The organism is Deltaproteobacteria bacterium, assembly GCA_017302835.1.
Taxonomy (GTDB): Bacteria; Bdellovibrionota; Bdellovibrionia; order Bdellovibrionales; family Bdellovibrionaceae; genus UBA2316.
Genome location: JAFLCC010000003.1, coordinates 1 through 328,720, shown reverse-complemented (window position 1 = coordinate 328,720; position 328,720 = coordinate 1). Strand labels below are relative to the sequence as shown.

Annotated in this window: 309 protein-coding genes and 1 pseudogene; 137 read left to right on the top strand and 173 right to left on the bottom strand. The window is 36.9% G+C overall.

Annotated elements, in window-relative coordinates:
* The coding region (locus tag J0M15_05290) for a tail fiber domain-containing protein (GenBank protein MBN8536444.1) at nt 1-1,315 on the top strand (1,315 nt) is incomplete at its 5' end.
* Between the two features lie 94 nt (nt 1,316-1,409).
* Here J0M15_05290 and J0M15_05285 read toward each other — a convergent pair.
* Entirely contained in the window at nt 1,410-2,576 is a 1,167-nt protein-coding gene (locus tag J0M15_05285) for an acyl-CoA dehydrogenase family protein (protein MBN8536443.1), read from the bottom strand.
* 171 nt (nt 2,577-2,747) lie between these two features.
* On the opposite strand from J0M15_05285, the gene J0M15_05280 reads away from it, so the two are divergent.
* Together J0M15_05280 and J0M15_05275 are read left to right on the top strand one after the other, a co-directional pair.
* The gene (locus J0M15_05280; GenBank protein MBN8536442.1) at nt 2,748-4,649 is read left to right on the top strand and encodes a 2-oxoacid:acceptor oxidoreductase subunit alpha; all 1,902 of its coding nucleotides are present in this window, start codon (nt 2,748-2,750) and stop codon (nt 4,647-4,649) included.
* 1 nt (nt 4,650) lies between these two features.
* Complete coding sequence (locus J0M15_05275; protein MBN8536441.1) at nt 4,651-5,721, top strand: 2-oxoacid:ferredoxin oxidoreductase subunit beta; 1,071 nt, start codon at nt 4,651-4,653, stop codon at nt 5,719-5,721.
* A 35-nt stretch (nt 5,722-5,756) separates the two neighbouring features.
* On the opposite strand, the gene J0M15_05270 is transcribed toward J0M15_05275, so the two are convergent.
* The 3 genes from J0M15_05270 to J0M15_05260 all read right to left on the bottom strand — a co-directional run bounded on the left by J0M15_05270 (nt 5,757) and on the right by J0M15_05260 (nt 8,190).
* Nucleotides 5,757-6,797: a hypothetical protein gene (locus J0M15_05270; GenBank protein ID MBN8536440.1), complete on the bottom strand. Its 1,041-nt coding sequence runs from the start codon at nt 6,795-6,797 to the stop codon at nt 5,757-5,759.
* Nucleotides 6,798-6,934: 137 nt separating this feature from the next.
* Entirely contained in the window at nt 6,935-7,132 is a 198-nt protein-coding gene (locus J0M15_05265) for a hypothetical protein (GenBank protein ID MBN8536439.1), read from the bottom strand.
* A 56-nt stretch (nt 7,133-7,188) separates the two neighbouring features.
* Nucleotides 7,189-8,190, bottom strand: a complete 1,002-nt coding sequence (locus J0M15_05260; GenBank protein ID MBN8536438.1) for a hypothetical protein — start codon at nt 8,188-8,190, stop codon at nt 7,189-7,191.
* 30 nt (nt 8,191-8,220) lie between these two features.
* Here J0M15_05260 and J0M15_05255 point away from each other — a divergent pair, with 30 nt between their 5' ends.
* Nucleotides 8,221-8,796, top strand: a complete 576-nt coding sequence (locus J0M15_05255; protein ID MBN8536437.1) for a hypothetical protein — start codon at nt 8,221-8,223, stop codon at nt 8,794-8,796.
* 27 nt (nt 8,797-8,823) lie between these two features.
* Here the strand turns inward: J0M15_05255 and J0M15_05250 are convergent, their stop codons facing one another.
* From J0M15_05250 to J0M15_05240, 3 genes are all read right to left on the bottom strand, one after another.
* Nucleotides 8,824-9,789 (bottom strand): hypothetical protein, encoded by a 966-nt coding sequence (locus tag J0M15_05250; protein ID MBN8536436.1) that lies wholly within the window; start codon nt 9,787-9,789, stop codon nt 8,824-8,826.
* Nucleotides 9,786-10,622: a DUF4339 domain-containing protein gene (locus J0M15_05245; protein MBN8536435.1), complete on the bottom strand. Its 837-nt coding sequence runs from the start codon at nt 10,620-10,622 to the stop codon at nt 9,786-9,788. Before J0M15_05245 ends, J0M15_05250 begins: the two co-directional genes overlap by 4 nt.
* Before the next feature lie 109 nt (nt 10,623-10,731).
* Entirely contained in the window at nt 10,732-11,802 is a 1,071-nt protein-coding gene (locus J0M15_05240; GenBank protein ID MBN8536434.1) for a hypothetical protein, read from the bottom strand.
* Nucleotides 11,803-11,929: 127 nt separating this feature from the next.
* Here J0M15_05240 and J0M15_05235 point away from each other — a divergent pair, with 127 nt between their 5' ends.
* Both J0M15_05235 and J0M15_05230 read left to right on the top strand, forming a co-directional pair.
* Nucleotides 11,930-12,697: an AraC family transcriptional regulator gene (locus J0M15_05235; GenBank protein ID MBN8536433.1), complete on the top strand. Its 768-nt coding sequence runs from the start codon at nt 11,930-11,932 to the stop codon at nt 12,695-12,697.
* Between the two features lie 123 nt (nt 12,698-12,820).
* The gene (locus J0M15_05230; GenBank protein MBN8536432.1) at nt 12,821-14,254 is read left to right on the top strand and encodes an ATP-binding protein; all 1,434 of its coding nucleotides are present in this window, start codon (nt 12,821-12,823) and stop codon (nt 14,252-14,254) included.
* Between the two features lie 68 nt (nt 14,255-14,322).
* On the opposite strand, the gene J0M15_05225 is transcribed toward J0M15_05230, so the two are convergent.
* The gene (locus J0M15_05225; GenBank protein ID MBN8536431.1) at nt 14,323-15,084 is read right to left on the bottom strand and encodes a helix-turn-helix transcriptional regulator; all 762 of its coding nucleotides are present in this window, start codon (nt 15,082-15,084) and stop codon (nt 14,323-14,325) included.
* A 74-nt stretch (nt 15,085-15,158) separates the two neighbouring features.
* Here J0M15_05225 and J0M15_05220 point away from each other — a divergent pair, with 74 nt between their 5' ends.
* Together J0M15_05220 and J0M15_05215 are read left to right on the top strand one after the other, a co-directional pair.
* Nucleotides 15,159-16,007 (top strand): class I SAM-dependent methyltransferase, encoded by an 849-nt coding sequence (locus J0M15_05220; GenBank protein MBN8536430.1) that lies wholly within the window; start codon nt 15,159-15,161, stop codon nt 16,005-16,007.
* Between the two features lie 212 nt (nt 16,008-16,219).
* Nucleotides 16,220-16,876, top strand: a complete 657-nt coding sequence (locus J0M15_05215) for a hypothetical protein (GenBank protein ID MBN8536429.1) — start codon at nt 16,220-16,222, stop codon at nt 16,874-16,876.
* Here the strand turns inward: J0M15_05215 and phnE are convergent.
* From phnE to J0M15_05200, 3 genes are read right to left on the bottom strand one after another with little or no spacing between them, the layout of a single operon-like run.
* A complete protein-coding gene (phnE, locus tag J0M15_05210) occupies nt 16,857-17,885 on the bottom strand; it encodes a phosphonate ABC transporter, permease protein PhnE (protein ID MBN8536428.1) in 1,029 nt (342 codons plus the stop codon). The two genes, J0M15_05215 and phnE, sit on opposite strands and share 20 nt — an antisense overlap.
* A 9-nt stretch (nt 17,886-17,894) precedes the next feature.
* Nucleotides 17,895-18,704: a phosphonate ABC transporter ATP-binding protein gene (gene phnC / locus J0M15_05205; protein MBN8536427.1), complete on the bottom strand. Its 810-nt coding sequence runs from the start codon at nt 18,702-18,704 to the stop codon at nt 17,895-17,897.
* A gap of 3 nt (nt 18,705-18,707) precedes the next feature.
* Nucleotides 18,708-19,613: a phosphate/phosphite/phosphonate ABC transporter substrate-binding protein gene (locus tag J0M15_05200; GenBank protein MBN8536426.1), complete on the bottom strand. Its 906-nt coding sequence runs from the start codon at nt 19,611-19,613 to the stop codon at nt 18,708-18,710.
* Between the two features lie 128 nt (nt 19,614-19,741).
* Here J0M15_05200 and J0M15_05195 point away from each other — a divergent pair, with 128 nt between their 5' ends.
* From J0M15_05195 to J0M15_05180, 4 genes are read left to right on the top strand one after another with little or no spacing between them, the layout of a single operon-like run.
* On the top strand, nt 19,742-20,497 hold the full coding sequence (locus J0M15_05195) for an HAD family hydrolase (GenBank protein MBN8536425.1): 756 nt from the start codon (nt 19,742-19,744) through the stop codon (nt 20,495-20,497).
* Nucleotides 20,498-21,172 carry a methyltransferase gene (locus tag J0M15_05190; protein MBN8536424.1) on the top strand — a complete coding sequence of 225 codons (675 nt, stop codon included), beginning with the start codon at nt 20,498-20,500 and terminating at the stop codon, nt 21,170-21,172.
* An 8-nt stretch (nt 21,173-21,180) separates the two neighbouring features.
* The gene (locus J0M15_05185) at nt 21,181-23,730 is read left to right on the top strand and encodes an ATP-dependent RNA helicase (GenBank protein MBN8536423.1); all 2,550 of its coding nucleotides are present in this window, start codon (nt 21,181-21,183) and stop codon (nt 23,728-23,730) included.
* A gap of 31 nt (nt 23,731-23,761) precedes the next feature.
* Nucleotides 23,762-24,808, top strand: a complete 1,047-nt coding sequence (locus tag J0M15_05180) for a GNAT family N-acetyltransferase (protein MBN8536422.1) — start codon at nt 23,762-23,764, stop codon at nt 24,806-24,808.
* Here the strand turns inward: J0M15_05180 and J0M15_05175 are convergent.
* The 12 genes from J0M15_05175 to J0M15_05120 all read right to left on the bottom strand — a co-directional run bounded on the left by J0M15_05175 (nt 24,788) and on the right by J0M15_05120 (nt 38,933).
* Nucleotides 24,788-25,783, bottom strand: coding sequence for an HD domain-containing protein (locus J0M15_05175; GenBank protein MBN8536421.1), 996 nt, complete (start codon nt 25,781-25,783; stop codon nt 24,788-24,790). The two genes, J0M15_05180 and J0M15_05175, sit on opposite strands and share 21 nt — an antisense overlap.
* 32 nt (nt 25,784-25,815) lie before the next feature.
* On the bottom strand, nt 25,816-26,316 hold the full coding sequence (gene cysE, locus J0M15_05170) for a serine O-acetyltransferase (protein ID MBN8536420.1): 501 nt from the start codon (nt 26,314-26,316) through the stop codon (nt 25,816-25,818).
* A 2-nt stretch (nt 26,317-26,318) separates the two neighbouring features.
* The gene (locus J0M15_05165) at nt 26,319-27,278 is read right to left on the bottom strand and encodes an HD domain-containing protein (protein ID MBN8536419.1); all 960 of its coding nucleotides are present in this window, start codon (nt 27,276-27,278) and stop codon (nt 26,319-26,321) included.
* Between the two features lies 1 nt (nt 27,279).
* Entirely contained in the window at nt 27,280-27,915 is a 636-nt protein-coding gene (locus J0M15_05160) for a hypothetical protein (GenBank protein MBN8536418.1), read from the bottom strand.
* On the bottom strand, nt 27,912-29,678 hold the full coding sequence (locus tag J0M15_05155; protein ID MBN8536417.1) for a hypothetical protein: 1,767 nt from the start codon (nt 29,676-29,678) through the stop codon (nt 27,912-27,914). Before J0M15_05155 ends, J0M15_05160 begins: the two co-directional genes overlap by 4 nt.
* Nucleotides 29,679-29,690: 12 nt before the next feature.
* Nucleotides 29,691-31,211, bottom strand: coding sequence for a bifunctional phosphoribosylaminoimidazolecarboxamide formyltransferase/IMP cyclohydrolase (gene purH / locus J0M15_05150; GenBank protein ID MBN8536416.1), 1,521 nt, complete (start codon nt 31,209-31,211; stop codon nt 29,691-29,693).
* Nucleotides 31,212-31,304: 93 nt separating this feature from the next.
* Nucleotides 31,305-32,684 carry an MCE family protein gene (locus J0M15_05145; protein ID MBN8536415.1) on the bottom strand — a complete coding sequence of 460 codons (1,380 nt, stop codon included), beginning with the start codon at nt 32,682-32,684 and terminating at the stop codon, nt 31,305-31,307.
* Entirely contained in the window at nt 32,681-33,436 is a 756-nt protein-coding gene (locus J0M15_05140) for an ATP-binding cassette domain-containing protein (GenBank protein ID MBN8536414.1), read from the bottom strand. The genes J0M15_05145 and J0M15_05140 overlap by 4 nt, the downstream gene beginning before the upstream one ends.
* Complete coding sequence (locus tag J0M15_05135) at nt 33,436-34,212, bottom strand: ABC transporter permease (protein MBN8536413.1); 777 nt, start codon at nt 34,210-34,212, stop codon at nt 33,436-33,438. Before J0M15_05135 ends, J0M15_05140 begins: the two co-directional genes overlap by 1 nt.
* A gap of 82 nt (nt 34,213-34,294) precedes the next feature.
* Nucleotides 34,295-35,440 carry an alanine racemase gene (gene alr, locus J0M15_05130; protein ID MBN8536412.1) on the bottom strand — a complete coding sequence of 382 codons (1,146 nt, stop codon included), beginning with the start codon at nt 35,438-35,440 and terminating at the stop codon, nt 34,295-34,297.
* 8 nt (nt 35,441-35,448) lie between these two features.
* Nucleotides 35,449-36,954, bottom strand: a complete 1,506-nt coding sequence (locus J0M15_05125; GenBank protein MBN8536411.1) for a diguanylate cyclase — start codon at nt 36,952-36,954, stop codon at nt 35,449-35,451.
* Nucleotides 36,951-38,933 (bottom strand): GHKL domain-containing protein, encoded by a 1,983-nt coding sequence (locus J0M15_05120; GenBank protein MBN8536410.1) that lies wholly within the window; start codon nt 38,931-38,933, stop codon nt 36,951-36,953. The genes J0M15_05125 and J0M15_05120 overlap by 4 nt, the downstream gene beginning before the upstream one ends.
* A 116-nt stretch (nt 38,934-39,049) precedes the next feature.
* Here J0M15_05120 and nadB point away from each other — a divergent pair, with 116 nt between their 5' ends.
* The 3 genes from nadB to J0M15_05105 all read left to right on the top strand — a co-directional run bounded on the left by nadB (nt 39,050) and on the right by J0M15_05105 (nt 42,182).
* Complete coding sequence (gene nadB, locus J0M15_05115) at nt 39,050-40,687, top strand: L-aspartate oxidase (GenBank protein MBN8536409.1); 1,638 nt, start codon at nt 39,050-39,052, stop codon at nt 40,685-40,687.
* Nucleotides 40,688-40,698: 11 nt separating this feature from the next.
* Entirely contained in the window at nt 40,699-41,565 is an 867-nt protein-coding gene (locus J0M15_05110) for a lysophospholipase (protein MBN8536408.1), read from the top strand.
* 95 nt (nt 41,566-41,660) lie between these two features.
* Nucleotides 41,661-42,182, top strand: a complete 522-nt coding sequence (locus J0M15_05105; GenBank protein MBN8536407.1) for a hypothetical protein — start codon at nt 41,661-41,663, stop codon at nt 42,180-42,182.
* A 35-nt stretch (nt 42,183-42,217) separates the two neighbouring features.
* Here J0M15_05105 and J0M15_05100 read toward each other — a convergent pair whose 3' ends face one another.
* The gene (locus tag J0M15_05100; protein ID MBN8536406.1) at nt 42,218-42,994 is read right to left on the bottom strand and encodes a viroplasmin family protein; all 777 of its coding nucleotides are present in this window, start codon (nt 42,992-42,994) and stop codon (nt 42,218-42,220) included.
* A 167-nt stretch (nt 42,995-43,161) separates the two neighbouring features.
* Between J0M15_05100 and J0M15_05095 the strand changes: the two genes are divergently transcribed.
* The 3 genes from J0M15_05095 to J0M15_05085 are packed head-to-tail and all read left to right on the top strand — an operon-like array spanning nt 43,162 to nt 46,547.
* Nucleotides 43,162-44,640 carry a hypothetical protein gene (locus tag J0M15_05095; GenBank protein MBN8536405.1) on the top strand — a complete coding sequence of 493 codons (1,479 nt, stop codon included), beginning with the start codon at nt 43,162-43,164 and terminating at the stop codon, nt 44,638-44,640.
* Nucleotides 44,630-45,712 (top strand): hypothetical protein, encoded by a 1,083-nt coding sequence (locus J0M15_05090; GenBank protein ID MBN8536404.1) that lies wholly within the window; start codon nt 44,630-44,632, stop codon nt 45,710-45,712. The genes J0M15_05095 and J0M15_05090 overlap by 11 nt, the downstream gene beginning before the upstream one ends.
* Nucleotides 45,681-46,547, top strand: a complete 867-nt coding sequence (locus J0M15_05085; protein MBN8536403.1) for a hypothetical protein — start codon at nt 45,681-45,683, stop codon at nt 46,545-46,547. The genes J0M15_05090 and J0M15_05085 overlap by 32 nt, the downstream gene beginning before the upstream one ends.
* A gap of 28 nt (nt 46,548-46,575) precedes the next feature.
* On the opposite strand, the gene J0M15_05080 is transcribed toward J0M15_05085, so the two are convergent.
* The 4 genes from J0M15_05080 to J0M15_05065 form a co-directional block, all read right to left on the bottom strand.
* Nucleotides 46,576-48,570: a hypothetical protein gene (locus J0M15_05080; protein MBN8536402.1), complete on the bottom strand. Its 1,995-nt coding sequence runs from the start codon at nt 48,568-48,570 to the stop codon at nt 46,576-46,578.
* A gap of 30 nt (nt 48,571-48,600) precedes the next feature.
* Nucleotides 48,601-49,095, bottom strand: coding sequence for a cache domain-containing protein (locus tag J0M15_05075; GenBank protein ID MBN8536401.1), 495 nt, complete (start codon nt 49,093-49,095; stop codon nt 48,601-48,603).
* Nucleotides 49,096-49,190: 95 nt separating this feature from the next.
* Nucleotides 49,191-49,763 carry an HAD family phosphatase gene (locus tag J0M15_05070; protein MBN8536400.1) on the bottom strand — a complete coding sequence of 191 codons (573 nt, stop codon included), beginning with the start codon at nt 49,761-49,763 and terminating at the stop codon, nt 49,191-49,193.
* A 5-nt stretch (nt 49,764-49,768) separates the two neighbouring features.
* Nucleotides 49,769-50,308: a Dabb family protein gene (locus J0M15_05065; GenBank protein ID MBN8536399.1), complete on the bottom strand. Its 540-nt coding sequence runs from the start codon at nt 50,306-50,308 to the stop codon at nt 49,769-49,771.
* Between the two features lie 114 nt (nt 50,309-50,422).
* Between J0M15_05065 and J0M15_05060 the strand changes: the two genes are divergently transcribed.
* From J0M15_05060 to J0M15_05045, 4 genes are all read left to right on the top strand, one after another.
* Nucleotides 50,423-51,253, top strand: a complete 831-nt coding sequence (locus J0M15_05060) for a LysR family transcriptional regulator (GenBank protein ID MBN8536398.1) — start codon at nt 50,423-50,425, stop codon at nt 51,251-51,253.
* Nucleotides 51,254-51,302: 49 nt separating this feature from the next.
* On the top strand, nt 51,303-51,713 hold the full coding sequence (locus J0M15_05055) for a hypothetical protein (protein MBN8536397.1): 411 nt from the start codon (nt 51,303-51,305) through the stop codon (nt 51,711-51,713).
* Nucleotides 51,700-52,239: a hypothetical protein gene (locus tag J0M15_05050; GenBank protein ID MBN8536396.1), complete on the top strand. Its 540-nt coding sequence runs from the start codon at nt 51,700-51,702 to the stop codon at nt 52,237-52,239. Before J0M15_05055 ends, J0M15_05050 begins: the two co-directional genes overlap by 14 nt.
* A gap of 254 nt (nt 52,240-52,493) precedes the next feature.
* A complete protein-coding gene (locus tag J0M15_05045) occupies nt 52,494-53,591 on the top strand; it encodes a Fic family protein (protein MBN8536395.1) in 1,098 nt (365 codons plus the stop codon).
* A 69-nt stretch (nt 53,592-53,660) separates the two neighbouring features.
* Here the strand turns inward: J0M15_05045 and J0M15_05040 are convergent, their stop codons facing one another.
* Nucleotides 53,661-54,614 (bottom strand): MBL fold metallo-hydrolase, encoded by a 954-nt coding sequence (locus J0M15_05040; protein ID MBN8536394.1) that lies wholly within the window; start codon nt 54,612-54,614, stop codon nt 53,661-53,663.
* Nucleotides 54,615-54,770: 156 nt separating this feature from the next.
* On the bottom strand, nt 54,771-55,919 hold the full coding sequence (locus tag J0M15_05035) for an ATP-binding protein (protein ID MBN8536393.1): 1,149 nt from the start codon (nt 55,917-55,919) through the stop codon (nt 54,771-54,773).
* Between the two features lie 106 nt (nt 55,920-56,025).
* Between J0M15_05035 and J0M15_05030 the strand changes: the two genes are divergently transcribed.
* Nucleotides 56,026-56,820, top strand: coding sequence for a helix-turn-helix domain-containing protein (locus tag J0M15_05030; protein MBN8536392.1), 795 nt, complete (start codon nt 56,026-56,028; stop codon nt 56,818-56,820).
* A 5-nt stretch (nt 56,821-56,825) separates the two neighbouring features.
* Here the strand turns inward: J0M15_05030 and J0M15_05025 are convergent, their stop codons facing one another.
* Complete coding sequence (locus tag J0M15_05025; protein MBN8536391.1) at nt 56,826-58,040, bottom strand: hypothetical protein; 1,215 nt, start codon at nt 58,038-58,040, stop codon at nt 56,826-56,828.
* A 327-nt stretch (nt 58,041-58,367) separates the two neighbouring features.
* Between J0M15_05025 and J0M15_05020 the strand changes: the two genes are divergently transcribed.
* The 14 genes from J0M15_05020 to J0M15_04955 all read left to right on the top strand — a co-directional run bounded on the left by J0M15_05020 (nt 58,368) and on the right by J0M15_04955 (nt 75,035).
* Nucleotides 58,368-59,345 carry a hypothetical protein gene (locus J0M15_05020; protein MBN8536390.1) on the top strand — a complete coding sequence of 326 codons (978 nt, stop codon included), beginning with the start codon at nt 58,368-58,370 and terminating at the stop codon, nt 59,343-59,345.
* A 229-nt stretch (nt 59,346-59,574) separates the two neighbouring features.
* On the top strand, nt 59,575-59,877 hold the full coding sequence (locus J0M15_05015; GenBank protein ID MBN8536389.1) for a hypothetical protein: 303 nt from the start codon (nt 59,575-59,577) through the stop codon (nt 59,875-59,877).
* Between the two features lie 254 nt (nt 59,878-60,131).
* Nucleotides 60,132-61,325, top strand: coding sequence for a prephenate dehydrogenase/arogenate dehydrogenase family protein (locus tag J0M15_05010; protein MBN8536388.1), 1,194 nt, complete (start codon nt 60,132-60,134; stop codon nt 61,323-61,325).
* On the top strand, nt 61,322-62,371 hold the full coding sequence (aroF, locus tag J0M15_05005) for a 3-deoxy-7-phosphoheptulonate synthase (protein ID MBN8536387.1): 1,050 nt from the start codon (nt 61,322-61,324) through the stop codon (nt 62,369-62,371). Before J0M15_05010 ends, aroF begins: the two co-directional genes overlap by 4 nt.
* A 1-nt stretch (nt 62,372) precedes the next feature.
* Nucleotides 62,373-63,569: a 3-phosphoshikimate 1-carboxyvinyltransferase gene (locus J0M15_05000; GenBank protein ID MBN8536386.1), complete on the top strand. Its 1,197-nt coding sequence runs from the start codon at nt 62,373-62,375 to the stop codon at nt 63,567-63,569.
* Nucleotides 63,570-63,638: 69 nt separating this feature from the next.
* Nucleotides 63,639-64,250 (top strand): hypothetical protein, encoded by a 612-nt coding sequence (locus tag J0M15_04995; GenBank protein MBN8536385.1) that lies wholly within the window; start codon nt 63,639-63,641, stop codon nt 64,248-64,250.
* The gene (locus J0M15_04990; protein MBN8536384.1) at nt 64,251-66,044 is read left to right on the top strand and encodes a serine/threonine protein kinase; all 1,794 of its coding nucleotides are present in this window, start codon (nt 64,251-64,253) and stop codon (nt 66,042-66,044) included.
* A 12-nt stretch (nt 66,045-66,056) separates the two neighbouring features.
* Nucleotides 66,057-67,040 (top strand): M48 family metallopeptidase, encoded by a 984-nt coding sequence (locus J0M15_04985; GenBank protein MBN8536383.1) that lies wholly within the window; start codon nt 66,057-66,059, stop codon nt 67,038-67,040.
* A 51-nt stretch (nt 67,041-67,091) separates the two neighbouring features.
* Nucleotides 67,092-68,141 carry a chorismate synthase gene (gene aroC / locus J0M15_04980; protein MBN8536382.1) on the top strand — a complete coding sequence of 350 codons (1,050 nt, stop codon included), beginning with the start codon at nt 67,092-67,094 and terminating at the stop codon, nt 68,139-68,141.
* 10 nt (nt 68,142-68,151) lie between these two features.
* On the top strand, nt 68,152-69,360 hold the full coding sequence (locus tag J0M15_04975) for an aminotransferase class I/II-fold pyridoxal phosphate-dependent enzyme (protein MBN8536381.1): 1,209 nt from the start codon (nt 68,152-68,154) through the stop codon (nt 69,358-69,360).
* A 6-nt stretch (nt 69,361-69,366) separates the two neighbouring features.
* The gene (locus J0M15_04970; GenBank protein MBN8536380.1) at nt 69,367-70,380 is read left to right on the top strand and encodes a hypothetical protein; all 1,014 of its coding nucleotides are present in this window, start codon (nt 69,367-69,369) and stop codon (nt 70,378-70,380) included.
* Nucleotides 70,377-72,302, top strand: coding sequence for a hypothetical protein (locus J0M15_04965; GenBank protein MBN8536379.1), 1,926 nt, complete (start codon nt 70,377-70,379; stop codon nt 72,300-72,302). The genes J0M15_04970 and J0M15_04965 overlap by 4 nt, the downstream gene beginning before the upstream one ends.
* A 52-nt stretch (nt 72,303-72,354) precedes the next feature.
* Nucleotides 72,355-73,278, top strand: coding sequence for a hypothetical protein (locus tag J0M15_04960; GenBank protein ID MBN8536378.1), 924 nt, complete (start codon nt 72,355-72,357; stop codon nt 73,276-73,278).
* Between the two features lie 350 nt (nt 73,279-73,628).
* Nucleotides 73,629-75,035, top strand: a complete 1,407-nt coding sequence (locus J0M15_04955) for a hypothetical protein (GenBank protein MBN8536377.1) — start codon at nt 73,629-73,631, stop codon at nt 75,033-75,035.
* A gap of 171 nt (nt 75,036-75,206) precedes the next feature.
* On the opposite strand, the gene J0M15_04950 is transcribed toward J0M15_04955, so the two are convergent.
* Genes J0M15_04950 through hppD form a run of 5 tightly spaced genes read right to left on the bottom strand, consistent with a single transcriptional unit; the run spans nt 75,207 to nt 79,319 of the window.
* Nucleotides 75,207-75,416, bottom strand: coding sequence for a hypothetical protein (locus J0M15_04950; GenBank protein MBN8536376.1), 210 nt, complete (start codon nt 75,414-75,416; stop codon nt 75,207-75,209).
* Between the two features lie 26 nt (nt 75,417-75,442).
* Nucleotides 75,443-75,820: a PspC domain-containing protein gene (locus J0M15_04945; protein MBN8536375.1), complete on the bottom strand. Its 378-nt coding sequence runs from the start codon at nt 75,818-75,820 to the stop codon at nt 75,443-75,445.
* Complete coding sequence (gene ribD / locus J0M15_04940; GenBank protein ID MBN8536374.1) at nt 75,820-77,115, bottom strand: bifunctional diaminohydroxyphosphoribosylaminopyrimidine deaminase/5-amino-6-(5-phosphoribosylamino)uracil reductase RibD; 1,296 nt, start codon at nt 77,113-77,115, stop codon at nt 75,820-75,822. Before ribD ends, J0M15_04945 begins: the two co-directional genes overlap by 1 nt.
* Nucleotides 77,112-78,221 carry a homogentisate 1,2-dioxygenase gene (locus tag J0M15_04935; GenBank protein MBN8536373.1) on the bottom strand — a complete coding sequence of 370 codons (1,110 nt, stop codon included), beginning with the start codon at nt 78,219-78,221 and terminating at the stop codon, nt 77,112-77,114. The genes ribD and J0M15_04935 overlap by 4 nt, the downstream gene beginning before the upstream one ends.
* 51 nt (nt 78,222-78,272) lie before the next feature.
* On the bottom strand, nt 78,273-79,319 hold the full coding sequence (hppD, locus tag J0M15_04930; protein MBN8536372.1) for a 4-hydroxyphenylpyruvate dioxygenase: 1,047 nt from the start codon (nt 79,317-79,319) through the stop codon (nt 78,273-78,275).
* A gap of 185 nt (nt 79,320-79,504) precedes the next feature.
* Between hppD and J0M15_04925 the strand changes: the two genes are divergently transcribed.
* Genes J0M15_04925 through J0M15_04915 form a run of 3 tightly spaced genes read left to right on the top strand, consistent with a single transcriptional unit; the run spans nt 79,505 to nt 80,604 of the window.
* Nucleotides 79,505-79,792 (top strand): hypothetical protein, encoded by a 288-nt coding sequence (locus tag J0M15_04925; protein ID MBN8536371.1) that lies wholly within the window; start codon nt 79,505-79,507, stop codon nt 79,790-79,792.
* Complete coding sequence (locus J0M15_04920) at nt 79,782-80,090, top strand: helix-turn-helix transcriptional regulator (protein ID MBN8536370.1); 309 nt, start codon at nt 79,782-79,784, stop codon at nt 80,088-80,090. The genes J0M15_04925 and J0M15_04920 overlap by 11 nt, the downstream gene beginning before the upstream one ends.
* 58 nt (nt 80,091-80,148) lie before the next feature.
* On the top strand, nt 80,149-80,604 hold the full coding sequence (locus tag J0M15_04915; protein ID MBN8536369.1) for a hypothetical protein: 456 nt from the start codon (nt 80,149-80,151) through the stop codon (nt 80,602-80,604).
* A 26-nt stretch (nt 80,605-80,630) separates the two neighbouring features.
* Here the strand turns inward: J0M15_04915 and J0M15_04910 are convergent, their stop codons facing one another.
* From J0M15_04910 to J0M15_04875, 8 genes are all read right to left on the bottom strand, one after another.
* Nucleotides 80,631-81,158: an asparaginase gene (locus J0M15_04910; GenBank protein MBN8536368.1), complete on the bottom strand. Its 528-nt coding sequence runs from the start codon at nt 81,156-81,158 to the stop codon at nt 80,631-80,633.
* A gap of 6 nt (nt 81,159-81,164) precedes the next feature.
* Complete coding sequence (locus J0M15_04905) at nt 81,165-81,590, bottom strand: cell envelope biogenesis protein OmpA (GenBank protein MBN8536367.1); 426 nt, start codon at nt 81,588-81,590, stop codon at nt 81,165-81,167.
* A gap of 185 nt (nt 81,591-81,775) precedes the next feature.
* Nucleotides 81,776-82,258: a hypothetical protein gene (locus tag J0M15_04900; GenBank protein ID MBN8536366.1), complete on the bottom strand. Its 483-nt coding sequence runs from the start codon at nt 82,256-82,258 to the stop codon at nt 81,776-81,778.
* An 82-nt stretch (nt 82,259-82,340) separates the two neighbouring features.
* The gene (locus J0M15_04895) at nt 82,341-83,351 is read right to left on the bottom strand and encodes an MBL fold metallo-hydrolase (protein ID MBN8536365.1); all 1,011 of its coding nucleotides are present in this window, start codon (nt 83,349-83,351) and stop codon (nt 82,341-82,343) included.
* A gap of 145 nt (nt 83,352-83,496) precedes the next feature.
* Nucleotides 83,497-84,369, bottom strand: coding sequence for an SPFH/Band 7/PHB domain protein (locus J0M15_04890; protein MBN8536364.1), 873 nt, complete (start codon nt 84,367-84,369; stop codon nt 83,497-83,499).
* Between the two features lie 3 nt (nt 84,370-84,372).
* A complete protein-coding gene (locus tag J0M15_04885; GenBank protein ID MBN8536363.1) occupies nt 84,373-85,335 on the bottom strand; it encodes an SPFH domain-containing protein in 963 nt (320 codons plus the stop codon).
* A 22-nt stretch (nt 85,336-85,357) separates the two neighbouring features.
* Nucleotides 85,358-85,507, bottom strand: a complete 150-nt coding sequence (locus J0M15_04880; GenBank protein MBN8536362.1) for a hypothetical protein — start codon at nt 85,505-85,507, stop codon at nt 85,358-85,360.
* Between the two features lie 10 nt (nt 85,508-85,517).
* Nucleotides 85,518-86,492, bottom strand: coding sequence for a hypothetical protein (locus J0M15_04875; GenBank protein MBN8536361.1), 975 nt, complete (start codon nt 86,490-86,492; stop codon nt 85,518-85,520).
* A 98-nt stretch (nt 86,493-86,590) separates the two neighbouring features.
* On the opposite strand from J0M15_04875, the gene J0M15_04870 reads away from it, so the two are divergent.
* Nucleotides 86,591-87,397 carry a TIGR02147 family protein gene (locus J0M15_04870; protein MBN8536360.1) on the top strand — a complete coding sequence of 269 codons (807 nt, stop codon included), beginning with the start codon at nt 86,591-86,593 and terminating at the stop codon, nt 87,395-87,397.
* A gap of 173 nt (nt 87,398-87,570) precedes the next feature.
* On the opposite strand, the gene J0M15_04865 is transcribed toward J0M15_04870, so the two are convergent.
* The 3 genes from J0M15_04865 to J0M15_04855 form a co-directional block, all read right to left on the bottom strand.
* Nucleotides 87,571-87,939 carry a hypothetical protein gene (locus J0M15_04865; GenBank protein MBN8536359.1) on the bottom strand — a complete coding sequence of 123 codons (369 nt, stop codon included), beginning with the start codon at nt 87,937-87,939 and terminating at the stop codon, nt 87,571-87,573.
* Nucleotides 87,940-88,111: 172 nt separating this feature from the next.
* Nucleotides 88,112-89,455: an amidohydrolase family protein gene (locus J0M15_04860; protein ID MBN8536358.1), complete on the bottom strand. Its 1,344-nt coding sequence runs from the start codon at nt 89,453-89,455 to the stop codon at nt 88,112-88,114.
* Between the two features lie 2 nt (nt 89,456-89,457).
* Nucleotides 89,458-91,722 (bottom strand): hypothetical protein, encoded by a 2,265-nt coding sequence (locus tag J0M15_04855; GenBank protein MBN8536357.1) that lies wholly within the window; start codon nt 91,720-91,722, stop codon nt 89,458-89,460.
* Between the two features lie 161 nt (nt 91,723-91,883).
* Between J0M15_04855 and J0M15_04850 the strand changes: the two genes are divergently transcribed.
* Nucleotides 91,884-92,996, top strand: coding sequence for a hybrid sensor histidine kinase/response regulator (locus J0M15_04850; GenBank protein MBN8536356.1), 1,113 nt, complete (start codon nt 91,884-91,886; stop codon nt 92,994-92,996).
* Nucleotides 92,997-93,049: 53 nt separating this feature from the next.
* Here the strand turns inward: J0M15_04850 and J0M15_04845 are convergent, their stop codons facing one another.
* Complete coding sequence (locus J0M15_04845) at nt 93,050-95,539, bottom strand: TonB-dependent receptor (protein ID MBN8536355.1); 2,490 nt, start codon at nt 95,537-95,539, stop codon at nt 93,050-93,052.
* Between the two features lie 141 nt (nt 95,540-95,680).
* On the opposite strand from J0M15_04845, the gene J0M15_04840 reads away from it, so the two are divergent.
* The 3 genes from J0M15_04840 (at nt 95,681) to J0M15_04830 (ending at nt 97,462) form a co-directional block, all read left to right on the top strand.
* On the top strand, nt 95,681-96,361 hold the full coding sequence (locus J0M15_04840) for an energy transducer TonB (protein ID MBN8536354.1): 681 nt from the start codon (nt 95,681-95,683) through the stop codon (nt 96,359-96,361).
* 62 nt (nt 96,362-96,423) lie between these two features.
* Nucleotides 96,424-97,062 carry a MotA/TolQ/ExbB proton channel family protein gene (locus J0M15_04835; GenBank protein MBN8536353.1) on the top strand — a complete coding sequence of 213 codons (639 nt, stop codon included), beginning with the start codon at nt 96,424-96,426 and terminating at the stop codon, nt 97,060-97,062.
* The gene (locus tag J0M15_04830; GenBank protein MBN8536352.1) at nt 97,052-97,462 is read left to right on the top strand and encodes a biopolymer transporter ExbD; all 411 of its coding nucleotides are present in this window, start codon (nt 97,052-97,054) and stop codon (nt 97,460-97,462) included. Before J0M15_04835 ends, J0M15_04830 begins: the two co-directional genes overlap by 11 nt.
* A gap of 28 nt (nt 97,463-97,490) precedes the next feature.
* Here J0M15_04830 and J0M15_04825 read toward each other — a convergent pair whose 3' ends face one another.
* Nucleotides 97,491-97,790: a hypothetical protein gene (locus J0M15_04825; GenBank protein MBN8536351.1), complete on the bottom strand. Its 300-nt coding sequence runs from the start codon at nt 97,788-97,790 to the stop codon at nt 97,491-97,493.
* 238 nt (nt 97,791-98,028) lie between these two features.
* Here J0M15_04825 and J0M15_04820 point away from each other — a divergent pair, with 238 nt between their 5' ends.
* Nucleotides 98,029-99,522, top strand: a complete 1,494-nt coding sequence (locus J0M15_04820) for a hypothetical protein (GenBank protein MBN8536350.1) — start codon at nt 98,029-98,031, stop codon at nt 99,520-99,522.
* Nucleotides 99,523-99,583: 61 nt separating this feature from the next.
* On the opposite strand, the gene J0M15_04815 is transcribed toward J0M15_04820, so the two are convergent.
* A complete protein-coding gene (locus J0M15_04815) occupies nt 99,584-101,455 on the bottom strand; it encodes a DUF3857 domain-containing protein (protein MBN8536349.1) in 1,872 nt (623 codons plus the stop codon).
* A gap of 244 nt (nt 101,456-101,699) precedes the next feature.
* Between J0M15_04815 and J0M15_04810 the strand changes: the two genes are divergently transcribed.
* Together J0M15_04810 and J0M15_04805 are read left to right on the top strand one after the other, a co-directional pair.
* On the top strand, nt 101,700-102,980 hold the full coding sequence (locus J0M15_04810; GenBank protein ID MBN8536348.1) for a pilus assembly protein: 1,281 nt from the start codon (nt 101,700-101,702) through the stop codon (nt 102,978-102,980).
* Nucleotides 102,937-104,085, top strand: a complete 1,149-nt coding sequence (locus tag J0M15_04805; protein MBN8536347.1) for a CpaF family protein — start codon at nt 102,937-102,939, stop codon at nt 104,083-104,085. The genes J0M15_04810 and J0M15_04805 overlap by 44 nt, the downstream gene beginning before the upstream one ends.
* A gap of 47 nt (nt 104,086-104,132) precedes the next feature.
* Here the strand turns inward: J0M15_04805 and J0M15_04800 are convergent, their stop codons facing one another.
* Both J0M15_04800 and J0M15_04795 read right to left on the bottom strand, forming a co-directional pair.
* A complete protein-coding gene (locus J0M15_04800; GenBank protein ID MBN8536346.1) occupies nt 104,133-104,525 on the bottom strand; it encodes a hypothetical protein in 393 nt (130 codons plus the stop codon).
* Nucleotides 104,526-104,630: 105 nt separating this feature from the next.
* Nucleotides 104,631-107,378, bottom strand: a complete 2,748-nt coding sequence (locus J0M15_04795) for a cytochrome P450 (protein ID MBN8536345.1) — start codon at nt 107,376-107,378, stop codon at nt 104,631-104,633.
* A 228-nt stretch (nt 107,379-107,606) separates the two neighbouring features.
* Between J0M15_04795 and J0M15_04790 the strand changes: the two genes are divergently transcribed.
* Together J0M15_04790 and J0M15_04785 are read left to right on the top strand one after the other, a co-directional pair.
* Entirely contained in the window at nt 107,607-108,128 is a 522-nt protein-coding gene (locus tag J0M15_04790; protein MBN8536344.1) for a YchJ family protein, read from the top strand.
* A 597-nt stretch (nt 108,129-108,725) separates the two neighbouring features.
* On the top strand, nt 108,726-109,385 hold the full coding sequence (locus J0M15_04785; protein ID MBN8536343.1) for a helix-turn-helix transcriptional regulator: 660 nt from the start codon (nt 108,726-108,728) through the stop codon (nt 109,383-109,385).
* Between the two features lie 67 nt (nt 109,386-109,452).
* Here the strand turns inward: J0M15_04785 and aspS are convergent, their stop codons facing one another.
* Entirely contained in the window at nt 109,453-111,303 is a 1,851-nt protein-coding gene (gene aspS, locus J0M15_04780) for an aspartate--tRNA ligase (protein MBN8536342.1), read from the bottom strand.
* A gap of 160 nt (nt 111,304-111,463) precedes the next feature.
* Here aspS and J0M15_04775 point away from each other — a divergent pair, with 160 nt between their 5' ends.
* Together J0M15_04775 and J0M15_04770 are read left to right on the top strand one after the other, a co-directional pair.
* The gene (locus J0M15_04775) at nt 111,464-111,769 is read left to right on the top strand and encodes a polyhydroxyalkanoic acid system family protein (GenBank protein MBN8536341.1); all 306 of its coding nucleotides are present in this window, start codon (nt 111,464-111,466) and stop codon (nt 111,767-111,769) included.
* 4 nt (nt 111,770-111,773) lie between these two features.
* Nucleotides 111,774-112,940 (top strand): RNA polymerase factor sigma-32, encoded by a 1,167-nt coding sequence (locus J0M15_04770; protein MBN8536340.1) that lies wholly within the window; start codon nt 111,774-111,776, stop codon nt 112,938-112,940.
* Between the two features lie 51 nt (nt 112,941-112,991).
* Here the strand turns inward: J0M15_04770 and J0M15_04765 are convergent, their stop codons facing one another.
* A complete protein-coding gene (locus J0M15_04765; GenBank protein MBN8536339.1) occupies nt 112,992-113,390 on the bottom strand; it encodes a DUF721 domain-containing protein in 399 nt (132 codons plus the stop codon).
* Between the two features lie 31 nt (nt 113,391-113,421).
* Here J0M15_04765 and trmFO point away from each other — a divergent pair, with 31 nt between their 5' ends.
* Together trmFO and J0M15_04755 are read left to right on the top strand one after the other, a co-directional pair.
* Complete coding sequence (gene trmFO, locus J0M15_04760) at nt 113,422-114,771, top strand: methylenetetrahydrofolate--tRNA-(uracil(54)-C(5))-methyltransferase (FADH(2)-oxidizing) TrmFO (GenBank protein ID MBN8536338.1); 1,350 nt, start codon at nt 113,422-113,424, stop codon at nt 114,769-114,771.
* A 61-nt stretch (nt 114,772-114,832) separates the two neighbouring features.
* A complete protein-coding gene (locus tag J0M15_04755; GenBank protein MBN8536337.1) occupies nt 114,833-116,368 on the top strand; it encodes an adenylate/guanylate cyclase domain-containing protein in 1,536 nt (511 codons plus the stop codon).
* An 86-nt stretch (nt 116,369-116,454) separates the two neighbouring features.
* On the opposite strand, the gene J0M15_04750 is transcribed toward J0M15_04755, so the two are convergent.
* The 3 genes from J0M15_04750 to J0M15_04740 all read right to left on the bottom strand — a co-directional run bounded on the left by J0M15_04750 (nt 116,455) and on the right by J0M15_04740 (nt 121,145).
* The gene (locus J0M15_04750; protein ID MBN8536336.1) at nt 116,455-119,127 is read right to left on the bottom strand and encodes a hypothetical protein; all 2,673 of its coding nucleotides are present in this window, start codon (nt 119,125-119,127) and stop codon (nt 116,455-116,457) included.
* Nucleotides 119,114-120,409: a hypothetical protein gene (locus tag J0M15_04745; protein ID MBN8536335.1), complete on the bottom strand. Its 1,296-nt coding sequence runs from the start codon at nt 120,407-120,409 to the stop codon at nt 119,114-119,116. Before J0M15_04745 ends, J0M15_04750 begins: the two co-directional genes overlap by 14 nt.
* A 142-nt stretch (nt 120,410-120,551) precedes the next feature.
* On the bottom strand, nt 120,552-121,145 hold the full coding sequence (locus J0M15_04740) for a thymidine kinase (protein ID MBN8536334.1): 594 nt from the start codon (nt 121,143-121,145) through the stop codon (nt 120,552-120,554).
* 203 nt (nt 121,146-121,348) lie between these two features.
* Here J0M15_04740 and J0M15_04735 point away from each other — a divergent pair, with 203 nt between their 5' ends.
* Nucleotides 121,349-122,125: a transglycosylase SLT domain-containing protein gene (locus tag J0M15_04735; GenBank protein MBN8536333.1), complete on the top strand. Its 777-nt coding sequence runs from the start codon at nt 121,349-121,351 to the stop codon at nt 122,123-122,125.
* A gap of 26 nt (nt 122,126-122,151) precedes the next feature.
* Here the strand turns inward: J0M15_04735 and J0M15_04730 are convergent, their stop codons facing one another.
* The 3 genes from J0M15_04730 to glmU are packed head-to-tail and all read right to left on the bottom strand — an operon-like array spanning nt 122,152 to nt 127,007.
* Nucleotides 122,152-123,753: an ATP-binding cassette domain-containing protein gene (locus J0M15_04730; GenBank protein ID MBN8536332.1), complete on the bottom strand. Its 1,602-nt coding sequence runs from the start codon at nt 123,751-123,753 to the stop codon at nt 122,152-122,154.
* A gap of 12 nt (nt 123,754-123,765) precedes the next feature.
* Nucleotides 123,766-125,646: a glutamine--fructose-6-phosphate transaminase (isomerizing) gene (gene glmS / locus J0M15_04725; protein ID MBN8536331.1), complete on the bottom strand. Its 1,881-nt coding sequence runs from the start codon at nt 125,644-125,646 to the stop codon at nt 123,766-123,768.
* Between the two features lie 11 nt (nt 125,647-125,657).
* Entirely contained in the window at nt 125,658-127,007 is a 1,350-nt protein-coding gene (gene glmU / locus J0M15_04720) for a bifunctional UDP-N-acetylglucosamine diphosphorylase/glucosamine-1-phosphate N-acetyltransferase GlmU (GenBank protein ID MBN8536330.1), read from the bottom strand.
* Between the two features lie 204 nt (nt 127,008-127,211).
* Here glmU and J0M15_04715 point away from each other — a divergent pair, with 204 nt between their 5' ends.
* The 6 genes from J0M15_04715 (at nt 127,212) to J0M15_04690 (ending at nt 135,103) form a co-directional block, all read left to right on the top strand.
* A complete protein-coding gene (locus tag J0M15_04715) occupies nt 127,212-127,910 on the top strand; it encodes an HAD family hydrolase (protein ID MBN8536329.1) in 699 nt (232 codons plus the stop codon).
* Nucleotides 127,898-129,646 carry a HAMP domain-containing histidine kinase gene (locus J0M15_04710; protein ID MBN8536328.1) on the top strand — a complete coding sequence of 583 codons (1,749 nt, stop codon included), beginning with the start codon at nt 127,898-127,900 and terminating at the stop codon, nt 129,644-129,646. Before J0M15_04715 ends, J0M15_04710 begins: the two co-directional genes overlap by 13 nt.
* A 98-nt stretch (nt 129,647-129,744) precedes the next feature.
* Nucleotides 129,745-131,148, top strand: coding sequence for a sigma-54-dependent Fis family transcriptional regulator (locus tag J0M15_04705; protein ID MBN8536327.1), 1,404 nt, complete (start codon nt 129,745-129,747; stop codon nt 131,146-131,148).
* Nucleotides 131,149-131,404: 256 nt separating this feature from the next.
* Nucleotides 131,405-132,781 (top strand): hypothetical protein, encoded by a 1,377-nt coding sequence (locus J0M15_04700; protein MBN8536326.1) that lies wholly within the window; start codon nt 131,405-131,407, stop codon nt 132,779-132,781.
* A gap of 38 nt (nt 132,782-132,819) precedes the next feature.
* A complete protein-coding gene (locus J0M15_04695; protein MBN8536325.1) occupies nt 132,820-133,917 on the top strand; it encodes a hypothetical protein in 1,098 nt (365 codons plus the stop codon).
* Between the two features lie 28 nt (nt 133,918-133,945).
* Nucleotides 133,946-135,103 carry a hypothetical protein gene (locus J0M15_04690; GenBank protein MBN8536324.1) on the top strand — a complete coding sequence of 386 codons (1,158 nt, stop codon included), beginning with the start codon at nt 133,946-133,948 and terminating at the stop codon, nt 135,101-135,103.
* A 46-nt stretch (nt 135,104-135,149) separates the two neighbouring features.
* On the opposite strand, the gene J0M15_04685 is transcribed toward J0M15_04690, so the two are convergent.
* Nucleotides 135,150-136,394 (bottom strand): MFS transporter, encoded by a 1,245-nt coding sequence (locus J0M15_04685; protein MBN8536323.1) that lies wholly within the window; start codon nt 136,392-136,394, stop codon nt 135,150-135,152.
* 85 nt (nt 136,395-136,479) lie between these two features.
* Nucleotides 136,480-138,684 carry a Zn-dependent oligopeptidase gene (locus tag J0M15_04680; protein MBN8536322.1) on the bottom strand — a complete coding sequence of 735 codons (2,205 nt, stop codon included), beginning with the start codon at nt 138,682-138,684 and terminating at the stop codon, nt 136,480-136,482.
* A 121-nt stretch (nt 138,685-138,805) separates the two neighbouring features.
* Here J0M15_04680 and htpG point away from each other — a divergent pair, with 121 nt between their 5' ends.
* Both htpG and J0M15_04670 read left to right on the top strand, forming a co-directional pair.
* Nucleotides 138,806-140,692, top strand: a complete 1,887-nt coding sequence (gene htpG / locus J0M15_04675) for a molecular chaperone HtpG (protein ID MBN8536321.1) — start codon at nt 138,806-138,808, stop codon at nt 140,690-140,692.
* Nucleotides 140,693-141,034: 342 nt separating this feature from the next.
* A complete protein-coding gene (locus tag J0M15_04670; GenBank protein ID MBN8536320.1) occupies nt 141,035-142,303 on the top strand; it encodes a hypothetical protein in 1,269 nt (422 codons plus the stop codon).
* A gap of 89 nt (nt 142,304-142,392) precedes the next feature.
* Here the strand turns inward: J0M15_04670 and J0M15_04665 are convergent, their stop codons facing one another.
* The 22 genes from J0M15_04665 to J0M15_04560 all read right to left on the bottom strand — a co-directional run bounded on the left by J0M15_04665 (nt 142,393) and on the right by J0M15_04560 (nt 164,741).
* The gene (locus tag J0M15_04665) at nt 142,393-143,373 is read right to left on the bottom strand and encodes a malate dehydrogenase (protein ID MBN8536319.1); all 981 of its coding nucleotides are present in this window, start codon (nt 143,371-143,373) and stop codon (nt 142,393-142,395) included.
* Between the two features lie 97 nt (nt 143,374-143,470).
* Nucleotides 143,471-144,355: a ThiF family adenylyltransferase gene (locus tag J0M15_04660; GenBank protein ID MBN8536318.1), complete on the bottom strand. Its 885-nt coding sequence runs from the start codon at nt 144,353-144,355 to the stop codon at nt 143,471-143,473.
* 71 nt (nt 144,356-144,426) lie between these two features.
* Entirely contained in the window at nt 144,427-145,266 is an 840-nt protein-coding gene (locus J0M15_04655) for a helix-turn-helix transcriptional regulator (protein ID MBN8536317.1), read from the bottom strand.
* Entirely contained in the window at nt 145,263-146,474 is a 1,212-nt protein-coding gene (locus J0M15_04650; protein MBN8536316.1) for a hypothetical protein, read from the bottom strand. The genes J0M15_04655 and J0M15_04650 overlap by 4 nt, the downstream gene beginning before the upstream one ends.
* Before the next feature lie 195 nt (nt 146,475-146,669).
* Complete coding sequence (locus tag J0M15_04645; protein MBN8536315.1) at nt 146,670-147,092, bottom strand: DNA-binding protein; 423 nt, start codon at nt 147,090-147,092, stop codon at nt 146,670-146,672.
* Complete coding sequence (locus J0M15_04640; protein MBN8536314.1) at nt 147,092-147,718, bottom strand: hypothetical protein; 627 nt, start codon at nt 147,716-147,718, stop codon at nt 147,092-147,094. The genes J0M15_04645 and J0M15_04640 overlap by 1 nt, the downstream gene beginning before the upstream one ends.
* Nucleotides 147,719-147,931: 213 nt before the next feature.
* On the bottom strand, nt 147,932-149,215 hold the full coding sequence (locus J0M15_04635; GenBank protein ID MBN8536313.1) for a flagellar hook protein FlgE: 1,284 nt from the start codon (nt 149,213-149,215) through the stop codon (nt 147,932-147,934).
* 105 nt (nt 149,216-149,320) lie between these two features.
* Nucleotides 149,321-149,755 carry a hypothetical protein gene (locus J0M15_04630; protein MBN8536312.1) on the bottom strand — a complete coding sequence of 145 codons (435 nt, stop codon included), beginning with the start codon at nt 149,753-149,755 and terminating at the stop codon, nt 149,321-149,323.
* Between the two features lie 105 nt (nt 149,756-149,860).
* A complete protein-coding gene (locus tag J0M15_04625; GenBank protein ID MBN8536311.1) occupies nt 149,861-150,295 on the bottom strand; it encodes a hypothetical protein in 435 nt (144 codons plus the stop codon).
* A 48-nt stretch (nt 150,296-150,343) separates the two neighbouring features.
* The gene (locus J0M15_04620; protein ID MBN8536310.1) at nt 150,344-151,351 is read right to left on the bottom strand and encodes a flagellar biosynthesis protein FlgD; all 1,008 of its coding nucleotides are present in this window, start codon (nt 151,349-151,351) and stop codon (nt 150,344-150,346) included.
* A gap of 118 nt (nt 151,352-151,469) precedes the next feature.
* Nucleotides 151,470-153,380: a flagellar hook-length control protein FliK gene (locus J0M15_04615; protein ID MBN8536309.1), complete on the bottom strand. Its 1,911-nt coding sequence runs from the start codon at nt 153,378-153,380 to the stop codon at nt 151,470-151,472.
* Nucleotides 153,381-153,412: 32 nt separating this feature from the next.
* Nucleotides 153,413-154,321 carry a hypothetical protein gene (locus tag J0M15_04610; protein MBN8536308.1) on the bottom strand — a complete coding sequence of 303 codons (909 nt, stop codon included), beginning with the start codon at nt 154,319-154,321 and terminating at the stop codon, nt 153,413-153,415.
* Nucleotides 154,318-154,779 (bottom strand): flagellar export protein FliJ, encoded by a 462-nt coding sequence (gene fliJ / locus J0M15_04605; protein ID MBN8536307.1) that lies wholly within the window; start codon nt 154,777-154,779, stop codon nt 154,318-154,320. Before fliJ ends, J0M15_04610 begins: the two co-directional genes overlap by 4 nt.
* A 205-nt stretch (nt 154,780-154,984) precedes the next feature.
* Complete coding sequence (locus J0M15_04600; protein MBN8536306.1) at nt 154,985-156,307, bottom strand: FliI/YscN family ATPase; 1,323 nt, start codon at nt 156,305-156,307, stop codon at nt 154,985-154,987.
* On the bottom strand, nt 156,300-157,079 hold the full coding sequence (locus J0M15_04595) for a flagellar assembly protein (protein MBN8536305.1): 780 nt from the start codon (nt 157,077-157,079) through the stop codon (nt 156,300-156,302). Before J0M15_04595 ends, J0M15_04600 begins: the two co-directional genes overlap by 8 nt.
* Nucleotides 157,066-158,100 (bottom strand): flagellar motor switch protein FliG, encoded by a 1,035-nt coding sequence (fliG, locus tag J0M15_04590; GenBank protein MBN8536304.1) that lies wholly within the window; start codon nt 158,098-158,100, stop codon nt 157,066-157,068. Before fliG ends, J0M15_04595 begins: the two co-directional genes overlap by 14 nt.
* Nucleotides 158,097-159,752: a flagellar M-ring protein FliF gene (gene fliF, locus J0M15_04585; GenBank protein ID MBN8536303.1), complete on the bottom strand. Its 1,656-nt coding sequence runs from the start codon at nt 159,750-159,752 to the stop codon at nt 158,097-158,099. The genes fliG and fliF overlap by 4 nt, the downstream gene beginning before the upstream one ends.
* 12 nt (nt 159,753-159,764) lie before the next feature.
* On the bottom strand, nt 159,765-160,130 hold the full coding sequence (gene fliE, locus J0M15_04580) for a flagellar hook-basal body complex protein FliE (protein ID MBN8536302.1): 366 nt from the start codon (nt 160,128-160,130) through the stop codon (nt 159,765-159,767).
* Between the two features lie 168 nt (nt 160,131-160,298).
* Nucleotides 160,299-160,742, bottom strand: a complete 444-nt coding sequence (gene flgC / locus J0M15_04575; GenBank protein MBN8536301.1) for a flagellar basal body rod protein FlgC — start codon at nt 160,740-160,742, stop codon at nt 160,299-160,301.
* A gap of 7 nt (nt 160,743-160,749) precedes the next feature.
* Entirely contained in the window at nt 160,750-161,154 is a 405-nt protein-coding gene (flgB, locus tag J0M15_04570; protein ID MBN8536300.1) for a flagellar basal body rod protein FlgB, read from the bottom strand.
* Nucleotides 161,151-162,011 (bottom strand): sigma-54-dependent Fis family transcriptional regulator, encoded by an 861-nt coding sequence (locus J0M15_04565; GenBank protein ID MBN8536299.1) that lies wholly within the window; start codon nt 162,009-162,011, stop codon nt 161,151-161,153. Before J0M15_04565 ends, flgB begins: the two co-directional genes overlap by 4 nt.
* 9 nt (nt 162,012-162,020) lie before the next feature.
* Nucleotides 162,021-164,741 carry a tetratricopeptide repeat protein gene (locus J0M15_04560; GenBank protein MBN8536298.1) on the bottom strand — a complete coding sequence of 907 codons (2,721 nt, stop codon included), beginning with the start codon at nt 164,739-164,741 and terminating at the stop codon, nt 162,021-162,023.
* Between the two features lie 232 nt (nt 164,742-164,973).
* On the opposite strand from J0M15_04560, the gene J0M15_04555 reads away from it, so the two are divergent.
* Complete coding sequence (locus J0M15_04555) at nt 164,974-165,192, top strand: hypothetical protein (GenBank protein ID MBN8536297.1); 219 nt, start codon at nt 164,974-164,976, stop codon at nt 165,190-165,192.
* A 205-nt stretch (nt 165,193-165,397) separates the two neighbouring features.
* On the opposite strand, the gene J0M15_04550 is transcribed toward J0M15_04555, so the two are convergent.
* Together J0M15_04550 and J0M15_04545 are read right to left on the bottom strand one after the other, a co-directional pair.
* A complete protein-coding gene (locus J0M15_04550) occupies nt 165,398-166,582 on the bottom strand; it encodes a HipA domain-containing protein (GenBank protein MBN8536296.1) in 1,185 nt (394 codons plus the stop codon).
* Between the two features lie 2 nt (nt 166,583-166,584).
* On the bottom strand, nt 166,585-166,866 hold the full coding sequence (locus J0M15_04545; GenBank protein ID MBN8536295.1) for a helix-turn-helix transcriptional regulator: 282 nt from the start codon (nt 166,864-166,866) through the stop codon (nt 166,585-166,587).
* 68 nt (nt 166,867-166,934) lie between these two features.
* Here J0M15_04545 and J0M15_04540 point away from each other — a divergent pair, with 68 nt between their 5' ends.
* Entirely contained in the window at nt 166,935-167,252 is a 318-nt protein-coding gene (locus tag J0M15_04540) for a hypothetical protein (GenBank protein ID MBN8536294.1), read from the top strand.
* 487 nt (nt 167,253-167,739) lie between these two features.
* Here J0M15_04540 and J0M15_04535 read toward each other — a convergent pair whose 3' ends face one another.
* The 6 genes from J0M15_04535 to J0M15_04510 all read right to left on the bottom strand — a co-directional run bounded on the left by J0M15_04535 (nt 167,740) and on the right by J0M15_04510 (nt 172,581).
* Nucleotides 167,740-169,050, bottom strand: coding sequence for a type II toxin-antitoxin system HipA family toxin (locus J0M15_04535; protein ID MBN8536293.1), 1,311 nt, complete (start codon nt 169,048-169,050; stop codon nt 167,740-167,742).
* Entirely contained in the window at nt 169,040-169,381 is a 342-nt protein-coding gene (locus J0M15_04530) for a helix-turn-helix domain-containing protein (GenBank protein MBN8536292.1), read from the bottom strand. Before J0M15_04530 ends, J0M15_04535 begins: the two co-directional genes overlap by 11 nt.
* 598 nt (nt 169,382-169,979) lie before the next feature.
* Entirely contained in the window at nt 169,980-170,171 is a 192-nt protein-coding gene (locus J0M15_04525; GenBank protein ID MBN8536291.1) for a hypothetical protein, read from the bottom strand.
* Nucleotides 170,168-170,374, bottom strand: a complete 207-nt coding sequence (locus J0M15_04520) for a hypothetical protein (protein MBN8536290.1) — start codon at nt 170,372-170,374, stop codon at nt 170,168-170,170. Before J0M15_04520 ends, J0M15_04525 begins: the two co-directional genes overlap by 4 nt.
* A 117-nt stretch (nt 170,375-170,491) precedes the next feature.
* Nucleotides 170,492-170,680 carry a transposase gene (locus J0M15_04515; protein ID MBN8536289.1) on the bottom strand — a complete coding sequence of 63 codons (189 nt, stop codon included), beginning with the start codon at nt 170,678-170,680 and terminating at the stop codon, nt 170,492-170,494.
* 209 nt (nt 170,681-170,889) lie between these two features.
* Nucleotides 170,890-172,581 carry a hypothetical protein gene (locus J0M15_04510; protein ID MBN8536288.1) on the bottom strand — a complete coding sequence of 564 codons (1,692 nt, stop codon included), beginning with the start codon at nt 172,579-172,581 and terminating at the stop codon, nt 170,890-170,892.
* Between the two features lie 534 nt (nt 172,582-173,115).
* On the opposite strand from J0M15_04510, the gene J0M15_04505 reads away from it, so the two are divergent.
* Together J0M15_04505 and J0M15_04500 are read left to right on the top strand one after the other, a co-directional pair.
* Nucleotides 173,116-173,589 carry a hypothetical protein gene (locus J0M15_04505; protein MBN8536287.1) on the top strand — a complete coding sequence of 158 codons (474 nt, stop codon included), beginning with the start codon at nt 173,116-173,118 and terminating at the stop codon, nt 173,587-173,589.
* Nucleotides 173,579-174,100, top strand: a complete 522-nt coding sequence (locus J0M15_04500; protein MBN8536286.1) for a lytic polysaccharide monooxygenase — start codon at nt 173,579-173,581, stop codon at nt 174,098-174,100. Before J0M15_04505 ends, J0M15_04500 begins: the two co-directional genes overlap by 11 nt.
* 38 nt (nt 174,101-174,138) lie before the next feature.
* Here J0M15_04500 and J0M15_04495 read toward each other — a convergent pair whose 3' ends face one another.
* From J0M15_04495 to J0M15_04475, 5 genes are all read right to left on the bottom strand, one after another.
* Nucleotides 174,139-174,303 carry a hypothetical protein gene (locus J0M15_04495; GenBank protein MBN8536285.1) on the bottom strand — a complete coding sequence of 55 codons (165 nt, stop codon included), beginning with the start codon at nt 174,301-174,303 and terminating at the stop codon, nt 174,139-174,141.
* Nucleotides 174,304-174,673: 370 nt separating this feature from the next.
* Nucleotides 174,674-175,945 carry a hypothetical protein gene (locus J0M15_04490; GenBank protein MBN8536284.1) on the bottom strand — a complete coding sequence of 424 codons (1,272 nt, stop codon included), beginning with the start codon at nt 175,943-175,945 and terminating at the stop codon, nt 174,674-174,676.
* Nucleotides 175,942-176,637, bottom strand: coding sequence for a hypothetical protein (locus J0M15_04485; protein ID MBN8536283.1), 696 nt, complete (start codon nt 176,635-176,637; stop codon nt 175,942-175,944). The genes J0M15_04490 and J0M15_04485 overlap by 4 nt, the downstream gene beginning before the upstream one ends.
* Nucleotides 176,634-178,298 carry a DUF1501 domain-containing protein gene (locus tag J0M15_04480; GenBank protein MBN8536282.1) on the bottom strand — a complete coding sequence of 555 codons (1,665 nt, stop codon included), beginning with the start codon at nt 178,296-178,298 and terminating at the stop codon, nt 176,634-176,636. Before J0M15_04480 ends, J0M15_04485 begins: the two co-directional genes overlap by 4 nt.
* A gap of 84 nt (nt 178,299-178,382) precedes the next feature.
* The gene (locus J0M15_04475) at nt 178,383-179,834 is read right to left on the bottom strand and encodes a hypothetical protein (GenBank protein MBN8536281.1); all 1,452 of its coding nucleotides are present in this window, start codon (nt 179,832-179,834) and stop codon (nt 178,383-178,385) included.
* A gap of 849 nt (nt 179,835-180,683) precedes the next feature.
* Here J0M15_04475 and J0M15_04470 point away from each other — a divergent pair.
* The 10 genes from J0M15_04470 (at nt 180,684) to J0M15_04425 (ending at nt 189,002) form a co-directional block, all read left to right on the top strand.
* A complete protein-coding gene (locus J0M15_04470; protein ID MBN8536280.1) occupies nt 180,684-181,175 on the top strand; it encodes a hypothetical protein in 492 nt (163 codons plus the stop codon).
* A complete protein-coding gene (locus J0M15_04465) occupies nt 181,172-181,966 on the top strand; it encodes an ABC transporter permease (protein ID MBN8536279.1) in 795 nt (264 codons plus the stop codon). The genes J0M15_04470 and J0M15_04465 overlap by 4 nt, the downstream gene beginning before the upstream one ends.
* Nucleotides 181,967-181,973: 7 nt before the next feature.
* Nucleotides 181,974-182,699: an ATP-binding cassette domain-containing protein gene (locus tag J0M15_04460; protein MBN8536278.1), complete on the top strand. Its 726-nt coding sequence runs from the start codon at nt 181,974-181,976 to the stop codon at nt 182,697-182,699.
* A complete protein-coding gene (locus tag J0M15_04455) occupies nt 182,699-183,514 on the top strand; it encodes an MCE family protein (protein MBN8536277.1) in 816 nt (271 codons plus the stop codon). The genes J0M15_04460 and J0M15_04455 overlap by 1 nt, the downstream gene beginning before the upstream one ends.
* A gap of 77 nt (nt 183,515-183,591) precedes the next feature.
* Nucleotides 183,592-184,722, top strand: coding sequence for an ABC transporter substrate-binding protein (locus J0M15_04450; GenBank protein ID MBN8536276.1), 1,131 nt, complete (start codon nt 183,592-183,594; stop codon nt 184,720-184,722).
* A gap of 15 nt (nt 184,723-184,737) precedes the next feature.
* Nucleotides 184,738-185,640 carry a branched-chain amino acid ABC transporter permease gene (locus tag J0M15_04445; protein ID MBN8536275.1) on the top strand — a complete coding sequence of 301 codons (903 nt, stop codon included), beginning with the start codon at nt 184,738-184,740 and terminating at the stop codon, nt 185,638-185,640.
* Between the two features lies 1 nt (nt 185,641).
* Nucleotides 185,642-186,646, top strand: a complete 1,005-nt coding sequence (locus J0M15_04440) for a branched-chain amino acid ABC transporter permease (GenBank protein MBN8536274.1) — start codon at nt 185,642-185,644, stop codon at nt 186,644-186,646.
* A complete protein-coding gene (locus J0M15_04435) occupies nt 186,627-187,400 on the top strand; it encodes an ABC transporter ATP-binding protein (protein ID MBN8536273.1) in 774 nt (257 codons plus the stop codon). Before J0M15_04440 ends, J0M15_04435 begins: the two co-directional genes overlap by 20 nt.
* A gap of 3 nt (nt 187,401-187,403) precedes the next feature.
* A complete protein-coding gene (locus J0M15_04430) occupies nt 187,404-188,114 on the top strand; it encodes an ABC transporter ATP-binding protein (GenBank protein MBN8536272.1) in 711 nt (236 codons plus the stop codon).
* 63 nt (nt 188,115-188,177) lie between these two features.
* Nucleotides 188,178-189,002 (top strand): PilZ domain-containing protein, encoded by an 825-nt coding sequence (locus J0M15_04425; GenBank protein ID MBN8536271.1) that lies wholly within the window; start codon nt 188,178-188,180, stop codon nt 189,000-189,002.
* Between the two features lie 26 nt (nt 189,003-189,028).
* Here J0M15_04425 and J0M15_04420 read toward each other — a convergent pair whose 3' ends face one another.
* Nucleotides 189,029-189,787 (bottom strand): DUF2802 domain-containing protein, encoded by a 759-nt coding sequence (locus J0M15_04420; GenBank protein MBN8536270.1) that lies wholly within the window; start codon nt 189,785-189,787, stop codon nt 189,029-189,031.
* Nucleotides 189,788-190,098: 311 nt separating this feature from the next.
* Between J0M15_04420 and J0M15_04415 the strand changes: the two genes are divergently transcribed.
* Nucleotides 190,099-191,337 (top strand): hypothetical protein, encoded by a 1,239-nt coding sequence (locus J0M15_04415; protein MBN8536269.1) that lies wholly within the window; start codon nt 190,099-190,101, stop codon nt 191,335-191,337.
* Nucleotides 191,338-191,350: 13 nt separating this feature from the next.
* Here the strand turns inward: J0M15_04415 and J0M15_04410 are convergent, their stop codons facing one another.
* The 14 genes from J0M15_04410 to fliD all read right to left on the bottom strand — a co-directional run bounded on the left by J0M15_04410 (nt 191,351) and on the right by fliD (nt 203,422).
* Nucleotides 191,351-192,562, bottom strand: a complete 1,212-nt coding sequence (locus tag J0M15_04410; protein ID MBN8536268.1) for a pyridoxal phosphate-dependent aminotransferase — start codon at nt 192,560-192,562, stop codon at nt 191,351-191,353.
* Nucleotides 192,563-192,572: 10 nt separating this feature from the next.
* Nucleotides 192,573-193,070: a pantetheine-phosphate adenylyltransferase gene (gene coaD / locus J0M15_04405; protein ID MBN8536267.1), complete on the bottom strand. Its 498-nt coding sequence runs from the start codon at nt 193,068-193,070 to the stop codon at nt 192,573-192,575.
* Nucleotides 193,071-193,107: 37 nt separating this feature from the next.
* A complete protein-coding gene (gene rsmD / locus J0M15_04400; protein MBN8536266.1) occupies nt 193,108-193,659 on the bottom strand; it encodes a 16S rRNA (guanine(966)-N(2))-methyltransferase RsmD in 552 nt (183 codons plus the stop codon).
* 1 nt (nt 193,660) lies between these two features.
* Nucleotides 193,661-194,014, bottom strand: a complete 354-nt coding sequence (locus tag J0M15_04395) for a response regulator (GenBank protein ID MBN8536265.1) — start codon at nt 194,012-194,014, stop codon at nt 193,661-193,663.
* Nucleotides 193,995-196,010: a GHKL domain-containing protein gene (locus J0M15_04390; GenBank protein MBN8536264.1), complete on the bottom strand. Its 2,016-nt coding sequence runs from the start codon at nt 196,008-196,010 to the stop codon at nt 193,995-193,997. The genes J0M15_04395 and J0M15_04390 overlap by 20 nt, the downstream gene beginning before the upstream one ends.
* Nucleotides 195,922-196,611, bottom strand: coding sequence for a hypothetical protein (locus tag J0M15_04385; GenBank protein MBN8536263.1), 690 nt, complete (start codon nt 196,609-196,611; stop codon nt 195,922-195,924). Before J0M15_04385 ends, J0M15_04390 begins: the two co-directional genes overlap by 89 nt.
* Nucleotides 196,604-198,094 (bottom strand): glycosyltransferase family 9 protein, encoded by a 1,491-nt coding sequence (locus tag J0M15_04380; protein ID MBN8536262.1) that lies wholly within the window; start codon nt 198,092-198,094, stop codon nt 196,604-196,606. The genes J0M15_04385 and J0M15_04380 overlap by 8 nt, the downstream gene beginning before the upstream one ends.
* Nucleotides 198,057-198,239 carry a hypothetical protein gene (locus J0M15_04375; GenBank protein MBN8536261.1) on the bottom strand — a complete coding sequence of 61 codons (183 nt, stop codon included), beginning with the start codon at nt 198,237-198,239 and terminating at the stop codon, nt 198,057-198,059. Before J0M15_04375 ends, J0M15_04380 begins: the two co-directional genes overlap by 38 nt.
* Nucleotides 198,218-199,315, bottom strand: a complete 1,098-nt coding sequence (locus tag J0M15_04370) for a glycosyltransferase family 9 protein (GenBank protein ID MBN8536260.1) — start codon at nt 199,313-199,315, stop codon at nt 198,218-198,220. The genes J0M15_04375 and J0M15_04370 overlap by 22 nt, the downstream gene beginning before the upstream one ends.
* A complete protein-coding gene (locus J0M15_04365; GenBank protein ID MBN8536259.1) occupies nt 199,312-199,920 on the bottom strand; it encodes a hypothetical protein in 609 nt (202 codons plus the stop codon). The genes J0M15_04370 and J0M15_04365 overlap by 4 nt, the downstream gene beginning before the upstream one ends.
* A complete protein-coding gene (locus tag J0M15_04360) occupies nt 199,920-200,915 on the bottom strand; it encodes an O-linked GlcNAc transferase (GenBank protein ID MBN8536258.1) in 996 nt (331 codons plus the stop codon). Before J0M15_04360 ends, J0M15_04365 begins: the two co-directional genes overlap by 1 nt.
* 245 nt (nt 200,916-201,160) lie before the next feature.
* Nucleotides 201,161-201,577 carry a hypothetical protein gene (locus tag J0M15_04355; protein ID MBN8536257.1) on the bottom strand — a complete coding sequence of 139 codons (417 nt, stop codon included), beginning with the start codon at nt 201,575-201,577 and terminating at the stop codon, nt 201,161-201,163.
* A gap of 31 nt (nt 201,578-201,608) precedes the next feature.
* The gene (fliS, locus tag J0M15_04350) at nt 201,609-202,001 is read right to left on the bottom strand and encodes a flagellar export chaperone FliS (protein MBN8536256.1); all 393 of its coding nucleotides are present in this window, start codon (nt 201,999-202,001) and stop codon (nt 201,609-201,611) included.
* A gap of 74 nt (nt 202,002-202,075) precedes the next feature.
* Nucleotides 202,076-203,422 carry a flagellar filament capping protein FliD gene (fliD, locus tag J0M15_04345; protein MBN8536255.1) on the bottom strand — a complete coding sequence of 449 codons (1,347 nt, stop codon included), beginning with the start codon at nt 203,420-203,422 and terminating at the stop codon, nt 202,076-202,078.
* Between the two features lie 139 nt (nt 203,423-203,561).
* Here fliD and J0M15_04340 point away from each other — a divergent pair, with 139 nt between their 5' ends.
* Nucleotides 203,562-204,806, top strand: coding sequence for an aspartate kinase (locus J0M15_04340; protein ID MBN8536254.1), 1,245 nt, complete (start codon nt 203,562-203,564; stop codon nt 204,804-204,806).
* A gap of 3 nt (nt 204,807-204,809) precedes the next feature.
* Here J0M15_04340 and J0M15_04335 read toward each other — a convergent pair whose 3' ends face one another.
* The 10 genes from J0M15_04335 to J0M15_04290 form a co-directional block, all read right to left on the bottom strand.
* A complete protein-coding gene (locus J0M15_04335) occupies nt 204,810-206,486 on the bottom strand; it encodes a hypothetical protein (protein ID MBN8536253.1) in 1,677 nt (558 codons plus the stop codon).
* A 155-nt stretch (nt 206,487-206,641) separates the two neighbouring features.
* Entirely contained in the window at nt 206,642-207,673 is a 1,032-nt protein-coding gene (locus tag J0M15_04330) for an ATP-dependent 6-phosphofructokinase (GenBank protein MBN8536252.1), read from the bottom strand.
* 276 nt (nt 207,674-207,949) lie between these two features.
* A complete protein-coding gene (locus J0M15_04325; protein ID MBN8536251.1) occupies nt 207,950-212,302 on the bottom strand; it encodes a hypothetical protein in 4,353 nt (1,450 codons plus the stop codon).
* On the bottom strand, nt 212,299-212,529 hold the full coding sequence (locus J0M15_04320; GenBank protein MBN8536250.1) for a hypothetical protein: 231 nt from the start codon (nt 212,527-212,529) through the stop codon (nt 212,299-212,301). The genes J0M15_04325 and J0M15_04320 overlap by 4 nt, the downstream gene beginning before the upstream one ends.
* A 26-nt stretch (nt 212,530-212,555) precedes the next feature.
* Entirely contained in the window at nt 212,556-213,932 is a 1,377-nt protein-coding gene (locus tag J0M15_04315) for a hypothetical protein (protein ID MBN8536249.1), read from the bottom strand.
* A 200-nt stretch (nt 213,933-214,132) separates the two neighbouring features.
* A complete protein-coding gene (locus J0M15_04310; GenBank protein MBN8536248.1) occupies nt 214,133-214,999 on the bottom strand; it encodes a hypothetical protein in 867 nt (288 codons plus the stop codon).
* A 48-nt stretch (nt 215,000-215,047) separates the two neighbouring features.
* A complete protein-coding gene (locus tag J0M15_04305) occupies nt 215,048-215,320 on the bottom strand; it encodes a hypothetical protein (GenBank protein MBN8536247.1) in 273 nt (90 codons plus the stop codon).
* Nucleotides 215,317-215,832 carry a sigma-70 family RNA polymerase sigma factor gene (locus J0M15_04300; protein MBN8536246.1) on the bottom strand — a complete coding sequence of 172 codons (516 nt, stop codon included), beginning with the start codon at nt 215,830-215,832 and terminating at the stop codon, nt 215,317-215,319. The genes J0M15_04305 and J0M15_04300 overlap by 4 nt, the downstream gene beginning before the upstream one ends.
* 73 nt (nt 215,833-215,905) lie before the next feature.
* Complete coding sequence (locus tag J0M15_04295; GenBank protein ID MBN8536245.1) at nt 215,906-216,862, bottom strand: DUF4143 domain-containing protein; 957 nt, start codon at nt 216,860-216,862, stop codon at nt 215,906-215,908.
* Nucleotides 216,863-216,943: 81 nt separating this feature from the next.
* On the bottom strand, nt 216,944-217,756 hold the full coding sequence (locus J0M15_04290; GenBank protein ID MBN8536244.1) for a TIGR02147 family protein: 813 nt from the start codon (nt 217,754-217,756) through the stop codon (nt 216,944-216,946).
* 146 nt (nt 217,757-217,902) lie between these two features.
* Between J0M15_04290 and J0M15_04285 the strand changes: the two genes are divergently transcribed.
* A complete protein-coding gene (locus J0M15_04285; GenBank protein ID MBN8536243.1) occupies nt 217,903-218,946 on the top strand; it encodes a hypothetical protein in 1,044 nt (347 codons plus the stop codon).
* 19 nt (nt 218,947-218,965) lie between these two features.
* Here J0M15_04285 and J0M15_04280 read toward each other — a convergent pair whose 3' ends face one another.
* Complete coding sequence (locus J0M15_04280; GenBank protein ID MBN8536242.1) at nt 218,966-220,534, bottom strand: AMP-binding protein; 1,569 nt, start codon at nt 220,532-220,534, stop codon at nt 218,966-218,968.
* A 17-nt stretch (nt 220,535-220,551) separates the two neighbouring features.
* On the bottom strand, nt 220,552-221,580 hold the full coding sequence (locus J0M15_04275) for a ketoacyl-ACP synthase III (GenBank protein MBN8536241.1): 1,029 nt from the start codon (nt 221,578-221,580) through the stop codon (nt 220,552-220,554).
* A 210-nt stretch (nt 221,581-221,790) separates the two neighbouring features.
* Between J0M15_04275 and fabG the strand changes: the two genes are divergently transcribed.
* The 9 genes from fabG (at nt 221,791) to J0M15_04230 (ending at nt 229,357) form a co-directional block, all read left to right on the top strand.
* Nucleotides 221,791-222,540 (top strand): 3-oxoacyl-ACP reductase FabG, encoded by a 750-nt coding sequence (fabG, locus tag J0M15_04270; protein ID MBN8536240.1) that lies wholly within the window; start codon nt 221,791-221,793, stop codon nt 222,538-222,540.
* A 133-nt stretch (nt 222,541-222,673) separates the two neighbouring features.
* Nucleotides 222,674-223,210: a cytochrome c gene (locus tag J0M15_04265; protein ID MBN8536239.1), complete on the top strand. Its 537-nt coding sequence runs from the start codon at nt 222,674-222,676 to the stop codon at nt 223,208-223,210.
* 44 nt (nt 223,211-223,254) lie between these two features.
* The gene (locus J0M15_04260; protein MBN8536238.1) at nt 223,255-224,094 is read left to right on the top strand and encodes an SCO family protein; all 840 of its coding nucleotides are present in this window, start codon (nt 223,255-223,257) and stop codon (nt 224,092-224,094) included.
* Nucleotides 224,095-224,133: 39 nt separating this feature from the next.
* On the top strand, nt 224,134-225,054 hold the full coding sequence (gene coxB / locus J0M15_04255; protein ID MBN8536237.1) for a cytochrome c oxidase subunit II: 921 nt from the start codon (nt 224,134-224,136) through the stop codon (nt 225,052-225,054).
* Between the two features lie 15 nt (nt 225,055-225,069).
* Nucleotides 225,070-226,680 (top strand): cytochrome c oxidase subunit I, encoded by a 1,611-nt coding sequence (gene ctaD / locus J0M15_04250; protein ID MBN8536236.1) that lies wholly within the window; start codon nt 225,070-225,072, stop codon nt 226,678-226,680.
* On the top strand, nt 226,667-227,341 hold the full coding sequence (locus J0M15_04245) for a cytochrome c oxidase subunit 3 family protein (GenBank protein MBN8536235.1): 675 nt from the start codon (nt 226,667-226,669) through the stop codon (nt 227,339-227,341). Before ctaD ends, J0M15_04245 begins: the two co-directional genes overlap by 14 nt.
* 61 nt (nt 227,342-227,402) lie before the next feature.
* The gene (locus J0M15_04240) at nt 227,403-227,747 is read left to right on the top strand and encodes a cytochrome C oxidase subunit IV family protein (GenBank protein MBN8536234.1); all 345 of its coding nucleotides are present in this window, start codon (nt 227,403-227,405) and stop codon (nt 227,745-227,747) included.
* Nucleotides 227,744-228,619, top strand: coding sequence for a heme o synthase (gene cyoE / locus J0M15_04235; GenBank protein ID MBN8536233.1), 876 nt, complete (start codon nt 227,744-227,746; stop codon nt 228,617-228,619). Before J0M15_04240 ends, cyoE begins: the two co-directional genes overlap by 4 nt.
* Nucleotides 228,620-228,685: 66 nt before the next feature.
* Nucleotides 228,686-229,357 carry a PilZ domain-containing protein gene (locus J0M15_04230; protein ID MBN8536232.1) on the top strand — a complete coding sequence of 224 codons (672 nt, stop codon included), beginning with the start codon at nt 228,686-228,688 and terminating at the stop codon, nt 229,355-229,357.
* On the opposite strand, the gene J0M15_04225 is transcribed toward J0M15_04230, so the two are convergent.
* Nucleotides 229,342-229,839: a phosphatidylglycerophosphatase A gene (locus tag J0M15_04225; GenBank protein ID MBN8536231.1), complete on the bottom strand. Its 498-nt coding sequence runs from the start codon at nt 229,837-229,839 to the stop codon at nt 229,342-229,344. The genes J0M15_04230 and J0M15_04225 overlap by 16 nt on opposite strands.
* A gap of 285 nt (nt 229,840-230,124) precedes the next feature.
* Here J0M15_04225 and J0M15_04220 point away from each other — a divergent pair, with 285 nt between their 5' ends.
* On the top strand, nt 230,125-231,936 hold the full coding sequence (locus J0M15_04220) for an OmpA family protein (protein MBN8536230.1): 1,812 nt from the start codon (nt 230,125-230,127) through the stop codon (nt 231,934-231,936).
* A 9-nt stretch (nt 231,937-231,945) separates the two neighbouring features.
* Complete coding sequence (locus J0M15_04215; protein ID MBN8536229.1) at nt 231,946-233,961, top strand: acetoacetate--CoA ligase; 2,016 nt, start codon at nt 231,946-231,948, stop codon at nt 233,959-233,961.
* Nucleotides 233,962-234,008: 47 nt separating this feature from the next.
* Here J0M15_04215 and J0M15_04210 read toward each other — a convergent pair whose 3' ends face one another.
* The 3 genes from J0M15_04210 to J0M15_04200 form a co-directional block, all read right to left on the bottom strand.
* Nucleotides 234,009-234,812: an alpha/beta hydrolase gene (locus tag J0M15_04210; GenBank protein ID MBN8536228.1), complete on the bottom strand. Its 804-nt coding sequence runs from the start codon at nt 234,810-234,812 to the stop codon at nt 234,009-234,011.
* 112 nt (nt 234,813-234,924) lie between these two features.
* Nucleotides 234,925-235,926 carry an NADH:flavin oxidoreductase gene (locus J0M15_04205; GenBank protein MBN8536227.1) on the bottom strand — a complete coding sequence of 334 codons (1,002 nt, stop codon included), beginning with the start codon at nt 235,924-235,926 and terminating at the stop codon, nt 234,925-234,927.
* Between the two features lie 174 nt (nt 235,927-236,100).
* Nucleotides 236,101-236,796 (bottom strand): nitroreductase family protein, encoded by a 696-nt coding sequence (locus tag J0M15_04200; GenBank protein MBN8536226.1) that lies wholly within the window; start codon nt 236,794-236,796, stop codon nt 236,101-236,103.
* Nucleotides 236,797-237,188: 392 nt separating this feature from the next.
* On the opposite strand from J0M15_04200, the gene J0M15_04195 reads away from it, so the two are divergent.
* Both J0M15_04195 and J0M15_04190 read left to right on the top strand, forming a co-directional pair.
* Nucleotides 237,189-238,019, top strand: coding sequence for a hypothetical protein (locus tag J0M15_04195; protein ID MBN8536225.1), 831 nt, complete (start codon nt 237,189-237,191; stop codon nt 238,017-238,019).
* A 12-nt stretch (nt 238,020-238,031) separates the two neighbouring features.
* Complete coding sequence (locus J0M15_04190) at nt 238,032-238,655, top strand: hypothetical protein (GenBank protein MBN8536224.1); 624 nt, start codon at nt 238,032-238,034, stop codon at nt 238,653-238,655.
* 19 nt (nt 238,656-238,674) lie between these two features.
* On the opposite strand, the gene J0M15_04185 is transcribed toward J0M15_04190, so the two are convergent.
* The 3 genes from J0M15_04185 to rfaD form a co-directional block, all read right to left on the bottom strand.
* Nucleotides 238,675-239,463, bottom strand: a complete 789-nt coding sequence (locus tag J0M15_04185; protein ID MBN8536223.1) for an RNA methyltransferase — start codon at nt 239,461-239,463, stop codon at nt 238,675-238,677.
* A 62-nt stretch (nt 239,464-239,525) separates the two neighbouring features.
* A complete protein-coding gene (locus J0M15_04180; GenBank protein ID MBN8536222.1) occupies nt 239,526-241,289 on the bottom strand; it encodes an aromatic amino acid hydroxylase in 1,764 nt (587 codons plus the stop codon).
* A 3-nt stretch (nt 241,290-241,292) separates the two neighbouring features.
* Nucleotides 241,293-242,327: an ADP-glyceromanno-heptose 6-epimerase gene (gene rfaD / locus J0M15_04175; protein ID MBN8536221.1), complete on the bottom strand. Its 1,035-nt coding sequence runs from the start codon at nt 242,325-242,327 to the stop codon at nt 241,293-241,295.
* 240 nt (nt 242,328-242,567) lie between these two features.
* Between rfaD and J0M15_04170 the strand changes: the two genes are divergently transcribed.
* The 6 genes from J0M15_04170 (at nt 242,568) to J0M15_04145 (ending at nt 247,825) form a co-directional block, all read left to right on the top strand.
* Entirely contained in the window at nt 242,568-243,353 is a 786-nt protein-coding gene (locus J0M15_04170; protein MBN8536220.1) for a hypothetical protein, read from the top strand.
* Between the two features lie 127 nt (nt 243,354-243,480).
* Nucleotides 243,481-244,356 (top strand): 1,4-dihydroxy-2-naphthoyl-CoA synthase, encoded by an 876-nt coding sequence (gene menB / locus J0M15_04165; GenBank protein ID MBN8536219.1) that lies wholly within the window; start codon nt 243,481-243,483, stop codon nt 244,354-244,356.
* A gap of 3 nt (nt 244,357-244,359) precedes the next feature.
* Complete coding sequence (gene menA, locus J0M15_04160; GenBank protein MBN8536218.1) at nt 244,360-245,265, top strand: 1,4-dihydroxy-2-naphthoate octaprenyltransferase; 906 nt, start codon at nt 244,360-244,362, stop codon at nt 245,263-245,265.
* Nucleotides 245,249-246,304, top strand: coding sequence for a hypothetical protein (locus tag J0M15_04155; protein MBN8536217.1), 1,056 nt, complete (start codon nt 245,249-245,251; stop codon nt 246,302-246,304). The genes menA and J0M15_04155 overlap by 17 nt, the downstream gene beginning before the upstream one ends.
* Entirely contained in the window at nt 246,301-247,536 is a 1,236-nt protein-coding gene (locus J0M15_04150; protein ID MBN8536216.1) for an AMP-binding protein, read from the top strand. Before J0M15_04155 ends, J0M15_04150 begins: the two co-directional genes overlap by 4 nt.
* Nucleotides 247,508-247,825, top strand: a complete 318-nt coding sequence (locus J0M15_04145; protein ID MBN8536215.1) for a (2Fe-2S) ferredoxin domain-containing protein — start codon at nt 247,508-247,510, stop codon at nt 247,823-247,825. Before J0M15_04150 ends, J0M15_04145 begins: the two co-directional genes overlap by 29 nt.
* A 4-nt stretch (nt 247,826-247,829) precedes the next feature.
* Here the strand turns inward: J0M15_04145 and J0M15_04140 are convergent, their stop codons facing one another.
* From J0M15_04140 to elbB, 15 genes are all read right to left on the bottom strand, one after another.
* Complete coding sequence (locus tag J0M15_04140; GenBank protein ID MBN8536214.1) at nt 247,830-248,441, bottom strand: hypothetical protein; 612 nt, start codon at nt 248,439-248,441, stop codon at nt 247,830-247,832.
* Nucleotides 248,442-248,690: 249 nt separating this feature from the next.
* Nucleotides 248,691-249,089 (bottom strand): 30S ribosomal protein S9, encoded by a 399-nt coding sequence (gene rpsI, locus J0M15_04135; protein ID MBN8536213.1) that lies wholly within the window; start codon nt 249,087-249,089, stop codon nt 248,691-248,693.
* 14 nt (nt 249,090-249,103) lie between these two features.
* A complete protein-coding gene (rplM, locus tag J0M15_04130) occupies nt 249,104-249,544 on the bottom strand; it encodes a 50S ribosomal protein L13 (GenBank protein ID MBN8536212.1) in 441 nt (146 codons plus the stop codon).
* Nucleotides 249,545-249,614: 70 nt separating this feature from the next.
* Nucleotides 249,615-250,418 carry a tRNA pseudouridine(38-40) synthase TruA gene (truA, locus tag J0M15_04125; GenBank protein MBN8536211.1) on the bottom strand — a complete coding sequence of 268 codons (804 nt, stop codon included), beginning with the start codon at nt 250,416-250,418 and terminating at the stop codon, nt 249,615-249,617.
* 98 nt (nt 250,419-250,516) lie between these two features.
* On the bottom strand, nt 250,517-251,692 hold the full coding sequence (locus J0M15_04120; protein MBN8536210.1) for a hypothetical protein: 1,176 nt from the start codon (nt 251,690-251,692) through the stop codon (nt 250,517-250,519).
* A gap of 14 nt (nt 251,693-251,706) precedes the next feature.
* Nucleotides 251,707-251,850 (bottom strand): hypothetical protein, encoded by a 144-nt coding sequence (locus tag J0M15_04115; GenBank protein MBN8536209.1) that lies wholly within the window; start codon nt 251,848-251,850, stop codon nt 251,707-251,709.
* A 220-nt stretch (nt 251,851-252,070) separates the two neighbouring features.
* Nucleotides 252,071-253,369, bottom strand: coding sequence for a hypothetical protein (locus J0M15_04110; protein MBN8536208.1), 1,299 nt, complete (start codon nt 253,367-253,369; stop codon nt 252,071-252,073).
* Nucleotides 253,370-253,534: 165 nt separating this feature from the next.
* Nucleotides 253,535-255,823: a hypothetical protein gene (locus tag J0M15_04105; protein ID MBN8536207.1), complete on the bottom strand. Its 2,289-nt coding sequence runs from the start codon at nt 255,821-255,823 to the stop codon at nt 253,535-253,537.
* A 613-nt stretch (nt 255,824-256,436) separates the two neighbouring features.
* Nucleotides 256,437-257,072, bottom strand: a complete 636-nt coding sequence (locus J0M15_04100) for an ATP-binding cassette domain-containing protein (GenBank protein MBN8536206.1) — start codon at nt 257,070-257,072, stop codon at nt 256,437-256,439.
* A complete protein-coding gene (locus tag J0M15_04095) occupies nt 257,038-258,402 on the bottom strand; it encodes an ABC transporter permease subunit (protein MBN8536205.1) in 1,365 nt (454 codons plus the stop codon). Before J0M15_04095 ends, J0M15_04100 begins: the two co-directional genes overlap by 35 nt.
* 88 nt (nt 258,403-258,490) lie before the next feature.
* The gene (locus tag J0M15_04090) at nt 258,491-259,531 is read right to left on the bottom strand and encodes a thiamine ABC transporter substrate-binding protein (protein MBN8536204.1); all 1,041 of its coding nucleotides are present in this window, start codon (nt 259,529-259,531) and stop codon (nt 258,491-258,493) included.
* Nucleotides 259,532-259,534: 3 nt separating this feature from the next.
* Entirely contained in the window at nt 259,535-260,017 is a 483-nt protein-coding gene (locus tag J0M15_04085; protein ID MBN8536203.1) for a DoxX family membrane protein, read from the bottom strand.
* A 199-nt stretch (nt 260,018-260,216) separates the two neighbouring features.
* Entirely contained in the window at nt 260,217-260,423 is a 207-nt protein-coding gene (locus J0M15_04080) for a hypothetical protein (GenBank protein ID MBN8536202.1), read from the bottom strand.
* A gap of 100 nt (nt 260,424-260,523) precedes the next feature.
* Nucleotides 260,524-261,543, bottom strand: a complete 1,020-nt coding sequence (locus J0M15_04075) for an ATP-grasp domain-containing protein (GenBank protein ID MBN8536201.1) — start codon at nt 261,541-261,543, stop codon at nt 260,524-260,526.
* On the bottom strand, nt 261,543-262,196 hold the full coding sequence (gene elbB, locus J0M15_04070; protein ID MBN8536200.1) for an isoprenoid biosynthesis glyoxalase ElbB: 654 nt from the start codon (nt 262,194-262,196) through the stop codon (nt 261,543-261,545). Before elbB ends, J0M15_04075 begins: the two co-directional genes overlap by 1 nt.
* A gap of 100 nt (nt 262,197-262,296) precedes the next feature.
* Between elbB and J0M15_04065 the strand changes: the two genes are divergently transcribed.
* The 3 genes from J0M15_04065 to J0M15_04055 all read left to right on the top strand — a co-directional run bounded on the left by J0M15_04065 (nt 262,297) and on the right by J0M15_04055 (nt 264,043).
* The gene (locus J0M15_04065; GenBank protein ID MBN8536199.1) at nt 262,297-262,782 is read left to right on the top strand and encodes a glutathione peroxidase; all 486 of its coding nucleotides are present in this window, start codon (nt 262,297-262,299) and stop codon (nt 262,780-262,782) included.
* 115 nt (nt 262,783-262,897) lie between these two features.
* Nucleotides 262,898-263,347 (top strand): hypothetical protein, encoded by a 450-nt coding sequence (locus J0M15_04060; GenBank protein MBN8536198.1) that lies wholly within the window; start codon nt 262,898-262,900, stop codon nt 263,345-263,347.
* Nucleotides 263,348-263,428: 81 nt separating this feature from the next.
* Entirely contained in the window at nt 263,429-264,043 is a 615-nt protein-coding gene (locus J0M15_04055) for a 4'-phosphopantetheinyl transferase superfamily protein (protein MBN8536197.1), read from the top strand.
* Here J0M15_04055 and J0M15_04050 read toward each other — a convergent pair.
* The 7 genes from J0M15_04050 to J0M15_04020 all read right to left on the bottom strand — a co-directional run bounded on the left by J0M15_04050 (nt 264,000) and on the right by J0M15_04020 (nt 270,685).
* Nucleotides 264,000-264,230, bottom strand: a complete 231-nt coding sequence (locus tag J0M15_04050) for a hypothetical protein (GenBank protein MBN8536196.1) — start codon at nt 264,228-264,230, stop codon at nt 264,000-264,002. The two genes, J0M15_04055 and J0M15_04050, sit on opposite strands and share 44 nt — an antisense overlap.
* 116 nt (nt 264,231-264,346) lie before the next feature.
* Nucleotides 264,347-265,558 carry a hypothetical protein gene (locus J0M15_04045; GenBank protein ID MBN8536195.1) on the bottom strand — a complete coding sequence of 404 codons (1,212 nt, stop codon included), beginning with the start codon at nt 265,556-265,558 and terminating at the stop codon, nt 264,347-264,349.
* A 154-nt stretch (nt 265,559-265,712) separates the two neighbouring features.
* Nucleotides 265,713-266,324 carry a TetR/AcrR family transcriptional regulator gene (locus J0M15_04040; protein ID MBN8536194.1) on the bottom strand — a complete coding sequence of 204 codons (612 nt, stop codon included), beginning with the start codon at nt 266,322-266,324 and terminating at the stop codon, nt 265,713-265,715.
* Nucleotides 266,325-266,408: 84 nt separating this feature from the next.
* Nucleotides 266,409-266,771, bottom strand: coding sequence for a CoA-binding protein (locus tag J0M15_04035; protein MBN8536193.1), 363 nt, complete (start codon nt 266,769-266,771; stop codon nt 266,409-266,411).
* 61 nt (nt 266,772-266,832) lie between these two features.
* Nucleotides 266,833-268,326: a hypothetical protein gene (locus J0M15_04030; GenBank protein ID MBN8536192.1), complete on the bottom strand. Its 1,494-nt coding sequence runs from the start codon at nt 268,324-268,326 to the stop codon at nt 266,833-266,835.
* 153 nt (nt 268,327-268,479) lie between these two features.
* A complete protein-coding gene (gene lexA / locus J0M15_04025) occupies nt 268,480-269,340 on the bottom strand; it encodes a repressor LexA (GenBank protein MBN8536191.1) in 861 nt (286 codons plus the stop codon).
* Nucleotides 269,341-269,512: 172 nt separating this feature from the next.
* Complete coding sequence (locus J0M15_04020) at nt 269,513-270,685, bottom strand: hypothetical protein (GenBank protein ID MBN8536190.1); 1,173 nt, start codon at nt 270,683-270,685, stop codon at nt 269,513-269,515.
* Between the two features lie 115 nt (nt 270,686-270,800).
* Between J0M15_04020 and xth the strand changes: the two genes are divergently transcribed.
* Together xth and J0M15_04010 are read left to right on the top strand one after the other, a co-directional pair.
* Nucleotides 270,801-271,565 (top strand): exodeoxyribonuclease III, encoded by a 765-nt coding sequence (xth, locus tag J0M15_04015; protein ID MBN8536189.1) that lies wholly within the window; start codon nt 270,801-270,803, stop codon nt 271,563-271,565.
* Nucleotides 271,566-271,600: 35 nt separating this feature from the next.
* Nucleotides 271,601-272,155: an FxsA family protein gene (locus J0M15_04010; GenBank protein MBN8536188.1), complete on the top strand. Its 555-nt coding sequence runs from the start codon at nt 271,601-271,603 to the stop codon at nt 272,153-272,155.
* Nucleotides 272,156-272,200: 45 nt separating this feature from the next.
* Here J0M15_04010 and J0M15_04005 read toward each other — a convergent pair whose 3' ends face one another.
* Nucleotides 272,201-273,469, bottom strand: coding sequence for a penicillin-binding protein (locus tag J0M15_04005; protein ID MBN8536187.1), 1,269 nt, complete (start codon nt 273,467-273,469; stop codon nt 272,201-272,203).
* Between the two features lie 105 nt (nt 273,470-273,574).
* Here J0M15_04005 and J0M15_04000 point away from each other — a divergent pair, with 105 nt between their 5' ends.
* From J0M15_04000 to J0M15_03975, 6 genes are all read left to right on the top strand, one after another.
* Nucleotides 273,575-274,195 (top strand): TetR/AcrR family transcriptional regulator, encoded by a 621-nt coding sequence (locus J0M15_04000; protein ID MBN8536186.1) that lies wholly within the window; start codon nt 273,575-273,577, stop codon nt 274,193-274,195.
* A gap of 95 nt (nt 274,196-274,290) precedes the next feature.
* Nucleotides 274,291-274,662, top strand: a complete 372-nt coding sequence (locus J0M15_03995) for a hypothetical protein (protein ID MBN8536185.1) — start codon at nt 274,291-274,293, stop codon at nt 274,660-274,662.
* Nucleotides 274,663-274,923: 261 nt separating this feature from the next.
* Nucleotides 274,924-275,304 carry a TraR/DksA family transcriptional regulator gene (locus J0M15_03990; protein MBN8536184.1) on the top strand — a complete coding sequence of 127 codons (381 nt, stop codon included), beginning with the start codon at nt 274,924-274,926 and terminating at the stop codon, nt 275,302-275,304.
* Nucleotides 275,305-275,405: 101 nt separating this feature from the next.
* A complete protein-coding gene (locus J0M15_03985) occupies nt 275,406-277,043 on the top strand; it encodes a peptide ABC transporter substrate-binding protein (GenBank protein MBN8536183.1) in 1,638 nt (545 codons plus the stop codon).
* Nucleotides 277,044-277,052: 9 nt separating this feature from the next.
* Nucleotides 277,053-278,033, top strand: a complete 981-nt coding sequence (locus J0M15_03980; GenBank protein MBN8536182.1) for an ABC transporter permease — start codon at nt 277,053-277,055, stop codon at nt 278,031-278,033.
* A 2-nt stretch (nt 278,034-278,035) separates the two neighbouring features.
* A complete protein-coding gene (locus tag J0M15_03975) occupies nt 278,036-278,995 on the top strand; it encodes an ABC transporter permease subunit (GenBank protein MBN8536181.1) in 960 nt (319 codons plus the stop codon).
* On the opposite strand, the gene J0M15_03970 is transcribed toward J0M15_03975, so the two are convergent.
* Nucleotides 278,988-279,680: a lytic transglycosylase domain-containing protein gene (locus tag J0M15_03970; protein MBN8536180.1), complete on the bottom strand. Its 693-nt coding sequence runs from the start codon at nt 279,678-279,680 to the stop codon at nt 278,988-278,990. The genes J0M15_03975 and J0M15_03970 overlap by 8 nt on opposite strands.
* A gap of 255 nt (nt 279,681-279,935) precedes the next feature.
* Between J0M15_03970 and J0M15_03965 the strand changes: the two genes are divergently transcribed.
* The 6 genes from J0M15_03965 to J0M15_03940 all read left to right on the top strand — a co-directional run bounded on the left by J0M15_03965 (nt 279,936) and on the right by J0M15_03940 (nt 286,672).
* Complete coding sequence (locus J0M15_03965; protein MBN8536179.1) at nt 279,936-280,454, top strand: DUF2796 domain-containing protein; 519 nt, start codon at nt 279,936-279,938, stop codon at nt 280,452-280,454.
* A gap of 1 nt (nt 280,455) precedes the next feature.
* Nucleotides 280,456-281,136: an ABC transporter ATP-binding protein gene (locus tag J0M15_03960; GenBank protein MBN8536178.1), complete on the top strand. Its 681-nt coding sequence runs from the start codon at nt 280,456-280,458 to the stop codon at nt 281,134-281,136.
* Complete coding sequence (locus J0M15_03955; GenBank protein ID MBN8536177.1) at nt 281,133-282,398, top strand: ABC transporter permease; 1,266 nt, start codon at nt 281,133-281,135, stop codon at nt 282,396-282,398. Before J0M15_03960 ends, J0M15_03955 begins: the two co-directional genes overlap by 4 nt.
* A 382-nt stretch (nt 282,399-282,780) precedes the next feature.
* Nucleotides 282,781-283,995 carry a hypothetical protein gene (locus J0M15_03950; protein MBN8536176.1) on the top strand — a complete coding sequence of 405 codons (1,215 nt, stop codon included), beginning with the start codon at nt 282,781-282,783 and terminating at the stop codon, nt 283,993-283,995.
* A gap of 87 nt (nt 283,996-284,082) precedes the next feature.
* Nucleotides 284,083-285,501 (top strand): GTPase HflX, encoded by a 1,419-nt coding sequence (gene hflX / locus J0M15_03945; protein ID MBN8536175.1) that lies wholly within the window; start codon nt 284,083-284,085, stop codon nt 285,499-285,501.
* Nucleotides 285,502-285,541: 40 nt separating this feature from the next.
* Nucleotides 285,542-286,672, top strand: a complete 1,131-nt coding sequence (locus tag J0M15_03940; protein ID MBN8536174.1) for a DEAD/DEAH box helicase — start codon at nt 285,542-285,544, stop codon at nt 286,670-286,672.
* Nucleotides 286,673-286,676: 4 nt separating this feature from the next.
* Here the strand turns inward: J0M15_03940 and J0M15_03935 are convergent, their stop codons facing one another.
* The 4 genes from J0M15_03935 to J0M15_03920 all read right to left on the bottom strand — a co-directional run bounded on the left by J0M15_03935 (nt 286,677) and on the right by J0M15_03920 (nt 290,570).
* Nucleotides 286,677-287,258 carry a hypothetical protein gene (locus tag J0M15_03935; GenBank protein MBN8536173.1) on the bottom strand — a complete coding sequence of 194 codons (582 nt, stop codon included), beginning with the start codon at nt 287,256-287,258 and terminating at the stop codon, nt 286,677-286,679.
* Nucleotides 287,248-288,750, bottom strand: a complete 1,503-nt coding sequence (locus J0M15_03930; protein MBN8536172.1) for a hypothetical protein — start codon at nt 288,748-288,750, stop codon at nt 287,248-287,250. Before J0M15_03930 ends, J0M15_03935 begins: the two co-directional genes overlap by 11 nt.
* Before the next feature lie 93 nt (nt 288,751-288,843).
* Complete coding sequence (dctP, locus tag J0M15_03925; protein MBN8536171.1) at nt 288,844-289,971, bottom strand: TRAP transporter substrate-binding protein DctP; 1,128 nt, start codon at nt 289,969-289,971, stop codon at nt 288,844-288,846.
* Between the two features lie 98 nt (nt 289,972-290,069).
* Nucleotides 290,070-290,570: a CBS domain-containing protein gene (locus tag J0M15_03920; GenBank protein ID MBN8536170.1), complete on the bottom strand. Its 501-nt coding sequence runs from the start codon at nt 290,568-290,570 to the stop codon at nt 290,070-290,072.
* 138 nt (nt 290,571-290,708) lie between these two features.
* On the opposite strand from J0M15_03920, the gene J0M15_03915 reads away from it, so the two are divergent.
* Genes J0M15_03915 through J0M15_03905 form a run of 3 tightly spaced genes read left to right on the top strand, consistent with a single transcriptional unit; the run spans nt 290,709 to nt 294,177 of the window.
* Nucleotides 290,709-293,018, top strand: a complete 2,310-nt coding sequence (locus tag J0M15_03915; protein MBN8536169.1) for a UvrD-helicase domain-containing protein — start codon at nt 290,709-290,711, stop codon at nt 293,016-293,018.
* A gap of 37 nt (nt 293,019-293,055) precedes the next feature.
* Nucleotides 293,056-293,649 (top strand): hypothetical protein, encoded by a 594-nt coding sequence (locus J0M15_03910; protein MBN8536168.1) that lies wholly within the window; start codon nt 293,056-293,058, stop codon nt 293,647-293,649.
* Nucleotides 293,650-293,673: 24 nt separating this feature from the next.
* The gene (locus tag J0M15_03905; protein MBN8536167.1) at nt 293,674-294,177 is read left to right on the top strand and encodes a regulatory protein RecX; all 504 of its coding nucleotides are present in this window, start codon (nt 293,674-293,676) and stop codon (nt 294,175-294,177) included.
* On the opposite strand, the gene maf is transcribed toward J0M15_03905, so the two are convergent.
* Nucleotides 294,174-294,758 (bottom strand): septum formation protein Maf, encoded by a 585-nt coding sequence (gene maf, locus J0M15_03900; protein MBN8536166.1) that lies wholly within the window; start codon nt 294,756-294,758, stop codon nt 294,174-294,176. The two genes, J0M15_03905 and maf, sit on opposite strands and share 4 nt — an antisense overlap.
* Before the next feature lie 49 nt (nt 294,759-294,807).
* Here maf and J0M15_03895 point away from each other — a divergent pair, with 49 nt between their 5' ends.
* The 5 genes from J0M15_03895 to J0M15_03875 all read left to right on the top strand — a co-directional run bounded on the left by J0M15_03895 (nt 294,808) and on the right by J0M15_03875 (nt 301,159).
* The gene (locus J0M15_03895; protein ID MBN8536165.1) at nt 294,808-295,689 is read left to right on the top strand and encodes a type II secretion system F family protein; all 882 of its coding nucleotides are present in this window, start codon (nt 294,808-294,810) and stop codon (nt 295,687-295,689) included.
* A gap of 79 nt (nt 295,690-295,768) precedes the next feature.
* On the top strand, nt 295,769-297,415 hold the full coding sequence (locus J0M15_03890; protein MBN8536164.1) for an FHA domain-containing protein: 1,647 nt from the start codon (nt 295,769-295,771) through the stop codon (nt 297,413-297,415).
* Nucleotides 297,415-298,458, top strand: coding sequence for an FHA domain-containing protein (locus J0M15_03885; GenBank protein MBN8536163.1), 1,044 nt, complete (start codon nt 297,415-297,417; stop codon nt 298,456-298,458). Before J0M15_03890 ends, J0M15_03885 begins: the two co-directional genes overlap by 1 nt.
* Before the next feature lie 2 nt (nt 298,459-298,460).
* On the top strand, nt 298,461-300,494 hold the full coding sequence (locus J0M15_03880) for an FHA domain-containing protein (GenBank protein MBN8536162.1): 2,034 nt from the start codon (nt 298,461-298,463) through the stop codon (nt 300,492-300,494).
* On the top strand, nt 300,494-301,159 hold the full coding sequence (locus tag J0M15_03875) for a hypothetical protein (GenBank protein ID MBN8536161.1): 666 nt from the start codon (nt 300,494-300,496) through the stop codon (nt 301,157-301,159). Before J0M15_03880 ends, J0M15_03875 begins: the two co-directional genes overlap by 1 nt.
* Here the strand turns inward: J0M15_03875 and J0M15_03870 are convergent.
* Nucleotides 301,149-302,852: a sulfatase-like hydrolase/transferase gene (locus tag J0M15_03870; protein MBN8536160.1), complete on the bottom strand. Its 1,704-nt coding sequence runs from the start codon at nt 302,850-302,852 to the stop codon at nt 301,149-301,151. The two genes, J0M15_03875 and J0M15_03870, sit on opposite strands and share 11 nt — an antisense overlap.
* Before the next feature lie 54 nt (nt 302,853-302,906).
* Here J0M15_03870 and J0M15_03865 point away from each other — a divergent pair, with 54 nt between their 5' ends.
* The 10 genes from J0M15_03865 to J0M15_03820 all read left to right on the top strand — a co-directional run bounded on the left by J0M15_03865 (nt 302,907) and on the right by J0M15_03820 (nt 312,903).
* A complete protein-coding gene (locus J0M15_03865) occupies nt 302,907-303,536 on the top strand; it encodes a MotA/TolQ/ExbB proton channel family protein (GenBank protein ID MBN8536159.1) in 630 nt (209 codons plus the stop codon).
* Between the two features lie 2 nt (nt 303,537-303,538).
* A complete protein-coding gene (locus J0M15_03860) occupies nt 303,539-303,943 on the top strand; it encodes a biopolymer transporter ExbD (protein MBN8536158.1) in 405 nt (134 codons plus the stop codon).
* Nucleotides 303,944-304,113: 170 nt separating this feature from the next.
* Entirely contained in the window at nt 304,114-304,536 is a 423-nt protein-coding gene (locus J0M15_03855; protein MBN8536157.1) for a hypothetical protein, read from the top strand.
* A 43-nt stretch (nt 304,537-304,579) separates the two neighbouring features.
* Nucleotides 304,580-305,206 carry a hypothetical protein gene (locus tag J0M15_03850; GenBank protein MBN8536156.1) on the top strand — a complete coding sequence of 209 codons (627 nt, stop codon included), beginning with the start codon at nt 304,580-304,582 and terminating at the stop codon, nt 305,204-305,206.
* 42 nt (nt 305,207-305,248) lie between these two features.
* A complete protein-coding gene (gene pssA, locus J0M15_03845) occupies nt 305,249-306,064 on the top strand; it encodes a CDP-diacylglycerol--serine O-phosphatidyltransferase (GenBank protein ID MBN8536155.1) in 816 nt (271 codons plus the stop codon).
* A 48-nt stretch (nt 306,065-306,112) separates the two neighbouring features.
* On the top strand, nt 306,113-307,123 hold the full coding sequence (locus J0M15_03840; GenBank protein ID MBN8536154.1) for an aspartate-semialdehyde dehydrogenase: 1,011 nt from the start codon (nt 306,113-306,115) through the stop codon (nt 307,121-307,123).
* Nucleotides 307,124-307,188: 65 nt separating this feature from the next.
* On the top strand, nt 307,189-309,624 hold the full coding sequence (locus J0M15_03835) for a hypothetical protein (GenBank protein MBN8536153.1): 2,436 nt from the start codon (nt 307,189-307,191) through the stop codon (nt 309,622-309,624).
* Nucleotides 309,625-309,668: 44 nt separating this feature from the next.
* Nucleotides 309,669-310,487: an SDR family oxidoreductase gene (locus J0M15_03830; GenBank protein MBN8536152.1), complete on the top strand. Its 819-nt coding sequence runs from the start codon at nt 309,669-309,671 to the stop codon at nt 310,485-310,487.
* A gap of 258 nt (nt 310,488-310,745) precedes the next feature.
* Nucleotides 310,746-311,567, top strand: coding sequence for a flagellin FliC (locus J0M15_03825; protein ID MBN8536151.1), 822 nt, complete (start codon nt 310,746-310,748; stop codon nt 311,565-311,567).
* A gap of 508 nt (nt 311,568-312,075) precedes the next feature.
* Entirely contained in the window at nt 312,076-312,903 is an 828-nt protein-coding gene (locus J0M15_03820) for a flagellin FliC (protein MBN8536150.1), read from the top strand.
* A gap of 334 nt (nt 312,904-313,237) precedes the next feature.
* On the opposite strand, the pseudogene J0M15_03815 reads toward J0M15_03820, so the two are convergent.
* The 5 genes and pseudogenes from J0M15_03815 to J0M15_03795 all read right to left on the bottom strand — a co-directional run bounded on the left by J0M15_03815 (nt 313,238) and on the right by J0M15_03795 (nt 315,011).
* A pseudogene (locus J0M15_03815) lies at nt 313,238-313,321 on the bottom strand (transposase).
* Nucleotides 313,322-313,339: 18 nt separating this feature from the next.
* Entirely contained in the window at nt 313,340-313,657 is a 318-nt protein-coding gene (locus tag J0M15_03810; protein MBN8536149.1) for a transposase, read from the bottom strand.
* Nucleotides 313,596-313,892 carry a helix-turn-helix domain-containing protein gene (locus J0M15_03805; protein MBN8536148.1) on the bottom strand — a complete coding sequence of 99 codons (297 nt, stop codon included), beginning with the start codon at nt 313,890-313,892 and terminating at the stop codon, nt 313,596-313,598. The genes J0M15_03810 and J0M15_03805 overlap by 62 nt, the downstream gene beginning before the upstream one ends.
* Nucleotides 313,893-313,955: 63 nt before the next feature.
* Nucleotides 313,956-314,420, bottom strand: a complete 465-nt coding sequence (locus J0M15_03800; protein ID MBN8536147.1) for a hypothetical protein — start codon at nt 314,418-314,420, stop codon at nt 313,956-313,958.
* A gap of 348 nt (nt 314,421-314,768) precedes the next feature.
* Nucleotides 314,769-315,011, bottom strand: a complete 243-nt coding sequence (locus tag J0M15_03795) for a hypothetical protein (GenBank protein MBN8536146.1) — start codon at nt 315,009-315,011, stop codon at nt 314,769-314,771.
* Nucleotides 315,012-315,597: 586 nt separating this feature from the next.
* On the opposite strand from J0M15_03795, the gene J0M15_03790 reads away from it, so the two are divergent.
* The gene (locus J0M15_03790; GenBank protein ID MBN8536145.1) at nt 315,598-316,431 is read left to right on the top strand and encodes a flagellin FliC; all 834 of its coding nucleotides are present in this window, start codon (nt 315,598-315,600) and stop codon (nt 316,429-316,431) included.
* 169 nt (nt 316,432-316,600) lie between these two features.
* Here the strand turns inward: J0M15_03790 and J0M15_03785 are convergent, their stop codons facing one another.
* From J0M15_03785 to J0M15_03760, 6 genes are all read right to left on the bottom strand, one after another.
* Entirely contained in the window at nt 316,601-318,874 is a 2,274-nt protein-coding gene (locus J0M15_03785; protein ID MBN8536144.1) for a fused MFS/spermidine synthase, read from the bottom strand.
* A 56-nt stretch (nt 318,875-318,930) separates the two neighbouring features.
* Entirely contained in the window at nt 318,931-320,589 is a 1,659-nt protein-coding gene (locus tag J0M15_03780) for an NAD(P)/FAD-dependent oxidoreductase (protein ID MBN8536143.1), read from the bottom strand.
* Nucleotides 320,579-322,075: a polyamine aminopropyltransferase gene (locus tag J0M15_03775; GenBank protein MBN8536142.1), complete on the bottom strand. Its 1,497-nt coding sequence runs from the start codon at nt 322,073-322,075 to the stop codon at nt 320,579-320,581. The genes J0M15_03780 and J0M15_03775 overlap by 11 nt, the downstream gene beginning before the upstream one ends.
* Nucleotides 322,076-322,085: 10 nt before the next feature.
* Nucleotides 322,086-322,316: a DUF350 domain-containing protein gene (locus tag J0M15_03770; GenBank protein ID MBN8536141.1), complete on the bottom strand. Its 231-nt coding sequence runs from the start codon at nt 322,314-322,316 to the stop codon at nt 322,086-322,088.
* A 149-nt stretch (nt 322,317-322,465) separates the two neighbouring features.
* The gene (locus J0M15_03765) at nt 322,466-323,797 is read right to left on the bottom strand and encodes a DUF4178 domain-containing protein (GenBank protein MBN8536140.1); all 1,332 of its coding nucleotides are present in this window, start codon (nt 323,795-323,797) and stop codon (nt 322,466-322,468) included.
* A gap of 4 nt (nt 323,798-323,801) precedes the next feature.
* On the bottom strand, nt 323,802-324,428 hold the full coding sequence (locus J0M15_03760) for a DUF4178 domain-containing protein (protein ID MBN8536139.1): 627 nt from the start codon (nt 324,426-324,428) through the stop codon (nt 323,802-323,804).
* Nucleotides 324,429-324,636: 208 nt separating this feature from the next.
* On the opposite strand from J0M15_03760, the gene J0M15_03755 reads away from it, so the two are divergent.
* Entirely contained in the window at nt 324,637-326,154 is a 1,518-nt protein-coding gene (locus J0M15_03755; protein ID MBN8536138.1) for a hypothetical protein, read from the top strand.
* Between the two features lie 387 nt (nt 326,155-326,541).
* Nucleotides 326,542-326,895 (top strand): hypothetical protein, encoded by a 354-nt coding sequence (locus J0M15_03750; protein MBN8536137.1) that lies wholly within the window; start codon nt 326,542-326,544, stop codon nt 326,893-326,895.
* 146 nt (nt 326,896-327,041) lie between these two features.
* Here the strand turns inward: J0M15_03750 and J0M15_03745 are convergent, their stop codons facing one another.
* Entirely contained in the window at nt 327,042-328,469 is a 1,428-nt protein-coding gene (locus tag J0M15_03745) for a hypothetical protein (protein MBN8536136.1), read from the bottom strand.
* Between the last annotated feature and the right edge of the window lie 251 nt (nt 328,470-328,720).

The window sequence follows — 328,720 nt, the reverse complement described above, 5'->3', positions numbered from 1 at the left end:
TTTAACAAATATCACTGCGACAGATGCGACGAAATTACCCTTGGCTGGTGGTACGATGACTGGGCCTCTGGTGAATAATTCAAACTCTGCTTCGACAGCTCTAGCAGTGACTCAGGCTGGTGCTGGGTATGCGGCAAGCTTTATGGGTGGGAATGTAGGGATTGGGACCTCCAGTCCCGCAGGAACCCTCGATGTCCAAGGCGGAACAGCGGCGGCTTCAACGAGCGGAACAAGTATAAATATTGTAGCTCAGAATGGCGGAACAGGGGGAAATTTCAATGGTGGGTCCGTGAGTATCACTGGGGGAAACTCGAACCTTAGTGGCTTAAGCGGTGACATCAATATCACTTCAGGAGGAAGCGCAGTCCAAAGCAAAGTTGGAAATATCAATATTACCACGCCTAGCCAGGGCTCAGATAATTCATCAACAGGCATTATAACCCTTAGCGCTGCCGGATACGGCGGCACTAATCATGGAGGATACCTTCAATTGCAGGGCAATTCAGCTTCGAACACAGGAGGTGATGTTGTGTTGAGGAGTGGAAATGGGGTGATGTCAAGTGGCAACCCAGGCAAAGTCTCAATCAGTGGCGGAAGCTCGTGGTATAATACAGGTGGAGCGGTGGAAATTACTGGTGGAGCGGGTGGCAATACCACAGGCATTGGTGGCAATGTAGTGATAGCTGGTGGTGCAAAGCAAGGAGCGGGCACTGTTGGAAATGTGATTTTGGCTGCAAGTGGTGGGAACGTCGGTATAGGAACTACAACGCCACAAACAACTCTCCAAGTTGCGGGAATTATCTCGCCAGCCGTAGACAACACCACGACTCTTGGTAGCGCAACATATCGATTCACAACAGTCTATGCGACAAATGGTACGATCAATACTTCTGATCGCCGTGAGAAAAAAGATATCTATGACACCGATTTGGGATTAGATTTTATTAACAAATTGCGCCCTGTTTCCTATCGTTGGAACACAGGAATTGATAACGATGTTCACTATGGCCTGATTGCCCAAGAAGCAGAACAGGTCATAGATGAGATTGGTAAAGGGGGAAAGACCTCTATTGTCACTCACGACGAAACAACAGATCGTTTCGGTGTTCGGTACTCAGAACTCATTTCGCCGCTGATAAAGGCCGTTCAGGAGATTTATAGGAAGTTTCTAGGGGTCGATCGCGAGATCGCCTCTGTGAAGGCTGAAGCAAATGCCAAGACTGCTAAACTCGAAGCGGAAAATGCTGAACTTAAAGCGCGCCTTGACCAACAAGAAACAGAATTAGCGGCTATCAAAAAAAAGCTCGGATTATAAAAAAAGAAACTACTTAAACAACGATAAAAAAACCATTTTCTCCAATTGTGAGTGGTCACCACCAAAAATTGGTCCTCTAAATTTCTATCAAAATCTACCGGTAAGCGGGAATCCCCGTAATGTACTCACCGAGGACTAAACGATGAATATCCTCAGTGCCTTCGTAAGTGTTGACGCTTTCGAGGTTCATCATGTGCCGGCCACACTGGTATTCGAAAGTGATTCCACTGGCGCCTAAAATATCTCGGGTCATGCGCGCATGCTTCAGTGCCTTTGCAACATTATTCATTTTGGCCATTGAAATATGTTGAGGGAGAATCTTACCTTGATCTTTGGTTCTTCCCAATTGCAGGCTCAGTAATTGGCTCAGAGTGATGTCCGTGTACATTTCAACTAATTTAGCTTGTACCAATTGATAACTAGCAATGGGCTTATCAAACTGGATCCGTGTTTTTGCGTAATTGAGGGCCTCGTCATAACAGGCCATCGAGGCGCCGACGGCCCCCCAAGCAATCCCATAACGAGCGTGATTTAGGCAGGCGAAGGGACCTCGCAGTCCTTGGACTTGAAGCTGTTGACTGACGGGAACTCGGCAGTTTTCAAAAATAAGCTCGCTGGTAATAGAGGCCTTGAGGGAGTATTTTTTCTCGATATTCCTTACGGAAAATCCTTTGGTGTCCCTGTCGACAATCAGACCAATAATTTTACCCTCGTCATTTTTGGCCCAGACGATGGCTAAATCAGCCATCCCGCCATTGGTGATCCACATTTTAGAGCCATTTAAGATATAATGATCACCTTCTTTTTTCGCTTTGGTGAGCATGCCGCCGGGGTTGCTCCCGAAGTCAGCTTCGGTCAGACCAAAGCAACCAATCAGCTCGCCTTTAGCCATTTTTGGTAGGTATTTTTTCTTGTGTTCCTCTGTCCCGAACTCAGCAATAGGACTCATGCACAGAGCTCCCTGAACGCTTACAAAAGAACGAATGCCGCTGTCCCCACGTTCTAGTTCTTGCATGATCAAACCATAGGCGGTGTAGCTCACGCCGGCGCAGCCATAACCTTTGATGGTAGCTCCTAGCGTTCCCATTTCAGCCAACAAAGGAATCAATCTTTTTGGAAAAACACCTTGTTCGAAATCATCGGCAATTGAAGGCATGATCTCTTTGGTGACAAATTGACGGAGACTATCTCTAATGAGAATTTCTTCCTCAGTGAGTTGTGACTCTATATTAAAAAAATCAGGCGCTGTAAATGGCTTCATAGATTACCTCTTTAATTCAGTTTTATCCTAGATATTATTGAATAAGATCCATCCTAATATTTCCATGGAACTTTATTCATCAAATATCTCTACTGACCTAGTGTGTTATGCTCAGATGGCCTTTAAATAAAATCTGCCTCAAGAAAAAAAGTATGATAGCAGTTGGAGCCTATGAATGTGAATAAGTCTATTAATAAAAATAATTTTGTCATCACCATTGCCACCGTAAATGGAAGTGGTTCTCAATCTGCAAATAATATTTTACTCAAAACCTTGTTTCGCATGGGCGTGCCTGTTGGCGGTAAAAATGTATTTCCTTCAAATATTGCCGGTTTGCCCACATGGTTTTGGATACGGGCCGAAGAGAATGGATACGTAGCGAGAAGAGCGAAAGCGGATATATTCGTTGGAATGAATCCGCAGACTCTCTTAGAGGACTTAAAAACCCTAAGATCTGGTGGTTTTTTTATTTATAACTCGGACTTAGGAACCCAATTGCAATCAGACCTGGCTCAAACCATTGTCAAAGAGGCTTCGATTCAATTGATACCCATTTCATTCAAGCCTTTAGTTGATCAGAGCACAGATTCAATTAAAGTGAAAAAACTAGTGATCAACATGATCTATGTGGGGGTTCTTGCCAAACTTTTAAACTTGGATTTGGAAGTTCTCAATCTTTCTATTGCCGACCAATTTGAAAATAAGGACTCCGTCATTACGGTCAATAAAAAAGCGGCGGAGTTAGGCTATCACTATGCAGAGACCACTCTCAAAGATATTCCTTTCCCTTACCAAGCAATAACCACTGAAAAAAACAAAAACAAAGTTTTGATGGAAGGGAATACTGCGGCAGCCCTCGGTTGGCTGTTTGGCGGCTGCACCTTTACCGCGTGGTACCCCATCACGCCCTCAAGCTCCATTGTCGAAAAATATATTCAGCTCGCTCAAAAATATCGAAAAACCAGTGAAGGTAAAAACAAATTTGCCGTCATTCAGGCCGAAGATGAGCTGTCCTCCATTTGTATGGTGCTAGGTGCAGGATGGGCTGGCGCTCGCAGCGTGACGGCCACTTCTGGCCCTGGGCTGAGCCTGATGGCAGAGGCCGCAGGGTTTTCCTATTTTACCGAAATTCCCTCCGTTATTTGGGACGTTCAAAGAGTCGGGCCTTCTACGGGAATGCCTACGAGAACAGCCCAAGGAGACTTGCTGTCTGCCGTTCATCTTTCCCATGGGGATACCAAAAATCCCTGTTTACTACCTGGAAATATTCAAGAATGTTTCGAGTTTGGTCAAACAGCTTTTGACTTAGCCGAAAGACTTCAACAGTTAGTTATTGTTTTAAGTGATCTCGATTTAGGAATGAATCTGTGGATGGAAAATAAACTGACCTATCCTGAAAAGCCTTTCGATAGAGGAAAAGTTTTAAATGCAGAAGATTTGGAAAAAATAGGCCAATTTGAAAGATACGGAGATCCTGATAAAGATGGAATTCCTTACCGAACCCTTCCAGGAACTTGGCACGAGAAAGCTTCTTATTTCACTCGTGGAAGTGGGCATAATGCTAAAGCCGCTTACACGGAAAAAAGTGATGAGTACCAATTTATCGTCGATCGCCTTGCTAAGAAGTGGGAAACAGCAAAAACGATGGTGCCAGCTCCTGTCTATTTACAAAGTGATCCAAATTTAGCTTCCAAAGATCAAGCCTCCAAAACTCAAGGCGGCAAGGTTCAAACGAAAGCTCAAATTGGTATCATCGCCTATGGCTCTAGCGACCTTGCGGTTAAAGAAGCCATGCATTTGTTAAAAGAAAAAAATATAGAAACACATTACTGCCGCATCCGAGCCGTTCCGCTGACTCCCGATATTTTAGATTTTATCCAACAACATGAGGTAAACTTCGTGGTGGATCAAAATCGCGATGGGCAAATGTGTGAACTGCTTAAATCAGAGTTCAATCAGGTTTTTCACTTAATCGAGTCTATTAGGCACTATGATGGCACGCCCATCACTGCTGAAAGTATTCTCGAGCCTATTGTTAAATTCTTGGTAAACATGGCTGAAAGGAGAAATTAAAATGACAGTAACACCTAAAACACCTCCTGCAAATGCTCCCGTTACAGCTCCTGCAAATAAAAACAAAGTGAATTTGGAAAAAAAAGATTATTCTGGTTCCGCCTCTACCCTTTGCACAGGTTGCGGTCATGACAGCATTACGGCTCATATAATTACAGCCACCTATCAAAATGGAATTCATCCCTATCAAATTGCCAAGATGTCTGGAATCGGCTGCAGCTCAAAGACTCCGGCTTACTTCATGTCTAAATCTTTTGGTTTTAATTCCATGCATGGACGTATGGCCCCGGTCACTACAGGCGCCAAAGTCGTTAATGGAAGTTTACACATGATTGGAATGAGTGGTGACGGTGATACCGCTAGTATTGGAGTGGGTGGCTTTACTCATTTAATACGAAGAAATGTACAAATGTGTTATATCGTTGCTAACAATGGCGTATATGGATTAACTAAAGGGCAATTTAGTGCTACCGCAGATAAGGGTGCTAAACAAAAAAGTGGTGCCTACAATCCATTTGACACCATTGATATTTGCTCCTTGGCACTCACTTTGGGATGCACCTTTGTGGCGAGATCTTTTTCTGGTGATGCCAAACAATTAGTTCCCTTGCTTCAAGCTGCTCAAAAACACCGAGGTACAGCTCTTATCGATGTGATTTCACCCTGTATCACTTTTAATAACCATGATGGTTCTACAAAAAGTTATACCTACGTTCGTGAACACGATGTCAGTCTGCAAGAGTTGGGACTGGTACAGCCCATGGAGGAAATCAAAGTAGATTACCGTGAGGGATCCACGCAAAGGGTTCAAATGCCTGATGGGAGCGAGTTGATTTTAAAAAAATTAGGAGCCAATGAACATTCTGTGAGTGATAAAATAAACGCGCTTAAGCTGCTCCAAGAGAGCGCCAATGCCGGTCAGATTTTAACAGGATTATTTTATATTAACGAATCGTCGCCAAGCCTTAATGAAGAGCTAAACCTGGTTTCTGAAGGTCTCTTTGAGTTAAATGAATCTCAACTTAAACCCTCAAAAACCCAATTTGAAGAAATCTTGGCAGACTTTTTATAACCTGATTATTAGCATTTCACGACTGCCACACGAAACTATTTCATGAGGATCTTCACGTTGTTTTGTGACAAAATATCGCCATCGACTTTTAAAGTACCTCTGAAGTTTTCAAGATGATCAATTTGGCCTTTCACTTTCAAGGTACCTCTGAAATTGGATATTCTTTTCACATTTCCAGAAATTTCTAGAATGCCACGATAGTTTGAAATCTCTTCGATGCTTGGGGAGTCCAAACACAACAAGCCTCTAAAACTGTGAATTGATGAAACAACATCGGCTCTCATTATAGAGAGCGACCTGACATTATTCACAAGACCAATGTTATCTGCCTCTGCAAGCAAAAACAGTGCTTTGATATTATTGAGTCTGAAAATATTTTTAATGTTGAAAAGAAAAAGCAAACCGTGATGATTGTTTATACTCACATCATCTTGAGCCGAAATTTTTAAGTTCCCCACCGTGTTATTTACAGAAGTAGCATCAGTTTTTTTCACAAACCCGCTAGTTAACATCATCAGTCTATTTAACCCTGCACAGGATATTTTATATCCAGATTTAATGCTTCCATTATCTTCATCAATGTCATAATCAAGATACTCTTTGGCAACATCTATAGAGTCGTCTTTATCATCATCATCCTTTATGGCTCCATGAGAGACTGTTGGTGACCCGGCAGTTGGTGACCCGGCAGTTGGTGACCCGGCAGTCGGTGGCACCATCGTCGGTGGAGCGTTCACTGTAGAGGGCGGCGGAGCGGAAGGAGGGATTACCGATGCAACTGGCGGAGGTGGCATCGTTGGCGATGCTGTAGGCTGCGTTGGAGCGGCCGTAGGTGGCGGCGTTGGAGGAACTCCGACAATTCTATCTGGATCAACTATAGTTATCGGATCTTCTAATGCTGGATCAGAACTACTAACAGGACTGGGTAAATTAGGTTGGTCGGTATTATTGGCATCCATTTTGGCCACCCCAGATTGGCTCTGCATGCTGATATTTCCTGACTGGCCGCAGTTTTGAAATGAAACAATAATTAATACTGACAAAAAACTTAACAACAATCTGCTCGTAAATTTCATTAGAGCCCCCTGATAAATAGAAGGTGCAAAATCAAAACCTATTCAGCTTCATCGTGATCAATTTAAGTGAGTTGATTTTAAACATTGAATAAATTGATAACATATGTTTCAAATTCTCTTTTTGACACAAAGAACTGTTAAGTCAATAGTGTCTCAATTCGATCAAGAAACTCAGAATAAGAGATAACGAGAACATTCTTATCTTTTAGTTTTGTTGATCCTCTATTGATGAGCCTTTCTGTTTCTATGCTCTGGTACCGTTTATCAGGCACGTCAGATAGTAATTCTTCTGCAAGAAAAACGATGCCTCTAAAGTCTGATAATACATCAGGCACAAGTTTATCCAATACCGATTTAGACATTATAAAGAATTGGATTTTAAACTCTGAATTTAAAATGTAAGATAAAAATTAATATTTAGTCCTGGCACACCCACGAAACCTTTTTCACCAATAAATTCTAAATAAGGGGTCACACGGTAATCAAGAATCTTACGATAAATGATCTCACTCCACGAAACGGATAAATTGTAGCCAAGAAGGTGATAATCAGGCCTGTTATTATAATCACAAAAAATATTATAGGATATGCTTTTTTTGGAATTCAGATGTTGTCCCAGTGATAAACCATGACTCACTCCTAAAACATGATTTTTTTCCTGATACTCGCCTTCATTAATCCAGGTTAAAGAAAAAAACCTATTTAGAGGAAAATCAAAATTATAGGCATTGAAAATTCCCACTCCCTTATCAGGATGGGCAAATAATTCAAGTTTAGGGTTTACGTGGAAAGTATTTACACTGATAAGACTTTCAAATGTAAATGAATGAGATACTTTTAATGGGTCTTGAAGTTCAATACGAGGCTGAAAAGAAGTTCGTATTTTTCCCAAATTTTGAAACCACCCAATAGTGGCTCCATAATTTTGATCTTTGGGGGCCTGTTTAACGTATTTATTTTTAGCCCCCCGTTTATCTTCAACTTCATCATATGAAGTTAACTGTAACTGCCAATACTTTTCAAGATTTGGAAGCCTCAATACAATTCGAAATCCAGTCGTGTTATTAAAAGTTTCACGCTCTTTGACAAAACTGGAATTCTCAATCCTAAATGTAGTTTCATTTTTTTTTGTTGTTAACTTTTGACCTACCAAAAACAAATCAATCGCTTCGGCCTGGCTATCAAACCATTCTGATAACTCTTTATTATTCCGAATAAGAAACTCCTCAAATGTCTCTTCTGTTTTCTCATTTGGAGTCAAGGAAAGAACTCTAACTGGCAAGAAAAAAATCGTGCTATAAAAAAATAAGAATAGAAAGTTTCGAGAATAGAAAAGCTGGCATCCTGAATAAAAGGAGCCAAAAATAAAAAGTCGTTGGACAATAGGATACATTGATTTTAATCTTCCTCTATGTTGAAGATTATGACGTTTATCTTATTATCGGTAAAGAGTTTTGCATACAGCCCTGCACCAGGAAATGGTTATATCAGCGTTGGACCTCTACTCTCTAAAACGAACTTTTCAAATACAAACTCTGGCGCCCAATCGCCATTTCAGCCTGGATTTGGAGTTGTAGGCTTGGGAGATATCAGCAGTTACTCATCCATTGAAGTCATGATGTTCTATACCAATAAATTTTTTTTTCGCGAACATGATTCCCAGATTCTTAGTGAGAAGACGGAACTTCTTCAAATTTCCATGGGCTATCGTAGATATTTTTCAGAATTTGTGAGTACTGCTATAGATTTTTATTCCTCCTACTCTATTGGAGATCCACAAATAATTCACAGTGACTTTCTCTCTGGAACAGACATGAACACCTCCGCAAGAGATTTCACTGAATATGGATTTGATTTTTCATTACAATTCGAGCTATGGAGAGAAAAGAAGTCAGCATTCATTCTTGATAATAGGTATTCACTTTCTGTTACCAACAAAAATCAAGAGTATGGGAATAGTTATTTATTTTTCTTAGCCTATCAACAGCAGATTAAGTAGATTAGTAGCTCTCTAAAAATAAGGCTCTTAATGTGATTCTAGCGGTTTAAAATCAACTCTGATTCCATCATCTGATTTTGGAATAGCCGTTCCATTAAATCTAATTAAATTAAGTTCTTTAATATAGGTCCATCCATTTTTTTCATCTTGATCTATCAATTGGCTGTTTAAATAGACTTTTATAGAAGAAATTTCTGGTACCTCTTTAAGTTTGTAGTCTGTAAGAACCTGTATGACCCTGGCTTTGATTCCAGACAAGGCATTATAAATATTGCTCCCACATATAGATCCTGAAAAACCGGAGCTGTACTTAACCAAGTCTAAGAATTTGACACCTGGACTTTTGTAAAAACTCCAATCACCACTTGGGCACTGGTCATTCAAGGAAAGAACACCAAAGAAATTAAATGACCATGCTTTGGAGCCATCCTCATAATTGGGTTTTAGTTTGTTTAAAAAATCAGCATAATAAGTCCATTCAAAACGGCTTTCATCATCTTCATTGCTCAGAGCAATAACACTTAAATAGGCGTCCTTTCTTATAAAATTTTTTCCTTCTCCGTTAAGATACTCGTCTGAAAAAACACTCACCATAGCATCTAAACCTTGTTCAATTGTAGCCCCATCCACACCAACCAGGATTTTCTTGGCCAGCTCCTCATTTATATTTTTACTAGAGGAATCAATAAATTTAGGATTTCCAAATAGCTTTCCACTGTAATCAAAGTGACTGTTCATTGTGGTTGTGACAACACCAATATGAAAATCCATTCTTAATTCATTGAAAGAATTAATAAGAAACGGCAATTGATCAGCCACATACTTTTGTACCACATTCATTGAAGAGGTATTATCAACAATAAATAAAAAGTCGACTTTGTTGTTATACTTAATATCTTGTGCGAAATTTTGGCTTGCTTGCGGCAAATCAAAATTAACACTGTTCGAACAACTCACTAAAAAAAAATAAATTATTAATATAAATTTCTTCATGATGCCTTCTTTTTGCCTTTACCCTCTGATTCCGCAAATTCTTGAATTTTCTGTTTAATATTTTGACTAATGCTTGTAAATCTAACTCCATACTTGAATTCTAAATTTTGACCCTGCTGGTGACTATTAAATTGCTTACTTACTATAGTACAAATGGCATTAAATGGTGGAACGCCATCCCCTGGTTGAAAATGTAAAAATAAATTTTGGCCGTTCCTCAAGTCATTCGTATCTACGAAAATCCCTGCCCCTCCAGAGCTTAATTCAATACTTCTTCCCTTATAAATTTTTTTATTATCATGAACAACCAAACTGCATCCATAGTTGACTCTAATATTTCTGCGCCTAAAAAAATATTCCTGAATTTCAGGATTTCCACTTTTTAATAAATTTTGAATATTTTCAGAAGCGAAATCAGGGGTTTCTGCAACCCGCTTCCAATTTTCAAATTTTTCATGCCATATGAAATCATATTCAGACAATATTTTTGATTGTAACATCTGAATTATTTCAGTGATAAAAAAAGGACCATAATTGTTGTTTTCCTTCAATAAATACCAAGCTTTTCCCTCAATTTGCTGATCTTCAATCGTTTTAGTTTTCTTATTTTTTTGTTTAGCTAGGGGATCCTCGCTTGGACCTCGTAAAACACTTTCTGTAAATAATTTATTGAACTTTGGATGTTCCATTATTAGGATCCAATCTCTTTTTGAATTTTCAAAAATATAGTCCATCCAACTTATTTCTTTTAATTTAATCTTTTTAAGAATCTGATCTTCAGTTAAAGGACCTAACTGTTTTTCATTTTTACTTATAAAGTAGATATTCTTCATGATTCGTCCTTAGCCATATGGACCTTATTCGGGAAAAATCGATTTAGACTTTAAGGAAGTTATTAAAATGAAAAACTTTATTTAATCTATTTTGTAAATATTTTTGACGTTATGAGCTCTTTGCCGAAAAAACTGGACCTTTGTCTACACTTAGACCTTCATCATCCATATATTCTCTGGGGGTAGCCATATATGGTGTATTTGAATATCCCACCCTTAAAAAAATGGACGCCTTTTTAAAGTCCAAGGGGGTTTTATCTGTTATCATTGTTTCTAGTTCATTCAAAATTGATTGATGCTTAATAGAAAATGAAAAATACTTTTTTTGATAGAAATAATTTGCCAAAATTAAGGGTCCGCCATATGGGTGAAGATGAATGCCATTCTCTGTCAGAGTCATCCAAATATCCATCATTTTTTTTCCTAAGGCAATCCAATGAATCTGCTCAATTCCAACTTCGGAGAGGTGCCAAATTTCTGGGGAAGATTTCAACGGCCTCGTAACACTTTCATAATTTGGCCATAGGTGAAATAAATCATAGGGTATCGTTAGAGGAAATGATTTTATCATTACCATCAATTTTTCTAAAAAATAACTGAGACCTAGATTTTTAATTGGAATTCCACGATTTTCTGAGTTAACTGTTAGCTCTTGTAACAATTCATGAAACAACTGATCATTTTGAAAACGTATTAAGGACAATTTTTTTAATACATTAATGACCCTTTGACGATCTTTGCTCGTTTCAAAAGAAACAATACCCGAGACCCTATTAAAAAGATCCGACTTAATCTCATTAGGGATTTTTTTGGATAAAAAAAGGTTTCTGTCTGTAAATCTTTTTCGAAAATACTCTTGTTTTTTTTGAGTTAAATCATTAAGTAGACCAAAATCTTTCTGCAATTTAAAAATAATTTTTGAGTCAAATGGGTTTTGATCCAGATTTTCGGTAATAGATAAAACTTTAATCCCGAAACTGGGCGCCAAATAATTCACACTATAAGTCATAATACCAAGACCAATTAAGCTTCCAAAATAAAATGGATCTGCATAGGTATGAGTATTTTTATTTTTTTCTATTCGAAGAGTTAGCGTGTAGTTTATTTCACTCTCTTCCAACATAAGTCTGCAGGGTTGCTGGTTACCACCAGAAGGACAATATTTCAATAGCTTAATCATTTCGTGGATCATATTAGAATCATACAGAATCAAGCTAAAACCAATCTATAGGCTAATTTGACTTATTTTCGATTTCTGCTTGAGTCTTACTTTCTAGTCGCCTATGTTTTACTGAGATAGGCTTTACATGAAAAAAATTAGGTCCCAAACCTACTCAAGCAGTATTTTGTCTCTTAAAAAAAATGAAGCCATTATTTTAAGACGTCATCGCTATCAAGAAGAGAAAATGGTTTTAGATATTCATTCAAAATTCTGGAGTCTTGGCTATGGTGATTTTCCCGAAAATAGCCTCTATTTCTGGTCAAATAAAAAGTGGAATGAGGTCAAAGGTCAGATTTTACTTTATCTGAGCCCCTTTTCTATTATTAAATGGAAAATTCGAAAGGGTAATCTAAAGTGGATTTATCTTTTAAGTCAAACTAACTTGGAAAAAGCAACTCAAATCGAATCAAAAATAATTTCGCCTTTTCAATCTCACTTTCTGCCTTTGATTAAATCTTCTTCATCGTTATTGGCTTTTATCGAAAAACAACATGGCATTCATCCAAATCTAAAAAGTGAGAGCCATGTTGAAGGCTTATTAAGGAAAACCATTCAGAAGAGATTTATGATTTCAGAAAACATTAAATCACTAGTTAAAGAGAACTATAACTATTCCTATGTCAGCAGACAATTTAAAAAATCTTACGACATTTCACCAGTAAAATATCGTAATCAATTAAGACTGATTCAGGCATCACATGAATTGCTATTTAGTGATGAATCGATATTAGAAATAGCCAACAAGATTGGACTAACTGATTCAAAGTTTTTTTATAATCAATTTAAAACTATTTTAGGAACAAATCCATCAAAATTCTTAATTCATAAAAAGAAATTCACAAAACCTGCTTGATCTGATTCCCCGGCAAATCTATGTTCTTGCGTTTACCGGGGAGTTGATCTACTCTGTGAATTCCCCGGCAAATCTATGTTCTTGCGTTTACCGGGGAGTTGAACCCAAAACCTCGGAGGGGATATGTTTATTGGACGTCGCCAAGAGCTGGCTCAACTGCAAAAACTCACGAAAAAGGGAACTGCCAGCCTTGTTTGTCTGATGGGCCGACGACGAATCGGCAAAAGCACTCTTATTTCTGAGTTTGGAAAGACATTCCCTCGGTTTGTGTCCATTCAAGGTCTGGGACCCGACGAACGAGTCACGCTCCAAGATCAATTGGACCATTTTTCTGAGAAAATCAGCGACATCTTCAATACTAAAAAACAATATTTCGACAGTTGGACAGAAGCCTTGAGCACTCTGGCGAAGCAGACCTCCATGGGACCATGCTTGATCCTGCTGGATGAGATCTCTTGGATGTCCAAAGGAGATCCCTTATTTCCCTTGAGAGTAAAGGACGTCTGGGACACTCAATTTAAAAAAAATAACGATTTGATCTTGGTTCTGTGCGGCTCAGTCTCTGCCTGGATCGAGGACAACATTCTAAAAAATGCAAGTTTTGAAGGTAGGATTTCCCTGGAGCTCGCTCTTGAAGAACTCAGACTTCCCGAAATCAGAGAACTTCTGGCACAGAGAAAATTTCAGATGGGGATGTTTGAAGTGTTGCAAATTCTGGCGGTTACAGGGGGGGTTCCCAAGTACCTCGAGGAGATCCTACCGAAACAAACCGCTGAACAAAATCTGATACGCCTTTGCTATGACAAAAATGGAATTTTGTTCAATGATTTTGATAAAATTTTCGTGGATATTTTCGGAAGAAAATCAAAGAGTCTCGAAAAAATTGTAAGAATTTGTTTGGAAAAAAAACTCACCCCCAACCAATTGGCTTTGGAGCTCAAGTCAGATCAAAATAGTGATTTGACAGAAGCGATTCATATTCTAGAACTGTCTGGATTTCTCAGTCGGGATTTTTATTTTCAACCCTCAGGCAAAACTTCAAAGCTGAGTCACCTCCGAATAAAAGATAACTATTTGCGCTTTTATTTGAAGTTCATTGAGCCTAAAAAGAAGCCGATCCTCAAAGGGGGAAAGGTCATCACGTCTTTCATGGACCTCAAAGGTTGGACCTCCATCATGGGTTTGCAATTTGAAAATATCGTTCTTCAAAACAAAGATTTGATCTTGAAAAATCTTGCCATTGAAAATTCGCAATTGATTTCAGCAGCTCCTTATGTGCAGCGCAAAAAAAGCACAAACAAAGGGGCCTGCCAAATCGATCTTTTGATCCATACCAATTTAGATGTTTTTTATCTTTGTGAGATCAAATGCAGAAAGGAAATTGATTCCAGCGTGATCGAGGAAGTCAAAAGAAAGACTTCTGTTTTGCAATTGCCCAGGCGTTCCTCACTCAAAACTGTCTTTATCTATGAGGGTGAGATGTCAAACAAAACTCTGGATCTCATCACTGAGTATTTCTATCAAGTGATTCCTTTTGAAAAACTTTTTTTGTCTTGACTGAGGGGCCGTCCAAAAATTATCTGGGTAAAGCTAAGGATATGCCAATGAATAGGAATTGGTATACTCTATTTAAATTTAAACTTAGACGGAGTTGTTTGGGTAATTTTCTTAAACTGTTTGTTAAATCGACTTAGATCTGAAAAACCAGTTTGAAAAGCAATATCAATAACACTTAAATCTTTCACATCCGTTAATAACGTAAACATCGAATTAAAGACCCTAATTTTTGTTCGGTATTCAACAGGTGTCAGTGTAAATGTTTTTTGAAAAATCTTTGTTACTTGCGAATTCGTTAAATTAAACCGAGAGGAAATATCCTTTATATCCATCTTTTCTGAGTAATTTTCATCTAGATAGTCTTTAATATCATTAGCTAACTTATGAGGGCCGTTGATAACATTTTTTGGAATTTGATATTTAATTTTCCCATAATTAATAATTTCAAAAAAATCAATAAGACTCTTTGGTTTATTAACTTCGTTTTCAAAAAGGGTGATCTGATCAGATTGAATACGATCATGTTTTTTAGTAATATAGGCTTCCCATTTTAAATGATTGGTGAGCATTTTCCAATGAACCAACGTATATTTAGGAATAAAAATGACGACAGGTCCAGATAATTCTATGGAGGAATCATAACTCTTTAAAATCAAAAACTTTTCCTTCAGATCAGCAAAGGCAAGAATCGAGAAATCTCCGTAGGTATCAATAGCTTCATAGCCTAATGGGTAATAATGTTCTCGCCTTAGTAACATTAAACTTGAATCAATTTTTACGAATTCACTCTGATAAGAAGGGGTTGAAATATGCAAATTTTTATTTTTCATATTTTAGATCCATGGAAAAAAACGCCTAGATTACTCCTATTAACTCTATAATATTTAAACAAGTAAAGGAAAATATGAATCAATTTATACCCTTATTATTATTAAAAGAATTTTTTTCATCACAAAAACTAGTTCGAATTCCTGAAGTGATGGTGATGAGGAGTGAAAATCAAACTAATGAATTTAATCAAAGCGGATTTGAGGATTCAGCACTTAAAGCTTCTTACTTATTTCATGCTTATTGGGCATCAAGAACTATAAATAAATCTACTAAAGTTTTAGATTTAGGAGTCGGGCCTGGAAACCAACTATCCTATATCGCGTTAATGAATCCAAACATTCAGTTTTTTGGGGTAGATTTATCTGAAAACATGCTAAAGCTCGCCCAGGAGAATTTCAAGAAACTGAATATAAAAAATGTTGAACTTATCTGTGATGATATTAGCACTTTAAAAAATTTAAATTCGAATGAGTTCGATGGTGTCATTAGTAGCGTCGCACTTCACCATTTAAATAGTTTTAACGATCTAGAAAATACTTTCAAAAGTTTAAAAAGGGTCCTTACAAAAGAATTTTCAATGTATATCACTGACTTCCTCTTATTTAAAAACCCAGAGAGTGTCGATCAACTGATAGCTCTCAGTAAAGATCAGTCACCTGAATTTCTCTTGGACTACAAAAATTCTTTAAAAGCCGCATTTAATAAAAAAGATTTTCTCAGCATTAGGAATTCACTTTTTCCTCAGGTTAAAGTCCATCTCTCTTTTATTGCTGAGTTTTTGATCATACTAAAAACTGCCTCTCATCCTATAAATAAAACAGCAAAAATGTTTATTGAAAATGAATTAGATCAACTCGGTAAAGAAAGTAAAAAAATATATAAAGATATCTGCTACTTGTTTATACCCTCTGGATTGTTTTAGGGCTCTAGGAATAAATAGAGTGCCACTTTTTGCTCTTTTGTTTAATTCCCTACAGTGGATGTTCCAACTAATATAAGCTATATTTTAAGACAATGAGACACCTAGTTTTTCTTATCTTTTATTTCGCCTTTTTTCTCTTTCAAGCTAAAGGGTTTGCCTCCCAAGCTTGCTTAACTAAATATATTTCTTCGACCTTCTCGATTCGAATACCCATGAATGACTCAGAAGAATTTATTAAAGCACAACAGGGGATTCAGACACTTCATTCAAATGGGTTGATTTTTAAGTTCATCACTCTCAAAGGATTAAGTCAGAATCATCCTTTATATCAAGTAGCCAAAAACTATCTTTTACGTGACTATCCAAATTCCCTGAAGAAAAATGATTCATTTATTGAAAGATTGAACGAAACAACCTTGATCTTATGGGAAAATATTCATTTACTTTTAATGTTTGACAACAAGAGTTTGAATATCCCCATTGCTGGGGCAGCTTTTTTTGTTGGTAAAACAAATTCTGGTCCTTTGGCTCCTTTTATAACAGCTCCTTTACCCATGGAGCTGGAAAAGGGTATTCACTTGAAGAGCAAACAAAAAAATCCTCATATTCCTATGGTCGAAATTGGGCGTTTGAGTTTGAGTGAAAAGGCACAAAATAGAAGAAACAAACTAAAAACCTTATTAAACGTTTTACATCAAATAACCTCAAACTCGGAACCTTTATCTGAGTATTTTACTTATACCTCAAAAAAATTGTTACAATTTTATAGATTCTCGGGATACAGATTTCTAAATTTCCCTGAGTACGAGAATCACGGATTGATTTCTCATGAAGATGTTATTTCTCAGCTTATTTTAGAGCTTCCCTGATATAACTACTACCCTGATCTAATAACCAGACCACAATAGCGATTACAAAAAAGATACAGCCCATTTCACGCCACATAGCTTGTCCTTGATAAGCAATCAATAATTTACCAATTCCGCCCCCGCCTACGAAGCCTACGATGGTTGCCATGCGCACATTGATATCCCAACGATAGACCGTAAATGAAATGTAGGGCAGGACCACCTGGGGAACGATGGCATACCAAATAGTTTGTAGTTTGGAGGCTCCGGTGGATTGAATACCTTCAATGGGACCATCTGAAACCGTCTCAACGATTTCAGAGTATTGTTTAGCAAGGGACGCAATCGAATGAATCATCAATGCTAGCATCCCAGCGCCCGCACCAATGCCTACCCAAACTGAAAAAATAATAGCCCACATGAAAGCCTCTACGGAACGAATAATATTTAGCATCGTTCTTAGAAATAAATAAACCAAAAAAGCAAGGGGATGCCTCATGATGTTTTTTGCTGCTAAAAAACTGAGTACAAAAGCTATGGGTATCGCAAAGGCTGTTGCAAGAAAAGCCATGAAGAAAGTTTCAAACATTCGTAAAACAGCATGGGGTAAAAGTTGAAAATTTGGATTTAACAGCTCAGCAAAAATTCTTTTGACGCCCTTATAACCATCTATATCTAATAATTTAAATACTGAAAAATCGGTCACTTTGATACCCACGGCAAAAAGTGTGAATAATAAGATAAATAGATGCCAATGAGAAAATGATACATACCAAGGTACTTCTTGAGAATTCACTTTTTTATAGGCTGGTTCAAACAACGTTTCACCCAATGTCTTAATTGATTTTTTATTCAAAAAATTACTAATAACAATGGAAACAAAGAAAAAACCAACAACAATTAACGAGTTTTTTGATAAATTCAACCACTCTTCATCAGTTGGCTTGGTCATAGCAATCAAAACCACACAGAGTAAAAAACCGAAAGTTAAACCGTCAAATACAGATCTTCTAATTGAAAATGAATTCATTTTACTTCCTTAGTTTATATGGACTTCTTTGGAACCCTCACCATAAATTTTTTCAAACCAGGCTTCGTCGATTTCACTGGGACTTCCTTCATAAACCAGTTCTCCATTTTTCAGGGCAATCACCCGAGTGGCATACTGACGAACCAAACTTAAAAAATGGAGATTACAAATAATGGTGATCCCTAATTCTTGATTTACTTTTTTTAAATAATCCATGACGACATGGCAAGTAGCAGGGTCGAGTGAGGCCACAGGCTCATCAGCCAAAAGCAACTGAGGATTTTGTGTTAACGCTCTGGCAATAGCCACTCTCTGTTGTTGCCCACCAGAAAGTTGGTCAGCTCTGATTTTGGCCTTTTCAGCAATACCAACAAGATTTAAATATTTTAAAGCCTGCTCCCTATCCTCTTTTGAAAACAAACCAAAAATTGACTTCCACGTTGACATTTGACCTAATTTTCCCATGAGTACATTGGACATCACTGAATGCCTTGGAATTAAATTAAAATGTTGAAATATCATTCCAATTTTAGTTCTGATTTTTTTAATTTCAGCTCCCTGTGCCTTTGCAATATCTAGAGGCTTATCTTTTTCACTATGAAGGTGACTATCAATACTTCCTTTAAATATAATTTCCCCAGAAGTGGGATCATGAAGTCTATTTATACATCGAAGTAAGGTAGATTTCCCGGAACCGCTAAGTCCAATCACCACAAGAAACTCGCCTTTTTTGACATCAAAGGAAATTCCTTTTAGCGCGCGCACTCCATTTGGGTATGTTTTTTCCAAAGCCCTTATACTTAAAATATTATCTGCCATAATTTATTTTACCAATAACTCTTGGGCTGACTTCCCAATGGATGAAAGCATATTTCTTACCGATTCATAGTCTTTGTCCGTGGTCACTTTTAAATCGGTGACTCCATACATTTCCTTAAAAGCATTTTTTCCCTCTTCCGTAGCAACAAATTTTAATAAAACCTCTGTAATTTTTTTCTTCATCTCTTCATCCATTTCCTTGCGAAAGACAATAGGGTCATTGGGAATAGGTTCAGATAGCTCCAAAATTCTCACCTTAGATTCAACATCTGGATATTGGGTCAGCACCAATCTCCTTGCGTCTTCCATTTTTCCCTCACTCGGTGGAGAATAAAAAGTAGCGCCGGCGTCGACTTCTCCTAGATAAACCTTGGTGATTACCGAATCATGTTTCATGGAAAAAATGGTTTCCTTTGGAACAATTTTCTTATCTTTAAGCGTCTTCATGGGTAACAAATAACCAGAGGTTGAAGAAGGATCGACAAAAGAAATCACCTTCCCATTTAAGTCTTCAAGTTTTTTAATTGCACTATCTTTTTTTACCACAAACTGCGATTGATATGTTGCTGATCCATGGCGAAGAACGACAAGCCTAGCTTCAGCTCCATATTTCTCGTGGGCCAGTAAATATCCAAAGGAATTTAGAGCAGCAATGTCAGCCTTTTTAGTTCCAAAAGACTCTACGACCGCCACATAAGATTGAGGAACTGAAATTTCATATTTATAAGGAGTCTGAGATTCTAAATATTTTTTGAATACCTTAGAATTTGCTTCCAAAACTTTGGCATCAATGGAAGGTGTAAAATAGAATTTAATTGGGTTTTCACTACTCCCTAACTCTGCTTTTTGACTGGTGCAACCAATACTGAATAAAACAAAAAGCATCAAACCTAAAGAAATATATTTCATATTATGAACTTCTCCGTATAGTTTGGACGGAAGCTACCAAAAAAAAATGTAAAATCCAACAAAACTCTTTGCTTTTATTTATCTTCCATGGCTGAATCCAAAATCATTTAATCAAATGAAACGAATATATGACGCACAATCAAAATAAAATACTTTCTCCAAGACAAATCCTACTTCAAATTAAAAATCTTTCCTTGAATAGTCCACGGAAGCCTCTGGTTGTATTTGATTTAGACTCGACCTTATTTGATGTCTCTCCTCGGATGGAAAAGGTATTAATTGAAATCTCTCAAACTCCTGAATTTATTAGGCGATTCCCTGAGGTTAACTCTTATTTCAGAAATATTAAAACTCTTCGAAATGACTGGGGCTTTATTAAAGTTCTTCAACGAGCTGGGGTCGATCATGACCACTATGAACTTTTTGATTATGTCAGATCTGCTTGGATTGATAAATTCTTTTCTAATGAATTCGTTCATTATGATGTTCCCTATGAGGGAGCCTCCTTTTTCGTCAACCAGCTTTATCATTTAGAAATACCCATTGCCTATTTAACAGGACGTGATGTGGCAAGAATGGAAAAAGGCTCCAAGGAGGTTCTGCTAAAATGGGATTTCCCTTTAAATGATGATTCTGCCACCTTGATTCTGAAGCCTTTCAAAGAAATGGACGATGCCCAGTTTAAATGTGATTGGTTTAAAACTTTAGATAAAGATAAATTTTCAAAAATTTACTTATTTGAGAATGAGCCCGTGAATATCAATTTAATTAAAAAAGAGCTTCCTGAAATTGAGATTGTCTTTTTTGAAAGCACCCATTCAGGAAAAGAGCCTCCTCCTTCTGAGGTAGCCACGATTATCAATTACTTATTAGAAGAAGGATAAATGCTATATCTTATTGCCACCCCCATTGGGGACTTCAATGAAATCAGCTTAAAATCTTTAGATATACTTAGAAAAGCTGAATATATTATTTGCGAGTCGACGAAGGAAACCTCCACTTTATTGAAATTTCACCAAATTACAGGAAAAAAATATGAACTCCTGAATGAACACTCCACACCAGATGATGTGAAAAGGCTCTGCGAGTTGTGCTCATCTCATCTCGTTGCTTTAGTCTCAGACTGTGGTACACCAGGATTTTGTGATCCAGGAAGTGACTTGGTTTCTTTATGTCGAAATAAAGAAATTGAAATTAAAAATTGCTTAGGGCCTTCTAGTTTAATGGGCCTCATCAGTTTATCTGGTTTAAGATTAACTGAGTTTTTATTTCGCGGCTTTTTAAGTCAAGATACTGAAACCAGAGATTCTCAATGGCAAGATTTGGTTCATGACATGAATAAAAACAAAAGACCCATTGTGGTCATGGACACTCCTTATCGATTACATAGAACCTTGTCTGATTTGGAAAAATATTTTCCACAAAATATTATTATTCTCGCATTGAATCTAGCAACGGAAGAGGAAATGGTGTTCAGAGGAACACCGGCTCAAATTAAGTTTAATACTTTACCAAAAAAGGCTGAATTTATTTTACTTTTAACTCCAACAAAACATTAGGGCATCCTATGGAAACGCTTCCTATTGATAGCCACTTGGTTCCTATCAGTGAACTCATAACCCAGTTTCAAAACATAGTGATCAAAGCAAGTCCAGGTTCTGGAAAAACCACTCGCATTCCTCCTTACTTAAATAAGTTTTTTAAAAAAATCGTCGTTCTTGAACCACGTCGAATTGCTGCGATAAGCGCAAGCCACAGAATTGCCGCTGAACAAGAATGGGTATTGGGTAAAAAAATTGGTTACCACGTACGATTTGATAAAAAATATGACTCCCAAACTGAAATCATTTTTTTAACTGAAGCTTTACTCGCAAGAAAACTGCTCGCCGAAGAAGACTTAAATAAAATTGATTTGATTATTCTGGATGAGTTCCATGAGCGAAATCTTTGGACGGATCTGTGTTTAGGAATTATCAAAGAATGGCAGGAATTAGGCTCCCCTATCAAACTTATGATTTTATCAGCAACCTTAGATACCGATAAGATTAAAACTTATTTACCAAATTGCCAAATTTATCAACTTGAACTTCCGAAATACCCACTTGAAACAATCTATTCAAAAACACCGTTTAAACTGGCTTTCGATAACCTTTGCGTAAATAAGATTATCGAGTCGGTAAAAACAGCTGTCACAAAACAGAGTCATCAAATTTTAGTCTTTTTGCCGGGACAAGGTGAAATTAATAAAATCAAAAACCAACTCTTAATTCAAGCTTGGGCCCAAGATTATCATATTGAGGTCTTACATGGGAATCTCTCTTTATCTGAACAAAGTCGGATCATAGAAAATAATTCTTATGAAAAAAATATAATCCTCTCAACAAATATCGCAGAGTCCTCGATCACTATTCAGAACCTCAATACAGTCATTGATTCTGGATTAATTAAAATTTCAGATTATGACTTTAAGACGTCGACTCAAGAACTGAATTTAAGAAAAATATCATTGGCTTCAGCAGAACAGCGCCAAGGTAGAGCCCATCGTCAGGGACCGGGAACGGTTTATAAACTTTGGATGCCAATGGATGAAAAATCGATGGCAGAGTATTCCGTACCAGAAATTTTAAGATCTGATTTAACTTTGCCTCTTTTGTTTTTAAGCCATTTAGGAGTTAGTAGCGATCATTATTTCAGTCAGTTTTCCTGGTTTGATTTCCCTTCAAAAGAAGTTTTGCAAAATACAACAGAAGAGCTAATTTCCAAAAAATTAATCTCGAGTTATAAACCAACTTCATTGGGGCTTTTACTTTTAAATTTAAATATCGAATATCATTTTGGCCTCATCCTTTTATTTGGGAACAATTTTAATATTCTGTATGAAGCTTGTGTGTTAGTAGCGTTACTTCAAGAAAAAGATATTTTGCCTGACTCACAAAAAGAAATGGTTGATTCTGTTCCTGATTATTTTTTTTCAGATTTAATACTTAGGTTTGAAATATTTTCTCGAAAACCACATTTATATAAGACCATTGAATCTGTAGCCAAATCTCTAAAACAAAATTTTTTGTATCAATTAAATTCTAATATGAATCTAAAAAATATGAAAAATATTTTTGATATTTTGGATCCAGGATTTAAAGTCACCTCTGTTCTTGAACAGATAAGATTTATAATCGATTATGTGTTTATTGAAAATCTTCAGAAAAGAAGAAAAGAGGGCAAAAATAAAGATCTTTCCTTTTTGAATACTGCTGTAAATAAATTTGGAACCGAGAGTGCTATTTATGAAACTCAATTTAAATCTCTATTTTACTCCAAAAATGAATATTTTTTAAGTTTGAAAAACTTTAAAACGCCCAAAGGAGAATTAGTTTCTAGCTGGGTCCATTTTATATCCTATGAAAGAATAGAACTTCTATTAAAATCTCAGATTCAGATAACAGAATCTTTTGACTTAAATAAAGAAACACAGAAAGTTTTCAAAACTAAAAATATCCTTTTTAAAAATTTAATATTAAAATCAATCGAAGGCTTGGAGGTTGGACTTGAAGATAAAGGAAAGGTTTTCCAGTCCGTTATCCTCAAGGACTTTGAAACATTTAAACAAAAAATCCCTAGCCTCAATTTATTTTTTCGTCGCCTCAGTTTTTTAATGAGCATTCAAAAAATTTCAGCAACCACGAGTTTTAACTGGCACTCCATCGTTGCCGATGTTTGTCTTGGAGAACAAAGCTTAGAGGATGTCATCAATAAAGATTGGTTCTATTTCATCACAAATCATTTGCCTATGGATTTGGTTGAAATTTATACTATCGACGCTCCTTTGGTTTGGGAAGATAAAATTTGTAAAAAGAGTTTTCGTATTAATTATGAAAATAATGAGGCACAACTGGAAAGTAAGTTACAACATTTTTTTGGGATTAAAATTCATCCTTCTATTGGTCGAACCAAATATAACTTAAAAATTATTCTCCTTGGCCCCAATGGAAGACCCATACAAATTACCAAAGACCTCATTGGTTTTTGGAAATCATCCTACCCTGAAATTCGTAAAGAAATGCGCGGAAGATACCCTCGACACGCTTGGCCTGAGGACCCTACTGTGGAAATCAATTGACTTCAATTCCTTGGCTTATTTATATGGCCCCATGGAAACGATTAAAATTAAATCCCTAAGAGTTTCTAAAAAATTTAAGCGTCTTTTTAAGCGAGTTACTTATACTTTGATAGGACGATTTAAAAAAAAATATGAACATCGTCCAGTTGAAAATCTCATCGAACCTGTTCCCAAGGATGTCTTAATTGAAAATATAAGGAAGATGACGCTTATCTATTCTTCTCCTAATGGCAAAACAAATATTGGAGTCTACATGGCTCAAGGATATCAAATACCTGACATGATGCTAGAGATTGGTCGACTCAGAGAAAAGGTCTTTAGAACTGTCAACGAAGGCACCGGAAAAGCATGTGACATTGATGAATTTGATTCCTTCTATCATCATATCGTTGCGATTGAAGAAGACACCAAGAGAGTGCTGGGCGCCTACCGCGTTGGACTGATAGACAAAATTATGAATACCATTGGAATAGATGGATTATATACCCACTCCCTATTTAAATATGAAGGACTTATACATTCTCATTTAATGGATTCCATGGAAATGGGTCGCTCTTTTGTTGATGAAGAGGCTGGCCGTGCCGCTCTTAGAGCCTTGGACTCTATCTGGAAGGGTATTGGATCCTTTCTCGCTAAAAACCCACATTATCGCTATTTAATGGGCCCTGTGAGCATTTCAAATAGTTACTCTACTAACTCAAAATTACTCATGATTTATTTTCTAAATCATAACTATAAATCTGAATTAAGCTCCTTCGTCAGGGCCAGAAAGCCTGTAAAGCTAAAGTCTTCATTTGATAAGGACTTAAAAAATACGGCTGAAAGTTTAAAGAGTTTTTCGGAATTAGATGAGTGGGTAAAAAAATATGACCAAATGGTTATTCCTTCACTCTTAAAAAGCTATGCCAAATTCAACACCAAATACCTCAGCTTTAATTTCGATCCTGATTTCAACACTATTGACGGCCTTATTATAACTGATTTTCTGACTTCCCCCAAAGAGGAAGTGATCAAGCACATGGGGGAAGAGTCTTATATGAAATATCTAAACTATTACTCAGGAAACTATCTTCACTGAGGCTTTCCTAATTCCAAACATGAGGATATTTTTTAAAGCGTTAAAACATTCTTTGTTAAATGGCTGCCCCAAATCGTTTTCAATATAAAAAATGGCCTCTTCTGGGCTTCGAACAAGGGGATTCTGAGTTCCCGCGATTGAAACCTCACAGAAAGTGTCTGCCAAGGCAACTACCTTCGAAAAAGGATGTAACCGTACATCCCTCAAAGCCCGTGGATACCCCTGCCCAATCGCATTTTCATGATGTTCATAAACAATGGCCATGACTTCTTGAGGGATATTTTCAACCGTTCTTAAAATTTCGACCCCACGAAAAGGATGCTTTTGATAATATTCCAAATCCTCTGCCGTATACTCAACTCTCGGCTTATCGAGAAAGCTTTTAGGATACTCCTTCAGGCCAACATCGTGTAATATACCTCCCAAGGACATTTTTTCTAATATTGATGGATTATTCCAGTTCTTAGATTGGGCAATCATGACTGAGACCAAACTCGTAGCCATGGAATGCTTTACTAAATCCTCGGAGATGCCATTTAAAACATTCATTAATGATGACAATCTGGGAGTCTGTTCAATAAGCTTAATGATCGAATTAGCAACAAATTTAGAATGTCCAAGAGCCTCATGATTAAATCCTAAATGATTTATAGAAGTAAAAATACTGTTCAATGTTTTTGACAAGACATTCATTTTAGCTTCAGTGGAAACTTTGTCATTTTTCATAATTTCATTTGAAGAAAGGACCCGCAAAGAAGTAAATTTTCTTAAGTCTAGTTTTTTTACAAATACTTCTGGGCTCACTTTGATTTTATCATAAAAATGAAGCTCTTTGAATTGCTCTTTAGAGCCCTCTCTGCCAATGATGACAAAATTGTTCTCTCCCAGTTTTAAATACACATCACCAGGTAGAGTGACATTTTGGACAATGTCCTCAATGCTTATAGAAACTAAACCTTCCACATGATTCTTCATAAATAGCTTTATCGGCGGAATGTACGAAACCTTTAATGTTTTGTTATGAGACGGTCCCAGCCAACAATGACCTCGTTCTCATTTACATCCTTTGTAACGACACTGTTGGCACCTATTTTGGCATTATTTCCAATAGAAATAGGGCCAAGAATTTTAGCTCCAGTTCCAACTAAAACATTATTTCCCAAGGTTGGATGACGTTTAATGGGTTCAAATTTAGCTCCACCGAGAGTGACTCCGTGAAACAATATGCAATCATCACCAATCACTGCCGTTTCACCGATGACCAAACCCATACCATGATCAATTACTAATCTTTTTCCAATTTTGGCCCCCGGATGAATTTCAATTCCTGACAGAAATCTAGAGATCTCACAAATAAATCTGGCTAAAAAGAAAAAACCTAAATTATAAAATGGATGGGCGATTCTGTGAAAAAATAAGGCTCTTGGGCCAGGGTAAAGAAAAAATATTTCACAAATACTTTTAGCTGCAGGGTCGTATCTTTTATAAGCATATAAAAAATCTAACATGTTTAGCTCTGAGTCCTATCTTCAAGCATAAAATATCTTTCAAAAGATTCATTAAATCTGGACCATTTCTCACCACTTGCTTTTTCTGACTCGATAAAAGTGTGGATTTGGTTAACTTTACTATCGAGATCATCTATATAAGCAACTAAAAAAGCTTCTAAAAATTTAGGTCGTTTGGGAGAGCCGTATTCTAATCTCCCGTGGTGACTTAAAACAATGTGTTTTAAAATGTCCTTTAAATCATTTGGAAAACCTAAAATCTTTGCACACTTTTTATCAATTAATTCACAAGCTATTTCCATATGACCAATGAGCCGGCCACGATCTGTATAACCAAATGACTCCTCATAGTGTAATTCCCAAAGTTTTCCAATATCATGAAAAATAGCACCAAAATAGAGATAATCTCGATTCATAAATGAATAGTGTTCAGCAAGCGGTTTTAAAATTTTCAAAATTGAAACAATATGTTCGAGTAACCCCCCATACCAGGCATGATGTATTGTTTTTGCGGCTGGGGCTTTGTAGAGCATGGTTTTGATTTCTGGATCTTCCAAAACAGAAAAAATTAATTGTTTGATCGGCTCACTTTTTACATCCTTTGCAAAACCTAAAACCTCAAGATACATATCTTCAGATGAAAAACTCGACTTCATAATAAAATCGCCAAGATTAAACTCTTTTTCATCCACCCTATTTATTTTTGCAATGATGAATTGTTTTCTGTTCTGAAATAACTGAACGTGACCCTTCACTTGAATAAGATTTCCTACTTCGCATTCTTTGCTAAACTCATCTACCTGCCCCCACACTCGAGCATCCATAGTTCCACTATTATCACCCAATAAAATTGTCATAAATGGCTTGCCATTTTTTCCTAAAGCCATATTCTTCTCTTTAACCAAAAATATACTCGTTACCTGATCTTTATCTTTTAAGTCTTTAATTTGAATTCTATCCATTTTATTCCTGACAAAAATATTCTGTTTTAGTTGAATCGAAAAAAGAAACTTGGCTGAGGTAAATTTTCCCTTGATTTTTTCTTGCTAGGATAAATCTTCCCCCAATAACTGACAAATGTCTATTTTCAGTTATATTAACCTTTATCCCCTCTTTGGAATTTATACTAATAAATTTTTTAGTTACGTCAAAAAAAACATTGCACCCTGAACCAAAAACATCTCCATCAATTTTTCTTTTTAAGGATCGACTATAAAAATAAACTTTAAAATCACTTAGATCTTGAAACTCCTCCAAAAGAAATTTTATATAAAAAGACCCTTTCTGTCCCTTAACAAAATGATTAAGGTCAATCTCCCCACCACCCATTGAAAAAGAAATTTCTGAATTTAAATTATTCAAAATCCCTTCTACTGGTGCTGAAAGCTTTACACTCATAGGAAGCCAGACAACAATAGGAATCTCTTTATTTAAAGAGTTATCACTGCGCGACTCTGGGTTTAAAAGCAAATCCCAAAGCTTTGTGGGAATTTTAAAATCTTTTGCCGATCTACTTATCTCTATTTTATCAATTACGACGTCCTTATTAGCACTTACAAAAAGGGAGTAGCACAGTACAATATATAGAAGGATTTTCATTCTTTATTCTCGAAAAGGGACCGCTCCAACAAAAGGGGTAAAAACATAGGTTCCTTGCGACTTCCCTCATATATATTTTGTTTTGAGGTTTTATTGTCTGCTAAATACAAACCCAATTGGGCTAAAAATCCCCAATTTGAAAAACTATTCAACAGATTTGTGAAAGCTTCCTTAGCACAAGTATTATTTTTATTATTTAAACAATGCATTCCTCGATAATAATGAGTCACCGCAAAGTTACTTAAATCTGTCTTTTTTAGCAGGCTATCAATTTTGATCGTCTCACCTTTGATAAAAGCCAGATGTAATTGCATCAAATCATGATGATTGCTCCCTTTGGCAAGCAGCAATGATTTACTTAATAAGGTTTCGACCTTTTCATATTGACCAGCTTCAAGAGAGCAGTAGGCTTTGAATAGCAATGGCATTAATTGATTTTCCTGACCCACTATTTTATCACATAAATCTTCCAAAAAGCTCCAATCTGTTAAGCTCCAATTGACGGAAGGATTTCTTGCAAATTTTTTCCCTTGTTTTGGCAGTGACTCAATAAGCTCAATGTAATCATTATCAGTGAGGGATCCCTCAGATTTTTTTAAACCAATACTGACAACCTGAATTTCATTTTTTAAAAAAGATGACTTATTTTTAATAGCAAAAAGTTCATTTACATTTATCGAAATTTCTTCTTTTAAATCTTCCTTTAATTCTAAATTAAACAAGGCTTTTAAAAATTGAAAGTAATTAATGTTTTCAAAATTTTCTGGCCTCACATCGGCTAAGTGCTTATAAAAATTTAAAGCATTTTTTTTAGTTTGATTGTATTTAACAAAATCTTTATTTTTTAAAATTTCTAAGCCTAAGGAATTCAACACCGCTGATTCATTGTTTGGGTCTTGAATAGCCGAGTTTTGATAAAATTCAGCAGCTTTAAAAAAATCACCTTCAAATTGATAACTCAATCCCACCAAGCTTAAAAGTTCGCCTTTCTTCTTAATATCTGAAATTTTGTCAAGTGACTTAAGAACTTGATTTCTGACTTGTGAGGATTCTTTACCGAAAGTAATTCGGGCAGCATTTATTTGGCTTTTTATTTCATTCGATAACTCATTATTTTCTTTAAGCTCTTCATAAATACGAAAGGCATCTTCATATAGTTTTAAATTGTATAATCTGGATATCTGATTTATTTTTTCTTTTACCTTCCCCACTTCCTGATACTTCTGAAGTCCTTTAAAACCCACCATGATAAAAACAATGGCTAGACTAAAAAAGATAACTTTTGACTTCATTTTTTTGTGGTTCGTAGACATCTGTGATTTTACATTTTCATCTTCCAAAGAACCAAATGACTTACCTGACGTCACAGAGATTGTTTTTCCTTTGGGTGAAAAACTAAATGGTGTTTCTTTTAAGGGTTCAATATCTTTAATCTCATCAAAATTGACTTCTATCACCTTACTGGGAAGTCCTGCATTGGAAGCTGTTTGCGTGATTTGAGTTGAAGTTGTTACGGGATTCGTTTTCGTCTGCTCATTGTTAATAGCATCCCTTTTTGATTTAATTATTTCGACAAGATAAGGGTACTCTCTTATAAAATTCCACCGAGACTTGGGCCTGCGAATCTCATCCACAAAAGAAATTTGATTAAACATTAATAACTGAACAATATCATCTAAACTATATGGACCTTGAATCTTTGTTGAAGCTCTTACCAACCACATTTTCTCTTTAGGATTTACATCTCTTACTTCATTCGCCATAATGACTCTAGTTTAATGTCTAAAATGTCTTTTGCCACTAAAAATTAATTGAACATCCAGTTCCCTGGCTCTTTCAATGACTTCATTATCCTTAATACTTCCACCAGGTTGCAAGACCCATTTAATTTTGTTTTTTGCGATCAGCTCGATTGAATCCTTAAAAGGAAAAAAGGCATCAGAAATTAATACCGTATTTTCTGTGATTTGATGGTATTTTAGGGCTCGACCAATGGCTTGCTCAACGGCATCAATTCTATTTACTTGCCCCATTCCCAGACCAATTGTTTTACCTGAATCAACTAAGGCAATGCTATTGGACTTTAAAAAACCACAAACTTTTTCTCCAAACAACATATCCTGAGCCAACTTTGCTTCTGGCTTCTGACCGAAAAACTGCCAGGAAGCAGTTTCCGCGAGATAACTATCTTCATCTTGAATTAAAATCCCACCTAAAATGGATTTTATATTTTTTTGATGCCACTTAACTGTTTTTATAAAATCCATATTAAATCGAATGAGCCTTAAATTCTTTTTTTTCTCAAAAACAGCTAGGGATTCTGGACTAAAGCAAGGGGCAATAATGCATTCTAAAAATATTTCATTCAATTTTTCAGCATGAGATTTGCCTATTTCGAAATTGCAGGCCACAATTCCCCCAAAAATACTCACGGGATCTGTTTTAACTAAATTCTGAATAATTTGGTCGCTGTTTATTCCATAAGTGACACCACAAGGATTATTATGTTTAACGGCAACAGCATTCAATCCTCCAATTTCTAAACACAATTTAAATGCAGAGTCTAAATCTAATAAATTATTATAGGATAATTCCTTTCCTTGAATCATCTCATAATCCTGAAAACCGCCTCGGGTATTTATATTTTGATACCAATAGGCTTCTTGCGATGGGTTTTCTCCATACCTCAGTTTTTTAACCAATCTTCCCGAGACAATTAAAAAATCTTTATTTTCTGGATCTAAATAGGAAGCAATTAATGAATCATACTGACTTGTATGATAGAAAACCTTAGCTGCTAATTTTTTTTTGAATTCAAGATCCTGAGAACTTTTTGCTAAAACTTCTGAATAGTCTTTTGGATCACAAACCACAGAAATGCGTGAAAAATTTTTTGCTGCAGATCGCAACATGGAGGGACCACCAATATCTATTTTTTCAATCATTTCTATTGAAGATAGATTTTTCTTTAGTGACTCTTCAAAGGGATATAAGTTAACGATGACGAGATCAAACATTTCAACATTAAATTTTTTTAAAATTTGCAAGTCCTCTGGATTATCACCTCTTGCTAGTAACCCCATATGCACATTTGGATGAAGAGTTTTTACCCGCCCATCCATCACTTCTGGAAAATGAGTCACCTCTGAAACATCCGTTACTTTAAATCCATTTTCTGTTAAAAATTTGGCGGTTCCACCCGTTGAAACTAGGCTCAGACCTTGCTTTACTAAAGGTTTTAAGAGATCAACAAGACCCTCTTTGTTGGAAACACTAACTAATGCTCTTTTGTACATACCTACCTCGAAAAATGGTTTATCTTTTCTAAACTATAAAAGCATTAGTAAATTTATTTTTGTCTTTGCGCGACGCTGACTGCTAACCGTCTTTTAAAAAGGAGATTTTGTTAAAAGCAGCTTTAAATCATCATTAGTAAGAAACAATCCAGCACCAAGATAGGAGGATTGTTGATTATCCTTATTTAAAAGATCTTGCTGGCCAGCAATGAGGTAAAGGCCATGGAATAAATTATACCGAGCCGAAACTCTTAGGTTTGCCTTTTCTAAATTAAAGGCCTCAAAGCTAAATCTTAGTTTTTTATTTAGAAAATGATAATCAAAACCAAAACCACCAGCATTTTCAATTAAACCTGCCTTCAACGTAAAATCGTAAAAGTTTTTAGCAAATAATGCTGAAAACTTTGTTTTATTTTTATATCTCTTTACCGTACTCGTATCAGAAATCACACTTCCACCGCTGGAAACAGTGGCTTCTTCTCTATCTACAACACCGGCCGGATCATCGATAATTCCCAAATAATAGTATCTATCAAGACCTGGTTGTATCACAATACCAATATTTGATTTTGTTGATCCCACATTTGAAAGATAGTCAGCGTGATAATCAAAGCCAGTTTGAATACGGCCGGCGGTATCAAACAATCCACTCACCCCTTGAATGGCGGTGTTTAGCTCTTCAACTGTTGTTTCATCATTAATGAGTTTACCAATAGTCCCTTCACCTTTATTAATTTTAGCGGAAATTTCATCAATATTTTTCATGGCGCTATCTAAGCGAACCAGTGTTTTCTTCCAGGTTTTCTTTAACCCTTCATCCGTTTCGTCATTAATCAACTCATCAAGAGTCCTCGTCACATCATTAACTTGATCGACAATTTCACCAATTTGTTCTTTATTTTCAGATGTGATCTCGCTGATATCCACCGTGATTTTTTCAATATTTTTTACAATTCGACCCAAAACATGTTTTTGAGTTCCGTCGTCAGATATGGACTCTTTAAGAACAACAGCAACGTCTTTTAAAGACCCTGCAATATCACCGACCTGGGCCATCACATTATCCAAAGAACCCTTGTCCTTAACAATAAGAATTTGCCCAGAATCAGCAAGGGGGGTATCTGATGGAGAGCCAGGGAAAACTTCCACATGTTTATCACCAAGTATTCCAATTGATTTAATTTCAACAGATGCCGACGTGGTTAAAGGAATATCCGATCGGATACTAATATCCACTCGCGCTTTGCCGTCTTGTAATTTAATATCCTTAACAATTCCTATGGGAATCCCTGCTGTTTTAACTCCTGAATTTTTAATCAATCCCGCCGCATTATCTAAAAGAAACCAAGCTTTTCTGGATCTTCCCATAAAACTAGGATCATCACTCACTTGCATCGACATGACCCCGATGAGTCCTCCGACGAAAACAACCAAAGCCCCTACTTTAAATTCTGAGGTACTCCAAAACTTCATTGATGTTTCATTCCTTTAGCTACAAATTTTTTCACCAGTTCAATTTCGCTCTTATAAAAATCTTCGGGTTTTCCAAATAATAAAACACGTCCAGCATCTAACATGGCGACATAATCGGCAATTCGAAAAGCTGCAAAAAGATCATGACTCACCATTATAGATGTGGTTCCTTTGATATGTTTATGCGTTTCTAGTATTAGATTATCAACCATTTCAGTAAGAATGGGATCTAAACCTGTTGTTGGTTCATCATAAACTAATATTTCTGGATCTAGGGCTAAAGCCCGCGCCAGACCCGTTCGTTTTTGCATGCCTCCGCTTATCTGACTTGGTAGTTTTTGAAAATGTTTCGTATCCAACCCAACTAATCTTAATTTTTCCTCTGCAATTTCAAGCACTCTCTTCATGGGAATTTCTCGTTTGTGTTCAATTAATGGAAAACAAACATTTTCTAAAACCGTCATGTCATCAAACAAGGCCGCCGACTGAAACAAAACACCAAAATGACACCGAAATTTGGTTAATTGATCAGGATTTAATGTTGAAATATCTGTTCCAAGAACCTCAATTTTTCCAGAACTGGGTTTAAATAATCCCAATATATGTTTTAACATGACTGACTTTCCCGTTCCTGAAAAACCGATAATAGCCGTCAAAGAACCCTTAGGTATCTCAAGACTCATTCCTTTTAAAACATAATCATGACCATCAAAGGTTTTTTTCACATCGGATAACCTAACGGCTGATTCCATCAACCTACCCCTTGAATTATATAGTAGAGCCTAATAATATTTGTTAAGAAGTAATCTAAAACAATGATCAATACCATACTCATAACAACTCCACGATTGGTTGCCTCGCCAACACCCTTCGCTCCCCCCGTTGTATAAAATCCCCTAAAGGTGCAAATTAAACCAAAGACTAAACCAAATACAGCTGATTTAATTAGACCTTCCATAATATGTCTCATTTCTAGAGTTTCACGAATCTTTTGCAAAAAAATGGCTTCATCAAGCTCAACTAAATGAACCACTAGAAAATAACTTCCAACCATCGCAATAAAATCAAAAATTGCCGTTAACATGGGCATGCAAAGAATCGCCGCAGCAATACGCGGAGCAATCAGGTATTGTCTGGTATTAATGCCCATGACATCTAAGGCGTCAATTTGTTCATTCACCCGCATCGTTCCCAATCTCGCGGCCATAGCTCCACCAGCTCTAGCCGCGACGATCAAACCAGTCAGAACAGGGCCTAACTCACGAGTGATTCCAAGAGCTACAGTTGGCCCTACCATATTAACAGCGTTTATAATTTTAAATCCAAGATAGACTTGAAAAGATAGAGCTAACCCCGTAAAAAGCGAAGTTAATGAAATAATTCCTACAGATTTATTTCCAATAAATTCCATGTGTTTGATAACTTCAGAGAATCTATTTGGTTTAACAAATAATAACCGCAATGATGAAGATAAAAACATCATCATCATTCCCGTTTCTGTTATAAAATCTTTGAATGCGTTTACCATTAGGATTATAATATTAACCAATCTCTATTTTGACAACTGATGTCTGAAGGACGAGACTTCACAACGTCCGTCCTTCATGGCCTTAAATAACAAGTCGAGGAACTCTTATTCCTATGCTGGTCAAAATTTCCCAGGTAATCGTCTGTGCCTTAGCCGCTACTTCTTGGGCTCCAATAAATAATTTACGATCCTCGCTTTGCCCCAGCAAAATAACCGTCTCATTTTTACGAACCGGCTGTATTTGCGAAATCTCCGTCAGATCAACCATCAGATAGTCCATACAAATGTTTCCTATAATTGGAGCTTTATAATTCTTAACAATCACTTCCCCCCTATTGGAAAGTAAGCGATGAACCCCATCTGCATAGCCGATGGGAATGATCCCAATAATTGAGTCTTTTGTAGCCTTCCAAGTATGGGAGTAAGAAATGCCTTGCCCCTTTGAAATCATCTTAATATCGCTGACATGAGATTTGAGACTCATCACTGGTTTTAAAAAATCAAAAGGCTGTGAGTGATTTAACATTGGCGCTGCATAGCCATAAATTAAAAGGCCAGGTCGCAATCCAAAAGTATGGAATTCTGGTTGAGGTTTTAAATAAGCTCCCACAATCCCTGCAGTGTTAAACACATGAAGAACTGGATTATAGCACTTAAAGATTTTAGCAATTCCCATGATAGCCTTGATTTGACGTTGTGAATGACCTTCTTCAACTAAAAAGTCTTCGCCAAAATAAAGATGAGTTAAAATGCCTTTTAATCTTAATTTTTTGTTCTTCCATAACCGATCAAAAATTTTTTTAGCGTCCTTTTCTGAAAAACCCAGACGATTCATCCCCGTATCAAATTTAAGATGAATTAAAATCGACTTATCCTTGATGTTATTCTCCAGATACTCTAATTGTTCCCACTGACTTACAATAGGGATAAAGTCATTAGCAATAATTTCTTTTGCCCCTTCATTATCAAAACCTCTGAAAACAACCAAGGGCGTTTCAATTCCGGCTCGCTTCAGCCACAAAGCTTCTTCAATCAAGCAAACCCCTAAATAGGGAATGCCCATCCCACTTAAAGACTTAGCAATAATATAATCACCATGACCGTAAGCATTTCCTTTTACCATTGGGCAAAAAAAAGAATTTTTTGGAAATTGATCCTTAATCCAATTTATATTATTTTCAAGGGCCTGAAGATCAATCTCAGCAAATGTTTTTCGAAACAAATCCATGGTGTTCCCTAGCTCTCTTCAATATTAAATTCAGGCACAAAATCCGCAGGAACTTTATAAAGACAAATTCTATTTCCACCCTTAGATAGGATAAAGTTTCTAGCCTTTTCAGCCGTATCGTTTAAAGTCGCCACATTGTGAGATAAGGTAGGATACTCGCTGACTCCAAGACTTGCTGTAATTTTTAAACCACTATCAAGCATCGATTGATTTTCAATCAATCGTCTTAATCTTTCAGCTCTGAGTGTCGCCCCCTTCTTTCCACAATGGGGCAGAATGATCGAAAATTCATTCTCAGACGTTCGACAGGTGAGGTCATTAGTTCTGCTTGTTTTATTAAGCACGCCGGCAATTGATTTAATTAATTGATCGCGGCTGCTTAAACCAAGGGATTTTTCAATCTCAGCATAGTCATCAATAGATATTTTAATTAAAGACAAGCCTTGTTTTAATCTTTTGGCCCTCTCAAATTCGTCATAAATCTTTTTATCATAAAATCTTTTATTATAAACTTCTGTTAATGGATCCAGAGTTTCAATAAATTCCAATTTTTTATCTAAGGAAAAATATGAGTAATACAGCGCTGTCACGCTGAGGTAATTTCGTAAGAGAAAAAGTTTATCCTTCTTCAAATTGTTTTCTTGAGACTCTTCGTTGCCGAAATCTAGGTCATAAACAAAAATACCATCCAAATTTTCTTTATCGAAATTTAATTGAATTCCTATCTTTTGAAATTTGAACATCTTTTCAATCAAGTTATTCAAAGTGGGAGGTATAATATTCAATATTAACTCGGGAATCAGATCTTTTGTCTCTTCCTGAGGAAGAGCACATCCAACTCCTTCTGTTGTCAACTCCGATTGAGGTGATACATTTGTTAAAACAAAAGAGTTTAGACTCGAGAGAAACTTAAAATACAAACATGAAAAAGATCTTAAATTTTGAAATAAAATCTGTATCACATCGTCTTTACTTTCCGACTTTTTAAGATTCTCTATTAATTCAAAACAGGGTTTGTAATCATTAAAATCACTCATTATTGTCAATTGACTTAAGGATTTTTTCTGATCTTCTTTCGCTAAAGTTAATTCTGAAAAAATTTGTTCATTTTTGTAAGTTAAGTAAAGCATCTCACAACAGCGATCCACAGCCCACAAAACACGGCTATCCAACTGAGGTAAATTAAGCGCTAAGATATCATAAACATTAAATTCTGAATACCCAGAGAGAACTTGAAACTGTTCACTATTTGAGATAAAAATAATTTTGATCTCCGAATTCATTGTATTGATTTTTTCAATAAGCGCATTCAATAGAGTCTGAATCGAATTCAGATCAAGAATGACCACATGAGGCTGGGCCTCTGATATTGTTTGTAATAAATTATTTTCATTTTCTAAATAAAAAACTTCATATCCAGCTCTGCCTAGATTGACTTTGATGGAAGAACCAAGGTTCATATCTTTAGTAAAAACCAGGGTACAAAACTGAGAACTAAATTCACGAATTTTCATGAGTTTCCACCTTTGGGTTTTCTAATTTGAACTTTGAAACTATCGCTCTCTTTTTCTAAAGATTTCTTAGGCGACACCTGCGGAGGGACAATAAATTGAGGAACTAAAACAGGTTCTGAAGAAGGCGGCGGCTCTTCAATAAGTGGATTTGGTTCTTCTTGCATCTCGAACATCTCATCCACATTGACATTTAAATCCAACGGTTTAATAGGTTCAATATCTAAAAGCAATGGTTCCTTAGGCAACACGATGGCCTTTAATTCTTTGACCTCAAGAACTGGTGGTTCTTTGGGTGGTACTTCTTTATTCTCCGATTTGACCAAAGCAATTTTACTATGATTCACGGATTCCTTACTTTGCTGCTGAGTCAGCTGCGGAAATTCTATTTTCACTGTTGTACCAGCCCCTTTTACGGACTCGACAACGACACTTCCCTGGTGATTTTTTATGATTGCCAAAGTTGTCGATAACCCAAGCCCAGAGTTTTTATGAGAATCCTTTGTTGTGAAAAAGGGGTCAAATATTTTGCTTAAGTCTTCTTTTTCAATCCCTTCGCCGTTGTCAGTGATTTCAATAAATATGCTTTTTTCTTTTTGATAAGTTTTGATAGAAATAATTTTTACTGACATTCTTTCCATAGCTTGCACACTGTTCTTAAAAATATTTTCAAAAGCCACAGTCATGCGATTGACGTCCACTAAAATAGGTGAAGCAAATTGAAAATTCTTTTCAATTTTAATTGATTTTTCAGAAAATAATTTATCCAAGGACTTCAAGGCTTTCATTAAAGGAATATCTACTTTCGATTCTATTTTATTTTCACTTTGCTCGCCTGAAAACATCAGTAATTTATCTACAATTTCCTTTGCGGATCGAACTTCCGACTGAATTTTATTCAAAGAATCTTTTTCATTTAAATTCTCGGATTGACTTAAAGCTGTTGCTGTTAAATTTAATATTTTTACAATGGGTGCCTTGATTTCATGGCCAATTACAGACGCCATGTTCATGTAATTTTCCACTCTGGATTGATCAAGATCTTCAGGTTTTGCATTGACACTTACACCCGAAACGGAAGGTTTTGCCACGGAAGTTACGGGAGCTCTGGCAATTAAGTTTGGGTTTTTGCGTCCTCTATTTAAAAGCAAAATCAAAGAAATAATAATAATTAAAAACCCAACTGAAAAAAATACGAATTGATTTTTAATTGAATTTCTATTGCTTAAGAGCTCGCTTAAGGAAGCCTGGGTGTAAACATACAAATCCAAATCTGGAATTTTCTCATAAAACCCAAAAAACTCTTCGCCTGATGAGATTTTAAAAGAGCCACTGGTTGAAGCTTTGGAACCAGTTTTAATCTCTGAAATAAGTTTGTTCTCAAAAATTTTTTGACCAACATACTCTGATTTGACATGAGCCAAGCTTAAAAAATCTGAGTTAATCAAAGTGATCATATAGGGCGATGTTTTTTGCACATCCATAATAGACTGCAAATTTTCACCCAGACTTAAAAAAACCCATAATTTATCTTTTTGTGGCACCAAGGTTAAAAAAATCTTTTTCTTTTCTGGATCATTATAAATAATATATTTCAGCTCTTTATCTCCAATTTTCACATGGAATGAATTAATTAACTGAGTTAGATTTTCCTTGCTTAAACTAGAAACAGGTGACTTCTCCCTAAATGACCACTCAATGACTTGAAGCCTTGCATTTAACTGAGCTACTGCAAAATAGGGACTCATTGAATTCCAATTAATTTTCCTTGTGCCCTCATCGTTGATAATATGGACCCATTTTTGTAGAAACTTAGCATCCGCCTGGTAGGCCAAAGTAAGACTAGATACTTGATTCTTAATTTGCCATTCCATTTGATCTAATTTATCAGCAAATAATAATTCTTCCATACGAGTATAAATACCCACCAGAAAAATCGCTGATACGGCTATTACCGCTAAGATCAATTTGACTTTACTCACATTTAATTCCTATATTCACTTTAAAACTTTTGCCAATTAACTACGTCCTTCTGATTCTGATTTATTGTACTTTTAATATTCGGAAAGAATCAAGCAAGGGTTTTTTAAAGGAACTCATGAGTGATTTCAAATCTGATTTTTTGATAATTGGATCGGGCCTAGCAGCCTTAGCTTCCGCACTCAAACTTTCTTCTATTGGTTCAGTCACCATTTTGACCAAAGACACTTCGACATCTGCTAACTCGACCTGGGCCCAGGGTGGGATTGCTGCCGTGATTTCCTCAGAAGACAGTTTCGCTTCCCATATACAGGATACCTTGATGGCCGGAGCCGGTCTTTGCAGCAGGAACACGGTCGAAAATTATATAACTCAAGCTCCTGATAGAATTGAAGAATTGGCAAACTGGGGAGTTAGCTTTGATAAGAAGAAGAAAGACTCACTGACTGAATCTACTGATTCTTTGGAGGTTGATCTGACCAAAGAAGGGGGCCATTCCCAACGACGGATATTACACTTTGAAGATCAAACAGGATTGCATATTCACACTCAATTATTTAAAAATGTTTTAGAAAATCCTCGCATTAAAATATATGAAAAAACTTTCGTTATCGATCTGATCTTAAATAAACAAATCGATATTTATGATATGTCTCCCTCCCGCTGTGTTGGTTGTTATGCTTTAAACAAAACCACCAATTTAGTTCATAGCTTTCTAGCTAAAGAAGTTATTCTTTGCACGGGAGGTGCGGGAAAAGTTTATCTCTACACTACCAACTGGAGTGGGGCTACTGGTGATGGAATTGCCATGGCCTATCGAGCTGGGGCAAGAGTCGCTAACTTAGAATTTATGCAATTTCATCCAACCTGCCTTTATCATGCAGACTCAAGAAATTTTCTGATCTCTGAAGCTTTAAGGGGAGAAGGCGGAGAGCTTAAGACGTCCACAGGCGTGGCTTTTATGAAAAAATACCACCCGCTTGGATCCCTTGCTCCCAGGGATATTGTCGCCCGATCCATCGATGCGGAGATGAAAAAATCAGGGGACCCCTGCGTTTACCTTGATATGACTCATCTAGATAAAAATTATTTAACTTCACGGTTTCCAGCCATCTATAAAAAATGTTTAGAATTTCAAATTGATTTAACAAAGAAACCAATACCTGTTGTTCCCGCGGCACATTACTTATGTGGTGGGGTCCTCACTGATGAAAATGGACAAACGGACATTAAAAATCTCTGGTGTCTTGGCGAGGCTGCCTGCACCGGATTGCATGGAGCCAATCGTTTGGCGTCAAACTCCTTACTAGAATGTTTGGCCATGGCTCACAATTGTTATCTCAGCATCCAACAGAATCCTAGTGTTTTGTTCGATCACCCACCGCGGCCTTGGCATTATCCAGAAAAGCCAGATGATGATGAGATGATTGTGATCCATCACATGTGGGCTGAAATCCGCCAACTAATGTGGAATTATATGGGGATCGTTCGCTCTACCAAACGCCTGTTAAGAGCCCAGGCAAGACTTAAAAATATCCTTCAAGAAGTAAAAGAGTATTACTCTGAGTACCGAATTCATAGTGATATCCTCGAACTGCGGAATATTGCTATTGTTGCCGATTTGTCTGTTGAATGCGCCCTCAAAAGAACCGAGTCCCGAGGCATCCACTTTAATCTGGATTATCCATTTTATAGTCCAGAACAGGACCTAAATACTAAACCACAAAATACTATTCTTTTAAGAGGATTAAGTTAAACTAGTTCTTAATGAAAGCTGATGACAAAAATAAATATATTCAAAAAGAAGGTTTCTTTAATAGCTATAAAGAAACCCAGATTTTTTTTCAAACTTGGATCGTCCCAGATCCTAAACTCCATGTTGTCATTACCCATGGACATGGTGAGCACTCCGAATGCTATCATCGACTGATTCATTTTTTCAGAAATGAAAATATTAACTTCACCGCTTGGGACTTGCGTGGCCATGGGCGGAGCGAAGGAAAAAGGGGCTATGTCGAATCTTTCAATGATTATTTATACGATTTTGAAGTTTTCATTAGCAAGTTAGAAAAACTAAATTCTGAAAATCTTCCCACCGTTTATTTAGCCCATTCCATGGGGGCGTTGATTCAAAATAAATATTTTATATCTCATCCTGATTTCAAACCTGAGGCACAGGCGTTGAGCGCTCCTTTATTTGGATTTTCGCTTCCTGTTCCTGCCTATAAAGATACCGCCTCTAAAATACTCAACTTAGTCTTTCCCAAGTACACCCTTTGGAATGAAATCAGCAACCCCATGTTAACCAGAGACCCTGCCGTTATAAAAGAATTTGAAAAGGACACGCTTCGACATGATTTAATATCCTCTGGTATCTATTTAGGAATGATCGAAGCCTTTGAAGTTATAAATTCCCACGCAGCAAATATTAAAATTCCGACTCTGATTCAAATTTCAGAGTCAGACCCCGTCGTCTCTGTGGAGGCTGCAAAGAATTTTTTCCAAAAGATAAGCAGTAAAGAAAAGCGAATTCTTTTTTATGGCGAAGGCGCAAGACATGAAATGTTTAATGATATTCATAGGGAAAATGTCTATAAGGATTTAAAAAAGTTTCTCGAAGGGTTTATGAAATGAAGCTATTTAGACTATTAAAATTTTTAAGAAAGTCCATTTTATTTCTATTCTTTTCAGGTGCAGGAATCATCTCCTGCACAACGACCAAAGATGCCATCTCACCCAGTATTCAACTTATCTCTGAATCAGAATTTCAGAACGTCCTTTCAAGCCACACCAGACAAAAACAAATTTATTCAGGTCTATACAACTCCATGGATATCACGGCTACTCTGATAACTTCAAAAGTGGCTGCAGCTCAAATGGATCAAATGGCACGGCTCTATCTGTGGGATGAAAACAAATACACCCAAGAAAAGGTAAAATCGGAAGAAAAATTAAAAAAAGAGACAGAGTTTTTTGTCAGTTTTTTCACTCCAGAAAGAAAACATGATGATTTACATAAAAACCAAACTCTTTGGAAAATATTTCTAGATGTGGGTGGAAAACGTTATGAAGGTAAAACAAAAAAAATAAAATTGCTTACTGAAGAAATCCAAGGAATCTATGCCTATCACAATAGATTTGCAACACCCTATTCTGTTATTTTTCCAGTTGCCGTAAAAAATATTGAATCTTTTAAAGAAATCAAAATGACTGTCACTGGCCCCGTCGGCTCAGCCACTTTAGAATTTTGAAAACATGACTTGATTAAAAACTGCCCTTAGATTTTTTATTTTTTATTTTCACAACCCCAACCTTTTAAAGTGAGTTGTTCTTCAAGGGGATCTTTAATTTTCTTATATTTGGCACCCGGTTGTCCTTTAACTTTCATTTCACATTCACTCCAAGTTGGATGTCGACTAACAACACCATTAATAAAACTTAGATAATAAGCGACCGTAGCAGTACCATTTGCGTTATCACCAACTTTTGTTTTATTCCCAAACTTTGGCTCCGGTAAAAGTTCCACCTTTGGCAAGGGAAATATTTTATAAGGATAATCCTCATAATCTCCTTGATACAAATAAATCTCATCACCACGAGAATAGGACACCGCTATTTCATCACATCTTTCATTGCCAATAACTCCCGTATGCCCCCGCACATAATTCCAATTTATTCTTTGCCGATTATTTTTAATATGAAAAAAAAATTGCTCCCAGATTTCTTTATTGGCTACCGGCTTACCTTCTGAATTCATCCAATTTTTTCTAGACCAACCCCACATCCATTTGGTAGCACCATTAATCACATAAGTAGAATCAGTATAAATATGGATTCGAGTGTCTTTTTGTATCCCAGTTTTTTTTTCAAGTACCTCTTTTAACGACTCAAGAACACTGAACATTTCCATTTGATTATTTGTTGTCGATTTCTTCGCTCCAGCCAATTCTAAAACTTCTTTGCCATCGTAACATATAATGCTTGCCCAGCCCCCTGGGCCAGGATTCCCGCTACAGGCTCCATCTGTAAAAACAATCACATTTTCAATCATCTGAATTACCATAGTAACTTCTTAACACAATGACAAGCCTATCCTTCAAAGCTAATTTTGACACTTCGGCGCGATCAATCTTGACAAGCTGTCCAAATTTCTAAGGTGGACATTGTTAAGAATAATAAACTAAAGTTCTTTGATTATTTTTGATGATTACATTTAATTTGGGAAGGTCTATGACTACGAAAATCAGTACTTTATGTTTATTTTTAATTTCTCTTTTTATGACCTGTTCTAACTCTGCCAGTGAAATAACCAACTCTATTGAGTGCGACCAAGTCTGCTACTATTCTCCCGTAAATATCTCAGCCGCTTCGTTAAGAAATAAGTTACTTATTGAAGTCTACAAAACAGGCGTACCTCTCTATCCAGATATTCTTCAAGCCTCCAGTGATGATAACCAGGTTATTTTCTATTCTGCTGATTCAAAAACTCTAAATGCTTTAAAATCGAGAATCCTAAAGCTAGATAAAAAACCGACCTTTGTGAAAAATGTGGGAGGACAAGTCATCGTTTTTGTGCAAGTTCATGCCGTTGAAACTCAAGGCCTGGATCTCTTTCGCTTTAGCCTTGGAGGTTCCTACAATAAAGATCGAAAAAAATCAAATTTGGATACCGTTAATATAGGAAACACCCTGCTTGGCGGAATTAAATTCGATTTTAATTTTGGAAATCTAGCTTCCAGTATTTTCAAACTGGCCTTCGACTTTTCTAAAACACAAGCCTGGTCTCATAAAGCCGCTAGCTGGGCGCTTTTAAAAAGAAGCGAGGATGATTTAAATACGGATAGCAGTTCAATTCTGTACAGAGCCAATGATAAGTCCATCAATACAGATAAAGAAACCGTCGGTTTTTCGGTATATGGAAAAGTTTTTGTTTCAGAAAATAAACTGGTTCGTTTTAAAAATTTAAGTATCAGGTATTCTCAACCAACTAACGAACCTAATTCCCTGCTGGCAGCCTTTAATTTAGGATCGATGAACTTTGACCTCGAGCCTGGAAAAACCAGAATTCTTGCCGTCAATAGCGTTTATATGAAGTCAAAATCAGACAAAGAAAGCCTCATCTTTTTTAGAGATAAAGTGGCTGATTCCTCGGAGGTAAATCTTCTTTTTTCAATATCTGTAGAACTTGTGGATGAAAATCAAAATTCTCTGACAAAGGATTATTCTCTCACCGAAGCTGAAATCAAAGCTCTTCCCCTTGGAGACGACAACAGTCTCCAAGATCTGATGAGTCATGTTTTAGCTTACAAGGTCGATGGCGGGATCTTGGATTCCTATGGTAAAAAAACAGGGCTCCAGCTTGATGCAAAATTTTTAACTCAGTCCAACTATGATAAGTATCTAACTCTTCGGATAACCAACCCTGATTTTGATAATTTAGTTGTTCTTGATAAAAAAATTCAAGCCCAGGATTTGGCTTCTCAACCCGTATTTTATAATTTTGTAGATGATTTTGACAATCGATGTAAGCAAAATGGAAAATTATGTTTATCTCCTCGATTAATTTTAGAAATTGGAGCTGACACCGAAAGTCAGCCGGAATTAAGATATATAAAAAATTTAAAATTTTTCATTAAAGATAACCGCGATTACAAAAAGCAGTTTATCACTCCTTATGCAGATCCATCAGGAGTGAACGGTGCAAGGTAATAAAAGTAGACTTGCTCCTATTTTAGTTCTTTTTATTTGTCTATTAACCAGTCTGTATTCTTTTGGAGAGAGCTTTAATATACAATCTGTCTTAAATCTATTGAATGACTCTCATGCTACCATAAATCGTTTTTCAGAAGATATTGAAGCAGAAGTTTTCAAGGATCTAAAATTAAAAATGAAACAAATGACTGACAATTATTCCTATAACCAAACTAACTCTAATGAAATTCATTTTATTTCTGAAGATGCCACTGGTTGCAGCAAGACGACTCCCTCTAAAAATACCGTTGTCAGCACTATTAGCTACCAGAACCAACTAACAACTCCTCATAGTTTAGAGAACCTATCTGAATTCATTACTTACACAGGATGTGACAACAAGTTCTTGTTTCAAGAAAGACTTTATCAAGAAGGAAAGAATTTAAAACCTCTTACTAAGAAAGAAGTTCTTGATTTCAAAAGGAAGCTTTCTCTTGAAAATCAAGAATTAAATAAAACCTACGAATTAGCAGATCATCAAGGTCGGGTCATTTTTAAATACTCCATCCAGAAATATCTTTATCTTGGTTATGAGACAACACAAATTAAAATGATTCTTTCTGATCAAGAAATTATTGAGATTATAGAACAAAAAAACACAGAAAGAGTATTTATCTCCGTTAAACTCAATCCATTTTCTTTTTCCTATGACTTTTATAACTCTTATTTCACAAGAATTTTTAATAACAGTGTTCTACTCTATGCTGATATCAGCAAAGAAGGCGAAAAGTATTTTCAAGGAGTTGATAAAGAACTTATTTCCAAAAAAACTTTTGATAGTTATTACAGTGGGTATTTTTTAAATTATGCCTACGCCAATGTCATATCTTCAATTTTAAAAAAGATAATTGAATTTTTTCCATCCACGGAAGTGATCACATCGGGACAACGATACTCTAAACTTTCACGGCAACTTGAGGACATTCGATTAAAATTGATCAATGGAAATTACCCTGAAGCCCGAAACGATATTGAACAAATTTTATTGGATGTGCTCAATGGATCTATTCAAGACTTCAGACCTCAATAAAAAGAACTTTTTTCTAATAGCTTTCCTACTTTTTTTCGAAATTGCCAAGTTTTTTAATCAGGCGCAGGCGGAAGTCTTTCCGAAAAATATTGCTGATGCCTTTTATTATTACAACTTACTGTCTTCTAACTTTAACAGTAAAATGAAAAGACTCCATGACAGTTTTCCGAACCGTCAACTCACAACTTACTGGCAATATGCAGCTTCAAGTATTTGCGATGCTCCATTTTCCCATGCCTACATCCCGAGGGTGGAACTTATCAAGAAAAAGAAAATTCAGATCACTATTGATTTTGCAGAATGTGGACAGTCCATTCAAAATTACCGGCTTGAATTTACCCTATTAAAAGAAATGAAAGCTCATGATCCGTTATTGGCTTCTCTTCTTAAAGATTTACTCAATTTTAAATTTCCTGAGTTAAATTTTTCTAAGTATTCAGAAGCAAAAATCTTTCTTAAAGAGGCCCTCTTTGAATGGATTAAAAAGGAAGATCAAATCGTGTTTTCTGCGAAACTAAGTGAACAAACGACGATCCTTCATACCCTCATCTATCAATTTCCAAGCAGTAGAGATGGTTTTGAAATTCAAAATTTGAAAATGTCTTTTTTTGCATATGAAAACAACAAATTAGTATTTACAAAAACTTTATTTCTTGCCTATAAACCTTTCAATAATAATCAATTTCCAGGAATTGAATATTTTGATGAAAATGGAAATAAGATTTCTACTGCGAAATTTTTACCTGATTATAGTTCAAATTTTAGTAATTTTTTAAATCAATTTATTATATCAGTTACAAATATAGATGATAAACTTTTTACTGTAAAAAAATAATTCAAAATAATTTTTTAAGAATCATTTTTCAAGCAACATTTTTCAATGAACCAAAGATGATTTGGTTCATTTCATTTGAGGAGTCATCGAGTAGTTGACTTGATTTAACAAGATTTTTGGTTTGCTCTTCAAGTTGAAAAACCATACTCACATTCTTTTCATTTGATTGAGAAATTTGCAAAATTGCTTTATTTATTTCCCCGATTCCCTTTGACTGTTCATCAGCAGCACCAGAAACTGCCAAAGATTCCTCATTAATTTGCTTGATAAGACTCGAAAGTTCTTTAAAAAATTGCAATCCTTTTTCTGCATGTAAATAGGTGGATTCAACAGTGTCTTTAGAATCTTTAATCGCCTTGTCCATAGTTTTCTTTGTTTCGATAAGCATTTCTGAAATTCGCGACCGAGTTATACCAAGAAGTTGGTCAATTTCCTTGGCCGATTTATTGACTGAATTGGCCAATTGCCCCACTTCCTGCGCTACAACTGAAAACCCTTTACCATGTTCTCCGGCACGTGCCGCTTCTACAGAGGCATTGAAACTTAACAGCTTCGTTTGAAAGGCAATTTCATTTATCATTTTCGTTTTAGATTCAATATTTGTAAACGCCTGAAGTACCTCATTCAAGCTGTTTAAACTAGTTGTTTGTACCTTTTCAAAGGACTCAGATGTTTTATTGCCGACCTCGTTAACAGACTCAAGAAGCGTCGACATCTTAAATTCTCCTTCGAGTGCTTTTTCAGTACACATAGTTGATTTTTCAGAAGTCTGTTTCGAAATTTCTAATGTTTTTCCGACCATGGCATTCATTTCTTCGACACTCGCTGATGTTTCATGAAGTGAAGATGCCTGCTGCTGAGAGCTGCTTGTTACCGTGGCTGAAATGTCAGTGAATTTACTACATGCTGTGTTTACAATACTTGAGCAATTACTGACTTCACTTCCCGTAATGACAAATTTATTAATTATTTTGGTAACAATATACCAACTAATTAATGAGATTAATACCAAACCTATCACTAAGACGATATAAGACCAATTTTTAAGATTAACAACGCTAGCAAGGGCTTCCTTTGTTGAAATTTGACCGATAAGATGCCAATCAACGTTTTGAGTAATTTCAATTTTTTTAGACACAAACAAAATCTCTTCATTTAAAAATCCAGTTTTTATGGGAGAATCTGTTCCGGTATTTTCAACAGTAGAAATTTTTAAAGACCTTGACATCAATGAGTCTAAATCACTATCTCTTAAATGTCTTGGAGGGGTAATTACTTTTCCATTGTCAGAAATATAAAGCTGACCGCTTTCACCCAGCCCCTCATGAAAATCTTTTATTCTTGCTAAAACATTCCAATCTAGCAAAGCAACTAGAATTCCCATCTGTGCGTTTTTTTGATACCCATCCCGATCGTATTTGGAACTTATACTTTGACAAAAGTATAGTTTGTTCTTTCCATTTTCAGTGACAATACCAGTAAAATGAAAACCAGTCGAGAGAGCCGATTTTAGACACTCATTAATGGGATTATTTTTCATTGATCCTTTTAAGATATTTTTACCTAACAACAGCTCGTCACCCACTGTAGCCACTGTAAATCCATTTTTCATTATTAATGCAAATGATTTAAGTGGCAATGAACTTAAATAATCATGAAAAGTCTCAAGATACTTATTCTCAATGGTTTTAAAATAAGCACTTCCAGAAATATTTGAATCTTCCTCTAAATCAAGACCAGTTCCATAAGCAACGCTTTCATAAGAAACCAAAGCATCTTGAATAAATTTGGAGTCTGATAAGTTTTTTATGTCTCGTTGTAACTTTTTAAGTGAGTCTGAAATTTCATTGGATTTCGAAGAAGACAGCCCATTTAAATTTGACAAAATTTGAGCCGTGAGAGCTTTTTCAGAAAGATGACTGACATATAAAATCAATACGGTTGAGCAAATAAAAACCCCGCCAATAGTAATCGACATCACCTTTGATTTCATAGAAAAATTAAGTTTTGAAAAAAGCCTCATCGTTACCTCTTCTTCATCGAATTCGCGTTTTTAGTACCAGGTTCCAGAACCTACAACCCAATCTTCTTTACCGCCTTTTGGTTTACAACCTCTCACCCAAGATTTTTTTGGTGTGGCATCGGCTTCGCCTAGCTTTGTCCATTTGTATTCAACCCAACTACCCTTAGGATCTTTTTTTACCGCTTTTGCAAACTCAACAAACAAGAGTTTACCCGCTGGATCCGCGTTTTTACTCAGATCAGTTCCATCCAATTGGGGCTTAATTGGATGCATAATCATTTTAGGACTTAGGTCATTAATCCATACATAATTCGGCTCGCCACAGCAATCAAAACGCATTTTTTTTATCTCCTTAACGGCGTCCTCTCCTTTTTCAGCAAGAAGCTTACATGACCAATCTACTCTTTCTTTGACTGTATCCTCTTTACATAAAGCTTTTTTCTTTTCTTTTGTACAATTCTCTTCCGCATTTACTGTAAAACAGAGGGAACCCATCAAAAATATAAGCAAGTATTTCACTTTCATTTAATTCTCCTTATGGTTAACATAAAATAGACCCTCCACCTTTCGGCATTCATGAATTGAACTTTAATGAATTTATAGTAATGATCTTTTAGACTTTAAACCAACACAAAGGTCATGCCTGCGGACCTGGCTGCTTGAATTCCTGCCGCACCATCTTCGAACACCAAGCAGTCTTGAGGGGGGACTTTAAGTTTACTCGCCGCTAGCAAGAAACAATCCGGGTGAGGCTTTCCTAAGGGGACATCTTCCGAGCAAATGATTTCATTGAAATAATTCAATAGATTTAAAGTCCGGAGCGTTTTCAAAACTGATTCCCTGGGACTTCCAGAGACAACAGCCATAGGAAGTTTTCCATATTGAGACAATATCACTTCCTCCACTTCCGGACGTGCTTTGATTTCTGGTAGCAGTTCAAAATAAAATTGTTCCCGTGAATTTACAATTTCTTCTATGGGCAGCTCCATTACAAATTGTTTATTTAATCTATCTACAATGCTTGCTGTTGGCACTCCAGCCCACGCGTAAAACAACTCTTCAGGAAACTCCACTTTCCATGGTGCTAAGGCTTTCTGCCAAGCTATAAAATGCAGAGGCATCGAATCGGCAATAGTTCCATCACAGTCGAAAAGAAACGCTTTAAAATTTTTTACTGGAATATCTAAAGACATCACAACTACTTTCCTAGGGTAAAATCAAAAACATAAACTCCATTTGGTACTACAGGTGTTTCCAGAAGAGGTCCAACAAATTTTTTAAATTTTAAATGAGCTGGATCATAAAAATCCACTTCACTTTCTGGAATCAATGGCTGGCCCACATAGTAATTTCGATCCCCTTCTGACTTGAAGGTTACTAAGAAACCAATTTGTTTTCCCTGGTCTGCCCCTTCAAAACTATTGGCCTTTCCAGCTTCAATTGATAAAATATAGGGTTTCCCGTTTCTTACGCAAAGAGTTTTTAAAGCTAAAAAATTTAAAATCACCTTATTTATTTGGACTTGATCTATATTTGCTTTAAATTTGAAAGCCACAAAATGTCTGACTATTCCTGGGTTAAACTGAGCCTCCGTCAACCGACCATAATGATTCCTATTCATGTTCTGCACATTTTGCAGTTTATTTGAAACTTGTGAAAATATTTTTCCTGACAATATCAAGCTCCCCATTAAAATACAATTCACAGTAAAACTTACCCACTTCTTATTTTGCTTCATTTATCTAATCCTCGTTTTCATTTTTTTTTATTCATCGCTTTGCACTTTATAAATTAAATCTATAAAATTAATACTTCATTATTATTACAATATATGTTAAATTAACTTACAATTATGCTTAATCCATATCATCTTAAATACTTTTGCGATGCTTGCCAGAATCGCAGTCTGTCAAAATCTGCTGAAATGAATCGGGTCTCGCACTCTGCCATCAGCCAAGCTATTAAATCATTGGAATTACACCTTGAAGTTCCCCTTCTTCTCCACGCACGAAGAAAATTTCAACTTACAAATGCTGGTGAACTTCTATTTAAAGAAGCAGCTCATTTTTTTATAGAATTTGAAAAAATTTCAAATTCTATAAAAATTCGGCCCTTACAAGATGGTGGACCTTTAAAAATTGGAATCTCCTCAAGTATTGCCAGTGGCATTATAAATCAGTATTTAATTAAATTCTTAAAGTCTCATCCCCGAGTTGAACCTCAGATTTTCATTAGTAACTCAGCTGCCTTAGAACATCTTTTAAACTCGCTAGATATAGATATTGGATTTGGAATTGAAGATGGCAGCTTTGTGCGTTTTGAAAGAAAATTAATTCATTCTGGAAAATTTATTTTAGTCTCAGGTAAGAAATGCCTCCGTGAAAATCACTTTTGGGTCGGCGATAAAGGAGCCGAAGTTTTAGCCCTCCGATTAGCTTGTAAAAAACGAATTCCAAATGCTCATTTTAATGTGATTCAAAGCTGGAACCTTTTACTGCAAATGGCTGAAGCCGAATTAGGAACCGCTCTGATTCCTGATTTTCTTTTTAAAAAGCAACATCATCAAAACTTGATTCAGACTCATAAAAAAATAAACTTACCTCACTTTGATCTTTATGCTTTTCATCGAAGCAAAGATTCTTTATCCTACTTAGCCCAAGCCTTTCTTGATACCTTGCCATAAAACAATACTTTCTTGACAGTATTATTTTCTTAAACTGAGTATGATAGATATGCCTAAAATAATTTTTTCTTTTTTTTTGATTTCATATACAGTATCTGCGAACGTAGATTTAGAATGTTTGAAATGGTTTCGAAAATCAAAATTAAAACAAACCGACACTAGTTGTTTGTTAAAATGTGGTCATGTTAGTTATCTCTACTTAAATAATGCAGAAAGACTTTCTTTTAAAGATCAGATGGGTTGGAAACAATCATTAAGTGGAGATTCTTCTAGAAAGGGAGATTTTGTTAGCTCAAGAGCCAAAGATTCACCCGAGGAAGACTTTGCTGAAAGTTTTCTTTTTTTTCTGAAAGATCCAAATTTTTTAAAATCAAAAAACATTCAAGCCTACGAGTGGCTGATCAAAAAGTATTCAGTTAACTTTAAATATAAAAAGGATTGTGACAATGGGAAAAAGTAATATCCTAATCATGTTGCTTTTATGGATAAGTGTATTGGGATGTAGAACATATATTATTAAAGATCCCCCACCTCCTTCTTATAGTTCCATAAAACTTGATTCAGTTGATTTTGAAGATTTAAAATCCTCTGTCGAAAAAAAACTAGGTAAGGCTTCTGAATACCGTGAATACAAAAAAGATGAGCTATGGATCTACGATAATAGTTTTAATGGCACCCAACTGGGAGCAATTACATTTGACTCAAGAACACAGAAAGTGAAAGGGATAACTTTCGTTCCAGATTTGGATTCGAGAGAATCCAAAATAGATTTTTTAAAGGAACAAAAGTTTTCTCATCTGAAATTCGAAGAAGTATTACCAAATCGCTGCCAAAAAGATTTTATTTCAACTTCTATATTTTTTATCAACAAAAAAGAGGGGATTATTATTCGCTACAACCGACATTCTCAACTTGTAGAGAGTTATTCTAAAGTGCAAAGCTCTTACATGGATGCTCTCGTTGATGATATTAAAAATTGCCCTTAACAAACTTCCGAGACCAACTAAGGGCCTGTAACAAAATAAGGTATGCAATTTGGTTTAATCTTTTTGTCCATACCATTGTTGCTCCTCCTCAATTTAGCGGTGCCAAACCCTCGTCGTTGCGCCTCGGTCTGGCCAAAAATCTTTAAACCAAATTGCATACCTTATTTTGTTACAGGCCCTTTTAGTTATTAAATTTGCAAATTTGCGGAGAATAGGTGTATTATCTCCGCATAAAATGCGGAGATAAAATGGACATAACCTATATTCACAAACTTAAAAATTGGCCTAGTTTTACATGGGACAAAGACCATCTTAATCTAAGATTGGAACAAGTTCGTTTAAAACAAGGTCGACTTATTGGGAAAATGGAGCGACTTGGTTTTAAAATTCAAGAAGAGGCCGTTCTTCAAACATTGACCGAAGATATTCTAAAAACGAGCGAAATTGAAGGGGAAGTCTTAGATCGAAACCAAGTCAGGTCTTCCATCGCTCGAAAGCTGGGTATGGATATCGTTGGACTAGTTAAATCCGACCGTAACATAGAAGGCGTAGTTGAAATGATGCTTGATGCGACTCTAAAATACATGCAACCACTTACAGAGGAAAGGCTTTTCAGCTGGCATGCGGCTCTTTTCCCAACCGGTCGAAGCGGCATGACAAAAATCATAGTTGGCAATTGGCGCGATGACTCAAATGGCCCAATGCAAGTTATCTCTGGGCCAATTGGTAAATCTAAAATTCATTTTGAAGCACCCAACGCAAAAAAACTCAAAAAAGAAATGCGACAGTTTTTAAACTGGGCGAATTGCAAAAAAATGGAAGATTCTTTAATTTGTGCTGGCATTGCCCATCTATGGTTTGTCACAATTCATCCCTTTGAGGACGGTAACGGTCGTATAGCCCGGGCTATTGCAGACATGTTCTTAGCAAAGTCTGAAGATAGCCCACAACGTTTTTACAGTATGTCCACACAAATAAATACCGAGCGCAAAGAATATTACAGTATTTTAGAATCAACACAAAAAGGAAGCTTAAACATTACAGATTGGTTAGATTGGTTTCTTTCTTGCTTGGATCGCGCGCTTGTAAATTCAGAATTCATACTCTCTACCGTTTTAAAAAAAGCCACATTTTGGGAAACACATTTACATGTAAATTTTAATGACAGACAAAGAAAAGTTATCAATCGATTATTAGATGGTTTCAATGGCAATCTAACATCTTCAAAATGGGCCTTACTTGCCAAATGTTCACAAGACACGGCCTCAAGAGATATCGATGAACTCTTAAAAAATAAAATTTTAAAGAAAAACCCCGGCGGCGGAAGAAATACCAGCTATTCTTTATTGTAAAGTTCTTCTCTTCTTCATGTCTAAATGACTATGTAACCTAGACATGAAGTTAATTTTTACTTGGCTGGTTTACTTAACACTCAGTTCACTTTGTACGAGTCCATAGGCTCCATACTCGATCATATAGGGCAATGTGTAGTTTGGAAATTGTTTCTGAAATTTCTGAGCTAGAACTTTATAAAACTGACTGTCCTTAGGATCCATTTCATTGAGTTGTTGACGAACCAGTTCCCGAGCTATTCTCAGATATTTGGTTTGTTCTTTCACTGATTCTTTCAACTCCAAAGAAACTCCCCTCCCACCCAACACTTTGGTACTTTTTGGATATAATGACTCAAGCTCTTGAAGATCTAAAATCCACTCTTCAATGTTGGGAGTTGGTTTCCCTTTTACAATACCACCTTCTAACCATGCATGGGCCTGATTATGAATTAGGTCCCCAACGATTAAGGTCTGTGCCGTTTTGATATAAGCTACCGTTTGTGTGCTACTCACTCCTGAATGACTCAACTCTTGAAATTGAATTCGTTCTCCTCCTTGAAGGACTAAATCCATTTTTCCAATAAATGTTTGATCTATCAAAGTAGGCTGTGGGTATTGACCTTTAGGAAACATTTTTGCCATTTCAACAAAATAATATTCCTTATACGCATGAACGTCAGGAATCGCCTTGGCTGTGTTTTCTGAAGCAAGAATCTTGGCCCCTTCTTGCTTAAACACGGAAGCCCCATTAAATTTATCCGGATTAGGATGTGTGATCACCAACCAGCTTATGGGTTTTGTGGTGTACTTTCTAAGATAAGCTATTGACTGTTTCGCTATTTCGGGAGTGAACTGTGAATCGAAGGCAATCACTTCTTTTTCACCTTCATAGAAAAAACTTTTGGTATCAAAACCATTGCTGTCCGATTTAAATTCAATAATTCTTCCCTCATGTTCTTTAACTTCTGATTTCACAAGGCCTGCACAACTTGTTGTTGAGATCGCCATCATTGCTAGACTTACATTCATTATGTTTTTCATTTTACTGTTCCCTCTCATCATTCTTCAGAAATAACTTAATTGTTTTTCTGTTTGTTACTGTCTGAGCAGGGTTATACATAGTTTAAATTAATTCGACTTGTCCAAATTGGCCAAAGAAACTTCCCTTTTTGGTCAGCTCTTTAAATAGGACAGGGGTTATCCCTGTAAATAGGAAGGTAATTCTTTTAAAAATTTCTGAATAGGAACCGCATGAATAGACTCATTTATAACACGTTCTTCATTTCCTGAATAAATCAAAAATAGTTTTGCTTTGGGATAATCCAAGTGAACGAGTGCAAGTCCCTTCAAGTCTTCTGGTTGAATTCGATGATTGCGCTTGACTTCAATTGCAAACAATCCATCTTCACCATAGAGAATAAAATCCACTTCTATTTTATTCTGAGTCCTATAGAAAAATATTTCCAAATCCAAATTTAAATTGTGAATTTGAGCACGGATCTCCTGAAAGATAAGTGTTTCAATAGCCGCTCCCTGGATCTCTTCGTCTGAATCTAAGGGTCCAATTTTTCTTAAGGCTCTGTAAACTCCGACATCAAAATAATAAAATTTAGGTTTCACCGACATTTTTCTTTTTGATTTTTTTTGAAAGACCGGAATCCTGTGGGCTATCAATAGATCTTCAGTGAGCTGGATATAGGCCTCTGCGGTTTTTTGATCGACCCCACAGTCAGTAGCCATTGCGCTGACACTGACAACCTGTCCTTGGGAAAAGGCAAGAACCTCCAGAAAATAAGCGAAAACGGAAAGATTTCTAACTAAAGCCTCTTGCTGAACCTCTTCTCTGAGATAAGTTCCAACATAACTTTTTAGATAATCCCTTGGTGACTCTGTGCTAAAAGTCATGGGCAAATGACCAAACTTCAAAGAGTGATGAATATCAAAATGATCCCCTAATTCAGTGGCCGTCAACGGAGAAAAAAATTTAGTCATGGCACGACCAGCAAGCAAATTTGCATGATTTTTTTTTAGCTTTCGAGCACTTGACCCTGTTAAGATAAATTTTTGCTGTCGTTCAGACATTAATCTTTGTACCTCATTCAATAACTCCGGCACTCTCTGTATTTCATCAAGGATAACCCAATCCTTTGGTCTAGCTTGGGCCAAGATTCGCTCCCTTAGAGATTCTGGGTGCCGTAAAAATTCTTGAAAAAGCCCTTCTGATAATAAATCTATATAAAGAGCTTCTGGAAACTGGGCTCTTAACCATGTTGACTTCCCTGTGCCCCTTGGTCCAAGAAGAAAAAAACTTTGTGATTTCATATAGTTAAAAAAACGCGGGTACATACTCCGTATTTTATTAAAAATAATGGAGTATGACAACATTTTTTTAATAACGATCTTTATTCTATTTTTGTTAGAATAGACAACGAAGGAAGGAATCAAGGATTTTATGGTTACCAAGTTTAAAGATATCATCGTTCATTTTCCTGGAGTCATGATTATACACCAAAAGATTCCCAGCCATGAGGTTGGTCGACATACTCATGAGGAGCATGAATTTTTTCTCCCTTTGCAAGGGGAAATCAAAGTTGAGCATAATCATAAGTTTTTTAAAGCAGGCCCAGGAAGAATGCTCTACGTCCCACCAAAGATCGATCATCGTTTTTCTTCTACCTCCCAAGGGTCTGGTGAAAGAGTGATTTGTTTAATTCAAGATGAGTTATGGAAAAAACAGAGCACAAAAAAATTTCCAACTCTTTCCATGCCCTGTAATTCCCTTGCCAAAGAATTATTATTTCATCTGCTAATCCACCCCAAAATGGAAGGGGTAAAGTATTTTATTTCAGCCTTGATACAAACATTAATTGAATCGATACAAGGTGCTGGTCTTCAGCAAAATCACATGGCCCTTCAGCACCTTGAAGGTAAAATTGGGGACGAAAGGATCAAGAAATCAATTCAACTATTGGACGTAAATATTTCTGGAATTTCCATGGACAAGCTTTCAAAAGAAAGTGGTCTGAGTCAAAGAAATTTAAGCCGCCTCTTTTTAAAAGAGACAGGGATAACTCCAAAAGATTATTTAATTCTGATTCGAATGGATAAAGCAAGACAGTTATTAAAAGAAACACAGATGACAATTACAGAAATCGCCTTAGAGGTGGGATACAATTCCCTTTCTAAATTTATTGATACTTTCAAAAAAATCGTTGGACAGCTACCCAGTGATTATCGAAACTTTTAACTAGATTACCACCAAACATTGACCTGACCAACGGCTCCTGCGCCGCCAGAATAGGCCTTAATTAGATCATCATATTTGGTTCCACCACCGCCGCCTCCACCTGGTGCCGATCCTGGTGCTAGTTGACCTCCTCCACCGCCACCGCCTCCACCAGCACTTCCTCCGCTGGCTCCTGAGCAGCTCAGATTGGATAGGTATGTCCAGGGCGCTGTTCCACCGTTACCCCCCTTAGCAACAAAAACGGAACCAACACCATTAGCACTCCCTCCGGCCCCTCCTTGACCAGCACTATGAATTGCTACAAAAATGGGTCCTTTGCCTCCAATTCCTCCGGTTGCTTGCAATAAAGGTCCTGCTCCAAATGTTGAATTGCCGCCATCGCTACCATTGCCCCCATTAACACAACAGACAACACCGGACCCAATACCTCCATGTCCACCAGCACCGACAACAAGAGGAAAAACTTGCCCTGGCGTTACAGAAATAATGGCTTTTCCATATCCACCGCCGCCGCCGCCACCTCCTCCACCGGCAGCATTAGCGCCAAAAGAGGATCCTCCGCCGCCTCCGCCTCCGCCCCAGGCCTCGACTAAAATTGCTGCAACTCCTGGAGGGACCATAAAGGTGTAGTTCCCAGGTAAGTTAAAAATCTGAAAATTGGTGAGGGGTATTGTACCCGCAGTGCCGATACCTGGACACCCAACAATAACCGTATTCTGGCCAGCAACACTAACTGATAACTTTAGAGAAAAATCAAGCGGCTTAATAGGTCGAATTCCCCCTTGAAAAGAAATTTTCATAATGGCCATATAGTTGCCAGGAGTACCTGTAATATCAGAAAGCAATATATCTTTGATTTGAAAAGCTCCTGAACCTTTTACGGGCAATCCAGCCGTTGCGATAACTTGGATCGATGTCGCCGACAAATATAGATTGTTAACAGCAATAGATCCTTGCGGAGGAAAATTAGCAGTAGGAAACGTAAAGCTTGCGCTATTTGCAGTAAAATCTTTGGTACAGATATCACCAGAAGCACTTGCCGAAAGTATAAATCTTTCTAAATCAAGGGTCGCTAACTTTTGCGAAAGAGCCTCTGTTTCTTTTTGTTGATTGATCAGCATCGTCGTAAAAGCCAGAAGAGCCACGATGGCAACACCGGAAGCAACCAATACCTCAACAAGTGAAATACCGCGAAAATTTTTGATCAACTTAAATATCATTCTTTCATTATCTCGAACAATATCTCAATTAACAAGATCCAAGCACTGCATAGATAGTTTTATTAAGCCATATTCTTTCTAATTCTTGTCAAACCTTTTAACAGTGGAAACCAAAGCGTCTTAAAATAAACCACCTTAAAAAAGAAAATGAAAGATTGCTTTTATTTCTTGTATATTGTCACCCTCATGTTCATTTACTAAACAAAAGGGCGCCACACAAACTGACTAGGAGGGCAGAGCTGGTATACAAATTAATAGGAAATGGCATTTAAGGCCTTAGAATTGCTACTTACCCTAAATAGTAAAATATAATGGAGTGTTTATAAAATGAGGAATAAAGGTATTTTTCTGTTTCTTACGGTCAGTTATATTTCGTTATCACTCAGCGCGGAGTCATTCTCTTGCTTAACCCAATATCTTAAAACACTGCCTCCAAATGAATTTACTCTTCAATTAGTTAACCAAAAAGAATCCAAGCACATATTAACAATGACCTACAACCAATTTTTAACTGATTTAAACGATTTGACTATCAAACGCCTTAAAACCCTTCTCGAAAGAATTAAATCCACACCTCAGCATGAATTGACTGAGATCGAAATCAAGGAGTTGAGCGATCTTAGAAAATCCTCATCCCTTTTAAGATCTGCCTTTGAATTGTTCTCCACAGATCATTCTATTCCTGAAAAGTTTAATATGTTTGTTGTAAAACTAGGTGGAGTTAAAGACTATTTAGAAACTGATCCCAACGAATCAAAAGATGATCCTGAAACAACGCAAGTGAAGGCATCCCAACAAATGAAGGCCCATCAAAATGTTATAGTTAAAATTATTAAACTTAAGGAAAGTCTAAGCCAAATCGATTTCAAAAAACTTATCAGAGACAGCTCACCAGCTTCACTTACTTCAAGCTCTGCTTATTTTAAACAAATCATCGAACAAACTGAATCTATTATTAAGCAAGCCACAGATGTAAAAGTTGATGAAGTTCACCAAGTTCGAAAAAACTTAAGAAATATTTTACGATTTATGGAACTTACTTTTGAACGAGAGCGGTACTCGAACAAACAAAAGAACTCCTTGCTAAAGGATTTCACAACCTCGCGACAAAATTCTAGGTTGTCCCAAATTATTTATTTAAAAGATCTTAATACCCAACTAGGAGAGATTACTGATAAATACGCAAGAGAACGATTGGCTGAAACAATTACAAAACATGATCTCGTCAATTTCCCAGAAGAAATCCTTCCAAAAGTAGTATATTTTTTAGAAAACCTCAAAATTATTACACCCCCAAGTCCCTAGTTTTTTCTAGTGCTTCTTTTTATCCTGAATTGATCATCATCGATGAGAATTTTGATAATATTCAGACCTTCAAATAAAAATCAAATCTATTAAAATGACATCCACTACTTTAGATCCAGTTTATAAATTCAAAAATTTAGCATTTTTATTTAATGGTGTAAGGATCCCTGATGCAACAGTCTATCGAATCTTAAATGATACAATTTGTAATAATACCAAGACAACTGTTATGATTAGTAATAACTCACAAATCCTCGTTTTTGACAAAGCAAATGCTTCTGATTCGCTTTCTTTAGCCTTTGAAGAAGTCACTCCCCTTGCAAAAGCAAATGCTGTGTGCAATCCAGATGAGGAAATTCCTGAAAATTTAAATTTACCTGACTCTATCACTTACAATCAACTTATGGGAACAGGGGATCTGGCTATTTTTAAAAATAATTGCCTCACTTGTCATTCTGATAGTGCTGGCATTAATGGGACACGCAACTTGATTACACTGCAATCAAGTTGCCAAACTAATATTTTGATCTAATGATTCCCTAGCGGAAAAAGTACTTTAAGAAATTACCTGCCATTGTTGAACAAGAGTGTTATTGTTTCAATTTTTTGTTAAACCGCTAAACAAAGAAAAACTAAACGACTTAAAATAAAACACTTTTAGAAATGAAAATAAAATATAATAACAGATGAATATTAAACCAAAGGTATTGAATTTTTTTTTACATGTCCGAAAGTACATATAATACAAACCCAGTTAAAACAAAACCTTGGAACAAGATGAGAAAAATGATTGATAATAAAAAATCGTCTCCTACCAATCCTACCAAAGAAATTTCTCTGCAATCACTGCGAAATGAAATTGATTTCATAGACCAGCAACTAATTCAATTGTTCGACAAAAGAGCTTCTTTAGTATTTAAAGTTGGTGAATGGAAAAAAAATAATTTAATTGATGTCTATGATCCATTAAGAGAACAACAAATTATAGAAAAAACAACAAAAACAAAACGTCATTTTTTAAATGATTCTGAAATTCAATCCTTATTTATAAAAATGATTGATTTTTTTAGAAATATTGAAAAGGCACGATCGCTTATTTCAGAATCCTCGCCCAACTCGCTTCTTAAAAAGAAAGGGTCTTTTGGTTTTTTTGGATTTGGACTCATTGGCGCCTCCATAGCCTTAGCACTTAAGGAATCCTTTCCCGAATGGAACTTTTTGATCCATGACCCGCACCTCGACAAGATCGAGTTCGAAAAATGGAATGAAAGTAAAACTCAATCGAAATTCCAGTTAGTTTCAATTGACAATCTCACCAACAAGCTTTCTGACGAGTTAAATGTGATTTTTTTAGCAGCCCCCATCGATAAGAATGCTGAATTTGGGAAAGCCGTAACTAAAAAGAACGTGCTGACTTTAAATCTGGGAAGCGTTCAAGAACCCATAGACAATGTTATCGGTTTTCACCCATTAGCAGGAAAAGAACTAAGCGGATACCAAGCCGCACAAGGTGATTTGTTTTATGGAAAAACCCTATGCCTTTCACCTTCTGAAAATGTAGATAATCTAGCGCTGGAAGCCTCCCAAATTCTTGCTAAAAAATTAGGAGCTGAAGTTGTCATCACACCATGGGAAGTGCACAATGAACGATTGGCTTATTCAAGCCATTTGACTCAACTCCTATCTATGGTTTATGGAATAACCTTGGATAAAAATTATACCGATGACTTGTATTCTTTGATTCCAAGTTCTGCCAGAGATTTCTTAAGGCTCAGTGGATCTGATTATAAAATGTGGGAGCCTATTATTAGAAAAAATAATCAATTTATCACAACGGCCATGACTCAGTTTGAAAAAAATTTTCAATATGTGAGAAAGGTGGTTGAAGGATCGTCCTCTCAACAAAGCCATTTGAAGGAATTATTTATCAAAGCACAGTTTATTTACGAAAAGATATACAAAAAAAGGAAACAGCCATGATCATCATTATTAAAAGAGGATTAAAGCCAGAAAATATCCAAGATGTTTTAAATAAGATAAAAGAATTGGGCGCTAGTCCTCATATTGTCGAAGGACGTGAGCAGATGACGGTGAGCGTGTTAGGAAAAACAGAGAAAATTTCTTTAAATTCATTTGAAGTTTTTCCAGAAATCGAGAGTGTTCTCAGAATCTCAAAGCCGTTTAAATTAGCCGCCTTAGCGGCAAAGCCACAAGGGACCGAATTTAATATTAAGGGGGTTTTATTTGGCCCCAAACATTTTAATGTGATGGCTGGTCCTTGTTCCGTCGAAAGTGAAAATCAAACCATGCGCATCGCAAAAGCTGTCAAAAAAGCGGGAGCCACAGTCCTTCGCGGCGGTGCCTTTAAACCTCGAAGCTCCCCCTACGCATTTCAGGGAATGGGTTTGGATGGACTCAAAATTTTACAAATGGCCTCAAAGGAAACTGGTTTGCCTATTGTTTCCGAAGCCATGGACTATGATGGCTTAAAAATGATGTTGGATTATGTGGATATCATTCAAATAGGCGCCAGAAACATGCAGAACTTTGCTTTGCTCAAAGAGCTCGGAAAAATTGACAAACCTATTTTACTCAAACGAGGAATGTCCGCCACTGTCGAAGAATGGTTGATGAGTGCCGAATATATTTTGGCGGGTGGAAACAGCAAGGTGCTTCTTTGTGAGCGAGGAATTAGATCCTTTGATACTCAGTTTTCACGAAACACTTTGGACTTAAACGTGGTGCCCATTCTCAAAAGTTTAACTCATCTTCCAGTGGTTGTGGATCCCAGTCATGGTACAGGTCATCGTTACCTAGTGGCCCCTATGGCCTTGGCAGGAATGGCTGCCGGTGCTGATTCTTTAATTATCGAAGTTCATGATAAGCCCGAAGAAGCCCTTTCCGATGGCCCCCAAGCCCTGTTGCCTAGTGACTTTGAGTCTTTAATGGAAAAAATTGTAGGAATGGGAAAAATCATGGGAAGAAATGTGCAAACAAGCATCCCTCAAATGAAAGTAACTAAATAGAATGAAGTTTCATTTTAAAGGAATTATCCCTGCTTCTAAGTCCATTATGAATAGAGCTTTAATTTGCTCTTCTTATTCTCAAAAATTAAAAATTGAAGGATCTTCCAACTGTGATGATGTTGTCAAAATGGTTCACGCCATTCATCAGCTGAAAAATGAACCCTTAAATCTTTGTCAAGAATTCGATTGTGGAGCCGCGGGAACGGTTCTTCGCTTTTTAGGCCTGCGCCTAAGCCGCATCCCAGGAAAACATATTTTAAAAGGCAGCGAAAGACTTTTCCAGAGGCCACAACAAGATCTTTTAGATTTATTGTCTAAATTGGGAGTTCTTTATGATCTTTCAAAAGATCGCATGATATTGCATTCCGAGGGTTGGAAAAATCTTTCTCAGCCACTGGAGGTTCATCGCAATGTCTCTAGTCAGTTTGCTTCTGGAATTCTCTTGAATGCCTGGAATCTAAATCAAGATTTAAATTTAAAAATGATAGGATCTCCGATGAGTGAAGGTTATCTTCAAATGACTATTAAACTTGTAAAAGCTTTAGGAATGAAAATTACGTTTTCGGAAAATAAATTAGTCATCCCTGCCAAAAGCCAAGTAGAGGTTAATAGTTACCAGGCTGAAAGTGATTTAAGCTCTTTATTTGCCGTAGCCGCCTTTTCTGTTCTAAACGGAGAAGCACAATTTGAAAAGTTTCCTTACCCAAGCCTTCAACCCGATATCGAGTTTTTGGATTTTTTTAAACGTATGGAAATACCTTTTCTTTTAAATGAAAATGAACAAGTTTTAAAAATTTTTCCCGTCAAACACTTTAAAGGCTTAGACGCTAATTTAAATTCTTGTCCCGATTTATTTCCCGTACTTGCTGTCTTGTGTGCTTTTGCCTCGACACCTTCAAAACTCTTTGGTGCTCCCCAGTTGATTCATAAAGAATCAAATCGCATTGCCAAAATAGCCGATTTATTGAATGCTATTAACGTAGAAAATACTCCTCTTACCGATGGTATGATCATTCAGCCTGCAAAAAAAAGCAAACCAAATGCCCAGCCATTCGAGTATGATACAGACCATGATCACCGACTCGCATTTGCCGCATCCTTGATTTTATCCCAAGGATTTCCAATTAAAATAAAACACCCAGAAGTCGTGAGCAAAAGTTTTCCCGAGTTTTGGCAAGTCCTTGGTTTAGACTGCTAGAACTTTTCTTAGAGCTTAGATAGAAGACTCCTCTCAAGTTTCATAGCATTTTCCCGAGAGGTTTCCAGTATGAAAAAGATCTTTTTTCTGAGTATTTTACATTTTGCTTTGACGGGTTATATTTTAGTCTCTCATGTCTCCATTAAAAAACCAGAAGTGTCCACTCCTCTCCCTGCGAAAATTGTTTACACTCGTGGTAGTCCTGAAATTGTCATGCCTTTCACAGGCGGCAATGATTGGTTTAAAAAGAATAAACAATTTTGCAATACTCTAGAGATCGATACCCTAATGAAAAAGGATCCACCTCCATCAAATGTGGAAGGCAGAGGTTACCAAGCTGCTTGCTATATTTTAGCGGCCCGAATTGAAGAAGCTGATCAAATCATTATGTCTGTGCCTCAACAAAGCCAAGCCCAAGCAGCAGGCATTGTCTTTAATGTGGGTCATCCCATTGCTGATTCTGGAGATGATAAATCCGCAGGTCCAATAATGAATTTAGTTCTCAAATACTGGCCCGAAAACTATCAAGCGGTCTATCATGCGGGTATGTCCGAATTTGCACTTAAACAATACTCTGAATCCAAAGTACACCTTAAAATGTTTTTAACCATGTACAAAAATAATGACTACTTTCATCAAACGGCGGTTAAAACTTTAGAACGGTTAGACAAGGAGTTTTAAGTGGCAGATCAACTCATCGGTAAGACCATCAATAATCGCTATGAGATCTTAGCTGAAATTGGCCGTGGTGGTTATTCTACTGTTTATAAAGCTAGCGATTTGAGCCTAAATCAAATAGTCGCCGTTAAATGTTTTTATCCTCCACCGGGTGCCTTTGAGAAGATAAAAGAAAAAGTAAAACGTGAAATGCAAACCATAAGAAAACTTCACCATCAGTTTGTGATTCAGCTTTTTGATTTTTTTGAAGAGGACAACTGGCTTTTTTTAGCTATGGAATTTATAGACGGAGGAAGTTTATCTGATCTTGTAAAAGAAAAAGGAGCCTTGAACCCTGTTTTAGTAAAGAAAATAATGGAACAAATGGCAGATGCATTAGTGATAGCCCATCAAAATGGAATCATTCACAGAGATATCAAGCCACAAAATATTTTGTTTAGAAAGACTGGTGATGCTGTTTTGGCAGATTTTGGATCCGCCAAAGTCTATGGGCAAAATACATCGTCTATGACTATCTCCATGAATGGGACATTGGATTACATGTCTCCTGAAGTGATCCAAAATAACCCCTATGACTGTCGCACGGATATCTATTCCTTAGGGCTAACCATGTACTATGCTTTGACAGGAAGAAAAGCCATCCAAAGTTCTTTAAATCATGTAGTCAGTCAATTTGAAAATGGTTTTGATCCCAAGTTAATTGAACCAAAAGCGGATTCGTTTTTAAGCAAAATCATAAAGAAATCGACCGCCTTCTACGCTGCAAATCGTTTTCTGACCGCACAAACATTGTTGGATTTTTTAAAAGCTCCAACAGCCCTCTCCAATGAACAAAATGAGGAAAAATATTGCTTCATTTGTGGCAATGAAAACGCTTTACCATCAGGTTCCTGTTTAGGCTGTCTTGTTTCTCAAGAAACAGAAAAAGAATCAACTTCATTACTTTTTATTAGGAATGGATATGAACTATCAAGCTCTGATTTTATTCAAAAATTTTTTACGCCCACATCATTAAGCATGGCCAAAATAAATGAGTGCAAGGAGGGTTTGTTACCTTTTGTGAGAATAAATTCTGAATTACAAGATAAAATTGGGATAGATTTACTAAACACAGGTATTGTCACGGAGGTGGTCACTCCAAAAATATTTTTTGGAGCTGCCCCTAAAAATATGAGCCTTTTTCTCATGGGAAATTTGATCTTGGGAACATGGGTTGGCCTACAATACAGTCCTCATTTTTTCTGGGTGACTATTGCTTTTTTTCTTTTCTCTTTATTCTATCTTCGTTCAGAAAGCGTAAAGCCCATATTTCGAAATACAAATAATCCTGGAAAACTGAATATAGCTTTAATTGATTCGATGCTTTCAACCTATAAAAGCTTGATTCATGATAACTATAGAAAAAATGTAGTCAATTTGTTTCGAACGAGCCATCGCCTCTGGAATCAGATACATTCCCAAGAAGTTAAATTACAAATTGAATCTACTTTAGTTTGTTTGCTCAAATCAATTTTAGAAATTGATTCCACTTTTGAAAAATTAAGACAAATCTATCAAAAGGATTTAGATGTACATTCAAATTTTCTCTTTAAAAACGAAGCCTCCTTCAATCAACTGTCATTTGCCATTTTAAAAGCGGAGTCTCTTTTAATGAATTTACAATTAAATACCCAAACTGTCGATGACACTCTTATTTTGAAAAGAGTTGTTGATTCCATGCAAGATTTAGAGACAGAATATAGACTTCACATAGAAGCTAAAAAAGAACTCGATGATCTCTTAAACAATGTTGCCTAGCCTGAGGACTTTATGACAAAACCCTATCAAGTTTTTCCAGATATAAGTTCCATAAATTTTGAACACTCTTCTGATAGAGCCGCTCTGAATGCTCTAAGAAAAATACCAGGAATTGATCTTTTGATTAAGAAAATTTTTGGCTTTCTCAGAGACAAACCTCTTCGACTCATTTTTTTAGCCAGCGCCGTCAGAATTAATGAAAACCAACGACCTGATTTGTATGAGGAATTAAAAAAAGCCTGTGAAATCCTTGATTGTCCTGTCCCAGAACTCTACTTGATACAAGATGCCCGCATCAATGCTATGGCTGTTGGGATTGAGAAACCATTTATTGTTATTAACACTGCCTTGCTTGATCGATTGGTTGGTGATGAAATAAGAACCGTTTTAGCCCATGAATTAGGTCATATTATTTCAGGACATTCTTTATATAAAACCATTAATTGGATCCTCCAATGGATCTTAACTGGTTTCTTTCCGTCTCTTTTTCAATTTGCCACTCTCCCCCTGGTCTTAGCATTAAAAGAATGGGACAGAAAATCAGAGTTATCTGCAGATCGAGCTGGACTTTTAGCTAGTCAAGATTTGGAAGTTTCACTCACCGTTTTATTTAAATTAGCTGGTGCCATGGAAAAATCCAAATTCAATTTAGAGGAATTTGAAATGCAAGCCAAAGAGTATCAGGAAAGTGGAGATCTAGGAGATAGTTTTTTTAAAATTTTAAATTTAATTTTCCTAAGCCATCCCTTTTTAGTACTCAGAATTTCTGAATTAAGAAAATGGCACGATTCCGGGGACTATTCCAAAATTAAATCAGGTAATTACATTCGCAGAAGTGAAGAGTCTCAAACGAAAGTCAAAGATGATTTTATGAAAAGTTATGAAGAATATAAAAACAATTTTAAATCAAGCCAAGATCCCCTGGTAAACCTAGCCAAAGAAATTTATTCCTTTGGTGAGTCTTTTATTTCTGAAGCGCTTCGTAAAAAAGGATAATCCTTGATTATATGATTCCCTCGCCTTTCAAAATATGCTCAGATACTTTCTATGGGTGGAAGTATTTTTGGTAATCGATTTCAAATTTTGAGTTTTGGGGAAAGTCATGGCACCGGACTGGGTGTTGTTATTGATGGATGCCCTTCAGAAATTATTTTTGACGAGACTTTTTTAAAAAAAGAATTGAGCCGTCGTCGGCCAGGACAAAAAGTAAATGACATCTCCATTGTTTCCGATCGCCAAGAATTAGATATTCCAGAGGTTTTAAGTGGAGTTTATGAAGGAAAAACCCTAGGGACGCCCATAGCCATGTTTGTTAGAAATCAAGATGCCAGATCCCATGATTATAAAGAAATCGCTCAGAAACCAAGGCCTGGTCACGCCGATGATACCTGGAAAGTAAAATTTGGTCACACAGATCCTCGTGGTGGCGGAAGGTCCTCAGGGCGTGAAACCCTGGCCAGAGTGATGGGCGGCGCTGTTGCCAAGATGTTTTTAAAGCAAAAATTTCCGCAAATTAATATTTTTGCTTTTTCTAAACAAATTGGGCCCATTTCCTTGACTGCTAAAGATTCAGAACAAATTCTAAAAAATCTGATTTCTTCTGAAAAAATCGATGCTTTCCCTTCACGTTGCCCTGATCTTGATTTAGATAAAAAAATTGAGACTCTTTTATTGCAAGCTAAAAAAGATGGCAAATCCTATGGCGGCGAAGCCGTCCTGGTGATTCAAAATCCTCCTGCTGGCTTGGGGCAACCCGTATTTCACAAACTTAAATCTGATTTAGCTGCCGCCTTTATGAGTATAGGCGCCACTGCCGGAGTTGAGCTCGGTGCTGGTCATGATGTCAGCCAAACCGAAGGATCTGAATTTCATTTGCAAACGGACCAATCCCACTATGGAGGCATTCGTGGAGGTATTAGTACCGGCGAGACCATTTTGTTTCGAGTTTTTTTTAAACCCACCGCCACTGTTTTAGATACAGCAAAAAAAGGAAGACATGATCCGTGTATTATTCCAAGAGCGATCCCTGTTTTAGAAGCCATGGCTGCCTTGGTCATCACTGACCATGTTTTGTGGCAGCGGCAAGACAAAGTTTAGGAAATGTAAAATGATTTTTTCAAAAAGAGCTAATCAATTAGTCGCCTCAGCCACCATGAATGCCACTCTGAAAGCACAAAATCAAATTAAAAACGGTGAAGATATTGTCTTAGGTTCTGTTGGAGAACCGGATTCAAAACCACCTTCAAGCACCAAAAAGGAAGTTATCAATTATTTAAACACCCATGATTCTAAATATGGCTCTGCTCAAGGTTTAGCGAGCACAAGAAAAATAATTTCCACATGGATGAACCAACTATATAAACAAAATTGGTCTTCTGAAAATGTAGTTATTTCACCAGGATCCAAATTTGGTCTGTATTCTCTTTTCCAAATTTTAGGTGATGAAACTTGTGAAGTGATCATTCCATCCCCCTACTGGGTAAGCTATGTCACCTTGGCAAAACTATCAGGAGCTTCAATTCAAGTCATTCCTTGCTCGGCTTCAGAAAATTATAAATTAACTGCTGCAAAATTAAAAAACGAGCTTTCAAAAAAAACGAAGGCTTTAACAAAAATTTTACTGTTAAATTCTCCACAAAATCCAACGGGTGCTATTTACTCAAAATCCGAACTTATAGAATTAGCAGAGGTGATTGCGGCCCATCCTGACCTTATGGTTATTTGCGACGATATTTATAACCAGTTAATTTTTTCTGATGACTCTCGCTGTCCTCATTTACTAGATGTTTTAGATAAAGAACATCATCAACGAGTGATCCTCGTTCATGGTGCTTCTAAAAGTTTTGCTTTAACAGGGTGGCGGCTTGGGTGGGTGATAGCAAGTTCCGAAATCATCAACAAGCTTACTGATTTTCAAAGTCAAACATTAACCTGTATGCCTGATTTTATACAAATTGCTCTTGAAAAAACTCTGCAAAATGAAAATCAATATGTAAATGAATTGAAAGAACTCATTAAAATTCGACACCAACGAGCTATTTCAATCTTACAAACCTGTCCAGGTATTAAGTTGTTTTCTTCACAGGGAGCCTTCTATGTGTGGATGGAAGTTCTTGATAAATCAAAAACTTCCTCGCAAATTTGTGATGAACTTTTAAATCAATTCGGAGTGGCTCTGGTTCCTGGTTCTTCTTTTGGCTGTGAGTACCATCTTAGATTTTCTGTGACCATTTCAGATACTTTATTAGATAAGGGGCTACAAAGAATTATTAATTATTTCACATTAAATGGGAACCCTGACCAAATTAAAAAGTAAGGCATTATGAAATCAAAACTCATTTTCACAGAGAAGTTTCCAAACTCAACCACTCTTGCTGATCACCCTGTACTTATTTTTGATCAATTTCTTTTAAAAAATGCAGCGACCAAGACCTGGATTGAAACCTTTCCTCATCGTCTTGGCGTTCGAGCCGGAGAGGAGCTCAAACAACTTAAGCCTTTTGAAAAACATTTTATTTCTATTTTAAAATTAATCGAAAAAACAAAAACCAAAAACATTACTCTAGTCGCCTTAGGCGGGGGCAGCCTTGGTGATTTTGCTGGTTTCATGGCTAGTGTTTTTAAGCGAGGCGTTCCTCTAGTGCATATTCCCAGCACTTGGCTTGCGGCCATCGACTCTTCCCATGGAGGAAAAACAGCTCTCAATGTCGGCGGTTATAAAAATCAAATGGGTACTTTTTATCCAGCAAATAAAATTTATTTAATTAAGTCTCTTCTTTTGACCCAACCCCAAGAACGAGTCAAAGACGCAATGGGTGAAGTTTTAAAGACCATCTTACTTGAGGGCGGTAACTTGTGGAAAAAAACTTCAGGTCTGAGTTCTTTTAATGAGGACGCACTTTGGAAAATTTTGCCAGAGCTGATAAAATATAAATATAAAATCGTGAAAAAAGATCCTTTCGAAACTAAAGGAATAAGATTTTTTTTAAATTTTGGTCACACCTATGGTCATGTTCTCGAGTCCATTCATAACCTGCCCCATGGAGTCGCCGTGAACTATGGGCTCCGTTTGGCCCTTGAGCTTTCTTTAAAATTCAACACTTTAAATTTAAAAAGTTATCAACAAATTCAAGACAGTTCTTTGATTCAAAATCATTTAATTTCAAAACAAGAGGCCTTAAGACTCTTAAGAAAAACTCCACAGCTAGAGCGACAGCTTCGGCAGGATAAGAAAGCAAACCACAACAGCACGATTCGCTTTGTCTTATTAAAAGACATCGGCAAACCTTGTGTTCAAGAAATCAAAATCAATGCCCTTTCGGAATTGAAAAAATGAACAGAGTTCCATTAATTGAGTTTCATTCAAAACAAATCGTTGTTTTTGGGCAACGTGGGGTTGGGAAGACCTCTTTTCGCGATCGGCTTAAAAACTATTGGAAAGATTCATCTTTTGTTTTTTTAGACTTAGATCAGGAAATAGAATCACATCTAGGAAAAACCATCTCATCCATTATTGAAATCGAAGGTGAAGCTACCTTCCGAAAATATGAGCTCGACGTTTTTAAAAAGATAATCCTTCAACATCCACAGTTTGTCTTAACTCTTGGTGGTGGATTTCCAGTAAAGGAAATCCCTCCTCACCTTCACAAAATATGGATTCAAAGGCCAGCGGATGAGTATGGACGCATCTTCTTTGATCGCCCAAGATTAGATCCAGAAGTTTCTGATTTAGCTGAGTTCTTTCAAAGAGCTCAACTCAGAGCAGCCGCTTTTGAAATCCACCATGATGAAATCTATCTGATGCCCGAAGGTATCAGAACAGAAAATGACACAGAAAAATCCCTTTTTAAAATACCCATTGAATTTAACATGCAGAATTCTAGTTACCTTACTCTGACAAAAGAATTAAATCGAATGTGGGCTTATCTGTATAAGGTTCAAGAATCTGGTTTTGAATTTCGTGACGATTTACTTCCTTTTGAAGAGTTTAAATTGTTTTATATGACCATTTCTCCTAAACATTTTATTTTAAGCTTTCGTGATAAAATTAAAATCATAGAAAGCGAAAAGAATTTTATAAATTTCAAAAATTCAATAGCCTTGACTTCTCAAGCTATCTCTATGGATTTGGATTGGGCACTCGAACTAGGTTCTCCTCTTAATTTAAATAAACTAAAACCTACAATTATTTCCTTGCACGATTATTTGCCCCAAGAAAATTTAACTCAATTTTTAGAGAGACTCTCCGTTTTTTCTGGTAAAGAAACTCATTTAAAAGCCTCTCCAATGATAGAATCATTTTCCGATTTGCAGCAATTGTGGGAATGGCAACAGAATGACCCAACAAACAGATCCATTTTGCCTCGATCAAAGACAGGTCGCTGGACTTGGTTTCGTCAATGGATGAAAGGCCGTCAAAAAATAAATTTCTGGAAAAGTTCAACTAAAGGAACAGCCCTCGATCAGCCTTCACTTTATCAATGGCTTAGTCAAATCTCAACTTGTAAGCACTTTGCCGCCGTTCTTGGCAGTCCCGTCAACTTATCTAGAACCCCCTTAGAACAAGAAAATTTTTTTTCTAAATATCATTTTCCCGTATTGGCTATAGATATGAGTGAAGATGAATTTGATAGGGCCATGGTTTTTCTCATACAGCTAGGTCTTATCGCTGCAGCGGTCACTTCTCCATTGAAGCGTAAGGCTTACTCATTGGTGGCCAATCACGTTTATGATAAATCTCATCCGTTAACTCATAAAGACCTAGCTTCACTCAATACTCTTTTTATTTTTCCAGAAAAGAATCTTCTTGAGGGAATCAATACCGACTTAGAAGGGTTTGCCGCTTTAGCTTCTGCCGTAACAACTCACGAATCAAGTCAAAATTTGAAGGTATTGATTTGGGGAGGAGGAGGAACTTTACCCGTTATCAAGAAAACTTTTCCCCAAGCTATTGAATACTCCATCCGCGAGGGCGCGCCCAGAAATCAGACCAAAGATGCGAATGAAAACCCAGGAAATCCACACATTGATATCGATGTTCTTATTTGGGCTGGAGGTCCTCAAGCAACTATGCCAAATCTAAATATGAGTCCAAAGTATATTATCGATTTAAATTACCGAGAAGATTCGTTAGCTCGGGCCTATGCCAAGTCCCACAAAGCTATTTATTTATCTGGTGAGAAAATGTTTTTAGTCCAAGCTGAAAAACAACGACATTTCTGGAGCCTACTGCTTACCGAAGTAGGGTTATCCAATTAAAAATAAAGCACTCGTTTCTCAGAAAATGAATGAAATTTACGGAAAGGAATTTATGAAAAAATTTATCAATGCCAACTTGTTACGGATGGGCTTGGTTTTATTAACGACTGTTTTAATGTTACTTCCCTCTCAATCACCAGCTCAGGTTCCACTTCAAATTGAGTCCTCCTCGCAGACAGTTCCAGGAAGTCATTTTAAGAAAGTGGTTTGGATCGTATTTGAAAATACGGACTTCAAAAAAGTTATGGAACAGAAAGATTTTTTTAGGATTTCCAAATATGGAGCTTCGATGACCCAAATGATCGCCTCGACCCATCCCTCTCAGGGAAACTATATCGCGATGATTGCCGGGTCTACCTTAGGAGTTACCAGTGATTCTCCAATCGATTTGAATGCTTTTCATCTAGGTGATTTACTTGAAAGAAAGGGCCTCAGCTGGCGAGTTTATGCTGAGGACTACCCTGGAAATTGTTTTACCGGAAAAAAATCAAAAAATTATGTTCGTAAACATGTTCCTTTTATGAGCTTTATAAATGTCACACGTGATCCTAAAAGATGCGCTTTCATTGAAAGTGATCAAAATTTTAATTCAGATTTTACGAGTAGAAACCTTCCCAATTTTTCAATGTATATTCCAAATTTAATAAATGATGGTCATGACACAAACGTTGATTATGCCGGTCGCTGGCTAACCGCAAAATTCGGTAATTTACTAACACATCCAGAGGCTCTCGAAGATATTTTGTTTATTATAACTTTTGATGAAAGTGGTTTTTTTTCACTATCTAATCAGATTTATACGGTTTTGATTGGCTCCCAAATTATCCCTGGTAGTCAATTCTCATCTAAAATAGGTCATGCCGCGCTCTTAAAATTGATTGAAGATGAATATGGACTCGGCAATTTAGGCCGCGAAGACTCAACTTCGCCATCGATTACAGGAATTTGGAAAAACAGAAGTTATCACTCTGATTAGTTTAAAAGGCAATTAACCATTTACTTATTTTAGGCACACCGATTAGAGCTCTTTTGAATTTTAATCCTCAAAAACCCTATAGAAATTCCTTAATACTAAAGAAAACAGGTGTCTCAAAAGATGACATGAAGGGTGACATATTATCACTTCGCTACAAAAAACTAAAAAAAATGATTATTAAACTCGAAAATAAATTCAAATAGCTATTAATTTTCATGGACTTAACACTGACAGAAAATCACCTAAGGGATCCGAAGTACTATTAAAATGGCTTTTTTATTGCTCTAAATTAGTACAAGTGGAAGTAATTAAACTGAGAATCTTCATCTTGCCTTGAAAGGGGTTCTAGATTGTTGGTCAATAAGCTAAACTTAATTTTAATTATTGTTTCTTTGTACGCTACTATTCCCGCATTTGGATTATCTGACCATTTTGACAAATGTATTTTCTATTATACAAAACAAAGTCCCCGCACTTCAGTGCCTGCCACAAGTATTTTCGGACTAAAAGAATCATTTAGAAAACCATTTTTGGATTCTGATCCAACTTTTCAGCTGCCTATCGTTGATACGAACTTTCGAGCTTTTCCCCTAAGTCGTGCTGTCGACGCCAGCGCCCCCATTCTTGTGGGACGTCAAGGTGAAGGCTACTATATCCTGCGAAAAATTGGAAAAACCTGGAGATCTAACGGGGCAACCGACTATTTTGGTGTTCAAAGCGATCCAACTTGGATTATTTCAACCTTAGGTCCAAAGCTTGCTGCTTTTTTTGGATTTAGAATCATGGAAGACAACTTTATGATTGCGCCGAATAGCGCCTTATTCAATCAAAGAATCAGAGTTATAAATAAATTTCTTAAGCGGAAAGGGTATCAAGAAATCTCTGCACGCTTGGCAGATGAGATTTCAGATGTCATCTCTCGGAATTCTACTCAACATGAAAAGTGGACCTATGCAGAATCTTATATTAGGAGATTTTTTTATGACAACACTTCGCCATTTCAACCAAAAGAAATTGTCCATGATATAGCTCATCATGCAACCGACATCCTTGTTACGAAAGAACAAGAAGCTCCTTTACGCGCTCGTATTGGCATTGCAATCGATTTTGTCGATTTTTTGCGTGAATTTAAATTTGAAGACGATATTTTGGAATTCCCCATATTAACTAATACTAAAAGCAGAGAGGCCGTGATTGGTCTTTTTTTTCAGCTATTGGCACGGGACAGAGACAACTTTTCTGGCAATATTCCTATAAAAGCATTGGATGACATTTATAATAAAGGCTTAAGCAATTACGATAGAAATCTTGATTTATTTAGAATTAAGTACTCGCATTTAGGTGTTGCTTTTTCGGAGCTGCATAGCCCTGATTTTGATGTAGATTTTAATTCTAAATACACAGTCGGTCATTGGTTGGGAAAGGCTTTATTCACTCATTTATTTCCACTTATCCGCGGAGTAGAAAATGAGAAAAAAGATGACTATGTAGGTCTAATGCTATTAAGACAGTATTCGGACAAAGAATTTAATGGAGAAATTAGTCGCCTGAGATCACGCAATCTGAATCGAAATTTAAGGACCGAAATGAGCAAAATGTTTAGATTGTTCGAAAAATTAAAAAAAGCAGAAATGAACACAGTGCTTGCGGAATACGATTCTGATCTTAATGTAATCAGCGGTATCGCATCTCCAGAACATCCGGTTAGAGCATTGAATAAACGTGTTTTCGAATTAAATAAAGCTCTTGGATTCTAACCATAGCAATTTCGATTACGATATCTTCTTACTTGGTCTTGTGGTGAAATAGAACCTGCGCGGAAGCCACTTTCTATAAAAAATCGCCCTTTTAAAAAATTTGGGAAGTGAGTTTTTGAGTTGAACTTACCCTAATCACTCAGTTCATTATTGGAATCAGAACTAGACTTCCTAAGATATTTCTTTTAAATAGGTAAAATCTTTTTCTTCGAGTATTTCTTTTTTTTGAATCAGAGAAAGTAAGTATTCCATGGATTCTTCATTTTTAATGAGATTCTGTACTTCTGCGGTGATGATTTCTATTTCGTGATCTGATAGTTTTCTATTTAGTCCCATACTTTGAATCATATCAATTATCGAGTGACTACTGCCATCTCCCATATTTATTTTTTAAAAAAACTCCCGGCTTAGCCTTCTTTCGGGACTATCAAGTGTAGAATAACGTAGAACACGATACCACCCAACCCCGCAGACAATAACATGAGTGTCAGAAATCCACTTCGGACTAATCCCACTTCCATGTCGTATCTTTTCGATATCCTAGCACACACTCCTAGAACTTTCCTAGTCTGGGCTTTTTCAATTTGATCAACGCGAGGCAATGCAATGGCCAATATTAGATAGGCGAGGATTCCAACGCCAAAAATTAATACTGACGCTAACCATATAATACGAAGCAAAACAACATCTAGACCAAAGATAGGGGCAATTCCACTGCAAACCCCAAAAATAATTCCATCCTCTGATCTAACCCACAGATTTTTGTCATTAACCAATTTCTCCATTAAAAAACTCCTGTTAGTAAAATATCATTTTCAAAATTTATATTTTTAGAATTCTTAAGAATAAGTTTATCCTCCATTTTCGATAGCTCAATGGACTCTGAGTAACTTTGACCTTTTCCAAGAATCATAGGAGCAATAAAAGCATAAACCCGATTCGCCTGATGAGAACTTAAAAAATACTGAAGGGTCTTACTTCCACCTTCAAGCAGAATAGATTTTATTCCCTTTTGAAAAAGTAACTTATTGATTTGATTTAGATCATACTGAGAATCTTTTTTTTCAATCTTAATTATTTGCTCTTCGATTTCAATTGAATTTTCCCTTGAAAGTATTTCATTCTGATTCTGATTCTGATTCTGATTCTGATTCTGATTCTGATTCTGATTCAAGTTTTTGAAATATTCTTTATCAATTAAATAATAAATATTTTTCTGTTGATGTGACTGATAAAATTTTAATTTGCCCCTATTTACAAACACCCGCGCTTTAGGATCAAAAATAATTAATTTATTTTCCTTACTGATTCCATGGCGACGTATATTGAGCTGAGGATTATCCATTAATATGGTATTCGCACCTACCATTGTCGCGTCATAAATACTTCGTAAATATTGTGAGTAATCTCTTGATAAGAGGTTCGTGATCCATTGGCTTTCTCCGCTTGATATGGCCAGTTTCCCATCTAGACTTTGAGCCCACTTTAAAGCGACAAACGCTTTGCTTTCTCGATAATTCAGTAAAAAATTCTCTGCCAATTCTTCAAGCTCGGTATTTAAATCGTGATCGAAACTTTCAGGAGTATAGATAGAAACTTCTTTACCCGCTTGTTTTAAAATGGCAGCACCTTTCCCTGCTACCAAAGGATTTGGATCCTTCAACCCATAGGTTACTTTGGCAATGGGCATTTGAGCCAGAGTTTTAGCACAGGAAGGAGTCTGTCCCTCATGGGCACAGGGCTCTAGAGTCACAATCACATGCGCTCCTTCCAAAGTCTTTACAGGAATATCTTTGATAGCCTCTATCTCTGCATGAGGACCACCAAAAAAATGATGAAAACCTTTTGATAAAAAGTTCCCATTTTTATCTAGAATCACACAGCCTACCATAGGATTAGGAGCAACGTGTACAGCACCTCTGTATGCTTCCAGAATAGCAACTATCATAGCGTCTAAGGTTGACCAGGGATTAGTAACTCTCAAATTATTTTTATCTAGATTTAAAAACTCATTTTCAAGATGAAACCGTTTTACTAAAATTTTGGCTCGGATATCAATGATATCCTTTACAAGACTCATTTTTTCATCCAACTTTGCCAATAATTTGTTAACTCCACTTTTTCCATAATAGTATCTACATGAAGTGGTTGAAGGGTATCAATCATCACGGCTACTTCATCGGTATGAGTTTTCGAATGGACATTTTGAACCGCTTTGGGATGAGGGCCATGGGGAAATCCTGCTGGATGCAAAGTCACCATTCCAGCATGTAAATTATCGCGACTGAAAAAATCCCCAGCATGGTAAAATAACACCTCATCAAAATCTATATTTTGGTGATAAAAAGGAACCTTCAAGGCATCCGTATCTGATTCCAAGGGTCTTGGCAAAAAGGTACAAACAACAAACCCACTGGCAACAAAAGTCGTATGGGCACTGGGGGGAAGATGAACTCGAGCCGACAACATGGGCATCATATCATGGATATGTAATGTCACAGGAAAAAAATCGCCCTTCCAACCGACGGTATCGTAAACACAATCCTCATATAAAAATTTTGTTAATGCTCCAGCTCGTTTAACCTCAATGGTCTTTACAATTAAATTAAGTTCCTTTTTTCGTGCCTGCATCAAATCCAAATCAGGTTTACCAAAGGCCGCAGGATCATAAAAAGCATTTCGACCTACCATACCTCGGTCTGGTTCTTTGTAACCACTCGTTTTCGATTCAATGACTAAGAATTGTGATTCCTCTGAAGTTATAAAAGTATGCTGGCAACACTTTGGCATTAAAATGTATTGCCCCGGAGAATATTTTAACAAACCATACTCTGTGAATATTTCCCCAGACCCTTTATGGCAAAAATACAATGTATCCCCATCAGCATTTCGAAAAGATTTGATTTCATCAGGATTTTTTTTAGGAAGCCAAAGTTGATAAACACCTGCATCCGTATTATAAAATAATCTTTGCCATTGATTATAATGCTTGCTTATTTCAACTAAATCATACAAATGGGGCTTCAGAGGACCCTCGATGTATTTCCATCGAGTACTAGGTTGAGGCTTAATCAAGTGAGATACGGGACCAAAAAACCCTTTGCGACCTTGCTCTTCTTCAAAATGATTATCAGGAATCCCCTTATGTCCTTGGGTTGTAAATCGACCTTGTTGATACTGATGCACAACAACCTCCTTCATTAAAATTCAACGAATACACTCTTTATACTCAGTTCTCTATAAATAACCACGAAGTTTTTGATCTCTTTCTATAGCGTCAAAAAGAGCTTGGAAGTTTCCTTCACCAAAACCAAAATGGTTTTTTCTTTGAATGATCTCAAAAAATATAGGACCGATCACATTTTTAGTAAAGATTTGCAATAGATAGCCATCATGATCCCCGTCCACTAGCACCGCATTGTCTTCCAATTTTTTTACTTCCTCTGTCACGATGGGAAGTCGATCTTTAAGAAGCTCATAATAAGACCTAGGAGGAGGAGTCAAGTATTCTAATTTCTGATTTTTACTCACTTCTAAAGTGCTCAAAATATCATTGGTAATCAAAGCCAAATGTTGAATTCCTGATCCCTTGTACTCTTCTAAGTATTCTTGAATCTGAGATTTCCCTTCCGTAGGTTCATTAATAGGTATGGAAAAAGTACCACAGGGTGATCGCATCACCTTGGAAAGTAATCCCGTTTGTTTCCCCTTGATATCAAAATATCGCACATTTTTAAAATTAAAAATGTGAGAATAAAAATCACACCATTTATCCATTTCACCTTTAGGAACATTGTTAGTAAAATGATCGACATTGACCATACCAAATCCTTTAGGTTCAGCTAAAGGAAAAGCGAGTTTAAATATTTTTTCATAAACTTCCGTTTTATTTTTCTCATCTAAAAAATAAATTAAGGAATCTCCTATCCCATAGATTGCAGGGATATTGACTAGCTTTTTCCCTTCCTTGCCTTCATAAACACGCGCTCCTCGAGATTGCACCAACTTTAATGCCGCCGTAGCATCTTGAACCTTAAAAGCCATCGAACATATAGACGGACCATGTCTTAATGCAAAATTTTCTGCAAATGAATTTGGATCCTGATTAAGAATAAAACTGATTCGACCTTGCCTGTACAGATGTAATTTCTGGCTATCTGATTTAGCTATTTCTAAAAAACCCATTTGTTTAAATAAATTTTCAAATGAAAAACTTGTTGGCCCCGCATACTCAACAAAGTCCACACCTAGAATCCCAACGGGGTTAGCATCTAAAGTAGCCATACTTTCTCCTTTTAGTTCTTTCAATTTTAAGATCAAATCTTTAATTAACCTAAGCACAAGATCCTACATTTTCAAGCAAAAACTCTAAGATTCTGTTTGAAAATAGGCTGGCCAACTCACTCAGCAAACCAAAGCATTGAATATCTTTCTATTGCAATGTACTTCAATATGGAGTACAATCAATTATGTCCGATATTTTTAAAGCTTTCTGGTCCAAGAAGGTCGCAAAACAAATCGATCTATTACCAGAAAATATTGAACGCAAATTTTTTGCCTGGGTTTCGTCAGTTAAGCTTGCTGGCCTTCGAGATACTCGAAAATCGCCAGGATTCCACGATGAACCCCAAAAAGGTAATAGGCAAGGTCAAAGATCTGTGCGTTTAAACAAGGCTTACAGAGCCATTTATGTCCAACAAAGTGACGAAACCATCGAATTTATAGAAGTGATTGAGGTAAATAAACATGAGTACTAAGAATCTTTTAGGTATAGAATCTCTTGAATCTAAATTTGGTCCTATGACTGTTGGATTATTTTTAAAGGCATTTCGCGAGGCCGATGGCCTATCGCAGATTAATTTTGCCAAACGTCTCAAACTTTCCCGCGCCAACTTATGCGATATTGAAAAGGAGCGAAAATTTGTAAGCCCTGAGCGTGCAGCTAAGATAGCAAAACTACTTAAAGTTCCAGAGGCCACCCTCATCAAGCTTTCAATCCAAGATATGCTCCGAGCTGCTAAATTGCAATATACAGTCGATCTCAAGTCTGCATAATGTAACTCCTATCCTATGCTTGCCTATTCTTCACAAATAGCATTAGACTCAACTCCATATGAAATACTTAATTCTTTTATTTTTGATGATGACATTTGGTTCCTGCATCTGGAATACAAAAAAAGATCTAGCTCTTAACGCCGTTAAAGAAAAAATCGAAGTGGAATTGATGGATGAAGGCAAGTCTTCCTTAGAGAAAAAGCCTCTATTTCATAAAAAATTTGTGGACACTTTAATAACAAAAGCTCAGTTTGACATAGAAAATATATTTGAATCAGGTGATGAAACGACGATTCAGATAAAGGTCAAATTAACTCCGCCAGCGGTGAGAAATACTTTAAAAATAATTTTTTCTAAACAAAATGAAAATCGTGAAACAAACTTTAATGGCCCCGAAGCCCTGGCTCTTGTTTATAAAGAGCTCAAGGCCAATCCTAATGACTACTCAGAAAAAACATTAACTGTGAAACTGACTAAAAAGTTGGATTGGAAAGTTCTTTCCGTAAGTCCTTAGATAGATTCTAACTCACTTGTAGTTTATTAAACTTTCTCGAAGGTGCCTTTGGATTTATTTTTTCTTACCTTTGGAACCTCGAAAATTTGATTATGAAAAATGATATAAAATCCTGGATTTAAAACTCTTGTTGCCAGCAAGGCTTCAGTTACATTTTGAGTTGCATCCGAATCTTCAAAACCCATCGGAATCATGGCGCCCGTAAAAATAATTGGAACCGTCGGCTGGGAAATATTTTTCCAACAGTATTCAGCGGTTACGGTCATGGTATCTGTTCCATGCAATATGACTATCGGCGTTTTTCCATAAGCCTGCTTTTTTATGTGATCTAAAATAAGTTTTCGATCTTCATCGGTCATATAAAGAGAGTCTTTACTCATTAATGGATAAACTTGAATTTGTGTTGTTGGCAAACGCAGTTTGGTTGAAATTCTATTTTTGATACTTGTTCCGCGATTTTCTAAGGAACCATCAAATTCATTATAGGTTTTTTCAATAGTTCCCCCAGTTGTAAAAATAAAAATTTCCTGCTGGTTCAAAATACTTCCCCCTATAACTACTTACTTCCAACCGATAACTTCGTAGTTTTTTCTTTGCAAGCAATTTTGTACATACCTTTGTTTTAATGCATCCGGTTTTATTTTATCTTTTGTTTTCTCATCAATATAGGCTCCAGCAACACCCACTCCGGCTCCAATGGCGGCACCTCCAGCAGCTCCTTGAATCCCATTTCCACTGACGGCACCTAAAACACCACCAAGAACAGCCCCCTGAGCGGCCTGTCTTCCCATTTGTTTTTTCATTTTATCATCTTTATGTTTTGCTAAATAACTATCTGCCTTATCTAAACATTCATCAATGTCTTTTTCAGCCCTTGCCTCGCCCACTTGATTATATTTTTTATTTTCATCTAAAATGGGACGAAAAGAAGAACAAGCTGATAAAAAAAGACCCATTATCGTTACAAAATATAATTTTTTCTTCATTTTTTTAACTCCCATTTTTAATTTTTAGATCAAAGTAATCAGAACTCTTTTTGATTACTTTTAAAAGGAGGTTCAATAATTGTTCCAATTGTAAAACTCATAGAAAGTTCTAAAATGAAGAAGTTCGATGTTTCTCATGTAAAGGAATTAGACAAAGGCAAAAAATGTCAATGTTGGTGTCTTCTTTAATTAAATGAGTAGATCAAATTCAAACTAGAAGTGCCGTTTTGAACAAATTGTCCCAGACTCACTCGGTTCAAAGGATTCACATTGGTAAGCTCAATTAAAGAAGATTGGCCATAACTTAAAATGCCGGAACTTCCTCTATTGGAAGTGTATTCATCAACCCAATAGAGGATTTCCAAAATGGAATTGGTCGTAACAATTTGTCGAACCAAAAAATGAACTAAAAACTGAGCCCTAGCAGAGGAGTTCGTCGATTGACAGTAGACTCTCCAATCATTTGGAAGATTAATAACAGGCCTATGAATGCAATTCCAGGTAGGACCTGGTTCATGAGGAATAATCGAAAAGCTTAATTGATTTGATTGGATTGGAATTGATTGTATGCCTTTGTTTTTAAGAATGAATTCTTTACCGTAGGAAGGTATAAAATATAGTGATAAAAAGAAGAAATATAAAAGTGATAATAATTTTGATCGTTCCATTGAAACTCTGTTCTGTTGTTGAATCTTTAAATTTCACCCATTTGAAAGCAGTTGCTCGGTTTTCGCAACGAATTTTTAGCATTTAGCTAAATAATTCTATCGAGTGACTTTCACCATTTTTAGGTACCCAAAAAAAACTGGGATCTAGCTTTTTGTTTTGCAGAACCAATGCAAGGTCTTTTTCTGGATCATTAATCCCTTCGTCGCTGAAATTAAAGGTTCCAAAATGAATTCCCATTGCCGTAGTTGCCTTAAGTATTAAGGCCGCCTCTACGGCATCTTCTGGGTTCATATGGGCTTCTTTCATAAACCATCTAGGTTCATAGGCTCCAATCGGTAGCATCGCTAAATCGATGTTAGGAAATTTTTGAGAAATTAAATTGAAGTGCGAGCCAAAACCCGTGTCTCCCGCAAAAAATATAGTCTGCTCACGATGCTTAATGATAAATCCTCCCCATAAAGATTTGTTCGTGTCAAAAATTCCTCTTTTTGACCAATGTTGAGCCGGGACAAAAGTAATCCTTAAATCATTTTTTTTATACTCCTGCCACCAATCCATCTCGACAAATTGATTTGTCTTCAGAATCTCTCTTGGAAAATAGCGCTTCACTCCCAAGGGAAGGAGGAATGTCGTATGGCGATTCCTCCCAAGTTCTTTAACTGTAGGCAAATCGAGATGATCATAATGATTATGACTGATCAGAACAAAATCAATAGGCGGCAAATCTTGAATCTTAATTCCAGGATCACGGTATCGACGTACGATTCCAAACGGAGCGATTGTCTCTAATAATACAGGATCTGTTAAAATTGATACTCCAGCAAACTGAACTAAAACCGTAGCATGATTTACAAAAGTGACCCGATATCCATTTTCAGGTACCAAAGATTCTAGATCAGGATAAAGATTATCTCGCACTTTTTCCTTTGGCCACGGTTTTTTCTTTGATTGAAACCGCCATTTCAAAACATCTAAAAAACTCTTTTGCGAGAGCTTCTTATCATAATTAAAAAATGCAGATCCATCGAAATGATCGGATTTTTCACCATGCTTTTTGAAAAACATTTTGTAAAAAGTTTCTAAAATCGCCATAATTCATTCTGGGATATTTTCAGGGGTTGGCATAGGCCTCAAATCGAGGCCGCAGGAGGGAGACGACTGAGGCTTGGCAAGACCAAGTCGCAGGGAGTCCGGCCGACGAGAACGAAGAGTTGAGGTCTATGCCAACCCCTCAGGGTTATTTTTGTGCACTTATCAATTCAGGAAGTATTCCTGATGACTTTGGTAACAGTATCAGCTCGCCCTTATTTTCTGTCATTTTTTCAAACTCGAGAGTGGCAAACAAAGCGTCTGCGACGTCTTTATCTTTAGCTATTTCTTGCAGAACTTGTCCCAGTATCTCAGGGCGAATAGCTGAAGCCTTCGCAAATTCAACAGAAGCCGTTCGTTGCGCCGAGCTCGTAATGATATTCACTTGGTTCTCTCCATCTTGCTTAATAGCACCTGTCACCTGACGTAATCGATTCACCACTTTGCTTTCAATTTCTTTAATCATGTTATGATCTCGGAAGTGGACCTTGCGAATATAAACAGATCCTAATTTATACCCCCACTCTTGAGATTTTTGTGTGACTTCTTCACGAACCTGTTGACTCAGTTGATGACGATCTGAAAGCAGCTTCACTAAAGGTAAATTACTCAAAGTTCTGACGGTGGCATTGCTTACATTGGCCGATAAAGAACCCTTCGGATCCGTATTTTTAAATAAATAATCCAAGGGATTGCTGATGTACATTTCATACCAAATCCCTACGCCCATGGGGGCACCTTCTTCTGAATTTACCGGCTGACTTCGAAGATAGACCTGATCCATTCTTAAGTCTAAAACATAGACCTTACCTAAAAAATTAATAATCAATGCTTTCCATGTCAATCGAGGCCACAAAAAATGAAGCCCCGGTTTATCCACGATGGCTACCACCTTGCCGAAAAGAGTGTACACCTGGCAAGTGGCCTCATAAACTGTGGTATAAAACAAAAAGAACCTAAGGATTTTTAAAGTTAAGATTTCAAATAAAACTGCGGCAAAAAAACCAAAAATGATTTCCATATTTTACTCCGTCGGGTAGATGATTTTATCAGCTTTTTTAAGAACATTCAGACGTGCGTTTCTAACAAAATTTTTCAAAACATCCGCACCACTGGCTTTGAGTTGTTTAAGCTGAAACGAAAGAGCAATCAAAGGTTGAACCTCAGCCTGTGCCTTTAAAGTTTCGATTTCCACTGCTCTTCGAGATTGAACAATGGTTTGATCGGCAAGTGACTTTGCTAAACTGATTTCTGAAGAAACATTGTTATGTGCCGTATTAATAGCCGCCAGTGCAGATTCTACTTCATGAGGCGGTTCAATACCTGTAATCAAAGACGCCTCCAGAATGATCCCATAGCGCGCATTTGAGCTTTGACATTCGCTGACCATGATATCGTTAATATCTTTTAAATTTTTCCTGAGATCATTAATCGAAACATTCTCTGTAATATTGACTTCACCCGATATTTGAACTTCTTTGCTTTCGGAACCAAAATTAGCAATCCGTTGCCGTAGGATGGCCACAAAATATCCCATAACATGGACAATGGGATTCTTAATACCAAAAACATAGGCATAAAGATTTTGTTCAGAGATCTTATACCTGATTTGCCCTTTGAGTCCGATATTGAGTTGATCTTTGGTTACGGCTTCAAGCAAAGTTCCATTATTATTGGCACTCATACTTTCCAAATCTTGTGCCATGTTCATTGTTTCTGTTGCCACTGAAACTTTGATCACACTCTCCCATGGAAATTTAAAATGCAAGCCCGGACCTATGGACTCGATTAACGGGAAATTATAGCGTTTTTTTTCTTCAGCGGTTAACGACTCGGCTGGAGGTGTAGAGGCTGACATATGCTCACCCAATCTCTGGGCTCTGCCAAAAACGGTTTTAACCCCTCGTTCATTTTGATCGATGGTAAAAAAACCAAACAAGATACACCTCAGAAAAAAATAAATCAAAACACCCATTATAAATAACATTTTATTTCCTTTGCCTTAGCTTCTATATCAAACTTCTTTCCATTGGATACCCACGGATCATCACCCCTTGAATAATTGGACCTGTTAACTCACCTGTTTGAATAAAACCATATTTTTTATAAAAATCCAACGAAGTTATTGTCGATTTAAGGGTTATTATAATGAATGCCACAATTGATCATTTATAAAGGAATTTCTGTCATCGTGGTTTTTCCTCGCCTAATAAGCAACTTGATTGCCGTGCCATCAAATCTCGTTTTGTCTTGTGTCACTTCAGCCGTCCACCCAATTAACTGCCGGCTTTTTATTGGAAAGACATCACCAAAATTCACTCGTTGAGGCAGATCAACAGTCGTTTGGGAAATCAGAGGGCGCCCTGCTAATGCTGTGAACTGAACCCTTAGATTTTGCCTCTCATGGGAGGCATTGGCTATAGAAAAAATATGATAGGTTGTTAATTCAGAACAAGAGGTTTCATTACCTTCGTTAAAATGACAGGCGTCCAATATCTCTCCATTGCTACTTTTAAGTGGAATTCCGCTTCGAACGGGAACTAAATTTGTTGAAAAATCAGATGCCGTTATGAGCCTTGCCTCAAGTGAATTAATATCCGGATCAATCGTCAAATGGCGATAATAGCGATAATAAATCTCGTGAATGACTAAAGCACTTTTACTTAGGGAATCCATGGCATTCCAAATTTCTCTATCAATAACTACAATATTCTCTAGATCATAAAAAATAGCCAGAGGTTCTATTTTGCATCCTAAAGGAACACTGATTTTTAAACCTAGATCATCAAGATTCGGCAGCTTCTCATCTTCAGAAAGCCAAATAGAAATCTTCTGGAACTTTTCAACGTTTTCAATCATTTCTTGTTCCGTGATGTCAGGATGACTTCCTTGAAGTCGGTAACCATTTTTTACAGCCCGTACATAATCGCGCATCACATTACCTGAGCTTTTCATTAGCTCAAAACCATAAACTGTGCGAGCTTCATAAAGGTCCAGAAGTTCGGCAGAAACAATTTGATCTGTGCCACTTCGACAAACAACGGCAAACCCGCCCCCACTTGTAGATGGTCCCGATGCCTTTACCTCCATCGAAATCATTAATCCAAACACAATGAATAAATTTAAATATACAATACGTTTCATAAAAACCCCCATTTCTTATTACAAGAATATTTTGGTTATGAGAAGCATACAAATAATTTATTATAAAACAATACATAGTTTTGTTATATATTATTACTATGAAAAATATTTTTGAATACAATTCCTATAAGAAGTTCCTTCACGACTTAATTTTGAGCCAGGGGCGAGGAGCCGTAAGTCATCTTGCAAAAGCAGCAGGATGCAACCGGACTTATTTATCACAAGTTTTGAATTCAAAAGTTCAACTAACGGCTGACCACATTTATGGTATTGCAGATTATGTTGGTTTCACAAGCGAAGAACAGGACTTTCTTATTCTGCTCCTTCATTATGAGAGATCAGCAAATAGAAAGATACAAGAAAAATTAAAAATTAAAATCGAAAGCATAGCTCAAGAAAATTTGGAATTAAGCAAAAAAATTTATCAAAAGAAAGACAGTTTTGAGATTTCAGAATTTATGAAAACAAAATATTACTCCAATTGGAAGTATACAGCCATTCACACCCTTTCCAGTATTCCTTCGTTTCAATCCAATTCTGCGATCGCTAAAAAGATTAGTCTCTCAGAATCGACAACGTTGACTATCTTAAAAGAGTTGAGAGAAATGGGACTTGTTCATCAAAAAGGAAATAGGTGGATTCACTCTGGTACTAATATTCACACACCAGCAGGGTCCCCCCACACAACGCTCAACCATATGAACTGGAGACTTAAGTCTTTAGATGACCTCAACTCTAAGAGTTCGGTGCACTACACGACTTTATTTTCACTAAGTAAGGACGATTGGGACATCTTACGTAGGCAACTGCTGAGCTTCATAGAAAAACAACGCGACCAAATCCATAATTCAGGAGTAGAGGAAGTCTATTGTTTTTGTTGTGATTTATTTCAACCAATGGAGTGATAAAACAAAATTTATTTCTTCTAAGAAACCAAGAGCTGTTAGGAGCCTGTCCCCAAAAGGTCAGATACAAGGCGTGATTCCGTCAAAAAATTCGTGGAGGCTTACTTTATAGTTGTTTCAATACTTGTCTGGCAACTTCTCTCGATTTGTTTATGCTTGCAGCATGAGTCTTTCTAATCTTTAGATTTTAGAAAATTGGAACTGCAGCCGCCCCTTGATTTGTTTGGAAGTTTTTCTTGGCTGAAATCTTCCACATCATAGGGATAAACCATGTCACTCATCCCGTCAGATCCTTGATCATTAAGAAGTAATGTTTGCAAAACTTTTCCATTTTTAACTAATTCAAAAACACCAGCAGCTTTAATTTGAAAAGAAACATTCTTTAAAACCTTTTTTTTGTTCTCAGAATCTTGATAAGTCAAAGTTGATTGGTTCATGCTATAAGTCGATGTCACGAATGGCTCTGTAAAGGCGCACTTAATAATATCTGCATGGGTGATCGAAGCCAGCAACAATACAAAAGTCACAGCAAGTTTTTTCATAAATTAAATCTCCTCAATAAAGTGAAAATGATTTTTAAATCGAATACGAATTTATATGAGGTCTAGCATGCAACACACTGCACACGCCAGTGTCATCATTTTAACAGTTAAAAATTACAGACACCTCGCCTAAAAAATTTATTTTCTTAATTATTGTTTTTTAAAGACAAATTCATTTTTTAAAGACACGTTCATTATTTAAGTACACTTCTTGCAGAACTTTATTTTTAAATTTACTTAATCCATTTTTCAGCGTGGGGTGAGATAAAAACCTTTCAGGTTCGTCATTGAGCTTTAAAATTCCGTTCTGCTCACTGTCTCTTAAGGCTTCTAGCAAAAGTGTCACATTTGCCTCTTCTATAGGAGAATCGGAACCAAAGAAAAGGGGAACCTTGGCCTTTCTTAACAATTCCCACTGGAAAAGATTTTTCATCAAGGTTGAATTGATTTTTGCTTTAATCCATTTTTTATCTGACAACCAATGACTGGGTTGCATATGACATTTAACATGCAAGGACTTCATTTCACTCACTGTTTTTGACGAAACTAACTCTACATGCTCTAAATTTAATATTCCTGTGATCTTTTCTTTTTGCAATTCTTTGGCACATTGAACGACCTCGCTGACAGCTTGATCCCCAAGAGTATGAACACTGATTTGTAGTCCGCTGCCCCAGGCTAACCTCATCGCTGCCTTCACCTCTTCGCTTCGCCAAAGTCTGAGGCCATAAGCCCCCGCAACAGATCCGGAAGTCCCTAGATAGGGCTCGGAAAGCAAGGCCGTCTCTGAACTTAAAGAGCCATCATAAAATAATTTAACTCCCTGAATTTGGAGATGCGAGAGTTTCGTTTCTTTTTCCTTATTAATAAGCGGTAAAATTACATTTTCTAATTCCTGTAAACTTTCAAAATGAAAGTTAATCTCGGCTTGTATTTTAAGTTGTTTTGTGTTTTCTAACTCAACCAACACCTTCCATTGCTCTAAGGAACAGGTCATATCTCTGATATGAGTGTACCCATTTTTCAAAAAATAATTCTGCCCTTCCAATAAATAGTTTTTTATTTCTATTGACGTTAATGCTGGCAGGCTTCGAAGCAATGCATAGAAACCACTTTCTTTGAGAATTCCCGTTGGTTGATTCGCTTCATCTCTTTCTAAAAATTTTCCTAAATCTTTATCTTCTTTAAATTTTTCTTTAAAGATCTCGATACCCACAGAATTTAACAAACAACTGTGGGCATCCTTTTTAATAAAACAAATAGGCACTTTAAGTGATAACTTATCCAAAACCGAGAAATGTGGAGGAGTAAGGAATTGATCCTCTCGCCAGCCAAAACCCATTAGCCAAGAACCTTTAAACGCTTTTTTTTCAATTTCTGCAAAGTTTAATGATTCTAAGGACGATAACTCGAAGGATGGAAATTTTTCTAGATCTAAAAATGATTTTTTTTCTCCTGTCATCAGCCAATGGACATGACTATCATAACAGCTAATGATCTCTAGATCCGAATCCATTTTTATCTACCATTTAAATTGGGAGGGCTCGCACTGCCTCCAATACTTGATCCTGGCAACGTAGAAACCCCAGGAATCGAACTAAATCCCCCACTCACTCCACCAAAACCAGGAGTCGAATAAGGAGTTCCCAAATAGCCCGTGCTTCCAGCCATTCCACCACCGTACTGAACTTGCTGATATCGCTGCAATAGCCCAGCTAATTCTGTTTGCAATCCAGACATGGCTCGTTGTTTTTGCGCTTCATTTTCATAGTAACGCATTTGTTGCTGCATCAACGCCTGCTGTTGTTGCAGCTGCATCTGCATCATCTGTACGTTTCCAGTTCCCATTCCACCAAGTCCGCCGATTCCGCCCAGGCCACCGAGACCACCAAGTCCACCGCCTAAGCCGCCAAGCCCTGCCATCCCACCAAGTCCACCGAGTCCGCCCAGGCCACCGCCCAGACCGCCCAATCCCATGATTCCAGGCATGCCGCCAAGACCACCGAGTCCACCGAGACCTCCAAGGCCACTAAGTCCTCCCAAGCCACCCAAGCCCGCTCCACCAATGGCTCCATAGGGTGATCCCCCCAAAGCGGCATAGGGATTCATTAATCCACCCCCAATACCTCCTAAAGCTCCCATGCCTCCTAAGCCAGCCATTCCACCCATTCCGCCGAGCCCCCCCATTCCACTGAGGGCGGCTAAAGAGTAGGGATCCATTCCATTAAGCCCACCGATTCCGTTCATTCCTGCTAGGCCTGGTAAAGATAATCCCAATTGCCCACCAGCCATCATTTGTGGGTACATTCCCATTCCCGTGGAGTTCAAGCCCCAAGGCCCATTCATTCCCCATGGCGCCATTCCCGGAAGGTAAGCTCCTCCACCCATGGCACCGCCCATAGCCCACTGAGGAGTCCCGAAGGCTCCACCGACTTGTCCCATTCCTCCCAAAGCTGCGTAAGGACCATAGGCCCCACCCATTCCCCCAATTCCTCCGGCCATACCAGCGCAGCCAAAACCACCCTGCCCTAGCCCCGCGCCAATAGCCCCTAATGCATAGGGTGCCGCTGCCGACATGGGAGAGATCATCGGTGATAGATTTGTCGGAAATCCTAATTGGGCATTTTTATCTGAAATAGTGTTAATAGCGTAGTTATTCGTGTTTTGTGTACCTTTGTAAGTTAACAACGCCATCAGTGAGTTTCCGATCAGGCCTCCCCAATTAGGTTCTCGACTTTGAAATGAAGCACTCGATCCACCCGTTAAACAGGAAATACAAATTCCACCTTCGCGCATCTCTTCCAATTTCTGTCTATTAGCCTCTTTGGTGGCTTCGGTCATGGCTTCTTTGTTTTCCTTGATGCTGTCATTGGCTAAGCTGATGGCATCTTTTAGAGCTTCGATTTCATTTTTCAAAGTTTCTTCCAAAGCCTTTGCCTTTGGATAACCAAGAATAGCGCCTTGACAGTCATTCTTGTTAACCCGAGCATTCTCTGAAATCCACAGATAGGTTTTTGAACATATTTCAGCTCTTAACTGCGCTTTGGGGTTATTCTCAAGATCACAGACCTCACTCCATTCTTTTTTTAGTTTTTTACTATCTATTTTTAAATTGAGGGGTTTGCTGGTATCACTTTCTGCAGACGCCGGAAGTCGCGAAACATCCTTAGTAAAAACATCAAAGGAACCTTTTTCACCACCTCTAGGATTTCTGACCCTTGGAGTGGTTGCTGGAGGTGGAGGTGTGGGATTTCCCCTTGGCTGAGCTGGCCTTGCTTGCTGTTTCTGAGGTGCAGGCTCCTGCTCAAGCTCTTCTGGTGGGGCTTTAGTTGCCGCTTTTGCGATTGCATCCGCCGTCACCGCATCCACACCATCCGGTTTGGTTTCAACTCTCGCTGAAGTCGCTGGCGTTGTCGCTGTTTCCTCATCTGCAGGGGGGCTATAAAAACCTTTGTAGTCCTGACATCGATAATAATTATCCATATGGTTTTTAATAAATGAATAGGATTCAGAGCTAAATGAATTTCTTAACTTGGTATCGTATTTACGTAGGTCAGCTTGTACTTTTCTTAATTGTTCTTGCTTTTTTGACTTTTCTCTTTGATCAGCGGAAATTTGTTTTTTTATAGCATCAATATCGTCTAAATAACTTTGCGCTTCTGATCCCATCGAGACGTTATAACCACAGCCTTGAAGTCCCCCTTGCAAGCCATATCCATAATAACCTTGAGCCTTCAGCAGTAGCGGCATCATCAATAACATCAAAATATATGAGAACTTCATAATTTCTCCTTGAATCAAGTACTTATTCCTTAATGCTATCGTCTGTTGTGCTGAAAAACTTGATTCAAAATAAGTCACTGGACGAAATATCTTAAAATTTAGACCATAGACTAGCCGAAATCAGCTTCATTAGTACCTGAATTGCATCTAATATATGGATTATGAATAAATCGATAATTTTATGTGTAGATGACGAAATCGATAATCTGGATGCTCTCGAAAGATTATTTAGAAAAAAGTATCAGGTTCTCAAAGCCGACTCAGGTGATAAGGCTTTGGAAATGATTCGTCAACAAGGGCAAAATATTTCCTTGATATTAACAGACCAACGTATGCCCAAAATGTCTGGAGTGGAACTATTAGAAAAGGCCATCCAAATGCAGCCCGAAATGATTCGTATTTTAATTACCGGCTTTACAGAATTGGAATCTGTAATTCAGGCGGTAAACAAGGGCCAAATTTATCGCTACATTACTAAACCCTGGGACTCAACGGATTTAACGAACACTGTAGATCGAGCCATTGAAAGATTCCATTTGAATCAAGAACTTCGAGCCAAAACTTCGGAACTAGAAAAGGCCTATAAAGAACTGAAAACACTGGACGAAGCGAAATCTAAATTTATGATCTTGATAAATCATGAATTAAAAACGCCTTTAACTTCGATTCTAAATTTTTTGTCTCTTTTAAAAGAATCCAAGCTCGACGAAGATCAAGTTCTTTATGTGGATCGAATGCAGAAAAGTGCCGACAAATTAAAGCAAATCATTGAAGATGTCATGTTCATTATGAAGTCAGAAATGAATCAGCTCCAACTAGACCCGCAATCTCTCCTGCTAACTGGAGTTGAATTGTACTTAACTGAGGAAAATAAAAAACTATTAGTAAATAAAAAATTAATTTTATCAGAAAATTTTGAATCTTTGGAATTTAAAGCCGATAAAAGGTTATTCCTCCAAATTTTAAATCGAATCATCCATAACGCCTTTAAATTTGCCGGTGAAAAAACTCAAATCGATATCAAAGGGTCTAAAGTGGGATCTTTTTATGAATTTAGAATTAGCAATCAAGGCCCCAAAATCCCTGAAGAGTCCCTGAAAAGAATCTTTCAACCTTTTTATTTAGAAGAAAACATCATGAACCATTCCATTGGCCTCGGATTAGGGCTCAATATTTGTGATAAATTATTGAAGCTACATGGAAGCTCATTGAATCTGCGAAATACCGACGAGGGAGTTCAAGTTTCCTTTTATTTTCCCCTCGTCCAAACCTGACTCATCCAAACGTAATTCTCCCAACTTGACTCAGCAAAATCTTGAAATAAAGTTTAAAACTTCTGAGAATAACCAACGAAAGCTTTTCGTCCATTCACATCATAAAGGGAATCATTCACTTCAGCAGCACCGCCACTTCCCCCGTTCTTATCTGCCGGAGGATCTGAATTTAGCAAGTTTTTAATTCCTCCCGTCAGCTGGGATGTTTTTGATATTTTATAAGAAACAGAAAAATCAAATTCATTTAAATCATTGATCTTTTCAGATTTTTCTCTATTTATCACATTTTGCCCTGGAATACTTCTTAAAGTGAGCTTGTAAATAGTCTTATCGTTTTTCAAATTGAAACTTAAATTATTTCTCCATTCAGGATAACCCCACTCTCCCATGACATTTCTTTTCCCCGCTCCAGGAAAACCTTCTTTATTGTAAAAAATCACGTAGGAAAAATCATTTTGCAAACTCAATCGGTGACCCCAAACGCCATGGCCCAATCCGGCCTCAAAATTTAAGTCTGCTCCAGAAATTTCCTCCTGCTGTAAATTTAAATTAGGCGCCGTGATTTTTTCGATAATTCCATTCTGATCACGCTGAACCGTGACGCCGTATTGGGTGGTATCCACATTGTTACTTTCAGCTTTGGTCATTTCCTCTAAATCGATTCCAACCACATTTGAAATTTTCGTATACCAAACATCTAAAGACGTTGAAAAATCAGCGGAGGGTTCATACACACCACCTATTCCTGCCGTAATCGCTTTTTCTTCATTGAGATCCTTATTTCCACCACTCACTACCAAATATTGATTCGAAGCACAGGCTTCAGGATTTTTAGCACAAACCTTTCTATCGATAAAACTTTCGTAACCTTCCGATGTCGCTTTATAGAGCGCTGATAAAGTGGGCGCTTTAAATCCCGTCCCAACAGAAGCTCTTAACAAAGCATTTGGATTTAACTGTAACTTTGCCCCTATTTTTGGATTCACTGCGGTTCCAAAATCAGAGTAATGATCTAATCGAGCTGCCAAATTAAACTCCAAATTTTGCCTTGCTGGAATAGTGACTTCGCTGAAAACGGAAGTCACATCCCTTGATCCCTTATCATTGGAACCAGCGGATCCAAGTATGATTCCTGCCGCTGACTTGTTGTCTGTTTTCTGATCTAATTTTTCATTCCATGCACTCACTCCCACCGCTGTTCCCATGGATCCATGTTCTAATTCACCAATATCTCCGGAAAAAACCACTTCGGTTGTAAACAAGCTGGATTCAGATTGTTGAAAGACTTGCGCCAGGGCTGGAGAAATATCCCCACGACTTCCAGCGGGCTTAAAAGGATCAAATTTGCCACTTTTCACTAAGTCATCTAAAACATTTCCATCCAGATAGCCACTATAACCCAGATTTTCTCTGAACACGCGGCTAAACCCCACGGATCCATCATAGGTCCAAGTATCTGAAATATTGCCTTTCAAACCAAAGAGCGTTGAATAGTTTTTCTCTGTGTCTTTGCTATCCCTATTTCCAGCCTCCATAAATCGATAGGAAACCGTACGCGCTGCAGGAATTGTCGATGTTCCTGTAGCTGTCGAAAATCCTGCTGGCGTTGGGGCGTAATTCCATTCAATATCTTTAAAAACGACTAAATTTCTGTTATAAAATTTAGCTCCTGACTCCAATCTATAGGTGTAATCTGTTAATAAATTAATGGTATCTACCAAAGGTCGATAGGTTGCAAATTCATTGTAGCGAAAGTAACAACGATTTCCTTTTCCACTAGCATCTGGTTTAATTAAATCAGCAGGGCAATTCCCAATGGGGTCAACAAACCAACTTCCAGAAGCATCTTTGTAAGCTGCGGTACTACCATTAGGAGATAGACCATTCTTGGTGATCTCTCTATCCTTACCCATAATCTTTTCATTTCTTGAAAAATTTAAAACCCAAAGCAAATCTGATTTTTCATTTGAAGTTCCTGACAATAAAGAGGTTGATACAGAACTTCCACCTCTTAACTCGGGACTTGAAAATTTGGTCAGAATTTCATTTCCGATATAACCTTTCTTCGTTACAATGTTTATAACTCCACCCAAAGCATCTGATCCGTACAAGGCCGCGGCTCCATCCTTTAAAACTTCAATTCTTTCGATGGCACTTTCCGGAATAAGATTTAAATCCACAGCTTCTGTCGAAGGGTCTTTGGGCAATCGATGTCCATTTAATAAGACAAGGGTGCGAGTTGCCCCTAGACCACGCAATCCAATATTAGTGGTTGCCGCAGCACTGTTTCCAGCGGCTTCACGAGTCACACCAAAAGTTGCCATATTGGAATCTCTCATGGAATCTGAAACAGAAACATTGGCAGAGCTTTCCATATTTTCCTTGTTAATACTTTTTACCGCCGAAGATCCTTCTGAAGAAATTCTTTTAATCCTAGAACCAATAACCTCGATTCGTTCTATCTTCTCGACTTCCATTTGTGCTGTTGCTAAATTTAAAAATGAAAACGCCCCTAACCCGATTAACAGAAAATAATTTAACATGATGATGTTCCCCCCACCTCGCGACAATTGCAAAGGGAAGACCACTTAAATTTCTCTTGGTCTAGATACATTTTGGCACCAAAAGATATGGAACAAAAATTGAATGGATGATTGAATAGTTAATTTGATGAGGAGTGTTTAATGACAGCAGCAATTGCAGAAAGAAATATTTTTAATTTTTCAGAGGAGGTTTCTCCTACAAAAAAATTATTTGTTTCCCTTGGGCTATCAATTATGACTCATTTCCTTGTGGTTATAACGATTAAAAGTTTAAATCTTAAATCGATTCCCATAGTAAAAACCTCTCAAGAATCCTATGTGGATCTAGGATATCAGGAATATGAAGAACCTCCACAAATTGTGGAAACAAAAACTTCTGAAGTGAAAGATATTCCCGAAGCTATTCCTGAAAAGTCAGAAGACCTCTCCTCTTCAAGTCATGAATTAAACGATCAGAGTTCAGATATTCCTAGTTTGCAAAAGGAACAAGTAAAAGTTCCTCAGCCAATTGCAAGCCCAAAAAATGCAAATACAACAGATATTCCCTATTACAAAGTTAAGCCCAAATACCCCAAGGAGGCTTTGCTTTCAGGAATTGAAGGTTTTATTCTGCTCGAGATAGATATTAAAGAAGATGGCTCCGTTGAAAATTTAAAACTCACTGGAGGAGAAAAAATAAACCTTTTTGAAAACGAAGCACGCCGTGCCGTGGTCAAATGGAAATACAAACCCTTTCTTGATGGATTAGGAAATCCAATCAGAAAAACTCAGCACCTTGTTCGCGTTGACTTTAAACTCATTGATGACCAGGCACAAAACTAATTTATCATTTAAAACACTACCGCATAAACTAACAGACACCTAAACTAAAGGAGCCCTAACAAATGGAATCATTATTTAAAATAGCAGAAGCCAGCGCGAATTTTATCCTGATCTTTATGGGATTTTTGAGCGTTCTCAGCCTAGCCATTATCATTGAAAGATTTTTTTCCCTCAATAAGCTTTCAAAAAACAGTTTACAAATTGGACTAAAATTCAAAGAAGTCATCGAAACGCAAGATACCCAAAGAGTTCCTGAGTTAGCTCATTATGATCAGGCCCTTGAAGGAAAGGCTCTTAAATACGGAATCAATCATATAACTAAAAATAGTGCCGAAGGCTTAGATGAATTATTTAGTTCCTTTAAAACCATGGAAAAACCCAAACTTGAAGGGAATCTCTATATTCTTGGAACCATTGCCTCCAACGCTCCTTACATTGGTCTTTTAGGCACGGTAATGGGAATTATGAAAGCTTTCAATGATCTTGGAAATGCTCCAGGTCAAGGGAATGAGGTGGTCATGGCTGGCATTGCTCATGCCCTCGTTTCAACAGCAATTGGTTTAGGGCTCGCAATCCCAGCAGTCATTTCCTTTAATCTCTTTCAGAAAAAAGTATCATTAATCTTGGCAAATATCGATGCTTCTAAGGATCTATGTCTCATGTTTGCAAAAGCAAAAAAAGGATTCAACCATGGCAGCTAGAACTGGCAACGATGATGGCGCCACCATCAATGAAATCAACGTGGTCCCTTTGGTGGATATAATACTTGTGGTTTTGATTATCTTTATGGTAGCAGCGCCTTTAGTGATGCAACCAAAAATCGATATTTCTCTTCCTAAATCTTCATCAACGGATTTCGATAAGAGTAAAAAACCGATGAAAATAGTACTTGGAAAAAAGGGTGAACTCTTTATTGACAGCAAAACTCTGAGCTTGGAACAACTAAAAGCTGAATCGTTATTGCGAATTAAAGAAAATCCAGAAATAAATGCCCTTCTTGTCGCCGATAAAGAGGTCACTTTGGCCATGGTTACCGAAATTATCGATACTGTTAAATCCCAGGGGATAAAGAAAGTCGCCTTTAGTATTCAAAAGAAATAATGACTTTCTAAAAACTTAAATCAAGGTTTTAAAATTTAGGGGTAATTAAACCAAGTATTTCACAATAATTATTTTTGGCCATAAGAACATAAAGGATCGCCGTCTGCCGACCGCCATATTTACTTTGAACAACTACGCTCACGACATCTGGGTTCGCTGTTCTTGATATGGTAGTTAAACGCCCATCAGGTATAAAATGCTCATTTGCAGGACCTTTTCCACTCAGAACTTGTACTTCAGCCCAAAGCTTAACTTTGGCAGCGCAATCACCAATTGCATAAACATTCATAGAAGCTAAGAAAAACACAATAGATATAACAATTTTCATAAAAATTCTCCTTTAAATAATTCAAGATAGTATACCAATATTTAAAACTTTCATAGTGCAGTAACTTTTGACATATATAAAATTCACTGTGTTTTTCTTGTAAAAACTTACTACAGTGCTGAAATCAATTTCAGCACTGTCGCTACATTTGTGTTTACCTTTAATAAAAGCTTAAGAAAACCATCTAGATAGTGTATATTTGTGGCAATATAAAATTTAGTTAAGCCAAGGAGGTTTAGTGAACATATCTATAAATTTTAATAGTTCTAAAAATTCTAGTAGATCTAAAAATTTTAAAAGTCTGAAAACACAATTCCTTCTCGCTTTTTTAATAAACTCTTTCTCTAACTTCTCTTATGCCAATACTATTTCAGAGATATCCTTAATAAGAAATGATCTAATATGCTCTCGAATTGAAGATACACTTTTTCAACTATCGGAAGATCACTTCATAAGTGATCTTCAAGGGAGTTTAAATGAAGAAAAAGCTTTGTATTTAAACCTTGTCATGCATGAAACATGGAATTTACGTTTAGAAATTAATCAAAATTTGTCTTATTTGAAAAATTGTGAAAAATCAGTCCGCCAACTAATTACTCTCGCTCGTGGGATAGAAGATCTAGCCGGGTTTATTAAGTCTCAGAGTCCCTCCTTAACGGGAGCACAAATAGATTTTCAAAAGCAACCCATTCCCATGTTAGAAAATAAATCTTTCTATGGTTATTTTACAAAAAATGGTAGTATGCTTAATCAACCTGTGGAACTTGAATCCGGTGATTTATTGGTTACCAGAGGAACTAGTTTTTTTAGTGCCACGCTTTCTTCGATCACTGAAAATCCAGGTGATTTCAGTCATTTTGTTTTAGTCCATAAAAATGATCAAAATCAAAAAGTCGAGACTTTAGAATCTTATGCCCAAACTGGTGGGATTGCTAGATACGATCTGGAATTTGCTCTAAAAAATGAGAATGCAAGAATCTTACTTCTAAGACCAAAATTTAAACCTGTGGCGAAAAAGGGTGCAGAATATTTTTATCAGCAAATTTTAGCTGAAGAAAAAAAATTAAAGCCAAGAACTAAATATGATTATAATCTGGATTTAACTACCGAAGATAAAATGACCTGTTCAGAAATTGCTTACTGGTCGTATTTAAAGGCATCCAATGGAACTATTCGAATACCTGAAAGCAAATCCGCATTACCTGAAAGCTTGGGACCCATCCTAGACATGGCTAAGATTCCGAGAGTGCCCATGTTATCTCCCCAGGATATGGAAGTGGACTCCCGTTTTGAAACCCTTGCAGAGTTTAAGGATTATCGATTGGTTCAAGATACCCGAATGAGAGATGCCATTCTTCGAAACATCTTTTCATGGATAAACAATAAAAACTATAAACTTCATCAATCTATAAAATCATTTATTTTATCTTATTTAATTCATCCTATATCAAGAACTCCGATATGGCCAATGGTTAAGGGATTTTTAAATATAACTATTCCTAAAGAGGCTCCCAAAGGTTTTGTGAGGCTCTTGTATCAAATATCTGATATCAGTGAAAATATTTATTCAAAGCTATCTCCCTTGAACTCATCTCAGATGAATGAAATAGGTTTCCCAATGACAAAACACCAAATGGATTTAGTGATCGAAAAAATCCGTATGGATGATTTAGCAGCCTTTGAAAATAATCAGAAGAATACCTTTCATTCTTATTTTCGAGAAAACAAATAGAAACGATATAACAAATTTATCCAGAGGTTATGCATAGGTCTCAAATCGAGGCCACTGAATTCTATTGTAAAACCACTACTTTTCCTAATAGACATTCTCGTATTTTTGATTTTACTTTTTTAAACTCGGCACTTTCAAATTCATTTCTATAAATGTAGCTTTTTTTTAATGTAATCATATCCTCAATTTCTAGTCCTGATTTTGGATTTTTTGCCTCTCTTGAAATGTCAATCCAATTCGAATTTATCTTGCAATCTAAGGATTTAAAGTTTTTTGCAAATGCTTTATCAAATTTAAACTTATAGATAGTCACTCTGGGTGATCTTAAAAATAAATCCGTTTCTCTATTTTCGGTTTCTTCTCCGATTAATTTAAGACCTTGGTTTTGCCATAAGGTAAAAGCTTTTCCATAGTTAGATTTTAAAAATGAATTCTTTTCTTTAAAAGAAAATTGAAACTTGTAATCTCCAGTAATCCTGGAAGATAAGTCAAAAGGCTCAAAATGTCTTTCGCTGGTATTTCTAACAGAGTTCGTTACCCATTCTAGTAAATCATTCTCAATGGCCGATTTAGAACTTCCCAATTCGCTTCCGGCCCAATGGGCTGCGGGAATCCCCTTCACTTCGATGGTCACATTTACAGAAACTTCGTCTTTTTTCCACTGGCTATACGTAATGCTGGTTTTATCTGAGTTTTTATTTGGATCATTTTTGGGAATAAACTTAAAAATACTTTCATCTTTAGCAAGAATGACAGCGTTTCTATTTGAGATGTCACTCAATGGCTCCTGGGTAAAAACCATATTATTTGTAGGATCGAACCAATACTCTTTATTTTCAAAGCTTACAAAAGTGATTGCATGATTATAAGAACTCAAAGAAGGCATATGAATGTCATAGGGAATATAGGGATAAGCCCTGTAAACCCATGCTATATGAGAATCATACCCTAATTTTCTGAGCATCACTGTCAATAAGGCTGAATAGTCCTTACAGTCTCCAAATCCCGTTTCCATAATCAACTGTAGATTTCTTGGAACCAGAGCTCCTTTAATAGGACGCCAATCGCCAAAATACCTAATGCTTTCTTGAATTTCTTTAATCAAGTAATTCACCCTATTAAAGAATCCATTAAGCTTTTTGGCTTCAATCACTATTTTATTCATTTTTTCGGGAAGTTCTTCAACTAAAATTAACTCATTTTGAATAATGACTGGTTCAAGCATCGAATAGCTCCATTTTTTTTCGGATGAAACCTCAATGTACGGTGTCGTCGTCCTTTGCATGTAGGGATCTTTTTCTTCGATAGGATTAAAAAAAGATGGTTTTACTAATGCCAAATTAAGATAATATAAATTATTTTCTTTTTTTGCTTCTAGTTGTAGATGTTGATCCGGATCGTTCAGATAATAAAATAGTTCCATTTCTGATTCAAAATAAAGATTTTGTTTCTGTATATTTTCCTTCCAACCAAAAAACTCACTATTACTAAAAACGTTTTTTAAAGTGGGTATTTTTTTCTCGAAAGAATATTTTAAATAAATTTTCGACCCCACCTTCACATCTGGAAATGTAATTGCCATTTGATTTGTCAAATCAAAACCCGTAATCTGGGAAGCGATTGGCTTATCTTCAATCAATTCGCTAGACACTTTGATTTTTTTCCCATTTGTTACCGTATAAGCTTCTAACAAACTTAGCGAATCCGTATTAGGCGCGTAATTGAGCTTTTGAAAACCAAAATCCTTTCTTCCAGTTTCATTTAATACTTCGATTTCTCTTTCTTCAATAAGCTTAAAGCTTCCATCTTTTTTAACTTTATAATACTGATTTATGAAATTATATTTATGACTGGCTTCATCTTGTCTCTGATACCGCGCTGAGGAAATAATACTAAAAAATAAACCAACTGAAATGGTCATGATGTATTTCACAGCGACTCCTTATTTCTTGAAGAGTGCGTTTTTTTTATTAAAACACTCTCTTACGACCTATCGGCATATAACAAATAGGTTTAAACGCTACTAAGGTCCCGTCTAGAAATAAATGCTCATTCTTTGTATAATTACTTATAGACAAGTCCTAAAGTTGGGAGACAAAACTTTTTTCCGAAACTTGAATCTCGAAGCAAATCTATTCACCCTCATAACAACTTCCATAATTGCATCCCAATCAATTATGAAAAGAATAATCTTTTATTTATTAATTTACCTCAATTCTTTAGGGATGGAATTTATAATTTCAACAGGTGAAAACTTAAAAATTCCATTCAAAGGAAATACGATTTGGATCGAAAAAAAAGGAGTTATCACCGGCCAAGTAAGACAGAACAATCTCATCATTACTGGTAAATCGGTTGGCACGAGCTACCTCAAGTTTAAAGATGAGCTTCATAAAGTGCAAGTTGTAAAACCACAAAATCTATCCTTATTCAAAAAACTACATTCTCTTCTTGAGAACAAATTGGGGTTAAAAATTCAAACGATAAATTCACAAATTATACTTTCCGGGACTCTTTATAGATTAAATGACTGGATAGAAATTTCTAAACAAGTATCTGGCGATGAATCCATAGAGTTCACAGCTCATATCGAAGAATCTCTTCAAGAGGAAATGGGTGCTTACTTTAATCAATTATTTGGAAATTTTGGAATTCCAGAACAAAAAGTTCAATTTAATTCTCGCCCTATTTTAAGACTGCATCCCAAAGATCCTCATTTTAAAGATTATGAAAAAATTCTGACACCCTTTGGTATCAAAGTGATTAAGGACCCCACCTCTCTAACCCTAGCTCCCGTAATTAAAGTTCAAATAACTGTGGCCGAAATCAACCGCGGTTTTGCACAAAATTATGGTGTTGAATTATCCGACTCCTACAAGGCTGAAATATTGCCAACAACTAAAATTCAAGATTTTGAAGCCAAACTACACTTACTTGAAAGCTCAGGAAATGGAAAATTATTGGCCAGCCCAAATATTCTTTGTCGGAGCGGTAAGGAAGCAGAATTCCTAGCGGGTGGAGAATTTCCAATCAAAACCAGAAGTAAATTTGGTGGTGACGTGGTCTGGAAAAAATATGGAATTCTACTCAAAGTCAATCCTAAAGCGGACTCCCTGGGGAGAATGAATATTGGAATACAAAGCGAAGTCTCTTCAATTGACAAGAGTCTAAGTGTTGATGGGATACCTGCGATCACCACTAATAAAGTATCCAGTTTCTTTGATTTAACCAGCTCAAAAATGATTGCCCTCTCTGGGCTTCTTACAGATATCAATGGAGATAACTACAGTGGTGTTCCTTTCATCTCAAGGCTGCCAATCATTGGCACTTTATTCTCAAGTAAAGATTTTTTGACTAAGCGAACAGAACTGATGATTTTTGTAAAACCTTCGATCATGAAAATGGATGAAGATTATGAAAAACATAATAATAAAATCAATCATCTGGAAGATATCTAGTATGGAATTGGCAAATTTAACCCATCAAATAATAACAAAATTAAATCAACTTACCTATGAAGAATTTGCTTTAGGAGATCAATCTCATCAGGAAGCAAGTAAGAACAAAATGCAGTCACTCATAGAAAATTTAACGGAACATCTTAGTTGTGCTTACAAAAAAAGAATCCAAAATGAATTTTTCTCCTATGGCCCCTTAGAGGAGCTGCTTAAAGATGAGGAGACATCTGAAATTATTATCAATGATCCAGTTTCAATTTTTTTTGAAAAGAATGGGACTCTCATCAAACACACCGATTATTTTCTATCTGAGTATACTTACGAAAAATTTATTCAAAGACTTTGCGATCAGACAAGTTGCATCTTGAACCTTGAAAGTCCTTTTGCCGACGGTTCCTTTGAAAATTTTAGAATTTCAATCATAGATAAATCAATCACCCATCATTTTTCCTCAGTGAATTTCCGAAGACATCCCTTAACCAGCTGGACCTTTAAAAGACTAATCGAAAAAAAATGGTGCTCCGAGGTACTCATTAACGAGTTTCAAAAAATTATTTCTGAAAGAAAAAACTTTTTAGTTATAGGCTCAACAGGTTCAGGGAAAACCTCTGTGCTTAATTCCCTTTTAAATCTAACCCAACCAACAGAAAGATCTATCATCATTGAAGACACTTCCGAAATATCTCTTCCAAACAAAGCCAGTATGAAATTATTGACCCAATCAAATCCAAACAACATCAAGACTGAAATTAACCAAACAGATTTAGTAAAGAGGTCCCTCCGCTTAAGACCAGACAGAATTGTGATGGGGGAAATTAGAGGATCTGAAGCAAAAGATTTCCTGATGGCCTTATCCACAGGGCATCTAGGAAGTTTCGGCACTTTGCATGCTCATGACCCACACCAAGCACTCATAAGACTTGAAATGCTGATTCAAATGGGTGCTCCCAATTGGAGCCTCAGCGCCATTAGAAGACTTATTTTTTTAAGCCTCGATATGGTTTTAGTCGTAGGTAAAAATGCTTCCAACGAAAGATGTTTTAAGGGCGCCTATCAACTTTGCTCTCTAGAAGAAAATGGCTTTCTTCTCGAAAAGAAATTTTAGTTAGATAGAGATCACGATGGGCCCTAAATCCATGGGTTCCAGATAGCCTATGCCTCGATAGAATTAAATTTTCTAGCTATTCCATCGACGATTGCGTTTTTTTCGACTTCGCCCTTCTTATTATAGGGACTTTTCATTTTTGAACCATCTTGATTGTCTTCTTTATTTTCAATCGCTTCTTCTTTAAACTTTTGAAGCTCTTTTAAATTAGGGCTAAAATTGACCTTATCATTTACTGTTTTTGAACGACTCTCACCTTCTAAATCTGGAATGTTTTTTTCTATTTCAGACGTTTCGGTTAACTCTGAAAAAGTTCTCGGTGTAGACTTACCAGCCGGCCTTCCAAAGCTTGGCGCACCAGGCCTTGCAGGCTGTGATCTGGATACATCTGCGCTTGAATTTCGTGAGTTTCTGGGAATAATTCCACTTATTTTTTCCATAATCACCTCCTGTGATCTTTTCTTTAAACATCCTGTTCAAAGCCCTTACCACTGTCTCGGAATAAGACGAAAATTCTAAAGTCCTATTCGCAACAACTAGACTTTTTAGGGATTCTCTTTCTCGAGACTTGTTTCGACACCTTTCACAGAATCGACTGAATTTACGCCCGGCACTTTGAGATAATCCCTTAACATATAAAATCTTTCAACTTGTGACAGAGACCCTACTTTGATAAATTGTTTTGGCATATAAACCCCATCTTTGCATTGATTGTATGCCTTCAATGGCTGAATTTTTTCGAGGTTCACCTTTTTCCCAAAACATAATCTAAAATCAAGGTCAAAACGAGTATACATCAGAGCTTTCTCTGATTCTGGAATTTTTTTCCAACCTAAGGGATTTAACATTGATTCTCTGGAATTAAACCGATTGTAAAATTTCAAGTCATCTTCGAATTTAAAGGCATCATTATTTCTAATACTTTTTGATAAGTCTAAGGAACTAAGATCAATGGATTTACCAAAAAATAAATTTTCATAAAAAGCCTGCTCTGTTAAGTTAAGATTCTTAGAACACCCCTCATAGGCAGCTTGATGTTTGTCAAAATCATTGAGTTGGGACTTTGGCCCCGTCGTTCTCTCTTCGCCACCTAAATGATGAAATTTTAATTCTTTTTCTTTATCAGTCATACATTTTTGAAATTCTCTATTCAAACGACAAAATAACAAATCTTTACTTGATCCATCACCATTTAAATCATGTGTGAGTGAAGCATTGCCCATTCCCTTAAAGAAATCATCTTTTTTTAATTGAGACGCTTCCTTATCAATATCCCACCCTGCCAAACACCTTCTGTAAACATTTCTGTCAAAGTCTTGCAAAAAAAAGTCATAAGCATAATTTCTATTGGCAATTTCAATTGGTTTTTTTTCCAGTAATTTTTTAATTCTAGGAAGTTGTGAATTCGTTTCGAACTCAATCGAATAGGATTCTGGAAACGAATAATAAAACTTATCTCCTAGAAAGTTGGTAACTCGTAAATATCTGAAATCTAAATTTCCTGCTTGCCCGTCAACTACTTTCACATTTGGTAGCTTGAATAATTGCATGGCCATTTCAGGTACATGAATTTCCCCAATATAATCACCTAGACAACGATGATGACCGTAGCCTAAATGAAAATAAGATTTTTGAAATTTCGTCCACTTTGTTGACCTTATATGATTCTCAGAATTCTCGAAATTTTGAACATCTGGATAGCTACTTTTCTTTACAAAACTATCCGACTTTGCAAGAGCGATAAATTTTTCAGAATTTATCCTATTGGGCTCAAAAGAATTGGGATTGTTAAAATATTGTTCATCAAACATCGCAGACTGAGTCGCGATTAAAACATGGGCTCCTTTGGGAATTTTAAACCCATTTTTCATTTTGTAATCCTCTTCTGCGTATCGAACGACTATTGGATTTACAGGATGAAATCTTAGAGCTTCCCAAACTAACTTTTCCATTTCTGAGGTATAAAAGCTAAGGCTTTTTTCATCATGATTCACTTCGGCGATTTCTGCTTTACTTGCAACATCTTGTGCATATTTTAACCATGTTGGTCTTTTTTGAATTTCATTAAAAGCTTGAGCTATCGCGGCCTGAGTTGTTTCGATCCCACCCACCAAGGTTCCAATAATGTTACTTCTTATTCGAGCAGCCTTGTCATCATGTTCTGAAATAACAACATCCGGATTATTATCTAATATCAGTCGGCTCAGAATATCAAGCTCTTCATAATAAGACTTATAGGATGGACTATTTTCATCCCTGCTAATGCTTCTTTGTGCCATTTCCTTTTGAATTTCTTTCTCTCTTCGAGGAATATACTCTTTTAAATATTCATGTAGCTCTTTCCCCGCGATTTCTGCATTTTTTTTCACGCTAGAATCACTAACTAAATTGTGGAAAAAATCATCTTGAGTCGCTCTTGACCAATCAAACAGTTTTTCTATGTGAACACCTTTTAGCCCAAAATACTGTTGAGTGAACAAGATGGGAGAACGACGAGCATATTGATTGATAACTTCGATCCGACCAAACTCTTTTCCTCTAATATCACTTCCCACATATCTCTGCTCTGCCAGAACTCCTAAAGAAATATCTTTAACCAGCTTTCTGACTCGTGGTAAATCACTGGCAGGCAGCATTTTTCGCATCCATGGTTTTTCTTTGAGATTGTATCTTGATTCATCGTAGGCCAACATAAAAGGACCAACTGACTCCTCCATTTTTTTTGTATAATTTCTTACTGAAAATATTTTTGGCTGATCCATCAGTTCAAGAACATCATCCATTTTAGTAACCACAATGGTATCCGCAACCGGTTGGTAAGCAAATTTTTTCTTTGGCAAGGGTTTAAACCGCATGATTCCCTTAGGACTATCCGCACTTTGTTGGTTATTTCTAATATCTTGAAACGTCGAAATAGGATTGGCCCTCATCCATACTAAAAAATGATATAACTCTGGATTTGACAAAGCAAAAAGCTTTTCATTTTTAACAATTTCAGCAGCCTTTCCTTGGCCAGGAATAATTAGATTGATTAGACCCGAATCCGTTCGGTCTAAGGCATATTTCTTTTTGGATTTAAGATCTTTTGTGACAGCTTGATATTCTCCCCAATAAGTCAATTTGGATTCTGGATTTCTCATCTCGATAGGGTACTCTTCAGCGGCAATAGTTCTTGATATGGTTTCATTTTTGGCACTCATGGTATCAGATGATTTAATCGTCGTATTGGTACAACATACCAACATTGAAAATACTGAAAATAAATGAATACCTCTAATTAAATTGCTCTTCACAGAACCTCCATAAAATTTAACAAGTCTCAGTGGAATTAAAGTTGACAACATTTTAATGATATTTGTTTTTTGAATTCTTCTAAATCGAATAATTTAAAACTCAAAAATCCTAGACTCGCTTCTCTACTATTGAAGTAGTATTTATATTGGATACTATTTGATTTTATTAAAAGTTAGACTTAAATCTAAGTCTGATTATTTTTCTAAACCCCAAAAGAAACGGTAAATATGAACTGCCCCTGTGGATCCATTCAAAGTTACGAATCTTGTTGCAAACCTTTTATCAAAGGCACCAATTATCCTGAAACGGCGGAACAGCTGATGAGATCCCGATATACAGCTTATACGAAAGGCTTGATTGACTATATCAAAGAGACTCTAGCTCCCGAATCGCAAAAGGATTTCCATCCCACCAAAGCTAAGAAATGGGCACTAGAATCTGAATGGTTAGGATTAAAAATTTTAAACGCCACCGGCTCAAAAACTGATAAAAAAGGCACTGTAGAGTTTATTGCGAGTTACAAAGAAGGGGCCACTCACTATGATCATCATGAGACCTCCCAGTTCAGAAAAAATGAAAATGGCCACTGGCGATTTGTCTCTGGCACTTCGACAACCGACAGAAGTAAGGAAAATCCAACTCCTAAAATTCAAACCCAAATCAGAGAATCCTCAAAAATTGGCCGTAATGATGCCTGCCCATGTGGAAGCGGGAAAAAATACAAAAAATGCTGTGGAAATCAGGTCTAGTTAATTTTCGTATTTTCAACTTAACTACATAAAAATACTGAACAATTTATTGATACTATATGATAATATCATTATTATGATATCATATAGTATCAATAAATTGTTGACATCATATGATATCATTTGATGATGGTAACGACATGAAGTGCTTAAAATGCAATAAAATAATCAGCGGCACCACGAAGTATGGACTATATGAAAGATGTTTTGTTAATTGGTTCAAAACTGATTCTAAAAATGAGTTCATCAGTCTTAAACAAAGATCAGCGCAAAGTACAGATTCAAAAATAAATGAATCCTACAGCAGTACTAGTTTCTACCATTGAAAATTTAAAAAATATTCGGCTGATCTGGGAGGTGAAAATTATATTTTTAAAATGAGGGAAAGCACAGAGGCTCCTGAACTTCCCGAAATAGAATATCTTTGTAACCAAATTGCTAGGACCTTGAGCTTACCAGTACCTGAATTTTATTATATTGATTTTTTATCAGAAAAACTTTTTGTTACAAAGGTCTTTATAAAAAAAAGCAGCGGAACTTCAAACCTAGAACATATATATAAATTTCGTCCAGATGAAGCATATCAGGAGATGGTCAATGACTTATAAGATAGATTTTTCAAAAATAGATAAAAATCAACTTCATGTTTTTTCAGAGAGCCGTAAACGACGTTTTTTTGTTGGCACCTTAAATTGGGATAGCTTCAAAAATCAATTCGAATTCAGGTACGATCAAAAATATTCCATGTCAAAAATGGCAATTCCGATTGGTAAAGAGTTAGATCTTTTTAAAAAAATTCACCTATCGAAAAAAAAACTATTTCCTTCATTCGCAGATAGAATTCCTTCACCAGATAATCCAGCATATAAAGACTATTGTTTTTCCCAAGGGATTTCAGTTGATGAATCTAATCCCATAATTTTACTAGTATCCATTGGCAGAAGGGGACCTTCTACATTTATATTTGAACCAGTCATCGCTAATTCATTCACTTATGAAAAAATTAGAAACGTTAGAGCGGCTTTGGGTGTATCCATTCATGATTTTGCAGCTGCTTTTGATTTTAATCCGCCAACACTTCAGCGGGTTGAATCAGGAAGAAAAGCTGATCTTGGCACCCTAAGAAGAATTCAAATCTATTTAGAATTTCCAAAAGTGGCACTGTGGCAGCTTGAAATGAATGCTGGAAAAATAAATGCCTCTACCTTTCAAAAGCTCTGGTCTTTTTTTGAAAACAACTTGGCACCGCTAAATTGAAAAGAAACAGGGAAGACATGAATCAAACGACCAAGCAAAGAACGGGCATTTATTTCTAGACGAGCTTTTAATTCTGTTTTTTTCCTTCTTCGATAAATTTTTCAGCCTGTGGAGTCAGTCTGATTCCAACCTCCACCAATTGATCTCGATTCACAGCGGTGGGAGCTTCGCTCATCAAATCCGTGGCCTTTGCTGTTTTGGGGAAAGCAATCACATCGCGGATGGCATCGGTTCCGCACAAGAGCATGATCAATCGATCCATTCCCCAAGCAATCCCTCCATGGGGAGGTGTTCCGTATTTTAAGGCTTCTAGGAAATAACCAAATTTAATTTTAGTATCCTCTTCAGAGAGTCCTAACAAACGAAACATGGCTTGCTGAATTTCATTTCTATAGATTCGAATACTTCCGCCACCTAACTCATAGCCATTACAAACAAGATCATAGGCCTTGGCTAAAATTTTTCCATAGGCCTTATCGTTATTATTAATCAGATCATCAAAAGATTCATCTTTTGGAGAGGTGAATGGATGATGCCGAGCCACCCATCTTTTTTCATCAGGAGAATATTCTAATAAGGGGAAATCTACCACCCAGAGGAAGTAATCTTTCGAATGATCTATCAAATTCAACTCTCTCCCTAAATGCAATCTAAGAGAGTTTAAAGCACTGCAAGCCACATCATAATCATCAGCGATGATTAAGCAACAATCACCCATACCAGCACCTGTTGCGATAAAAATTTCTTTCAATCTTTCTTGAGTGAAAAATTTTGAAGCAGCCGAAGAGTAGGACCCATCCGCCTCTGATTTGATCCACACCAAACCTTTGGCTCCTGATTTTTTTGCCATCTCCATGAGCTTATCAAATTGGCCTCGAGAATAAGTGCCTCCTTTAGGAACAGGTATGCCTCGAACAATTCCACCTCGCGCCAAGACATCATCAAAAACCTTAAAGCCTGTTTGCGTTCCTAAAATTTTTGATAGATCTTTTATTTCCATTCCAAATCGCAAGTCAGGTTTATCAGAACCAAAGCGATCCATGGCTTCCTGAAAGGTCATCCGAGGGATCTTGGCGACATCAACGCCTTTGATTTCTTTCCACAATTGTTTAAGCATTTTTTCGTTCACTTGGATAATATCTTCAACATCAATAAAGGACATTTCGATATCTATTTGTGAAAACTCGGGTTGCCGATCGGCTCTTAAATCTTCATCCCTAAAACAGCGGGCTATTTGGAAATACCTATCATACCCAGAAATCATTAATAATTGTTTTAAAGTTTGTGGCGACTGAGGCAATGCATAGAAATGACCGAGATTCACTCGCGAAGGGACCAGATAATCCCTGGCACCTTCGGGAGTAGATTTATAGAGAATCGGAGTTTCCACTTCTAAAAAACCTTCATCGGATAAAAATCTTCTCACTGATTGAGCAACCCTGTGCCTGACAATTAAGTGATTCTGCAATCGAGGTGATCTTAAATCCAAGTACCTGTACTTTAGTCTGAGCATCTCATTCACATTTTCATCATTTATCTGAAAGGGCGGAGTTGCGGATTCATTTAATATTTCACAAGTCAAGGCTTCAACCTCGATTTCACCCGTTTTGAGTTTAGAATTTTTCATTCCCTCAGGTCGAGATTTTACCAAGCCTTCTAGAGCTAGAACATAGCCTCCACGAAGGTCCTTAGCTAAGGCTGTTTCTGATTTCTTTGGATCCAAAACAACCTGAACGAGTCCTTCTCTGTCTCTTAAGTCGATAAACACCAGACTCCCATGATCTCTTCGCGTGTCCACCCAACCCATTAATACAACTTTTTGATTTGCATGTGATTGATTTAAGTGACCGCAATAATGCGTTCTTTTGATGTTTAAAACAAATTTATTTTTTTTAAATTCCCTATCCCTTGATTCCATACTGTTTACCCTCTAACTAGCCTCTAAATGTCCATCATCATTTCAATAGAACACGAGCTTGATGGTGACACATCTCAGTGCTTGGGTCAAAAATTAGTTCTTTTTTTTTCGATTTCACTTAAACTGAGTCTATTCCAATGCCTTTTTCAACGGAGCCGCAATGCCAAAGTTTACAGTTGAACATCCAACTTCCAGTGACGCTCAAGAAACTTTTATTAAACTTAAAGAATTTTTTACCACTGGAACAGAAATCAAAAAAATTGACCCCAAAGTAGAGTGTTCCTTCAATGAACAAAAACAAACCTGCTCCTTAAAGGGATCCCAATTTAAAGCCGAAGTAACTATTGTTCCCACAACGGGTGGAAGCAAGGTCAGCATCACTATCGATTTGCCACTTTTACTTTCGCCTTTTAAAGGAAAAGTGAGCGAAGGATTGCAAAAAATGTTAAAAAAACATTTGGGTTAACTCCATGAAATCTAAAAAATCATCTAAAAAAATACCTGGAGAAAAATTAAAAGTTAAAACTATATCCAAATTAAATAAATCTAAACCTGTCATTGCTGAGATTTTTGAAGGCACTAAATCCAACTTCAAAGATGTCAGCTCTCAAAAAAATAAAATTCATTCCTCCAAAGATTCTACAGTTTTCGTGGATGAAACCGAAGAACTCTCCCCCCTTGAAATAGCAGCAAAGCAAGCTGAAACTGCCTATGAAAATGGAGAAGATAATTTTCCTGAAGAGGTGGTTCCCGAAATGGCTGCGGGAGTCGAAGTTGAAAAGTCTCTGGCTATCAAAGAATCCACGTCTGTTTCTACCTCGGACCCCCTTTTGCTCTATCTCAATGAAATACGACGTTACCCTTTGCTTACCAGAGAACAAGAAAAAGAAATCTCCGAAAAGTATTTTGAAAAAAAAGATCCCGAGTCGGCACAATTATTAGTTCGAAGTAATTTACGATTTGTTGTTAAAATTGCCGCCGAGTATTCTAAATTTGGGGCCAAGCTCATCGATCTGATCCAGGAAGGAAATGTAGGCCTAATGCACGCGGTGCGAGAGTACAATCCCTATAAAGGCGCAAGGCTCATCACCTACGCCGTTTGGTGGATCCGCGGTTATATTCAAGAATACCTGATGCGACAATATTCCATGGTACGCATTGGGACGACTCAAAACCAAAGAAAATTATATTATCAATTACAAAAAGAAAAGGCGACTTTAGATTCCCTGGGAAATGAACAAAATCTGGCCTCTATTGCAAAAAAATTAGATATACCAGAAGATGAAGTTAAAATCATGGCGCAACGAATGTCAGGAAGGGATATCAGTCTGGATCGCCCACTTGATGAAGATAGTCCTACAAGTTTGAACGATTTTCAAAAAGCCACAACCGAAGAAAATATAGATGACACTTTGGCGAGAGAAGAATTAATTGGAATTTTAAAAGCCAAAGTGATTGAACTGGAACCTTTGCTTTCTGAAAGAGAAAAAATTATTCTTCGCGAACGCATTCTCAACGAGGAACCCCTGACCCTGCAAGAAATTGGAGAAAAGTACGGCATCACCAGGGAAGCCGTCAGACAAATGGAAGTCCGCTTGCTAAAAAAAATAAAAGATAAAATGGAAAACTTAACCTAAACTTTACAGCCTAGGCCCTGTGAAATAATAGACTAGGTTATTGCACGGGGCCTACTCGTCTTCATCGTTCTTTATCAATTGTGCCAAGCTGTTTTTTAACTTTTCTTTTTCTAATTCGTCGGAGGGGATTTTTTTACGATCAAGGGTGAAAATAATTTCGTTTACGAAATCCTTGTGAAAATCTTTTTTTATTTTTCGAATCATATTTCCTTTAAGAAAATACATATGATGAAGCAATGTTGAATTTCTCACGAAAATATACAATTTCTTATTTGAATAACCCACTGGTTCACAGGACTCACTGATCGAGTCTCCCATCAAGTCTTTCCATTTTGACCACAATTTCCATCGTAAAAAATGTTCAGATAATGGTGACTTGCCGTTTTCAAATAAGCTCTGAAGAACTTGTCCACTGACTTTGAATTTGCTTTTTAAATCGATATCATCCATATTACGCTCACTAATTTAAAGGATATAGAGCTTGAAAGACAACAAAATTAACTTCAAAGAAATTCATGTCATCGGTGCAGGACTTGCCGGTAGTGAGTGCAGCTATCAACTGGCTGAAAAAGGATATCAGGTTCATCTTTATGAAATGCGTCCTCAGCAAATGACTCCGGCTCATAAGACAGCCCATTTCGCTGAAATCGTCTGTTCCAATTCCTTTGGCTCCCAAAGCCCAGGAAGCGCCCCTCATCAATTGAAGTGGGAGGCCTCTCAACTCCATTCCCTCGTTCTATCTACAGCAGAAAAAAACGCCGTCCCCGCTGGCCAAGCTCTGAGTGTCGACCGCGAGCTCTTTGCTAAAAACATTGATGAGAAAATCAAAAGCCATCCACGAATTATGATTCATCAAGAAAAAGTGAACTCCTTGAATGACTTACCAAGACCCCTCGTTGTCGCCACCGGACCCTTAACCGACGAGATCCTTGCTAAATCTATTCAGGAACATTTTGATGGTCAGTTCTTGTATTTTTTTGATGCCATCGCACCGATTATCGATACTGATTCCATTAATATGGATATCTGTTGGAAAGCGGATCGCTATGGTAAAGGGTCTGACGACTATATCAATTGCCCCCTTAACAAAGAACAATATTTTAACTTAATTAAAGAAGTTAACTCCGCCAAAAAAATTGAACCAAAGGATTTTGAAAAAACTCCCTTTTTTGAGGGGTGCATGCCTATTGAAGTTATGGTTGAGAGAGGGCCACATACCTTGCGTTTCGGCCCCATGAAACCTGTTGGTCTTCCCAACCCCAGAAATACTGGCCCCAAAAAAGAAGAATATGCTATCGTTCAACTCAGACAAGACAATAAAGAAGGCACCGCTTACAATATGGTAGGTTTTCAAACCCGGATGAGTTACTCAGAGCAGGTCAGAGTCTTCAGAATGATACCTGGTTTGGAAAATGCTGAATTTTTAAAATTAGGAAGCATTCATCGAAATTTATTTTTAAACACCCCCAAACTTCTCAACAAAGATTTATCAAGTAAAAAAGATCCTTGGTTATTTTTTGCAGGACAAATCACCGGAGTAGAAGGTTATTTTGAATCGACAGTCATTGGCTTGATTATTTCAGAATTTATAAATGACAAAATATTGGATAAATCATTTACACCGCCCCCCCGAGCCTCTGCCATTGGCTCTTTATTAGAGTCCATTACGGATGAAACAAAAATAAAACATTTCCAACCTACAAATATCAATTTTGGTTTATTCCCCCAAATTGAAGGATACAAAGATAAAAAAGTAAAAAAAGAGCAGCAAATTCTAAGAGCTCAAAATGATTTTGCCCTATGGCTCAAAACGAGAATTAAAAATTTCTAAAAAAAAAGATATTTTTTGAGTTTTCTTTTTAGTTCTCTCAGGACCTTCCGATAGCTTGATTATGAAACATTGGGGATTTTCATTTATCAGCATAACTTTGATCGTTCTTTCCCATTTTGTTTTAATTCCGATTCTTTCCGCTTTTGGATTAAATGCCTGCCCTCTATTACTTGAACAAGGTTTTCTATTTGGATGCCAGTATTCTGCAAGTTTAGTTGCCTCCGTCCTTGCAGCTCAAATGGTGTTTATATTGACAAGCGGTTGGGTGTTTTTGAAATTTTCTAAAAAACTAAACTTACCTCCACCGATCTTAAAATTATTTCCTCTTTTTAGCTTATTTATACATATCCTCAATTTTTATTATTTTAGCCAAATTTATCAAACAAAGTTAAGCGAGCACACCCCTCACTCTAAAGAAGTTCAACTTTTTTTATATGTCTGCATGTCTCTCATTGTTGTTTTAACTTGGCAATGGTTAGAAGTGGAAACTCTGTTCCACCTAAGGCGACTGAATTTACATCCTCAGACCGCAAGCTCTCAAGCTAAAGATAACCTCATCCGTCTTTGGATTACAGAGCAAAAAAACCGCTTTATTCCCCTCTTCGGGGTTGTCTCTTTTTTCTCTTGTTACTTTTTACTTTTTCTTGAAGCCAATAATTCAAATGAAGACCTAGCGGAGGCACTTAAAAATCAGCAAAGTAGTTATATTTATCTGGCAGGAATCATACTTCTGTGGCAATCAATTCTTTTCTTTTTTGAATTTTATAAAAATATCTATTTTATCAATCAAGTTGAACATCATTTAAAGAATTTTAATAATCAAAATTGGAAATACCACTCCAACCTTTCTTTAAGCGGATTTTATGGCTTTATCTTTAACCTGCTAAATCAATTATCAACCACCATGCAAAAGAAGACGAGACTTTTAAAAGGATTTTCAACATTTGTTTCTGAATCGGTCGCGAACGAGTTACTGGATAATGAAGTTCACTCTCAAATAGGAACACAAAAACAAGTGGCCATCTTAGTCGCTGACATCAGGGATTTTACCCAGCTTTCTTCACGGCTCAAACCTCAGGAAGTTGTTGACCTGCTAAATATTTATTTCACAGACATGCTAGAAATCTTTATCGAATATGGAGTCACCCTAGATAAGTTTATTGGAGATGGTATTTTAGCTTACATCCCCATAGATGAAGATAATTTACTCATCAATCTAGAAAATATAACCAAAGCGGCGTTTGAAATGCATTTTAAAATCAATCAGACCAATCAAAAATTAAAAAATAAGAAACTCCCAAAAATTCAACTAGGCGTCTCCCTTCATGTGGGGTCTGTTATCCTTGGTTCCATAGGTTCCAAAAATAAATTACAATACACCATCATCGGAGATCCCGTAAATGTAGCCTCCCGTCTTGAAGGCTTTTGTAAAGAGCAGCAGGTCGGCATCATCGCCAGCTCTCACTTCATTTCACGTATTTCAAATAATATGAAACTAAAATTTATCAGCCTAGGAAGGCAAAAAATTCGAGGAATCGATCTTCCAATGGAAATCTTCGGAGCCATCCCACAAGAAAAAAAATCCATCGCCTTGTAACCTATTTATTATTTCTATTCAGATCAGAAAAAAAAAGGGGGACTCATCCAGTCCCCTTTTCTAAATATTATAGTTTATAAATTACTCTATTTTGCTAAGACTACCTTACGAGTTGAAGATAGCATCAATGGAGCTTCTTGAGTCATAAAATTAGAAGGATCATTTAAAATTTGGTCTGAAGTCATTTTTCCCAATCCAATCTTATAGCCATATTTGTTGGTTATAATTGATTTTAAAAAGGAATAAGAACTTGTCCCACGAACTAACATTCTTAACGGATTAACAACTTGAGAATTAGTATCTGCAATGGAATTTGATTTTGGCACTTTAGCTTGATCCAACAGATAATAATTTTCTCTTCTATTTTCTTTGGTACTTTCTGCGCATAAATACCTTGATGTAGGCAGCTTTGCGGTTGTCAATTTAGTCTGAAGAACTGGTTTAGCTGAAATGAGCAAGCATTTTTTTACCTCAGCCGACATCGTAATGCTAAATTGCTGCGCAGTAAGTGCTTCCGTAGAAGTTAAAGAAATACCCTTAACGTCTTTATTGGCAAGAGTATAAGATTTACTTGAATAAACTTTACCCCCTAACCCAAATTTAAAGCCGATACCTGCTTCTGTGTTGGCTATAGGTTTATAACCAACATTAAAACCAGCATCTAGATTAGCTCCAATATTACCCTGAAGATCATAACCTTTAGAAAAACTAGTGTCTTCAGATTCTTGAAACACTGAGGTCAAAACAAGAGTTTCTAAAGTTCCAAAACTTGGCGTTCCTACGATCTTAGGAGCAGTGCTGTTAACGAACTCAGTAATTTCAGCCGATAAAAGTTTTTCTGGACTTGAAAGACACGACTTAACCCAAGCCCCTCCTAAATCTGGTAATCCCTGAAAAAAAGCTGAGCAAAGAGCTCTCTTTTCAATAGTTGAAAATTCATGTTGATCCTGAAGATTTTGAATTGATTTTGCAAGATCAACAGTTTCTTTTTCTACTGAAAGTATTCCTGTTTTAGTATAGGAAACATTAGCATTTTCAATTAACTTAAAGCCTTCAGAACTCAAAAGACTGTCGACAGTAAACCCAGTTCTAGATGTTAAATTCGTTTCTACTTTCTGATTATACTTTGCCAAAAGTTCATGTGCATTTGAATCATTTGGAATTAAACTAATTTCCAGTTGCTCATTTGCCGAAATGCCATTTACCATACCTTCATAAGTTTGTTCTGGAAATAGGGCCGGCTCATCTAAAGAAGTCACTGTAAGTAGCACGCTCATTCGACTAGATAGGGCTGTTAAGTTTTTAAAATTGATAGTTATTGGCACAGATATTAAACCAGCATCTCCCAGCGGAGATCCCTTAAAAGAAACTCCTGCAACAACTTCCTCTGGTTGTGGATTCTTTACTACCTGATGTTCCTTCAAAAAAACAAGATGGAACATGAATTTTCCCATTTTAATTTTTTCTTGGACTAGTCTACCTAGACTTTGCTTTAAAAACAAAATACTTAAATCAGTCACATAGGTATAGGGAACTGTTAAATTTAATTTTTCATCTATAGAAACATTTTGATAGTCTATACCTTTATATTTAAGTCTTAGAGTATCGATTTCTGTTTGTCTTTTGATCGAGCTGTAAGTTTCATCAAGATTTGCGATTTTCACATAGAACTCATGATTTACCTTATTTAAAGGTGATGAACTTTTATCCATATATGTATATAATTCTTCGGTAGAAACAGAAGCCCTTTTGTCATAAATAAACTTATCACTCCATGGATTATAAGAATATACAAATTTTATACTGCCCTTTTGACTTTGAAGTGCCTGAATTACACGAAGGAACGGGAAAAAATTCTCTGCACCTGTTGGTATATAATCAATAACTTCTTGCCAAAAAATGCATCCTTTATTCGAACTTGTTTTTTCAACAGACAAATCACCAGCAGAGAGTTTAAATTTAACATTTGTCACCGGAGCTTTTTTTGCAGCATCAAGCACGCAAGCTTCAAACCCCAAAAGTAACTTACTATATTGTCCCAAAGCATTTGGCTCACCGATTAAGCGTGATGATACGAATTTCACCTCATCAATATAGAAACTAGCACCAGAGTTTCCAGAGTCTGCAAGTGTTCCAGCTAATTCCTCATCGTTGATCTTGACATAGAAATCATAATTACTTGGCAAACCAACGGAGGCCGTGGTCAAATCTTTGGTTTTATATTTAATAAAACTCTCATTTACATTGTTTGTTGCTCCTGGAGATTGTTTGATAAAAGAAAATGTATTATCCCAAGGATTGACACTTAAAGTGAACTTTTCAGAACCACTATGTTTTTCCAGAGCCTCGATCATTCGAACCATTGAAATACTTTTTGCTGGATCATTAGGATTGAACTCTATGACTTCAACCCATTGAACACAGCCCTTAGGGTCAGAAACTTTTGTGGTAGTTGCCTCTCCAGCAGTGATCTTGAAATTAATATTACTTACAGATTTGCTTTCTGCGTTGTCTTTAAGGCAAGCCTCTAAAGCGATAAGTTTCTTATCAAATTGTCCGTTTGCATTGGTTTGACCCACAACTGTAAAACCATCACCAAGTTTTTTCACATCATCTACAAAAAAAGTAGAATTGTTGGCACCACTGGGTTGAGGCTTATTTTTTTCAGAACATGAAATGAGTCCTCCAAAAATAATTGCCCCAGAAAGAATCATTCCGCTAACAGTTTTTAAAAACATGGACTTATTAGAATAAGTCATACTTTACCTCCACCCCTAAATTAAAAATTTCTCGATCCGTTAAATATGGACTTCCAACAATTACATCAGCTTTCGTGTAATCTCCAAAAAATCCTAATTTTTGTTTTTCAAAATCAACACTCAAACTGATCTTTTGCCCTTCCCTATTGTTTAGCCTATTTGGCAAAATACTGTAAGGTGCAGGCGTCGTATCCGCCTGGATATTGAAAACACTCCAAGACGGGGTTAATGTCACATTTCCTCTTTTCCATTTTATTTCAAAAATACCTCGAGTCCCTTCATTGCTTTCTTCAAAGGCACTGTTATTAATGATTTTAACTCCCTTAATTGAGGTTGTTAAATTTGGAGTCCAATCTGTTTCAATCACTCCCGCAGTTTCATACCCAGCAAAACCTATGACGTACTCCATTTGGTCACCAAGCCCTGTTACGGAAGATCTTGAGTTTCCACCGGTTAATGCCCCTTTGGCTTGACTTCTTGGCAAATTCCCCATTTTAAATTGCGTCACTGCTCCCTTTAATTTGGTATTAATTATTTTAGAATTGAGTTCTCCCTTAACTGTCCCTGCCAAGAAAAAGGGAGTGTTTTCCTTATCAACTGAAGTTTTAGTAATACCCGTAGAAGGCATTGCTTCATTACCAATAAAACTCAATTTCATGGTCTCACTATCATTTGAAAACTCAAGGGTTTGCTCTGATCCAAGACTTGTATTTGCTGACATCGTCGACAAGAGAGGATTGATTTTATATCTTATAACTCCAGCTTTCAGTTCTAATTGTTTTATCGGTTTTAGCGCCACACCAATGGAATCGATAATAATTGTATTGGCACTAGCACCTTCATCTGAAAGATAATTTTGACCAGCACCTTCCCCAAAAATTCCAACTAAATTGAAATCAAAAGTAAACCATTCATTAAATTTTGACTTAATACCAAATTCAGCAAATGACCAACCGACCACGGAGTTCAAACTCTGATCTTGAACATTTCTTCCTAAGGTTGTTATTGTAACGGCACCCGTATTTTTTACGGTTGTATCACTTAAAACCGAGGAGGTCGAAGTAGCGCTTGAACCCGCTCCTGAAGATGGAGTTAAAGTTGATGTTGAATTTTGAGCGCTTACGGAAAGAGACACAAAAATGCTTAAAATTATTTTGCTTAGACTTTTATTTATTTTTTCTTTTAACAAGATACCATTTAAGAAGAAACAACTTAATTTTTTATTTATTAATTTATTACTTATTATTCTTATTTTTCTTGAAATAACCCTATCTACTTTCATAGATTCACCCCGTTACCGAGAATTCATATCCCAAATCATTCTAGAGTGCCATAGAAAAAATAAAATCTTCTGACTGAAGCTTAAATAGTCAGTACTTTTTTCAGATAGAATAAACAATTATTATTATAATTAGTAGGTTGACTTATGGTGCAAGGGTTTTCAGTTGGTGTTCAACTCGAGGAATAAAATGCTCTCGGCACCGAGCCTCATAGGATTCTGCAGCTCCAACTTCAATTTTTGATTCCCCACCTGAGGTTTTTTGGGTTCGACTGGCAGGGGCTCCACAGACCATGCAGACGGCGTGTTGTTTGGTAACGTTTTCAGCGATTGCCATCAAGGTAGGCATGGGCTCAAAGGGATTTCCCTTCCAATCTGTATCAAGCCCTGCGATGATAACTCTTAAACCTCGATCTGCCAGGTCCTGCACCACTTGAATAATACGTTCATCAAAAAATTGACCTTCATCAATTCCAACCACTCTGGTTTTAGAACTTAAATGATCCCAAATTTCATCAATACTATTTAGTGGAATGGCTTCCATCGAATTTAAATTATGGGATGTCACTTCTTTTTCTTTGTATCTATTATCAATTACTGGTTTAAAAACTTGAACTTTTAATTTTGCAAATTCAGCCCTACGAACTCGACGAATAAGCTCTTCAGTTTTTCCACTAAACATCGAACCCACAACCACTTCGATCCAACCTCTGGTTTGAAAATATGAAAACTCTGACATGATGACCCCACGTAAAAACGTAACAACTTAATAATTTGAAAACAAATAGGAGAGGATTATTTACTAAATCTTAGAGACTTTCATATGATTTTTTTTGACGCAAACATTAAGCTATCCTTAATTTTGATTAGAGCCACTTTTGCCGTGCAAGGACTTGATCCCATTCTAGAGCTAGTCTATCAAGCGATTTGATGATGTCAAAAATGAGGCAGTTTTATATAAAACTTAAAAAAAGTAGAGGCCATAGAGCCTTGACTCTGGGTCTTTTTATTCCATTGACTATTTCTTTAGTACATTGCGAAGGATCCCAATATAATTCAGCGCAAGGACAAAACCCTCTCTCCAAAAAAAATCACTTTGTTCCATCTAATAATGGATCAGTAATCGCGGCCTCTAAAGAGGGAACGAGTCAGGTTTTGAGCGACAAAGATATCTTTTTATTTCAAAAACGGTTTCACTCAAGGCTTGCTGATTACAAACCTCATTTTATTAAAGCTGGATCTCAATACAACCTTCCCTGGGAATTAGTAGCTGCCATTTCCTATCAAGAATCCCAATGGGACCCTCAAGCCAAAAGCTTCACGGGCGTACAAGGTTTGATGCAAATTACCAAATCCACTGCCAAAGATCTGGGTATCGAGGATATCCACAATGCTGAAGAAAATATCTTTGGTGGCGCCAAGTACTTGAAACAGTTAATTTCCTTAATGCCTGACCATTTAAGTGATACCGACAGAATTATTTTGGCCTTAGCGGCTTACAACCTTGGAATTGGTCATTTGTTTGATGCCTTTAAGATTGCCACTAGTCTTGGAAAAAACCCCTACGATTGGAATCACCTCAAGAAAATACTCCCAAAGCTAAGCGATGAAACGTTTTATCGACAAACTCAGTTTGGCAGCGCCAGAGGAAATGAAACCGTGGCCTTCGTCGAAAGAACAAAAGCCTTTTACAATTGTTTAATTCAAAAGAATCGTTAACCTGAATATAACTGGTAGGGTCATGACTAATGATTCAGCTTCAATAGTTTTCGTTCTAAATACTCATCAAAGGAAATAGCCACATCTTCAATAACAGTCGAATCAATTTCAATGATTCGACTGGCTACCGTTTGGACAAATTCATGGTCATGGGAAGTAAAGAGAACGACTCCTTTGAAACGTTTGACCCCTTCATTGACGGCGGTGATGCTTTCCAAATCCAAATGGGCGGTGGGACCATTAAGTAGTAAAACATTAGCCCCCGAGAGCATCATTTTAGCAAACATACAGCGAACTTTTTCTCCTCCAGATAAGACTTTTGGTTTTTTCATGGCTTCGTCGCCGCTGAATAACATCTTTCCCAAAAAACCACGCAGGAAGGATTCATCTTTATCTTCTGAATACTCACGAAGCCAATCGATAAGATTATTCATTTCAACATCAAAATATTTTGCATTATCAGAGGGAAAATAACTTCTTGAGGTCGTAATTCCCCATGAAATACTTCCAGAATCGGGTGTCACGTCGCCAGCAAGGATATCCATCAATAAGGTCTTGGCTACATCATTCCGGCCCACCAAGGCGACCTTGTCATTCTTATTTATGGTAAAGCTGATGTCTTTTAAAATCACTTCTCCATTAATAGATTTAGTTACACCTTTGACTGTTAAAATGTCATTCCCAGCTTCTCTTTTGGGTTCGAACCCCACAAAGGGGACTTTTCTTGAAGAAACGGGGAGGTCTGATAAATCTAATTTTTCCAATTGTTTTTGCCTAGAAGAAGCTTGTCTTGATTTTGAAGCGTTGGCACTGAATCTTTGGATAAAACTTTTTAGTTCTTCAGCCTTATCTGCATTTTTCTTGTTTTGATCAGATTTCAATCGAAGATTAAGTTCTACGGCCTGTTTCCAAAAATCGTAGTTACCGGAATAAATAACCACTTTTCCGTAATCTACGTCCACAGTGTGGGTACAAACTTTGTTTAAGAAATGTCGATCATGGGAAACGACAATGACAATATTATTAAAATTATATAAAAATTCCTCAAGCCAATTAATAGCATAAATATCAAGGTGATTTGTTGGCTCATCCAAAAGCAGAATATCAGGTTGCCCAAAAAGAGCTTGAGCCAAGAGGACTTTCACTTTATCTCCTGATTCTAATTCTTTCATCTGTTTTCCATGAAGCTCGTCGGGAATTCCAAGACCTGCGAGCATGACTCCGGCTTCGGATTCGGCTTCCCAACCATGGAGCTCAGAAAATTCTGATTCTAACTCGGAAGCTCTGATGCCGTCGGCATCTGAAAAATCTTCCTTAGCATACAACTTATCTTTTTCTTCAATAATTTCATACAGTCGGGAATTGCCCATCATCACTGTTTTTAAAACAGGAATATCGTCAAAGGCATATTGATCTTGTTTTAAAACAGACAACCGAAGATTCCCGGGAATGATGACCTCCCCGGTATTTGGTTCAATCTCTTTTGAAAGAATCTTTAGAAATGTCGATTTTCCAGCACCATTGGCGCCAATTAATCCATAACAATTTCCAGGAGTGAACTTGACACTCACCTCTTCGAATAATTTTTTGCTACCAAACCTTAAACTTAAATTAGAAGTACTTATCATATCCCCAAGGACTTACTCTACCGTGACTGATTTCGCAAGGTTTCTTGGCTGGTCCACATCATATCCCAAAATACAAGCTAAGTGAAAAGCCATTAATTGCATCGGAACCACGAAGAGAATGGGATTTAAATTCCAATCTGCTTTAGGAACTGGCAAATACGTGAGGCTGATTTTTTTCAATCTCTCATTATCACCGGAGCCAAGAGAAATAATTTGCCCGCCACGAGCCTTGGCCTCTTCCAAATTACTCACTGTTTTTTCATAGTGATTGTCGTCGGGAACAAGCATGACAATTGCCATCCGCTCGTCTATCAAGGCCAGAGGACCATGCTTCATTTCACCAGCGGCATAGCCTTCAGCATGAAGATAGGCTAATTCTTTGAGTTTCAGAGCCCCCTCCATGGCAATGGGAAAACTCACCCCACGACCCATAAATAGGAAACCTTTAAACTTTTTTAGATTCTCGGCAGCGGTTTGGAAATATTTATCATAAGACAAGACCACTTCCATCTTACTAGGAATGGCCAAAAGGTTTTGTACTAGTTCTTTTTCTTCAACCTCAGAGAGTTGGTTGTGAATTTTTGCCATGGCAATTGAAAAAATATTTAATATGGCCAAGGTCGTCGTGAAGGCTTTGGTGCTGGCCACGCCAATCTCTGGTCCTGCATTCATGTACAAATGCCCATGGGCTTCCCGATCGATGGTAGAATTTTTAACATTACACAACGACAAAGTCAGAGCTCCCTTTTCCTTTGCTAATCTGATAGCGGCTAAGGTATCTGCTGTCTCTCCACTTTGAGAAATAGTTAGGACTAAGGAGTTTTTTGGCAGAAGAGGATTTCGATATCTAAACTCGCTAGCGATATCGGTTTCAACAGGAATTTTAGCTAGGTTTTCTATTAAATATTTTCCTATTTGACCCGCATAAAAACTGGTTCCGCAGGCAATAATAAATATTCTTTCAATTTGGCCTAAGTGCTTCCAAGTTTTCTTCCAATCAGCTTCCGCATTAAGTTGATCCAAATGATGAAGATCAGTTTCATAAAAACCAACATTTTTTAACCGCACCTTGTGTTCAAATAAATGAGGCTCCAGGGCCATGGCTACGGCTCTGGGTTGCTCGTATATTTCCTTGAGCATATAATGAGAAAAGCCCTGTTTTTCAACTAACTCTGGGCTCCAATTTAATACAATAGGTTTCCTTTCTATCGCTACCCCTTGGGCTGAATACAGCTGCACTTTTTGCGTGGTTAGATGAACAATTTCTCTGTCATTTAAATAAATAAATTGATTCGTATAGGCAATCAAAGCTTGAACATCACTCGCAACAAAATTTTGATCTTTGCCAAGTCCAACAACCAAAGGAGGTCCGTCTTTAAAAGCCACAAGTTCCTCAGGATTTTTTTCCCACATCACCACGATGGAAAAAGCACCTTTTAGCTTTTCCAAAATATTTTCGACGGCTTTTTTCAAGTTCTTGGTTTCATCTATTTCATTAGCGATCAGATGGGCCACCAGTTCGGAATCAGTATCTGACTCGATCTTTGCACCTTGTTTTAATAATTCTTCTTTAATTTCTAAGTAATTTTCAATTATACCATTATGTACCAGGCTGATCCCACGAACTTTATGGGGATGGGCATTTCTTTCTGAAGGAACTCCGTGGGTGGCCCAGCGAGTATGACCAATACCGAGATGGCCATTAAAGTTTTCTTGAAATACTTTGTCTTCTAGGGATTTTAATTTTCCTAAAGCACGTATTAATTTTGTTTCTCCATTGTGAATAATCGCAAGCCCTGCACTATCGTACCCCCGATATTCTAATTTTTTTAATCCATTAATGATGATCTCTTTGGGATTTAAAGGACCTAGATAGCCGACGATTCCACACATAAGTATCTTCCTTATTTTTTAGGTTGGTAATTTTCTTTAATCATCTGATGTGCTCTGGTCACGGCCAAAGAGCCATCGGGAACATTTTTCGTAATGACAGAGCCCGCTCCAATCGTAGCATGATGGCCCACCTCCAAAGGAGCTATTAACTGAACATCACTTCCAATAAAGGTATGATCACCTACTTTTGTTTTATGTTTAGATTTGTTTGGCAGGTAATTCACAAAGATGGTCCCGCAGCCAATATTACACTCTTCCCCGACTTCCGCATCGCCAATATAGGCCAAGTGTGCCGCTTTGGTTTTCTTCCCAATCTTTGATTTTTTAACTTCTACGAAATTGCCTAGATGCACCTCTTCAAGAAGCTCTGTTTCAGGGCGAAGGCGAGCATAGGGACCTAAAGAACATTTACTATGAATCACTGAGGATTCTAAATAACTTCCCGCCTTGATTTGCACACTATCTCCTATTTGACAAGATTGAATAAAGCAATGTGGTTCCACCAAACAAAAATTTCCCAGTTGTGTTTTTCCTTTTAAATAAGCCCCAGGATAAATCACCGAACCAGATCCAATTTGAACGGTCTCTTCGATATAGGTGGCCTTCGGGTCGATGATCAGGACACCCTCCTCCATAAGTTTTTGGGCTTTGTTTTTAAATAACAACTTTGTGGCTTTTGCTAATTCCATTTGACTATTCACACCTGATGCCACCCTGGCATTCCCAGAAATAGTTTTCACCTTTTTTCTTTCAGAAATAGCCAACGAAATAATATCTGTGAAATAAAATTCTTTTTTAAGATTGTTATTTTTAATTTCTGGTAATAATTCCTTCAAAACCTTGGCTTTTATAATATAAATTCCGGTATTCACTTCGGTTATTTTGAGAGTCTCTGCGGTGGCATCTTTGGCCTCAACAATGGAATAAAGTTCTCCTCCATTGCGGACAATACGGCCAAATTCAGCAGGTTTTTTTAAATTGGTTGTGATTAAAGCAATATCTAATTTCTCGTCGCGATATTCTTTAATGAAGTCATTTAAGTCTTCTGCCTCGATCAAAGGATGATCGCCATTAAGAATAAGAACATCATCCTCGATCGTTTCGACTTGAGCCGCCTTTACCGCATCAGCCGTTCCTAATTGTTCTTTTTGCTCATAAAAAAACACAGGTTCTTTTTCTAAAACGGTTCTTACAAGTCCAGAACCATGACCAATGACAACTCGAATGTCTTTAACATCTGCCTTTTGACAAGATTGAATAACCCGAGAAATCATGGGTCGCCCCGCCACAGGATGTAAAACCTTGGGAAGTGCTGATTTCATCCTAGTCCCTTTTCCCGCCGCTAAGATTATTGCAGTCATATTACGCTTAATACTATTATTTGATGTATCCATAATTAAGACCCTATTGATAAAGGTTAAATGTTCTGGCTAAGAACCCGCACGGCCATAAATCTATTTCGTCACGGACTATAGCATTGGATTTGATCCACCACTAGTCACAATGCAAGAGAACCACGTAAACCTGAGCTTGCCTCAACCTCAAAGAAGCGATAGGTTTACTTAATGATTAAAGCTATCGCATTTGATGTCGATGATACCTTGCTCAACACTTCAGAAATACTTATTCCCTTTGCTATCCAAAAAATTTATCAGGTTCTTCTTGCGAATGGTTTAAAAGTCACATTTGAAGAGTTTAATAGGCAACGATTATCCTTTGTAGCCCAGTCCTCCCATCGAGAATTTTTCAAACACTTTATCGATGGCTATCCCTTTACTTCTGAAATCACTGTATCTAGAAATGACCTCGCCGCGACCTTAATTCAGCATTTTTATGAGCCGGAAATCCCACTGAATGCCAATCTCATCGAAGGATCATCCGAAAATTTGAATAGACTCAAATCAAAATATAAAATTTATGTCGTCACTTCTGGAGTTGAAAAAACTCAAGTTCAAAAAATCGAGGCTCTTAAATTAATTCAATGGATTCCTAAAGAAAATCATCTGATTATTGATGGAAATAAATATAAGACTAAAAAACAAGCCTTCCAAATGATTTTAAAAAAAGAAAATCTTCTCCCTTCTGAACTTCTTTCTGTCGGCAACAGGCTTTCTCAAGAGATTCGAATGGCAAAAGAATTAGGAGCCAAAACCTGCTATTTTAAGTTTGGCGAACATGCTAATGACATTCCCAAAGATCATTTTGAACAAGCTGACTATACCATCACTCACCATAAGGATTTTATTCCCACATGCCAGCTATAATTAATAAGTTTTTATTAATTGGTCCGTGGAATCCAAAACTGCAGGAAATGGGTTCGATCTTAGCGAAAGACCTTTATGAAGCCAATTATCATTTCACTAGATCGAACTATGATGTTATTGGAATAAATCTAACCTCGTTATTAGAAAAAAAATTTGTGGACTACTATACAGAATGGAAGTCCATAAATCCTTACTTAAAACTAGTTGCCGTCATACCAAAAGATTTTTCAAAAAATATTTTTATAAATCTGCATAATAAATTTTCTTTTTTTAAAATCTTTTATTCCTACAATGATCCCGAAATTGAGAATGACCTTAACTTAACATTGGAAAAAGTGTATTTCGATAAGCAAATTGAAAGTTACAAATCCTTACTTGATGAACAAAACAAATCTTTAGAAAAGCTAAAATCGGATTTGGAAGAAAAAATTGAAAAAAGAACAAAGTATTTAATTGAATCCAGAAAAAAATTATTTCTTACGAATTACAGAATCGAAGCTTTCAGAAAAACTATTACTGCTATTTTTAAATCAAACAATATTAACGAACTAGAGGTAAAATTAAATCAAGAACTGTTACAAACCTTTGAAATTCAATGGGTCAAAATCTATGAAGAACCCGATGATAAATATTTTTCAGAAGAACTTAAATCCAAGATGGATTATGACTTTTTAAAACTTCCTATTTTTTGGCAGAATGTTGAAGTTGGTTCTGTTTTTTTTATGAGAGCAAAAATAAAACCATTTAAAAAAGAAGAAACTGAGTTCTTAAGTCGAATCACTGAAGCCGTCAGCCTTTCTTTGGAACGCATTGAAAAAAACTATAAAATGGAAATTATTAAAAATCATTGGGAAGCCACTTTCAAAGCCATCAAAGAGCCTGTTGTGTTAATAAATAACAACTTCGAAGTCATTCAAAGCAATCTTCCTAGCGATTTAAATAAAAACAAATGTTATAAATTAATTTTTAATTTAGATCACCCTTGCAAAGATTGCGAAAAAGGTTCCAATTTCAAACTAGACAACAACAACGATCATTTTGAAGTATTGAGCCAGAATATCCTTATCGAGAAACAAGAATATTTTATAAACTCGTACAACAATATCAACGAAAAATTAAAACTGGAATCAAAAATCCTTTTAATGGCACCAGATGCCGAACTTGGGATTATCAGTAGCAGTTTAGCACATGAAATGAATAACCCCCTCGCTGGCTTGTTATCTTTTACGCAACTTATTTTAATGGATTTAACATCAGAAGATCCCATTTATCATGACCTCAAAGAAATTGAACAGGCAGCCAAAAGATGCAGAGATATCGTTGACAATCTTTTGGTCTTTTCAAGAATCAATGATACTGAGTTGGTCAAAAGAATTAATTTATATGATATGATTGAAAAAGCCTTTCAATTATTCCATCTGCAACGACAAAATAAAAATTTCACCCTCAGTTATCACCTCCAAAAAGATCTACAGGTTCTGGGATCTTCAATTTTAATGATTCAATTTTTCCTAGAACTATTTTTATCCGTCAAAAATTTTATAGATGATAAAATTTCAATTTCAGGTAAATCAGACCAAAATTTTGCAACTCTAAAGATCTTGTTGACCACAAAGCAGACCCCCACGGAAGCCCTGAATATTATAGAAAAGTACCATCTTCAAGGCTCCTTAACCAAAGCCCATGAGCTTAAGATCCTTTTCTCGCTTAAAAGCGTTAATTTTACGACAATCTAGACCGAACTCACGTCAAGTTTTGAGGTAGAATTTTTGACAGGCCCGTCAAACTTCAATAATATAAAGTTATGTCACATACCGACCAGGAAGGAAGGTTCATGAAGAATCAGAAAGTTCTTATTTTAGATGATGACTCCAGTCTCAGAACGGCTTTATTTAGAGTTCTTTCAAAAAAGAATTTGAATGTCATCACCTCTGCAAATATCGAGGAAGCTAAGTTGCTTATCCAAGGGGATCAAGCTTTAGATTTGGCTATTGTAGATATGAATCTTCCTGATGGAAATGGGCTAGAGTTTATGGAACACCTAAAACTTATTTACCCACAAATACAAGTGATTATTCTCACAGGCTATGGGTCAATTGAACACGCCATCAAAGCCACTCAGAAAGGAGCCTTTCATTTTATAACGAAGCCCTTTAATTTTGAAGAACTTCTGAGTCTTATTGACAAGGCCTTAGAACATAAAAACCTTCAGCAAGAAAATAAACAGTTAAAATCATTTATAGATAAGAAATATAAGTTTGACCAAATCGTAGGACAAAGTGAGGGAATTCATCACGTTCTGGATCTTGTTGAGAGAGTGGCGGACTCGGAAGCCACCGTTCTTATTACAGGCAATAGTGGCACGGGAAAAGAACTCATCGCCAAGGCCATTCATTATAATTCCTCGCGCGCGTCAGGCCCTTTTATCCCCATAAACTGCGGCGCTATCCCTTCTGAGCTTCTTGAAAGTGAATTGTTTGGCCATGTCAAAGGCGCCTTTACCGGTGCCATCACTAACCGGATGGGGCGTTTTGAGTTAGCTGATGGTGGTACTTTGTTTTTAGATGAAATAGGAGATCTGATACCTAGCCTGCAAGTCAAAATTCTTCGGGCTCTTCAAGAAAAATCTTTTGAACCCGTCGGAGGCATGAAAACTATCAACGTAAATGTGCGAGTGATCGCTGCCACTAATTTAAATTTAGAAAAAGCCGTTAATGAAGGCCGCTTTAGAGAAGATTTATTTTATCGTCTAAATGTGATTCCTATTTCCATTCCCTCTTTGAATGAAAGAAAAACAGATATTCCCTTGTTGTTAAGTCATTTTTTACTCCAATATAACAAATCTAAAAAACTGCTTGGGTTTAGTGAAAAAGCATTGGCGAGCCTAACGCTTTATCCTTGGCCAGGAAATATCCGCGAACTTGAAAACCTTGTGGAAAGAATCTGTATCCTTAAAGGAGAGGGAATCATTGAGCTTCAAGACCTACCCATTAAGTACCAAACTAAAATTGAAAAAAAAGAAGAAATGACTTATGAAGAAATCCCAGAAAATGGTTTAGATTTTAATTCTGCTGTGGATGCCTATGAAAATTCTTTAATTTTAAAGGCTCTCGAAAAAACAGGATGGAACCGCAACCAGGCGGCGGCTTTATTGCGACTAAACAGAACCACTTTGGTAGAAAAAATTAAGAAAAAGGGACTAAAACCCTACGGCCCTGGTCCCCAAATGGAAGTTTAGAAGTATAGAAACATTGAATAATAAATATCTCCATAAGTCCTTTTAGCCATCCTCATCACAAATGAGGAAAATGGAAAGAGCCTTAAGCAAATTTTATAGTTAATTCGAACTTAAAGAGCTGATAACAAAAGCTATTTCGGTCAGTAACGTTTATTGCTTAAATGTCTAATTCTCTACAGGTGAAATATTTAAAGTTTTACCATATATTGATTTTTCATAGAATACATCGTTGTGAAGTCAATTAAGGAGAAAGAAAATGTTTCAAGATCAAAAAGGAACAACAAAAAAATTGGAAAATGGCCCTTCATTAAGGCGAATAGCTAAACTATTTGTTTTCTTTTTTATTTCTTTTATTAATAAATTACCAGCACTTGCTGCCGGTAATGATATCGTTGCCAATGTTCCAACTCAAACATCATGCTCACCCCAGACAGATTCCGAAAGTCAAAGGCTGGGAGTTCCGAAAATCTGTATAAATGATCAAATATCAGTTTTGTCATCCCGCCCGATTAAAGAATTAAGTGCCTATCCAAATATGCCAGGAATAGTAACGAAAATCGATGGGCTACCTGGATCTGAGACTTTCTACATACGTGTTTTAGATCCTTACCCTCAAGTTAAAACCATACCTGTTAAACGGCAATATATTTGCCCAACTGGTCATTTATGCAGCGGGGACATTGTGTTAGTTGATAAAATGAATCCCGAAACCAAGACACTAAATATTTACAAAAGCGTTGTGCTCTACACAACAGTCACAGGAAATGTTTCTGTTCAAAGGCTGTATAATAGAAGAGATCCTACTGAAAAAATTCCTACAGATGATAATGTCAGTTTAACTGCTAATGAAGTCAAAAGTAACTTGCACCGATCTGTACCGTGCTTCATGCTTAGATTCTGTATTGGTAAACTTGTAAATGAAAATAGATTCTTATCAGTAATGGACAACCAGCAAAAAGAAATTTCGATTCTCGAGGTATTTAGCAATGGCGACGTGACAATAGCTCCATATGTCGGAGGAAAAATAATGTTTACCCAAGTAACTAATATCGAAATCCTAAGCGAATCCTGGTCTGGTAATCCAAAAAATGAAATGAAACAATCGATGTCTGCATTGGTCAAACAGAATCGTTATGCACAACTTAGTCCACAATTTTATGTCTCAAAATGTAAATCGCATGTAACAGATCTACAGCAAAATGAAAATTATCAAACTTTTTTATTCAAATATGCTTTTATTGAAAAAATCAAAAATTCGTGTACAGCTATAACCAATTCATTTGCATTTGAGTGCTTTAAGGATGAATTGAAACAGCTCAACGATGTACCGAGAGAAGAAACTGAGTTTCACTTGAAGAGCTGTGGAAAATTTAACAATTCATTTGCTCTTCAAGCTTTTAAAATTGCCGTGGAACCATGGATAGAAAATGGAAAATATCAGAGATATACTACGTCAGAGGGGTTAGAGATTTTATCAAAATTCAAATCTTTAGAACAAGTTAAATGCATGAATTTAATTCGGGATTGGCATGTTCGAAACAATAAAAAACCAAATTTATTAGATGCTTACAATGACTGTTTAACAAAAAGCGATAAAGGAACAGCTGTTGTTCCCGAAAGTCAAGAGGACTAATTTAGTTTATAATTTAAATAATAATAAAAGAGAAAAATATGAAAATAAAACACAAAATTATGAGTTTAAAAGAATCGATAGCTGCAGCCGCTCTATTATTCATATCTTTACAAACATGGGCAGAATTGTCACAACCCCTTTACTTAAAGGCAAAATCATTTAATGCCTCTTCAACAAAGGTAGATCAAAATCTTGGTCAGCAATGTACAAAAAACGATAAACTATTTTGCTTAGGTGATAATGTAACTTATCTGATACATCCACCAAACACTGGCGCTAATAGACCCGTCAAACTAATTAAAATCGATGGAGATTTTCCAAATGAAAAGTTTACGATTCTAGATACAAGCGCTAAATTTTCGCAAGCTACCCGAGAAGATTTGTGCCCTCAAAATCGAATATGCGTTAATGATGAAGTTATTGGTTTAGTTAGAAAAATTCAAATCTATGATCCACCCAACCCTATTCGTTGGGTCACTGGTGTGGTAACTTCAATTCAAAGTAATGGCGTATTTAAGATTTTAATTCAAAGAAATGTTCTTAGTCAGTCGAATATTCAAGAAAACGATTCTGTAGCATTGCTGGCAAGTGATATCTATAAAGCTGTACTTTGTGGAGAAGGAAATAAGTGCGCATTTAGTTCAAACGAAAATTATCAATATGGAGGTAATCCCGCTGTTATTACTCGAGTTTACGAAAATGGATTTTCAATCATTCAACAACCGAACAGTGAAAAAAGCTGGCAATTTGTTTACACTAAAGATATCGGACTATTAAAAGATGCTTTTGTTGTACCCGATATTCAATCAAGACTAGCTAACTTAAAAACACAGACAGAAAAAGAACGTGCTGACTATTTCAATTTGCTTCGTGAAGCAAATCGTTTATTAGATTTACAGACAGCTTACTATGCTAACTCGTTATTAACACAGGAAAAGGCCGATAGTGCTGAAGCTCGTACAATTTCGAAAAGATCCGCAGCTATAGTGAATCGGTCTGAGCAGAAAGATCGTGAAATTGAGTGGGCGCAAAATCGCCTTGAAGAACAAAAAATAAAAGCAAAGCGACAACTTGAACGATTGGAAAATCGCAAGCAAAATGCATTGGAAGAAGCTGAAAAACGCCGTCAACTTTAACTATTTAGAGAATATAATCGAGGAATTTATGAAGAAATCAAAAGAACTTTTTGCTTGTTTATCACTTACTTTAATAATTACGTACAATAGTTCCGCAACTGATATCTATAGGGCCATCTCAACACAAGAAATACCTGACTATTCTATACCTCAATTTGAAAAACCTGAAAACTTACAAAAACTATGTTCTAAAAAGTTCGGGTATTGTATCGGAGAAAATGTAAGTTTGCTAATTCAAGAAGAGGAACTTGCAAATTTACCTGCTAGAATTTTAGACATCCAAAATAATTTTGATAGTGATCAAGAACTATTTAAAATTGCGTTGCCTGATGGAAGTATTAAAGAAAAAATTCCAGGTGGAGACCTTTGCGGAAGTAAGGAAATTTGTATTAACGACGAAGTCCTAATAAAAGGTTTCAATAATGATTCCAATTCTGACTTCTATATACTTTCAAAAATTAAAGGCATTGAAAATAGCCAACTTAACACTAAAACGATTAAAATATTTGAAGATCAGAATCATCATGAAAACGTATCAAATTTAACAATTAATACGGAAAAGGTTTCTAAATCTGTAATGTGTCTCAAAGAATTTTGTTTTGGTAACGAAAAATATAAGCAATTTGAAGCCATGGAAACTGGCTGGAAAATCTTGCGCCTTTTCGATAATGAAACTATAGAAATTATGGTTCATTCAAATAGCTATTTAATAAGTTTGGACCTTTTTATGAAAACTATTTTTGGGCGTAATACTGTTTGGGGTAGCAACACTCCTTTAAAAACAGAGGATTTACTTAATTTGAGGTCATTACCTTTGTATTACAATAGTATGGCTGATCGAATACGTGATGAAAGGGTCATGTTATTGGCTTCGGAAAAAACAAAAAGGCTCCATCGACGTCAACAAATTGCCCAAACTAATCGCTCTATGAAATTGATTCACCAGCAATCTGCGGATTTTTTTAGATCAATGTCTTCACGCGGTAATTTAATAAACGAAGGTCGCAAAATAAGACTTGAAGAAAATCGTCAAGGTCAAAAATATCAGCTTAATTCTATTGAATTCTATGAAAGGGAAGCACTCGCTCGAATTCGCGAAGAATCGTTGACTGTTGCAAATGATCTTTCTGCTAGAAAAAATTTATTAAAAAGTGATATTTATAAAATAAATCGAAGTTATCGCTAATTAGAAGAAATCTTTGATAACTAAACGGAGGATTAAATGAATTCATTTAATCCTTCGCCGCAGGCTCTGGTATCGATCTGTGAATTAGAAACATAGTGTAAGTAGACACCAAAGCTGTAAGTACCAGAATATAACCTAATGTATCGAAGTGCTCTAATTTACCATCAACTCCTTCAACAACAATAAGACCCGCCGCAAGCGAAGCAAAACCACCAGCAAATTGCTGTAATGAAGAACCAATAGCCATAAAAGCTCCACGCCGATCCGTAGATGGAATAACAGACATCAGCGCTTGTGAAGGTATCATCCGAGAGAAAATTCCTATAAACATCACTGTGTTTACTACGATCACCCAAAATAAAGGCGTCATACCTAAGTTCGTGTAAATAAGAACCATGACAATGCTAAGGACAGCACCAAAAAGAAATACATTAAATTTTCCAAAAACATCGCTAGACTTTCCAACCAGAGGGCCAATAAAAATGGAAGCTACTCCCGTTAACAAATAAATCAAAGGCAATTTATCGATTTGAATTCCTAAATTATGCACAGAGAACGCACTTCCAAATGGCATTAGCATATAACCACCAAGACTTAAAAGTCCCGTGGTAAAAAATGCTAACAAATAGCTTGGGATTTTAACCGTCGTCCACAGGTGATGAAAAGGATTAGGATCCACTTTTTTATTTAAATGAGTTTCTAAAGGCTTGAGATATATAATAATGACTCCCCCAACAATCAGACTCACCAGCACAATCAAAATAAAAGGCCATTGCCAACCCCATAAATTAGAAAAAAACAATCCTGCAGGAATACCTAAAATTTGACTAGCTGCAAAGGCTGTTTGAATAAAACCCATCACTGTTCCTCTTTGCTGAAAAGAAAAAATATCTGTGGAAATCGCCATAATGATCGAGCCGATAACTCCGCCAAAAAGCCCTGTGATAATCCGAGCCATCAACAAAAATTCATAGGTCTTTGATATACCACATAAAAATGTCCCCAGTACAAATCCTGCATAAAAAAACAAAAGGAGTTTCTTACGATCATAACGATCAGCAAATCCAGCAGCCAAAAGCCCAGATAACCCAGCACTAAAGGCATAGGCCGAAACAATCGCACCAAATTGTGATGGCGTAATTTTTAATGCCGGCATTAATACCGCCCCCAAAGGCGAAATAATCATAAAATCTAAAATAATCGTAAATTGCAAAAAGGCTAAAATGGCTACGACAAATTTTTGATACCCCGTAAAGCCAGGGGTATGTATTGAATGCGCTGTGTTTTCCATAAATGTTAGAGTAGCAAGGTAAAATTTGAGTGTCGATGAAAGAGACTAATTTAATTTAATTTGATTCTTTTCCTGGACTGACAAATTATAATCCTAAATATCTAAAAAAGGCTTTGTTATTGGGTTGACGGCCTAAAAACTTCTTGACCAATTCATCCGCTGGATAAGTGTTTCCTTTTTCAAGTACTTGAGTTCGGTACTTGTACCCTACATCAGAGGATAAAAGATTTTTTCCCGCAAACTTAGTAAACATATCGTGGGCATAAACCTGTGACCAAAGATATCCATAATATCCGGCATCATATCCTCCCATGAGATGACCAAAAGTTGCTGGAAAATGAGTTTCAGGCAAGGGTTCCATATCTGTTGTTTCTTTATATATTTTTTTATAAGTTTCTATGGGTTCAAGATCCTTTAAACTTTGATGTAAATTCATGTCAAAAAGTCCCAACATTAATTGTCTAGTTGAAAAGTAAGATTGATCAAACTTTCTAGAAGCAACTAATTTATTAATAAGCTCTTCAGGCATTGGCACTTTGGTATTACGATAATGCCCGGTTATTTGTCGTAATATTTCTGGTTCCCAAACCCAGTTTTCGAGCATTTGAGAAGGGGCTTCAACAAAGTCCCAAGCCACATTTGCACCAGAAAGGCTTGCATAATTGGCTTTCGTTAACACCATATGCATAATGTGACCAAACTCATGAAATAATGTTTCCACTTCATCATGACTCAGTAAGGAAGGTTTATCTGCACTTGGTGGAGTTAAATTTGCGACAATAGCAGCGATAGGTAATACATATTTTCCTTGAGTGAAATATCCAGGACGTAATGGAAATGCCGCCGCATGATTGTACTTTCCTTCGCGTGGATATAAATCCGTATAGAAATAGGAAAGTAACTCACCCGTTTTTTCATCATGAACTTCAAATAATTGGACGCTAGAATGCCAAGTTGTTGCATTAGATACTTGGATAAAATGAACTCTCAACAACTTAGAGTAAATTTGAAATAATTTTTCTAATACTAATTGAGTGGGAAAGTACTCTCTTAGCAATTCAGCATCTAATTTAAATTTTTTCTTTCGAAGCTGGTAATCCAAATAAATACCATCCCAAGGATCCAAGGTTGTTGTCTTCGGATCAAATTGTTTTTTAAAATTAACTAGCTCAGCATAATCTTTTCTATATTGTATTTTTAATTTCTTTCTTAGGCCTTCTAAAAAATCTCTGGCTATTTTTCCAGTTTTGGCCATTTTATTGGCTGTTTTGTAATCAGCCCAATCTTTATATCCTAATAGCTTTGCTAATTGACGGCGAATACTGACAGCTCTTTTTAAAATTTCAGTATTTTTTTGAGCTTCTCTATTGTCCATGACAGACAACATTTTTCGACGTGCGTCTGGCCGGCTTGCATTTTCCATAAATGCTAAATTATATGTGCTCTTGGCCGGAATTTTATAGTTTCCATTTGGTAATTTTGTGAACCTAGAGAGTACTGATTCAGGTATCCCTTGCATTTCCTCGATCGTCATTTCTGCAAAATCATTGTTATTATTTAAATTGGCGCCGAACTGAGTGGACAAATCTGCAAGCTCTTTCTTTAATTTCTTAACTTCATTGAGTTTCTCGTCGGGCAGCTCTAATCCATTAAGTCTAAAATTCTTCATGGTTTCAGAAACAATTCGCTTTTCCTCTGGGTTTAATTTGATTTTTGAAAGCAAACCTTCCGCCAGCTTCATAACCTGAAATAAATCTTTTCTTGAACTCACTTCAATTGATTGCTGTTCAGCTTGAGTCTCACAATCCTGTGAAGGCGTTCGCAATTCTTCGCGTGTTGAAACTGAATACATGAAATTTAACGGAGCGGTTTTTTCAAAAAAAACCGCTGAAGCTGACTCCAGTTCACCAAAAGTATGATTGAAGAGCTCCAAACCCATTTGACGGTCTAATCGCTTCTGTTTTGTATCAAATTTAAAGGTTGCCAACTTATCTATTCTTTCCTGGAAAATTTTAATTTCCTTTTGACAAAGTTCTGTCAATTCTTTGGGAGAGTAATCAGAGCGTATGAGTGCCGGCAATAAAATTTGAGTGCCAGAGTTTTTGATTAGTTGTTCTTTTGGAGCTTGATCCTTTTGAGCTTGTTCCTTTTGAATAGAGGAACATGATAATAAAACAAGGCTTATCAAACCCACAGAGATCAAATTCATACCCCCTAAGCCTTTATCTAAGCCTTTATCTAAGCTTCTACCTAAGCCTCTATGAACGTATAACCTTATAAAGCGATTCACTTTGCCCTCCTCTTTTTCAGACTTTGGAATATTTCACAGAACTTGGCAATGTTCTACATTTTTTTTGCAATTGACAAATGCTTAAGAGCTCACATATTGGTCTCACTTAAGGAGATTACCGATGAAACAAACTCAAACATTTAATGCTGAAATCAAGAAATTATTGGATCTTATGATCCACTCTTTGTATTCGAACAAAGAGATCTTTTTACGAGAACTTATCTCCAATGCCTCAGACGCTATGGATAAGTTGAAGTTCGAAGCTTTGACAAATCATTTGCTTGTTCCTGCAGAACACAAATATGAAGTCAGGTTGGAGCCGAATAAAGAAGCCAGAACTTTAAAAATCATTGATTCTGGTATCGGCATGAATAAAGAAGAAGTTATCGAGTATATTGGAACTATCGCTAGGTCTGGCACACAAAAATATCACACCATTTCTCAGGAAATGAAAGACAAGCCTGAACTTATCGGACAGTTCGGGGTGGGATTTTACTCAAGTTTTATGGTCTCTGAAAAGGTGACCTTGCACACTCAAAAAGCAGGAACCAATATGGGTGTAGTTTGGGAATCATTAGGTGATGGCTCCTACTCCGTTGACGAAGTTCCAAGACCCGAAGGAACAGGAACGACGATCACCTTAACTTTGAAAAAATTTGAGGAAGAAGATCACGTTGCGGACTTCAGTGATGAGTGGACTCTTAAATCTTTAGTTAAAAAATATTCCGATTTTATTTCTTACCCTGTGGTTATGAAAACTAAAGTGAAAGAAAATGAAACCGACAAGGAAAAAGAAGAGGATCAAACCCTTAATTCTATGAAGGCGCTTTGGCTAAGGCCCGCAAGTGAAATCAAGGCTGAGGAATACCAAGAATTTTATAAACACATTTCCCATGACTGGGCGAATCCTGCGAAAACAATCCACTATAAGGCCGAGGGAAATATTGAATTTACCTCTCTTTTATTTTTTCCTGAGAAAAAACCTTGGAATTATCAGTATCGAGATACCGAATATGGTTTAAGTCTTTATGTGAAAAAAGTTTTTATTATGAGCGACTGCAAAGATTTAATTCCTCCTCACTTACGATTTGTTAAGGGCCTTATCGATAGCAGCGATCTTTCTCTAAATGTATCACGCGAAATTTTACAACAAGATCGTCAAGTTCAATTGATAAAAAAGAATGTCGTTAATAAAATTTATTCTTCCTTAAAAGACATGATGACTCAGACAAGGGAACTCTACGAAAACTTTTGGAAAGAATTTGGTTCCACCTTAAAAGAAGGTATTGCCAATGATTCTTCTGCGAAAGATAAAATTCAAGATTTATTGCTTTTTACGACTTCAACTCAAGAAAAGCTATCTTCTTTGGATGAGTACATTGCCAGAATGAAACCGCATCAAAAGGATATTTATTTTATTACAGGAGAGAGCCTGACTCAAATTAAATCGACTCCTTACATGGAGAAATTGAACGAAAAAGGTTTTGAAGTCTTGTTTTGTAATGACCCTATTGACGAATGGGTCATGGGAAGTTTAACAACTTATAAAGATAAAAAACTTCAGTCTATCACTCGCAATGATTTGGATCTAGATTCAGCAGAAGAAAAGAAAACTAAGGAAGAAGAGAATAAATCACTCAAAGAAAGATTTCTACCTTTAATCGAGAAGATGAAAACCTTCCTAACAGAAAACATCAAAGACGTGGTGATTTCTGATCGCCTCAGCACAACCCCTGCATGCCTGGTCAATGCGGCTAATGACCCATCGGCCAATATGGAAAGACTGATGTCACGAATGGGTTCTGATTTTCAAATGCCCAAAAACAAGAGAATTTTGGAGTTAAATTTAAAGCATCCATTGTTTGACGTCATGATGACAAAATCTGAGGAGGAGCAAAAGACCTGGTCAGAAATTTTGTACAATCAAGCCCTTTTGACTGAAGGATCCTCCTTACCAGACCCCAGTAAGTTTTCAAAACAAATCTCTGATTTGATGACAAGAATGTAATCCGAATTCTTAAATAGCCTTAGGTAAAGTTTTGTACCTTAGAATGTAGATTAGGATCTAAACCAATTTAGCAACAAGTAGGTTTAGATCCTAATCCAGTTGATGAATGATGAGAGTGCACCTAAAGGCCAGTTTACCCAAAAATATCAAGCTCCTACCTGCCACAGATTGGATTCTTTCTGAATTATAAAATTTATAGAGTTTACAAAAAGGTAACTAATCTAGTTAATTATTTACAAACTAAATCTACACCGCCTTCAAATCAGCAAATATAAATAAAGTCAGAAGAACAAAAAACAATAACAACCAATCTGCCGGACTAACCCGGCTCACGGAGAATACATGAGAACACAATTTTTTAAAGGCCTACTTACGCTAGGACTTCTGAGTCAACTCGCTTGCCTGTCGGCCTGTCAGTCAAAACGTGAAGATGGATTAGCTGTCAATACCTCATCTAAAATCGTAGAAGCCAATGCCACCATGTCATCAGAGGAACTTACTGATGCTGCTGAACAATTATTAACCCCCACTCAATTTATGCATGCCGATAAGATTTTAGATATTGCGTTGGAAAAAGATGCTAATAATACAAAGGCTCAGTTTTATAAGAGCTTTTTAAAATCTTTTTTAAGCACCAAGGGAATTCTTACCAGAGTTAAACCCTTAGTTAAAAAATATGGAAATTTTACTGAGTATGAAAATAGTTTAGAGAATATTCCAAATTTACATGTAAAGAAATTTCTATTGGCTGGTAAGGAAGATATTCAAAATGTAAAAGACATTCAATCTTGGTTTACTGAATATCAAATGGCATTAAATGATTTCAGAAAGTTTCTGATTGTTAATCAGGACAAAACATTTACCTTAGAACTCAATGCCCAGTCCTTAGAGGCAAGTCTTAAAGATCCAAACTCCTATTCATGTGAAACCATCAGAGCCAATGAAAAAGATTACAAATTTAAATGCGACATGAGTATCGTTGGAAAAAAGATAATTTCTACACCTGATTTAATTGCCTTAAGACAAATGACTGCTGGTTATATTTTATACTTAAATTTCTACACAGCTTATAGCTTTGAAGGGTCCGAACTTTTCAAAACGGTGACTATAAAAGAAGGAACTAGCCCTAAAGAGGTTGAAAGATTTATTTCAGAAAATATGCCAGAATTTGGAAAATTAAGAAAAGACAATTTATTAAAGGAAATTATTCCTATGGGCTCTGATTTAGTCAATGCAGGTAGATGGGCCATCAACTACCAAAATCAGCTTTGTCCATTAGGAATGAATAAACCTCAACAACGAAAAGGAGCTTTGTTTCACGAAGGCCTTTGTGTTACCAATGCCCAAGAATCGCTAAAATCATTGGCTCTTCTTGAGCAACTCTTAGCGAAAACAATGAAAATTCATCTTGGTTCTAAAAATGAGGAATATGAAGTCGATTACTTTGCTTTAACCAAAAATCCTGTTGAAAACCTCCTCAGCTTAACACCAAAGGATTATGATAATTGTGGTCAAGCAATCTCTTTAAAAGATCCTTCATTTGGTGGAACTTTTATCAATAAAGATGCAGATAGATGGCTCTTAACTCAAAATGTAGTTTGTAAAAAATAACTTTTCAATTGGAGATAGTGAGGTTTTTGCCTCACTATCTCATTTCTGAGCGCCTTGTTTAATCTCCAATAACTAATTTCTTACTTAATTTAACCAAGAAGATGTTTAACTCCATCTCTTTCTTCAGTAAGTTCTTTCAAAGTAAAATCCATTTTTTCTCTTGAGAAAGAATCAATTTCTAAACCTTGGACAATTTTGTATTCTTTATTTTCACAGACACAAGGGTAACCGTAAATAATCCCCTCTGGTATTCCGTATGATCCATCAGAAGGCACGCCCATCGTGACCCACTTGCCCTCAGAACCCAACCACCAGTCTTTCATGTGACCAATGGCTGCATTCGCAGCAGAGGCAGCACTAGACAATCCTCTGGCTTCAATAATGGCGGCTCCTCTTTTTCCAACAGTAGGAATGAACGTTTCTTTATACCAGGCCTCATCATTGATCATAGCTTTGACTGATTGACCTTGAATATTGGCAAATCGATAATCGGGATACATCGTTGGTGAATGATTTCCCCATACGATCATTTTTTCAAAAGATCCTACGGGTTTTTTGGTTTTAGTCGCCAATTGAGATAAAGCGCGATTATGGTCAAGCCTTAACATGGCTGTAAAATTTTTTGCTTTTAAAGATTTTGCAGACTTCATAGCAATATAAGCATTTGTATTTGCTGGGTTTCCAACAACTAAAACTTTAACATCTCTATTGGCAACTTCATCTAGAGCTTTTCCCTGAGCTGTAAAAATTTGAGCGTTGGCTTCTAATAAATCTTTTCTTTCCATTCCTTTAGATCGAGGTCTGGCACCCACTAGCAAAGCAATTTGCGTGTCGTTAAAAGCGACCTTTGCATCATCCGAAGCGGTTACCTGATGCAACAAAGGAAACGCGCAGTCTTCCAGCTCCATCACGACACCCTTCAAAGCTTGCATTGCTGGCGTTAATTCTAACAACTGTAATATCACAGGTTGATCCTTACCTAGCATTTCACCTGAAGCGATTCTATATAGTAAGCTGTAACCAATTTGCCCAGCAGCACCCGTTACGGAAACTTTTACTGGAGTTTTCATTGTTGACATTATTTCTCCTTTTTTTGTGTTTGTATTTTTATTCTTAGAATGGGCTTTATACTGTCTTAAGAAAAATGTGAAGTCAAAACCCTTCTTCTTAGGATGAGGATCCATAGGATTTTTTAAAAATCCTAAGAGCGATATAGATTCTGAGTCTTTGCACTGGATTTTTGTATCCAAAAGGAATCCAAGTTTTAACGATTTTGTTTAGATAAGCATCATATTGGATAGAAACAGGAGCCTGAGATACCTGGCCCCGTTTTAATAGAATTTTAATGATTTCCGCACCAGCTACTGCAGAACACATTTGACAGCCCATAGGTGTTGAGGGTACTTTTTTATTCTTAAAATCAATTTTTTTGGAGTCAACTAAATAGCTGAAAGTCATTCTGGAAGGTGATAAACCTAAGGCAAATAAGACTGATTTTTCCTCGTCATCTTTAGCATTTGATAACCCAAAGTACTGATCAAAGGTCATTCCTTTTGGAAGAAAATTCACCAAAGCAGAACCCATTCCCAATGGACCTGCCGTGACTGCTGGAATATTTTTTTCATAGGCCTTTGCAAAAACGAGCCTTCGGATATCAAAACAAAAAAAATCTAAACCATCTAAGTATAAATCACAATCCTTGAGAAAAGAATCCACATTTTCCGGCCACACTCCCTTGGGAAAAGGAACAATCTCAACTTCAGGATTGATATCCATTGCCACTTCCCTCATGACGTCCAGCTTTGACCTACCGATGGTGGACATAAAGGCGCCAGCTTGGCGATTGAAATTATGCATTTCAAAAAAATCAAAATCAGCTATATGAAACTTCTGAAAACCCATCCTAACAAGGGTGGTTAAATGAATTCCGCCCACACCCCCAAGACCTGCAATGGCAATTCTTTTAGATTTTAAAACTAGTTGTTCCTCATCTGTAATCCAGCCTATATTCCTTGAAAAAGCGACAGGGTAATTAAATGTTGTGTCCTTCATTTTTCAAAAGTCCTCTCTAAGGCTATGCTATTACTGCCACCTTTAATTCTGGCGGAAAAAAAGAGAACTTGTCAAAGAAGTTTTTTCTGAAGTTTTTTCTGAAGTTTTTTCTGAAGTTTTTTGTCAGAAACTAGTTTAGAATACTTGGAAGGACAAACATTCATTACTTTTTTAAACTGCTTATTAAAATTATTTGTTCCTAAAAATCCAACTTCGAAAGTGGTTTGAGTTACGGATTTAGGTTCTAAAATCATCCTATGTGCAGCCTCAAGGACTCTTAATTTATTTCGATACTCAACAGGTGACATTTCATAATTTTTTATAAAGGCCCTGTCCATAACTGAATGATTTAATCTAAGACTTTTGGCAACATCTGCCATCGTCAGTTCACTATCAAAATGTCTATCGATATAATTTTTTGTTTTGGAAGCCACCGCTGAAGGAGCTTCTTCTTTTCCAACAGCCACGATAAACTCAGCCTCCTTGAGGAGGCGAAATAATTCGGCTATAGAAGAGGGAATTTTATTTAAATTCTTGTTCTTTATCAGATAGGGTTCATTGGGCAAATCCCCGGTGACTGGATGATTAGATATCACTCCTTCAAATTGAATCTCTCCACCTTTTAGACGCCAATCAATTACAGAAAATGGAGGAATAAATACGGCCTGATATCCGTTTAATGAAATGAGCTGTCCCCTGCGTTTAATACAAACTTCGTCATTTTGAAAATTAAACAAAGCCAGACTCCAACAAGGGCCAAACACATCAATTTCATTAGCATTTTGAGGCCAATGATGAATTCTAGAAAAGTACGACAAATGAGGTTCTATACGTAAAATCCTTGATTCATATGTTGAGGATTTTACCACTAGTTCTGTTTCAATTTTTGAATCTAACGAGGAATTAATCATCCAGTTGATTTGAATCCTAAACTCGACTCGCTGTCAAAGTCATAATGTTTATTGCCCTCATTTTGAAATGAGGATATAAGATGATTCCAAGATTCTGATTCTTTAATAATCTTCATTCCAATGATGCCAGATTGTCGATCTTCCCGGACTTTTTCAACCACAATCGTTGTTTTTTTCTCTGGACCAATCTTACAAGTTAAAAAAATAGGAATCTCTGGAGGAATAGGAAAAGTTGATTTTAAGGCAATTCCTGTTTTAGAGATATTGACAACTTTTGAGCCTTCATAATTTAGGATTTGAAAGGATACCGGATAACGGTAACGATGATTCTCTGGATTCATTATCATCCCTTCTTCTGATGGATAACCAAAACACCTTGCTAGTTTATTACTTAATTCCTTTGTATAAGGCTCTGATAGCAAATGTTTAAGTTTAGGAATCCATTCCCTTCTGACGGGTGAATAAACCTGAGTAAAGAATTCTTGCAAAGGAAATTTTTCATGGAAAATCGTTGAGTTTTTCATATAGTATCCAAAATTTGATTTGATATTGTTATTTCTGTAAACAGAATCAAATTTGTCGAATGATGACTTTAAATGGATATACTGACCAACAGCAGGATTGTTATTTGCAAAATCATATTTACTCACTACCGATTTTCTTTTTAAGGTCTCAAAAAGATAAATGGATTCATACAACTCATACATTGAAGGATTTACAGCAATGACAAAATAGTCAATGTCCAGAAAATGATAGGACAAATTCCACATATATCTCATGAATGGGAAAAAAAGCTGCCCGTCTTGCCCCCTGAATTCTTTTTTAATAGCCAAGGAAGAAATTTCACACAACACCCCATCTTTTTTTCGAAGGTCCGAAAGATCAAATATCTTTTCCATCGGCAAGCCCAATGAGTTGTCTCGAATTAAACTCACAGTTCCAACGATTTCATTTTTCCAGTAGGCTAATAAAACTGTCGTTGTCGGAATTAAATGATAAGGAGTCATCCGAATTTTTGATTGATTTGAACTCGCATACCCTTTTTCTAAATAGCACTCTTGAAGAATTCTAAATGCTCCTAAATATTGCGCCTCTGTTGTGGCTATTTCAAAATGCAATTCCTTTGGAAGGGACATGGGAAGTGCCAGCATGGACCTTAGAATTGGATACTTCACATTTTTGGGTATAAATTTCATCAGGTTTAACATGTTGAGACTCCACAATTTTGATTTAACCAAGAGTAACAAAGATGATTTTAATGGACCTGTCGTAATTTGACAAAAAATCAGGGAGGCTTCCAAGTTTTATGAATTCAATATCTAAATCGAATCTATTTATTTATAACTATTGAAACTATTGAGTTAAAAAATCTTGATTCTCAAATTGGAACGTTGTTAGGACCCTTAACTCAAGTTTGAACCATTAATTATTAACTCTTTGTACCCGGTATGGTTATCTATTTTTCTATCAAAAATTAAATCTTCAAAAATAAGGATCACCATTTCAAGAGTGGTAAAAATAAGGTTCTCATCCATAAGGTGACCACCCATCACATTACCTTTGCTATCCGCTACAGAGATATGAAGATGAACTCCCGAAACTGAAATAGACCCTTGCAAGGATAGCACTTCCATTTTCTCTTCTCGTTTTAAAAAAGCATTTGAATTTGCTAATCGTATATTTAAATTCTTTAAGCTTCCAACAACAGACACGACAGCACCAGCCATGATCTTATTTTTTTCACAAATTGAAGCTATCTTTTTTTTTAAATCTTCATCAGGATTTAATCTTAGGACTAAAAAAGAATGTTTCCTGGATTTTGTCACTACCGGCAAAAACTTTGAAATAGGTAGATTTTTTCGGAATCTATCTTTTGCCCCTCAAAGCGAGCCAGATCCTCATTCGCCTGAATCAAGAAAGCCGCTAAATTTTGAGCCGTCGTTCTAAGATAATACTCTACGAGTCTGTATCCCCAAACCTGTCTTGGTTGATAACTGCATTGAGGATGGCCATTACCACCAGGATAACAAACATAATCATTCACAGTGTAGGTACAAGACTCATATTCTCTTCGATTTGGAGAATTAGACACCGTCGTGTTCACGGATCCTTTGATATCAAAATCTTGATGGATATCTTTAGCCAATAGTAAAAAACTACCATTTAAAGGAAATTCAAAATTGAGTGGCCGTTTTAAAATAATCGTCTCCGTAATTTTATTTGCCTTTAATTCAATACGTATCAGGTCTTTAGAAGAAAAATTTATTTTTGAATTGTAGTTTCCAGGTTGAATAGTAACTTCTTTTAAGGGTTCACAATGGCCAAAAGGATCCCAACCACAATTGTTTTTTGCTTGAGCTTTAAAATCTTTGGTAACAATAAAACTCCCTGAAATCTCTTTACATGAGACTAGAGCAAAGCAAACTGATAAAAAGAAAACAATTTTTTTCATTAAGAACTCCTTTAATCAAGGGGTACGCCTAGGCATAACGCTGTATATCCCTGGGTAACAGCGGAAATTATAGATGAAACTATGAATGAGGTCCATGAAAGCTTCTGACTAAATGCGAAAGCCCTATCTTGTTCACTAAAACAAGATAGGGCTTTTAATTTTAATGACCTTTTGAGGACAGGTTCTTTAGGTTTTACCTAAAGTCGTTCCGTCTTAACGTTTGAGCTGGATAACCTCATTTAAAAGCTCATCTGTTGTTGTAATGGTCTTGGCATTGGCCTGAAACCCTCTTTGATTTTGAATCATGTTAACAAATTCAGTGGCAATATCCACAGTGGATCTTTCTAAGGACTTTGCATAAATTTTTCCACGACCTGCGCTTCCAGGTGAGCCCATGGAAGGACCTCCTGAATCCCTTGATTCTTTTAAACGGTTGTTCCCCACCTTGAACATGGCTTCGGCATTTTCAAACTTAGCTAGCGATATTTGGGCTAAATCAGCTGCCTGTCCATTTGAATATACGGCGGTTAAGACGCCATCATCATTGAAAGATAGGCCTGTGATGGTTCCCGCAGCAGCTCCATTTTGATGCCAAGAAATTAAATCCGAACTTTTTCCGTATTGCTTAGTTCCCTCAATCCCCTTGCCGCCTTCGGAAATGGCATCTCCAAAAGTAATTTTAATTTTTTGATTTTGTTGAGCTCCTCCTGAAAAATTGAACATAGAATCAGTTAATTCTTGCTTGTTTAATTTTCCATCTTCGGTAAATTCCAACTTTCCGGCGCAGACCTCAGCCAATTTACCTGCTTCCCCACCACTGGCTTCTTTACCATCAACAAGTCCTTTATATTCCCATTTACGGTCTGCAACCTTATTAAAGAAAAAGGAAACCAAATGCTTATTCCCTTGGGTATCATAGATCTCAACTCCTGTAGAGTAATGAGATGTCGAATACGGGTCTTCAATATTAAATTTTTTATTAGGTTCAAATCTGGAGTCTAAATTTAAATCTAATTTAAGCTCTTGAGTCCCCTTTGCTGGAATCAAAGCCCTAGGAAATTTTATATCCCCAAGTTTGTTTAAAATATTTCCCTTCTCATCTGTCATAAACCCTTGAACCCTTTGATTATCATTGGTTACCAAGTTCCCTTCTTTATCGAAGTGAAAAGAACCATCTCGTGTAAAGGATTCCCCGTCGCTTCCCTTAACTTTAAAATAGCCATCACCAGATATCGCAAGATCAGTCACTTTCTCGGTAGCATCCACATTACCTTGCACTAATATAGGATTTACCGCGCCGATTTTCACCCCTCGCCCAATTTGATTTCCACCCAATATCCCTTTTAAATTTTTTGAAATAATATCTTGAAACTCAGCTCTTGAGGCTTTAAATCCAATTGTGTTAGCGTTGGCTATGTTATCACCGATAACACCTAAGGCTTCACCCTGTGCTGTCATTCCTGATACACCGGTGTAAAGAGACGAAAGAATACCCATATGACCTCCATGTCATTTTCTTATTTTTGGAGGGCCCCCTCAAAGAGGACCAGCCCTGTTTAGTTAAATTTTTTATCCAGCACTTCCGCTGAATAAATTTTCATTTTACATCACAATTGTACTATCAATATTCGTGAAAACGTTTTCCTTTAAGGTGGCTTTGTCCATCACGGTTACGACAGTTCTATTTTTCACGCTCACGATAAGAGCCGTATCATTCATTAAAATTAAGGAATCTTTACTCCCCTTACTCGCAGCTCTATCTACAGCTTCATTCAATTTGCTGAGATCCTCTTGCTTAAACGAAATTCCCCGAGAATTCATTCTATCGATGGCATGATTTGAAAACTTTATTCCGGTATCAACAACTCCTAAGTTTTGCAGACCTTGCAAACTTTTTTTCAAATCAAGTTTTGAAGTTTCTGTAGGTGAAGTCTTAGCTAAGGTTTCCTTAAAAGAAGGCCCCTGACCGGGAATGTAATTCTTCCCTACAGGATTTGGCATTAATGTATCTAGCTGACCGATCTTTTTTATATCCATTTACTTACTTAAACCTATTTCCTTTTTTTCTATCTTGTTTCATTTTGAACTATCACGATCCTGACTTTCAAGTCCTGTACCAAAAATAATTAATTTCTAGACTATCTATCGTAGATCTCTATCTAGTACTGTTTTACGCCCATCGCTTTGGGCTTTCTTTATAGCCTCATCGCAGAAGAAACGAATTCGTTGAGATAAAGTCTCCATGATATCATCTGAAACATTCATATCAGCTTGAGCCTTGATATAAGATTTAACTTTAGAGACCACCACAAGAATTTCTTGATCTGCCTTTTTATGTAGAGGAGCTTGGATTGAAGTATTTGTAACCACGATTCGACGTGCCACCTTTTCCACCGCTGCGGCATCTCGATGTTTAGCTCCTGGTAAGTGTCTCTCCCAGCAAGGAATTGAACAAAACACGTAGCCTGTTCGATGCCCACCACAAGTAGAAACACTGCATTCATAGTATTTTGAATTATAATTTATTTCTTTTTTACAACTACTGCATTCCCGCCAAACCAATCCCTCTTGACTCATTATTTCCTCTTATTAATTGTTAATTCGTTACCTTTAATTTGTTAACCTTTAATTTGTTTCTTTTGCAATTTTAGCCATCATTTCTGAGGACAGTCCAACCTGCTCTAATAACTTTGATTTTGGAGGAGCGACAGGAGCTCCTTGCGTTTTTGCTGTCACTGGCGCTTGCGGTGCTTGAGTTGTGGGCGTCTGAGTTGTGGGCGTCTGAGTTGTAGGTGTCTGAGTTGGAAGTGCTGAATTTTCAGTTGGTTTATTTTCATTCTGTATTTTTTTCACATCTCGAAGACGGACGGTTTGATTTCCAACCATCAGAACGGGCCCCTCCTTGGTGTAATTAACTCCAGTAATGGCACCCTCAAAATCTGTTTTAATTGCGATTTTTTTATCTTGGTCATTTCTTGCTTCCACTGAATATTGATATTCCCCTTCGGGTAAAATCGTTCCCTTTTCATCCATGCCATTCCAAGCTAATCGATTTGAACCTTGCTTTAAGTTGCTCAGCTTATAAGTCCTGACTAACTCTCCATCCGCATTTTTTACTTTAATCTCGGCTTCTCTTGCATTCATTGGTAAATCAAATAAAATATCATGATCCTTATCTCCTTTGGCTCTGAAAATTTTTGACGAGTCTCCTGATACTGTTTTTCCTAAGAACTGTAAAACTTGAAACTGCTCTGCAGGCTTCTGTGCATTGCTGATCTCGGTTAAGGTTTTATTCATGTTTTGCATTTGCTCAAGAGAAGTAAAACTAGCCAACTGGGCTGCCATTTCATGAGACTGCATTGGATTCATGGGATCTTGATTTTTCATTTGTGTTAACATGAGTTTAAAAAAAGCATCCTTGTCCATCTTATCATTACCTGCAGTTCTCATTTTTTTTCCAGGATCAATCCAATTAGGATCAGCGACTTTATTTAAGACATCGCCCACATCCTCCCCTGCCAATTTTTTCATGTCTCCTGCTGACAAATTACTAGAAATCGAGTTTTGAGAAACTGGCGCTGTTTGCGTTTGACCAAAAGACTTTGTTCCTTGCTTTGCTCCCATCACACTCATAAAACTCCCCCATATGTAAGATAAAGTGATTCCACATTGTTCCCCAGGTTCCTGTTCCTTAGATTTTATCATCCTTTAAAAACAAGGTGGAATCACTAAGTAAAAATTCCGACTTTGATCAAGCTACCAAATTCAGCCCACTTCCCTTACCCATTTCTCTTCGTGCAGAAAGCAATTGTGAGCTTTCTGCAGGAGCAATGGGCTGAGAGCTTTTCTTAGCATAGCCCTTTACTTGTGGTGGTTGAAACAAAGCCTCCCTTTGAGGACCTCTGCCAAACTGATCTTGAAACTGATTCCAAAATTGTTTGGTTTGTCTGTCTGATTGGTTTTGCGATAGGTCCAAAGAGTTTTGATTTCTTGTAGCCACATCGGTATTAACACCTTGAACCGTATCAATTTTGATTGAGTTGATATTCAACTTATGTGAAGACAACTGGTCTTTTAAATCACCCATATTAGATTCTAAAATCTTTTTAGTTTCTTTATTATCGGTAACCATTTGCATCTGCACTTTGCCGTCGATCAATTCTACCTTCAACTGAATTTGTCCAAGTCCCTCTGGACTCATTTTGACATTCACTTCGCCTCCACCCTTTTTAACTAAATACTGAGCCTGATGCATGACATTTTGAATGTTTTTATCAATCTCAGCTGGCGTTAGCTCTTTAGGAATTAGTTTGGCAGAAGTGGCTTCTCCTCGCGCGCTCTCCTCAGTGTAAATCTGATTTCCCAGTTGGGCAGCAAAAAGAGATTTCAGCTCCTCACCCTTTGATTTGTTAGATCTCTGAGTTTTAGAAAGCTCTTTTCCTTGAGCTTGCCCTTCAAAATAGGAAGTAGCACTTTGTCCTTCTTTAAACCTCTCTGGAGCCTCCGTCTTCTTTAAAAGAGAAGAATTCATCTGGTCCGTATTTAATAACTCTGAGTCCCGTTGTTGAATCTTTGGATCCTCTCGACGCCATTCAGCTGCGGTCACTGCACTTGTGTTTGCTGTTGCCGTTGCTCCTGCTGCAGCAGCACCGGCTGTTGCTGCGATTACTTCCGCCTCAGCCATACCGGGAGTCGCAACAGCTGGGACTGTCAGGACTGTTGGAATGTTTGGGACTGTCGTGATATTCTCAACAGTTGCCGCTTTTGACGGATGCAGTAAATCTATTGTTGGCAACTCAGTTTGGCCATCAAACTTTGTAGTCAACACTTGATTTGAAAGTTCTGAATCTAGCTGACTGTTTGAATCTGTTAGATTCATCAATTGATTATTAAAATCAGGTTCCACCAAACGAGATATCTTAGTTGGAACAGCAGATTCTGAACCGCTCAAAATATCTGATTTAGAAAGCTCTACAAGAGTGTTGTCTTTAAATACCTCTCGCGGCTTCCAAAAACTCTGGTTCATTTGATCAATTGACTTCTGAAGAACTTCTCTCTGTGATTTCATTTTTTGAAATCGCTCTTGAGCCATTCCTAAACCCATCAACGATAACCCTGGTAAAGGTGTCAATTGTTGGTTTGCCACAGAAATCTGATTCAAATCCTGTATCAACTCTAAATATTGCTTCTTAGCCTTTGGTTTTGCAAGGGGATCCAAGTTTAACTGATCAATTACCGAATCAGCAGTTTGCTCTGCAGACTCTGATAATTGTTCAGGCGTTAACTGACTGATGACCTCAACTAGTCGAGTTGGGGGCACTTGAAATTCACTCTCAAATGAGTCCATGAATTTTTTAACTTTTGAATCCTTCTTTGCATCCCTTCCAGCCACGCTTTCATTTGTCTCTTTTTTTATCTTCGAAAAACTATCTTTATTATCATCTTCAGAATCAATATTTGAAGCTTCATTTTCAGAAGTGTTCTTCTCTTGAGACAAAATCTGCGGTTTGTTAGCTGACCGCGAATTAGTTTTCTGTTTTAAAACTTGATCGAAACTTTTTTCACTGTCAGCAGAATCCTTTTGTTCCACATCGCGAATTGGAATTTTTGTCTTGGCTGACATTTCCATTAGGGGCGATGCAGACATGGCCTGCAGGTTCAATCAATCTCCTTTCGTTAAAATTGTTTAGGTTGTTATGGTTTTTTGCTATTAACATTCTTTAATTCCTCATTGTTTCTTGTTTCCGAATTTTTTGCTTCAGAACCTATACTAGATGGCTTTCTTCTATAACCTGCAAATTTCTCTGAAAGGCTTTGAGCCCTCTCAGGCTTCAATAAATTTAGAATTTCTGCAGCATTTTTTTTCTTCATCTTAGTCAGGACTTCGACTGCCAAGTCTTCATCAATGGATTCAAAAACTTTGGCTGCTTGTGGGGGTTTCATTTGACTGTAAACCTGAACAAGGGTGTCAATTTTTTGTTCATCAGCTTTGACTCTATCCTCAAGTTGCTGAGTTATTTTTTTTCTGATATTTTCTACTTCATCAAGTTTTTTATCAATATTTTCACGCTGACTAACGATTTCTGATTCCAATTTTTTTAATTCTTCTTCTTTTAAATCCAGTTGTTTTTTTCGCTCTTGAAAATCCTTTATAAAATTAAAATCAACAATATCATTTTCTAACTTTGATTCTTGTGGTTTTACTGCCCCTTCGACGGCATCAGGCTCTTTTTTCTCTGGATGATGTGCAGGCTCCGAAGAAGCCTCCTTACTAAAGGACTTGGTCGTAAATGATATTTCAATTGAGTTAATCCACTTATCTAGCTGAGGCTGATTTTCGTACCCCCATAAGGCCAAAAAAAAGCCTATCAATGAAAACACAACGCTCAACATGGGAATTCTTTTTTTAGGTTTAACCTGTTGATCTCTTTTAATCTGCTGATCTTGTTTAAACCTTCGATCACGATTAAATCTTTGGTCACGATTATTTTGCGGGTCGGAACTTGTTTTCTTATTTGAAAATTGACTACGAGAAAAAGATAATTTATCTCCTCTGTTTGCTTTGGATTCTACCTGTTTTAAATATTTATCATAACCGTTCATTTTTTATTTCCTAAGACGAATCTCAGCATTACTGTTTCTTCATTTTGAGACTGTTCATTTTTTTTCAGTTCTTCAAGAAATTGTTCTTTTTTCTTTTCTTTAAACTTATCTATTATTTTATAATCAATTGCTTTGATTTTCAAAAATTCCCTTTTGGCCTCGACTTCTTTTTCAATATTTCTTATGACTTCTTTCTGAGTCTCAATCCTTATGTCCTGGAGCCTTTGAAAAGATTCCGCCTGAGAAAAAATAAATTTTTTCTCAGGACTTGATATTTGATTAGCTGTTTGAAAATGATAAGTAACGACACGCGAATTTTTTTTTTCATCTATCATTTTTTGAAGATTTTGAACTTCATTATTAAACTTAAAAATAGCATCTTCTAACTCTGATTTAGCAATGTCCTCTAGTGTTTTACGATGTTCTAAAACTTTCTGCATTCGAAATTTAAAATTCATTATTAAATAGTATCATGCTTTAAAAAATATTTTTAAAATAATTGATTTTTGTGACTTTTGTAGAGCTTAGATTTTATTTCTCAGTGGTCACTCATAGGACTCAAATCGAGGCCGCAGGAGGGAGGCGACTGAGGCTTGGAAAAGCCAAGCCTCAAGGAGTCTGACCGACGAGAACGAAGAGTTGAGTCCTATGAGTGACCACTGATTATTGACCAACAAATAATTGCTGTAAAAGTCTCATCGTCTGGGCATAACGAGTTCCATCTTCAACCCTTTGTCGCAAAAATTCATTGATGGGATCAATCAATTTAATTGCCTTATCAATTTTCGGATTAGCCCCTGGCTTGTAGGCACCAATATTAATTAGATCCTCTGCATCTTTATAAACTGCTAGAGTTTCTCTTATTCTTTGAGCTAACTTTTGGTGCTCCAATTGGGTAACATTCTTCATCACTCTGGACGCGCTTGCAAGGATATCAATTGAAGGGAAATGCCCCTTTTGCGCCAGTTGCCTTGAAAGAACGATATGTCCATCCACAATAGATCTTACAGAATCTCCGATGGGATCATTCATATCATCGCCCTCAACAAGAGTCGTGTACAAACCCGTAATACTTCCTTGATTTTCAAAGTTTCCAGCTCTCTCGAGTAATTTAGGAAGATGTGCAAACACACTTGGGGTGTAGCCCTTAGATGAGGGTGGCTCTCCTGTACTTAATCCAATTTCTCTTTGTGCCATTGCAAAACGCGTGACCGAGTCCATCATCAATAATACATTTTTTCCTAATCCACAAAAATACTCAGCTATCGCTGTAGCCACAAAGGCCCCCCGCATTCGTATCAATGGACTTTGGTCACTGGTAACACAAACAATCACTGACTTTTTCATCCCCTCAAGGCCTAGATCATTTTCGATAAATTCTCTCACCTCTCGACCACGCTCTCCGATGAGGGCAATAACATTGATATCTGCATTCGTATATCTAGCCATCATTCCTAGAAGCACCGATTTTCCAACTCCTGACCCCGCCATAATAGCTACCCGTTGACCTAACCCCACCGTCAGACAAGAATTGATGGCTCTCACACCTAAATCCAGCGATTGATTAATGGGCTTACGTTGCAAGGGATTGACAACTTCTGCATATAAGGACTTTTCTTGGAAATCCTCTATCGGAGGCAACCCATCTAAAGGTTGACCTAGGCCATCAACCACTCTACCGATAAGTTCCTGCCCGACCCTGATGGTTGCAATTTGTTTAGATAAAACAATTTTAGCCCCTAGCCCCACTCCACGCATATCATTTAATGGCATCATCAAAACATCTTTATCTTTAAATCCAACAACTTCAGCTAAAAAAAATTTTTCGGTACCATGTGGGAAAATTTCAACAATACTTCCAATCGCCGCACCAGGAAGATAACCCTTAATAATCATTCCTACGACTTCTTTTACCTTTCCACTATCTTTCGAAAGGTGAATGTTTGAAATTAAATGGCTATACTTTTCAAAATTGATTTCATTCATATTTTAGTTCATTCTTTACCTTAGGCAGAGATTCCTTAAGGTTGTTCCATAACTTTTCCAATCGCTGTTCTGTTCTTGAATCTACTTCTCCGTAATTTGTTTGAACAATACACCCACCGGCAGTGATGCTTTCATTTGGTTCAAGGGTAATCTTTCGCAAAAAATCAAATTCTCGAGCTGTTTGTTTCTTTAAGTCTTCTATAAACTCAAACTGAGATTTTGATACTTGAACAACGACATTCTCTTCGTCTTGTGCTAGACTCAATGATTGCCTCATCACATCCACCAAAATATTATTGTCAAGTTCAACGTGCCGTAACGATACCCTTTCGACCATATGATAAATGAGCCTGACTAAATGAGATTCATTATGGATTTCTAAGTCTTTTTTAATTTGGGTTAATCTTTCCATGAGGCTTTCAAATTCGTCCAATTTAGAAATCAATTCAGAATTTTTTTCTTGATAGGCTTTTTTTAGTCCCTCATCTAATCCTAATTCATAACCTTCTTTGTAAGAATTCTCTTGAATATCTTGAATTTTATTTAGAGCCAACTCTTCAGCCATTTTATCAATATTTTCACTTTGCAACTGATCAACACCCGTTTGTATTTGAATTACAGGATTCATTAAAAAGTCGGACCCCTTTTTCCTTTCTTCCATATACTCTAAAGCTTGAAGAGAAGTTCCCAGATCGAATTTTGCAGGAGTAAACTCCATGACCCTGCTTTCAGCTAACTCTTTTTTTAAGACAGAACGATTATACCATGGCATCTTCAGAACCGCCTCTTGCAATTAATATTTTACCTTCCGCTTCAAGTCTTCGAGCAACGTTTACAATTTCCTGCTGTGCTCTTTCAACATCTGAAAGCCTAGAAGGACCCATACTCGTTAAATCTTCTTTTAACATTTCAGCAGCACGACCTGATAGATTTTTAAATATTTTTTGCTTAATGTCCTCATTGGCTGTTTTAAGTGCTAAGATTAGTTTATCGTTAGGCACTTCTTTCAACAATGTTTGAATTCCACGATCATCGATTTTACTGATATCCTCAAATACAAACATCAGCTTTCGAATCTCTTCAGCTAAAAGAGGATCTTTCTCTTCCAATCGAGACATAATGGATGTTTCGGTATTTTTATCCATCACATTGAGCATCTCTGCTACGGGTTGGACACCTCCAAGAGTAGACTGTTCAACGCTGGCTGTGTTTGCTAATTGGTTCTTTAATACTTTGTCGATCTCTAAAATCAATTCAGGATCCACATGCTCTAGATTTGCCATTCGCAAAACTACTTCTGCCTGCAAGGTTTCTGGCAAACGCTTTAAAACTTCACCTTTTTTCTCTGGCTCCAGGTGAGCGACAATCACTGCCACCGTCTGCGGGTGCTCATTAACCAGGAAATTTGCCAATGATTTAGCATCCACCATCTCTAATGACTCTAGAGACCGAGAATTTCCCGCAGTGATATTTAAACCGCCAAGAATCCCTCGAGCCCTATCTTCACCTAAGGCATCGACAATGCTGTCCTTGCTGGATATCGTTTCAGAAAAAATATAGTCATCAGTTTCGCTGATCATCTCATAAAACTCTTCCAGAATTTTTTTAGTTACATGAACGGGAACCACGCGAAATTTATTCATCACATTTATCAGCTTTCGGATATCAGCGTCTTCCATGCGTTTTAATAAGATTTTCACTGCATCTTTACCTAGATAATTCAGTAAAATGGCTGCTTTATCAAAGCCCTTTAAACTATCATATTCTACCATTTCAGGTTTATAGACCTTCATGCTTTTTCATCCTTTCGAACTAACCACATACCAAAAGCATTAGCGGCTTTTTCTTCATCTTTTTGCATAATTGTTAATATCCTATCTTTTAATAATTCAGACTCAGCCTTTTCAGGGTCCATTGATTCCTGCAACACCGGCAAGGCAGCTGACATCCCAGGAAGCGTGCTATCAACAGCCTGTAGCTCTTCAAGTTCCTCGATGGTTCTTGGCAACATTTCATCGACAGAATCTTGAAATGAATCCGTAATCCACTGCATGAATGGCCTGACCACAATGATGAAAAATAAAATTAAAGAAAATGCCAATAAGGCCCACTTAAATATCGCTTGCAATAATTTTCGCTTCTCTAAATTTGTTAATAGCTTTTCAGCTTCAGAAAAATCCTCAGGCTGAAATTGAATATTCTCAATCTTAACCGAATCACCCCTCGCGGAATTAAATCCAATTGCATTTTTGACCACAGTTTCATATTTTTGCAGTTCATCTTGAGTTCTTGGAACATATTTCAGCTCTTCAACTCCCTGGGTGTTCTTAATATTTTGAAAGGTTCCGTCAACAACCACCGCCACCGATATTTTTTCTAAATTACCTGCGGCTTCCTTTACATTTCTTACGGTTTTTGGAACTTCATAATTAGTCGTTTTAATTTCTTTTTTCACATCTTGTTTAAAACCGACTTGACCAGCGTCTTCAGCTCCCGGAAGATTGCTTCTAGAACCAGGGACTCCCGCTGGGTTTACCCGTGAACCATCCAAGGACTCTTCTTCACTTTGTTGGGCACGAATAGCTGTTTTTTCTGGATCCACAATTTCTTCTACGGAAGAAATTATTTTATTATTTAGCGTGGCATTTACCTTAGCTACAACTTTTGATTGCCCAACCACTTTTGCTAAAATACTTTCAATTCTGGCTTCATATTCTTTTTCTATCTTGCTCTTAAGATCTAAAATTTCATTTGAACCGGCAGTGCTGCCATCACCTTGCTTTGTTAAAACTTTACCACGCTCATCCAATACCGTCACATTATCTGGATCCATACCTTCAACCGCATTAGCAACTAAGTACCGAATCCCTCTTATTTGATCGGGACCCAGTTCTTTTCCTTGATGAAGTTCGACAACCACAGAGGCAGAAGGTTTTCCCCCTTCCTCTAAAAATGTTTTTTTATTTGGTAGGGCTAAAAGAACTTTAGATTGTTTTACCGCTGTTAAGGTATTTATGGCTCTAATCAATTCACCCTGGATGGCCCTTTGAAAATTTATTTTCTGCGCATAGGAATTAATTCCGAAATCTTGTTTATCAAAAATTTCAAGACCAATGCTTCCCATTTTAGCTGAACCAATTTCTGCCATCAACGTCATTTGTGTTGAGTGCAATAAATCTTTAGGAACAAAAATAGTTTTACCATCTTCCTTGAGTTGAAAAGGCACGTTTTTTTCATTTAATTTTTGAACAATTAAGGGCATTTGTTCATTAGGTATTTGGGTTAACAAAGGGACATAATCTTTCCCTGAGACCATCATAAATATGACCACCACTACCACCACAGCAATAATAGAAACCATGATTACTGATAACCGTTTAGTTGGACCTAAATTTTTAAAAAATTCACGGTATTGAACTAATATACCTGCAAAAATTTTATTCACAACACTTCCCTTCTATACCTGCATTTTCATAATTTCATTATAAGCATCAATTATTTTATTCCTTACTTGAACCATAACTCTTAATCCAATATCTGCTTTCTCGGCTGCAATCATCACATCAGCCACATTATCCGTCTTCCCCGTAGCCAAATCCTGAGCCGCCTTATCACTTGTTTTTTGCAACTGATTGACACCTTTGATAGCCTCGTTCAAAGTATCTGAAAAAGATTTTCCAACGATTTGATTATCGGGAGCAATACTTCCATTTAAATCTTTGTTTTTATCAACGATAGCATTATCTACTTTTAAAGATCTTTGATCTAAATAAGAACCAGAATTTAAAAATTGATTGGAATTTTTAACTGTAAACCCGTCCATGGATCCTCACTTTATAGTTTATTTTATCTTAAAAATCGAATTGCTTAAAGGGACAATTCATAAATCTGGCCCAATCTCCAAGAGCGACTGAGGCTTGGCGAAGCCAGGTCGCAAGGTGTCCGACCGACGAGAACGAAGAGTTGAGACATAGGCTTAACCCCTGTCTCACTATCGACCAATTTCAAGAGCACTCAATGCCATGTCTTTGGATGCCTGAAGTGCAGAGACGTTGGCTTCGTAGGCTCTAGTTGCCTGGATCATATTTGTCATTTCTTCCATTAGGTTTATATTTGGATAGGCGACATAACCATCGGGATTTGCGTCTGGATGATCAGGTTCATATTTTAACAAGGGAGCTTTCCTGTCAGAGATCACGTCAGAGACTTGCACTCTTTGCATGTTCGATTTCGGATTCGTGGAAGTCAAAATTTCTCCGAAATTTTTGGTATCAGGCATGGCCTCGAAAACCACATCTTTTCGTCTATAGGGCCCACCCTCTGGAGTTTGTGTCGTATTTATATTTGCAATATTTGAAGAAATGGTATTTAAACGAGTTCGTTGCGCTGTCATTCCACTACCAGATATTCTCATTCCTGAAATAAAATCAGCCATAGTCTACCTATCTTCCTTCACTTGCGGCATATTTAAGTGCCGCCATTTTTTTATTTATCAATTGTAAGGCCGCTTTATATAAAACAGCATTTTCTGACAGGGCAGACATTTCTTTTTCTAGGTCAACGGTATTGCCATCATTGTTGACGGCTCCTTCAGGATTTTCATAAATATCAGGTCTGACTTTAGCTGTCTTTCCACCCACGATCATATGATCTCCATGGCTTGTCGACATGTTCTTTAAACCTTCCAAATCGATGGCCCGAGATAGAGCTTCTTCAAAATCCAGTTTCTTAGCATGATATCCTGGAGTTTCCGCATTCGCAATATTTGATGAAGTCACATTATGCCTTAATTGCCTCATCCCTAAAGATGTTTGCAGCGCCGAGGTCGTTTTATCAAATAAACTCATAGAATCCCCGCTTCTTTATATTCGTTGATTTTATTCCTCAAGGTTCTAATGCTAATTCCAAGGATATGAGCCGCCTTGGTTCGGTTATTTTCAGTATGTTCAAGAGTTTGCAGGATCAAGCGTTTCTCCACTTCAGACAAAGACATACCCATACTTAAATTCAAAGATGAGTGTTTTTGAAAGTCATCAAACCTAATATGTTTTTCACTAATAACATTTTCTTGCGAAAGTATGACGGCTCTTTCCATAACGCTTTCCAGTTCAGAGATATTACCAGGCCAAAAGTACATACTCAATTTTTGTAGGGCCTCCGGAGTGAGACTCAGAGGACCCTTTTTATAATTAGGTGCAAACAATTGAGCGTACCAATTTGCCAGAACGGGAATATCTTCTGAAATTTCTTTCAGAGAAGGCAACTCAATTTTAAAAACAGTTAGCTTATAGTACAAATCTTGACGTAGCAGACCTTCTTTCGCTATTTCGGTTAAATTTCTTGTCGAGGTCGATAAAATAACTGGCTTCGAGATCAATCCGCTTTTTTGAATATACTGTGCCAAACACGTTTGATTTTCCTTATGCAAATATTCTATATTTTCTAACAAAATATAGCGAAAAGAATTTTTTTCTAACACTTCTTTAAAAAGGCCTTCATCCATTTCCTTGATATCTAATCTTAATACTTGACCACTGATATTTGACTTTTCTATAAGGTAATTCATCCATGCTGATTTTCCAGAACCGGATGGTCCAAAAATATTTAAATTGGATTCAACGGGTATCAACGAATGAATTAACTTATTTATTTGCTCCATTTGTTCCGATTTGTATTGAATATTTTTTAAACCCAATTGACTCATATTTTCTCCTCAAGGTGTGTTTTTAGATGCGGGAAATCGATCGATAAATTTTTTATTTTCATTTTCCCATTCAAAGGAACGGATTTGTTCTTTAGCAATTTTCTTCCATGACTCCGAATTATCTCCCCTAAATTTAGCCCAGATTTCAGAGGCTTTTTGAATTTTTCCTATATCAAAATAAATCTTTCCCAACCGATACCTTATGGAGGCCATTGAGATCTTGTCTTCAAACTTATCAAGCAGTTTTTCATACCAAAAAATAGCTTGATCAAAATCCTTTTTTTCTTCATTGATACTGGCTAATTTTTCCAAAGACTTTCTATATAGATCGATACTTACCAAGTTGGTATCATCCATTAATGTCGCAATTTTATTTAGAGATTTTAAAGCCTCTTCCTTTTCCCCTTTTTTATATTGCAACTCACTCAATTTAAAATAAGGTTCAGCCACAAGAAAGGGCTGCCCCTTCCAATAAGTCAGCAGTTCAGTCAAATAAAGAATTGCCGTATCGAAGTCCCCTCGTTTTTCATAAAGCGAGGTGGATAGGATTATTCTGGCGATCTGATCTGATTCTGACAAGAGATTAGGCTCTTTTATCGCCTTTAAGTATTCAAATGCCTTGTTGTAATTTTTATTTTTGTCTTCAACTTCAGCCAGTCGTAAGTTTAGCAAGCTCTCTGAAGGTAGTTTTTCTTTCACGAGCTTTTCTCTACCCTCCCTGCTCCCTCGATAAGAATACACTTTATTTAAAACCTCAGAATAGTATTTTATGGCTGGCTCATAAACTCCACCTTGTTCATAGGCACGCCCTATCTGGTATTTTATATCTAGTCTTGTCGATGGTTTAAGCCAATTATCATAATATTCATTATATATCTTAAGTGCTGATAAGAAATCACCTGCTCCAACGCTTGTTTCAATTTTTTCAAAAATATTTGAAACAATTCTTTTAGAAAATAAATTTGTATCAACGATACTAGGATTTTGTTTATAATAAGTAATTAATAAATTTAGAGCTTTATCATAACTCTTTTTTTGCTGAAACCCTTCAGCAATGAGAACCGTTGCAAATTGTTGAATTCCTGGCAAGTCAGACCTCTTAATGAGCTCCGTAATTTCTTTTATCGTGCTATCCACTTCCTTCGGCTTCATTCCTTTCATTTTAGCAGTTAACAATCTGAGTCTAGCGACAATAGCAGACGGATTCTCTCCACTTCGAAAATAGGTTTCCAAGTAAGCTCCAATGACCTTTGTTTTATCGGCCCCCAGAATTTCAAGCAGTTCTCCCACTCGAGTCATTGCATAAGGAGATACATTATCTTGGGGAAACTTTTTTATGAACTCCCGGTAGGTGTTCAGACTCTCTTTATATTGTTCTAATAAAAATTGCGCTTGTGCTTGATTATAAAATGCATTGGGAAATTTCAATTCACTTTTAGGCCTTCTTGCAATCGCCGCTTTGTATTCCTTAATCGCTAAATCATATTTTTTTTGCCTTAACAAGACATCGCCTTTTCGATAAGCGGCTTCACTTTTTAAATCATCGAACACTGATGAATTTTCTAATTTGTCAAATTCTCGATAAGCGTCCTCAAACTGATTCAACTTTAAAAAGCTCAGACCTATTCCTAATGCGGATAAATCAGCAGAGTAAGAGCCCTTTTTATTCCATAATTCTTGACTCATGTGATTTTGAAATGACCTTAATGAGTTAAAATAATCTTTTTTTTCATAGGCTAAAATACCTAAAAGCATTGAATACTTTTCGGCCATGGGATGTTTTCCATCTTTATTTATAATCTCTCTCATTTTTTGTACAGCTAAGTCATAGTGGTGAGCATCATTCTTACTTTCCCACTCGCTCAAGTGAACTTGGATACTCATATTTTTCACAATGTCAGAATATTCCGATTCAGGATACTTTTCTTGAAACCAGTTATAGGTTTTAAAAAAAACTTGGGGTCTTTTATTATTCATCAATGTTTGTAAAAGCCTCACATGCTTATTTTCAGGTTCTTCCGTTGGAGCGATTTGAAACACGGTCTCAGCATTTTTAATTTTATTCCAATCCACGACAGGTAAATCAATATCTGGGAAAGGAATATAATAATTTTCCTTACTCATAATAATCGATTCTTCTTTGATTTCATAATCCTTCATCGAAAATCTTTCATAAAAAGGATCAGCGCCGTCATAGATCCCAGCAAGTTTATTTTTTTCCTGTTTCACCTGCGACAATACAGGTCCTTCAACCTCTAACTTCAGAAAATCAGCGGACGCGGGCGCCCTATTTTCTTTTGTCTCTGATTTGATTTTTTTTACATTTTGAGCTTTTGTATTTTTTTTCTCGGTAGGTTTTTGATACAAATCCACAATGAGTCGAGATGGCGATTCAACCAGATAATCGAAAATTTCTAAATCATTTGCCAATTCAAAACTAATCAAAGTTTTGTGGTCTTCTTGATTCTCTAAAACATTAATTTTTTTTAACAAGCTAGACTTAAATCTTAAAATATTTTTAATCGTTTCCATGTCAAGTGGATCAATCAAAATCTGAACGACTTGTGCTTTTTTATCAATTGAATAATTCCAAGAGTTTTTGCCAGAAAATTCTAAGTGAATCGTATCGTCCTGAAATATTATTTTTCCTTTAACCGTAGTCTCCTCAGCACTCTTTCCAAGGCTCAAATTAACTACGAGTAAGAAACCTATCAAAAAAAATTTTATCATTAAAATTACTAATTGCACTTTAGGTGCCAAAACAAACTCATATCAAAGTAGAGGAAAAAAATGCCTAAGATGCATTTAAAGAATTTTCATTTTCTAGACTGTCATCATTATGTCAGTCTGGTTTCTTGTTTTTGACATCTTTGACTAAATAAAATCTTTATTCAGTATTGGCATTGCGTAAAAACCCGAGGCAGCAAAAAATTTAATTTTTACGGCTCCATCGGAACCCTTTTTGATCACACCTCAAAAACAGGAGACCGGGTTTGGATTTCAAGAAAAACGGGAAATTCACCTAGATGTTGGGCTTGAACGATTCGGGCTTAATTCTTCTTTTCCTCAAAGAAAATCAAAAAAATCGCAGTTACTCAAGGAGCGCATCAGTACTGATGTTGTTCTTTCTGATGTCAACAGTGCCTTGTTTTTTTCTCAGTGGCACTACGCTGCTGTTTAAATTATAGTAGCCCTTCCCGGTTTTACTAATACCTGACAACAAGACAGGTCTCACTGACACCGGAAGGTCAGCAGTACTTGGCGAGATGTAAGGAAATTCTCTTTGCTATCAAAGTTTACCGATTTGTACCCTGAGCTGGATATTGAACTCAGTTGTGCAGATCGGACAGTAGATTTGGTTCGTGATGGGATTGATTGTGTCGTGCCTACAACAAGTGTTTGATTCTTTCCTTAAAAAACTGATTGAGAAATTTCCCTTTTTTCTTAGCCAGAGGGAAAGAAAAAAAATGTTGATAGTTCTTTTCAAACTGGCTAACTAATTTTTCCAACATTGAAACTGTAGCGGCTTCTGGAATATCATATCTCTGACCGAACTCGATAAAGTTTTTCTTTTTTAAATTTTGGTTTTTACCTAAAAACATTAACGCCATTTTCTGATCACCGTACAAAGCCGTGCAAACCAAATCATAGCATGGTGTCAGCTTGCAAATATCACTTTCTGATTTTTGAGTCAGACTTATATTTTTTGCATGCAAATCTCCATTGCCTATTAAATAAGAAAAAGCTTTTAACTTTAAAAGATTTAAAACTTCGATCTCTGGACTTGTTGCAAGGTTTGCAACCTCATCGGCAATTTCTTGAAAAGTCAGTCGGTATTTATCTGCAGGGTAACGATTTAAAAACTGACAAGCATCTTCTTGATGAAAACATTGCCATTTTTTTTCTAGCTTATTCCATTCGCGATCAAATCTTTCCACCAACAATGCTGGATTTTGTTTCGCGTCTTTAACAATTTGTGCTTTGTTTATACTAAGACCACAGGCTTTGGCTATTTCTATACACTGCCATTCATTTTGAATCACTTCTGGAAATTCAGTTGACGTTAATTTTAAAATATAACTTTTATTTCTTTTCTTTATTGTTGTCGGTAAAGAAATTCGATCTGCTGAAAGTTTATCTTGTACTCCTGCAATAGCATTGTGCCCAGGATCTTGTCCCTGATGAAGTTGCTCCTTGATAGAATTAAAGTCATTCAGCAAGTCCTCCATACTGGTCAAGGACTCGTCATTTTCGAAATGAATATCACCAATGGTTTGGCCTCCAGATGCCACAAGTATACTAAATAAATCATCTTGAGAGGTCTTTAATCTTTTAATTAAAGCTTTTAGTCTGAGCCCTTCTGGCAACAATCCTGCAAAGTATGGTGGCAGTCCGACTCCTTTAAATTCAATCTTTTTTTCTTCAGATGAAATTTTAAAAGTTAAGTTCTTTTTCGTTTTTTTAAATTCATCAGTCAATTCAATACAACAGCCATCGTTAGTTCTTTCCAGGTTTCCAACTAAAATTTCATTTTTAAAAATCTTTAGTTTATTAACGGCCTTTGAATCCATAGTTATTTTTCCCCGCTATTACTTTTTTTAACTGGTGTTTTTTCTGAAGGGATCACAAGTCCTAAGGCTCCTCTTTGAATATGTAATTCTATTCCTAAAACCTGAAGCACACGGAACACCTTACCAATATGAGCCGTAACTTTTCCAGCTTCAATTTGGCTTATGAAATTGATGCTGGTGTTAGTTATTTCACCAAGCTGTGTTTGCGTTAGCTGACACTGTTTACGTTCACGTTTTATTAGAAGCCCTAGATCTTTTATGGATGTATTAATGTTTTTTTTCATATGTTCGTATGAATATAACCTATTTTTTCAAAAAAATGAAATAATTTAACTATAATTCATACGATCAAGTGAATAATAAGACAAAAGTAGCGCTAAAATGGGTAAATTTAATAAATTCACACGATATCGTGAATAATGCTGGCTCAATAGCCGTCGTAGCGCTCTTTGAATCACAGCTTTACTTAACTACTTATATACCCGATAAATATGAAGTATTGAACTACTCTACTATTTCTCGGGAAACTGGTGTCGAGGTAGCAACAATTCAGAACTACTATGAGATTCTTGAAGAAACCCATTTTGGATTCCATCTTTCTGGATTCCATAAGTCCATTCGTAAGCAACAAAGGCAGTCACCAAAGTTTTATTTTTTTAATCTGCCCTAGTCTTCCACCGTCTTTTCAATTGCGGGGTGATTTATTATGAGTTCAGCTCGCAGTTCGTAAAATTATGAGTACACCCAACAGCTATTTTTTTAGCGACACCATTTACGCTTATAAAATTACGGAGCCCGCAACAAATAAAGAATCATGGCAATTAATTTTTATTCCGGACGATAAATTAGAGAAAGTTAGGGAAGTTAAAATTCGAAAAAAGTGTTGCTACAAATCTCCATTTTAAATGTCAGCAAAAAAAATAAGACTAATAAACTTGGCCAATCAACACATTTCGTTTTAATTTTGATCGATTTAAACAAGAGTCTTATCGTAGAAAAAGATTTGAGACTTTAAGAGAGCTAGCGTTTCTAAAGTCAAAGAACAGCACAAAGAATGTTGAAGGCGTTAAAAGCAAATCAGCTTTTTTAAGAAAATTTAGAATTTTTAAAACTTAGAAATATTATTTTCAAATTGAGATTTTTTTATCTTAACTTCGCTAAAAACTTCTAAATTTTTGTCCCAACTTTTCTAGATGTTGGCTATCACCCTCAAGATTTTCAAAAGCAAACCGGTTGAAAAACTGATGGGAGCTAAATAGTTTTCTATCAACTTCAGAGAGCTTCGATTCTTCGCAAGTCTCTTTCCAATTATCAATAATGATGTTAGCAATTTCTTCTATAATGGACATAGATTCTTTTCTTGATAGCTGAAAGTGCGAAGCTACAGCAATACACTCTCTCAATTGGCTCATTCGATTATTTCCATGAATAAGCATGCCTTGTGAAGCTTCGCCACCAGTGCGAGGTTGTGGGCATATGTCATAGGCTGGAGTCAGCTTTAACATTTTCCCATCCCAGAAGGCAGCATGGTTTCTGGCATGATCATCTGTGTTTCCGACCAAAATATTAATGACTAGACGTTTGTAAAGCTCCTTAAGGGTCTTTGAAGCCTCATAAAACGAATGCCTGATTTTTTCTGCTAGCAATTCATAGCTGGTATAGCGAACATCGACGATTTCATCAAATTCAAAAATGGTCAGAGCTGAAATCATATTTTTTCTCTGCCAACCTTTTTTTGTAGGGACGCGATCAAAGCGCTCAATAAGCAAAACATCTTTTTTCGAGGACTGTTCCAGTCTCACATTGGCAACTTCAATGCCAGCCTGCTTTGCCAAGCGCATGGCAATAAATTCAGCTTTGATTACGCTGAATAAATCCGAGGTCGAAGAAAATTTCGCGATATATTTTTTATCGGTATGATCAATAAGAGCTTTGGGTCGTGCGCCGCCAATAGGGCTGCCATGAAAAAGTGCCTGATCCAAGGCTTGGGTTAAAGGAATTCCTTTTTCCACTTTTTCTGCTGAGTGCAGAAGTTCATCAAGGGATGCGTGCAGAGATAGGCGTGGTTTGTATTCTGTGGGAGATGTTTGAAAATCAAGTGCGCCAATACGATCAGAGCCTGACTCTAATAAAAAAGTCAGCTCATCAAGTTGATGTTGGTCAATGGCTTTCCCTGTGACTCCATATTTTTTATTAATAATAACACGTCTTCCCCAGGCGTCAGGAGAGCCATCTCGTATACATCCTGGTATTGTTAAATTTCCTAACAGGGGTAACATGCCGGGCTTAAGAGGAAGCTCTGGTGTATAAATAGAAATTTTATTTGGTCTTTCTAAGTAGCTTTGACCATAATTAAAAACAAAAGACTTTCCATCTTGAGTCAGTTTTCCTGCGACGACGGGATTTACTTCATCAGGCAGCCAAATCCAAACATAAGCTTCATTATAAGTTTTAGATTTAGAAGGCATCATCTACTTCCTTTTTCTTTTTATGAATGCTTTTAGGAAGAAGTGCGAGCTTATCATTTATACGTTCAATGCTGGGTGAAAGAGAAAAAGAAGAGTCCGCCCCAAATAGAGGAACTCCAACGATGGTGGCAACTTCAAAGTATAATCCCAGTTCGCACTTAGGATCACCCTTTTCGATTTTCTGTAAAGTGACGCGCGAAATGCCAGCACGGTCCGCAAGATCTGTTTCGGTGAGGAAGCGCTCTTTGCGGCCCAATTGGATATGCTTACCAAGTAAAATGGCTGCTTCTTTGGTGTGTCTTGAATAGACTCTTTCTTTCTTCGCTTTCATACTTATAGTATCGGCTGTTTTTTGGAAAAATCAACTAAACTGCATATTATAATATACATAATATACAACTATGAACATTATAATATACAATCGGCGTGATTTTTGCTGAGCACTATATGCTACATCGGCGATTATGTTGTTTAACCAACGGTGTTTCAAATTGAAAACTTCAACCTCTTGAATTCATTGAACAATTTAATATAATTTCAAAAATTCTTAACAAGTATTGATAATTACCGCGCGTAGTAATTCATAGATGTTAAGACTGCATTTTGAGGTCATTAGGGCTTTTTTGGGGGGCTAGGACGTGACTGAACTAGATCTGCCATTTTTATCAATTTGAAACATTCTGGTTTTTAAGTGTTGGCGCCAGAGAAATTTACCAACATGGATTTGGTAAGGGAGCCTAGCTTGCGTATTACTTCGCAAGTCGCTGCATTGACAGCGCGGAGACATCTTTCGCAAAATCAAAGAAAGTTAAAAGTATCCATGCAATAACTTGCAAGTGGATCTAGGTTTGCCAATAGCAGTGTGGGTCCTTCAGGACAAACCATCGCTGAAAGTTTAAAATCACAAGCTTAGGGTTTTGAGTCTGCGACTATGAATGTGCAAAATGCTTCGAGTTTGGCGCAACAAGCTGAAGGTGCACTGAATGAACCCACTGAACAGCAGCGTCTAGCTCATCTATAAATTTATCGACAAATTTTATATCATACTCATTTGAATTATAAATATGATCTTCAATGTGGAGTCGATCATCTTCAAATTGCTGGGTCTTAACAATCTTCATTTTTTAAATCTTTTCAAACGATCTTTATCGCCAATTTTATATTCGATGATTTCACCTCTTAAAGCTTGGTTGGCAGAGAGCAAGCTTTTTTGTAGCGAAGAAATCTCATTCAATAACCCTTCGTAGTATTCCTCAGACATTAAAACGCAGGCATTACCTTCACGCTTTTGAATACGTAAGGGCTTTTCATCAGCCATATCCATATATTCTTTTAAGTTAGCCCTAAATGTTCTTGGGGACGTTGATTCCCTGTCAACCCCTTAATTATGGACATTTTCGATGCGAACACTTGTGTTAAAATTTGATTTAAATTCTTCATGCTAAAGTCTCACTTCCACTTCAGCAATAGAATCGTTTTTATAACATTTTTTAAAATCTAATGGAGCCATCACTTTCAAGGAGCCATGTTTTCTTTTAGTATTATAAAATTCAATAAACTCCATGGTTTGCTTGTAAGCTTCTTGGAAGGTAGCAAAATACCTTACCTGTAAGAATTCAATTTCATAGATTTAGAAGAAGGATTCAATGTAAGCATTCTTTTCTCCACCAAATAGATTAGACGCAATCAACGTTAATAATAAAAAATCGTTTTCATATATATCTCCAGCAACTTGAAAAATTTAAGTAATACTCCCCATAGTTGAGCAAATCTTGCGTCATGAATTTGAGGGAGACGAGGTTGCGAACAAAACCCAAAACGATTCTGGCTTAATTCTTCCTATCCACCAATGTTTATGAATTGTGTGGCAAATCTAAAATAGGTATTAAAAAAATGATCTAAGGCTTTGCGCGAGGATCCTGTTTTTTGCAGTTCGACTTGAAAATCTTCAACTAAAGAATTTGCCATCTCCTTGCCGACTAATTCAAGAGAGAACCCAAATCCTGGGATTGACTTAAATGCATGCATTGCTAAAGTCCCATCTGACCAAAAAGAAACTACAAAATCGCTAAACTCATTTGTAGTGAGATTCTTACTTGAATAAATGCCAGCCTCCAAAACAACAGAATTGTCTGTTTTTAAAAAAGCATTGGAGCCTGACGCATGCACATCTTTATGAATGTAAAATCGTTCTGAAGCCTTAAGTGTTGCGCCAATTACGGAGGGTCGAAACAAATGCAAAATGGGTCCATCTGTTTTTGCCAGTAAATAGAAACCTCGTCCTATCCACTCCAGATTTTTAATCTGATGCGATTCCACCTTTTGATTGAATTTTTTCCCAGGATTCTCTAAGGAAATTAACTCGGTAGAAAGAGCGTCCCTTGAATACAAAGCTACTTGATTAGTGTTCGTAATATGCGCGATGATTCCTGACTGAGGGTCCACAAATAGATTTTCATTTACTCCATTTGGTAAACTCGTTGCAATGTCATCCATAGGAGTTGAAGCAATTTTAAAATCGCCACGCAGACCTGTTGGAACCACAATTTGATAAGGCAAATCGGATGGGTCCATTAGCGGTGAGCCACCCATCGTTCTATAGGAAATAGGATTATTAGATATACGAGAAACTTGAGGCGGTTCTTTTTTAAGATTAGCTAGATCAGACATTTTATATCTTAATGTTGGGCTACTCACTTTAAAGTCTAAATCTTTGATAGTGGCATCTAACTTCATTGTGACAGCAACACGAAGGAAGTCGTTAAATATCTGAACAATCATTTTATGTGAATCCATAGGTGAAGCTTCTTGAAATTTTTGGAAAAGAGCCAGGGATAACAATTCACTTGCGATAGGAGAAAAAGATGTCATCACTGAATGTCCATTTCTCTTATTTTCCAGCTCATAAAAATGATAACTTCCCGAATTAGAAATCACACCTAAATATTCATGGTCATTTCCATTTGTGCGGAGATTAAATACATGATGATGTAATACATCTTCAGCAATAGGTTTATTATAATTTGTTAATATACCTTTTCCAAAGTCAAAGGCATTAGGAGTTAAATTCAATAGTTGACTATCAGTGGTGGTAACCAAAATACTTTTTCCTTTGCCTATAATTTGAATGTCTTTAGCTTCTGGTCCTGTGAAGGTCTCGCTCCACAAATCGTTTAGGACAATGGCAAAAAACTGACCTTTATCATAGGAAATAATCATCGAATCATTTAAAAGAAAAGGGCCAAAATCGGGGTTTACAACAACCTTGGAACTATTAGTTTTCTTATTGATTCTAACTGAATTACTGTATTCAATAGGTCGTTTGAGACCATAAAATCGGCCGTCTTTACCAACATAAAGAGAACTCCCATTCTGTGGAGAAAAGACTTTACCAACAATTGATTCTGGATGAATTTGAGTTAAAAACCGATTTTTATAAAAAAGCTGACATGATTTCGCAGATCTACTAGCAAATGAAAGACTTTGCGTTCCTAATATCGATACAATTATTGTCCATACTAAAGTTTTCATCATACATTATTTTGGTTGCAATTTCAGATCAACTTAAGAATGCCTAAGAGTTATTCCAGCGGTTCCCGGTCAGAGCTAACTTTATGACGAAACTATTTTTTTTAACTTGATTTTGAATTAAAAAATTCTTTTCTTTTGGGATTTATGAAGCTCGTTTTTTTTTCAAATTGTCACCCTTGATGTCAATTAATATGACACCGATTCCAAATACACAATTTTAAAAAGCACCAAGTAAAACCTAGATGTTGGACTTGAACGATTCGGGCTTAATTCTTCCTATCCTCTGTCACCTAATCATCGGAATTAGGGTCTCAATTCTTTAGTCGCATTTGCTCTTCAATCCCTGCTTTTGCAAATGACTATTCTCAATCCGAGAAATCCCATTCCTAGAAGCTATCATCAAATCCAACCGATTGAGTTTATATCCTCGCTGACCATTTAAAAAGCTTAGCATTTGTTGAAAATTAAAGTAAAATCAAAGGTGTGAGAAAAGGTCCTTTTATTATTTTCGGCTTTGTGTTTAGTGTTGGGATCATGCTGGCTTTTCAGAATTGCGGCGAAGGATTTTCATCCGTTGATCAAAGTAAGAGCCTGGTAAAAAGTGATATCAGCTCTCAGTGCACCGCAAAGATGTTAAACGACCGCCTAGATCTGCTCATCATGAGAAATGATATATCCTGCACTGATCTCAAGGCCATTGAATGTGATGTTTCAACTTTTTCTCCGGAAGTAGAAAATTCTCACTTTATTGAAAGCGACTGCAGCTCCTTTGGCTCAACTTGCATTCAAATTCATAGGTATTTTTTCAATACAAAAGACGCCTCACAAAGGTCGCTCCCCCTCGGGGATGAATATAACCGAATGGAAATTAGGTGCTCTCTTTTTGATAAATCACCCGATGGCAAAAATCAAAACGCTCTCCTCACAGAGCAAGGAAATTCACTTTCAGAGGCTGTCCATCATTTAATAGAGACGTGCACAGAAAGGATTTTGTCGGTTGGAAAATAAGACTTATACAATGATAGCTTTGATGATTTTTGTCGCCTACCCTACAGTTTCATTTGGCCATGCCCGAATCAAGTCCTCTGCTGCGTTAATTCCCCGCAGTAGCAGCGATGGTCTAAAAACGGGCCCTTGTGGCGGTGTGCCGCGAACTAACTCTGCAAAAACGTTTGCACCGGGTGAAACGATCACTCTAAACTGGGAGGAGACCATCAATCATCCTGGACAATTTGAATTCTATTTTTCGCTCGCAAACGATGTTAATTTTACTTTGCTAAAAACAGTCGTCGATGACAAAGACTCGACAACCGATTTACCACATCAGTACAGCACTACTTTGACTTTACCAAATGTCAGCTGTGATCAATGCACGCTTCAAATGATCCAATTGATGACGGACAGAAATCCACCGACCAGGTATTATTCCTGCTCTGATATTGTACTGAGTGGGGACACCTCGAAAACTCCACCCCCATCGCCCACTCCGCCGCCTAAAAATGTGGAATGTCCGAAGTAGAGCACAGTGGACACGCGGCGGTCGACGCGGGCTGGCCTCTACTGCTCAGAGGGCTGATAATTGACGTAGTATTCAACAGAAAATCCAACAACTTTTATAGCTGTTAAATAACTTTGGTTTCTGCTCAGACTTAACCGAATAGTGCAGTGAGAATCTCCATATTCGGCGCAATATTCTGCAGTCAAAAGGGTTGTGATTTTCATTGTGGATGTCTGCTGCCGCGATAGCGTCAATAATTTTCATTTTGCCGCAGGAAAAACCAGAACTCCGCTGTGAACTTCCCCCCTTTTAGTGGACAACTCTTCAAGCAAGGCTGGCCCTGATGAATTTGGCGTCAAAGTACAAATCAAGGGCACCAAGTTTGACGGCCTCGTAGTAAAAAATAAGCCAAAACTTTGTATCTTGCAATGGCTGATGTACATGAAGTTTTGCTTGAATTGCTGAACCGAGGTACGGACAAATTGCGGGTAAAAAACCGAACTCAGTTAAGAAAGACCAAGTTTTTTATAGATTCCAAAAACCCGGACTGAGTACTGATTTGACTAAGAAAACATTTGAGATAGGAAAGTTGAATCACTTAGCACCTTTTTGAATCCAGTTCTCTAAGGCTGCGATATCGGTCTCTGCCATTTGTCCTCCTCCTTGGGGCATAGCCGTGGCAGAAGACTGATGGCGAAGGGATTTGATCAGCAGAGACCCTGCAGAGTTATCAGGTACAACCCAGTTACCTTTGCCTTGCGTTGTAGCTGCGAGCAGGGAATCGCGAGAAGAAAGGAACGCGGAATGACAGCCAATACAAGTGCTGCCATTAATTGATTTTTGAAAAATACTTTTGATTGAAGAGAAGGTCACTTCCTTAGGATTCTCATTTGAATCCCGATCCCCGCTACTGTCATCATCAGCAATGCTTGTAGGTAACTGCAGTTCATGGGTCCTAAAAAGTCCTAAAGAGTGGGATTTGAGTTCTTCATCAGAAAGTGATTTTTTAAAAACCCCTATTTCAGCAAATTCAAAACTGCCTTGATTCGCATAATAACTTGAGTGTAACTCTAAATTACGATTGACGAAGCCCATATTAGGAAGTGTTCCAACGACAGAAGTCTTTTCAGAGCCCAATTCGCCGTTGATTGCAAGCATCAGTTCCCTTCCATTTGTAGGATACCTTACTGCAATAGCAAATCCTTGGGCTAAATTCTCTCCGGGCAAACTGAATATACTAGTACTGTATGTAGTACCGTTGAACCAATAGGTCGCTTGAAAATTGGCCTTCTTATTAGCATCTTTAAATACATCAACAACAAAAAGTCCAGCTTCTTCGGAGTTGACTGGACTCAGAGTAAATAGGCGAATGCGCTTTGGGTCAGTGGCATTTTCGGTAGTAGTGGGAATTTTCAAATTACCCACAAACAAAAGTATGCTGTATTCTTTCGATAAAAAGGCAGAGGAATCTTGAGCAATACTTGTCAACGATGTTCTAGCTTCAAAACTTAGCCGAGGACCTTTTTCAGTACTCTTCCAAAGTGCCGAATGGTCCATATCTAAAGTTTTGGTTCCGGCTACAAAGGCAGGATACAAGGGTATGAACTTTCCGGTCGCATCGTACCATCTTTCGATGCGATCATAATTATTTCGATTCATTTTTGAATTTTGATTCAAAGTGGACCATGAAAAGTCTGCACCCAAATAACTTGAATCGATCATAAATGTGTTTGCCGTATTTTGATTTGTGGAATTAATACTGCTTAAATCTTCGGTTTGGAATCTTGGTGCACAATTCTGATAAACCAAAACTAGCGTGAAGATAAATAAAAATGCAATCAGTGAGTTATGTGGATGTGATTTCATAAAATCTCCCAATAGGCTGTTTCACAGACACTTAAAAATACTAGCCTCCAACGATCGAGCATAGTTTCAGAATTAACCGCCATTTTATTATCAATCGTGACCAAGGCTTGAACCACATTAGTAATGGATTCCGCCTCCCAGGCGGGGTAAAAAAGTTGCACAGTTTTCTGTAGCGACGTCACATTTGGGGTTAGATCTTGTCCTTTGACTTGATTGACTGCCGAATTCAACAGGCTATCGGTAGCAACCAAACGCCGGCAAAGCTGAATGCGTGAAGACTCGCGAACCGTTGAAGTGGATTTCCACATTCCCATTTCCAAATTAGTCAGATTGTAAAAACAGTCTGCAAAAGTCCCTTGAGCCACAATATCGCAGGGGCGGCCAAAAGCATGTTGTTGTGGTCTGATTTCTGCGTTTATTAAATCAAAAAAAGTATTTCGATCAGCCTCACTGCTGAGGCCTGAGAGAAATACATTTTCCAGTACCGAAGTCACGCCGACTCGATCAATCAGTGTGATACCAGTAGCGGTTTTTTCTAAGTTGGGAGCAGGGTCTGGATGGGACACCTCTAGCGCAGCAGGCATATTCTCGGTCTGATTGCCAGAAGATGAAAGTTGTGAACAATTCTGGAACCACAGCGCAAGAGTCAATGAAGCAGAAAAAAATAGGAAATAATTTAAATAGGCTTTCACACAATTTCTCCACTCGTTTTAATTTCTAAATTAGCACCCTTACGAACAATCAAGGGCTGGGCCAAATTACCCCAAGGATTTAAAGTAAATTGCATCAGATTAGCGATTGTGGAAGTCACATGGGCTGGCCCTAAATAGAGATTACTTCCACCTACATTTGTAGGAGCCCAATTTCCGAAAGTTCCGGTGTAAGTACCCGTTGTATCACCCTTGGAAATATTTCCCAAAACAATCGGTTTATCATCATGGCAGCCAGTTATGAGTGATGAAATCATACTATTAAATCCATGATCGGAACCAGTCCCATCATTGCGAGGGATACGACCAAATTCTTGCACCATATGAAAAAAAGTTTTTTCGAATTCTCCAGCGCTCTTAAGTTGATCCATCAATTCCAGCAAACAACTGCCCAAGGATCGAAAAAGCACAGAGTTCATATACGTAGTTGGGACTTTTCCATAGGCGTGTTGGTCAAAAATATGAATTCCAGTGCTTGCTGTGGTCGCGCCATCAAAAAAGCCGATCAGATTGGTTGGTGCGAAATTACTTAATTCAATGGTGGAACCATAACCTCGAGTCAAAACAAATTCCGCCAGTGCAAAAGTAGATATCATCATTTCGCAGCTGACATTATTGTACCAGTCACGAATATCGCTACCGGTATTGGGTTGAATAGTTTTTCCTGTACCTAAGTCGATTTGCCAAACGGTATTTTGAGTTGCGATCACTGGCAAATCCGATAACCCAGGAACGGTGCGGTCTTTGATGGTTGTCATCACCAGTTTTTCATATTTTTGGTAGAGTGTCGTCCAAGAGTTATCCAGATCTTGAATGCCATCGGCCAAGGTTTTAAGTGAATTATCAAAATCGATATTCAGGGGATTTAGGCCTTGGATTTGTTGACTAGTTAAATGGCGTATTTGATCCTGAGCCTCATCGACGAAGTTAGAATAACGTTTTCGCAATGTCTCAACGACTTTCGATTCCGTGCGCGAGGTAAAGGGTTGCATCAGAGTGGCCGCATAGTTGGTCTTTGGGTCTCCTTGAAATAAAACACTTAAACCAGTACCTTTGATGGATGAAAAACCTGAAGCCGAGAACAAGGGCGGGAATTGCAAAGCTCTAAAAATCTTTGCAGAATGATCAGCTACATGGGCTCCTACGCTGCCCGCACCGCTGACGGGATTTGTTTGTTTAGCAAAATTGCTGGGATGGCCGTCCACATTAGTCCCATAGCCGCGAAACACGATCATGTGCTTTAGCAAATCATTCAAGGGCCTTGAGCCACCTTTTGCAGAGGCCACTTGGGTTGACCACAGCCAAGGGACTTTGACACCTTTGTAATCGACAACACTATAGCTAGCGTCGGTATATGTGGCTCCATTCTCAACTAGCCGAGTAGCAACCATGGGATTTGGCAAAATATTTTGTCCATCTTTAGTTTGCAGCATTTGATCAAAACACCAGCGGGCAGGGGCGCCATAAAGGTTTATAGAAACATAGTTCACCAGCGGAGAATCGTTAGCAGCAATTGCCTTCTTCAAGAAATTCTGTGACATGATGGATACTAATTTTTCAACCGGCGGAAGTCTGGAAGCCAGGACTCCAGAACCTATGGCTAAACTACTTTTTAACAAGAAATCTCGACGCGATTTTTTCATTCTAAGATCCTTTATTTCCTTTGCCGTCGTTCCTATTTATTTTCTACTATGTTTACTTATAATTACTACTTTTATTAAATTCTGCTAGCGACCAAAGTTAGCGCGGCTATAATAATCAGACTCCATAATTTGAATAACTAATTTTTTCAATGTGCCGCCTTCAGACCTGAGGCTTCTTCCCAATCCTAGCACAAAATCACGCATGGCTTTTTCTTTGACGTTCAGACTTTCCATATAGTCATTATTGGAAATGTCATAAGGATCTAAAAGCTGGACTTTGTTATTAGTGAAATACTCGAAATAGCGGGCGGCAGCGCAGGCATAATAGTCAGGTGTATTAGCTAAACTCTGACCCAAATTTTCCAAATTAGACAATCCAACATCAACAATCGCGCCGTCAATATTTCGCATATATAATTTGCCCGCTGGCGCGCTTCGATGAAAATTGGTTTGACTGCTGGACGGCCAAAATTCAGTGGGACTCGCTTGGTCTGCATTGTAAGTCAGCAATACAGGGGGTGTACGATAGTCCGAAATCGCATTAGAAGGCGCATTTGCGGTTCCACCGAATCGAAGATTGCGCAGGACCATCGCCGATTGATCCAAGGAAGCATGACAGCGTAAACAAGATTCAGATTTTCTAAAACCGGGGGCATCGTTTTTTGCGGATAACCAAATCGAAACATCACTGCCTCGAACAAAGGGTCCTTGACGGCACAGGAAATCATCGAAAACTGAAAGTATATAACGCCGAGGAAGTTTTGCCGCACCATCAGCTTTGTAATCAAAGCCATGACCTAAATTTAACATGATATAGGGTACAGACCCAATAGCTCCACCACCTCGATTGGCCATAAAGGCCTGAGGAACAGTGACTCCTTCAGTAGTCGAAGTAGCGACTGCCGTGTAGGGCTCGGTCCAAATTACAGGTAACAGAGGAGTGCCGACATAGGAACGCATTTCAATTCCGTAAATTTCACCCATTTGGATAAGAGGCACAGGCAAGGCCAGCAAATCAGCTAAACCAAAGGATGAGGAAGTGGTATAGTTGATGATGGTTGAATTAAGATTGGGGCCTTCGGTGCCATTAACCGTTGTTCGCGAAGGACGTAAGAATCCCCCGGCAGCTGCTGGTAAGGCTGGAATTAGTTTCGTATTATCTCTGATCCCTACAGCCGTATTATTTCCTTGCAAAACTTTTGAGTAATGTTCACTAGTCGCCAAGTTCCGGGTCAGATAAAGAGCGGGTTCTTGCACATCATAGATATCAACACCCCCTCCGTAAGAATCCGGAAAGGTATTTTGAAAAACCCAAGAACCATGAATCCAAGTGCGGTGAAAGTCTGCGAACTGTTTCAATATTTTTCTTTGAACTGTGTTGTTAGGCTGGACGAGCACCCCATCAGCGCCTAATTTAAGCGAGCCTAATAATTCAGAGCAGATGGAAACAGCACTTCGATTTTTAAGTTGTCCCCATAACGGATCGCTACTTTTTAGCTGATGACCTGTTAGATGAAAATAACATCTTGATAACATTTTCCGCTCTGGTAAGCGAGGCTGTTCCAGGACTTGAGCAAATACCGGTGAAACGAATTGATAAAAACAAACTATAGCTATTTCGAAATGACTGCGGAATGAAATACCCATAGCTCTAACTCCCCTTGTTAAGGATATAAGGAAAAGCCTAATTTTGATATTAAAATTTAAGAATATATTATTTTTCGCATTAAACTTAGCCAGTAAGTTTGGGACTGTTTCAAAGTGAGAATAAAGGGAAAAAATCTTCATTTTTACAAAGAGTCTGCACCGGTTTTTTAAAATAAGTCCTCTAAAGCAATAACTAAGTCTTTTTAAAAAGATCTCGATGTTTGGAGGGTTTAGTTTTTCTATTACTCTTTTTAAGGCTTCTTCTTTAGCGGCAGTCATTGTAGGTGTTGCAAGTTCATTTTTAAGCGGGAACTTATGGGGGGCTTCACTTTGGAATGCTTATGACAGAATTTCCTGTTGAGACAGAATTTCTTGATCTGACGTCAACCGATTCGTGGTTGAATGGGGATCTCGGTATGAACATTTCTTTCCCTCCATGCAGGTGTAGCTACCAAAGCCAATGAGCGAGATAAGCGAGAGAAGATTTGTAGCTACATTGCTCGTCCGGCTGATGCCAAAGACCGATTCCAAATACACAATTTTAACAAGTACCAAGTAAAACCTAGATGTTGGGCTTGAACGATTCGGGCTAAATTCTTCCAATCCTCCATTTAAAGAATTTTCATTTTCTAGCCTGTCATCATTATGTCAGTCTGGTTTCTTGCTTTTGACATCTTTGACTAAATTAAATCTATATTTTTGACTCTAATTTTTTAAAAACTTGTCGATATAATCACCATGAGGAACCACTTAAAATTTGTTTTATATTTTTCAATGTATATAATTTCTGGCTGTATCAGTATTGGCGTTGCACAAAAACCCGAGGCAGCAAAAAATTTAATTTTTACGGCTCCATCGGACCCCTTTTTTGATCACACCTCAAAAACAGGAGACCGGGTTTGGATTTCAAGAAAAACGGGAAATTCTATCTCCTACCTCTCTGATTGTTCTGCTAACACGGATCCCAGTTTAGAGCTTTTGGAATCTGAGTCTTTATCAGGTATTGAAAATCTTGAAATTCTCGAAAGCCATTTCCGAGAATTCAATCATAGAAAAGCCAAGGAAACTCTTGCCTCTGGAACCCTTGATGGAGTGACCATTAAAATGAATGTGATTTCCCTTAAGAAAAACTCCTGCACTTACACTCTTTTATTTGCTGGTAAAAAAGAACACTTTGATTCAGAGATTTCTTTTTTTAATCAGTTCAAAGAAAGTTTTAAGGCCCCATGACAGACTTGATATTTAACTCGCCCTTAATTTTATTTTTAAATGAAACACTTTCTTTTTTTGGTGGAATTGGAATTCTTTCTTATCAAATAACGAGAGACATTTTTAAAGGCCCCATTTACTGGCGCTTACTTATCGACCAGGTCTTTCATGTAGGAAATCGATCCTTACCCCTTATTGTCATCACCGCTTTGAGTACCGGAATGGTGATGTCGCTCCAATTTGGTCTTGGCCTTGAAAAATTTGGTGGGAAACTTTATGTCCCCAAACTTGTATCAGCAACGGTGCTTAGAGAGATGGGTCCAGTTTTTACTTCTTTAATGGTCGCGGCCAGAGTCGGCGCTGGTTTTGCTTCTGAAATTGGGAGCATGGTTGTAACTCAACAGATTGATGCCATTCGAGCCTTAGGAACCTCTCCCATAAAAAAAATCGTCATCCCTAGGGTTTTGGCCACACTTCTTTCTCTTCCGATTCTTGTGGGTATTTCAAATATAGTCAGCAACTTTGGTGCTTTAATTGTTGGCTACTCGGAGCTTAAGTTAGATCCAAATTTTTATTTATTAAAGATTCTTACGACGGTGACTTTAAAAGATTATTTTGCAGGATTTGGTAAAAGTTTTTTCTTTGCACTATTTATATCAATTCCTTCTTGTTACTTTGGTTTAACCGTAAAAAATGGAACAAAGGAAGTGGGAATTGCCACCACAAAAGCTGTTGTGGTTTCTTCTATCCTTGTTTTGGTAGGTGATTTCTTTTTATCTAAGTTATTTTGGATTTTAGAAAGAATGTCATAGGTAATTTATGATTGAGGTCAAACACTTTAAAAAGTCATTTGGAAATAAAATCATTCATTCCGATGTGTCCTTCAAAGTGGGAAAAGGGGAATGCATGGGACTTATTGGTGGTTCGGGGGCTGGGAAAAGTGTCATCCTGAGGAGTCTCATTGGCTTGGAAAAACCAGATAGCGGGCAAATCATCATTGATAACGAGGATATTACTGATTACAACGAGTCTCAATTGGTTGAGACTCGAAAAAAAGTTGCCTATGTGTTTCAGGGTGGAGCCCTTTTTGACTCCATGACCGTGTTTGAAAATTTAGCTTATCCATTAAAAGAACATACAACGTTGCCAGATTTGGAAATTAAAAAATTAATTTTAGAACAGCTCCAGGAATTCGGACTTGCTAATAACGAAAACTTATTTCCCGGAAATCTTTCTGGAGGCATGCAAAAAAGGGTGGGTTTAGCCAGAGCCTTAATGACCTTACCCAGCGTCATCCTTTATGATGAACCCACGGCTGGACTAGACCCTTACAATACCAAAAAAATCCAAGAACATATTTTGAAATTAAAATCACAGGGAAAAACTTCCATTTTAGTCACCCATGACATGCCAACAGCTTTTGCTGTTTGTGATAAAATGTGCTTCTTGCTCAATGGGAAAATTGCCTTTACTGGGAAGATCGATGAAATTCATGAAGATAGAACTGGAATTGTAAATAAATTTATAAACGGCGAGGCACATTAATGGAATCCAGTAAAATGAACCAAATTAAAGTAGGAATTTTCGTATCCGTAGGAATGATAGCCATTATGGGTACCATCTTTATGTTAGGAGCTAACAAAACTTTATTTTCAAGCTTTTCGAGCTTATATGCTGACTTTGAAAGTGTACAAGGTCTAGCGCGTGGGAGCGTTGTTTCGTTATCCGGTGTTGTCATTGGAAATATCGAGCGCATAGATTTCGTTCCTGAAAATAACTCTCTTCGAGTTAAAATGAAAATCGAAAAAGAGTATTTATCGCGAGTGTTTAAAGGTTCCCAAGCAGAGATCCGTACTCAAGGAGCATTAGGTGATAAATATATCTATATTATCCCAGGAGCCAATTCTCAAAATCTTGTTGAAGATGGAGAAACATTACCAATTGCTAAAGCTACTGATTTTTTCAATGTTCTTTCTGAGCGAGGAAAAGAGAGCGAAAAGATCTTCGATATCATCAATGAGATGTACAAACTTACGAAAACCATAAATGCGGAAAATAAAATTGGAAACATTATCGCAAATCTTAACTCTTCATCAGAAGATTTTAAAAAAATAAGTAAAGAATCCTTAAAAATGATAACTGATTTCTCTGCCGATGGTTTGCCAAGCCAACAATTTAAAAACACCTTAGATAAAATGAACCGTATTATCACGAAAATTGACAAAGGCGAAGGCACCCTCGGGGCCCTTATCAATGATTCGTCTTTACATGATCAACTTAAAAATCTGGTTGGAGGCAACCAAAGAAAAAATCATATTAAATCAATAATTCGAACCTCCATTGAAAAATCAGAAGATTAATTTGCTGCGACAATCAAAGATTTGAAATTGACCCTGACTTCAGAAATGAGGACAGTGTTCTTTTTAAAGGAGAGTCCATGAGATCTGTTCATTTTCTAAAGTTATTTTTCTTAAGTTTATTGATATTAAGTTCTTGTACCAAAAAAGAAGATGTTATTCTTGTTGGAGAGTATGGCTCACTGACTGGCGATGATGCCACTTTTGGAATTTCTACCAATAAAGGAATTAAAATGGCCTTTGATGAAATTAACTCGAAGGGTGGAATCAAAGGAAAAAAAATAAAACTTATCACTGAAGACGATCAAGGAAAAAACGAAGAAACGGCAAAGGTGGTGACTCGCTTAATTACCCAAGATAAGGTCATGGCCCTTCTTGGTGAGGTGGCTTCCTCGAGGTCTATTATCGCAGCTCCAATTGCTCAAAAGAACGGCATTCCAATGATCTCACCAAGCTCGACGGCCCCTGAAGTTACCGAAAAGGGTGACCATATTTTTCGCGTTTGCTTTCTAGATCCTTTTCAAGGATACGTCATGGCTAAATTTGCAACTGAGAATTTAAAGGCCAAAAAAGCTGCGGTATTGAGAAAAAATGGTGATACCTATAGCGAAGGACTGGCCAATGTTTTTGCTGCTGAATTTAAAAAATTTGGTGGAGAAGTTGTGGCTGATCTCAGCTACCAACCTAAGGATATGGATTTCAAAACCCAGCTCACTGAGTTCAAAGCAAAAAAACCTGATGTTATTTTCATTCCTGGATATTATACAGATGTTGGGATGATTGCCCAGCAAGTGAAGCAGCTTGAAATCAAAGTCACCCTATTAGGTGGAGATGGCTGGGACTCTCCAAAACTTCATGAGGTGGGAAAAGAAGCGATAAACGGTCATTACTTTTCTAACCACTACACTACGGAATCCACAAGTCCCATTGTTGTTGAATTTATTAAGAACTTTAAACAAAGATATAATAATGAAGTTCCAGATGGCTTAGCCGCTTTAGGATATGATGCTGCTAAAATTTTAGCTGATGCCATGACCCGAACGAAGGATTTAACTTCTAAAAATATTCGGGACGAGTTAGCCAAGACCAAAGATTTTGTTGGTGTCACCGGCAATATTACAATCAACGATCAAAGAAATGCTGTTAAAAGTGCTGTCGTCGTTCAAGTTGAAAATGAAAAAAGAAAATATGTGACAACGGTTGCTCCCTAATACAGAATTTAAATCATGGAAGAAATTATTCAACATTTTATTAATGGTCTTAGTATTGGAAGTATCTACTCTCTTATCGCTCTTGGTTACACCATGGTGTATGGAATTTTGCAGATGATTAATTTTGCCCATTCTGAAGTTTACATGATGGGCGCTTTCTTTGCCTACTATTCAGCAAAGTTCTTAAATTTAGAGAAGTCACCCAGCTATTCCACATTAATTATTATTTTAGTCATAACAATGATTCTTTGTAGTTTGTTGGCTTTAACAATTGAAAAGTTTGCCTATCGACCTTTGCGAAAACAACCAAAACTCAATGTTTTAATTACAGCCATTGGAGTGAGTTTGTTTTTGCAGTATTTTGCCCAAATTATTTTTGGAGCCGATCCAAAAGTATTCCCCAACTTGATCAATAATCAACTCTTATTTGAAGTTGGAGGGGTTTCTATAAATACATTCGATGTGACTATATTAGGAGTTAGTCTTCTCTCGATGCTGGGATTGCATTTTTTAGTCTATCATACCAAAATGGGACAAGGAATGAGAGCTGTAAGTCACAACCCAGCCGTAGCCTCGATCCTTGGAATCAATGTGAACCGAACCATTGCCCTTACATTTATTGCTGGCTCTTCTTTGGCTGGAATCGGTAGCGTCCTTGTGGGAATTAAATATCAAAAAATTGAACCCTTAATGGGCACCATGATAGGCTTGAAAGCCTTTGTAGCAGCTGTTCTTGGAGGAATTGGAAGTATTGCTGGGGCCGTCGTCGGAGGACTGGTTCTAGGAATTTCAGAAGTATTGGTGGTCGTCTATGGGTCTTCTCAGTATCGAGATGCTTTAGCCTTTGGAATTTTAATTTTTATATTATTATTCAAACCTGCAGGCATTTTTGGAAAAAACACTATCGAGAAAGTTTAATATGAATGCTTTAAAAACCCCTATCCTCTCTGCTTTCATTATCATCTTAGTTGCTAGTACGTTGGGCTTACTTACTAATTCATATATTCAATTAGTGCTACTTTTTCTGTTTGTGAACTCAATCATGGGAATGAGTCTCAACTTGATTAATGGCTATACAGGACAGTTCTCATTAGGACATGCAGGCTTCGTCGCCATCGGTGCTTATTTCACTGCCATTCTGACAACAAAATTACCTTTTCCTGAGGGAATTTTAGGTCTTCCTGTGGCCATTTTAATTTCTCTTGGAAGCGGACTTTGTGCAGGATTGGTTGGATATTTCGTCGGTTTACCCTCTCTCCGGTTGAAGGGAGATTACCTAGCCATAGTCACCTTAGGTTTTGGCGAAATCATCCGTGTGAGTTTAAATAATATTACTTTCTTCGGTGGGTCCATTGGTATTTCTTCGATCCCTTCATTGCCTGAGTTAAATTTGGGTGGCTTTATCATTGATAAGTTCGTCATCTCTTTAATTTTTGCTACTTTCTGGGCTCTGCTTTGCTTTTTTGTTATTTGGAGATTATTAAAATCCAGCCATGGCAGAGGGTTCTTGAGTGTCCGTGAAGATGAAATTGCAGCAGAAGCTATGGGAATTAATACAACACAAATGAAAGTCCAAGCCTTTGTGGTTTCCAGTTTTTTTGCAGGCATCGCCGGCTCTTTATATGCTCATTTCACAAATTATGTAAGCCCGGCAAGTTTTACCTTTCTCATGAGTATTGATGCCGTCATCATGGTCGTTCTTGGCGGAATGGGCAGCATGACGGGCTGCTTAGCTTCCGCATTTTTCATCACCCTCCTTCCTGAAATCTTGCGTTCTCTAAAAGAATTTACCGGAGGAGTAGACCTTCGTATGGTCATTTATTCTCTTGCGCTTATTTTTATTATGATATTAAGACCCCAAGGCTTATTTGGAGAGAAAGAAATATTTCATTTGTGGAGAAAAAATGACAAAACCACTCCTTGATGTACAAAATATAACCATGCAATTTGGGGGGTTAAAAGCTGTTGATAATTTCTCAATGCAAATTTCTAAAGGCCAATTAGCTGGTTTAATTGGTCCTAACGGTGCTGGAAAAACCACTGTTTTTAATATGCTCACCGGGGTCTATCAGCCCACTCATGGACAAGTTGTTTTTAGAGATCACGTTTTGAACGGATTAAAACCCTATCAAATTTCTAATAAAGGTTTGACGAGGACCTTTCAAAATATCAGATTGTTTAAAAACTTAAGTGTACTTGAAAATGTGTTGATCGCAGGTCATCAACATGTCGAATATAGTTGGTGGGATGCCATCGCTTTAAATCAACTTTTCTTAAAAGAAGAAAAAACCCTTACCAACAAAGGGAAGGAAATTTTAAGCATTTTTGGTCTCATAAATAAAATAGATGAAAAAGCATCAAGCCTTCCCTACGGAGAACAAAGAAAACTTGAAATTGTTAGGGCCCTCATGACCCATCCTGAAATGATTTTACTTGATGAACCGGCTGCTGGCATGAATCACTCTGAAACCCATTCTTTGATGGAACTCATTGCTAAAATCAGAAAAGATTTTAATTTAACCGTTTTATTAATTGAACATGATATGAAATTAGTAATGGGCATTTGTGAAACCATCTTTGTTCTGGATCACGGCGTGAAAATCGAAGAAGGTATTCCAACTAAAATTCAGTCCTCACAAAAAGTTATTGAAGCCTACCTGGGTGTTGACAACGAATAGGAGATTAGATTGATCCTTAAAGTCGAAAATTTATTTGTAAATTATGGAGCTATCCAGGCGATAAAGGGTATTTCTTTCGAAATTGCAAAGGGTGAAATTGTTTCTTTAATTGGTGCCAATGGCGCAGGAAAAACCACAACACTCAGAGCGATTTCTGGGATTGTTGAATCCTCTGGTTCTATTTTTTTGAATGGTACTAATTTAGGTCATATTCCCGCCCATGCCCGAGTCAAATTAGGCCTCGCGCAGTCTCCAGAAGGAAGAGGAATCTTTCCACAAATGACGGTGAAAGAAAACTTACAACTAGGCAGCTACTCACGATCTGACAAAGCTCAAATCTCCAAAGATGAACAGCATTGTTTTGACCTTTTCCCAAGACTCAAGGAAAGACTTAATCAATTAGCCGGAACTTTATCTGGTGGAGAGCAGCAAATGTTGTCTATCTCTAGAGCCATCATGTGCAAACCTGAATTATTACTTTTGGATGAGCCTTCCCTTGGCTTGGCTCCTATTATCGTGAGCCAGATTTTTCAGATTATAAAAAATCTAAATGCGCAAGGCATGACGGTTTTACTTGTGGAACAAAATGCCAAACAAGCTCTGAGTATTTCAAACCGTGCCTATGTTCTTGAAACAGGAAATATAACTCTCCAAGGAACTGGCAAGGAACTTCTGAACAATGATGAAGTCAGAAAGTCCTATCTAGGAGTTTAAACCTAGACCTGAATTTTCTTGGACTTTAGTACTTTTTTTTTTATACTCAATCAGAGGTAATAAATGAAAAGAAAACCATGGCCATTAATCATCATAGCACTTCTGCATGTTCTATCCCCCATTGGGAATATTATTGCTAATTCTTTTTTAGCTAAAATATCTATACTCCTCTACATCAAGGCTCTACTTACACCCAATGAGCTTCTTCGAACGACCATTTTTCTGCTTATTCCAGTGGTAGGTGGCTTCCTAATATATTTGTGCAAAAAATGGAGTTACTATCTTTATCTTTTAATTATGATAATCCCTTTTTTATATAGTTACTATTCTTGGCAAAGCCAACCTAATCAGAATTTAGGAATCTATCTGATCTCTTTTTACCTCATAAATATAATTGTTGTTGGATACTTTGTACTTCCTCAAGTAAGAGTTGTCTATTTTGACCCTCGCCTGCGCTGGTGGGAAACTAAACCCAGATATGCAGCAGAATTTGAGACTGAGGTAAAGTGGATTGATCAAAAAACTAAAGGAGAAATTAAAAACATTTCTGAATCAGGTATATTCTTACAAACAAGCTTAGAACTAAATCAGAATGCTCGAGTTGAAATTAGTTTTAAATTCAATAATCGTCTTCACCATTTTTTAGGAGAAGTCATTTACACGAATGCCAACGTAACTCCTAAGGGATATGGACTGAGTTTGGCTCTAAACGAAAAAGACAGTGAGGACTTAAGAAAATTGATTCGTGATTTAAGCGAGCAAGGAAGTCTGATAACTTCTAGAGCTCCTTCTGTAGAAGATTCTTTTGGATTTTGGTTAAGCCGTCTAATTCATTTTAAAAAGGGACTTCTTCCAGAATCTGGAAAAAAAACAAATAAACCCGTCTAGACCATTAGGACCCTTAGGAGCGTACCTTAATTTATCGCAGATTCAATTCTTTTAAATTCAAAAGGTTTGACTGATACTCTTTTTCCTTTTTGGTTTAAGGCTTCTTGAGAAACTGAAATATTATTTAATTCTAATTTAGGCAAAGTTTCTTGAGAATTTAAAACTTTATTAATCTCTGATTTAGCTAAAGCCTCTTTAAACTGATCTCCTAGTTTTTTTAGATTTTGTTGATCTACCTTCGGCACCTCAAATGTTTTTTCGAAATCAAGCCACTGGGATTTTTGATAATTAGCTGATTCCTGCTGTGAATCTGACGAAACCCAATCTGGCAGCTCCGCTTCTGAAAACATCAGCTGATTTTTATTTAATTTTAAAATGAGATTAATTTCTGCAGGAGTTAAGTCAACTTGGTTTGAAATTTCATCTATAGAAAGACCCTGATTTGCCAACTTAGCAGCTTTGACATACTTGATGGTATATTGTCGGTCTAAAATTTCTTTGTGAGGAATTTTATCTTGAAAAATTTTTGCCACTTCCATGCTTTTTTGAATTTTGCTTTCCACAAGGCTAGCTGTTCTTTCAGCATCCATAATTTTTCCTTGTATTTCCTTTATTTTGTTTTCCATTAACGCAGTTAATTGATTGACCTGAGTTTCCGTTCTATCAGAAAGATCTTCTAACACAGCAATTTTACTTTGAAGAAGTTGTAAACCCTTTGTTAACCTTGGGTCATCTTCAGGGGTTTTATGCATTCTAATCCATAAGAAATATAGAGCCCCAAACATAAAACATTGAATAACTAATAAACTTAAGAAACTTAAATTCACATTAACCCCTTTAATCTAATGAACTTATTTATTCAGCTCATTCAGTGATAATTATAAAATTTGCATTCAATAGTCTCAAGTCTGGTTTGGGGAATTACAAAAGTCCTAGCTGTTAGTTTGAGACTCCTTTTAGAGAGATAACCTCTCCTAAAGACCAAGGTTTATTCTCTGTCCTTCAATCCGATGTAAAAAAATGATAGCCTTGATATTGATACATCTAAAAAAGGTGTATGGATGAGTCCGAAACTAATAAGAAGGGGCTTTTTTTTATGAACGGTGTTTTTAAGAAAATTGTGAGTTTGGCTTTGTTAACATTCATATTTGTTTTATTTGTTAGCTGTAGCCCTGTTAAATTTTCATCCAGTTCTAACCAACCAACCACGCCTGAGACACCTACAGATCCTACTCCCACTGGCCAGGGTGGCGGAGGGACAAGTTCAAAAGATGTCGAAACAACTTATACAGTTACCTCAAAACAAAATAAAGTCGATATCCTTCTGATTGTGGATAATTCAAGCTCCATGAATGCTGATAATTTAAAACTTGCTGATAGATTAAATCATTTTGTTGGGCAACTTGAAAGTGCTTCTATTGATTGGCAAATGTGTTTAACAGTAACTACTTATATCCCTTCAGGCGGAACAAACTATTGGGGTATGTCAGTAAACTGGGCTGACTACTCAGGAACACCCTCATGGGTCTTAAAAAAAGGAACAGCAAATCTTTCGACAATTTTTAGAAACACTATTGCAAATAATATTGCCACAGGAAGTGCAAATACAAATGATGAAAGAGCGATTAAGGCCGGTTACTGGCACGTGAGCTATAAAGACTATAACAACTGTTACCGTCCAGATGCCGCCTTAGCCTATATTATTATTTCTGATGAAGATGAGAGGAGTATCGGCGGAAACGCTTCACTCAAATATTATTCTGATGAGCTAAAAACACTGGAACAAGACGATCTTCCTTCTATCCTCGTTGATAAGGTCAAATCCACCTTGAGCTCTGCGATTCGCTTCCGAGCCAACTCCATTGTCGTCAAGTCAACAGATTCGACTTGCTTAAAAATTCAAGATGATCAAGGAACAAAAGCCCACTACGGAAAACTGTATGAAGAGCTCTCTAATTTAACTGGTGGTGGCATTGGTTCTATTTGTGATAATGATTACACAAGTAGCTTGAATTATTTCAATGAAGTTATTAGCGACTCATTAGGATCCATGCCCTTAGATTGCAATCCCGTCAGCAACAATGTTTCTGTGACCATCACACCTGCAAATAATAGCATCAGCTCTTCGGTTCAGGGACAAAGTTTAGTGTTTACACCCAATGTCCCAGCAGGTTCAACGATTGTGGCAAAATACAAATGCAGTTTAACAACGACCAACCTGAAAAGAGCTCCTAATGCCACTGACAATAGGGATTCGAAAGTTTTAGAGGAGCCCTCCTTTTTAACTAAATTATATTCGTGGATTATTGAGCCCCTACTTCAGTTCTTCAAATAGCCATTTAGCATCCTCAAGATGTGAGCTGGCCAACGAATTGAACCATACGGTCCACCGCTAATTTCATTTTTTCTTCGGTGGTTGCAAAGCTCAATCTTAAATACCCCTGATTACCGCACTCGATACCTGGTACCGTTGCTACATAGAATTTTTCTAAGAGGATATCACCTACCATTTTATCATTTTCGATATAGGTATTTTCAAATTTTTTTCCAAATAAAGATTTAACATTCACCCATAAATAAAAGGCCCCTTGAGGCTCACTGATAATAAATTGAGGGATTCTTTTAAATTCCTGGAGTGCTAAATTTTTTCTTTGAGCTAATTTTACATTAACAGCCTCGATATCCTTTGAACAATCTGTAAGAGCCGCCAAAGCGGCATGCTGAGAAATACTAGAGGCAGAACCCGTAGATTGAGATTGGTAATCTGCCATAGCTGTAATTACTTTTTGAGGCCCCAAGGCCCATCCAATCCGCCATCCTGTCATGGAATAGGCTTTAGAACCTCCATTGATCATGATAACTCTTTCTTTTAAATCAGGAGCCACATGCAGAATATGAGGGGCCACATTGTTCACACGATTCTTAGGATCAAAAACAAGACTGTTATAGATATCATCACTAATAATGATCACCTGAGGGTGTCTTCTGAAAACTTCGGCAAAAGCTTGAAGCTCTTCCTTAGTGTACATCAAGCCTGTTGGATTACTCGGTGAACAAAATAAGAAGGCTTTGGTTTTAGGATTAATAGCTTGCTCTAACTTTTCGGGAGTTAATTTGTAGCCCTCCTTTTCTTCGCAAAGAATGATCCGAGGCACACCATCCGCAAGCTCTACCATGGTGGGATAACTAACCCAGTAGGGGGAGTGAATGATGACTTCGTCGCCAGGATTACAAATCATTTGCAATGCTGCAAAAATAATAAACTTAGCTCCAGATCCTACGGTTACTTGAGTTGGAGCATACTCTAATCCTATTTCAACTTTTGCTTTTTCTGCAATTTTTTTTCTTAGTTCGATGGTTCCATTCGCAGGGGTGTATTTAGTGATATTATTTTGAATGGCCGCGATGCCTGCATTCGAAGGAGAGGCAAAGGTATTCCAATCAGGCTCTCCTACGGTTAAAGAAATAACATCAAAACCTTTAGCTTGAAGCTCTTTGGCCTTCGCAACTAAAGATAAGGTCGGAGATGGTTTTAAATTCAAAGCTCTTTTTGACAACATATATTTCCTCTCATTTCTTTTTTTTAATTACTTTTAATTTGTCTAGTAATGGTTTGGTTACACACCCAGGAATAAAATCCTTCAAGGCTCCGCCATTCATAGCCACTTCCTTCACGCTCCGCGAACTGATATAATAATATTCAGGACTGGCAAAAACCAGAAGAGTTTCAATTTCTGGATCCAATTTTCTGTTGATGTTTGCCATGATCATTTCATACTCAAAATCAACGATCGCTCTTAAGCCCCTAACGATTTTATCAATTTTATGCTTTTTCATATAATCAACGGTTAGGCCGTCAAATATATCAACGGAAATATTTTTTTGCCCTTTCAAAGCTTGTAAAATTAAATCTTTTCGTTCCTGAGCATTAAATAAAAATTCCTTCTGCGCATTATTTGCTACAAGAACAACAACTTCTTCGAATGTTTTTGATAGTCTGGTGATGATATCCACATGACCCATCGTAATGGGATCAAAGCTTCCGGGATAAATCACTCTACTGTTTATATTGTTTTTTTTATTTTTCATTTATATGTGTAGTTTATTATATTTGTTTTTTAAAAAAAGAAAGGATTTTATCACCATAATCTTTAAAATCGTAGCGAACGAGCGGAAAATAGGAGTCATCCATACGTTCCTGTTTAATGGACTCTATGGTGATAATTGTGGACTCATGAAACAAGTGACTTTGGGATAATTGAGTCATTACTTCATGGGCCATTTTTTCAGTAAATGGAGGGTCTATAAATATAATATCAAAAGGAGCTTGAATTTTACTTTTAATAAAAGAAGCACTCTCCATTTTGGTCACTTTATACTCCGTTTTTGGAATTTTTAATTTCTCAATATTACTCAGCAAAATTTGTAACGATTTAGGATGATTATCCACAAAATGAACGGACCTCGCTCCACGCGAATAGGCCTCCAATCCCAGACTGCCTGTACCGCTAAATAAATCCAACACGCTTTTCCCTTCAATTTCGAATTGAATTTTATTAAATAATGTTTCCTTAACCCTGTCTGTAGTTGGCCGTATATGTTTTGCTTGAAATGAAACCAAATGATGCCCCTTAAATTTTCCTGCGATAATTCTCACATTAGACTCCAACCATATCTAGAACTTTTTTAGAAACGAATACAATATCTTCAAAGGGTTTGGAAATGAATAAATCAACTTTTTTTAAAATCTGTGTTTCCGTTTCAGAATCCCCAATATATGCTGAAATTAAACAAATTTTAGCGTGAGAATCCTTTGGTTTTTTTTGAATTACCTGATCCGCATTCAGACCAGGCATAATGAAATCCAAAATGACGATATCAGGATTAAACTCGATCCATTTTTCCAGTCCACTTTTTCCATCATAGGCCACCATGGTCTGATGTTTTTTTGCAAAGATCCTTTCAAAGGACTTAGCAACCAAGATCTCGTCATCAATGATGAGTATTTTCATAAATTGGCCATTCTATAATAAACCTTGCCCCTCTGGGTGTATTTGCTTCATAAAAAATTCTTCCTTGAGTATTTTCTACAATATTTTTAACGATATTCAGCCCCAAGCCTGTTCCTTCCCCCTCGGGCTTTGTCGTAAAAAAGGGCTCAAAAATAAACTTTTGAATTTCATTTGGTATTCCCTCTCCCGTGTCTGTTATTTCTAACCGCACCTTTTTATCTTTGGAAAAAGTATCAATTCGAATCTCACCTTTTTCTTTAAGCGCTTGTGTTGAATTATTAACCAGATTAAAAATTACATGCTGGAGCATATTTGGATCAGCAATGATATATTTCTTATGCGTATTCAAATTTAGATTTAACAGATGATTTCTTAAGGACACCTTTAAAAGAGGAATTGTTTTTAAAACAACTTCCGAAATATCTACCGATTCTAATTTGACTTTACGCGGATTTGAAAACTCCATAAAATTATTTAAAACTTTAAAGCACCGCTCTGTGGCCTTCTCGATTTCTACCAAATCAGAAAACCGCTCACTCTCAGCGGGCACCTGCTCTTTTAACAATTGAACCATCGATCTGATTCCCGTTAAAGGGTTATTTAGCTCGTGAGACAGATGCCCTGCAAGCCTTCCAATAGATAACATTTTCTCAGTTTGTAATAATTTCGAATATAGTTTTTTCTCTTCAGTTCGGTCTCTATAAGTATGGACGACAGATTTTAAATTCAAATTAGCTAGCATGGGATAACTAAACAATTGGAAATTTTTATTATTTACAATAATTTCTTTTTTTTGCATCTGAGATTTTTCAATGGTTTCTACTAAGGGACACCCTGGACAGATTGTTTTTATTCCTGCAAATAACTCATAACATTTTAAAGAGGGTTGATTTAACTCAAAAGCTGAATTGGATCTGAGTACATTAAAATTTTGATCAATTATGGCAATTGGCTCCTTAATGGCATCAAAAGTTTTTTCCCATCTGTAAGAAAATTGGTTCAGATTCAATTCAGAGGAAAGTTTATCGAATGCCATAAAAATGACTTCTTTTCTTTCTTCGAAAAAATCAAAAAACTCCTTGATTGTATTTTCATTAAATTGATTTTCAAAGCCCAAATAACAGTCATGGCTTAAGGGAAACAAATATAACTTACCGAAAGGTCTTGATAAGAAATTTGCCATGACTGTTGAGTTTTCAATGGAGTTAAAATTAAGTTCACATTTAAACTTGAGTTCTGCCTGAAAATGCTCTTTCCACAAATAAGAACTTTGGCTAGACAACAAAGAGACTTTTTCATGATGAATATTTTTGATTAAAAAAATGTCCCCAAGTTCATGAAAAACTTTGAATTCATTTTTAATCATTCTCAATAATTCCTCGTAGGATTGACTGAGTGAAATATCTTTAATAAACTTTAAAACAACTCTCTCTCTTTTTAGTTTAAAATCCTGCTCTCTATTGGAAAATTCTATATCTGAGGTTTTCTCCGAAATAATGAGCTCTTGCTCTTTAATCAGCTCATCTAATAAATTCTTCTGTTCAAAAGTTTTTTTTATTAAGGCTTTTTCTTCAAACTTACTATTGATTCTTTCTTGAATTTCTAGATTTCCAGGCCAGTCTGGTGAAATAAAATCTGCAAAGGAAATAATTTTAACTAGACTCCATTGATTCACAAGTCTTTTTAAATCAAAATCTTCATCCTCAATAAGCAAAATAAATTCTGTTTGGTGTTTGACGTCTTGAATTGAATTAAAGAATTCTTCACTTAATAAATCCTTATAAAACAACAAAACTAAATCATACTTCACAATAAGCTGATTTTTATTTGCCAAAGGACTGAATGCTGCATAGGAAAAGGTATGAAACAATTTTCTCAATGGTCCCTGATAGCTTTTCAGAGCCCTTTCAATTTGCCATTCTTCCCCTAGAAGTAAAAGAGGATATGATTTTATAGCCGTTGTTTCTGGCGTGGATATCAACTGTTTTTTCCCCATTTATGAGATTCAGTAAATTGACTAAAAGTTTTTCCCAGTTCTGCAAACTCGTAATTAACTCATACTCAATAATATCAGCTAAACAGACAAAATCCTTTTTTTCAACTGCTGTTAGAGCTTCTTCTAACATTGTCTTTGTTTTCAACTCCGCCTCAGATAACCGCGCAAGACCCGCCGCAGCAGAGTCTCCCATAAGATTTTTTATCGATATAACACTTGAAATTAAATACTCATAATTTTCAATCAAAACTTCAATTTTCTTAAAGGCGCTTTGAACTCCAGAAAATCTAATCTGTTTTGAAATCAGTTCGGTATTCTGTATCATTTCAGGAAAAGCCTCAATCCAACTTTGTAAAACGTCCACCAATAGCTCATTAATATTTTCAGAAAGATACTCTAAGGTTATGACTTGCGAAAGATTCATGTCGAAATAGCCCTGCTCTTCGGCTTCAACAAGCTCCTTTCCATTCACTATGTATTGACAAACCACTTGATTCGATTTTTTTAAATCAGACTCGATATCTTTAAAAACTTGCCCCAAAGTGGTATCTCTATTGTAAAAATCAATTAACTTTTGTCCATTAATTTTGAATCTATCCATGATTCTTTTCCTCTTCCTGAGTGAGTTCTTCTTCAAGCAAATAAGGCTTCATAATAAGCTTCAGCTCATTATGAACTCTCAAATAGGATTCTACAATTTTATTTTCGGTTAATGGCGGAACTTTTATTTTTTCAGCTAGACACCAGTCTATATAAATTCCCGCCTTTGAATTCAGCCTGGCGATCCCTTTAAAAACTTCATCTTCTGCTTCTAAAATTTTAAGGTATTTCCTTGTTCCTTCGGCCAAACAAGAGTTTAATGTATTGATAATCGTATTGTTGGCACGATGGAGCTTCACCATAGCCGCGTGAAAATGAATGTCTTCGGTAACAGGAAATGAATCCCCAATATACAAGGCCTTGACTAAGGCCCATTCAAAATCATTTACCAAATCAAATTTAAGACTATAGCATGGGACCTCTGGAACATAGGAAATCAATTGAGGAAGTGGATTTTTTGTTAACACCGAATGAATTGCAGAAGCCGCTTCCGTCGATTCAACATTAGCTGGTAAAATGTTCAATAAAACATAACTCCCATTTGATTTGGGCCCAGTTTCCCAAAACTTTACCGTTTCAAATGAAAAATTGAGACAGGGAGTTTGAGTCAAATTACACATATGAATAAAGACACTATCTCCACCCACATGAAGGCTTGAGCCTTTTAATATCGGAAACAACTCATCTAAATTTGTCTTTCCAATTAAATTTATAATTTCACTATAGTTATTAAATGCAAAAACCTCGTCCACAAGCTCTTCTTCTTCTTTGGATCCTATAAGAACAATTTTGTACCCTAATTTAAAACTCAACAATTTTTTGATAACTCGAGCCCAAATAAAGGGGGTCAGGGTTTTATTCTTCTGACTGGCACCAAGCTGAATGGTAATATATTTTCCATCAATGGGGCTGTTTAAACTGAATTCAGAAGGGTATTTATAATCCTGTGGTTTCAAATCCAGATCACATAAACTCGCAAAAATATCAATAAGATGAAAACGATTATATTTTTCAGTTCCTACTTGTGAATAATAGTAAGCTGAAACGGCTTCTTTCAAACAAAAAGAGGAATCCGCGTTTCTTGTATAACCCACAATTGTTGGTCTGGTTAGTGAACTTCTTGTAAAAGTAAAATCAGCAACTTGTGGAATCGTATAACTTAAGTAATAACAAATATAACTAGAAACTGGAGAGAAAGACAAATTGATAATCAAGTTGTAGTTTTCATTTCTGATCCTGTTTAGCTGCTGTTCTAAATATTCGGTTGGTTCATTCCTATTTTCCAAACCATATCCAATGATCTCTTTTGTTTTAAGCAAATGAGTTCTCTCATTCTCTTCAAGCCCAAGCAAAGCACGTTGAAACTTTTCTCGAACGAAAAAATGAATCGTTGAATCTGGATCTTTTCTCTTTAATGCTCTGGCGATAGGCCAGGACATATAAATATCACCGAGTCTTGCCAGTTGAACTATTAGAATTTTCATACCCGATTTGCTCCTTCACTAGCTCCAATAATATTCTTTGCAGTTGATTTAAATTATTAAATCCCTCTTTTAAAAAAGTTTTATCTGATTGTTCCTTTAAGTCTTTTTCTAATTCCTTAAACTCTACATAGATATCTCGTTCCATTCTTCCCCTCTACTTAAATTACAATTTGCTTCCATCCTAAAACGGGAACCCTGATTAAGGGTTCTAAATGAAAACTCGCTGACGGTTTGATTCTGAATCCATTCACTAACAAAATTTACAATTTTATTTTCAGCAATGGAGTCCTGACAAAAGTTTCTATTGTAGGGACAGTCCAATGAATGCTGACAAGGACGACAATTCATTTCCGCAGATAAAATATAATTCCCCGCCTGAAAGGCCGCGGTTTTAAAAGGATGACTACTGCCAATGGACAATTCAAGGGTTGATGTTTTTGTCCAAGTTGCTAAGTGCTTTAAGGCTGTATCTAAAGTCACTAAAAGACTTGCCTGTTTAAGCAACTCATAGGCATTTAGAAAATCTCCAGACTCTAATTGAGAGACGTTAAAAAACGTTTTATAAGCTAAAAACTCTTCGTGAGAGCAAATTATTTTAAAACAATAATCAGAAAATTGATCGGACAGTTTATCAATAATTCGTTTCCACTTAACTAAATCATAATTTTTTTTGGCATCGCTAGTACTTATTTGAAATAAAACTAACTTGGACGTTTTATCTCCCGAACTCGAATACAATTCCAAATCAACACCAGCAATCTTTTTTAAATGCTCCAAATAATGAACTTTTGAAGTTGGTTCATGCATTTTATTTATAAACTTTTTGATATAATTATCAGAAGTAATGAATGGCTCCCAAGAAAATACTCCTCTTTTTCGTGGTGCTGGAATCATATTTAAAAACTGAGTTGAAATTTGCTGATAAGTAAGATCGATGATTTCATCATAACCGCAGGCAAACAGGGCTTTGATATTTTTTTTTAAATCCCAAAAGGGGTACATCAATGGCGTTTCAAAGGAGTTAATCATTTTTTGATACTTAAATCTGGGGAACCGATGAAAAAAAATAAAAGGGAAAATCTTTTCAAACTCTACACCTATGATGTCATTAACAAGGAAATGAATTTCAACCTCTGTATGTTTTTTTCTGTAGGAATCAGCAATTTTGACGTGCATTAAGAAGTCGCCAATTCTCATTAGCGAAACAAACAGCACCTTCATTTTATAATCTCATCAAAAATATGAAGAACTTTTTCGTCAAAGGACCTTAATGAATCAGAGGCCTGAACTAAATTTTTCAATGTCAGATAATTTTTTTCCTCCAAAAGCAAGTCCCAGTTCAGCGCCACATCTTGAGTTGTTTGATCCCAATTTTGTTTTAAAATACTGGCTTCTCTTTGCGTGATTTTAAGAAGTAATTGCTGAAATAACTCTTCTTTTCCTTGCCAACCTGGCCTAAATGGCATGATCAATGGCATCTGATCTTGAATGTAATTTTGGACTCTTTTAAAATCAGCAAATCCATTTAAAGGATCAAGGAAAATGAATTCAATTTTATTATTTTTTTTAAATTGTAGCTCAAGTGCGTCCAACAGATCTTCATTAAAATCGATAACGGTAATCTTAAGATTCGAGTGTAACAGTTGAAGGTATTTCAAATGATAACCCCCGCCCGCACCCAAGATGCATACATTCGTCTGCCCTTTTAAGTTGTATTGCTTATACCAATTCAAGGATTCTGTGTGTGGTCTTTGAAAAGAGCACAAAGACCTAGGACCTGCAAAAGGTATTAGTTTTCCGTTTTTATTTTCAAGAAAATGAATCACTATTTCCCCCCAACCATTAATTTATTAAGTTCAACATAAACACTTGCTATTTCTTTATTTTCTGGATTCCAAAGATGACTTTTAAAACACTCAAGAAAGGCATTTTGATAATCGCCAGCAAAAATTAGATTTTGAATTAATAATAGCGATATTTCTTCATCGAAATTATGGTGCTCGAGATATTCAATTAATAATTTTTTACATTGTTGATTTCGTTCAGATTGGTTAAACAACTGACTTAATAAAATCAATGCTGTCTTATTAACTGGATTCACATCTAAAGCTTTAATTAAATTTCCCCAACATAACTCTTTGTCGCCAAATTCTAAATGTGTCATTGCTAAACCCACCCATGCCTTATCGTTATTTTTGTTAATTTCTATGGCCCGCCGAAAACAATCAGTAGCTTTTTGTATATCTTCTTTTTGAAATTCGAGAACACCAATATTTACGATTAATAAATCGGAGTTCATATCCATCTGATAGGCCTTATAAAAATATTCTTCAGCGAGATCGAATTCTTTAAGCTTAACATAGATATTTCCTACATTTTTATATATTTCAAAAAGCTGACTCTGGTTTTCGACAACATGAGATAGACAATCAAAATATAGTTTTAAGGCTTCTTCATCTTGGTTTTTTAAAAAATATATTTGCGCCAGCTCAAAACATCTATCTATCGAGTAGTTATATAAGAAATTTTTTTGAGCTACTTTTTCAGATTCATCAAACTTTCCTAATTTTCTTAGGGCTTCATTTAAGGCGTCTAGAACATAGCCATTATAAGAGTCGCAATTGGAGCTATAGCGCAACAAGTTCAATGCCAAACTGGTCTCGTTATTTAAAAGCAGTAGCTTCGAATTAAAAAAACAGGTAGCAACTTTATCGTTTACAAATTTTTTCTTCTTCTTGATCGTCTGATTGCTTGTTTGACTACTTATCTGAACTTTTTCAGAGCTGGTTTTAAATCTTTCCTGATTTTTAACAAATTCCATATCGCTTTCCAACTTAATTCTCCTAGACAAAAGTATCATTCCAGACACTTCTATTTATTTAATTTAAGCAGCAATATAAATGCCATCACCATATGTAACATTTTAGAGAAGAATTTGTAGCAACATCTGATCGTTGACAATCCCTATGAAAGTCTTGTCAATTTATCAACGCTTAGACTCCGTTAGAATTCCCAGCTAGAACAGAAAAGTTATTCTAGCGAGGGCCCTAATCAACTTTACGAAAATTAGATAACTTCTTCCAGTTTATTTTTGCTCTGTGGATTTTTGTAAGCAGAAACTACTTTTTTTCCAAGCTTTACGTCCTTCAATTCTTTAATAATTTGATTTTTTGCAGCTTCAATACAGGAAAGGATAGCGATATCCTGTTCGATAATTTTTTCAACAAAAGTATCCTTCACACTCAACGATTTTCTAAACTGAGCTAAATCTCTTTCGTTATCAGGTTGTGCATTTTGAAATATAATTTTAATTTCTTTATCAATATACTTAATAATTTCAAGTATATTTTCTCTTTCTTGATAGAACTCATTAATAGTTTCAAATTGGTCTCTAACAAACAACTCTATGGACTTTTCATTTACTGAATAAAATTTTTCTAAGAAATGATTTTTCTGGTCCATCAATTCGAGTATTCTTTTCATTTATCCTCCGTGATATTTATAATTAGTAAACTTATTTTTTTAATTCTTGGTCTGTCTTCATTTTCTCAACAGCGCCTATCCATCCTTGGTACAAGTTATCAATAATTTTTAAATTGTTTTTTAATGGTTCTACTTGATTTTTAAAATTAGCTTCAGTGTATTGTTTCATCATAAAAACATACAGGGCCTCCAGTTTTTGCGAGATTTCCCCACCCACTTTATGATCTAAAGTGTTATTAAGTTCCATGATAATATCGTAGGCTCTGCCAATATTATAACCTTTATCGGCAATTTTTTTTTCTTCCATCGCTTTGATGGCTAGTTTCGTAAACTTTATGGCTCCTTCATAGAGCATCAATAATATTTTTTCCTTACTTGCCGTCTGTACCGAACTTGCTTTGTATTTTTGATATGCATTTTTCATCGTTTACTGTAGCTCCCTTGTCTCACCTTCTCGGTTTTTAAAAATAATTATTAAGTCTACTTTTTAATTTTATACTATTGTCCTGGGGGTTTTCCTATTCCCTGCACCGCAGAAGCTTGACTTTGCAAGCCTGACATTTTTTGTTCTAAGTCTGCAAATTTTCTTCTGAGTGACTCTTCCTTTTTTTCAAGTTGTCGTTCTTTTTGTTCAATTTGCGTATTATATCGATTTATTTTTTCTTGTATTCCTTTTTTCCTATTTGCCAAAACACCAAAAGAGTTATTTTGCATATTTCCAAGCTCTCTCTTAAGATTATTAACAAAGCCAGTGGATAGACCATCACCCTTAAAGAACTCAGAGACATCGGAAGCTTTGGCATTAAGTATTTTATTAAACTTTTCTTGATTGAAATTTAAAATACCATTTCTATTAAACTCAATTCCTAATTGATTCATAGTTTGAATATCTGAGTTCACACCCATCTGTGGTGCCAATACAATTCTTCTTAAAACATTTTCTACCTGCCTTGTTAAAGAATCTCCCCCTAAGGGACCTAGCGACTCTTTTCCATTGGCACCTTTCTGCAATTTTTGTTGGTTTTGCAGAAAAGAAAGAGCCACATTATAGGAATCAACGAAACTTTTAATCTTTCCACTAATGGCCTCAAAATTTTCTTTTACAAATAGACGGACTTCCCTTCCTGGTGCCGCTTGTTTTAAATTAAGAGTCACCCCAGGAATTAAATCGTTCACCACATTATTTGGAACTTCGATATCAAATCCATCCAGTTTTAACTTGGCATTTTGGGATGGTCTGGCCTCATCAAAATACATATCTTGATCTCCATCTAACATGTAAATGGTTGGAAATTTAACGCCATTGTCATCACCCGTTTTTAAACCAGAAACCAACATTCTATAGGGGTTTTCTCGATCTCTTTTATCCTCAACAACAGTGGCTCTCATTCCTATATTCGCTCCGTTAATTTGTGCCACAACGCCATTTAAAGTTGAATTCGCTCCTTTGATATAAACTTCCTTTGTGCCGTCAGAAGTGTCAAATTTGATATACCCAACTCCCATTTGCGTTTTGTCTTTATCTGGAAAGCCATTGGAGATGGCTCCAGGCTTCTGTGCTAATTGCGATACTTCTATGGAATACTCTCCATTGACGACAGTCCCTGGATCCACGCTTCCATCAATGATATTGGGATCACCAGAAATTAGTTTTGTATCAACAAAACCCCTGGTATTTGTTAACTCGCCTAAGTTTTTGGAAATCTCACCAACCTTCGCATCAAGATCTGAAACGATTTTTAAAATATCTTCTTGTTTTACTTTTTTTGATTCGATTTGCTTCAAGGGAATACGTTCCGCCTCAACCAACTGGTCAACTATATTTGGCGGCAAGCCTGAGGCCATTCCGGTAATCCTTATTGCTGGCAATCGAATTCCTTTCTATTTCAACTCCATTTCATCATAACAGATTTTTCTTCCTTCCCCCCGGGTCAATAATTTGACTTTTAAAAATTGGGCTTTATTCTAGATTGGAAAGGTTTTCATGAATATCGTTACGACAACTCAAATTACCTCAACCCAAAAACTGATCACGATAAAAAAGTTTGGCGGAGCTACGGTTTCTTCACCTGCTAAAATCAAAGCCGTTGCTCAAAGGATCAAGAAAGACTCTCTCCATGGGGAATCTTTAGTTATCGTGGTATCAGCCATGGGAAAGACCACGAATAATCTTATTGAATTGGCCAACCAAGTGTCTAGTCGACCCAGCCAAAGAGAAATGGATATGTTACTTTCAGTCGGGGAAAGAATTTCCATGTCCTTGCTATCGATGGCCCTCCTTGATCAAGGACTTGAAGCTATTAGTTTTACTGGGAGTCAAGCTGGAATTTTGACAAACAGTTCACACGTGGATGCTAAAATTATTGGGGTCAAGCCCTCACGTGTCCTTGAAGAATTAAATAAAAACAAAATTGTTATCCTTGCTGGATTTCAAGGAGTGAGTCCATTATCAAAAGAAATTACCACCCTTGGCCGCGGTGGAAGCGATACCTCTGCCGTTGCTATCGCCGCGTCTTTGCAAGCCACACAATGTGAAATTTTAAAAGAAGTCCCCGCTATCTACACTGCTGATCCTCATGTGGTACCCAATGCCATTCCCTTGCAGAAACTCCACTACGAAGAGCTTATGGAAATGACTTTTTGGGGGGCCAAAGTACTTCACTACCGCTCTGCTGAATTAGCCGCTCGAAAAAATGTAAAACTTTACATTGGCTCTGCAGAAATATCTTCATCGCAAGGTACCTGGATCAACTCTTTCAAAAATAAGGAATTACAAATGATCTTTCAATCTGACACTCATCAATTCGAAACACCAAAAATATTAGCGATTAACTCTTTCAGGGATATTTTAAGAATAAAACTTAAGGAAGAATCTTTCCACGAGAACTTAACAAGGTTAAAAAATGAATTTCAAAACAAAGAAATTATTTTTCCACAAATTTTAAGTATCCAGTCAGAACATTTGATCACGATCACCGCTCCGGCAGAAACTTTGGAACAAATCAAAAAAGAAACTTTTTCATTTTCAATTTTAGACGAACAGCTTTCCTGCGTAACTCTTACCTGCACTGGACTGCTAAATTTTGAGTTACAAGAAAAAATATATTCTCAACTTAAAAATGAACATGTCCCGATAGTCAGTTCCTTCTGTAGCTCGCTAAGCCTCGTCCTTATCCTAGAAAAAACTCATCTTGAGAAATCCATTCAATCACTCCATAACTTAATTTAAGAATTATTTTTTTAGAACAAAAGTCTCTGGCAGGAATGTAGATCTATTTTCCTCATAACGTAACTTCATAATTTTAAAAATATTTCCGTTTGGTCCATTCAGATATTCACCTTGTCCACCTTGACCCACAATGTATTTACGTGGATCAAATTTAGCAATATCCCTTCGCGCTCCTGTTGGATTATTTGCCCCTCCAAGCGCTCCGCCTCCAGCCCCACCATAATTGGGACCAAAGTAGCCACTTCCTCCGCCTCCATAAGTTCCACTATTCACTTTAATTCCATCTTTCTCATTTCCAGATCCATACCCACCTTTTCCATTGCCAGCACCATTATCCGCGCCCATTTTTCCAGATCCTGCAGAACCTGCATCACCTTGCCTCCCGCCGACAGATGCGCCATCAGCTTGCCCACCACCATTATTAAAACCGGGAAAAGGATTAGCCTCTGCATTGCCATTGGAGTTCATTCCCGGCATGTTTTCGCCCTTTTCATTTTTAACCCCAGGAATAGTGGCCCCCATCGATAATCCCTTATTTCCAAAATTTCCATTCACTTGCAAACAAGTAGGACTCGTTGGATTACTCACACAATAACAAACTGGATTTTGAGCGGCAAAGGTAGGATTAGAACACTTCTGCATATCCATGCACATCGGTGTATTAGGATTATTCTTACACTGATCCAAATTAATAGTTTTATTCAAATCCGCAGTGGTATCTTTCTTACATTGCTCAGACGCTTTCGTCTGAGCAATCGCCGCCACCGCATGTTGAGCTGCGTCGAAAAGCTTCTGCTTATATGACTCACACTGCACGATGTTTTTATTGATCTTAGACTGATGTTCGCTTCTCATTTCTTCCCTCGTTGCGCCATCCATACAATCACTGTTTAGAATCTCCCTCGCTTTTTTGCAGTTCTCTTGGCATCCTCCTTGATATGCTGAACATAAAGACTGCCAGCCTGCAAAAGCCTCGTTGGCTAATTTAGAAATGTCATTTATTTTGGAACAGGCAACTTGAATACTCACCACAGCCCCGGCACCAATTGATTTTGCTGCATTTGCAGCTGCTTGCATCGCCTCATTCTCATCATTACAGCTAGTCATAGCATTATCTGCTTCCTTATTACATTCCTGAACTAACCTCCCAAACTCACTCATACACTGAGCCGCCGCAGGATTCGCTTTCTCTTCGGTAGGGGATTCATTATCTTGATCTTTTTTACAGAAACATTCCCCTTCTTCACAGAGCAGAGTTCCTTTCTCATTTAAGCATGCTTCCTTTTGATTTTCGTGATCCTTATTTGGATCCCTTTTGTTTACCTCATCTTCGGCCGCAGAATTACCACTTTTATCAGCGTTTTTAGAACCGTCTTTATCATTTCCTCTTTTTTGATTGGCTTGATCCGAGCCTCTTCTAGATGACTGTGATGCTGATCTTTGTTTCGGGTTAGAAGTTGACTTTTCTTGGTCTATTTTACGTACATCTGCTTGGGTTGGTGCAGATCCCGTTGATATGCAATCGTATATTCTTCTAATTCCAGTTTCCCGTAGAAAAATTTTTTTATACCCGCTAGGACAGGGACCCTCTCCGGGATCAAAAGCTCTCACCTCCACGTCGAAAAATAGTGAAGTAAAAAAAATAAATGCCATTAAGAAAGTGAAATTAATAGATTTCATCACTCCCCCCTATCCCTTCATCATATCGAATTTTTAGAGAATTACTAAAATCTTGTTATAAGTATTTTTATAATCAACCTATTAGAACTATATTTGATTTGGGTTCAGTTCATTAAAATAATGTCTCAATTTGAGAATCAAGAACACGAGTCAGCTTAAATAAAAATTCCTAGAGATTTAGCTTTTTGAATCCACTCATGTTCTGTAGGTACAAGTCGAGGTTCCTTCATCAGATCGCTGATGGGGGCGCGGGTGACTTGACCTTTTCTATAAACAACAGCTTGTTTCCAAGCTTGTTCAAAAACCATATTCGCAGCCTCTACGCCCATGCTTAAAGTTAAAAAACGATCTGTCGTTGTCGGAGCATGTGAGCGTTGAAGATGACCTAAAATAACATGTCTAGATTCCCAACCCGTTTCGACTTCAAGCCAACGAGCGAGCTCTTCTGAAATGCCACCAAATCTATCTTTTTGAGGAGAGGCTTCTACTCTGAAGGCTACTTTTGCAGACTCTCCCATCGCAAAGGCGCCTTCAGAGACCGTGATCATAAGTCCTCTGCGAGATTTTTGCTGTTCTAAAATAAAATTCTTGAGAGCTTGTTTTTGAAAGGGTCTCTCGGGAATTAAAATGACATCAGAGTAACTGGCAAGCCCTCCACCAAGGGCCATCCAGCCGGCAGTGCGGCCCATGGTTTCAACTAAAATAATTCGTTTGTGTGCCAAAGCGGTATGCCTTAGTGAGTCCACAGAATCTGCGACAACGGAGCAAGCGGTATCAAAACCAAAGGTCATTTCTGTTCCAGAAAGATCGTTGTCTATCGTTTTGGGAACGCCAATTATTGGAATTTGATTTTCAAAAGCTTTCAGTGCTTGAAATGTCCCATCACCCCCGGCAACAATGAGACCCTCCAAATTTAATTTCCTATAACAGTTTAAAAATTGTTCTTCTTGCCCGCGCGTTGTTGATTTGTTTGAAGTTCCTAATAAAGTTCCTGATTCAGAATGGATTCCAAGAATTTGTTCTTTAGTAATTTGAAAGTATTTTTGCGCATAGACCCCCTCAAAGCCATCTTGAATTCCAAAGACTTGATAGCCTGCTTGGATTAAACTTCGAGAGCAGGACTCAATGATTCCATTTAAGCCAGGAGCATCACCACCACCTGTAAGTATCCCAATACGTCTTATCATTTGACTACCCTCCAGAAACTTATTCTCTGCTATTAGATTATATGATGGACTGTATTTTTGATTTAGACAAGAAAGCTGTGGTACAAGGCTTGTGATGAACTATAAGAGCTTTGAATAAAGCTTTTATTTTAGATATAGACGTTAATAGCTTTAAAGGAGTCTATTATAAATACAATCAAAAACCCTCAAGAACTAGAAAGCCTTTTAGGCGAGAATATTAAAAAGTTCCGCCTGCAAAAGGGTCTGTGCCAGGAAGCTTTAAGTAGCCAAGCCTCTCTAATCGCACTTCAAATTAAATGTCGGGAATTGGTTGTCCTTGATTTTCCACTCTGGTCGAGCGCATCTGATTTTTTTAAGTGCAACTTCGGACGCCTTTTTTTGTTCGGGCGTTAATTGAAGATCATTCAGACTTTGCGCCATTTTTTCAAACGTGGTCTGAACCATCGGCGGTATTCCCGAGTCATTTTTCAAAGCCTTTTGCAGAGTTTGCTTTACAGCTTCGAATTCTTTTTGGGCAGCTTCGGCACGCTCGACAGCGCGTACGCGAGGGGCCGCCTGGTCGTAAGCATCCATCCATTTTTCTAATTTAACAATTTCTTCCGGAGACATACCACGAGTGCGCGCTGTTCTAAGGGCAACATCACGAGCCGAGTTGGATCTTGTTACATTTCCTTCAGCATCATAGGCCATCCGGCCTTTGTAAGCGAGTTCCGCATCCTCTTTGCCGGCTGCTGCGGGGCTACCTTTTGGTGCGCTAACTGCGGCATGGTATTCACTAGATTGATGCGCGTAGAACACGCGTGGATTAAATCGAGCATCGTCTGTTTTTCCAATTTGCGAAACCTGCATTTCATTCCTGTCTTTGACTATGGCTTCTCTTAAAAGCAGATAATCCTCTTTGATCCCTTGCCTTAAGGCCTCGACATGGGCGCGTTCTCCAATACGTCGATCTAAAAGGATATCGGCGCCTTCGGAATCTGCCGTTCGTCTAAAGGCTTGGCCCTCGTAAGAACTAGCGTCCAAGGCTCTGTCTGCAGGTTTTCGGATGACTTCGTCAATGGGTTTGAATTCAACGGCGACTACGTTAGTGGGTGCTGTTACGACCGGGGGTTTTACGTGTTCAATTTTATCAATGGCAACCGATGTGTATCGAATAACTGGTTTGCCATTATGAACGCCATCTTGATATCGAACTTGAACTTCTTGTGTACCGTTAACACTTTTGTAAGGAGCACCTTGCACAACGGCTTCGACATCTTTAACACCATCGGGTGTATTGATTTGGACATTAACTTCGCGGTTGGGGGCGATTTCAGAACGACGCACACCATGAGGATTTACGTAACCCGATTTTTCGCTAGCTGAGATGTGTGCGGCGCGATTGGCGTTAGCGCGTTCAGTGATTCCGCGATCAAAGCTTTGCAATCGTTGAGCTTCGGCCACATCCGTAGTTTCAGACGTGCGCACGGTGATTGAAGATTCTGTTCCATCCGGTTTTGTATATTTCACAGTCGAAAGGCTTTCTCCATCAGATCCCAGTTGTCGAATCGTTTCTCTACCTTGTACTGTTTGTCCTTGAGCATCTTTAACGACCACGTCTCGATTTGGGTTAGTTGCTTCCACCGGTGAGTTTCTGATTTTGAGTTGGCCCAGTGGACGAACTTTTGGATCGACATAGCTAGCATAAGCAGGGGCCCTGGCCATCACGGCGTTTAAAGCCTCGCGCTCGCTCGCGGAAAGAGGTAATTTGTCCAATGCTTTTACTCCGCCTTTGGCATTAATTTCTTCAACGAACTTTGCAGCATTTACAAACTCGCTTCGCAAGACATAGCCGCTCGCAGGATTAAAGCTCATCGTTTGACGTAATTGTTTAATGTCGACATTGGAATCGGCGCCCAGTGCCTTTTGTAACGCATTGGTCATTGTTTTTGAATCTGCAACGGGCGAGTAGGCAATCGCAGCACGGCGATTGGCATCGGTGATACCTAGTTCGATGCCGATACGTTCGCGCATGCGCTGGGGTTTGGTCACCGAGTTTCCATTTAGTTTTTCCACGCGATTTGTGTTAACTACGGTTTTCATCTGAGCTTGATTAAGAGCTTCGATGAAGTTGGCTGCGCTTGGATTCAGTGATTTTGGTTCTGGACGCACAGTCGTTTTCGGCGTTTGAACTGGTGGCGTTTGAACTGGTGGCGTTTGAACGGACGGAGTGGGGACATCGTCCACTTTCGCAACGGCCGATTCAACTCTGACAGCCATCGATTCGGTTTTTGGTTTGATCATCGTTAACAGCTGATCTTCAGTCATCGCTCGGTACTGACCTGGGTAACCCGGAACTTCTACCTTATGGTAGATGACCCCTTCTTGAACCACAGATTGGGTGATCTGTACTTTGAGCGATTTCTCCCCATTAACAAGCGTGTAGTGATCGGTGCCGTTCAATTTACTATTAGGTACTGGAGCGCGAAGGGAAACCCTGTATCCAGTTTCTGTGCCTGTAATTCCATATTCCATCAGCATCCGTGTTTGCTTGCTATCGATAGATCTTGGGCGACCTTCGCCGGCTTTAATTTTATCGCGCACTTTGACAGAGCCAATATCGCCATAGGCCGTGTCAGTGTGGGTATTGTGTGCAGCCATGATCCATTTTTTCTCGACCTCGTTAAGATCTCTACCCATCAACTTGCTTGCAATTTTCAGTCGGGCTTCTCCTCCATCATAGGCATCATTTAATTTTCCAACGACCGCGCGAACTTTTTCAGGTGGCGAACCGCGAGAAATATTTTGAATGGCGGATTGAGCTAAATCTTTATTGATATTTGCTGAACCGAATGAAGTCCTTGATGCTTCACTGAGGCTGGGTTTTAGGCCCTCAAATTCTTTTTGACCAATCCATTTTTTAGTGACTTTACCGTCTGTTGATTTTGTTGCGATTTGATAAAGTGTGCCAGTTGCGCTTTCTTGAGTTTGCAAAACCATCGCAAATTTTCTTTCATTTCCGGCAGACTGAATAGAGATATAGTCGCCATCGCTGACTAATTTAGATGGCGTAGCTTTTTCTGCACCTGTTGTGGGAGAGATCGACTCGATCGGACCCATTCCCTTGGTTGCATTTTCACCCGTAGTAGTTGCTTTAGCGACGCCGGATGCTTGTTCCGCTTCAGCAAGTTGTCGTGCATTGGACATGTTCTTTAAGCCCACGACCAGACTCGCGCCGCCAGCAGCACCCAGGACAACATCGAGAACACAACCATCGTACTCTTTTTTGAAATTCATTTGCCCTGCGGTTGGAATCCCGCAGGCTTGTGGGCCGGCCGCTTTTTCTGTAGGTTTAAAATAACCTGTCGATTTGCTACCGCAGTGGCCAGAGGCTTCGTGCACCGATTGGACTGCGACGGTTCCATCGACGGCTTGCCCAAGTAACAAAGCGGCTTTGCCGACCGAAGCGGCACGGCTACCAACAACGGCGGCACCCATAGCAACACGCCCAGCGGCCGTCAAACCCGTGACAACTAAACTACCACCCATCGTGACAACGGCACCCACGGCGCCAACTCCTGATGACCATAGTGTCTTTGAAGTTTTTCTTTGTGATTCGCCCATGTCGTCGAGGCAGTTATTATACGATACGAACTGCGCGACAGCGGCGCGACTTTGATTTAATTCTTTTGAAGCGCCTTTTTTTAAAAAATCTAGTTCTGCTAAAGGTTTAGTGCGCTCTAGAACATCATTAACTTTATCCGAGTCGCAATTATTTCTTAGTAAACATTGCGAGGCCGTCGTTAGTTCCTTTAATTGCGTGGCTACATTCCTTCTATTTTCTGCTACTTGAGTCTTAAGTGCTTTAGTCACTAAATTTACGTCTTCGAATCCTCGTTTACCAATCAATTCTAGAAATTTGTCTTCTTGTGCCCACTGGTAATTTGCATAAAAAACTTGAAGTCTGAATGCGGTTTGACCCATTTCTTTTTTAGCATCTTTACAATTCTTACCTGATTTCTGACGGGGTGAGCAGTCTTCCCAAATATTTTTGGCCTCTTTAAAACGGCCTTCGATACTTTTTATATGTTGAGATTTATATTCATCAATAAAACTCTGTGCCAGTGTTTGGGACATGTCTGATTTTTTGCAATTCGCTTTTAGATCTTGGCACTTGCTCACAAGTCCGACTAACTCTGGTGCCTCTTGTTTGCAGTCGACCCCAGCCAACGGCTCGTTACCAAGGACAGCGTCAGCAAATACTTGGTAATCAAGTAAATTGTCAGCGTTATCATCAAATCGTTTTTGAATATAAGCGTAGCGACTCAATGTTTCTAATTTTGTGGAATTAGCACCGCCTTCTTTCCAGCACTGTGAAATCTGAGGTGTTACATAGAGAGTAAATCTTGGGTCGGCCATAAGCTCAGGCATTACTGCCTCTGGCTTAACCCCTTGCGTAAGATGACCCTTACAAAAAGAGTCTGGGCTTTTAAGTAAATTAAAGAAGCGCCCTTCTTTGAGTTCTTTAAGGCCCTCTTCTACGTTTTTGAAATTACAATTTGCAGGTGCCGAAGGACAGTAAGGTCCTGCAGCGAAGACACTGCTCGAAAACACGATTAAAAAAGAGATAAGACGATAGGAATAAATCACTTCGTACTAGCTCCTGATGCGGCGGCAGCGGCTGGCGGTTTTATGACAGTTTTGCTCGAAGGTGTCGTGACTGCGTTGAGTGATGCTGCCGCGGCTTGCCCAGAGCAAGGGTGCACAAACTCAGTACAGCCTGGGGCAATGACGGTCGATAAGTTTCTTGCTTTATTTAAGTTAGGGTCAGGCCTTTTAGTTTCTGAATAGGCAATACTTGAAAAAGTTAAAATCATTGAAATGGTGATCGTTAAAAAGGTTTTCAGTCTATACCTCCAAAAACGGCGGTTTCATCAGTTAGGGTTGTGTAAATGCCATAGACTCGGTTAACAGTAGTTTTTAATTCAATGTCATTTGTTTTTGTAGGCTGTGTGCTGGATTCAGTAACTGAGCCGTCATTGTCATAGCTATAGCTAATTTTCCCAGCGCCTTTCAGCTCAAGCGTTTTTAATTTCTCAGTAAAGTCGACATAAGAGATGGCCAGGTCATTCGATGTCGACTCATAGCTAGCAATCACTCGTGTTGTGCGACCCCGTTCATCGTATTCTAGTTTTAATTTTACTTTGTCTGTGTTCACTTGAGTGATTTGCTTCTTTTCATTTAAAACATAGTGAGTTTTTTCAGAACCAGATTTTTTAAGGGTCAAATTTCCATTTTTATCGTAGTCAAACACTTGGGCGAGGCCAAAACTATCATTGATTTTTTTCGGCTTTCCGAAATCAGTGTATTCGATTTGTTTCCAAGTAGTACCCACAGATTTTTTTATGTTTTTTAATTTGTTTTGTTTATCAAAAACGATTTCAGTTGTTTTCTTGTCGAAATGTTTCTTTTTACATATGCGGTGGACAGTTGAGGTAACCTTCGTTCCATCGCTCATTTTTTTAGAGTCGTAACCGTAATTTTCAACGCAACCGTCGCGATCGGTTAAACTTGTAATCCAATCGTGACCGGTGTCGTAGCCTAATTTCAAGAATGTTTTGTCTGGCCATTTTGCTAGAGTCATATTGCCAAATATATCGTACTGATAAGAAAATTGATTTCCCCAGGCATTGGTGACGTCAGTAAGATTTTGTCCTTGATAAGCGTATTTGGCTATGTTTGCAGTTCCGGAATTGATTTCTGTCACTTTTCCGTATTCATCAAACACGAACGAGAAATTACCAGCAATCGTTTCGATACGATTTAATTTGTCATCTTCATATTTCAGTTTCGCTTTTTCATCGCGCAACCTGAACGCGTCCAAACTGCCATTTTTATTGAACTGTAATTGAGTGATGCCCTTGACTTTCAATATGTAGAAATCGTCGTTAAAAGAGATGACTTGGTCGCCTGATTTCCACTCGGAGCCGTCAGGTTGGTAAACAACGATTTCACCACTGCCACAGTTCTGAATCTCAATAGTTTTACTAGGTTCGACCGAACGAGTGAGCTTTGTTTCCAAAGGCGAACACCAGCCTTGTCCAAAATAGCCGACGCGATTGACACGGCTGTTGTAGCTGCGTTGCATTTGCCAAAAGAAATTCTTCGATGATATTTCGGCATCAATCCATGAATAGAAAAAGTTTCCATTTTTCAAATCCACGTCAGCACGCAAGTCCAAACTTAGAAGTGATAGAAATACAAAGATGTGAATAATCATCGGGATATTGATCGGCAACCTAGATAGCTAACTTTACTTTAGGAATGAAATAATCGGCGTTTTACGTGTCTCGTTTTGAGAAACTCACCGATAAAATTGTGCTGTTGGCAGGCCTCCTAACTTCGCTGTCTCCTAACTTCGCTGATTTCAATTCTGACAAATTGAAAATACCGAAGTCAGGATAAAACGGAAGGAGCTTCCTATTTTATTGCGTCTAAAAATTCTTTTGGAATACTTTCATATTTATCCTGACCAAAAGATCTGGTGCTATTGGGGGTGGACATTTTTAGTTTTGGCAAGTAAATACCATAGACCTTTGCCGTCACATCGCCGGGAACAATATCCGTGTCGTTTTTAATTTTGATTTGTAACTGATCATCACCTTTGAGCTCCATAGTTTTCCCTTGTGCCGTTCCTATTTCTGTGGCTCCAGGAAAGGGATAGAAGCTTATCACAAAAGAACCACGGTGGGATTTAATCCCAACAAAAAGGCCACCAAAACGAACTTCATCTGCCCAGAGGTACCCTTGATTATCTGTCACTTGAAAACTATCTCGATCTCCACCAATCTTAATTCGTTCCAAGGTCACAGCTTCGTTAAAGCTATCAATCTCTGGCGTGAAACGCACAACTACCTGGTAGGCTTTGCTTGTTTGAGCGACCCAGGTGATGGGAGAAAAATTCTCCAAGGTAACCTTCTGCTCACGAATCAATTTCCCGCGAGGTGAGCCTTGTTCAAATTGCTGAATGAGTCCTGTCACGGAGTTATCATCATGAAGTTCCCATTCATGATGAAGCAAAAAAGGGTTGATTTCATTAGCACTCAGTGACCAATTGCTTTCAATTTTCCTAGACTTGGATCTGGCTTTCCATTTTCGCTCTTCAGGCAGTTGTGCTATAAGATTTTTACCCGTTGGATTAAGAACAAATACCTCTCCTTTTAAATGAAAGCCTGATACAAATTTTGTTTGATTAATCTTTCTTATGTCACCAAATTTTGACGATTCATCAGCGTGACTCAAAGTTAAGACCCTAAGACCTATAAAAACTATCAAATTTAGTTTCATTAAAATCCTCCGAAGTGAAATTTATCGTTTTTTTTATCTCTTTTATTATCATTCACTCTTGTTATAAACCACCTCGATAGTTGCACTAGAATCAATATTTAATGAGACTTCCGAGACCTTTGCTTCCTGGGCTTTGAAGAAAAACCCCACCATGAATCCTACAAAACAAGCTGCGGCCAATTGCATAACATGATTTAGATTAAGCTTTATTTTTTGTGGTTTTTTCCGTAAATTTTTCCATCTCTGAATTTGATCAACACGAGGCTGCAAGGTTTTTAACGGCTGTAATATTTCGTCTAATTCAGAATTTCGATCTGTCATTTGGTCTCCTCCATGTATTTTGCAAGTAACTCTTTAAGGTTTTCTTTTGCTCTAAAAATATGACTTTTCACTGTCCCAGAAGGGAGATTCAACAAGGTTCCTATTGCTTCTAATGTCAGCTCCTCATCAAGATACAAGTGCAAGACTTCTTGCTGAATTTCACTTAACTGTTGGATAGCTGTCCGAAGGGCTTGCAGGTTTTGTTTTTGTTCAAGATTCTGATGTAAATCTGAATTCTCTTGATGAACGAACTCACCATCATGACCATGCAAGAAAAGATTTGAATGATTCCTCTTTGTTTCGAGCTTTACAAAGTGGGCAATGCCATACATATACATACGTATACTTCCTCGAGAAGCATCGTAGTCGCCATTGTCGATCTTTTGAACAAGCCGAATAAGCGTTTCTTGCACACACTCCTCTGCCAGGCTCAAAGGAAAGCTCGCACCAAAGTAACGATATAAGGCAGGAGAAAGATCCTGGACCAATTGGTTCCAATTTAATGGCTTCATAACTCATCTTGAAAGAACTAGGTAAAAGGTTGCAAGAAAAAAGAAAATAATTTAATTGAATCCTATTCGAGGATTATGTCGCCTGAACTATTTCCCCAGCCCATAGCTGCTGGCAAAAAAAAGGCAACGGCATCACCTGATATTCGTTTTGAATCGTTCTTTGATGTTTTTCATTACATACAAAAATTTTTTTTGTGAGTTTTATGTCTTCCTCAAAAGCTTTAAAACCTTTCAAATCATCGCTATCGATGTGGCTGGTGCCTTTGACTTCAATTCCTATGAGTTTTTTTGATTTGAATTGAAGTAAAAAATCAACCTCAAATTGCGATGTCGAACGCCAATAAAAAATTTCAAATGCCTCCTCATGATAATCCCTATAAGCAATGAGTTCAGTAAAAACAAAATGCTCCAGAGCCTTCCCATATTCGGGAGTTCCCTTCGGCAGATTTTCTCGCCCCGAAAGAAAGTTACAAACCCCCACATCAAAGTAGTAAAACTTAGGAGTCATGACTGCTTTTCTCGATTTTGTTTCTTTATACGATTCTAATAAATATCCAAGTAAGGTATCTTGCAATATTGAATAATACGCAGCCACGGTTCTGGGCGATAATTGCACATCTCTGGCAACGCCAGCAAAATCCAACTGCTCACTATTGGTGAGCGCAGCTACTTCTAAAAATTTCGAGAAATCAGAAAGATTTCTGGCATACCCCTCGGCTTTGATTTCTTCTTGTAAATAAATTCCCACATAGGCCTTAAGAACCCGTTGGGGAGAGTTGGCTGTGAGAACACTCGGCAGGCCACCTATTTGAACTAAAGAATCAAAATTTACTCTTTTGTCTGTTGGTGAGTTTCCTCTAGATAAAAATTCTTTCGATGTGATTGGATGCAGGAATAATGGATAGGCCCGACCACCTAATAAATTTTGCCCCTGCTTTTTTAATTTCCTAGCACTACTTCCCGTAAGAATAAAACGATAAGACTTATTTTTTTCTATCAATAAATGAACGACATCCAATAGCTCTGGCAATTTTTGAATTTCATCAATGATAATAAGATTTTTTTTCCACTATCTTCGAACTCTTTTAATAACATGGGAGATTTATTAAATTCAATCAGAAGTCATTTTAAACCAGTCGATATTTAAACAATACATTGCCTCGACTTTAGAATTATCAATTGTACTCACAGATTGAGAAACCAATTCAATTAAGGATTGTCTTATTTTTTTTGCATCTTTTAAAGAAATATTCGCTGGCATCGTAAAACAGAAATCATCGTCCTTGAATTGACCTATTTTTTCGATGGCTTTGACTCTCCAATTTAAGTGATGTCGACTTACAAACGGTGAATCAGTATCAAGATGTAATTTAGAAGGTCCTTGGCTATACTTTTTTCCATCATGATGAAGTAACCCTGCTTGAACTAGAAATTCTAATACTTTATTAACTTGAACTAACGAGATATTGAATTCACGTGCAATTTGCTCTGGAATTGATTTTCCTGGAATAGATACAATAATTTTTATAGCAGAGTAATACCAGTGAGAAAAAAACATCGCATTATCTGCATCTGAAAGTGTAATGTCTTTACTGATGCGGTTTTTTAATGATTGGGATTTTTCTTTGAGTTGGGCCAAATCACGATCGCACTTCAATCTAGCTTTGATAGAACCGGCTCGCGCTTTTAAAACCAAGGCCACAAGGTAATCCGATTCTAATTCGGTAAAACCAAAAAAACTGCACAGATCACATGCCTGCTCAAAGCTAAGATTTTTATCCCCTTGAAATATTTGACTGACCAAGCTTGTATGGATGTTTAAAGCTTTGGCAATCTTGCTAAATTGCCCATGCCCCTTATTGGGCAATAAAGATAACTTTTTTAGCACAAAATCTTTATAGTCAGTGAATTTAAAAACCGTCATATAATCGTCTTTTCGTATATTTACAAAAATACTTTACCAAAAGTAAAAACTATTTGAGCTTTTTTACTTTTAAACAGGAGCGAAAAATAATACGAAAGGCTAAATTGGTGCCGAATTTGAACATAACCCTTAACAAGGATTTCACAATGACTAAAAAAAACCTTTCTAGACCAATATCCCTACCAATATCTCTATTTCTAAATGTATTTTTTTTATTGGCTATTTCTTTTTATTCCTATGCCCAACGAGTGAGTGGTGGTGCACCAAAGCCTGGTGCCTCCTTTGGCCATGAAAACACTCTCGCTATTGCCAAAAATTATGAGATCAACCGAATTCTTGGAGTCACTTTCGGTGACGAAAAAATCGAAGTCCAAAAATTAAGTTTAATTCTCATTGATTCAAAAGGATTTCACTACAGATTAGAAACTAAATCCGCTACCAGCACTACAAAATGTGTTTTAGATGCCACTGTTTGGAACACTCACTCTACTCCTTCTAAATTAGTTGTAGTCACTAATACAAAAGTGATCTCGGGCTGCGAACAGGAAAAGGTGGGTGAGGTAAAACCTATCAAAGATCTTATCGCGATTACCAAATCACCAAAAGTGTTAAAAACTCAAGGATTGAATTTTAGCGTGGAAAAAATTGAACAAGTCAGCAATTCAGCAGATGAAACTCACTTCCTGCTGACTGCTGAAACTATGACCAAAACAAAATCTTGCCTCATTAATGTTATCTTGAAAAACGGTATCGTAACAAGTGCCGTAACTGTGACGAACACCCCTGAATGTATTTATGAAACTCCCGTTCGAGTAGAATCTGTACTATCTAAATATAAAGATATTTTTTCACAATTCCCAAAAGGTATAAATGAAAATCGACCATATAGTGAGTATTTAGATGTGGTTCGCAATCTCTCTCCTGAAAAACGTAACGAAATCCGCGAGCACATGTGTCTCTCTGAATCTAAATTTTATCAAGTTTTTGCCAAAAAAGCAAAATACATGGAAAATTATTTAAAACAGACTCACAATATGGCAGAGGGTCAAGCTCTTTATATGCTTTACATAACGATGGGCTTTTCCACCAATAGCGGTGGAATTTTTATGCCCGCTCTTATTGGAATGAAGCTCGCACCATTTTTTATCGTAGACGCAGACATTTTCTTTACAAACTGCAATCCCAATTAAGTGACAAAAAAAGTAGATTCTATAAAGAGGTCTCCTTATGAGGGTACAGCTCCAGAATTTTTCGCTTCAGGATCTTGCCTGACTCTCCCTTGGGGAGCTCATCGACAAATACAAAGTGCTTTGGAATTTTAAATTTGGCGAGGTTTTGTAAGCAATAAGAATATAACTTCGCTTCATCTAGAGAAGAAACCTCTTTGGCTTCTGATTCTTTAGATGAAGCTTCTTTAACTATAAAAGCCTTGCCGACTTCTCCCCATTTGGTATCTGGAACTCCAAGGACGGCGACTTCCTTGATGCCTTCGTAATGGCGCAAGACCTGTTCTATTTCGGTAGGGTAGACATTTTCGCCGCCAGATTTGTACATGTCTTTTTTTCTGCCGACAACATAGTAATACCCTTCCTCATCTTTTTTAACTAAATCCCCTGTATAGAGCCAACCCTCTTTGAGGGTCTCTTTAGTTGCCTTTTCATTTTTCCAATATCCATTCATGCACATGGGTCCTTGCAGGACTAACTCACCAATTTCATTGGGACCAAGTTCTTTGCCGTCACCATCCACAACCTTGGCTTCGGTATAAAAATTGGTAAAACCAATAGAACCAATTTTTCGAATGGCATCTTCTTCATTTAAAGAAAATACATTAGGACCAAATTCTGTTAGACCATAACCTTGTCTTATCGGGATTCCTTTGCGATGCCAGGTATGAATCAAGTCAATGGGCATGGGTTCTCCACCGACGATAGCATAGCGAAGATTTGAAAGATCCGTATCTTTAAATGCGGCAGATCTTGCCATCATGTCCATAGTTGTGGGAACTCCAAATAAAATAGTGGCTTTTTCTTTGGCCGCTAAATTTAAAATCTGATCCGCATCGAACTTCTTCAAGAGCACAATTTTAGCACCTCGATGAACAAAGGGGTTCGTGAGCACATTCCAACCACCGGTATGAAAAAAAGGAAGAAATATAATCGTACAATCTTTTTGTGAAATATTTAACCGAAGGCTTGTGTTTATGGAGTTCCAAAATAACATTTTGAAAGAAATCAAGGCTCCCTTGGGCGCTCCTGTCGTTCCCGAGGTGTACAATATCATGGCGGCATCTTCCGGATCAGAAACAAATTCTTTCTTAGGAACACCTTCCATATAACCCGAAGAGTTCGCCTCCAGAGATCCTAGCTCCCTGGAAATTGCTGATAATGTACAAGTTTGCAAGTCTCCCGAAGAAGTCTTCGTCGGAAGATTTTTTACTGCCGCTTCATAGGCCTCTTGATAGATCACGAGTTTAGGAGAACAATCTGTAACGATATGTTCGACTTCTCGTTGAGTTAATCTAAAATTGACTGGCACCATGATGGCCCCCAGCCGTTGCAGGGCAAAAAATAAAAAATAATACTCGACCTCATTCGTAGATAAAATGGCCACCCGATCATTTCTCTGAATTTGATATTTTTTTTCTAAAACATGAGCCCCACGCATCGAGAGCTCATAGGCATTTTTGTAGGTATATTCCCTGCCTGTTTCGCCATCTTTAATCGCCACAGAGTGAGGCGCATATTGACTCCATTTTTTTAACCAGTCCAATTCCATTTTCATAAACTGCCCCCTTAAGTATCATATCCCCATTCCATAGCCAAAGCTGCCATGGACATCCCGCCACCTGAGCCAAGCATGATCACGAGATCCTTTTTCTTCAACTTATGTTTTCTGACGGCATCAGCTAAACACATTCCTACAGAAGCACTACCTGTATAACCATATTTATCCATAATATAATGAGCTTTCTCGTGGGGCAAATTCAGCTTATCTAACGTTTCGTAAATACTTTGCACATTAAACTGAGTGATAAAAAAATGATTTACGTCCGTTGGTTTTTTACCTATTTTATCTAAAATTAAATGCGTTAATTTTGGCCAATAAATGCCATTGGTCTCTGGTGGAATTCGTTTTGGAAATGCCAATAAGTGTTCCTTATTTTCGATAACCTCATGGGACACGGGCTTATAACTTCCACCAGCGTAGAGTCCCATATAATCATGGTATTGTCCCTGGGTAAGAAAAACAGAAGTTAAAAATCCACTTGCTTTTTCCGACCCTGGCCCCTCAGGCATGCTATTCTCTGTCGCTCTGAGAACCGCAGCCCCAGCTCCATCAGCAAATAAAGAAGCGATTTTATAATCATCAAAGTTGAGCCATTTACTCATGGCATAGGCGCCGACAACTAAGATATTTTTAAATTGAGTATCCGATTTAATAAATTTATTTCCCACATCCAAGGCAGTGACGAAACCAGCACAGGCCGAATTCAAATCAAAAGTACCTGCATTCACGGCTCCCAACCGGAACGAAACGACTGATGCTGTTGAAGGGGATAAATAATCGGGGGTATCCGTAGCAACAATGATAAAATCTAAATCCTTAGCTGTGATCCCCGCATTTTTCATTGCTTCTTCAGCTGCAGGTAAAATCAAATCACTTGTTCGTTGCGACGTCTCCATCCACCGGCGCTCCGTTATGTTTCGCTGAGTCCTTAAAAAGGTATCTATATCTTTCTTATAAAGATCGTTGAAATATTCATTTTTAATAACTCGATCGGGAGCATACATTCCTGTTCCAACAATAGTTGCATTCCTCATAAGTCTTCCTTTTTTAGCAATGATTCACCTAAATAATTCACTTAAATGATTCACCAAATTGCTTTGATCTCTGGATCCTGGCCCTAAAATAATCCTATCCCAGAATAAACTCAACGATTTTAAAAGAGAGGGATTGTCATGTGCTAGAAACTGTGAAATAGTTTTGGATGGAAAAATGAGAAATTTATTATTCTTTTAACAGAGGTGATTATGCCAAATTTAACTTACAATTTTACGGATAAGGTCGTTTTAGTTACAGGCGGAGCTGCAGGCATTGGTTTTCAATTAACTTCCTCTTTTCTAAAAGCTGGTGCCAAGGTTGTCGTTTGGGATTACTCAACCGAGGCTATTCACGCGGCAGAAAAAGAGCTTGCGAGCTATTCAAGCCGCTTAAACCTGTCTCAAGTAGACGTCACGAAAAGAGATTCTATTGCAAAGGCCGTTTCTTCATTGCCTTGGAACGTGGATGTCCTCATTAATAATGCCGGCATCACCAGGGACAAGTCCTTTGTTAAAATGACAGACATGGACTGGGATGTCGTCATCAATACAAATTTATCTGGACTCTACAATGTAACAAAGTCCTTGCTGGAAAAATTTAACGCCAATTCAAGCCACAAAAGAATTATCAATATTTCAAGTGTTGTTGGTTTGTATGGAAATTTTGGCCAAGCCAATTATGCGGCGTCAAAAGCTGGAGTCATTGGTTTTACAAAAACCCTTGGTAAAGAATTAGGAAGAAAAGGATTTACAGTCAATGCCATCGCACCTGGTTTTATTAAAACGGCAATGACAAGTGCCATGCCCAAAGAAGTTCTTGAAGGAATGGCGGCGAAAGTTCCTGTTTTAAGATTGGGGGAAGTTGAGGATATTGCCAACGCCTGTTTTTATTTGGCCTCAGAGCAAGCCTCCTATGTTAATGGTACGGTATTAAGTGTGGATGGCGGGATCGTATTGTAACTATTTTTATCGTAAAAAAATAAGCTCTTAGTGTTTGCGGCAAAAGTGAATCAAGCAAATACTTTTGGTTGCTATGGTTTTTTTTTTACGCTAGTTATCATATACATAATATAACTAAACTTGGAGTGTTCCTATGTCAGATGCTTCTGATATTCATAACAGAGGTGGATTTACTGCTTTTATCTTTGCAATGGCTTTTGTTCTTTGCTTTTTTATTTACCTCGTTGTCGTCCACCCCGGTGTTGATTTAGACGAACATGTTGTCGACCCCAATCAGCCAAGTAAAGAAGGTGCTGTTGCCGCTTTTAACATGGCCGCCGTGACGGAACCTTGGGTTTCAACTCCTGATATTGTTACATATGGCGCAAAAACTTATAAATCAAATTGTTCTGTTTGCCATGGCCTAGAAGGTAAAGGCGATGGTCCCTCTGCTGGTGGAATGAACCCTAAACCAAGAAATATTGTTGAAGGACAATGGACCCAAGGAGAAGGAATTATTTCTCACTATAATGTCCTATTAAATGGAATAAAAGGTGGTTCCATGGCTCCCTTTCAACATTTAAAAGTCCATGATCGCTGGGCTATTTTGCATTACATTGAATCTATCACACAAAATAAATCAAAAGATGATTTAGCTAAAGTAGCTGAATTTGCAAAGACCGCAAAATAATAGGATATTAAATGGTTGTGAGTGGCGAATTTCAAAAAAGCAAAATAGATATCAAAGTCACCCTTTTATTTTTGTTTTTATTTTTAATGACTCTTATTGCAAATGCCTATGATGGAAAACCCTTACCCAAGCACTCGGAACAAAAACCCTCAGAACTTGAAGGTGTTGGTATTGATCAAAAATTAGGGACTCAGTTAAACTTATCTTTAAAATTTAAAGATGAAAATAATAATGAGGTCAGCCTCGGTTCTTTTTATCATCGTCAAAAGCCAGTCATTGTTTCCTTAGTCTATTATTCTTGTCCAGGTTTGTGCAATTTTCATTTAAACGGGCTTACCGATGGACTTAAAGAAATTGATTGGAGTGCTGGCGATAAGTTTGAAGTTTTAGCTATTAGTTTTGACCCTAAAGAAGGCACCGATCTGGCTCTGAAAAAAAAGCAAAACTACATGGCTATCTATAATCGTCCTGAGGCTGAAAAAGGTTGGCACTTCCTGACGGCCAATCAAGAAACGATCTCTCAACTGACTTCGTCTGTTGGTTTTAAATATAAATGGAATGAAAAAGAAAACGAATGGTCTCATGCTTCTGCTGCGATTGTAACCACTCCAGAAGGTGTTGTTTCTAGATATCTTGGCGGAATTCAATTTGAGGCAAAGGATGTCAAGCTGGCTTTGAATGAAGCTTCAGGTGGAAAAATTGGGACCTTGGTGGATAAATTTATCCTGTTTTGTTTTCACTACGATCCACAGGCAAACAAATACGCTCTGTATGCCTATAATATGGTTCGTCTCGGTGGAGCCATTATTATTTTAATTATGCTTATTTGGTTACTTCCTTTTTGGATACGAATAAAAAAAAATGAAGGTACAGTTAGGAGTTAATAAATGTTCTGGATGCAATATGCTCACGCAAGTAAATTCATGCCAACGGCAGCTACAGATCAAGCTGGTCAGGTAGATAATTTGTACAGTTTTTTATTGATCTCAAGCTTTATTGCTTGCGTGATCCTGATTGGTGGAATGATTTTTTTCACCTTCAAATACAAAAGAAAGTCTTTGACTGCTAAATCGGCCTATATCACTCACAATACATTTTTGGAATTTCTGTGGTCATTTATTCCGCTGGTAATTTTCCTTATTGTCTTTGCATGGGGCTGGCACATCTATCATCAAATGAGAACTTTTCCGAAAGATTCATTAGAAATACATCTCACTGGAAAACAGTGGTCTTGGGAAGTTAATTATAAAAGTGGAGTCAAAACTGCCAACCTAGTCAAGGTGCCCATTAATAGAGATGTTAAACTTATTTTGTCTTCAACGGATGTGATTCATAGTTTTTATGTTCCCAGTTTTAGAATTAAACAAGATGCGGTTCCTGGCAGGTACACGGCTGTAGGATTTAAGGCCAATAAGCTAGGTGATTTTCATATATTCTGTACAGAGTATTGCGGAACTCAGCACTCAGGAATGATTGGAAAACTGCAAGTGGTCACTCAAGCAGAGTATGATTCTTGGCTGGAAGAAGAATCTAAATTTAGCACACTCCCTATCGCGCAAAAGGGAGAAAAGCTTTTTCAAATTAAAGCCTGCGCTGGCTGCCACTCTGTCACTGACAAAACAGTCAAAGTAGGACCCACCTTGTTTCAAAAATTTGCAACGAATAGAGAACTTGCTGATGGCACCACAGTAAGTGTCGATGAAAATTATGTCAGAGAATCTATTTTAAGCCCTAATGCTAAAATTGCAGGTGGATTTAAGGCTGGAGTCATGCCTTCCTTTCAGGGACAAATGAGCGAAGACGAATTGAGTGCGATCATTGAATATATTAAATCATTAAAATAAGTCGGGAGACAGAAAATGGCAACTGCAACAACTCACTCCACAGGTCATTCCAACGGTGAAGTTAACTATATCAACGAATTTAAGGGACTCAAATCCTGGCTTACAAGTCTAGATCATAAACGCATTGGCCTCATGTACATGATATCCGTATTGTTTTTCTTTCTTGTTGGGGGAATTTTTGCCATTCTTTTACGACTAGAATTGTTTAAACCCGGAGCCCAATTCTTAACACCAGATCAATACAATCAAGTCATGACTTATCATGGTGCCATCATGGTTTTTATGGTAATTATTCCTGGAATACCTGCTATTTTAGGAAACTTTTTCTTACCTATTCAAATTGGCGCTAAAGACGTCGCCTTTCCACGTTTGAATTTAGCCAGCTGGTATATTTTTATGCTCGGTGCCTTCATTGCTGTGGCTACTTTATTTGTAGGAAAAGTGGATACGGGATGGACCTTCTATACTCCCTATTCCATAAAAACCGCTTCGGCGGCAACGATGATGGTTGTTGCTGCCTTCATCATGGGGATGTCATCAATCCTAACAGGTTTAAATTTTATCGTGACAGTGCACAAGCTCAGAGCCCCAGGGATGACGATGTACCGAATTCCTTTATTTATTTGGGCCATTTACTCAACGGCTGTTTTGCAAATTTTAGCCACTCCTGTTTTGGGAATCACCTTAATGCTTTTAGCTATGGAAAGAACCTTTGGCGTCGGAATTTTTGATCCCAAATTAGGTGGAGACCCAGTTCTCTTTCAACATTTCTTCTGGTTCTATTCTCACCCGGCCGTTTACATTATGATTCTTCCCGCTATGGGAGTGGTCAGTGAACTTATTGCTGCTTTTTCAAGAAAAACCATTTTTGGATACACTGCTATTGCCTATTCTTCTATTGGTATTGCCGTCGTTTCGTTTTTCGTATGGGGTCACCATATGTTTGTTTCGGGACAATCAGAAATTGCAGGAATTGTTTTTTCATTTATCACGATGCTTGTCGGTGTTCCTACCGCAATTAAAATGTTTAACTGGCTTGCTACTTTGTATAAAGGAAATATCTCTTTTGAATCGCCAATGCTTTTTGCCTTAGGTTTTTTATTCTTGTTTGCTATTGGTGGCGTCACGGGAATTATGCTTGCGACCATCGCCACAGATGTGCATTTTCATGATACTTACTTTGTGGTTGCTCACTTTCACTACGTCATGGTGGGTGGAACTTTGATGGCCTTGATGGGTGGCTTTTATTATTGGTTCCCAAAAATGTTTGGAAAAATGTACAATGAAACTCTAGCGAGAATTACCTTTGTTCTGATTTTTATTGGATTTAATGTCACCTTCTTCCCTCAATTTATTTTAGGAGCCATGGGTATGCCACGCAGGTATTTTGATTATATTCCGGCCTATGAATACTTAAATTCCATTTCGACTGTGGGTTCATGGTTGATTGCTTCAGGATTTTTATTGAGTCTTTATGTGATTGTCACCGGGATTAGGTGCGGAGAGAAAGCTCCTTCTAATCCTTGGGGAGCAAAGACATTAGAATGGCAAACATCATCACCTCCACCTCATATGAATTTTGAAGTGGAGCCGATCGTAACAGCGGGGCCTTATGAGTATAAATAGTTCGGACACAAATCATTCACATTCGCACGATTCCCACCTAGCTCATCATTTTAAAAATGCTGAGCACCAATTTGAAAGCGCAAAGCAAGGGATATGGTTATTTATGGTTACCGAAATTCTGATGTTCGGTGGCCTCTTTGTTGGTTATTCTATTTTCCATGCTATTTATCCAAAAATGTTTGCTGAAGGTGCCAGCCATTTGGATTGGCGTCTGGGTTTTGTGAACACCCTTGTTTTAATCTTCTCTTCTTACACTATGGCCATGTCGATTCATCATTTACAGAAAAATGAGAAATCCAAGGCAGTTCTTAAACTTTGGTTAACCGTTGCCTGTGGCGTGATCTTTATGTGTATCAAAGCCTATGAATACAGCAGTAAATTCCACCATGGTTTATTCCCAGGTAGGTATTTAGATGTCGCTCATGTTGGGGCTGAAGCTGCCAATTTGGGAATGTATTATGGTTTTTATTTCTGCATGACGGGTCTTCATGGAATTCACGTACTTATTGGCATGGGCCTCATTGTTTGGCTGGCTTTACGAGCTCAAAAAGGCGAATTCGGAGAAAATTATTTTACCCCTGTCGAAGGAGTGGGAATATTTTGGCACATTGTTGATTTAATTTGGATCTTCTTATTCCCTTTGCTGTATTTAGTGGGTTAATCTAAAAATTAAAAAATTCTGAAATGACAATTTGAAATGACAAAAGGAAAGTGAGTTACACATGGGAAATCTAAATAATTCAAGCGAACCCAAACATTCTCATCATATCATTCCCGCAGAAATTTATAAAAAGGTGGGCATTGCTTTAACTGTACTCACCTTATTGACGGTCGGATTTCATTATTTATTTCATAATGTAATGCATGGTTCTATTTTAGCAGCACCTGTTGCCTTTTTGATTGCTTCCATAAAAGCAGCCTTAGTTTTGTTGTTCTTTATGGGTCTTAAATATGACTCTAATGAAAATAGATTTATTTTTTCTTTATCTTTTTTCTTTTTACTCGTCCTTATTTTCTTTTGTTCCCTAGATATTTGGACAAGACTCACCATTCAAAGCACCCTGTGAAGCTATTTGCCCAACTTACTAAGGTAGGAATTACTATTTTCGTCGTTTTATCGGCCATAGCTGGTTACGTGACGGGCTTTCAATCTGAAACGACGTTTCAATGGTCACACTTTCTAGATCTTATTCTGGGTGTTTTCCTGCTAAGCTCTGGAAGCCTAGCCTTAAACCAAGTTCAAGAATATAAGCTGGATGCCCTGATGAAACGGACAGCCTCAAGACCCGTCGCTTCAGGAAAAATCACTCCTACCGCTGCTGGATTGTTTGCCTTCTTCTTTCTTTTTACGGGGCTTCAGGTTCTGTGGAGGGTCTCACCACTTTCATTTTCTTTCGGACTAGCTACCGTTCTTTTATACAATGGTCTTTATACCTATTACTTAAAACCAAAGTGGATTTATGCTGCCGTACCTGGGGCTATCCCTGGAACCCTACCTGTTACGATTGGCTATGCCGCCATCAACTCAGATATCTTTTCCAGCGAATCCATTTATTTATTTTTAATTTTGTTTTTATGGCAGATGCCTCACTTTTGGGCTCTGGCAATCAAGTTTAAAGACGACTATCATGAAGGCGGCATTCCTACTTTACCGGTAGCCTTAGGTATGGAGAAGACTTTATATCAAATGGGAATGTATACCTTAGCCTATGTTGGCTGCGCCTTGGCCTCACCTATGTTTTACAAAACCAGCTGGTTCTACGTCTTGCTCGTCATTCCTTTATCTCTTAAAGTTCTTTGGGAATATAAAAAATTTCACCAATCTGGCGGCAAAGAAAATTGGCTTAGATTCTTTATGTGGATCAATTCAAGTGTTTTAATTTATTTATTCGTTCCTGTTTTAGATAAATGGAATTTTTTGTTCATTCATAGCAACTAGTTTTTTTCTATTTTTATTCACAACTCACAATCTATTTAAGTCTTCCTTAAAATTACCGATGCTTCTATGATGAAAAAAAATAGAGTTGTCATTGTCGATATTTTAAATGAATCTTTAGAAAGCCTGCACGAAAGTTTACTCATTTCAGGGGTTTCAGAAATTGAACAACTCAGCACTTCTGAATTTCTGTCCGGACATAAAATTGGATCAGTAAATTTAATCCTCTTAAAATGTCATATTTTGAACGAACCTTTAATGAAGGGACTGTCTCAATTTACACAAAGAAACATGTCCTCGCCCATTTTGGTTTTAGCGCAACAGATTTCAATTTATGCTTATCGACAAGTGACGGTGATGAAGAATATTGTGATCCTGCAGACTCCTGTCATCAGCACTATTTTTGAGGGGCTCCTCCAGGAATTACTTCAAGAGGATCGGTATTCTGTTATGCCTCATCCCAGATTTATAACTAATGAGCCGGCAAGAATGATCGTCATGGATTCAGGATTACTCATTCCCAGTCGCATGCGAAATTTTTCTGCTGGAGGCGCCTTTTTAGAATACAAAGGAATCTCATTAAAAGTAGGACATAATATCAATTTAAATCTTTTGAATCACAAAGTGAAATCTACCAAAGACAGACTGCAAATGAGTGCCAGGGTCATTTGGATAAGGGATGGCGACAATCCCCTTAGCACGGCTCGTGGAATTGGCGTTCAGTTTTATGAAGCAACATGAATTAGCTGTGACCCTAAAATAGCCGTGTACGTATAAGCCTGTTGTAAAATGATATTTGCTATGATTCCGGCTGCGATATCATCCATCATGACTCCCATACCTCCCTTAATTTTCCTATCCAGATAGCCAATTGGAAAGGGTTTGAAAATATCCAATATTCTAAATAAAATGAAACCTATAACGTAAGCTTGCCAAGTTGACGGCAACCAAATCATGGTAATGAGGTAACCCAAAACTTCATCAATCACAATTTCAGAATTATCATGAATCGAAGACTTTTTTTCATAAAAATCTGCAGCAACAATTCCTATAAGCAAAAGAAGAAAGACAGAGGTCATATAAAAAAGTGGACCAAGAAGGTTAAGAACTAAAGCTAGGGGTAAGGCGGCCAAGGTGGCCCAGGTTCCGGGAGCTTTTTTTATTTTTCCAATATAAAACCAAGTAGCCAAAAGACTTAAAGTGTAATCAACAAAAACTTTCATATTCATGATGTTTCTCTTATCCATTTAGAATTGTCGTAACGTCGTAACTGGCCAGTTACGAATTGTCAGCTAAATTTTTAGTGGTTACGCATAGGACTCAAATCGAGGCCGCAGGAGGGAGACGACTGAGGCTTGGCAAAGCCAAGTCGCAGGGAGTCCGACCGACGAGAACGACAAGTTGAGTCCTATGCGTAACCACTGCTAAATTTTTTGATTATGAGATTTTTCGTTGAAAATAATAATGATAACGGTTCTAATGTGGTGGGTATTTCCATAGGAAAATTTATGATTAAAAATTATATTCGAAACCAAGCAAAAAGATTCAGCCTCGTTATTTTGTTTTTATTTTCTTTCTCCTCTTTTTTATCTACGGAAGCAAATGTTTTGGGAGACATGCAAACATTTGTTCCCAATACAGACAATATAGATTTTATTACAGTTCACTCCTCAAAACCCATGTATCAAGATTACATTGTTCTATCTCAATATCTTAACTTCGCTAAAGACCACTTACTCGTTTTTAAAGATCTGACAACGCAAGAAAAAATGAGTTATGCGAATGAATTGGCTGAATATGATTTTTCTGTAGGATATGGATTTTCAAAAAAACTATCTCTTTATTTGCAGGCACCTTTTCTTTGGTATTACAATTCAGAGACGAAAGAAAATATAAAAATTAATATCGATAAGGGTATCCACTCTTTAAGACCAGGATTTAAATATTCATTTGGCGATGCAGAGCTGCCAAGTTGGGCTTTTATTGGATCCATAGATATTCCTTCCCTTGTTGATAGCCCCTACACGGGAGTGAGTCCTCAGCCTATTTACAATCTTGAGTTATCCCATGTATGGAGAAATGATAAGGCCGCCCATGGCCTCAACGCTGGCTATCGCCTGCGCACCCCCGCTGAACGACCACTGAATCAACGAATGTTTCCCTTAGATGATCAGCTAACCTTGAGCTATGGCTACGCCAATGAGTTTTCTGAAACAGCACGATGGGTATTTGAAACGATATTTAGTTACCCTTTGCAAAAGGATCCCTACATAAGAGCTAATGATGCCTCCTCTGTGGATTTAATTCTTGGGATGAAACATCGCTGGTGGAAAAATACTAATTTCGATTGGGGTGCCACCGTCGAACCAGGTGTTGACTCCTTATCTCCTGCTTGGCGTGTTTTTGCCGGGATCGTTTGGTACTGGAAACCTGAATCTGCTAAAGCAGCTCCAGTTGTCGTCAGTAAAAAAGAAAAATCCATTATCAGCTCTGGATTCAGAGTAATCCCTGCTGATTCCACAGTTACCGTGGGTGAGCAAGTCACTTTTGAATTTATTGGAGGCAAAGCCCCTTATCAGTGCGAAATCTTATCTGGATCCGGCGAATTTATTGGTAAGTATTGCGATTTTTTAGCACCTGATTCTCCAGGGGTGAGCGAGATTGAATTTAAAGATGCTCAAGGTCTAACAACAACAGCCGTTGTGACCTACAAATCCCAAAGCGAATTTGCAGGAGATTTGGGCGTACGCCCAGCAAAGGCGGAAGTTTTTGAAGGACAAAGTTTACCTATCCGAGGAGTTGGTGGAGCTCCACCCTATCGTTACGGAATCCTAGATGGAGGAGGAAGAATTTCTGATCAAGGGTTATTTGTGGCGCCCTTATCTCCACAGGAAGTAAGCATTGAAGTTGTTGATCAAGTAGGCAGGAAAGCCACTTCTTTTATCACGGTGAAAGAAATCCCAAAACCTGACAAACTCATAAGATTGCAAAATTTAAACTTTGTTTTTGATTCAGCAAATTTAGTTGATAGCTCTAAAAAAGAACTTGAAAAAATTATTACCCAACTTTTTGATATGAATATTAGAAGTATTATTATCGAAGGTCATACCGACTCCATTGGTAAAGATCAATACAACCAAGTGTTAAGTGAAAAAAGAGCCAAAACCGTTAAAGGCGTTTTGCTAGATAATCTGGATCTGAGAGATCAACAAATTACAGCCATTGGATTTGGCGAAGCCCGACCTATCTCAACGAATAAAACGGATGCAGGGCGTGCACTTAATCGACGTGTGGACATCAAAGTTTATACTAAAAAGTAAGGTGCCTTGATGAACCAACCACTCTGGGAAGTAAACAAAGAAGATTTTAAGAAAACAGATTTATATCGTTTGAAAGTAAATCTTGAAAAAAAATTTCATCTTTCGTTTTCTAATTATACCGACTTGTGGCAATGGTCTGTCGCAAATAAAAAAGAATTTTGGTCAGAGCTTTGGGATTTTTTTAAAATTGTTGGCACCAAGGGTTCGCTGATTCTAGAAAATGAACATCATTTTCTAGAATCAAAGTGGTTTCCAGAAGCTCAATTAAATTTTGCTGAAAACCTCTTAAAACCTTTGCTCGATCCTGATCACCATAAAAATTTGCATGAAGAGGTTTTAGTTTTTTGGAGCGAAGACAAAGTAAAAATCTCATTGACTAAAATGGAACTTCTGAATCTTGTATCTAGGACGGCACAAGCCTTATCCGCAGCAGGTCTTGTTAAGGGAGATCGCGTTTGCGCCATGGTTCCCAATCATCCACTGACCATTGTTTGCATGCTGGCAACCACGTCTTTGGGGGGAATCTGGTCAAGCTGCTCACCTGATTTTGGCGTTCAAGGTGTGTTAGATAGATTTTCTCAAATTGCACCTAAGATTTTTATAGCTTGCAACTATTACTTCTACGGAGGCAAAAAAATAGATTGCCTTGAGAAAGCAAAGGAAATTAGCAAGTCCTTGCCAACGGTAACACAAACCCTTGTTATAGATGTTCTAGGCGATCGCGCTGGTCAAGCTGATCTTGATGATGATAAGGTCACTTCCATTTCTGAAAAATCTAGATTGATTAATTTCGCAGAGTTTATCAAAACATTTTCACCTCAAAAAATTTTCTTCACTCAGGTGGAATTCAATCATCCTCTTTATATTCTTTATTCTTCTGGCACGACGGGAATTCCAAAGTGCATCGTCCATGGACATGGTGGAACTTTACTCCAACATCTCAAAGAACATCGTTTGCATGCAGATATTCGTCCTAGGGATGTAGTTTTTTATTTTACAACCTGCGGTTGGATGATGTGGAATTGGTTAGTTTCAGCCCTAGCCAGTGATGCTAAGATTCTGCTATATGATGGAAGCCCTTTCTTTAATGAAGGAAAAATATTGTTTGAGTTGGCTCAAACCTATGCCTGCACTCATTTTGGAACTTCAGCCAAGTTTATTGATGCGTGCCTGAAAACGAATTTAAATCCAAAAAGCTTATTTAAGCTGGATTCACTCCGTGTGATTTTATCTACGGGAAGCCCCTTAAGTGCTGATGGATTTGACTATGTTTATCAGAAAATCAGTGAAACAGCACAACTGGCTTCCATTTCCGGAGGGACAGATATTATCTCCTGTTTCGTCCTCGGCAGCCCATGGACAGATGTGTATCGCGGAGAGATTTCGGTTCCTGGCCTTGGTATGGATATTGATGTTTGGGACGAAAATAAAAATTCCCTCTTCGAGAAAAAAGGAGAGCTTGTTTGCAAATCCACTTTTCCTTCAAAGCCCATAGAGTTTTGGAATGATCCAACGAAAGAAAAATTTAGAAAAGCCTATTTTGATAAATATGACAACATCTGGTGCCACGGTGATTTTGTAGAACGAACAACCCATCAAGGACATTATGGATTTATCATCCACGGTCGTTCCGATGCCACTCTCAACCCTGGTGGGGTTCGCATTGGAACTGCCGAAATCTATCGCCAGGTTGACCTTTTAGAAGAAGTAGAAGAATCCATTGTGATTGGTCAAGACTGGCAAGGGGATGTGCGTGTTGTTTTATTCGTAAAATTAAGAAATCATCTTCTACTTGATTTAGCCCTCGTTGAAAAAATAAAAAAACAAATCCGAAACAACACCACTCCTAGGCATGTTCCAAGCAAGATACTACAAGTGACCGAAATCCCAAGAACGAAAAGTGGAAAAATCGTCGAACTCGCCGTTAAACAAACCGTGCAGGGGGAAGTTGTTAAAAATACCGAAGCCCTAGCCAATCCCGAGGCCTTGAACCAATTTAAAAATCGAGCAGAGCTATCAGTCTAACTCGATTCTTTTAGCTAAAAGAATTTTAATGAATGTTTTGATATTCCTCATTTGTCTAAGAAAATGGCCATTTGTTCTTGGACTTCAAGCAAAGTGGTTTCACCTAAACAAGATGGATCAATGATGAGGTGGTGATAACTTTTTTGACTTTTGTTAATTCGATGCACTTTCCATGAATCTATTTTAAAATTATCGATAAACTGCCGTAATTTTTTGTAAGAAACCAATTCGTCCTTAGAATCGATAAAAATCAATCCTGGAGTGGAGAACAACCAATGATTCTTAAAGTTTTCATTTCTTAATCGTTTTTGCATTCCACTTAAACTTTCAAAAAAGGCCTGATAATAATCGGCAGATAGGCCATCATGCGATCGGTAAGCTTTGGGAGTTAAACTTGGTAATTTAACTTTAAATACGCTCGTTATCAATTTTAAGAATTTCACTTTTGGTCTAATAAACAGAGCTGGTGCAAAAAAAATAAAACCAGCAATATTTATCAAAGGCTTGTCTTCAACGGAGAGAAAATAATCAAAACAAACCAGGGCTCCCAAAGAATAGCCCACAATAAAGAGAGGTTTATTTTCTTTTTTTGCAAGAGCCTCCAATTCCATTAATTTATTTGAGAAACTTGTTTGCCACTCCTCACGAGTGACTTTATATTTATCTAAGCAAGCCTTCTGATTCTTAGAGTCCTTGGTCTCATCAATTAAAGCTGATTTTTCAAAATGCCCCGGCAAGGTTAAACGCTCTGACCTCACTCCCATTCTTTCCAATAATTTCGCAATGGGCTCCATGGAATGGCTCGTATTATTTAATCCATGAATCACCAGAGCGAGAGCTTTAAATTCCATCCAAGAATAGAGTTCGGAGTATTTCCAAAAAGACTGAAGCCTTTGTATTGTTTCAGAATGAGAATGTTGACTGATTTGAATTAAGAATAATTATCAAAATTTCATGTCAAATCTACTGACCCACTCTCAAGTTTTTAATATTCCACTCTTTGGGATTAGACAGGATGGCTCGTCCAATCGCTGCGAAGGAGAGACTCCTAGACTCAATGAGTTCGTCCACATAGTCGCCAGATTCAATACCTCCGACACCAATGACAGGAATACTTACCATTTCTTGGATCACCTTGGCTTCAGGAACCAAATAACCTTGTCCTTGGCGATCTGAGGGGCGACGCCATCCCCCTATCCCAGAGGATACATTTAAAATATCTACACCTAATTTTTCTAGATACATGGCTACTTGAATTGCCTCTTCAGAATCTATTCCCATCTCAAGAAAATCGCGACCGGGAATTCTTACCGAAAGTAAAATTCTTGGAAATAAATTTTTTATTGCGATGATGATTTCCGAAAGAAGTCTCAACCGATTCTCTAAGGTCCCACCATACAAATCGGATCTATGATTGGTGATAGGTGAAAGCCATTGATTCAATCCATAACCATGTGCTGAATGAAGCTCTATCAGCTCGAAACCTGCTTCCACTGCCCGTATTGCCGCTTGAAGAAAGCTCTCCTTCCAGAAGGTTATTTCTGTTGCAGTCATCTCCCGAGGTGTTTCCATTTGGCTCTCTTTCACAGGAACGGGAATAGCACTGGGGGCCATAAGAGGCCTACCAGTCAACGAGGATGAGCTTTTGCCCCCTGCATGAGTTAACTGAATCCCAGGAATGGCGCCTGAATTTTTGAGAATCTGAGAAATTTTTTTTAGCCCTGGCACTTTAGAATCATTATCTATTCCGAGCTGATGCGCCTCACTTCGACCTGACAAGTGAACATAGGTGTATTCGACGAAAATAATACCTGCACCCGATTGACTCAACTTATGGTAATGAGCTTCGGTTTCTAAGGTGACAACTCCATCTTCTGTGGCTGTCGAGGAGGCCATCGCTGGCACAACTACTCGATTATTTGTGATACGTCCATTTTTAAATCTAAATTCTGAAAATCTATTCATATTTTTTATTTCCCTTCCGCCTCACTTTTTCAAAACAAAGCGCTCTGTCTAGGGTCTTGTGTATAAGCCATTTAGTCGAAAATAAAAATAAACAATAAGGTAATAAATGTTTCTTTTTTCGAAATGATTAAAAATTGAAATGATGATACTTTGAATCAAAAGATTCAGATCAAATCAAATAATTTTTATGACTTGCTCTTTAGGAAGTCGAAATCTCGGACCCCAAATTCCTTTGGAATCTTGACGGCCAATACTGATGACCATGACCACTCTTTCAGAACATTTTAGTTTGAGTAAACAACGCACGCGAGCCTCATCAAAGCCTTCCATCATGCAAGTATCAAATTCTTGAGCCGCAATGGCCAATACAAAGTTTTCTGCCGCTAGAGCTGCGCTTTTGATAGCAACTTCCTGACTATCTCGACACGAATAGGGCCCACGTGCCATGGGCCGAAACAACCCCACTGTATTTGCCAACAAATACTTAATTGGAACCAAAGAATTAAAATAACCCCAACGATAAATGAATGGTATTAATTTTTCATAATATAATTTGACAGACTTCCTTACATTTGTCGAAGTTGCCCACTCGATCAAAGGTTTTTGTGAACGTCTCCAGAGAGCAGGATCTGCGGTCACAACGATTAACTGATTTGCCTTTCTTGCTGCTGATTGAGACAAACACGCCTCAACAATTTTAGCTTTTGCTTCTGTGGACTTTATCCAATAAAAATTCCAAGTCTGCGTGTTTGAAGAATTAGGGGCCAATATGGCCGCCTCCAAAGCTTTTTCAATCACTAAATCTGGTACCACTTCCGCTGTAAAATCACGAACACTTCGTCGTCGATTTATCACTTCAAAAAAATCCATTTATCTTCCTTTTTTATGAGACAAATTTTAGTTACAATTAATTTTTGTTTTGTCTTGTGAATTTTGAAACATTGTAACGACTTATTGTCTAAGGGACAACAGCTACTTGCTTTTTTTAATTTAGATTGATGATATGAAAATAATTACTATTTTTGTCACAAAAAGTAAAAAAATTATCGAGAACGATTTTAAATAACAGTCGCCGTAAAAGATTTGTTCACTTGAAGAGTTAAATTGTCAAATTATCTACAGTAGAAAAATTTACTGCATCACTCTATAATCGATACAGAATGACAAATGTGACAATGGTAAATGGAACAAAGATCTTAAATAAAATAGTTAATTTTTATAACTACATAAACATTAATAAACCAAAATAAAATGGAGATGTTATGAATCGACTCAGGAAATCTTTACTAAAAACAACGGCTTTAGTTTTTTTAATTAGTCAAATTACTGTAGCTAGAGGAGAAAATGGTCCCACTAGTAAGCCTGTGGCTAATCAAAATCCAGAATGCCAAGCATTGATTACTCTAGAAGAAAACCAACAACGACTAATTAAAGAAGTTGCTAATAAAGCGCAGAATAGAGCCTTAGTTCAGGGAATTAGTGGCGAAACCACGGCCGTATTTTCTGCAGCAGATGCATTATCCAATGCACTTAGTGGAAATTACACTTCTGCTGCTTTAGACGCAGCTTCGGCCATCTTTAGTTACGCCTATGGAAAAGCAAAACTCGAAAAAGCGAGTGGCCTAAATAAGGCAAAAGTTTCAATGTTGCAAGCTCGAACAATGATTTTAAATGATCTGAAAAACAATACAATCAGCTGTAACAGTGACCCAGCAAATGCGCTTTACCAAAATGCATTGAATGAGTTGTTAACAATGAATCAAGCCGCCATTGAAATCGCTGAAAAAATTGTTGATGAATATAGATCTGACAGAACTACTTATCTAACCCTTTCTAGTGTTAGTTTAGCTTTTGGTGTTTATATACTTTACAATTATTCAAAAATTCAAGATATTCGTGGTTTGTTTGCCATCGTAATTGGAGGAAGCGTGAGTGTAGGGGGTGGGATATTAGCTATTGCAACTGTTAGTTCACAAATAAATTTATCTAAAGTTGCTGAAAGACGTGCTGAATTGGTTAAAGCCAATGAAAAACTTGAGCAAATGAAATCTTTAACGCCTTCACAGCTGAACCAACCAACTTCACAACCATAAATTGAATGCAAAATGAAAATTAGTATCTGCTTTCTTTTTGTTATCCTAGCCTCTGCCTATAACTGCTTGGCGGAGGTTTCTGCTAAAACCCAAAATTTAAACCGTGGGCAATTGGGAATTTATCATAGCACCCTTCTGTCCTGTTCAGAATATAAAAAGGGATTTTGGACAGGCGAAGGGGCATTTATGACTGAACATCATAAAAAAATATTTCTAGCAGCTATGGCCGATGTGCAATTAACCATGGATAAAATTTATGATGGAAACTTTAAAAAAGCCTTGAATCATTATAAATATACCAACGGTTTAGGATTTTATTTAAATGATTTACTTCACTCTGAAGGATTCTCTTTAGCTATGAATGAGTGTTTTCCCAATGACTTAAAAAGCGAACTAAAGTACGTTGATAATTTGTTAGCTGTAGACATGCTAGCTAAATTTATGTTAACTGCACTTCCTGCCATTTCAACTTTAAGATCTTTAAAATATTTTTTTAAACTACCATGGATAAAACCGATAACTTCGGTGGCATTATTATATCATTTTCCAACTTCACAACAAATTGCGATTCAAAACTCCCAACAAAGTATGGATCAAATTTTAGATGCTCAGTTTAAAATTTTAGGAATAGATTAATTCACTTTATCAATCAAATTCAAATTTTGTCTGTTTCTTTCAACTCTAGATCTCTTAGTTTTTTTAGTTTACGTAGGGTTTGTTGGATCATGGTTTCTAGCATTTGATACTCTTTTGCCGAGGGAGTGTTTTGCAACAACATACGTTTTAAAACCGTATAGGCATTTATTTTTTTACTAGATAAATCAACACCCAAAGCCAATAACCATTCTTTTAAAGAAGCCCCTGGATCTATATGGACTGGCAATTGAGTATTCTGTCTTAATTTTTGCTGACCATTTAAAATAGTTTTATCCCCACCTAAAGTTTCTCGAAAGATAAAAAGACTTAGCAAAACAGCTTGCGATAAATTCAGGCTTGCATTTTCACCATAAGTTGGAAGTGAACAGCAAAAATGAGAATCTTGAATTTCCGCAGCTGACAATCCAGCATCTTCGGGCCCAAAAAAAAGATAAATCGGAACTAACTCGATAATTGATTTATTTAAGAAAGGCGAATTTTTCTGAGACCACAAAAGAGTCTCTTTTAAATCACGGGAAGAGCGTCCACGTCCATCGCGTGCGGAAAAAGAAATTCGCAACCCATCTGGTTCCTTCGATAAAAACTCTTCTATGGATGAATAGATTTTTTTAGATCTTAACCCCTCTTGCCCTGTGGCTGCGGCCTGTTGAGCCTCGTAGGTCAATTCACATTGGGGCTGAATAAGAATCAATTGGTGAGCCCCCATATTGGACATAGCTCTGCTGCAAAATCCAATATTTCGATCATAAAGAGTTCGTACTAGTACCACGTTAAGTTTATAGTTCATTTATTGCTTTCACCGATGATTACTTTCATATAGGATTCACATCCTTGACCTTAAGCCTTTAATCATTGGACCGTGCTTAAGGCAATGCCATCTTCAATGGAAGATTTGTATTGAGGTAGTTTCTGAGTTTGTAATTTTAAGTAAGTCAGAACCTCCTTCTTAAATTCATCACACTTAAATTCATCATGGCTAAATTCATTATCTAACGATTCCTGTGAGACTAACTCGTAGATTTCCAATGGCAATAACCAATCCTCAGAAGACAAATTTTTAATCTCTTTAAAATGTTTTTTGAGGGCTTCGGTTAGAATTTCCTTTTGAGGACGAAATTTTCGAAGATAGCGAATTTCGCTGTACAATTCTTGAATTTGTTTCTGAGTATCTGTTAGGATGGGTTTTTGAACTCTCATGGCAATAAAATCTTCAATTTCGCCATAGGCAAGGCGATCTGGCGGGCCCGAATACACACTGGTGATCTTCTGGCCCAGAACCATGTCGTAATATCCCCATTCCGGTTGAAACACGACCTCGGAATTATAAGTCGCCGTCGCCTCTTTAAATTTTAATAAAATTGTTTTTTGTTTTAGAACGATTCTTCCTAAATAGATCCCTTCAACTTTAAAACCACTTTGAAACTCCAAAGAAATCTTCTTACCAAGTTCAAGTCCTACTTTAACCCAATCAGAGTCTGTGAAGTCACTTGGGCAATGTTCAAACCCTTTTATCATTCCAAGAGGAGTGCTAAAGCCTTCATTGTGATAAACTTTATCATGACCCATCAATTCCTTCTCCTCAACAGCGATTTGTGTAGGCCCTTTAAACTTTAAGAAAGAAATATTTCCAGAAACGTCTAAACAATATTTTTCAAGTTGCCCGCCAATTTGTACCAGAGAATCAACCTCAAAAGAATTCACTACCCCTGATTTCAAGGCTTTTTCTAAGGACTCGACACCTCCAGTTTTAAAAGCCATAGCCTCGGCCATTTGTTCTAATACTTTTTCTAGCGTTAAAAAATCAGGAGTCACAAATAATTGAGGTTGAGGTTCCGTAATATCGTAACTGTATTTCAAACAATCTATAGTGAATGGAATTTTTTTTACTTTCGAGCTTAGACACCACCTTGATTCGCCTACACTGGAAAGCAACCCAGCTCCATAAATTTTAGGGTTTTGGATTTCACCAATTAATCCATATTCTGCTGTCCACCAATTCATTCTTCCTAACTCTGCAGCTTCTGAAATATGTGAAATCGCTTTTGACTTAAGAACTAAATTTTCTTCTGCTTTGGTGATCTGTTCTTTGCTGGATGTGGGATTTTCCTTGATATCAGATAACAATCTGATGGCTTCATATAAATCCAGATCTTCTTTGCTAATCAAAGCTTTTCTCGCCACTTGAGCGTATTTTTTTAGATAATTTGAAAAATCAGCATGAATTAGAAATGGGGCATGTCCTGCGGCTTCGTGGACGATATCTGGAGCGGGAGTGTACAACAAATGCTCAAGACTTCTTATATCACTGGCAATGGGAAGCACACTTAAAGATTGAAGTTCCATGAACGCGGCCGGTGGAATAAATCCACTGACAGGAAGCGCTCTCCAACCAAATCTTTCCAGCTTTTGGCTCAGATTACTGATTAAGGGAATCTCATCTGGAGTGATTTCTAATTTTTCTAATCCCTCGATATATCCCGTGTAGGCGTTACTCTTCAAAAAGTTTTTCAATTGCCTTAAAATATATCTCCAAACAGCTTGATCCATGGGAGAGTAATTTTGGTCATCCTGCTGAACAATATATTTTTTTAAATGTTGAGGGAGACTTTCCATAAATTAGTTTGCTTTCAAAAAAGCATCTCCTTCCTTTAAATAATTTTGCACATAATCCTCAACTGCTTTTTCTAAAGGCCACTGGGGCAGAGACAACTTTTGAGCAAAAAGTTTACTCATTTTAGCTTCGGTAAAGTACTGGTATTGATTTTTAATGTTCTCGGGGATTGCAATCCATTCTATCTTTGGCTCCCTACCCATGGCTGAAAAAACACTTCTTGCTAAATCAAGCCAGGTACGTGCTTTACCAAAGCCCATATTATAGATTCCATTTTCAGGTTTTAATAACATCAATTCCAATATCCAACGAGAGACATCTTTAACGTACACAAAATCCCGTAACTGTTCTCCATCTTTGTATTCAGATCGATGGGATTTAAATAATTGAATTTGTCCTGTCTTTTGAATCAAATGAAAAGACTTGTAAACGACGCTGGCCATAGATTCTTTATGATATTCCATCGGACCAAAAACATTGAAAAATTTTAAACCATAAAAACAATTCGGTTTCGAATGAGGGCTTTGGGATGGGTTCAACATCCATCGATCAAATAAAACCTTGGATTCCCCATAAAGGTTCAAAGGTTTGAGTTTTTCCGAATCAAAATGATCATCAAACCCATTTTCACCAGCGCCATAGGTGGCAGCGCTCGAAGCGTATATATAATTCGCCTTATTAATACAACACCACTCTGCCAGAGTTTGAGAATAATGAGTGTTATTTTCCAATAAAAAATCCCAATTGGTTTCTGTTGTTGACGAACAAGCCCCCATATGAATAATCCAAGAAATATTTCGTGAAGGGTCTGGGGTCTTTAAATATTTTAAAAAATCATTTTTTGAATAAAATTTTAAGTACTTTAGATTTTGCAGTAGATTTCTTTCCGTCAGCTCTACACTGTCTACTGCCACAATCTGGGTAAATCCTAATTGATTGAGCTGCCAAACAATCACACTGCCAATAAACCCATTGGCACCGGTAACAACAATCTGGGTGTCTTTAATAAACGGAATCAATTTTTTTAAATCAATAGGCATAATATCAACACGCTCTAAAATATTTTTCATCAAAAACCTCCACCCAGCTACTGAGTATCTTTTCCATTGGAAATGGATTCCCTAGGTTTACGTCAGTCCAGAAATTAAAGTCAATTCGTCAATGACTTCGACACCTAATTTACAATTAGAGTAGAAATTTATTCGATTTGGTCGTAAAAAATGAAAATTCGACTTCTATTTTAACAAAAAAAATGTAGAATTAAAGATGAGAAATTTAAAATGATATCCTTAGATCTGATGATTAAATATTTATTAACCTTTGCTTTTTTATATAGCCTATCTAATGCCAAAACCACGAAGGTTATTTACTTTGGAGGCGTTGGCGCCACTAGAGATCAAATGGATGTTTGGAAAGAAGCTGCTAGAACTAAAATTACCAAATTGAAGCTTGAATCTCCTGACGATTATTCTGGTGATTATACTTTTGAAAGTTATCCCTATCCTGCTGGCGGGAATTTCCAAAAGGACGCCGCCATAACTGCAGGAAAAAAACAAATTAATTCAATTATTAATGACATAAATCAGGATACCTCAAAAGATACAAATTACGTTCTTGTTGGCCATTCTTCTGGCTCTGCTTTATCAAATGAAATTGCTGATAGGATCAAAGATCAAAAAAAAGTTTCTCTTGTTGTTCTCGACGGTTTTTTACCATCACAAAAACTTTTAGATAAGGAAACTACAAAATGTATCTCCGCGCGATCTTCAACCTCAAATGCAGTTTCACTCGGATATAATACAATGCAAAAATGTGGACCACGCCATTCTGAAATAAGAACCAACATTTGCACAACTTCGGGAGACAACATGTGTCTCCATTTTGCAACAGTCGATTCTAGCGAAGCCATTAAGGAAATGACGTCTGAAAGTTATAGCGCCTTCGCCTACAAAAAAAATAATAAAAATGCAAAAAAAAATCTAGATCCTAATCTTGACTGGTTACGTTCTCAACAAGGAGCTTCTTACCGCCCTACTAGAAATCAAGAACAAGACCAGCAACGATAGACTGGCATCCTTGCACAAAATCTTCACCCGAATTAAGCAAAAATCTTCGTTAAAAGAACTATAATTTTTTCATTGCGAAAGGCATTTGTCGCTTGCCTCTTTAGCCAGGAAAAGATACTTCTAGGGCATGGAATTATCATCAAAAGAATTTACAAAAAAACATCAAGAAAGAAAAATTAAATCAGGTGCTGAATGGCTTCCATTAAAGAAATTTTCCGATATCAAGCTGGAAAAAACTACGGATGGTATTGCAAAAATCACCATCAATAGACCTGAAGTTAGAAATGCCTTTAGACCCCAGACGGTTTTTGAATTGCAGGAGGCCTTTCATCTTGTTAGGGAAGACTCTACTGTGGGGGTCATTATCTTGTGCGGTGAAGGACCTATGGCCTTTTGCTCTGGCGGAGATCAAAGAGTTCGTGGTGAAGCGGGATATGTTGGATCAGATGGCATACCTCGTTTGAATATACTAGATGTCCAAAAGCAAATTCGCCAAATGCCCAAACCCGTGGTGGCTATGATTGCTGGATATGCCATTGGTGGCGGACATGTGCTCCATGTTGTCTGTGATCTCTCTATTGCTGCGGATAATGCCCGTTTTGGTCAGACAGGTCCCAAGGTCGGTTCTTTTGATGGAGGCCTAGGTTCCAGTTATTTAGCCCGAATTGTGGGACAAAAAAAAGCTCGGGAGATTTGGTTTTTATGTCGGCAATATAATGCTCAGCAGGCTTTAGATATGGGCCTTGTGAACCATATAGTTCCCGTTGAAGATTTAGAAATTGAAACAGTCAAATGGTGTCGTGAAATGCTAGAACACTCTCCCCTTTCTCTTCGTTGCCTGAAAGCCTGTCTTAATGCCGATTGTGATGGTCAAATGGGTTTACTGGACCTAGCTGGAAATGCAACTTTACTTTATTACATGAGTGAAGAAGCTCAAGAAGGTCGCAATGCCTACGTTGAGAAACGAAAACCAAATTTTGATAAATTTCCAAGATTACCTTAACTAATGAGTACGACCGCACCGAATGATTTTTTCTCTATCGTCAAGAGCCTAGGATTGGCAGCTCGTCCAAAAACCCTCACCGCCGCCTTTGTTCCGTGTTTGGCTGGAACTTGCTATGCTTCCAGTTTATCAACGGCTTGGAGTTTAAGAGTTTTTTTCTACGCTTTATTTTCAGCGGTGTTTATTCAAATTGGAACCAATTTGGTTAATGATGCCATTGATTTCAAAAAAGGTGCGGATACTGAAAACCGAATTGGTCCCAAGAGAGTCACGCAAGCTGGTATTTTTTCATTTACTCAAGTCATGTTGATCGCCTCACTCTTTTTTTTTCTGGCCCTTATCTTAGGGATACCCTTGGTACTTATTGGTGGATGGCCGATGGTGACTGTCGGCATTGTATCTATTCTTTTTGGATACGGCTACACGGCTGGCCCCTACCCTTTGGCTTACAAAGGGCTTGGTGATTTATTTGTTATCTTATTTTTTGGATTTGTTGCGGTACAGGGAATTTTCTATTTACACACTCAATATATAAATTGGGGATCCTGGGTATTAGGACTCCAAATTGGATTGCTGGCCACGGTATTAATTGCCTTGAATAACCTGAGAGACGTTCACGGGGACACTCTTGCTAACAAAAAAACACTTGCGGTAAGGTTTGGAATTGATTTCGCCAAATTTGAAATTAGAGCCTTGTGCCTTCTTCCATTCTTTTTAAATCTGTTTTGGCTCGTCTCCCATAAGCCTTTCGTTTTTATAATCCCCTTTTTGTCACTCCCTTTGGCAATTAAAATAACGAGAAATGTATCGATTCACCCGCCTGGCCCTATTTACAACAAATTCCTGGCACAAGCCGCCGCTTTGCATTTGCTTTTTGGTCTTTGTATTTCTATTGGATTTATTATTTAAGGAAATTGTTTTAAAAATGTTAGAAAATTATTTCACCTCTGATTATTCTTTTATACCAAAGCAGCCTCTTAACTCTTTGGTAATTAATAATAATGAAAGACGAGGTCTTTGGCTTAAACTTAAATCAGAGGAGTCCTTTAACAACAATCCTTTGCTTTCTAAAGTACAAGATTTTTTTTCAACTTATTTTGATTATATTTATTGGCCTGAGCTGGGAGACGAAAAGCAAGAACATTTAAAATTAGAAGTGAACCTACAAATTAAGAAATTAATTAATCAAGAACTTTTATTTTATAAAGATTTCATTTTTCCACGATCTGCGGATCTTTCTTTTGCAAATGTAAAGACAAACTATGTCTTCAACGCTTTCCCATCAGATCTTTTGCCCTTAGAATTGGAAAAACTCCAATCACTTGGATTTGAAACCATAAAATTTAAAATAACGAAAAATTTTGAACAGGAAATCAGATTGCTACTAAAGCAAAACTTGAATCACTTTGAAATCAGGCTAGATTTTAATTCCTGTTTAGAAACAAAAAATATTTCTGATGCTTATTCTGCATTGAAAAAAATACCTAACTTAGAATACTTGGAAGACCCGACGCCCTACTCTGAAAAAGAATGGACTCTTCTCGCCAGCCTTTTTCCTTTAGCCTACGATCAAATTGGAAATAAAATTGAAGTACCCAAGATGGCTCAATATATTATTCTAAAACCCACACGTTCTATTTCTTATGATTTTATTTTAAAATTAATTTCTGAAAACAAAAAAATAACAGTAACAAATATGATGGATTCGCCAGTTGGAACCTGGAGATCTTATCTCTATTATTCCTTTTTGAAAAAGGAATTTCCTAAAAACTTTACCACTCCTGGCCTTCACACCTTTTCGCTTTTTGAAAACCATCCTTTTGATTTATTTTACCCTTTTCAAACGGCCATTTGTGAAAGTCCAGAAAAGAGATTTGGTGAATTCTTCTCTTTTTTAAAATCTACAGAATTTAGAAAATCTTCTGCTCTCCAAGGGTTACGAAAATGACTCTCTATTCTTTAAATCCTAAAAACCTTGATGAGCTCTTTGAAAACAAAAACTTTCTGGTTCTCAATTCTCACTTATCAGAAACTAAACAAAATGAATTATTAGTTCGTGTTCAAGATTTCTTTAAAGAAAATAAAGAATTTGATTCCCCTGTGATTCTGGTGCCGACCTCAGGCACTCAATCTTTCTATCTGAAACTGGTTCTGTTAAAAATACAAGCTCTGTTAAACTCCGCAAAATGCGTTGGAAGTTTTTTTAATTTTTCTAGAAATGAAAATTGGCTTCTGACCTTACCTCTGTTTCACGTTGGAGGACTTGGAATCGTCGCTCGGGCCTACGAATTCCAACAAAATGTATTTCATCTTGATAAATGGAGCTTATCTCTTTTTTACGAAACCCTATACAAAAATAACATTCATCTTACCTCCTTAGTTCCTACACAAATTTTTGATATTGTAAATCAAAAATTAAAAGCTCCCAAACACTTAAGACTTGTTTTTGTCGGCGGAGGTTCTTTATCTGAAAGTCTTTTTGTTGCTGCCAAATCCCTAGATTGGCCTATTGTAAAAACATTTGGAATGACAGAGACTGCAAGTATGGTCGCAACTTCTGACCAAACTGATGATTCCTACTCTGGCTTGCCTGGTTGTCAGTTTAAAATTTCAAAAGAAAATAATTTGATGATTCAATGCGATTCTTTGTTTTCGGGATATTTGTCAGAACAAGGTTCCGATAAAAAATTTATCTTCACTCCCCCAAAAATTGTAAATAATTTTTGGATTTCCGAAGATCTTGCTGAATCTAAAGAAGGACTCTTCTTTCTGAAAGGTCGAGAAAAGGACTTAATTAAAATTAAAGGTGAATTAGTGAATTTGTTTTCCCTCCGTTCACTTTTACTTCAGGAAATGGAGGCTCAGCAAGTGAGAGTTGAGATGACAATTATCTCTATTCCTGACTTGAGAAATGAAAACAAGTTAGTTTTAATTATTTCTCAAGAATCTCTAAATCCATTCCTTGAGTCATCCTCTGCCTTAAATAATTTTGTTTCGGAAAAAATTATTCCTAGGATCCAAGAATTTAATAAAAAATTATTACCTTTTGAACAAATTAAGTTATATTTTATAATAGATTTCATTCCAAGAACAGACTTGGGTAAGATTAAGTATTCTGAACTTTGTTCATTAAAAAATATGGAGGTAATTAATGAAAACCGAAAACCTATCTTGGAGTGAGCTTTCTGTCTTTATCTGCACCAAGTGTGGCAAAGATATCTCCAAGGATTCATTAAATCAAACAGGTAATCCTGGTGAAAACTTAAAAGATTTCTTAAAAACGGAACTAAACTCCAAAGGTTTAAAAGGTAAGATTAGGGTTATGAACTCAAGCTGTCTTGGAACCTGTCCAACTGGCAGCCAGGCTGTTGGATTTATTTCTCAAAAGAATCCTCATCAGACAGGTGTTTGGATATGCCACCCAGAACTAGATAGATTAAATATTCTTAATGAAATTCTAAAAGTGTAGAATACTACAAACACTTTCTATTATCTAAATTTGAAGACAAATAGGATATAAATCCATTCAGCGCTTTTTTATGTTCTTCACAAAGATCCAAAACATTTCCACAACCCCCAGTTTTTTCTCCAAGGTTTATGATTTCATTTGAACTAAGCTGCACTTTTGCGTAAGGATAAATGTATTCCAAGGTGCACACGGCATCCGAGCTGACCTTAGAATCAGTGGTACAAATTTCTGCGGTGTCAATAATGGCACTTAATTCAGACAACTCCTCTTGCAAAAGGCAAAGACGTATTTGACTAACCACTTGTCCTTCTAGATTCACTTGCCTCATTTCACCATTGGATAAATTTATTAAAAGACGAGGCTTTTCATTTCGATTATTTTTTGAAAATAAGGAATTTACTTGAAGGTCTAAGCTTGAAGCATTTTTTAGGTCCACAGAATTCAATTTCGGGTTTTTACTTTCACCGGAATCAAGGTTTTCAACTGGTGTTATTGTTCCAGGAACAAGTTCGTTGCCCTTTCCAACTTTAGATTGGGCACAATTTTGAAATGAACCTATCATGGCCAGGCTGGCATAAGACAACATGAAAATTTTTATATAAACATTTTTTCTCATTCCACGCCCCCGACCTTAGTCTATAACCACAGTTTACAGTCAAAAGGTGAAACTTCAAAATTTTGGCTAAAGAGAGTCTCATCTAGAGATGTTAATCTCACAGTAAGACACGAAATATGTCGAAACTATTTCGAAATGAATCACTTGATTTGTTCCAAAAAAAAAAGAGCTAACTTTTTATAGTTAGCTCTTTTTGGTCTATTCATTTTCATTTCTAACAGATTTTTTTCTATTAGATTATTAAAAATATTATCTCTTAGAGTATTGGTATCTTCTTCGTGCTCCAGATTTACCGTATTTCTTACGCTCAACCATTCTTTGATCACGAGTGAGGTACCCTGCTTTTTTTAGCGTTGCTCTGTATTCAGGGTTAAAAGCCTGAAGTGCCCTTGCCATTCCCAATCGAATAGCTCCTGCTTGTCCAGCCTCCCCGCCACCATGAACCGTCACTTTCGCATCAAACTTTTCGGATTGGCTTAACAGTTCTAGAGGCTGCATCACAACCATTCTGGATTGCAATCGACTCATAAACTCATCAAGCTTTTTGCCGTTGACAGTCACTTGACCTTTTCCAGGTTTTAAAAAAACCCTTGCGGTGCTCGTTTTTCTTCTTCCAGTCGCATAAAATAATTTATCAGTACTTGCCATTTTCAATTCCCTCTTTACTCTATATTATAAGCTTCAGGTTTTTGTGCGGCATGGCCATGTACGGCACCTGGATAAGCTTTCATTTTTAAAATTAAGTGACGAGACATCTTGTTTGTTGGAAGCATTCCTCTGACGGCTTCGTGAATAATAAAAGAAGAATCTTCTTTCTTTACTTCAGCAGCTGTAGATTCCTTCATAGATCCAAAAAATCGAGAATGTCGATAATATTTTTTACTGCTCCATTTGTTACCAGTTAAAACCATTTTGTCCGTATTGATAACAACTACAAAATCACCTGTATCCGCGTGTGGAGTGTAGGTTGGTTTATTTTTACCTCTTAAAATATGGGCAATATGGGTGGCAATACGACCTACTTTTTTATCAGTCGCATCAATGAGGTACCATTTGCGCGAAACTTCTTCTGATTTCGCCATGAATGTCTTTGTTTGTTTCATTTGCATCTCCGAAAGGGTTTAGGATTAATTTATACAACGGGACTAATCCTTGACCACAAGTCTTGTTTTTTTAAAGTTTGCGGCACTTATTGTCAAGCTCTAAAGGATAATAAACCTTACATAAATACAAACCTTGAGGAGGGGCCACGGGACCTGCCTTGGTTCTGTCTTTTAACTCTATGATATCTTTTATTATTTCTGGTTTTAGACCTTTTCTTTCCAGATTGACCTGAGTCCCTACAATATTTCTTACCATTTGTTTCAAAAAGCCACTCCCAGTGATGGTAAATTCAAGAACATGATCGTTTTTTTGAACCCATTGAGCCTTATAAATTTTTCTGACCGTATGTAACACAGGCGTCCCCACCGACTGAAAGCTTTTAAAATCCTTTTTTCCGATGAAGTGCTGACTGCATTCATTCAGATAATCAAGGCTCAAAGGCTGGCGAATCCAATCGGCATACCGATGTAAAAATACAGAACTTCGATGATGGTTATAAATAAGATAACGATAGGTCTTATGAGTTGCAGAAAGAGTTGCATGAAACTCACGGGGAGCAAGCCAAGCCTCTTTGATGTTAATTTCTGAGGGCAAAACAGATTTCATTGCCCAGGATAAATCAAATTTTTTAAAAAAGGATTCAGGCTTCGCGGTTTCAAAGTGACAAACCTGAGACACCGCATGGACTCCAGCATCGGTTCTACCACTTGCAAAAAGACTTATTTTTTCTTTGAACACTTTTTCCAGAGCCTCTTGAATCGTCTGGGAAATACTCCTCATTTTGCTATGATTTTGTTTTTGCCAACCACAATAACCAGTTCCATCATAGGAAACAGTAAAACGGATTTTAAGTTTATTATTTTCAGTCATCATTTCTTCCATACACACTATATTCATACCAGATTAAATAAATCACCCAAATCTTGAAAAAGATTTGGGTGATTTTTCTGATGACGCTTTGTATGGTTTAATTAAGGAAAAACATCCGTGACGGTTTTAGCAAAATCCACTTTCTGAGTTCTTGAAGAAGAAAATAAGTAAGTACTTGAGGCTCCCCCAGCATTGTTTATATCTGCACAGGAAACTTTGAACACGCTGCCTGAAACACCCAAGGCTGTTTCTAAAGCACTTTGCGAACTCAATGAAGTCCCCGTTCCATTTGCCGTTCCCACAGCATCTGTTAAAGTCACACCATCCATACTATCTAACTGCAAAGACGTGCTAGAAACGCTGTGCCCCGTTCCCCCAAGGGAGTTTTGTGTTTTGGCAACGGTAACCTGGGCACCTTTGGTTCCAGAGGAATACATTCTAAAACATCCGAATTGACCAGCAGTTCCTCCAGCTCTCTGCTCCTCAATCATGATGACTTGAGTGGACACGGCACTCGTTGATTTATTGAAATTCAACTGACCATAAATTGAAGCATCTCCACGATAACTGGTACTAGTTTTAGCTGCAGAACCTAAATAGGAACCTGAGGGAAAATTAGCACGGTACATTTTAACAAATTGGGCATTGTCATTTGTTAGGTCCCAAGTAAGATACCCAGCCCTGTTGCCACCAATCCCGTTAGCATCATAGCCCTCAACCATAAAACCCTTAGTTTGTGTGTCCTTGCCACCCCAGTATAAAAGCATGTACTGAGTGCCTCCGACGGTCACCGTTCCCTTGGCTTGATAACCGGCAGCTACCGCCCAAGATTCAGTGGGGGCTACAATCTCAACAACTATGGTTTTACCTCCAAATGTTTTTGTCGCAGAAACAGGTAAACTGGCTAAATCCACTTTAATGCCCATAGATTTTCGAAAATGACAAAGAGTGGTCTCAACATCAGCAGCTGTTTCATTATTAAAACGACATAAAGTCCCATTAAAATACTTTAAAGCTCCATGGGCATAGTCTGTCCACGCGGCTAAACATTTTATCCGAACAGCCTCTTGCTTTTCACAGGAAGTATCACCTTCAGCAAAGGCAGGACTCCCCGCCGTGATGGCATTTAGAAAAGGAGTGATAGGCAACTCTCCCCTGACTAATTGTTCATGCATTTGATTTAATTTAAACCTAACAAACGCTTTTGTGGAAACGTCTTCAGGCATTCTTGCATGGATGGCGATAATGAATATCATGAATCCAATTTTAAACTTCATATTTCCCCCTTTCCTTAGTAGGCACCTGTTGCGAGCTGACTTGGCAAGTCTCCATAGCTCGTGGTCGTTGTCGTGTCTGAATCCGTGCTCTTTTTGCTGCAGCTAGAAAGCTGAACTAAAGCAGTCATAAAAAGCATCAGTAGAAAAACCTTTTTCATAAACTACCTCCCATTTGAATTATTGGCCCCCTTCAACTTCGGAGGAAACAATCTAAACTTGATAGTTTCCTGATGGAAAAAAATGAAAATCAATTAAAATTAATTCTCAAAACAAGAAATGGTCTCTGAATTGATAACCAAACTAAAACAGAGGATAGGCCTGTGACTCAAATCGAAGCTACAGAAGATAGTATCAGTTGATACTATCTTGGCCTATGGCTTAATAATATTTTATGCAACTTCTTAAGTCTAAGCTTTTTAAATGTGTACTTTTCCTTTGAGTTGACAATAAGGTTGAAATTGAAAACATCTCCTTCTTTGAAGAAATGAACTCTTTGCTTTTGTTATAAAGTTTCACATAAAATTCCCAAGGTTTTTTCCCTAAAACCAAATAGTAAATTCCAGTAAATTTCAAACAAGCTAAAAAGGTATCCCAAACAACTGTCGGCTTGGCCAAATAAGATGGATCCATAAGTAAAGGGGCCAATTGAGTACCCAATATCGTTGTCAAAATGGCACCAAACAAGATAGAGGCAATCCAAGTGACTAGGGCATTTTCTTTGGTTGGCACAGGAGGCGCTGTTTGAGTTAACAACAACAAGCCTTCTGCATTTAGTTTTTTGAGTTCCGTGGAATTAATTTCTTTATTACTTTCATAAAGCTCCACAAGAGACACCCTTACTTTTTCAAATAATTCTTTATTTTCAGTTTGCTTCGCAACCACCAACTGAGAGAATAACCCTAAATACTTCAAAGACTCAGGAGATAAATTCTTTAAATCTATTTTGGACATTGCCTCTTGCAGCTCTTGACCAACGATAACATCATTCAGTGTATTAAATAATTCCTTTAAGGCTTTAGGATTGTGTTTAATGTAGGCATCTATAATTTCGGCAAAAGCTTCATCAATTAACTTCGTCGATTTTTCCTCATCTTTTTCCCTAAGGGCTTGAGAAATTTTATACTGCATGTTTTTAAAATTATTAGATCTCGTCTCAGCTTCTTCACCTAAATGGCGATTTCCTGCTTGAATAAAATCCCATGGAAAACTGTAAATCCTATGACTAGATAGAAAACCAATTGCAAAAGACTTGAAAGAAGAAGCCACACCTCGACCAGAAATTAAAACCATTGAAACGAGATTAAAGGTGATGGAGGCAAAAATAGTGTTCATCTTTGAAATATATCTTTGAACCGCAAGGCCACCCACGTCTGATTTTAATGGGTTAAAAGCGTGAAGGAACCAACTTTTTGAAGCACTGTAAAAACCCGGACTCCACTCATTATTTACTGTTTTTGTGTACTCCCTAGGATTATATCTTGTTTCTTCTTCGTCCTTTATTGAATCATACAAAAGAGACATCGTTGAAGCCGAAGACACCAAATGTCCATAAACATTTCCTACCAATGAATTCATTTGTGCATCTGATGTGAATGACATTTTCTTAGCATCAGCTAGCAAGTAATCTGGCTTTTTCAAATCGGCCTGATCTCCAGCAATACCAGGAAGTATCGTCACTAAAGCTTGATCTATAGGGAAGTCTTGGTTTACTTGCTGGCTGACGTACTTACCAGGGATAACTTGCTTTAAAAAGGCACTTTCCCTATCACCTAAGTTGACAGCCCAATTTTTTAAAAATGCTAATCCTTTTTTAAATTGCAGATATCGAGTTTTCAGTTCAGTTTAAAATTTTGGCAGCTCATTCAGTTTTTCCGCTGCTATTTTTGCTGCCTCATAAAGCTCTGCAAATTGTTCTTTCGTCAGGCCTTCTTTTAAATTAACAACACTAAACGTGTCTAATCTTTTAAACTCGTGGATCAATTTATCACTCAAAAGTTCCCATCTCTTTTTAAGCTCAGGATCTGATAAAATTTTCGATATTTCTAGTGAACTTACTTGATGATTTTCCGCCACCATAAATAAGGAGGCAGGATCTAATTCATATTTTTCTGAAATAGCTTTTGTCGCTAACAACCAAGCTGTCATTTCGATAGATCTTTTCTGTTCTGAAAGAAGTTGTTGGATCTTAAGATTAATTTCATTGGCTTGTTGCGTTTTTGAATATGAGGGGCGGCCTAATCCAACAAAACGTGATCTTTCCAAATTTAACAATTTTCCAATTTCAGAATCTTTAGAAATAGCCTTAAAAGGATTTAGACCTTTCCTCGCTGCAGAGAAAAAAGTGCGTTGCCCCAGCAAGCCTTCAATTAATACCTTCCAATAGGGGGTCACAATCATGCTAAAAAATCTTACATTAATAGTTAATAATACTTGGGTAGTTGTAAGATCCCTATACTTGGCAGCAAAGTCTTTTACTTTAAGAGCAAAAGGGGACTCTGAGTTTTTATAGCTAAAAGCTAACGCCTTAATAATATTTTTATAACCCCACGCAGATAAGTAAACCAAGGGGATAATGGCAATTTGTATCACCGTACTGATGATTAGTGGCGTCCGGTAGGCATGATCCTTTAAAACATCAGGAATGATATTTTCGTACATAAAAGATAAGGATTTAATCTGGTTTAGGGTTTCATTTTTATCATAAAAATAAGGTAAAGAGTAAAATGCCAAAACGGGAGAGCCAATCATTAAGAAAGTAACGGCTTTGGATTTTAAAAATTTATTAACATTTTCCTTAAATACTTGATAATTTGACTTTTTAAATTGAAGAGGGCTTTCATTTTTTTGTAAGAATTTTTGGTAATTGCTATTGTTTGGATAAAAATCATCAGGGTCTACAAATTGAATACTTTTATTTAATTTAAATATTTTTTTTAACAAACTGGCTTTTTTTTCTGATTTTTCTTTAGCTTCTTTGGTCTTCTGCTCAAATTCCTTATGAGAGTTCTCATGTAACATTTTGTGTTCTGATACCCACTCGGACATGGTAAATTTATCTCTCGGGCTTTTCGCTGCTTCTTCCAAAGTATTGGCTATAGTTAGCGATTTTAAAACTTTCTCTGGAGAGTACTTAGTAAGAACACTTGTTTCGATAGGCGACATGTTCTTTCTTAAGACTTCAAAGGATTCTATGTCATATTTATCATAGAGTTCTTTTAGAACACTCTCCAATTCTTTGACATTTTTTTGATCTAAGGTGACCAGCTGAGAAGCTGCATTTAAATACCGCAATCCTACATTCACAAAATTCAATAATGAAATCGTTGGTAACCTCACCAAATTAGATCTTTCTCCCGCCTCTCTCTGCTCCCAAATTAATAACTGGCCAGCCTCATATTCCTTTGCCATCACCTCATCAGATGACACTTCTGCTTTTAGAAGAGGATCCGACGCTAGAGTTAAAAACTCTGACTTCACTTTTGTCACATCATTAAATTTCAAGGGAGTTCCATTGAGATTTTTAAAGACTGGAATAGGTGCTTCAAAGCCAAAATGTACAATCATTGATTTTGGAATAGCCGATATTTTACCATTTTTTTCAATAATAATAACTAATAAATTGTCAGCTACAACAGACGCTACATCAAAACCAGAAAAAATATGCCTAGCTATGATTTTTCCATTCAGACCTTTTTCATCGGAACCTGAGATTCCCTCAATTATAAATTCTTTATTCTGAGAATTAAAGGAGTAGTTCAAGGAGGTGACTGGTGGTTTTGTGATTTCAATCTGACCTTGATCTAATGAATAGGATCTATTTTGGACTTCAACACGCTGATTATTTAACCCAAAGATACTTTCTGAATTTCGCACTTCATTTTGCTCAAGTCTTTGAGCAAAATCTTCCATAGTAATAAAATAGTTTTTTAACTCAGGGTCGGTAATGGGAGTGACCGCTTCTAGATCACCAACCTCCATACCATTGGCATTGGCATTACTATTAATGTCGCTATTTGATCTATTATTAGTTGTCGTCGAAAAGGCAATCGAATTCGTAAAATAAATGAAAACAATTAAGATTTTAAACAGAGATTTTATTTTTAACGAATTAATGCTCAATGGCTTCGCCATACAACCAACCGTTCTACGTGTTAAAAATTCTCCTCAGCAACCTTTGCTGAATTTGTTTCGTTACGAACTATAATTGAAACTGATTTTTTTTTCCACTGTAGATATATAGACATATTCAATCTTACGCTGTCTTACTATTTGACATTCCTCTCGTATTTAATTGGTACTGGAATGCTTTTTTAGTTAAATCAACATAAAATGTCGCTCCAGTACTTCCACAAACAAACCAAGACCAACTCGATGAAATTTCTTGGATGGGATCACAAGATATAAATTTCCCAAGCCATCTTAAGAATGCCTGGGATCTTCACTTCAGCGACCACACAAATTTAATTCTTATTCTCTGTGGGTCTGTCTCTACTAGGATTCAACAAAATATTTTAAAAGCGAGTCAATTCGTTGGACGGATTTCAGCTGACTTTACTCTTCAAGAGCTTTTGAACATTTGCCCCAATGGTCAACCATCGTAGGATTACAATTTGAGAATATGGTTCTGAATCACTTGGATGAAGTGTTAGAAAAAATGAATATTTCTATTTCTCAAGTATTAGTGACCAGTCTGAAATTGAAAACTATTTTTCTAAATTAATAAGTGTGGAAGATTTATTAAGATCTAGGTAACCATTCTTCCCATTTTAATGGTACTCACTTTTTGCGCAAGGGATTCAACATCCCTTTTATCATGGGTGATGAGGAGCACCGGGATTTCTTGATCTACCAAAATGCTTTTAATTAAGTTTCTGCTTTCTTCTTTAAGTTCTTCATCTAAAGCAGAAAAGGGTTCATCGAGAAATAAAATTCGTGGCTTTCCAATTAATGCCAAAGCAAATGCAACCCGTTGCCTCTCCCCCCCCGACAGCAGTTTAATATTTTTATCAAGAACATTTTCAATTCTTAATTTTTTAGTTAGTTGATTTAATTTACTATTAAATTCCTCATTGGTAACCAATCTCGACTCAGCTGCAAATTTTATATTTTGAAGTGCTGTCATATGAGAAAATAGCTCGTAATTTTGAAACACCACCCCAATTTTTCTTTCCCTAACTGGAATTTTACCGATATCCTGATTGTTAAACACCCAAGAACATTCGGCTGTTTTCTCTAAACCTAAGAGCCCCCTAAATACGGATGTTTTTCCAGAGCCCGAGGGCCCCCACAGAACCGTGACCCCCTTATCCAGAATTTCCCAATTCTCAATCTCGATGGAGAAATCATCATAATGAATCTTCAATTTTTTGACTAAGGACACGTCCCACCCCGATAAAAATGTAAAAAATTAAAACTCCTAAAAATAGTACAACTAAAGTGAGCCATGAAGCTATACTTAATCTGTATTGTGAAATAAAAGTTTCAGTCATCATGGCCAGCGTAAAATCACCTTGTGCTAAAATTTTAGAAATAGCAAACTCCCCCGAAGCCCAAAAGGCACAAAGACCGGAAATAAAAAATGCTTTTTTTAAAACCAACGGAATGACGATTTTTTTAAAAATGAGGTTTTCACTTGCTCCCAAAATAAGTGCCTTTTCTTTTTCAGTTTCTAACTCGTAAAGTAAAGAGTTCCAACCTAACCTATAAGCTAAACTGGAATAGAGAATAAGTAAGGCAATGGAAATTTTTAGAAAAACGAAGAACCCTACATTTGGCCCCACCAATAAGAGCGATAAGGCCACTAAAGCGCTACTCGGAGTCAAATAACCCTGTAAAAATTTTGCAAACATATTGTTTTTCCAAACATAGGATAATAAAATCAAGTAACCAAAAACACCCATTCCAACAGCAGTCGAGAGGATTATCGTTCCAAACAAAGCAGAAAATAATTCGGATTTAAACAAATACAAGTCACTTGAAAAACCAGTGCCCTCAAATAGCCCTCTAAAAAAGGAAGTCAAAAATAATACATAGCTGAGTAAAAAAAATAACAATACTGATTTTGAAGAAATAATTTGAAAGTTAAAATTTTGCTTTGATTGATATTTCTGGGATTTAAAAGTCAAAAAAGAGAATGCAAATAATATTAAACTTTGTAGAGTTGCAATGACAACCCCACTTGACCAATCAGAATAGATTCTTATTTTTTCATAAATTAAAATTTCTAAATTAACTCCTCTCCCCCCACCAATAACCATGGGAATCGAAAAACTAGAAAAACAAATACAAAAAACGAAAAAAAATATTTCAAAAAAATCTTTTTTTAATTGAGGAATTAAAATCTTAGTTAAGAATCTCATTCGTGAAGATCCCATGACTAAGGCTAATTCTCCACTTACTCCAAGCTTTAATTGAATGTTGTTCTTTAAGAAGATCGCAACGATTCCCGTATTTATTACCACATGGGCAATAATAATTCCAATCATGCCTATCGGAAATGGATCTATCAAATTCATCAAAGCAATAATAATAAATAAATTAGGAATAAAACTCGGCAATAGAAAAAAGAGATCCAGGCTCGTTCTATATTTACTCAAATTTTGATAACTCAAAACGCCTAAAGATAGAAAAAAGCCAAAAATTAAAGAAAACAAAGCGGAGAGGAAGGCTTGCAGACTCGTGTTCTTCAAAGACCAAAATAATTCATCCATATCAATATGGACATTCCCCGATATTCTAAAAAATAATACTAAAAAGGGATACAGCAGGAAAATAACAATCCCCATTTGCAGTATTCTTTTATTTCGCAAGTCTATTTCCCTTCCTCGCTTCAGACCAATTTTGGAACAGACCTTCTATATCGCTAGCTGACGGGATTTCAAAAGGGATTAGTTTTTCCAAAGCCATTAAAGGTTCGAAAGGAGTTCCTGCTCGAACAGACTTTAAAACTGGATACATATAATTTTTATTCATGATTATTTTTTGACCCTCTTCAGAAAGCATCAAATTAATAAACTGTTCTGCTTTCTCACAGTTTTTACAGTCTGCAGGAATACCTGAAAATTCAAATTGGACCGGATGTTTTTCTGAAAATGGAATGGCGAAATAATTAGAATTTTTTTCTGAGATTAAATGATAAAGTGGTGATGTCGTATATGAAAATACGAAATTTACTTGTTTCTTAACAAAGAGTCCATAGGAGACCGACCATGTTGGCGAGAAGCTATGTGCCTGATCAATAATCTGTTCAATATATTTCTTGTATTCTTCATCTGAAAATGTCTTTTTAATCCATGCTAAAAACTGCATTCCAGGAGATGATGTCCTTGGATCTTGTAATGCAAATTTTCTTTTATATTGCGGCTTCAAAAGATCGGACAAAGATTTAGGGGGAACCAAGGAGTCATCTTTTCTGCCTACAAATGCCATGATTCCCCAGTCAAAGGGGACAAAATAATTGTTATTTAACGCCGGTTTTATGATTTGATCCAGTTCTAGTTGGGAAAAATCCAATTTTCTCCACTTTATTTCGGATAGTGCTTTTTGCAAATCGAATTGATCAAATCCAATAACCAGGTCAGCTCCTAAAGTAGATCCCTCTAATTTAATTCGTTGTAAGAGGATTCCTGAATCAGCCCCTTCGATGTAATCAATATGGCAGTCACATGTTTTTTCAAATAGTTCTTTCAAGTCGGTTCCTGGCCCATACTTTGAAATAAATGAAGAATACCCAAATATTCTTAGAGTGGGCTTTATTTGATCCGATTTGTTTTGCTTATTAAAAAAACTAAAAATCAATACAAAAAAAATCGTAGAAAGAAAGAAAATAAAATGTTGCACTGTTCACCACCAAAACCCACGACGACGTTTATAGAAATAATAATCTAAACCTAAACATCTACCAGCCCCAATCCACGCCATCATAAAATGCACAGCAAGAAATGTTTTATTTAGATCTTCAAATTGAGGCCCCAATATAAAAATCATATTCATTGATAAAAAAATTCCTACCAGAGCCATGGGCCTTACGACATAACCAAAAATATATGAAATTCCAATTGCCAATTCAAATCCAGTAATGAGAAATGCTAAAAATTGCCACTGGGGAATAAATTGACTCGATATGATTATCTTATACCATTCGGGAGCATGACTTAAGGGTAAAAATTCAGATATAGATTCTGCAATTTTTGGCTTTATTAAAAAATCACCAGAATATTTTTGAATCGCCTCTTCCAAATAATAATAGCCTAAAAAAACTCTAAGAAATGAAATAGGAACTAAGTGCCCCACATACTTAATGCTCTCAAGAAAAGATACAAACATAACTTTACTTTAACCCTTTTTGGCCAGGGATCAATAACCTTCTTTTTTCAAATTAGGAAATTCACAATAAGTTAGTAACAAACAACAACACTGGCCGTATGAATCTCGTCAAAGAATTGACATCTTTCTTGTCAAATAAAACATCCAGTGCACCAAGCTATTTCTTAAATACACTCTTAAACAAACTCAAAGACCTGTCTTAATTTAATAAATAGATTTTAGCTCTCGTTTTCAGAGTGCATTGAGGGCAGTAAGCCTCCTCTTTGATGGTTCTACTATCTTTATTCGCCGTATGATTTAGCTCTAGGATACTTCCACACAAAACACAATGACTTTGCGCTTTGATATACTCACTGTGAACTGGATGATTTACATTCTCAAAGTACTGTATTTTTTTTGCTTCCATTTTTTCTCCCCAGAAAAAGATGCCTCTCTTATGAAGACAACCTTTATTGCAATGAAAGTTAAAGCAAAATTGAGGCCCAAAAAATTCTGGACCTATTAACTTAGAGATATCTCTTACTCGCCATGACTATTTGTGAATCAATAAAATATTTGAACAAGATTTTATCGGCTGCTAGTTGTTGGGGATAAAAAGAAGCCTTCGTCATTCCAGGCAAGGTATTTGTTTCTAAAAATACCGGCCCACTCCTTGTTAAAATCATATCCGTTCTTGAATAACCATAACATCCAAAAACCTGATGGGCTTTTAAGGCCAAGTCTTGACACTGCTTCTTTTCACTCTCAGTAATCATTGCCGGAGTGATTTCCTTACTCCCAATCCCCAAATACTTTCCTTCATAATCGAAATTAGAACCTTTATCCAAGAGAACTTCACTGGGGCATAGCGCCTTCATTTCACTTTGGTTTTCAAAAACTCCGACAGTCATTTCTCGACCTTCAATAAACTCTTCACAAAGATAGTGGGGATTATTAGAATTTCTAATGCTTGAAACAGCGGATTGAAGTTTTTCAAGATTATCTATAATGAACAGACCAAAACTTGATCCATTGGCTACAGGCTTTAAAACTATTTTAGAATGCCTTTTAAAAAATAATTTTAAATCTTCTATTGGCTGATTTTTTTTAAAATCTAGAACGATCTCTTGAGCTAGAGAAATACCATATTCTTTAGCCTTCACTTTAGACCGGGTCTTGTCAAAGCAAAGGGCACTCGATGAAGATCCAGACCCTGTGAAACAAATCTTATTTTCTTCGAAGAACTTTTGAATGGAACCATCCTCGCCTTCGGTCCCATGAAGTGCTATGACAACACATTTACCATCCAAGATTTTCTTTGCTGAGAGGAGATCCTCAGCAACTTTTTCACCATAGGATATAAATTCTGATTTAAAAGGATTTTGGTGTTCAATTAATTTGTTCTTGTCGGTTTGATACCATGGTCCTTTTTGACTTAAAAAATAAATATCTGGATCTTCCAAAAAATTCACCAGATTTTGGGCTGTAGCTACGGAAACAAGCCTTTCTGAAGAAACTCCGCCGAAGATAAGTGCTATTTTTTTCATTACGCCATCTCTACCAATTCTTTAGTCATCAGAGAAATACCTTCAAATACTTGAGCAAAAGTCGCGTCATGCATAAAAGCTGGAGTCGTCAACAATCGATGATCTCTATCCGTGATATAGTCACTCACTGGACATTCGACTACCCGTGCGCCCGTTTTCTTAACCTCCGCAAATACTTTGGGATCATTTCCTAGGGTGATGGCAATTCCTCTTGAACCCAAAACTTTTGCTAATAAAACCGGTGCAATACAAACAGCGGCTATAGGCTTTTCAGCTTGATAAAATTCTTCAATGACTCTTTGAACTTCTGGGTGAACTTTGCAATCACTTCCTTTTTCTGCCCAATTTGAAAAGTGAATAGCTGCCCCTATTCCCCCAGCAATGGCAAGCCCATCAAAATCTTGGACAACCAATGAATTTAAATCTTGAATTTCTCCTCGTGTGATCCTTGCAGCCTCTGCAAGCATATTTCTTTTTTCTCCTGTTTGAATTCTCTTGGTCAGGTGATTGGTCACTTCTATTTCAATATCCAAAGAAAACGTGGTCACCATCGCATTCCATTTGTTTAAACCTACGAGCAAACTAACGACTTCTGTGATTTCAGCACCATCTTTATGTCCACAACCAGAAATTAATAGAGCTATTTTTTTCATGAGACCTCCAAAAACTGTTTACCTAAATTAACTAACTTAAGTTTGAAGTTTTATCAGAGCTAATATAGACTGCCTACTACCAGTTTATCAAGGAGCTTTCATGAATTCTTTTTTTGATTTTTCTGTTTTAAGTAATAAAAATGAACCCTATCCTTTGTCACAGCATAAGGGAAAAGTAATTTTGATTGTTAATGTGGCCAGTAAATGCGGCTATACCAATCAGTACAAAGGATTAGAAGAATTATATAAAAAATATGTTGAAAAAGGATTAATGATTCTTGGCTTCCCCTGCAATCAATTCGGAGCCCAAGAGCCAGGCACAGATGAGGAAATTCAGACTTTTTGCAAATTAACCTATGACGTCACTTTCCCCATTCTTGCAAAAGTTGATGTAAATGGAGAAAAAGCGGATCCCCTTTATAAGTTTCTTAAAGTGCAGGCTCCAGGAATTTTAGGTTCTGAATCAATTAAATGGAACTTTACCAAGTTTTTAGTAAGCAAGGATGGCAAAGTCCTTGATAGATACGCACCTCAAACTGAACCAAAAGATCTTGAGGCCGACATTCTAAAGTATTTAAACTCTTAATTTTTATTAATATAGTTTTTATTTAGTAAGTACTTACTAAATAATTGATTGACATAAAGCTTTGTTTATGGTACATAACGTTATAAAACCAAAAAAAAATGAAAGGTATCTTCTTATGAAAACTATATTATTTGTATTTACGCTCCTATTTATAATGCAATCCAAAGGAAACGACCTTGGAGATAAAGATTGCAATGTTGTTTTGTTAGAGGCTGAAAATTACAATACTGGAGGTTGGGGTAATTATTACCGAGCTTCAGTTGCCATATCTAAGTCAATTATTAACCGCTACAAAGACCCAAAGGTATTCCTCTCTTATGGAGAAAATGGAAATGGAGAACGCAAAATTGAAATGCCCGAATATGCTAAAGAAAGTGGTTTTTACAAGGTATACTTTTTTAAATTATCTTTTGGTGCAACACATGTATCTCAAAGACTCTATATAATCCCTTTTATAGCCAACAGTACGGACCGACTTTTTGATAATAATTTTGGAATTGGCGAAGTTAATCTTAATAGTTCTAATAACTGGCGATTTAAACAAAACAACTGCAATATTAATTAGGATATAATTATGAAATACTTTATTAAAAGTCTACTTGCCATAAACATTCTTTTACCTATTTCAATCTGTCTGGTTTAAGCAATGAATGGATTTCCAAAAACTTTAGAAGAGCACTTTCGCCATTTTTTGAGTTGTCCAGACTTGATTTTGCGGATGCGATCTGATTGGGGTGCGAAACAACCCAACTTTCGCGAGAAATTGCGCCATGGAATATGGCAAGAGCTTGCAGGCGGTCAGCAAAGACAAGATTCAGTCCGAGACCGCCGCAATCTACTTGATTTAGAAGAATTGCCAAGCCTCGAAGGGCATTTTATTTCAATCTCTCATTGTCAAGATTTCGGTGGTTTTGTTGCGACGACAAAAGGACCTGTGGGTTTTGATATAGAGATTGTAAAAAGAGTGACCACAGCCGCAATGGAGCGAATGGCAACAAGGGAAGAAGTTCAACAGGCTCCATCCGTAGCCTCTTTGTGGGTCGCCAAAGAAGCCGCATTCAAGGCTTTGCGCTGGGGCGGCTCTCAACCAAGCACCATCTCCCAGATTGAAACGACAGGGTGGAGAAAACACCCATCCCTCTATGAATCGTTCACGATCAAAAATCCAGAAAGATTTGCCTCGCCTTCGGGCGATTTTTCCAAAGGCTTGGGTGTTGTCATCGCCCACGAAATCTATCTATTTTGTATTTATCTCGGATAATCGTCGTGGCCGTATCTATTGCCACACTCGGACCAAGCAAGTTGTAAAAGTAACTCAATCGATTGGCGGCAATACTGCCGGCAGACCCCGTGTTGGTGTGGGCCCCGATGTTCCCTCGTTCTGCGGAACTTTGTTGAATATACCCTCCAGGAAAACGACAACCTATACCAATAATAGCAAAGCTCATAACCACCTCAAAAAATCATTTTGAGGTCGGACATTATACTGAAAATGGGATTTAGGGAATATAATAACTGCCATTAGCAGAAAACTAGGATCTGAGCTTTTATAAAAAAATGAGCATCAGAATAGAATAAATCCATTTATTTTATTCGGCCTTACTCGAAACTCCATTTTATCATTCACAAAGTCCCAGAAAGAACCCAACTGCGCTAGGTTTGTGTAAGGTGGCTCATTGCCTCCTCGTGAAACTGTTTTTCCTTGGGAGAGAAGATAGCGTATTTGATTATATTCCTTATTTTGATAGTGAAGATAAACTAAAATTTCATTTCGTAGAAAAATTGAATTTCCTAAATAACGTGGAGGTGCGCCTGGCATATGAAGTCTTTCTTGCCATTCGGACCATCGGCTTCCAAACCTATTAATAAAATCCTCACCACTCATTTCTAGCCATATTAATTTATTCTTTTCATCAATTTGAAAATTTCTTTGAATTTTGAAACCATAAACTTTTTCATAAAGACGAGAACGTGAAGAACTTGCAAGAATCCGAATACGCACTGGTCTTTTTTGTTTCAGAAACTGCATATCAATATAAGTCCCAGCCTCTTTCAATAAATACAAAAAATGATTTAAACCTTTAAGTTCTGGATCTGAATGATTATATCCATGAAATAGCTCTACAATACCTTCTTCTTCATTGGGCCTTAGTTCAGAAAAAGGTACTTGAAAATCTTCATTTAAAATTCTTTCCATTCTTGTTAACTTTAACTCCCCATTGTATTTAGAGCCATCGTACAACATCAAAAAACTGGAAAAGCGATCTGCCTTTAATAGGCCTTCGTTCAAGGTCAAGGGGTTTTTAATCATATAAAAATAGGATCGCTCATCAAAATGATTTTCAATATCCTGTGCATGGCGCTCAAGTTCTTGAGCGATTTTTACAGCTCGTTCATTTTTATATTTGTGATCCCCCTCTAAGTACTCATAAGCCATGGCTCGATAGGCCTCTTGAAGGTATTTTGTTACAACACCGTTCTTAATGGTTGAAATACCCGTCAAGGGAACGGGAAAAGTTAAACCAGGAATATCTGTATCGTATGTTCTCATAAGATAAAGTGACTCATCTTTGCTCATGCCTGAAGGTTTCATCAGAACTCTCGTTGCGGCAATAAAATCAAATGGCCGATCAAATACTTTTTGAGCTTCTTTTATATATTTAACCCACTCATCATTTGAACGAAAATTTGAATCATGATAGGCCCTCACACATTGATTTTTTTCAATCGCCTGTACAAAGGTGAATATAAATAACAATAATAAGATTTTCTTCATGAGTTAATTTACCTCTGATAACTGTCAAAAAAAATGACATAGAGGCGCAAAATTGCCATTAATATTTTCACTGTCAACTCCATTAAGATTATAAAATGATATAAAAGAACATTATTGAATCACTGCAACCAGTAAACCAAATTCTCTTTTAAACCTAATTGTTGAAATTGTTAGCTTGTGGTTGTCGCAAATAGTTCATTACCAAATCATTTAATATTTTTAACAATTGGTTGTCAGAACATTCCAACTTCTCTGTCGTCATACTTATAATCAGCCCAACGAGAGAACTATGAATCACTTTGGCAACAACAGCTGATCGACAACCTACAAATTCTTTATTCTTTATACCAAGATCAATTATTTTTTTTATTCGTTCCGTAGCTAAATTTTTTCTTTGGGTATTTATTTTTAAATATTCTTCATCAAATCCAGCTTGATATTGTAAAAGTAAATAAATTTTAAAAAGGTCAGGATTTTTTCGATAGAAACTTATAGTAAAACTAAGGTAGCGCTTAAGTTGATCTTTTGCCTTCTTTTTTTTTTTTAACTCAAGGCTTGTCAAATCACGAACTTCCCCCAAATACTTTTCAATAACAATAGGCAAAACGGCTTCTCTGGTTTTAAAATATTTTGAAACCAAAGGCTGACTGACACCAGCTATATCTGCAATAGTTTGAAACGTTGTACCGCGATCTCCATACTTGGATAAAGAACTTAGAGACGCATCTAAAATTTTTTCGTAGGTTTGTTCACTTTTTTTTCCCATATATAACCAATGTATAACTAAATTATTTTAGTTCAAATTAATTACTCTAATCTTGATTGGTTTTACAGAAAAAAATTAGCCTCTTCAATACTGATTGGTACTTAACATTACCAGCGTACATCCTTCAATGGTTTGTATGCCTTTACTTTGTGCAAATTTTTCTAACTTTGGATTTTCTGTTCCTGGATTAAAAATAATTCTCTTGGGTTTCAAATTGACAATATAATCCATTATCGATTCTTGATTTTCGGGGCTCAAATATAAAGACACAGTATCAATACCTGTCAGGAAAGGAGTTCCCGTCTGAATTTTGATCTCATTGATGGCACCTTCAGAACGTCCAATTGCAATAACAGAATGTCCATACAAAGACAGTTTTTCAACTGCTTTGTAGGAATACCTTTCTGGATTTTCGGAGGCACCAATAACGACAGTTTTTTTATTCATAAATAAAATTTCTCCCAGCTAATATTAACTTAGGGCCCGTCTAGAAATAAATACTTATTGTCTAAAATTGAATCATTTCTGTTAACGGTTGCCCCTTCATTTCAATTTGGAATTGCTTGCTTCTTCCATCTGCTAACTTCACTGTGATGTTATAGACCCCTGGATCTAGTACTTTAAAAAAATTACCTGCTGGGTTTGTTTTAAAAGGTTTTTCTCCAAGAGTATTATTAATACTGGAGATCGCAACGGTAGCATCTCCAGCGGCAAAGCTCTCTGCATTTCCTCTATTCCTTAAACTAGCTGTTACTTTTAGACTGAAAAGATTCTGTGATGTTCTTTGTATGAAATAAGACCATGCTTTACGATGTTTTGCTAATGTTGGGGCTCTCAATTCGTAAGGCGGCTGAAAACTTTGATTTACTTCAAGCGTAAAGGATAAAGCACCAAATTCAGAATGCATAAAGCTCATTGAATCACCATCAACCGAGTATAACAACTGCCACGGAGTACCCGCCGTGTAGGTTCCATTACCCGAATCACTGGGGATCATTTTTGCCAATTCATTCCCAACTTTTTGGTACAATGCTGCTTGGCTAGTAAAGCTTCCTTGGCATCCATAAGGATACAAAACAATTTCGCTGTAAGAGTGATAACTTAAAGAAGTTGTTGGGTTCGTCATATAGCCTAACCGAGCCAAGGCCTGACTTTCTGGTTCGCTACCAGGTTTATCGCCCCGATAAGTATCTGAAGTGGTAGAACCTGAAGAACCATTACAAGTATTCCAACGAAAAGGGTAATTACGATTAATATCGACACCAAAAACTTTGCTATTATTGGCTCGGCCATTTTTTCTCCACCAATTGTCCTGAGTCCAAACAATATTATTACCGTCGACATTCAACATGGGAACAATCCAAATATTCCATCTATCCATGATTTGATTCCATGGCGTTACCATTCTCTTCATTCCAAGAACAACATCTGCAACGTCCATCACAATTTCTGAAGTCATAATTTCACGCGCATGGTGCATTCCATCGACTATTAATGTTGGCTTATTAAAATATGCCGGATCATTTTTTTGCGGAGTCGATGATAATAACATCGCCCAAATAGGTCTTCCTTGGTTGGAAGCTCCAATTTGTTCCAGTCTGGTGAATTGAGGAAACTGTTGGCTCAATTGCTTCAATTTAGCTTCGACTGTTTGTGGGTTTAAAAACCTTGAATCTATCTTTTCAGTAGAATCAACACCCGAACGTCTGGATTTGATAATACTATAGGAAATCCTATATTGATTTAGTTTCGCTAGACCTGGATCATCCGTAATCACTTCGATAAGTCCATTTTTCCAGTTAACTCCCGCAATGTCATAATCACTCTGCTTAAGCCAACCCATAAGTTGTCGAACCGCTTCATAATTCTGAGGAGCTTGAACACTGATTCGGTGCTGAACCTCATTCAATCGATATATCGGCAGAACTGAATTTGTAGCTGTAGTGAGGGGTGAAAAAGCGAATGCTAATGATAGCAATGAAAACAAAATCCTTTTTGTCATAATCATCTTCCTTGTAATTATTTTTTTAACTCAATTTAAAAATTCTTTTTCGATTGCAACATTGGTAATGAACTTAAGTCGAGAAATAACTTCACAAGTTATAATAAAAATAGTGAACTACCTTAGTGTGATAAAAAAAACTTATAGCTGAGATTATATTTTACGTATCAGTCCAATAACTATTCCACGAATTTGCACCTTCTCGTCCCCAAAAAACATAGATTTCATATTTTTATTCGAAGGTCTTAACTCAATGAGCGTTTCCTTTTTATTTTTATCTGCAGGATGAAAATAAATTCTTTTAACTGTAGCTTCGTTTTCCACAGAAGCCACAACAATATCCCCATTTTTTGCCGAAGACTGTTCTTGAACAAGAATTAAATCTAATGGATTAATTCCCTCTTCAATCATTGAAAGACCCTCTACTTGAAGGACATAGGTAAGATCGGGGTCTTTTACTAAATAAGGAGGGATAGCCATAGTTTCATTATCGATAACACGTTCAATTGGATTTCCAGCAGCAACACGTCCAAGAAAAGGGAGCTCATGAAATGGAGACTCCATGAATGATTTCCCATAAGAAGCTTGTTGATTAAGGGGAGAGGGCAGAGCTTTATTCTGATCCCGCAAGCTTTTCTGGAGGAGCCTGTTTTGAGAATCAGAATTAAGCCCTGCCTTCTTCGAGAGACTAAAGGGAGAGTTTTCAGCTACCATTCCTGAAGATAGACAAAGTTTTTCTTTTAAAAAATCAGATGTTTTAATGATCTCTATACATCTTTTTTGATGAGGGAATAGCTGAATATAATTTTTTTTTGCCAATTGTTTTAAATAGTTTTGAACGGAATTAAATGAAGCTAACTTGAAATAATCTTTTATTTCTTGATAGCTCGGACTATTTCCGTTGCATATAAAATACTCGGCAAGAAAGTCCAAAACCTTTGACTCTTTAGGAGTTAAAGGTTTTGGACTTTCTTCAAATCTTCTTACACTGTTTAAAGGGAGGGACGATGGCATCATTTTCTTCATTTACATACAAATTACTATGTAAAATATATGTAAGTCAATACTTATTTTGACGACGCGTATTCAAGGGACAAGGAGCCGTTACAGGTTTAGAGCCTGTCCCCAAAAGGTCAGATATAAAGCGTGATTCCGTCAGATTTGCATCTTATCCAATATATTTGCATCATATCCATTTTATGGGACAAAATCCACCATAAGGGGTTTTAAGATTGGTCACTTGACCTTTATAGAGTCTACCTATGACCATTTGTAATTTATCCCTATAGGCATAGCACCGAAGATCAAACTTAAAGGATTCCGGCCCTGCGGGAGTCTTAAAAATTCTTTCTGACGCCCCTACATATTCTTGGGCAATAAATTCAGAAGTAGTTATTTCTTCAAATACCCTTCTTGAAATAGAAGCCCCTTTGTAGGTTTGTTTGGAACCGAAAGAATTTGTCGGTTTAAAAAATAAATTTTTTCGTGAATTCCACAACTCATTTTTATCAAGGTCAGAAACCAATTGTGTTGAAGGGATGGATCTCCTAATTGTTTTTTGCATTTCAACCGGGATCTTCATTCCCTCCCAAAATGAAAGCTCATTCAAATCAACCAAACGCTGCTTATCTGCCTGAAGAAAGTACTCAAAGGGATTAGGAGAAAAACAAACTTTTTTACTTCTAAAAATAGCGTCTAAATATTTGGATTCTCCCTTTTCAAAATAAAAATCGGTCCAACGGTTATATATAAGGTCGGGAAAAGGTTCAAAGACCCCTCTATAATCAACAATCTGGCAATTCCATCCAAAAGAACGAAACAAACTTTGATAGACCAAAAATTCTATATATAGTTTTTGTTTTTCTGGAGTTTCATCTACAATTAATATTTTTGGATCATGAACATTTCTTCCATTTAACCGCAACTCTTCAAGAATATCTTTTTTTAAATCTGAAATATTAAAATCCGTACCTAATGGTAATTTTAACAGCTCATAAAAATAAAAACCTAGAGCTAAAAAAGAAGCATTGGTATTTATCTCAATGAGTTTAGGCACCTGCTCTTCACTTAAATGAAAATCATAGCTCATGAACAATGATTTATTTCCTGGATCAGGAATGTCTTTATGGTATTTACCTTTAAGATAGGAGCTGTATTCTGGAGATTCTCTTAAAGCATAAAAAGCCCCTACAAAGTCATTTAGTTTTTCAAGCACTTCTTTAGGCAATTCGAGAACAAATGAACTTAATAAATTCTCATCGATAAGTTCTTCAATAGAAAAATTCGAAGGAATTTGCGAGCTGAAATCTGCAAACCGGTGATTTAAATGATGAATATATTCTTGTTTTAAATTTTTCATAATTTAAAGTGACTCTAATTGTGTATGTATCTTTATGCAACCAGCAAGCACTTAATTAGTAGAAATTATCCTTAAACTAGTGTAGACAAATCCCAGAAAGAGACAGGTTCACTCAATGAAAATTGTCAGCTGGAATGTAAATGGGATAAGGGCTTGCGCAAAAAAGGGGCTCGTAGATTTTGTTAAACAGCAAAATGCAGATATTTTTTGTATTCAAGAAACCAAAGCACAATTAGACCAAGTATCTGATGATCTTAAAAATCTTGGCTACGAGAATTTTTTATGGTCCTCTGCCAAAAAAAAAGGGTACTCAGGGGTTGCCACATTTTCGAAAAAAAAACCACTGAGCTGGCAGACTCATTTTGGCTACTCAGAATATGAAGAGGAAGGACGAACCATTCTTTCTGATTTTGGAGATTTTATTTTGTACAATATCTATTTTCCAAATGGAGGCTCTGGCGAAGAAAGACATCACTTCAAACAAATCTTTTTAAAAAGATTAAATAAACATCTCAAAGATCTCGTCAGCAAGGGAAAGCAACTTATTGTTGTCGGTGATTACAATGTAGCTCATCGTCACATTGATGTTTATGATCCCATAAGATTAGCGACTGTCAGTGGTTTTTTACCAGAGGAACGGAAATGGTTTGATGATTTTTTAGAAATTGGTTTTGAAGACACTTTTAGAAAATTAAATCCGAACACTCTAAATAAATATTCATGGTGGAGCTATCGTGAACTTGCTAGAATTTCCAATAGAGGCTGGAGAATTGACTATATCTGCTCTACCAAAGATTTGAATTTAAAGTTACGATCTTCTGCCATTTTGGATGATATTGAGGGCAGTGATCACTGCCCCGTTGTTGCAAATTATACTTAATTTCTATTAACTCGAGTTCGAGGGAGAAAATCTGTATGCCGTTATTATTTTTTTTGTTAGAAATTTTTATATTTGTTACCATGATAAATCAAATTGGATTTATAGACTCCCTACTCGTCTATTTGGTTCCTACAATAATAGGAATTCTTATTTTTCGAAATCAAAATAAAACCCTCATTCTCAATATCCAAAACACCCAAAATCCTCCTCAAACTTTAATTAAACAAGGTTTGACATTTATCGCTGCCATTCTATTAATCTTTCCCTCATTTATAAGTAAGCTATTGGGATTATTCATATTACTTCCCTTTGTTCGAACTCTTTTAGCTTGGGGTTTTCAGGGATTTTTACTTAAAAAGGTCTTTGCGAAAAATAATTCTTTCACTCAATTTGGGACCAATGGTTTTAAATTTTATTATCAAAAATTTGAATCCGGCCCCTTTCCGTCATCAGATTGGCAAAGCCCCCAAGCCAATTCCCAAACTGTTTCTCACACAATGGATAAAGATATTATTGAAGCCAAATTCAAAAAAATTGAGGAAACAAATTCAGATTTTTTAGTTGAGTCTTCGACCAATAAAAAAGAGTAGAATGAGCATTTATTTCTGGACGGGCCCCTAGGTATCCGTTTCAAATTATCTACGAGCCACCGTTTTTTTTTTCATGAAGGGCTCAAAATAGGATTTAAACATAAATTGACCTATATAAGATGATTTCACAGTCCAATATTTTTTATTTACAGTGATGGCCGCGACTGCCAACCGCTTGTTTTCATCATCATTGGCATAACCTATAAACCAATCGACCCTTCCCTTTGGATTGTCACCCGTAAGGTGGCCAGTCTTGCCGCCCATTTCAATTTCTTTAAAACGCCGATCTTTAACAAGTTGGCGAAAGCTCTTTCGGGAGGTCCCCCCAAGAACCGTTTGTTCCATCATTTGTCTTATTTGCGCAGCAGATTCAGGAGTCATCACAAATCCTTTTTCCAAAGGCTCTCCTTTGTATACAACATCACCCTTGGCGTCTTTGAGTTTGTCAATGATGTAAGGAATTAACATTTTACCATCATTTACTACGGAAGCAGCAATCATCGCTCCCTGAATGGGACTAATTCTGTTTTGTTTATTGTAGCCAGAAGCCACCTCCGTCAACTCGAAATTTTTTTCAGAGGGCACACTTGCAACCCCCTTCTCGACGTCAAAATCTGCCGGAATATCTTGGTTAAACATAAATCTATTTGCAAAATCTAAAATATCGCTTGGTTCTAAAGTCTCTAAACTGAGTCTGCCAAAAGCCGTATTGATCGACCGAGCAAAAGCTTCCTTGAGAGTGATCTTTCGACTCCAACGATTTACTTTATCTGACATCACGTTTTTTTTGTAGAGAGTATAGTTACCGCCATTAAAGGTAATGGTATGATACGGAGTAATCCCTGCCTTTTCAACGGCCGCTGAAGCAGTTATGATTTTAAACAACGAGGCGGCTGGGTAGCTCGCTCTGACGGCTAAATTTGAAGCCTTGGGATTGTCTTTTTGATAACTTGATAATGCTAAAATTTTACCCGTGGTGGCGTCCATTAGAACAACAGCTCCATAATCTGGTTTGTATCTCTTAAATAGATTATCAGCTTCATTTTGCATTCGGCTATCTAAGGTGTATTCAATATTCAGATTTTCATTATTTGTACTCAATTGAAAGTCGGCGGAGGCAGGGAAATGATTATCTTTTACGAATGATGAAATTCCTTTTGAAACCAAAATACGTTGCTCTATATTTAATTTAATTTTTTTAGAAAGAATCTCGATATCAGATTCTTCAGAACTAAAGGCAGTGAGGATTACCGAAGACAGTATAATAAAAACAACAATTGAGAGTGAAAATCTAAATTTTTTAAAAATAACCATATCTTAACATTCTAACACGGATTTTTTTCATTGGACAAGTTGGACTTGGTGTTAAAATCAAATAGTTATTGAAGAATTATAGACCTAAGCCTATATAGTTACTCTATGAAAACAAAAGATCGTATTTTAGATATTTCCATAGAACTTTTTAATCGAAATGGTGTTGTGGCTGTAACTACAAACCACATTGCCAAAGAAATGAGTATTTCCCCTGGTAATTTATATTTTCACTATGATAACAAAGAAGAAATCATCCTAGAACTTTTCAAAAGAATGTGCAAAGAGACTTATCAAATTTGGCGGCCCAAAAGAAGTCTGAAGACAAGCCCCATGGAGTTTGTGGATGAAAATTTCGAAGTCTATTGGAAATATCGTTTTTTCCATAGAGAGATGTATTCCATACGTCGCAAAGATCCAAGCTTGAGTAAAATGTGGAAAATCCACGTTGAAAAGATGATGAAACACATGCGAGTTCTTTATCGTCATTGGGTTGAGCAGGGAAAAATGACAAAAGTTAAAAATGATAATGAAATGCTTTATGTTTTTGAATCTCTATTAGCCATGGCAACAACCTTTCTTCAATTTTTTGAAAGTACCGAAAAAACGACGGGAAGAAAATCCATTGATAGAGGCAAAACCCACGTCGCAAGATTGTTACTACCCTATACTATTGACAAAACAAGAGACGAGTTTGAAAACTTTATCAACTCAGAAACTATTGTTTAATATTATAAATATTCTAATGCATTTGAGCTGGAGTCTAAATTGCTAGATCTAACTTGCTAGGTTAGTTTCGGACTCATCATACCATTGGGGTGGTCATGCTAAAAGTATCAAAAAACATTGTCTTATTTTTATTCTTAATTTTGATACTTGGCGGTTCATTTTCCCAAGCCACTCAAACTACTTGTCAGAAATCCTCCAATGATATTGCTTTAATGAAATCCGCCTACCAACAATTATTGAATTCAATTCAAACTAACCAAAAACTCATTATTGATGAGCTTAATAGTATCTCTGCCGAAGCTGAATTAAATCAGGGACAAATCAGCAAAATCAAAATTCTTGAGCTAAAAAATAAATCTTTGGCCCTACAGAAGAGAAGTCAAAATTCCAGCCATTTAATTGAAAAATTAAATCAGGCCTCCAACGCATTGCTCTTAAAATTAGCATCTTGCAAAAATTTAAAATAAGATTATGACATTTGACCTTAATTTTTAATTTATATCAGCGCTCAGCATAAATAGAATATTGAATTACATGAGTATAATCATATAGTTGAATAAATTTAAGCAATTTTAAGAAATTTCTTGCAAAATTTACAATTCTCATTCTTAATAAGTCAGTTCCAATTTGGAACATAGACTCTAGAAGTTCCAAATTGTTCCGATAAGCGTAGTTTAAGAGTAATGAACTACCTCAAAAACTATAACTTGGTTAATAAGGAGGGGGAAATGGCAGGGAGTGCCGGAGTTTCACAAAGTATAATTGCTGATTGTAAAAAGCGATTATTGCAGATTAAAGCCGAGCTCTTAAATAGAGTTCGCGATGCCAAACATCAGCTTGACGGTTTAGAGACCGGAGGGGATGAAGCTGATCAAACGGTTAGAATTCTTGCCGAGCAAGAATTTGTTAATATGCAAGATCGCCTTAGAAATCAGCTTATTGAAATTGAGAGCGCATTAGCTCGAATCGAAAATGGTTCCTTCGGATTCTGCGAAGAAACAGAAGAGGCTATTGAGCCAGAAAGACTTAAAGCCATTCCTTGGACGAGATTAAGCATCGAAGGGGCCGAGATCAGAGAATCCATGAATAAAAGGTATGCCAGAGGTTAGCAGCCCTAACTTTTCAAACGCGCTCTAAAAAACAAACAGGCTTTTTTCTCATTGAAAGAAGCCTGTTTGTTTTTTATTCTCAAAGCCTATGGAGTTTGTAAATGATAAGAAATAAAATTTTATTATCAATAATTGGAATATTACTCTTATCCTTTTTTTCAATGAAATCATCCCTTGCTGCCAAAAATGAAGAACAGGTAACTAAGGGTGGCTCGATTGTCTTAACTATTGATGAGGAACCAGAATCTCTAAATCCTATTTCTGCCACTTCCGGCTACGCCCATGAAATCCAGAGTTGGATATGTGATTCTTTACTTACGAGAAATCCAGAAACTTATGAATGGGAACCTGCTTTAGCTGAAAAATGGGCTCTCTCGAACGACAGTAAAACAGCTTACTTCACTCTCAAGAGCAATTTGTTTTTTCATGATGATAAGGAATTAACATCGGAAGATGTTAAATTCTCTTTCGATATTGTTAAAAATGAAAAAATGACAAACGCGCCGATCAGAACATATTTCGAAAATATTGAATCCGTAGATGTTATCGATAAATTAAATCTTAAAATTAATTTCAAAAATAACTATTTTAAAAATTTTGATATTGTTGCAGGTCATTTCATTATTCCTAAACATATTTATAATTTACCAGAAAAAAATAAAGATTTAAATTACCAATTAACTTGTTCAGGTGCTTATAAATTACAAAAATACGAACAAGGACTTGGTATAGATCTAATTAAATTTGCCACGCATTACAGTGAAAAATCCTTAAAAAATAAAAATATTTTTAATTATTCAGAAGTTAAATATAAATTTCTGGCTGATGAAAATATAAAAATTGAAAAATTGAAAAAAAATGAAATTGATTACATTGAGTGGAGAAATTCAGAGATCTATGAAAAGCGAGCTATTGGCGACCCCTGGGGGAAGGAATTAGTTAAATATAAAGTTGAAAACAAAATACCAAAAGTTTGGAGTTATATTGGCTGGAATCTAGAAAATACTTTATTTAAAGATAAAAATATCCGATTGGCAATATCCTATCTCGCCAATCGAGAAGAAATAAATAGAAAGTTTTTTAACAATAACTCTTTGTTAGTTTCCGCTCCTATCTCTCCGGTCAGCGAATACGCACCCAATATCAAACCCATTCTTTATGATCCAAAAAAAGCTCTGGAACTTCTTACCAATGCTGGCTGGAAAGATAGCAACAAAGATGGGGTTTTGGATAAAACACTAGATGGAAAACTGGTCGAATTTAAGTTTACCCTTGTCTTTGCCAATAAGGAGTTTGAAAAGCTTTGGACTATTTTAAAAGAAGATATGCGCAAAGTGGGCATCGTAATGAATCTAAAATTTTTAGAATTTAACTCGATGCTCAAACTACTTGATGAGTCCAAATTTGATGCGATGGCGCTTTCCTGGGCTGGAGGAAGTGTTGATCCTGATCCTAAACAAGTGTGGCATTCTTCCTCTGCAACCAAAGGTAGTTCAAATTTTATTGGTTATAAAAATTTAGAAGTAGATAAACTCATTGATGAAGCACGATTTGTATCAGACAAAAAGAAAAGAATTGCTTTATTACAAAAAACCTATCGACTCATTGCTGAAGATTCTCCTTATTTGTTTATGTTCAGTGATCGCTACAGTTACTATGCAACCTCGGCAAAAATTAAAAAACTCAAACCTACTTTTAATTATAACGTTGGCTCTAATACCTGGTGGCTAGAGAAATAGGACTCTAAATTGTTAATTTATTTTATCAAAAGATTTGCTCTCGCTCTTCTTACAATTTTATCAGTTTCCTTTCTTTCTGTGGCTTTGTTATCAATTAATACCGTGACAGATTTAGATGTCTTAAAAAATAAAAACTTTATGACATCTGATTCACCTATGAACACGCCTTCCCCTTCTAACCAGATTAAAAAAGGGATTCTAATAAATTACATGCAGTGGTTAAAAAAGGCAGTTCATTTTGATTTTGGAAATAGTTTAATCTTCAATGTGGAAGTCAGCTCCTTGGTACTACAAAAAGCTTTTATCACGGCTCCTTATTTTCTAGTTTCAGTTTTTTTCATATTGTTCTTTTCTGTTATTATCACCGTTTTTAAGGTTTTTTCTTTCTCTTCATTTGCCAATCATGCCAGTAATTCAGTATTGCTTTTTCTAAATATGACCCCGATTTATATTCTGGCTATCTTCTTATTGATGTTTTTCTCAGGACATAACCATTTAAATTTATTTCCCTTGGGAGGAAGACAATCCGACAATTTTAATAGCTTAGCTTTACCTAACCAATTTATAGATAGACTCTATTTTGGATTTCTTCCTGTTTTTTGTTATGTATTAAGCCATCTTGCTGAAGTTACTTTCATTACACAAAATTCCACGACATCCATTCTTAAGAAAGAATATATTAAAACTGCCATAGCCAAAGGATTATCTAAAAAAGATATCATTGTTCATCATGTATTAAGAAATTCAATTCTGCCTCTATTGTCTTATTTAAACACTCTGGTTCTTTTACTCATTTCATCTTCACTTATTGTTGAAAATGTATTTAATATAAAAGGTCTTGGCTATTTAAGTTTTCGTGTGATCATCAATAGGGACTATAACACACTTATTTTTATTAATTTACTTACAGCTTTCTTTTTAATTGGTTTGAGATGTTTTTCAGATCTTTGTCTTCATTTTTTAGACCGCAGAATTGATTGGGGAGATTAAGAATGACAAAAGTGAGCTTAGGTTTCTTTATTTTCACAACTCTACTAAGTTTTTTTGCAGAATTATGGATAAATGACAAACCTCTTTTTCTTATTTATAATAACAAAGTATTGTTTCCAATTTTTTATCATTATTCTCCAGAAGACTTAGGAATAAAAAATGAAATCATTATTAATTATAAACAATTAGATCCCCAGAAAAATACCTTTGCTCTTTGGCCCCTTATCAGATGGAACCCAAATGAAACAGACTTGGCGCTTGATGTCTTCCCTTCACCTCCTAGCCTTCATCATTTTTTTGGAACAGACGATCGAGGAAGAGACTTATTTGCCAGAGTTATCTACGGATATCGTAATACCATGACTTATGGAATTATTTGTCTGCTTGTTTCTTCCCTTATTGGCATTTGCTTTGGAGTCTGCATGGGTTTCTACGGAGGCTATGTTGATTTATTTGGCATGCGTGTTATTGAAATCATAGAAAGTATTCCTCAATTGTTCTTAATTCTTGTTTTGATTAGTATTTTTGAACCCAGCATCTACCTCTTAGCAATTTATTTGTCCTCGCTAGGTTGGGTGAAAGTTGCCAACCTCATGCGCACTCAAATCCTTGAGCTCAAAAATCAGGAATTTATTCACGCGGCTCGTCTTCTTGGTATGAGTGATTTTCAAATTATTTTAAAACATATGTTACCTAATTCTCTCTCTTTAGTCTCTACAACTGCACCTTTTTCCATCATCAGTTTTATTACATTTTTATCAATTGTAGATTTTCTTGGAATGGGAATAGCGCCACCCACAGCGAGCTGGGGTGAAATTTTTCAACAAGCACAAACTCAATTTCTTGTGGCCCCTTGGATATTCTGGTTACCTGCTTTGTTTATGTTCATGATTTTTTCACTATTATATGGGATCAAAAAATTACTTGAAAAAAATCTTCTGTTTGAAGGCTCATCTAATTAAAAGCTAAACTATCTGGAACTTTGTTTGAAGCCATTTTTTTATAAAAATTTTCATAATGTTTTAGAATCTTCGTAGAATAGAAATGAGGCAAGTCTTTAATTTTTTCGATTTTCTTTATTCTTCCTGGTCCCGAATTATAGGCTGAGATATAGCGCGGGGGGCTGTTTTCAAAGTAACCCCTTAGTTGTCCCAAATAAGCAGTTCCAATGATAATATTTTTGACAGGATCTTTTAAAGTCTTAGATCCCTTCCATGACACGTTTATTCTCTTAGCAACTTCTTTCCCTGTCGTTGGCATTAATTGCATAAGTCCAATCTCACCAGCTAGCCCTCTGGCCTCAGGATTAAATGAGCTTTCAGCAAAAATAAGCGAAACGACAAAGAGAGGATCTATTTGGAATTTCTTGGACTCTTGAATGATACTTTTAGTTATCTCTTTGGCCTTCTGTTTATACTTTATGGGAAGTTTGGACTGAACGATATCAAACAAATAAATATGAAAAAATTTTTCTCCTTCTAACTTTGAAGCCGAGCTTTTGTGATAGCTATTTCCTAACACTTCTTTCGCATGATTTTTTCTTGATTTTTCATCTATAAATAATTTTTTATCGAACATATTGGAAATTAAAAAATTCTGAAAAAATAAGGGGATTATCGACAATAAAAAAAGCAGTGAATTTTTCATTTGTACCTCACTTTAAGACGGTACAAAGAACATGCCGATAGGAATGCCTCAGATAGACTAGGAGCTATAATGAGCTCTCAAAATGAGACAACGTCCCTGATTTATGAAACAGGAGTCCAAAATTGCCAACCTGTGAGTAAAAAAAAAGGCAGCTTAGAAACTTATTAATGATTTTTTAAAATTTAGATATATACTCCAACAGCAATCAAAAATTCCTTAAAACGTGAGTTTAAAGGACTAGAGCAAGGAGAAAAATTGAAATCACTATTTTTTTTGATCACTGTTATTTCCTTATCTGCAATTTCTGATAAAGCCCCTCATCGTCATCAAGATGCTCATGTCCATGGCGCGGCTTCCTTAAACATTGCATTAGATTCCTTAGATGGTGAGGTTGAGTTTAAAACGGCATCCGATAGTCTTTTAGGCTTCGAACATAAAGCTAAAACAGAGTTTGAACAGAAAAAATTAAAAGATCTGATCGCTAAATTTGAAGCCGAAATTTCAAAAATGATTATTTTTGATCCTTCCACCGGCTGTTCTTTTTCGAAAGAAAAAATAGGAATGACCACTCAAGGCCCCGATCATAATGAAAATCATTCTGATTTCGTTGCTGATTTTAAAATACGTTGCAAGAAAACTGTTATCGGAACTAAATTAATAATTGATTTCACATCCTTCAAAGGGCTTAGAGATTTGGATATCATTGTATTAGCTGGTGATATTCAAAAATCAGCTGAAGCAAAACAAAAAGTCATTACCATTGATTTGAAGTAATATGATTGAAATTAAAAATGTAAAATTTAAATATTCCGATAGCCTTCAATTAGTTTTGGACATACCTTCTTTTTCCATTTTTCGAGGAGAAAAAGTTTTTTTATACGGTCCCAGTGGTTGTGGAAAAACAACTCTGTTAGAAACTTTGGCGGGCGTGATAATTCCCGATTCTGGATTGGTTAATATCTCTAATGAGGATATAACTAAATTGAGTCCCTCAGCTCGAGATCGTTTTAGAGCTAACCATATAGGTTACATTTTTCAAAGTTTTAATCTTATTCCTTACCTCAGTGTTTTAGAAAACATAACTCTCCCTCTTTATTTAAGTCCTTTAAAAAGATCCAAGGTACCCAAGGAATCGGAAATTGTCATAGCGAAAGAACTTTGCTCACAGCTCGGCATTTCAGAACTTGTTGAAAAGAAAGTAACTAAGTTATCTGTTGGCCAACAACAAAGAGTTGCCGCAGCTAGAGCTATTCTTGGGCAACCAGATATTATTTTAGCCGACGAACCAACCTCTTCATTAGATTTTGATCATCGTGAAAAATTCATTAAATTATTATTTGAAATTTGTCAAAAATACAAAATTTCAGTTTTATTTGTAAGTCATGATCGTACTTTGAAAAGCTTATTTGATCGTTCCTTGAGTTTACCCGAAATTAATTTAGCAGGTCCCAAATGATTTTTATTACCCTCGCTCTAAAGTCACTCAAAAATCGATTGAACTCCACTCTGCTCACTGTATTTTCTATTTCATTGAGTGTTGCCTTATTATTAGCCGTTGAAAGAACCAAAAGAGCTGCGGAAGAGGGCTTCACCCAATCTGTGAGTCAGGTCGATTTGCTAGTTGGCGCAAGAACTGGACCTCTAAATTTGATTCTCTATACTATTTTTAATATGGGTAGCCCCTCTAACAACATCTCTTGGGAAAGTTATCAAGAAATTAAAGCAATGCCCGAAGTGGCTTGGACTATTCCCTATAGTTTAGGTGATGGACATAAGGGATTTCGAGTGGTTGCCACCGACGAAAATTTTTACCAGCACTATCATTACCGAGGAAATCAAAAAGTAGAGTTAGCGGAGGGAACCCCTGCCTTAGATATTTGGGAAGTGGTTGTGGGAGCAGAGGCTCAGCAAAAATTAAAATATAAATTAGGCGATAACGTTATCATTGCCCATGGAGTGACTCGTGGTGACGGCATTCAAATGCACGACGATAAACCTTTTACCGTCAGTGGAATATTGAAACCAACGGGAACAGCTCTGGATCAAAGTATTTACATTTCACTTTATGGAATGGAAGCCATTCATATCGATTGGAAAAACGGCGCAGCTCCCTCGGCAAAAAATGTAATTCATCAAAATCAAGTCAACAAAGAATCCATAAAAATCGGTCCCATCACTTCCTTTTTTCTACGAACAAATTCAAGAATTGAAACTTTGAAACTGCAAAGGACCATTAACAATTATGAATCTGAACCTCTCTTGGCTATTATTCCAGGTGCGACGCTTGCCGATTTATGGCGTGGGTTAAGTCATATTGAAACCATCCTTAAAATTATTTCCTTTATGGTACTAATTGTCGGCCTTGCTGCCATGATCAGTACTATTTTAGCCGGACTTAACGAAAGACGCAGAGAAATGTCGATACTTCGATCTATTGGTGCTGGCCCACTCAATATCACATTACTGCTCGTATTTGAAAGCACTCTCCTCACTTTAAGCGGCATTCTTGGTGGCATTCTCATTCAAACGGGAGGCTTTTTTGTCTTGGCTGAATGGTTAGAAACTCAATTTGGATTTTACACTTCAGGAGCTATGTTCACTCAGATTGAAATTTTCTATTTAGCAGTTATTCTTCTTAGCGGCACGCTCGTTGGTATGATACCGGCAATAAAAGCAAGCCGCTCGGCCCTCAAAGACGGCCTCGCCACTCGACTCTAAATCTTCTAGAGAATGCTTTTTTAGTGAGAGGAATTTGTGGGATCATTTTAAAATTTGTGTACAAAAGTCAGACATCGTGTGTGACCATTTTCCAGCAAAGAATACAAAATAGTAACTTCTTAAAAACTCTAGAAAATACCTACTTGAAATTTATTAAAGATTCTGAATGGTTATTTCTCTAGATCCCAGACCTCCTTGTCTTGATTGAGCTTTCTTTTTGGCCTTTGCCTTGCTTTATCAGATTTTGGGAATAAAGCTCTCTCGGCTATTGGCTCAGGTAGTTTGTAAAAAATGTAACTTAAGATGAACAATCGCATTGATTGGAATTTCTTAATGGCATTGAACGAAATTTCTTTGCTTGAAAGGAAGTTAAAGGAAGTTTATGATAAAAAATCTTTTTTTAAATAGTTTTATTATACTGCTGAGTTTTCATTTTATTGCTTTCGCTCAAAATAACTGCGTTGACTCCTACGCTAAAAGTAATAGAAACACACCTGAAAGCTATATTAGAAAAGTGCCTGGCGATTTTCTTGTATTTATGAGGTCTAACCCAGCTGCCTCCTTAGCTTGGTTTCGGGATAATGCAAAAATGGTATCAGCAAAATCAAACCCTTTTGCAAAAATAGTTTCCCATATTGGGATCATAGCGGCTGACGCCAAACCTGATAATGTAGATATTGTAAAACTCAAAAATAAATCAGATAAAACAGATAAAGCGGATATTGGTATTATTGATGTCGATGATGGTGGAACTGGAATGTTTTTAGCAGATCTTTTTCATACTTTATCCTACAATCAAGTTTGGCCCAACCGTCTTAGTTTTGAAGATGCTATCCTCTCCTATAAATTAGGACTCAAAGGAAAAGACCTCTCCAAGGTTCAATCCTTGGAGGAAATTTTAAATAAAACACCCCCCAGATCCTTTAATTATAAAAAACTCGCAGAAGATAAAGAATATTTTAAGACAAGATTAAGTTTATCTGATTTAAAAGACACGAGCTCTGAAGTCCAAGAAATATACAATAAAAATCAAAACCTCTTTGAAAATGAACTGAAAGAAATGGGTACCATTATTCATTTTGGAGTACGAATTAAGGAAAATGGAGGTAGCATGGGAGTCCCACGATTTTCCTATCTGATTAAAGAAAATGATTCTGACAATTATAAAATTATTGAGTTCAAAGCTCAAGTAGATCCTGCAGCAAGTGCTTTAAATTTAGCTCAAAGCACACCTGATAAAAGAATTAAAGAGGTCTTAACGAACTTTAGACCCAAGGAAACCAAAGGTAATATAATTAAAGTCTTAAATACCCAGACAGGATTTTATATCGTTAGAGAGAAGGTAAAACCAAACTTTGATGGCGGAGCTTTACCTGCAACCCTAGATGAAGTTCAAAATCATTTAGATTATGCAAAACACATGTTTTATTGGCTGGGAAAGTTTCATGCTAAACAAAAAGAAAAGTATGCCGAGGAGTTCAACAATAACTTTGATGAATTAAGTCCTATTTTAGAGAAAATGGTTGATGATCACGTGAACTATTTTCGAGAAATTTATAACGAGCACCAAACTCCAACTCCAACAGGGGCTATTTAGCTTACTTGGAATTAGCATGGAGCCAGAATCTTAAGACCAAGTCAGATTCATTGCTATATAGAAAAAAACCGAGTACACTTCCTAACCATGCTAGCATCGAATGATTCCTTAACTCAAAAAGCCGTTCTTGTAGGTATTCAACTTCCAAAGCTGACTCAAGGAGAGTTTGAAAGTTCTTTGCAAGAGCTAACTCGATTGGTAAATACTTTAGGTTATGAGGTTATTGGAAAAGTGGTACAACGACGTAGTTCCGATAAATCACCTAACGTACTTGGGGATGGTAAATTACTGGAATTAGCTCGCTGGACGGGTGGAAGTGGAAAGATTGCTTCTTTGGTGGAGCATAAAAAATCGAAGGCTGCCTTGAAGTGGGCTCTCGAAAAAAACTCAGAAGAGCCCGCTAGTCTGGAAGATTCAGTAAGCTCAGATAACTCAGAAAACTCAGATTTTTCAGACAACCTGATGGAGTCAGGTTCTGCCGATATCGTTATTGTTGATAGTGATCTTTCACCTTCACAGCTTAGAAATCTTGAAAGTGCCAGTGGTGTCCCCGTTCTTGACCGAACGGGAGTCATTATAGAAATATTTAGCCGCCATGCAAAGACGAAAGCAGCTAGACTTCAAGTCGAAATTGCGCGACTGACTTATGTAGCTCCTCGATTGCGAGAAACTAATAAAGGCGGTGATCGTCAAGGTGGAGGCATTGGTGGTAAAGGCTCTGGTGAAACGAGTTTGGAGCTGGATAAAAGAAAAATTCGCGATCGCATCAAGGAGTTGAAAACAGATCTTGCGGCTTTAGGAAATGAACATGAAGTCCGAAGAGCCCGCAGAGGACAGGAAATCAGCGTGGCGCTGGTTGGATACACAAACGCAGGGAAGTCTTCACTCATGCGTGCTCTTACTGGGAGTGATATTTTAATCGCTGATAAATTATTTGCAACCTTGGACACGACGATTCGTCCAATGTATCCAGAAAGCCGCCCTAAAATTCTAATTTCTGATACTGTTGGATTTATAAAAAAGCTACCCCATGATCTTGTCGCCTCTTTTAAGTCCACACTCGATGAAGCTCTGCATGCTTCCCTTTTGCTTTATGTTGTTGATGCCTCAGACGAGTCTTTTCGCTCGCAATTAGAGGTAACGCAAAAGGTTCTGGCTGAGGTTGGAGCCACAGAGATTCCTTCTCTGATGATCTTAAACAAAAGCGATCGATTAAATGATGAAATCAAAATGGCGTTGAAAAAAGAATTTCCCAATTCTATTTTTATTTCTACTCGAAATAAAGAGGATATAACAAGTCTTAGAAATAAAATTCTTAGCTATTTTGAAAATGATATGACCGACGTTGATCTTTTCGTACCCTACCTTGCCAAAGGAATTGTTGGCGAAGTAAGGGCCAAGACAAGAGTTCTTTCTGAATCCTATGATGAAAAAGGTGTTACCCTAAAAATCAGAACACATCCTGAAATCTTAACTCAATTCGAAGAGAAAATTAAAAAAACCTAGAGTATTTTTTATACCCTAATCATTCACAAAGGATACACCCATGACTTGGTTGAAATCTGAAATTAAAAAAGATTCTTTTTCTGAAATGCCATTGCCTGCCCCTGTACTATCCACCTTACAAAGGATTCAAATTAACAAACCTACTCCGATTCAAGAACAAGCCCTTCCTTTAACCCTTGCTGAAGACACACCGGATCTTATAGGAATTGCGCCAACGGGCAGCGGAAAAACCTTAGTTTATGGTTTGACCATCATGGCTAAGCTGCTTCAGGATCCTAGTACGAGAGCCTTGATACTGACCCCGAGTCGTGAAACAGCAGATCAAATTTATCAAGTAATTAATGATCTTTGCTCTGACTTAAACTTTTCAACCTGTCTGGTTGTTTCTGGAAAGGTAGACAAAAAGCAGGTAAGTCAATTGAACAAACTGCCTCGTGTTATTGTCGCCACTCCAGGAAGACTTCTTGAACATTTATCCAATAACAAATTGTTATTACAAAAAATGAGCATCTTAGTTATTGATGAAGCTGATCGAATGCTCGACGTGGGTTTTGAACCTCAACTAAAATCAATTCGATCCACAATGAGAGGTCATTTTCAAACCCTCATGTTTGGAGCCAGTTTTTCACCAAAAGCAGAAAAGTTTGCGAAAAGTTTTTTACGAGAAAATACTTTCTTAATTCAAGCTGAAGGCACTCATAAACCTGTTTCTACCCTTAAACAAATCGTGATCTTCACTCACTTTAATTCTAAAAAAGATCGCCTTCTTGAGGCTCTTAAATTAAGAAAAGGACAATGTATTGTTTTTGTAAATAATCAAGCAAACAGTGAAAGCGTACACCATCATATCGTCTCTAATGGAATCACCACAGAGGTGATTCACGGTGCCCTTTCTACAGGACACAGAGAAAGAGTTTTAAGAGATTTTCGAAGTGAAAAATTTCGAGTTCTGGTCACCACAGACCTACTAGCACGGGGGTTGGATATTCCCAATATTAAATTAATCGTCAACTTTGATCTTCCCCATGAGGCCGATGATTTTTTACATCGAATTGGAAGAACGGCTCGCGCTGGAAAGAGTGGCACGGCAATTACTCTCTTTACCCTTGCCGAAGAAGCTATTTTTAAAAAATTTCAACCCTACCTGGAACAGGCAGAAATCATTCGATAGTTTTTTAAAACTTGATTCCAGCCCGCCATATAACTCCTGGTTGGGGCTGAGGGGAATAGTCCTTTGCTTGGAAAAGGCGCAAATCCAGTTGACTGTGAAAGTAAGAATATTGAAACTGCAAGGAAACTAAACCCGAAATAAAAATGGCATTACCGGAATTTTCGATTGATTCAACAGCCAGATACTGCGTTTTCACCGAGCTGTTATAGACTCCAGTACCTATTCCCATGTATAAAAAAAACATATTTGATTGATTCTTAGTCTGAACTTGGCTCTGGCCTTGAAAAAGCGATGTCACTTGATAGAGATAATTCAAATGATATTCTTGATTTATTTCTAGAAAATTAAGAGTTTCATTGCCTGATCTTTTTTCAAACTCTGTGTGCTCTATTAATACTTGATGTGATTGGTGGCCAATTGAAAATGAAAAATTCGATAGGGGAATGAATTTGTATTCTTTAGAATTTGTTTGAACAAATCGATTTTCTAAATTTATTGGAAAAATAGAAATGGAAAAACCATAAGCGCTCTGAAGTCCACTGAAAAACAATAGAATTAATAATTGAATTAAAAACTTAATTATCACTGGCACTCTCTTCCTGTGGGGACGAAAGAGTGTAAATCTCATTCTTCATCAAACAAGATAATTTTTTTGAATTTTTTGTGTCACTATTAATCGTATCTAGAATCAATTGACACTCAGGTAACTTTGTCGGCTTAAGAAGCTGACTAAACTCTAAAATCAAATCTTGAGATGAAATTAAATTAACTTTATTTTGATTAAATTCATGCTTTACAAGCTTTTCCCCTAATTGGGTTAAATAGCTAAAAATTGATTTCATGACAATGGTTGAGGCTTCATCTGTGGATAATTTTCGCTCTTTAGAAATAACAGCAACTAACTCCTTAAAAAACAAGGCAAATCGAGTCCCTATAATGTACGAAAAGTAATTGATGTAGGCTGACTTTTCTTCCTGATCCACAAAAGTTCCCATCACTTCATTTAAAATCATATTTTGAGTCACTAATTCGGGCTTCTGCAAATCATGTTTTCTTAAGTCTAGGGTTCGTATCGATGGAATCTTGGAAATCGAATGTAAGATAAAGTTTTTATCTTGTGTATAGGTCCAACCCCAAAAGTCTGCAATTCCTTCATTTAGGCCTTTCAGCAAGAGTACATAGTAATCCTTGATATTTTGCTTTGAGAGAGATTTGATATCATTTAGCTCTAAGGATAAATTCTTTTTAAAAGAATGAGGATTCATTTTGCTATTTTCAATAAATTTGTTTTTCTCAAATTTGGGCACGGCTAAATTTAAATCAAATTTTTCTTCTGAAGTGTCTCTATTTTCTTTAAAGAATGCATTTGATTCAAGTCCCTTTTGAACCGCTTTATAAAACAAAGAATGAAAGTACTCATGGGCAAAAATTCCTCCGTTAAATGGCAATGCCAAATTGGATTCCGTGTAATCAAGATAAATGATGGCATCCATTCCCCCATCATAAATGGCATTATTTTCTTGAAATGAACTATTGGAAATTTTTGTTCCAATCACTATTTTTCTTGGTAGTGAATTGAGTTGATTTGCACCAATTTTTTGATCAATGAGGGCAAGGTTTTGAGTGTGATAATAAAGAGTCGCTAACTCCAGAGAAAAATTATTTTTAGCAACGAAGTATCCCTTTTTGTTTTTAAAAAACTGAGCTTTAGGCTGTGTTCCTTTTAAGTTATTATTCTTATTTGTGGCGTTTGTGTAAAATCGGGCATATTTTCCAGACAAGGAAATCAAATCATAAATATTAAGAAGCTCAACAACCTTAAATTCAAATGGATTTGTCTCTTCAGCTTCTATTTCAGAAATTGCTTCTTTGTTTTTCAATATTAAAACTTTAATGTTTCCATTGGCAGTCAATGCCTCCGAGTTAAAAGACCTGCCACAACCAGAAAGCAAAAAAATTGTTGATAACCCTGTGGTTAAAGTGGCACCTAGGGCGCGCCTGCTGAGCCACCAAACGACACTAGTCTCCAAATTTATAGGGCGGATTGGGATAAAAAAAAGAAACAACCTCTGAAACATCGATCGGAATATAATCTCAATCGATGGATTTAACTAGCCCCATGTAAAAATTTATCCACTGTCATCAGTTTACACAGGTTAGAATTTGCTGAATTACTTAGCAGAAATTTCCATCCTATTTCCAAGCTCTTGAATCTTTTCAATAATGTCAGCGCCAAGTTTTTCTTTAAATTGAGAATAAACCGGTTCTACCATTTTTTCTAGTTTCTTCTTCTCTGAACGACTTGGAACTGAAACATCGTAACCGCTATTTATCAACCAAGTTTTGGCATATGCATCGACCTGAATGGAATCCTCCCTTTCCTTAAGAGCTAAAATTCGAGACTCCTCCACTAAAATTTTTTGAGCTTCTGGACTTAAAGATTGAAAAAATTTTTCTCTTACAACTATGGAAGTCATAAACAAACTATGATTGGTTTCCCAGAAATAATGCATCTTATTTGGGACAATACCAAATTTTTTAAAAACTCTCGTAAAATGACTAAAATGATCTTCAGCAATCGAAATATCACCCCGTCTAAAAAAGTCTAATACAGAACTCATGTTTTCAATATTTGTTGGTGAAATTAATTTAAAACCAAAAACTTTTTGTGTTAGTTTTCTTACGCCTTCATCTTCGGGAGGGGCTTCTGGTGATTCAAAAAGAGATTTCTTTCGATAACTCAATATCCTATTTCCTGCTAAATCCTCGGCGCTCCTTATTGGCTTATTTGAAACAAAAATTCGATACCCTCCAGAATAGGTAAAGTCTAAAGATCTAATCTCTTTGTTAGAGGCCAGAAAATTATCTCTGATTCTCTGACCAATGTCGCCATCTAAAACTCTGGCTGCATGATCATGATTTTTAAATAAATACGGCATATCTAAAATTTGAAATTTATCGTCTAAGGTAGCCAAAGCGCCAATTCCTATCTGGCTCACGTCAGCTTCTCCTGCGAGCATCGTGTCCACGGCTACAGAAAAATTATTTCCATCTCGTACTTTCGGAGGAGGAAATATCAGTTCAAATTGCAATTTCCCTTGGGTTCTCTCAAAAACATTTTTTGCAAATTCCCTCGCTTGTTCAACAAGCCGGGCGTTCTCAGGGGTATGAGCGATCAGCCACTTTCCCTTTACCACCTGGGACTTTTCTTGAGAACTGTGAAAAACCCAAACACCCAGGACTGCAAAAACAAAAGTGAGTAAAAAAATTCTTAATAATCTATAATTATTTAAAAACATAAGGTTCCCCCTCTCTAAATTACAACAACCACTATGGAAATTGTCAAATAATGAGCAAAAAGAGACGCTTATTCATATCAAAAAGAGACACTTTCAATTTAGGATAAGATCGTGGTGGGGATCCAGTCTGAATTGAATAAATTACCAATTTCCATGGTTTTCTTCTCAGAGTCATCACGTAAAAAGGTTAATAATAGAGAAATCAAATCATCGGTAGTAATGATACCAACTAGTTCTTGAGCCTGATCAACAACAAGAACTGAAGAAATTTTTTCATTCAGCATCTTATGCACTACTGTTTCTAATTTGTCCCTTTTGTTCACTGTTTTGATTGGCCAATTCATGAAATCTCTCACAATAGCTTCCGGAGAAAATTGACTGTACTCGGAAGGAACGAGATGATCTTTGCTAAAATCAGACTTCATCGCCCTTAAGAGATCTCTTTCTGATAACATGCCAACGATGACTGTTTCGTCATTTCTCACTGGCAAGTGACGGATATTATGTTCTTTCATTATTTCATAGGCCCTTGCTAAAGACGCTTTCCAATCAATCGTGATTAGGTTATTTGACATTGTATCCTTGGCTAAATAACTCATTTTGTCCTCCTGTCACATGATAGTTGAATCTGCAGAATCTATTCTCCCATGGTAAGTGCTAAAAAATATGACACAGATCAGGTTGCGCTGTGTTTCAATAAATGACAGCTGCCTCCTTAGGCTATAGAAGTTGGACCGATGCACGCAATTCCTGCTTTCTTAACTGAAAAATTAAATTCTCCTCAACGTGAAGCTGTCATGACTCTGGATGGCCCCTTATTGATTCTTGCTGGGGCCGGTTCGGGCAAGACCAGAGTTTTAACACATAGGGTAGCCGCAATTGTTGCCTCTGGAAAAGCCAGTGAGGATGAAATCTTATGTGTGACTTTTACTAACAAAGCTTCCAGAGAAATGGAAAGTCGTATTTTTCAACTCTTGTCTGACATGAATGTGATCATTCACGGGGAAATGTGGATTAACACTTTTCATAGTTTTTGCGTACGCGTTTTGAAAAAACATTTAACTCTGTTGCACTATAAACCTTTTTTCACGATTTATGATTCTTCAGACCAGCTAGCTCAAATTAAAAAAGTTTGTCAGCAACTGAATATCAATGATAAGATTTTTCCTCCAAAAAGTTTTCAGTCTCGAATTAGTTTTGCCAAAATGAATGGCCTCACTCCCGAAGCTATCAGCAAAGGGAATCGCTCAACCATGGATGTAAAAACCTTAGAGGTTTTTAAACACTATGAGCAAGAAATGAAAAAAGCGAACGCATTGGATTTTGACGATCTTTTGTTAAAAACTCATGAATTGTTTGTGATGTATCCTGACTTACTTAAAGATTATCAAGAAAAATTTAAATACATTATGGTAGATGAATATCAAGACACTAACCATATTCAGTATTTAATTGTGAAAATGTTAGCTCAATCTCATAGAAATTTATGCGTGGTAGGCGATGAAGATCAGTCTATTTATAGCTGGCGCGGAGCCGATATCAAAAATATTTTAGACTTCGAACAAGATTTTAATGAAGCCAAAGTAGTTAAACTTGAAGAAAATTACAGATCCACAAATAATATCGTTCAGGCAGCTACAGCGGTTATTAAAAATAACCAACAACGAAAAGATAAAACCTTGTTTACCAACAATCATTCAGGCGACTTGATTTCTCTTCAAGAAGAACGCAATGAATATGATGAAGCCCGCTTTGTGATCAAAAGTATTCAAACGATGATCTCTGAAGGCGAAGGAACCTATCAGGATTATGCTGTTTTCTATCGAACAAATTCTCAGTCCCGAGTTCTGGAAGAGCAACTCCGAACTTTTTCAATCCCTTATCGTCTCGTGGGGGGAGTTCGCTTTTATGAACGCATGGAGATCAAAGACGTACTGGGCTATTTAAAAATAAGTCTCAATCCGGCTGATGACATGGCGGTAAAAAGAATCATCAATGTGCCGACAAGGGGAATAGGAAAAGCTACTTTTGAGAAAGTGGAAGCCCTCTCTTTTGAAAATAAAATGACACTTCTTCAAGGTATTCAAAAAGCCATTGATAGTAAAATTTTTAATTCAGGCACCACCAGTAAATTAAGGCGCTTTCTTGATCTCCTCGAGGGATTAAGAGAGGATTCCACAAATTACAAACTGAATGATTTTTATCATTTAGTTCTTGAAAAAACTGAATACCTGAAAGCTCTTAAATCCGAAGATACCACGGAGGCCGAAGCTCGTATCGACAATCTCGAAGAACTTGATAATGCAATCACTCAATTTATGAAAGAACGCGGGGATGAGGCCACTCTACAATCTTTTTTAGAAGAAATGGCTTTGGTTTCTGATGCAGATCAGCTCAATCAGGAGCTTAACTCAGTGACCTTAATGACCTTACATATTTCAAAGGGCCTAGAGTACCCCTATGTTTTTATTGTTGGCCTGGAGGAAAGTTTATTCCCGAGCTTGCGCCATGATGATAATTCTGAAGATGATATGGAAGAAGAGCGACGATTAGCCTATGTGGGGATGACCCGTGCTAGAAAGAAACTATTTTTAACCTATGCAAGAACACGAAAAATATGGGGACAGGATCAAGTCAATCCTCCTTCTCGTTTTTTAAAAGAAATCCCTAAAGAGTTGATTCAATTCAAAACCTCGACAACAAGTTCCTTTGTTCAAAAATATTCACATCGTAGCCATGGATTTTCAGAAAAACATGGATTTGTTGAAAAAGAAACTTTTTTTGAATCCAATTCTTTCGCCCACGACAAGAGAAAATCGAAAAATGTCTATTCAGATTCTGGCTTTGAAGATCAGTCCTTCCCCGATGAGGGACCTGGTAAATCTACAAGCTTTCGCAAAGGGATGCGCGTGAAACACCCTACATTTGGCACAGGTTCTGTCTTTGAAACTGAGGGGGATGGGGACATGCTCAAGGTCAGCGTTTTGTTTTCCGATCAAACAATTAAAAAATTTGTTGTTAAATATGCCAGATTAGAAATATTATAAGCTTTATCAAAATTAATTGATCAACAAAGAAGGTTTTATGAAAAATATCAGTTCAGTTTTTGTTTTTGTTTTATTATCACTATCATTAGCATTAACACCCTTTTCCTTGGCTAAAGGAAAACCCTCTGGATCAACCCAAAAGCCAGCCAGTTCTTTGATTTCACCCGTTCAAGATTCCTATTTAGCAGGATTTGACTATGAATTACAAACAGCTCTCTCTCGAAGTGAAATCAGCACTTACAAAGAAAGTTCTGCAAGTTATACTAAAGTAGAAGCGCAGGTGTCTCTATCAAAAGTCATCAAAAATAATATCCAAGCCGGTGGCGAAATACATTTGAACAACTTAAGTGGAGGTGGGTATTCATCCAATTATTTAGAAGCCATGGGATTCGGTGTTTATAACTTTGATACCGATCTTAAGGAGTCCTTGTATGCTAAGGCTGGCATTGGAATTCAAAATGTAGTTAATGATAAAGGTGGAAATGAAGCTAAAGTGGGAATTATGGTTGGCGGAGGAAAACGAATCCGTCTTCTTGAAAAATTTACCTATAATCCAGAAGCAAGGATCGTCCTCGTTGGTGGGGAAACACGAGTGAACATTCTTTTATTGAATTTTTCTTTATTATTTTAATAGATTTTTTCTGAGTATCAAAACATGAGTATCAAAAAAAGAGTGATGGATCTTTTAGCCAAAAGAGATCATTCTGAAAAAGAACTTAAGCAGAAGCTTTCCAGAGTTAAGAAATGGGACAACAGAAAAGAGAGGCTTTATTCCGACGAAGAGATTTTTTCTGTCATCAATTGGGCCAGGGACAACCGTTGGTTGCAAGAAGGTGCTTATCTTTCTGAACGTTGGGCAGAATCATTAAATCGAAAGAAAAAAGGCATTAAATACATCAATGCTTACTTAGCACAAAAAGGCTTGCCTGCTATTAAAAAAAATCCAGAGATTGAAATCGAAAAGGCCTTTCTATTACTCGAGAAAAAATTAAACAATATTTCCTTAAGAAAAAAATTGCCTCAAGCCAATGCGTCAAATGAAACTCTAATTCTTGAAAAAGAAGATAAGAATAAGTTAACCCGTTTTTTACTTTCAAGAGGATTTGATTCGGACATCATACAAAAATGTTTTTTACTTATTAAAGCTAAAAAAAACTAGCCTCTTTCAAATCGCTTCAAATCTAAAATTAATACTTCGATGGGTAGTCCGATAACATTACTCATAAGGCCCTCATGCCTTTCAATAAAACTTCCACCTATTCCTTGAGCGCCGTAGGAGCCGGCCTTGTCCATGGGATCACCTGTTGCCACATAATCCCTAATTAACTCTTCAGGTAATTGTCTAAAGTAAACAATGGTTGTCTCAATATGAGAAATTTCTAAATGAGTGACGACATCTTTAATGATGTAAGCCGTCTTGACGAAATGGTTTTTCCCAGACAGGCGTCTTAAAGTTTGTCTGGCATCCTCTTGATTTTTTGGTTTTCCCAGCAGCGCCCCCTCAAAAACAACTTCTGTATCAGCGCAAATGATCAGTGCTGAAGGACCAGTCTGGTAGCTTAAATATTTTTCTGCTTCTACCAACTTTTGTCGTGTTATATTCAAAATCTGAGCTTCAATCATCAATTTTTTGTCCACAAATTCCGATGTAGAGATGGGAAGCGTTTGAAATAAAATTCCTGCTTTTTCAAGCAATTGTGATCTTCTGGGCGATTGAGAGGCAAGAAATATTTTTTTCATAGCAACGTAAATAAACCACGAAGGATGAAATATGGGAAGCGATAATATAATGTTATTCTTAGGTGTTTTTGCTGGTGGAATTTCGATATATTTTTTTGTTTCTGCTTTTATTCAAAATAACAATGATAAAGCGCAATTAAACTGGGCGAATAATGAAACTCCTGCCATTTCAAAGAACCCAATAATCAATATGTCTCGTCCCCTGGTTCATCAATTTACCCTTCAACACGCTCTTAAAATAAAAAATCAAGATTATCGAAAAAAAATTTTAAGATTTATAAAAATTGGTGGTCTCTCTTCTGAACTCAACGAAGACGAATTTATTGGCCTGCAAATCCTTTGGGGAGTTATGTTTCCATTGTTTTTTTCCTTACTGAATTTTGCTCTTCAATTAGAGATACCCTACTTGATGATTTTCATTTTAATTCCTTTAGGATTTTATCTTCCGATCATGCATTCTCTTGGAGAAAAGAAAAAAAGAGAAGTCAGTGTTCGTGGAGATTTGCCTTTTTTTATAGACCTATTGGCTCTTTCTGTTGAGGCGGGTTTAGAATTTTTCTCTGCGATTCAAAAATTAATAGAAAAAGCCAAAGGAACTGACAGTGTTTTAGCTCAGGAATTATCCATTGTCATTCATGAAACCCAGATGGGTTCTTCTCGGGAAGAGGCCCTAAAAAAAATGGTTGATCGCTTGGAGATGACAGAAATCACTTCGTTTATCGCCGTTATCCTGGATGCTCAGGCATCAGGGGCTCCGATAGCGAGAGTATTAAAGGATCAATCAGAACAAATTAGAATGGAAAGATTTGTAAGGGCTGAAAAGGCAGGAGAGAAAGCCACACAAATGATTATGATCCCCATAATGTTTTGTATTGTCCCTGCCGTATTTATTATGATTTTAGGACCTGTGGCGCTAAGCTTTATGAAATAGGTATATATGAGTGAATTATGGAATAAGACAAAAAATCAACAATTGCTCACGGATCTGAAATCTAAAGGAGATCAATTATATGTGGTCTCTTAGAGTTCTCAACGGTCCTCAAGCTGGCCAATTTTTTACTTTAAAGCAGGGAAAAAATACCATCGGTAGGTCTTCTCGATGTGATATTCAATTGATGGCCCAGGGAGTTTCTAAAGAGCATTGTGAACTTCACCTGACTAAAAACAAAACGATTCTCATTGATTTAAACTCAAGCAACGGGACCTATGTCAATAGCACTAGAATTCAGAAATCTGAGATTAAATTCGGCGAAAAATTTTCATTGCATGATATCTATTTAGACATCATTCCAACTCCACAACCGAAAACGAATACGGCCTTTGTAACGACACGAACTCATTCTGGAAACTTGGCCGCTCAAACCTACGCAAGTCCCCGGTTAAATCAGCAATTAAACTCACATGGAGATCCACAAGCCATCCCTCAACCTCATCTGAATCTCGCATCAAGAAATGCTGAACCTGATTTTAAACAACCTCATGATTTTGATCCTCAAGAGTCATTAAGTTTTAAAGTTAAATTTGAGACCTATATGAATCAAGTGGTTTTACCCTCCGTTTACAAGTTAGCTCAACTTTTTGAATTTAAATATGTTTTGGGCGGATTTGTTGGCATTTTTATTTTTGTAGTCACCTTATTATCCCTCATCCCTATGGTGTCCATTACCAGAGATAGCATCCAAGGAGAGGCTAAAAAAAGAACGATGTCTCTGGCACGTGCCCTAGCTGAAACAAATAAGAAAGCCATTTCTGAAAATAATGGAGCTTCACTTTACACTTATTCCATAGAAAAAGAAGACGGAGTCAAAGAAGCTCTTATTGTTAACAGACACGATGGAAGTGTCATGGCACCAGCCACCAAATCAGGAAGAACCTTGGACATTCCATTTATCAATGAAGCTCTGCGATCTGGTCGTGACCTCGTTAAGAGTATCGATTACACCACCATCGCTGCGGCCTTCCCCATAGATAAGTATGATCTAGATAAGCAAGAAGCCGTTCCGGTCGCCTATGCCATTGTCATCTATGATATCTCTACCCTGGCTTTTGATGAAGGTATTGTTATTAGTTTGTTTATGCAGAATTTGGTTATTGCTATTCTCGTAGGGCTGATTTTATATTTTTTCCTCTATAAATTAATTGAATTTCCCATTGCAAGCTTGAACAGACAATTGGATTTAGCTATGAGAGAAAAAAATGAACATATTGAAAACACCTTCTTGTTTCCGCCTTTACAAGCCCTTGCTGGGAACTTATCCAGCTTAATGACAAGATACCTTCATGGGGACAACCGCCCCTCGTCCAATTTAAAAAATAAAGATTTTGAAGCTTCAATGCTCATTCAACATTTTCGGGATCCTTCTTTTGCTGTGACTCCTAACCGAAAAATCATTAACCTCAATAGCAACTTTGAATCGCTTTGTCAGAATTCTATGGAAAACTTAATGAACCAAGGAATCGACGCTATCGTAGATGCCTCTTTAAAGTTAAATATTGATAACCTGATGCAAAAAGCAACAGCTATACCCAATCAGATTCATCAGGAAGAGCTCGATATGGGCAGGGGAAGCGTTATTATCAGGTGTCATGTTATTACTGAAAATGATCAACCAAGTTATTTTTTATTCACAATAATTCCTAAAAAGGAAGATTCTTGATGGGAGAAGCTTTGAAATTAACTCCCTATGAACTTGAAATAGAAATAATTTCTGGCCCCCATTTAGGCCAAAAATTTAATTTCAAAGACAAGAGTTTAATCACTGTTGGCCGTGGTCAAGAAAACGATATTGTTTTATCAAATGATCCCAAAACAAGTCGGTTACATGCAGAAATAAAATTTTCTGATGGAAATTATTATGTTTATAACATGTCCACTAAAAACTTTATATTAATCAATGGTCTAAAAGAAGACCAAGCCCTAATTGAAGATAATACGACCCTCACTGCCGGAGATACTGAATTAAAAATATCCTCTCCCAAGGAAGACACTTTGGAACTTCCAGAACCCTTGTCAATTCAATTTAAGAATCCCCTGCAACCAATTCCCAAAACGACTTCTCCACTAAAATTAACATCTCCAATTCATTTGGCGCCTCCTTCTTCTATAAAATCGGAACCTTTACCTCGACCACATTTACAAAAATCGAATAAGAAAAAAAGTGGCAATGAACTTTATCTCATCCTTTTTGGTGTGGCTGTCCTCATCGGTATCATTTTGTTAATACCAAAAAAAAATGCAGAAGAAGTACCAACAAACAATGGTATCATAACCCCTCTCTTACAGGATGAAGTCCGTTTTAAAAAGTCCATGGAAGAATTAGAGAAAGCGAAAGAACTAAAGAAAAATAAAGACTCAAGAAAATCCATGGCCAAACAATTCTTTGTTAGTGGAATGCGCGAATATAATAATGGCCAATATCATAAGGCCATTGAATTTCTTGCTTCCGCTTTTCAAAGCGATCCAAGTTTAGAAGATGCAGCTAAGTACCATTTAAAGTCCAAACAAAATTTAGATCGACTTATTGATTTTAATTTTTCTGAAGGAAAAAAATACCGCGAAAGCAATAATTATAGAATGTGCAAAGCCGCCTTTCAAAATGTCTTATTATATATTAAAAATAATATGAAACATTCTCGATACAAAGAAGCAAAGCAATTTTATGATGAATGCGCTTCCCTTGACGAATTGGGGAGGCAATAAAAATGGCTCTCCTTAAAGTAAAAAAAAATGGAAAATATATTCATCAAATTGAATTAGACCCAGCGTTAACCTACACTGCTGGGAGGAAAGAAGGCGTTGAAATTTTACTTGGGGCCGAAAAGGCTGTATCAAGAGAACATTTTAGTTTAAAATACTCTGATGATTATTGGCATTTAGAAGTCCTTTCTAAATTTGGTGATGTGATTTACCAAAATGAAAAAGTAAAAAATATCTCTTTTTCAGAGGATACGATTTTTTTTATTCCGCCTTATGAATTTGAATTTTATAAAAATAGGTCCGTTGGTTTACCTTCGGCAACGGAGAACCCTCCAAGTCCAGAAACTGAAAACCAAAATGATGAATTTGAAAAAACCGTCGTTGGAAAGATCGAAACTATTCCACAAATTCAATTTGTCAACGAAGACCTTCACTTGCAAAAAACCATTAGTCTGACTCATCTGAAGGAATGGACTGCTGGAAGAGACCCAAACTGCGAGATTTTAATCGATGATCAGCGGGTGAGTCGAAAACAATTTAAAATCAAAAGCCTCCACTCAGAATTTTTCTTAGTGGATTTGGGAAGCGTTAATGGAACTATTTTAAATAACAAAAACATTGTCCCAAATGAAGAAGTCAAATTAAGAAGCGGGGATAAAATTCAAGTTCTTGATACCACAATGCTTTTCGAATTAAAAAACTCAAACTTTGATAAAGGCTTAATGGCCCTGCAACCAATTCCACTTGAAGAACTTAATAGTCAAGAACCCCATGTTCCATCACTCTACGAACCACAAAATCTACCAAATTTGAATTCTAGCTTTCCACCTCCAATGTCTTCTCATTATATGGATCCAAATCTTGCTTATCAATTAAATGACCCGCTAAACAATCAAGCTCAACTGAATAGCCAGATTCAAGAAGAGGATGATGAAAGTTTAAAAAAGAAGAAAATTCGCATGGTATTGATAGGTGTTGTTTTTTTAGTCTTGGCCGCCGTATTTTATACGGAAGTATTGGCTCCTCCAACTTCGACCAAGCCAAATAGATCAAATGATCCTTTTGCTAAAATGAATCCAAATGAACTCTCCCTATTAAAACAGAGAAAAGAAATTGCGAATGATTACTACTTTAAAAAGTCTTTTCGTTTAGCTCTTGATGAAACTCAAAAAATTTTAAAAAGATTCGAGGAGCTAGAGATCAATTTTAAAAAAACGAAGTTTGGGCAAGAAGTAGAGGAACTAGATAAGAAATCGGCTCTGGCTATAGAGGCGGAAAAGGAAATCATAGAATATAATACAAAGCAGGAAGAGCAAAGAAAAAATGAAGAGAAACTGACTCAGATAGCAGATCAATGTGCCACTAAATTAAAAAGCAATCCATCGATGACCATGTCGGAATACGACAATTGTATTGCTTCTGTTATTTATTTAAATCCCGCTCATCCAAAAATTCAGTCTGCCAAATTGAAAATTCAACAGGCTGAAGAAGAAAAATTAAGAAAAATGGCAGAGAATAAGGTCTATAGAGAAAATGTGTCTAAATTGAAGTGGATATACAAGAAAGCCGTTAAAACCGAGCAGGAAGGAAACTTCCTGCAAGCCATTGAAGACTACAAAGCGGTTCTCAAACAAAATCTTCCAGACCCTGAAGGTCTAAAAAAAGAATCCAATAGTAAAATCATTTCAATTGAAAAAATGATTTCCATGAAATCCATTAGCTTTGTGCAAGAAGCTGAAAAACTAGCTTCTGAAAAAAAGTACAAAGAAGCTATTCAAAGATTAAAGGCGGCACTCAAAGTGAATCCCATTGATATGACCTTAGATCAAAAAATTACTCTCTTTAAACGGGAGTTAGCAAAAGAGATTAAACCCATATGGGAAGAGGCCACCATCGAAGAGACTTATAGCCAGGTAGAATGCACTGAAAATAAATCCTGCGCTATTGAGAAATGGAAAAAAATCATTCTGATGGATGTACAAGATGGAGAATATTACATTAAGGCCTTTACTAAACTTAAAAAATACGGGGCGCACTAATGAGAATTGAAGAAAAAAACTACAATACCAAGTTAGTAAGACCTGCTCCTTTTGTTTTCCAGAGCCAAAGCTTGGATCTTTTGATTATTCTTACTTCATGGGGTGAAGGAAAAATGAAAGAGGTGATTACTAACGAAATTGAAAAATTTCTTTTTGCCGCGCAAGGAGATTTCGAAGCGACTTCTCCGTTTGAATACAATTTGGCATTAACAAAAGACAGCAACAGCTTGAGAATGGCTACCCTTATTGCTAACGATCAAATTTACCGCTCCGAAAATAATTCTGAGCTAAGAACTTGCTATGAAATACTGATCTTACTTAAAAATAAATTTCAGTTAACCTGGGTGCAAGTAGGAAATCCCAATGCGATACTCCTCAGCGATGATCCTATTCCTATTACTTTTTCGCCTCCTGCAATGAAGCCAAAAAAAGGATCTAGTCTTTCATTACCAGGACAATTCCTAGGCACTGAAATGCATTGCCATTTTCAAGTGGGAACAGTCGAAATACAAGATGGTGACAAACTGTTGCTATTTTCAGATAACAGTCTATCTCCGAGCTCTTGGCTCCTCAATAAGAAGGATAGCACTCTAGATTCTTTTGTAAAATCACAAATTAAACATCATTCAGAAAATCCATTTTGGATGGGTCTTGTTAATTTGTAGGAAAGTGCCCTAATGTTAAAATAATATAAGGCCTAATATTTTCTACCTTAAATGTGGCGATTGGAAAGTAATCCAAATTTAACTTTAAATTCTTTCGATAAAGATTTCTTATCACTTGCAAACTGGAAAGCTCACTTTGAACGAAAACTTTTAAATCTTTATTGTTAGATAATTCGGGGTCAATATAATCTAAAAATAATCTACTGGCCAAGTGGTGACAGTTTCTTTTTTTTCCAATACTAATGAACAATTTAGGATAACCATTTAAACACTCATCTTTTTTGAGATCAGGATTTTTATTTATCATCAATTCAATTTGAGCTAAATCTTTTTTTTCAATTAAACTTAAAAGTTTAAAATATTCATAAAACTCAGAACGATAGTTTTGACTATAATTTTCCTTAATTAACAAATTGAAGTCGTTTAAAACCAACTTTAAATTTTTGCTTTTTTCAAATAATTGATAGTTTTTTTCGAATAAATACTTCTCGTACCTTTTTATTCGTTCAACGAGAAATCCATTGAGGGGTTGTGGGTATTGTTCATTACTATCAGACAATCTATTAAAAAGTTGAAATTGTTTATCAAAAATAAACAGATAGTTTTCATCTATGATAGCTGCCCTAATATCACCCAACTGATTACTTTTAGCCCAGGCCGATTCGATAACAATGTAATCGCTTCTTTCTTGGTTAATTTCTTTAACTTTCTCGATGTCAAAATCTTTAAAGTTAGCAGCTTGCTCATTTATTTTTTCTCTAGATTCAGAAGATTCAGAAGATTCATAAGATTCAGATTCAGTTTTGGTTTTTTGAAATGAATTTTTAAACATTTCCCCGATATCTTTCAATGATAAAACGGTACTGACGACTTGGGGTTTGGCGTTGATAGCATTTTTTTTAACATCTTTAAAATAAAATGCAACCTGTGTGCTATCACTTTTTAGATTTAGCTGTGAGAATTCAGCATTTATATCGACATTAGGAAGACCATTGAGTCCAATTATAAATACTTTTAAATTATCCCAACTTTTCTCTGATTTTAATTTTGAAAACAAAAAAAATAATTTTTCGTCCACTTCTTCAATTTGACTATCAAAAGTTAAATTTCTCGTTTCCGCCAATTCATTTTGGGTCTCTTTAAAAGTGTACTTAAGGTCAGAAACATGAATCAAGCTAATATGTTTTTTCTTTTTTTCATTTTGCAACTGACTAAAATAAATTTCTAGATTTTCATTTAATGATCTCATGTCTTTTTCTGATGAAATATGGTCATCAAACAAGTCGAAACCTTGATGAATTCCACTTTTTCTAAAAAATGGTTGGCCTCCAGAAATAAAGCGAGTCTTATAATTTTCATTTTCCTTAGCGTCTTCGATAAAGGTTTGAAACTCCGGTGTTAAATAATTTTCAGTATTAGATCGCACCTTATGATCATAAGGATAGAGCCCCGTAAGCAAAGAAGTCAGTGCCGGTAAACCTTGAGTTGATGTGGTATAGACATGAGTAAATTTATGAAACTCATCACAAACGACTTGAAACCCAGATCTTTTTTTTTGATTTTCTTCAGTATCACAATAAATAGCTTTGGAGTTGAGATTTTCAATAAGGATAATTAGATAATTTGGATCGTTCTTATTTTTACAGGAAGATAAGACTAAAATAAATAGAATAAAAATCACCTTGACCATCATGAGACTCCCAGTGAATATTGTATTCATAGATTCATGCAATAAGGTAGGTGATTTGTGTTAACTGAAAAAATTTTTACTTTTGCTCATGTTATTGATCAAGCCGTTCTCTGGATTCTTTTATTTCTGAGCTTAGTGAGTGTTGGTATGATTTTAGAACGATTTTTCAATCTTAAAAAAGTCCACAGTGAAACTAAGAGAGTGCGTGAGCAAATTAAAAACTCAATTCAAAACCATCAAGTTGAATTTTTTGAAGATCTCGCTCGGGACCCTCTTTCTTTTGAGGGAAGGATTGCTAATTATGCTTTGAAACATATCAAAGAAAGTGGCTCTAAAGGTTTGGAAGAATTGTTTAATACCTATACCTTAAGCATCAAACCTGAGTTAGAAAAGTTTTTGAGTTTTTTAGCTACAGTTGGATCCAATGCTCCCTATATTGGACTATTAGGAACTGTTTTGGGAATCATGAAAGCGTTTAACGATCTCGCAACCTCACAGGACGCGGGTCAACAAACCGTAATGGCAGGAATTTCATTAGCTTTAGTAGCTACCGCTGCTGGACTTTTTGTAGCTATCCCCGCTGTTATTTTCTATAACTACTTTAGCCGTCAAGTTAAGTCTATTCTACAAAGCATTGAGAGTGTCAAAGAACTCGGCCTTACCTATGCCAAAAGAAAAGGTTTATAATTATGGGAATGAAATATCAAGATGAAGAACCCTTATCTGACATTAACGTTGTCCCGCTGGTTGATATCATTTTGGTTGTTTTAATTATTTTTATGGTAACAGCTCCCATGTTTATGAAGCCTTCTATCAATGTCAACCTACCAAAAGCCGCTACTGGAGATCAAACCCAGGCGAGCAAGCTGAATGTGTCAATCACTGTAGATGGACGATTAAATTTAAATGGTGTTTTTTCAAGTGAAACAAAAATTTCTGAAAAGGCTAAGGAAGAGCTAGCTAAAAATCCAGAGGTTCAGGCTGTTATTTCTGCAGACAAAGATGTTTCCCATGGCCGAGTCATCGCCGTGTTAGATATTATTAAAGCTGCAGGCGTCAAAAAATTTGCAATCTCTATTGATAAAAACAAATAGAATCTTACTTAGGACTCGCGCTAGGAGAACTTTTCTTGCAAGAGCCCTAAAAAACTGGCCTTAATACCTGTCAAAATATTGCCGAATGATTTGTCATGAAGTTCATTCTGGCAAACTTATTTATATTATCTTTCTTGGGAATTGGAATTATATACCAATTAAAAGGTCCAATGGAAAGTCCCCTTCGGTCGCCTTCTGAAACAACCTTAACACCCGAAGGAAGAGCGCCAGCTTCCATTAAAAAAAATCCTGAATTATTTCCTCGCTCGATAAACAAATTAAAAAATTTTTCCTACAGCAATGAATTAGTTATAAATTTAGCTTGCAATAATGATAGCCTCACCATTAAAACCAAAAATGAATCAGCCATTCTCACCGGAAATCATTGCTTGAAATTAGATCAGCTTAAAATAATAAATTTGTCCAACGGGTACACAGCTTCCATATTCGAAATCGCGGAAAAAAAATATAAAACCGATCTCATTCCTTTGACGGTAGGTGCTAACAAAATTTCTGTAGCTTATAAGATAACCGCCAAGAAGAAAGAACCCACGGAAAAAACAGCTTTTTTTATTATCAATCGAGACAACTAATCACCCTATTGACACGATTAGGCTCTTCTTCTATGTTACCGAAATGAACTTTAAAAAGCGTTCTGATATTCATTGGGCTAGAAAAATATGGCATATTTCAGGCGTGGTTTTAATTTTTCTTCTGTTTCAAATATTGCCAACTAATTTTTCTAAATTTCTTGTTGTTCTTGGCGCTATCTTGTTTGTCTCTATGGATATTCTTAGAAAAAATAATAAAAATGTTAACACTTTTTTTATCTACTATTTTAAACCTATCATGAGACAACACGAGATAAATCATCTGGCGGGAACTACTTATTTATTTTTAGGAGTTATGATTTTAGTGCTATTTTTTAACCCCCTAGTGGTCTCGTTGAGCCTTCTTTTTTTAGCCTTTGCTGATCCCTTCGCTAGCTATTTTGGCATTCGCTTTGGAAGGGACAAAATTTATGGAGACAAGACCATTCAAGGATTTTTTGCTGCCTTCTTAATTTGTGCCGGACTAACGATTCTTTATCTTATTTATCATGATCTTTTGTTAGATCGCGTTATTTTAGTAGCTGTTTTAGCTGGAATTATTGGAGCCTTAGCCGAGTTAGTGCCCATAGCTAAATTGGATGATAACTTGACTATTCCCATTGTAAGCGGATTAGGTTTATCAGGATTATTTTATTTATTCGGTTTTTTATAAATTATTTAGTGTAGGAGATAGAGTTTTTTCTCTAAAATCAAAATGGAATCATCGTCGCAGCAGCCTGAATTAAGTGAAAAAAAATTTGGAATGTATGTCTATATCCTTCCAAATTTAGTTACCACTTGTAATATTTTTTGTGGTTTCTTTGCCATTATTTATTCGATGAAACAAAATTACGTTTATGCTTCCTACGCTATCGTTATTGCCGCTTTATTCGACCAATTGGATGGCAGATTAGCTCGCCTCACAAGATCTACGAGTAAATTTGGAGCTGAGTATGATTCTCTCTGCGATGTGGTCAGTTTTGGCGTTGCTCCAGCGATCTTAATGTTTCAATGGGCACTCCAACCCTTTGGTCGACTTGGCTGGATGGCTTGCTTTTTATATGTCGCCTGTGGCGCAATTCGACTCGCCAGATTTAATGTTCAAGTAAATATCATTGAAAAAAATTACTTCCAGGGATTACCTATTCCCATGGCTGGTGGAATTGTCGCTTCCAGTGTTTTGGCCTTCACTGAGCTTGACTGGAGTCCCTGGGGCAATGTTTTATTGCTTGGAATTATGATTCTGCTTGCCTTTGTGATGGTCAGCAATTTTAGATACCGTAGCTTTAAAGATCTTGATTTAAAGGAACGACTCCCTTTCCATTACTTGATCATTGGGGTTGGAATTCTTTTTGTTGTCTTACTTCACCCCGAAGTCATGCTATTTGTTTTGTTTCTTTCCTATGCCACTTTGGGAGCTGTTTTTGGTTTTTTCAAATGGGGAAAAACGGTTCGAAAAATTAATGCTTCTGTTTATGCTCCTGCAAAAACAGATGAAAATGATTTGATATCCGAAGATGAATATAAATAGCTGAACGCAACTAATCAGTAAAAATGAGAAAAAATTAAGGAGTATGTGATGAAGTCATTAAAAATTGGAGTGGTTGGGGCCACGGGAATGGTTGGTCAAACCTTTATGAGTATTCTTGAAGAAAGAAAGTTTCCAATTTCTGAATTGAAACCCTTTGCTAGTGACGCTTCCTTAGGAAAAAAAATTAGCTGCCAAAATAAAGAATGGAAATGTGAGGTTTTAAAACCTGGGTGTTTTGAAGGTTTAGATCTTGTGTTTTTCTCTTCAGGGGATGATATCTCTAAAGAGTGGGCTCCTCAAGCGGCTAAATCTGGGGCTTATGCCGTTGATAACTCGGCCGCGTTCAGAATGGATGCGACGGTGGCCCTAGTGGTTCCTGAGGTCAATGGCGACTTACTTCTGAATATGAAAACTCCACAGATTATAGCCAATCCCAATTGCTCGACGATTCAATTAGTTGTTGCTCTCAAACCCTTACAAGATAAATTTGGCCTCGAAAGTGTCAAAGTAAGTTCTTATCAAGCTGTCAGCGGTGGGGGACTTCCCGCCTATGAGGAACTATTAAACCAAGTCCAAGATTATAAAAATGAAAATCCCGTGGCGAAGGTCTTCCCTCATCCGATTATCTTTAATACCATACCTCAAATTGGCTCTTTTGATGACCAAGGTTTTTGCAGTGAAGAAATCAAGATTCAAAAGGAAACTAAAAAAATCTTGCGTCAAAATGATCTTCACGTTTCTGCTTTCACGGTCAGAGTGCCCGCTTTAAACTCCCATAGCGAATCTGTTTGGATCACTCTCAAAAAAGAGACCACGAAGGCCGAGATAACTCAAACGCTGGCTGATTTTAGTGGAATTATTGTTCAAGATGATCCTAAGAATTCTGTCTACCCAACACCTAGAAATGTTTCTGGGAAAGACCCTGTGTATGTGGGTAGGATTCACCAAGATCAGGTAGATTCAAAGCTGTGGTTAATGTGGGTTGTTTCCGATAATATCAGAAAAGGTGCCGCCTTGAACGGTATTCAAATTGCCGAAAAGCTTTTTGATCTGGCCTAGACAAAAGTTTTTTTTAATGATGCCATAGACCTAGGGTGATTTTATCACAAAAATCAGTGGGTGTTATGGTCATAAAAAAATTCTTCAAGATATTATTATTATTTTTATTTTTGCAATCTAAATCAGCGGGGCTTTCAATCTCTGTAACTGGCGCCAGTAGCTCATTGCAAGATGCAACCACGGCTACTAATCTAACAATATATGCCGGCCATGCCCTCCCAGAGCAATGCAAGTCTAAAGATAATAGCTCGACTTGCAATTCTTGCACGGGACTTATGATTACCGATACCAGCAGTAGTGTGGGATCTGTCACGTTCCCATCGCCTTGTAATGAGAACAGTATTTATAGCTCTTTAGTTCTAAGTATTTCGGTCAATTCCGATAAAACAGATATTGGCAAGCTGGAAGTGGGTGCCTCGAAAACAGCGAACTATGGAGACGGAATCATCAGTGTTGGAACCAAGCCCGTCGTCAATGGAAAAAGTTATTCCTACTCCATTGATTGGGGCACGCTTGTTTCTACTTTAGATAGTGAAAGCTCCGGAGGAACAGGGAAGTTTAATATCACTGACTGCACCAGCAGTTGCGGTGGAACCCGAACTTTTTATTTTGGCCCCATCAAAGAGTCAGCTTATGTAGAAAAAATTGCAGTCACCGTCAATTTAAGCTATGTCGACTATACCCCAAGTGATAAAAAAAATGTGATCTCAAGATCTTTTGCCAATATCTGCAAGCCACGAACAACTGGTACTTTTGGCTCAGATGTTTCTTCGCCGGGATTCTGCTATTTTGAAATGATACCTGGGGATGAGAAAGCCTATATTACCAATCACATCAATGGCTGGGGTTCCGACGCCAAAGATACGGACTCAACAATTAAGTATAGTCATCTTGTCATGTATCATACTGAACAAGACACGTCTCTTTCTGTGATTGATAATTTAAAGAAAATTTCCAACGCCTCCCCTCGAGCCATGATAAAACTTACCGATAAAGAAGCCGACCCTTTGGAAGAATACAAAATCACAGATCTAGAAAATGAAAAGAGTTACTGTTTTTTACCCGCAATGAAAGATCTGACAGGAAATATTCAATACTTTTTAGACGTGCAAAGATATAATTCCACCAGCAGTGAATTAACAACGGATCAATTGAAAAATTTTTGTGCGGCCCCTTCTGAAGTCATCGGAGTCCTCGGTGATAAAAACTGTTTTATCGCCACGGCCACTTTTGGATCTGCTCTTCACCCCTATTTAAATATTCTGAGACAATTTAGAGACCAAATATTACTTAAATATTCATTTGGGAAAAAGTTTGTAAAATGGTACTACAAAAATGGCCCTCAAGGAGCCCATTGGATTGAGAAAAATGATTTTATAAAACCCTTCGTCAAGCTACTTTTAATTCCCCTAATAGGAATTGCCTATGCCCTCTTAAATCATTTTGTTATTTTAAATATTTTCATCTTGATACTCTTGGGCATGATAATTGTTTTTTTGAAAAAACAGTTTATTATTTTAAATGTAACTAAAAAACTTTCAAAATATATTTTTATATTTTTTGTATTTTCTTTATTCTTGTTTCCAATCCAGCTTAGGGCCCAAGGGCAAGATGAATTTATGGAAGTCCCAAGCTCTCCTACAAACTTGCCCACAGAAACGCCACCAGATGCTCCTCCCAACGAACCTCCCTATGTCAAATCTGAGGATCAGATTCAAGCGGATTTAATTGAAACCGATAAAATCAAATCTGCCCCAATTGAAAGCCCAACAACGAGTTCAAATCCGAAAGATCGCTTTCAAATAGCCCATCCGAATGCAGCTAAAGGTCTTTATCTCATTGATCAAAATACGGGAAAATATTATTACAAAACTGATAAAAACACTAAGAAAAACCAAACAACTTCCTTACGTTTGGGTTATATTGAACCACCACAAATTGAATCCACAACAGATGCGTCTACGTTTACTTTCGCTGATATGTATGGAGACAGTCCTGTCCCCTATTTGATTTTGGATTATGAGTGGCAACCCTTTGCCTCCTTTAGAAAAATGGGGTTTGTCTTAGGAATGGGGCTTTTTACAAGCAGCGCAGATGGTTTTTACAAAAATGATGAAGTTCAAAAAGTATACGGAAATGCAAAAGAGAGCTTTACCTTTATAGGTTTACCAATTTCCGCAGGAGGTCTTTTTCGTTTTGAGTTTGCTCACAGACAGTGGGTGGTTCCCTTTGTAAATGCAGGACTCAGCTATTTCATTTTAGGTGAAATCAGAGATGATGGAAAAAAAACTCATGTGGTAGGAACTCCTGGAGGCTACGGCGGAGGCGGCCTCATGTTTAATATCACTGCATGGGATAGGGATGTTTCTTTTACCATGGATAGGGAATATGGAATCAACAATATGTGGCTTACCGCAGAGTACAAATATGTCAAAAGTTTTAATGAAGATTTAGATATTTCATCTTCTGTAATAAATATTGGAATTTCTGTAGATTACTAGAATAATAATAATTTGGGAAATATAATGGCAATGAGGTATTCAATATGAAATCACTAAAAAATAAAACTCTATTTTTAACCGGTGGAAGCCGTGGGATTGGCTTGGCCATAGCTCAGAAAGCGGCTCAAGAGGGAGCCAATATTGTTATCGCTGCTAAAACAGTCGAAAGACATCCAAAACTTGATGGCACTATTTTTACGGCTGCAGAGTCTATTACCAAACTAGGGGGGACTGCCTTACCCCTAGAGTGCGATATCAGGGATGAACAGGCGATTAAAATGGCAGTTCAAAAAGCTGTAAATCAATTTGGTGGAATTGATATCTTAGTGCTCAATGCCAGCTCCATTTATTTAACTCCAACAGATAAGACTGAATTTAAAAGATGGAATCTAATGCATGAAGTGATTTTAAGAGGTTCTTTTTTCACCGTACAAAATTGCCTGCCCTATTTAATGAAATCTAAAGAACCACATATTTTAGCGCTCTGCCCGCCATTAAATATTCAAGCTAAATGGTTGTCTCCTTATTTAGCCTATAGCTTAGCCAAATTTGGACTTAGCCTATCCGTTACAGGTTGGGCTGAAGAGTTTAAGAATCAAATACCTGTGAATGGATTGTGGCCAAAAACGCTGATTGCCACAGCGGCTGTTTTAAATCTTTTAGGAGGAGAATCCATGATTAAAAAAAGTCGCAAGCCAGAAATTGTCGCTGAAGCAGCGAAATGGATTCTCACTGGAAACTCAGTCTCTGGGCAGATCTACCTTGATGAAGAAATTATTATGGATCAATTAAAATTAGACCCAAAAAGTTATGCCGTCGATCCTAGCCAGGAACCTGTTCTTGATATTTATGTTAATAATTAAATTTGTTGTACTTCTCAAAATGAAATTCCTATCTATATGATATTGTTGGGTTAATTGTCTTATTATAAATTCATGTTATATTTAATTGAAATTTAACGCTATTAGTCAATAATAGAAAGTGAGACTGCTATTCGAGGTTATGAGGGCTTGGAGAACTAGTTCGTGACTGGACCGTTCATTCATGATGGATCTCCTATTTTATGACTCTGAAACACTCTGGTTTTTTGTGTGGGCACCAGATTAAAAAGGGAGCCTAACGTGCGTATCACGTCACAAACTGCATCATTAAGTGCGCAAAAATATTTGGCGCAAACTCAAAAGAAATTAGAAGTATCCATGCAGCAACTTGCCAGTGGGTCACGTTTTGCAAACAGCAGCATCGATCCTGCAGGGCAAGCCATATCCGAAACATTAAAATCTCAAGCTCGTGGTTTCGAATCCGCAACGATGAATGCCCAAAATGCCTCGAGTCTTGTTCAGCAAGCTGAGGGGGCCCTGAATGAGCAAAATAATATATTGATTCGACTCAGAGAACTATCAGTTCAATCAGCAAGTGATACCTTTTCTGAAGTTGAAAGAGGTTTTTTAAATAATGAATTTGTGCAACTGACTGAAGAATTAGATCGAATTGCAAAAACCACTCGATTCGGTTCACAGAATTTGCTGGATGGAACAGAAAGAACTTATGAGTTTCACGTGGGGATTGGTAGTAAAGCTGATAACATTATCAGGTATCAGCAAGATAGCAATACCACAGCGGCTCAATTGGGCTTAGATGGATTAAGCATCGAAGATCAAAGCGGAGCTAGAGAAAGCTTGGATGCTTTGGATTCCGCTCTGGAAAAAATTGGTTCGACACGAGCAAAATTAGGCTCCGTACAAAGTCGAATGGAGTATGTGATTAACAATAACGAAAGCCAAAGAGAAAACCTTATTTTGGCTCAATCAAAAATTGCAGACACAGATGTGGCAAAAACAATTTCTGATATCAAAAGATCGCAGATCATGCAGCAATATCAAATCGCTATGCTAGCGGCTTCGAACGAATCCGATGGGCTGGCCTTGAGATTAGTCGCTTAATTCAGGACCCAGACTCGACCTTAAGCTAGTTTTTTAAAAAAAATTAATTTTTTATTTTTAAGTAGTTTCAACAAGAAGACGCTTTGCGTTGTTAATAATGCTAGACCAAGGGCTAAAGTTTTCTAGACCTAGGCCGAAGATATCTATGAACACGTTGGAGCACCTTCAGAGCAGGACCTCGATAGCAGTCGAAAAGACCTCTCCTAAGGCTGACAAGAAATAAATAAGAGACCAGTCACCTCAGATTTATTTCCTTGTCTAGCTCCTCCCAAATTAAAACTTTTTTTTGCGCTTGGTATTCTTAAGAATTTTTTAAGAAATTACTTAGAAATTTCTAAGTAATTTTCTAAGAATTTTCTTAAAAATTCAAGGCATTGTATTAGCAAAAAAAAGAATTGGTTTGGCAAAAATGGATATAAATTTAACCGGAATTTAGCTTTGAAAACAAAGGTGGTGCGATGTTTTCAAGGATTAACAACTAAATTCCATTATTTCCTAAGGAGGAACTATGGGCTTAAGAATACAAACAAACATGGCGTCGATTTCGGCACAAAAGGTCTTGTCTAAACAACAAGTCCGAGCTGAACATGCTTCCCAAGCATTAGCTGGAGGTTCTAGAATCGTTAAAGCTGGTGATGATGCCGCAGGACTCGCGATCTCTGAATCCATGCGGGCACAAGTACGAGGAATGCAAATGGCAAGAACCAATTCTTTCAATGCCGTAAGTGCCATTCAAGTCTCAGAAGGCGGACTGAATGAAGTCAGCAATATCTTAGTAAGACTCAGAGAGCTGGGCATTCAAGCAGCTTCAGACAATGTCGGTGAAAAAGAGAGGTCTTTTTTAGATTTAGAAGCAAAAAACATAATCGAAGAAGCCGACAGGATTGCAAGAACTACCACTTTTGGAGACAAGAAACTTCTTGATGGCTCTGGGGGAAAACAAACTTATCATGTTGGACCCAACGGAGGAGAAGAAAACACGATCACTTTTGATTTATCATCAAATGCAACCGCTTCAGAAATTGGCATTGATGGATTGTCCTTAGCAGATAAAGACTCCGCAAAAGACTTATTAAATGTAGTCGACGGGGCCATGCAAAAGGTCGGAGAAATGCGCGCCAATTTTGGAGCGATTCAAAATAGACTTGAAACAACAACAGCAAATTTAGACACGCAAATCGAAAATTTATCAGCAGCTAGATCCAGAATTTCAGATACAGATGTCGCAAAGGAATCCTCAGAACTAGCTTCAGCTCAAGTTTTACAAAGTGCTGCCGTGTCGGTACTCGCACAGGCCAATCAGTTCCCTAGTATTGCATTGAAACTGATTGGATAAGTTTAGATTTAAAAAAATTAAGAAATCTTAGTTCATTAAAAAAAAGATAAAATTGAAATGAGTAGTCGCCCACACACAAGCTACTCGTTAAGCCCACTCCGGGGGGCTCTCTGCCCCTCGGAGACATTTAGCGCTTAACCAAGCTTGTAGATACATTAATAAGTGCGTTGAATAACCAACATTAAGCAGCGTATTTTAAGCTAGGTTTTTGGAAGAAAGATCAAACTTTTCTTTTATTTTTTTGAAGCGATTTCATGGACTTTGTGACCTTCTTTTTATAGTCAATTTTATCAACCACAGTTGACCTGCCAACAGTATGAGTTTTCAAGTGATTCCAAACAAGTTCGTCAGAGTTTTGATCTGGCGAGTAAGGTGGCAGAAAAAATATTTCCAACTGTGACTTTACTGATTCAACAAATCCTTTTGTAACCTTTGATTAGTGAGCAAATCCACCATCAACAATTAGAAATATTTTTCTTTTCGCTCCAGCAATTAGCCTTTTCAAAAATTCTATAAAAACTGCTGAGTTGACTCCACCTTCACGCACCATAAATCTCATCAAGCCCCGCGATGATATTACCGAGATCAATGAAAAAGAAATCCGAGCACCACTACTAACTACGACTGGAGTATCGCCTTTAATTCCCCAGGTTTTTCCGGCATGATGATCCGACTTAATGTGAGCTGTATCGTCAAAATATATATCCGCTTTCTCGATCTTGGAGCGACTCTTTATCTTTGGATAAATTTCCATCAACCATTTTCTTACCATCAATTCTTGGCTTTGCATCCGGCGTCGGCCTCGACTTCAAAGCGCTCCAACCACCATCGCGATAAAGTGCAAGCCAAGTATAAATTGTTGATCGGTTGGGACCGAGAGCTTTTGAAATCGCTTCTGGACTTTCTCCAGCATGACCTCGCTTGATGGATCTGATTCGTAATTCTTCAAGAGTCTTGTGATCCAATTGTCGGGCATCATCTTTTCTCATAAAAAAGACGTTATAAATAACCTAATCAGCTTGCAAGATAATGTTGGTTATTCAACGAACTTATTAATACTGACACGTAATAACTGAATACGCCCCACCAGAAGCATAACCTGACCATCCTTCGCCAGTCTGAACCGGATACCCTTCTTCGTCAATAAAGGCTCTTTTACTAGAAAAACCAGAAGTTTCATATTTAACAGCCCTTTTAAAACCTGCGGAACGGCATGCATAAGTTGCTTGGTTCATTGTGTTCCTTTGCGGAGATTCAAAAGTATATTTAGTACCAGCAATGCTAATGGCAAAATTTCCGATATCAACATATCCGTCTGAATGTACCTGGAGTATAGCATATTGAAGCTTATTTTTAGGGATATTTGAGGCCAAGGCATCAAGCAATTCTTTTTTGGAAACAAAAACTTGTTTACCTTCTACAGTGTTAACAGAAATTAAACTGTCAGACGACTGAGCCAACGCCAAAGAATTCAAAATCAAAAAGTACATAAATATAATGCTTATAATGCTTTTCATTTCCTTTTCCTTCTATCCATTTATTAATAGATACCGTTCCAAATGTTGTGGGATTAATTTCCCATGAGTTCACCGCTCCGGTTTAAATTAGAAATTAATATAAAATATTACTTTAAGTTTTTCACCTGTAGAGATTTGAACAGCTAAGCAATAAACGTCGCTGCCCAAAAGTTTGATGTATTTTCAGCTGTTTATCCTTGAGCCATTGAAAGAAATTATTTTATTTTCTTTCAATTTTGTATTTAAATTTTATTACTTTATTTGGTTTCCATGTTTTGATTTTCCACATTTGTGGTGAAGATGGCAAGGAGGCCTTGAGAGCTTTGCTCACTGGCGCGAAACCAAAATTTATGAAAATTGAATAAGAAATTTGCCACCGAATGCTTGCCAGTTAACATTTTGATAAGTGACTTTAGTATCAACAACAAATGATTCTTGTCTCTGTAATTTTTGTCGCCTTAAGTTCTCTTCTGTAGCATTTTGGAAGGACGCTTCTATTCTTTGAATTTTTTCACGTAGTAAAGGATTTTCAAAAATGAAAGGATTCTTAGTTGGCGCTTTTCTATCCTTATTTTTCATAGCTAATAACAAATCAGCTCTATCAGACTTGGCTAAAAAGGTGAGATTTTTAAGGCTCTTTACATAGCTATCTTCGTAAGACTTTATGCACTCTTGATTTGCATGCATTAAAACTGGAAATATAATGACAGACCATCAAAATATAGAAATCCAACTCCATCAAAACCCTACCAGACTTAGACTTGACCATAGATCAGTAGATAAAAACCTTTCGTTTCTTATCTCAATACAAAAATTTCACTTCACATTTGCAAAATCTCTAGATCTTGGTCGAGTTTTTCACGGACCATAGTCGTCCTTTTCACAGATCAAAGTCTAGTTTGCAATTGACTAAGGTCTAGATTTCACTCGCAGGACTAAAGCCTTTCAAGACCTGGCCGAAGGAATTATCAAATGGTTCAACACTGACTAAAGTGCTAAGCCCAAAGGATGGAGAAAACTTTTCTCGAGTGACTGCGAAAAAAGAATTCGATGAAATCCCAAGAGCCGTACCAAGGTCGAGTCGTGCCAACGTGTTCAAACTGGCCCTGTCTTTATGTAGGTTATAAAGCTGGGCCTTAACCGCTCCTAAAATGGAGCAACTATCAGGAGGTCTTCCATGGGAATGAGAATTTCAACAAACGTAGCGTCTTTAAGCGCTCAAAAGTCGATGACAAACTCGCAAAGAGAGATACAAAAGTCATTTACTCAGTTAGCTTCGGGATCCAGAATTACGAAGTCATCAGATGATGCCGCAGGGTTGGCGATAAGTGAAAACTTAAAATCAAATATCCGAAGTATCGACCAAGCTGGAAGGAATTCTAATGATGGCATTTCCTTAATTCAAACAGCTGAAGGTGGTCTTGGTGAAATATCAAATATTCTCACAAGAATGAGAGAGCTAGGAATTCAATCGGCTTCTGATTCTGTATCAGATAAAGAAAGAAACTTACTTGATAAGGAAGTACAACAGTTAAAACAAGAAGTGCAAAGAATAGCGCAAACAACTAAATTTGGAAATCAAGAATTAATCAATGGAAATGGCAAAATGTATGAGTTTCAAGTGGGCATCAACAATGACCCTGATTCTGATAGGATTAAATTTGACTCTAGTATGTCAGATGCTACCGCTTCCAATTTAGGTATTGATGGCTTTGATTTTTCTTCAAAAGAGGGAGCTCAAGAGTCACTCTCTGTTCTTGACGAGGCCCAATCTACGGTGAATGGATTCAGAGCGAACCTTGGTGCCATCCAAAACCGTTTACAAACAACTTTTGATAACACTCAAACCATGCGTGAAAATTTATCAGCTGCGAATTCACGGATTCGTGATACTGATGTGGCTCAGGCAAGCAGCGAGTTGACAAGAAATAATATTTTACTTCAAGCTTCGGTATCTACATTGGCTCAGGCTAATCAAATACCTGGAAATGCCTTGAAATTAATTGGTTAGTTCAACAGTAGAATAATAAATATATTTTAATTTAAGTGTTTCTTATTGTAGTTTAGCTGAAAGAGCCCTCCGATACTTTTAGCGGACCAACCTACCCAGAAAGTTCACTTGAACTTTCTGGGGTCTTAAGGGAATAAGTCTTGAGTTTGAAAACTAGTGATTATGAAAACTATTTGAAAAACCCAGGTGTTTTATTTTGAGGTCGCTGGTGGAATATTGTTTCTGACCAAAATTTAGAAGCAGTGAAATCAACCAAGGTAAGGTCATCAGTAACCAAAGGTGAATTTTTGGTGATTTTTTCGATTTCATCGCGATTTGCTAATACGAACTTATGCATATCTTGGTAAGAAGAACCAATGCTCAATAAATCATTGCGTATTTTAGGCTCTTCAAAATACAACTTTCCCTCGCTGGGAAAAAGTTCTTGATTTTCATTCAGAGTGGCATTCACCCACCAAGCCCAATGCCGTTCAAACAAAATGGCATTTGGAAACTCATTTGCTAGGGTATGAATGAGCGATAATGAGGCGTCCCGTCCAGTTTTAGCAGCGTTAATCCATTGCGAGATAACACCCTTGTCTTTTAATCTTTCTCGAACTAATTGATAAAATTCTTTTGTGTATAAAAAAACGGTTCCGTCCATCAATAAATTTGGCAACTCTAGTTGAATGATATCGTATTTCTTTTTAGTTCTTAAAAGAAAGTTTCTTCCGTCTTCCACATAAAATTTTAATCGAGCATCGTTAATGACATTTTTGTTTGTCCAAAAAAAAGGTGCAGCTTCACGAACTGACTGACTCACATCCACGATATCTAATGAAATAATGGGATGAACGGCAAAAGCACTTGCCGTATTACCACATCCAAAACTAATTACCAAAATATCTTTCGCTCGTGGATTCATGGCCATTGAAGAATGTGCCAACAGTCTTGCCACTTCATTCTCTTGGGGTATTGTGCCACAGGTTCCGCGTCCATCATTAAATGCCAGCCGTAAATCTTCTGTCTGACGAAATTTATGAACTGCAACAATATCCCTTGCCGTCTCTTTATAAAAAACCAATTCCCCTAGTTGTTTAGAAAAAATACTTTGAATCACATTGTGGGGAATAAGTAAAATAACTCCTACTAAGAATAAAAATTGAACTATTTTTATTCTTCTTATCGAAACAGAAGAATTATAGCTCAACATAAAACTTAATAGAAAAATTCCCAAGGACATGTAAATGACTATTTTTTGCAATCCTAAATAATCCAAAAGAAAAAATGTCGTCAAAATCGTTCCCACAACTGAACCAAAGCTATTTACAGCAAAAAGTAATCCCGAAGACTCACCCATAGATAAACCGCCCTCTTCGAGTTCCCGATTAAGAAAAGCAAATATTCCTCCAAGAAAAATGGTACAAGGAACAACAAGAAAACAACTAAAAACAAAACTTAATACTAAGTCACTTGAATAAGGAAAGAGTTTTCCCAACAATTTAAAATCAATCGAGGTTAAAAAATAAAATGAAATTAAAATAAAGAGAGCTAATTTGGCCGTCAAAAGGGAAGCTATTTCATAGTTTTTCCAACGCCAACGTCTAAACACTTTAGTAAAAACCTCACCGAACAAATAACTTCCTATGGCATTCCCTAATAATATAACCGTTAAAATTATAGAAAATGAATAAACAGCTCCACCGATATAAAAAACAAAAAGGCGGAACCAAACAACTTCGACGGACATGACCAACACACCGAGGAAAAAATAAAAAAATAGCAGCTTGTTGGACCTACCATTCGAAATGACACTTTTTTGCGGCAACGAGATCTTTGATTTTTGGAAATGAAATAATATTAATACAGCCGTTAAAATATTTATTCCCGCCGTAAAGAAAAAAGTATTTTTTAATCCTAAGTTTTCAATTAAATAAAACCCACATAGGAAACACCCTACTGAGGCCCCCAGTAAATGTAAAAAATAGGCAATGCCTATCTTATTCGCTTTGATATTATTTTTATATTTCATAGAGAATAACTCTGTACATATAGGAAAAGAAAGCCCCATCATCAATGTTGATGGCAAAAGAAATAAGAATGATAATAAAAACTGAAAAAAAACTTGATAAGTACTTGCAAATATATCATCGGAATAGAGCCTATAAAGACTAAACAACAAGGGTTTTGCATAAACAACTAATACAGATAGTAATCCAATGGCTATTTCTATAAGTGCATAGAAAATGGGGGTACACCTATTCCATTTTATCAACCTAGGTACCAACAAACTCCCGATGGCCATTCCGCTAAAAAAAGAACTCACAACAACAGTCATGGCAGGTAAACTCAAACCCATTACAGGAATGAAAAACTTAGTAAAAGTAACTTGATAAATTAAAGACGAGCACCCCGAGAGAAAAAAAATCGCTTTCCAATAAAATGAATTTTGAAATCTAATCATTATGGATAGTTTTATCAGAGTTTTTTGAAATAAGCCACCAGTTCTGAACTCGCTGCTCAAATGAGCTTGCTTAAAATTCTTTTTGCAGCTTCAACCCCTCGGTACTGGGCCTCTTCGAAGATGGAAATACCACTCATATCAGAATGAGCGAATTCAATTCCTTTAAAAGGCTTCAAAAAATCTTTTCTTTTTGGGCTCCATAAATAGTTAATTCCAGGACTCACCATTCCGTGTCCCCAAATCCAAACATCCACGTTTAAAACAGTCCTTGAAATTCCTGGATGCATTTTTTCAAGATCAGGAATAATTATATCTAACCAGTCTTGGTAGCTTTTTTGATAGGCGGCTATCCGCTCTTCTTTTGGCGGTTTTTCATCAAGAGGCAAATAATAGGTAATGACCTTTTCTTTGCGATTAAATTTTAAATCCTGGTGATTTGCTACGATGTATCCCAAGGACTTACTATAAAAGCTGACATTATCCCACGACAACGGCGCCCCTTGGGACAACGGAAATTCTTTTATAGTCATATTGGCTATCGCCCATGGAGCATATTCAAGAGTTCTATCACTTGAATAATCTTTAATTATTTTATTTGCAGTAAATCGTGGCCCACAAAAAATAACATTCTTGACAAAATAACGCGTACAAGAATTATCCTGAGTATTCAAAACATCAACGGAGTAGCCCTGTGACAAACACTCGATAGAAAACACCAGGGAGTTTCTTCGAATGTGATCACCAATAATTTCTTTAAATTTTGAAACTAAAAACCCATTCCCCTCAGGCCAAGTCAAAACAGATTGAGCGTCTGCATTTGCCCCAACTCCTGCACGGGAGGCAAAATAATGAAGGCCCGCCCAAGCTGAAACTTTGTTGTGAGGCCTTCCATAGTCATCACGACAACAATAATTCACATACCAATTAAGATAGGAAGAATTCCAACCTTTCTCTCTCATGAATTCAGACATGGAAATGAGATCTAACTTTAAATATTCAGGATCTTGAGAACTCGAATCTAAAGGAATGCTAAAAACATATTTTTTATCAACCCCTTTTTTCTTTTTCAAGGACTCGATAAAAGTAAAAAACTCATCATACTGCCTTTTATCATCGTGTTGAATTCCATGTTGAGGAACAAGACCCTCCTGCCACTCGCCTTGAAAAAACAATCGCTCCTGAGCATCCGAGCATAAATAATACTCATTAAAAATAGGAAGACCTTTCTGATATCCCTGAATAATTCCTATCTCCTCAAAAAACTCGCGAACATAATGCGCCTCTGGCCCAGGCAAAGGCACATAATGGGCTCCCCAAGGATATTTACTAATCGAATTCGAACCACTCATTGAATTCCCACCAACATCGGAATCCATTTCAAAAAGAACGAAGTCTTTAAAGTTGTTCTTTTTAAACCACCAAGCAGCTGATAACCCCGAGATACCACCACCCACAATCACCGTATCCAGAGTCTTCGTTTCTGTTGGGATGGCTTTCACTCCTGACTGTAAAAGATGTCCAGTTTTTGAATTTGCCCCTACTAAGGAACCTGAAAAAAAATACTTATTCGATTTAAAAAAACGAAAATAACTCCAAAAACCAGTTATCATCGTTGTCAAACTGAAACCCATCACCTTGATAAAGTTTCTTCGCGAAAGGTTTCTCGCGCTTCTTAGCGCACCACTTCCAGATAGGTCATAAAATTTAGTGGGCATAACTGGCCCATTCCTCTTCGAAATACCGAACTAAGATTTGATTATTGAGCTTATTTATATCATGTGAAACCGCAACCATATCCTGAGGAAAAATCAAAAGAGTCTTTGCTACCTCCAAATTTAAAAACCTAAGATCTTCCGGAAATTTATCTGGCATCTTAAACTCATGATTTGAAATCAGTATATAACCCCAATCACCGAAGGCAGGAACATACACATGATAAGGTGTTGTTTTAAATCCAACTGACTTAAGAGTGTTGTCGACACACCAAAATGATTTTTTAGCTACATAAGGCGAAGTGCTTTGAATCACTCCAACTCCAAAATCAGACAGCGCTGACTTTAAAAGTCTATAAAATGAATTAGTGTAAAGTTTACCCACCGAAAAGTTACTGGGATCTGGAAAGTCGACAGCAATGAAGTCAAATTTTTGCGTGTTATTTTTTAACCAAACAAAGGCGTCGTCATTAATGACTTTCACTTTCGGAGAATTAATAGAGTTGAGATTTAACTTTGTAAGCGCCTCATTCCTCTTAAACAAGTCGGTCATCTCTGCGTCTAAATCAACCAAACTAATTTCTTCAACGGAAGGGTATTTTAAAATTTCCCTAACCGCCAGGCCATCACCTCCACCAAGGACCAATACTTTTTTAGGCTCGGGCAAAGAAGCAAGCCCCATATGAACTAAAGCCTCATGATACCGATACTCATCTTTTGAGCTAAACTGAAGATTGCCATTTAAGAACAATCGAAAATCATCATCGGACTTTGTTAATACAATTCTTTGATACCTAGAAGTCTTTGAGTAGATGACTTTGTCTTGATAACTTGCCGCCTCAGAAAAACTAACAATACGCTCAGAATAGATAAATCCAAGCACCAAGCTGATGAGCGCTATCAAGGCTGAACCTTTGAGAAGTCGCACCCATGGAATTTCGTCTTTAAAAAGATAAAGTGTCCAAATCGCCACCAAAATATTAAATATGCCGAACAAAAATGCTGACCTTACAAGACCAAGATGAGGTACTAAATAAAGTGGAAAAAGTAGAGAGGCTAAAAGGGCTCCCACATAATCAAAAGTGAAAACTTTGGATACAAGGTCTTTGAATTCAAAATGAGCTTGCATGATTCTCATAAGAATAGGAATTTCGAAGCCAACGAGAATTCCCGTTATCGACACCATCCCGTAGAGTAAAATTCTGAACGACGTGATGTACTCAAAAGATATAAACAGAATTGCCCCCGAAAATCCACCTACAACTCCTATCAATAATTCTACTTGTACAAATTTTCCAATAAGGTTCTTATCAATATACTTAGATAAAAACGAGCCAATCCCCATTGAAAAAAGATAGACTCCTATGATGGTAGAAAACTGAGTGACAGAATCACCAAGCAAATAGGAAGCCAGGGCGCCAGCTATGAGCTCATAGACCAGACCACAAGTGGCAATAACAAAAACAGAGAATAGTAGCAAATAAGACATGGCTTAAAATCTAACTATGAATAGCAGCGGCAATAATCTGTGCGATTGCAAGAGTCATTGCCGCCGTTACGATTGCCAAAGCGATATTGTGCTCTTCAACAATTTCCTTCCAAAGATTTCCTGGGGTTAGTTTGTCAAAAAGGACAAAGGAAACTGACAAAACAAAAATCCCAATAGCTGAGAAAACAAGTGCCGCGACAATATATTTGATGTTGATGAGTTGCTGTAATGGTTCAACCATTTAATCCTCCTGTAATTATTTATGATATACGTTATGTCCACGTGGACCCCATTTGCCAGACTTTATGGAATCAACCACGGTCCAGCCTGAATAAGTAGCATAGGAAAAAAACAAACAGATTCCTGTCCCATAAACAATAAAAAAAAATTTCACTGGTCATCCTCGCTATTTTGAATGTAGTTTCCCCATTTATTTTGATAGTAGGGAGAAAAGTCACTCTGGGCCCATCGGTTCATTTCAAAACTCCGATTTCGCCAAAAGGTAAAGAACGGAAAGAAAGAAATAAGAATTACAGCCAAAAGAAAATTCGACCAAGTGATGACATCTTGTTTTACAATAACATTTAGTGGGATTTTAGAAATGCCATTTGTTGAATTTATTCCTATATTAAAATGGTATTTTCCAGCTGGCACTGAAGATAAAATCAATGATGAACTCTGGCTCCCCTCACTCCAGGAGCCATCACTGTCGTAGCCAGAATAGTATTCCACTCCCTGCTCAAATTCTTCGGTTTCACCATTTTCATCATTCACCAAATCACCCTGTATCTCAATCCAATTATTTTGTACTGGCGCTGAAAAGGTTACTTCCAGATTTGACATTCTTTGACTTAACTCAAAAGGAGGTGTCACTTTTAATTTTTCAGTATCCGTTGAACTGTATGTGAATTGACCAGAATAGACCGTTTTATTTTTTGAAAGAACCATTGATCCAAATTGAATCAACATGAGGATACCTAAAAAAATTCCCCAGTATTTGCTGGTATATTTTGACGTCTCAATTACTGTTGATGGCTGATTTGGAGCGACTCCGGATTGAAGTGGCATCGACACCATTATTTGAAACGCAGATTTGATCTCGTTCGCATCAAGATACTCTCCAAGAGACCAAACAATTTCATTGCTGCTTTTTTCTGATGATAAAATCTCTGGGGGAGAAACGTAGTCTTCAACCTCTACCTCCTCACCTTGCTTTACTTGCCAATAAAATTCACCAATAACATAAATAACCTTAGCTAAGCCCTTATGAAATAACTGATAGCGTTTGTTGTAAAGTTTTGCTAGCTGTCTATTTTCAACGGTGGAATCAACTTCTGGTTGAGATTTTGTGGTGATAACATAATTCCAATGACCATCAAATTCAGTAAGCCAACGAAATCCCTTCATAGGATTGAAAAGTAAATACTCACTCCAAGTATAATCTGAGGAAACGTCAGATCTTTCAACATAACCAATAACTTCCCACAAAACTCCTCGAAGTTTTCCTCTTTGCCCCAGTGGAATGATCTGATCTCTAATACCTTTTTTTGAAGTTTTTTCGATGACTTTATAATTTTCGCTTGAAGAATCAATAATCGCTGCACAAGAACTACAGACCGCCGTAACCGATTGGCCCGCTGCCCGGAGCACGACACCTGCACCGCAAGAGGGACAATTAAATACCTTCACGACGGCTGGCTTGGGCTCAATATTAGGTTTCAATTCCTCACCAGCCACTAAGTTCCCTTAAGTTCATGAATTTTAAATTATCAAAATCAATATACTTTCCAAAAAATAATCGATTTCCATCTGATGAATAATCAATATTGGCAAACTGTTCATTTTTTCCAACCAGATCAACGCTTGTTGATTTTCGTCCTTGAATACTCAGCAATGGCAATTCGCCTTGACTTGCAATGCAGGCAACTTCACGAATATCCTCTACAGCAAAATTTATTTCATGAATTCGAATTGGCTCAGCCACCTTTAAACTCGACAAATCGGGAATTTTTATTTTTTCAAAAACTTGAAAACTCACCATATAAAATCCTTGAGCCTCAGCAAGCCAACCCTCTTTGCCATTATCAAAATGCAGGTACCATTCATTCCAAGCCCCATTTTCCCAACCAATTCGCTGACGACCGACAATCTCAAAATTTGATTTTTCAAAAACACCTGTCGTTCCGAGTTTCAAAGGACTCAGGTCCTGTGGCATTTCACTCATTTTACCCAAGCTTTCGATATCCTTATCGTGCCTGACAAGCGTCGAGTTACAAAACGAACATACGCCAAAAGTTGAAGACCGAGATTTAAATACAATTTCTGCACCACAAGCAGGACAAGATAATTTCATCTAGAAAATTAGTATCATTGCGACTTTATTTTGACAATTGAAGTCTTTAAGACTTTCGTTAGATTCCGAAAATCTAGCAATAAAATAGTCAAAGGTTTTGTAAATACAAAAGGCCAAAAAAAACAATTGGTCTTGAATCAACATAAGGAAATTGCTTATTCTTTAATCTGCGAAAAAATGAAATAATAGAAAATGAAAGGAATTCATCATGTTTCAAAGACGAATTTTAGCCATATTGATTTTGGCCTTGGGGATGATCTATCAAGCATCGTGTAGTAAAAGTTCTGATGGTGGCAGTGCTGCAGGTGAAGTCATCTCTTTGTACAAAGCGGCTTTTCCCGAAGAGGCGGCCATATCTTCACCTACCGCTCAGAAAAGCGCCTCTGCAAGCACCTTGATTAAAACGGAAAGTGATTTTAATACCCTTGCTGATGCAGGGGATACTGCTGACAAGAAAAAAGAAGCCCTTACCACTCTCTTAGATGGAGCTACTTCTGAAGCCTGTTCTGTTAATATAAATCTTTACAGTTCTGGAAATGCCAATTGCTATGGTCCCAATCTTCAATTGTCTGGAACACATCCCGATACAAGTTTATCACCGAATCCTTCGAGCTTGCCGGGAGGCGATTTGGGCTTATGGGACGCAGCTGAATCTAGCGGAGAGGCTTGTTCAGCCGCTGAGCTAAATAGCCGTATGAAAGGGGTTGCTTCGCAAATAGATACAGCTTTTTTTACGGTAGCTAGCATGTTGTGTGCAGCTAAAACAGCTGGTCTGTCAGCTCCTGCGAATGCTGGAGAGTCCATCACGGTGACGACAGCTTTAAATGGAAAGGTAAAAATAAATAATGAACTTGCCACAGTGACTTCCGCTACTTTGGCGCGAGGATCAGATACAAACGGTAAACCGGTTTATCTTTCAACAATCAATGCCACGGTAGGAACAAAGACGGTATTTATTCGGCTAAAACACGTGCCTGCTGGCGTTCAAGACGAAACCACATTTACGGGCAAAGTTTCTGTTTCGATTGCTGATTCAAATCAAGATTCTGGTTTTGCAGGAAATTGCTCAGGTTCAAGTTCTGGACAAGTGGATGGCAGCTCTATCATTTATGAAAAAACAGCTTCTGGAAATATGAAATACATTCTGAAGAGTGCGAACTTTTGTGGCAGTTCTGCAAACCCTTTTGTCAGCTCCACAAATTACAGTGTCGATTTAACAAAAACTTACAGTTCAAATAATGGTGGGTGGGGAAATAATGCCAATATCCTTTTAGCAGATTTCACACCGTCTTCAGGAGTTGGAACTTACCAATATGCTTGGCAGGCAGGTAAAGGGGATTCACATACTCGAGTTTTAAATGTAAAAATCACAGATGCAAGCAATGCCGTGGCCTATTTTGGTTTTGGTCCAAATACAGTTAGCACTTCGTCTCTTGGTTCAATTTCAGGTATGATTTGCAATTGGGCAGGACCTGGTGGAAATCATAACGGGGTGACAAAGGTACAAAAACAAGTTTTAACTCGTAGTTCAACTTATTTTACGGCTTCTTCAAGTAGCATTGTCTATGACCCTGTAAATAGCTGTGAGTCATCTTCTGGAAGCTTTAGTTATAATAAAACAGGGCAATCGGCTGTTGTCGACAATTCAACAACTTCGAGTTTAGTTGATCTTTCTGATTGGAGTTCTGCTATCACCAATGTCTCGGCCCCTGCTGAAATTGATTAAGGCTGAAAGGATCAGATTAAAATTTAAATATATATTTATTTAATTTGAAATAAGTTGATTTGGATTTTGTAGAAGTCAAATGAAAGTATTATCCCCGTCAAAGTCCTGAATACGGTAGAATCTAAAAAGGGAGTACTCCAAAATGATTTAACCTATCAAGATAAATCATTTATAATGATGGAGAACTCCCTAAAACGAAATAAATTAGTTACCCTCAATAAGAAGTAAAGGCAAAATGCCACAAAGAAGCAATGAGGCAACAACAAACGCAGAAAGAATGGCTATCAATTATCGACTTTGGGCTAGACTTAAGATTTCTACTTTAGCTTCCTCATTTTTCCACCGACATGAGAGCTGAACTAGAAATCTTAGATGAGGGGGGGCATTATGCTTCAATTTATTATGGTCTATTCCTTTGTTTTTCTCGCTGCGTTTTCTGCTAAGGCTGACGAAAAAGGCAAGGATAGGTCGGTCGTTAAAAACAAATGTAAGATCGTAAATGCCCACATGAAAATCGAAAACTACGAAGGCAGTGAAATAACCTATACCGAAGTTGTTTATTCTTGTGAAAGAGAAACGAAGAAAATAAACTGTCATGGTAAAGAACCCATTAATTTGGAATTGTGTATGAAAAAACCATTTTCTCTTGAAGAATGGCATAAGCGTAAAGACGAAAAATTATTAAAGAAAATGGAGGAAAATCAAAAGTTCAATAGAGAAATCCATGGACCTTCGAGATGAATGCCGTATCTATTAAAAAATGATTAAAATTTATTGCATAAAATTTAAGAAGAAAAATTAAATATGTATTTATAGGAACACAAACAAAGAAGACTGTTTAATGGAAAAAACTACTTAAATCTAAACGTCTACGCCTAAGGTTTTAATCACAGTTTAAGCGAAGACAAAAAATCTTTTATATTTTGATTTTTTCTTGTGGTAATAATCTGATTCTCTTCTACTGAAAGATTAGGAAAGACTTCTTCTAAAAATTGAAGAACCTCCTGATTTGAAATTTTAGATTTATTGTAAGTTAAATCTGAAAAATTAAGTGATCTGGTTTTATTTCTATAAAATTCCAGATAGGCTTTTCTAATAAACATTATTTTCTTATCTAAAGAATTTAATCTTTGTAAATTTTTTCTACTTTTCTTTTTTAAATAAGAGATGACCTCTAAACGGTTCCAACTGAGGGCTTGGCCCTGATTTGATTCACTTTCAAAAAAGAATTCAAGGCTATTGAAAAATGTTACCAAGTTTTTAAGCTCATTTTGTCTTAATAAAGAAATGTTAGAAAATTTTATAGAAACATGATTTAATGAGGAATCTTTTAAAGAAGTAATTTCTACATTTGAAAATTCTAATAAATTTATCAGCTTAAGTTTTCTTTCGACAAATGATTTCGAAATTTCTCTTGAAATCATTCCTGTAAATTCGAATTTTACAAAATTCTCATTTTTTTCAACGACACTAGTTCCCAACAAAGGAGTATAAAACTTTAAGAAAACTGAGGCTGAATTTAACCATTCGACAAAATTCGCGGAAGTTGGTGTAACTGTATTGTTGCCTCCTGCATCCTCGAAATATCTGCTTTTTATTGCATGTTCAACTAAAGATTTTGAAAGCTTGATTGTTTCCTGATTTGGAAAATTTAGTCTCTTGAAGTTATTCCATTTGGTTATAAATTCGACAATATCAGGCGATAAATTAGAACTAGAGTTTTTAGCAGCTAGTCGTTTCATTTCATTACTTAAAGAAAATAATTTATCTCCCAAAATATAATTATTGACTGCAGTTGAATTTATGATTTTCTTGTGAACAGTCTCTATCTCAAGTCTTATGCTGGATAAAATTTTAAAAGAATCATTGATTTTCTTTCCAAAAACTAAATCCAAATAAACATCTTCAGGGGGGAATTCATTATTATGACTTAAAATCGAATATTTCCATTTACTACTAGAATTATAGTTTTCTGTTTTTACACTAAAAAATTTAGTTCGATCATTGCCATTATTATCGACATACGTTACTTTAATAAACCGTTCGACTAGAGCAGCATTAATGTCTGAAAATTCAGTCTGAATTTTCTTTAAGGTCGAACTTCCAATCCCTGCTGACGCATCAACAAACTCAACTCTAATTGAACCAATATCTGTAACCAGTCCAGATTCTAATAATGTTTTTTTTAAAAAACTCCAGTTCTTAAATTGGTCAATTTCAAAACTGCCTAGATAACTATCAAGACAAGCATGTTGACTGAACACCTCAATAGAAATTAAGAATACAATTATCAAGAACTTAAGAAATGATATCATATTTATTTGCCCTTATCTTTCAAATTATATCAGGATTCATTTTAAAAAACCGTTGCAAGGATATGCCATCAAAATTCAAGCAATTTTATGTATAAGCTTTAGTCATTGTAATTTAAAAATGTGGTAATTTGCCTCTTTCTTCTTTTTGTGGGGATAGGGGTTTAATTGGATTCAGGGTCATACTTCCATTGCAGGGCAAAACGGCTGTTTAGGTAGCCAACTTTTTGCATTATTTTAAGCTTAAAATACTC

Bases quoted from the DNA above. Each gene is read 5' to 3' on its own strand.
- J0M15_05285 (MBN8536443.1), bottom strand. From the start codon at position 2,576: ATGAAGCCATTTACAGCGCCTGATTTTTTTAATATAGAGTCACAACTC.
- J0M15_05280 (MBN8536442.1), top strand. From the start codon at position 2,748: ATGAATGTGAATAAGTCTATTAATAAAAATAATTTTGTCATCACCATT.
- J0M15_05275 (MBN8536441.1), top strand. From the start codon at position 4,651: ATGACAGTAACACCTAAAACACCTCCTGCAAATGCTCCCGTTACAGCT.
- J0M15_05270 (MBN8536440.1), bottom strand. From the start codon at position 6,797: ATGAAATTTACGAGCAGATTGTTGTTAAGTTTTTTGTCAGTATTAATT.
- J0M15_05260 (MBN8536438.1), bottom strand. From the start codon at position 8,190: ATGTATCCTATTGTCCAACGACTTTTTATTTTTGGCTCCTTTTATTCA.
- J0M15_05255 (MBN8536437.1), top strand. From the start codon at position 8,221: ATGACGTTTATCTTATTATCGGTAAAGAGTTTTGCATACAGCCCTGCA.
- J0M15_05250 (MBN8536436.1), bottom strand. From the start codon at position 9,789: ATGAAGAAATTTATATTAATAATTTATTTTTTTTTAGTGAGTTGTTCG.
- J0M15_05245 (MBN8536435.1), bottom strand. From the start codon at position 10,622: ATGAAGAATATCTACTTTATAAGTAAAAATGAAAAACAGTTAGGTCCT.
- J0M15_05240 (MBN8536434.1), bottom strand. From the start codon at position 11,802: ATGATTAAGCTATTGAAATATTGTCCTTCTGGTGGTAACCAGCAACCC.
- J0M15_05235 (MBN8536433.1), top strand. From the start codon at position 11,930: ATGAAAAAAATTAGGTCCCAAACCTACTCAAGCAGTATTTTGTCTCTT.
- J0M15_05230 (MBN8536432.1), top strand. From the start codon at position 12,821: ATGTTTATTGGACGTCGCCAAGAGCTGGCTCAACTGCAAAAACTCACG.
- J0M15_05225 (MBN8536431.1), bottom strand. From the start codon at position 15,084: ATGAAAAATAAAAATTTGCATATTTCAACCCCTTCTTATCAGAGTGAA.
- J0M15_05220 (MBN8536430.1), top strand. From the start codon at position 15,159: ATGAATCAATTTATACCCTTATTATTATTAAAAGAATTTTTTTCATCA.
- J0M15_05215 (MBN8536429.1), top strand. From the start codon at position 16,220: ATGAATGACTCAGAAGAATTTATTAAAGCACAACAGGGGATTCAGACA.
- phnE (MBN8536428.1), bottom strand. From the start codon at position 17,885: ATGAATTCATTTTCAATTAGAAGATCTGTATTTGACGGTTTAACTTTC.
- phnC (MBN8536427.1), bottom strand. From the start codon at position 18,704: ATGGCAGATAATATTTTAAGTATAAGGGCTTTGGAAAAAACATACCCA.
- J0M15_05200 (MBN8536426.1), bottom strand. From the start codon at position 19,613: ATGAAATATATTTCTTTAGGTTTGATGCTTTTTGTTTTATTCAGTATT.
- J0M15_05195 (MBN8536425.1), top strand. From the start codon at position 19,742: ATGACGCACAATCAAAATAAAATACTTTCTCCAAGACAAATCCTACTT.
- J0M15_05190 (MBN8536424.1), top strand. From the start codon at position 20,498: ATGCTATATCTTATTGCCACCCCCATTGGGGACTTCAATGAAATCAGC.
- J0M15_05185 (MBN8536423.1), top strand. From the start codon at position 21,181: ATGGAAACGCTTCCTATTGATAGCCACTTGGTTCCTATCAGTGAACTC.
- J0M15_05180 (MBN8536422.1), top strand. From the start codon at position 23,762: ATGGAAACGATTAAAATTAAATCCCTAAGAGTTTCTAAAAAATTTAAG.
- J0M15_05175 (MBN8536421.1), bottom strand. From the start codon at position 25,783: ATGAAGAATCATGTGGAAGGTTTAGTTTCTATAAGCATTGAGGACATT.
- cysE (MBN8536420.1), bottom strand. From the start codon at position 26,316: ATGTTAGATTTTTTATATGCTTATAAAAGATACGACCCTGCAGCTAAA.
- J0M15_05165 (MBN8536419.1), bottom strand. From the start codon at position 27,278: ATGGATAGAATTCAAATTAAAGACTTAAAAGATAAAGATCAGGTAACG.
- J0M15_05160 (MBN8536418.1), bottom strand. From the start codon at position 27,915: ATGAAAATCCTTCTATATATTGTACTGTGCTACTCCCTTTTTGTAAGT.
- J0M15_05155 (MBN8536417.1), bottom strand. From the start codon at position 29,678: ATGGCGAATGAAGTAAGAGATGTAAATCCTAAAGAGAAAATGTGGTTG.
- purH (MBN8536416.1), bottom strand. From the start codon at position 31,211: ATGTACAAAAGAGCATTAGTTAGTGTTTCCAACAAAGAGGGTCTTGTT.
- J0M15_05145 (MBN8536415.1), bottom strand. From the start codon at position 32,684: ATGAAGTTTTGGAGTACCTCAGAATTTAAAGTAGGGGCTTTGGTTGTT.
- J0M15_05140 (MBN8536414.1), bottom strand. From the start codon at position 33,436: ATGGAATCAGCCGTTAGGTTATCCGATGTGAAAAAAACCTTTGATGGT.
- J0M15_05135 (MBN8536413.1), bottom strand. From the start codon at position 34,212: ATGGTAAACGCATTCAAAGATTTTATAACAGAAACGGGAATGATGATG.
- alr (MBN8536412.1), bottom strand. From the start codon at position 35,440: ATGGATTTGTTTCGAAAAACATTTGCTGAGATTGATCTTCAGGCCCTT.
- J0M15_05125 (MBN8536411.1), bottom strand. From the start codon at position 36,954: ATGAAAATTCGTGAATTTAGTTCTCAGTTTTGTACCCTGGTTTTTACT.
- nadB (MBN8536409.1), top strand. From the start codon at position 39,050: ATGAGTGATTTCAAATCTGATTTTTTGATAATTGGATCGGGCCTAGCA.
- J0M15_05110 (MBN8536408.1), top strand. From the start codon at position 40,699: ATGAAAGCTGATGACAAAAATAAATATATTCAAAAAGAAGGTTTCTTT.
- J0M15_05100 (MBN8536406.1), bottom strand. From the start codon at position 42,994: ATGGTAATTCAGATGATTGAAAATGTGATTGTTTTTACAGATGGAGCC.
- J0M15_05095 (MBN8536405.1), top strand. From the start codon at position 43,162: ATGACTACGAAAATCAGTACTTTATGTTTATTTTTAATTTCTCTTTTT.
- J0M15_05085 (MBN8536403.1), top strand. From the start codon at position 45,681: ATGGATCTATTCAAGACTTCAGACCTCAATAAAAAGAACTTTTTTCTA.
- J0M15_05080 (MBN8536402.1), bottom strand. From the start codon at position 48,570: ATGAGGCTTTTTTCAAAACTTAATTTTTCTATGAAATCAAAGGTGATG.
- J0M15_05075 (MBN8536401.1), bottom strand. From the start codon at position 49,095: ATGAAAGTGAAATACTTGCTTATATTTTTGATGGGTTCCCTCTGTTTT.
- J0M15_05070 (MBN8536400.1), bottom strand. From the start codon at position 49,763: ATGTCTTTAGATATTCCAGTAAAAAATTTTAAAGCGTTTCTTTTCGAC.
- J0M15_05065 (MBN8536399.1), bottom strand. From the start codon at position 50,308: ATGAAGCAAAATAAGAAGTGGGTAAGTTTTACTGTGAATTGTATTTTA.
- J0M15_05060 (MBN8536398.1), top strand. From the start codon at position 50,423: ATGCTTAATCCATATCATCTTAAATACTTTTGCGATGCTTGCCAGAAT.
- J0M15_05055 (MBN8536397.1), top strand. From the start codon at position 51,303: ATGCCTAAAATAATTTTTTCTTTTTTTTTGATTTCATATACAGTATCT.
- J0M15_05050 (MBN8536396.1), top strand. From the start codon at position 51,700: ATGGGAAAAAGTAATATCCTAATCATGTTGCTTTTATGGATAAGTGTA.
- J0M15_05040 (MBN8536394.1), bottom strand. From the start codon at position 54,614: ATGAAAAACATAATGAATGTAAGTCTAGCAATGATGGCGATCTCAACA.
- J0M15_05035 (MBN8536393.1), bottom strand. From the start codon at position 55,919: ATGTACCCGCGTTTTTTTAACTATATGAAATCACAAAGTTTTTTTCTT.
- J0M15_05030 (MBN8536392.1), top strand. From the start codon at position 56,026: ATGGTTACCAAGTTTAAAGATATCATCGTTCATTTTCCTGGAGTCATG.
- J0M15_05025 (MBN8536391.1), bottom strand. From the start codon at position 58,040: ATGATATTTAAGTTGATCAAAAATTTTCGCGGTATTTCACTTGTTGAG.
- J0M15_05020 (MBN8536390.1), top strand. From the start codon at position 58,368: ATGAGGAATAAAGGTATTTTTCTGTTTCTTACGGTCAGTTATATTTCG.
- J0M15_05015 (MBN8536389.1), top strand. From the start codon at position 59,575: ATGATTAGTAATAACTCACAAATCCTCGTTTTTGACAAAGCAAATGCT.
- J0M15_05010 (MBN8536388.1), top strand. From the start codon at position 60,132: ATGATTGATAATAAAAAATCGTCTCCTACCAATCCTACCAAAGAAATT.
- aroF (MBN8536387.1), top strand. From the start codon at position 61,322: ATGATCATCATTATTAAAAGAGGATTAAAGCCAGAAAATATCCAAGAT.
- J0M15_05000 (MBN8536386.1), top strand. From the start codon at position 62,373: ATGAAGTTTCATTTTAAAGGAATTATCCCTGCTTCTAAGTCCATTATG.
- J0M15_04995 (MBN8536385.1), top strand. From the start codon at position 63,639: ATGAAAAAGATCTTTTTTCTGAGTATTTTACATTTTGCTTTGACGGGT.
- J0M15_04985 (MBN8536383.1), top strand. From the start codon at position 66,057: ATGACAAAACCCTATCAAGTTTTTCCAGATATAAGTTCCATAAATTTT.
- aroC (MBN8536382.1), top strand. From the start codon at position 67,092: ATGGGTGGAAGTATTTTTGGTAATCGATTTCAAATTTTGAGTTTTGGG.
- J0M15_04975 (MBN8536381.1), top strand. From the start codon at position 68,152: ATGATTTTTTCAAAAAGAGCTAATCAATTAGTCGCCTCAGCCACCATG.
- J0M15_04970 (MBN8536380.1), top strand. From the start codon at position 69,367: ATGAAATCAAAACTCATTTTCACAGAGAAGTTTCCAAACTCAACCACT.
- J0M15_04965 (MBN8536379.1), top strand. From the start codon at position 70,377: ATGAACAGAGTTCCATTAATTGAGTTTCATTCAAAACAAATCGTTGTT.
- J0M15_04960 (MBN8536378.1), top strand. From the start codon at position 72,355: ATGAAAAAATTTATCAATGCCAACTTGTTACGGATGGGCTTGGTTTTA.
- J0M15_04950 (MBN8536376.1), bottom strand. From the start codon at position 75,416: ATGGGAGATGGCAGTAGTCACTCGATAATTGATATGATTCAAAGTATG.
- J0M15_04945 (MBN8536375.1), bottom strand. From the start codon at position 75,820: ATGGAGAAATTGGTTAATGACAAAAATCTGTGGGTTAGATCAGAGGAT.
- ribD (MBN8536374.1), bottom strand. From the start codon at position 77,115: ATGAGTCTTGTAAAGGATATCATTGATATCCGAGCCAAAATTTTAGTA.
- hppD (MBN8536372.1), bottom strand. From the start codon at position 79,319: ATGGCTACTTTAGATGCTAACCCCGTTGGGATTCTAGGTGTGGACTTT.
- J0M15_04925 (MBN8536371.1), top strand. From the start codon at position 79,505: ATGTCCGATATTTTTAAAGCTTTCTGGTCCAAGAAGGTCGCAAAACAA.
- J0M15_04920 (MBN8536370.1), top strand. From the start codon at position 79,782: ATGAGTACTAAGAATCTTTTAGGTATAGAATCTCTTGAATCTAAATTT.
- J0M15_04915 (MBN8536369.1), top strand. From the start codon at position 80,149: ATGAAATACTTAATTCTTTTATTTTTGATGATGACATTTGGTTCCTGC.
- J0M15_04905 (MBN8536367.1), bottom strand. From the start codon at position 81,590: ATGAAGAAAAAATTATATTTTGTAACGATAATGGGTCTTTTTTTATCA.
- J0M15_04900 (MBN8536366.1), bottom strand. From the start codon at position 82,258: ATGGAACGATCAAAATTATTATCACTTTTATATTTCTTCTTTTTATCA.
- J0M15_04895 (MBN8536365.1), bottom strand. From the start codon at position 83,351: ATGGCGATTTTAGAAACTTTTTACAAAATGTTTTTCAAAAAGCATGGT.
- J0M15_04890 (MBN8536364.1), bottom strand. From the start codon at position 84,369: ATGGAAATCATTTTTGGTTTTTTTGCCGCAGTTTTATTTGAAATCTTA.
- J0M15_04885 (MBN8536363.1), bottom strand. From the start codon at position 85,335: ATGTTATTTATAATGGGTGTTTTGATTTATTTTTTTCTGAGGTGTATC.
- J0M15_04875 (MBN8536361.1), bottom strand. From the start codon at position 86,492: ATGAAACGTATTGTATATTTAAATTTATTCATTGTGTTTGGATTAATG.
- J0M15_04870 (MBN8536360.1), top strand. From the start codon at position 86,591: ATGAAAAATATTTTTGAATACAATTCCTATAAGAAGTTCCTTCACGAC.
- J0M15_04865 (MBN8536359.1), bottom strand. From the start codon at position 87,939: ATGAAAAAACTTGCTGTGACTTTTGTATTGTTGCTGGCTTCGATCACC.
- J0M15_04860 (MBN8536358.1), bottom strand. From the start codon at position 89,455: ATGGATTCGGATCTAGAGATCATTAGCTGTTATGATAGTCATGTCCAT.
- J0M15_04855 (MBN8536357.1), bottom strand. From the start codon at position 91,722: ATGAAGTTCTCATATATTTTGATGTTATTGATGATGCCGCTACTGCTG.
- J0M15_04850 (MBN8536356.1), top strand. From the start codon at position 91,884: ATGAATAAATCGATAATTTTATGTGTAGATGACGAAATCGATAATCTG.
- J0M15_04845 (MBN8536355.1), bottom strand. From the start codon at position 95,539: ATGTTAAATTATTTTCTGTTAATCGGGTTAGGGGCGTTTTCATTTTTA.
- J0M15_04840 (MBN8536354.1), top strand. From the start codon at position 95,681: ATGACAGCAGCAATTGCAGAAAGAAATATTTTTAATTTTTCAGAGGAG.
- J0M15_04835 (MBN8536353.1), top strand. From the start codon at position 96,424: ATGGAATCATTATTTAAAATAGCAGAAGCCAGCGCGAATTTTATCCTG.
- J0M15_04830 (MBN8536352.1), top strand. From the start codon at position 97,052: ATGGCAGCTAGAACTGGCAACGATGATGGCGCCACCATCAATGAAATC.
- J0M15_04825 (MBN8536351.1), bottom strand. From the start codon at position 97,790: ATGAAAATTGTTATATCTATTGTGTTTTTCTTAGCTTCTATGAATGTT.
- J0M15_04810 (MBN8536348.1), top strand. From the start codon at position 101,700: ATGAAAAGAATAATCTTTTATTTATTAATTTACCTCAATTCTTTAGGG.
- J0M15_04805 (MBN8536347.1), top strand. From the start codon at position 102,937: ATGAAAAACATAATAATAAAATCAATCATCTGGAAGATATCTAGTATG.
- J0M15_04800 (MBN8536346.1), bottom strand. From the start codon at position 104,525: ATGGAAAAAATAAGTGGAATTATTCCCAGAAACTCACGAAATTCAAGC.
- J0M15_04790 (MBN8536344.1), top strand. From the start codon at position 107,607: ATGAACTGCCCCTGTGGATCCATTCAAAGTTACGAATCTTGTTGCAAA.
- J0M15_04785 (MBN8536343.1), top strand. From the start codon at position 108,726: ATGACTTATAAGATAGATTTTTCAAAAATAGATAAAAATCAACTTCAT.
- aspS (MBN8536342.1), bottom strand. From the start codon at position 111,303: ATGGAATCAAGGGATAGGGAATTTAAAAAAAATAAATTTGTTTTAAAC.
- J0M15_04775 (MBN8536341.1), top strand. From the start codon at position 111,464: ATGCCAAAGTTTACAGTTGAACATCCAACTTCCAGTGACGCTCAAGAA.
- J0M15_04770 (MBN8536340.1), top strand. From the start codon at position 111,774: ATGAAATCTAAAAAATCATCTAAAAAAATACCTGGAGAAAAATTAAAA.
- J0M15_04765 (MBN8536339.1), bottom strand. From the start codon at position 113,390: ATGGATGATATCGATTTAAAAAGCAAATTCAAAGTCAGTGGACAAGTT.
- J0M15_04755 (MBN8536337.1), top strand. From the start codon at position 114,833: ATGAAACATTGGGGATTTTCATTTATCAGCATAACTTTGATCGTTCTT.
- J0M15_04750 (MBN8536336.1), bottom strand. From the start codon at position 119,127: ATGACTTATTCTAATAAGTCCATGTTTTTAAAAACTGTTAGCGGAATG.
- J0M15_04745 (MBN8536335.1), bottom strand. From the start codon at position 120,409: ATGAAAGTAGATAGGGTTATTTCAAGAAAAATAAGAATAATAAGTAAT.
- J0M15_04740 (MBN8536334.1), bottom strand. From the start codon at position 121,145: ATGTCAGAGTTTTCATATTTTCAAACCAGAGGTTGGATCGAAGTGGTT.
- J0M15_04735 (MBN8536333.1), top strand. From the start codon at position 121,349: ATGAGGCAGTTTTATATAAAACTTAAAAAAAGTAGAGGCCATAGAGCC.
- J0M15_04730 (MBN8536332.1), bottom strand. From the start codon at position 123,753: ATGATAAGTACTTCTAATTTAAGTTTAAGGTTTGGTAGCAAAAAATTA.
- glmS (MBN8536331.1), bottom strand. From the start codon at position 125,646: ATGTGTGGAATCGTCGGCTATCTAGGTCCTTTAAATCCCAAAGAGATC.
- glmU (MBN8536330.1), bottom strand. From the start codon at position 127,007: ATGACTGCAATAATCTTAGCGGCGGGAAAAGGGACTAGGATGAAATCA.
- J0M15_04715 (MBN8536329.1), top strand. From the start codon at position 127,212: ATGATTAAAGCTATCGCATTTGATGTCGATGATACCTTGCTCAACACT.
- J0M15_04710 (MBN8536328.1), top strand. From the start codon at position 127,898: ATGCCAGCTATAATTAATAAGTTTTTATTAATTGGTCCGTGGAATCCA.
- J0M15_04705 (MBN8536327.1), top strand. From the start codon at position 129,745: ATGAAGAATCAGAAAGTTCTTATTTTAGATGATGACTCCAGTCTCAGA.
- J0M15_04700 (MBN8536326.1), top strand. From the start codon at position 131,405: ATGTTTCAAGATCAAAAAGGAACAACAAAAAAATTGGAAAATGGCCCT.
- J0M15_04695 (MBN8536325.1), top strand. From the start codon at position 132,820: ATGAAAATAAAACACAAAATTATGAGTTTAAAAGAATCGATAGCTGCA.
- J0M15_04690 (MBN8536324.1), top strand. From the start codon at position 133,946: ATGAAGAAATCAAAAGAACTTTTTGCTTGTTTATCACTTACTTTAATA.
- J0M15_04685 (MBN8536323.1), bottom strand. From the start codon at position 136,394: ATGGAAAACACAGCGCATTCAATACATACCCCTGGCTTTACGGGGTAT.
- htpG (MBN8536321.1), top strand. From the start codon at position 138,806: ATGAAACAAACTCAAACATTTAATGCTGAAATCAAGAAATTATTGGAT.
- J0M15_04670 (MBN8536320.1), top strand. From the start codon at position 141,035: ATGAGAACACAATTTTTTAAAGGCCTACTTACGCTAGGACTTCTGAGT.
- J0M15_04665 (MBN8536319.1), bottom strand. From the start codon at position 143,373: ATGAAAACTCCAGTAAAAGTTTCCGTAACGGGTGCTGCTGGGCAAATT.
- J0M15_04660 (MBN8536318.1), bottom strand. From the start codon at position 144,355: ATGAAGGACACAACATTTAATTACCCTGTCGCTTTTTCAAGGAATATA.
- J0M15_04655 (MBN8536317.1), bottom strand. From the start codon at position 145,266: ATGATTAATTCCTCGTTAGATTCAAAAATTGAAACAGAACTAGTGGTA.
- J0M15_04650 (MBN8536316.1), bottom strand. From the start codon at position 146,474: ATGTTAAACCTGATGAAATTTATACCCAAAAATGTGAAGTATCCAATT.
- J0M15_04640 (MBN8536314.1), bottom strand. From the start codon at position 147,718: ATGAAAAAAATTGTTTTCTTTTTATCAGTTTGCTTTGCTCTAGTCTCA.
- J0M15_04635 (MBN8536313.1), bottom strand. From the start codon at position 149,215: ATGGGTATTCTTTCGTCTCTTTACACCGGTGTATCAGGAATGACAGCA.
- J0M15_04630 (MBN8536312.1), bottom strand. From the start codon at position 149,755: ATGGATATAAAAAAGATCGGTCAGCTAGATACATTAATGCCAAATCCT.
- J0M15_04625 (MBN8536311.1), bottom strand. From the start codon at position 150,295: ATGAGTCAAGAGGGATTGGTTTGGCGGGAATGCAGTAGTTGTAAAAAA.
- J0M15_04620 (MBN8536310.1), bottom strand. From the start codon at position 151,351: ATGAGTGTGATGGGAGCAAAGCAAGGAACAAAGTCTTTTGGTCAAACG.
- J0M15_04610 (MBN8536308.1), bottom strand. From the start codon at position 154,321: ATGAACGGTTATGATAAATATTTAAAACAGGTAGAATCCAAAGCAAAC.
- fliJ (MBN8536307.1), bottom strand. From the start codon at position 154,779: ATGAATTTTAAATTTCGAATGCAGAAAGTTTTAGAACATCGTAAAACA.
- J0M15_04600 (MBN8536306.1), bottom strand. From the start codon at position 156,307: ATGAATGAAATCAATTTTGAAAAGTATAGCCATTTAATTTCAAACATT.
- J0M15_04595 (MBN8536305.1), bottom strand. From the start codon at position 157,079: ATGCCATGGTATAATCGTTCTGTCTTAAAAAAAGAGTTAGCTGAAAGC.
- fliG (MBN8536304.1), bottom strand. From the start codon at position 158,100: ATGAAGGTCTATAAACCTGAAATGGTAGAATATGATAGTTTAAAGGGC.
- fliE (MBN8536302.1), bottom strand. From the start codon at position 160,130: ATGGACGGGTTTACAGTTAAAAATTCCAATCAATTTTTAAATTCTGGT.
- flgC (MBN8536301.1), bottom strand. From the start codon at position 160,742: ATGGCTGATTTTATTTCAGGAATGAGAATATCTGGTAGTGGAATGACA.
- flgB (MBN8536300.1), bottom strand. From the start codon at position 161,154: ATGAGTTTATTTGATAAAACGACCTCGGCGCTGCAAACATCTTTAGGG.
- J0M15_04565 (MBN8536299.1), bottom strand. From the start codon at position 162,011: ATGAGTCAATTGGGTTTAAAAAATATTCAATACAAATCGGAACAAATG.
- J0M15_04560 (MBN8536298.1), bottom strand. From the start codon at position 164,741: ATGATAAAATTTTTTTTGATAGGTTTCTTACTCGTAGTTAATTTGAGC.
- J0M15_04550 (MBN8536296.1), bottom strand. From the start codon at position 166,582: ATGGATTCAAAGGCCGTTAATAAACTAAAGATTTTTAAAAATGAAATT.
- J0M15_04545 (MBN8536295.1), bottom strand. From the start codon at position 166,866: ATGAAAAAAAACATTAATACATCCATAAAAGATCTAGGGCTTCTAATA.
- J0M15_04535 (MBN8536293.1), bottom strand. From the start codon at position 169,050: ATGCCTTCTAAATCTAAAACTTATAATGAAGCTTATGTTTGGATTTGG.
- J0M15_04530 (MBN8536292.1), bottom strand. From the start codon at position 169,381: ATGAAAGCGAAGAAAGAAAGAGTCTATTCAAGACACACCAAAGAAGCA.
- J0M15_04525 (MBN8536291.1), bottom strand. From the start codon at position 170,171: ATGAAGATTGTTAAGACCCAGCAATTTGAAGATGATCGACTCCACATT.
- J0M15_04520 (MBN8536290.1), bottom strand. From the start codon at position 170,374: ATGGATATGGCTGATGAAAAGCCCTTACGTATTCAAAAGCGTGAAGGT.
- J0M15_04510 (MBN8536288.1), bottom strand. From the start codon at position 172,581: ATGAAAACTTTAGTATGGACAATAATTGTATCGATATTAGGAACGCAA.
- J0M15_04505 (MBN8536287.1), top strand. From the start codon at position 173,116: ATGCTGGCTTTTCAGAATTGCGGCGAAGGATTTTCATCCGTTGATCAA.
- J0M15_04495 (MBN8536285.1), bottom strand. From the start codon at position 174,303: ATGAAAATCACAACCCTTTTGACTGCAGAATATTGCGCCGAATATGGA.
- J0M15_04490 (MBN8536284.1), bottom strand. From the start codon at position 175,945: ATGAAATCACATCCACATAACTCACTGATTGCATTTTTATTTATCTTC.
- J0M15_04480 (MBN8536282.1), bottom strand. From the start codon at position 178,298: ATGAAAAAATCGCGTCGAGATTTCTTGTTAAAAAGTAGTTTAGCCATA.
- J0M15_04475 (MBN8536281.1), bottom strand. From the start codon at position 179,834: ATGTTATCAAGATGTTATTTTCATCTAACAGGTCATCAGCTAAAAAGT.
- J0M15_04470 (MBN8536280.1), top strand. From the start codon at position 180,684: ATGAGGAACCACTTAAAATTTGTTTTATATTTTTCAATGTATATAATT.
- J0M15_04465 (MBN8536279.1), top strand. From the start codon at position 181,172: ATGACAGACTTGATATTTAACTCGCCCTTAATTTTATTTTTAAATGAA.
- J0M15_04460 (MBN8536278.1), top strand. From the start codon at position 181,974: ATGATTGAGGTCAAACACTTTAAAAAGTCATTTGGAAATAAAATCATT.
- J0M15_04455 (MBN8536277.1), top strand. From the start codon at position 182,699: ATGGAATCCAGTAAAATGAACCAAATTAAAGTAGGAATTTTCGTATCC.
- J0M15_04450 (MBN8536276.1), top strand. From the start codon at position 183,592: ATGAGATCTGTTCATTTTCTAAAGTTATTTTTCTTAAGTTTATTGATA.
- J0M15_04445 (MBN8536275.1), top strand. From the start codon at position 184,738: ATGGAAGAAATTATTCAACATTTTATTAATGGTCTTAGTATTGGAAGT.
- J0M15_04440 (MBN8536274.1), top strand. From the start codon at position 185,642: ATGAATGCTTTAAAAACCCCTATCCTCTCTGCTTTCATTATCATCTTA.
- J0M15_04435 (MBN8536273.1), top strand. From the start codon at position 186,627: ATGACAAAACCACTCCTTGATGTACAAAATATAACCATGCAATTTGGG.
- J0M15_04425 (MBN8536271.1), top strand. From the start codon at position 188,178: ATGAAAAGAAAACCATGGCCATTAATCATCATAGCACTTCTGCATGTT.
- J0M15_04420 (MBN8536270.1), bottom strand. From the start codon at position 189,787: ATGTTTGGGGCTCTATATTTCTTATGGATTAGAATGCATAAAACCCCT.
- J0M15_04415 (MBN8536269.1), top strand. From the start codon at position 190,099: ATGAACGGTGTTTTTAAGAAAATTGTGAGTTTGGCTTTGTTAACATTC.
- J0M15_04410 (MBN8536268.1), bottom strand. From the start codon at position 192,562: ATGTTGTCAAAAAGAGCTTTGAATTTAAAACCATCTCCGACCTTATCT.
- J0M15_04395 (MBN8536265.1), bottom strand. From the start codon at position 194,014: ATGAAAATACTCATCATTGATGACGAGATCTTGGTTGCTAAGTCCTTT.
- J0M15_04390 (MBN8536264.1), bottom strand. From the start codon at position 196,010: ATGGGGAAAAAACAGTTGATATCCACGCCAGAAACAACGGCTATAAAA.
- J0M15_04385 (MBN8536263.1), bottom strand. From the start codon at position 196,611: ATGGATAGATTCAAAATTAATGGACAAAAGTTAATTGATTTTTACAAT.
- J0M15_04380 (MBN8536262.1), bottom strand. From the start codon at position 198,094: ATGAAAATTCTAATAGTTCAACTGGCAAGACTCGGTGATATTTATATG.
- J0M15_04375 (MBN8536261.1), bottom strand. From the start codon at position 198,239: ATGGAACGAGATATCTATGTAGAGTTTAAGGAATTAGAAAAAGACTTA.
- J0M15_04370 (MBN8536260.1), bottom strand. From the start codon at position 199,315: ATGAAGGTGCTGTTTGTTTCGCTAATGAGAATTGGCGACTTCTTAATG.
- J0M15_04360 (MBN8536258.1), bottom strand. From the start codon at position 200,915: ATGGAATTTGTTAAAAATCAGGAAAGATTTAAAACCAGCTCTGAAAAA.
- J0M15_04355 (MBN8536257.1), bottom strand. From the start codon at position 201,577: ATGAAAAGAATACTCGAATTGATGGACCAGAAAAATCATTTCTTAGAA.
- fliS (MBN8536256.1), bottom strand. From the start codon at position 202,001: ATGAAAAATGCATATCAAAAATACAAAGCAAGTTCGGTACAGACGGCA.
- fliD (MBN8536255.1), bottom strand. From the start codon at position 203,422: ATGGCCTCAGGCTTGCCGCCAAATATAGTTGACCAGTTGGTTGAGGCG.
- J0M15_04340 (MBN8536254.1), top strand. From the start codon at position 203,562: ATGAATATCGTTACGACAACTCAAATTACCTCAACCCAAAAACTGATC.
- J0M15_04335 (MBN8536253.1), bottom strand. From the start codon at position 206,486: ATGAAATCTATTAATTTCACTTTCTTAATGGCATTTATTTTTTTTACT.
- J0M15_04330 (MBN8536252.1), bottom strand. From the start codon at position 207,673: ATGATAAGACGTATTGGGATACTTACAGGTGGTGGTGATGCTCCTGGC.
- J0M15_04320 (MBN8536250.1), bottom strand. From the start codon at position 212,529: ATGATTTTAACTTTTTCAAGTATTGCCTATTCAGAAACTAAAAGGCCT.
- J0M15_04315 (MBN8536249.1), bottom strand. From the start codon at position 213,932: ATGATTATTCACATCTTTGTATTTCTATCACTTCTAAGTTTGGACTTG.
- J0M15_04310 (MBN8536248.1), bottom strand. From the start codon at position 214,999: ATGAAACTAAATTTGATAGTTTTTATAGGTCTTAGGGTCTTAACTTTG.
- J0M15_04305 (MBN8536247.1), bottom strand. From the start codon at position 215,320: ATGACAGATCGAAATTCTGAATTAGACGAAATATTACAGCCGTTAAAA.
- J0M15_04300 (MBN8536246.1), bottom strand. From the start codon at position 215,832: ATGAAGCCATTAAATTGGAACCAATTGGTCCAGGATCTTTCTCCTGCC.
- J0M15_04290 (MBN8536244.1), bottom strand. From the start codon at position 217,756: ATGACGGTTTTTAAATTCACTGACTATAAAGATTTTGTGCTAAAAAAG.
- J0M15_04285 (MBN8536243.1), top strand. From the start codon at position 217,903: ATGACTAAAAAAAACCTTTCTAGACCAATATCCCTACCAATATCTCTA.
- J0M15_04280 (MBN8536242.1), bottom strand. From the start codon at position 220,534: ATGGAATTGGACTGGTTAAAAAAATGGAGTCAATATGCGCCTCACTCT.
- J0M15_04275 (MBN8536241.1), bottom strand. From the start codon at position 221,580: ATGAGGAATGCAACTATTGTTGGAACAGGAATGTATGCTCCCGATCGA.
- fabG (MBN8536240.1), top strand. From the start codon at position 221,791: ATGCCAAATTTAACTTACAATTTTACGGATAAGGTCGTTTTAGTTACA.
- J0M15_04265 (MBN8536239.1), top strand. From the start codon at position 222,674: ATGTCAGATGCTTCTGATATTCATAACAGAGGTGGATTTACTGCTTTT.
- coxB (MBN8536237.1), top strand. From the start codon at position 224,134: ATGCCAACGGCAGCTACAGATCAAGCTGGTCAGGTAGATAATTTGTAC.
- ctaD (MBN8536236.1), top strand. From the start codon at position 225,070: ATGGCAACTGCAACAACTCACTCCACAGGTCATTCCAACGGTGAAGTT.
- J0M15_04245 (MBN8536235.1), top strand. From the start codon at position 226,667: ATGAGTATAAATAGTTCGGACACAAATCATTCACATTCGCACGATTCC.
- J0M15_04240 (MBN8536234.1), top strand. From the start codon at position 227,403: ATGGGAAATCTAAATAATTCAAGCGAACCCAAACATTCTCATCATATC.
- J0M15_04230 (MBN8536232.1), top strand. From the start codon at position 228,686: ATGATGAAAAAAAATAGAGTTGTCATTGTCGATATTTTAAATGAATCT.
- J0M15_04225 (MBN8536231.1), bottom strand. From the start codon at position 229,839: ATGAAAGTTTTTGTTGATTACACTTTAAGTCTTTTGGCTACTTGGTTT.
- J0M15_04220 (MBN8536230.1), top strand. From the start codon at position 230,125: ATGATTAAAAATTATATTCGAAACCAAGCAAAAAGATTCAGCCTCGTT.
- J0M15_04215 (MBN8536229.1), top strand. From the start codon at position 231,946: ATGAACCAACCACTCTGGGAAGTAAACAAAGAAGATTTTAAGAAAACA.
- J0M15_04210 (MBN8536228.1), bottom strand. From the start codon at position 234,812: ATGGAATTTAAAGCTCTCGCTCTGGTGATTCATGGATTAAATAATACG.
- J0M15_04205 (MBN8536227.1), bottom strand. From the start codon at position 235,926: ATGAATAGATTTTCAGAATTTAGATTTAAAAATGGACGTATCACAAAT.
- J0M15_04200 (MBN8536226.1), bottom strand. From the start codon at position 236,796: ATGGATTTTTTTGAAGTGATAAATCGACGACGAAGTGTTCGTGATTTT.
- J0M15_04195 (MBN8536225.1), top strand. From the start codon at position 237,189: ATGAATCGACTCAGGAAATCTTTACTAAAAACAACGGCTTTAGTTTTT.
- J0M15_04190 (MBN8536224.1), top strand. From the start codon at position 238,032: ATGAAAATTAGTATCTGCTTTCTTTTTGTTATCCTAGCCTCTGCCTAT.
- J0M15_04185 (MBN8536223.1), bottom strand. From the start codon at position 239,463: ATGAACTATAAACTTAACGTGGTACTAGTACGAACTCTTTATGATCGA.
- J0M15_04180 (MBN8536222.1), bottom strand. From the start codon at position 241,289: ATGGAAAGTCTCCCTCAACATTTAAAAAAATATATTGTTCAGCAGGAT.
- rfaD (MBN8536221.1), bottom strand. From the start codon at position 242,327: ATGCCTATTGATTTAAAAAAATTGATTCCGTTTATTAAAGACACCCAG.
- J0M15_04170 (MBN8536220.1), top strand. From the start codon at position 242,568: ATGATATCCTTAGATCTGATGATTAAATATTTATTAACCTTTGCTTTT.
- menB (MBN8536219.1), top strand. From the start codon at position 243,481: ATGGAATTATCATCAAAAGAATTTACAAAAAAACATCAAGAAAGAAAA.
- menA (MBN8536218.1), top strand. From the start codon at position 244,360: ATGAGTACGACCGCACCGAATGATTTTTTCTCTATCGTCAAGAGCCTA.
- J0M15_04150 (MBN8536216.1), top strand. From the start codon at position 246,301: ATGACTCTCTATTCTTTAAATCCTAAAAACCTTGATGAGCTCTTTGAA.
- J0M15_04145 (MBN8536215.1), top strand. From the start codon at position 247,508: ATGAAAACCGAAAACCTATCTTGGAGTGAGCTTTCTGTCTTTATCTGC.
- J0M15_04140 (MBN8536214.1), bottom strand. From the start codon at position 248,441: ATGAGAAAAAATGTTTATATAAAAATTTTCATGTTGTCTTATGCCAGC.
- rpsI (MBN8536213.1), bottom strand. From the start codon at position 249,089: ATGGCAAGTACTGATAAATTATTTTATGCGACTGGAAGAAGAAAAACG.
- rplM (MBN8536212.1), bottom strand. From the start codon at position 249,544: ATGAAACAAACAAAGACATTCATGGCGAAATCAGAAGAAGTTTCGCGC.
- truA (MBN8536211.1), bottom strand. From the start codon at position 250,418: ATGATGACTGAAAATAATAAACTTAAAATCCGTTTTACTGTTTCCTAT.
- J0M15_04120 (MBN8536210.1), bottom strand. From the start codon at position 251,692: ATGAAGTTTAAAATTGGATTCATGATATTCATTATCGCCATCCATGCA.
- J0M15_04115 (MBN8536209.1), bottom strand. From the start codon at position 251,850: ATGAAAAAGGTTTTTCTACTGATGCTTTTTATGACTGCTTTAGTTCAG.
- J0M15_04105 (MBN8536207.1), bottom strand. From the start codon at position 255,823: ATGGCGAAGCCATTGAGCATTAATTCGTTAAAAATAAAATCTCTGTTT.
- J0M15_04095 (MBN8536205.1), bottom strand. From the start codon at position 258,402: ATGGATGAATTATTTTGGTCTTTGAAGAACACGAGTCTGCAAGCCTTC.
- J0M15_04085 (MBN8536203.1), bottom strand. From the start codon at position 260,017: ATGTTTGTATCTTTTCTTGAGAGCATTAAGTATGTGGGGCACTTAGTT.
- J0M15_04080 (MBN8536202.1), bottom strand. From the start codon at position 260,423: ATGGAAGCAAAAAAAATACAGTACTTTGAGAATGTAAATCATCCAGTT.
- J0M15_04075 (MBN8536201.1), bottom strand. From the start codon at position 261,543: ATGAAAAAAATAGCACTTATCTTCGGCGGAGTTTCTTCAGAAAGGCTT.
- elbB (MBN8536200.1), bottom strand. From the start codon at position 262,196: ATGAAAAAAATAGCTCTATTAATTTCTGGTTGTGGACATAAAGATGGT.
- J0M15_04065 (MBN8536199.1), top strand. From the start codon at position 262,297: ATGAATTCTTTTTTTGATTTTTCTGTTTTAAGTAATAAAAATGAACCC.
- J0M15_04060 (MBN8536198.1), top strand. From the start codon at position 262,898: ATGAAAACTATATTATTTGTATTTACGCTCCTATTTATAATGCAATCC.
- J0M15_04055 (MBN8536197.1), top strand. From the start codon at position 263,429: ATGAATGGATTTCCAAAAACTTTAGAAGAGCACTTTCGCCATTTTTTG.
- J0M15_04050 (MBN8536196.1), bottom strand. From the start codon at position 264,230: ATGAGCTTTGCTATTATTGGTATAGGTTGTCGTTTTCCTGGAGGGTAT.
- J0M15_04045 (MBN8536195.1), bottom strand. From the start codon at position 265,558: ATGAAGAAAATCTTATTATTGTTATTTATATTCACCTTTGTACAGGCG.
- J0M15_04040 (MBN8536194.1), bottom strand. From the start codon at position 266,324: ATGGGAAAAAAAAGTGAACAAACCTACGAAAAAATTTTAGATGCGTCT.
- J0M15_04035 (MBN8536193.1), bottom strand. From the start codon at position 266,771: ATGAATAAAAAAACTGTCGTTATTGGTGCCTCCGAAAATCCAGAAAGG.
- J0M15_04030 (MBN8536192.1), bottom strand. From the start codon at position 268,326: ATGACAAAAAGGATTTTGTTTTCATTGCTATCATTAGCATTCGCTTTT.
- lexA (MBN8536191.1), bottom strand. From the start codon at position 269,340: ATGCCATCGTCCCTCCCTTTAAACAGTGTAAGAAGATTTGAAGAAAGT.
- J0M15_04020 (MBN8536190.1), bottom strand. From the start codon at position 270,685: ATGAAAAATTTAAAACAAGAATATATTCATCATTTAAATCACCGGTTT.
- xth (MBN8536189.1), top strand. From the start codon at position 270,801: ATGAAAATTGTCAGCTGGAATGTAAATGGGATAAGGGCTTGCGCAAAA.
- J0M15_04010 (MBN8536188.1), top strand. From the start codon at position 271,601: ATGCCGTTATTATTTTTTTTGTTAGAAATTTTTATATTTGTTACCATG.
- J0M15_04005 (MBN8536187.1), bottom strand. From the start codon at position 273,469: ATGGTTATTTTTAAAAAATTTAGATTTTCACTCTCAATTGTTGTTTTT.
- J0M15_04000 (MBN8536186.1), top strand. From the start codon at position 273,575: ATGAAAACAAAAGATCGTATTTTAGATATTTCCATAGAACTTTTTAAT.
- J0M15_03995 (MBN8536185.1), top strand. From the start codon at position 274,291: ATGCTAAAAGTATCAAAAAACATTGTCTTATTTTTATTCTTAATTTTG.
- J0M15_03990 (MBN8536184.1), top strand. From the start codon at position 274,924: ATGGCAGGGAGTGCCGGAGTTTCACAAAGTATAATTGCTGATTGTAAA.
- J0M15_03985 (MBN8536183.1), top strand. From the start codon at position 275,406: ATGATAAGAAATAAAATTTTATTATCAATAATTGGAATATTACTCTTA.
- J0M15_03975 (MBN8536181.1), top strand. From the start codon at position 278,036: ATGACAAAAGTGAGCTTAGGTTTCTTTATTTTCACAACTCTACTAAGT.
- J0M15_03970 (MBN8536180.1), bottom strand. From the start codon at position 279,680: ATGAAAAATTCACTGCTTTTTTTATTGTCGATAATCCCCTTATTTTTT.
- J0M15_03960 (MBN8536178.1), top strand. From the start codon at position 280,456: ATGATTGAAATTAAAAATGTAAAATTTAAATATTCCGATAGCCTTCAA.
- J0M15_03955 (MBN8536177.1), top strand. From the start codon at position 281,133: ATGATTTTTATTACCCTCGCTCTAAAGTCACTCAAAAATCGATTGAAC.
- J0M15_03950 (MBN8536176.1), top strand. From the start codon at position 282,781: ATGATAAAAAATCTTTTTTTAAATAGTTTTATTATACTGCTGAGTTTT.
- hflX (MBN8536175.1), top strand. From the start codon at position 284,083: ATGCTAGCATCGAATGATTCCTTAACTCAAAAAGCCGTTCTTGTAGGT.
- J0M15_03940 (MBN8536174.1), top strand. From the start codon at position 285,542: ATGACTTGGTTGAAATCTGAAATTAAAAAAGATTCTTTTTCTGAAATG.
- J0M15_03930 (MBN8536172.1), bottom strand. From the start codon at position 288,750: ATGTTTCAGAGGTTGTTTCTTTTTTTTATCCCAATCCGCCCTATAAAT.
- dctP (MBN8536171.1), bottom strand. From the start codon at position 289,971: ATGTTTTTAAATAATTATAGATTATTAAGAATTTTTTTACTCACTTTT.
- J0M15_03920 (MBN8536170.1), bottom strand. From the start codon at position 290,570: ATGAGTTATTTAGCCAAGGATACAATGTCAAATAACCTAATCACGATT.
- J0M15_03915 (MBN8536169.1), top strand. From the start codon at position 290,709: ATGCACGCAATTCCTGCTTTCTTAACTGAAAAATTAAATTCTCCTCAA.
- J0M15_03910 (MBN8536168.1), top strand. From the start codon at position 293,056: ATGAAAAATATCAGTTCAGTTTTTGTTTTTGTTTTATTATCACTATCA.
- J0M15_03905 (MBN8536167.1), top strand. From the start codon at position 293,674: ATGAGTATCAAAAAAAGAGTGATGGATCTTTTAGCCAAAAGAGATCAT.
- maf (MBN8536166.1), bottom strand. From the start codon at position 294,758: ATGAAAAAAATATTTCTTGCCTCTCAATCGCCCAGAAGATCACAATTG.
- J0M15_03895 (MBN8536165.1), top strand. From the start codon at position 294,808: ATGTTATTCTTAGGTGTTTTTGCTGGTGGAATTTCGATATATTTTTTT.
- J0M15_03890 (MBN8536164.1), top strand. From the start codon at position 295,769: ATGTGGTCTCTTAGAGTTCTCAACGGTCCTCAAGCTGGCCAATTTTTT.
- J0M15_03885 (MBN8536163.1), top strand. From the start codon at position 297,415: ATGGGAGAAGCTTTGAAATTAACTCCCTATGAACTTGAAATAGAAATA.
- J0M15_03880 (MBN8536162.1), top strand. From the start codon at position 298,461: ATGGCTCTCCTTAAAGTAAAAAAAAATGGAAAATATATTCATCAAATT.
- J0M15_03875 (MBN8536161.1), top strand. From the start codon at position 300,494: ATGAGAATTGAAGAAAAAAACTACAATACCAAGTTAGTAAGACCTGCT.
- J0M15_03870 (MBN8536160.1), bottom strand. From the start codon at position 302,852: ATGATGGTCAAGGTGATTTTTATTCTATTTATTTTAGTCTTATCTTCC.
- J0M15_03860 (MBN8536158.1), top strand. From the start codon at position 303,539: ATGGGAATGAAATATCAAGATGAAGAACCCTTATCTGACATTAACGTT.
- J0M15_03855 (MBN8536157.1), top strand. From the start codon at position 304,114: ATGGAAAGTCCCCTTCGGTCGCCTTCTGAAACAACCTTAACACCCGAA.
- J0M15_03850 (MBN8536156.1), top strand. From the start codon at position 304,580: ATGAACTTTAAAAAGCGTTCTGATATTCATTGGGCTAGAAAAATATGG.
- pssA (MBN8536155.1), top strand. From the start codon at position 305,249: ATGGAATCATCGTCGCAGCAGCCTGAATTAAGTGAAAAAAAATTTGGA.
- J0M15_03840 (MBN8536154.1), top strand. From the start codon at position 306,113: ATGAAGTCATTAAAAATTGGAGTGGTTGGGGCCACGGGAATGGTTGGT.
- J0M15_03835 (MBN8536153.1), top strand. From the start codon at position 307,189: ATGGTCATAAAAAAATTCTTCAAGATATTATTATTATTTTTATTTTTG.
- J0M15_03830 (MBN8536152.1), top strand. From the start codon at position 309,669: ATGAAATCACTAAAAAATAAAACTCTATTTTTAACCGGTGGAAGCCGT.
- J0M15_03820 (MBN8536150.1), top strand. From the start codon at position 312,076: ATGGGCTTAAGAATACAAACAAACATGGCGTCGATTTCGGCACAAAAG.
- J0M15_03810 (MBN8536149.1), bottom strand. From the start codon at position 313,657: ATGGAAATTTATCCAAAGATAAAGAGTCGCTCCAAGATCGAGAAAGCG.
- J0M15_03805 (MBN8536148.1), bottom strand. From the start codon at position 313,892: ATGAGAAAAGATGATGCCCGACAATTGGATCACAAGACTCTTGAAGAA.
- J0M15_03800 (MBN8536147.1), bottom strand. From the start codon at position 314,420: ATGAAAAGCATTATAAGCATTATATTTATGTACTTTTTGATTTTGAAT.
- J0M15_03790 (MBN8536145.1), top strand. From the start codon at position 315,598: ATGGGAATGAGAATTTCAACAAACGTAGCGTCTTTAAGCGCTCAAAAG.
- J0M15_03785 (MBN8536144.1), bottom strand. From the start codon at position 318,874: ATGATTAGATTTCAAAATTCATTTTATTGGAAAGCGATTTTTTTTCTC.
- J0M15_03780 (MBN8536143.1), bottom strand. From the start codon at position 320,589: ATGCCCACTAAATTTTATGACCTATCTGGAAGTGGTGCGCTAAGAAGC.
- J0M15_03775 (MBN8536142.1), bottom strand. From the start codon at position 322,075: ATGTCTTATTTGCTACTATTCTCTGTTTTTGTTATTGCCACTTGTGGT.
- J0M15_03770 (MBN8536141.1), bottom strand. From the start codon at position 322,316: ATGGTTGAACCATTACAGCAACTCATCAACATCAAATATATTGTCGCG.
- J0M15_03760 (MBN8536139.1), bottom strand. From the start codon at position 324,428: ATGAAATTATCTTGTCCTGCTTGTGGTGCAGAAATTGTATTTAAATCT.
- J0M15_03755 (MBN8536138.1), top strand. From the start codon at position 324,637: ATGTTTCAAAGACGAATTTTAGCCATATTGATTTTGGCCTTGGGGATG.
- J0M15_03750 (MBN8536137.1), top strand. From the start codon at position 326,542: ATGCTTCAATTTATTATGGTCTATTCCTTTGTTTTTCTCGCTGCGTTT.
- J0M15_03745 (MBN8536136.1), bottom strand. From the start codon at position 328,469: ATGATATCATTTCTTAAGTTCTTGATAATTGTATTCTTAATTTCTATT.